Raw genomic sequence first — 461,373 nt, forward strand, 5'->3', positions numbered from 1 at the left:
CGGCCAGGTAGTCGAGCACCTCGATGGGCAGGTACTTGTTGGGTTGGCGGTCCTGGATCGCTTCGAGCAGGCTCAGCAGCATACCGGGACGGCCGCGGTGCTGGGCGATGAGTCTGTCGATGAAGTCCTGTTCTTCGAAGGAAAGAGGGCTGGAGCGGGGCGGGGAATCGGATAAGAGAGCCGGCGTCATAAACGGGGACGATTGCCTCCTGGGAAATAAGACAATCACACCTGAAATTGAGGTGCAAGGGGAGGGTTGCTGTTTGTTCGCCGGATGGGGTGAGAAATGTTGAGAAAACCGGCAGTTGTTTGCGGTGGGGTGGGCGGGGCTGGTCGGTTGGAGAGGCGTGGGGGGCCGTGGCCCGCTCCTTGCCAGTCGCGGTTCGCAGCGCGGTGGGGACCCCTCCCTGACGGTCGGGGTTCGCAGCGGCCTCCTCCGCTTTGGCGGCTCGCAGGGGCATGATTGGCTCTGCCGGGAGGTATTGTCGAAGGAGTGCTGTTTTGCACTGGTGGAGTTCACGGGGCTTGGGCTGGTGTCAAGCCAGTGAGGGTAGCCGAATGTTCGACAGATATACCGAGAAGGCGCGTCGCACGATCTTCTTTGGAAGGTACGCAGCCAGCGAGTATGGAGCGGCTCAAATTGAAACGGAGCACCTGCTGCTGGGCCTGGTCCAGGAGGGATTGGAACGGGGCCTGCCGTTTCCCGACGGAGCGAAAGAGGCGATCCGGCTGGCGATCCTGGCCGGGATGCCCGCCAAGAATATTCAGACCGGCACCTCAGTGGACATGATGCTCAGCAGGGATGCCAGGAAGGTGCTGGAGCTGGCGGACCAGGAGCGCGAGGCCAGGGGCCACAAGTCGCTCCACACGGGCCACTTATTGCTGGGCTTTCTGCTGGTGCCGGACTGCCTGGCGGCGAAGACATTGCGGAAGGTGGGGTACGAGGTGGAGACGCTGCGAGCGGAGATCCGTAGCGCCACAAATCGGGGGCTGCTGCCGGAATAAAGGGCGAAGCTGCACGGATGTTACAACCATTGCGGGATGGAGCACTTGGCCAGGGTGCTAGCATCGTTAGATCACGTCATGTTTCACCGCAACCTGACCCCCGCCCGGGCCACGCGACCCATGTTGGCCCTATTTCTTGCTGTTTCGATGTTGTCTGCCACCGCGTCAGCGCAAGCGCTGCCGCAGGGCGTGCAGAAGGTGACGAGCGTCGAAGGAATCACGGAGTACCGCCTGAACAACGGGCTGAGAGTGCTTCTTTTTCCGGATCCGACGAAATCGAATATCACCGTGAATATCACCTATCTGGTGGGGTCGCGGCACGAGGATTACGGGGAGACGGGCATGGCGCACCTGCTCGAGCACCTGATGTTCAAGGGCTCGACGAACCACCCGAATGTTCCGAAGGAGCTGCAGGATCACGGCGCGCGTCCCAATGGGACCACGTGGTTCGATCGCACGAACTACTTCGAGACGTTCAACGCCACGGATGAGAATCTGCTGTGGGCGCTGTCCCTGGAAGCGGACCGCATGGTGAACTCCTTCATCGCCAAGAAGGACCTGGACAGCGAAATGACGGTGGTGCGGAACGAGTTTGAATCGGGCGAGAACGATCCGGACTCGATTCTGGAAGAGCGCGTGATGTCGACGGCGTACCTGTGGCACAACTACGGGAAGTCGACGATTGGCGCGCGTTCAGACCTGGAACAGGTGCCGATCGAGCGACTGCAGGCGTTCTGGAAGCACTTCTACCAGCCGGACAACGCGGTGCTGGTGGTGGCGGGCAAGTTTGACGAAGCGAAGACGCTGACCCTGGTCGAGAAGCTCTACGGGCCGATTCCGAAGCCGGCGCGGCAGTTGCGCCGGACCTATACGGCTGAGCCGACACAGGATGGTGAGCGCTCCGTGACGCTGCGCCGCGTGGGCGATGTGCAGGCCGTGGCTGCCGTGTGGCACATTCCGCCGGGCTCGCATGAAGAGTTTGCGCCGATGGAGATGGCCGGCCGGATCCTGGGTGATGCGCCCTCGGGCCGCCTGTACAAGGCGCTGGTGGAGACCAAGAAGGCCGCGAGCATCAGCACGAGCGAGTATCAGTTGAAGGATCCGGGCGTCTTCATCGCGCACGCTTCCGTGCGGACGGAGAGTTCGCTGGCCGATGCGCGCAAAACGCTGCTGGATACCGTTGACGAGGTGAAGACGAAGCCCTTCACGAAGGAAGAGCTGGAACGGGTGCGCGCCAACTGGCTGAAGAATTTCGACCTGGCGCTGAACAACTCCGCGGCCATTGCGCTGCAGCTTTCCGAATGGCAGGGCATGGGCGACTGGCGGCTTCTGTTCCTGCATCGCGACCGGATCAAGAAGGTCACGCTGGAGCAGGTGCAGAAGGCGGCGGAGAAGTACCTGATCGCGTCGAACCGGACGGTGGGCGAGTTCATTCCCGACAAGGCGCCGTTACGCGCCGAGATCCCGACCGCGCCCGATGTGACGGCGCTGGTGAAGGATTACAAGGGTGAGGCCGTTGTGAGCCAGGGCGAGTCGTTTGACGCGTCTCCGGAGAACATCGACAAGCGGACGATCCGCGGCGACCTGAAGGGCGGCATCAAGCTGTCATTCATCAACAAGAAGACGCGCGGCAACCAGGTGGTGGCGACGCTGAGCCTGCATTTCGGCGATGAAAACAACCTCAAGGGCAAGGACTTCGCCGCCGGATTCGCGGGGCAGATGCTGATGCGCGGTACGGCCAAGCACACGCGGCAGCAGATCAAGGACGAGTTCGACCGGCTGAAGGCGAGCGTGAGTGTGGGCGGCAGCGAAACCGGGGCCAGTGTCCGCATCACGACGACCAAGGAGAACCTGCAGCCCGTGCTGACGCTGGTGGCCGAACTGCTGAAGGAATCGACTTTCCCGCAGACCGAGTTCGACCAGTTGAAGCAGCAGATGCTGGCACAGTTGGAGCAGTCAAAGAGCGACCCGCAGGCGATTGCCTTTCTCGCGGTGCAGCGCCACCTGAATCCGTATCCGAAGGACGACGTGCGCTACATCCGCACGGTGGACGAGGAGGTCGAGAGTGTGAAGGCGCTGACCCTGGATGAGGTAAAGGCGTTCCACAAGCAGTTCTACGGCGCGTCGCACGGTGAGTTTGTCGTCATCGGCGACTTCGATCCCGAGACCACGCAGAAGCAGGTTTCCGACCTTTTCAATGACTGGAAGAGCCAGCAGAAGTTCGCCCGGGTGAAGAAGGAATACAAGGCTATCGAAGCGGAGAGTGTTGTGTTCGAGACGCCGGACAAGGCGAATGCGATGTTCATCGCCGGCCTGCCGGTGAAGATCAACGACACGAATCCGGACTATCCCGCGATGCTGTTGGGGAATTACATTCTGGGTTCGGGCATGAACTCGCGGCTGTTTGCCCGCATCCGCGGCAAGGAAGGTTTGAGCTACGGCGTCGGTGCTCAGTTTGTCGTGTCTCCGGAAGACGACAGCGGGATATTCATGGCGTTCGCGATCTGCGCTCCGCAGAACGCGGCGAAGGTGGAAGCATCGTTCAAGGACGAAGTCGGATTGATCCTGGCGAAGGGCTACTCGGCCGATGAGGTCGAAGCTGCCAAGAAGAGCCTGCTGCAGGCGCGCCAGGTGAGCCGGGCGAATGACGGCGAACTGGTGTCGCGTTTGGCCGGACAGCGTTTCTACAACCGCACGATGGCCTTCGATTCCGAGATCGAAGCGAAGATCCAAAAACTGACGCTGGCCGACATTCAGGCGGCGATGAAGAAGTATATCGATGTGTCCCGGATGAGCATTTACAAGGCCGGTGACTTCAAGAAGGCCGCGGCTACCAACTAATGATTACTGACCTCGTCCAGATTCGCCGTTTGGGCGAGCAGAAGCGCGGCGAAAACGAGCGTTTTCGCCGCCACATCAAGACGCACAGCTTCGTGGAGCGCCGTCTGCGGCACATTGCCGAAGAGACCGAAGAGGCGATCGACTGCACGACCTGCGCGAACTGCTGCAAGGTCGCGACGGTCACGCTGACGGAGCGCGACGTGACGAAGCTGGCCAAGTTCCTGCGCATCAAGGAAGGCAAGTTCCTGAGGGAGTACACGGAGCAGTCGGAAGAAGAAGGGCTGATCCTGAAGCGCGACGAGGATACGGGTTGCGTGTTCCTCTCGGGTACGGAATGTACGGTGTACGAGGCGCGGCCGGCGACATGTGGTGACTTCCCGCACCTGGTGAGGGGCGCGGGCTCGCTGCAGTCGCGGACCTGGCAGTTCATTGACCGCGCGTGCTATTGCCCGATCGTCTACAACACCCTGGAGAAATGGAAGGTGGAGACGGAGTTTTCTCCGTCCCCGAAATAAGCGGCCGAACGGAACGGCTTGCTAGTCGTCGAGCTTCTCGGTCAGCGTGAGAGGTTCCTTCAAGCGGAAGGTGAGGCGCGTCTCGCTGGGCAGGCTGGCGTCCTTGCCGCGGGTGGCAAGCACTCCGCCGGCACCGGCCGCGCCGCCGACGCCCGCCCCGATGGCCGCGCCCTTGCCGCCTCCGGCAATGGCTCCGATGGCCGCTCCGATGCCGGCGGCGACACCGGCCTTGGCCATGTCACCTTTCACTCCGCTTTCGGCTTCCTTGCGGAAAGAGTCGGTTTTCACGGCGACCTTCTGGCCATCGGCCGTGCTGAGTTCGGTCAATTCCACGGCCAGAGCCGCGCGGCCCTTGACGCGCCCGGCCCGGTCCAATTCCACGACACGGCCGCGCTGAGAAGAGCCGCGTTCCGCGATCACGAAGCCATCGACGACCAGCGGCTGGTCGAGCGTAGCGGTGAAGTTCTGGCCATCCTGGCTGTTCTTCGTGCTGAGCTCTTCGCGCAGGCGGACGGTGATCATCGTGCCGGCGGGCACGGTGACACTATGCGGCTGGCGCGGGGCGGGCTTCGGTTCCGGCCTCATCGCCGGAGGAGCGGCCACTGGCTTTTCCATGGGGGGCGGCTCGGGGTTAGTGACGACCGGAGGCGGCACGGCGGCGGGCCGGGGCTGTTCCTGGACACCGGGGGGTGGGACTGGCGGATCGTACTTCGCGACGGCTACCGGCCTGGACTGGGTTTTGGCGGGCTTCGCCACCGGTTTCGGCTTCACCGGTTCCTGCTGGGGCGGGGCGGGTTCCGGGGCGGGCGGGGGCGTTGGCTCCGCTACCGCCGGGGTGGGTGTGGGGGCTGGCGCGGCGACACTCACGGGCACCGGCTCCGGAGCGCGATTCTTCATCGCAATGTACACTACGCCGCCTGTCAGCAGCACACCTAATCCAAAGGCCACTATCAACTTCTGGAACATCGTCTCGTCCTCTCAATTGTTTGAACGCGGCCCGCGCGAGCCGCGTTTCAACCCCGATACAATGGTAGAGATGGCAAACTTCCCCGCAGCCTACAAGGTCGGGCCTGTCGAGATCCGTCCGGCAACCGTGCTGGCGCCGATGGCCGGAGTAACGGATACTGTATTTCGCCGGCTGATCCGGAACCAGGGTGGCTGCGGCCTGATCATGACCGAGTTCACCAGCTCACACGGCGTGGTGGCCAGCGGCCGTCATCCCAACCGTAAATCCATCAAGAGCTTCCACTACCTCTATTTTGAACCCGAAGAGCACCCGATCAGTGCGCAATTGTTCGGGTCCGACCCGGAAATCATGTCTGAAGCGGCTAAGGTCTGTCAAGACAATGGTTTCGATGCCGTCGATATCAACTTTGGGTGCCCGGTGAAGAAGGTGGTGACGTGCAATGGCGGCTCCGGCCTGCTGAGGAACCTGCCGCTAGTGGAAGAGCTGCTGAAGCGGGTGCGGTCGTCCATCAGCATTCCCCTGACGATGAAGTTCCGCGCGGGCTGGAATGACAAGGAACTGGTCCACGTCCAGATGGCGAAGCTGGCCGAGGACAACGGAGTGGCGGCGATTGCTCTGCACCCGCGTACGCGCGAGCAGGGCTACAGCGGACGCGCCGACTGGACGCGCATCGCGGAAGTGAAGGATGCGGTGAAGATTCCGGTGATCGGCAACGGCGACATCACGACGCCGGAGGATGCGATCCGGATGGTGCGGGAGACGGGCTGCGACGCCGTGATGATCGGCCGGGCGGCCTCCTCGAATCCGTGGATCTTCCGCCAGATTGCGGAGTATCTGGAAGGCAAGCCGTACTTTCAGCCGACGGAGCACGACCGCTGGCAGATGATGCATACCTACTACACCATGCTGCTGACGAAGCGCAGCCTGGATGCGGTGGGCAAGATGAAGCAGTTCGCCACTTACTTCACGCACGGGGTGCGGAACGGCGCGAAGCTGCGGACGGCGATCTATCAGTCGCGGGAAGCGTCGGAGATCCTCTCTCTCGTGAATCAGTTTTTTGAGCGTGAACTCACCAGCCCGGACGAGAAGCTGGCGACGGTGTTGTTGTAGTTGTTGGGCTCCATGAAGAAAGTACAGGCGATTACAGACGGATCGTGCCTGGGCAATCCCGGGCGTGGCGGTTGGGCGTGCATCCTGCGGTACGGCGGGCACACCAAAGAGATGTACGGCAGTGAGCGGGAGACGACGAACAACCGCATGGAACTGACCGCGGCGATCCAGGCCCTGGCCGCGCTGCGCGAAGCCTGCGAGGTGGAGATCGTCACCGACTCACAGTATGTGAAGAACGGCATCCAAACATGGATGGCGGGCTGGAAGCGGAACGGCTGGAAGACCGCCGCCAAGAAGCCGGTGATGAACCAGGATCTTTGGGTGGAGCTCGACGAGCAGGTGCAGCGGCACAAGACCGACTGGGTGTGGACCAAGGGCCACGCCAATCACGCCGACAACAACCGCTGCGACGAACTGGCGCGCATGGCTGCCGAGAATCAGAGTTCGTCCTAGGCTCCGCGCCAGCGCAAGAGGCTGATTTCCAGCGAAGATAGAGGGACCTGCGCTATCCAGCGCGGCTCGCAGAAGAAAGACTATCGGTTTGAAAGTAGCTATTTTTGGTGGGACCTTCGACCCCATCCACAACGCCCATCTCCGCGTGGCCCGCGAAGCGGCCGATCGGCTCTCGCTGGACCGGGTTTTGCTTGTCCCCTCCGCGAATCCGCCGCACAAGCCGTCTGGCACGACCACCGCATATGAGGATCGCTTCCGCATGGTGGAGCTGGCCTGCGCGGCCGATGCGCGCTTCGAGCCATCGCGGCTGGAAGAGGGGCAGGGCAAGAGCTATTCCATCGACACCATTGAACGTGTGAAGGCGCGGCTGAGCCCGTCGGACCAACTCTACTTCCTCATAGGCGCCGATGCCTTCGCCGAGATCGGATCGTGGCACCGGTCGGCCGAGGTGCTGGGCGCGGTGGAGTTCATTGTCGTCTCGCGGCCCGGGTATGCTTACCCCATTCCGCCCGGCGCTCGCGTCAGAGGACTGGAAACTTTGGCGCTTGTCATCTCATCGTCAGAAATCAGGCGCAAACTGGATAGTGGCGAACCAGTGGAAGAGCTGCCGGATCCGGTCCTGCGCTACATCCGCGATCACGGCCTCTACCAATAATGACTGCCCGCATCTTTCTCAAGCTCATTGCCAGCGTCCTGTTGATCATGGTGATCGTCCTGACGGCGGTCGACTTCCTGGCCTCGGAATTGACCGAGAAGGCGTACATCCAGGGGCTGACCCTCGAGATGGAAGAGAAGATGAAGATGCTGGGTGTGATCGGCCAGCAGAAACTGCTGGAGGTCTCTCCGTCGAACATCCGGGCGCTGGCGGCCGCGGCGGGCGGGCGTTTGACGATCATCGCCCCTGACGGGCGCGTGATTCTCGACTCTGAGGCTGATCCGGCGCGCATGGAGAACCACGGCCACCGGCCCGAGGTCCAGGCGGCGCTGCAGGGGCGGATGGGCAACTCCCTGCGGCAGAGCCCCACCATGGGGATCAACTTCCTGTATGTGGCCGGACCCGTTCCGGCCGGCGCGGCCCGACTGGCGGTGCCCCTGCGGGAAGTGCGGTCGCAGGTATCGAAGATCCGCACTCGCGTGATGCTGTACATGGCGCTGGCCTTCCTGCCCGCCATCCTCGTGGCCGGGTTCATCGCCCGGTATTTCTCTTCGCGGCTGGGCGCCATCATCGACTACGCTTCGACGCTCGCCACCGGAGACTTTAAGGTCCGCCTGAAGCACACGGGCAACGATGAGCTGGGTACGCTGGCAAAGCAATTGAACGAGACCGGCGCAAAGCTCGAGAAGGTGTTCGACGAGCTGCACCGTGAGCACGTGGAGCTCGAGAAGGTGGAGCGGATCCGCAAAGACTTCGTGATCAACGTGAGCCACGAACTGCGGACGCCCCTGGCCTCGATTCAAGGTTATACCGAGACGCTGCTGGAAGGCGCGATTCACGACGACCAGAACAACGTGCGCTTCCTGCACATCATCCGGCAGAACGCTGAGCGCCTGGGCCGCCTCACCGGCGATCTGCTGACGCTGTCGCGCATCGAGATGAAGTCGCAGCGCTTCCAGTTCGCGTCCTACTATGTGAACCCGCTGCTGAAGGACTGCATCGAGTCACTGGAACCCGTGGCCGCCAAGAAGCGCATCAGCCTGCACCTGGTGCCGGCGCCGGACCGCACCGAGGCCTTCTGTGACTCCGAAGCGGTCCACCAGATGATGTCGAACCTGCTGGACAACGCCATCAAGTACACGCCGGAGGACGGCCGGATCACCGTGACGGCCGAGTGCCTGAACGATTTCGTGCGGGTGGGCGTCAGCGATACCGGCATCGGTATCCCCCACGAAGACCTGCCCCGGCTGTTCGAGCGTTTCTATCGCGTCGACAAGGCCCGTTCGCGCGAACTGGGCGGCACGGGACTGGGGCTCGCGATCGTCAAGCACCTGGCGCGCTCGCAGGGCGGCGACGTCGGCGTGGAGAGTGTCCTGGGGCAGGGGACCACTTTCTGGTTCACACTGCCGACAAACGACCTGGGCCTCTCGGAACAAGAGGCGCTTTAACTTCAATTCACGCTACTGTAATCTGAATGTAACAGTAGGCGCGTTATTACTGGAGTTGACAATCTGGCCACATCCCCATGAAAAAAATCCTGCTGATTGAAGACGACTCCGACCTCTTCGCACTGCTCAAGTACAACCTGGAGAAGGAAGGTTTCCAAATGGTGGGCGCGCAGACTGGCCGTGGGGCCGTCGATCTTTGCCGCCGCGAGCGTCCTGATCTCATCATTCTCGACATCATGCTGCCCGACTCCGATGGCCTGGACATCTGCAAGGGCATCCGCACGCATCCGGAACTCTCCCACATCCCGGTGATCTTCCTGACGGCCCGCGCCTCCGAAACCGACCGCATTGTCGGCCTGGAACTGGGCGCCAACGACTACATCGTCAAACCGTTCTTCGTCCGTGAACTGATTGCGCGCATCAAGATCCAGTTCCGCCAGTTGGCGCAGCCGGTGCGGAAGCTGCAGTCCGGCCCGCTCGACCTCGACCGTTCCGCCTGCCGCGTGAGCCTCAATGGCAATCCGCTTTCGCTGACCGCCACGGAGTTTCGCCTGCTGGAGTTCCTGATGACCCGGCCGGGCGTAGTATTCTCGCGTGAACAGTTGCTGGATGCGGTGTGGGGCCACGACCGCGCCGTGACCGACCGTACGGTGGACGTCTACATCCTGCGGCTGCGCCAGAAGATCGAGGACGACCCCGCCGCTCCGGCTTTCATTCGTTCGGTCCGCGGCTTCGGCTACTCGTTCAACGAAGCGGCCAACCAGCCCGCCGCGGCGATGGTGTAAGAGTCCGCTGACACTGCCTGCGCTGCATACCTGAATCAAGCAATGGGCTGCACGGTAAGTCCTCAAGAGGGGACTTACCGTCTGTCCCTTCCAGTATTCGTCGCTTGCCACGGGCCATCCTCCGTGGAGTATCCAATACAACTCGATGAACCGTCGCCCGCCGGGATTCGCATCCTTTCGCTGAGTGTCCACCCAGATCCCGAATCCGCCAACCATGCCGCCGTGCCGGATGACAAGCCGTGTCGCGGATTGACCGGCTCCGGAGGCCCATTTTACGGGCTTCCAGTGGCCATTTCGGATTCACGCAACTGAAACCATCGTCATCCAACATTTACCGATCTTTCGTCTCTTCTACACCTCTCTTTCGCATGCTGAACAGGTGGCTTGCGCCACTCTGTGATGCTTCGGATTCACCACCTCTCATCTGCGGTCCTCTTCCTCTTCAGCTTTAACCTGTGGGGCCAGACCCAAAAGGGCACTGTCTCGGGGACAGTCTTCGATGCCCAAACCTCCCGCCCCATCGTCGGGGTCAAAATCTATGTCAACGGGCAGACCGGAGACGGCCTGGCGACGGGCACGGACGGCACCTACCGTGTGGAGCTGTCACCCGGCAAATACTCGCTGAAGTTCACCAGCGAGCAGTACCTGGACGTCACGCTGACCGAAGTGAATATCAAGGGCGGCGATGCGGTGGACGGCTCCACCCTGATGACGTCCAAGGGTATGACCACCACGGTGGAGGTATCCGAGAGCGTCAGCGCCGTGACGGCTACGGCGGAAGCGATGCTTTCCGAACGCAAGCTGGCGGCACAAGTGAGCGACTCCATCTCGAACGAGGAGATGAAGAAGTCCACCGCCTCCGATGCCGCCCGCGCGCTGGAGAAGGTCACCGGCGTCTCGGTCGTGGAAGGCGGCTACGTCTATGTTCGCGGCCTGGGCGAGCGCTACTCCGCCACCATGTTGAACAACGCCATGGTGCCCACCACGGAGGCCGAGCGCCGCGTGGTGCCGCTGGATCTCTTCCCGGCGGCCATGATCGACAACATCCGGATTCTGAAGACCTACACGCCCGACCTGCCTGGCGAGTTTTCGGGCGGCCTGGTGCAGATGACGACCGTCGAGTTCCCCGCGCAGAAGACCTTCCAGGTGAGCATGACGATGGGCTTCAACGACCGCACGACGTTCCAGCGCTTCGCCAGTTATCCGGGCGGCTCGCTGGATCAGTTCGGGTTTGACGACGGTTCCCGCGCCATCCCCTCCGCGATTCCCACCAGCCGCCGAGTTTCCATCGGGAGCGACAGCCGCCAGCAACTGGCCGACTACGCGAAGGCGTTCTCGAACAACTGGCAGCCGGTCTATTCCGATTCCGTGCGGCCCTCGCAGTCCTACAGTGTGGTGGGTGGAGGAACCTTTGGCCGGTTCGGAGTGGTGGGCGCGCTCACGTTCACCAACAAGCCGCAGTTCCAGCAGGAGCAGCAGACTTACTATCGCCGCCTGGGCCTCGGCGGCACTATCGCCCCTTATAGCGATTACCCGGACTTCCGCCAGTACGACCAGTTGGCTCGCCTGGGCGGAGTCCTGAATGCGGCCTTTCGCATCACGAACAACCATAAGCTGCTGTTTCGCAACACGCTCACCCGCGACAGCGACAAGGAAGCGCGCGAATTCTCGGGCACCGACAACAACCAGGGGGGCGTCATCTCCTCTGAGCGCCTGCGCTGGGTGGAACGGCGGCTCTTCTCGACGGGCGTCGAAGGGGACCACGCGATGCCCAAGCTGCGCGACCTGCTGCTGAAGTGGCAGTTGACCTTCTCCCAGTCGGGCCGCGACGAACCGGATCTGCGCGAAGTGCTGCGCGCCCAGCAGCCCGATGGCCGCTTCGCCTTTCTGAACTCGGGCGGCTCGGGCCAGCGCTTCTTCGACCAGTTCACCGATAAGATCTACGAGCCCCAGGCCGAAGTGAGCCAGCCTTTCTTCAAAGGCAAGCTGAGCGGGATCTGGAAGGTCGGGTTCCGCGCCACTCTGCGCAACCGCGACTTCGACGCCCGGCGTTTCCGCTTCCAACTGCAGAACCCCCAACAGGTGAATGTCTACGCGGATTCGAACGAGCTGTTTGGGACGGCCAACCTGCGGCCTGGGGCCTTTGAGCTGCGTGAGGAGTCGCGCGGCACCGATCGCTACACCGCCGACATGAAGATCTACGGCGGCTACGGCATGGTGGATTTTGGAATTGGCCCGCGCTGGCGCTTCGTCACCGGGGTGCGTGTGGAAGATGCTGATATCAGCGTCGTCACCAGGGATCCGTTCCAGCCCGGCACGCCCTACATCGCGAACCTGGTCAATCGCGATCCGCTGCCCTCGTTCAATGCGATCTATGCCCTGACGGCCCGGCAGAACCTGCGCTTCACCTACAGTCAAACCGTGTCGCGGCCTGACTTCCGCGAGCTCTCGCCCTTCGAGTTCACCAATGTCCAGGGCGGCTTCAACGTCGCCGGGAATCCGAACCTGAAGCGGGCCAAGATCAATAATTTCGACGCCCGCTGGGAATGGTTCCAGGGTGGCAATCAACTCCTCGCGGCCAGTTTCTTTGTGAAGGACTTCACGGATCCGATTGAGAGCACCGTCCAACCGACCACCGACTTGCGCTCGTCGTTCCTGAATGCGAAAGGCGCCGTGAATCGAGGGGTCGAACTGGAGATGCGCAAGGGGCTGGGCTCGCTCCACTCGCGGCTGCGGGATCTCAACCTGCAGGCCAATTTTACCTTTGTGGATTCCCAGGTGAGCATCCGGCCTGAAGACCAGGGCATCCTCACCTCGCTCAGCCGTCCGCTGGCCGGGCAATCCCGCTACATCTACAACGTCATCACCGAGTGGACGAAGCCCAAGCTGCGTTCGCAGGCGCGCTTCTATGTGAACAGCGTCTCGCGACGCCTGTCCGATGTGGGCGCCATCGGCCTGCCGGATATCTACCAGGAACGCAACGTCTTTCTCGATTTCGTGTATCAGTACGCGCTGGTGGAGAGCGGCCGGGCCTCCATCCGCTTTAATGCAGAGAACCTGGGGGACAACAGGTACCGCTGGACACAGGCGGGCCTTCCCACCCGGCAGTATCAGACCGGCCGGACGTACACCGTCGGCCTGACCTACTCCATTTTCTAGATCCGCACCTCGAAAGGAAGAAGCAGCAATCTATGTTGAAACGATCACTCCTCGTGCTGACCGCCGCCGCTGCAGCACTGCAGGCGGGTAGCCTCGGCAGCTTTACCCGGGTGGACCGCGCCACGGCCGCCGCTCAGGCTGCCTCGACGAACAGCCCTTCGGCCGCGGCCGTCGAGCACTCCAATGTGACCCTGTATGTCTGGGCTGACAAATATGTCTACCAGCCCGGTGAAGCGCTCACACTGAAGATGACGGTCAAGACAAACGACCCGTATCCTTACACGATCGTGGCCTTCCGCCAGAACAACCAGACGGGCAAGAAGACCTTCTTCGGCCCGAACCAGACGAGCGAAACGCCCATCGACGTCTATGGCCGCACCTCGGATCAGGGTTACCAGCCGGTGCGCGTGGCCGACCAGACCCGCAGCGTCGTCGTCGGCGATGGCGGCTGGCTCAACAACACCGCCCTCACGGTGCCCAGCGAACTCGGCATGCACACGCTTACCGTGCAGTTGCGAGACTACACCGGCGGCCGCGTCCTGAAGTCCGCTTACTTCAAGATCGGCGTCGTGGACGGCTTCGTCGATGTCGGAGGCGTCATTGGACAGGACACCACCTGGGTGAATACCAAGGCCTACCGCATCCAGTCCCTGACCCGCGTCGAGAACGCCACCCTCACCATCCAGCCCGGCACGTTCGTGATCGGCATGCCCCGTACGGACGATCCGACGGCGCTGATCATCACGACGAGTGCGAAGATCAATGCCCAGGGCACGCGGTCGCGGCCCATCATCATGACCAGCTCGCAGCCCTTCGGCAACCGTGGCCGGGAAGACTGGGGCGGCCTGGTGATGCTCGGCAAGGCCAAGATCAACGTCACCGGCGGCACCAACTTCATTGAAGGCCTCGACAACCGCCCCTACCTGCAGTATGGCGGCACCGACGACACCCACGATTGCGGCGCCCTCGCCTACGTTCGTGTGGAGTACGCCGGGTCGGTCTTCACGACCAACAACGAGATCAACTCCTTCACCTGGGGCGGCTGCGGCAGCAAGACCGTGGCGCACCACCTGCAGGCCCACTACGGCAAGGACGACACGTTCGAGTGGTTCGGCGGCAACAGCGACCTGAAGTATGCCGTTGGCAGCTACGGCGCCGACGACTACCTCGACTGGCAACTCGGCTGGCGTGGCCGCGTCCAGTATCTGGTCGGCATTCAGCATCCCGGCACCGGCCTCGGAAACCGGGGCATTGAGGCCGACAACAGCGAGTTCGGCGCCACCGATCAGCCCTACTCGGATCCCCAGGTTTGGAATACGACCTTTGTCGGCCCGGGCGTCGCTGCCCAGGACGAGACCACGGGTGACGGCTCGCCCGGTATGTACCTGCGCCGCGGCACGCGCGGTTCAGTGAACAATGCCATCATTACGAACTTCGGCTATCCCGCCGTCATGATCCGTGATGCCCAGACCCAAGCGGAACTGGCCGCCGGCCGCCTCTCGCTCAACGGCATCCTGATGTGGAACAACAACCGCCTGAACCTGTCCCTGCCCAACACGGTGGAGGCCCAGGTGACCCAGAGCAGCCCGGCCGGCACCGATGCCTTGGCCTATGCCAACGATCCGCTCCACAACTTCGTGGCGGCCGATCCGCAGCTCCGCCGGGCCCTGGAATATAGCGATCCCGACCTGCGTCCCGCGATCGGCTCACCCGCGCTCAGCCTGCGCTGGAACGCCCCGCCGGACGACGGCTTCTTCGACCAGTGGGCCAACTTCTGCGGCGCCTTCGATGGCGACAACGACTGGTCTGAGGAATGGACCAGCTTCCTGCGCGACGAAGACATCGCGCCGAAACAGTAACTCCCTGACACGACTTGGGGCCCGGGCCATCGCCTGGGCCCCGTTTTTATGAAGCTACTTGTCGCACTCTTCTGCCTGGCCGCCAGCGCCGGGCCCTCCAATGAAATCGTCGCTCGCGCCGCGGCGTGCACCTTTGGCCCGCGGGCCGGAGTGCAGGCGCGCGTGGAGCAGCACGGCAAGACAACCGTGATTGCCAACTGGATTCAGCCGCTGGACGTGCCTTACTGGACCGTCGACGTCCCGCGCATCGGGCGGTATGCCGTGGAGTTGGTCTACGCAGCCAAGCCCGCGAGCGCGGGTGTCCGGTTCACGGTCACCCTGCAGGGCTACAGCATGGGCATGACCAAGGGCGTAGTCCAAGCCACCAAGGATGAGAAGCTGGAAACCTTCCGCATCGGCGATATGGAGCTCGAGCCCGGACGCCACCGTCTCTTCGTCCAACCTGAGAACAAAGCCGGCCAGCCGGCCATGATGCTGGAACGGGTCCAGCTTCACTGGATTGGGAATTAGCGCTTGGAGGGCTTCTTCAGATCGCCCTCGTCCGGAGCGTAGTAGCCCTTTCTCACCTGGACCTTTTGGTCTTTATTCTTGGAGCGGATCTCCACCTTCCGGAACGTGCCGTCCTTGGACTGATTGGTGGCCACGTAGCCTAAGGCATACTGGCTGCGCATCTCCTGCTGGATCATGTTGTAAATGTCCTCCAGCCGTTCTTTCCGGGAAACACGGAACACACGCCCGCCCGTTTCTTCCGCCATTCGCCGCATGGGCCCTTCGCCGGACGAGCCACCAAACGCCATTGAGGTGTAGCGGGGATCCTCGAACATCACCGAGTAGATGATGGCGTCGGAACGGTGTGCCTCTTCAATCGCCTTCTCAATCTTGACCCGGCTGCCTACGTCGTTGCCGTCGGTGATGACGATGAGTGCCTTGCGGCCGACCTCGCTGCGCAACTTGTCCTTGGCAGCCAGCCATACGGCTTCGTAAAGAACGGTGCCGCGGCCGCTGCCCGGCAGGGGCGAGCCGGTGGGGGACATGCCGCTGACGCCGGCGTTCAGCCGCAATCCGGCCAGGCCCTGGCGCAGCAAGCCCGGGGAGTTGGTGAAATCCTGCAGCAGTTCGCTGTCGACGCCGAAGCTGATGATGAAGGCTTCGTCCTTCTTCCGCAGCACCTGGGCCAGGAACTTGTAGGAGGCGCTGCGTTCCTCCTCGATCAGCGCTCCCTGGCTGCCGCTGACGTCCACCAACAGGCCGATGGTGAGCGGCAGGTCGGTTTCCCGCGTGAAGAACTTGACCTCCTGCGGTTTGCCGTCCTCCAGGACTTCCAGGTCGTCCTTGGCAAGATTGGAGATATACCCGCCCTTCTTGTCCCGGACGCTGAAGAACACGTTCACCAGGTCGACGTCCACCTTGATGACGGGCCCCAGATCTTCCTCGGCCGGCTTGGGCGGTTGCGGTTTCGGCGGCGCCTGGGCGTACAGGCAGGGGAGCAGTGCGACTGCAGCTAGCCAGTGCAATTTCGTCGGCATTGACTTCACCATGACATACTGAGGATGCGCGCCGCGCGCGCCGTGTTACATCTCATCCTATGAAGCAGGCTGTCGAGCACCTGAGGGCGGCGGATCCGAAGCTGGCCGCCTGGATCGAGCAGGTCGGTCCGTGCCAGATCGCATTCCATCCGCCGGAGTTCTCTACACTCGCCCGCTCCATCGTTTTCCAGCAATTGAGCGGGAAAGCCGCCGCGACGATCTACGGCCGGCTGGAGCAGGCCGTGGGCCCGGGCGGTGTCCGGCCGGAAAGTATCCTTAGTATCGAGCCGGAGCAGATGCGGCCGCTGGGCCTGTCCGGGCAGAAGGCCAAGTACCTGCGGTCGCTGGCGGAAAAGACGGTGGATGGCACCATCAACTTCGCTCAACTGCCGTCCATGCCCGACGAAGAAGTCATTGCCCATCTGACCTCGGCCAAGGGCGTGGGCGTCTGGACCGCCCAGATGTTCCTGATGTTCGCGCTCCAGCGGCCGGATGTCCTGCCCTTGGGTGATCTGGGGATCCGGAACGCGATGCAGCGGTTGTACAGGCTTCGAACCCCTCCCTTGCCGGAGCGAATGACTAAGATCGCCCGTCCCTGGCGGCCTTATGCCACTTACGCATGCTGGTATCTGTGGCGAGGGCTCGATGGGGCCGCAAATCTGTAGAGTCCTTCTACAGGTGCCGTTGGATTCTCCCACGTGGTGCTAAACTGCCTCTTATCAGTGCTTTACGCTGCCAATAATTGATTTCAGAGAATCGGGTGTTGAAATACTCAACAAAGACGATTTTGAGCTGTTTTGCTAAGGCTCATGGAATCAATCGGTTACCGGGATTTTTAGTTTGGTCCTCCAACTGCCATATACAAAGTGACCGGCCAAGCCGGCCAGAGAAGCAAAAGAGGATAAACCATCATGACCGTCCTACTCGTAATCGTAACTTTCGCAGTGTTCATCGCTGTTGACATGATTCTGAACCGCAAGCGCGTTCCGGCGCTGGCCATGGCTGAAGAGCCCCAGGCCGCGGCTTCCGCAGTGGATGAGGAAATCCTGAGTGGATTCCGTGTTCCGGCCACCCTCCGTTATCACCCCGGCCACACCTGGCTGCACCGCGAACGTAAGAACGTCCACCGCGTCGGCGCCGACGAGTTTGCCGCCATTCTGGCCGGCCCCGTCGACCGCATTGAACTGCCGAAGCCGGGCCATTGGGTTCGTCAGGGACAGAAGGTGATCTCGCTCTATCGCGGCGAAGACAAGATTGAGATGATCTCGCCCGTCGAAGGCGAAGTCGTGGAAGTGAACGTTGAACTGGCCAACAACCCGCATCTGCTGCGCGAAGACCCCTACGGCCAGGGCTGGCTCATGTCCGTGTTCGCCCCTGACGAAGAAGGCCCCACCCGCAACCTGCTGCCCGCTAACCTGCTTTCGTCCTGGATGAAGGAAGCGGCCGAGGGTTTCTTCGGACTGCAACCGCAACTCGCCGGTGTGACCGCGGCTGACGGCGGCCGCCCGTCGAAAGACGCCACAGCCAATCTTCCTGTCGATGCATGGCACAAGGCCGCCAAACAGTACCTCTTGAGTTAAGTTCGGTTCATTGTAGAAAAATAGAACAATAGACCCGAAAGTCTGATATAGATTAGATAGAGCACCAAGAGGACCAGATGTCCAAGGCCATCCTTTACGACAGCACACTTTGCGTCGGATGCCGGCAGTGCGAAGAAGCCTGCTCGACCCGCTGGAAGCTGCCGTACAACGAGAAGATCGCGGCTGAAGAGAAGATCTCTTCTCACAAGCTGACGACAATCCGCACCTTTGGGGAGAAGTTTTCCCGGAAGCTCTGCATGCACTGTCAGGATCCCGCCTGCGCTTCGGTTTGTCCCGTCGCGGCGTTGCAGAAAACCGCAGCCGGACCCGTCGTTTACGACGAGGACCGCTGCATGGGTTGCCGCTACTGCATGGTAGCGTGCCCGTTCCAGGTGCCCACCTACGAATGGGAAGCCCGGCTGCCCAAGGTTCGCAAATGCGACATGTGTAGTGACCGAGTGCCTGGCGGCGGGGTTACCCGCTGCAGTGAGGCCTGCGCTTACGGCGCGACCATCACCGGCAACCGGGACGAACTGATCGCCGAGGCGCGGAAGCGGATCGCTGACAAACCCAAGGACTACTATCCGAAGATCTACGGGGTGGAGGAAGTGGGCGGAACCTCGGTTCTCATCCTCGCCTCTGTGCCATTCGATCAAATCGGGTACAACACCAAGGTGATTAAGACGGCGCTGCCCGCTCTCACATGGAACGCACTGCAACATGTGCCCGACGTGGTGGTGATGGGCTCGGTTCTGATGGGCGGTATCCACTGGATCTCCCACCGGAAGGAAGAAGTGGCGCGCAAGGAAGGACGGTCATGAACAACGCCCTGCGCACCTATTTCTGGCGTGGCTCGTTTGCCATCATCATGCTGGTGGCGCTTTACGCCACTTTCGTGCGGTTCTATTACGGCCTGGGTGCCTCCACGAATCTGAGCGATCAGTTTCCGTGGGGCATCTGGGTTGGTTTCGACGTCCTTTGCGGCGTCGGGCTGGCTGCCGGCGGTTTCACGCTGGCCGCCATCGTGCATATCTTCAATCTCAAAGCGTATAAGGCAGTGGTCCGGCCCGCGATCCTGACGGCATTCCTCGGTTACCTGCTGGTCACCGTGGCGCTGATGTTCGACCTGGGCCGGCCTTACCGCGTGTGGCACCCGCTGATTATGTGGAACCCGCGGTCAGTGATGTTTGAGGTGGGCTGGTGCGTGACGCTGTACACTTCCGTCCTGTTCCTCGAATTCCTCCCAATGGTTCTCGAGAAGCTGGGCCTGGTGAAAGCGCACAGGGTGCTCAAGAATGTGATGCTGCCCATCATCATCCTGGGTGTCATCCTCTCCACGCTGCATCAGAGCTCGCTCGGCAGCGTGTTCCTGATCCTGCCCACGAAGCTTCACCCGCTGTGGTACTCACCGCTGTTGCCGGTTCTGTTCTACGTCTCGGCCATCGCGACCGGCCTGGCGATGACGATCTTCGAATCCTGGCATAGCGCCAAGGCGTTCGGCCGCCAACTGGAGTTTCCGCTGGTACAGAAGATGACCCGCGTTCTCGCCGTGGTCATCGCCGTCTACCTCACCATGCGCTTTCTGGATCTGTACCACCGCGGCGCACTTTCGACCCTGAACAATCCCGGCTGGGAGCGCTGGCTCTTCGGTCTGGAAATTGTCCTCATGGCCGTACCCATGCTGATGTTCTTCCGCGAACGCACCCGCGAGAACCCGCAGGCGATCTACGTCGGCACGGTTCTGTTCCTCCTGGGTTTCGTGACGCACCGGTTGAACGTCAGTGTCACCGGCCTGGAAGCCTCTTCCGGAGTGCACTATGTGCCCAAGTGGACCGAGATTTCGGTCACCCTGGCCATGGTCGCCTTCGGGTTCTTCGTCTTCCGCATGGCGGCTCACTACCTGCCCGTGTTCGAAGCCGAAGAGCACCAGCCAGTGCCTGAAGTTCCCGTGCTGGAAGACCGCGCCTACGCGCATTCACTCGCCCGGGGAGACTGAGACCGTTTGACTCAGCACGCCATCCAGTTGCCCCGCTTTGGTCTCGCAGCCAAACTGGCGGGGTGTCTGCTGGCCGCCGTAATCGTCTGTTTTACCCTCTTTGCTTACGTACTCCAGCGCCTCGAGCAGAAACATCTCGAGGCGCTGGTGTCGCTTTCCGCTGAACGCATCTCCGACGTAGTGCACTCCTCCGCCTGGCAGGCGATGCTCCACAACGACCGCGAGATGCTCTACTCGATGATCCGCGACATCGGCCGTGAACCGGGCATTCGCAAGCTCCGCATCATCAACGAGGAAGGGCAGGTGCGCCACTCCACCGATCCAAAGGAGATCGGGAGCATGGTGGATAAGGGCGCCGAGAGCTGTTACGCCTGTCACGCGCAATCCCGTCCGCTCACCAAGTTGGCCCGCCACGACCGGGCGCGCATCTTCACCGGCGCCGATGGCCGCCGCACCCTCGCCGTCATCCGCCCCATCGAAAACGCCACGGAATGCTCCAACGCCGCCTGCCACGCGCACCCGGCCGAACGCCGCATCCTGGGCGTGATCGATGCCCACCTGGCGCTGGACGCCGTCGACGCGCAACTCGCCGAGCATCGCACGCAAGCCTACAGTTTCACCACCGCCACTGCCTTTTTCGCCTGCCTGCTCTCGATTGGGTTCGTCTGGTGGTTTGTCCACCGGCCGATGCGCGAACTGATGGTTGGGACCCTTAACCTGGCCCAGGGCCACTTCGACCATAGGATCGAAGTTCATTCCACGGACGAGATGGGGGTCCTGGCGACCTCCTTCAACGAGATGGCCGCGGAACTGGAGGAAGCCCATTCCGAACTCACCCGCTGGGCGCATACGCTGGAAACGCGTGTGCAGCAGAAGACCGCGGAGCTGGAAACCGCCCACAAGGGACTGATCCATACCGAGAAGATGGCCTCCCTGGGCCGCCTGGCCGCCACGGTGGCGCATGAGGTGAACAATCCGCTGTTCGGCATGCTCACCTATGCCCGCCTCACCCTCAAGGACCTGAGGAAGCCGGATCTGGACGAAGCCACGCGCCAGCGCATGACCGAGAGCCTGCAGGTGATTGAACGCGAAAGCCGGCGCTGCGGGGAACTCATGAAGAACCTGCTGGCCTTCGCCCGGCAGAGCCCGCCCCAGCGCGCGCCTGTCCAGGTCAACATGGTGGTGGAGCGCGCCGTCACTCTCATCGCGCACCAGCTCGATCTTGCCCAGACTGTCCTGATCAAGGAACTCGATCCTTCGCTGCCTGAAGTGCAGTGCGACGCCGGCCAGATCCAGCAGGTGCTCATCGTGCTGGTCGTGAACGCGTCCGAGGCGCTGGGCAAGGGCGGAGAGATTCGGGTGATCACCGAAGCCGCGCCGGCGGGGCAGGGCATTGTGCTGCGTGTGAAGGACAACGGCCCGGGCATCCCCTCCACGATCCAGCAGCAGATCTTTGAGCCCTTTTTCAGCACGAAGGACAACCAGCACCGCACCGGCCTGGGCCTGGCCGTGGCCAAGGGCATCGTCGATCGCCACGGCGGCACGCTCGCCGTGCAGTCTTTGCCCGGACAGGGCGCTGAGTTTATCGTGCATCTGCCGCTGTGTGCGCCAGCGGAAACCCCCGGCGGCCCGGCTCCAGCAGCCAGGACAGCCGATCCAACATCGCAAGGAACGAATGTATGAATAGCGGGAAACTTCTCATCGTCGACGACGACATCGTCGTACGCGACTCTCTCGGGAAGTGGTTTGAGAGCGAAGGCTTCGACGTCACCATCGCTCCGGGCGCTCCCGCCGCGCTGGAGATCCTCAGCCGCGAACGCTTCGACCTGGCCCTCGTCGACATCAAGATGCCCGGAGTGGATGGTATCGAACTGCAGGCCCGCCTCAAGGAGATCGACCAGGACATGCCTGTCGTCATCATGACGGGCTACGCGTCGGTCGAGACGGCTGTCCGCGCCCTCAAGAACGGCGCCTACGATTACATTACAAAGCCCTTCGACCCGGACGAACTCGTTCACCTGGTTTCGAACGCCATCTCGCACCGCACCGCCACCCGGGAAGTCGTCCGCCTGCGCGAGAACCTGAAGCAGATCTTTCCCGATACCCAGCTGATCGGCCAGAGCGCGTCGATGAAGCGTGTGATGGAACTGGTGGAGACCGTGGCGCCCACCGATGCCACCGTGCTCATCACAGGCGAAAGCGGCACGGGCAAGGAAGTGGTGGCCCGCGCGATCCACGCCGCCAGCCCGCGGCGGTTCAACCCGATGGTGGTGATCCACTGCGGAGCGTTGACTGAGTCCCTGCTCGAGAGTGAGCTCTTCGGCCACGAACGTGGAGCCTTCACCGGAGCCCAGGCCCGGAAGAAAGGCAAGTTTGAAGTGGCCGATGGCGGAACTGTCTTCCTGGACGAAATCTCGGACATCAGCCTGCACGTGCAGACGGACCTGTTGCGCGTCCTGCAACAGAAGGAGATTGTCCGAGTCGGCGACACGCAGCAGATCAAGGTGGACTTCCGGGCCATTGCAGCCACCAACAAGAGTCTCGAGCAACTGGTGGAAGAGCGGCTGTTCCGGCCTGACCTTTACTACCGCCTGAACGTCTTTGCCATCGATATCCCACCCGTGCGTTCACGCCGCGAGGACATCCCGCTGCTGGTGGACCATTTCCTGCAGAAGTTCGCGGGCCAGATGAACCGGCCGGTGCAGCGGCTGTCGCCCCGCGCCCTGGAAGTCCTGATGGACTACAACTGGCCCGGCAACGTGCGTGAAATGGAGAATGCGATTGAGCGCGCCATGCTCATCAATCGCGAAACAGAGCTGCGGCCGGAGGACTTCCCGTTCCAGTCCCATCCCTCCCTGCTCAGCGGGGCCGTCGGACAGCGCCTGGAAGACATCGAGAAGACGCACATCGAGAAGATGCTGCAGGAGACGAACTGGAACCTCTCCAAGACGGCACGCATCCTCGACATTGACCGCACGACGCTCTACAACAAGATCAAGCGTTATGGACTGAGAGACGCCGCGCCCAAGTGATCTTAGCCATCCACCTCGTCCCGCTTTCCCTGGCGAGTGGCGAGGGGTTGCCGCCGCTCTCGGTACTCGACCGCCTGGCCGCCGCCACGGCGCGCGCCATGGCCGTCTCCTGCCGGGTCGAGACCGAACCCATTACCATCGATTACGCGTTCGACGCCTATCGCATGCAGGCATGGTCCACGCCGGTGCTGGCGCGCCTGCACGAGCGCAAGCCGCCCGCGGGCACAGTGGTGCTGGGTGTGACCGCGCTCGATCTCTACGTGCCTGTGCTGACGTTTGTATTCGGTGAGGCGCAACTGGGCGGACCGGCAGCGATTGTCTCGACCCACCGCCTGCGTGATGAGTATTACGGCCTCCCGCCCAGGGAAGAGGCGGTTTCCCAGCGCCTCTTCAAGGAGCTATTGCACGAGGTCGGTCATACCCAAGGCCTGCGGCACTGCACGGATTGGCGCTGCGTGATGTCGTCCGCCCATACCGTGGAACGCATCGATGTGCGCCAGGCGGCCTACTGCCGGCCCTGCGCCGAGGCGTTCAGCCGCTGATCAGATTCCCGCTACTTGCGCCGTTCGTCCGCCAGAAGTTCAATCAGCAGGTGCGAGAAGGGGCCGCTATCGGGAGCGGTCGGCGCCAGGATGAAGTCGTCCGGCTCACCGGGCGCGGGGGGCGTCATGAAAAAACGCGGCTCGTAGGCCATGGGCGGACAATCCAACAGTACTCTTTGGCGGCGCGCTGTGCCTCCCAGCAATACGGAGAGTACCGCGCGATCCACGGATGTCTGGTGGCTAACAGCCTGGCGTAAGTCGTCTTCCTTCACATCCCGTCAGATGCTGCCGGGAGGGGAAGGGTTTCAGTTCTTTGGATTTTGTCCAGCCACCTGTATGACGGTGGGCCGCATCTGTTCCGGGTGAAACCCAAAGGGACCCGGGCCGCTTTTATACCGGACATAGCCGTCTTTGTCGATGACATAAAGCCGGTCGGGCCAGCCGGTGTAGGCCAAATCCACCGCGTTGTCGATGCCGTCAAGCAGCGCCGGCATCTCCAGGCCCAGTTTGCGGACGCAAGCCGACGCGACCAGCGACCGGTCCTGCTGCGTCTTCGGCGTGGCAAAGATTACGCCGTCTTTCTCATTCACCGGCAACTGCCACATGTCGCTGGCGTGCGCTTCCTGGATATACACCACATAGAAATCCACGCGATCGCGGAACTCGCGGTACATCGCGTTCAGGACGGGAACCTCCCGCCGGAAGGGCGGTCAAGTGTAGCTCCCGAACACCAGGACCACAGGCCGGGAACCGCGCAGCTCCGACAAGCGCACGCGCCCCTGGTGATCCTGCCGTTCCAGCGTGAAGTCCGGAGCCAGGTCGCCCGGCTTCACCGTACCCGCCCGCGCCTTCGCCCACATGGGCGGAAAGGGCGTTGCGTACATCAGGGGCATCGGCAGCACCATCATGAAGCGGCTGAAGTCCATGGGCGAGTTCGTCATCGCCGCGTACATGACGCCCAGGAAGACGACGTAGATTGCGAGAATGGCCAGCCCGATCCGCAATGCCCAGCGCTTCATCGGCCCTTGCCCCCCTTCCGCTTGATGCCTTTCGGCGGCCCGGGTACGACGATGGAGAAGATCAGCTTCTTCTCGACGGCGTCGACGCGATCCAGCCGGACTTTTACTTTATCGCCAATCCGGATCTCCTTGCGGCTGCGCTCGGCCACAATGGTTCGCGAATTCTCCTGGAAATTCCAGCGCTCACCAGGTAGGAAGTCGATCGGCACCAGTCCTTCGACGAAGAGGTCGTCCAATTCCACGAAGAATCCGAATTTGGCGGTGGAGATCACCAGGCCCTGGAAATCCTCGCCCACCCGGTCGATCATGAACTTGACCTTCTTCCACTCCATCAGCTCGCGCTCCGCCTCGGCCGCGCGGCGCTCAGTATCCGAGCTCTGTTCCGCCATCACCGGCAGCCCCATGATCGGGGCAGGCCTGCCGTCCAGCAGCCCGCCCAGCAGGCGGTGCACCAGCAGGTCGGGATAGCGCCGGATGGGCGACGTGAAGTGCGTATAAGATTTCGCCGCCAGGGCGAAGTGCCCGACGTTCTTCGTCGAGTAGCGCGCCTGCTTCAGCGACCGCAGCATCAGGTAGCTGAGGATCCGCTCTTCGGGTTTGCCCTCCAGCTTTTCCACCAGCTTCTGGTACATCTTTGAAGCCACGCGGAAACTGTCGTCCGCCCGCTCGATCACGCGCAGGATGCGGCGGCCGTCGTTCTTGCGGTCCACCTGCCGGTACCGCTTCACCGGCATGGCGGGGATCCCCAACGAGTAGCCGAACCGCGACGCGGTTTCCTCAAACTCCATCACGCGCTGCGGATCCGGCACTTCGTGCACGCGGTAGATCGACTCGTCGAGGTGCGACTCCAGATGGCCCGACACGGCCTCGTTCGCGGCCAGCATGAACTCCTCAATCAGCCGGTTTGCGATGTTCCTTGGAGTCCGCGCAATGCCCGTCATCACGCCCTGCGCGTCGAACACCACCAGCGGTTCCGGCAGGTCGAAGTCGATGGAGCCGCGCCGCATGCGCTGCTTGTTCAGCACCAGCGCCAGTTCCTTCATCAGCTCGAACTTCGGGACCAGGTCCTTGTAGCGCTCGCGCTGCGCCGCGTCGCCTTCCAGCAGCAGGTGGACGTTCGTATACGTCATCCGCTCCACACTGCGGATCACGCCGCGGCAGAACTCCTGCTTCACCACCTCGCCCTGGCGGTCGATCTCCAGCAGCGCGCTCATGCACAGCCGGTCCACCTGCGGCTTCAGCGAGCAGATCTCCGTCGAGAGCTCCAGCGGCAGCATCGGCACGGCGCGATCGGGGAAATAGACGCTGGTCCCGCGCACCAGTGCTTCCAGGTCGATGGGCGTGCCCGGCCGCACATAGTGGCTGACGTCGGCGATGTGCACATGCAGCGCGTAGTGGCCATTCTCCAGGCGGTCCACCCACACGGCGTCGTCGAAGTCGCGAGCTGTCTCGCCGTCGATGGTCACGATCTCCATGCCACGGAAATCGCGCCGGCCGTCCAGCTCGGATTGCGTGATCACGCCGGGTACATTCTGCGCCTGCTCCAGGACTTCCGGCGGGAAGCGGTTGGGCAGGTGATGCTTGCGGATGGTGACTTCCACGTCGACGCCGAAGTCGTCCGGATGGCCCAGCACTTCCACCACACGGCCCACGGGATAGTCATCGGCGTGGTCCGGATACTCGACGATCTCCACGTTCACAATCAGGCCATCCAGATCCTCAGGCCCGCGCAGGTTCAGCGACGCGGCGCCGATCCGGTCCGGATTGACGCCCGTCTGCGGCAGTTCCATGCCATCCGGGATCAGGATCCACTTCTGCAGCTTGCTGTCATGTGGCACCACGAAGCTCTGGCGCCGCCCGACGCGAAACTCGCCCACCACTGTGGGATGCGCGCGGCGCAGAATCTTGCGGATCTCGCCTTCGGCCCGGCCGCCCTGCACGCGCGTAATTCGCGCCAGCACGCGATCGCCGTGCATCGCCGCACCCATGGAATTCGGAGGCAGGAAGACGTCTCCGCTCAACCCCAGCGGCTGCGTCTCAGGGATTACAAAGCCGTAGCCGTCGCGGTGCATGTTCAGCCGCCCCACGGCGTACTCCTGGGTGCAGCGCGGCAGCACATACTGGCCGCCTTTCAGTTCAATCAGCGAGCCCTTGCGCGCCAGGCGGTCCAGCGCGTCTTCCAGCGCCTGACGGTTCTCGCCCTTCAGTCCGAGCTCCCGCACCAGATGCTTATAGTTCGAGCGGCCGTGAGGCAGAGTGGAGAACCGCTCCAGAATCTCGTTCTCCCATTGCCAGTCACTTCGATGCATGATTTCTACTGTAGCGGCAAAAGCCGTCAGTGAATGGTGCGTGTTTTGCGGTTCAGGAAGTCCATCAGCAGGTACTGGCCCAGATTGTAGGGCGTCGTGAAATAGGCCTTGCCCTTGCACATCTCAGTCACCTTCTGGACGAACTGCACCAGCGAGTAGTCGCTGGCCAGCATGAAGGTGTTGATCAGGATCCCGGCCCGCTTGCAGCGGCCCACCTCTTCCAGCGTCTTGCTCAGCACCAGCGGATCCAGGCCCATCGGGTTCTTGTAAATGCGCCCGTCGTCCAGCGTCAGGGCCGAAGGCTTGCCGTCCGTGATCATCACGATCTGCTTCATGTCCTTCTTTTCCGACGCCAGGATGCGCTGCGCCAGAATCAGGCCGTCCCGCGTGTTCGTATAGTAAGGACCCACCTGGACGCGAGCCAGTTCGCCCAGCCGCACCTCCTCCGCTGAATCGTGGAACAGCACCAGCCTCAGCGAGTCGCCCGGGAACTGTGTGCGGATCAGGTGCGACAGCGCCAGCGCTACGCGCTTCGCCGGTGTGAAACGGTCCTCTCCATAGAGGATCATCGAATGGCTGCAATCCAGCATCAGCACAGTCGCACACGAGCTCTGATACTCACTCTGGTGCACGTGCAGGTCGTCGTACTCGATCTCGAGCGGCAGCTTCAAGCCCTCGCGCTGCAAGGCGGAGAACAGGGTGGCGCTGGCGTCCAGGTTCAGGGTGTCGCCGAACTCCCACTTCTTGGACGACCCGCTGGACTCCACGCCCGTCGACAAGTCGCGAGTCTCATGCGCCCCGAACGATGACCGCCCCAGCGCGCCCATCAGGTCCTTCAGCGTCTTGAAGCCCAGGAAGTCGATGGCCTTGTCGGTGATCTCCACCTTCACCGGCTTCTCCGGGTCATCTTCCTGATTCAGATACCCTTCTTCTTCCAGCTTGGCCAGCAGCCCGTCCAAGGCGCGCTCGATGCTCTCCTTATCGAATTCGCCTTTCTCTTCCAGTGCCCGCTTCAAGGCTTCGCGCAGCTCCTCCATCGTCAACTCGCGCCAGCCGTCGAAGCCGCTGTCCAGCATCAGGTCGCCCAACATCTGCATCAGATCCTCGGCCGAAAGGCCCAGGTCTGTTTCTTCGAAGCGTCCGTAGCGTATTTTTTTCATGTGAGGAGCAGTCAGCTGTCAGTCTTGCCGTCAGTTGTAATTCCGCTTCTTGTCCTTGCGCCGGCGCGGCGGCCAATCGTTCTCTTCCTCTTCCTCGCCATTCCAGTCCTGCGGATCCGATGAAGGTCCATCGCCGCCCTGGAAGCCCAGTTCCTCACTGCGGCCGATCCGCTTCAACGCGTAGAGGCCTTCCAGGATGAACTCGCCCGCCGCCGCCCGCACCCCGTCGCTCTCGTTCTCTGTGAGGCCCAGATGCTTCGTCTTTTCCAGCAACCCGGGAATCGACGACAGCGCGTTCACTACCTCGGCGGAGGTCGACAGTTCATTCAGCTTCAAGGTCCCGCCGGCCGAGAAGTGCTGGATCACTTCCCGTACGCTGACGTTCTCGAAGTGCTTCTTGTAAACGCGGGCCAGCGCGGCCTTGATCAGCTCGCGCGCCACCGCGTCGCCGCCCTTCAACTCGCCTTCATACTCCAGTTCCAGCTTGCCCGTAATCGAGGGCAGCGCGGCATAGAGGTCGAGGATTCGCGGGACTGCGTCCGAATCGCCGGTCATCAGCGCCCTGCGCTCGGCGTTGGAGACGACGTTCTCCATCACTGAGATGGGCAGCCGCTGGCTCACGCCGCTGCGCTTGTCCACGCGCTTGTCTTCACGCGCCGCAAAGGCCAGTGTCTCCACCACATCGCGCATCCAGCCCGGTACGGCGATAGAGACAGCCGACTCGCGCTTCGTCCAGGACTCCGCGTTTGTGATCGCGATACCCTGGTCGACCGTCATCGGATAGTGTGTGCGAATCTCGCTGCCGATGCGGTCCTTTAAGGGTGTGATGATCTTGCCGCGAGCCGTGTAGTCCTCAGGGTTCGCCGTGAAGACCATCATTAGATCCAGCGGCAGCCGCACGGGGTAGCCCTTGATCTGAACATCACCCTCCTGCAGGATGTTGAACAAACCCACCTGGATCTTGCCCGCCAGGTCGGGCAGTTCGTTGATGGCGAAGATTCCGCGATTGGCGCGCGGCAGCAGGCCGTAGTGCACTGTCAGTTCGTCGCTGATGTTCTGCCCGGCGCGGGCCGCTTTGATCGGATCCAGGTCTCCGATCATATCCGCGATGGTCACGTCCGGCGTGGCCAGCTTCTCGACGTAGCGCTGCTCGGGCGTCAGCCACGCAATGGGCGTCTCCTCGCCCATCTCTTCCACGGTCAGGCGGCCCATCTTGCTCAGCGGCTGGTAGGGGTTGTCGCGGATCTCCGACCCGGCGATGTACGGCATCGCCTCGTCCAGCAGGTAGGTGAGCATGCGCACCAGCTTCGTTTTCGCCTGTCCGCGCAGGCCCAGCAGGATGAAATTGTGCTTGGAAAGCACGGCATTCACCACCTGCGGAACCACTGTATCTTCATAGCCCACAATGCCTGGAAACAGCGTTTTGCCCTGTTTCAGCTTGCAGATCAGATTCTCCCGCATCTCGTCTTTGACGCTACGGCAGCGGCTGCGCTGCTCCGACCACTCGCTGCGGCGCAGCGCGCCGAGGGTATGCGGCAATTCCCAGGTGTTGACGCCCATGTAGATCAGATGCACGAACTGCCCCGGGTGTTGCAGCGGCAGCCGTTTCCTTGTGATATACCTGATGAACCTAAGGATGAATGGGGATATGGCAAACGATCTTGCCGATGTTGATTATGAGAAATTCTGGCGCCGGCTTCAGCAGGTTGGGCTGAACGCATACGAGGCGCGATCCTACGTTGTGCTCGTGGGGCATCCACGCTTCAAGGCGCTGGAACTGGCCGCGCGGGCGCGCGTACCCAGACAGAAGATTTACGAGGTGCTCGATAGCCTGGTGGAAAAGGGCTTCGCGCAAGTGGTGCAGGAAAAGACCAAACTCTTCTCCGCCGTCGAACCCGGCCTGGCCATACCGGCCTACCTGGAGCGGCAGAAAGAGAACCTCGAACAGCAACTGGACGAACAGAGGCGCCATGGCAATTCCCTGGCGACTGACCTCAGAACCGCTTATGCCGAAGGGCAGGGCGGCCGCGGAACTCTCGACTATCTGCGCATCGTGAACGACCCGTCGCAGATCGCCGTCCACTACCGCTCCATGCTATCCAGCGTCGAGCGGGAGTTCATCGAGTTCTCCCGGCCACCTTACGCCGTCGATCCGCTGGACGAACAACTGGTGAAACAGGCGGCCGCACGGGGTGTGCGCAGCCGGATCCTGGTGGAGTCCGGAGCCCTCGACGACGAGCACCGCGGCCGCCTGCAGGACTACAAGTCCGTGGGCGTAGAAGTCCGCGAAGTGCTTTCCTTGCCTCTGAAATTGGCTTTGTTTGACTGCAACCAGGGTCTGGTGGCGCTGCTCGATCCGGTCATTACCCGCCCGTCCTGGACGGCTGTGGTCTTCGATCACGCCGGCCTGGCCGAGGCGATGGCCGGCCTGTTTGAAGAGCGCTGGCGCCGCGCCATCACTCACTAAAGCATTGGAGCCGTGACCGGCGGCGAGCGGGAATCTACCTAGTCCACCCGTCCTGCCACGATCACGGCTCCCGGTACTCTTTCCGGCTGATTTCGATCCGGCTCCAGCCCGGCCGCCCTACTTGCCTTCGCCTGCCGTCTTGGCTTCCTGCTGCGACCGCACTTCCCTGATCGCATAGATCCGGCGGCCCTGGCTTTCAAAGTAGGTACGCATCAGGATCTCGCCCAGCAGGCCCGTCGTGAACATCACCAGGCCCACCAGCAACAGCAGGCCGCCGGTAAACAGCAGCGGGCCGTGCTGCATGATGATCTCCTGGCCCAGCAGCTTCTTGACCAGCAGGAAGAACAGGATGGCACAGCCCGTCGTGCCGCTGGCCAGGCCGATGCGTCCGAAGAAGTGCATCGGGCGGGTGAAGTATTTGAGCAGGAAGCGGATCGTGATGATATCGAACATCACGTTGAACGTCCGTCCGATGCCGTAGTGCGACGCCCCGCCCGTGCGAGGCGGATTCTGGATCGGCACCTCGGCGATACGCGCGCCATAGACGCTGGCCAGGGCCGGGATGAAGCGATGGAGCTCGCCGTAGAGGTTGACGTCCTTGATCACTTCCGCCCGGTACGCCTTGTAAGTAGTGCCGAAGTCGTGCAGGTCGACGCCGCTCACCTTGGACATCAGCCAGTTGGCGATCCGCGACGGGATCTTCCTCATCACCAGGTTGTCGTTGCGCTGCTTCCGCCAGCCGCTGGCGATGTCATAGCCCTCGTCGATCTTCGCCAGCAGCGCCGGCATGTCCGCCGGATCGTGTTGCAGGTCGCCGTCCATCGAGATGATGACTGAACCGCGGGCTTCGTCAAAACCGGCCGAAAGCGCAGCGGTTTGTCCGAAATTGCGGCGCAGGCGAATCACCTTCAGGTGCGAGTCGGTCTCCACCAGATTCGCCAGCAAATCGAAGCTGCGGTCGTTCGAAGCGTCGTCCACGAAAATCAGTTCATACGGACGGTTGATGATTTCCATCACCGACGTGAGCCCGTCGTACAGCCGGAGGATGGCAGGCTCTTCATTGTGAATCGGGATGACGATCGAAAGCATGGGGGCTACTTTCAGGATATCAACAGGCTTTGAAGGTGGTCGAGCGATTCTTCCAGTTGCGGTTTCACACTGGAAAGGTCGTAGTCTTTGCTCCACGAGGTCACACGCAGGGCCAGTTCCTGGGCGCCCGCCCACCGAAACGCCTTGCATTCCAGGGCGCCGCCCACCGGATCCCAGCGATAGCAGACCTCCTGGCCCGTATCCGTCAGGATCTCCCTGGGCCGTTCGGCCACCTTGAGCCAGCGCCGCAGTTCGCGCGGATCCTGGTAATACGGCAGGACTTTTGCAAACGAACCGGTCCACGGCCGCCGCACCAGCAGCGTCTGCCTGGGCTGCTCGAAGTAGTTCTCCGCGTAATGCCGCATCAGGGCCATGGACATCAGCCAGGCGGAACGGACATCCGCCCTGCCATCCGCCTCCGGCACCTGTTGCCCGTGCCATTGCTGCTTCACCGTCATCCGGCTGCCGTGCCCTTCGGCTCCCAACAGGAACACTACCGTCGTGCCCGGTGATTCGAGTGTCATACGCACTTCGGGAATCAACTCCGTGACCGTGCAATGGGCCTGAACGCCGAAGTCAGCGAACTTCCAGTAGTAGTCGCCGCCCACCTTGATCTCGCCCCAGGCGTGATCGCAAAACCACTGTTGTAGAAGCTCCGGGTCGGCCCAAGCCCTCCACAGCTTGTCGCACGAGGCGAAACTGAGGACCGATGCGCTTACAGCATTGGATTCTGTCGTGGGTTGCATAGGTTAAGGCCCGATCTTTCAACGGCTTTGCTAAAATGATACTTGATCCATGCCGAATCCGCAGAACCCTGACGATCCGCAAGCGCCACCGCCGTCCGGGGGTGGCATCCAACTGCCCCTGGGCGATCGTAAGAACATCACGCCCATCAACATCGAAGACGAGATGCGCCGCTCGTATCTCGACTACTCGATGTCGGTGATTATCGGCCGCGCCCTGCCTGATGTGCGCGACGGGCTGAAGCCTGTCCATCGCCGCATCTTGTTTGGAATGAGCGAGATGGGCCTAACCTACAACCGGCCCACCAAGAAGTGCGCGCGCATCGTCGGCGACGTTCTCGGCAAGTTCCACCCGCACGGCGACACCTCGGTCTACGACGCGTTGGTTCGCATGGCCCAGCCGTTCTCGATGCGCTACCCGCTGGTCGACGGCCAGGGCAACTTCGGTTCGGTCGACGCCGACCCGCCGGCGGCCATGCGGTACACTGAGGCCCGCCTCTCCAAGATCGCCGCCGTCATATTGGAGGATCTCGACAAAGAAACGGTCGATTTCCGCTCCAACTACGACGACACGATGCAGGAGCCCGAGGTCCTGCCTACCCGCGTCCCGAATCTGCTGTTGAACGGCAGCGAGGGCATCGCCGTCGGCATGGCGACCCGCATCCCGCCGCACAACCTCACTGAGATCGTCAACGCCACCATCGAGCTGGTCCAGGATCCGCACACGCCGCTCAGCCGGATCATGGAACTGGTGCCTGGCCCCGATTTCCCCACCGGCGCTATCCTGCTGGGCCGCCAGGGCATTCTCGACTACTTCACGCGCGGCCGCGGCTCGCTCAAGATCCGCGCCAAAGTGAGCATGGAGAAGTTCGGCAAGGATCGCGATGCGATCATCATCACCGAACTGCCCTACCAGGTGAACAAGGCCAAGCTGGTCGAGCAGATCGCCCAGTTGGTCAATGAGAAGCGCCTGGAAGGCATCTCCGACGTCCGCGACGAGAGCGACCGCGACGGCATGCGGGTCGTGATCGAGCTCAAGCGCAACGAGCAGACGGACATCGTCCTCAACAATCTCTACAAGTTGACCCAGATGCAGGTGAGCTTCGGCGTCATCCTGCTCTCCATCGTCAATGGCCAGCCGCGCGAGCTCGGCATCATCGATTGCCTGAAGCGCTTCATCGACCACCGCGTCGAAGTCGTCCGGCGGCGTACGGAATTCCTGTTGCGCAAGGCCCGCGAACGCGAGCACCTCTTGCTGGGCTTCCAGAAGGCCCTGCAGAATCTGGACGCGGTCATCGAGACCGTCCGCGCGTCCCGCAACCCGCGGGAAGCCCGCGAAGCCCTCATGGGCCAGATGGAGTTCCCCGAGAACCTCCGCCTGCAGGAAGTGGTGGCCAAGTGGTCCCCCACGATCACCTTCAACGGGGAGGCTATCTCCCGTTTCGACTTCTCAGAGAAGCAGGCCCAGGCGATCATCGAATTGCAGCTCCAGCGCCTCACCGGCATGGAGCAGCAGAAGATCCTCGACGAGTTGGCTGAAATCCAGCGCCTCATCTCGGGCTATCTCGAGATCCTCGGTTCCGACAAGGTCCTGCGCGGCGTCATCATCAAAGAGCTCAAGGAAGTCCAGAAGGACTTCGGTGATGCCCGCCGGACGGCGATTGTCGAGGACGAAGGCGAGATCAGCCTCGAAGACCTGATCAAGCCGGAAGACGTGGTGGTGACCGTCACTCGCGGCGGCTACCTGAAGCGTACTTCGCTCGACACTTACCGGCGCCAGACCCGCGGCGGCAAGGGCCGCATCGGCATGGCGACGCGCACGGAAGATGTGGTGGAGCACCTCATGGTGGCCAACACGCACAGCTTCCTGCTGATCTTCACGTCGATGGGCCGCCTCTACTGGCTGAAGGTGTACAACATCCCCGATGCCGGCGCCGCCTCCAAGGGCAAGAACATCAACGGGCTCATCAGTCTGCAGGAAGACGAAACCGTTCGTACGTTCCTCGCCGTCAAGGAGTTCACGCCAGACCGCTTCGTCGTGATGGCCACCAAGCATGGTGTCATCAAGAAGTGCGAACTGACCGTCTTCGACAACCCCATGGCCCGCGGCATCATCGCCATCGGCCTGAAGGATGAAGATGAACTCATCAGTGCCCGCATCTCTACCGGGAAGGACCTGATCTTCATCGCCACCCACGAAGGCATGGCGATCAAGTTCGACGAGAACGATGTCCGCGCCATGGGCCGTCCGGCTGCGGGCGTCACCTCCATGCGCCTGGATCTGGGCGACTACATCATCGGCATGGAAGTCGTCACCGAAGAGAGCCTGATGCTGTCCGTCTCCGATCTCGGCTTCGGCAAACGGACCAAGATCAGCGAGTACCGTCTGCAGGGCCGCGCGGGCCGGGGCGTCATCAACATGAAGCTCACCAACAAGACCGGCCGCGTGCTGGCTGTCCTGGAAGTGAAGGAAGACACGGACGTTATCCTCATCACCCGCGATGGGAAGATCCTCCGGACGGAAGCGGAATCCATCCGCAAGACCGGCCGCTCCGCCTCCGGCGTGAAGCTGGTTTCCATGGAAGCGACCGATGCCGTGGCCGCCGCTTGCGCCGTGCAGGAAGCGGAACAGGTGGAGGGCGAGGACGACGCCGATAACGGCCAGGGCGACCTGCCGCTGCAGTAAGCAACCAGACCAAACAGGACGGCCCGGAGCGCATCCCGCTCCGGGCCGTTTTGCGTTCCGGAGAGAACGAACATTTCTTCTCAAGTAGTGATTGATCCGGCCACGTTTCTCCGCGAACATAGCAGGAACTGGCGGAACAATGGCTATCTCTTGGCTGGGACTCTCCTCGGACGAACTGATAAAACGAAAAGACTGTCTGGTTGACGCCTGGAATCGGGCCCAGGGGCGGTATGTCACCGATGCGATCATCGCCCATACCACGAAGGACTTTGTCGGGCTGGTCGCCGGGGTCATCACCATGGTGGTGGGCGCCGCGATGGTGATCATTATCGGCAATGTGGCCGGCGCCGCCATCGGGGGCGCGCTGGGTTCCCTCGCCGGCGGAGCGGGCGCCGTGCCTGGCGCGGCAGCCGGCCGTGCCCTCGGGAACCTCATTGCCACCGGATTTCTCAATGTGCTGGGCGTCGGCCTGCTCATCGCATATATCGGATCGGAACTGGGTACCATCGGCTACCACTTCTATGTGGCCATCGACTGCGCCTGGAACTCGGCCGATTTCGGCAATCCCTACTACACCGTGCGTATCGATTGGGCCGCCCGCCACTTCGCCGAGGGTATTGGTAAGTTCTTTGGAGCCATGGTGATGGCGCTCATCATCGTACTCACGCGGCGGCCTGCCGAAGAGCGCATGAAGGTCTTTAACAGCAAGCTGAGCCAGCTCTGCAACGGTCTGGAAGCCTACATCGCGAGGAATTTGAAGCCGCTCGAAGCCAAGTACAAGAACGGCTTGGCCAAGGCTACGGTGACCGAAGGCATTCCCGAAACGCCGGAACTCGGCATGAAGGAGCAGAAGAAGAAAGCCCAGGCAGCCGCGGCCGCGGCCAAGCCGTTTGGCGACATGCCCAGCTTCTACCGCCACAAAGTGACTGAGCTGCAGGGCTGGCTGAAGGCCAACGGCTTCACCAAGAAGGCGTCAGTCCGGAAGCCGGGCGATGCAAAACCGGGCGGCGGCACCTACTCGGATTTCCAGAGCGAAATCTGGATGCGGGATCGCGGCAACGGGGCGATCGAATGCGTACGCATCGATCCGGAAGGCCACCTGCCGCCGGCCGACCCTTCCAAGCGCACCGGACCATTCCGGGTGACGCAGGATCCAGCCACCGGCAAGTGGTCCGACGAGCGAATCGCCTGGGGCGAGCGGCCTCACTACCATCTCGAGACCATCACACCGGACAAGGCGCAGGTGTACCTGAACACGTATGTTCCGGAAGCGAAGATGTTTGAGGCGGGCGGGAAGTCGGTGGGCCAGATGCAGGATTGGCACAACTCGGCCAACGAATGGGCGATCAAGGTCTACGGCGAGGACGGTGCGCTGGCGCCGCTGCGCGGCAAGTTCGAGATGATTCACATCCCGCTGGCCGCGCCGTAAACTACGCGCCGCCGTGGCGTTCGCTGAACATGCGGCGCAGACCCTTCACGACGCGCTCGCTCCAGGTTCCGAACGGCTGGTCGGTTGTGGTGTAGGTCCAGACTGCCCCGCGTTCATTCGGATCGAGGCCGCCGGACTCTTCGGCCGTCCGCAGGCGCGCCCCGATCTCCGCCGGCAGGCTCTCTTCCAATTCCCCGAACCACTGGTGGACCGTGCGCAGGTACTCCTGGTGCGGATCCTTGCCGCCCCACGAGATCCAATGCACGCCGGTGCGGAAGTCGGCCACCCGCGCCAGGTAGTCCGCCCACAGGTCGTCGATCACCCGCAGGGTCACCAATCGCTCCAACTCGGACGCGGTGGCGGTTTCACTCTCGAGTACGGATTGCCGGTAAGTGTGGAGCCGGTGGCGCTGTCCCTCGATGGGCATCTCGTACTTCTGCAGGAACTGCCGGATGTCCAGATTTTGGCCCTCCACAAACTTCTGGACGGTGGAGGGATCGTGGCGGAACTTGGGCATGACGTCGCCGAACTTGACGATCAGGTCGTCTTCCAGTGATACGAAGTAGCGGGCGCAGCCGGGATCGCCCTGCCGCCCGGCCCGGCCGCGCAGTTGGTTGTCGATGCGGCGGCTCTCGTGCTTATTCGTTCCAATCACATACAGGCCGCCCAGTGCCGCCACACCATCGCCCAGCCGGATGTCCGTGCCGCGGCCAGCCATGTTGGTGGAGATGGTCACGGCGCCGCGTTCTCCAGCCCGTGCAATGATCGAGGCCTCCGCCCGGTCGTTACGGGCGTTTAAAACTTCGTGGGGTACACCCGCCAACAGGTGGCTGAGGTGTTCGGATTCCGCCACGCTTGCGGTGCCGACGAGCACCGGTTGGCCCGTGGCATGAACCCGGCTGATCTCTTCCAGCAGCGCCCGGTCCTTGGCCGCTTTCGACGGGAAGACCGCATCCGGGTAGTCGGTGCGAACGATGGGTTTGTTCGGTGGAATCACTTCCACCTCGAGCCCGTAGACCTTCTCGAACTCCTCGCGCTGCGTGGCGGCCGTGCCGGTCATCCCGCAGACCATCGGGTAGAGGGCGATCAGGTGTTGCAGGGTGATGGAGCCCAGAATCGAGCCCTGGGGCTTGGCCGAGACGCCTTCCTTGGCTTCGATCGCCGCGTGGAGGCCGGCCGGCCAACGGCGGTCCTGGGCGATGCGGCCCTTGAACTCGTCCACCAGTTCGATCGACCCATCCTTGACCACATAGTCGACATCGCGGTGCAGCAAGCGGTGGGCGTGCAGCGCGTCCTGGATGGCCGTGTGGAGCTGCAAGTTCTTCTCATCGAACAGGTTGCCGCAAGCGAACGCGCTCTCCACGGCGCGGATGCCGGCATCGGTCAGGGCGACGTTCCGTTGGCCGGTGTCGATGGTGGAGTGCAGGTAGGGCTGCAGGTGCCGCACCACCTGATCGGCCCGCAGGGCCACTCCGCCCTCGTCATCATTGCCGCCGGCGATGACCAGCGGGATGCGCGCCTCGTCGATCAGGATGGAGTCGGCTTCATCAATCACGGCGACGGCGAAGGGCCGGTGGACTTGGTCTTTGGGATACAGCGCCAGCCGGTCGCGCAGGAAATCGAAGCCAATCTCGTTGGCGGTGGAGTAGGTGATGTCGCAGGCGTAAGCGGCACGGCGTTCGGCGCTGGTCATGCCCTGCTGGATTGCGCCGACGGTCAGCCCTAACCGCTTGTAAACAAGGCCCATCCATTCCGCGTCGCGAGCGGCCAGGTAGTCGTTCACGGTCAGGACGTGAACGCCCTGGTGTTGGCGGGCGAACCAGGAGATGGCCGGGACGGCCGCCAGGGTTTTGCCTTCTCCCGTTTGCATCTCGGCAATGCGGCCATTTGTCAGGGCGAGGCAGCCCTGCAGTTGTACGTCAAAGAGGGAGAGGCCGAGTTCGCGCTCAGCCAGAACGGCGGCCAGGGCGATCCAACGGTGCAGATCGTCCGGCCTTTCGGGGTTCAGTTCAGGCTCGGTCCGGCGGCGGTACTCCGCGCGCAAGTCATTGATTTGCTGGACGGCGTTGGCTTCGCGCCGCGCGGAGGGCAGCAGGGATTGCAGGAATCGTCGAATGACACCCTCCTCCCGGTCTGGGGCGGACTCCTACCGAGCGGCCGCGGCGGCTTTGCGCCGTTCCAGGAACCGCGTGATGAAGTGCGTGTCGATGGAAGCGCTTTGGAACTCGGGATCGGCCAGGATCTCCTGGTGGAGCGAGATCGAAGTGTGAATGCCCTCGATTACGAACATGTCGAGGGCCCGCTGCATGCGGGCGACCGATTCGGCCCGGTCGCGGCCGTGTGTGATGAGCTTGGCCACCAGCGAGTCGTAATACGGCGGGATGACCCCGTCGTTATAGGCGGCGGTATCCACGCGGACGCCGATGCCGCCCGGCAGGTTTAGCGCCTGGATGCGGCCAGGTGACGGCGTGAACGTGACCGGATGCTCGGCGTTGATCCGGCATTCGAGGGCATGGCCTCTAATCTCGATCGGGCCGCCCAGGATGTCGGAGAGCTTCTCGCCCTGGGCTACGCGGATCTGGGCCTTCACGAGGTCGATGCCCGTGACGAGCTCGGTCACCGGGTGCTCCACCTGGATTCGGGCGTTCACCTCGATGAAGTACAGACTGCCGGTCTCGTCCATCAAAAACTCGACTGTACCGGCGTTGGTGTAGCCGATGGCGGAAAGCGCCTTCTTCAGGGCCGCCGCCGTCTTTTTGCGAAGGGCAGGAGAGACCGCCGAGGAGGGCGCCTCCTCGATCAGCTTCTGGTGGCGGCGCTGGATGGAGCACTCGCGCTCGCCCAGCACTTCCACGTTGCCGTGTTCATCGGCGATGACCTGAAACTCGATGTGGCGCGGCTTCTCGATGAACTTCTCGCAATACATGTCGCCATTCGAGAAGGCGCCCTGTGCCTCATGCTGCGCCTGGGCCAGCAGGCCGGGCAGTTCCTCGGGCGTGCGGACGATGCGCATGCCGCGCCCGCCGCCTCCGGCCGAGGCCTTGAGAATGACGGGATAACCGATCTCGGCGGCAATGGCCAGAGCATGTTCGGGGCTTTCGATGACGCCTTCCGAGCCCGGCAGAATCGGGACGCCATGAGCCTTCATCTTCTCGCGGGCGATCTGCTTCAGGCCCATTGAGCGGGTGACGTCCGGTTCGGGGCCGATGAACTTCAGGCCCGATGCCTTGCAGACCTCGGCGAAGTCGGAGTTCTCGCTCAGGAATCCGTAACCGGGGTGGATGGCGTCAACGTTCGTGATTTCGGCTGCGCTGATGACGGACGGGATGTTCAGGTAGCTGAGCGCGCTCTTGGCTGGACCAATGCAGACGGCTTCGTCAGCAAAGCGGACGTGGAGCGAGTAGCGGTCGGCCTCGGAGTACACGGCCACCGTCTTGATGCCCATGTCCTTGCAGGCGCAGATCACGCGCAAGGCGATCTCTCCGCGGTTGGCGATCAGGACTTTCTGGATCATGAGGGGTGGTTCCCGTTAGTTGGGTTTCACCAGAAACAGAACTTCGCCGTACTCTACCGGTTGGCCATTCTCGACCAAACGCTTGACGATCGTGCCGGAAACTTCTGATTCAATCTCGTTCATCAACTTCATCGACTCGATGATGCAGAGCACCTTGCCGGGTTTGATGGAGTCGCCGACCTTGACGAAGTTATCGGCCCCGGGTGCGCCGGCGGCATAGAATGTGCCGACGATGGGCGATTTGATGGGTTCCAGGGTGGGGTCAGTGAGATCGGGCTCGCCAGGCGCGGCTTGGGCCAAGGGCGCGGCCACGGTCACCTGAGAGAGAGGAGTGGTGGAGTGCACGGGCGCCGGAGGTGCCTGCTGCGTCTGCTGCGGCACATGGATTTCCTGCGTGACGACACCCGCTGTGCGCTTGATCCAGACGCGGTTCTCGCCGCGCTGTACTTCCAGTTCCGCAACTCCCGTGGAGCAAACCGTATGGATCAGTTCACGAATCTCTTCAATGGTCATGATGCGAGTACCACAAATTCCTTTGTCGTCGGCGTGAGCACGTCAACGCCGGTCTCCGTCACCAGGACGGTATCTTCAATCCGTACGCCTCCGAAGTCCTGCACATAAACGCCGGGCTCGATGGTGATCACCATGCCAGGCTGAAGGACCGTCTCCACCTTGGCGCCGATCCTTGGATTCTCGTGAATTTCGAGACCCAGGCCGTGGCCGGTGGAGTGCGTAAAATATCGATCCAGCTTCCGCTTCTTCAACGCATCGCGGGCCGCCGCATCCACCTCGGCGCACGATGCGCCCGGCTTGACGGCGGCGATTGCCTGCAACTGCGCCTCCAGCACGGCCTCATACAAGCCGCGGATGCGGGCGCCCGGTTCGCCCAAGTGGACCACCCGAGTCATATCGCTCGCGTAGCCTTCCAGGCTTGCACCCATGTCTATCAATAGTACCTGATCGTTTTTGAGCTGTTCGGTGGTCGGCTGGGCGTGCGGCAAAGCGGAACGGGCTCCGCAGGCGACGATCGTCTCGAACGCCGGGCCTTCCGCGCCCAGGCGCCGCATGCGGTAGTCGAGTTCGGCGGCGACCTCCAACTCCGTCATGCCGGGCTTCACCTTTTTGAGGGTCTGCGCCAGGGCCTTCGAGTTGACCTGCACGGAGCGCCGGATGGTGTCGATTTCGGCCGCTGATTTGATGGCCCGCAGCGACTCCACCACGCCCTTGACGGGCCGTAGTTTCACGCCTTTGCCGATGATTTTTGCGACTTCCAGCCAGTCGGCGTGAGAGACCTTGTCGGACTCCAGCGCGATGCTGGTCAAGTTGCGCTTTTTGATCTCCGCGGCGACCTCGGGCCACAGCGGCCCACGCACGATGCGGACGGCGCAGTGGGCCTGCTGGCGCGCCTGGATGTCGTAGCGGGGGTCTGTGTAGAGGGTCGCTCCGCGGCCTGAAATCAATAAGATGGCGTTGCTGCCCGTAAAGCCGCTAAGGTAGCGGACATTCGGGAGATGAGTGATGACGGCGGCTGCCGCTTTCTGCTGATCCAGCAGGTGAAGCAGCTTGGCGCACCGGTCACGGCGGGAATCGGGAACACGAGTCAAACCTCTCAATTGTAACATTCACCTGCTGTTGTGTTTCACACCACAAAGGCGAGGTTGTGCCTGGCCGGGGGAAGCGCGCAGAATAGGCGAATGGCGCGTTTTGCCCTCCGCTTCTCCCGTCCTGCTGCTTTCGCTTTCCTGGTGATTGGTGCGCTTGCGCAAGCGGCCGATTTACCCAAGGTCCCTTCGATCGAGCAGTCGTTGAATTTCTCCGCCCCGGGTTCGGTGCGCATCTCTCCGGACGGCCAGATGGTGGTCTACACCGCGGGCTTTGCGAACTGGGAGGACAACGAGTTCCGGACCCAGGTCTGGCTGGCGAAGGCGGCCGGCGGCGCCCCTCTGCAGTTGACTCAGAACGCCAAAGGGGCCTCGGCGCCGCAATGGTCGCCCGACGGGAAGTGGATTTCGTTCGTCGCCAACAGGGATGGCAAGAAGCACATCTGGCTGATTGCGCCGCAGGGCGGGGAAGCCTGGCAGTTGACCTCAGGCGAGGCCGAGGTCCAGGCGTATGAGTGGTCGCCCGATGGGAAGAAGATCGCGTTCACTTCCTCTGGCGCGGAGTCCAAGACACTCAAGGACCGGAAAGAGAAGTATGGAGAGTACGAGGTGGTGGGCGGCGATTATACCTACACCCACCTTTACGTGGCCGAGTTGCCAGCCGAAGTGGGCGGCAAAGCCAAAGCGGAGGCGTTGACCTCCGGGGATGGCTTCACGGTCAACGAGTTCTCGTGGTCGCCCGATTCCACTCGCATCGCCTTCAGCGCCCCAAAGGACGTTGACCTGAGTCATGGGGACACCGCGGACATTTATGTATTGAATGTGAAGGACAAGGGGTTGAAGAAGCTGGTGGATGCTCCGGGTCCGGACAGCAATCCGCACTGGTCGCCCGATGGGAAGTGGATCGCTTACGAGACCGCGAATGGAGAGCCGTTCTACTACTTCAAGAACTCGCGGCTGGCCGCGGTATCCGCCGAGGGTGGTCCGATCCGGCTGCTGACTTCCAATTTTGACGAAGAGCCGTCCCTCATCGACTGGACGGACGATGGCATCTGGTTCAGCGGGTTGCAGAAGACGGCTGTCACGGTCTTCCTGCTCGACCCCAAGCAGGGGACCTACCGGGCCGCGTTTGGGGATGCCCGGTTCCTGCCGGGTACGCCCTCGTTCAGCAAAGACCGGCGCTGGATGGCGTTCACCGGATCGGCCCTGGACGATTTCACGGAAGTTTATCTATCGCCTGTCGCGCCCTTCGAACCCAAGGCGCTGACCAGCTACCGCGACCAGTATAAGGAGTTCCGGTTGGCGACCAGTGAGGTGATCTCCTGGAAGTCGAAGGACGATACGGTGATTGAAGGGGTGCTGATCAAGCCGGCCGATTTTCAAGCCGGCAAGCAGTATCCCTTGCTCGTGGTAATCCACGGCGGGCCGACCGGCGTCGACCGGCCTTACCGCGCGGCGGACCGCTACTACCCGGTGGAGCAGTTCGCCGCGAAGGGAGCGATCATCCTGCGGCCCAACTATCGCGGTTCCGCCGGCTATGGCGAGGAGTTTCGATCGCTCAACGTCCGCAACCTGGGCGTAGGTGACGCGTGGGACGTGTTGAGCGGAGTGGATTCGTTAGTGGCCCAAGGCATGGTGGATCCTGAGCGGGTAGGCTGCATGGGCTGGAGCCAGGGCGGCTACATCAGCGCCTTTCTCACTACGGGCAGCGACCGGTTCAAGGCCATCAGCGTGGGCGCCGGCATCAGCGACTGGATGACGTATTACGTCAACACGGACATTCATCCCTTTACGCGCCAGTATTTGAAAGCCACACCCTGGGAGGATCCGGAGATCTACCGCAAGACCTCGCCGATTACGAACATCAAGCAAGCGCGGACGCCCACCCTGATCCAGCATGGGGGCAACGACCAGCGCGTACCGCTACCGAACGCGTATGAGTTGTACCAGGGGCTGAAGGATCAGGGCGTGGAAGCCCGCCTGGTGGTGTACAAGGGCTTTGGGCACGGGATCAACAAGCCCAAGCAGCAGCGTCACGTGATGGAAGATAACCTGGCCTGGTTCACCAAGTGGATCTGGGGGGAAGGGCAGTAGGCCGGACCTAGATATTGATGCCCATGCGCCAGAGCAGGTAGCCCACCGCCTGACGGACATAGAGCCACTGCTCTTTCCACGTGCCCTGCGGACGGTAAGGACGGGGTGAGCCGTAGACCTTCATGCCTTCGTGCTGCAGGATCCGTTTGGCCCGAAAGATGTGATAGCCGTCGCTGACGACGATGGCCGAGACGAGGTTCATGCGGCGCATGATCTCGCTCACCGCCAACAGGCTGCGTACGGTGGAGTCGCCTTCGCCTTCCACGACGATCGCCTCGGCAGCGATGCCGCGCCGCACCAGGTAATCGCGGCCCACCTGGCCTTCAGTGAACTGCTGGTCGCCTCCGGCTCCGCCGGTGGTCAGGATCAGGTTGGACTGGCCCTTCTGGTAGAGGTCGAAGGCGTGATCGAGGCGGGCCTTCAGGACGGGAGACGGACGGCCGTTGTATTCCGCCGCGCCGAGGACGACGATGATGTCCGCCTTCTGGGAGTCGTCGATGACGGACTGCCCCTCGATCTCCTTGGCCAGAATGACGAGATACGTCGCCAAGGGCAGACCGATGACCAGAATTGCAATGGCAATGAGCCGCCTCATCGTACGATATTGATTCTAGCGTTATGTCCCGTGCAGAAGTTATCACCAGTGCGCGCAATCCTCTGCTGAAGGAGGTCCGCCGGGCGCTGTCCCGGGGTACGCTAACCGCTGATGGGCTGTGTGTTGCCGAGACTTTCCACCTGTTGGAAGAGGCGCTGCGATCGGGGTTGGAGACGCCGGTGGTGGTGGCCTCGGACAGCGTGCGCGGCGTGGTGGAACGGCATGTGGGCAAGCTGCATGGGGTGCGCCTGATCACGGTGCCGGACGCGGTCTTCCAGGAGGTTTCGGCGACGGAGACGGCCCAGGGTGTATTGGCGCTGGTGCGTCCCCCGCAGTGGACGATGGAACATGTCCTGCGGGGCCATTCCCTGGTGGTCATTTTGGATGGTGTTCAGGATCCGGGCAACGCCGGGGCGATTGTGCGGGCCGCGGAGGCCTTTGGCGCGACGGGGTTGCTGTTGCTGAAGGGGACCGTAAGTCCCTGGAATGCGAAGACATTGCGCGCGAGCGCGGGATCGTTGTTCCGGGTGCCGTTCCTGGAGGGCGTGGCGCCCGACCTGGCCCGGAAAGCCGTGGCCCAGCACAAGATGGAGGTGTTTGTGGCGGTGCCGCGCGCGTCGCTCAGCCTGAAGGATGCGGCGCTGGATGGGCGCTGCGCGCTGGTCATTGGAAGTGAAGGGCGCGGTGTGAGCAAAGAGATGGAAGGGGCGGGGTTGAGCCTGCACATTCCTACTACGGGCGTAGAAAGCCTGAATGCGGCGATGGCGGCGGGGATCCTGTTGTATGAGGCCTGGCGCCAAAGGACGGTAAAGTGAGCCTGTTTGACGCGGCTCCGGGCCTGCAGGACAACGCGCCGCGGCCCTTGGCGGAGCGGATGCGGCCGGAGACCCTGGACGGCTATGTCGGCCAGGAGCACATCCTGGGTCCGGGCAAGCCGCTGCGCGTGCAGATCGAGAAGGACCGGCTGACGTCGATTATCCTGTGGGGCCCGCCGGGCGTCGGGAAGACGACGCTGGCGAGCCTGGTTGCGCGGCAAACGAAGTGCGCGTTCATCCCGTTCAGCGCCGTGCTGAGCGGAATCAAAGAGATCAAGGGCGTCATGGTGGAGGCGGAGCGGAACCGGCGGCAGGGGCTGCGCACGGTACTGTTCGTCGATGAGATCCACCGGTTCAACAAGGCGCAGCAGGACGCGTTCCTGCCGTATGTGGAGCGCGGCGACATCATCCTCATCGGCGCGACGACGGAAAACCCCTCGTTTGAGGTCATCTCGGCGCTGTTGTCGCGGTCAAAAGTGTACGCACTGCGCGCTTTGACTTTAGAGGAGTTAGTACTACTACTGCGGCGGGCGCTGCCGGTGGTGGGCATTGAGGCGGAAGACGACCTGCTGGAGCAGATCGGGGCGTATGCCGGCGGCGATGCCCGGACGGCCTACAACATCCTGGAAATTGCGGCGGCGGCGAGTGAGAGCGGCAAGCTGGAACGGCAGGCGGTGGAGGATGCCGTGGAGCGCAAGATGCTGCTCTACGACAAGGGCGGGGAAGAGCACTTCAACCTCGTATCGGCGCTCCACAAGAGTGTGCGGTCGTCGGATCCAGATGCGGCGTTGTACTGGCTGGCGCGTATGCTGGAGGCGGGCGAGGATCGGATGTACCTGGCGCGGCGCCTGGTGCGGATGGCGGTGGAGGATGTGGGGCTGGCGGATCCGCGCGCGGCGGAGCAGGCCATCGCCTGCATGCAAACCGTTCATTTCCTGGGTGTTCCGGAAGGAGACCAGGCGTTGGCCCAGGCCGCGGTCTATCTGGCCGTTGCGCCCAAATCCGATGCCGGATACCGGGCCTTGAACGCGGCCCGCGAGTTTGTGCGGAACAATGCCGCATTTCCGGTACCGATGCACTTGCGCAACGCGCCGACCCGGGCCATGAAAGAGTGGGGCTATTCGAAGGGGTATGAGCACGCGCACGCCAACGCAGCCGGACTGACCGGGATGGACTGCCTGCCGGACGGCATGGAAGGCATTAAATTCTATGAACCTTCGGCCCGCGGAACCGAGGCTCGCATTAAGGATCGCTTAGAAGAGATCAGAAAATGGGTCGCTGAACAGCGTTCTAGCGAGCCGGACGCTTCCAAGCCGTGAGGGTGATCTCGATTTTGGCGGTACCAACCAACTTGGCTACCCCAACTGTAGTACGGGCTGGACGCGGCTCAGGGAAGTACTTCGTGTAGACCGCGTTCATACGTGAAAAGAGTTCCATGTCGGTGAGGTAGACCTGGGCGGAGACAACGTCTTCTATGGTGTAGCCGCCTTTTTTGAGGATTTCGTTGGCTGCGTCGAGGGCCGCTTTTACTTCATCTTCAAAGTTTTCAGGGATTTTGCCGTCCTTGGTGCGGCCCACCTGACCGGAGCAGTAGAGGGTGTCGCCGGCGCGGATTCCGGGGGAGAACGGGCCCGAGGCCGAGGCGCCATCCGGTACTACGGCGACCTTGTCGGCGCCCGAAAGGACCAGGGACCCGGAGAGGGCTAGTACACAAAGAATGAGGGAACGCATACGGAAGATGATACCCGACTGTCACATGGAGTGATGGTACCGGCGTACCCCCCTCAATTAAAACCAACACCCCATTGAACTTAGGTAGCGGTTCGAGCAACTATGCAGTGTGGGCTTTAGCCATGAACTTTATCGGATCAGAACCAATCATCCCCGGTAAGAGGGGCAAGACGGATCGCAGGGCGTCGGACCGCTTTCCCATTGAACGCGAGCTAAGATTCAAACTCATCAGCAAGAGGCTTGGTGATGAGGCCGGTGCGGGAACCACCGTTAACTTAAGTAGCGGCGGCGTGCTCTTTCAGACAGAGAAGGCGCTGATTCCAGGGAAGCGACTGGAGATGGCTATCAGTTGGCCTGCCCAATTGGACAACAAGTGCGCCCTGAAACTGGTGGCGCGCGGCCGGATCGTACGATGCGAAAAAGGCATGGCGGCCGTCGAGATCCAGCAATATGAATTTCGGACCGTAGGGGTCCACGGACTGGCTGTTTGAACTTCGTTTGATTCTCCTCACTCTCCTCTCTCAATGGCCCCGGGTATGTTCCGGGGCCATTTGTTATTGACCTCGCATTCTCAGTGCGCGCCTGCCTGCCAAGTCCCTCCGCATCCCAAGCAAGCCACCATATTCGACTTGTTCCAGGCCGTAGCGTCGTGCGGCTTCGGCCCGACATGCCCTGCTGATTCTGTTGATCTTTGGATAGCCACCCGCGAGGATGTGGCGTTCAAAGGATTGAAAATAAAGTTCTTAGCTTGCGGCAAGAGGGCCAAAGCAACGTGAATCGACTCGATTAGCTATTTAGATTGACACTTATTGAATCTCGACCGTAAACTTTGTAACACGCTGATTGTCCATCGTTGAGCAGGGGTTACCCAGGCCGGATCGATTCGCACAAGTGCTTGGGGACGTGTATGTGCCGAAGCGATGGGCAGAGACTGAATCGCTAAGCAGGGAGATTCAATGCAACCATCGTTTTCCGGGCTCGTCCGGGGCCAGTTTCTCGTACTGGCACTGATTGCCGCCTGTGGATTTGCTGCGTTTGGGCAGGATGCCACGGGTCGTGTCGTGGGTGTCGTAACAGACGAGAGCGGCGCTGTCGTTCCAGAGGTAAAGATCACTGTTACAAATTCAAACACTGGTGTGGCCAAATCAACGGTTACGGGGCCGGATGGTGTTTATCAGGTGGTTCTGCTGCCGGTTGGGTCCTACACTGTTACGGCCGAGAAGCCGGGGTTCCGCAAGACCGTGACGGAGACGCAACCGCTCTCCATCAATCAGTCGTTGCGGTTCGACCTGAAGCTGGAGGTTGGACAGACGACGGAGACGGTGCAGGTGGAGGCGACGGCGTCAGGCGTGGAAACGGTGAACTCGACGTTGTCGCAGACGGTAACGGGTTCGCAGATTACGGCTATGCCTTTGAACGGCCGGAATGTGTTGGACCTGGCGTTGCTGCAGCCTGGGGTGACGCCCTCGTCGCCCGGTTCGGCCGGCTCGCTGGGTTTCAATATCTCGGGCGGGCGGCGCGATTCCGTCACCTTCATTCTGGACGGCGGGACGAACAACAACCTGTTGGACAACGGGGTGGTGCTGAATCCCAACCCTGATGCGATCGCCGAGTTCAGGATTCTCACCAGCAACTATGCGGCGGAGTATGGCCGCAATGCGGGCGGCATCGTCAGCGTGGTGACCAAATCGGGCTCCAATCAGTTCCACGGCAGCGCGTACGACTATTTGCGCAACGATGCGCTGAATTCGAATCTCTACTTCAATAATGCGGCGGGCGTGCCGCGGCCGGTTTTGAAGCGCAATCAGTATGGCGCCACATTGGGGGGCCCCGCGATCAAGGAGAAACTGTACTTCTTCTTCTCTTATCAAGGGCAGAAGCAGACACAGCAGCAGGCGATCAGCAGTGTACAGGTCTTCACGCCGGCGGAACTGACTGGGGATTTTTCGAAGTCCAATGCCGCGCGCAATGGGCCGGACTCAGCGGTGGTCAGCTTCCTGGGGCAGTTTCCCTATTTCCAGCCGAATCCAGCCTTGCGGTCGCAAGGCATCATCGACCCGACGCGCATTGATCCGGTATCGCAGAAGTACATCAAAGCCGGGCTGCTGCCGACCTCGGCCTCGGGTCAATTACTGCCGCAAGGCGGACAGAAGGCGGATTACAACGAATACACTCCCAAGATCGATTGGGTACCTGACTCCAAGGACCGTTTATCCGTCACGTTGGGCATCAACAAGGCGCCGAGCCTGCTTCCGTTCTCCGGCGTGAACGTGCCGGGATATCCAGTGAACAGCGACCGGACGCGCAAATTCGCCAGCATCGACTATGTCCGGACGTTCTCCGGATCGCTGATCAACGATCTGCGGTTCAGTGCGCAACGCAATGACGGCAAGCAGGCATTTCCGGCCACCAAACTTCCAACGGCCAAAGAGCTGGGTGTCGGAATCACGCCGGACGAATCGACGGGGCCGCCCATTCTGAGCTTCAACACCGGTATGAGCGCCGGGTTTAGCCCCCAGGGGCCCACGCGGCTGGTGGACAACACCTATATCCTGCAGGACACCGTTACGTGGATCAAGGGCCGCCACACATTCAAAGGCGGCTTCTACACCAGCGCCTACCAGAACAACACGGTTTACGACTTCTACGTCAACGGCGCGCTGTACTTCTACGGCTCAGACACGAGCGTGGGGTCGGGCAACGACTTTGCCGACTTCCTGATGGGGTTGCCGGACGAGCTACTACAGTTCCCTTCGGCGCCGTCCAATATCCGGTCGAAGCACTATTCGGGATTCTTCCAGGATGAGTGGCGAGTGAAGTCGAATCTGACGCTGACGCTGGGCGGGCGGTATGAGTACTCCCAGCCGAAGCGGGATACCCGGGGGCGGAGCTTCGCGCTGGCCCTGGGCAAGCAGTCGACCGTTTTCACGAATGCGCCGAAGGGTCTGTTGTTCCCCGGCGATCCTGGCGCGCCCGACGGAGCCAATTTCCCTGACCGGAACGATTTCGCGCCGCGCTTTGGCTTTGCGTATTCGCCGGGCAAGAGCGGCAAGACTAGCATCCGCGGCGGGTTTGGTGTGTTCTTCGATGTTCTGAAAGCAGAGGACAACCTGCAGTTCAACGGGCAGGCTCCGTTCTTCGGCTTCGCCGATCTGATCTTCGATCCGATGAGCGGTAATCCGACAGGACCCGCCACCTATTTGAGCGATCCCTTTGGTACCGCCGGCCAGCCGAATCCGTTCCCATCCAAGACACCGGCCAAGACCCTGGATTTCGATGCCGCCGGCTTCCTGCCGTTTGGCGGAGGCGGTGTGTACTTCGTGAATCCGAACCTGCGGACGCCTTATGTGATGCAGTACAACCTGAGCGTCCAGCGGGAGGTTGCGCACGACCTGGTGCTGGATGTGGCGTATGTGGGCAGCCAGAGCCGCAAGCTGACCGGGCTCTACGACAACAACCCGTTCATCCTCGGGACGAACAACCGCATGTTCAATGCGCAGGCCGGGGTGCCTTCCTATGCCTTCAGCTACCTGGACCAGTTCGACAATATCGGCAACGCTCATTACAACTCGATGCAGCTTGGCCTGAACTCGCGAGCCCGCGATGTAAGGTACCTGGGGCATATCGACTTCCTTCAGTTCAGCTACACATGGCAGAAGAGCATCGACAATGTCACCGGCTTCCGGGAATCGTCGAGCCGCGTTCCTTACTACAACCGCAACCAGTTCGTGGCGGTATCGGACTTTGACCTGACGCACAACATCAAGGTGAGCGGTAGTTGGGAACTGCCGATTGCCAAACTGAACATGCCAAAGGCCATTGTGGGCGGTTGGCGCCTGCTGCCCTTGTTCAGCTGGCGGACGGGCTTCCCCCTCGACGTGCGGTCGCCGCTGACTCGCAGCCGTACGCGGCCCGGGCCGTCCGGAGTCGGCGACAGCAACCTGGTGCGGGCTGACCTGGTGAAGGCCGGCGTGGCTACCTACGATCCGCACGCAACCCAGACGATCGCGGGACGCTCCGGGTCGTTCTATTTCGACACCACCGCGTTCTCTTCCGCCCGCTACACGGCGAGCAACTGGGATCCGGTGAACAATCCGGCACAGCGGACCTACGGCACGCTGGGGCGCAACGCCTTCCGCGGACTGGGCGCCACCAATCTGGACCTGGCCCTGGCGAAAGAGTTCCCGGTGTGGCGCGAGCGGGTGATCACCGAGTTCCGGCTGGAGGCGTTCAATGTCTTCAACCACACGCAATTCGGCACCCCGAGCACGAACATCGCGAGCTCGCAGTTCGGGATGGTGAGTAGCACGCTGGATCCTCGAATTGTCCAACTGGCGTTGAGGGTCAGGTTCTAGGCCGCACTCCTGCCGGGTCCAGGTGAAGCATGGCCGGTGCTCCTCCCGACGGAGGGGCGCCGGCCTTTCGTTTTTCCGGGTCGTCGGCAACGTGGCAGGGTGCGCCAGATTAGCAGGTTAGAAGACCTCAAAATCTGATAATTTGTTGCCAGTATGTCCAATGACCTGTCGGAACTGTATGCGCAACGGCTGCACCGCTATGTCACCGCGATGCGGAATGGGAAGCCCGACCGGGTGCCGCTGCGCCCGTTTGCGGCGGAGTTCACGGCGACCTACTCCGGATTCACCGACCAGCAGGTCACCCACGACTTCAACCAGGCCTTCGAGGCCGTCATCCGCACCTGTGCGGGTTTTGACTGGGACGCGGCGGTGCCGAACATGGTCTATGTCTGGACCGGCCTGACGCAAGCGGCGAATCTGCGCTACTACGCGACCCCCGGCATCGACGTGGGACCTGACATTGCCTTCCAGTACAGGGAGCCGGAGCAGGACAACGCGTGGATGCTGCGCGAGGAGTACGACGAACTGATCGACGATCCGGTGGGGTTCCTCTACCGGACATGGCTGCCGCGGGTCTCCGCCGACTTCGCGCTGGGGCCGTACCGGCAGAGCCTGGCACTGGTGAAGAGCACCTGGGCGATGGCGAACTACTTCAACGCGTTTGGGCCGCAGGTGGAGAGGATGCGCACGGAGACAGGGACGCCCTCAGCGATCTGCGGCATGTTGAAGGCGCCGCTGGATGTGCTGGCGGACAAGTTCCGCGGGTACCTGGGGTTGGCGTTCGACCTGATGGAGGTGCCGGAGAAAGTGGAGGCGGCTTGCCGGGCGCTGATGCCGCATCTCGCCCAGATCGCCCTGGGCAGCCTGGATCCGGCGCGCCTGGCTCCAATCCCGATCTGGATGCATCGAGGCTGTGTGCCCTTCATCTCGCGCGAGCACTTCCATTCGATCTACTGGCCCACGCTCAAGCCGATTGTCGAGGCGATCTGGGCGCGCGGGAACCAGACGTTGTTCTACGCGGAGGGGAAATGGGATGCTCACCTGGAGGCGTTCGCCGAACTGCCGGCGGGCAGCATCATTTTCCACCTGGATCGCAGCGACTTCCGGTTGGCGCATGAGAAACTGGGCCGCCGCTTTTGCCTGAGCGGCGGGGTTCCGAACAGCCTGCTGGCGTTCGGCACGCCGCAGAAAGTGAAGGAGCATTGCCGGACGCTGATCGACACCTGCGCGGGTGAAGGCGGGTTCATCATGGACGCCAGTGCGATTATGCAGAACGACGCCACGGTGGAAAATGTACAGGCAATGACCGAGTTCACCAGAGAGTACGGCCGGTACTCCCAGATCGCCTGTAGCGGCACACCGCCGGGTCCACCGGAGGATCGCCTGCCCGCGCCGGTGTGGCCGCAAGGACGGATCCCCGCCGGAGCCTGCCTCCCGTGGGCGGCCAAACTCGCCGAACTTCCGCCCATCAGCGGCGATGCCGAACTCTGCCGCAGAGTGTGGGAAGACGTTGATTCCTTAGCATATCTTTACATTTGGCACCTGGTTTTGAGTTTTTGAATCCATCCAAACGGCCAAAAACCAGTTGGATAGCCTGATCCGCGATGGACATCCGGCTGGAAGAGTGACAAACTACCTCCATAGTTCCTTGGAGGAGGAAATGCCACTCGTCCGTCTGTGTGCAATCTGGGTAATGCTCGTGTGCCTGCCTGCCTTCAGTGCGCCCCTTTATCAGGTGTACACCGGGGCGGTCTCGGCCATGGTGTCGGCTGAAGCTTTTCCTGGTGTCTCGGATGCCAAGGGTGCCCTCAAGGTCACAGGCATCCCCACTGGCGCGACCATCAAGGCCGCTTACCTCTATACCAGCGATTGGTTCTCCACCGCGCCCCTGCAGGCAAGTTTTGGGTCCAAGGACGTGGGCGGCGCAGCCCCGGCCAGTACCGACGGTCAGTTCAGCAGCTACCGTTGGGATGTCACCGATGCAATCAATGGAAACGGCAGTTACGATTTTGACCTCAGCGGAGGCTCGCAGATCTATTCCGTTGGGTTGGCTGTTGTCTATTCGACACCCGGCCACCCTGACCGGACGATCACGCTGATGGATTTTTCGAAGGAGGTCTCGGCGCCTAACAACTACGGGGCGACCGCGGGGACTCCTGAGATGAACTTGCACGTGAATAGCCCGTATGACGGTGCGGGTACGCTTTGGCTGATGACGAACGCCGACGATCCGGAGTCGACCGGCGAAGGGATCTACTTCAACGCCGCCCAGGTTGGCGGGCCCATTGATGGAAATCTGGGGCCACACAGCAGCCTGTTCCGGTTGCCGGTGCAGGTCCGCTCCGGTGAGAACCGGATGTCGCTGACCTCCCAGGGGGACTGGTATGGCTGGTCGCTGGCCATTCTGGATGCTCCGGGCGCCGCGGATATTCCCACACCGGAACCGGCCAGCTTCACCCTGGCCCTGGTCGGCCTGGTTGCTTTGGCTCTCTATCGCCGCCGCCGTTCCTAATTGTTTGTCCGCTCCCGCCTCTTAACCTGCGTCCGGAGCGCCGCTGCACCTCCAAAAGGCGCTCCGGGCAGGTAAACTGGAGATATCCATGAACAGCGTGAATTCCTTCGGCAGCGCTGCGGCCCTTCGTGTGGGCGGCCGCGACTATCAGATTCATCGGCTTGCGGCCCTGGGCGCCGCCGGCTACGACCTGAAACGGATCCCTTACAGCATCAAAGTCCTGCTTGAGAACCTGCTGCGCCAGGAAGACGGCGTGGTGGTGAGGAAGAGTGACATCGAGTACGTCGCCAAGTGGGATCCGGCCGGCCGTGCCGAAGAGATCCAGTTCATGCCGGCGCGGGTCATTTTGCAGGACTTCACCGGCGTTCCCTGCGTGGTCGACCTGGCCGCCATGCGTGACGCGCTGGCGAAGATGGGTGCTGATCCGCAAAAGGCGAACCCGTTGATTCCCGTGGACCTCGTCATTGACCATTCCGTGCAGGTCGATGAATTCGGCAACGCGAAGGCGTTCGACCAGAACGTGCTACTGGAATACCAGCGCAACTCCGAGCGCTATTCGCTGCTCCGCTGGGCCCAGAAGGCCTTCTCGAACTTCCGCGCCGTGCCGCCCGGCACCGGAATTGTGCACCAGGTGAACCTGGAATACCTTGCTCCGGTTGTGTTTACGAAGTCGGAGAACGGTGCGACGTTCGCGTATCCCGACACTGTGGTCGGCACTGACTCGCACACGACGATGATCAACGGTCTCGGAGTCGTCGGCTGGGGCGTCGGCGGGATTGAAGCCGAGGCCTGCATGCTGGGCCAGCCGGTGTCGATGCTGCTGCCCCAGGTGGTGGGCTTCAAGCTCCACGGCAAACTGCGCGAAGGCGTCACCGCGACCGACCTGGTGCTCACCGTGGTCCAGATGCTGCGCAAGAAGGGCGTCGTGGGCAAGTTCGTCGAATTCTATGGACCCGGCGTGCTCGACCTGCCGTTGGCCGACCGTGCCACGATCGCCAACATGGGCCCCGAGTATGGCGCCACCATCGGCGTCTTCCCGGTGGACGCGCAGACGCTCGCTTACCTGCGCATGTCGAACCGGCCCAAGGACCTCATTGAGCTGGTGGAGGCCTACTACACCGAGCAGGGCATGTTCCTCACGGCGAATTCGCCGGATCCGGTGTTCACCGACACCCTGGAGCTCGACCTCGCCAGTGTTGTGCCGTCCATGGCTGGCCCCAAGCGCCCGCAGGATCGGTTGACACTACCCCAGGTGAAGGACAACTTCCTGGCCACGCTGACTGAGCCCAAGCGCGAGAACCCTGTTGTCAGCGACGGCGCGGTGGTCATCGCGGCCATTACCAGCTGTACCAATACTTCGAACCCTTCGGTGATGCTTGGCGCGGGTCTTGTCGCCAAGAAGGCTGTCGAGAAGGGGCTGGAAGTGAAGCCCTGGGTCAAGACGTCGCTGGCGCCCGGCTCCAAGGTGGTCACCGACTACCTCAAGGAAGCCGGCCTGATGCCTTACCTCGAAGCCCTGAAGTTCCACCTGGTGGGCTACGGCTGCACGACCTGCATCGGCAACTCCGGCCCGCTGCCGGATGCTGTGGCGAAGGAAGTGGCCGATCACAAACTGGTGGTGGCCAGCGTCCTTTCCGGCAACCGCAACTTTGAAGGCCGCGTGAATCCGCAGGTGCGCGCGAACTACCTCGCTTCGCCGCCGCTGGTGGTTGCCTACGCCCTGGCCGGCCGGGTCGACATCGACCTGACGACCGATCCCCTGGGCACCGGCAAGGACGGCCAGCCCGTCTACCTCGCCGACATCTGGCCCACCACGCAGGAAGTGCTCGACGCGGTGAACGCCAGCGTGAAGCCTGAAATGTTCGAAGCGCAGTACGGCAAGGTCTTCGAAGGCGACACGATGTGGCAATCGGTGAAGACGCCCGAAGGCGCGACGTTCGCCTGGGATCCGGCTTCCACTTATGTGAAGCATCCGCCGTATTTTGAGTCGATGCGCGACCCGTCGGCGCCGCTGGAGGATCTGGCAGGACTGCGGGTTCTCGCCATGCTGGCCGACTCCATCACCACCGACCACATCTCCCCGGCCGGCAACATCGCGAAGGACAGCCCGGCGGCCCGTTTCCTTATGGAGCGCGGCGTCAAGCAGGTGGACTTCAACAGCTACGGCTCGCGCCGCGGCAACGACGACGTGATGGTGCGCGGCACGCTTGCCAACATCCGGCTGAAGAATGAGTTGGTACCCGGTGTCGAGGGCGGCTACACCACCCTCCAGCAGGGCGGCGACAAGGTGTCGATCTTCGATGCCAGCGCGCAGTACCTGGCCGCGGGCACGCCGCTGATGATCGTCGCGGGCAAGGAGTATGGCTCCGGATCCTCGCGCGACTGGGCCGCCAAGGGTGTGGCGCTGCTGGGCGTCAAGGCCGTGATCGCCGAGAGCTTCGAGCGCATCCACCGCTCGAACCTGGTCGGCATGGGCGTCCTCCCGCTGGAGTTCCTGAACGGCGATACCCGGCAATCCCTGGGCCTCACCGGTTTCGAGACGTTCTCAGTGGAAGGCGTCTCCGAGTCGATCGAATCCGGCTCCAAGATCGCGACCGTCAAGGCCGATGGCAAGACCTTCCAGGCGAAGGTGCGCATCGATACGCCGCGGGAAGTGGACTACTTCCGGAGTGGTGGCATCCTGCCCTACGTGCTGCGGCAACTCGCGAAGTAGCTCCCGTCAAAACCGGAACGCGGCGTTGGATCCCCTCGATCCGGCGCCGCGTTTTCCTTTGTCAGGCCGGTGCTGGTGTAACATGTGACCGCTGCTGGGGCCCGGCCCATTGACTGGCCGTCCGTGCTGCCATAGTCTAACTATGGAAGCCGACTTCCGAGGCCAAACCGCCACCTGAGAGGGACCCCCGCATGAACTGGGTGCTTGAACTGCTGCGCCGTCTTCGTTTTCGATTCCAGCGTTCGCGCTTCGACCAGGACCTGGCCGAAGAGATGCGGCTGCACCAGGATCTGCGGGCGCAGGAGCTCCAAGGCGATGGAGTGGCGGCATCCGAGGCTCGTCTGGCCGCGCGCAGGAAGTTCGGCAACGAGGCCAGGATCGGCGAGGATAGCCGCGAAGCCTGGAGTTGGATCTTCCTTGACCGCCTGCAGCAGGACCTGCGCTACGGCCTGCGGGCGTTGGCCTCGAATCCAGGCTTCACCATTACCGCCGTGCTTTCGCTTGCCCTGGGCATTGGTGCGAACACGGCCATCTTCAGCATCATCAATGCGATGATGCTGCGGACGCTGCCGGTGGAGGACCCGCAGGCATTGGTCCAGCTCAAAATGGGTGGCGGTGGTGACGACGAACTGAACACCCCGCTGTGGGAGCAGCTCCGCGACCACCAGCAATCGTTCTCCGGCACGCTCGCCTACGCCTCGGAGCGCCTGTCGCTCGGCACCCCCTCGGATGGCCGCTTCGCCCAGGGCCTCTGGGTCAGCGGAGACTTCTTCCGCGTCCTCGGCGTGCCGGCCATGCAGGGCCGGGCCTTCACGACCGATGACGATCGCTGGGGTGGCGGGACACAAGGGCCGGTCGCCGTCGTCAGCTACCGTTTCGCCCGGTCGCACTTTGCCGAGGGCCAACAGGTGGTCGGACAGACGATTCAACTCAACCGCAAGCCTTTCGTGATTGTCGGGGTCACTCCGCCGTGGTTCACCGGGCTCGACCTGGAGCAGTCCTACGACGTCGCCATCCCCATCGGCTGCCAGCCTGTCTTTCGAGCCGGCGCCACTACAGAGGATGAAATCCATCACTGGTGGCTGCGCATTATCGGCCGCGTGCCCGCCGGCCGTACTCTCAAGGAAGCAGACGAGCGCCTGCAGGCGATCACGCCGGACATCCTGAAGGCCACCACGCCGCCGGAGCAGAGCGCCCGCGACCAGGCCGAGTATCGCAAGGCCGCCTTTGAACTGCGGCCCGCCGGCCTGGGCTTTTCGGCCACGCGGACTCAATACCGCACCGCGCTTTATGTCCTGATGGGCACGGTGGGCCTGGTGCTCCTCATCGCCTGCGCCAATATCGCGAATCTTCTGCTGGCCCGGGCGGCGGCCCGCCAGCGGGAACTCTCCGTCCGCATCGCCATTGGCGCCAGCCGCCTGCGCATCATCCGGCAGTTGATGACGGAGAGTCTGCTGCTGGCGCTGATGGGCGCTGGCGGGGGATTCCTGTTCTCGCTTTGGGGCAGCCGAGCCCTGATCCGCATGCTCTCCACCTCCGCCCGGGTGGTGGATCTCGACACCTCGCCCGACCTGCGGCTGCTGGCGTTCACCATTGCCGTGGCTGGCCTCACCGCTGTCATCTTCGGCCTGGCGCCTGCCATCCGCGGCACGCGCCTGGGTGTCCACACGGCCCTGAAAGAGCAGGATCGCGGAACACTGCGCGGCACGCAGCGCATGGCCCTGGGCAAAGCCCTGGTGGCCGGCCAGGTGGCCCTCTCCCTGGTACTGTTGGCCGGCGCCGGGATGTTTGTCGTGTCGCTGCGCAATCTGCTCAACGTGGACGCCGGCTTCGACCGGAACAACGTCCTCCTCGTCGGTCTCAACCTGCAGGAAGCCGTGCCGCAGGCGCGGCGCGCGGCGCTCTACCAGGAGGTGCTCCAACGGCTGGAATCCACGCCGGGTGTCGCATCGGTGGCCAGTTCCCTGTTCCAGCCCATCGGCAGCTCGGGTTGGGCGCAAGGGGTCGAGCCGGAGGGCTTTACCCCCAAGTCCCGCCGCGATAGCCTGCTCTTTCTCAACCGCGTCTCGCCTGGCTTTTTCCGGACCTTCGGAACGGCGCTGCTGGCGGGCCGCGAGTTCAACGAACGCGATACCCTCACCGCGCCGCTGGGGTTGATCATCAACGAAACGTCCGCCCGGCAGTTCTTCGGGACCACCAACGCCGTGGGCCGCACCATCCGCATGAACAAGCCTGGCAGCCGCACGGAGAAGGACAGCTACGAAGTCGTTGGCGTCGTCAAGGACACAAAGTACAACCGCATGGACGAGGCTCCGCGCCGCATTGGCTATCTGGCTCTGTGGCAGGATCCCGAACCGGGCACCTCCATTCGACTGGCCATTCGCTCCGGCAGTTCGATAGAGACCCTCGTGCCCGCGGTGCGGGCCGCGATCCTGGGCGTGCAGCGTGACGCCGCGCTGGAGTTCAGCAGTTTCGAGGCCCGCGTGAACGACTCGCTGCTGCAGCCGCGGCTGGTCGCCGTGCTCTCTTCGATCTTCGGAGCCCTGGCGCTCCTGTTGGCCGTGGTGGGCCTATACGGCGTCACGGCCTACTCCGTCGCCCGGCGGCGCGGCGAGATCGGGATCCGGATCGCCCTGGGCGCGCAGCGCGGGTCCGTCGTCTGGCTGGTGCTGCGCGATGTCGGCGCCCTTCTGCTCGCGGGCCTGCTGGCAGGGACACTCATCTCACTCGGAGCTGGGAAACTGGTGGGGACGCTTCTGTACGGCCTGAAACCCGGCGATCCACTCGTTCTCAGCAGTGCAGCGATTCTGCTTTGTACCGTCACTGCGCTCGCCGCCTACGTGCCCGCGCGCCGCGCCGCCCGCATCGATCCGATGACCGCTTTGCGGGAGGAATAGGAACCCGCGGGGTAGAATGGGACTGAAAACTCCATTCTTTAGGAAGCAGTTGGTTCCGTATTCATGAGAGCAATTCTGGCCGTAGTGAGTCTGGCCGCGATCGCCACGGCGATGATCTACACCGCCGATCCCGGCGCCGCCGTGCGGCGCGAACCTGGCGCCTACTATGCCAAGATCATCGAGCAGCGCGCCGGTGAATCGCGCACCAGCTTCTGGGCCCGGCGCGGCGACGGCTGGCTGGCGCATACGACCTCGAAGGAGAGCAGGGAACTCCTCAGTGGAACCGGCACCGTGATCATCGTCAGCGATCAGGTGAAGGCGCGCTCGACGTTCGACCGCGTGGCCCGCGGCATTTCGCCCTTCGCTACGCCGGAATCGAACTGCATGCTCAAGTCCAATGGACTACCGGCTTCCGGCAAGCTGGCGGGAGAAACGCGCATCCAGGGCCAACGCGTACTCATGCTGCAGGAACTGCGGGGGCCGCGCGTACGCTGGACCGACTGGGCCGCGCCGGAACTGGGTTGCCTGGTGCTGCAATCGACCGGAGAAATTCGCAAGACGCCCGACGAGCCGTGGCAGCTTGCGCTGCTGCTGAAGACGGAAGAGGTCCAGGCCGGAACGTATCCGGATTGGCTCTTTGCCTTGCCCGCCGATTATCGTGAGATGAGCCCGGGGCAAGTTGTCGCTCTCATTACGAACGGCCAGGGCGGCAGTTCGGACGCGCTGCGCAGCGTGGATTCGTCCTACTACGCGAATCCCGCCCGGCTCAATGACGGGGTTCGCCAGCCAGAAGCGAAATAGTACAGATGCTCAGGCGAGCCGCCAGAGCCAGCCGCCGATCCAAAACACGCATGCCACCGCCGCATAGGCAGCGCCGCCCACGCGCAATACCCGTTCCACCTGGCCGCGCCCATTGGGCGTGAGTCCCAGCCAGACCAGCGACAGTCCGAACAACAGCATCCCCAGCACCAGCCATGGCCCCAGCGGATTCAGAGAAAACGCCTGCGCCCACTGGCCGCACACCGACAGGATTACCGCCCGAGTCAGACCGCAGCCCGGACAGGGATGCCCGGTATGCGCGCGGAAAGCGCAGGCCAATCCCGGATCCCTGCCAAACACGGTGACCCAGTCGGCGCCCGCGCGGCAGAACAGGCGCAGCACCGCCAGATGCAGCAGCAGTACTACACCTGTCACCAGGGGAGCCATCCGCCAGCGGGTGGCCATGGGCGCAGACTTGGTCATTACTGATTCATCACCACGAAGCTGCCGACTGCCTTATCGTGCAGCGTCTGCTTGGCCGGATCCCACAACGGCCACAGCAGGTCGATGAGGCCCAACAGCGGGATGAAACCCAGGCCCACCTGGGCCAGAAGCCGGATGCCCGCCGTCTGTTGCGACAGCAGTTGCCCGTTGGAATCCACGACTTTGATTTTCACCACGCCCTGGCCGATCGAGTAGCCGCGCTGGCTGACGAGGATCACCCGGTTATACACGCCGACGATCAGGAACGAGACGGGGAAGATGCTCAACGTGCAGCAGCAGCCGAGTCCGCCAAGTCCGGAGATCCCATCCGAGCCGACCATGCGTCCCAATCCGAAGCTCGCTCCGAAAATAATGCCGGCGACTGCGTATAGTGCAAACACAACAACCATCACCATGAGGCTGTCGATGATGTAGCCGATGACGCGCGTGGCCCAGGGCGCACACTCCATGCCGGCCGGGCCCGTGATGGGCACAGTTGGCGAATTGAATCCGCCTCCAAAAGGAGAGGGAGGCGGCGGTGGCGCCCCCTGCGGCTGTTGGTGGCCGCCGCCCATCGGGCGGCCGCAGTTCGTGCAAAAGGGTTGACCATCCGGCACGTTGGTGCCGCAGTTGGAACAGTACATCACGCCTCCCACAAGCCTAACGAGGTTAAGGAGGAATCATGTCACAGCGTGGATATCAGGTCAAACCTCAGCGCGGCACGTCGCGTTTGTGCGGGCTGGCGCGCTCCAGCTTGAGGCGCCAGGGCCACGGCAGCAGTTCACCGAAGGCTGCGCCGAGCCGGTATTTCCAGTTCGGGATGACGAACAGCTTGCCGGACTCCAGGCCCTTCAGCGACTCCTCCACGACGTAGTCGGCGGGCATCCACAGCAGCTTCGGAATCGCGGCCCGGTTGATGCCTGCCGTGTCGTGGAACTCCGTGTAGGTGAAGCCTGGACACAGGGCCTGGATCTTTACGGCCGAGCCCGCCACGTCCAGTTCCAGGCGCACGCCTTCCGTGAAATCGTTCATCCAGCCCTTGGTGGCGCAGTAGCTCACGTTGCCGGCGCTCCGCCAGAAGCCGGCAACTGAGGCGACGTTGATGATACCCCCGTGCCCGCGCTGCATCATGCCGGGCAGCACGGCCTTGGTCAGCCGCATCGTGGCGAGCACATGGACATGCACCATATCCACCTGGCGCGAGTAATCGGTCTCAACGAAGCGGCCCATGGTGCCGAAGCCAGCATTGTTCACCAGAAGTTCCACCGGCCGTTGCTCCAGGTGGAGCGCCAGCCGCTCCGTGTCGGCGGTCGACGCCAGGTCGCAGGGAAAGCACTCAATCGCCACCTTTGTGGACGCCTGGATGCTTTGCCGGGTCTCCTCCAGCCTGCTTGCCCGGCGCGCCACCAGCAACAGACTGTAGCCCCTTTGCGCCAGCTTGCGGGCGAACACCTCGCCCAGGCCGCTGGACGCGCCCGTAATCACCGCCAACTTGTCCGAAAGTTGCATGGTTCCGCTTGCTATCATCTCACTTGATGGAAGCGCAGGCTCTGCATCTTCATACCTACTTCGTGTTCCCGTTTTCGGTGGACAAGGAAGCGGTCATGCAGGATCACCAACGTGTCTGGGCCCGCCACGACTATTGGGTCGAAGGGCTCGACGACTGGATTGCCGACCACGGCCAGTCCGCCGGCAGTCCCGTGCCTGGCCGCCTGGGCAAATGGCAGCGCGACGCGTTCAAACGGTTCGATATGGACTCGTTCGCCTACCAGGACATGGTCTTCTTCCATCCCTTTGTACGGCGCGTCTTCTTCGATACCGGTGACAGCTTCAGCGCGGAGTGCGGTGAGACCGAGAACATGGTGCACTGCTACACCATCCCGCTGCTGCACCTGGGCGAAACGGGCCGCCAGCTTGTCTTTGAAGCGGAAGACGCGCGCGGCCGCAGTGCCTCCCTGCGTGTCTCGGACCTCCGCCTGTTCATGTTCTCCAACGGTATCGGGATCCTCACTCTCGGCGTCGAAGCCACCCATCTGCCCGTTGCCGACGCACTCTGGATCAACGAGATGATGCGCAAGGTCTACCCCTCCAGCGGCCGCCAGCTGCGGGAAGGCCGGACGCCCTCGCGCCTCACCCTGAAGCTGGAAGGCGGAGGCGAAACCCAGGTGATCGTCGAAGAGACGTTCGCCCGATGCGTGATGAAGGGTTACCTGCCCCCGCTTTCCCGCACCATAACCGAACTCCTCTACTTCCTCAACTACTCCAAACAGGAATTCGAGCCGCTGCTTGATGAGCGGATGATCGTTTACTCTTATCTTTCGGTAGATGGCAACTCCGTTCCGCCGGAGTTCCACATGAGTGAGGACTACGAAATCCTGATGTCGCGGCTGCTCTTCGTCGACCGCTGGGGCGACGAGTACCGCTACGACGCCGACTTCACCCGCGAGGCGCTTCGGAAACAGGTCTACCGCCGCTGGGCGCACCAGGGCACGCTTTACGGCTTCACCAGTTACTCCAACGTGACGATGGTCCTGGGCCGCTTCGATTGCGATGAACACCAGTTGAAGGAAGGCTTCCTGGTGCACCGCATGTTCATGTCGCGCTACTACCTGACGGCCATTGTGGCCCTCTTCTACCGCGCCACCCTGCTGGACTTCAGCGAACGCACCGCCCTCGTCTCCAGGGCGCTGGGGCGCCGCTTCGGCAGCACGAAGGTGACCGACGAGGATACGCGCAACGTCGCCAAGCTCATGGCGGAGTTCCAGCTCTTCTCCAACTACTGGCACTTCAGCGAGCTGGCGAACAAGGATGAAGAGATCGAGCACTTCCAGATGCAGTGCGACGCCTTCCGCCTGGGGCCGATGAAGTCGGAAGTGGAGCAGGAGATCGAGAAGCTCAACTACTCGCTCGACCGCATCTACCAGTTGCGCAATACCGAATCCATCAACCGCCTGGCCATGCTCAGTATGATCCTGGGCGGCGGCGCGATGGTCACCGGCTACTTCGGCATGAACTTCGGCCAGGAGTTCGAGCGGATCTTCTTCAATCCGCCCGGCGGCGGCTGGGTCCACATCCTGGCGATCATTCTGGTCACCCTCGTGACCGTCGGTTCAGTGCTGTTCACCATCTTCCTGGTCATCAGCAACTGGCAGGACTACCGCAAGATCCTGTTGCCACCGCGCATCACCAAGGTCGAGAGCCTGCGCCGCACTATCGGCCAGGACGACGAAGACTAGGCCCGGACCGGCAGCCGCGCCGGCCCGGGCTCCATCCTGCTACCAGATCACTCGTAACGCCACCTGCACATTCCGCGGGGAGTTCGCCTGGCTGGTGATCACCCCGAACCCGGCGCTGCCCACAGATGTACTGGGCGAATTGAACACCGGATGGTTGGGCAGATTATACGCCTCAGCCCTCAACTGCAGCCGGATCCCTTCCTTCACCACGAAGTTCTTCATCAACGAGACGTCGATGTTGCTCTTCGCCGGACTGCGGATGTTGTCCGTCAACCGGGCCACATCGCCGAACTCGAACGACATGGGCTGCCGGAAGGCCGACGCGTTCAGATAGCCCGTGCCGCCCGACACGCCGCCCAGCCGGCTTTCGATGTCGCCGCTGGTCTGGGGATTCACTGTTGACGACGTGTAACTCGGCCGCGATCCCGCAAACGAAGCCGCTCCGGCGTTGGAGAAGTTTAATGGGAAACCGCTGTTGAACGACATCACCGTGTTCATCTGCCAGCCGCCGGCCAGGGCATCCAGCCACCGGCTCATGCTCGTCCCATATGCCTTACCCCGGCCCACCGGCAGCTCGTAGTTCGCGCTCACCACCAGGCGATGCGGAATGTCGGTCGCCAGTACCGACTTCTCGATCGCCCGGTTGAAGTCATTCTGGAAGCCGGGCGTGCCGACATCCAGGAAGCCCGTAGTCAGGTTGTTCGCAATGCCCAGGTTCTTCGACCAGGTGTAGGACGACAGCAGGGAAAGCCCATGGCTCAAGCTCTTCTGCAGCGTCACCTGCAGCGAGTTATAGCTGGAGGTCGCCTGCGCCAGGTAGTTCTGTCCGACACTCGTGAACTGCGGGAACGCCCGCAGCAGGGCATTCCGCTGCACCGTCGCGGCCGCCAAACTGCCGGTTTGGATGATGCCGGAGAACGGATTCTTGACCAGTTGCGTGAGATACGCTACCTGCGTCTGGTCGCCGGCCGCGCCGTAATACTGAAGGGGCAGGGAGTTCGGATTGAAGTTCAGCGGCAGCTTGACGCTCTCGCTGGCCGCATACGCCACGTTCAACAGCACCTTCCACGGCAGTTCCTGCTGGATGCCGAAGTTCCATTGCTGCGTATACGACATCGGGCTGTTGAAGTAGAGCCCGCTCACGCCCGCGCCCACCAGCGTCAGCGGACCGTTGGCCGAACCCGCCAGCGGAATCGTGCCCGTAGGGAATGGGTTGCTAATTGTACCCACCGGAGTCACACCATCGATCGAGCTGACAAAAGGTGTCGACACCTGGAAGCCCGGATTCCCGCTCCCATACCCGCGCTGCGACGTCGGGAGGAAGAAGATCCCGAAGCCGCTGCGCAAAACCGTTTTCGGAGTGATCTGGTAGGCCAGCCCGACGCGCGGCGAGAAGTTGTTCTTGTCCGTCTGCCACAGATTGCGCGGCTGCCCGCCCACCCCGCTGAACGCCACGCCACCTGTTAGCGGCAACCCGGTCTGCTGCGCCAGAGGCGTCGCCATGCCGGGATCGAACCACGCCTGCCGGTTGTACCGCTCAGTAAACCCGGTCTCCAGCTCATACCGCAACCCGAGGTTCAATGTCAGCTTGCGGGTCACATGCCAGTCGTCCTGGATGTAGAACCCGTGATAGAACTGCTGCCGCGCCCACGTGTCGCTGTAGCCGATCGTGCCGCTGGAGGGCAGCCCCAGCAGGAACGTCGCATAGGCCCCAAAAGTCGACTGGCCGGCCGGCACAGCAGCCCGTGGATTCGGACCATTCGCGAAACCGGCCGCATACGAGAAGTTGCCCGCACCGCCGTCCAGCGTCAGCTCGTTGTCGCGCAGCAGCCGCCCGTCCCAGCCGAACTTCACCGTATGCGCCCCATGGATCCAGCTCATGTTGGCGGATAGAGCGTGGGTATAGCGCGACCAGTTGCGAAGGCTGTCAAACCCGATACTGCGCAACCCGGACACATTCAGCAGTGGAATCGCATGCACCGTCTGCTGCGCCGCGAACGAGGACGGGAGTCCAATCTTCGTCACATCCTCACCCACCGAGTCCGGCAGGAACAGATTCCGCTGGATCGCCAGCCCGTACCGCAGATCCATCACCAGCGACGGGCTCAGCACCTTCATATAGCTCAGCACAAACGTATTCGCGTGGATGGCCTGCGACCACCCCGAGATTCCGTTCTCCCAGTCGCCGTTCTTATAGCTGTCGTCGGTCACGCTCCAGCGCGCGAACAGCCGGTTCGCCGGATTGAAGTTGTGGTCGACACGCACAGTGCCCTGCGCATCGTCGGTCGCCAGCGACTGCACCCAGTTGAAGTTGTTCACCACACCCGGGGCATTCTGCAGCGGGAAGTAGGCGTTGTAGTTCTTCGTGATTGCGTTCTGCCGCCCTGCCGGAATCAGATTGTTCGGGAACGGAGACCGGATGAACTGCCCGGCGTTGTTCGGATCCGCCTGCGTCGTGGCCGGGTCATAGATGTTGGCCGTACCTTCGCTGAAGTTGCCCGCTCGCATCAGGTTCGTCGGCACTGTGGAGTTCACATAGCCGTACTGACGTACATTCGTCCCTTCATACCCGCCGAAAAAGAACGTCTTGTCCTTTCCGGAATAGACTTTGGGGATCTCCACCGGCCCGCCCACCGTGAAGCCATACTGGTTGTAGCGCAGCGGAGTGCGGTAGTCGTCTCGACCGGGAATCGGCACCTTCCCGGCCCGGTTCGTGAACCAGTTCGCGGCGCTCAGTTGGTCGTTGCGCAGGAACTCATACACTCCGCCATGGAAGGCATTGCTGCCGGACCGTGTGACCAGGTTCAGGATCCCGCCGCTGGTCCGCCCGAATTCAGCAGTCGAGGCATTCGTCTGGATCTTGAACTCCTGCGTCACCTCCACCGACGGGATAATCGCCGGCTGGCCCTGGCAGCAGACTGTAATCGGTACGCCGTCCAGCAGCACTTCGTTGCTACCTGCAATGCCGCCGTTTGCCATAAAGTTGTTCGCGCCCGCCATTTGCGCCGCCATGCGGGTCGCATTCAGGCCGACACCGAACGAGCCCAGGGGCACCACGCCCGCGCTCAGTGAAGCCAGGGCGAAAGGATTGCGACCGTTCAGCGGCAACTCCTCCACCTGCCTGCTGCTGATCACCTGGCCCAGCGAAGAAGTCTCGCTCTCAATCAGGACGGCCTTTTCATTGACCGTCACGGTTGACGAGACCTCGCCCACCTCCAGCGCAGGATCGATACGAACCGTCTGGTTCACCGCCAGTTCAAACTGCGAAATGAACTTCTTGAAGCCTGACTTCGATACCTCCATCCGGTACGAGCCCGGCTGCACGAGAGGAAAGACAAACAGCCCTTCCTCCGTGGTTTGGGTGGTCTGGCTGATTCCGGTCCGCACATTCGTGAGCGTCACCGATGTGTCCGGAATGAACGCCGCGGCGGTGTCGGTCACGCGGCCGTTCACGGTGCCCGTCGTCGTCTGGGCGGCGGCGCCCAGGCTGAACAACAGCAGAATCGAAAGGAGGACTGGTCCTCGGTTGGCAAACATAGCCTTACTCCCACTCGGTTGAGTATCGTGTCGACGAGATGCCGCGCTGCCCGCGGCTGCCCCTGGCCAGATCCTATAGGTGAACTTCCTGTAACAAGGAGCGAATCGAAGTAGTGTAACCGTCAATTCACATGTGAAGTCCTGTATTTTTAATGGCTTGTAGGTGATACTCCCGTATGTAATAATGATCGCTGCAGCTAGTTAGAGAGGCCTTCCAGTGGGTCTGACTCCCTCCAGGATGAACGACGGCTCAGAAACCGCAGGTCAGCCTGGGTGCATTCCGGACGACTCAGTCCGACTTCACCTGGATGTGGTCCTGGCTCAGGATCCGTTCCGCGACGCCCCCACCCTTCAACGTCTGCTCCGCTTCATCGTGGAGGAGACTCTCACCACTGGTGGCAAGGATCTCAAGGAGTACAATCTCGGCGTCTCCGTTTTCAAGCGCGGCGACGACTTTGATCCCCGCACCGATTCGATCGTCCGCGTCCAGATGGGCGTCCTCCGCAAAAAGCTCGCCTCCTATTACGAGACCGCCGGCCGCAACGATCCGGTCACCATCGATATCCCCCGCGGCCACTACTCCGCACGGTTCCAGCTTCGTGCCGCCGAAACGCCCTCGCCGCTGCCGATGCCGCCGCCCCGTGGGCGCTGGACCCGCGACCTCGGCCTGGCTGGCCTCGGCCTCCTCCTCGGACTCATCCTCTGGATCCCCTTCCGTTCCCTCTCCAACCCGCCTGTTCAGCCCTTCGAGTGGCAGCAGCATCCCCTCTGGCGCGGCTTCTTCGATCAGGACTCCTCCACCCAATTGGTCATGGGCGCTCCGATGTTTATCTTCGTCAACGGCGTCTACCTGCGCGATTCCCAGGTCAACACCCCGGAGGAACTGGAGAAGAGCGACCGGGTCCGCAAGATGGCGGACTACTTCCACACCAAAGCCCGGCCGGAGGAGATCTACACCGGCTTGGGAGAAGCCGCGGGCCTCTACACACTGGGCCGCTTTTTTGCAAAAGGCGGCAAGGAACTGCCCCTGGTCCGAAACCGCCTGGCCCGCTGGCAGGATGTCGCCCACGGCAACCTCGTCCTCTTCTCTTCCTTCCGCTTTCGAACCCTGGGCCAGGAGATGAATCTTCCCCACGACTTCGAATTCGATGGCGACCACACGGCCATCAACAACCTGCGCCCGCGAGCGGGTGAAGCCAAAGTCTATGCGCCAGCCATGGATCCGAATTCCGATAACTATGACTATGCCGTGATCTCCGTCTGGCCCAGCCCTCAGCCTGGGCGCCGCATCATGTCCTTAAGCGGCGTGTACACCTGGGGCACCCAAGGCGCGGCTGACTATGTTGTCGATGCCCCCAGCCTGCGCGAACTCGGCCATAGGCTCGACGCGGACGCTACCCCCAAACGCGACGCCGGGCTTCAGGTGCTGGTCAAGGTACTCGTGAAAGACCACCAGCCCGTTGCGACCAAGTACGTCACCCACCACTGGATGACCGAGCAGCCCGCCCCCTGATCTGCGTCCGTGGTTGCAAGCCCTCCGAGCCCCGGGGCCGGATATAATCACTCCACCTATGGGCCCCCGCTGTCTCCTGTTCCTGCTGCTTTCGGCCACCGGTTTGCTCGCGCAGAACGCAACCAAGGCCGGCCGCTTCACCGTTGAACATCCCACCCTGCTCAACCTCGGGTTTGAATGGTCCATTGAGGGCGATGCCAACCGCAACGCCAGCGTGTCGGTCGAATTCCGGCCGGCCGGCGAGACCACCTGGCGCAGGGCCCTGCCGCTGGTGCGCATCGGAGGCGAGAATATCTACCGGCGCCGCGAGAATCTCGACTACACCGTGCCCGACGGTTTCGCCGGCAGTATCCTCAACCTCCAACCCGGCACCGAATACGAATGCCGCTTCCAGCTCAGCGATCCTGACGGAGCGTCAGGCGAAACGGCACATACCGTCAAAGTCCGAACGCGTACCGAACCCCAGCCCTATCCCTCCGGCCGCACATTGCACATCTATCCCGCCGACTATCCGGGTGTCAAACATGAGCCCAGCTTCAACGGCATCCTCCAGGCCTACTATGGAGCCGGCCTCGGCGATTGGAACGTCGTCTGGGAACGGCGCGCCCAACCGGGCGACACGCTCCTTGTCCATGCCGGACTCTACAAACCCGAGCGCCTCAACTACGTCGACCCGATGATGGCGCCCTTCGACGGCACCATGCTGCTCACCCTGAAGGGCACTCCCGAGAAGCCCATTACGATCAAGGCGGCGGGCGACGGCGAGGTGATCTTCGACGGCGATGGCAACTACCGGCTATTTGACGTCATGGCCTCGAAGTATCACATCTTCGACGGCCTCACCTTCCGCAACACCGACGTCGCCCTCTTCGCCGGACAAAAGGAAGTGCTCGGCGCGGTCGGCCTGACCGTCAAAAACTGCCGCTTCGAGAACGTCGGCTTCGCGGTCTGGACCGAGTACGCCGGCTCCAGTGACTTCTACATCGCCGACAATCTTATCCTGGGCCGCGAAGACCGCATGCGCCTCATCGGCTGGACGTACCCGAATGCGAGGAGCGCAGGAGACTACGGCTCGCACGGCTTGAAGAGCTACTACGCCATCAAAGTCTACGGCCCCGGCCACGTGATCGCTCACAACGCCATCGCCTACTTCCACGACGCCATCGGCATCTCCACCTACGGCACGCCCGAAGCCGATCCCGACCGCCGCGCCTCCTCCATCGACATCTATGGCAACGACATCCACATGTCGAACGACGATTTAATCGAGTCGGACGGTGGGGTCCACAACGTGCGCGTCTTCCAGAACCGCGGCATCAACGCCGCACAGGGCGGGTACAGCGCCCAACCCGTCTTCGGCGGGCCAGTCTACTTCTACCGCAACATCCTATACAACGTGCCCAGCGGCGTGGCCTTCAAATTCTCAGCCAAGCCCGCCGGTCTGTATGTCTTCCACAACACCATCATCGGCGAGCAGACCGTCCGCGATCCCTCGTCGAACATGCACTTTCGCAACAACCTGTTTCTGGGCCGCGACACTCCGAACCGGGGCATCATGACGTGGGCCAATGCGACAGATTCGTACAGCTCCGACTACAACGGGTACCGGCCCAACCGGGGCGTAGCCGCGCAGTATGCCTGGCTCGGTCCGGCCGCCGGACAGCGCCTCTACGAGCCCAAGCCCACCGACTGGAATACCTTCGGCACGCTCGCTGAATTCCGTGCCGCCACCGGCCAGGAGCAGCACGGGCTGGAAGTCGACTTTGACATCTTCGAACAGCTCGCTCCGCCCAACCCGGCGACGCGTCACGCGGTGTACCACTCCATGGACCTGAACTTCCGTCTCAAACCCGGCGGCAAGGCTGTCGACGCGGGGGTGCCCATCCCGACCGTGAACGAAGGATTTGCGGGCCGGGCGCCCGATTTGGGGGCGTTGGAACTGGGGCAACCGGAGCCGCACTACGGGCCGCGCTGGCTGACTTGGCGGCCGTTTTACCGCTGATCGCGCACTTTTCACCTGGAGCAAAGCGGCACAGAATTCAGGACGGGCTTGACGTCCGCGGCTGACGTTGATAGCTTATCTTTGGAATTTCTTGCAGTAGCGCATAAATATGCCAATGGGGACTTACAGTGGTGGCATCTGCAGTCCGGATTGAAGAGTTGCAGCGGATCTCGGCTGCAGTCCGCAGCCGCAGTTTGCGGATGGTTCACAGTGCAAAAACTGGCCATCCGGGTGGCGACTTGTCCTCGACCGACATCCTGGTTTCGCTGTACTTCGGGGCCATGCGGGCAGGCGGGACATGGACGAATGCCGAAGACCGCGACCGCTTCGTGATGAGCAAGGGGCACTGCTCGGGCGCGTTCTACGCCACGCTGGCCCAGGCCGGCTGCTTTCCCGCGGAATGGCTGGACAGCTATATGCAGCCGATGTCGATGCTGAACGGCCATCCTGACCGGAACAAACTGCCCGGAGTGGAGGCAAACACGGGTCCATTGGGACACGGCATGCCCATTGCGACGGGCATGGCGCTGGCGGCGAAGATCAGCGGCGCTGCCTGGCGGACTTTTGTGCTCACAGGCGACGGCGAGTTGCAGGAAGGCAGCAACTGGGAGGCGGCGATGACCGCGGCCCACTACGGGCTGGACAACCTCACACTGATTGTCGACCGCAATCGGATCCAGCAGGGCGCCTGGACCGAGGATACGATCCGTCTGGAGCCGCTGGCCGACAAATGGCGCGCCTTCGGTTGGGCGGTCCATGAAGTGGATGGACACGATCATGCCGCGCTGGTCGAGCTATTCCACCGCCTGCCCTTGGAGCCGGGAAAACCGAATTGTGTGATCGCGCACACTCACAAGGGCCAGGGCGTCTCGTTCATGATGGACCGGCCGGAATGGCACCACAAAGTGCCCAGCGACACGGAATTGGAAGCAGCGCTGAAGGAGTTGCAGTCGTGAGCGCATCGGCGCAATTGTTCGATTGCCGGGACGCCTTCGCGCGCACCCTGGAAGAGGCCGCCGCGGCTGACGCGCGCATTGTGGCCGTGGTCAACGACTCGCTGGGGTCCAGCAAGATGGGCGGATTCCGCAAACTGTACCCGCGGCGGTTAGTCAATGTCGGCATCGCCGAGCAGAACATGGTGGGCGTGGGCTGCGGCCTGGCCAATGGCGGGCTGATCCCCTTCGTCTGTGGGGCCGCGTGTTTCCTGACCGGGCGTGCGATGGAGCAGGTGAAGGTAGACTTGGCCTATTCGAAGTCGAATGTGAAGTTGTGCGGCATGTCGGGCGGCATGGCGTATGGACCTCTGGGCCCGACTCACCACTCGATTGAAGACCTTGCCTGGACTCGGGTGTTGCCGAACCTGACCGTGATCGTGCCGGCGGATCCGTACGAGACGGAGCAGGCGCTGGGCGCGGCACTGGAGTTGGATGGTCCAGTCTATCTGCGGCTGAGCCGCATGGGTGTGCCGAACGTGCATGGAGAGGGCCAGGCGTTCCGGTTGGGCCGGGCGACGAAACTGCGGGAAGGCCGCGACGTGACGCTGATCGCCAATGGCACGCTGGTGTGCCGCGCCCTGGAGGCGGCCCGGCAGTTGGAGCAGGAAGGCATAGCGGCCCGCGTTCTGAACATGGCGACGCTGCGGCCGTTGGACGAGGAGGCGATTACTGCCGCCGCGCAAGAGACGGGTTGCATCGTTACGGCGGAGGAGCATTCCATCCACGGAGGCCTGGGCGGTGCGGTGGCTGAAGTGGTGACAGCCACGGTGCCAGTGCCGGTGAAGATTGTCGGAGTGCCTGACGTATTCGCGCCGACGGGCTCCACCGCATTCCTGTTTGAACACCTCGGCCTGACCGCGGCAGCCATCCACGATGCGGCGATCGCCGTAATGAGGAGGAAGGCCCGGAAGTGTTGAGCGCCGCTCGGATTCTGAGCATCGATCAAGGCACGACGAACACGAAGGCCCTGCTGGTGGACGCGCGAGGCGCGGTCCTGGCACGGGCTTCGCGACCGATGACGGTCCAGTGCCCGCGGCCGGGCTGGATCCAGCAGGATGCCGGGGCGATCTGGCAGGCCGTGCAGGCAGTGATGGACGAGTGCCTGGAGGCGGCCGGTGGAGCGCCGCCCGCGGCCATTGCCGTGAGCAACCAGCGCGAATCCGTCATCGTCTGGAACCGGAAGACCGGCGAGCCCTGCGGTCCCTGCGTGATCTGGCAATGCCGCCGGACCGCGCCGTTCTGTGCGGAACTCCGCCAGCGCGGGTTGGAGCCGGCCATCCGGCGGAAGACCGGACTCGGGATTGATCCGCTGTTCTCCGCCAGCAAGGCTGCCTGGCTCATCGACCAGCTTCCGGATGGACGGGCCATGGCTGAGGGCGGTGAGTTGTGCATGGGCACGGTGGATAGCTGGCTGCTGTGGAACCTGACAAAGGGGGCGGTGCATGCCTGCGACACCACGAATGCCTCACGGACACAGTTGATGGAACTGGGCCGGCTGGCCTGGGACGACGAGTTGTTGGAATGGTTTGGCGTACCTCGCGCTGTGCTGCCCGCGATTCAGCCGTCGAGCGGAGTGTTTGGCACAACCGCGGGAGCCGGACGATGCGGGGATGGGGTTCCCATTTGCGGAGTGATCGGCGATTCCCACGCGGCGCTGTTTGCCCATGCGGCGTTCCGTCCGCGAGCGACCAAGGCGACATATGGCACCGGCTCTTCACTGATGCGGGCGACCGAGGGACCCGTCTCCTCCAGCCACGGCCTGTCGGCGACGGTGGCCTGGTCAGCGGGCGGCCCGGCGCAGTACGGAATCGAAGGCAACATCACTCTGAGCGGCGGCACCATGCAGTGGACGGGTGAATTGCTGGGCTTGGGTGACCCGGCCGCCGACCTGGCCGGGATGGCGGCAGGAAAGGACGACAGCGGCGGCGTCTACCTGGTGCCGGCGATGGCCGGGCTGGGTGCTCCTTACTGGCGAGACGATGCCCGCGGCCTCATTACAGGACTGACCCGTGGAACGACCGCCGGCCATTTGGCGCGCGCTGCCCTGGAATCGATCGCCTTTCAGGTCCGTGATGTTTTCGACGCGATGACGCTGGACACCGGCGAAGAACCCGAGATGTTGCTGGCCGATGGCGGCGCCAGCCGCAACGATCAACTCATGCAGTTCCAGGCGGATATCCTGGGGCGGCCGGTGGTCCGGAATCTCTCATTGGATCTTTCCGCCATGGGTGCGGCCTGGCTAGCCGGGCTGGCCGCCGGAGTCTGGAAGGGCATTGGGGATTTGGAGCAGTTGCCGCGTCAGGAGCAGCGGTTCGAGCCCCAGATGAGCGAGGCCGACCGCCAGCGGCTGTATGCCGGATGGCGCGACGCGGTGGCCCGGACGCTGGGCGATTTCAAAACCCGGGAGATGGCAACATAAGTCATGGCTCGGATAGACGAACTCCGGTTGATCGCCAAAGTTGCGCGCATGTATTACGGTCAGGGCTTACGGCAGACCGAGATTATGGAGCGGCTGAATGTGTCGCAATCCACCATCTCGCGGCTGTTGAAGAAGGCCGAGGTAGAGGGCATCGTCCGCATCACCGTTGCCGTTCCTTCCGGCACTCATCCGGAGTTGGAGGAGGCGCTACAGTCGCACTATGCACTGAAGGAGGTGATCGTCGTCGATTGTATTGACGACGAGGCGCAGATCGCCCGGGACCTAGGCGCGGCGGCGGCATTCTACATGGAGACGACCCTGCGCCCGGGCGACGTCATCGGAATCTCGTCGTGGAGCGCCGCCCTGCTGGCCATGGTCGACGCCATGCATCCCAGCCAGCGCTGTGCCGGGGCCCGGGTCGTTCAGATCCTGGGCGGCATTGGGAATCCTGCTGCCGAAGTGCACGCCACCCATGTCACGCGGCGGCTGGCGAACCTGATCGGCGGGACCGCTACACTGCTGCCGGCGCCCGGAGTACTGGGGACGGTGGAAGCCAAGCAGGTGATGCAGGAAGACCAGTATGTCCGGCAGGCCTGCGAGTTGTTTGGCGTGGTCAGTGTGGCGCTGGTGGGCATCGGCGCGATTGAGCCCTCCCACCTGCTCACGTTGAGCGGCAACGTGTTCTCCGGAGCGGAATTGAAAGAACTGGGCGAGCGCGGCGCAGTGGGCGACATCTGCCTGCGATTCTTCGATGGAGCAGGAATGCCTGTGGTGAGCCCGTTGAACGAGCGTGTGATCGGGATGAGCCTCGAAGAGTTGCGCAAGGTCAGCCGGGTAGTGGGCGTGGCGGGGGGCCGCAGAAAGCTCGCCGCCATTCGCGGTGCACTGGCCGGCAAGTGGATCAATGTGCTGATCACCGACCGGCTGACGGCTTCACAATTGCTGGAATCTTCCACCGCGGCAAACGGAGCCGGCCGCGTCGCTCAGGTATCGAGGAAACGATGAAGCGAGCCTGCGCCGCGATTCTGAGTCTCTCGCTCACGGCTTGCGTCCCCTGGACGGTGCGGCCGATCGAAGGCCAGTCCGCGGCTGCGGCGCAGGACCGGTTCGATGCCACCCGCTTTGTCGACTCGCAATGGCAGACGAAGATCCTGCCGGCGATCGAAGCTTCCGCCGTGGATGTCAGCGGCTTGCCCGCTGCTTCCTCTCGCAAGGCCGGTACACACTTCATATTGAAGGGGACGGCTCGCGTGTTGAAAGTGAATCCAGCTCCGCCATTGGGGCAGATGAGCCTGGATTTCGAGCCCTTCGACGGACACGCCGACGCCGTATTGCAGATTGGCCCCGAAGTGCGAGGCTCCTCCCTGCGTGATGCCACGGGATTGGTTCAGTTCAGCCAGTTTGTGAATCAGATCGACTTCGCCAATGTATCCAGCAAATTGAATGCGCGCGCCCTGCAATGCCTGCCGCCCACTGCGGAGATCGCCGGCTCAGAGGGACGCCGCATCGCGTTCACCGGCACATTCACGGCGGGGGATGAGATTCCACATATCGTTCCGGTTCGATTCCGCTGGGTCGAGGGAGTCAAATGAGCCAGTCTCCCTCCCTGTTGCGCGCCTGCCAGGTCACGAAGCGCTATCCGGGTACGGTCGCCCTGGATGCGGTTGATTTCGAGTTGCGGCGCGGCGAAGTTCACGTCCTCATCGGGGAGAATGGGGCGGGGAAGTCGACGCTCGTAAAACTGCTGGCCGGAGTCGAGCAGCCGACTATGGGCCATCTGGAGTTGGAAGGGCGCGAGATTCGCCTGGGTTCGACGCGCGACGCGGCGGCGGCCGGGATCGGGATGATCTATCAGGAGCTTAGCCTTTTCCCGAACCTGAGCGTCGTCGAGAACATTTTCATGGCCTGCGAGCGGACTCGCGGCGGCGTGATCGATCGTAAGTCCGAGGAGGGAATAGCACGCGGGCTGATGAAGAAACTCGAGCAGGACATTGACGTCCACACCCTGGTGGGCGACCTGCCGTTGGGCTGCCAGCAGATTGTCGAAATCTGCCGGGCGCTGGCGCGCAATGTGCGCGTCCTGCTGATGGATGAGCCCACCTCCGCGCTGAGCCCTAACGAGATCGCCGTCCTCTTTCGTGTGATTCGCGAACTCAAGGCAGCGGGCGTTGGGATCGTCTACATCTCCCACAAGTTGGAAGAGTTGATGGAGATCGGCGACCGCGTCACGGTGCTGCGGGACGGGCGGTTGGTGGAGTCGGCTGCGATCGCGGAGGTGGACGTTGCGTGGATCATCGACCGCATGACGGACCGCCGTTGGGCAGCGTCCGCGCAGCATGCCGAATGCGCTGGCGACGCGGAAGTCCTGCGTGTGGAGCATCTCAGCGTTCCCGGCCGCGTGCACGACGTTTCCCTTTCGGTGTGCGCGGGCGAGTTGGTTGGAGTCTATGGGCTGATGGGCGCGGGCCGCACGGAACTCCTTGAGGTTCTGGCCGGGAATCGCGCCGGCTCGGGCGGGCGTATTTCGCTGGCGGGCCGCAGCCTGGAGCACCTGTCCGTGAGGGAACGCATCGCCGCGGGCCTCGCCCTGGTCCCGGAGGATCGCCAGGCCGCGGGCCTGATCCCCACATTCTCCGTGGGCCGCAACATGACGCTGGCGAGCCTGTCGGCGCACTCCAGTCATGGGCTTCTGCGGCGCACGGAGGAGGCTGCCAGCGCCTCACGCATGATTGCGCAGTTGCGCATCAAGACCACCGGCCAGGATCAGCCGATTACGTCGCTGAGCGGGGGGAATCAGCAGAAAGCCGTGATCTCGAAGTACCTGCTGACAAAACCGCGTGTGCTGCTGATGGACGAGCCCAGCCGCGGCGTGGACGTCGGCGCACGGGCTGAGATCTTCGAGATCGCCCGGAAGCTTGCCGCCGAGGGTGTAGCAATCCTCTTCGCCTCGTCGGACCTGCACGAAGTATTGACGCTGGCTGACCGTGTGCTGGTAATGGCACGCGGGCGCCTCTCAGCCTCTTTCGAGCGAAGCGAGCTCAACGAGCAGAATCTGATGGCCGCCGCCTGCGCCAAACCGGAGAATCTCCATGTCAACGCACAATGAGGCGATCCAGCCCCTTGCCCCGGCCGGGAATCATCGCATCAGCGACGTCCTATTCCGCCTGCGGGCACTGGTTGCCTTGGTCGTGCTCGTCATCGTCTTTGCTTCGCTGTCGCCCGCCTTCCTCAGCTCAGGCAATCTGATGATCCTGGTGAAGCATGTCGCGATCAACGCGATACTGGCTGTGGGGATGACGTTTGTCATTCTGACCGGCGGCATTGACCTCTCGGTTGGCTCTATTGCCGGATTGGCCGGCATCGTGGCCGGCGGGCTCATCAACACCGGTCTGGTGCTGCCCTCCTTTGGAATCGTTATCTACTTTCAGGTCTGGTTGGTGATTCTGCTCGCCGCGCTGGCGGGCAGCGGTGTCGGCGCGCTGAACGGATGGCTGATCACGAAGTTTTCTGTCGCTCCGTTCATTGCAACGCTTGGCACGATGTACGTCGCCCGGGGCGCGGCATTGCTCATCTCCAACGGAGCGACCTTTCCCAATCTGCTCGGTAAGCCGGAACTGCACAACACCGGCTTCGCCTGGCTGGGGTCCGGCACGATTCTGATGTTGCCCGTGCCCATCTGGCTGATGGCGGTGGTGGGTGCGGCCGGTGCGTTTGTAGCTGCCCGCACACCCTTCGGGCGGCGGATCTACGCTGTGGGCGGAAACGAACGCGCGGCCGAGTTGTCGGGTGTGCGCGTTGGACGTGTCAAACTCCTGAGCTACGTGATTTCGGGGTTTTGTTCGGCGATTGTCGGCGTGATTATAGCTTCACAGTTGATGTCCGCCCACCCCGCGACCGGCGAGACGTTTGAGTTGAATGCAATTGCCGCCGTAGTGCTGGGCGGCACCTCGCTGATGGGTGGGCGTGGTGGAGTCGGCGGCAGCATCGCCGGAGCTTTCGTCATTGGCGTCCTGGCGGACGGGTTGGTTCTGTTGGGTGTTTCGCAGTTCTGGCAGATCGTCATCAAAGGCGTGGTGATCGTGGTGGCCGTGTTGCTCGACCAGATGCAAAAGAGGTTCTCATGGCGCGAAAGGTCTTCCTAGTTTTCTCCCTGGGCATGCTCGCCCTGGTAGGCTGCCGCCAGGGCGGTGGCAAGCGAAGTATTGCGATCATCACTCCGTCGCACGACAACCCTTTCTTCAAGGCGGAAGCGGATGCCGCGGCCAACAGGGCTCGCGCCCTGGGCTATGATGCCTCCGTCAATACGCACAATGACGACGCCCACAAGCAGGATGAACTGGTGGATGTAGCCATTGCGAATGGAGCGTCGGCCATCATTCTCGACAACGCGGGCGCCGACGCGTCCGTTGCCGCGGTCGCCAAGGCCAAAGGAGCGAATATACCCGTCTTCCTGATTGACCGCGAAATCAATGCCAACGGCATTGCCGCGGCCCAGATCGTTTCGAATAACTACCAGGGGGCGTTACTCGGCGCCCAGGAGTTTGTGCGGCTGATGGGTGAGAAGGGCACGTTCGTCGAGTTGCTGGGGCGGGAATCCGATACGAATGCGCAGGTGCGGACCAGGGGCTACCACGAGGTACTCGACAAGTACACGGGAATGCGGCTGGTTGGGCAGCAGAGCGCCAACTGGAGCCAGACCGAAGCCTTCCAGAAAATGGAGACCCTGCTGCAAGCGCACCCGGACATCAAGGGCGTTATCTCAGGCAACGACACGATGGCGCTGGGCGCGGCCGCGGCACTGAAGGCGGCCGGACGCCAGGAGGTGATCGTCGTTGGCTTCGATGGCAGCCCCGATGTATTGGCCGCGATCCGCGCCGGGTCGATCAAAGCGACTGTGCTTCAGCCCGCGGCGCGCATTGCGACCATGGCCGTGGATCAGGCGCACGGCTTGTTGACGAAGGGCTCCAGCGGAGCCGCCGAGAAACAGTCCATCGATTGCGAACTGGTGACGCCGTCCAACGTGGATCAGTTCGGCGTATTTACGAGGAAGTGAATCATGTCCAAGATGACTCTGGCCGTCATTGTCGGCAATCGCGACTTCTTTCCTGACCGGTTGGTTTCCGAAGGGCGGGCGGACATCCTGCGCCTGTTCGAGGAGATGGGCATCGAGGCTGTGATCCTCGATGAAGAGGCGACGAAGCTGGGCGCGGTGGAGACCTGGCAGCACGCCCGGCTCTGCGCCGACCTGTTCCGGAGCCAACGCGACCGCATCGACGGCGTGCTGGTCTGCCTGCCCAACTTCGGGGACGAGAAAGGTGTGGCGGATACGCTGCAGTTGTCTGAGTTGAACGTGCCCGTCCTGGTGCAGGCCTATCCGGACGACCTCACGCAACTCAGCGTGGAGCGGCGGCGCGACGCCTTCTGCGGCAAGGTCTCGGTCTGCAACAATCTGCGCCAGTACGGCATCGCCTATTCGCTCACCCGCCGTCACACCGTGCATCCGCTGACGGACAGCTTCCGCGCCGATCTCCGCAATTTCCTGGCGGTCTGCCGCGTGACCAAGGGCCTGCGCCGGGCCCGCATCGGTGCGATCGGCGCGCGTCCGAATGCCTTCAACACGACTCGTTACAGCGAGAAGCTGCTGCAGTCGGCCGGCATCAGCGTCAACACCATCGATCTCTCTGAAGTCTTTGGAGCCGCGGAGAAGATTCCCGCCGACGACGTGCGCGTCAAGAACCACCTGGAGCGCATCCGCGGCTACGCACCGTGCGGCGATACGCCCGCCCGCTCCATGACGCAGATGGCGCGCCTGGCGATCGTCCTCTCCGATTGGATGGCGAAGTATGATCTGCAGGCCACAGCGATTCAATGCTGGACGTCGATGCAGAGCAATTTCGGCATCAATCCCTGCACCGTGATGAGCATGATGAGTGAGCAACTCCTGCCCAGCGCCTGCGAGGTGGACATTACGGGTGTCGTTTCCATGTACGCTCTGCAGCTTGCTTCCGGCACGCCCAGCGCCCTGGTGGATTGGAACAACAACTACGGCGACGACGATGACAAGTGCGTGATGTTCCACTGCGGCAACTGGGCCAAGAGCTTCATGCCCGACATCATCATCAGCACGGCGCCGATCCTGGGCTCGACGTTGGGCGTCCAGAACACTTACGGCGCTCTGTCGGGCCGGACACCAGCCGGACCGCTGACGTATGCGCGAGTCAGCACGGACGACCGCGAAGGACGGATCCGGGCCTATGTTGGGCAAGGGCAGTTCACCGACGATCCGCTGGCCACCTTTGGCAGCCGGGCGGTCGTGCATGTGCCGGCGCTACAGAATCTGATGCGCTACATCTGCCGCAACGGCTTCGAGCACCATGCCGCGATGAATGCGTCACACTCGGCCGACATCCTGACAGAGGCCTTCGAGACGTACCTCGGCTGGTCGACATACCATCACGGGGCGGCAAACGCCTAACCAGCCGTGCGGCCCAGTTGCAGCCCGCGCAGGAAGTAGGACGGCGTGCAGCTCCACGCGTGGCAGTAGCTATTCACGAGGATGCTCTTGTAGGGCGACAACATGGGATCGGACGGATCGTAGATCTCCCAGAACGTGTCCGCGCCGGCGGCCACCATGCCGCCCCAGTAGCTGCTCAGCAGGTCGAGCGCCTCCTTGCGCAAGCCGCTCAGCAGCATGGCTTCCACCATGTAGTGGTAAAGGTAGGGCGTGCCCGGCCGCACCGCATCCGGCATCTTCATCGCATTGCGCAGGGCTACCGCGCCCATCTCAGGCGTGGCGAGGCCTGACATCACCATCCAAGCCTGCGAGGCCCAGGATACCTGCCCCTGCGGCCCGCTGACGAAAACGTTGCGTGCGGAATCGAAGAAGCGCGTTCGTCCGGCGGCGGTCATCCTGTGGATCAATGCCTGATACTTCGCCGCATCCGCCTGCTGCCCGGCATGCCCGGCCAGTTCCACTGCCTGCTTCAGGCAGAACAGCAGTACCCCGTGCATGGAGGCGGTCTTCTCCAGTTCCTCGCGCCAGTCGATGAAGATCCACCAACCGCCCGGATCGGCGAACAGGCCATCGGCGTTGATGAACTGACTGACCAGTTCGACCTGCTTGCGGACCACCGGCCACAGTTCCCTGGCGGTTTGCTGGTCCTTCGCCGCTTTCACGTAATCGAGCAGAGCCGCGATGTAGAGCACTGCGTAATCCATGATGAATTGGCGTCCGCACTTTGGCCCCGGGTCATCGTAGACACAAGCCGCCACCAGGCCGTCCTCGCGAGGCAGGCCGGCGAAGAGATAGAGACAGCGTTTGACCAGATCGAAGTTGCGGAAGGAGACGTAGTTCGTCAACGCCTGCAGGCGCAGATCGCCCACCCACAATCGGCGATCGCGGCGGGGACCATCCTCGAAGACCGTCTGCATACAGTCGCGTAGCGTATTCAGGCTTACGCGGTCGATGGAGCGCAGCGCCTCCGGTGTGCCAGCGGGCAGCGGCGCCGGCTCCATTATGGCCGAGGTGACGGCCCGCGCCTCGATCCGCTCGAAATGCACGGCGAAGTTCGGCGATGTGTCGATGACATCGAACTTCACCCAACGGAATGCATGGCGGCGGGGCACCTCGACGCGGCGCGGCAGGAAGTCGACGTTGAGGATCTCATCCGGCAGCCACGCGCGGCTCAGCGTTCCGGTGTAGGACTCCAGCGGCACAGCCACATCCGCGGGAGCCTCTCCAAATGTGACCCGCAGGCGCACCGGGGAATCCACCGCCTCGCCAGTCCCGCTCAGTTTGAAAGAGACGTACCCGGCCATGTGCCGGCCGAAGTCGACGATGAAGCTGTCGCCGCGCTTCAGCGGTCTCTGTGCCAGCGCCGCCACCTGTTCAGTGACTTCCATCTTCCAGTGGAGGAACGAATCGGGCGCGGGCTGCGGACGCACGATGGCGACCGGCGTTACCAGCGTCTCTTTCAGCTTCGGCTTCAGCGATTCGGCGATGCGGATCCAGCGCGCCTCGGGCGCCTCATTGCCAGTGTGTTTGGCGGCCTGGGGAGTTAGCGCGGCGGCCTGGAGGAAGGTACGTCTCTGCACGCGAACAGAATATCAGGAAAACCAGCCATTTCAGTCCGAAATACGATTGCCTGGCGCCGGCCTGCACGCCTGCCGGGCCATAATAGGAAGCCATGACGCGCACGCTCGCTCTCATCCATACCAGCCCAATGCTCGTGCCCATGTTCGATACGCTCTGCGCCCGGATCCTGCCCGACTGGAGGATCTTCCACATGGTTGACGAGAGCCTGATTCGCAACACGATCGCGGTGGGCCGCCTGGACAAGCCGACGACTCGCCGCATGGTGGCGCAGATCCAGTCCGCCTTTGAAGCCGGCGCCGACGCGGTGCTGGTCACCTGCTCCTCCATCGGACCTGGTATTCCCGTCGCGAGGCAGCTCTTCGACGGGCCCATCTTTCGCATCGACGAGGCCATGGCCGCACAGGCGGTCTCGATCGGGCGCCGCGTGGGCGTGCTGGCGACCTTGGGCACGACGCTCGAGCCGACGATTCAGCTGATTCGCGATACCGCCGCCTCACAGGGGCGTGATTGCGAAGTGATTTCAGACTGCTGTGAAGGCGCCTTCGAAGCCGTACTGCGCGGCGATACGGAAACGCACGACCAGCGCGTGCGCGCCTCGCTGGATGCCCTGATGCCCAAGGTGGATGTCGTAGTGCTGGCGCAGGGCTCGATGGCGCGCGTACTCGCCGCCATTCCGCCGGAGTCGCTCAGCGTGCCCGTCTACAGCAGCCCTGAACTGGCTATTCAGCAGATCCGCTCAACCCTTTAGCCGTTGTCGGCTACATCAGTTCGACCGGACTTGTCCCATCCAGCGGATACAGCAGATCCACGTTCTGGGGCGTCAGTAACTTATGTGCGACGAAGACCGCGGATGGCACTGGTTTGTGCTCCAGCAGCCGGACCGCCATGCGGATCAGCTCTTCTCCATAGCGTTCCGGGAAGTAGGCGACGGACCCCACCAATTGCGTACCCCGCCTCCGCAACTCCTGCCGCGCGGCCAGGGTCCCATTCTGGCCGACAACCGAGCACAACTGCGCGCACCCGGCCTCCTCGAAGGCCCGCAGCGCCGCCAGTGCGCACGGGTCGTTCACCGCACCTACGAGAGTCCGCCTCGGCTTCGAGCGGCTTAGGTGCTTGCGCACGACACCCAGGATCTGTTCAAACGAGCCCTTCCCATCCAGATGCACGCACGACATGGTGTCGTAGTAGGGCAGTTCGCTGCGCAGCCCGTCCACCGTGCCCGTGATGCGAAGGCGCGGCAGCGGCCCCGCGATGGGGAGTCCCAGCAGCAGCACCTGCTCGGCTCCGCCGGGCCAATGCTGTTTCGTCCAGCGTCCCAATGCGCGCCCCGCAATCAAGCCCGCTTCGTAGTTGTTCGCGCCGAAGTAGGTTGCGCCGGGATGCGGAATCTCAATCGCGATCACCGGGATGTTGGCCTCCTGGAACCGCGCCGCAATCTTAGTGGCCACGCGCTGGTGGGTCTGGAACTCCAGCACCAGGTCGACATTCTCGCGGATCAGGTACTCCGCGTTGCGCAGGGCCTCCGCCGCGCTGTAGCGGTTGTTCACCATCACGAGCTGGATATTCTCTTTAGCCGAGGCAGCACGCTGGATCCCTTCGGTCACCGCGCGCGAAAACTCGGAGTTGGTCTGCTCGGCGAAACCCAGGCGAATGATGCGGGACGAACGCGTGCGGACCAGCGAGCGGTACTCACCGCGGCCCACTCGTTCCAGCAACCCGCCCTGGACAAGGCTTTTCAACAGACGGAAGGCGGTCGTGCGCGAAAGGCTGGTGCGGTCCACCACATCCGGCAGGGCCACCACCTCGCTCTCACTGCGGAAACACTTCAGCACTTCGCAAGCGCGCAGTACTGCCTGCGCCGCGTTGCGGTCACGCGAGGATGCATCGGCGATCGTGGCCATATCCTTACCGTCTCTGAATGAAAATTCCGAGCATCCATAATATTCCATTCCGCGGAATTGCGCAGCCACTCATTTGGCGCATGTCTTCACTCCAGTGCACAGGTTTGCATCCGCATCGCCTTCCGCATCGCGGAACTTCGGACCCCTGCCTGCGCAGCCCGTATCCATGCGCCTCCAGATCCGCTACAGTGTGAAAACACCGCAAGGTACGCCATGTCATTTCTCCGCTGGATTCATCCCCCCCCTTACGCCGCCGCACTGCTCCTGCTGCCCTGTGTGGGCAGCCTTCTGCCTGCACAGCAGGTCACTGGCGAGCTCAAGCAATGGCATGACGTCGTTCTCACCTTCGATGGCCCGGCAACCAGTGAGTCCGCCGATCCGAATCCGTTCCTGTTCTACCGGCTCAATGTCACCTTCACCCAGGGCGCCAGGCGCTTTGTCATCCCCGGCTACTTCGCCGCCGACGGCACCGCCGCCGAGACCAGCGCCACCGCCGGCAACAAGTGGCGCGTCCACTTCGTTCCCGACGAGACAGGCGAATGGAATTACCAGGTCTCCTTCCGCTCCGGCCAGGATGTCGCTGTGGATCTTAGTCCCGACGCGGGCACTCCTCTCAAACCCGACGGCCTCGCGGGGAAGCTCACCATCGCGCCCTCCGACAAGACCGGCCGCGACCACCGCGCGCAGGGCACCCTGCACTACGTCGGTGAGCACTACGCTCAATACACCGGGTCCAAGCAGTACTTCATCCAGGCAGGCACGCAGAGCCCCGAGAACTTCCTGGCCTACTACGAATTCGACGACACGGTAGATCACGGCGGCGCCGAGAACCGCCTGAAGGACGGGCTTCACCACTTCGAGCCGCATGTTCGCGACTGGCGTGCCGGCGATCCAACTTGGAAAGGCGGCAAGGGCAAGGGCATCATCGGCGCCTTGAACTACCTCGCGGGCAAGGGCATGAACACCTTCTACTCGCTGACCATGAACATCGACGGCGACGGCCGCGAGATCTACCCCTGGACCAGCTACGAAGAGCGCGCCCGCTACGACATCTCCAAGCTCGCGCAATGGGACCTCGTCTTCTCCCATATGGACAAACTGGGCATGCAGCTCATGCTCATCACCCAGGAAGAGGAGAACGAACAGCTCCTCGGCAAGATGACCGTCCTGCGCAGGCTCTACTACCGCGAACTGATCGCCCGCTTCGCCCACCATCACGCCATACTTTGGGATCTCTCCGAAGAGATGGACCGCTGGCGCTACTACACCACCGAGGACATCAAGGCGCTCTGCGAGTACTTCAAGCAGGTGGATCCCTGGCAGCACCCCATCCAGTACGTCCAGTGGAAGGGTGAGTTGCTGGCTGACGACAAAGGCTACGGGCGCCTCCTCGGCTTCGACGGCTTTGACGGCACGGCGATGCAGCACGATCCCGAGTACAGTCACCCGGCCACCATTAAGTGGGTCGATGCCTCGGCCAAAGCAGGTCACAAGTGGCTGGTGGGCATCATCGAGATCAATCCCACCAGCATCGGAGTCCTTCCCGACGCCGATGATTACTGGCACGACACGGTTCGCAAGGCGTCCATCTGGGGCAATCTGATGGCGGGCGGCTCCGGCACCGTCTTCTTCTTCGGCTACGCCCACCCTGACAGCGACCTCGACCTCGAAGACTGGCGCAGCCGCGATCACTTCTGGGACATGCTCCACTACGCCCACGAGTTCTTCACGCGTTATCTCCCGTTCCCGCAGATGCGTCATGACGACGACCTGACCGCCACCTCCGACGACTATGTCTTCGCCAAACGTGGTGAGATCTACGCGGTCTACCTGCCCAACGGCGGCTCAACCGCGCTCGATCTTTCCGCCGCTCAGGGTCTGTTCGAGGTGAAGTGGTTTGACCCGCGCTTTGGCGGAGAACTCCAGAACGGCAGCGTGCGGACCATTCAAGGCGGCGGCATTCGAGCGCTCGGCCTGCCGCCCAACGAACCTAGCAAGGATTGGGCCCTGCTCGTGCGGCCCGCCTCGCCTCCGCTCGACAAAGAGCGCAAGTTCCTCGTCAAACTCAACATGCCCATCGGCAGCTTCATCAGTAAGGCCGGCGACGCGATCACGGCCTCCATCATCTCGCCAGAGTCCTTCCTGGGCGGCAGCCTGCAAGGCACGGTGGAGCGTATCTCCAACGCCGACGGCGGAAGCGTCACCATCAGCTTCCGTTCATTGGTTCACAAGGAGCTGACGATTCCCATCACGACTGTCACGACAGGCTTCGTCAACTCCAAGGGACACAAGGCTGTTGACGACGAAGAACGGCCCACCAATGTGGACAAGGGCGCCTTCCTCACCCCCAAGTCGACCTTCCTTTTGAACGAGGGTGCCGAGATCAACTTGCTCGTCTCCCCTGGACATTGAGAAGATCCACATGGCAACCATGGATCGTCCAGCAATCCCCTCACGGCGGCAATTCCTTGCGTCTTCCCTCGCACTGGCGGCGCCCGATGTCGCACCCTACCTGACACCGCACAAGTACGGCAAGCTCGTGCTGGGCCCAGACCCGTCGCCCGACGCCTTCGATCACCGCAGCGTCGATTGTCCCTTTGTCTTTCGGCACAAGGGTGAGTTTTACATGACTTACATCGGCTGGGACGGCACCGGCTACCAGACCGGACTCGCGGCCTCCCGCGACCTCGTCACCTGGCGCCGCCTCGGCTGCATCCTGCGCCGCGATCCGGCCAACCCCATCACCCGCTACAACATCGCCATGAACTGGATTCTGCGCGACACCCGTCTGCGATCCAAGGGCGAACTCAAGAAGGTGCGCGGCCGCTATCTGGGCGTCTTCCACGCCTACCCGAATGCCGGGTATGAGGAAGGACCCGCCCTCATCGGGCTCTGCTGGAGCACCGATCTCCTGCATTGGGAAATCGGCGACATCATCCTCAGGCCCGAAGACGGCGCCGATTGGGAGCGCGGCGGCCTCTACAAACCCTGTCTCGTCGAGGAACAGGGCACCTACTATTTGTTCTACAATGCCAAGTCGCGCAACCTGCCCAAATCAGAAGGAGGCGGCTGGCGGGAACAGACCGGTGTCGTCACCTCGACTGACTTGAAGACCTGGAAGCGCTACGAATCGAACCCAATCGTGCGCAACGGCCCGGCCTGCAGCCCCGACCAGCGCTTCGCCAGCGACCCCTGCGTCGTCACCGACGGCAAGCGCTGGCTGCTCTTCTACTTCGGACTTGACGCCAAAGGCAAGGCCCGCGACCTGCTGGCGCTGGGCGATGATCCATATCACTTCACCAAGTCCGACCAGATCCTGATCGATGTCGGACCGCCCGGCACGGTCGACTCGACTTACGCGCACAAGCCCTCGGTGATCGTTCACCAGGGCGACCTCTATCACTACTACTGCGCGGTCTCCGGCAAGTATCCCAACGAGGTCCGCGGCATCTCGGTCGCCCGGTCCCGTCCCTGGACGTAACGCGAGCAGCTACACCGACAACACCTCGACGCCCCGTGGCGGCAGATTTACCAGGCTCACGGCCGCGCCGCCGGCCAGCAAGCGCCGCATCGCCCGCGGCAACACCACTCGCTGTTCCGCCTTCGAGTGGTTGATCACGATGTACACGTCCTTGCCGCCGCCTGTTCGCCGGCATACTTCCACTGCGTCCGGCACCGGACCGAGCGCCGGCTTCACGCCGCTCAGCCGCAGCATCCACTCCGCAGCCTTGGCCATCAGCGCGTCATCCAGGAGTGCCGCAATGTACGTGATCCGCCCCTTGCCCAACGCCCGTGACACCACCGCCGGCTGATCGTCCAGCCACCCGTTGCTCGCGCCATACTTCATCAGGACTTCGACCCCCGCAGTCCGCGTCTTCAGTTGCTCCGCCCACATGGTCGCCTTGCCCGTGCCCCATGGCCCGCTCACCGGCACATCCTCGTCCAAGGCGTACCACTGCTCCACGCGCGCACCCACCGCATCCACCAGCGGACCCGGTTGCCGCATCGGCCACAGCGAGTTGAACTCGTCCTTCATGCCCGACCGCGGCCCCAACACCAGATGCCCGCCCTGCCGGACATACTCCTCCATGTGTTTTGCCATCGGCTCCGGCAGCACGTTCAGCGCCGGAGCCACCACCAGCTTGTACCCGTTCAACGGAGCCATCGGGTGGATCACATCCATCTGCTGCGCCATCCGCCGCAAGGGCCGGTAATAGCTGCCCAGCAAGGCCACCGGATCGAAGTTGCGGTTGTGCCGTTGGAAATTCACCGCCCACCGGCTGTCATAGCTGTGCAGCATGGCGACTTCCGACACCGGTTCAGTTCCGCCCAGCGCGCCGCCCACCTGCGCGAACTCGCGGCCCAACTGCGCTGCTTCGTTATACATCGGCACCGGAGTCCCATCGGCGCCCACCAGCGTCCCGTGATATTGCTCCTGCCCATTCAAGGCGCTGCGCCATTGCCAGTAGCTGATGCAGTCCGCTCCGTGGCCCACGGCATGCCAGGCCATGGCCCGCGCTTCGCCCTTATCCAGCGCGTTGTTCACCTCCTGCCAGTTCACGAAGCCCGGTTGCGTCTCGATCAGCCAGAAGTTCTTTCTCTTCAACCCGCGCGTCAGGTCGTGCACGATGCCGTTCCTCAACGGATCCAAGTGTCCGCGCCCCACGTAGTTGTCCCACGACACCATATCGAGCTCTTCGGCCAGGATGTAGTGATCGAACGAGTCGTACCAGCCCATGTAGTTGCTGGTGATGAACTGCCGCTTGGGCGCATGCGCGCGGATCGCTTCCACCTGCACATGCTGGTAGGTCCGGAAGGTCTCCGAGATGAAATGCTTCCATTCCAGGAACAATCCCGGATTCCCGCTGGGCCCCAGGGGAATCTGACTCCAGTCGGTGTAAGCTTCGCTCCAATACGCGGTCGTCCAGTGCTCATTCAACGCGTCCAGCGTCTTGTAGCGATCTTTCAGAAACGCCTGGAACTGCATCCGAGTGAAGTCGTCATTCGACGTCCGCCCATACTCGTTGTCGATCTGCCAGCCCACTACGTTCTGATTCCCGCCGAACCGCTTGGCCATCACGCCCGCAATGCGAGCGCAGAACTGCCGGTAGCGCTCGCTGGTGAAGGAGAAGTGCGCCCGGTTGCCATGCTCCGCCTTACGCCCGTTGGCCTCGGTCAGCAAGGTCTCCGGATACTTCTGCGTCAGCCAGGCCGGCGGCGCCGCGGTGGGGGTCCCGATCACCGTCACGAGATTTCGTTTCGCCGCCATCTCCACCGCCTGCTCCAGCCAGTCCAACTCGAACTGGCCTTCGCGCGGCTCCAGCGTGCTCCAGGCAAACTCGGCTACGCGCACCATCCGCAGGCCCGCCTGCTCCATCAGTTTCAGATCCTCGTCCCAGCGCGACTCCGGCCACTGTTCCGGATACCAGGCGGCGCCCAATACCAGCGGAGGAGTCACGGCCGCGGCTTGCAAGGTGGGTAAAGCTGAAAGGAAGGGCAGGGAAAGCGACTGCGTCAGAAAACTACGGCGATGCATGCCCGCATCATATCGGATCGCCTCGTCTGGTGTAGCATGTCTGAAGCCCTTATCCACCCATGACAACGACACGATTCGCGCTGTTTGCGGCCACCACTCTGCTCTTCTGCGCCTTCGCGGAAGATTATCCCCTCGGTCCTGACTCAGAGCGTCACCCCGGAGTCCCGCAGGGCACTGTCACCAAGTACACCTGGAAAGACAGCAAGATCTTCCCCGGCACCGAACGCGACTACTGGGTCTATGTCCCGGCGCAGTACAGCAAGGACAAGCCGGCCGCCCTGATGGTCTTCCAGGATGGCGGCGGCTATATCACCGACACCGGGGCCTGGCGCGCCCACATCGTCTTCGACAACCTCATCGCCCGCGGCGAAATGCCCGTCACCATTGGCGTCTTCATCAATCCCGGAGTGATGCCCGCCCGCTCCACCCAGAGCCTGGGCCGCTTCAACCGCAGCTATGAATACGACGCCATCGGTGACCGCTACTCCCAGTTCCTGCTCACCGAAATCCTGCCCGAGGTTTCGAAGTCGTACAACATCACGACCGACCCGAATCTGCGCGGCATTGGCGGATCCAGTTCCGGAGCCATCTGCGCCTTTACCGTCGCCTGGCTCCACCCCGAATCGTTCCGCCGCGTCCTCAGCACAATCGGCAGCTACACGAACCTCCGCGGAGGCAACATCTATCCCTCCTGGGTCCGCAAGACCGAGCCCAAGCCGCTCCGCGTCTTCCTGCAGGACGGCGACCACGACCTCAACATCTTCGTTGGCAACTGGTGGATCGGCAATCAGGATCTTGCCTCCGCCCTGGAGTACGCCGGCTACGACACGACCCACGTGTGGGGCACTGAAGGCCACAACAGCAAGCATGGAGGCTCCATCCTGCCGTACGCACTCCGCTGGCTGTGGCGCGAATCCTCCAAGCCCATCGTTGCCTCCCAAGGCGGTGGCGGGGAGCGCCAGTTCTCCACCACGTTCCTGGATCCGGCCGAAGGCTGGCAGCTTGTCAGCGAAGGCCACAAATTCACCGAAGGCCCAGCCGTCGACAAGCAGGGCAATGTCTTCTTCACCGACATTCCCAACAACCGCATCCACCGAGTCACCGCCGATGGCGTCGTCTCTGTGTTCAAGGAAGACACCGGCGCTGCCAACGGCCTCGTGGTGGGCGGAGACGGCCGCCTCTATGCCTGCCAGAACGGCCGCAAGCGCATCGTCGCCTACACGATGGACGGCCGCGAGATTGTGCTGGCCGAGGACGTCAACTCCAACGACCTGGTCATCTCAAACAGGAACGACATCTACTTCACTGACCCCAATAACCACCGCGTCTGGTACCTCGACCCCAAGGGCAATAAACGCGTAGTGGCGGAGAATCTGGGCTTCCCCAACGGCCTCGCCTTCAGCCCCGACCAGACTCTGCTCTATGTGAACGATACGACCTCAAAGTCCATCTGGTCCTACCAGATTCAGGACGACGGCACACTCACCAACGGCGAGCCGTTTTACCGCCTGGAACTGCACGACGACTTCATGCGCAGCGGCGCTGACGGCATGAAAGTCGATGTCGAAGGCCAGCTCTTCGTGGCCACCAAGCTGGGCATTCAGATCTGCGACCAGCCCGGCCGCGTCGTGGCCATCTGGAACAAACCGGGCAATGCCGATATCTCGAACCTGGCCTTCGGCGGACCCGCGCGCGACATCCTCTTCGTCACTGCCGGCGACAAGGTATTCAAACGCAAAGTGCGCCGTCAGGGCACCGTGTCCTGGGAGCTGATCAAGCCGCCGCAGCCCCGGCTGTAGTCGACCGGCAATGCCGGCGGTGGACCAACTTACGCCGCCGGCACGTAGCCCCAATTCGGCTTGTCGAGATCCATGGCGTCGCCCGTCTTCTTCATCCAATCCTTCAGCAGGACTCTCAACTCCTCCACCTTTGCGGCCGACTGCGGTTCCGCGGCCAGGTTCCGCATCTCCCAGGGATCCTGCTTCATCTGGAACAACTGCGTGGTCAGTTTGCCGTTGACCATGTAGAGGATCAGCTTCCAGTCGTCGGTTCGCACGCCCCGTTGGAAGTGCCGGTAGGAGAAGAACACACTGTCCCGCCCGCCGCGCAGCAGGCTCTGGCCTTCCACTCCGGCTGGAACCTTCGTGCCGGTGAGTTCGCACAGCGTGGGGAAGATGTCGAGGTTGTAGCAGAGTCCCGCCCGGTGCTCTTTGCGCGGAATGCCCGGACCCGAGAGCACCAGCGGCACCCGTACACTGTGATCGTAGAGACTCTGCTTGCCCATCAGGCCGTGCTGGCCCAGCGCCAGTCCGTTGTCCCCCGCAAACACAACGATGGTGTTCTTCTCCTGTCCGGTCGCCCGCAGCGTGTCGAGGATCCGCCCGATGTGGAAATCGAGATGCGTGATCATGGCGTAATAGTCCGCCAGATGCCGCGTGACCTCCGTCTGTTGCCGGGGAAAGCCCGCCAGCAACTCGTCCCTTACCTGCAACTCGCCATTGTCGAATGGGTGCTGAGGCAGGAAGTTTTCCGGCAGTTTCAGCTTGTCCGCGGAATAGAGGTTGCGGTACGCCTCCGGAGCCATGCGCGGATCGTGCGGCGCTGTAAACGCCGTGTACAGGAAGAATGGCTTCGAACGGTTCGCCGTCTTCAGGAACTGAATGGCCTCGTCCGCAAAGAGCTCACTGGAGAAGCGATCCCCGATGCGCTCGCGTTCCTTTCCGTACTTTCCGGTGGGGTCGTAATCCTGGATGGGCGTCTTCAAGTGGTCGGCCATGCCACCGAAGAAGATCGCCGCTCCATTCTCAAAGCACTGGTTGAACCGCGGCTTCGCATTGTGCCACTTGCCGATCCCATAGGTGGAAAAGCCGGCATTGCGGAAGTGTTCGCCCATTAGGGTCACAGCCGGTGGCGGCGTCGAATCCATGTTGCTGGTGGCGCGGAACAGCGTCTGGCCCGTCAGAAGCATGGCGCGGCTGGCGACACAGACCGCTCCGCCCGTGCCGCCCATGATGTGCGCCCTTTCGAACGCCATGCCGCTGCCCACCAGGCGGTCGATGTTCGGGGTTCGGATGTCTTGGTTCCCCAACGCGCCAATCGTGTTGAAGCGCTGATCGTCCGAGTAGAGCAGAACGATGTTGGGCGGACGCGAGGGCGCCGCCGTCAGTGCCGATGCCGCGGCGGCTGAACCGAGAAACTGGCGTCGATTCATGGCCGTTCGCCCCTCCTACTGAGGCGTCAGCCGGACGCTCTCAACGACCGTCGCCAGCCGGTCACCCTTTACAAAAGGCTTGGGCGGGGTAATGGCCAAGGTGTGATACTCACCGGCCATCAACTCCACCTGTTCGCCGGCGGGTTTGCCATCAATCGTCACCGCCATCCCGGCGTTCGTCGGAGCCACCGTCAGCCGGTACTTGCCCGGCTTGGACGTGAAATGCCACTCCATCTTGTACACCGAAGGCCGCTCATAGTAGCCACGCCCGTTGTAGTTGTAGAAGGAATCCGCCTGCTTCGACGTCAGCGTCAATGCCCCACTGGCCGCGGGTTGCAGCGTCGGCGGGATCACCGTCAATGCGCCGTCATATTCGGCCACAATCACCGTCACCGGAGCCGTTTCCAGCCGCTTCGTCACCGTGACACTCTTCACCGGGCTGCCGTTATCCAGGATCAGCGGCGTCTTTCCGGAGTCCGTCAGGAAGTAAGCTTTCCTGAGTTTCGTCTTCAGGCCCGGCAACTCCAGCTTTCCGTCAGCCGGCCACTGGCGGACCATCAGGTACATCCGGCCGGGCTTCACCGTCACCTGGCCGAACGCTACTTCCCGGAACGGCTGCGGACCCGCGCCGTAGATCGCCTCGCCATTCACCTTCACCCAGGCTCCAATGCCTTCCAGCACCTTTTGCTCGAATTCCACCACGCTGCCGTCGCCCATGGGCCCGATGTTCAGCAGGTAGTTGCCGCCCCGGCTCGTCACTTCCACCAGCTTGATGATGTGTTCATTGATCTTGCCCGGCAGGTCCTCGCGCTTCTGCCACGACCGGTAGCCCCAGGTCTCATGGTAGATCGAGGCCGGTGTCTGCCACGGCTCATCAATCACATACGGCGGGATGTGGTTGTCGCCCATCACCGTGAAGTCACCCTGGTGGTTGAACACCCGGCCGCTCACCATGCAGTCGGGCTGCAGGGCGTGAACCGTGTCGGTGAACCGCTTGCTCTGCTCGGGCGTCGGCTTACCCATGTCGAACCAGATCTCCGACATCGGCCCGTAGTTCGACATCAGCTCCTTCAACTGGGCGACGTTGAAGTCCTCGTGAGCCTTTGGAATCTCGTTATTGTTTCGCCCGCCGTCCGACGGGGTGGCCCGCTCATCGTGCCAGTCGATGGTCGAGTAGTAGACGCCAAACTTCAGGCCGTTGCGGCGGCAGGCCTCGGCCAATCCCTTCACGACGTCTTTACCGTAAGGCGTCGCATCCACGACATTGAACTTGCTTTGCCTGGTGCCGAACATGCTGAAGCCGTCGTGATGTTTCGAGGTGATCACGATGAATTTCATCCCGGCCGCTTTGGCCAAGCGTGCTACCGCCTCTGGATCCCACTTCTGCGGATTGAACTGGGTGGTGAGCTGCGCGTACTCGTCCCGGGCAATCTTGCCCTCGCCCTGGATCTGTTCACTATAGCCCCTGGTGACCGGCTTGCCCTGCCAGATTCCGCCCGGGATGGCGTAGAGACCCCAGTGGATGAACAGGCCGAACTTGCGGTCCTGCCATTGCTGGACCGCTTGCGCCGAGGGACGCTTCGGTTCGGCTGCGGCCAGGGAAGAAGAGAGGAGACAGAGACTCAGTAAACAGCTTCGGGCGGTCATTTGGTAACCACCCTATCAAACCGCGGAGAACTAAGTCTCCTTCGATTCGTTGTCCTTTTTGAGTGCCTTCTCCGCACGATCGACCCAGGCGGTTGGCGCCGAGGCGATCACGGCCAGAATCAGGCCAAGCAGTGCGATGGCAATGAAGGCGGGGACGGGGATAATGCTAAAGATCTCTGACATTTGGAGCCCTTTGGCTATTCGATGCGCCACGCCCTGCATCCGATGCGGATTCATGGGAAACGGCACAAGCGTTGCATCGGCCTTCGGATTCCCTGCGTCAGCGCTCAGGATCCGTGGGCCGAACTCGTGTTCGATCACCATATTCAGTGGCGGAGGAACCGGGTAGAGGGGCGTCCAATACGCTTGCTTTTAAGACAAGTTAGTCCGATGATCGGCGAGCGGAGGATACACGAGCATGCAATTCCTTGAATCCGGGATCCGCCTGTGGTTCCTGGCTGCTATCGTCTTTTTGTCGGCCGCGCGGGGCGGATTGCTGACAACCCAAGTCCTGGTTGAGGCAAATGTCCCAGCAGACAACCACTACATGTATTCGGGACAGGGCTTCGTAGGGTCTCAGTCCGGCAACGGCATCGAGTCGGCTGTCGCTCTATCCGCGGCCAAAGACCTATACGGAAACTACATCGATCACGGGATCGAGCATCCGGATATGTACCTGGGCTTCTATTCAGTCGATGTCCAGGCCAAGGCCCGTGCTGGCTATGGCAACCTGGGCGCCTCGATCCTATTGGATGCCCTGGGTGGAACCTGGTTGGGGTCCTTCCCGATGGACACGCACGCTCATGCCGAGGCCACTATGCAGGACGACCTGTACGTGGCCGGCCAAAACGGAGATCAGGTGACTTTTGTCTTCGAATTAGAAGGGCAGAAGATCGTCCAATCCTGGCAGACTCCAACCCTCTCGGTGTGGGCACCCGGCGCGATTAACGATTCCTGGGTGGGCGACCAGTATTTCCTGACTTTGGGGGTCGGTATGGACAGGATGGTCCACCTGGACCTGACCTTTGTCTTGGATTATGCTGCCGCGGAGGAAGATTACATCAAGCTCGACTACTACAACTCGCTTCATCTGGTGAGCACCCAGACGCTGTGTTCCTGGTGTACCAACCCATTAACACCAAACCAATACCTGATGTCCCACAATAAGTACGCGGACGTTTCCACCATTCTCTACACGCCTGAGCCGTCGACGAGTTGGCTGGTGGCCGCGGCACTCGCCCTCTTCTCAGCGAGGCGCGCTTGGTCGCGCGTTCGAGGTAGGGGCTTGGATAAGGGGATGTGACCGGGGATCCGGCTGACGCTGGTTCAGTCTCCGAGGCGGCACGAAATGCGCAGCCATGCCAGGTTGTATCGGGATTGGTGATGGTTTGATCCGGTGGAAGCAGAAAACTTCCAGGATGGTGCAGCCGGAATTGTCGCCGTCGAGTGCGGCGGATGGAGCCAGCGGAGGGGATCGAACCCACGACCCTCTGATTACAAATCAGATGCTCTACCAACTGAGCTACGCTGGCCCACTGGGACATTATAGCGTCCCGGACATCGATCGCTCCACCCCGGGATCGAAATCGTCCCGCTGCCCGCGCGGCCATTAGGCTAGCTGAATTGAGCCTGCGAACCGGAGTCCGCCGGTCCACAGGCTACTTCGTTCGCCGGGCCGGCTCAGGCCTTCTTCTTCTTGCCCTTGTTGGCCGGATCGTGCTGCCAGCAGAACTTGCTGCCCGCTTGCGCCTTGCGCTTGCAACGCGTACCCGCCTGCGTCATTGCCGTGCACTGGTCCGCTGCCGCCACCGCGCTCTTGGGTGCCGTCTGGGCACTCTTCTCTGTGGCCTTGCCGCCGGTTTGAGCGAAGCATGGCCCAAAGGCGAGCGTGCTGACAAGCAGGGCCGACGCCACAATATTCACGAACTTCCGCATGAGAATCCTCCTGGTGTAGACGCCGGCGGCCGCTGGCCCGCCCCGGCATCTCCAGGAGAGTATCACAGCAACTTCCCGTTAGGGTCCTGCCGTACGATAGCTAGCCGAGAGCAGGTCGCCCATCTGCGGCGTCGCCACCGCCAGGAAGGCAATCCCGCTGCCGGTCAACACGAAATCCACCGATGCCTTCTGCAGGATGCCGTTGCGGAACAGGTGCAGGCTGGTCGCCGGGAATGGCGCCTGCGACAGCACAAACTGGGTGTTCACCCCATTCACCGTGCCCGCCGGCGTCTCCATGTCCACGAAGCCCACCGACCCCCCGCCGCCGGAACCGCAGGCCCCTGCCGTTCCATCCACATGCACACAATCGCCAGGTGATCCGCTCACTCCGGCGATCTCGCCCGTTGCATCAATCAGCGCCACCCGGTTCGGCTGGAAAGCGATGCTCTTCGTCGGCCTGTCCGATAGTGCCTCCGTAAGACCCACCACATCCAACATCTGGACTACTCCCGCTGCCGCCGCCACCGCCGTCGATCCGGACGGAGTCTGCATGCGGACATCTTTCACCGCCACCGGTACGACGCTGGGTGGCACCATCCACACTTCCGTGAACTGCACCTTGCCGTCGGCATTGAACCGGACCGTATAGTAAGCATTCGCCGACGCATTCGTCGTCGGCACCAGCTTCACTCGCAGCAGGCCGCCCACCACCTGCACCGTGATCGAGTTTGTCGGAACATTCGAGGCGTCCGCCGCCGTGAATGATCGCCAGCTGACAACGGCTGATCCGGTGAACGGAGTCCCGTCCGCCTTATACAGCGTGTCGTAAATCTGCGTCAGCGGAGGAGCCGCCTCCGCCAACATCCCAAGCAGTGCCTGCACTGCCGTGAACACAAAAATGAGCCGCCGCGCGGACATCAAAATCACCTCCAGGTCTGTCTCTGGCTGGATCTCGCCAGCCGTAAAACCATAGACAGTCCTTTTGGAAATCTGCTCGCCGCGCGGGGCTCGATTTTAGTTAACTGATTGTAATTAAATGACTTGACTGGTCGAAAATAAATATCGAGTGATGGTGACCGCTTCTACGCGAGTACCCCATTTGTCCCAATTCTCTCGGCATTCATGTACGGTTGCAGCGCTTCCGGCAGCACCACGCTGCCATCGGCCTGCTGGTAGTTCTCGACGATCGCCACCCAGGTCCGGCCCACGGCCAGGCCGCTGCCGTTCAGCGTATGGGCGAATTCGCTCTTCCCCTTCGCCATCTTGCAGCGGATGCCGGCGCGCCGGGCCTGGAAGCTTTCGAAGTTCGAACAGGATGAGATTTCACGGTATGCGTTCTGGCCCGGCATCCAGACTTCCAGGTCATAAGTCTTCGCCGATGAGAAGCCCATGTCTCCAGTGCACAGCAGCATGCGGCGGTAGGGCAGCCCCAGCTTTTCCAGAACTTGCTCGGCGCTGGCGGTCAGGTTCTCCAGCTCCGCGTGGCTTTGATCCGGCCGTGCGAAGTTGACCAACTCTACCTTTTGGAACTGATGCTGGCGGATGATGCCCCGCACGTCGCGTCCGTGGCTGCCGGCTTCCGCCCGGAAACAGGGTGTAAACGCACAGTACCGGATGGGGAGTTGGTCTCCCTCCAGCGTCTCGTCCCGGTAGATGTTGGTCACCGGGACTTCCGCCGTCGGAATCAACCAGAAGTCCGAGTTCTCCAGTTTGAACAGATCGTCGGCGAACTTCGGCAACTGGCCCGTACCAAACAGGCTGGCCGAGTTCACCATGAATGGCGGCAGTACTTCGGTGTACCCATGCTCCCTAGTATGCAGGTCCAGCATGAAGTTGATCAGCGCCCGCTCTAATTTCGCGCCGGCGCCCATATAGATCGCAAACCGTGCGCCCGTGATCTTGGCCGCCCGCTCGAAATCCAGGACCCCCAGCGCCGTCCCCAAATCCCAGTGGGCCTTGGGTTCGAATTCGAACTTTGTCGGCGTACCCCAGCTCTTCACCTCGACGTTATCGTCGGCGCTGGCGCCCACCGGCACGCTCTCGTGCGGCAGGTTCGGGATGCTGGATAACCGTTGCCGGAAATCCTCGTCGATCGCCTTCACCTGCTCCTCGAGCTGAGCGCTCCGCTCGCCCATGGCGCGGACCTTCGCCTGCAATTCAGACGTGTCCTGTCCGGCTTTCTTCAGCTTGCCGATCTCCATGCTCTCGGAGTTGCGCTGCGCCTTGAGCTGCTCCGATTCCGTCAGTGCCGCGCGCCGCTGCGTGTCGATCTGGCGAAACTCTTCGACGTCCAGTTTGTAGCCCCGGTCCGCCAACCGCGCGGCGACAACGTCCAGGTTGGCCCGGAATGATGCTAAATCATGCATAGGAAATCACATTGTACCCCTTTGCCGGTTTTTTCCAGTGGTGGGAAGCGGGGTAAACTGACTGAAGGGAGGCAAGCAGCAATGGCGACCACCGACAGCACGGCTGTGTCCGTTCGGCAGAACGTAGACCGCTATCACGGTCTGGACCGCGATCAGCTGCAAAGTGCTTTCCGTCTGATGCAGACCGCCCGCCGCCTCGACGACCGCGAGGTGATGCTCAAGCGCCAGAACCGTATCTACTTTCAAATCAGCGGCGCGGGCCACGAGGCCATTCAGACGGCCACCGCTTTGGCGCTCCGGCCCGGCTACGACTGGTTCCATCTTTACTATCGCGATCGAGCCCTGGCGCTGGCCCTCGGTGTCACCCCCGAGATGATGCTGCTCCAAAGCGTGGGCGCGGCGGCCGATACCGCCTCGGGCGGCCGGCAGATGCCCTCCCACTGGAGCTCGCCGGAACTCCACATCTTCACCGGCTCCTCGCCTACGGGCACCCAGTTCCTGCACGCCGTCGGTTGCGCCGAGGCCGGCCGATTCCTGCACCCCGAATCCGATGAGTTGACCCTGGTCACCACCGGAGAGGGCGCCACCAGCGAAGGCGAGTTCTGGGAGTCGCTCAACGCCGTCTGCCTGAACCGCCTCCCTGTCCTATATGTCATTGAGGACAACGGCTACGCCATCTCCGTGCCGGTGGAAAAACAGACTCCCGGCGGCAACCTCTCCCGCCTGGTCTCAGGTTTCCCTGGACTACTTCGTATCGAATGCGACGGCAACGACTATCTCGCCTCATACGCGGCCGTCAAACAAGCGGCTGAGTACATTCGGGCCGGCCATGGACCCGCCATGGTCCATGCCCACTGCACCCGTCCCTATTCGCACTCCCTTTCCGACGACGAACGACTTTATAAGACCAAGGCCGAGCGTGAGGCCGAAGCCGCCTGCGACCCCATCATCAATTTCCCGCGATTCCTCATCTCCGAAAACCTGATGGAGGAAGTCACCTATAAGCGGATCTGCCATGAAGTGGACCTTGAGATCGCCGAGATCACTGAGCGCGTCCTGAAGGCCGAACCGCCCGCCAAGTCCTCCGCCTGCCTCTATTTGTACTCGCCCGACATCGATCCCACCGGCGATCAGTTCGACAAGGACCCTCACTGCGCCGGAGAGCCGCGCACCATGGTCGACGAGATCAACCTCACCCTGGCCGAAGAGATGGCCCGCAACCCCAACATCGTCCTGTTCGGTGAGGACGTGGCCGATTGCAGCCGCGAAGAGAACTTGCGCGAAGTGAAGGGCAAGGGCGGAGTATTCAAAGCCACCTTCGGGCTGCAGGCCAAGTTTGGGTCTCGCCGAGTCTTCAATACCCCCATCGCCGAAGCGGCCATCCTGGGCCGTTCCATCGGCATGTCCTCGCGGGGCATGAAACCGGTCTGCGAGATTCAATTCTTTGATTACATCTGGCCCGCCATGATGCAGATTCGGGACGAGATGGCCAATGTGCGCTGGCGCTCATACAACGGCTGGAAGTGCCCGGCCGTCATCCGCGTCGCCATCGGCGGCTACCTCAACGGCGGAGCCGTTTATCACAGCCAGTGCGGCGAAGTGGCCTTCACCCACATCCCGGGTCTCCGGGTGGTGTTTCCGTCCAATGCCCTGGACGCCTGCGGCCTGCTGCGCACCGCCATCCGCTGCGACGATCCCGTTCTGTTTCTTGAGCATAAGCGCCTATACCGCGAGCCTTACAATAGGTCTCCACACCCCGGCCCCGACTTCACCATCCCCTTCGGCAAAGCGCGCGTGGTCAAGCCCGGCCACCACCTGACCATCCTGACCTACGGCATGACCGTCCAGAAGTCGCTGCTCGCCTCCACGTTCATTGAGCAGAAGCATCCCGAGAAGTCGGTCGAGGTCATCGACTTACGCTCTCTGGCGCCATACGACTGGGAAGCCATCCGCCAGTCGGTGGAGAAGACCAACCGCGTACTGATTGTGCACGAGGACTGCCTCAGCTTCGGCTACGGCGCGGAGATCGCCGCCCGCATTGCCGGTGAGCTGTTTGAGCACCTGGATGCCCCTGTCGGCCGTGTCGCCGCCCTGGACACCTGGGTCGGCTATCATCCTGACCTGGAAGACGAAATCCTGCCCCAGACGGAAGATATCCAACGCGAAGCTGAGCGCCTGCTAGCCTACTGAAGTATGCGCCGGGCGCTCTGCCTGCTGTTCCTGCTCTCCGCCATGCCGCCCGTTGAGGCGAAACTGAAGACCCGCATCTTCCATCGCCGGTCCGGCGGCTTCTCGGTGCGGCGCCGCCTGTTCACCAGTCCACTCATCACCGACCCCGGCAATGTCGACCTGGAATTCAGCGGCGCATTCGACACGAACTCGTCGTATACCTTGCCCGCCACGCTGAAATACACCCCTGACCAGTGGCGGACGGAGTTCAGTGCCGGTGTGGACTCGATCGCCAGCGTCGTCGACGACACCTCCGGCCGCACTACTCACTTCAGCGATCACGTGAACCTGGCTGCGACCACTGCCTTCCGGGCCGGCGATAACTTCACCTGGGCGATCGCGCCTACCGCGGCGGTCTTCCTGCGTGGCGAGTCCGGTTCCCGCTTGGGCGGGGCGCTCTATGGCCGCTATGATCGTGGATCCAACACGTTCAGTGGCGGAACTTCATGGAATGCTGCAACACGCAGTTCGGCCACAAATCCAGCCGGCACGCTGGATTTGAATGCAGGCTACGGTCGCAAGATGCGTCGCTTCACCGCGTACACCAACGTGCAGTGGGAGCGCTCGACGGGGGTGGATGCCTTCTATTCCCTCTTCGAAGGGGTGGAGTACGAACTGAACGACCGGTTCGCGATCGACCTCTCCGGAGCACACTACGGCATCCGTAGCGGGACCATCGACAACCAGATCGTCCTGGGCCTGACCTGCACGCTCTACAAACGACGTTGAGGCTACTTGTCGCCCGTCACGCGCCACTTCATCTTTAAACCCGGTAGAATCTGGCCTTTGCGGGCATCCCATTCGAGATAACCCTCACCTGTCTGCACCTTGCGGACCAGCAGTTGCATTCGAGGTTTTCCGCCGGCCTGAAAGGCCGGGTTCAGCTTCCGGCTCTGCTGGATCAGTCCGGCGACCGGGCTGGTCTCCGCCAGCGTGACGTTGAGTGGGACGCTCTCGCCGCCAAGTTCGAGCGCGTCGAAGGTCAATCCAATCTGGTAAGTGGGGTAGGGAATCGCCCGCTTCTCGACCTGGACCACCTGTCCGCGGACCACGGTCCCCTGGGGCGCCAGCAGTCTTTCGCCCAGCCGGAGATCCCGGGCCAAGCTGGCGCGCAGGGGTTGCCCCACCGTGGCCGAGGAGAGGTTGAGCCCCTCGTCCAGAGCCAGCTCGAGGACTGCCCCTGACGGTAGCGTGAATGTCTCGTGGGGTTTGGGTGACGCCTCCGCTGGAGCGTCAAAACTGAGCGTGGACTCGCTTTGAAAGCGGCGGCAGCCCTGCACCTGGATCCGGTTCACATTCTCCAGGCCGTCGGTGGTGATCACGGTGGCGGTGGTTAGCACCGGCAGCAGGATGGACTCCTGCCCGATCGACATGCGGCCGTAGATCAGCGTTGTCTTCGCCTCAGAGAGCCCCAGGTGCTCGGGTATGTCGAAGGCCTGGACCTCGACACGCAGCAAGTCGAGCGAATCGGCGTGGATCCAGAAGCTGCCCTGATAACCGGTCTTCGCCTCGGCATTGCCACTGCGCAAAACGTAGTTGCTGCTGGCCGGATCGACGTCGAAGTCGTACTCGTGCGCGGGCTTGCCGGGCCGCTCGTTCAACCCCTGGTACTTGTACATCGTCTTGGAGGTATTCAGGATCTGGCGCGTGAAGAGAGCGAAGCGGCCGGTGCTGACGAAGCCGGAGCCGATCACCTCCGCCAGCGACTTGCCGTAGAACTGCCTGGCGCCAGGCCGGCCATAGAGCTCCCGGTCACCCGTTACGGCAACATCCAGCCGGACGATATCGATGCGTTGCAGTTCGCGATGGGCCGCTGCCCGGCCAAAGCGCTCAATGGTTTGGGAGCAAACGTAATCGGGCAGACGCTTCTGTTCCCCCTCCATGCGCTCCAGGAAACGGTCAAAGAGACCTTCCGGAGCCTGCCAGGCGAAGGAGATGGAGCGTAGACCCAGAAGAAGAACCACACCAGCCACGATGCGGAGCATGCATGACAGTATAGGCCCGATTGTCGGGATCGCAACGGTTGATTTCGCCCCGCGCCCATCCCGTCACTTCGTACCGCTCCTTAACGAATTGCAGTTAATCCCGCTAAGAACGTCAACTTTTTTGCGAGAGTCTCGTTCATAGCGGCAGGAGGCAAGTTCGATGAAGACTTTGATTCTGACCCTCACGATCACAGCGCTGGCGGCCACCGCCGGAGCGCAGACGATTGGGCAGCGCGAACGCAACCAGCAGCAGCGCATTGCCCAGGGTGTACGCTCCGGATCGCTGACGCCCAGGGAGACGGCGCGGCTGGAGCGGGAGGAGGCCCGCACCCGTGCCATTGTGCACCGCGACCGCGTGGATGGCGGCGGGATGACGGCAGCTGAGCGCGCCCGTGCGCAGAGCCGCCTGAACCGGACGTCGCAGGACATTAACCGGCTGAAGCACAACGGCCGGGGCCGCTAAAATGGTTGGGTGATCCGAACCGTTATCTTCGACCTGGGCCGTGTACTGGTCCCGTTTGATTTCCAGCGCGGTTATCGCGCTATGAGTGAGTACTGCGGCCTGCCGCCCGAGGAAGTTCGCGCGCGCCTCGGGCGGGATGGCCTGGTGAATGGGTTCGAATCCGGTGAGTTTGACGGGCCGGAGTTTGTCCGCCGCGTATCAGGCCTGTTGGAAACCGAGATCTCCTACGACCGGTTCTCAGAGATCTGGAGTTCCATCTTCCTGCCCGACACACTGATCCCCGAGAGCATGGTGGAAGGCATCCGGCGCAACTTCCGCACCGTGCTGCTTTCCAATACCAATCCCATCCATTACGAGATGCTCTACCGCACCTACCCCATCCTGCGGCACTTCGACGCCTATGTGCTCAGCCACGAGGTGAAGGCGATGAAGCCCCAACCGCGCATCTACGAAGCGGCGATCCAACAGGCGCAGTGCGCGCCGCAGGAGTGCTTCTTCACCGACGATGTGGCGGAGTATGTGGAGGGCGCGAAGCGCGCCGGCATCGATGCCGTACAGTTCCAGAATCACGCCCAGGTCGAAGCGGAACTTCGTGGGCGCGGCGTGAACTGGTAGCGGCCGCTAGAGCAGGGCGGCGTCGAGGCGCTGGGGTTCGTCCGCTTCCGGTTCGGACTCCACGTGCTGGGCGCTGCTGCCGGCAGGCTCCAGTTCGGCCGGTTTGGGCGGCACCCCATTGAGGTACACGCGCAAGCCGCCTTCTGAGCCTTCAAACAGTGAATTCACCAGCTCGTTGACGGCGAGGCGGCGCACCTCGTCCTTGGAAACCAGGGGCGTGTAGACGAACGACCGGCCGTTCTTGCGGCGGCTGAGCAGCTGTTTGCGTGTCAGCCGGTCGAGCATCGTCATCACCGTGGTGTAGGCCAATTGCTTGCCCGGCGCCAGTTTGTCACGGACCGACTGGACGTTGGCTTCACCCAGGCTCCACAGGGCATTGAGGCACTGCAGTTCCAGGGGTGGTGGGATTTCGCGGGCCGTTCTTCTCCGCTGCACTAAGATTCCTCGCTGAACAATCCTTGCAGCGCCTTCATCTTCTCGCCCATCACCGTAGCCTGTTTTGGGGGCGTGGCCGCCTTCACCGCCTGGGGTTTGGGAGCCGGACCGTTCAGGTACTTGCGCTTGTCGAGAATACTGCGCTCCAAGGCAGCATTGTATCCAGTCCAGTCGCCCGGTGTGGCCTTGTCCCGCTCCAGCGAAGCGCGCATGGTCTCCATCTTGGAATCGAGATTGTCGAGATGGTGCAGCAGCAGCGCCTCGGGGAACACCGGCAGCTTCGGACTGCCGTACTCCAACTGCCCGTGATGGCTGAGAATCATGTGCTCCAGCAGGTTCCGCAGCTTGGGCGGGAACCCTTCCGGGAGCTTCTCGCCAATCAGGCGCAGCGCGATCTGCATGTGGCCCAGCAGGCCGCCTTCCGTGGTGTAGCCGAAGCTGCGCGCGTAGCAAAGCTCGGTCACTTTGCCGATGTCGTGCAGGATCACGCCGGTGAGCAGCAGATCCTCGTCGAGGCCCGGATAGTGCGTCACCATGTAGCGCGCCATCGAGCATAGGCTGAGCACGTGTTCAATGAGACCGCCCAGCCAGGCGTGGTGAATTGCCTTGGCGGCCGGAGCCGTTTTGAAGGCGTTGGCGACCGCCTGATCCGCGAAGATGGCGTCGAGCAGAGCCTGCAGGTGCTGGTTGCGCATCGACGCGATGATCGCGCGCAGCTCGGCCAGCATCTCATCGGGATCGCGCTTGGAAGCCGGCAGAAAGTCGGCCAGCTTCACTTCGGAATCCTGAACCCGCTGCAGTGAGTAAACCGTCAGCTGCATGCGGTTCTGGTAGAGCTGAGTCTCGCCCTTCACGCGGATGAAGTCGTCACGATCGAAGGTCTCCATGACCCCCGGGACGTTATCCCACATCTTGGCGTCGATATCGCCGGTGCGATCCATCAGGACGAGGGAGAGGTAAGGCTCCCCGGTCTTCTTCTGACGGACGTCCTTGGCCTGGACGAGAAAAATGCTCTGCACACTCTGGCCGGGGGCCAGTTCGTTTACCGCGGGACCCTTCATCGTGTTGCGTTACCTACTTGCTGGTGGACACGCCGGTGGCGCCGACATTCGTGCCGGGAACGGGGAACGCCCACAGTAGACGCCGGGTGCGGCTCTGTGCCGCGACTTCTTCGCGGGTGGTCGTCTCTGCCTTCAACAGCGCGGCATTCTCCCAGCGCGTATCTTTGCCCGGAGCGGCGCCGGTGTCGATGGCGTCGTCGCGCAGTTCGAGGAACGCGCTGCGGCGCAGTTCGGTCAGGTACTCACGCACCTTGGGCGCCATGCGGGCGCCGGCGATGCGTTCCTTGATTTCGTTCTCGACATCCGCCAGTTCGGCCTGGCCTTCCTTGAAGTGCTCTTCCACGCGCAGGATTTCCCAGCCCGCGCCCACGCGAATGGGGTCGCTTACAAAGCCCTTGGGCTTCTCCCAAACGGCGTTGACGATTTCGGCGCTGAGGTCGCTCTTTTCCCAACCGCCCAGGTCGCCGCCCTGCTTGGCGGTCGCGGCGTCGGAGTTGTCCCGGATCAGGTCAGGGAAGCGTTCGCCTTTGCGGGCGCGGGCCACCAGATCCTTGGCTTTCTTTTCCGCGGCCGCCTTGCCTGCCTCGTCCTTGCCTTCCGTGCTCACCAGAATCTCGCGCAGGAACACGCGCTCTTTGCGGATGAACGAAGACTTGTTCTTGTTGTAGTAGTCCTCGATCTCGGCGTGCGGGATGTTGACCTTGCTGTAGACTTCCTGGCCGACCACACGCTGCGTCAGCATCTGGTTGGTGGTCTCGGCCTTGAAATCCTCATAGGTCATGCCCGTGGCCTCACGGACGTACTGCTGGAACTTGTCTGGATCCGAGATCTTGGTCTCGCTCTGCAGACCAGCGATGTACTTGGACACTTCGGAGTCGACGTTGATGTTCAACTCCTTGCCGCGCTGCACCAGAAGCAGGTTGTCGATCCTGTCGCGCAGGACGTCTTTTTCGCCCTGCTTCAGGGCTTCTTCGATCTGTTGGGGCGTGGCGCCCCTCGCTTTGAGGGCCGACGCGGCGTCTTTCTTGGCGCGCTCGAGGTCCGCCTTGGTGACAATGTCGCCGTTTACTTTGGCGAGGATCACCTCGACAGTCGACACGTCTGCGGCCATGGCCGGAAGGAGTCCGGCGAAACCCAGGCACAGAGCAAAGGCACAAATCCTCATGTATCCCATTATGGCTGAGGGATCCCCCTGGCCGCACGCCACCGTCTGGCGCGATTTCCTAACGACCGCTTCATGTGGAGCCCTGTCCGGTTCTACTCGACACCGTGGACGCGCAGTTTGGCAATCTGCGAGGCGCTCAGGTTCTTCATGCCCGATTCCTTCAACTTGCGCAGGTAGGCGCCGTTCACGCCCTGTGTGCAGAGCTCGCTCAGCTCACGCGGCGTGAAAGAATAGCCCAGATCGTGCGCCTCGCGGATGAAGTTGGTGGACACGCCGCGCATGTGCAATTCCGTGATCTCCCGCGCCGGCAGTGCCGCATAGCCCGAGTCTTTCAGCCCCTTCAGATATTGAGGAGAGACGCCATGGATGCGCAGCTCTTTCAGATCCCCGGCCTCGGGGCGCAGGCCGTAGGTCCTCAGATCCCGCAGGTAGTCGGAACTGACGCCGTGGATGCGCAGTTCCGTGATCTGCCGCGTGGGCAGATCGTATCCCGCGGACTTCAGGTCCTTGGCAAATTCGGCGGAGACGCCGTGGATGCGGAGTTCCGTGATGTCGCCAGCCGGCAGGTTGTAGCCGGCCCGTTGCAGATCCCGCAGGAAGTCAGTATTCACGCCATGAATGCGGAGCTGCGTGTAGTCGCGGGCGCTGAAATCGCGATACCCGGCTTCGCGCGCTTCGCGGATGTAGTCGCCGCTGACCCCATGGATCCGGAGCTCAATCAACTGCTTGGTCGAGGCGCCCAGCCCCGCATCCTTCACTTCGCGGGCGAAGTCCAGGCTGACCTCAGCCAGCAGGATGGCGAACAGGTCGTTGCTGTCGGGCTCGTCGTAGCCCAGTTCCTTCAGGCGCGAGACGAAAGATGGGTTGGGCGTAAATGTAAAATTCCCTGAGCCTCGTCCGAAGCTGAAGCCGCCTTCGCATTGCAGCTCGCCGGCATCCTGCACGAAGCTGAACTTCACCTTGCCGCCGTGATCGAACCAACTGGTGGAGAAGCCGCGGAAGCTGGTGAGCGGATAGGGCCGGCTGTTGCTCCAGTGATTGCCGTCTTTCCACCGCTCGACTGTGAACTGCACCTCGTCGGCGCGATCGGTCCGATGCATCTTCCAGCCGTGCTTCAGGTCCTGTCCGAGCATGGCGACGCCGGCCAGTAGCAGCGCCGCCGCGACCAGCATTGCGGATACGTATTTCATGGGATCTCTCCTGTGTATGAAGGGAGCGGACTAGATAACACCCGCCTGCTTGAGCTTGATGATCTGGCGGAGTGACAGATTGGACCCGTACTTGCGCGCTTCGCGCAGGTCGCCCGCGCGCAGGCCGTTATTGCGGGCATCGATGATTTCGCGGATCTCCAGCCGGGCGAAGCCAGTGTCTTTCAGATCCTGGAAGAACTGCGGCCGGACACCCTGCTGATGCAGTTCCACGCACTGCCGCGTATTGTAGGGGCCAAAGCCGAGGGCATGGATCTCGCGGACCTCTTCGGGTTTGACGCCCTGCTGGCGCAATTCGATCACTTCGCGGATGGTGATGTCGCGGATGCCGATGTCCTTGCAGCGAGCCAGGAATTCGGGCGTGATGCCCTGGGATCTCAGCTCGATGATCTGCCGTGTGGAGAGCTTGCCCCAGCCGGCGCGGCTGATGCCGAGAATGTATTCCGCGGAGACGCCCTGGTTCTTGAGATCGATGATCTCGTCGACGGGCAGGTCGCCGTAGCCGGCCGCCACCAGGGCGGTCAGCAGTGACGCTTTGTTGGCGCTGGACGCCACCGGCGGCAGGGGCGGAGCCGGCATGCCGCGGGGCGCGGCCGGAGGCGCCGGCGAGGGTCCAGGCCCTGCAGGCGGAGCCGGAGCAGGTCCAGGAGAGGCCACGGGCGCCGGTGACGGGCCGGGCGCCAAAGGAGCCATGGCCATCTCGGGCAATTCCGCCAGCGCCGCGCGCGGTGTGGGCGACGGAGCCGCCGACGGGTCGAAGGCGCGGTAGGCGGAAAGTGCCGCGGGGGCGCTGACGGCGGAGGGTTGCTGCGGCGACGGGTAAGCCGAGAGGGCGGCCCGCGGCGAAAGAGGCATCTGTGGCGTCATCGCGGACGCGGAAGCTACCGGCGCGACCGGAGGTGCAAACTCCTCATCTGAAGCGAAGGCGAACCAGTGCGGCGTCTGTGCTGAAGCAAGCACCATGCCGCCCAGCACGAATCCGCACAGGATGGCAGGCAATGCCGAGGCGCGGGCCGTGAAACGGCGGTCGCGGCGCAGCAGCATTTCCACCCGTTCTCCCAGGTGGGAAGCGCGCGTCGCCATACCGGTGGCCAGCATGGCCCGGCGGCGGGTCCAGCAGATCTCAAACAGGCGGGCCAGGCAGGCTGCGTAAGGGCGCGCCTCGCCGGTCATGGAAACCACCCAGTCGTCACAGGCGATTTCCCGCTCCCGCTCGATTTGGCGCAGGACCCAGGCGGCGGCGGGGTGCAGCGTCAGAAACGCTGTCGCGAATTGGCCCAGCAGATTGGTCCAGTCGTCGCGGCGCTCCAGGTGGGCGAGTTCATGCAGCAGCACCTGGTCGAGCTCCTGCGGAGTGAAGGCCTCCAGCACACGGCCCGGCAGGATCACCGCCGGGTGGAGGAAGCCGGCCGCCATCGGCGACGCGACCTCGTCCGAGATCATCAACTTCACGTCACGCCCAACCCTCGATTGCATGAGCCACTCATCGAAGTTCAACTTGAGTTCCAGCGCGGCCTTGGTGGACCGTTGCTTCACCTGGCGCAGGTAAACGTAACTCCACGCGATGCGAGTCAACTGTACGGTCAGGGCCAGCAGCCAGAGGCCGGCCGCCAGCAGGGGACAGTACCCGGTCTTCACCTCCACCGGAGCCAGCGGCTGCCGCGCCAGAGGCTTCGCGGAATAGGAGTAAGGCGCCGTCTCCGGAGCGATCTCCGGCGGAGTCGAGAACCGCGCAATGGGGCGGAACTGCTCGGCGTTCAACGGCTCGCTCTGCCAGGCGCGGAAGCTCCGGACGGCTGCAGGCGCGACGGGCAGCAGCGTGATCACGCCCAGCACGCCCCACCACACCAGATGGCGCGTTGCCGCGTTCAGGCCGGGCAGGAGCTTCATCGCCACACACGTGACCAGCACGACGGCGGCTGCCTGCCACAGGCTATTGACGATGGCGGACAGAGCGGCGGCCGAGGCCGCGTTCAGCAGGTCCACTCCCTCTTTCATTTCGCATCCTCCGCGAGCAGCTTCCGGATCCTTCCTAATTCCCTGGCCGTCAGGTCTTCGTCGTTCAGAACGTTCAGGACCAGCAACTCCGGCGAGTTCCGGAAGAAGCGGCTCACCAGATAGCGCACGGCGTTGCGGCCCGCTTCGTCACGGCCCACCAGAGGCTCGTAGACGAAGGCGCGCCCCTCCACCGGCTTCACATGCTGCAGGAACCCCTTGTCCTCGAGGATGCGCATGGTGGTGAGCACCGTGTTGTAGGCGAGGCCCAGCTCCTTCAGCGCATCCGCCACATCCGAGACAGTGCACGGGCCACGATCCCAGATGACATCCATCAGCCGGAGTTCGGCTTCGGTAAGATTCAGTGATCGTTTTCGGGCCAACCGGGACGCTCCTACAACTAAGGAATTAAGTGACAGTATTATTTGTAAAGCAGATCCGGTGCGGGGTCAACTAAGGAATTAAGAGTTTACACGGGGAGTTGTACGATGAACTGCAGGAACTGTGGCGGGGCGCTACGCCTGGACTCGGGTCGCGAGGCGCTGGCGTGCGACTTCTGCCACACACTGGTCTATCCGGAGCCCAACGAGGAAGGGGTCCGGGTCTTCGAAGCCGGCACCGGCGAAATGTGCCCGGTGTGCCGCCAGGAACTCAGGCACGCATCCTACCTCGGCAAGCGCCTGGGGTACTGCACAAAATGCCTAGGGATGTTGCTGGACCTGGACTCCTTCGGCGCGCTGGTCCAGATCGTACGAGCCCGCCGCGACCGGATTCCTGAACCGCCGCGTCCCCTGGATCCAATGGAACTCGAACGGGTCATCGATTGCCCGCGCTGCCACCAGCGTATGGATACTCACCCGTACGCGGGTCCGGGCAACATCGTAATCGACAATTGCCCGGACTGCCGTTTGAACTGGCTGGACCACAACGAACTGCGCCGCGTCACCACGGCTCCAGATACGCAATTGAACCCGGACGCGTGGTTCGCGCCGTAAGTTAACGAACCTTCCATTTCGACGAAAGCGCCGCCAGCTTGTCGTCCATCGACGGTTTTGCCTGCTGCGGACGCTGCGGCTTCTGCGGCGGCGGCCCCTGCAGCGCCTTGATCGACAGCGCGATGCGCTTCGTTTTGGCGTCGGCGCTCAGCACCTTCACCTTGACGATCTGCCCGGCCTTCACCACCTCGGACGCATCCTGGATATAGCGGTTGGACAACTCGCTGATGTGGACCAGGCCATCCTGGTGCACCCCCACATCGACGAACGCGCCGAACTTCGTCACGTTGGTGACGACACCCTCCAGCACCATGCCGGGCTGGACGTCGGCGATCTCCTTCACGCCTTCCTTGAAGCTGGGCGCCACGAACTTGTCGCGCGGATCGCGGCCCGGTTTGCGGAGCTCTTCCAGGATGTCGTTCAAGGTGTAGACGCCGACGGCGATGTCATCCTTCTTGAACTTCTCCAGCAACTGCGGCTGCTGGATGATCTCCTCCAGCTTCACGCCCAGCCGTTCGGCGATCTGCGCCACCACCGGGTACGACTCAGGGTGGACCGCCGTCATGTCCAGCGGGTTGGACGCTCCGCGAATCCGCAGGAAGCCGGCCGCCTGTTCAAAGGTCTTCGGCCCGATGCCCGGCACCGCGGTGAGCTGCACGCGCGACGTGAACTTGCCGTTCTCGTTGCGGTATTCGACGATCTTCAGCGCGGTGCGCTCGCTGATGCCGGCGACATAGCGCAGCAGCGCCCATGATGCCGTGTTGAGTTCCACGCCGACGCGGTTCACGCAGCTTTCGATCACGGTCTCAAGCGATTGCTGCAACTGGCGCTGGTCGACGTCGTGCTGGTACTGGCCGACGCCGATCGACTTCGGATCGATCTTGACGAGTTCCGCCAGCGGGTCCTGCAGGCGGCGGGCAATGGAGATGGCGCCGCGCACGGTGAGGTCGAGGTCAGGGAACTCCTGCCGGGCGATATCCGAAGCGGAGTAGATCGACGCGCCCGATTCATTCACCGTGACACTGAACACCGTATCGAGCTTTTCCTGTTGCAGGAACTCGCGCACGAAGGCATCCGTCTCGCGGGAGGCGGTCCCGTTGCCGATGGCGATCGCCTTCACGTTGAACTTCGTGATCAGGGACTTCAGCGTCTTCATCGCACCGGCGGTATCGCCGCGCTGCGGATAGATAACGGTATTCTCCAGGTACTTGCCGGTTTCGTCGACAATGGCGATCTTGCAGCCGGTGCGGATGCCCGGATCGATGCCCATCACGCCCAACTGTCCGGCCGGCGGCGCCAGCAGCAGGTTTTGTAAATTCTCGCGGAACACCTGGATGGCTTCCGAATCGGCGCGCTTCTTCAACTCCAGCCGGATCTCGGTCTGGATGGAGCTGTTCAGCAGGCGGTTGTAGGAGTCGTCGCTGGCCAGTTCCAGCTGCGGCGTCCAGTCGCCCGGGGTCTTCAGGATGAAGCGTCGTACCAGGTCGAGGGCGCGCACCGGCTCCAACTCGATGGTGAAGTAGAGGACGTTTTCGCTCTCACCACGGCGGATCGCCAGCATGCGGTGAGAGGGGATCTTGCTCACCGGCTCGCGATACTCGTAGTACATCTTGAACTTTTCCTGCTCGTCGACGGCGTCCATCACCTTGCGGCTCACCACGACGCCCTCGTCGAACATCATCTGCCGCAACGCCTTGCGCAGATCGGCGTTCTCGCTGATCATTTCGGCGATGATGTGGCGCGCGCCTTCCAGCGCCTCGGCCGTTGTGTTGACGCCCTTCTCGGCATTCACGAAGGTGGCGGCGAAGGCTTCCAGCGGCAGTTCAGCCGGTTCCTGTGTCCAGAGATAGAGCGCCAGCGGCTCCAGTCCCTTTTCGCGGGCAATGGTGGCCTTCGTGCGCCGCTTCGGCTTGTAGGGCAGGTAGAGGTCTTCGAGTTCGCTTTTTTCCAGCGTCTTCTCGATGCGGGCCTTCAACTCGGGCGTAAGCTTGCCCTGCTCCTCAATCGAGGCGAGGATGGTGGCGCGGCGGTCCTCCAACTCGCGGAAGTAGGCGAGCTTCTCCTCGATGGAGCGGATCTGCACTTCGTCCAGATTGCCGGTGGCCTCTTTGCGGTAGCGCGCGATGAAGGGGACCGTGCCGCCTTCGTCCAATAGTTCGATGGTCGCGGTCAGCCCCTTCAGGGGCACATTGATGACCTGTGCGACGTGGATCAGGATCTCAGGGGAAAGAGACTTCAGTTCAGGCATGTGGAAACACCCATATGGTAGCCCGGCCCGCGGGAAAATCTCTCCTTGACGGGCCGCGCGCGGCTGTGTTTGGCGGTTCCGGGCCTCCCGGCGGAGCGGACATTCAGATCGCAATGCCGAAACCTGTATGATGAGAGCGGGTGCTGAATTATGAAGCTAGGCTCTTGGGTAAAATCGAATATTGAGTATGGCCGCGATCTGGTGGAGTCCGGATTGGAAGGCGCATCCACGGTGAGAAAAGCCTCCTTCCGCGATGACGAAATCGCCGGTGAATTTTCGCGAGCCGCGGAAGAATCCCTGCTGCCGACACTGCTCGGAATCTGCATCGGCGCCGCGGCCGGCTACATCACGGATGATCGCAAGTCGAAGCGCGGCGCGCTCATCGGCGGAGTGGTCGGCGGAGCCATTGGATTTACTGGCGGATTGGCTTGGGGCTCACGCCGTGTGACGGGTGCTTTGGCCGGCGGCGCGATCAAGAAGATCAACGCCGCGCGCGATGAGCACTGGCTCGAAAAACACCCTGTCGTCTACGGCTGAGCGCTGTCTCTTCGCCTGTGGTGGGGAAAATAAACCGGCGGTGGCGGTGGATAGCTGCTACGCTTTAGCCACCATGTCAGCCAGCAACGGAGACAAATCGCGGCATCACCGCCTGCGCAAGAGAAAGCTGCAGGTGCGTCTCACGATGCGCGCGCTGCGGCAGAAACTGACTGACGCCAAGGCCGTTCCGGCCACCAAGTAGACCGCCCGCCAGGTGAATTGGGTTCCGCCCTGGATTCAGCGCCTCTGAAAAGCAGTTGCGGCAGTCCCACGCGCATCCCCTCCGATCTTCGGATTACGCGTGAGAGCTGCCGCTCAGGCTGAGGTTAGGAGCGCTCAACGCGCCAGCCGCAGAGCCCTGACATTTGACCGACACACGTTTCCGGCGATGGACGTTCCACCGGAACCGCCTGTGGCTTCCTCCAGAGTCGTACGGCTCAGAGCTGGCCCGGATCGCCCTAGGGTCTGCCCTCAACCTTACTATTTGTTAAGTGCACCAGACGGCCTTTGCGTTTCATCAGAATGCGCAGAATCTGCATTCAGCGCACGTAGACCTGGTAGGGCGCCCAATAGTACGGCCGCCGGAAGTCTCCGCCCTTCAGCATCCGCAGTTTTGCCGCCCTCAACGCCTCGTCCGGAGCCCGTCCCGCCGCGATCCCCTCATACAGCCACGTCATCAGCTCCGCGCTGGAACTATCGCTGACATCCCACAGTCCGGCCACCACCGCGCGCGCTCCGGCCTCCAGGAACGCCCACGACAGTCCGATCAGGCCTTCGCCCGCATAGCTGGTGGTGCCGGCGCTGCTGCAGGCGGAGATCGTCACCAGCCGGGCCTGCAGCTTCGGCGTGCTGAGAATCTCACGAGCGTACAGCCGGAACTGGTCGCCCTCGCGCGCCAGGATGATGGCCGAGTCCAGCGGACTCACGCGGCCCACCTCGGCGTGCGCTGCAAAGTGGACCAGCGCGTACTGTTCCGCCCGCGCCTTCCGGTAATTGGTCCGGGTGGCATTGCTGCCTTCCAAAACCGTTTTGTGCAGGGCGGGGAACTTCGCCGCGATGCCAGTCAGCTCTCTCCGCGCGCTCTCCAGTGCCGGGTACTCCGGATCCGGCGCATCGGGTGCGCCCACCAGCAGCAACCCCTCGCCCGTCTGCGGCGCTGGATCCGATGCCGTCAGCATCGTGAGGGACGGTGCGATGGAGAGCGTCACATCCTCCAGCCAGTAATGCGGCTGGGGACGCGGCACCGGCAACGATTCCAGATTGATCAGGTGGACAGCGCCATCGGGGATCACCGTGACCCGCGCAATCCCCTCCGCCTCGCTTGCCGCGCCCAGCAGCATCTGATAGAGCTGCGAGCCTGGGCCGTCCGCGGTCTCACGCAACGGATCGCGCAGCGACTTCTCGATCTCATTCCGGTAAAGCTTCACCTGCTCTTCCAACCTTGACGCCGGCGGCAGTTCATGCGAGCGTACGCCCGTGGCCGTGATTGTCCAGAGCCATGACCTCTTGGGCGCGGTCCAGTAAAACAAAACGGCAGTCTTCCGTTCGGAGGCGAAGCGCCGGGCGCGCGCCACGATGTCGGCTGCTACTGGCGGAGCGGCCCGCTCCGATTGCGCCGCCAGAATGCGGCCCCGGCTCGACTCCGCCACGCGCAGGGCCGCCTCGGTCTCGCCCCGCGCCATCAATGCCTCGACGTAATCCTGGTGAAAACGGATCAGCCGCGCCAGGAAGGTGATCTTCGATTCCCGGTTGCGCAGCTCGATCCGCGCCGTCTCGATCTGTTGCAGGGCTGCCTCGAAGTGCGGCTTGGCCGCGGCAAACCGCTTGCGGGCGATCTCCACACGCGCCAGTCCGGCGTGGGCATCCCACAACAGCCCGCGATTCCCGCCGCTGCTGGCCAGCACCTGCTGGAAGTCCTTGGCCGCTTCGTCAAACCGCTCCTGTCCGGCGGCGATGAAGCCACGATTCAGGCGGAGGTAGTTCAAGGCGGTTTCATTCGAACGGTCGGCCTTACTCTCCCAGGCCTGCTGGTTCCAATTAGCGGCATCCTGCCATTTCTGAGCCGAAAGGTACGCCAGGGCCAGGTTGCCGGCCCAGGTTGCCGGATCGTCGTGGAGCTCCCTGGCCAGGTCGAACGCCTTGTGATACGACTGCACCGCCTCGTCGAAACGGCCTTGGATCAGGTACATCGACCCCATCTCGCCCAGGCTGTCCTTGAGATTCGCCCGGTCGCCCACCATTTCGAGGTTGGCGGCCACGCGGGACTGCCACTCCAGCGCTCTTGGAATGTCGCCCAGTTGCGCGTAGCACAGCGCTGCATTCGTGGCGGAACGGCCCGCAATCCAGCGGGCATCAATTCGATCGGCCGCCGCGACGGCCTGCCGGGTGAAGGCAATCGACTCGTCGTAGCGAAGCTGCCGCAGCCGGAGAAACGCCATGTTGTTGCAGGCGGCGGCCTCGCTGTAGGCGTCCTTCCGCTTCATGGCTTCGGCCAGCGCTACCCTCGTGACCTCTTCGGCGGAGCGTTGATCACCCTTGCGCGCCAGGCGCGCGCCTTCATAAACCATCGACAACAGTGCTGTTTCGGAATCGCCCGTCTGCTCGGCCAGTTGACGCGCTTTCTCCAGCGCGACCTGCCCTTCATCGAAGCGGCCCTGCCGCAGGCACACACCACCTATCACCATTTGCCGCCGGGCCTCCCAGCGTGCACCTGGCGCGGCATCCGTCAGTTCCTTGGATGCTTCGGCCGGCTTGCCTTGGGCTAACAGGATTTCGGCGCGCAGGGTACGAAAGCGGGAGCGCCATTCGCTGGATTTCGACTTCCGCCAGTCTTCATGCCCGTCCAGGTTGTGCAACGCAGCCTGCAGGCGCCCGGTGCGATAGAGCCGCGTCACTTCCTCGAAACGCGTCTGGGGTGCGCTCTGGAAGCGAGAGCAGCCACAGACGAGAAGCGCGAAGAGCAGGCACCACCGGAGCATCAGCCCAAGTGTACCTGTCCTCACGCTTCCAATTCACATCCTGCCCCGGCCATCCCGGCGCAGGGGCGGTCTATGGGATGGTGGTGCCGTTCGTCTGGGTTTCGCCGAGGACCACTTCACCGCCACCCTGGTCCGCCTCCGGCGCGCGAGCCGCCGCCAGCTTCAGGGCTTTGGCCGTCATCTTCGGAGCCGTGCGCAGCGTCTCCATATTGCCGCCGATCTCCATGCGGAACATCGTCAGCCGCCGGGAGTGCTTCGAGATCAGCAGTTCGCCCAGGTAAATAGTGCCAACCCCGGGCCACCGGACCACATTGCCGCAGATCTCGACTCCGGGCAGGGGCTCGCCCACCCACTTGATGCTGGTGACAACCGTTGCAAAGATGATGCCTTTGAACTCCGGAGGCCGCAGCCGCTTCGGAGAATCCGCCGAGACGCGCCACCCTGATTTCTCACGAAACGAGGCGGTCTTCGCATAGTAATCGACCAGGGCCTGCTTGGTCGGGTTGCGCTGGAACGTCTTGAGGTCGAAACTCACCGCCAGTTCGTGCCCGTCCAGTTTCAGGCCGGTGAGTTCGGCAATATCCGGCGCAATCCGGGCCACTTCTTCTTCCGGAGGATGCCGCGAAACAATGCTCACCTTGATACTGTCCAGCGTCAACCGGTTCAGGATCTGGACCTTCTCCACGCTGCATTTCACCGTGGTTGTGTGATCCTTGTCCAACCCATCGCCTTCGCTCATCGCGGAGGTCGCGGCTAGGCCGACGCACAGAAACGGCTGGTCCCCGCCGGGCATCGGGACGGTGCAGTTCTCTGCTTTGGCCTCGGAAATACCACCAATCACCGGCAGCGAACTGGCGGCCAGGACTGGAACGATCTGGTTAACGGCCTCGCCGCGCGCATTGCGGACCAGGCGTCCGGCGGCGCCCACAGCGTCACCGCGGAATATGAATCTGGGTTGAATACTCGCCAAGGGAGAGACTCCTGTCAGGGTTGGACTTCAAAACGGAAACGAGCCAGGACCGGGCCGCCGGGTATGCTGCGCAGGGTAATTTGGTATCGTCCCTGTCTCGCGCTGCCGGCTGGTAGCGACAGCGTCAGCGGTTCCCCCGCGGCAGGCGCGGATACCTTGAATGGCGCCGCCGCCGGGCCATTCTCCAACTGCAACTCCACACTATACTCAGGCAGAGGACGAATACCGGCCAGATCCAGTGTCAGGACCAGGGAATGGTGGTCCGGCACGTTTACCGCCGAACCGGCACCCCGGGTCTCGCCGCGCAGCAGCAACTGCTTAGCCGCCTGCGGTGCCTGGAAATCGTGCGACCGTGCCGGTTCCAACAGATTCTGATAGCCCATCACCACCAGGAGTGAAGCCAGCGCGGGTGCCGCAATCGCCGGCCGTAGCCAATGGAAATACCGCTCCCAGAACCCGGTGCTATGTGTTTTCTGCGCCGGTTTTGGGGCCTCGGTCCTCGCTTCGGGACGCGTCACCCGCACTTCCGCGCGGGCGTTGGCCTCCAGTGAGGACATGATTCTGATTTCCTCCGCGCATTGCTCGCACTCGAAGAAGTGCTCTTCAAACTCAGAGCGTTCGACAGCGGGCATCTCGTCGAGGAAGTATCTCTCGACCGCGGTGGTTTCGATGGCTGACCGATGATCCATCTTTACCTCTAAAACAATTGTGAGTTCAGCTTGAGTTTCGTTTCACTCGCCGACACCATGAGCCTTTCCACGCTCCCCGAGTAGGGCGCTGAACCGGTTCCTGGCGCGATGCAGCAAGACTCTCAAATAGTTTCGATCCACTCCAAACTGTTGACAGATCTCGTCTTTGTCCTTCTCCTCCAGAAAAACTTGACGCAAGAGTTCACATTCCTTCGCCGGCAATTCTTCCAGCAATTGGCGAACGAGATTTCTCCTTTGTTCGTTCACCATTTCGCTTTCGGCGTCAATCTGGCCGTCAGCGGGATGATAGTTTTCCGGCATCGGGGCAGTCCGCGACTCCGCCCGGTACACTTCCATCACCACGTTGTTGCACACCGAGTTGACGAACGCGCCCAGGCGTTCCGGATGGTCAATGCCTCGTTCGCGCAGCGTCAGCAAGACCCTCAGAAACGTCTCCTGCTTCGCTTCCTCTACCAGTTGCGGAGCCCTGAGCTTGCCGCGCAGCTTCACCCGCAGCAGATCACCAAAATAGTTGACGAAATGACGCTGAGTGTCTGGATCGCCCTGCTTGAGCCGCAGGACATAGTCGCTGTCGAAGCTCTGCTGCTCGAGTTGCACTCGCACGTGTATCCTATAGTAATACAGGCACTTCCTCGGCGAAAGCACCCGCGTGGGTTCTTTGTGGAACGATTTTCGAACGAGCGGCGGCTATGTGTTGGCCCGGTACCACTCAAGCGTGAGCCGCAGGCCCTCGTCGAAACTAAACCTCGGAGCATGGCCCAGATCACGGACGGCGCGGGCCGTGTCGGCCTGTGAATCCTTCACATCCCCGGCCCTCGGCGGACCATATACCGGTTCGATCTCGACCCCTTCAAACCCGCACAGAATCCGCCACGTCTGGTTCAACGTGAAACGGCCCCCGTTGCCGGCGTTGTACATGTTGCCCGAAACCACGGCTGCCGGCGCATTCGAAGCCTTCAGGCATAGACCAGCAACATCTTCCACATAGGTGAAGTCGCGGGACTGCTCGCCATCACCAAAAATCGTGGGCGGCCGCCGCTCAATCAGGCAGCGCATGAACAGGCTTAGCACGCCCGAATACGGACTCGACGGGTCCTGCCGCGGCCCAAACACATTGAAGAAACGCAGCGACGTGGTCGTCAGCCCGAAACAGGAGGCGAAGACTGAGGCGTAGTACTCACCCATCAGCTTCTGCGCCGCATACGGCGACTTCGGCATCGGGATCATCGACTCCACCTTCGGAAGCACTTCCGTGTCCCCATAGGCGGAGGAGGATGCCGCATAAACCACCCGGCCCGCGCCGCCTTCGGCCGCGGCCCGGAACACGTTGAAGGTTCCATCGATGTTTGCCGTGTGCGACGGCACAGGCTCAGTGATCGAACGCGGCACGGAAGGAATCGCGGCCAGGTGGAAGACCTTCGGCGCGCCTTCGAGCAGCGGCGCAATCGCATCGTAGTCCCGGATGTCGACGACATGCAGGTCGACGTGTTCCGCCACCTCGGCCAGGTTCTTCTCGCTGCCCGAGCGCAGATTGTCGATCACCGTGACGCGCTGCGCGCCTTCCTTCAGCAATGCGCGCACAATGCTGCTTCCAATGAATCCGGCGCCGCCGGTAACAACTGGGTTTTTCATGCTTATCACTGCTCCGCGGGATCCCGGTCCATCAGGCGGACTCCAGCTCCTCGATAACACTGTTCAGGTATCGTAGCGACTCGGCTGAGATGCGCTCCGGTCCCGGACTGAAGTCGAACGCTTCCAATGAGATCCATCCCTGGTAATTCAACCTGCGCAGAGTGGCCAGGACAGGCGCGAAATCATAGTCGCCCGTGCCGCAGTGGCCGCCATCTGTCTCATTCACGTGAATGTGTTGGATATAGGGAAAGTAGCGTTCGATCACTTCCTGGTGCGGATCGGTCTCATCCACCGCATTGTGTGTATCGAACATCGTCTGGATCGCCGGGCTGTTCACCTGGCGCACGATCTCGACCGCCTCCGCCAGAGACCCGACCACATTCGTCTGGTTCGCCGGCAAGGCTTCCACCAGGATTCTCACTCCGCGCTCTTCCGCATGCGGCGCGACCCCGGCCAGCCCGTCCGCATAGCGCTTGGTCGCCTCTTCCCGCGTCGAGCCGCCGACAGTCCCGCGCTGCAAAGGAGATCCGAAGACCATCACTCCGTTGGGTCCCATATCGGCGCATAGATCCACAAGCCCCCGAATATGGGCCCAACTGCGATCCCGCAAGTCGGCATCCGGAGTCGTCACGTGCAGTCCCTTTGGCGCCACCATCAGCCAGTGCAGACCCACGAACAACAGGCCTTCGCCGGCGATGATATCGGCATACTGCTTGCGCTCGGCGGCAGGAATCGTGACTGGATCCTCCGAGAGCGTGAAGGGTGCAATCTCAATGCCCGAGTACCCGGTTTCACGAATGTGCCGGCAGGCTTTGTCGAAGTCCCACCCCTGGTAAACCTCGTTGCAGATCGAGTGGCGGAAAGGTAAGCCCATAAATTGAAATCGCTTCCCAGTGTACTTGAAATGGCCGGGCCGGTCCCGCTACCGATGTCAATCCAGTCGATGGACAATCTTCGGGATCAAGGCCGGGCCACCGAAAGAATCACGCCACTGGTCGATGTCACGCCGTTCAATCATGGCTGCCAGCAGCGGACGCTGGATTCGGCCGAGGTCTTCAATCGCCTGCTGGAAATGCGCGCGGCCCGCATTCACTGTGCCGGCCACGGTCAGGTTGTCCACCAGCATTCGGATCGGCTGCAGCGACAGGTTCTCCTCGCCCGCGCCAATCAGCATCAGTACACCACAGGGAGCCACCCACTCCAACAGGTTGAGGTTCCCGCCGGCCGCCTCAAATACGAGATCGGCTCGCGCCGGAATGCGGTCCCTCAGATAAGCCAGCCCGGCCTTCCGCAGCAACCGCACCCGCGGGTGATCCTCCGGCTCCAGTGAAAAGACCGTCACCTCCAGCCCCTTCAACTGCAGCAACAACGCTGTCAGGATACCCACCGGACCCGCGCCCGTGACCACAGCCGTCCTCGGCTCCATCGGATGCGCGCGCAGGGCGGTCTCCACGGCCTTCTCCACCACGCTCAGGGGTTCCGCCAGCGCCGCCACATCCAGTAAGCCTTCCGGCACGGCCAGTAGTTCGGCGCCGGAATCCAGCGTGAAGGGCGTCAGGTAACCATGCGCGCGGTTGATGCCGCGTTCCAGGTATTCGCCCGTCTGGCATAGATCGCGCCGTCCTCGCGCGCAATGGTCGCAGGCCGGACTGCAACTCCGCCGGATCATCGGTGCCACCCATGACCCCCTGGCCCAGTCCTTGTTGCCGACCTCCACCTGCGCCAGCGCCTCGTGCCCCAACGTCAGGAACGATTCACCGTCAGGCGGCAGCCCGAACCGGAATTTCGACAGCTCGCGATCCGTCGCGCAGATCCCGACCTCATGCACACGCAGCAGAACCTCGTCCTCGCGAGGCTCCAGCGGTTGCGGCAGGGAACGCTCCGCGAGGGTGCGTCTTTCAAAGTCCAGGCCGATCGCACGCATGGGACTTACTGCTTTCTGGCGACAACCAGCATGGACAGCCCCTTCCAGGGCAGCACATGATCCAGCGGACGCCACAACCAAAGGTTCTTATCGAAGATCTTCAATGGCAGCTTCGAAAGGGACGTACGCCTGAACACCTTGCTCGCCAGCCACCAGGCGGGCTTCCCCGACTTATTGATCTGCCGGACCGCTTCCAGGTTGAACCCGGCCGCCCGCAGCAACGTCTCGATCTCGCGCTGGTCGAATCTCCGGAACTGCCCCATGGCTTGGTCCACCGTGCCGTAGATGCTGCTCCCCTGCGGAGCCAGCAACAGCAGCCGCCCGCCTGGCTTCAGGGCCCGGTGCAGGCCTTCGAGCGCGATCTCCGGATGCGGCAACCCCTCCAGAACATTGATTGCAATGGCGGAGTCCACACTGCCCTCAAACCCGTCGAAAGCTGCCCGCCGGTTCGGATCCAACTCGACGACCGTGACATTCGGCGTGCGCAGAAAACGGTTCCTCAGCGCGTGCAGGTGCAGCGGATCCGATTCCGCCGCCACATACCGCAACCGCCGCCCCATCAGGCGCCCGGAAAAGGTGCCGAACCCCGCGCCGATCTCCAGAATTGTGTCGCCCAGGTACGGCCGCAGCAGGCCCGACATCCAGTCGATATAGCCAGGCGTGCGCGTCAGGTTGATCAGCGCCCCGCGGCCCTTCGTATCCGCATAGATGTCATCGATCAGCCAGTACTTCAGGATCACGCCCAGCGCCTGCAGGCCGTCCTTCCAGCCGATCTTCTTGCCCTCTTCATAGGTCCGGCCGTGATACGAGATCGGGACCTCATAAATGCGCAGTTGGCGCTTCGCGCATTTCATCGTGATCTCAGGCTCGAAGCCGAACCGGTTCGACCGGATGGGGATCGACTTCAACAGATCCGTGCGGAAGACCTTGTAGCACGTCTCCATGTCGGTCACATGGATGTTCGAAAACACGTTCGATGTCCAGGTCAGAAACTCGTTGATCTTCGTGTGCCAGTACGGCAGCACCCGCCGTGCCTCGCCCGACATATAGCGGGATCCGAAAACTGCATCCGCATGCCCAGCCAGCAGCGGCTTCAGTAGGGCAGGGTACTCGTTCGGGTCGTACTCCAGGTCTGCGTCCTGGATCAGGCAAAAGTCGCCCTGGGCCTTGGAAATAGCGGTCCGCACGGCTGCACCCTTACCTTGGTTCACCTCATGCCGGTACAACCGGATTAAGGAGTGCTTGGCCGCCAGCCCCTCGAGAATGGCCCAAGTCCCATCCTTCGAGCAGTCGTCAACAATGACCAGTTCGCGATCCACGCCCGCCGGTAGCGGAGCATCCAAAACCTGCTGCAGACTGCGCTCGACAACGGTCCGTTCGTTATAAACCGGGATAAGGATACTGAGAAGCACGGGTGACTCCCCAGTATAGTCGATGAGCCCATGGGGTCCGCCGTATGCCGAACAGATGCAGACTTTTGCGGGCAAACACGGGATAAACGAACACCTTAGGGCAATACGAGGCGACCTCACTAGTTCTAAGAAACAAATCAGTACGTTCTACGGAGTTTGTTGGGTTGTTGCGGTTTGCACCCTCAGACACCATAGATCTAGTACATGAGACATGGGAGGACTACCATGCGGCGTCTGATCGAACGTGCGGCCCAACGGGCCTCGCTACTGGCCGTGGACCTCTTGCATCCTGCCTCGACTCGCGGATGCAAAGGTCAGGATCTGGTGGAGTATGCGCTTTTGGCTGGTTTTGTCGCTGTCGCTGTGGCGGCAATCATCCCATACCAAGTGACCGGACCCATCTCCGGAATTTTTAACAAGCTCGAATACTATATGAAGACGTGGGGTAACGGCTGACGCTACACTGCCGCATCCTTACGCCTTCCATCGCACGCCCAACGCCAGCAGTAAACAGAAGAGATTCCATGCGACCAGCAGCGCGAAGAACATGTTCGCTCTCCGCAGCATCGCCACTTTGCCTTTGTTCCAGCAGTAGTATCCCAGCATCAGCGCGGCTATCTTCACGGCTGCCAATCCCATCAGGGGATTTCCGAACCAGCCGATGAGCGTCCGCACTAACGGATTTGCCTCCTGTGCGCCGGCCAGCAGGAACGCGAGCGTCGTCAGCGTGTCCAGTCCCTGCAGGTACACGAACTGAACCAGTTGATCAGTCCCTCTCGGCAGGGCTTGAGTCATCGAGATTTGTTGTGCTGCGGAAGCCATGTTCGATTTCTATTACAATCTATAAACCACTGAAAATAAAGGGCTAGCAGGTCCACCAAGCGTGAATTGAGAGTCCTGGTACCCAAATGGGCTCATCGCCCCTCGGCCTCCTCTCTAGTACGGGCCAGAACTCCTTTGTTTCTGCCAACTTCACCGAAACATCAGCCGGGCAGGCACGCCCCTTACCTCTGTTACTGCTGATCCCATTCCCCTCTGCACCCTCATCCCACCGCCCCTCGCTTCACACCTCCAGTAGAACCCGCGGTACCCGTTCGACTTCCACCGCCCCTCGCGGTGTTTCCCACCCTGCCGACAGTCTAGACCCGTCGTCCCTTCCGGGCAAGTTCTCTTTGCTTTGCCTCAAAGCAAAAATTTAGCAAGCAAACGAAATTAAACGTGACAAAAACGCTGGTTTGCTGTACAGTTGACTCCTGTCGGATGAAATTCACAGAGCAGTACCTGCTGTCCTATTCTGAATCCGGGCACCTATCCTATCGCCCGATATCCCCGGATCGTGCCCCAGGTCCTGCGATTGCCGCCCTGTTGCGCGCGCCCCGGTTCGTTGCCTTTTCCCCGGCTGCTCTTGTCCGGGGAGTTCTCATGAGATGAAAGCAAACGAAAGCCCTCGGGCGGTCGTCTGCGTCAGACCTGATCCCTGAATCCTGGGGCGGCCAGTCCGCAAACCGGCCGCACACCCGAACTTGTTTGAGTTGTTCCGACTTGGGAGAGAATGCAATGCGTGAATCAAGAGTCCGCCAATTCGTCGCCGGCGCCATTCTGTGCACCGTTGGCCTGTTAACCTTCGCCACTCAGCCTGCCTTCGCTCAAGGGAGTGACAGCGCCCTGTTGCGGGGCACCGTCACCGATTCCAGCGGCGCCGCCGTCCCGGGCGCTCAAGTGACCCTCACCGACCAGGCTACCGGCGTGGCCGGCAAGACCGTTTGCGACGGTGTGGGCCGCTACACGTTCAATGCCTTGAGGCCCTCCACCTACTCCGCCTCCGTGGAAGCCCAGGGCTTCAAAACCAGCACGCAGTCCAACATCATCCTCCGTGTCGGTCAACAATCCGACCTCTCCTTCTCGCTGGAGATCGGGTCCGCCACGCAAACCATCGAGGTGAAGTCGGATGCCGCCCTCCTCAATACGGTGAGTGGCGCGCTGGGCGCGGAAGTCTCCAATAAATACATCGTGGAGATGCCTCTGCTCGACCGCAATGTCACTTCTCTTGCCTTCCTGGCTCCTGGAGTCACCGAAGTCACCGGCACCAAGGTCGCCGACTTCGGCGGCACCATGTTCTCCTCCAATGGCCAGCGCTACGCCACCGCCGAGTTCCGTCTCGACGGCGGCATCGCCAGTCACCCCGAGGGCGGGGAAGGCGGCACCACCTTCGTCGGCTACCTCCCCACCGTCGAAGCCATCCAGGAATTCAAGGTCCAGACCAACAGCTTCTCGGCCGAATACGGCAACAACGGCGGCACCGTCATCAGCATGATCACCAAGTCCGGCTCCAACCAGTTTCACGGCAGCGGCTGGTACTTCTTCCGCCGTCCCGGCATGGACGCCAACGACTTCTTCGCCAACCGCGACTGTCCTCCGCCCGGCGATCCCACCCGCCCCGACAACGGCTGCAAGGGCTCCTATGCCCACGACCAGTACGGAGCCTCGCTCGGTGGCCCCATCAAGCGCCAGAAGTCATTCTTCTTTACAGACTTCGAGCGCCTGCGCCACAACGTGCCCTTCACCATCAACACCACGGTTCCGACGGAACTCCAGAAGAAGGGCGATTTCTCCAAGACCTTCAACTCCGACGGCGACCTGATGGGCATCTTCAATCCCTGCCCCATCGTGCACTCCAGCGCCACCGACGCCACCGGCCGCCCCTCCTGCAGCGTCTCCCCCGTCATGAGCGGCGGAGAGATCGTCGACTACAAACGCGCACCGTTCCCCGGCAACATCATCCCCGCCAGCCTGATGGACCCGGTGATGCTCAAGGCCATTGCGCTCTACCCCGCCGCCACCTCAGCCGGCGACGCGGCCACCGGCGCCAACAACTACTCCTCGAAGCTGGTCGACCAGAGCAACCTCTACAAGCTGGACGGCAAGATCGACCACTACTTCTCCGACACCAGCCGCATGGCCGGCCGCTACAGCCGCAGCCGCTCCGACCAGTTCACGCCCAATCCGTTCCTGTCGAACAACGACAACCTCTATAACAGCGACGGCGTTACCCTCGAACACACCTGGACACCGCGGCCCACCCTTATGTGGACCAACCGCGCCACCTTCACCCGCTACGCCAACTTCCAGCATGTGCCCGTCTCGGCGGATCCCGACACCATCGGCTTCCCCACCAGCCTGACCCTCAACCCTGCCTTCCGCCAGAAGAACTTCCCCAGCCTCTACCTGGACAACTATCAGGGCCTGAACGCGGACGTCAGCACCAACACCATTGAGACCGACACGCAGTACAGCTTCAACTCTCTGCTCACCAAGATCGCCGGCGGCCACAACATGAAGTTCGGCGCCGACTACCGCATCTTCCTCAACACCTTCTTCCAGCCCTCCAATACGGCAGGCGGGCTGAACTTCGGCGCCGCCGCCACCGCCCAAAGCGTCTACGATCCCAACACGGATGCGGAAGGCAATGCCGTCGCCACCATGCTGCTCGGCTACATGGATTCCGGCGCCGTCAGCGCCAGCCCGGCCGTCGCCAACCGGTCCAGCGAATCCTCCTTCTTCTTCCAGGACGACTGGCGCATCACCAATAAGCTGACCATCAACGTGGGCCTGCGCTACGAGTGGAGCACTCCCTACACGGAACGCTACGACCGCAGCCAGTTCACCTGCCTCTCCTGCGACAGCGGCATCGTCGTGCCGGGGCTGGGCAAGATTATGGGTACCACCATCATGGCCGGCAAGGATATTCGCCGCTCCACCATCGACAAGAACAACGTCGCCCCGCGCATCGGCTTCGCCTACTCGCCCGATCAGAAGACCGTCATTCGCGGCGGCGCCGGCATCTACTACGGCCTCAGCTACGCCACGAACTGGCAGTACGCCGGAGCCTCCTGGCTGCGCGACATCTCCATCCAGGGCACCAAGGACGGCGGCGTCACCCAGTTCGCGACCATCGAGAACCCCTTCCCCGTGGGCTTCGTGCAGCCCCCCGGCAACCGCTACGGCGCGCTCGCCGAGTGGGGTTACCCCAACTACAACCACGCCAGCGTCGACAACCGCAATGCCGAGATCTACCAGTGGAACCTCGGAGTCCAGCGCCAGATGCCCGGCGGCTTCATGGTGGAAGCCAGCTACTCCGCCAACCGCAGCACCCACCTGCCCTGGAAGAAGAATCCGCAGAACTACAACGTCCTGTCCCGCGCTGCCCGCGAACAGTACGGCGTCGCCGGGCTCAACCAGCAGGTAGCGAATCCCTTCCAGTACCTCTTCAGCGGGCCCAATGCGATCTTCGATTCGCCCGACTCCATCTATAACGACCCGACCATCGCTCGCATCAACGTCCTGCGCCCCTACCCGCAGTTCCCCGGCTACTTCGGCGGCTTCCCGCCGTTCGCCGCCAGCTCGCTCTATAACTCCCTTCAGATGCGCTTCGAAAAGCGCGCCTCCCACGGAGTCTCCTTCACGGGCGCTTACACCTTCTCCCACTTCGTATCAACCTCGGACGAAGGCGCCAACCGCTGGGTGGGCCGCATCAGCGCAGGCGAGCCGCAGGACCTCACCAACCTCGCCGCTGAGAAGAGCATCAGCGCCAACGACACGCCCCACCGCCTGGCCATCGCCACCGTCTATGAACTGCCCGTCGGCCACGGCCGCAGCTTCGGTGGCAGCATGCCCAAGGCCCTCGACGCGGTCATCGGAGGCTGGAAACTGAACGCCTTCGTCACTCTCCAGAGCGGCCAGCCCATGACCGTCCTGATGCGCACCAACCGCCTCACCGGCGGCGTGCAGCGCCCGAACATCACCGGCGATCCCCGCAGCCAGTACAGCATTCACGAAGTGGTGGATGGCGCCGGCAGCTTCTTCAATACCGCGGCCTTCTCGGCGCCTGGCGATCAGGTGCCCGGCAACGCGCCGCGCTACCTCGACGCCGCCCGCGTCGACGGCATCCGCAATCTCGACCTGGGCATCGGCAAGATCATTCGTGTCGGCGAAGGCCGGTTCTTCGAGCTTCGCGGCGAGTTCTTCAACGCCCTGAACACCCCGCGCTTCAGCCAGCCGAACACCAGCTTCGGCAGCAGTTCCTTCGGCACGATAGCCAGTCAGGCCAACCAATCGCGCCACGGCCAACTCGGCCTCCGCTTCGTCTACTAATGGAACCCGGACCCAAATTGAGCCGCGACCGTCAGGGAGCGGGCACCCAAACGGAGGCCCGCACCCCACAAACCGAAACTGAGGTCTTCATGCGCGAAACCACCGCGACCTTCAGGAAGCGCGCACCCATGGAATTGAGCCGCGACCGTGAGGGAGCGGGCACCCAAACGGAAGCCCGCACCCAACAAACCGAAACTGGGGTCTTCCTGCGCGAAACCACCGCGACCATCAGGAAGCGGGCACCCATGAAATTGAGCCGCGACCGTGAGGGAGCGGGCACCCAAACGGAAGGCCGCAGCCAGCATTCTGCAACTGCAGCCTTCCTTCTCCGATCGACCGCGCGGAAGCCCGCACCTAGCCAGTCTGGTTGCGCCACTCTTCCATCCAGTCCACGCTGAGAGGAACAATGAACCGCAGGCATTTCCTGGCCCTGGCCGCCGCCTCCGCAGCCCAGGCCGCACAATCCCTCCAAGACAAGAGCCGCTCCGTCCACCCCCGCCTCCGCCGCAACTTCAATACCGGTTGGCTCTTCCGGCGTCAGGTCAACGGTGGCGGAGCCCTCGGCTCCTGGGAGCGCGACCCCACCCTCGGCGCCGCCATCGAACCCCCCTTCCTCAACGCCAAGTCCCCCGCCTACGACGACTCCGCCTGGCCGTCCATCCAGCTCCCCCACACCTGGAACCAGCACGATGGCAGCGATGAAATCCCCGGCTACTTCCGCGGCATCGGCTGGTACCGCAAGCACTTCCAACTGGAACCGGAGCTCAGCGGCCAGCGCGTCTTTCTAGAATTCGAGGGCGTCAATCAGGTCAGCGAATTCTGGGTCAACGGAGCCTACGCCGGCAAGCACGAGGGTGGCTACACCAGCTTCGAACTCGACATCACCCCGCACGTGAAGTTCGGCCCCTCCGGCAACGTTCTGACGGTGAAGGTCGACAACATCTACAACAAGGACATCGCGCCCACAGTCAAGACCGACCTCACCTTTTACGGCGGCATCTATCGCGATGTCTGGCTGCGCGTCACGGCCCCCATCCATCTCTCCGAAGTCTACTGGCTCACCCCCAAAGTCACTGAATCCGCCGCCGAAATCGAAGTCCACTCCAGGATCGACAACCGCACCACCCGCGCCGCCTCCCTGAAGGTCCTGCACGAGATCCTCGACGCCAAAGGCCTCGTAGTCGCTAAAGTCGAAACCTCCGCCACAGTCCCTGCGCAGCAGCAGGGCCACGCCCTCACCCAACGTCTGACACTCGCCCAGCCCCGGCTCTGGTCGCCCGACAGCCCCAATCTCTACCAACTCCGCACCACGTTGCTCGACCCCGCCGGCCCCGGCGACCTCCACGACGCCCCCATCGGCTTCCGCTGGTTCCGCTTCGACGCCCAACAGGGCTTTTTCCTCAACGGCCGCCGCCTCCAACTGCGCGGCACCACCTGGCACCAGTCCTATCCCGGTCTCGGCAGCGCCCTGCCCAATTCACGCCACGTGAAAGACATGGAGCTCATCAAGGAGATGGGCTGCAATCTCTTCCGCACCAGCCACTATCCGCACGACCCCGCTGTCATGGAAGCCTGCGACCGCCTTGGCCTCCTCGTCCTCGAAGAGATGTTCGTCGGCGAAGAGGTCGAGGACGACGGCGGCTACTATCGCATCCAGGCCAAGGGCATCGAGGAGATGGTCGCCCGCGACCGCAACAATCCCTCCGTCTTCATGTGGGGGCTCGAGGGTGAAATCGAATCCGCCGCCAAGCACGTCGACGTAGTCCAGCAACTGGTCAACAAGATCAAGGCGACCGACCCCAGCCGCCCCGCCACCATGCAGGATGCGCGCATCGACAGCATCAAGCAGACCCTCGATGTCGTCGGCCTCTATTCCGGGTTCGACGAGAACGACAAGGAGCGCAGCCGCCACCCCGAGCGCCGCTACATGATCGAGGAGTACACCGTCGACGCCATCGGCCGCGGCATCTACGGCATGGGTCCGGAGAGCGAAGACCTCGGCTGCGACAAACACGAAGCCTACCTCGCCGAAGTGGGCCGCCGCCCCTGGATCGCCGGCAGTACCGTCTGGCACCAGTTCGACTACGACGGCGACGAGTACGATCCCATTACGCCCCACCTCGTCACCTTCGGCCTGGCCGACTTCTGGCGCATCCCCAAGGACGTCTTCTACCTCTTCCAAAGCCAGTGGAGCGCCAAACCCATGCTCCACCTCTGCGGCCACTGGACCTGGCCCGGCGAGGAGGGCAAAACTCGCAAGGTGAAGGTCTATAGCAATCAGGCCCGTGTCGAACTCTTCCTCAACGGCCGCTCGCTCGGCGCCCGCGAACCGGTCGCGTATCCCGGCCTCGACCACCCTCCGTTCCTCTGGGACGTGCCCTACGAACCCGGCGTCCTCAAGGCGGTCTCAGGATCCCTCACTTCCGAGCGCAAGACCGCCGGACCCGCCGCCCGCATCGACCTCCGCTCCGACACGGAACGCATCGAATCCGGTGACCCCGAGAGCCTCGCCTACCTCACGGCGGCAGTGGTCGACAAGGACGGCACCATCGTCCCCACGGCCGCCAATGCCATCAGCTTCACCTCCTACGGCCCTGGCGAACTGTTGCCGCAAACCTGGCCCGGCCACCCCACGGGACTCACCTGGAACTGTGTAGCCGGTTTAACGCGCATCGCCCTGCGCTCAACAGACCGTGTCGGCCGCTGTGTCGTCAGCGCCTATTCCCCCGGCCTGCGCATGGGCCGTGCCATCCTGGATGTCGCGGCCCCAGGCAAACGCGATCAAATGGAGTATCGTGGCGGAGCAACCGTCTACAAGTAACCAGACATGTCCAACTCGAAAACACTGCTAGCCTGCATCCTCCCGGTCCTTTTGTTGCCGGCCCAACAGCCGCCCAGCGGACCCGCGAACCCCACCGCGAACCGAGCCGCGACTGTTAAGGAGCGGGCACCCAAACGTACTCCCTCCACTCCCTCCGTCTCCTTCACCAGACCCGCCCCGGACACCATCCAGGTCCTCATCAACAACCAGCCCTTCACTAACTTCCTCTTCAAGGAAGCTGACAACAAACCCTATCTCCACCCGCTCCGCTCCGCCTCCGGCAAAGTCGTCTCCCGTCACTTCCCGATGGAAGACGTCCCCGGAGAGGACAGGGAGCACCCCCACCACCGCGGCATCGCCTTCACCCACGGCGACGTGAACGGCTACAACTTCTGGGCCTCCGAACAGGAGCAGAAAGACGCGCACCAGGGCCGCATCCTCCTCGACAAAATCATCCGCACGCAAGGCGGCACGACCGAGGGCATCCTGGAAGCCGCCTTCCGCTGGGTCACCCCCGAGGGCGGCATCGTGCTGCGCGAACACCGTGTCATGACATTCTACGCCCACCCGTCCCTCCGCATCATCGACTTCGACATCCAACTCACCGCCGCCGGGTCGCCCGTCCGCTTCGGAGACACCAAGGAAGGTTCCTTCTCCGTCCGCCTGGGCCGCGAACTCTCCGAGGACACCGGGGGTACAATGATCAGCTCCACCGGAGCGAAGTCGGAGAAGAACGTCTGGGGCCATCAGGCCAATTGGGTCGACGATTTCGGCACCGTCGAGGGCGAACAACTGGGCGTGGCCATCTTCGACCACCCTGGAAATCCGCGCCATCCCACTTACTGGCACAGCCGGGCCTACGGCCTCATGGCCGTGAACATCTTCGGCCTGCACGACTTCCTCAACGACAAAACCAAAGACGGCAGCCTCACCCTCAAACCCGCCGAAACGCTGCGCTTCCGCTACCGTGTCGTCGTCCACCCCGGCGACACCACCGCCGCCAACATTGCCAAGCTCTACGATGAATACTGCCGCAAGGCAGGAGACAATCAGTGACCACCATTCATAGAAGACACTTCCTCCAGTTCTCCACCGCCGCCGTGGCGGCCAGCGCCGGACGCATCCTCGGTGCAAACGATCGCGTCAACGTTGCCATCACCGGCCTGGGTGGACGCGGCACCGACCATATGGAGTCGTACGCCGCCCTGCCCGAGGCCCGCATCGCCGCCCTCGTCGACGTCAACCAGGCCGCCCGCGAACGCGGAGCCGCCCTCGTCAAACGCCTCACCGGCACCGAACCCAAGACCTACGCCGATCTCCGCGAAGCGCTCGCCGACAAGGACATCGAGGCCGTCTCCCTGGCCACCCCGAACCACTGGCACGCCCTCCAAACCATCTGGGCCTGCCGTGCCGGCAAGGACGTCTACGTCGAAAAGCCCGCCAGCCACAACATCCACGAAGCTGCCTGCATGGTCCAGGCCGCCCGCAAGTACAACCGCATGGTGCAGGTCGGCACGCAAAGCCGCAGTGAGCCCCACATCCGCCGCGCCATGGAACTCCTCCACACCGGAACCATCGGCCAGATCCATCTCGCCAAAGGCCTCTGCTTCAAGCGCCGCCTCTCCATCGGACACAAGCCTGACGGACCCGTTCCGCCCGGCTTGAATTGGGATGCCTTCCTCGGACCCGCGCCCATGCGGCCCTTCAACGAGAACCGCTACAAGTACAACTGGCACTGGTTCTGGGACACCGGCAACGGCGACATCGGCAACCAGGGCGTCCACCAGATGGACATCGCCCGCTGGGGCGCCGGCCTCGACACCTGGCCCACCCACGCCGTCTCCACTGGCGGCAAATTCCTTTACGAAGACGACCAGGAAACCCCCAACATGCAGTTCGCTACCCTCGGCTACGAGAAGGCGCAGATCATGTTCGAGGTCCGCGGACTCCTCACACCCGGCGAAGCTGGCATTCGCTCCGGTTCCCCGCACACCATCGGCAACGTTTTCTATGGCAGTGAGGGCTTCCTGGTGCTCGACGACGCCGGCTACCGCGTCTTCAAAGGGGAGAAACGCGAACTCGTGAAGGAAGAGAACGCCCCCCGCGAAGACAAAGCCAACGAGGCGCACATGGGCAACTTCCTGGCAGCGGTCCGCAATCGGAAAACCGCTGATCTCCATGCCGGCATCGAGCTCGCCGCCATGTCGACAAACCTCTGCCATCTCGCGAACATCAGCTACCGCGTCGGCCGCGAGCTCAGCATTGACTCGAGTGGAGCCTTTGCCAACGATCCCAAGGCGACCGGGCTTCAGACTAGAAATTACCGGACCCCTTGGACGATCCCCGATCCGGTGTAACGCCCGTGAGGCCGGCTGCGGTGTGAACCCGTTCCCTCATCGCGGCCGGCCGCCGGGTCGGTACAATGTCGTCGAGTACGTCGCAAGCTGCCAACCCGGCCCCGTGAATGCCGCAGCGCCCCGACCCAGCGCGGAGTATTAGGGTTCGCTCCAAATCGAGGTCAGAAAGATTCCATGACACTGCCCGCATCTCTGCGCCCCTGGGCGGCCTGCCTGCTGTTCGCCAGCCTGGCGTCCCCGGTCCTCGCCGCCAACTCTGACGTCATTCTCCACAACGGCAAAATCGTCACCGTCGACGCGAAGTTCTCCGTCCAGAGTGCGATCGCCATCCGCGACGGACACATCGCCATGCTCGGCTCCGACGCCGCCGTCCTTGCCGCTGAGCGTGGCCCCAAAACCGTTGTGACCGACCTTCACGGAGCCACGGTCCTCCCCGGCCTCTTCGACAGCCACGTCCACCCCCTCGGCGCCGGCCTCAGCGAATTCCGCGGCAAGCTGCCCGTCTTCGACACCTACGACACCATTCGCAAGTACATCCGGGCCAAGGCCGCCACCACCCCCAAGGGCCAGTGGATCATCGTCCCCCGCACCTTCCCCACGCGTCTCGACGAACTGCGCATGCCCACGCGCGAACTTCTCGACGAGGCCAAGGAACATCCGGTGATGTTCGACGCCAGCTACGTCGTCATCGTCAATTCCCTGGGCCTCAAGATCAGCGGCATCACCCGCAACACGCCCAACCCGCCCATGGGCGAAATCGTCCACGACCGCAACGGCGAACCCAACGGCATCATCAAGAACGCTCAGCAGCTCTTGAAGGGTCTAAAGGAGGACGAAGGCTTCTCCCTCGACGAGAAGCGCCGCGCTTTGGAAGACATGCTGCGCCGCTACGTCGAGGCCGGCCTCACCTCCATCGGTGACGGCGCGGTATACGCCGAAGAGATCGGGCTCTATCGCGACCTGAAAGCCGCCCACCGCCTACCCTTGCGCGTCACCATGACCGCCCGCTACGACGCCGGCCGCCCCCTCGAAGATCTGCGCAGGGACATCCAGGCGCTCCCCTACAAAACCAACGACGGCGACGACTGGCTTCGTTTCGGAGCCTTCAAGGTCAACGTCGACGGCGGCATGACCATCGGCACCGCCTTCCAGCGCCAGCCCTACGGCGAGTTCGGAGCCCAGCTCTACGGCAAGACCAATCCCGACGACCGCGGCCAGCTCTTCGAAACCGCCGAGAAACTCCTGGAGATCTTCCGCGTCGCCCGCGACAAAGGCTGGACCCTCTCCGCCCACTGCCAGGGCGGCGGAGCCATCGACAACTTCCTTGGGGCGCTCGATGCCCTCGACAAAATCAAACCCATCGCGCCCACCCGTTCGCATCTCATCCACGCAAGCTTCCAGAACCCCCACGCCATCGCCGAGATGAAGCGCCTGGGTGTGCTCGCCGACGTGCAGCCTGCCTGGCTCTACTTCGACACGCCCGGCCTGCAGAAAACCATGGGCGCCGAAGCCATGAAGTACTTCTTCCCCCTGCGCTCCTACATCAACGCGGGCATCATCGTCGCCGGCGGCAGCGACCACATGATCGGCCACGACAAGAACTCCGCCGTGAATCCGTACAATCCCTTCCAGGGCATGTGGAACGCCGTCACGCGCCGCAACATCCGCGGCGAAGTCATTCACCCGGAGCAGTGCGTCACCCGCGAGGAGGCCCTCCGCATGTACACCATCTGGGCCGCCTACCGGCACTTTGCCGAGAAGACCCGAGGGTCGCTCGAAACCGGCAAACTGGCCGACCTCGTTGTCATCGATCGCGACTACCTGAAATGCCCGGTCGACGGAATCCGCCAGATCGAACCCATGCAGGTGATGATTGAAGGCCGGACGGTCTATACCCGCCCGGCCCATAAGTAGGCTCTACAGGTCGAACGACTGGCCGCGCTGGGGAATCTCTACTTCCAAGTCATAGAAGGTTCGGATCATCTTCGCCAAAGCCTCGGCCTGCTGAGGCTCGCCATGGACCAGGAAGACCTTCTTCAGCGTCTTCACCATCGGCTTCATCCACATCAGCAGCTCGTTCTGGTCGGCGTGGCCGGACAGTTCGTTCAGCTTCACCACTTCGGCCCGCAGCCGCACCGGCTCACCGAAGATCGCCACCTCGGGCTGCTTGTCTACAATCTTGCGGCCCAGCGTGTTTTCCGCCTGGAAGCCAGTAATCAGCACCATGTTGCGCGGATCCTCGATATTGTTCCGCAAATGGTGCAGAATCCGCCCCGCTTCCGCCATGCCCGAGGCCGACAGAATCAGCGCCGGCCCGCGCAGATCGTTCAGCGCCTTCGACTCGGAAACTTCGCGTACGTAATGCAGCAGCTTGAATCCAAACGGATCGTGCCCGTTGTCGACAAAGGCCTGCGTCTCCGCATCGAACAGCTCGGTGTGCTTCCGGAACGCTTCGGTCACGTTTACCGCCAGCGGGCTGTCGACAAAGATCGGGATCCCCGGGATCCGGTGCTCCAGCATCAGTTCGTGCAGCAGCAGCACCAGTTGCTGCGTCCGCCCCACTGCAAACGCCGGAGCGATGATCTTCCCGCCCCGCTCGCTCACCCGGTTGATCGCATCCGCCAGCTTGTCCTTGGCCGACCCCATGTCCTTATGCAGTCGGTCGCCGTAAGTGGACTCCATGATCAAGTAATCTACCGGCGGCATCGTCTCCGGATCACGGATGATCGGCAGGTTCGGCCGTCCCACATCCCCTGAGAACGCCAGCCGCACGCGGTGCCCGTTCTCCTGCAGCTCCATCGCCAGCGCGGTCGAGCCCAGCATGTGCCCCGCGTCGTACGCCGTATAAGTGAGCCCCGGACCCACCTCCGTCACCTGGTGCTCCGTCACCTCTTTGAACAACCCCAGCGTCCGCTCCGCATCCTCCACTGAGTACAGCGGCTCAATCACTTCCAGGTCGTCGGCCTGCCCCAGCTTGCGCCGCCGCGACAGCCGCTTGGCCACGAAGAGGGCGTCCTTTTCCTGGATGTGGGCCGAATCGGCCAGCATCGACTTGCTCAGGTCCACCGTGGCCGGTGTCGCATAAATCGGACCCGTGAAACCGCCCTTTACCAAAGTGGGCAGATTCCCCGTGTGGTCGATGTGCGCGTGCGAGACCAGCACAGCGTCGATGGTCGCCGGGGCGAATGGGAAGTGCGCGTTCCGCTCCCGCGCCTCCTTCCTTCGGCCCTGGTACATGCCGCAGTCCAATAGATAGCGCCGTCCGCTCACGGCAAGGTGATGCATGGAGCCGGTTACCGTACGGGCCGCTCCCCAGAACGTCAACTTCATGCCGTCAGCATGACACAAATGGTAGACAGCTATCGGTTAGCGCAAAACCAACACTTGTCGTCCAGCGGGGCCCTCATACAGCAGCTCTAAACGACGAATGTCGTTTAGCTTGGATTTGTAGGCGAAATAGATCAATCCGCTCACGCCGCTCTCGGCCTGGACCTGCGGCAATGCCAACCGCATCGCTGCTTCGCCCCCGTCCGGCGGAACTTTGTCCTTCTGTTCCGGAGCCTGCGGCGCACGCGGCCCTCTCCTGGCTTGCGGATCCCCGGGAAACCGCTCGATCGGCGGCGGCCTGCCGATGATGATATCTCCACCGCCCAGTCCGACATCCGCGACCGTCCCCCGATTGCCCCGATCCCATTCCGGGTTCCGGATGGCCATCGCCACAAGTCCGGGCGTCTGTGCCACCAGCGGCACCTTCTTCCCGTTGATCCGCAACTGGAAATCGCCCGAACTCACCGGCAGCATCACGCCTTTGTCCGGATAGACGCCCACCTCTACCACCAGGTAAATCCCCGTGTAGTACGACTCGTTCCCTTCGCTGATCGTCCGCGACAGATACTCCGCGCCAATCTGCGCCCGCGCCGCCCGCCCATGCGCCGGATAGTCCGAGGCCTGCGGCTTCGGGTCGGTCCCTGCCCATGTCACCGCCGCCAGCATTCCCAGCACAAGGAATTTCACGACCTCAGGATAAACTGAGTACTCATGCTTCGGACCACTTCTTTTGCGGCATCCCTCCTGCTCGTCTCCGTCGCGTCCACCGCCCAGAATCTGGACGAGAAGGTGAATCAGATCCTCTCGGAGCCGGCGGCCCAACGGGCAGTCTTCGGCATCCATGTAGTCGAGCCTGCCACTGGCAGGGTGGTGTATGCCCGCAGCGCCGGCCTCCCCATGACCCCAGCCTCGAACACAAAGCTACTCGCCACTGTCCTCTCCCTCGCCCGCCTCGGACCCGACTACCGTTTCGAAACGCGCATTCTCACCGCCAAACCGCCGGACTCCGACGGCAAAATCACCGGCGATCTGCGGCTGGTCGGCGGCGGTGACCCAACCATGTCCGCTCGCGAGATTCCATACAAGAAAGGTGCGATTGAAGGCGACCCGCTCAAGCCCCTCGCCGAACTGGCGAACAAAGTGGTCGAAGCCGGAGTCCGCATCATCGACGGCGACATCATCGGCGACGACACCCGCTGGCCCTGGTCGCCCTATCCCGACGGCTGGACCGTCGACGATACCGTCTGGGAATACGGCGCCCCGGTCAGCGCCCTGACCCTGAACGACAACGCGCTTCTTCTCTACATCCGGCCCGGCAAAAAGCCCGGCGAGACGGCGGAGATCTCGCTCACTCCCCCAGTCGAGTACTACACCATCCACAACACGCTGAAGACCCACACCGGAGCCCCGCGCAGCATCACCGTCGACCGCCAGCCCAACTCCCGGGTCCTGCTCATCGGCGGGACCGCTGCCCCCAACGGCGGAGCCGCTTCCCAACTCATCGCCATCGACGACCCCGCCGCCTTCGCCGCCCAGGCCTTCGCTGAACTGCTGCGCGCCCGCGGCGTCACCATCCGCGGTTCCGTCCGTGCCGCCCATCGCCTGCCAGGGCAGCCCTATGAGCCGCCCACCGGAGTCGAACTCGCCAGGCGCGTCTCACCTCCGCTCATCGAGATCCTTAAGGTTGTTAATAAGGTCAGCCAGAATCTTCACGCCGAGATCGTGCTTCGTGAAGTCGGCTTCATCAAACGCAGCGAAGGAACCGCCGATGCCGCCCAGGAGGAGATGACCGAGTTCCTCACCGGCCTCGGCGTCGACCGTAAGGACTTCGCCCTCGTCGACGGCTCCGGTCTCTCGCGGCGCACCCTGGCGACTCCTGCTACGTTCACCACCGTCCTCCGCTACATGCACAACAGCCCGCTGCGCGACGCCTTCTGGGCTCTGCTACCTATCGCAGGAGAGGATGGGACCTTGAACAACCGCTTTCACGGTTTCAAGGAGGTGACCGCCATCCGCGCCAAGACCGGTTCCATCAGCCATGTCGCCGCGCTATCTGGATACGCTGGTGAAGATTCCGGCAGGCGGCTCGCGTTCTCCATCCTGGTGAACGATTACACCGCGCCCACTTCGGAGATCCGGGCGATCGTTGATAAAATCGCTGTAGCGATCCTCGAGGAAGGGAAACGTTGAACCATGCCGATTTTTGAATACGCCTGCGAAGACTGCGGGACCAAGTTCGAGAAGTTGATCCGTCGCGAATCCGACTACGAGACTCTGTCCTGCCCCTCCTGCGGAGAGCAGCACCTGCATAAGGAGCACTCCACGTTCTCCCCAAAAATGGGTGCATCCAAGCAGTCCGCACCGGCCATGTGCCCCTCCGGAGGCACCTGTCCGACGCCTGGAAAGTGCGGAATGAATTAAGTCATCTTCATCTTTTTTGCTCAGGGCGCTTGACTTTCGCTCCGTGTTCGCCGAAGAATGTGGGTATGGCTCTGACGCCCAGACAGAAAGAAGTCGTAGACTTCCTCGTCGAATACACGGAGCGGAACGGGTATAGCCCGAGTTTTGAAGAGATCGCGGCTGGCCTGCAGTTGGCCTCGCTCGCGACTGTTCACAAACACATCACCGCTCTAGAACAAAAGGGTTACCTCAAGAGACGCTACAACGAGAGCCGATCCATTGAGGTATCGCCCGAATACCGGGCCGCTGAGCACGCGCGCGTCCATGGACCTGAAAGCGGAGGGATGTCTGTCCCGCTTCTAGGCCGTATCGCCGCGGGTTTGCCGGTTGAATCGGTATCGGCGCCCGAAACGCTCAACTTCGCCGACTTTGCAGGTTCGGCGGAGACTTATGCCCTGCAGGTTCGGGGGGACTCGATGATCGAGGACCATATCTGCAGCGGCGATTACGTACTAGTAGAACGCGCGCCAATTGTGCGTGACGGTGAGATTGTGGTGGCGTTGGTGGGTGGTGCTGAAACTACTCTGAAACGCTTCTATAAACAAACTGACGGAATGGTACGGCTTCAGCCGGCCAATGCCGCCATGGAACCCATTCTTGTGCCCGGTGAGAGCGTCGAACTGCAAGGACGCGTGCTCGCCGTTCTCCGCAAGTACAAGTAAACCGCACGAACCTTCAGGGGGCTTTTGGTGGGCGCGGAGAATCGACGCGCTCTACCAGGAGCCCCCTGATTCATGTCCGGACTGCTATTCGTAGCGGGCGCGCACGATCTCGACAGCCCGCAGCCAGTCTTCCCTCTCGCCGCCATCCCCACCTCCGCGGTTCACCCACTGGAAGTATGCCTCGGTCGCAATCTCCTGCTGGTAGGCACGCGGGTCGAAAGCCGCCTTGGCAACCGGAGCTGCCTGGGTGGCCACTGCTGCGGCAACTGGCGCTGCGGCGGATGCCGCTGCCACCGCGGCCTTGGCGGCAACGGGCTTGCGTGTCGCGGGCTTGTGCGTTGCGGCGGACGACTTCGCTGCTGCGGTGGTCTTCGTGGCCTTGCTCTTTTCTGTTTTGCTCTTCGTTGCCGGCGCCGTCTCGGCCGCCTTCACGATTTCCGATTCAGAGGTGGTTTTCTTCTTGCTGGTCATAGATAAAACTCGTTGGTGCTCCCAAAGTACAGTTCGGGTGTCAGTTGTTCGTAACAACCCGATGGCAGGTTGTTTAAAACAGTGAGGGTAGACTCCGTCAGGGAGTTACGCGATTACGGCCGGTTGGTCGCGGCGGCCAGCTCCTCGAGGAGTTTGGCTGCGATGTCCCGCGCCCCCGTAAAGGCCTGCTGATACGCGAGGAAGGCCCGGTTCAATTCCAGTGCCTGCTCCGGCGTGTGTTGCGTTCGAAGAATCATATCGCGCACATGGACGGGGTTAGGCAGGACTGCGTCCTCCCTCAACTCGTCTAGCGCTGTACCTGCGTTGTAGTGGTACATGATTCACGACCTTTGTTTTATATTATGACGCAAAAGTCCTTTGTCCCGCAGATAGCCTCTTCCGCGGCACCTGGCCCGGTGTTGCAAGCAATGAAAAAGCACGGCGCCCGGGCCGTGCTTCTTCGTCGTTGGGATGTTTCGTTGACTACTTCGTTCGGCTTGACGGGCCTACACCCGGCAGAGATCCACAGCCTCGCGCAGCGACACCAGCGGCTCCCGCTTCGGCACGAACTCATGCGCCATGTAGCCCTGGAAGCCGGTCTCGATGATCGCTTTCGTGATCGCCCGGTAGTTGAGTTCCTGCGTGTCGTCGATCTCGTTCCGTCCGGGATTGCCGCCCGTGTGATAGTGGCCGAACCACTGGTGGTTGTCGCGAATGGTGCGGATCACGTCGCCTTCCATGATCTGCATGTGGTAGATGTCGTACAGCAGTTTCACGTTCGGTGAGTTCACTGCCTTCACCACTTCAATCCCCCACTGCGACTTATCGCACATATAGTCCTTGTGGTTCACCTTGGAGTTCAACAGCTCCATCACCACCAGGATGCCCTTGTCCTCGGCATACTTCTTCAGGCGGTTCAGCCCGATGATCGTGTTCGCCGCGCCCTCTTCGTCCTGCATGCCTTTGCGATTGCCCGAGAACACGATGATCGACACGGCCTGCGCCGCTACCGCCTGGTCGACCATGGTCTTGAACTTCGCCTCGATGGCGTCGTGGCTCTCCTTCCGGTTGAGCCCGTCCGGAATCGTGGTGGGGCCCGGCACGACCGTCAGCTTCAGGCCGTGCTTCTTCACCACGTCCCACTCCTTGGGATCGACCAGGTCGATCGACTCGATGCCCATCTTCGCCGAGGCCGCGGCCAGTTCCTCGATCGGGACTTTGGAGTAGCACCAGCGGCAGACCGATTGCTTTAATTTGCCTGGTTGGGAGGTTGTCTGGGCGGACATGGCGGCGACGCTAAGCCCTGCGGCGGGGAGGAAAGTGCGGCGTTTCATCCACAACAGACTATCAGAGCAGCCCGAGGCCTGCCAGCGCTTTCATTTAACGAGGTAAGCCCACTCGCCGCCCGCCAGGCAATCTTTGCCCGGCGCCGAACGTCTCTTTCGCCTCTCCGCTTACCATGGAATCATGACCTCGTTTCTGTCCGGCATCCCGGTACAGCGGCTGGATGACTACCTCTTCAGCGCCCTGCGCATCGGCGGCTATCTGGGCGGCGCCGCCCTGCTGAACTTTCTGCTCAGTAAACTCTTCTCCACCGTCGGGCGCGTCTCCGCCGACCTGGTCAGGGAACGCGGCGGCGAAGTCGATCTGGAACGCGCGAAGCAGACCAATACGGTGACGACCATCGCCCGGCGCGTCCTCTTCTCCCTGGTGTGGGCCTTCGCCATCCTGCTGGCCCTCAAGCGCGAAGTGGGCTTCGAGGTCGGCCCTCTGCTGGCGGGCGCCGGGGTCGCCGGCCTGGCCATCGGTTTTGCAGCCCAAAGTGTCCTGAAAGATTGGATCGGCGGTTTCTTCCTGCTCACGGAAGGCCAGATCCGCATCGGCGACGTGGTCAAGGTCGGCGACCTGTCGGGTTCGGTGGAGCAGCTCTCGCTGCGCACGACGGTCCTGCGCGGCTATGACGGAGCGGTCCACGTTCTCGCCAACGGCGGCATCCAGTCGTTCACCAATCTCACCATGGGGTTCAGTTATGCTGTGTTTGACGTGGCGGTCGACTTCGACGAAGAGCCCCAGCGGCTGATGGACGTGTTCCGCGAGGTGAGCAAGGAGATGCGTTCAGACGAGACGTTCCAGCGGCTGATCCTGGCCGATATTGAGATTGCGGGTGTCGACAAGTTCACTGAGCAGGGTGTCGTGGTCAAGGCCCGGCTCAAAACCCAGCCCAGCCAGCAGTGGACCGTCGGCCGTGAGCTGAATCGCCGGTTGAGGGCCCGTTGCGCGCAGGCGGGCATCACCATCGCTACCGCCCAGCGTGCCGTACAGTTGTTCGAGAAAGGATTGCAGTATGATCCAAATCCAGTCCAACCAGCTCGGCGGCCTTGAGTGGAAACAGCTCTCGGCCTTCGCCCGCGCCTATGAGTTGAGGTCGGGCGACTCGGTCCTGGCTTCGGTGGAATTCAAAAAGGTCTTCGGAACCCTGGCCGAGGCGAAAACTGCCCACGAGGCCTGGACCTTCAAACGAACCGGATTCCTGACGCCCATGGTCACCGCCCGGGTTGCCGGCTCGGAGCAGGATGTCGCCCATTACAAGCCCGGCATGATGGGTACGAAGGGCGAGATCTTCCTGCCCGGTGGGGAAGTGCTTCACATGAAGTCCACCAGCTTCTGGGGTAGCCAGTGGGCCCTGATGTTGGGAGACGGCACCGCGCTGATCAAGTTCCAAAACCAGGGCATGCTCAAGCACGGCGCGCACGTGGATATCGAACCGGCGGCCCGGGAGCGGCCGGACCTCCCCCTGCTACTCACCCTGTGCTGGTACATTCTGGCGCTTCATCAACAGGACAGCGCGGCGACCACTGCCGTCATAGCCGCCGGGTGACCATCGAACGCGTTCTCTACTGTGCGGCGCATGGCGGCTTTGGCGGCCAGGCCAGCCCCTTGGGCGGTGGCGCGGCGGTGTCGAACCTGCTGCTGGACGAATGGGCTCGCACGCGCCCCTTCCAGGTGGAACTCATCAGTCCAGCCATCCTGGGCGCGGACGCGCCGTCGGGCCGCCAGTTGGTGGAATTCGACGAGCGCCAGTACGCCGCCTTCTGCGAGTCGTTCCGCGCCGCATCCACGCAGGCTGTGATGCGCGCCGACCCCCGCTCCAGCTCAGTCCTTGTCAACGACATCAGCGAGGGCCCCGACTTCGCCGCCCTTCAGCGGGCTGGCTTCCACGTCGTCACCGTCTATCATGTCGATGTCGTTGCCTACATCTCAGCCATCTATTTGAAGGACCGTATCTCGCCCCGCGGCCTCACCCGTTTCTGGGAGCTGATGCGCAGCCTGCGGCTCGACCGCGTCGCACCCGTGATCCTGCGCCTGATCTTCGCGCAGCAGCGCGCCAGCCTGCGCTATTCCGCCGCCGTCGCCGTCCCCTCGTCAGGCATGAAGGACATCCTGCTCGAGTGCTATCCGGAGACCCCGCCGGAGAGGATCCATGTGCTGCCCTGGGGCGCTCCGCCGCGTTTCGGCCCGCAGGAGGCTGCGCGCGAGGCCGCGGCCGGACTGCGCCGCGAGTTCAACGTCCCCGCCGAGGCGCAGGTTCTCCTCTGCCTCAGCCGCATCTCTCCGGAGAAGGGCCAGGACACCCTCCTGGAGGCGTTGATCGAGGCCGAGCGGCACGGCCGCCTGCCCCAACGTCCGCTGTGGTTGTTCCTCTGTGGCGAACCCGCGTTTATGCACGGCAGGCGTCACATGGAGCGGTTGCAGCAACTGGCCGCCCGCCTGCGTCAGGTCAAGGTCGTGTTCCCGGGCTACATGAGCGGGCTGCGCAAACAGGCGGCCTTTCACATGTCCGACCTCTACGTCTTCCCTTCGCGCCACGAGAGCTACGGCCTCACGCTGATGGAGGCGCTCTCGGAAGGACTCCCCGCGGTCTGCCTGGAGCACCAGGGCTCGCGGGAAGTGATGACGCCGCAGGTGGGCGTGATGTTGCGCGAGCACGAGCGAAACCAGCTTTGGCCCGCCATCTCCGCACTGCTGGCCGATGACGACCGGCGGCAAAACATGGCCCTCGCCGCGCGTGAGTTGGCGGATGCCCGGCCCTTCGCCGTCAGCGCCGCCACGCTCGCCGGGTTCCTGCGGGGGTAGCTGGCCGCTACTGGGTCACCCGGCTCTTCTTCAGCACCATCGGCGCGATCGCGTCCAGGCTGAGAACCTGCCCGGCCGCACCCATGCGGATGGCCTCCCGAGGCATTCCGAAGACGACACAGCTCGCCTCGTCCTGCGCGATCGTCTCCGCCCCGTTTTTCCTCATCGCCAGCAATCCCTCCGCGCCGTCGCTGCCCATCCCCGTCATCAGCACCCCCAGCGCCGCCTGGCCCAGGGCCGCTGAGACCGATTTGAACATCACGTCGACCGAGGGCCGCTGATAGCAGACTTTCGGACTGTCGTCCAACCGGATACGCCAACCGGCGCCGGCCCGGTCCAGCAGAAGATGCCGGTCGCCGGGCGCGATCCAGGCAACACCCGGGCTGAGCACCTCGCCCCCCTTTGCCTCCCGCACCTCCAGTGCGCAGACCTTGTTCAGCCGCTCCGCAAAGGCCGCCGAGAAGACCGGTGGAATGTGCTGCGTCACCACGATGGGCGGCATACCCGCCGGCAGGGCCGTCAGCACTCGCTCAATCGCCTGTGTGCCGCCCGTCGACGCGCCCAGCGCAATCACCATCTGCCGCAACGCACCCCGCGGATCCCCAATCGCCGCGTGCGTCTTCGCCGGCAGCGGAGTGGGCCGTGCGGCCGGCATCCGCGAACGCGCCGCCGCCCGTACCCGGCGCGGCAGGTCTTCCTTCAGATCGCCTACTGAATACGGCCCGCCCGGCTTCGCCAGGACATCGACCGCGCCTTCCGTCAACGCCTCCATGGCCGACTTCGTCGAGCTCTGGGCCAGGGAACTGATGACGATCACGGGCAGGGGATGGAACCGCATAATCCGCCTCAGGAACGTCAGCCCGTCCATGCGCGGCATCTCGATATCCAGCGTCAGCACGTCCGGTGCCAGAGCCAGAATCTTGTCCCGCGCGACATAGGGATCCGGAGCCGTCCCCACCACCTCCAGGTCCGGCTGCGCGCTGAGAATATCGCTCAACACCTTGCGGACGATCGCCGAATCGTCCACCACCAGTACCCGCGTTCTGCGCTCCTGTGTCATAGCCCCTCGCCATAGCGTAACGCCACATCGATAAAACCACCCTCCAGCGGATACCTGAGCCATGGCCCGGAGTCAGCGGCCGGCGCCTCGATCGACTGAGGTGTCTCAATTGTCATCCGCCCGTGCGGCTTCAGCCGGCTCAAAGAGGCCCCGCACAGCATATTGGCCAGTTCGCGCGCCGTGCTGCACTTTTCCGGGAGCGAAACCTCGTCCGTCTCCTTGCCCAGAAACGACGCAGCCAGGCGGCAGCAGATCCGGCACGAGATCGCCAATTGCATGGCCCCGTTCGCGCTGCCGTGGAAACCAGCCCGGATCAGGCAGCTCGACACCTCCGGCGCATCGACCACCTCCAGATCCGCGGCCGGTAGCTCGAAGAACATCGTCTCCAGCACCTCGAGCAGCGCCGCGCGGCAGGCCTGTCGCACCTGGGGCAGGGAAAGATCGTGAATTTCCTCATGTTTCGGCGTCATCAGAATCCCTCAATGCCCGGCCCATCCGCGCCCGGCCCGGCCAGGTCGGGGAAAATGCCGGCCAGCACCTCGCCCAGCTTTTCCGGCGGAAATGGCTTGCGGACGTAACTGCGCGCCCCCAACTGCATCAGCTTTTCCATGCGCTGGTCGGTCGAGTCCGTCGACACCACCACCACGGGGATCGAGCTCAAATCCTCATCCCGTTTCAGCTCCTGCAGCAACCCCTCGCCATCCATCACCGGCATGTTGATATCCGTCAGGATCAGGTCCACCTGCTGCGCCGGTCCGGCGGCGCGCGCGGACCGCAGCTTGGAGAGCGCTTCCAGGCCGTCGCCGGCCTCCAGATAGCACGCCACTTCGAAACCCGTTACTTCCACCGTCCGGCGCACGAAGGCACGCATCACCGGCGAATCATCGACGATCATCAAACGTATTGACACAGAGCGCCCCCCATGGCCGAGCTGCGCTCAGCCTGGCTCATCGGCCGTAACTCCCGCTCCGGTTCGCCCGTCGCGCGGATGATCATCTTGCCCGACCCGGCCTCCAGCCGGACCGTGCGGGAAACGCAACCGCCCACGTCCTCGGCATGCACCATCACACCCGCCTTCCACAGAATCTTCCGCAGCGCCGCGTAGTTCCGCTTTCCGATGTTGAAGAACCCGTTGTCATTGACCACCGCCGCTCCTCCTGCCAGCCGCACCACCAGGCGCTTCTTCTCCGCGCCCTGCTGGTACGCCCCTCGAAACAGTAGCGGCGTCCCTGTGTCGGCATAGCGGAACGGATGATCCTTGCCATTGCCGTTCCGGTCCACGGCGCTATCCGGCAACATAAAGTGCAGCAGCCCCGAGACCTTGGTTACCGGATCCCAAATGACCACCGCGATGCAAGAGCCGAGGGCGTAGGTGACGAGTTCCGCCAAGGGATCGCCCGTCACTTTGCAGTCGCCCACGCCCACCACCAGACTGTTCCCCAAAGCTGCTTCCCCTTCTTGCCATCAACCCTTGCGGCCACTGGGCTTCCGGTACACGGCCGGCATCACGTACGAGAGCTCGTGTTCCATGCCCATCAATCCTTCGGAATGCCCGATCAGCAGCCATCCGCCCGGCTCCAACCGCTCTGCGAAGCGCCGCACCAGCTTCTGCTGCGTCTGCTTGTCGAAATAGATCATCACATTGCGGCAGAAGATCACATTCGCCACCGCCACATTCGTGAACTCCTCCATCAGGTTCAGGCGCTGGAACCGGATGCGCGAGCGCCACTCTTCGCGCACCCGCACCATCCCGTCCTGACCGCCCACTCCGCGTTGGAAGAATCGCTTGCGCCACGCCTCCGGCAGCTCTTTCATCCGGCTTGCGGGGTAGACGCCCGCGCTGGCGGCGCTCAAGGCCCTGGTGGAAATGTCGGTCGCCAGGATCTCGACAGCCGCCAGCTCGGCCTGCCCCAGCGCCTGTGCCAGATGGAAGAGGATGCTGTACGGTTCCTCCCCGGTCGAACAGCCGGCGCTCCAGATGCGAATCGAGGCGCGCGTTGCCAGCGCGGGCAGGATCACACTGCGCAGGAACTCGAAGTGCTGCGGCTCCCTCAGGAAGCTGGTGAAATTGGTCGTCAGCGCATCGATCAGCGCGATCAGCTCCAGCCCCGTGCGGTCGGCCTCCACCAGGTTCAAATAGCTGGACACGTCCTTCAGGCCCAGCTCCCGGATACGCTTGTTCAACCGGGCGCCCACCAGCGCCTCTTTCCCCTCGCGCAGGTCGATGCCCGCCACCTGGTAAGTCAGCGACTGGATCTTCCGGAACTCGCCCGGTTGCACGGTCTGCGACGCGATCAATGGCGTGGTCTCAGGCGGCATGCTCAATCCCTCCAAACAGCGTCGCCAGGTCGAGGATCAAACCCACCCGGCCGTCGCCCAGAATCGCGCCGCCCGCCACCCCCCGGACTTCGCCGAACGTGGGGCCCAGGCTCTTGATCACCACTTCCTGCTTGCCCGCGAGCTCGTCCACCAGCAGGCAATACTGCCGGTCCTCGCTCTCGCCGACGATCATCACACCCTCGCACGGGTCTTCGCTCTTCGCCTCGATGCCCAACCGCCGGCTCAACCGCACCACCGGCAGCAGCCGCTCGCGCACCAGCACCATCTCGCCGCGGCCCTCCACTGAGAACAGGCGTTCCGGCGTCGGCCGGAACATCTCACGCACAGCGAAGATCGGTACGATGTACCGCACACCGCCCACGATCGTGACCAGCCCATCGATGATCGCCAGCGTCAGAGGAACTCTTAAGGTGAAGGTCGTGCCTTGCCCCAACGCGGAAGCGATCTCAATCCGCCCCCGCAACCGGCTGACGTGCTTGCGCACCACATCCATGCCCACGCCCCGGCCGCTCACGTCGGTTACCTTCTCGGCCGTCGAGAACCCAGGCTCGAAAATCAGGTGATACACATCGCTGTCGCTCAGATTCGCGTCAGCGCTCACCAGCCCGCGCTGCACCGCCTTGGCCAGAATCCGGCCCCGATCCAGGCCCCGCCCGTCGTCGCTGAGTTCGATCACAATCTGGCCCGCCTGGTGCGCCGCTTTCAGACGTACCTTGCCCGCCGCCGGCTTGCCCGCGGCCTCGCGATCCGCCGGTGACTCCAGCCCATGGTCCAGCGCGTTCCGCAGCATGTGGACCAGCGGATCCGCCAGTTCCTCGACAATCGTGCGGTCGAGCTCCACGTCTTCGCCATGCAACTCCAGCTCAGCCGATTTGCCCGACTTCCGGGCCAGGTCCCGCACCAGCCGCGTCATGCGCCGGAAGAGCGTCCCGATGGGCACCATACGCATCGCCATGGCCGTCTTCTGGACCTCGGCCGTCACCCGCGCCAATTGCGACAGGTCGCGCTGCACCCGTGGCGAGCGCGCTTCGCCCAGATCCGGATTGTGGTGCAGCATCGATTCGGCGATCATCAGCTCGCCCACCATCTCGACCAGATACTCCAATTTGCCCGTTTCGATCTTGACCAGCGACGCCTCGCTGCGCTTGGGACCCGCTGCCGGCTCCAGTTGCGCAGCGTCTGAACCTGTTGAGGATTCTCTTGACGGCTCAAGCCCGCCCGCCTTCGGCCGCTCCATGGCCAGGGACGTATCGCGATCCTCCAGGTCTTCATCCGCCGCCCCTTCCAGGCCCTGGGGCGTGGCAGCCGCCTGCCGGATGCGATCCAGCAAGGCGGCCGGGTCCTCCATGGGCGGCGGCTCGGCCTTCAGCTTGTTCACTTCAATGCTGCGCAGGCACGACGCCAGGAAGTCGCCCGATTGCAGCACAACGTCCACGATGGGCCCGTTCAATTGCAGTGCGTCGTTGCGGGCCAGGTCCAGCAGGCTCTCCACTTCATGGGCCACCTCCTGAATCACGTTGTATTCCAGGAAACCGGCCAGGCCTTTCAGCGTGTGAAAACTGCGGAAAGCGCTGTTCAGGGTCTCTGGCGTGTGCGCGCCCTGCTCGATCTCCAACAGGCGCGCCTCGATGTTTGCCAGGTGCTCGCGCGCCTCCACCAGGAAGTCCTCCACCAGTTGCGGATCCTGGTTCAGCGCCTGCGCCATCTGGCTTGTCTGGCTCATGGGTGCCGCGATGCTGTTGACCAGCGCCTGCAGGTCAGCGTTTGCCTGGGGCGGAGGCTCTGGTGTCTTGCAGGCCAGCCCGCCCGCCGTGCCTTTCTTTTTGGTTGCCATCGAGGTTCCGCCTAGAAGTCCTTGAAGTCGTCATCCATGGGAAACTCCGCTTTGGCCGGAGGCCGCGCAGGCACTTTGGCGGCCGGCGCCTTGTGGACGCCTGTTGCCACCGCCACATGCACCGCGCCTGCATTCTGCCGCGCTCGTTTGACGCTACCCGCCTGCAAGCTTCGCCCCTGGCGCACCGCCGGGCGGACCGCCACCGCGCCGCCCTCACTGCCCACCAGCAATCGCAACCGCCCCACTGAATCGTTCAGCGACAGTGCCTGTGCGCTCATCTGCTCACCGGCCGACGCACTCTCTTCCGCACTGGCTGCCGTCGACTGCGTCACCTGCTGCATCTGGCCCACCGCCCGCGTGATCTGCTCGATGCCTCGCGCCTGCTCCTGGCTGCCCACATTCACTTCGTTCGCCAGCACACGGATGCGGGACGCATTGTCCACGACACGCGAGACGCAGGACGAGACTTCATCCAACCGCACCTTGCCTTCATTCGAACGCACGATCGATTCTTCAATCAGGTCGGAGGTGTCCTTGGCCGCCTGCGCACAGCGCTGCGCCAGATTGCGTACCTCATCCGCCACCACCGCGAAACCCATCCCGGCTTCCCCTGCTCGTGCCGCTTCCACAGCCGCATTCAACGCCAGGATGTTGGTCTGGAAGGCGATCTCATCGATCACGCGGATGATCTTCGAGATCTTCTCGCTCGACGTGTTGATCTCCCGCATCGACTCAATCATCTGCGTCAGCTTCTGGTCTGTCTCCTTCAACAGTTGATCCGCCTTCTCGGTCTCCGTGGCCGCGCTGCGCGCGCTTTCCGCGTTCTTCCGCGTCATCGCGTTCACTTCCTCCGTCGACGCAGAAGTCTCCTGCAGCGAGGCGGCCTGTTCCGACGAGCCCTGCGCCAGCGACTGCGACGACCCCGAAATCTGGTTCGACGCCGACGCCACCTGATCCGCGCCTTCGCCAATCTCCACCGCTATCTGACGCAGTTCGCGGTTGCCATTCCGGATCACCCAGAACGCCATCCCTGCCACGCCCAGGGCCAGCAGGCACACCACCACCGCCAGCATCCGCGCAAAGGAGGCCTTCGAGATGGCCGATGCGGAGCTCGAAATGGCGAACTGATGCTGTAAATCCACCAAGGCCACCACCCGCTGACGCATTTTGTCGAAGTGCCCGCGGAAATACTCCGTCTGCATCCTGGTTGCTTCGTCGAAGCGCTGGCCGCGGATGCTGCTCTCAAACTGCTGCAACTTCTGGATCACCTCTTCGCTCATGGCCGAGAGCGACGCCTGGTGACGCTTCCCCTCGTCCGTTTTGAGCAGCGGTTCCAGCTCCTTCAGCGCGCTGGCCAGCTTCTCGACGGAGTCCTTCATCTGCAGGCTGGACGCTTGCACCAGCGGCGCATCGTTTGTCATCGAGCCCAGCAGCAACCCGCGCTGCGCGCCCTCAATCATAGTGACCGCTGTCTGGCTTTGCATCGCCAGTTCCGATTTGCGTGCTTCCACGTTGACTGAGCGTTCCAATTGACCCTGCACGTCTGACAACGTGTAGATCGCTGAAGCCCCCAGCAGGAGCAGAAACGCCACAATCGCACCCGAAGCGATGTTGATCTTGGTTCCGAAACTGATATTCCCATTCATAAGCACACGCATCCTTCCCTTGGTTCCACAGCGGCTTTTCCGTTATCCCGGCGGCGGATCCTACGACATCGGCAGAGGGTCCGCGCCAGCCCCCATCTCAGGCGGAGGCAGCAGCAGGCCCTGCACCTGGGTCACGCCCTGCACCTCAACTGTCGTCAGCACCTGGTCGATATCCAGCAGGATCTTCACCCGGCCTTTTACCTTCGCCATGCCCAGGATGTAAGGCATCTTCATGTCGGCCCCAAATTCAGGCGTATCCTCGATCTCCGCTTCCTGAATCGTCAGCACTTCCGACACGCCGTCCACGATGACGCCCATCAGCATGTCGCCGTTGTCGTGGGATACCTGCAGCACGATGATGCACGTGCGCTGGGTATATTCCAGTTCCTCCAGCCGGAACTTGCTGCGCAAATCGATAACGGGAATCACCTTCCCCCGCAGGTTGATGACGCCTTTGACAAAGGCGGGCGTCTGGGGCACAGAGGTGATCTCCTGGATCCCCATGATCTCGCGTACCTTCAGGACGTGAACGCCAAACTCTTCCTTGCCCAGATGGAAGACGAGATATTTGCCCTGCCTCTGGCTCGTCTTCATCTCGGCGCCAACCTCAGTCGTATGCATTGATCGGTCTCCTGTCGGGCCACCGTCGTCCGGCCGACAACGGATCTGGCGCTTCGCCACGTTGTCCTGGCTGGCCCACGAGGGTCATATCGGAACCAGTTACGGAATTCATAGAGAATGTGAAGTCCGGTTGCGGCTCCGGAAGACCGCCTGCTATCCTCGGGCGCAAGAGGATGCTTTTGCACTCTTGATCCTGGGAGGATCCATGAAACTCACTCCATGGTTATTGGGGTTGGCACTGGCCACGGCCGCTTGGGCCCAGCCTGTGCAGCCGCCCAAGACCCACCTGAAGGTCGGCGACTCTGCGCCCGACTTCTCACTGAAGACCACGGCGGGCAACACCTTCAAGTTGTCTGAAAACCGCGGCAAGACCGTCGTCCTGGCGTTCTTCCCCGCGGCTTTCACCGGTGGTTGAACAAAGGAACTCACGGCGTACCAGGCTGGTCTCGCCAAATTTGAAGATGCCGGCGCCATTGTGGTGGGCATCAGCACCGACAACCTTCCAACCTTAGGCCATTGGGCGAAGGAGCTGAACCTGGGCTTTCCCCTGGCCAGCGACTTCAGCCAGCGTTCCGTCGCCACCCTCTATGGGGTCCTGAACAAGGACATCGGCATCGCCAACCGTGCCTCTTTCGTCATCGACGCGGAAGGCAAAATCCAACACATCGAAGAAGGTTCATCGGCCATCAACCCCGACGGCACCGCCGTGGCTTGCAGCCGGATCCATAAGAAGTAGCGCCGCCGCGCGCGGCTTGACGCCCTATTCGAAGAAGGCTTCGCCCGGCTTGCGGTACTTGTAGGCGACATCGAGATCGATCTCAAGGCCCAGGCCGGGCAGGTCCGGCACCTTCACCTTCCCGTCGCGCACCAGGGGCGCATCGCCGTTCTTCACCAGGTCGTCGAAGAACGGGACACTCGCCGCATGCCACTCCAGCGCCAGCACGTTTGGCGTCGCCGCGCACAGGTGCGCGCCCGCGATGGTCCCCAGCGGCGAACTGATGTTGTGCCACGTCAGGTTGACGTAGTGCATATCGGCCAGGTCCGCCAGCTTCCTGCCTTCCCACAGCCCGATCTTCTGCACATCCGGCGACAGCACCCGCAGGCCCGCCTCCAGAATCAGGCGCTGGAAGTCGATCCGGAAGAAATGGTTCTCGCCCGTCGCCAGCGGAGTCCGGGTGCAGCGCTGCACCTCGCCCATCGCCCGGATGTTCTCCGGCGGCAGCACGTCCTCCAGCCACAGCAGCCGCAGCGGTTCCAGCGCTCGCGCCAGGTCCACCGCCGCCGCCACGCCGTAATTCCAGTGGCAATCGATCGCCAGCCCCACCCTCGGACCCACGGCCTTCCGCACCGCCCCGGCCAGCGAGGCGGCGAAGTCCACTTCCATCGGGCTCAGGTCCCGGTTGTACTCGTCGGTCTCGTAAGGCGTCGGCACATCCACGTCGAACTTCAACATGCGGAAGCCGCGCTCCGCCATCTCGGCGGCCCGCTCGGCATAGCTCTCCGGTGTCAGGCTCTCCTGCTTGGACGCGTCCCAGCCGTGGTGCTTCACGCTGATGCGCGACTCCTCCACCGGAGCCCCTTCCGCCGCCATCCAGGCCGGCGTCCGCGGCTTCAGCAGCGGCGTAATCGACTCCAGCGCATCGCCCCCGTGGCAATCGGCGTATATCGTGACGGCGTCCCGGTACTTGCCGCCCAGCAACTGCCACACCGGCATCTTGCACGCCTTGCCCAGCAGGTCCAGAATCGCCGTCTCGATGCCGCCGATGGCGTGGAACATCAGGCCCGGCGACGCATAGATGCAACTCGCCCGCATGCGCCGCACCAGCCGGTCGATATGCACCGGATCCTCGCCCACCAGGATGTCGTTGAACTCCCGGATCACGGCCGTCAGGCCGGGTCCCAGGAACGCCTCCCCCATGCCGCTGAGGCCGGCATCGGAGTCCACCCTCACCAGCGTCCAGTCGAAATTGGACTCCATTACGGCGGTCGAGATTCGTGTGATCTTCATGGCGTGCTTGTGTAGTCTACTTGAAATCCAGGCTGATCAGTTCGCCCGCCGGAGCCTGCACGGCCGGAGCCGGTTTCGCCTTTGGCGCGGGCCGCCCCTGCTTGCCCGGTTTGGCGGGCGCCGCGGGTGGCGGCGCGGGCGGTTCGGCCGCGGCCGGGGCCGCCGCATAGCCCGCCTCCACCAGCGGAGCGATGCGCTGCGGGCCGCACACGAACTCGCGTTTCTGCCCGCTGTTGCCCCGCAACATGATCTGGTTGGGCTTGTCCGAGACGAGAATCGTCACCTGCGCCTTCGACTTCGCGGTCGCCGCGGCTGTCTGGATATGGAACTTCAGCGTGGCCGTGGCGCAGTCCACCAGCACCAGCTTGCCCGTCACCGTCGCATCGGCCTGCCGGGGCTCCCAGGTTTTGGGGGTCACAACGCCCGGCTTGCCTGCCGGCTTGGGCCGCACGTTCTGTTCGATCTCCCGGCCCAGTCCCTGGGCCATCGCGCTCTGCTCCGGAGTCGTAGCTGTCTGCATCGCCCGCTGCGCCGCCATGCGCGCCGGTTCGCGCTGGCCCGCCGCCTGCCAGGCCCGTCCCAGGCCCTCCCAATACATCGAATTCCTGGGCAACACGTCTACCGCATGCCGCAGCGCTTCCGCCGCCTCCGCCGCCTTGCCTTGGCGCAGCAGCGCGGAGCCCAGCAGGTACCACGCATCCGCCAGCGACGGGTTCGCCTGCACTGCCTGGCGCAGCCGTTCCAGCACCGTCTCCTCTGAGCCGTGCGTGTCGCGCGTCAGCATCGCCAGTTCGTAATAAGTCGACGCCTGTTTATCGCCCAGCGCGAGCGCCCGTTCGAACTGGGTCCGGGCAGCGGCATAGTCGGTATTCGCCATTGCCAATTGCCCCAGCCCGGCGGCGGCCGCGGGATGGTCCGGATACCGTTTCGCCGTCTCGTTGATCATCTTGGCCGCTTCGGCTTTCTTTCCATGGGCCAGCAAGGCATCCGCCCGCACCAGGCGCGCCTCCACGTCCGGCACCGTTTTGACCTGGAACGAGCCCGGCTGCGGCACAACGCCCACCGGTACCTCGCGCGTGGGGAAGCGCTTCGCGGCCACGGCCTGCCGCGCCTCGGCGAGTGCCTGGTCCATGGTGCGCCCGAAGGCCTGCTCAAACGCCGCTGCCTGCGCCACGCCCGATTTCAGCAGTTCTGAGAAACGCTCCAGCTTCACCCGGGCGTCGGGCGGCTGCATCAGCAGGTGGGTCAGCGCCCAACTCTGCGCATAGACCTGGGCCGCCACGCCGTCTGTCATGTTCTTTGCCTGGTCATGCCGCCATTCCAACAGGCGCGCCGCTGGCAGCCACTCCGACGAGGCCAGCAGGTCGATGTGGTTCTGGATCGGCCGGCCCACCACCGCCTTATCGCCCTTCCGCTGCAGCGTGGAGAAGTAATCCGCAAACCCCTCCTCGAGCCACCCCGGCAGCATTGACTGGGAATAATTCATCGACCGGTGCACCAGCTCATGCCGCCCGGCGCGCAGCGTTTCCTCGCCCGCGTCCAACAGGACGATGTAGTCGCACTCCGTGCCCGGCTGATACAGGCCGTGGTTGGCCGCTCCGTGCTGGAACGGCTGAAAATCCGCCTTGGACCGGAACGCGAGAATCCGTACGGGAGGCGCCGTTTCGGGGACGGGATTCGTCACCGCGCTGAAGACACTATTCATCTCCAGCAGTTGCCTAAGCACTTGCGAACCATCCTTTTCGCTCAGGTCGGTGTACACAGTCCACCGGCCTGACTCAAGCCTGCGCCAGGATGGGTCCGCGGCCCCGCACAAGCTGGCGAAAAGGGTAAGGGCGGCGACCGCGCGAAGTTCAATTCGATGCTTCATACGTGTACTTGGAATCACGACCTATGGTATGGGTCTAATAGAAAGTTTCGATTGGACCCTCAATGGTCCAGTTTCTATCCTACAAACAGCATGGCTTCTTACATGGCAATGGAAACCAATACCAGCCAAGTTTCACTTCTCCACAGAATCAGCAGCATCGTCAGCTCCAACCGGTCCGTGGACGAGATGCTGGGCGAAATCGTAGGTATGACGGTTCAGGTAACCGGATGCGACGCTTGTCTCGTCTACCTCCTGGAGCAGAACAGCGGAGAGATCGTTCTCCGGGCCTCCCAGGTCCCGCACGCCGCGGAAATCGGTCATCTCAGCATGACCATTGGCCAGGGCGTCACGGGTTGGGTGGTCGAAAATAAGAGCGTTGTCGTCCTGGCGGAAAATGCCCCGAACGACAAACGGTTCATGCGTTTGCCCGGTCTGGTCGAAGACACCTACGAAGCCTTTTGCTCCGTCCCGCTCATCGCGGTAGGCGAGGTAATCGGCGTCATTAACGTCCACCACAAGGAACGACACGATCATTCCCCCGAAGAAGTCTCCCTGATCACCTTTATCGGCGAACAGATGGGCGGCGCAATCGCTCGGGCTCGTCTCGAAGACGAAAACGCGCGCCTGATGGAAGAGACCCAGGAGATGAAGCGGCAGCTCGAGACCAGAAAGCTGGTTGAGCGCGCCAAGGGCATCCTCCAGTACAAGTTTAACCTGACCGAAGAGGAAGCTTACCTCCGGCTCCGCAACGAGAGCCGCCGCCTGCGGCGCCCCATGCGCGACTTGGCGGAAGCCATCATCCTTACTGAGGATCTGGCGCGCAAGGCTTCCGAACCCGGTACGCTCGACCGCGACGTCGAGGGCGATTAATCCCGAATTTTGAGCCCGGAGCGAGCTTTCCGGGCGGACAAGGTAAAATAGAGGGTTGCGGCCGTTTCTACCCTATTTCCGCAACCCTCACCTCTCCACTCTCGCCGGAAATTTCTGGAAGAGGGCGATCGATGAAGCTCGTTTTCCCACCCGCGCCGTGCTCTACGGCACTGAGCCCGGCACCCAAGTCTTAATCCACGAGAACCGGCCCGCGGGCGAAGCGCTCGGCGAAGTCTTCCTGCATCATGGCTTGGAAGGCTCCAGCGGCAGCGGGTACATGATCTCGCTGGCGCAATGCCTGCTCGAAGCCGGCTTTGCCGTGCATCGCATCAATATGCGGAGCTGCGGCGGTACAGAGGCGCTCACCCCCACCCTCTACCACTCCGGCCTGACACAGGACGTCCGGGCCATCCTCGACCAGTTTCGCAGGGAGGGCCGCGGTCCCCGCTTCCTCATCGGATTTTCCCTGGGCGGCAACGTCACCCTGAAGTTCGCCGGAGAATCAGGCGAGGCTGCCCTGGATCTCGTGTCCGGAGTCTGCGCCGTCTCCACGCCCATCGACCTGCACGCCTGCGTCCGGCGCCTGGGTGCCAGGGAGAACTGGGTCTACGAGCGGCGCTTCGTGCGCGGCTTGAAGGCCCGCTACCAGCGCCGCCACATGAGCCACCCCGATCTGTTTCCGTTGGATGGGATCGAGTCGGTCCACACCGTGTTCGATTTCGACAACACGTTCACGGCCCGTGCGTTTCAATTCGGTGACGCGCCCAACTATTACGCCACCCAGTCGGCCCTGCGGTTCCTCCAGGGCATTCGAGTCCCCACCCTGATGGTGCAGTCAAAAGACGATCCGATGATCCCCTACGACCTGTTCGAGGGAGCGGAGGTACGTGGAAACCCGAACATCACCCTCATCCCGACGGAGCATGGGGGCCATTTGGGCTTTATCGCCCGGGACCAGCCCAGATTCTGGCTGGACCCTCTTTTACGCGATTGGATTTTACAGCAGCGGAACAAACAGGGTGTTTGCTCCGTCTAGGTCTATGAGATGAAATCCGGGGCCTCTACCTATGAGGCGTTCTCCATTGCGCTTGCCAGCCTGCGGAGCGCCAAACTGCGCAGCTTTCTAACCCTTCTGGGCATTATCCTCTCGACGACGACGCTGATCGCGGTCATGGCCGTGATCAACGGCATGAACGTCTACGTCGAGTCCAAGATTGCCGACCTCGGCGCCGACGGCTTCGTCGTGACCCGTTTTGCCTTTTTTGGCGACTGGGATCCCAAGAAGTTCCTGGAGCTGCAGCGGAAGAACCCCCAGCTGAAACCCGACGAGTTCGAGTTTCTGAAGCAGCGCGCGACGATGGTTCGCGAGATGGGGATGACAAGCGACCATACCGCCGACGTCACCTGCCGCGGTGAGCGGATGGAGGATGTGAATATCACAGGCGGCAATGCGAACCTGAACATTCTCAATAACATCCAGACTGAAACCGGACGCTACTTCACTGAGGGCGAGAACGCCAACCACCGCAACGTGGCCTTCATCGGCGCCGACCTCAAGGAGAAGTACTTCGCCAATACCGATCCTGTGGGTAAGACCATCGAGATCGCGGGCACGGCCTTCCAGGTGATCGGCGTATCCAAGAAGATCGGCAGTGTCTTCGGGCAATCCCAGGACAACTTCGTCCACATTCCCATCTTCACGTTTTTCAAGATGTTTGGAGCCCGCACGTGGCTCAACTTCTCCCTGCAGGCCATCGATCACGGGCACTTTGAGCAGGCCATGGACGAGGTCCGCTCGCTGTTGCGCGCTTACCGGCACCTGCGGCCCGGCGTGGACGATAACTTCATGGTCTTCAACTCGGCGTCCATCATGGGCGCGTGGGAGAAGCTGACCGGCGCCATCGCCGCGACAGCCATCGCCGTGGTGAGTGTTTTCATGGTCGTGGGCGGCGTCGTCATCATGAACATCATGCTGGCCGTGGTGACGGAGCGGACGCAGGAGATCGGCATCCGCAAGTCGCTGGGCGCCCGGCGCGGCGACATCCTGAAGCAGTTCCTGGTGGAGTCCGCCGTCTTATCAGGCACCGGAGGCCTGGCCGGGGTCACCATTGCCTGGGTGATCGCCCTGCTGGTGCGAAGTTTCACGCCGGTGCCGATGGAGTTGCCGCTGTCGTCGGTGTTGGTCGGCGTCGGATTGTCAGCCACGGTCGGCTTGTTCTTCGGCATCTACCCGGCGTCGCAGGCGGCCAAACTCGATCCGATTGAAGCTCTGAGGGCAGAGAAGTGAAGCCATACAAAATAAATAACTTTGCCCTGATCCTGGCCGGCGTGGGCCTGGCCTGGGATGCGATCCGCGGTCATAAGATGCGCAGCTTTCTGACGGTGCTGGGCGTCATCATCGGCACCGGCACCATCATTGGGGTCGGCAGCATCCTGACGGGCTTCGACGGTGCGGTCACCAACGCCATCAAGGGCTTTGGCACTGACAGCGTCATGGTCTTCAAGTGGCAGGCAGGCATCCGGTTTGGCCGCCGTTCGCGGGAAGAGGCGCAGCGCAAGGCACTCACTTACGAGAACGCCGTTGCGATTCGGGAACGTTGCCCTTCGGTGAAAGGCGTCAGCCCCTACCTGTTCCCGGGCCGCGGCCTCCACAAAGCGCACTATCGGGGGAATGACGTCCTCCAGTTGAACCTGGGCGGGACGGACGAGAACTACGTCGCCGGCGGCAACGCCGAGATGAAGACCGGCCGGTTCTTCAGCGGGTTCGAGAACCTACACAAGGAACCGGTGGTCGTGATCGGCGAGGACATCAATAAGAATCTGTTTGGCGCCGAGGATGCGGTGGGCAAGGAAGTGCAGGTGGACGGCCACAGTTATCGAGTGATTGGCGTCATGGTCCGGCCGGCCAATTCCTTCCCCGGCCAGCAGGACAACCGGGTGCTGCTGCCCTACTTCACCATGCGCAAGCTGGAGCCGTCGGCACTGGAGCACATGATCGTCGTGTCGGCCTATCCCGGCGAGTTGCCGAAGGCGATCGACGAAGTGCGGGGCGTACTGAGGCAGGAGCGCCGGCTGAAGTACAACGAGCCCGACAACTTCGGACTCTCCACCGCCGAGCAGATGATCGAGGACTTCCGCCAGGTGACCAGCGTGACCGCCCTCGTCATGGTCGTACTCTCCTCCATTGGGCTGCTGGTGGGCGGTATCGGTGTGATGAACATCATGCTGGTGTCGGTGACGGAACGGACCAAGGAGATCGGCGTCCGCAAGGCGTTGGGCGCCCGCAAGCGCGACATCATCATCCAGTTCCTGACGGAGGCGGTGGTGCTCACCTTCGCCGGAGGACTGCTGGGGATGCTCCTGGGGTGGGTGATCTCCAAAGGCGCGCAACTGGCTTTCCCGAGTCTCCCGACGACCGTACCGCTGTGGGCCGCGGCCCTGGGCATCGTCGTCAGCGTGGGCGTCGGGCTGTTCTTCGGCCTGTGGCCCGCGAGCAAGGCCGCCCGGCTGGATCCCGTGGAAGCGCTCCGCTACGAGTAAGCAGCTTCTAATATAAAGGGATGCGGTATTTTCATTGCGCCTGGCCGGCGGGTCTCCTGCTGTTGGGCGCGACGCTGATGGCTGGGCAGGCCCAGGACAAAGCGAAGGACAAGGCTACGGCGGAGGAAGAGGCGGAGAGCCATCTCCGATATCCGTTCATCACCGACGCTGAGAACCGTATCATCCAGGACTACTACCGGATCGGTTCAGGCCATCTGCCACCCGGCCTGGTGAAGAAGGGTGACGTTCCGCTGCCCCTGGCCAAGCAACTCCATCGCGCGGGCGTGATCCCGGCGGGCCTGGACAAGAAGCTCGACAAGCTGCCCGAGGATCTCGACCGCAAGCTGGTGCCGGTGCCCGCGGGGTATCTGCGGCGGATCTGCGGGATGACGATCCTGCTGATCCTGGAGAAGTCCAGCCTGGTCGTCGACACGATTGAAATTGTGCGGCAGTAGGGGCGATTTTCTGCAAGGAACGGCCGGTCCGGCTCGTATTGGAAAAGCAGAGGCCGTACGACTCGTATGAAGCTGGTGTTCGTTCTATCCGCCCTTTCCGCCGGGCTTTGCCTGGCGCAGCCCCCCGTTGACGAAATCCTCAAGCGCGTTGCCGACAACCAGGAGAAGGCGGCCGAGGCGCGCAAGACCGTTGTCTACCGGCAGGACACTTTCGTCCGGCTGCTGCGCACCAACGGCAAGATGTCGCGGGAAGAGAAGCGGCAGTACACCGTCACTCCGGACGCGAAGGGGACCGACAAGAAGCTGGACAAGTTCGAGGGCCGGTACGAGCGCGGCGGGAAGATTCTGACCTACGACAAGCCGAAGTTCCAATACAAGGACACCGACATCGACGGGGACCTCATCGAGGATCTGACCGATGACATGATCAACGACAAGAAGTCGCGGGACGGCATCTCGAAGGACCTTTTCCCTTTGACCAAGGACGAGCAGGCGCATTACACGTTCAAGCTGGAGGGGACGCGCAAGGTGGGGACGGTGGAGGCCTACCGGGTCAGCTTCGAACCGAAGAAGGAAGACGCCAGCCGCTGCTGGGCCGGCGAAGTGCTGGTCCATCCGGAAGAGTTCCAGCCGATGATGGTGACCACGAAGCTGTCGATGAAGATCCCGCGGGCGGTGAAGATCCTGTTTGGCATCGACATCAAGCAGTTGGGCTTCAGCGTCAGCTACCGCAAGGTGGATGACGGGCTGTGGTTCCCGGCGACCTACGGGACGGAATTCGGCCTGAAGGTGCTCTTCGGCTACAAGCGGAACATCACGATGAGCCTGAAGAACGACGACTTCCGGCGCACCCGGGCCGAGAGCAGCATCGCGTTCGAAGAGTCGAAATAGGCGCCGCTATCTGCGCCCGCCGGCGACGGCCAGGGAGTAGGCGGTGCCGATGATCTCGGGGCTATCGGGATCGATGTTGCCCTGGGCGTTGAAGCGCGCCCGGTAGAGCTTGTCCCTGGTGGTGGGGTCCAGGGGCAGGGGAAACTCCAGCGACTGGCCGGCGGCGATTTCGATGCTCTTGGGCAGGTTTGCGGTGCCGTTGGCCATTTCCCAAACACGCGGCGGCGGGGTCTTGCCGGGGACTTTGGGCGGTTCGGCCGCGGCGATGGATTCGATCGTCAGTCCCAGCGTGCCGAAGGGCACCGTGACCGTTTCGGTGCCGATGTTGTGGATGCTGACGGCATAGCCGGGCGTCAATTCGACGAGGATCGCGCGCACCGGTTTCCAGGCCAGTTCCTTCTCCAGCCGCGTGAGTTCCTGCATCATGGGAGCGGCTTTGCCCAACGCTACGGGATCGTGCGCGAAGCGGAGTTCGACGTTCCGTTGGCCTGCCTTGAGCCGGACGATGAAGTAGCCGGAGTCGCGCTGAAGCGGGGCTCCGCCCTCAATGGCATCGGGCACGGCTGCCGCGAGACGCCTCTGATCCGCTGCTGTGAAGGCCGCGCGGAAGACACCGATGGGCTGGCCGGCATTGAGCGTTTCCTGGCGGATGAGGGTGGCCTGCGCGCCTTCGACAAGGATCCGCAACGGCATGCGGCCGTAGCCGGAGTGTTGCGCATATTCCAGCGAGAAGGTTGCTGCTTCCGCTCCAGGCATCGCCATGATGATACTCCCCAGCAGTCCGATCAGCCGGCTCATGTCACCTCGAGTTCCACCTGGTTGGAGAAGGCGCAGCCGCGCAGACGTGGGCGGCCCGACACCTGCTCCTCACCCAGGTAAGACGAGTAGACGGCCCGCGCCAGGTACAGTCCGGGAACGGGTGGCTCCATGACACAGTTGAAGCGCTGTTCCACTTCTTCGCCGCGCGGGACCCAGAGCAGGTCCATCCCATCATCGCGAATGGGTTCGAGGGGCGAGGCCAGCAACTCGATGGGCGGCGGCGTAAAGCCGGGCACGATTTCGGGTTTGCGGCCGTAGACGAGGATGCACTGCTCCCAGATGTGCTCGCGGCGCAGGGCTCCGGGATGGGTGAGCCAGTAGCCTTCCTTGCCGGAGTTCTGGAAGATGACCATGAGCCGCAGGCGCACCTTGGCGGCGGGCACGGAGTCGGGCATATCGAGTTCGATGCGCAGGCTGCGGAGCGGGTCGGCCCGAACGGATTGGGCCATGCGGTCGAGCTCCTGGAGGAGCGGCCGGGCGGGTTCGAGCGCCATGGGGTCGGTGAGGCCGAGGGTGACGCGCTGGACCACTCCGCCGCAGGCCACGTTGATACGGATGCGGGTATCGGCGGGCTCGACGCGGAAGGGCGGCAGTTCGGTCAGGGCCGCTTCGCGGACGAGCTGGATGGCGCGGCGGACGGTTTCGGCCTTGTCCTGTTTGCGGTAGAGGCCGATGGGCTCGGAACTCAGGTCGACGATGGAGCGGTTGGAAGAGAGGGTGAGGATGCCGTCGCCGGTGAGGGTGAGGCGTTCGTCCCATGCGGAGCCGCCACCTGGGACGCCGGAACCGCTGACGGTGTGGCGCTCCAGCCCGAACTCCGCCAGGGCGGCCTGGTCGCCGGAGAGAGCCTGCAACAGAGCCTTGTCGAGAATGGGGTTCACTTCGTGTTCCAGTTCATCACTTGTTCAGGGTGTCGTAGTCGTAGTCGCGGCCGAAGGTGTTCTTGATGGCTTTCTTGTGAGTTTCGACCATGGCGTGGAGGTGGCGCTTTTTGACCTTGGTCATGTTCTGGCCCATGACGCAGTTTTCGTCGATGCCGTTGATGGCTCCGTCGCCGGTGAGGGTGTCGTCGGTGGCGCCGTCCTTGTATTCGTCGGGGTTGCCGATGCGGTGGCCGGTCTCATGGGCGGCGGTGGAGAGGTCGGGGGCGTCCATGAACCAGTTGGCGGCGTTGGCGCGCATGTTCCCTGGGGCCACGAAGACGACGTGGTCGGCCGCGGTGAAGGTCTCCACCGGGGTGAGGATCAATTCGAGTTGGGTGTCGTAGACGCAGCAGCGGGTGCTTTTCTGAGAGGTGCACTTGGACCGGCGGAGGATGAAGTGATCGCTCCAGCGGCTGTTGGTTTCGGTGATCCAGGCGGCGCGTTTGGCGACGTTGGCGGCGGAGTTGAAATCGTAGTCTGTGAATTCCTCGGGCCAGGTCCCGCCGTTGGCCGAGACGAAGCTGGAGCCGTTCTTGTGGAAAGTGATGGCCTGGTAGTTGGCGGCGGTGATGGTGAAGCCGTCGGGCAGCGACTTCCACTCGGAGCCGTCGTAGTACTCGTTAGGGGCCATGGCGTTGACTCCGGTGCTGCGGCCCCAGCGGTGTCCGTCATAAGGCGCGCCGCCATCCTTGCCGGTGAAGCCAATGGAGCGGAAGTCGATATAGGTAGCGCCCCATGACTTGACGATTTTGAAGTTGGCGGTGAGTTTGGTCTTGAACTGATCGGTCTTCTGCTTGAACTCGGAGTGGTTCCCGAAGCCGTTCCAGGAGTCGTCACGCTTGAAGGTCTCCTCGTTCGTGTCCCGCATGGACTTGACGGTGAGGAGGTTGGAGGTGGCCGGCGCGGCCTTGGCGGCGGTGAACCTGGCTTCGAGTTCGACCTTCTCGAGGAAAGCGGCTCCGCTCTTGAAGTCGACGTCGTGGATCTCCCATTCGACTTCAATCTTGCCGGCGCTGCTCTGGGTGTCCTGCTGGGTGAGGTTGGGCGAGGCGCCCTGCTTGGGCGTGAAGTTGATCTGGACAGCGTCGCCGTCGGGCAGGTCAGTATCGGCCAGCAGCTTGACCTTGTCGCCGCAGAAGCCTTCGGCCGGTTCCCAGCGGGCGTTCCAGATCTTGTAATCGATGGTGGCCAGGGGGATGGGGGCGATGGTCTCGCAGGGGGACTTGAAGGCGATGCGGTCGTAGAAGCGGCAGGCGAAGGTGTCGTGGGTGACGGGGTATTCGCGGCGCTTGTCGGTGTTCTGGCGGCGGGTCTCGCCATCGGACCAGAAGCGTTTGGTGCAGCCTTCGCCGCCCTCGGTGGCGAGCGGGCAGGGCCATTTGCCCGGGGTGACGATGCTGTTGGGGCGGAACAGGAAGATGACGACGCGGCGGTTGGGGGAGTTGGCCTCGTTGCGCGCCTTGGTTTTGCCGGGCTTCTTGAACTCCTTCTCCTCGGCGTTGGAGAAGATGAGCACGGGATTGAATTCGCCGCAGCCCTGGTAGTCGCCCTTGCCATCGGGGTCGGCGCCGCGGGCCAGGAAGTCGTCGTTGGTCAGTTGGAAGGCCGCGCCGGTATCGTCGACGCAGGTCTTGTCCATGTAGGCCTGGAACAGCTTCTCGCGGGTGAGCGGGCCGGGGTCGCCATCGGGGTCGAGTGTGCCGTCGTCGCCCTGGAACTTCTTGACGGCGGCGGTGGTTTTGCCGGAGCCGAAGCCGGTGGCCGGGCCGGGGTCGTAGCCCAGGGCGGTGAGCATGGTCTGGATGGACTTCAGGCCCCAGTGGTCATCCTTGTCCTTGTAGAGGGTCTCCCACAGGTCGGTGTTGCGGGTGAGGATGGCGTAGATGGCGGTGGCGCGGCGGCCGCTGAGCTTCTTGTTGTAGTCGTCCTTGCCGACGGGGTCGGCGTGCCCAAAGATCGAGATGGGGGCCTTGGGGTGGGCCTTCATCTTGGTGGCGAGGAGGGTGAGTTCGGCGGCGATTTCGGGCTTGACGAACGAGGAGTCGAACTCGAAGCGGATGTTGTCGACGCGCCAGCAGGCGACGGGGATCAACTGGGCACGGTAAGCGTTGCGCTCCGTTGCACCGTCGAAGTTGGGGGCGACGTAGAACGGTTGGTCCGGACGCGGCGGATGGTCGGCCGCAAACCCGCCGTCAGCCATGCTGGTTCCTCCGGACTTGCAGGGTTCCGGCCAAGGGGGCAGATAGAGAGCTGGCTTTGCATAAGTAGTCCGGCAGAGAGCCGGCCAGGGGGCCGGCCGCGGACGAGGGCGTCCGCCCTCCCGAAGAGTTGCGGCACGGAATTCGGAACCGGGCTGCTAGCACAGATGGATCTCTTTCAATTTGGCTTGCGTGTCCGCGTCGCATACTCCGGTGATGTCCAGGCTATTGTCGCACTGGAACTCCTCCAGTGCGGAGCGGAGCTGCAGAGGGTCGGGCTTCTCGACGACGCCGGCGTTGTAGCCGAGGTTGTTCAGGCGGGCGACCTGGCCTGACTCGTATTCGACGGGATCGAGCCAGCCGACCTTCATGGGCACGTCGAGGATGTTCAGCTTGTCGACCCGGATGGAGCCGTTCTCCCAGGCGCGCTGGATGGGCTTGCGGAACTTACCGTCGGCGAGGCTGACGGCGCCGGAGTCGCCTTCGATTTTGAACTTGAAGTCGCAGACGGCGGGTTCGCCGTCGTAGTCGAGGATCATCAGGCGGATCTGGAGGGGCTGAGGCTTGACCTTGAAGGTGTAGGTGCGGGAGGTGGGGCGGGTTTCGGTTTTGGGCGTCTTATCCGGGATGACGACGACGTCGCCGGGGTAAAGGATATTCGGGTTGACGCGGTTGGTCTTCAGATCGGCGTTGGCGCCATCGTCCCAGATGATCGTGTAGTCGAAGAAGTGGTACTTCTCGGCGATCCGGGCCAGGTGATCGGGCTGCGCGACGGTGTGGTTCTTTGGCACGGTGAATCCCTCAGGCGGCGGCCCAGTCTTTGGCGTCGAGGTCAGGGAACGAGATGTCGCAACTGCCGGGGTCGATGTTGCTGAACTTCACACTGCCGTCGGCGCCGAGGCGGCCTTCCTGGATGCTGCCGTCGGTGAGCTTTACCTTGTAGCGTTCGTTGGCGATGGGTTTGTTGTTGTTGTCCACGAGCTTGAATTCGATCCAGGTTTTGGTGGGCGGAGGGGTGGCTCCGGTCCGTCCGCGGGTTGGTGCGGGTGGCGGGTTTTGTGCCGCGGCATTCGGGTTGCTGCCGCCGCCTCCGCCACCTCCACCTCCACCGCCGGCGGCGGACGAGGCGGCTGCTTCCTGTTCGGGCTCGAGGAGGACGAGGCGGTGTTGGCGGAAGGCGTCGTCGAGGCGAGCGCTGAGCCAGCCTTTGTTTTCGAGGGCATTGCGCTGGGGCAGGGAGGTGACGGAGGAGAGCATCTCGGCGAGACGCCGGGCGGTGACCGGGTCGCTCAGCCAGCGGTCGAACGTGGTGGTGGACAGAAATGGACGCTCAACGAACTCTTCCTCCGCATCCAGGTCCATCCTCCGAACGACTTCGTAGGTGCTTCCGTGTATGCGCAGGTGCCACACCTTGCGCCCCGGCTTTGGCATGACAAGATTGTAGACTTTGGCGCGAATCGGGTCAACCTAAGCCGGGGTGCAGGTGGAGTTTGGGAGCTGTGTGAGCGGAGATGGAGGTTGGGATGTCAAGGATCGGTGGCTGGGGGGGGCCGGGCTTACGGGGTGGTTGCGGGGTCAGACGAAAGGCTCAGGCGGGCTGTGGGTGGTTTCCGCGGGGGGCTGGGGGCAGGGTTGGCTCAGGCTGCCGGGATTCGACGGGCGAGCTGGTTGGCGATGGGTTGGGTTTGGCTCGGGCGTCGTTGTGGTTGGGATGGGCGGCCGGCGATGGCGGGGGGCATGCTGGGGGAGCAGTTGGGGTTGTTGGGGCAGACCGAACTGGTGAGTATCCGTGGATTCGGTGACGCTTTCGGCTTCAGCGACAGCGGGTTTGGTCTGGGGGCCTTGCGGTTGGTGTTCGAGGTCACCCTTTAGTTGGAGATTTGGCGGGGCATGGTTTGGATTTGGCTCAGGCGTCGTTGTTGTTGGGATGGGCCCCCGGCGATGGCGGGGGGCGGGCTGGGGGAGCGGCTCGGGCTGTTGGGGCGGGCCGGGCGGTTGGGGTGCAGGTGGGTTTGTTCCCTCAAAATCCGGTTTGGGTTTGCGGGAGGCGGCGGGGCTGTGGGCGGATTCGCGGGTGTCCTGAGGTGGGTTTGATCCCTCAAAAACCAGAGTGGGTTGGGCGGGCGAGGGTGCGTTGGGGGAGATTGCGGGGTCTGCTGTGGGCTCTGTGGATTCATCCATAGATTCAATGGGTTTTGGGGCTTCCGCCGGGACGGGTTCGGCGGGCAGAGCGTCGAGGGCGCGTTGGACGCGGCGGGTTTGGGCTTCGATCCAGCCGGCGTAGCGGTTGAGGGCCTGGATGAAGCCGACCTGGCGGAGAACCCACTGAGTGGCGACGGCTTCGTTGCCGCGGCCGTATTCGAGGCCGGCGTTGAAGAGGGCGCGTTCGCGGCTTTCGTGGAGGCGGGCGTGGCCCTGGAGCATTTGGAGTTCGAAGGAGAGGGCGCGGCGCTGCGGGTTGGCGATGTCGCGGGTGGCGGCTTCGGCGAGGGCGCGGAAGTGGGTTTCGATGCGAGCAGGCATCTGGTGGTTGGCGGAGTAGGCTCCGGTGCGGCGGGCGTTGCCGCAGGAGGCGGCTTTGCCGGCGGCGGTGCGCGGGCCGGTGGATTTGCGGGCGTTGGCGCGATTGGCGGCGAGGCGCTTTTCCGAGATGGTGGCTGCTGGCATGGGGTGGTCCTTTCTGCGCGGGCGGGGTCTGTGATGTTCAGGCGCTCAGTTGGGGTAGAGGCGTTGGACGAGGCGCAGTTCGGCGGCGAGGGTGCGGTGGCGGCGCCAGTAGCGTTCCTCGAGTTTGAGGGCTTCCATGAGGGATTTGCGCTGAGCGGGGTCCATGGTAAGCCAGCCCTGCAGGGCGTGGACTCCGGAGCTGGCTTTGGGGACGAGTTCGTTCGTCTTGTCCCATTGGCGCTGGATCTGGAGGTTCAGGGCGGCGGCTTCGAAGAAGGCGTAGCGTTCGGCGCGCCAGATGCAGTCGGCCATGCGGTCGGCGAGGATGTGCTGGTAGACGTTGGCGGGTTTGTATTGTTCGTGGACGGCGGCACGAAGTTTCTTGTAGTAACTCTTGCGTTCGCAGAAGGTGAGGGCTCCGGTGGCTTTAGGACCGGTGAGGATGCCGTCCTCTTCGACCTCAGTGTGGCGGGTGAGGAGGTCGATGTCGGGGAAGGCGCAATCGGTTGGTTCGGTGATGTACATGGAAAATGTCCTCTATACCCATTCTTGGGAGGGGTGGACCAAGGATTTAGGAGAGGAGTGTCTGTAATTGATTGATTGCAGGGGAGAAGAAATATTTGATTGATTGGTGATGAAGGAAGGTTAAGGTGGGGAAATGGGGGAGAAGTCTGCGGGGTAGGAGGGGGCTGGGGTGATCCACTGGATTCAGAGGCGCGGTGGCGCGATTGGCCTCGGCTCAGGTATCTTCGACTTTCGCTCTCGCTGAAGCTCTCCGATGAATGGCGCCCCGTCCCAGCGGCACTTTGGGTCAATTGCAGCCGTACTTCTGAGTATGTGGCGCGTGGAAGGTCGCACGGTTGAGGTCCCGCAAGCTGTTGCATTCTGGGAAGTTGCGGGATCGTGAGAAATAAGGGCTCGCGGACGCCTGGAGGCAATACCGATCGGCGAGGAGATCTCCGAAGAATGTCTTTCACTAACGCAGTTTCGGATGGAATGGATATATGGCATGAATTCAATCCGGGACCTGGAGTGAAGCCAGAATCTCAGCACAGGGCTCCTTCGCATCCAAAGATCACCGAATCGCGTCGTGCGCAGCAGTTGTCCAGCCTTCCCTAACAGCGCGCCGAAGCGGCGCGGCCCGTGGCAACCGATGGCCACGATGCGCATGACTGGATAAGGATGCGCAGGAGCAGCGAGACACCCAGGAAAACCGCCATTCGTGGATTTCGTTGTTGACTTGTGCAACTGCCTCGTGGGAGGTTGTCGCGCTCTTGGGTTTCACAGTGAGGACCACCCAAACGGAGTCCTCTGCAACTGAGGGTCGCAGATATTCACGTGCGCTAGTAGAATTCAAATAGCCATGAGTTCATTGGAGCGGTCATTCGAGAAACACGTTGGCACGCTTCGGCGTTCGCGGGAACAGGACGCCGAGGCAGGCAAGCACTTGCGCGATATTGGCGTTTGGCTGCGGCGTGCGCCATTTGCTGAAGGAATGTCCGTGTACTCGCAAGGATCCGTTCGCCTCGGAACCTCAACAGCACCAATCGCCCGCGCAGGCTTCGATGCAGACCTCGTATGCCAGCTCCCGGGCTACGCTTGGCGATCTCAGCCCCGGAATCTGTTCGAGACCGTTGGAGAGCACCTAAGAGCGCTACCTGGATTTCGAGGCGACATCCAGAGGAAGCGGAGATGCTGGACACTGGTTTTTAGCCCTCAATTCCATGTTGATGTGACGCCGGCCATCGCGAACGAGAATTCGCAGAAAGAGGACGTTCTCGTGTTTGATGGGCCGTCTCAGGATTGGCGGATCTCCAATCCTTCCGGCTATGCATATTGGTTCAACAAGAGACAGCGGGCTAGGGCCCACTGCTCAGCAATGCCGCTCGTTGCAGTGGTTCAGTTGCTAAAGCGAAGGCGGGATTTGCTTCTTAATGGTCCGGATGCACCCAACTCAATCGTGATAACCACACTGGCTGCTTCCGTTTACTCCGGGGAACCCACGATCGTTGAAGCCTTGAGCAACGTCCTTCGAGGGATGCTCGCCGCACTTGAGGGCTTCGATAAGCACAGTGCTGTCACAAACCCCGTTACTCCATCCGAAGTATACTCTGAAAACTGGATCGGCAACTCCTCTGCGATCAAACTGTTCTGTCGATTTCTTAAGGATCTCCAGAGTAGGCTCGCTTTCGCTGAGAGCGCTCGATGTGAAGGACAGGCAGCCCAACACCTACATGAACTATTCGGGGTGGAACGCGGCAGCATTAACTAGCGATGAGCAAGTTTAGGGTACTGTGCCTCGATGGAGGCGGCATCAAGGGCGCGTTTACGGCTGCAGTTCTGGCTGACCTAGAGCGTATGCTCGAGTCCCCAATTGTGTCCTACTTTGATTTAGTTGTAGGAACCTCAACGGGAGGCATTATTGCTTTGGCACTCGGGCTTGGAGTTCGTTCCGAGGACATCCGTAAATTCTATGAAGAGCACGGCCCCACAATTTTTCCAAGCACTGGAGTCCACAGGCGCCTTGGGCGTATTCTGAAGCACATCTTCCGACCAAAGCACTCCAGTGAAGTCCTGCGACAGACTTTGACAACTGTATTGGGTGCGCGGAAACTCGGAGAGTCAGTTACTAGACTTGCAATTCCATGTTTCGACTGCAACGCCGGGCGCATCCAAATGTTTAAGACCGCTCACCACGATCGATTTGTTCACGACTTCAGAGTTGCGGCCGTTGACGTCGCGTTGGCAACTTCTGCCGCGCCAACATACTTTTCGGCTTTCAACACGGCAGAAGGGCAGAGCTTTCTTGATGGCGGCGTCTGGGCGAATTGCCCTGTGATGGTTGGCTTGCTCGAGGCAATGTATGTGCTGAATATTCCGCCCGAGGATGTGCATATCTTAAGTCTCGGCACGACTGACGACCCCTTCGATGTTTCTAGAGTCAAGCGAATCGGCGGCCTGCTTTCATGGGGAACGACTGCAGTCACACTGATCATGCGCGCCCAAGCGGACGCGGCTATTTCGCAGGCGCGTCTAGTAATCGGAGAGCGGTTGCTGCGGCTTGACGCTATCGTTCGTCCAGGCCGGTTTACTTTGGATGATTCAAGCCGGATTTCCGAACTCGTGGGTCTTGGCAAGTTCACAGCTAAGGATCGCTTCGAGGTCGTCGCGGAGCGGTTCTTCGGCAATGTTGCCGCTCCATTCATCCCCTGCCACACCTTGTCCGCCGCGGTGCAAGTTCCAGAGGTCCTTAAGAACTATAAGTTCATGGGGCACTAAGAGCCGGAGCCAAAACAACTTCACAGATTCGGTTGGATGGTGTAGTTCCAATGAGGCAGCGTCTGATATGGGTATAGGCGCAGATGCTCTAGTTGCTCCGTGGTTGGCTCCATGCCGGTGGGATAGTGGCGGCGATCGAGATAGGCCGAGACAGCTAGGCCGGTTCGCGTGGGCGTCTTGCGGATGAAGTTGAGAATCTCGTGGTAGCTGTCGAGCGGTTCGTCGACCCAGTTCTTCGAGATCTCGGAGAACTGGCGGTGCTCGATGGGAATCCAGTTGGAGGCGCCGGTCGGGTAGTGCGCGACGGTCGCGGCAAGACCGCCGGTGTCGGCCAGTTGAGCCTGCAGTTCGGTCTTCCCGGTTCGCTTTCGGGCGCTGTTGCTGCCGTCGGTATCGGCCAGAATCAGCAGTTGGCGCAAGCAGCAGTATTAGAGAACGACCTCATGCTGCCACCCGGTTCGGGTCGGACCGGTGGCAGACCCGCGGCGCTATTAATGGTTCAGCGCTGAAGCTCGTCTATCCGGAGAATACCCCGCGCGGATTGCGGACATGTCGTTCTGGAGTGCGGCTGGTGGCGCTGCCGATTGGGCGCGCCTGTTGAGCGAACCAGAAGTGGATGCCGAGCCAAGAGCGCTGCGCCGCGCGACACATTCTGGTCAGCCCTTTGGGGATCAGGTGCTTAAGGAGGAAATGGACGCGCAACGAGCTGTACTTTGGGCAAAGGTGGCCGGCAATCAGGCCCCAGCGACGGAGGTTGAGGTGCTGAGAGCCAGATCGTGATTGGGCGGATCCACTGTAATTGGAAGGGGCCGCTCAGAGTAGAATACTAGAGTATTGTCTGGGAAAATATGCAGGTGAAGCGAAATTGACAGGTCAGGACGTCCACTTTCCCCTTTTCATGGCTTTCAAGGCAAGGTCGAACAGAAGTTGGAGAGCACCAGGGGGCTGTTCGTCGCCGTTCAGGGAGTACGGCCCAAGGCTCTCAACTCTTTCAGTGGTCGCGGCTGCAGCATTATTATCGTGGATGGCTATGATCCGGCACAGACTCTCGAAGGACAGATGGATCTTCGAGATGCGTTGAAGTTCAAGATCGAGAAGGCTGCTCATGAAGGTCTGGCGTTTGTTTCGTTAATGGAATTTCAACTCTGATCGGAATACGGGAGGACCGCTGATGGACGCCAATGAAATTATCAAGCAGGCTCCAGATTTGCTCAAAGGCGGGGCCGCTATTGCTGGTGCCCTGAAGTTCACCGACATCATCAAGGCGATTCTTGGTCCCGCTACGGCTGAGATTGCAGATCGGTTCCGTGATGAAGTTCGGCGCTATCGCTACGGTCGCCAATTGGATTGTCTAAGAAAAGCAGAGGAGATGGCGAAGAGGGCCGGGTTCACCCCCAAGGCCGTTCCGATTAAGCTGTTGTTCCCGCTACTGGAAGGTGCATCGCTGGAAGAAAGCGAAGACCTCCATACTATGTGGGCGGCGTTACTTGCCAATTCCTCGAAAGCACCTGAGCAGCCAATCGTGCGGATCGGGTTTCTCGACGTGTTAAAGCACATCTCGAAGGACAGCGCACTGTTGCTCAATGCTATTTGGAAAGAAGTCAAACAAGGTTTAGACTTTGAGAGAAGCATGGGAGCATTGCCCAATCCCACGAATCTTCTTTTTGTCGGGGAGTTCACGGATGTTCTGCGAATGTACGTCGCCCTCGGTGTTACTACAATAGGTGATGAAAAGAAGATGGCGACTCTGGCGAAAGTGGAGCTAGGCAAGGTCGTTCTTGGTGACTTGAAGCAGTTTTGGACTTGCGTGGATGAACTGATGCGTGAGGACATTCTTGTGTATCGCATCGAAACGGAACGACTCGACCGGATGAAGGGAAAAGAAAGGGTGGATGTTGAAAATTACTACCTGACCGTTTTCGGCATTGAATTCTTGAGACTTTGCAGTCCACCAGGCGAGATCCAGCTTTAGGATCTCGAATTCCAGTCGAGAGACGGCTTGAGGTTTTGCCCACGAAAAGCCGCTTCGAATGTGAGCCGGGGTTTGGTAGAGGACTTAGAGACATGAAGCAAAGAGAGCGGAGTAAAACGGTTTCTTGATGATTGAGCCTCTGATGTGGATAGATGCCGAATAGCCAGATGGGGACTCCTACAACGCGAAAGTGAGCTTCCTTGAACAATGTCAATTCCCGACTACTAATCGTTGATGCTCCCTGTTCTGCGGCTCGTTGGAGACCGCAAGGAGCATCCACTCGCCGAGATGCGCCAGCGAATCGCTGATCAACTGAACCTCACCGAAGAGGAGTTGGCCGAGCGGCTTGCCAGCGATTCGCAGACCGTGGTTGCAAATCGGGTCGCATGGGCGGTTCAGTATTTGAAATCAGCGGGTGCGATCCGAGCCGTGGCAAGGTGGACGTGCTGGCATGTCACTCTCGAATTTGGACGAGAAGAAATCATTCTGCAGTGTAGTGATTGATTAGAATGCCTCGATCCGCTCGATTCATTGCGCCAGGCGTAGCACATCACATCACCCAACTTGGTACCGACCGCCAATTAGTGTTCCATTCCCGACGCGACCGGCTGACCTACCTGCGTTTGTTGCGCGAACAGGCGGCCGTCAGCAACCTCTCGATTCTGGCTTAGTGCCTGATGGCCAATCAGATCCACCTGATTGCCGTGCCGCACGAGGTGCCTGTCCTGGCCGAAGTGATGCAACGTGTGCACGGCCGCTACGTTCAATACTTGAATGCTTGCCGGGGGCGTTGTGGGCACCTTTGGCAGAACCGGTTCAATTCCTGTCCCTTGGGTGCATCACATCTGTGGGCGGCCTTGCGCTATGTGGAAATGAATCCGGTTCGGGCCGGACTGGTGGCCGACCCGCGGTGCTATGAATGGTCCAGCGCTGAGGCTCATCTATCAGGGGACGACCCCGCGCGATTGCGGACCTGTCGTTCTGGTGTGCGGCAGGTGGCGCTGCCGCTTGAGCGCGCCTGTTGAATGAATCGGAAGTGGATTTCCAGCTAAGAGCGCTGCGCCGCGCGACACACTCTGGCCAGACCTTTGGGGATCAAGCGTTTAAGGAGGAAATGCGCGCGCAACGCGCTGAGCTTTGGGCGAAGGTGGCCGGCGAGCAGGCCCCAGCGAGGGAGGTTGAGGTACTGAGAGCCAGATCGTGATTGGGCGGATCCACTGTGATTGGAAGTGGCCGTTCAGAGTAGAATACTGGAGAGTATTGTCTGGGAAAATATGCAGGTGAAGCGACAGTGACCGGCCAGGACGCCCCCTTTTCGCATCATTGGCCGGTTTTCAGGTGTCCCCCGAGGGATTGGCGCACCTTGATAGCGCTATAATCAGGCACTGCCTCTTTGAATTTGCTCGCTTGGGATTTGATCCATGAATCGACTGAAAATTGATCTAGAGAACTGCTACGGTATCAAAAAGCTGAATGTGGTGCTAGATTTCTCCGTACGTAAGGCGTTTGCGATCTACGCCCCGAACGGCTCGATGAAGTCATCGCTCGCGCAAACCTTCAAGGATCTCGCCGACGGGACCACGTCGAAGGACCGCATCTTCCCTGCCAGGCCATGCACGAGGAACATTGCGGACGAAAGCGGTGCGCTGTTGTCGAAGGAGAGCGTGCTCGTCATCCGCCCCTACGATGAGGTCTTCGGTCACACCGAGAAGACCAGTACACTCCTCGTGGACGCCAAATTGCGCAAGGAGTACGAGCAACTCAACGTCGATATCGACAAGGCGCAAGACACATTTCTCAAGGCGCTCAAGGAACAATCCAAGACAAAGAAGGATATCGCGACCGAAATCGCCAGCACGTTTACGACGAGCCCTAATGAGTTCTTCAAAGCGCTCCTGCGCATCGAGAATGAACTCCAAACTCAAAGGGACGCGCCGCTCGCCGACATCCATTACGATACGATTTTCGACGACAAGGTCCTCAGCCTCCTAGAGACGAAGGACTTCAAAACGCTCATCGCAGAATACACGAAGAAGTACACCGAGCTCCTCGGCAAGAGCACTTACTTTAAGAGAGGAACCTTCAACTACTACAACGCCGAGACCGTCGCCAAGAGCCTGGCGGACAACGGGTTCTTCGACGCGAGCCACACCGTCAACCTTAACGCCGGACAACCACTCGTCATCACGACACAGAAGCAGCTCGTCGACCTGATCTCGAGAGAGAAAGAGAGCATTACCAACGACAAGGACCTGCGCAAGAAGTTCGCGGAGATCGAGAAGCTCCTCAACAAGAACGTCACAGTTCGAGACTTCCATGCGTACCTGGGCGACCATGAGGAGCTCCTGCCCAAGCTCGCCGACATCCCGACCTTACGCGAGGAGCTTTGGAAGTCCTACATCAAGGTGCGCTACCCACTGTACGAGGATCTCATAACAAAGTACCGTGCGGCAGAGAAACGCAAGAAGGAGATTGTAGCTGCCGCGAACACCCAGCGCACTCAGTGGGAAGCGGTCATCGACATCTTCAATGACCGGTTCGTCGTCCCGTTCAAGCTCACAGCAAAGAATAGGACCGCTGTCATTCTCGGCGAGGAGCCCATGCTGACACTTGGATTCACCTTCGACGACGGTCACGAGCAAGCGACCGTGGAGAAACCAACGCTGATGCAGGCGCTCAGCACCGGCGAGAAAAAGGCTCTCTACATCCTTAACATCATCTTCGAAGTCGAAGTCCGACGCAAGGCCAGCCAGGATACGATCTTCGTCGTGGACGACATCGCTGACTCCTTCGACTACAAGAATAAATACGCCATCATACAGTACCTGCAAGACATCGACGAGGATCCGCATTTCAAGCAAGTCATCCTCACTCACAACTTCGACTTCTTTCGAACCATCCAAAGCAGATTCGTTAGATACGACCACTGCCTCATGGCGAATAAGAACACGAATGGCATCACTCTTGATAAAGCAACCGGCATCCAAAATGTATTCGTCAAAGACTGGAAGATTAACTTTTTTACGAACCAGCGCAAGAGGATCGCGAGTATCCCCTTCATCCGAAACATTATCGAGTACACCAAAGGCGAGCAGGACGCTGACTTCGCCGCGCTCACCGCACTCCTACACTGGAAAGCTAACTCTTGGCAGATAAGCCACTCAGACCTGGACAGCATGTACAACAAGGTCTTCGGCGGTACCGAGGTGTCACCGGCCTCGAGCAAGACCGTTGTCGAGAGCATCCATGAAGAAGCAGCAGCTTGCCTCAACGCGGACACGGGGATAAATTTCGAGAATAAGATCGTCCTGTCGATCGCCATACGACTAGCAGCCGAACAGTACATGATCGACAGAATCAACGACTCCGAATTCGTCGACAGTATCACGTCAAACCAGACTCGCGCGCTCCTAAGCAGGTTTAGGACCCAATTCAAGAATGACACGGCAGCAGTTCACGTCCTCCAACGCGTCGCGCTGATGACGCCGGAGAACATCCACTTGAACTCGTTCATGTACGAACCCATTCTAGACATGAGCGACGAACACCTCCGCAAGCTTTACCAAGACGTCAACGCGCTGAACGCCACACTGCCAAAGCAAACCGCAGTCAAACCAGCCCTCGCATAAGAAGCCAAAGCACGCGAGATCCCTCCCAGAGTCGATACCTGCGCATACTACGACTTGGATCGTCACCACTTGGATGCTAGGATGAACCAGCGTTCTGCTGCTGCGGTCCTTGGCTAGCGCATGCAGTTCAGATTCAAAAGGGTGATCGACAGATCAGGCCTCGAAGGTACAGTGAGGCGTTCCGACTCTTGCGCGCCGGCCATTCCATCCCCTCCAAACCCTCGGGGGACACCATAAATCCGGCCAATTAGGGACACTTCAAATCCGGCCAGTGCAGCAAGGGACGGTGTGTTTTCCCTCGACAGCCACTTCTCATGGACGTCCCGCTTCCCTGGGCTGGGATGCCCGCGCTTGTGTTCTGTGGACTTGCGACGTGTCGCTGCTTCTCTTGACAGCCAGTAGAAGCCATGGCACACTTCTACTGACGATCAAGAGAAGAGGCAACGATGGTACAGGGAACCCTCGACATGCTGATATTGAAGACTCTCGCGCTCGAGCCCATGCATGGATGGGGCGTCGCGCAACGCATCGAGCAGGTCAGCGGCGGCGTCTTTAAAGTGAATGCGGGGTCTTTGTTTTCGGCCTTCCTGCGGCTCGAGCGGGCAGGGCGGGTCAAGACCGAGTGGATGATCAGCGAGAATAACCGGCGCGCGAAATACTATTCGCTCACCGCCGCCGGCAAGAAAGCGCTCGCCGAGGAAACGCGCGAGTGGGAACGGCAGGTTTCGGCCATCGCCAGAATCCTGGAGGTGTGAGTGCTCCCCAAAAAGAAGCAGGACCTCGACGAAGAGCTGCGAAGCTACTTCGAGATGTCGGTCGAAACCAAGATGCGCGCCGGCATGACGGAAAGCGAGGCCACGCGCGCCACCAGAATCGAGATGGGCAGCATGGACTCCGTGAAAGAAGCGGTTCGCGATTCCACTTGGGAATCGGTATTCGGTGACCTCTGGAGGGACCTTCGCCATGGCCTGCGCCAATTGCGCCGCAGCCCCAGTTTCACCGTTATCGCGATCCTGACGCTGGCTCTTGGGCTCGGCGCGAACACCGCCATCTTCACGCTCATCCACGGGGTCATCCTGAAGCAGTTGCCCGTGTCGAACCCTGGGGCACTGTACCGCATCGGCGCGGGCGAGAACTACTGTTGCCTGTGGCTCGGCATGCAGGACTCATGGGGCACCTTCTCTTATCCGTTCTACCGGCACCTGGCCGACACCAACAAAGCGTTCTCGCATATCGCGGCCTTCTCCGGCGCGAATCCGTCGCTCGGCGTCAGGCGCGCTGGTTCGCGTGAAACCGCCCAGACGTTAACTGGCGAGTGGGTCTCCGCCAACTACTTTGCGACGTTCGGTTTGAACGCCAGCGCCGGGCGCTTGTTTATTGCGGCGGATGACGGCGCTACGGCGCCGCCCGCCGTCGTGATGAGCTGCAGGGCGTGGAAAGAGAAATACAACTCGGATCCTACACTCATCGGCTCGACGCTCGTGGTGAGCGGCCGCGCCATGACGCTGGTGGGTGTCGCGCCGGAGGGTTTTGAAGGCGCGCGCCTCACCCCGCATCCGCCGGAACTCTGGATTCCACTCGGGCAGGAACCAATGTTTGCCGGGTCCCCACAGAACTCCATGTTACCCCAGCGGCAGGCTTCCTGGCTGTTCCTGATCGGACGCATGAATCCGGGCTACCCGGCGGCCGCGGTGGAGGCGCAGATTACGAACGATTTGCGGCAAGACCTGGCCGAATACAGGACTTCCGATGAGGACCGCGCGCGGCTCTCCAAGCAACAGGTTCGGGTGATTCCCGGCGGCACTGGCGTCTCTTCGCTGCGCTCCGACTCCGAATCCGGCTTGCAGTTCCTGGCGATTGCCGCTGGCCTTGTCCTGCTCATCGCCTGTGCCAATCTCTCTAACCTGCTGCTGGCCAGGGGCGTCGCTCGCCGTCAGCAGATGGCCCTGCGTCTTTCGCTGGGCGCCACGCGCTTCCGGCTGATGCGCGGGGTTCTCGCCGAAAGCCTGCTGCTCTCGCTCTTCGGCGGCATCGGAGGGATTCTCGTCGCCTACGCCGGATCGGGGATGATTCTCTGGATCGCATTTCGTGGCGATGCCTTCATCCCGGTGAGTGCGAGCCCTTCGCTCCCGGTGTTCGGCTTCGCCTTCGCGCTCGCCACATTGGCCGCATTGGTCTTCGGTCTTTTCCCGGCGTGGAAGAACACGGACGCCGGAGCGGGCGAAGCGTTGCGCAGCGGCGGCCGCACGACGTCCCGCGCCTCCTCCGGGCCGCAGCGCATGCTAGTCATCCTGCAGGCGGCGCTTTCGATCGTGCTGCTGGCGTTGACGGGGCTGCTCACGCAAAGCCTGCGCAATCTCGAGACTACTCAGTTCGGATTTGCTGCCCAGGGCCGCGTCATCGCTAACATCAGCCTCGACTCCGCGGGCTACAAACAGGCGGATCTTCCGGCGCTCTATCCGCGGCTGGAAGAGACGCTGCGCTCGATCCCGGGTGTGCGGACCGCGAGCTACTCCCTGCAGACGCCGCAGCGTTCCTGTTGCATCAACCTGGGCATTCAGATTGACGGGCGGACCGAAAAATGGATCAGCGAAACCAACGTCCTGTTCAATCGCGTAAGTCCGCAGTACTTCGAGGCGATGGGGGTACGCGTGCTTCGCGGACGTCCGTTCTCACCCCGTGACACGCAGGCGGCCGTACATGTCGCCATTGTCGATGAGTGGTTCGCGGCAAAGTTCTGGGGCAGCATCGACGAGGCACTGGGCAAACGTTTCGGCGCGCGACTGGATGGCCATGCCCGTGATTTTGAGATCGTCGGCATCGTCAACGCGGTGAAGTACCGCAATCCAGCTCTGGTGCAACACCCGATGTATTTTCTGCCGTTCACGCAAAGCACGGATTACCGCCAGGAGGATTACCGCCGCCTGGAAGAAGGAACTCTGTATCCACAAGCGATTCAGTTGAACGTCTCCGGCCCGCCTGAGCGTTTCGAGATGCCTTTGCGCAACGCCCTAGCGAGCCTCAATCCGAATCTGCTGCCGATCGAACCCAGGTCCTACAGCGAACAGGTGGCCATGCAGTTCAATCGCGAACGGCTCGCCGCCCGGCTGACCGTCATCTTCAGCCTGCTCTCGTTGCTGCTTGCCTCCCTGGGCCTCTACGGCGTCACCGCCTACAATGTCACACGGCGAACCAATGAGATCGGAGTGCGAATGGCACTCGGCGCGGACCGGACCAACGTCGTTTGCATGATCCTCAAAGGCGCGCTCACCAATGTCGGCATCGGCCTGTTGATCGGCATCCCGATCGCCATCGCCGCGGGGCGCGCGCTGGCGTCCAGGCTCTACCAGATCGCGCCTTTCGATCCACTATCGGTCGGCGGCGCGGTCGCCACGCTGTTGTTCTTTGCCGCGTTGGCGGGGGTCATCCCGGCGTTGCGCGCCGCGTCCATCGCCCCGGTGACTGCGCTGCGGAACGAGTAGGGCGCAAGTTGGGAGTGGGGCCCGCAGCCGGCAGAAAGGCCATTGTCACGTGGCCCACCGGGCTCATCCCGCAGCCGCTGGAGCTGACCTGGAGGTCCAGGCTACCAGCGCCGTCCTGATCGCGGTTTGGGTCCGCGCAGGCCCAGCGATGCGGGTAATCTGTCCCAATTCTCCGAGTCTCCCGAACGAGGGCGGTGCTGCGAATTGTCCCGGGACATTGCCTGTGAAAGCCTCCGGGCGGCAGGTCCGGTTCATTGGCACGATTGAGAGCCTGAATCAGGACAATTCGCGCAGCATTTTAAATCCTGGAAGAGCGGCGGGAAGGTGGATCCTGTTTATCCTGTGCTATTCGTGAACCAGAAAGAATCGAGTTTCGGAGAGCGTCTGGCCATCCAAGGAGCGCCAGGATGGCTCGTCACCGAATGCAAGTCCTTGTTGGGCTGGTATTTAAGAGACGCGCAGACGTTCCCTGCCAATTGCAGCAGCTACGAAAAAAAGCTGAGTGGAATTTACGTAGACGATGAGGATGTATTCTCATTGACCAGCTATTCAGAGTAGAATACGGGAGTCCGGAGTACGGATCAGCGTGGGGTACCAGTCGAAGTGACAGGCCAGTAAGTCTCCATTTCCCGCCCCTATTGCCCTGCTTGTCGTTGCGGGGCGGGAATGAATTACAGCCTGAATGCATTTGGCGGCGAAGACTTCAACATTGGAATTGGGTGCCGGTGAGCCCGGCAGGGATCCACTTCGATCCATCTGGGTTCGATGGATGCTGGTGCTGTCGCCGGCGATGATCATCTTCGGCATTCCTGGTGGATTGTTCCGGGAGCTGCGGGGTAACCCTACCGTGGCGTTTACCTACCTGGGGTGCGCCTTTCTGTTTGCGGCGGCTCGCCCGGGGCGCTGGGCCGCAGCCGCAGCGGTGGGCGTTGGCGGGTTGCTGTATGCGGCGCTGGACTGGGTGGGTGAGCCAAAGCCGGAGTACTTCGGTTCCGAGTTCATCAACCCTGCGAGCTACCTGGGCGTGGGCTGCCTGCTGGTATTGGGGGCACGGGTCTTTCTTGTGTCCGAGGCGCAGCGCTGGCCGGCCAGCCGGTTCTTTGCGATCGCCTGGATCAGTGGGTGGTTCTGGGTCTCGCTTGGCTTCCTTCGTCCGCTGAACCAAATCATGTGCCCGCTTACGATCGATCCACTGTTTCACGCCGTGGATGGGCAGTTTGGGTTCCACCTGAGTTTTCTGCTGGGCGGGATTCTCGCCGGGCGGCCGGCGTTGTGGAATCTGACGGCGACTGTTTATAACGCCCTGCCTGCGATGGCCGGGCTCGCGCTGGCCGTTGATTTTCGCGATCCCAATTCCCCATACCGGTCCTTTCAGATGTTTGTGAGCATGGGGCTCATCGGCTTCAGCCTGTATTGGTTTTGTCCCGCGGCCGGCCCCCAGTTTGCGTTTGCGGCGGACTGGCCCAGGCGATTGCCGCCGGCGGACAGCCTGAGTGCGATGAGTTTACCGGGCTATGTGCGAAACTGCATGCCGTCCCTGCATTTTGCCTCCGCGCTGGGGTGCTATTGGGTTCTGCGCCATGCGCGCCGGGTCTATCGCGCAGTGGCCGGCGTGTTTCTGCTTGGGACCTTCTTCGCCACACTGGCGTTGGGGGAGCACTATCAGATCGATTTGATTGTGGCGGTTCCGTTCACGCTGACGTTCCTGGCGGGTTGGGTTCACGCCCTGCCCTGGAAAGCGGCGGAGCGGCGCGCCGCGGTGATTGGAGGGTGTCTGCTGACGGGCCTGTGGCTGGGGCTGCTGCGGTGGGGCGGTTCGCTTCTGCTGGGTTCGCGGATCACTGTCTGGGTGTTGACCTTCGTCACACTGGGCGCCTCGTTTTTCCTGCACAAGCGGCTGATGCGGGCGATCGACCGGAGCCGGGTTGGCGTGCCGGCGGCGGAGGTAGCGGCGCGTCCAGTGGAGGAAGAGTGCGGGTGTGCGGGGTGAGATTATGGGGGCGGTGGTGAGGGAAGAGGCGGAATGAGCCGGGTTGATGGGGCTTTCTCCGCCGATGGTCTTCTGGCCGTTGATCACCGAGCTTTATGAAGTGGACCATGGCTCGACATCGGTGGGCGCCAGGCCATCCCACCGACTGAGAACCGGAAGGCTGTTTGAGACCGAGGGTCTCCCGATCCGACGGCAAGCCCGCCTGAGCGGTTCCTCTCCGGCAGGCCACCTGCTGAGGGGAGCGCGCGGCAGTTGTGGAAGGCGCCGACAGGGACTCCGCCCTATCTGCCCGGTGGCCCGGCCTGCAGGGTTTCCGTCGATCTCAGCCCGCGGAACAGGAACCACAGGCTGAGCAGAACCTCGAAGGTCATGGGTGGCAACTCATACCAGTTCGGCGACAGAATCGCCGCGAAATTCGGGTGCATGAGATACGCGAAGCCGCAGCACCCCTCGTACAGCGAGCCCAGAATGCCCCAGAGCGCCAAGGGGCGGGGTACGTAGCGCGATTGGAAAAGGACACAGGCGAACAGGGCAGTTCCCATCCCGTGGAAGACCAGGCCGATGTAGTAGGCATCCCGGCTCACGCCGAATTGCCATCCCGCCAGGGCGGCCAGGCCGTCCGGCCCGAAGTTGCGCAGCGAGCCGGCGCCTTCCAGCAAGCGCAGGGCGCCGAAGATGTGCATCATCACGATGAACCAAAACAACGCGTAGGTCAGCTTGGAGAATGCCGCGAACATGGCAATGCCCCGATTGACAGGGAGAAGGATCGTGTACAGCGCCGCCGGAAGGACGATCAGCCCCACCCCGTAGAAGAAGGCTCCGGCCAGGTAGAGGCGAACGGCCTGTTCATGGGCGATGAAGCGGCGGGCGGTTTCTTCCCCGTTTCCCCAGACCAAGTAAGGAGCATAGAAGCGGGAAAACGCCAGCGTGATGATCACCAGGCTCAAAAGGAACGCGATGCCGAAGATCCTGGCCGCCTGGAGTTGTGATCGTTCCATCATTGCCTCGATTTCCGGGTCAGGACAGCTATGCGGAGTACCGTGACTGGCCCCCTGATGCCGTTCGATTGCGATTGTTGAAAGGGGCGTTGTTTCGGCCTGTCGAAGCGGTCCGCTCCGCTCGGTGGAGGGGTAGCCTTTCCGGCCATGGGGGATTCGTCGTACGCAGGCGCGATCGAGCGTAGTGCGGTGGTTAGACGGCCTCTAGTCAGTGGGTGGGGCGAGCAGTTCCTAAGCGCGCCATTGAACCTGGAAAGGCGGACGCCATGGCCGGTCACTCCCGCATTATCACGCTGTTATTCCTCACGATCCATGCCAGTATGCTGAGCTGTGCGCGCTCATGCCGACTCCGTCGATTCGCGCTGCTCACGCTCTCACTCAACACCGGAAGGCGGCGCCGCGAATCCATTGGGAGGCTCCAGCCCGTCCACGATGCACTGGCCCGATTCCCCATGCGGCTTGTGTTCCGGCAGCCGGTGTCGGCGACGCCCGAACCGCACTTGGGTCAGGCGGGGGGCCACCACTTTCGCCTGCCTAGGATCAACTCATGCTTCGACGAGCACTTGCTGGAAGGTAGCGGCCGTGCCGGGATTGGGATGGTGCCTGGTGGCCCTGCGCACCTCCGCGCGGTTGCGCATGGTGTTTAATGGATCTCGAACGATCTTTGTTCTTCCTCGAAAGGAGTTGCGATGCGCCCAGTTCACCGGACCGCACGACGCACTCATGGCGGCTTGTTCCTCTCTTCTTTTCTGCTGTTGGCGGTTTTGGGGTATGCACAGCCTTCGGGCGGGCCTTATGGACCGATCGACCAGCGCTACGAGATTCCCAAGGCAGCACACGTTTTCTACGTCGCACCGAATGGCGTAGCGGAGTCTCCCGGCACCGACCTTGCACAGCCGACGACGCTGGAGTCGGCGATGGAACGGGTGGTGACGGGCGATGCGGTTGTGCTGCGCGGTGGGGTGTACCGGACGGGCGGGTTGGTGCTGAACCAGGGCATTACGATGCAGCCCTATGGCGATGAACGGCCCGTGCTGAAAGGGACGCAGGTGGCGGTGAAGTGGGAGGCGCTGCGCGACAACGTCTGGCGGACTCCGTGGAAGCGGCTGTTTCCGGCCGCGCCGCTGGGCTGGTGGCAGCGGGGCCGGGAGGGCATGCGGACGCCGCTGCACCGGTTCAATAACGACATGGTGTTCCTGGATGGGGAACTGCTGCAGTCCGCCGGATGGGAAGGGGAGCTGACCCCGAAATCCTATTTCATCGACTACCAGGGCGGCTACGTCTATCTGGGCGTGAACCCGGCCAACCACCTGGTGGAGATCACGGCCTTTGACAGTGCGCTGGTGAGGACGAGCTCGGCGGTTCACGGCAAGAGTTCGGACCACAAGGGTCCGGTGATCCGGGGAATTGCATTCACGCAGTACGCCTACCGGGCGCTGGAGGTGGAGGGCAAGAAGCACTTCACGGCGGCCGATGAACCGACGGATGAACCGGTGGGTCCCTCGGATCCTTCGACTTATGGCAAGGAGGTGACGGGGACGGTGTTGGAGAATGTGTCCATCACTTATTGCTCGCGCGTGGCCGGTTACTTTCGCGGAGACGGGCTGGTGATTCGGCAATCGCTGATCAGCGACACCAGCACGGAAGGGCTCTATGTGATTGGGTCGTCCGACGTTCTGCTGGAGCGGAACATCATCCGGCGGAACAATATTGAGCAGTTGACGGGGTACTATCCGGCGGCGGTGAAGATCTTCAACCAGTCGCACCGGGTTACCGTGCGCGACAACCTGATCCTGGATAATCCCAATTCAAGCGGGGTCTGGTATGACGTGGGCAATCGCGACGCGGTATTTGTGAACAACTGGGTGGACCGGGCGGTGAATGGTTTCTTCTTCGAGATCTCGCGCGGCGCGACGGTGGCGGGCAATGTCTTCCTGAATTGCGACCGGGGTGTCTACATCCTGAACTCGGCGGGGGCGCGGATTTACAACAATACGTTCCTGGATGCGCCGGCCTCGTTCGAGCGCAATCAGCGGAGCGCCACGGGCGACCATTTCGGGTGGCATCCGGCTACGGGTCCGGGTGTCGACCAGCGCGAGGGACATGTGTTCGTGAACAACTTACTGGCGGCCAGCGAGGCGAGCCGCCGGCCATTGCTGCGGTTCGAGCAGCCCGCGGCCCTATGCGCGCAGCTTCCGCGTCCGCAGGCGCAAGTGCTGGATGGGAATGTGTATGCGCGAGCGGCGTTGCCGGGCGTAGAGACGAAGGCTCCGTTGGCGACATGGGGTCCGGCTGCGACGGAGAGTTGTGTGGCGACGGCGGTTTCGCTGGAGGAGTTGCGCGGGTTGGCGTCCGGGTTTGAGGCCGGCGGGCGACAGTTGGACCGGACTCCGCGGTCAGTGTTCCAGGGGGTCGATGTGGGCCGGTACGAATTGCTGCAACCGCTGCCGGGTCTGGCGGGCGGGTTGCCGGCGGATGTGCGGAAGCTGCTGGGCTGGAGCGAGCAGGAGGCTCGGACGACGGGGGCTTATCCGGTCGGGCGGTGACGGGGGGTGGTTTGTTCGCTTTGGATAGTGCCAGGGTGCCGTGGGGGCTCGGTTGAAGATGTGGCGGCAGTGGGTGGCTGTGGTGTGTTGAGTGGGGGATTGCGGTGATTCCACCGCTCCCTCACGGTCGCGGCTCAATTTGGCCGCGGCTCAATCGCCTTGGTTGCGAGGATCCCGGCGGCTGTGGTTTGCAGCCGGATGGTTTCACACTTGCCGTTGGAAGACGAGGTCCAGGAAGGTCACTTGGGAGGTATCGGCGCGGCCGATGTCGAGGATGTCCACCATGGCGAAACCTCGGCGGTCGAGTTCGGCGATCATGCCGGCGAAACGGTAACCTCCCTCGAAACGCCTGGGGACACTGACCTCCAGGATGAGGAATTCCGTATCGCGCAGAGTGGCTGCGGCGCCTTGGAGGATGTCGAGTTCCGCGCCTTCGGCGTCGATCTTCAACCCGAAGGGACGCGCGTAGGGTTGGGCCGCGATGACGCGGTCGAGTGTTTCCACCTGGATGCGGCGGATGTCCGGGCGGTCGCCGGTCTGCTCCAGGCGGTCGCGCTTGTAGAAGCTGGTGAGTTGCGGGAGGCGCGGCTCGACGAAGAGGTCGGTTTCACCTGGGGCGCTGCCCAGGGCGACGGGCACATGGACGCCGCGGCGGGCCGCGAGGATCCTGTCAATGTCGGCGGTGAACTCCGCCACCGGCTCAATGAGCAGCAGAAAGGCGTCGGGAAAGGCGCGATACAGCTCAGTTGTTCCATGGCCCACGCCGACATCGATGACGGTGGCCGGCCGGAAGCCCAAGCGCTGGATGTAGGCGGCATCCCAATATGTCCTTCCACAGCTCCAGCCCTCGGGCGCGGGGACTTCGCGCTGCACGCGCCAGCCTGCCGAGAGCAGCTTCCGGTGGACGAAATTCTGTAGCTCGTACCAGTTCAAAGGGTGATTCTCTTCCTCATAGTAGCGGTTGCCCGGTGCGGATCCTGGAGATCCAGTCAGCGGAGGTCAGTTTCTTTTCCAGCCGTGCTTCTGCCAGGCAGTGGGCGGCCAGCCAGCGTTCGAGGTGGGGGCCCTGGATCTCGGACCAATGCTGGAACGGGACGACGGGCAGGCCGCGAAAGAGCGGGTCCAGCGAAGAGGCCGGTGTCAGGACGATGTGACCCAAGGCCAGCGACTCCCACAGCCGGTGGGTGTCCAGGCCATTGCCAGGGGGACTGAGGACGAAGGCGTAGCGGCCGCGGCGGCGCCACATCTCGGAGCGCCCGAGCGGCGCTTCCTGCAGGCAGACATGGGGATTGCCGCGCAGCTTGTGGATCAGGCCTTTCCGCCCGCCGAGCCGCGTGCGTTGCCATCCGAAATCCACATAGACCGACGGAATTCGTTCAGCGAGCGGCGGCAGGCTGTCGCGGATGGACAGTAAGACGCTCTCCTGCTCAGCGGGCGAGGCGATGGGCTCGCCCCACATGGGTCGATCGCACAGAGTGTGGTAGTCGATGCCGATGGGGGCGGGGGAGATCCGGGTCCGGTGATCGGAGCCATCGTAATTCTGGGCGTACCAGTGGATCAGGCGGGGGTCGTTCACGAGAGTCCGGGCTACCCGCCGGATGCTGGAGGGGACTGGGCTGTCGGAGTCGGCAGTCACCAGAATGAAGCGTGAGCGGAGCAACGGGAGTACTTGGTGGAGGAAGGATTTGATCCAGGACAAGCGCAGCCAGATCACCGCACCATCCGGGATCGAAGCATACGTGGAAGGAGCCGGGATCAGGTTCCTGGGCGTGCGCCAGTTTACATCCGCGCCGGCGAGAAGGGGGGCGGTGGTGTAGCCCAGTTCCGGTGGAAACTCGTCGGGGATGCGCCAATCGGAGAGCGCCGCGAGGCCCTTGTTCCAGATCAGGTTCGCTCCGGGCGGCTGGATGCGTGACGCGGCGCGCGCGAGCAGATCCGGGTGGTTGTGATGAGCGCGGCTCTGCGCTTCCAAGCTGCCGGATTTGGTGGGTGAATGGCCAGAGGATTCGGGCTGGCCGGGCCGGAGCTGATCCAGCAGGATACGACGGAGCCGGCTTGAGTAGTGCGTGAGCGGCTGCACGGGTCCTCAGAAATGCCGGCCCAGGCAATCCCGGAGCTCGGCGGCGACCAGATCGGACCGATAGCGCGCACACAACCGACTGGCCAGGACCTGGGCTTTGGCCCTGCTTTCCTCAGGGTGTTCGTAGACCTCACGCAGGAAACGGGCACCCTGGCCGACGTCCGGTTCGGCCCAGCGGTGACCGAACTCGTAGTCGAGCAGAGGGCGGAAGGGCGGTGAGGTCATGCGGTAGGGGACGCGCCAGGAGAGGTCTGGTGGCAGAAACTCAGTTTGTCCGCCGTAACCTGTCATGACGACGGGGCGGCCGGAGGCGGCGGCATCGAAGGCGCCCAGCCCCCATCCTTCGGCATGACAGAGCGAGACGTAGCAGTCGCCCTGGCGGTGGAGGTCCTGGATGCCGGATTCCGGTAGCTTTTCCGTGAGCAGGGTGATGGGCGGAGGGTCGGGATACCGATTTCGCAACCTCTCGGCCAGCCATTGGGTGCGAACGGGCCAGCACCCGGTGAAGGGTACGCGCAGGGACAGGTGTTTCTCGGTGGTTTTGAGGACGAGGCGTACCGGATCCTGGGCGGTAAAGGCCCTGAGATAGGCGGCGATTGTGCGGTCGACCGCCTTACGGTCGTCCCAGACGTTGATGGAGTAGAAGGTGAACGGGCCGTCGCTTTCGGCGGCAGCGGGCAGTGGGGCCTGGCCCGGAAGGAGAGAGTGCGGAACCACCTCGACGGGCTGCCGGAAGCCGCCACTGCGCATCACGTCGCGATTCCAGGGGCAGGGGACAATCAGCAGGTCGAGGCCGCTCAGGTGGGTCTTCCAGGAGCGGGGTACGCGCTCAGTTTCCCAGGCTGCGTAGGCGGCGACGCGGGTGTCCGGAAACATCGCCCGGAGGTGAGGATAGTATTCCGGCTGGGTGTGAAGGAGGACGACGTCGTAGGGGATGGCCCGGTTGCACACAGGATCGAGCTGCGGGTCGCCGATGGAAGTGCCCTCGTACGGCTCAAACTCCAGGCCCCAGGCCGGGCCAGGGACTAACGGCGTCCAGGTGACGGGTACGCCGAGCCCTACGAGCCCCAGCAGATACCGGCGCGCGGCCTGGGCGTAACCGCTGGTGCCGGTTAGCGAAATATAGCGGATGCCGGTCATCGCGAAGGGGGGCGCGCGGGAGCGGGCGGCTTGCCTGAGGCCACGCGCCGGACGCCGAAGGGCGGTTTTTGCGACCAGATCTGCCGGACGGTCATGGACTCAACCGATCCTGGGCAGGGTAAGCCGGTACGGGCGGCGGTGACAGAGGTGACTCTTGACGACTCGGATCGGGTTCGGGTCCGATTTTGGACGGCATTTCGGTTAACGGACGTGCTGACGCGCGCATCCTTCGAGGCATCCGGGCCGTGTTGGGTTTGGGGACTGGCGGCGGGCACGCAAATTCATTGAAACGCACTGTCCCAGCCTGCGTCGATTCTTCCAGAGATTCCAGCAACTCGAAGACTAAAATAACATTGGCCTGCCTCGGAATGCACCATGCAGTGCGGCGGCAGTTCCGTTCCACTGGTCGATTGAGTTTGGATTCCTTGTCCGGCGTGGTGGCGGGTTGCTTTGCGCCGGGGCCACGCCGTTTTCTGTTGCCGGAGCCCAGGAGGGCACGCCGTGGGTAAAGGTCTTTTTCTCGTTTGGTTCAGCGCGCTGGCCGTCTCATGCAGTACCGCCTGCGGACAAGGGGCTGCGCCTTCTTCGCGCGAGCTCGTGCTGGCTCTGACGCAGTCTTCTCTTGCTGACCAGATGGGGTTATCCTCGTGTTCTTCTGAGCGCGAGGGCCGGTATCGCCGGTTGGTTGAGTCACTCTTGCGCCAACGCGCAGCGTCGCTGGCCGAACTGGAGCGGGCGCTGGATTCGATCGAACAGGCCGGCGCGGAGTCTGAGTTTGCCACGAATGGGGCGTGGGTCGTGAGGGCCTATGCCCAGATCGGACGTCAGGATGCGTTCCCGCGTTTGCGCCGAATGGCCGATGACCGCACCCTGGCGAGGCTGGGCCTGCAACTCAATCAGGCGCTGGCGGTCTCGCTGGGACTGACGGCGTTTGTGTCTCGTGCTGATCGTGCGGGCCGCGTTTTCCAGTGTAACGGTGTCTTTTCCGCCGGATTGGCGCTTGATCAGTTTGTTCGGGCATGGGTGAGCGATGATGCGGTCCAGTTTGAAGCCAACTTGGGGCCCCATGCTCGGAGCGCGCTCGCCCAGATGCTCTCCGGGCAGACCTGGGCTGAGTTGCGCGCTGAATTGTGGCCCGGAGGGCAGGAGGGTGCGGTTGTGGGGTATCGGTTGCCGGCGCAGGGCGTGGTAGGGCACCGACCGGGTACGACGCTCGACACTGTGTTTACCGATCGCCTTGGACTTGAGTGTGGCCGGGTTGCGGTTACGATGGTCGAATCGAAGGAGGGCGGGCTGCTGGCCGCCGATTCTGTGGATCAGGCGGAGCTTGGTTTGCTGATGCGGATGATTGCGAGGTGTGCTTCGGAATAGCCGTCTGGTTGGTGGGGGCTTCAGTCCTCGGTTCGCGGTTCGGGCTCTCGTGGTGGATGGGGGACTTTCGGTTGCTCCTCCGCTCATTTACATTCGCGGCTCTGCTTGCTGCTGATTCGCGGGGGGCGATTGGGCTGGGCGGAGTTCCCTCGTGGCGGCGCGCCGCTGCGTTGCCGGCTCCGCACGCAGTCGAGACTCCGCGCCAAGTTTCCCAAAATCCTGATTGTGCCGGGCACTGTGTTTTACCGCAGCTTTACCGCAAAGGACTGATCCGGGATCTATTTTCCGCCGAGGCAAAGTTCGATCCAGCCACAGGGCAACGGACGCGGCCCAAAACGACGGACCCATCGCGGCGCGACCGGATTCTGCAGAAGCACCAGAACTACATTGCCAATATCCCAGGCATGCGGTCGCCTTTCGGCAAGGATTTGACCACGTGGATTGGTGCGGGGTTTCCCGCCGATGATTACCCCGTGCTTCGTTGAACCAGATCAGCCAGAGCCTGCGGGACATCCCCAAGTTTCCGGAGATCGCCAAGAACGTGGCGTACCTGCTGCTGGGAGGGCATCGTATTGCGAAGATCGACAAACAGGAGGATTGGGGCGAGGCGTTCGGCTGCAGTCCGGATCAGTTGGCTTTCGTGCCGGGGACGTTCCCGCAGTGCGCGGACATCATGGGGTACCGGTTTGGTATGGAGAGCTGCTACGACCACGGGCTGGGGATGTTGGCCCGGAGAAATGCAACTCCCCTGCATTTCCACTTTGTTGTTTCGGATTGGGTGGAATCCAGCATGGGCAATATGGCGATGACGGCGGGCGGCTATTTCGCGCATGCTTCGACGAAATATCAGCAATCGACTCTGTGGCGGCGCACGATGAACGGCGCACTGGAAGACATCACGCTGAATGACACGTTCTGGATGAAGCGGAGTACGCAGGCGACCCTGCTGAATGGCGATCTGGCCTCGCTCGCGCCGCCGATTCCTTTGGGCATGAAGCTGTGACCGGCGGGTGCGCGGCGTGTGGAACCGAGCGGGCAATGCCCGGCGGCCGGGCGTCCTCTAGGCAGGAACGGCTTCGCGACGAATGACTGGTTGCTGGGCCGCCGTGGAGTGGACTGGAACCAGGCTCACCAGGTCGGGCCACCAGCGTTCCGCCATCAAGCGGAAGTCGTGTTCGTCTAACAGGCGAATGCCCCTGGGAGGCGCCTGCAGCACGAGGCTCCAGCCTTTGTACCAGGCCGCGCGTCCGTCTTCCAGTTCGCCTTTGGCTCCGTGAAGTGCCGCCTTCGCGCGCCAATAGTCGGAAAGCGATTTGTCCTTGAAGCGATCGAACCAGAGCTGGGCAGCTTCCGCATCGCCCCGGTAGATGGCCTGATAAAAGGAAAATTCGGGCGCGAATTGCGTTACGGTCTTCTCCGGCCAATGCTTCGCATGCTGATGGATCAGGTTGAAGTATTCCTCGGCCCGCTCGATTTCGCCACGGAAGCGAAAGTGGACTAGCGCAAACAGGATCGCTCCGGGGTCTCCGCTGCTGCCGTCCTCCACGCGAGCCGAATCCTCGACCAGGTCGCTGGGCCAGTCCTGCGGGGAAAGATCCCCGGTGATCGACAGTCCGGTGTAGAACTGGAAGACAATGCGCCTGCTCCACGGACCGTTCAAGGCGAGTTGCCAGAGCCGCGCTCCGTCGGAGTAGCCGCCATGCTCGGTCCCGATGGGCAGCAGATTGACAACGGAATCGATGAGGCACAAGACGGTCAACGTGCCGAGGAGATCCCAGGCGGGCTGCCAGGGCGCGTTGCGCGCGGTGAGGAACAGCACCAGGCAGATGGTTCCAGAGGCAAATGATGCGGCGGGTCCGGCGGCGATGGTGAACAGAGCGCCGGAGCGGATGCCTCGCGGTCTGGTGGGCAGGGCGCCGGTGGCTCCGCCTAACAGGCCCGCCCACTCGAAGCGCCACCGGCCTTCGAGCTTGGAGACGCTGAAGGGACCCACGCGGAACATCCGAACCTGGAAATCCGAAGCCCAGGCTCCGATGGCGTGCCCCGACTCGTGAAAGAAGATCGAGAGGAGGATAGCCAGAGGCAGCACGATCAGGCCCGTCAGGGGGCCCTGGATCGCTGTTAAGCCCAACTGGGCGGCGAGCCGGCCGACCCAGCGGAATCCGGCGAAGGCGAGGATCCACGGAACGATATAGACCGCGGCCTGAGTGAAGCGCGAAGTTCCATCGCCAGCCTTCGGCGTGTGTTCAGGCGGCCGCTCGACGTGAAGGGCCTCTCGCTGTTTCCTGCGCATGAAAACCACGAGGCCGGCGATGGTCACGACTGGCCCGATTGGCAGTATCAGGAAATGGGCGATGGACGCGGCAATGGCCCAACGGCCGGCGAACTTCCGGCCCCGCTTCATCTGCCACCAGGCCATGGCGGCGGCCAAGCCAGCTACGAGAAAGTACGAAATGATTATGACGTAACCGACCATTCCCGCTGCCGGGCGCTCAGCGTGAGCGGATTTCCACCACGCCTTGATCAGTAATTGAACGCAGCTGGGCACCAGCAATATGGCGGAGAGGCCGAAATACCATTGTAATATGCGAGCCGGAATGCTCATGAATTAGTCTCTTCAAGACATCGTTGCCGAAAAGCACTGGGTCATTCCATCAGCAACATAGCTTAGGGTTTGTGTAGATACTCGGCTAGGGCCGTACACGCATTCCGGTCTCTGGCGGCGAAGAGCCTACCAGAGGGTGCTGGGGAGGGGCTTCAGTTCAACCTGGCTGAGTTCACCGCGACGGACGGTGAGCCGCGTCGCCTGGATAAGAAGCGTGCGGACCAGGGCCGGATCAGTGAACTCGTCGTGGTCCTGGGGCTCGTCGAAGGCGAAGGCAAGGTACTCACCGGGCCTTAGGCTGCCGATCTCGAAGCGGCCCTCAGCGTCCGTCTGTGCGGCATTGATAAACTGCTCGTCCCACAGTGCTTCCTCGGCGGGGAGCAGGTAGACGTGGGCGCGGCTGCCCCGTTCGACTGAGCCTCGCAGCCTGCCGGCTCGAGGCAGGTAGACGATGCGGACGGATGGGCTGCCGGGGCGGAGGTCCACGGCCCGCGTGAGTACTTCCTGATCGCCGACGTATATGGCGTCCAGGTACCAGTTGGGGGCGAAACCGACTGGCCGGATGCGATAGCGGCCGGGATAGATGGAATCCCAGTGCAGGCCGCCATCCTGTGTGTGGAACTTGAGCGCGATATCCGCGCCGCCGTCCTCGGAGGTCATATAGACGCCGCTGACCAGCCGCTTTCCTTCCTTGTCCCTAGGCTCGTCGCGATCGACGAATCCGTTAAGTGGGAACGGCGGAGTGAGTTCGAGGCGAACCGAAGAGAGGTCCGCCTTGGTGATTGAAAACCGCAGGCTCCCTTTGAGCGTAACGCCGCTGTGGCTGGCGGAGGCGTGAAGATCCCAGTCTCCGGCGCGCACGTCTTCCAGTTCGAAGCTACCATCCGCGCGGGCGGTGGTCTCATACTCCGAACCGAACCAGGAGTCGGCTGCGAAGAGTTGCACGGCTGCCCCGCCGGCGGGCTCTCCACGGTCGTCCACGACGGTGCCGCGCAGGCGGTAGACCGGGACTGGACGGAGCCGGAGATCGTGACCGCCCAGGTCCATGCCGCCCTTGATACTGAGCACCTGTGCCTCCGCGGGGGATCGGCCTTCGGGGAAGAAGGCCGGCGCCCAGGCGGTTCGGCCGCCTTCCTGGGTGGGGGCCTTGGCCGCTGAGTAGCCGGGGAGTTTTCGCAGCGCTGCGCCGCGTGCACCGGCGCTGAGCAGGTAGCGGCCGGGCTCCAGGGCATTGAAAAGGTAGGTGCCATCCTCGGCGGTAGTGGTGGTGAAACGGGGCCGGCCGCCACGGCGGCGGATCTCGACCGGAACGCCGGCCGCGGGATGATCGGGCCCGAGGGTAACGCGGCCGGAAACGCGGGCGTACGGAGTCAGGCGGGCGTCCACCTTCGTGGAACCGGCGGCAATTTCGACTTGTTGGCGGTGGCGCACGAAGCCGGGTTTGGTGGAGTCGAATTCGTAGTGGCCGGGCTTCACGTCTTCGAAGTGAATTCGTCCATTCGGTCCGGAGGTGGCGTTGAGAGATGTAGCTTGTGCTGAACCCAATGGAATGAGAAGCACCTGGACGCCGGGGAGGGGCTCGCCGGTGATGGAGTTGGTGATGAGGCCGCTGAGGGAGCCAGTCGTCTGGGCGGGGAGGCGGACGGGGACCAGCAGGCAAAGACAGAGGAAATTCACTGGAAGTGTAGCAGCCCAGGTGCGCATGGGAAGGAGATTATCAGAAATGCAACCCACGTTGAATGTGAAAGAGGCATGGGGTTCGCGAACAGGCGAACGGCCCATTCTGGTAAAAGAGGCGCTTGTTGCCAGATGGCGGAGTGATTCGATTCCTGAGAATGCTATTCTTTGCACATAATGTTCACGGCAGTTCTTCTGTATGCGGTGTTGTTCCCGAACGGAGTAACCCGGCCGGCGGGTTTGCCTGATGCGGTTTCGAGACCCGCGGAATGCGAGGTCGATTTCGCGGATGCCGATAGAGGGTGGCTGACGTGCGGCCTCTCTGGTCCGAGTTACCGGACTGGAGATGGAGGGCGTAGCTGGCAGCGGCTCGCCTGGCCCGGGAAGGGACGAGTGGACCCCCATGCCCCTGGGCCCGCGTCTCCGCTGCGCTACCAGTTGCGTGCGGGTGGGCACGGTTGGGCTGCGATTGACGAGACCGTGTATCTGACCTCCGATGCCGGGCTCAGTTGGAAGCGATTGTGTTCCATCCCAGTAGGGCCTTCGTTGAAGGACGGACGCCTGGAGTGGCTCACCGTTGGCAGTGACGAGAGCGCGGTGCTGGCGCGGGTGTCGACGCCGGATGGTCCCGGGCGGTTCGCCGACCAGTTGCTGGTGAGTCAGGATGCCGGAAAAACCTGGGAGAAACGTCCGCTGCCATCGGGGAAGTTCGAGATCATTCAGGAGGGGCGCGGTTCTGTGTTCTTTCTCTTTGGAAAGACAGCCGCGATGTATTCGAAGGACAAAGGGCGAACCTGGGCCGACAGCCAGTTCTCTTTCGCGGGCGGGCATTCAGAACATTTTTTGGGTAGTGCCCAGCCGCCTTTGGCGGTTGTGTTTGCCGGCGAGTTCCACTGGCTTTTGCAGGGAGAGCACCTTTTTCGCAGCGAGGATCAAGGGCGTTCGTGGCTTGAGTTGGCGCGGCCGACGCAGATCTGGCCCCGAACTCCCGGGCCTGGCCATCAGCGAATTCAGTTTCTGACGGTGGATCACGGCTACGCATTGGGCCGTGATGGAGTTCTGAGGGAATCGGATGACGGAGGATTCCAGTGGACGGCGATTCCGATGGCCGGAGATCAGGTGGTGAGCTTTTCGTGCTTCGACGTGACTACGTGCTATGCGATCACGCAGGGGCGCGGGCTACTGCGAGTTGAGGCGACGGGGATGGGCGGCCGGTGAGAAGCGAATCGTAGTAGAAGCGCAGTTCCCCGGCCGTAGAATTCGGGTGCTCAGTCGCGCCTCACGCCGAGACACAATCCCGGCACCACACCCCTTGCCCCTTGCGGCGCCATTCGGCTTCGCCGTAGTGGAACGGAGTAGCCGCCGAGATTGGCAATACACGATGGACATGCTCGGGTTCGGGCGCCGCGGAGATAGTGCCGCGCTGCGCGAGTGGGATGGGTCCGATCCAGCGGTCCAGGCCCGGATTCAGGAAGAACGGTAGAGAGATGCGATCCCGGGTCCGGTTCATCACGCGATGCGGAGTGGCTCGGAGACCGGCTGAGGTGGCGAACTGCAGGATCTCCCCGATGTTCACGATCAAGGAGCCTGGGCGCGGATCGATATCCTGCCACTGACCCTCCGGCGTGCAGGCGGAGAGGCCGCCGGCGTCATCCTGAAGGAGCAGCGTGATCCAACTAAAGTCGACGTGCGGAGCGACTCCGGAGCGAGCCTGGCCGTCCGGCGGCGGCAGATAATGGATCAGCTTCAGCAGGACGTACGGGGCTTCCTCTTGCGGCAGTAGTTGATCGGGCGGCAGGCGCAGGCCGGAGGAGATTCCGTTCAGGATGTCGCGGCCGGCAGTTTCAAAGTCCGCGATCAGGCGCAGGATTTCCGAGCGCCACTCGCCGCTGACCGGCCAGAGATTCGGTCCGGACAGGCGATGCGCGCCAGCGGGTTCCTCGCGTCCGAAGTGCATCTGCTCGCGCCAATCCCTGGCGTTGCGCATCTCGCTGTAGCCGCGGAAGTGCGCCGAGTTCTCGATGGCGAGCGCCTGTTTTTCGGCCGCCGGCAGGTCGAAGAATCCGCGTGCCAGTTGGATCGCCTGACTGCATCGCTTCCCGTCGAACAACGGATGCGTGGCGTGGAAGAAGCCGATCCCGGCTGCGGCCCGGTGCAGCCGGGCGGTCTCACCTGCATCCATCGGGCCAGAGAAATCGAAGACGGGGATCGTCACAGTGCGCCCAGCAGCCACGCGCGCGCCTCCGGCAACCGGGCGAAGACGAGCGGGCTGGCCTCTTCATAAAAGCCGGCGGCCAGCTTCTGCCGCAGCTTGGCGATGTGCTGCGGGCGTTGCAGTTCGCGGTTCAGAATGGTGCGGTCGAGCGGGAAGCTCTTCTCGTGGAGGATCTCGAACAGGAGCCATTCGCCGGCGAGCGCGAGCTGGTGGTCCGGCGAGGCATCCAGCGTCGTAAAGAGAGTTCGGGCGAGGCGCAGGCGTTCCGGAGCCAACTGCCAGAGCAAGGGGCCCGCCTGCTGGATGGAATCGAGAACGTAGGGGAGGATCGCCGGTGTAGTGGGGCTGACATCGGGGCAGTCGAAGCCGAGCGCGAGTAGATCCTCGCGGATCTTGTAGCGGGCGTGATCGAGGTCGTGATAGAAGAACTCGGCAGGCGAGCGCATGCCTCCGTCGGCCCAGGCCGGTTGGTCCACGATGCCCAGGAGATGGACAGGCAAGGCGCGCAGCAGGATAAGGAAGCGGCGCGATGCCGGGCCGTGGCAGTGCAGGGCTCCGATCAATGGCTGGAGTGCCTGGAAGGGCACCCACTCGGCGGCGGTCTTTTCCTGGAAGGTCACTGCGGCCTCCACCAGCGGCCCTGGCGCCGGTAGCCGGCGGCGCGCACGAGGCGCAACTCCCATTCGAGAACGGTGCCGCGGAAGTCGCCTTCGGAGATCAACAGGAAGGGCTGATAGTGGCGGAGGCCTTCCTCGATCCAGGAGCGATTCAGGTCGCGGGTCCAGCGCACGTTTGGCAGGACGAGCATGTCGTGGGCGGATCGCTCACGCAGACGCCGCAAGTCATCGAGACGGCCTAAGGTCTTGTGCGCCAGGGTTGTCACGGTGGGGATACGTTCCAATATACAACCCGGAGGTTGGCAGGCCGTGCGGAATTCGTTCCCGGTCCAACTCGTGCGCTGTAGTTCTATTCTGAAGTTGAAGCCATGACTGCGCGTGTCCATCTGGTGGATCAGCACCGCTCGGTGCTGCCCGGTGTCGAAGCCCGCACGCTCGTGACCAATGCCCAGTTTCCGCGGCACTTCCACGATCAACTCGGTTTCGGTGTGATGACCTTCGGCGGACACCGCTCCTGGAGCGGCATCGGGGCGGTGGAAGCCGCGGCCGGAGACGTCATCATGGTGAATGCGGGCGAGTGCCACGACGGCGCTCCGCTGGGTGGGGCGACTCGGGGCTGGCGTATGGTGTACCTGGAGCCCCTACAGGTGTCCTCTCAACTGGGTGAAGAGTTGCGCGGCTTTCCGGAAGTCCTGCGGCCGGTTGTACGCGACCCGCTGCTGGCTGGGCGATTCGCCGAATTGTTCGCGACCTTGACGGACGACGATCCGTTGGCCGCCGAAGAGCGCCTGGTGCTCGTGCTGATTTGCCTGCTGCAACGGCATGGCGTGTCGAAACCAGGCACGGCGGGCCCTCCTCCTTACGTCCAGAAGGCGATCGACCGGATCCGCTTCGATCCCGGGCGGGCTGCCTCGCTCGCCGAACTGGCGTCCCTATGCGGTGTGAGCCGCTTCCAACTTCTGCGCGGCTTCGCCCGGGCCACGGGCATCACTCCGCATGCCTACGCCGTGCAGCAGCGATTGCTGACGGTGCGCAGGTTGTTGGCGGTGGGAGTGGCGCCGTCAGAGGCTGCGCTCGAGGCGGGCTTCGCCGACCAGAGCCACATGACCCGGGCGTTCGGACGCCAGTTCGGGGTGACGCCGAGCCGCTACCGGGCAGCGGTCCGCTGATTTGCCGCAGCGGCCGCAATTTCGTTCAAGACGACACTGCCTATTCCTGCGATTCTGAATCACCGGCTGCCCGAGGCAGGCCGCGCGCGGCTTCGCTCTGCGGGCTGACACGAGAGGACGAATATGATTCGACGTTGCGGCGAGGCCGACTTCGAAGCGATCTGGACGATTATCAACGATGGCGCCGGTGTGTACCAGGGGATCATTCCTGAGGATTGCTGGCACTCGCCCTACATGGGCAGGGCGGAGCTTCAGGCTCAGTTGGCGCAGGGTGTCGAATTCTATGGTTATGAGGCTGGTGGCGAGTTGGCTGGCGTGATGGGCCTGCAGCCGGTGCAGGATGTCACGTTGATTCGCCACGCCTACGTCCGTAGCAGCCGTCAGCGGAGTGGAATCGGGGCTCAATTGCTGGCGCAGCTGACAGGACTCGCCGGCACGCCGGTCCTGATCGGGACCTGGGCCGCGGCGTTCTGGGCGATCCGGTTCTATGAGAAGAACGGATTCACCCTGGTGTCCGAGCACCAGAAGGACCGACTGTTGCGGCGTTACTGGGGCGTGCCGGAGAGGCAGATCGAGACTTCGGTAGTGTTGGCGGACCAGGCATGGATGGAGCGGCAGCCGGGTGTGGCACTGCGAGGGTAGTCGACGGGCGGACCATTGCCTGGCGGCATTGTTTGTCTCCAGGCGTTCACTGCGGGACACCAGTTGATAGGATCAAGGCGGCAGGTCTTGGACGCAGATGAGATGGATGTTTGAGAAGGTGGCGCGAGGAGAGCCGTGAAACTTCCTTCCTGGTTCACGCGCCGCTCAATCCTTCGGGACTCGCTTGCTTTCGGGCTGATGTCCGGCGCAGTCGAATGGTACTGGGCCGAGGGTTGGAGGCGCTCAGTCCTTTTCATCCTTGGTTCGTCGCTCTTCTCCGGACTACTCTGGGCCGGAATTCTAAAGCTACTGGCTCCTGGAAGGGCGGATGGCAACGCAAGGGTGAGCCCGCCGAACTCCGACCGGCCTGCATGATGTTGCGCCCCATTCATCGATCCAACCCGCAGGCCCGGCGGTGGAGTTATTGGAAAGCGACAATCACTTTGCTCTTTACGGCAGCGGAGCGAAAAGCGCCAGCAGCAGAAACAGCAATTCCAACGTAGCAATCACATAAAAGACAATGCGGATTTTGGGCCAGAGCCAGACTGGGAGCTGGTCCGCCATTTTGTCGGCCAGTGTCTGGTTGAGACGCATCGGGGGAAACTCCAACTGCTCCTCCGAGGCCCAACGCGCCGACAGCCAGTTGCCCCGGATGTTGGCGAAAAGCAGGGCCAGGAAGATGATGCGAACGACGCCGAAGCCATTGCCCGAGTAGCGCTGCAGGACAAAGCCGCTGAGTAAATAGCCGGCGAAGGCGGCAATTCCTGCGAAGCGGTCGCGCTGCCGGACGCCCACTCCGGCCAGGAAATAGAACAGGCACTCGAAGGCTCCGGCCAGGGGAAAACCGGCGAATGCGGACAGCACTGCATTTACCGCCGCGACGATGTAGCAGATCCAGAGGCCCTGCCTGGTGATGTAATCGAGATCCCCGACATTCCGGATGGTGGGCCAGAACAGGGCTCGCCAGCGGCTTTCCGTGCGGGGTGTTGAATCCGACAGGCCGAGGGTCTGCATGAGTAAGTTTTATCTTAGCTCTGAATCTCGGCGTAAGCAGGAAATGACAGGCCTGAGAGTTGCCAAAAAGGTATGGAATTAGGCCGGCTGCGGCCGGGAATGACGCTAGGGGCGAGCAGGGGTGTTCGGAATGTTGGATAGCTGGCCCGAGGAGTCGCTGAGGTCTGGCCTGTGAAGAAGCTAGGCCGCGTTGCGCGCCTCGACATGCAGACGCTTGCCGAGTGCGGCGAAGGCGGATTCGAGCTGATCGAGCCTCGACTGGTGCCGAAGCGAGAACAATCGGTCGATGTGTGTTTTCGGGATCCCGATGCGCCGCGCGAATTCTGCCTTTTTGAGGCCGGAGGATTGAAAGGTATTGTAGAGATCCACCTTCGCGCACTGCAGGGCCGTCAATGCCACGGGGCGAAACTTTGCTCCCCGGCGACGTTTGGGGGTGGGCAGCGGTTTTCCGTTCCGGATGAAGTCGCCAATGGTGAGCATCAGAAGGTCCCGAGCCAGATCCGTAACTTCCTCCACGCTCTCGCCTTGTGTGACACCGTAACCGAAGTCAGGAAAGGTGGCTAAATAGCCGCCGTCCTTTTCGTCAGGTTCGAATCGGGCTGGATAGTGCTCCATGGGCCCTCTGAGCCTACAATGACCCGTGTGTGGCGGGATTCCATCACGAACCGGCTGTTCTGCCTATTGAGTCAGCGGCACAGCTCTTTTTCTCTCGCGTCTCGAGGGTAACCAGATTTGGTTACGCAGTCAACGACGGAGAAGGCTACCTGCGGATGAGAGCTCTACATCGGCAGAGCCCGCTTCTTGGCCTCCTCCGGAGTCAGTATCGGGAAATCCGGCGAATCCGTGCGGGCCGAGGCCATGATCTGTTTGATCTTCGCGAGCACGGCCGGATTAGCCGCCGAGAGGTCGTGATGCTCGCTCAAGTCAGTGGCCAGGTCGTAGAGCTCTATTGGCAGTTCCGGCCCCTTACGGATGCCCTTCCAGTTGCCCATGCGGACGGCCTGGTGGAAGCCCAGTTCGTGGAACTCCCAGTAGAAGTATTCGTGCGGCTTCTGCGTCCTGCCTGTCAGCGTGGGCACGATGGACGTCCCGTCCAGACCCTTGGGCGCCTCGACACCCGCAAGTTCCGCGAAGGTCGGCAGGATATCCCAGAACGCCCACGGAAACTCGCTCACCTGGCCGCCTTTGATGCCGCCGGGCCAGCGTGCGACGCAAGGTACGCGGATCCCCCCTTCGGTCAGATCGCGCTTGATCCCCCGCAGCGGGCCGGAACTTTCGAAGAACGACGGGGCATGGCCTCCTTCTTTGTGCGGGCCGTTGTCCGACGCGAAGAGGACCAGCGTATTCTGATCCATGCCCTTGCGCTTCAGAGTCGACATCAGTTGGCCGACGTCGGAGTCCATCCGGCTGATCATGGCGGCGAAGTTCTTCTCCACCTGCGGCCAGTTGCGATCCGTGTAGGGCGCATCGGACGGCACCTGCATGCCGTTGCCGGTATCGCGGCCCATCTCGTTGTTGGCGTGCGGCTGCGTGTAGCAGACGTGCAGAAAAAAGGGCTGCGTCGCCGATTGCCGCTCCAGGAAGCTCACGGCGTGCTTCGTGAACAGATCGGGCGCGTAGTCCTTGTGCTGTGTGCCCATGTTCCCGCGCAGCAGGAAGCTGCCTTCCTGATCGAGCAGGTGCTCCGGGTAGTAGTTGTGGGCGTGGAGCTGTGAGAAGAAACCGAACCACTCATCGAAGCCCTTCTTCGTCGGATAGCCGGTGGTGCCCAACTGGCCCAGGCTCCATTTGCCGAACAGGCCTGTCCGGTAGCCCGCCTTCTTCAGCAATTCCGTTACGGTGACATCGCTGGGCCGCAGCGGCAGGTCGTTCCCCTTGTTCCCGCGCGTATGCGCATGCCCCGTGTGCAGGCCGGTCATCAGGGAACAGCGCGACGGCGCACACACGGTGGACCCGGCGTAAGCGGAGCCGAAGCGGATGCCCTCGGCGGCCAGACGGTCGATGTTCGGAGTCTGGATGCGCGTCTGGCCGTAGCAGCCCAGGTCGCCGTAGCCGAGGTCGTCGGCCAGCACGAACAGAATGTTGGGGCGCGGCGGAGTGGCGATGGGCGCCATCGCGGCGGCGGAGAGGGTCTGCAGAAAGTGTCGGCGTTGCATGATGGTGTTCAGCGGCCCAGGGCGCGCAACTGGCGTTGCGTGAACTCCTCGGCTCGGCGATTCTCCTCTTCGGGCGAGCAGATGCGGCGCAGTTCCCCTTCCAGCCGTTTCACGGCTTTCGGTTGGCTGGCGGCGAGGTTGTTCAACTCGTCGGGGTCCTTGTCCAGATCGAACAGTTGATGGGGTGCGGCGCAGTTGAAGATGAGCTTCCAGCGGCCCTGGCGGATGAGAAAGGCGCTGGCGCGGGTCCCGCCGCCCTGAAATTCGCTGAAGACGGCGCGCTCCTCGTCATATTTCGGCATCGATTGCAGCGGGTGTCCGCACCAACCGGCCGGCTGTTTCGCTCCGGCCGCTTCGAACATGGAAGCTCGCAGGTCGTGCAGATCGACAGGCGTCCGGACGCGCTGGCCGGCCTGGAACCCGGGCCCGGCGACGATCATGGGAATGCGGGCGGAATCCTCGTACAGGCTGCGCTTCCACCATAGGCCGAACTTGCCCAGCATCTCGCCGTGGTCGGAGGTGTAGGCGATGACGGTGTTGGCAGCCTGTCCCGACTTCTCCAGCGTGTCCACCAGCCGTCCGAGTTGCTGATCGACGAACGTGATGCAGCCATAGTAGCCGCGGCGCAGGCTGCGGATCGTCTCCGCATCATAGCCATCGGTGCCGAAGAACTTCCTCAGATCCTCGGCATATGGATACTTCGCGCCGGAGCTGTCGAGCCCATGCTTCGGCAGGTCGGCGTGTTCCGCATACTGCTCCCACAGTTCGCGGGTCACGTTGTGCGGGAAATGCGGTTTCAGCAGATTCACGGCCAGGGTCCACGGCTTGCCCAGCCTGGCGGCATTTCGGGAGAGCCAGTCCACGGCCAGATCGACCTTCTTGAGATCGCCGCCGAACGGATTGGCCGTCACGCCGAAGCCGGCTCCGCGGCCTTCGCCGTCTTTCTGGACATCTAGTGGCACGCGCGACACCAGAGTGTCGCCAGGCCTGGCGCGGTCGCCCGGCGCGATCATCTCACTGAACGCGAGCGTCGAGGCCTGGTTGTAGACATCGGTCTTCCCGATGTGCACGGAGTGGACGCCCTGCCCGTCCAGCACCTTGCCGTAGCTGGGCGTGTCGACCTGGAAGACATTGCAGTTGCCGTAAGTCTGCAGGTCGAAAACCCGGCGGCCCGATAGGAACGAGGACCGCGAAGGCAGGCAGAGCGGGGAAGGGCAGTAAGCGTTCTGGAAGACCGTGCCACGCTGGGCGAGCTTCGCCATATTGGGCGTAGTGACGAAAGAATGCCCGTAGGGCTGGCTGAAGAATGGATTGTGCTCGTCGCTCATCAGCAGCAGGACGTTGTAGCGCGGCGCCGGGCCGGCGGCGATGGCCGCGGCGGGCAAGGTCTGTAGGAAGTCTCGTCGCTGCATAGCTCTAGCTTCGCGCCTCCCACCATCCGTGGGGCGGCTCCTTCTGTACGCGCGGAGGTGTTCGCGCAGCCCGCATCCATTGGTCGAACTGCGCGGCGAGCTTGGGCTGCGCCGCCGCCAGATCCTTCGACTCCGTCGGATCCGCGGCCAGGTCGTACAACTCCACTACGCCATTCTGCTTGGGCCGCACCGCCTTCATGTTGCCCCGGCGCATCGCCTGCATCGGGAGGCCCGGAGCGAACTCCTGCGTCTTCCAGCCATAGTCGGGATTCTCCCAGTACAGCATCTCGTGCGGTTTCTGCTGCTGTCCCAGCAGGGTAGGCAGCACAGACAGGCCATCGACGCCTTTGGGCAGATGGCGGACTCCGGCCAGTTCCGCCGCGGTCGGCAGGAAGTCAGGAAAGTACCACTCGAAGTCAGACGTCTTGCCGGCGGGCACATGGCCCGGCCAGCGGGCGATCATCGGGGCGCGCACTCCCCCTTCATAGAGGTTGCCCTTGTGGCCGCGCAGGCCCAGGGCGCTGTTGAAGAAGAACTCGCCGATCTCGGGCAGGGTTGCGCCGTTGTCTGAGGTGAAGAACACGATGGTGTCCTGGTCCAGGCCCTGCGCACGCAGCTCCGCCATGATGCGCCCGACGTAGGTGTCGACCCGGGTGACCATCGCGGCGTAAGCGGTCCGCACATCCGGCTGGGCCTTCAGCCGGTTGTTGGCCTGGCTCCACGGCTTGCCCATGGGAAACTTGCCGCGGTACTCGGCCATGGAGTCCTCCGGCACCTGCGGCTCGAAGTGCGGCATGGTGGGCGAGTGGTAGAGGAAGAACGGCTTGTCCTTGCTCTGGCGGATGAAGTCGACCGCGTGGCTGGCGATGACGTCGTTGGCGTAGGTGACGCGCGCGCCGTTTACGTTCCCGGGCAGCGGGAACTCTTTGCCGTTCTCATAGAGAAAGCGCGGGTATTGGAAGTGCGCGTGCGCCTGATGAAGTGTCCCGAAGAACTGGTCGAAGCCGTGCTTCCACGGCACGCCGTCCGTGCCGATATCGCCCAGGCCCCACTTGCCGCAGAGGGCGGTCGCATACCCCGCCGATTTCAGTACATCGGCCACGGTGCCCTCACTCGCCAGCAGCGGCACACCGCCCGGATTCGAGCGGATGGGCGTATGCCCGTTGTGCTGGCCGGTCATGAGGCTCGACCGCGAGGGGGCGCATACCGTGCCCCCTGCATAGGCGGTGCGAAACAGCATGCCCTCCGCCGCCAGCCTATCGATGTTGGGCGTGCGGATGTACTTCTGTCCATAACAGCCGAGGTCGCCCGGGCCCATGTCGTCGGCCATGATCCAGACGATGTTCGGCTTGCGCCGCGGCTGTGCGGAGAGGAGTCCCGGAGCCGCGGCGAGCGTTTGGGTGAAGGTGCGCCGGTTCATGGCTAGAAAGCGTACTTGAGGGCGAACTGGATGCGGCGCGGATCCTCGGCGGTAGTGATCTTGCCCGCGTTCGGAGTCCCGACGGCTGTGTTGGGCGAGCCGAAATTCGCGTGATTCGCGAAGTTGAACGACTCGAAGCGGAACTGGATGTAGTGTCCTTCCCGGGGCATGTTGAAGCTGCGCGACACCATGATATCCAGGTTGGTCCGGCCGGGCGCATAGATCAGGTTGCGGCCCGCATTCGACACCACACCCGGGGCGGAGGCTACAACGAAACCGGTATCGAACCAGCGGTCGATGGTCCGTTCCGAGGATGGCAGGTTCGGACTCTTCACCCAGTCGCCGCGCACGGCGCCGCCCAGGTTCTGGTTGTTGACGTTAAAGCTGTGGCCGATGGCGAGACCGGACTGCATCGAGAAGATGCCGCCCACCTGCCAGCCGCCCAGCACCGCCGCCGCAGGACCGGAGCTGAGGTAGCTGCGGTTCTTGCCGAATGGCAGTTCGTAGACCGAGTTCAGGACGAACGCCCGCCGCCGGTCGAGGTTCGAGTTCGACCGTTCACGGGACATATCCCACGGCGTGACGCCGCCGCTGCCGCCGTCGAGCAGGTCCTCATTGCCCTGGTCGATGCTGTGCGACCAGGTGAACGAACTCAACAGGGTCAGGCCCTTGGAGAACCGCTTCTCTACCTTGGCCGTCATCGAGTTGTAGCTGGAGTTCAGGCTGTTCTCGTGCAGGCTGATGGCCCCGAACTGGGGCCGGAAGTAGCGCTGGTTGGCGGCCACGGTCGCGCTGGGCGTCTGCGGCAGATTGATGTTCCGGATGTTGTGAAGGTGTGTGCCCTTGGTGCCGATGTAGCCCACGGTGAGCAGGGCGTCCCAGGGCAGATTGCGCTGCACATCCAGGAACCACTGGCTGACATAGAGTGTGGGCCGGAAGTCGGGGAAGACGTACACGGCCGAACCCTTCTGGACGACCGAGGTCGAGAAGCCCGGGTAGCCGTCTTTCACGTAATAGGAGGTCGCTTCCGGCGTGGTCTGCAGCGCGATGTCGGCGCTCTTCGGCGGGCCTGAACGGAAGTTGGCGTTCTCGGTACTCAGGCTGTTGGCCTCTCCATAGAAGGTGCCTGCTCCGGCGCGGATCACCGTCTTGGCATTGGCCGAATAGGCCAGGCCGATGCGCGGAGCCCAGTTGTTCAGATCGTTGGTGCCGCCGCTGTCGGAGTCGCCCGTCGGATAGACGAACTTCTCGTCCGCCTGATTGGCCACATTGATCCCCTGATACAGATACCGGCTGACGCTCTGCGCGGCGGAATTCGGGAACAGCGCTTTCTTGAAGACCTCGTAGCGGATGCCTACGTTCAGGGTAAGCCTTGATGAGATCTTAAAGTCGTCCTGCACGAAGAAGCCGTAGTACCAGTTGTTGATGTCCTCACCCTGGTTGTTGCCGTAGTTGCCGCCCGAGACATAGCCCAGCAGCATGTCGGCCATGCCGTTGCCGGTGTTGGCGCGGCTGGTGCCATTATTTGGCGATTCCGAGGTGAACTGGCCGTTGAAAGCCAACTGGCCGCGCCGGTAGCGCGCCGCATTGCGGAACACATTGGAGCGCCGCAGCTCACCACCGAACTTGAAAGTGTGTTTGCCGTGCTGCCAGACGATGGCGTCGCTCACCTGGTAGTTCGACAGGTTGTTCACATTGGGCCAGAAAGCCCGTGGGCCCATCTCCACGAAGCCGGAGGGTGAGAAGAGCGACCAGCCCTGATCGTACCCGTCGCCGATGGCATCGCCCGGGGCGTTCTTGATGCCGTAATCCTTGTTCATGTTCTTCGTGAACGGGATGTCGAACGCCGTGTCGAATTGCGCGTAGCCGAACCGCGCTTCGTTGAAGAGCGTGGAAGTCAGTACACTGCTCAACGCACCTGCGACGTTGTTGCCGTTCAGCTTCACGGTCTGCCCCTGGCCGCCCATGGCCGGGTAAGGCAGATAACCGTTCTGGTTGCGGAACTGGTCGCGCCGCGAGTAGCGCGCGAAGAAGCGGTGCTTATCCGAGAAGTTGTGGTCGCCGCGGAAGTCATACTGATCCGCGTCGTCGGAGTCGCTGGGCCCGAAGTAGTAGTTGTTCGTCAGGTTGTCGTTCGTGCCGATGTTGGCGGTGGGGTAGAGCGGCAGGATGTTCTTGACGACTGGATCCCAGCGCGACTGCGGAATGATGTTGCCGGCGAAGGGACTCCGCTTGGCCGTGGCGCCCGTGCCGGTCTGCGTCAGCGGATCGAAGATGTTTTGCCGGACGGCGGGTTGCTTCGAGAAGTCGCCGCGTTCAATGATGTCGCGGCTGGGCAGCGTCGAAATGTAGCTCTGGCCGGTGCGGATGCGCGTCCCCTGGTAGCTGCCGAAGAAGAAGGTGCGGTTTTTGATCACCGGACCACCGAGCGTGGTACCAAACTGGTTCTGCCGGTAGGAGGGCTTCTTCGCGCCGGACCGGTTGGCGAAAAAGTTCGTGCCATCCAGTTTCTCGTTGCGGAGGAACTCATAGGCGGAGCCGTGGAACTGGTTTGAACCGGACTTCGTCGTGACGAGCACCTTGGCGCCGGCGCGGTATCCGTACTCGGCGCTCATATTATTAGTGACAACTTTGAACTCGGCCACCGCATCCACGGGCGGCTTCACCTGCTGGGCTTCGTAGCCCAGGGGGCCGCCCGAGGTCCGCGACGAATTGTCGGTGCCGTCCAACAGGACGTTGTTTTGAGCAATCTGCAGCCCGACGGCCGAGAAGGCTCCCTCATCTCGAGCCCGGCTGCCGACGCCCAACCCGCCGCCGGGCAGCACGCCCGCAGTGAACTGCGCCAACTGGAGATAGTTGCGTCCATTCAGCGGCATCTCCAGGATGCGCTTGGAATCGACCACCTGGCCCACTTCGGAGGTCTCCGAATTGATGAGCACCGCCGAAGCCGAGACCTCAATCGACTCGGCTATCGATCCGGTCTTTAGTTCAAAGTCGAGGCGGGCGGTCTGGCCGGTTTCCAATCGGAACTCCGCCAGTTTCTGCGGAGCGAAACCGGATGCCTCACATTCCACGCGGTAACGGCCGGGCGGCAGCAGGGGGAATAGGTAAAGCCCCTGCCCGTTCGTGGTGGCCTGGGCGGCAACGGAAGTGTCCAGATTGATGGCCCTGACTGACGCGTTGGGAACGACTGCCTTCGTCGGGTCGATCACCGACCCCTGAATCCCGGAATTCTGCGCGAAGAGGACAGATCCGAGGCAAAACATCATAATTACAACGGCGAGGTTGCGCATGGTGACCATCCTTCCAATCAAACCGGATGGGGCTGCATCGTTGCGGCCCCTGAAGCTCCGCCAGCAGTTATGCGCCTTCGATTCCGGAGTGTCCAGCAAAGCCGTGTGAAAAATAAAAAACAGCATAAAATACAGCTAACCTACTGATGCAGCAGGAAGTGTTTCACTTTGGTCCGTTCTCGGCCGACGCACAGTTACGTACGTTAGCGCGGGACGGCGCACCTGTTGCGGTAACCCCCAAAGTGTTCGACGCCCTGCTCATCTTTCTGAAGAGCGGCAACCAGGTGGTGACGCGGGAGGAGCTCTGCGCCCAGCTTTGGCCGGGCCAGGTGGTGACGGACGCCAACGTCAATCAGCACATCTCCATGCTGAGGAAAGCGCTGGGCGACGGCGGCTCCGGCGAGAGGTATCTGGTGACGCTGCCGGGCCGCGGTTACCAGTGGGTGGTACCCGTGAGCCTGCCCCACTCTCACGAAACCGTCAATGTCGCCTGGAGGCTGGCCGCCCTGGCGGCGGGAGTGATGCTGATGCTGGGTGCCCTGGCCTACTGGAGCCAGCGGCGGTCCACCGCCCAGATCGAGTTCGGCCAACGGCACTCGCTCACCCGCCTGCCGGGCAGTGAGTACCAGCCCGCGCTCACTCGTGACGGAGCCAAAGTCGCCTTCATTTGGGATCAGGATGGGGCGAACAATCCGGCCGTTTACGTCCGCGGCCCGGAAGACGACGAGCCGCGCAAGGTAAGTGAGGGCCACTACGAGCACAGCAGTCCTGCCTGGTCGCCCGACGGCCGCCACCTGGCCTACATCCGTTACGAAGCCTCGTCCCTCCGCGTGGTAGTCACGCCCGAGCGCGGCGGCGCTGAGCGGGAGATCGTCCAACTCTACCGCTCTCGCTATGGACTCAACTGCCGCCACCTGGACTGGTCGCCAGACGGGACAAAGCTCGTCGTCGATGACAAGGAATCTTCCTCCCAGGCATTCGGCCTGTTCCTGGTCGACATCGCCACCGGCAGCCGCACCCGCCTCACCCGGCCGCCCGACGCGATCATCGGCGACGTGGATCCGCGCTTCTCGCCCGATGGCCAACGCGTCTCTTTTGTGCGAATGGCCGACCGCTTCCGCCAGGAACTCTGGATCACCGATCTCTCCGGCGGCAACGTGAAGCAACTCACCTCCGCCGATCGCACCATCAGCGGGCATGACTGGTCACCCGATGGCCGCCGTCTGTACTTTGGTTCCAACCGGCGCCGTGAGTTCGAGGTCTGGTCCGCCAACGTGGATACGGGCGCCGTGCAGGGGACGAATCTCTCCAGCGCCAACCCGATGCAGCTCTCGGTGGGCCGCTCCGGCGAGCGTATGGTTTACTCCGACCTGCAGCAGGATCTGAACATCTGGAAGCTGGATCTGGAGGCGGCCCGCCGCGGGACCAACGGCTGGAGCCGCGTCATCTCTTCCACTGGCGAGGAGATCCTGCCTTTCGTCAGTCCCGATGGCAAGCGGCTCTGCTACCGGTCCGACCGGTCAGGCGAAGGACAGCTCTGGGTGAGTGGTGTCGATGGCGGGCGCGCCATGCAGATCACCCGGGGCGCCATCCATCCGGTGGCCTGCCGCTGGTCCCCCGACAGCAGCAAGGTGGTCTTCAACGACGCCCTTACGCAGCGCCTCTATGTGGTGGATGCCGAAGGCGGATCGCCGCAGATTCTGGGAGGACCGGAGGTGGTCGGCGGCCACCCGATGTTCGATGCCGAGGGCCGCAACCTCTTGTATAACGCCCAGGGCTCGATCTGGCGGGTTCCGGTGGGGTCGATGACCGGCACCAGGATCGTCGCGGCTGACGGCGTTCACCAGAAGGTGCTTGCTCCCGATGGACGCAGCCTCTATTTCACGCGCGCCCGCACCGGGACCACAATCTGGCGTTACGACCTCGTGACCAGGGCGACAACCCAGATTCTGGACGGGCTGTTGGCCGGCTACTGGGGTGCCTGGACTCCGGGCCGTGATGGCATCTACCTGCTGGCCGAGAGCAGCCAGCCCACCGGCGGCGCGGCGGTCGTCTTTCATCCCCTGAACGGAGGGCCGAACAAGGAGATCTCCAGATTCCCCGGCCAGTTGCCGCCCATCGGCACATCAAGTTGGTCCCTCTCGCCGGATGAGCGCTATCTCTATTGCGTCCGTGTCGATGTCTCGCACAGCGACCTCACCCAGGTGGAAGGTGTCCGCTGAGCCTCAGTGCCAATCCCAGCTTCGGCGGCACTCCTCCATCAACTCGCCGAGGCTGTTGCAACTCTCCAACTGCGCCACTGCCCGAGCCGAGCCGCCCGGCCACCGGCTCCAGGAACTCTCCGGATCGCTGACGAGTTCGAGCAGCAGCTTCCGTGCCTCGGCCAGCTTCAGCGTCTTCAAGCGCTTCAGCACCAGATGAACGTGGAACGTGCCGGTGCCCATGTCCAGCACCCACGATTTCCGTCCGAACTCCCTGGCTTTGACGATCCGGTGCAAGTTGCCGGCCGCGTCAATCAGTTGCAGCGACGGGTAGTAGAGGCCCGAGCTGCCCTGCGTGGAGGTGAGTTTCTCCACCGTATCCATTACGAGGATCCGGCCTTCGCCGAAGAGCAGGACCGGGTACTGCAGGGGCAGGGAAGTCCCCGGCTTGGCTGAAGCCTGAGCGCCGCGGCCTGCCAGCAGGGAGAGAAGGAAACCGAGCATTTCAGTCCATGATGCCTCAAGTGCTGCAATTACATGCAGGTACCAGCCCATCCCAAGCCGCGGCTAAGGCCTTCTGCTCAGCATTTCTCAGGGTATTTGCCCCGTTCCCATCTACGGAAACCGCCGATAATTTAGATATGACACGGCCGGTCAGGAAGTATCTTCGCGTGCCGTCGGAGTTTTTCGGAACCCTCGAATTGCAGGCCCCCAACGAATCCAGTCCCGCTTATGGGATACGGATTACAGACGTCTCGTCAGCCGGCGTCGGCATTCTCCTACGGGGCGAAATCCCGGTAGGAACCAAAGTCAGGCTCATCTTCGACAGCGGCGCCGTGGAGGGCGAAGTCATCCATTGCCGGCAGGAAAAGGGCCACTTTGCCGTGGGCGTCCAGGTGGAGCACAATGCGGTGGCGCTGGCGCGAATCCGCTGGGCTGCCTCGCTGAAGCTGCACGGGGCCGCCAGTTCCTCGCCTCACCATCACGTGCCGGTCTGACCGGGCTATTCCGCCCTCAGCGCCTCCACCGGATTCACCGACGCTGCCCGCCGCGCGGGGATGAAACTGGCGAGCATCGAGGCGACACCCAGGACCAACCCGACACTCGCAAGTGTTGCCAGATCCCACGTCTTCACACCGAACAGCAGGCCACGAATCAGCGTCGCCGCGCCCGTGGAACAGACCAGCCCGACGATCACGCCAATGGCGGTCAGCCAACCTGCTTCCTTCAGGATGAGCCGGTAAACGGCACCCGGTTGGGCGCCCAGAGCCATGCGCAGCCCGATCTCGCGCGTCCTCTGGCTGACTGAATAGGCCACGACCCCATACAAGCCAACCACGCCCAGTAGCAGCGCGAGCAGCGCGAAGCCGCCCACCAGCCAGGCCGACGAGCGGTGCAGATACGCCGAGGGCGAATCATTGATCCGTGTCGTCATCGTTGCCCCTTGCGCGGTCACGATGCCCGGGTCGAATTCCCGGATCGCGCTGGTCATGGCCGGCAGCAGCTGCTGCTCCGATTGGGCTGTCCTGACCACCAGGCCGAAGTACCTGCTCGCACTTTGGTTGAACGGGATGTACAGCGCGGGGACGGTCGCCACCTCCAGCGGGCCTTCCTTGATATCGTCCACGATGCCCACGATCTCGATTGGCTTTGGTGGTTCCGAAAGGTAAGTAAGATGCTGCCCGATGGGATCCTCGTTCGGGAAATACTTCCTCACCAATGCCTGATTGATGATGGCAACGCTTGGCTTCGATCCGTCCTCCGCCTCAGTGAAGAACCGGCCGCGAATCAGGTTGGCGCCGAGGGCGGTGAAATATCCGGCACTGACATCGCGTTCCGGCACCTCATTGTGTTCTCCATGCCAGGGACGCCCGATCACGCGGAACCAGGTCGTATTGCCATTCCCGCTGACCGGCAGGCTGGTGGTCACCCCCACCGACGTCACGCCCGGGATGGCTTCGATGCGCCGCACCAATTCCCTCTGCAGGACGATCGCCTGCTCATCCTTGTCGTAGGCCGCCTTGGGAGCCGCCACCTGCAGGGTGACCAGATGCTCCGGCCGGAATCCGATATCGACGCGCAGCAGGCTGTAGAGGCTCTTGCCCAGAAGGCCCGCACCCACCAGCAGCACCACCGCCGTGGCCAGTTCCAGCACCACCAGTTTCGAGCCGAGCCTCCGCCAGGCAGTGCCCGCCGAGCCGCGGCTGCCATCGGCAAGCCCTTCCCGGGTCTGCCCCAAGGACAGGTGAAACGCAGGAGTCACCGTAAAAAGGATCAAGGCCAGTACGGCGATCTCCCCAGCGAAGGCCAAAACGCGGGGATTCAAACTGAGCCCCATCAGGAACGGCATCCTCAGCAGGAGGTTCTCGGGCACCAGCCGCGTCAGAAGCTGCATGGTCCACCACGAGACCACCAGCCCCAAGGCACTCCCGGCCGCCACCAGTACAAGACCCTCCGTCACGAACTGCCTGATCAAGCGGCCTTTCGACGCGCCCAGCGCGCTGCGGACGGCCATCTCGCGGCGGCGGCTTTCGGCGCGCACCAGCAGCAGATTGGCCGCATTGACGCCCGCGATCAGGAGCAACAGACCCGAGCCGCCCAGCAGGACCAGCAGTATGGGCCGGATGTCGCCGGTGATCACCTCCGCCAGGCTCGCCAACGTGGCGCCCTGGTCACGATTCGAGTCGGGATACTGGGCCTCCAGTTGCTTGGCGATCACCTTCACATCGGCCAACGCGGCCTGCATGCTCACGCCCGCTTTCAGGCGCGCCACGCCGTAGAGGGAATGACAACTTCGCCGTAGATCACAGCCGCCCGCGGGATGCAGCGTAGACCAGAATTCAGCCGGTTCCGCCGGCGCAAAGTGGAACTCGCGCGGAAGCACACCGATGATCGTGCTGGGCTCGCCATCCAACGTAACCACCTGGCCCACCACCTCCGGCTTGCCGCTGTACCGCTTCTGCCAGGCGCCATAACTCAGCAGCACGGCCCGGTGCGCGCTGGGCAGGTCCTCGCCCGAGAAGAAATCGCGACCCAGTACGGGTGAGACGCCCAGGGTACGGAAGAAGCCGTCGGTCACCCGCGCTGCCCGCACGGGTTCCACTCCGGCGGCGGTGCTGAGGATGAAGCCCCGCTGATCATACGCGTCCAGGGATTGGAAGACTTTGTTCATCTTCTTCCAGTCCAGGTAGTCCGCATACGAGAGGTTGGAACGAGGGAACATCGGCACGGTTTCGAAAACGCCCACCAGCCGCGTCGAATCCTTGTACGGCAGCGGCTTAATCAGGGTCGCATCAACGAAAGCGAAGATGGCCACGCTGGCGCCCATGCCCAGGGCCAGTAACAGAATCGCAGTGAACGTGAAGCCCAGGGTCTTCCGCAGTTGCCGCAAGGCGAAGTGTGCGTCCTGCAGGGTGTTGTCGATCAGGTTCAAGCCTCGCATGTCGCGGCACTCCTCTTTCCGTTGTTCCAATCCGCCCACTGATCGCAGCGCCGCCCAGCGCGCCTCAGCGCGGCTCATCCCGGCGGCGAGGTTCTCGTCCATCTCTCGATCGAAGTGATACCGCAGCTCTTCGTCGAGTTCGTCTTCCACCTGTCTTCGCGAGGTCAGGGTGCGAAGCCGGAGACGCAGTATTTCGGGCCAGCGCATAGCGGGACTCCCGTGTCAGGCCGTCCGCACAATCAGGGAGATAGCCGCGGCCAGCCGCTCCCATTGCGCGGTTTCGTGCGCGAGAACCTGGCGGCCCGCCTCGGTCAAGGTGTAGTATTTCGCCCGCCGGCCGTTGTCGCTGACCGCCCATTCGGACGTGATCCAGGCGCTCTGCTCCAGTTTGTGGAGCGCCGGATACAGGGCTCCCTGGCCTACCTGCAGCACTTCACCCGACATTTGCCGGATGCGTTGCGCAATGGCCCAGCCGTGCATCGGCTCCAGCGCGATGACCTTCAGGATCAGCATGTCCAGGGTGCCCTGGACCAGGTCGGTTGGTTTGCTCAATGGCTCTCCCCTTAGTAACTGACAACAGACTAAGCGGAGAGCCCCGGCAACGTCAATGCATCAGAGAAGAAGTTACATCGAGGCGGGCGAACGGTTTCGCTGTGTAGGATTCAGGCTGCCCTCTTACGGCGCAGATGGGGTAGTCTGGACGGAGTTGAATCTAGAGCCGGACGCTGGGAATTTACAAATCTGAAGGCCCTCCGGCCCGCCTGCCTGTTGCAGGGGCGAAGAAATGGCGATACAACAGTGACACCACTTTGTTTTTTTCTTGCGAGGCGGTGTCGATTTCAGCCACTCGCGTTCGACGACTTAAAGGAGACCCTGGGATGAAGTACATGTTGCTGATTTATGCGGAGGAACACGTTTACACCGAACCGGAGCGTGTGGAGTGCTACGGCGAGTCTTCCAATCTCGCCCACCAGCTCAGCACCAACGGCCAGTATGTGAGCGCCTCTCCCCTGCAGTCGGTTTCCACCGCGGTGAGTGTCCGCGTTCGTGACGGCAAACGGCTGGTCACCGACGGCCCGTTTGCTGAAACGAGAGAACAATTGGGCGGCTACTTCATGGTGGAAGCCAAGAATCAGGACGAAGCCATCGATATCGCCAGCCGGATCCCCGGCGCCCGCAAGGGGACTGTCGAAGTCAGGCCGGTGGTGGAACTCCAGGGATTGCCGGCACAGGAATAAGCCGGCCGCGCTGTGCTTGCCTGGGGCTTGCCGGTGCGATGCCCACGTTTGGGATCAGGTTCGAAAGGAGCTGAGGGATGAGCAGCGTACGAGTACTGGTTGGCACACGCAAAGGTGCCTTTGTTCTGGAATCGGATGCGAAGCGCGAAAAGTGGGATGTCAGCGGCCCGCATTTCGCGGGCTGGGAGATCTATCACGTCAAGGGATCCCCTGTCGATCCCAACCGGATCTACGCCTCGCAGTCCAGCGGCTGGTTCGGCCAGCTGATTCAGCGATCAGACGATGGCGGCAAGACCTGGTCCCCCATGGACAACAAGTTTGTCTACGACGGCGTGCCCGGCACCCACCAGTGGTACGACGGCACTCCGCACCCCTGGGAGTTCAAGCGCGTCTGGCACCTGGAGCCGTCGCTTACCGACGCTGAAACTGTCTACGCCGGCGTCGAAGATGCTGCCCTGTTCAAATCGAGCGATGGCGGCAAGTCGTGGGCCGAACTCTCGGGCCTGCGTGAACACGGCACCGGACCCAAGTGGCAGCCCGGCGCGGGCGGCATGTGCCTGCATACGATTGTTCTCGACAAGAACGATCCGGGCCGCATCTACATCGCCATTTCGGCCGCGGGCGCCTTCCGCACCGACGATGGCGGTGTTACGTGGAAGCCCATCAACCAGGGACTGCGTTCACAGTACATTCCCGATCCCAAGGCGGAAGTGGGCCACTGTGTCCATCGCATCGCCATGCACCCGTCACGTCCTGATACGCTCTTCATGCAGAAGCATTGGGACGTGATGCGCAGCGACAACGCCGGCGACATGTGGCAGGAGGTCAGCGGCAACCTGCCCACCGACTTCGGTTTTGTCATCGACGTCCACGCCCACGAACCGGAGACCATCTACGTAGTGCCCATCAAGAGCGACTCCGAACATTTCCCCATCGACGGCAAGCTGCAGGTCTTCCGCAGCCGTACCGGCGGCAATGAATGGGAAGCGCTCACCAAGGGCCTGCCGCAGAGTGACTGCTATGTCAACGTGCTGCGCGATGCCATGGCCGTCGACAAGCTCGACCAGTGCGGCGTCTATTTCGGGACCACCGGCGGCCAGGTTTACGCCTCCAACAATGCCGGTGACAGCTGGGCGCCCATCGTCCGCGATTTGCCCGCGGTCCTGTCCGTGGAGGTCCAGACGCTGTCATGATCCGCGTCGAACTGCCCGCCCATCTCCGCAACCTGGCGGGCATTCAAGGCGAACTGCAACTCGATCTGGCCGGCCCGGTTACCATCCGGGCCGTGCTGGACGAGTTGGAGCGGCGCTACCCCATGCTCGCCGGCACGATGCGCGACCACGTGACCCGGAAACGCCGCGATTTCCTGCGTTTCTTCGCCTGTGAAGAAGACTGGTCGCACGAGCCGCACGACAAGCCCTTGCCCGAGACAGTAGCCACCGGCAGGGAGCCGCTCATCATCCTGGGCGCCATCGCCGGCGGGTAGCCGGTTGCCCATTCTCCTTTTATTCAGGTCAAATTGAGCGCATTGATCGTGACATGCGGCACCCACGGGTGCGCGGCCTGGCTGATAAACTTGTCGAATGCTCGACCACAATACGGACCAGGACTGGGAGGAATTCGCCAGGACCGAACCCTACTGGTCTGTTCTCTCCGCTGAGGAGTTCCGCAGGAAGAACCTCCGGCCCGAGGCCGTCGAGCGCTTCTTTCGCAGCGGCGAGGAGAGCATCTCCTCCATTGTCGATGTGCTGGCCCAGCACTATGGCTCCCCAAAGACCTTTGAATTGAGCCTGGATTTCGGCTGCGGCCTGGGGCGGCTCCTGCTGCCGCTGGCCGCCAGAAGCAGGAAAAGCATTGGTCTGGATGTATCCCCCACGATGCTCAAATTCTGCCGCGAGAATGCCGAGCGGCGAAATGTCAGGAATATCGAACTGGTCCAGTCCACTGACGACCTCGCCGCCGTAGACAAGTATGCGGGCGCCGTCGATCTGATCACGAGCTACATCGTCTTCCAGCACATCCCGCCGCGCCGTGGCTTTCGAATCCTCAATGGACTTCTGCGTCTATTGCGGCGCGGTGGAGTTGGATATCTTCACTTTACCTTCGCCGCGGAAATCCGGAGTGTAAAGTACGAAGCCGACAATGTGAGCGGTTCACTGTACCGTTTTTTTGAGCGGACGCCCGATGGCATTCGCAAAATGGTGGAGCATCCGGCCGGTGACACGCAAATTCAGATGAATCATTACAGCATGAACGAATTGTTGTGCTACCTTTACGAAAATGGGATTGCCGACGTGTCCATTCGATTCACGAATCACTCAGGAACGCTCGGCGCGGAGTGCTACGTCCGGAAATCCTGAAAACGTGAGGTTGTGGCAGGCGGATGCATAGCCTTTTCGTCATTGGCGATGTAGGCGGTCCGGAACAGTTCCACCTGGGCGACGAGGCGATGCTCGAGGCCAACCTCCTCACCCTGGCGCGGCTCATCCCTAATGTCCAATTTACGGTTGCCTCAGCGGACCCCGGCTGGTCCAGCCAGCGCTACCGTGTGTCCTCAGTCAAATCCCCTCTCGAACGCCCGATTGAGAAAGCCCTGGCTGGCACGCACGGAGTTGTCGTGTCGGGTGGCGGGAACCTGTGTTCCACCTGGCCCGACAAGGTCATGGATCGAATCGCGCTGCTGGAGCATGCTCAGGCGTTGAACCTGCCCACAGTCGTCCTGGGACAAATGATCGGACCGCACTTGGCCGCGGACCAGGAACGCCTGCTCTCCGCTCCACTGCGGAAGTGCGATTGGGTGGGTGTCCGCGACGCGGCCTCTGCCTCCATCGCCTTGCGGCTGGGCGTGGATCCGGCACGCCTGCACAGGCAGATGGACGATGCCTACTTCCTCGAGCCGCTCCCTGTGGAGGACGAGCGCGCGGAACCGCTGCGCAGTCTGCCGCAACCCTGGATCCTGGTCACGCTGGATCCCTCTTTTGCCACTGAACATCGGGCAAAGACGCTGGAGGTGCTCGCCAGCCAGCTCGACGGCCTGGCCGCCAGCCTGGGCGCCTCGCTGATCTTTGTTCCACACGTCGGCGGGCTGCCGGGCAGCGGCGATGCCGAGGCCGGCCAGGCCCTGCGCTCCAGGATGCGGGCCGATCTCCTGCTGCTGAACCCCTGGGCACCGCGCGAAGCTGTATGGCTCACCGGTCAGGCGGCCATGGTGGTCTCGGCCCGTTATCACCCCCTGGTGTTCGCCACCGCGTGCGGCGTCCCGGCCTTGGGTATCACCGTCGATGAGTACACACGGACCAAGCACCACGGCGCCCTGGCGTCTGCCGGCATCGAGGGGTGGTGCCTGTCCGCGGCCGAAGTGGAGCGCGGAGCCCTGCTGCCGCTCGCCCTGGAGCTGTGGGACCACAGGGCCGGTCTTCGCAAGCGTCTGGCGGATGCTTCCCAACGGGCCTGGCAACACGAGAAGCAACGCTGGGACGGAATCCTCCGTGCGTTGCGCCTCGCCCCTGCTTCTGAAAGCTGGCCGGCCCCACCGGCGATTCATGTGCCTCCGGATCGCGACGGGCGCCCCACCCAGCTCATCAGCAGCGACCAATGGAGGGAATACGACCGCAACGGTTATCTCCGCCTGGGCCGGCTGTTGGATGATGACCAACTAGCCCGGCTGCGCGAGCGGCTGGACGGCATCATGCTCGGCCAGGTGCGCTATCCCACCCTCCATATGCAGTTGGACACGGGTGGGGCGTATGAGGATCTACCGGATCCGGTGGCCGGCCACTCCGGCGCCACGCTCGCTTACCGCAAGATCCAGGGCCTGGAGGCCGATCCGCTGATTCTGGAGTTGGTGCGGCGCGATCTCTTCCGCGAGATTTGCGCGCGGCACTACGGCGCTCACGTCCCCATCTCGATTTTCCGCGTGATGATGATGAACAAACCGGCCGGCCAGGGCACCTACCTCCCCTGGCACCAGGACGCCGGCGACGTGTGGAAGCTCGATCGCGATCCCCTGGTCACCTCGTGGATTGCGCTCGATCCGGCCACACGCCTCAACGGCTGCGTGCAGGTCATTCCCGGCTCGCACCACCTCGGCCTGCTGAGCAAGAACGGCAGCACTCTGAGTCCGGAACACGTGGAGCAGTACTGTCCCGCAGACCGCATCGAGCATCTCGAACTGGAGCCCGGCGAAGGACTGCTGCTGCACAACTGGCTGCTGCATCGCAGCGAAGTGAACCGCACCGGAATACCGCGGCGCGCGCTGAGCGCCTGCTATATGGACGGTCGAACCCTGGGGACGCTCACCGGCACGCGCTACCCGGTTATCTTCGGCGCCCACGAGGACACCGAAACCGCCATGCCCTTTCTGCGCGGACTGCTGGCGGAATCCGCCCAGTTGCGCGAGAGGGCCACGGAAGCCGAACGGTACGCCCGCAGCCTGCTCGAGGACAATCAGCGCCGCGAGGAAATGCGGCTGGAATCAGAACGCTATGCGAAGTCGCTGGAAGCTGAACTGAAGAAGATTCGTGCGCCCCGCCGCATGTTCTTCCTTCGTTGATGGAACGCGCCATGGGTGGCACCGCTCTATTCACAGTCATCGCGAAGAACTACCTGGCGCACGCGCGCCAGCTCATGCGCTCGGCTGCGGCGCAGCATCCGGATTGGCGCCGCTTTGTGATCCTGGTCGATCGTGTCGACGGCTACTTTGATCCGGCCGCCGAAGACTTTGAGCTCATCCTCTCCACCGGCTTGTCGATCCCTGAATCGCGCTGGTTTCATTTCAAGTACAGCATCCTGGAACTGAGCACCGCGGTGAAGCCGTATGCCTTTGAGCACCTGTTCCGGCTGCACGGCTTCGACCGGATCGTGTATCTCGATCCCGACATTCGAATCTACTCACCCCTCAGCCGCGTCACCGAATTACTCCAGGCATCGTCCATCGTCCTGACGCCCCATCTCACCGCGGCGCTCGAAGACGGCAAGCGGCCCAGCGAGATCGACATCCTCAGGTCAGGTTCGTATAACCTCGGGTTCATCGCCGTCACCCGCTGCGCGGCGTCTTCGGCCTTTCTCTGCTGGTGGCAGCAGCGGTTGTTCGACCATTGCCTGGTGGATCTCCCGCGCGGCCTGTTTGTCGATCAACGCTGGGTGGACCTTGTGCCCGGCCTGTTCGAGAACGTGGCCATCCTTCGCGACCCCGGTTACAACGTGGCCTACTGGAACCTGTCGCACCGGCCCATCACTCGCTCTCCAGGCGGCTATGAAGTCGCGGGCGCACCGCTCGCCTTCTTTCACTTCAGCGGCTACGACGTCGATCATCCCGAAAAGGTGTCGAAGCACCAGAACCGACACGAGATGCCTGCGCTCCCGCCCGTCGTTCGGCAGATCTTCCACGACTACGGGCAACAGTTGCTCGCCGAAGGCCTCGCCGCGTGCCGCAATTGGCCTCAGGCGTATTCCTATTTTGAGAACGGTACCGGCATTCCCGATATGTGCCGGCCCATCCATCACGAGGAGCCCGAACTCGCCCGGTCGGTCGCCGACCCCTTCTCCGACGAGGGCTTCAAGCTGTTTGTGGAGGTGTGGAACCGGCCCATCCAGGAGCATGCCGGGCGCCCTGGCATCTCCCGCCTCGCTTACCGCATCTACCGCACCCGGACCGATGTCCAGGCCGCGATGCCCGATATTTTCGGCGGCCATTACTTTCGATTTCTCGAGTGGTTGCTCAACAGCGGCCGCCTGGAGCACGGCGTCGGAGACGCGTTCCTCACCACCATCACGGCGGCGGCCCGCACCTACCGGGACCATCGCGAGAGCCTGTCGTCGCCAGATCCGCTGGACGAACGCGAAGGCGTCGACGGTACCTCCGGTGAGGCGCCGGCCGACGGCACCCGGCTCCACCTCACGCGTCTGGCCGCGGCGATCTACAACGCGCGCCCTGAATTGCAGCGCACCTTCCCAGATCCGCGTGGGCGCGACCGTGCGCGCTTCCTGGTCTGGCTGCTGACCTATGGCCGCCAGGAGTATCAGCTTTCCACGCACCACGTAGCCATCCTGAATCAGCAGTGGCGCGCGGTCCTCGACTCCCTGCCCGGTTCCCATGCCAGGCTTCGCCACCAGGCGATCCTGGCGGCGATGGGCGCCTCCCTGTCCACGCGCGGCCTGCTGAGCCGGGCCAGGTCCGTCGTCGGCCTGTTCCACAATGGCTCCCAGCGAACACAGACGGTAGACAACCTCCCCTACGCCGCCCCGTCCGAGTTGGCCGTTGCCGCTCCGCCCGAACCAGAGTCCGCCGAGTTCGGCGTCAACCTGGTGGGGTATTTCCGGTCTGAAACCGGAGTGGGTGAATCGGTCCGCGCGGCGTGTGGGGCTCTGCGCTCCGTCTCAGTGCCCCTCAGCCTGCGCGCCGCGGAGGAGGCCGGCTACTGCCAGGCCCGCGACCGCTCGGTGGGTCCGATGTCCGCCGAATTCCCCTATTCGACCAACCTGATCCATGTCAACGCGGACCAGGCCGCCCATGTCGCCAGCCAACTCGGAGGGCGCTTCTTCCGGAACCGCCACAACATTGGCTACTGGGCCTGGGAGTTGGAGGAGTTTCCAGACCGCTGGAGCGATGCCTTCTCCTACTACCACGAGCTGTGGACACCCAGCGAGTTCTGCAGCCGGTCCATTCGGCAGAAGTCGCCCATACCCGTCCACGCCATCCCGCACGCGGTGAGTCCGGTGGTTTCCGGCAGCCTGGACCGGCAGCACTTTGGATTCAAGCCCGGACAGTTCGTGTTTCTGACTGCGTTCGACGTGCTGAGCGTGATTGAGAGAAAGAATCCGCTGGCGTCGATCCGCGCATTCCTCGCGGCGTTTGGCTCCAACCCGGATTGCCAGCTCGTCGTGAAGGTCAACAATGCAGCCACCGCGCCAAGGGAGCATCGGAGAGTCCTGGAGAGTGTGGCCTCCGCGTGCGCTTCGCCCAACATTCGAATCTTTGATGCCACGCTGTCCCGCAACGAAATGCATGCCCTCACCCAGTGCGCCGACTGCATTGTTTCGCTGCACAGATCCGAAGGCTTCGGCCTCCACATCGCGGAGGCCATGTATTTCGGCAAGCCTACGATTGTCACCAACTACTCCGGCAACGTCGACTTCACACGCAGGGAGAATTCGATGCTGGTGGACTTCCGCCTGATTCCGGTCGGGCAGGGCTGCCTGCCCTACGACGAGAACAGCCGTTGGGCCGATCCCGCTGTCGAGCAGGCGGCCAGCCACATGCGGACGATTGTGGCCGAGCCTGATCTGCGCACCCGCCTGTCCGCCGCTGCCAGCACGTTCGTACGAACAAACCTGAGCCCCGCCGCAGTCGGCCAGTTGATGCGCGAGCGGTTGGAGGCAATCGCGCAGGCCCACGCCTCCGCTGGGTTCCCATCAACTTCAACCCGGAGCCAGCCGGTTCCGTCTGCAGCCATGCGCGCCGGGTGTTAGCGCTCGTTGGTGACGTAACCTCTCAACAGCACCCGCGACAGCCGCACCACAGAGCCCTCCGCCTCGCCCGGAACCTCGGCACAGATCCGCGCCTCCGGACGAACCACGAAGCCTGTCGTCATACGCTCGCTGGATCCGCCATTCCCAAACCCATCCAGGCGAACCGCCGATTCAAACGTGCGCCTGGACTTCGCCGGATCCCCCAGGTTCTGCACCAGCAACCGTAGAACCGCGAACTGATTGGGCGGTCCCGTCACATAGCGCCAGTCGACATCCGTGATCACCAGCAGCGAGCCTTCGCTCACTCGAAAGGCGGACGTCTCCGCGCTCCCATCGCCCCACGAGCGGACAAACTCCATCTTGTTCGTCCCGCAGCCGTCCTTGAAGCCAGGTGTGAACTCCAGCAGGACGATGTTCGACGCTTTCGGGCGGCTGGGCCCCGGCTGGGCCGCGGCGCCCATCGCACAAACAGCGAAGCTCATAATCAGCAGGCAGAATCGCATGGGAATCGATCGGGGCCCTTTCCTCGTGAATGTTCGCCGGCACGGTAAGGCGTGTGCGCAATCTGGTGGATACATCCATTTTGCCGCACTCACCGCCTGCCTTCAGTGCCTACTGGAATCGACGTGCCGGGGCAGGGAATTGTTTCGAGGGCACCAGCGGCATTTCTTTCGATTCCCGTGCCTCCTAATCCTTCACTCTTTCCTCCTCGATGTGTTAAACCTGATGGACATGCCACAGGTGATGAGGGGCTCACCGGTTCACGATGTCGTTGTCATCGGCTCTGGAGCCGGTGGCGGAACCGTCGCCCATGTTCTGACGAAGCTCGGCGTGAAAGTCACGCTGCTGGAAGCCGGGGCCATGCTCAACCCCGCGCGCGACTATAAGGAACACAAGACGCCCGCGGACTACCCGCATCGCGGCGCCGGCGACGACGCGGCCTCCTACTTCGGCCGCAAGGACTTCGGTTTCTTCAGCGCGCCCACCGGCTATTGGGAGATCGACGAGGAGCCCTATACCGTCGCCGAAGGCAGTCAGTTCCGCTGGTTCCGCTCGCGCATCCTCGGCGGCCGCACCAATCACTATGGCCGCATCTCGCTGCGCTTCGCCGATTACGACTTCAAGGCCAGCCTGCTCAACGATGGCCTCGGCTCTGACTGGCCCGTCTCCTACGAGGAGATCGCGCCTTACTACGACAAGGCCGAAGACTTCATCGGAATCTGCGGCACCGCCGAAGGCTTGCGTTCCGCCCCTGACGGCAAGTTCCTGCCCGCGCCGGCCCTGCGCGTGCATGAGCACCTCATCCAGAAGTCATCCCGCAAGCTGAACATCCCGTGCGTGCCGTCGCGCATGGCCATCCTCACCAAGCCGAAGAACGGCCGCCTCGCCTGCCACTACTGCGGCCAGTGCGGACGCGGCTGCGTCACCGCCTCCAACTATTCATCGAGCCAGGTGCAGATCTTCCCGGCCATGAAGACCGGCCTGCTCACCGTCATCCCCAACGCCATGGTCCGCGAGATCATCACCGGCGCCGATGGCAAGGCGAAAGCGGTCAGTTACATCGACAAGACCACACGCACCGAGAAGCAGATCAACTGCCGCGTTGTCGTATTGGCGGCTAGCGCCTGCGAGAGCGCCCGCCTGCTGCTGAACTCGAAATCCTCCCGCCATCCCGACGGCCTGGCGAACTCCTCCGGCAGCGTCGGCCGCAATCTCACCGACACCGTCGGCTACAGCCTGGGCGGCTACGTCCCGGCGCTGGAAGGCATGATGAAGCACGACACCGACGGCTATGCCGGAGGCCACGTCTACATGCCCTGGTGGGGCCTGGAGCAGAAGAACAAGGACTTCCCGCGCGGCTATCACATCGAGGTCGGCGGCGGCTACGGCATGCCGATGCTCGGCAGCTTCAACGGCGTCTGCCGCTCCCACGAAGGCTACGGAGCGGGGCTGAAGAAGGCCATCCTCGACAGCTACGGCTGCTCCGTCGGCTTCGCCGGCCGCGGCGAGATGATCCCCAATGCCAAGAGCTACTGCGACATCGATCCGCATGTCGTCGACCGCTGGGGCATCCCCGTCCTCCGCTTCCACTTCGAGTGGAGCGACTACGAGCTCAAGATGGTGAAGCACATGCACGACACCTTTGCCGCCATTATCGAAGGCATGGGCGGACGCGTGAACGGACCCAAGACCGTGGCGGACACAGCCCGTGCCATCTCCACACCCGGCGAGATCATCCACGAACTCGGCACCGTCCGCATGGGCTCCGATCCGAGTACCAGTGCACTGAACAAATACTCGCAGGCGCACGACGTGAAGAACGTATTCGTAGCCGATGCCGCGCCATTCGTCACCAATCCCGACAAGAACCCGACCCTGACCATCTGCGCCATGGCTTGGCGCGCGTCCGAATTCATCGCCGAAGGACTCAAGAAGGGAGAGCTGTAATGGAATCGACGCGACGCGACCTCCTCCGCAACGTCGCCGCCGCCGCCCTGCTCGGGCAGTTGTCGGCCGAGGCCATGCAGCACGTCCACGAGCATGCCGCCGAGGCGAAGAAAGCCACGGCCGGCGTGTACAAGCCCAAGGCCCTGAACGCGCACGAATATCAGACCGTAACGAAGCTGGCGGATCTCATCCTGCCGCCCGAGGGCGGGGAACCCGGTGGCGCCACCGCCGGAGCGCCCGAGTTCATCGACCTCCTCTGTTCCGGTTCTGACCGCATGGCCCAGATCTGGCTGGGCGGCCTGGCCTGGCTCGACGACCAGAGCCTGAAGCGCTACGAGGCCACATTCCTCGACGCGAAACCGGCGCAGCAAACGGAACTCCTCGACCTCATCGCCTATCGCCGCAACGACACGCCCGAGACCGGCCCCGGCATCCGCTTCTTCGAGTGGGCCCGCCGCATGGTAGTGGACGCCTACTTCACCTCGCCCGCCGGAGTGAAAGCGTTAGGCTACAAGGGCAACGTGGGCATGCAGGTCTTCCAGGTACCCCAGGAAGCCATCACCTACGCGATAAGCCGTTCCCCGTTCAAGGAAGGTTGAGCCCGGCACCCGAAACAGAGCCGCGAGTGTCAACGAGCGGGCAGTCCGAATGCTGCCCCAGCACTTCAGCCGGCCCGTCACTCCCCGCTCTGCGTCAACAGCTTAGCCACCAGCGCCGTCCAGCCCGTCTGGTGATTCGCTCCCAGCCCGGCCCCGTTATCCCCATGGAAATACTCATGGAAGAACAAATAATCCCGGAAGTGTTCATCCGTCTGGAACAGCTCCGTATCCCCGTAGCACGCCCGTCGGCCATTCTCATCCCGCAGGAAGATATGCGACAACCGCTTGGAGATCTCCGCCGCGATCTCGGCCAAGTCCATCACGTTTCCCGACCCCGTTGGAAACTCCACCTGCAGCCGGTCTCCAAAGAAGTGGTGGAACTTCTGCAGCGACTCGATCAGCAGGTAGTTCAACGGAAACCAGATCGGTCCCCGCCAATTGGAATTCCCGCCGAACATGCGCGACGACGACTCCGCCGGACAGTAATCCACCCGGTACTCATCCCCGTTCACGTGCATCACGAACGGATTCTTGCGGTGCACCTGCGACATCGACCGGATCCCGTATGGCGACAGAAACTCTGCCTCGTCCAGCATCAGCTCCAACGCGCGGATCAGGCGGATGGGCTGGATCAGCGCAATGATCCCCAGCGGGTTCCGGTCATCCGCCGGATGCCACAACAGGTGTTCCGTCAAATCGCGCCGATGCTCGATGAACCACTTCGTCCGCCGCTGGAACCCATCCAGGTTGGCGGTCAACTCGGCGTCGAAGGTCTCCACCGCAAATAGCGGGATCAGGCCCACAATCGACCGTACGCGTAGCGGGTAGCAATGGCCGTTCGGCAGCCGCAGCCGGTCGTAGTAGAAGCCGTCCTGCTCGTCCCACAGTCCTGCGCCGCCCAGCGTATTCATGGCCGACGAGATGTACAGGAAGTGCTCCAGGAACTTGCTGGCGATATCCTCATACGCCGCATTTACCTTGGCCAGTTCCAGTGCGATGCGCAGCATGTTCAGCGAGTACATCGCCATCCAACTGGTTCCGTCCGACTGCTCGATATAGCCGCCTGTCGGCAGCGGCCGCGACCGGTCAAAGACGCCGATGTTGTCCAGCCCCAGAAAGCCGCCCTCGAAGATGTTGTCTCCAGTCGAGTCCTTGCGGTTCACCCACCACGTAAAGTTCATCAGCAGCTTGTGGAAGCAGCGCTCCAGGAACTCGTAATCCGGCCCGCCGTTCTCCTTCCAGTCAATCTTGAACACGCGGTAGCAGGCCCACGCGTGCACCGGCGGATTCACATCGGAAAACGCCCACTCATACGCCGGAATCTGACCGTTCGGATGCAGGTACCATTCGCGTAGCAACAGTTGCAATTGCGTCTTGGCGAACTCCGCATCGACCTGCGCGAACGGGATCATGTGAAACGCCAGATCCCACGCCGCAAACCACGGATACTCCCACTTGTCCGGCATCGACAGGATGTCGTCGGTGAAGAAATGCCGCCACTCCGAATTCCGGCCGTTCAGCCGCTCCTCCGGAGGCGGAGGCGTCGCCGGATCGCCCTTCAGCCAGTCCTCCACGACGTAGTGATAGTACTGCTTCGACCACAGCAAGCCCGCGAACGCCTGCCGCTGCACCAACCGGGCATCGTCCGACAAAGTGCAGGATCTCAGCTCGCAGTAGAAGTCGTCCGCCTCCTTCAGGCGCTGCGCAAAAATCTCGTCGAAATTCGAGAAGCCTTCCGCCGCAGGAGCGTCCGCCCGCAGCCGCAGCCGCACCGAGACGCTGCCGCCCGCCGGCACTTCCAGTTGGTACCAGCCGCACATCTTGGAGCCTGTCTGGAGTGGATTCACGGCCTCCAGTTCGCCGCTCACGATCCTGCGGTGGAACGCATCCTTTGTATACACGCTGCCTTTGGAGTTGCCGTACAGCACGTGATCATTCGACTCATTCTCCGTGAACAGCAGCGGCGGCGCGCCCTCCAGCGTGAAGCTCCAGCGGCCCATCGTGGCTTCGCTGGCCTCCACCTGGCCCGGGCCCGTTTCCGTGATGCTGGCCCGCGGGCGATCCTTGCGGCCCCACGACCAGCGGTTGCGGAACCACAGCGTCGGCAGCAGATGCAGCGGAGCCGCCACCGGGCCCCGGTTGTGCACCGTCAGCCGGATCAGGATGTCGTTCTCTTCCGCCTTGGCGTATTCCGCGAACACATCGAAGTAGCGGTTCTCGTCGAAACAGCCGGACTCCCATACCTCCGGCTCATGCTCGTGCAGGCCCAGTTGCGCCGCCCGCCGCCGCAGCCAGTCGTAGGGGTAATGGCGCTGTGGATACTTGTACAGCGCCTTCATGTAGGAATGAGTCGGCGTCGAGTCCAGGTAGAAGTAGACTTCCTTGACGTCCTCGCCGTGATTCCCCTGGCCGTTGTTCAGGCCATACAGGCGCTCCTTGAGGATCGGATCCCTGCCGTTCCATAGGGCCACCGCGAAGCACAGCCGCTGGTGGTTGTCGCTGATGCCCAGCAGTCCATCCTCACCCCACCGGTAGGCCCGCTGGTGCGAATGCTCAAAAGGAAAGGAGGCCCAGGCATCACCCTCGGGCGAGTAGTCTTCGCGCACCGTGCCCCATTGGCGCTCCGAAAGGTATGGCCCCCAGCGCTTCCAGTGCTTGACGCGGTCTCGGGCCTCCAGCAAACGCTGGTGCTCAGCAGACATATCTTTCAGTGTAGATAGATTGTCCCGGTCGTTCCATCAATTCGCGACTGGTTGACGGAGCTGACCCGGTCTGGCCGTCACGGCGTCTCCACGGTCAGGAACTGTGTCCCCGGAGCAGGCGGCTCCTCCCCATGGGCTCGCATCGCCTCCAGGTGCCGCCGCAGGGCGACAGCGAGGTTTGCTTTCAGTTCTTCCAGATCGCTGCCCGTGGCGACGCACCCGGGGAGATCAGGAAAGTAAGCAGAGAGGTTTCTCTCTCCCTGTTCGACCACGGCGATGTACTGGTCAGCCATCCTTCCATCCTCCCAGGATCAAAGATCAGCGCAATCAGGCCGCCGCCCGCTGCATTCGCCTCTTCCGCACCATGACAACGATCAGCGCAACTACGAAAGCAGACAGGCCTCCACCCCACACCAGCGTCGACCGCTTGGACCTCTGGTGCTCGTCGAACCGCTTCGCATAGCCCTGCGGATCGCTGAGGAAAATGGGAGCCTCTTCCTTGCTCACCGCATACCGCACGCCGTCCAGGAAATAGGCGATGCCCGAAGACCCGACGGTCCCGTAGCAAACCACGCAGACCTCTTCCGGGCGAGCCGGCACCGGACCCGATAAGTCCGGAGCCGAAGATCGTACCACCACCGCCAGCACTAAGGCCAGCAGACACACCTGGAGTACTCTTGCAGTCATAACCAGATATGCCCAACCGCGGCGCGGCTATTCCTCACGCCGGGACTGGGGTCTCCGCCACCTCGCGCTTGTACTTGCACTCCTTGTTGGGGCACTGCGCGAAATGGCCTGATTTCAGAACCTTGTCCACCAGGTACGGCGATCCGCACTCGGGGCACTTCTCTGGGATCGGCCGCGCCCAGGCGACAAAGTCGCAATCCGGATACCGTGTGCACCCGTAGAACGTCTTGCCGCGTTTGCTGCGCCGCTCGCTGATCTCGCCCGTGCCGCACTGCGGGCACATCACCCCGATGGTCTTCTGCTTGACGTACTTGCACGTCGGGTAGTTCGAACAGGCCGTGAACTCGCCGAAACGGCCGCTCTTCGTCACCAGGTTGTGATCGCACAGCGGGCACTTCTCGTCCAGGATCACGTCCGGCTGCTTTTGGGCCTGGCCCAGTTGCTTGGTCGTCTTGCAGTCCGGATAGCCGGTGCAGGCCAGGAACGTTCCGAAGCGGCCCTTTTTGAGGACCATTTCGCGCCCGCAGTTCGGGCAGTACTCCGTCGCGTCCTGCTCGGAGATCTCGACCTTCTCCTCGCCGTTCTCCGGGCTGTCCAGCTCGTGGATGCCCTTGTTCAGCTGCCGCGTATTGGTGCATTCGGGGTAGCCGGTGCAGGCCAGGAAGCTGCCGTGCTTGCCCCACTTGATCACCATCGGCTTGCCGCACTTCTCGCAGATCTGGTCGGTCGGCAGCTCCATGCGCTTGATGTCGCGCATCGACCGCTCGGCCTCTTCCAGGTCCTTCAGGAAGCGGTTGTAGAAATCCGCCATCGCGACGTGCCAGTCGAGTTTGCCTTCCTCGATCTGGTCCAGGTCGTCCTCCATCCGCGCCGTGTAGTTCACGTCGAAGATGTCGGCGAAGCTCTCCACCAGCAGCTCCGTCACCACCACCCCTAACTCGGTGGGGATGAACTTGCCGCCCTCGCGCTTGACGTACTCGCGTTCCTGGATCGTCGACAGAATCGAAGCGTAGGTCGACGGCCGGCCCACGCCATCCGATTCCAGCTCCTTCACCAGCGTCGCTTCCGTGAAACGGGGCGGCGGCTCGGTAAAGTGCTGCTCGGGATGGATCGCCTTGAAGCGCAGCGTCTCGCCGTCGCTTACCTGCGGCAGCCGGGCGCTCTCTTCGTCGTCTTCCTCGTCCTTCTGGTCCTTGCCTTCCTTATAGACAGCCTGGAAGCCATCGAACTTCGGCACGCTGCCCGTCGCCCGCATCAGGTACTCGGAGCTGTCCGTGCCCTGCGCCACCACTTCGATAGTTGTCTGGTCGAACACCGCCGGCGTCATCTGCGACGCCACGAAGCGCATCCAAACCAGTCTGTAAACTTTCAGCTCGTCTTCCGACAAGTAGGGCGCCACCTGGTCCGGATGCCGCATGGCTGACGTCGGACGAATCGCTTCGTGCGCGTCCTGCGCCGCCTTCTTCGTCTTGTAGACGTTGGGCGACTCCGGCAGGTACTGCTCGCCGAAGCGCTGCCCGATCATCTCCCGCACCTCTTTCAACGCGTCGTCGCTGACGCGCGTCGAATCGGTACGCATGTAGGTGATCAGACCGACCGAACCCTCTTCGCCGAGCTCGACGCCTTCATACAGCCGCTGCGCCAGCATCATCGTGCGCTTCACGCTGAAGCGCAGCTTGCGGGCCGATTCCTGCTGCAGGGTGGACGTGATGAACGGCGGCACCGCATGACGCCGCTTTTCGCGCGTCGTCACCGTGCGGACGACATACTGCGCGCCTTCCAGCGCCGTCACAATCGCATCCGCTGAGGTCTGGTCCGCAATTTCGACGTTCACCCCGTCGCGCTTGGCCAGGTTGGCCTTGAGCACGGGTGCCTTTTTCGCGTTCAGGTGAACTTCGACCGACCAGTACTCCTGCTTGACGAAGGAGCGAATCTCACGCTCGCGGTCCACAATCATGCGGAGCGCGACGGTCTGTACCCGTCCGGCCGATAGTCCGCGCCGGACCTTGTCCCACAGCAGCGGGGAGATCTTGTAGCCCACCAGGCGGTCCAGTACGCGCCGCGCCTGCTGGGCATCTACCAGGTTGGTGTCTACGGCACGCGGCGTCTCAAACGCCTTGCGCACCGCATTGGCCGTGATTTCGTTAAAGGTGACGCGGTATACGCTTGGCCCTTCACCCTTCTTGGGCTGGAGCTCTTCCTGCAGGTGATAGCAGATAGCTTCGCCTTCCCGGTCAGGGTCAGCTGCGAGATAGATGGCGTCGGATTCCTTGGCCGCCTTGCGCAGTTCGTCGATGAGCTTCTTCTTGCCCTCGATCACTACATAAGAAGGACGGAAGTCGTGGTCGACGTCCACCGCGATGTCATTCTTGGGCAAGTCTTTCACGTGGCCGAGACTGGCCTTGACCGTGAAGCCCTTACCCAGATACTTGCCGATCGTCTTCGCCTTCGCGGGCGATTCGACGATCACGAGAGATTTGGCCATAACAGGTAACTAAAAAGACGAATTCCGATTTGACACGGCTCCGGGGCGGCAGGGCCGGCTCCCAGGCAGTTCACTCGTACCACACCTTAACATAACTGCGGCCGGGGAGTTGGCGGACCTGACCTCGCAATTCCAGTTCGAACAGCGTGGCGATCACCTCGGATGGCGAACAGTCCAAGAGATGCTCCAATAGGGTGTCAAGATGCATCGGCGTATCAACAGTAAGAAAAGAAAGAACTTGCGAAGCGATGGCGGCCATCGGCCCAGGCTCCTGGCCCGCACCCTCCTCCAGGGGAAGCTCTGCCTGCCGCGCCAATTTCGACCTTGTTTCCCAACTCAATCCGTCCAGAATGTCGGCCGCCGATTGCACCAGCTGCGCCCCCTGTTTCAGTAGAAGGTTGGGTCCGAAGCTCAACTTGGAGGTGATGTTGCCGGGCACGGCAAAGACCTCCTTGTTCTGGTCCAGGGCCAGCCGGGCGGTAATCAGACTGCCGCTGTACTGTACTCCCTCGACCACCACGACGCCGTCGGAAAGGCCGCTCACGATCCGGTTCCGGATCGGAAAATTCTGAGGATGGGCCGGTGTCCCCAACGGGAATTCGCTCAGCAGCAGCCCCTCCGCGGCGATCCGTCCCGCCAGCTTGCGGTTCTCGGCCGGGTAGATAATGTCCAACCCGCACCCGAAAACGGCGCACGTTCCCCCTCCTGCCTTCAGTGCCCCCAAATGGGCGGCGGTGTCGATGCCCTTGGCCATGCCGCTGGCCACCGTGACCCCTGCTTTGGCCAGATCGATGGCCAGGTGCTCCGCCGCCACCATCCCATAGGTGCTGGGTCTCCGGCTGCCCACCAGCGCCACCATGACCGTGTCCAGCAACTCCACGTGCCCCTGCACGAACAGTAGCGGAGGCGGATCGTAGATCTGGCGCAGTTGTGGCGGGTACAGCACGTCGGTGAACGCGACCACTTGCGTGCCTGTCGCCTTGAGCCGCTGCTGCTGCTCCGCCGCGTCTTCAAAGGCGCAGCCGCTGGCCAGGCTGCGCGCGACCGAACCAGCCAGCCCCGAGGCTTCCAGTTCTGACGTCGAGGCCCGGAAGATCGCTTCCGGCGAGCCGAAGCGTTCCAGAAGAAGGGCCGTCTTTCGAGCCCCAAGACCCGGCGTGAGGCGCAAGGCCAGCCAGTGCAGCAGTTGTTCATTCGTGTGGACACACTCGGAGGGCGGCATATTCCAGTAAGTGAGTGGGTTGGCTGGGGAACTCCTCTCTGTCTGCGTTACGCTGGAAGAGCACTATGCGCCGGGAAGACGCCTTTTTTGGGGACCAGGAACTAGTCCTTATCTATATAGGGAAACGACTCAGCGAGTCGAAAGCCGTAGAGAAGTTGTTGGATGAAGCCGGGCTGGATTACCTGGTCGAGCCGGACCGCTATCGCGGAGGCGTGCTGTTCATCCGCGAACTGATCGGTGCGTTTTTCTATGTGACTGAGGAAAATGCGGATACGGCCCGCGAGCTGCTGCGCGCCGCCAAGCATGCGGTGTATGTCCCAGGCGGCCAGGCCGCCAGATAAAAAAGGCCGGGCAAGCCCGAAGGCCTGCCCGGCAATTGTCCGGATGTGCAGCGTTTCCGCTGCTAGGGTTTGATCCTCACGACAGGAATCGTGAAGATATTTGAGACTTGGAAGCTCTGTGCGATAGTCACCTGGGTCTGGGCGTCCGTCACGAGGTCCGGGTTGAGTTCCAACTGGACTTCGTAGATGCCCACCGCGCCGCGCCGCAGCCCGGCAAACAGCACATTCGCCGTCTTGCCGCCCGCCAGCGCGGAAACCGATTCCGAGGCGTCATTCAACGCGGGGCCGAAGTAGGGCATGCCCGTCGTCATGGCGTCCCGCGCTTCCTGCGGATTCACGATCCCCAGGCCGCTGGCCAGCACGACAATCGTCTCGCCCGGCACCGCCGGATTATCCGCCGTGACCGGAGCCCCTTCTTCGTTGGAGCAGCACAGCGTCGAGTTGAACGCGGTCACGATGACCGAGGAACCCGTCGAAGCCGTCGCGGAGAAGGGAATTCCATTGCCCTCCGGGCCAGGGATGCGGGCGCGCAGCCTCAGGCGCGAGTAGAAGCCGGAGGGAAACGCCTCCACTTCCGGGTCGCTGGCGTTGATCAGCGCCACCAGGGCGTCACGCACCATCACCAGGGTGTCGTTGGACTGGACCGTATACTTCGTCACGCGATCATGGATGTTGATCGTGATCACGTCACCGCCCTGCGCCGTGCCGTCCACCGAAATCGTGCCCGTCGCCGAACTCGAATAGTGGTAGGCCAAGCCGGGTTGCGGATCGAATTGCGTGTTGCTGAAGACCGAGGGGTTCTGGCTGATGATCGGAATCGCAACCGCCGTCGAGACGGTCACCGTGCCGTCATTCCGCTTCACCCTCAGAATGCCCGCTGCGCTTGTGGAATCATTGGTTTCCAGCGGAATCTGGGCCAGGATCCGGTTGGGCGCAACAGCCAGCAAGGGTGCTTGCAGGCCGTCCACGTAGAACTGCACTCCGCCCAGTTCCTTGGGCAGCGGCTGCGTCAGGTCGGCGACTGCCGTCGTTTGATCCGACAGGTTGTCACCCAGGATCGTCACAAGCGAAAACGGTGCAATCAGCGAGGGGTCCTGCCCGCCGCTGAGCGTGGCTCCGCTGGTGGTGACCGTCAGTTTCGCCGATCCCGGTGTCACACCGGTGACGATCGTGACATTGTTGCCTTCCACGCCGGAAGCGCGCGCTGACAGCACGACAACCTGGGCGTCCTTGTTCGGGGCCGCCATCACATACGGATCGCTGCTGTTGATGATCGAGACCAGTTGGTCGATCACCGTATCGAACGTATCGTCCTTGACGGTCTTGTACTTGTATTCGGTCGGATCCACCACCGTGCCGTCGGTGTTCTTAACCGTGTTGTTGCCGATCTTGACCGAGATTTCGTAATCCGCTTCCATCGTTCCGCCCAAGGTGATGCGGCCTGTGGAATGGTTGTCGGGACTCGGTGCGTTGCGGACGGCCGTCAGCGGCAGGGAGAAGTCTCCCGGCGTGTAGGCGACCACTCGGCGGTTGAAGGTGTCGGCGACGTACAGATTCTCTCCGTCCCAAGCCATCGAAACCGGAGTCCGGAACGAGTCGGTGGAAGAGATGCGGCGCGGTTCAGCCGAATCGGAGGCCAGGTTCAGGGAGGGACCCTGCTGGCCGATGATCATGTCCGCAACCTGCGCGTTTGCCGTCGGAAACGAGTTCCAGATCATCACACGATCGTTGCCGGCGTCGGCCACATACAGGCGCACGCCATCTGAGATGACGGCGCGCGGCATTTCCATCGTGCGGCCGCAACGGTCGGGATAGGTGGGCTCGTCATTGGCATCCACACCTTCGGCGGGGCACAGATCTTTTGAATTGTTGTGCAGATTTGATACGAAATCCGGCTGGCCCAGCACCATGTTCGCCGGCTGCTCAGTCTGGGTCGGAATCGTGTTCCAGATCAGGACCCGGTTCGCACCCAGGTCTGCCACGAACAATCTCGAACCGCTGATAGCCACCGAGGTCGGGGACAGCAGCGAACGGTCGGTCGTCTTGTAGTCCGGGAATGCGGCAAGCTGCTGATCCGTATTGAGATCCTTCTGACCCAGGGCCAGCTTGGCGCTCTGTCCGTTCTGTGTGATCTCGCCGTAGTAGAGAACCCGGCTATTGCCTGTATCAGCCACCCAGAGACCATTGTTGTCGTCCAGCCACAGCCCCTCGGGACCACGCAGCGTCGAGGCGGTTGTGCCCGGCTTCGAGGTCGTGAAGCTCGACTGGCCCACCACCAGGTCCGCCGGTTGCTTGTTGACGTTCGGCAGGCTCTTCCAGATCAGAATCCGGTTATGGTCCGTATCGGCGACAGCGAGGATTCGCCCGTTATACGCCACGCCAAGCGGTCGCCGGAGATTATCCTGAGCCGTGGCGGGTACGTCCTTCTGGTCGATGGTTCCATCTTCATTGACGTCTGTGATGGGCCCGCTGGTAAAATCCGACTGCCCCAGCACAACCGTAGCCTGGCCAACGCAGGCGTTGCAGCGGTCGCTGATCTGGGGGAAGGGCGCCAAACGATCAGGCACGAAGGATCTGACGTTCTTGTAGATGATCACCCGATTGTTGATCGGAGTGCCACCAACGCCATTGGAATCAGCAACTACCAGCGTATCGGCAGCATACGATACACCACCGATGGAACCCAGCCGCTTGTCGCTGGATCCTGGATCCTGGGCGGTGAACGGCAACTGGCCTATCACGAGTCGGGCCGCTTGGCCGGTGGAGTACTGCTGCGCCTGGCACAGTGCCGAGGCAGCGAGTAAGAAGACGGTCCACTTCATTGTTGGTCTCAGGTTACGCAAACTCTCAGTATATCAGGGCTTACCCAAGTACTGACGCGCCATTCACCAATCCCGGTTTCACCATAAAAAGTCTTTCGCCACTTTCCTTCGCTCATGGCTGTCCAGAACGTGAACTACACGTAGTTTCTTCAGCTTAGTAGGGGAAAGCTGGCCGATCGGGATGTAGATAATCTGGCGGTTCAGGTGCGCCGCAATAGACCGGAAGATGGACCTCGGCGGCTTGGCGGCGACATAGACGACATGCCGCTCCACTGAGTAGTCGAGCGCGGCCATCAGCAACCGCTCCGGCTTTGATTCGGCAAAGTCGTAATCCGGATCGTTCCAGACGTCGAACATACGGCGCGGCGGCAGCACCATCAGGAACCCGCCATACTCCGCCCGGCCGATTCCGGGGCCCACCAGATGGTCGAAGGGCTGCGTGGCGTAATACGCCATGTCGCTCTCGTTCTGGTGCTCGCCCAGCCACGTCGTCATATACGTATAGCGATCCAGCGGATCCTCGTCGAAGATCACGACCACGGCCCCGACATCGCCCGACAGCCGCTCGAACTTGCGGACGTAGATCTTGCCCTCGTGCCAGTTGCGGATGGTCTCGCGGATGTCGATGCCGTCATGCACAGAGGTCGTGAACGGCTCCACCCGGACCCGCTCCTCCCGCAGGATCGTCTTGGCACGCTCCCGCAGGAACTTGCCGTAGTCCTCGATCACCAGATCCTCAGGCGGATAACTACAAATGGAGTTTCCGTCCAGCTGCTCCGCCCATTCGCCGGGATGCTTCTCCTTCGGCCGCTCCTTCAACCCGCGCGGCATCAGCCGCTGCTTCTTCCGCGGCAGCCGCCGGCGCAGCCGCATCCGCCGGCTGTGCAGGTAGACCTCTTCGGCGGAGAGATTGAGGGTCTCCAGTGGGGTGTGCTCATCCTGCCAGGCGTAGGAGTTGGCGGCGTGCCACACCTCCCAGGCGTAGTTGTCGTCGACGACAGCCCGGGCGGCCACCGTGAGATCGAACAACCCGGCCACCAACTGGTTCTCGAGCATCGCCAGATTGCGCGTGTACCGCGCCATCATCCGCCGCTGCCAGTGGGCGATGGCATCGCCGGTCTGGGCCAGGTAGTTGCGCTCGGCTTCCTTTAGTAATTCGTACTGAACCCGGCGGCGGTCGACCCGCGCGTCGTCGCCCATTAACGCCCGATAGTGCTCATACCTCTCCTGCAGAAAGGGGTACTCCTGGCTGATCTCCGCCAGGCAATCCGGATGCGGATTCACGAGTTCCGCCGTCAGGTCCTTCCGGTCACGCGGCGGATCCTGCGGCTTTTCCATCGCATCCAGGACCGCGTCGAACAGGTTGAGGCTCAAAACGACAGTTGTTGGTTTGGTGGAATCCGTGCCCTGCAGCCGCCACGCCATCCCGGCGGCATGGTCGTTGATCTCGTCATTCCGCGCCTGCGGGAAGAGCCGGTAGGCTTCGATGTACTGATCGAGCAGAATGGAACGCAGCGAGTGTGAATCGGGGTAGAGATCCGGCAGATGCGGCCGGTCGATGGCGTTGGGCTCCAGGAACAGGAGCTCGGCCCCGATCTCCTGGGCTGTCCGCAACGCTTCGACAAATGGATCGGCCGGTTCCACGACGACATAGACGCCGCGCTCGCTCTCGCCGCCTTCGGGATAGACCACCACCGAAAACTGCGGCAGGCGGTCCAGGGCTTCCATGTAAAAAGGTTGGAGCCAGGCCGGCAGTTCCACCGCGACGACTCCGGGCCGGTTGGCCAGCAACTCGCGGCGGACGGCGGCGGCAAACTCCAGGCGGCCGGGCACCACGGGGAAATAGCGCAGGTGTCCGCGCTGCAGGCTGGAAAGTTCTCCGGCCGGACTCTCAGGGGCGCCGGGCATAGCGCAGAGCTTCCTCGCCGAGCACTTTGTCGATGGAGAAACGCACCGCATGCGTGAAGTCGGCGCGGGCGTCCAGGGTGGTCATCAGTTTGATCGCATACCGCCCGATGTTGATGCCGTCGCGGACCGTGAAGCGCTCTTCATTGTTGTGCGCCTGCTGCAGGAAGTCCGTGACGTATTCCAGCATCTTGTCCTCGGCGAAAGGCAGGTTTTCGCGCAGGATGGACAACTCTTCATCCCGTTCCGGGAAGTCGATCAGGATCTGCGGCTGCAGCCGCGAATGGATGTACTCGGGCAGGTCGAACGTCGAGCTGTCGTCGTTCATTGTGGCCACCAGCCGGAACAGCGGATGGGCCTGAATCTTGATGCCGGCGACGATGCTTTCTACATAGCGGCGCGTATCGAGCAGCGGAGCCAGGCTCGCCCAGCTCTTCTCCGACATCCGGTTGCCTTCGTCAAGAATCACGATGCCGCCGCGCAGCATGGCGGTCACCAACGGCGACGCAACATACCTCAACTGGCCCGGACCCTCGATCACCGGCTGGACAATCAGGTCCTCGGGCCGTGTATCGACCGTGGCCTGCATGATGTAGATTTCGCGCGACAGGCGCGACGCGGCGGCATAGGCGAGGGTCGTTTTGCCCACGCCGGGTTTGCCCACCAGGCGCGGATTCATCGGGATGTCCCGCTCATCCACAACCAGCCAGGCGGCCAGCAGTTGGCGCATGACCTCCTCTTGCCCAACCCACTTCACGGAGAGTGCGTCAGGGTGAGCCAGATGCAGGGGTACGCCGTCGATCTCAACAATCATCCTCTCTATTGTGCTAAAACCAGCGTCGGATGCCTAGGATTCATTGTTCGGTTTGTGGGATCGCCTCCGATCAACTGGCGGCCCCCACGGTCTCTCCTCAGTTCGCGCCCGATCTGGACACCCGGCCGGGCGAACCGCTGCGCTCGACGTTGCCTGCCTGGATGCAGCTTTGCCCGAACTGCGGCTACGCGGCGCCGGACCTGGCCTACGCGGCCGAGCTGGTGCCAAATTGGGTTCGAACGTCCGATTATCGGTCTCTGACGGACGCGTTCGAGCGCCATGCCTGGCTGCTGGAACAGCTTGGCTACCTCGCCGATGCGGGCTGGATCACCCTACAAGCGGCCTGGAATCATGAGGATGGCAATGATCTGGACGCGGCCCGGCGCTGCCGCCGCAAGGCGATCCGCCTGTTCCAGGCAAGTAAGGCGGCAGGCCAGGATTTCCTCGACACTCCGGCCGAGGAACTGGCCCTGGCCGTTGATATCCTGCGCCGCATCGGAGAGTTCGAGGCGGCGGCGGAGACCATCCGCATCGCGCTGCAGGAGGAGGAGCTGCCCGAAATGTTGGAGGCCGTGCTACGCTTCCAGACCGGTCTGGTCCAGCGCCGCGACACCGGCCGCCACACTCTCGATGAAGTGCCGCGCGGTCCGGCCGGTGAGAAGCCGGTCCGGCTGACCTGAGAGATCCACAGCTGCCATGCTGGAAGTATGCTGACCATCCGACTCGCTGGAACCGGGGACGCCGACGCCGTCTGGGCGATTCTGGAGCCTGTCATCCGGGCCGGCGAAACTTACACCATCCCGCGCGACCTCAGCCGCGAAGAGGCGCTCACCTACTGGTTCTCGTCCGACCATGAAGTCTTCGTGGCCGAGGACGACGGGCAGGTGGCCGGCACCTATTACCTGCACCCCAACCAGCGAGGCGGCGGAGCCCATGTGGCGAACTGCGGCTACATGACGGCCGCGCAGGCCACCGGCCGGGGTATCGCGCGAGCCATGTGCCTGCATTCCCAGGAACATGCCAGCAGCCGGGGCTACCGGGCCATGCAGTTTAACTTCGTCGTGAGTACGAACGAGCGCGCCGTGCGGCTGTGGCAGCACCTCGGCTTCGAAATCGTAGGCCGGCTGCCCGAAGCGTTCCAGCACCCGTCGCTCGGGTTCGTGGACGCCTTCGTCATGTACCGGATGCTGTGAGGAGCTAGACGATCCGGAGGCCCAGCACCTGGGCCAGGATCATCGCCTGGCCGGGTTCGACGATGGCTCCGCGCAGGTCGTGGATCCCCACTTGCATGCCTTCCAGTTGGGAGGTGCGGAAGTCCGTGTCGCGCAGCGTGGCGCCCTGGAGATCGGCCCGGGCCAGATCGCAGTTGCGGATCACCGTGCCGCTGAGGTCGGCGGACCGCAGGTCGGAGTCCTGCCAGTTGCAACCCTCGAACTCGGAGTTCTGGAAGCGGGCGCCGCTCAGGCTGGCATACCGCAGGTCTGAATTCAGAATCAGCACGTCGCGCGCATCGAGGGATCCAGTGGCCAGGCCCGCCAGCCGGCAATCGACGAACTCTACTCGTTCCAGCACCATCCGCTGTGCCCGGAGGTTGGCCAGGTCGCAGTTCACCAGCCGGACGTCTTTCCAGACGACGGATTCGAACTCGGATTCCGCCAGGCGCGTTTGATCCAGGATGCATCCGTCTGCCGTGAAGGTCGCGGCTTTCCGCCCGGCGCATTCCCCTTGACGGATGTGCTGGAGGTGCAAGGCGATCATCTCGCCCTGGGCGAACGGGCTCTGCGGATCTGCCGGAGCCGCAAGCCCGGCGGCGAGCTGAGGGGCCGTTCGGGGCGCGGCCGAATTCTCCTTGCCGCTCGGACTGGGCTGGGCCAGCGTTGGCAGCGCTGGGGCGGGACTCGCCAGTGCCCGGATCTGGTCGGCATGGCGGCGGGCGTGACCGTCCATCAACTGGACGAGTTCTGCGCCGTTCACCGGTCCGAAGAACGGATGCTTGACCCCAATGGCGTACATCGCGTCACCGCGCGCTTCCACCAGCCGGATGGCCCGGTCGCGGGTTTCGAGGAACGCCTGCGCTGCTTCGACCAGGGTGGTGAATCGGCCTTTCGGCCGCAGGGCGGACGGCGCCTCCCGCTTTTCGAACTGGTTCCGCATGATGGTGAACAGGCGGAGTTCGCGGTCGTGATCGCGCTGAGGCTCGATCGAGCGCCCCATGTCGATCCAGCGCAGATGGCGCTCCTCGACGACGATGACATGCTCGATGCACTCAAGAATCGACCACTGGTTCGGGTCCGGCTTGGCGGGGGCCTGTTCCTCGGTGACGCCGGACAGGGCGTCCAGGAAGTCCTGCCGGCCAGCTTCGAGCAGCGCCGCAAGCCGCATAGGCTGAGTTAGTTGGAGCGAACCGCCGTGTAGATGGCCTTCTGGGCCACCGTGCCGTCCTTCATGAGCATCACTGGGATGGCGTCGTTGTCTTCGATGTTCGGGACGACGACGTTCAGGCGCTTGGCTCCGGAACCGTCACCGGCCTCTCCGGCGTAGCTGATGTCGGCAGGCATGTGGCCGAAATAGATCTGGATGCGGCCGAGTGTCTCGTTGATCTGCTCGTCGGTATCACCCAAACCGTTGGCGTACATGGTGATCGTCTCGCCGATGTGCGCCGGGCGGGAAGCCGTGCCGGCCAGGGCGTCGGTGGGCAGCACCAGGGTCTGGTTGTCGCTGAGCAGGGCGTTCACGTACTGCTTGCCGCCGAGGTTCAGCGAGGTGGGGGCCGAGAGTCCGAGGTCCACCACCGGGGTCAGCAGGGCAACGCGGTGGTTCTGGTTATCGGTGACATAGATCTTACCGCCGCTGCCGATCGTGACCGAGGAAGGGAAGCGCAATTCCGCGTCAATCGCCGCGCCGCCGTCGCCGCTCAACCCATAGGTGCCGTTGCCGGCGATGGTGTGGATGATGCCGTCGGTGGTCACCATGCGGATGCGCATGTTGAAAGAATCAGCGATGAACAGGTTGCCGGCGGTATCGACCGCCACCCACTTGGGGTAGAACAGGGAGGCCTGGGTAGCTGGGATTTCGTCGCCCGTGTAACCGTATACGCCGCTGCCCGCGACCGTCTGGATGTTGCCGTCCGTCGTCACTTTACGGATGACGTGGTTGTTCGTGTCGGCGATGTAAAGATTGCCGGCCGCATCGAAGTTGATGCCTTGAGGGTCGAACAGCGAAGCTTCCGTGGCCAACCCGCCGTCGCCGTAACGGCGCTGCGCACCATCACCCACTACCGTGTCGATAGTGGAGTTGCTCGCCAGGATCTTGCGGATGCGGCTGTTATAGGTGTCCGCGATGTACAGATTGCCGCTGGAGTCGCGAGCCAGCGCAGTGGGCCGGTTCAACTGGGCCGCCGTCGCCTTGGGGTCGGTATCCGTGACGGTTGCGGTGCCGGTGTCGACGCCGTCTCCGTCGCCGCTGAAACCGGCGACATTGGTCCCGGCGAAGGTGGAGATCTTGCCGGTCGAGGTGGTGATCTTGCGAATGACGTGGTTCAGCGTGTCGGCGATGTAGATATCGCCCGTGGGGTCGATCAACAGCCCACAAGGCGCGTTCAGTGTGCCGCTGGTGGCCACGGCGTCGTCGCCTGTCCAGGAAGCGGTGTCGGTTCCGGCGATGGTCGTGATGATGCCCGAGGTGGAGACCTTGCGGATGCGGTGGTGCACCTGGTCCGCGATATAGACGTTGCCGGCGGAATCGATGGCGACGCTATACGGGTTGTTTAGCTGGGCCGAGGTAGCGGGACCGTCGTCGCCGGCGAATTCCGTAGCGTCGTTGGCGCCGGTTCCGGCAAAGGTCGAAATCACGTAGGAGGGAACAGACTGGGCGGAACTAACGAGTGGCAGCCCCAGCAGCAGGCCGCCGCCAACCAGGGCGCCGGCAAACTTCCGCTTCAAACCGCCAATTCGAGCAATCGACATTCGCAAAGGTCCTTCCTTCTCCCCAAATTCGCACCTCTGGCAGCATTGCCCCGATATGTGCGAAACAACCTAGACGGCCACACGGTCCGGCAGGTTTCCTGAACCTCTCCGGGCCTACGATCGGGCTCAGCCCAAAGGGCTTCCCAATACATCGGAGTATACCACTTGGGCTTTGGAGATCCCCTTTCCGCTGGCGCCGCCTCGGCTCGGCATGATATGACTCTTTCGATGCTTACCCGCCGATCGCTGCTCGCCGCCGCCGCCGCGGCTCCCCTGGTTGCCGCCAATCGCGCCAAGATCCGAATCGGGGTGATGGATGGCGTGGTCGGCAAGCGCTCCGATCCGGCGTCCGTCGAACTCGCCAGCCGCGCCGGCGCGGAAGGACTCCAGGTCACCCTGGGGCGCCAGTCGTCAGACGGGCACCTGGTTCTCGCGAACGCCGCACTGCAGGGCCAGTTTCTCGCTAACTCCAAGCAATATAAGCTTCCCCTGGTCGCCACCTATATCGACATCCTGCATGCAAGTTGCCTGAAGAGCGATCCCCAGGCGGTTAAGTGGGGCGTCGAGGGCATCGACATCACCCGGCGCCTGGACGCGAAGATCCTGATGCTGGTCTTCTTCGGAAACTGCGCGCTCACCGCCCGAGCCGAGATGGATGCTGTTGTGGGGCCGCTCAAAGAGCTGTGCCGCGAAGCGGAAAAGGCCCACATCACGCTAGGGTTTGAGAACACGATTCCGGCTGACGACGATCTGCGGATTCTGGACCAGGTGGGTTCGCCTGCCTTGAAGATCTGGTACGACATCGGCAACGCGACCAACCAATATAAGGTCGATCCGGCGCAGGAGATCCGCCAGTTGGGCCGTGAACGGATCTGCCAGCTCCACTTCAAGGACAAGGGTTACCTGGGTGAGGGCGACGTGAATGTGAAGGCGGCCCTGGCGGCGTTGAACGACATCCGGTATGAGGGCTATGTCACGCTGGAAACCAACGCCCCGTCAAAGGACGTGGAAGAGGACCTGCGCCGCAATGTGAAGTATCTACGGCGTCTGCTGTGACGGCTGGGTCTCCGATTCGCCCATCCAGTAGCACAGCAGCGGCGCCGGGACGCGCATGATCTTGGCCGCGCCTTCCGCCGTCCCGGGCAGCAGGCCCAGGTCAGAGGGCGACTTCGTGACGACGTAGCCGCGCTCCACGTGCTTCTCAGCGCAGAATTCCAGCAGGCCTTTCAATTCGCGCAGCCCGGTGTGCTGGGCGCGGTACTTCACCTCGAACGGGATCAGCATGCCGCCGAGCTCGGCGATGAGATCCACCTCCCGGTCTTTCTTCCCGCGCCAATAGGTGAAGCGCACCTGCATGGAGTAGTAGCGGGCGTAGAGGTGCTTGAAGACCGCTGTTTCGGTGGCGATGCCAAGCCCGGTAGGGTCGTCCAGCAACCCCTTTCCTTTCAACATGACGGCAGGCGCCAGCGCCGCGTCGGCGAGGTAGATCTTGTACTTCCCGCGCAGGACGTCCTTGCCGTAGCCGAACGGCTGCAGGCGGTAGATGAGGTGCGTCGCCTCCAGCAGTTCGATGAAGTGCTGGGCGGTGGGCCGCTTCACTTCGAGGTTGCCGCACAGATCCGGCATGTCCAGCAGTCCGCCGTCGCGAAGACATAGATACAGGAAGGTTTGCTCGAGGTCCAGCACGCGGCGCACGCCGAACAAGGCGGTCATGTCGCGCTTCAGCACCTTGTCGATGATGTCCTCGCGCAACAGGCGCTGGACGCTGGTGATGCTCTCCACCTGCGCGGTTTGCGGGAAACCGCCGCGCATCAGGTACTCGTGGAAGTGGGCCACGTAGGGTTCAGCGAGTTCCTGGACGTCCCGCAGTTCGCCCGGTTCCCAGTCGAACAATTCGGCCAGGCTGCGCAGGCGGGGCAGGGAAGGCAGGACGACCTTCTTGATCTGTAAATATTCGTAAAAAGAGAGAGTTGAGAGCCGGATGGCGTGCCAGCGCCCGACCGCCGATTCGGGATCGGTGACCGCCAGCGGCATGGCGGAGCCGGTGAAGACAATGCGGCGGTCGCGGGTGAAGTCGACCTCCAGCTTGATCCAGGTGCCCCAGCCGCGGATGAACTGGGCCTCGTCCAGGAAGAGGTATTCGGGCCCTTCCGCGCGAGGTTCGCGCTGCCGCCAGGCTTCCAGGACGGCGTCGATTCCGGCCAGTTTCAGCAGGGGGTGGTCAAAGGTCGCGTACAGGATATTGGCCGCGGGCACGCCATCGGCGAGGAGTGCGGCGACGGCCTGGAGGAGGAGAGTGGTCTTGCCGACCTGCCGGGCGCCCGAGAGCAAAACGGCGCGCGGCGCGGGCGGCTTCTTCAGCCAGATTTGCAGTTCGCGCCAGGCGGCCCGGCGCCAGGGAGGAAGCTCCGGCAGCGGCTGGCCGCGCCACCAGGGATTGAAACGGCCCAGGACGGCGGCGAGTTCTTCGGAAGAGACCTCCATGAGAGGATAATAGCACTAAAAGCGGTGATTAGTGCAAGTGTACTTTAACTAATAAGGTGAAATAGTGTGTTTTGGTGAGATGTGGGGAGCAAAACGGCCGTTTCGCTCCCCTACGGGCAGGTCAGGCGCCGAGGCGCTCCAGGTAGCGGATGACGGCGTCGATGCCGTTGTAGAAGTTGGGTACGTGGAACTTCTCGTTGGGCGAGTGCAGGTTGTCGTCCGGCAGCCCGAAGCCCATCAAAACACTGGGGATGCCCAGGTGGGTGTCGAACAGGCCGACGATCGGGATCGACCCTCCGCTGCGGATGTAGACGGTCTTTTTGCCAAAGACTTCTTCCATCGCCAGGGCCGACTCGTGAATGAACTTGTTGTCCGGGTTCACCAGCGACGGCCCGGCGCCGTGCAGGAACTTGTACTCCGCCTTGACGCCCTTGGGGGTGACGGCGGCGATGGCGGACTTCAGTTGGCTGATGGCTTCGTCCGGGCGTTGGTCAGCAACCAGGCGCATGGAGATTTTGGCTACGGCGCGGGCGGGAATCACCGTCTTGGCGCCTTCGCCGACAAAGCCGCCGCGAATGCCGTGGACTTCGAAGGTCGGGCGGGCCCAGGTCTTGTCGAACACGGAGAAGCCGGGTTCGCCGGTGATCGCCGTGGCGCCGATCTCCTTTTCGAGGTACTCCTTCTCGTCGAAGGGCAGGCTGGCCCACGCCTCGGCCTCGGCCGGAGCGGGTTTCACGACGCGATCGTAAAAACCGGGAATCAGGATGTGGCCGTCCTTGTCCTTGAGGGCGGTGAGGATCTCGGCGATGGCCATGATCGGATTGGGGGCGGCTCCGCCGTAGACACCCGAGTGCAGGTCCTGCCGGGCGGCCTCGACGTGCAGTTCGCCGTACACGATGCCGCGCAGGCCGATGCAGATGGAGGGCAGACCCGGCGCGAACATCTCGCTGTCGCAGATGATGGCGGCGTCGGCGGCCAGTTGGGCGGGCTTTTCAGCGACATAGGCTTCGATGGCCTCGCCGCCGCACTCTTCCTCGCCCTCGATCAGGAACTTGATGTTGATGGGCAGTTTGCCGTCACGCTTCATCAGCCACTCGACGGCCTTGACGAGAATCCACGTCTGGCCCTTGTCGTCGGTGGCTCCGCGGGCGTAGATGTTGTTGTCGCGAATCTCGGGTTCGAAGGGGGGCGACTTCCACTCGTCCAGCGGGTCGGCCGGCTGCACGTCGTAGTGACCGTAGAGCAGCAGCGTCGGCTTGCCGGAGGCGCCCAGCCATTCTCCATAAACCAGTGGGTGATTTGCGCGATGGATCTGTTCCGTGCGCGTCATGCCGGCGCGGAGCAGGGCGGCTTCGACGGTGTCGGCGGCCTTGCGCATGTCCGGCTCGTGTTCCGGCAAAGTGCTGATACTTGGGATCTTGAGCAGTTCGATGAGCTCGTCAAGCGCTTGTTTCTTGAAGCTTTCGATATCAGGCATGAATCCAACCTCTCGTCCGTTAGAATAGTCCTTTCCCGCACCTTCTGGTCTTACCCCCATGCATACAAATCGTCTGATTCACGAGAAGAGTCCCTATCTGCTGCAACACGCCCGCAATCCGGTGGATTGGTATCCCTGGGGGCCGGAGGCTTTTCAAAAGGCGCGCGACGAGGACAAGCCCATCTTCCTGTCCGCCGGCTACTCCACCTGCCACTGGTGCCACGTGATGGAGCGTGAATCCTTCGAAAACGAAGCCATTGCAGCGCAGATCAACCGCGACTTCGTGGCTGTGAAACTGGATCGCGAAGAGCGCCCTGACATCGACCGCATCTACATGCTGTTTGTGCAGGCCACGACGGGCAGCGGCGGCTGGCCCATGTCGGTCTGGATGACTCCGGACCTGAAGCCGTTCTACGGCGGGACGTACTTCCCGCCCGACAACCGCTACGGCCGGCCCGGCTTCGGCTATGTCCTACAGCAGTTGGCGCAGGCGTGGAAGGAGCAGCGCGACAAGCTGATCTCTTCGAGCATCTCGATCCTGGGTGAGTTGGAGAGCCATTCCCAGGTGCAATCGGCCGGCACCGATATTGACCGCGGAGCGTTCGACTCCAGCTACCACTACTTCCGGCGCACCTTTGATACGCACCACGGTGGCTTTGGCCAGGCTCCGAAGTTTCCGCGGCCCAGCGTGCTGGACTTCCTGTTCCGTTACTCGGTGACGGCGAAGGAGGAAGAGGCTCGCGAGATGGCGCTGACGACGCTGCGCGAGATGGCCAAGGGCGGGATGCACGACCAGCTGGGCGGCGGCTTCCACCGCTACTCGGTGGACGAACGTTGGTTCGTTCCTCACTTCGAGAAGATGCTGTACGATCAGGCGCAGCTTGCGAGTTCCTACCTGGAGGCGTACCAAATCACGCGGGATGAGGCATTTGCGGAGGTGGCGCGCGGGATCTTCGAGTATGTCCTGCGGGACATGACTCATCCCGAGGGCGGGTTCCTTTCAGCCGAGGATGCGGATAGCGTCATCGATCCCGCGAATCCACACGAGAAGGGTGAGGGGGCGTTTTATGTCTGGTCCATGGACGAGCTCAAGCAATTGCTGGGCGCGGACCGGGCTCTGGCGTTCGCACAGAAGTACGGCTGCCGCGAGAACGGGAATGTCGACAACGATCCGCATGCCGAGTTCACGGGCAAGAACATTCTGTACCTGAAGGACGCGTATCCGGCTCCGGAGTTCGAGAAAGAGCGTCAGGTCCTGCTGGCGGAGCGTTCGAAGCGGATCCGGCCGCACCTCGACGACAAGGTGCTGGCGTCCTGGAACGGGCTGATGATTTCGGCGTTTGCCAAGGGCGCGCAGGTGTTGCACGAGCCGCGCTATCTTGATGCGGCGACCAAGGCGCTGGCGTTTATCCAGGGGCAGTTGGTCGTCGATGGGAAGCTGATGCGGCGCTGGCGTGAAGGCGAAGCGGCGATTGCAGGCTTCCTGGATGACTACGCGGCGCTGGCCCAGGCGTGCGTCGATGTCTATGAAGCGACGTTCGACCAGGCGCATCTGGCCTTTGGGAAGACGCTGGCCCTGTCGATGTTGGAGCTGTTCGAGGACAAACAAAACGGCGGGTTCTATTCAACGGCCGGGGACAGCGACGAACTGGTGCTGCGGCTGAAGGAAGACTACGACGGGGCCGAGCCGGCGGGCAATTCCGTGGCGGCCGGAGCGCTGCTGCGGCTGGCGGAGTACTGCGAGTTGGAACCGCTGAAAGAGGCGGCTGGGGATACGCTGGCGGCGTTCGCTTCCCGCATCAATCAACAGGGCGTGACGATCCCGCGGATGCTGTGCGCGGTGCTGGAGAGCCAGGCTCCGAAGTCGGAGGTGAAGTTCTCGGGCGAGGCCGAGCCGCTGATCCAGGAGTTCCGCAAGCACTTCCGGCCGTTCACGACCGTCCATTGGGATCGAACCGGTGAAGCCTCGGCGATGGTATGCGAAGACTTTGTCTGCCAACCTCCAGTGACAACCGCCTCGGATTTGGTCAAACTAATAGGCTGAGACTTGGAGGATTCATGCCCCGTACAACTAGTTTTAAGGGAATGCCGCTGGAACTGGCCGGACCTGAGCTGAAGGTGGGCGATCCAGCGCCTGACTTCGATGCCGTGGACAAGTCGCTGCAGCCCATCTCGCTGGAATCCACCTCCGGTGTGCGCGTTTTCAGCGTAGTCCCCTCGCTGGACACTCCGGTCTGCGACATGCAGACCAAAAAGTTCAATGACGAGGCGGGTAAGCTGCCGAACATCGGCTTCTACACCATCAGCGTCGATCTGCCGTTCGCCCAGAATCGCTGGTGCAACAGTTTCGGCGTGGATAACGTGAAAATGATCAGCGACCACAAGTTCGCCAGCTTCGGTGAGAACTATGGCACGTTGATCAAGGATTGGCGCGTAGAGTCGCGGGCGATCTTCGTCATCGACAAGGACAACAAGATCCAGCACGTGGAGTATGTGCCGGAAGTAGCAGAGCATCCCGACTACGACACGGCGCTGGCCAAAGCCAAGGAACTGGCTGGCTAGTTTTGACTTACGGACGCGGGGTGTTTCGGGCCGCAGGGGCGGCGGCACCCCGCGTTTTCGCGCCTACATATCGAAAGAGACCCATTTCCGCTACTTCGTTTCGACGTAGTTTCCGGCGTAGTAGAGCAGCGGTTTCCCCTCGCGAACGTCCACTTTTCGCACTTCTCCCAGGAAAATTGTGTGATCTCCGGCTGCGATTTTGCGCTTCGTCTCGCACTGAATCACAGCCAGGCTATCGGTGAGGACCGGTGCGCCCACTTCGCCGAGGGTCCAGTCGAGGCCCTCAAAGCGGTTGGGATGGGAGGATGCAAAGCGGATGGAAAGGTCCTTTTGCTCAGATCCCAAGATATTGATTACAAAAGAAGAAGCGCTGGCGAATGGGCCGTGGGTCGCGGCCTTGTGCGCCACGCAGATGAGCACCAGCGGCGGGTCGAGCGAAACTGAGGAGAAGGAATTGGCGGTCAGCCCGTGCGGCTTGCCGTCGCGTCCGAGGACCGTGGCGACGGTGATGCCGGTGGCGAACGCACCGCAAGCGCGCCGGAACAGGTTGGGGTCCAGTTTGACGACTTCCGCCGCAGAAGTGTGTAAGCGTTGGCTTGACAAGGCTAAAACCCTAATCTTATCATAGGCTTTGCGGTGCGGAAGGGGCCGTGGTTGGCAAAGCTCCCCGCTCACCTGTTTAGGAGGCGCCCTTGATCAAGCTGGACATCGTCAACGAGGTTGTCAACCGGACCGGCATCACCAAAACGAAAGCCGAAATGGCTGTCGAAACCGTGTTTGAGTCTATGAAGCGAGCCCTGGCCCAGGGCGAGCGCATCGAGCTCCGCGGCTTTGGTATTTTCAACGTCCGGCCGCGCAAGACCGGTATCGGCCGTAACCCGCGCACTGGCGCCGAGGTAGCCATTCCTCCGGGAAAGGCTGTCCGCTTCAAGCCGGGCAAGGAGTTGCAGTCGCTGGAATAGGGCGGCTCAGCTCAGGTGGATTCCCAGTCGTTTGAATCGGGTTCCGGCGGAGAGACGCGCTATTGGCTGGCACGTCCAACGGAACCCTTTCAGCCTGTTTGGCGCCGCCGTTTGTGGCTCCACGTCCTGTTGTTCCTGCTGACAGCTCTCACCACGACGACGCTGGGCGCCCGCCTGGCCTTCAACTTCACCCACAATCTGCCGCCTTTTGACCTGGAACATGACCTGATGGTCTTCCTCCAGGTCTTCCGCAATCCAGCGATCCTCAGCGACGGATTGCCGTACTCCGTCACCCTGCTGCTGATCCTGACTGCGCATGAGTTCGGCCACTGGTTCGCCTGCATGTATCACGGCATCGACGCCAGCCTGCCATTCTTCCTGCCCGCGCCCACCTTCATCGGTACCTTCGGCGCGTTCATCCGGTTCCGGTCGGCTGTGAAGGGCCGCCAGGAACTCTTTGATGTCGGCGTGGCCGGACCGCTGGCCGGGTTTGCTTTCGCGATTCCCGCCATGGGCATCGGGCTGGCGTTGTCGAAAGTGGTGCCTGGCATCGGGACGCAGGGCGAGATGCAGTTGGGAACCCCGCTGCTGATGCGGCTCATCGAACTCTGGCTGTTTCCCGGCGCGGCGGCGGCGGATGTCTACCTGCATCCGGTGGCGCGCGCGGCTTGGGTGGGTTTGCTCGCCACGGCGCTCAACCTGCTGCCAGTGGGCCAGTTGGATGGCGGGCACATTGTGTACGCGTGCTTTGGGGAGAAGCACTCCAAGGTCTCGCTGGCCGTGATCGCCATGCTGGTGCCGTTGGGGTTCATCTACTGGCCGTGGTGGTTCTGGGCCGTGATCCTGTTCTTCTGGGGCCGCCGCCATTTCACCGTCTTTGAATCTGGACCTTTGGGTCGTGGACGCTGGCAGCTGTTGGCCCTGACCCTGCTGATCTTCGTACTGTCTTTCATCCCCGCGCCTGTTCTGTACAATAGCGATCAGACGTTCTTGCCCTAAATCGCGAGCGATGAAGATTTCGGCGACCATCATCACCTACAACGAGGAGCGGAACCTGCCGCGGGCGATCGAGAGCCTGCGGTGCTGCGACGAGATTCTTATCGTCGATTCCGGCTCGACCGACCGCACGGTGGAGATTGCCGGGAAGTTCGGTGCGCGCGTAATCGAAGCCAATTGGCGAGGCTATGCGGGGCAGAAGAACTATGCGTCGGAGCAGGCTACGTACGACTGGATTCTCTCCATCGATGCCGATGAGGCGCTGAGCGAGGATCTGGAAGGCGAGATCTGGCAACTGAAGAAGAACGGCGTGGAGTACGACGCCTACACGTTCCCACGGCTGGCGCAGTATCTGGGGAAGTGGATCCTGTACTCGGGCTGGTATCCGGACCGCAAGATCCGACTGTTCGACCGCCGCAAGTCCGAGTGGGTGGGCGACTATGTGCACGAGTCGGTCGTCAGTACCGGGCGAGTCGGTACGTTGCAGGGCAACCTGCTGCACTACACCTGTGGATCCCTAAGCGAGCACCTGAAGACGATGGACCGCTACACCACACTGGCGGCCGAGGAACTGGTGTATCGCAAGAAGCCGGTGCGCTACCGCCACCTGCTGGTGGATCCGGTGTGGACCTTCTTCAAAACATACGTCCTGCAGCGCGGGTTCCTGGATGGCGTCGAGGGACTGGCCATTGCTTACATGGCTTCGTTGTACACGTTTCTGAAGTACGCCAAGGCCCGCTTCATGAGTTGGGGGCGCTGAGCGGATGCCGGCGCCGCGCGTGCTGCACCTCGACACCGGGCTGACGATGCGGGGTGGGCAATACCAGGTCCTGCAACTGCTCAAAGGTTTGAAAGACGGGGCACGGCTGCTGGCACCGGAGGGCAGTCCGCTGCTGGAGGCGGCCCGAAAGCTGGGCGTTCCGGCCGGGCCGATCGATTGGCGCGCGGTGCGGGCCGGGTCGAGGGAAGCCGACTTGATCCACTGTCACGATGCGCGGTCTCATACCTGGGCGGCACTGCGCTCGCGGTGCCCGTTCGTGGTCAGCCGCCGGGTGGCCTTCCCCGTGAAGAAGGGCTTGCCGTCGTGGTGGAAGTACAGGCGGGCGGCGCACTTCCTGGCGATCAGCGAGGCGGTGAAGGGGACGCTGCTAGAGGCCGGAGTCGGACCGGAACGGATCAGTGTCGTGTACGACTGCACGCCCATTCCGGAGAGAGCCAGCGACCGGACCGGCGGCGTAGTGGGCATCGAGTCTGACGATCCGGGCAAGGGAGGGGCGCTGCTGCGGCAGACAGGCCTGGAGATTCAATTCAGCCGGGATCTGGCCGTCGATTTCGCCACGGCCCGCGTCTTTGTCTACGTGACTGATATGGAAGGGCTGGGGTCGGCCGCACTGCTGGCAATGGCGCATGGGGTACCCGTGGTGGCGAGCAATGTCGGCGGATTGCCGGAGATCGTCCGGCACGAGGAGACCGGTTTGCTGGTGCGGAATTCCGCCGGAGAGGTGGCCGCCGCGGTGCGGCGGATCCTGAATGAGCCCGGCCTGGCGGACCGGTTGGCTGCCGCCGGCCGCGCGCTGGTGGAGTCGCGGTTTACCATGGAGCGCATGGCGGCCGATACGCTTGCGGTCTACCGGAAGGTCCTGAATTGAGCGAAGCATTCCTGTATACGATTCTGGCGGGGCTGTTCGGGCTGCTGATTGGCAGTTTCCTGAACGTCTGCATCAGCCGGTTGCCGGACGATTACTCCATTGACGAGCCTCGGTCGCAATGCCCGCGCTGCGGAAAGATGATCCAGTGGTACGACAACATCCCCGTACTGAGCTTTGTGGTGTTGGGCGGGAAGGGCCGCTGCTGCCGCGAGCCGATCTCGTTCCGCTACCCGTTGGTTGAACTGATTACGGGCCTGCTGTTTGCCGCGGCAGTCTACCGCCTGGGGGCAGGGTGGGCGGCGGTGAAGTGGTGCCTTTTCATCGCGATCCTGATCGAGCTGATCTTCTCCGACCTGGAGAGCCGGATCCTGCCCGATGAGTTCACGAAGTGGGGCGTCGCCCTGGGTGTGATGATGTCGCCCGTTGTGGCGCTGCCTAACGGGATCATTCCGGCGATGCTCTCGGTCTACTATCCCGCGGGCAGCGGTTCACTGGCTTCGTTTCTGAATTCGGGGTTGTCGGCGCTGCTGTTGTCGGGCGGGCTATGGTTCCTGGGCTGGGGCTACGAGAAGATCCGGGGCAGGGAAGGCCTGGGCTTCGGCGACGTGAAAATGGTGGCGATGATGGGTTCGTTCCTGGGCTTGGAGACGGCGCTGGTGGGGCTGATGGCCGGGTCGCTGCTTGGGACTGTTCTCGGGCTGGCCTGGATTAAGCTAAAGGGCGCAAATTCCGACAGTTACGAGCTGCCGTTCGGCTCATTCCTCGGCGTGGGCGCGCTGGTGGCTGCCATTCTCAGCCTGTAAGTCGCTGACTCCAAGGCTTTGGCGCAAGCGTTGCAGCGCGGCGTCAGCGAGATGCAGGCCGCCGAGCGTCAGGTCAGTGCGGTTGAACGCGGGCTTGGTTAAGCCTTCCCTGTCGTGAGCGGAACTGACCGTGAGAACGTGCAACATCTCATGCACCAGCACCCGGCCCAGCGCACGGCCGAAGACCGTCGGCGGCAGGTAGGGCGTCACCCACGGGCTGCCGCTCTCCATGACTCGCAGTACGGTATCGCAATTGATTTCGACAAAGGGGAGCACCGTGCCATCCGAGATGTGCGTGAACCCGAGTACGTGGGATCTTCGCACGATTTCCGGCCGGACGGGCACGCAGCGGCCGATGAGGCGGAGACTGACGACACGATCGTAGGTCTCACGAGCCGCCTCTCCCTGGCTGAACGTCCATAGCAGTTCCATTCCGCTGTTCTTCAAGGCTTCTTCTGTTTCGGCCTGGAGCGCTTCGATGACGGCGGCCGGCGTGGTGGGCGGAACATTGACCAGGATGCCCACTCGCGAAGCTTGCGCCGCGTGGGCCGTGAGGACGGCGCCCGCGAAGCAAAGCATGCGATAAAAGGACATTTTTATCTCCTGTTTAGATCCTGTTACAACGTGTTTTCGATTTCAATACAAAACTTCAGAAATGATAGAAGATTCATGCGGTTGGCTCAGGTGGGCGGAAGGGAGCGAGCGGCCGGCCCGTTCAAGACCCTTCTTTGGGCTCCTGTCCGAGCCGGATGCGATAAGATGTGAAAGAATCCTTATTCATGCAGGCGCTACTGCAGACGCTAAAGCCGGGCTCGCCCGAATGGGTACTAGCGCGGTCGCTGGATCCGGCGCGTCTTCCCTCACATATCGGAGTGATCATGGACGGCAACGGCCGGTGGGCCAACAGCCGCAGCCTGCCGCGTGCGGCCGGGCATAAGGCCGGGGTCGAACCGGTGCGCATGACGGTGGAGACCTGTGCGCGGCTCAATGTCCACAGCCTGACGCTTTATGCGTTTTCCGTGGAGAACTGGAAGCGCCCGCGCACCGAGGTGGAGACACTCTGGCGACTGCTGCGCTACTACCTGCGGAAGGAAGTGGCGCACCTGATGCAGAACAACATCCGGCTGCGGGCGATTGGACGGCTGGATGAGCTTTCGAGCGAGATCCGGAAGGAACTGGACGCGGCGATTGCGACGACCGCGGGCAACAGCGGCCTGATCCTGAACCTGGCGATCAATTACGGCGGCAGGACCGAGATTGTGGATGCGGTAAACCGCATCATTGACGAAGCCAGGCGGGCGGGGCGCCTGGACGACCTGAAGGTAGACGAGGACTCCCTCGGCAACCACCTGTATACGGCCGGGCAGCCCGAGCCCGACCTGCTGATCCGTACCTCCGGCGAAATGCGGATCTCGAACTTCCTGCTTTGGCAGATTGCCTACGCCGAGCTCTATGTTACGGAGACTTACTGGCCGGATTTCAATCGGATCGCGCTGCTGGAAGCCTTGAAGGCGTACCAGAAACGCGACCGCCGCTTCGGGGGCATTCGCCAGGCGCCGGTTCCACCGGCCGCCGACGAACCCGTGTTGGAAGCCGTCAGCTTACCCACTCGATGAAGCGGCTTCTCACTGGTCTGATCATTACCCCGTTCTTCTTCTATGCCGTCGTTTTCGCTCCGGACTGGTTCTTCCTGGCGGTCCTGGCGATTGTCGGCTGCCTCTGCTACTACGAATACCAGGGCATAGCCGGCGCGCACTTTCCCGGCACTGGTCCGGATCCGCGGCACAGCCCCATCGGGTACCTGGCCGGCCTGCTGCTGCTCGTGCTGCCCAACAACGAGTCGCTGTACCTGACATTGTTCGCGCTGCTGGCCTGGGTTCTGGCCATGCGGCGGCGGCAACTGCCGCAGGTTCTGCCGATTGCGGCGATGACCGTGTTGGGCGTGCTGTACATATTCGGAGCGTGGCGCTGCGCGGTGTTCCTGCATGGCCGGAGCCCCTGGTGGATGCTGTTTGGGATCGCCATCAATTGGGTTGGCGACACGTTCGCCTTTTATTTCGGCAAGAACTTCGGGCGTCACAAGCTGGCGCCGTCGATCAGTCCCGGTAAGTCATGGGAAGGGACGATCGCTTCCACGATCTCTTCGATGGCCCTGGGCGCTCTGTTCCTGCACTGGAAGTTTCCCGAGGTGGCCGTGGGGCCGGCCCTGGTGCTGTGCCTGGCGGCCAACGTGGCCGGGCAGGTGGGCGATTTGTGCGAGTCGGCCATCAAGCGCGGAGCGGGCGTGAAAGACAGCGGCAACCTGCTGCCCGGTCATGGCGGCTGGCTGGACAGGGTCGATTCCAGCCTGTTTTCGGTGCCTGTGGTTTACTGGTTGTTACAGCAGCGATGGATTCTCCCCTGATCTTTTTCGCCATCCAGTTTGCGGCGGCAGCGCATTCGGGACAGTATCGGAAGGGTACCAATGTTCCGTATCTGATTCACCCCATGCGTGCGGCGGCCACCCTGCTGGAAGCGGGGTGTCCTGAGAAGCTTGCTGTGGCGGCGATCCTGCATGACACGGTGGAGGACTGTTTCGTCACCTACCAGCAGATAGAGGCACTTTTCGGCGCCGAGGTGGCGGACCTGGTGCGCGGGGCGAGCGAACCGGAAAAGGCAGCTTCGTGGGAGCAGCGCAAGCAGCACACGATCGAATTGCTGGCGACGGCGGGCGAAGATCTGCTGCTGGTGGCCATCGCCGACAAAATAGACAATATCCGCTCAATCCGTGAGGATATTGAGAAGCGGGGCGATCATGCCTGGACGCGGTTTCGGCGGGGCCGCGAACAGCAGCGGTGGTATTACGAGTCGCTGGCGGCGGTCTTCAGCGCACGGCTGACGGGTGCGCCGGGCGCGGGATTGGCCACGTTGTTCCGCACTGAGGTGCAGGCTGTATTCGGATAGCCGCTATCGTTAGATAGTTATGTACTACAGCAGCTTTACCTAATAATTACAATCACCTGTCACCGTTCGCGTCCTCTTCTGCGTCTTATGATCAGCATGCTCGTCCACCAACCTACCCGGGGTGTATCCAGGCTGTCGAAGCTTGCATTCACGCCGATGCTGGCGCTCTGCGCAATGTCGGGATCTCTCTACGCTCAAGTCAACGTTCTGACTGCAAATTACGATTCTTTCCGAACGAATTCCACGAATTCGGAGACGGTTTTGCAGCACTCGAACGTCAACCCAAACCAATTTGGGAAACTCTATTCACTGCAAGTAGATGGCCAGGTTTACGCCCAGCCGCTGTACGTATCCGGTGTGGAAGTACCCGGCTATGGGAAGCGGAATATCCTGGTCGTCGCCACTATGCACAACTCGGTGTACGCCTTTGATGCGGCGGCTCCGCCCACGAATCCACCGCTGTGGAAGGTCAGCCTGGGTACGCCCGTGCCCTCGGCCAACTACAGCATCGAGTACTACTACACCGACATCAGTCCGGAAGTTGGGATTCTATCGACTCCGGTGATCGAGGCCTCGACCAATACGATCTATGTGGTCGCCTCCACCTACAGCGATCGCGCTTACTCGTTCAAACTACACGGTTTGGACCTGGCGACCGGCGTCCAGGTGGCGGGCGGGCCGGTCACCATTTCCGGCCAGGTGGAAGGCGTCGGCAGCGACAACAAGGACGGAATTGTGTCCTTTGTGCCGTTTGCCCATATCCAGCGTCCAGCGCTGCTGCTCCACGACGGAGTGGTGTACGTCGGATTTGGCTCCCATGGTGATTCCGGTGTCTATCACGGTTGGCTGTTCGGCTACAGCGCCGCGAATCTGACCCAGCAGGTGTCTGTCCTGAACACTTCCCCGGATGCCGAGGGCGCCTCCTTTTGGATGACCGGCCACGGCCCATCGGTGGACGAGGATGGCAACATCTACACGGCTACGGCGAACGGAGGCTTCGACGGCCAGCGGGATTTTGGGCAGAGCTTTCTGAAGCTTGACGCCAATTTGGGGGTACTGGACTCGTTCACGCCGGACAACTGGCAGTATCTGAACGACGTGGACAACGATTTGGGCTCCACCACGCCGATCCCCCTGCCTGGGACCGATCTGCTGATCGGCGGCGGCAAGGAAGGTGTGTTGTACGTGATCAAGCGCGGCAACATGGGCCAGATGAGCGAAGGTAACCCGCTGGCGGTGCAGAGCTTCCGCATTGCCGAGGCGGGACTGTACAACATGGCGTACTGGAATCGGCCGGGGGCTCCGTTGCTGTTCGTGCAGGGCTTCGGCGCTCCGGTGCGGGCCTATCAGCTCAAGGACGGAAAGTTCGACACGACGCCGGTGAACGAATCTGTGAACGCGGGCGGCATTCCGTTTCTAGGGATGACCGTTTCATCGAACCAGAATGATCCTTCGACGGCGATTCTGTGGACCACCTCCACCGACGGCGGCAACGTGGGCCGTCCGTGGCCGGGCGTTTTCCACGCCTTTGATGCCACGGACCTGACGCAGGAAATCTGGAACAGCGACATGGCGGCTGGGGATACGCTGCCCAGTTTCGCCAAGTTCGGGAATCCGACCGTGGCCAACGGCCGCGTCTACGTTCCGACGTTCTCGAATCAGATCGCGGTCTACGGGCTCCGGTCCGGAGGCAGCAACGGTCTCTCTGAGATCACGGTTGGCAACGCGTTCAGCATGCAGGGCGGCGCGGTCTCACCGGGCGAACTGGTGGCCATCACGGGTACGGGCATCGGTCCGGACACGGCGGTGGAGTACAAGGCCGACGACAGCAGCACCGGCACGCTGCCCCAGATTCTGGGCGGAGTGAAGGTGCTGTTCGACGACCAGCCGGCATCCATCGTTTATGCGTCGTCCACCAAGGCTCTGGCGGTGGTGCCTTATTCCGTGATCGGCAAAACTTCGGTCACGGTGACACTGCAACATGACGGCCTGACAACGGAACCCCAGGCGCTGGAAGTGACGGATGCTCATCCGGGTATCTCCACCGTGGACGGTTCCGGTGTGGGCGCGGGCGCCTTCGACAACGAAGATGCAACGGCCAACTCACCGCAGAATCCGGCCTATCCGTCGACGACGATCTCCGGGTTGATTACCGGTGTGGGGATCACTGATCCTCAGAACGACAGTATCGATGAAACGTACATTCCCTTCAACTTCCCCCTGCCGAAGCTGACGGTGACGGCGAGCATCGGCGGGGTGGATGCCGAGGTGCTGTACGCGGGCGGGAAACCGGGTCTGCTGGGACCGGTGCTGTACGTGCGGATTCACGTGCCGGACCAGATCCAGCCGGGCAGCGCGGTTCCGTTGGTGGTCCGTGTCGGCGAGTTCACCAGTCCGGCGGTGACGGTGTCTATCGCGGGCGACGGAGCGGCTCCACTCTCCTCGAGCCAGCACGTTGTGCCGAACCGTCAGTTCGGGAAGCGGTAAAACAGAAGGGGCTACCGGTGCTACCCGGTAGCCCCTTTTATTACTAAAACTTCCAGCGCAGATTCAACTGGCCCTGGCGCGGTGAACCGGCCGGCAGGAAGACGTGGGTGCTGGTGATGACGCCGCCGTTGGCGTTGTTCACGGTCATGTTGGGCTGGCCGTAGTTGACGTGGTTCAGCAGGTTCTGGAACGAAGCCCCGATCTGCACTTCGCCCGCCTTTTCAAACCTCACCTTCTTCATCACCCCTGCGTTGAACACCACATAGCCGGGTCCTTCGACAGAGTTGCGGGCGGCGTTGCCGAAGCGGCCGGCAGTGGGCACCGCGAACGTTGTGCGGTCGAACCAGGCGCCGAGCGTCCCCGGGTAGCTGACGGCGCTGATGGCATCGGGGCGGCCGCCGACATTGTTGGTGTTGGACGGGTCGCTGCCGGAGAACTGCGGGTTCAACCAGTTGCCGGTGCTGAAGTTAATGAGCGCATTGAGCTGCCAGCCGCCCAGGAGCTTGCCCTTGCCCAGGGGGAGTTCCCACAAGGCCTGGTTCATCCACTGGTGGCGGGGGATGGAGTAGACATCGGCGCGGTCGCGGCGGCGGTCGTAGGCGTCCTCGATCTGGGTGTTGATCTCGGCGTTGTTGGTGTCGTCCACTTCGCTGAGCTCCTTGGCCCAGACCCAGGTGGAGTTGAACTGCAGGCCGCGTGACATGCGCTTGGTGATGCCGGTCTGGAGGCCCTGGTAGCTGTTATTGGCTCCGTTTTCCGCAAAGACCACGTTGTTGTAGATGGGGTAGGGGCGGCGCGACTGGGCGAAGGCCACGGACGAGGCGCGGGGCTGATTGATGTTGCGCATGTAGGGCAGTTGCGTGCCCTTGGAGCCGATGTAGCTGAGGCGCAGGCCGAAGTCGCGGGACAGTTCACGCTCGAGCGTGAACGAATACTGCAGCGAGTAGGTGTTCTTGAGGTCTGACGCCAAGCCGTTCAGATTCAGCGTGCCGGCGCTGCCGGGGGCGGCAAAGGGCTGGGCCAGGGTGAACAGCGGGGCTCCGTTGGCGAAGGCGTTGTTACTGGTGGTGGAGACGGCGAAGGGGCCGGCGATCTGGCCGCCAAGAGCGCCGACGGAGTAGTGGCCGTAGTAGATGCCGGCGCCGCCGCGGATGACGGTTTTGCCCGAGTTGTCGACGCGGTAGGAGAAGCCGGCGCGCGGGGCCCAGTTGTTGTTGTCGGAAGTGCGCAGCGAGCGGCCCAGGCCGATGCTGTCGGCGGTGATGATGGGCAGGGTGGAGGGGTAGTAGGGGCTGACGAGGCTGCGCGCGGCGGAGGTCGGCAGCACGGCCGCGCCGGTGGCGACGTCGAAGTTGTAGAAGTTGTCGCCGCGGGCCGAGGCGGGCTGGTTGTACTCGTAGCGGATGCCGTAGTTCAGGCTGAGGCGCGCGTTGAGTTTGAAGTCGTCCTGGACGTAGAACGAAGCATCGGTCCAGCGGAAGTACTGGGCGGCGTAGGGGTCGAGGCGGGTGACGGTGGTGGGCAGGCCCAGCAGGAAGTCGCCGTAGGGCTGGCCGGTGTAGCGGTTCTGGAACGAGAAGTTGCCGAACAGGGCGGCGTTCGAAGTGACGTGCTTGTTCACCATCCAGTGCACCATCTCGGCTCCGGCCTTGAAGGTGTGGCGGCCGGCGATCTTGGTGATGTTGTCGGCGAGCTGCCAGTGATTGTCGACCACGGGGTTCAGCAGGCTCTGGGTGTAGGTGCTGAGGCCGGTGACGGCGAAGTTCGGTACACCAGGAGCTCCGGAGCGGACAGGCAGGCCGGTGATGCCGATCTGGTCGAGCAGGCTCTGGCCCTTCACGTCGGCGGACGATTTTGATTCCAGCGCGACCAGGCCGGCGCGGAACTCATTGAATAGAGTGGGGCTGACGGTCCAGATGTCCCCGAAGCTGACGAAGTTCATCTGGCGCAGGTTCTTGGAAGTGCCTTCGGTGACGGGTGGCAGCTGGCCGCGGGCGCCGGGGATGTCGTAGTCGTCGTACTTCCACTGGTAGCGCAGGAAGGCGGAGTGGGCGCTGGTGAAGTTGTGGTCGATGCGGGTTTCGAAGAGGTGATGGACTTCCGGGCCGTTGAAGGCCGCGCGGTAGTTGCCGGCGGTGAGTGAAGCGTCGCCGAAGTTGGGCAGCGGGTAGAGCAGCGCCTGGGCCTTCAGGGCTTCCGGCGTCAGGCGGCTGACGGGGATCTTGTTGTCGGTGAAGGGCGCGTTGTTGGCGAAGGGGTCGCGGACGGCGGCGTTAAACTGCCCGCCGCGCTGGGCGAGCGTGGGGACGCTGGAGGTGAAGGGGTAGCTACGGACGCCGCGGATCTCCTCAAACGTGAGGAAAGCAAAGGTCTTATCCTTGCGGAGAGGGCCGCCGGCGCTGAAGCCGAAGTCGTGGATGTTCTGGAACGGGCGGGCGGTGAGGAAGGGGTTGCGGGCGTCGAGCGCGGCGTTCTTGCCGTACCAGAAGAGGTCGCCGTGATACTGATTCGTGCCGGACTTGGTCACCGTGGTGACCGTGCCGAGGCCGCCAAATTCGGCTCGGTTGGTGGTGAGGTTGGCGGTGAACTCCTCAACGGCTTCCATGGAGGGCTGGGAGACGGGGTCCGGGCTGCCGAAGTTGCCGAAGTTGGTTTCGATTCCGTCGACCTTGAGCTTCAGGCCGTTGGGGCCGCCGCCGGGCACCATCCAATAGGCTCCGCTGCCCATCTGGACGACACCGGGCACGGTGAGGGGCATGAGGTTGGCGATGAGGCCGGAGTCGCCGGAGTTGTTGTAGACGCTGCGCAGATTGGAGGGCAGTTCCTGGATCTGCTGCTTCGAGAGGCCGAAGGAGACGCTGGGCGACTCGGTCTGAATGACGGGCGAGGCGGATTCGGCGACGGTGACTTCAGCCGACGACGATTCGAGTGCGAAGTGCAGGTCCTGGCGCAGGGTACGGAACGCGGCCAGCGAGAGTCCGGCGGCTTCCAGTTTGCGGAAGCCCTTGGCCTCGGCGGCGAGTTTGTAGGAGCCGGGGGCCAGGTTCGGGAAGAGATAATTGCCGGTGCTGTTGGTGGCGGTCTCGACGCGGACGCCGGTGGCCTCGTTAGTTAACACCACGGTAGCGCTGGGGATAGGAGCGCCGCTAGGGTCGACGGCCAGGCCTGTTACGGTGCCCAATGGCGACTGGGCCAGTAGACATACACTGAGAGCGCACAGGAAAAGAAGAAGACGCATAAGTCTTCATTTTGACATCATTGGACGCGCTCATGCACATAACCGGCGGTGGTAAGGGCCGCCATGAGTTCCTGAATATGGCTGGTGCCGCGAGTCTCCATGGTGACGTCGATGACGGTGTCGCCGAGGTTGACGCCGTAGTAGGCGCGGTCGTGCATGGTTTCGACGATATTGGCCTTCTGCTCCTCGATGACTTCGCAGAGGCGGCGCAGGGCTCCGGGGTGGTCGGTCAGGTGGATGCGGAGGCGGACCAGGCGTCCATCCTTGACCAGGCCGCGTTCGATGATGCGGGAGAGAAGGGTGACGTCGATGTTGCCGCCGCATACCAACAGGCCGATACGTTTGCCCTGGTAAGCGGTCTTCCGCTGGAGCACGGCGGCCAAGGCTGCCGCTCCGGCGCCTTCCGCCAGCATCTTCTCGCGTTCCAGCAGCAGGAGGATGGCGTTGGCGATCTCTTCCTCCTCGACGACGACCATGGAATCGACGTATTTGCGGACCAGCGGCAGTGTGAGCTCTCCGACGCGGCGGACGGCGATGCCATCAGCGATGGTGGTGGCGGCGTCGACGGTGACGGGGCCGGTGCTCTTCAGGGCAGCGGCCATGGACGGGACGCGGGCCGCTTCCACGCCGACGATCTCGATGCGCGGGTTGATTTCCTTGACGGCGCAGGCCAGGCCGCCCAGGAGTCCGCCGCCGCCGGCGGGCGCGATGATCACGTCGAGGGCCGGGTTCTGGGCGAGCATTTCCAGGCCGAGCGTGCCCTGGCCGGCGATGACGGCCTCGTCGTCGAAGGGGTGGAGGAACGTCAGGCCGTCGGCTTCGCACTGGCGCACGGCTTCCTGGTAGGCCTCGTCGTAATTGCGGCCGTGCAGGACCACCTCCGCGCCATAGCCGCGGGTGGCGGAAACCTTCACCAGGGGCGTCGCGAGCGGCATGCAGATGCGGGAGCGAATGCCGCGCGCGGTGGCGTGGTAAGCGACCGCCTGGGCGTGGTTACCGGCCGAGGCGGCGATGACGCCGCGCGACTTTTCCTGATCTGTGAGCGTAAGGATCTTGTTGAGCGCTCCGCGTTCCTTGAACGAGCCCGTGCGCTGCAGGTTCTCCAGCTTGAGGTAGAGTTCGTTGCCGGAGAGCGCGGAGAGGGACTCGGAATGGACGAGCGGGGAGAGGCGGATGGACTCCCGGATGCGGGCCATGGCCTTCTGGATTTCCACGAGTCCGATCATTGGGGCAGCACCTGGGGCATGTATTTCAGACTAGCGCGGATGGGTGGGGCGGCTGTAGCCAGGAGGGTTCCGACGACGGTGATTTCCGGGGTGGCGCCGATGGGTCCCGGGCGCCGGCCGGGCTGCCTGGAAGGCTGGGGTCAGGAGCGGCTCGGAGCAGGGCGGCCGAAGAAACTTGGCGAAAAATGGGCGTTTTCGCTAAAATGGTATTTCCTTGATTTCCGTCAACAACCTCACCATGCGCTTCGGCGCCAAGATTCTGTTCGAAGACGTCACCACTACGTTTCTGCCCGGGCGGCGCTACGCCATTTCCGGGCCGAACGGAGCGGGGAAGTCGACGCTGATGAAGATCTTCACCGGCGAGCTGGATGCCTTTAAGGGCTCGGTCACTAAACCCAAGCGCATGGGCGTGTTGCGGCAGGATCAGTTCGCCTTCGACGCATTCCGCGTGCTGGACGTGGTGATCATGGGCAATGCTCCGCTGTGGCAGGCGATGCAGGAGCGTGAGGTGTTGTACGAGAAGGACCCCGCGCTGCTCACCGACGACGACGGGATGAGGTTGGGTGAGTTGGAAGGCATCGTTGGCGAAGAAGGCGGCTATAGCGCCGAGAGCGACGCGGCCATCCTGTTGTCCGGGCTGGGTGTCGACGACGAACTGCACGAGCGCCGCATGGGTGAGTTGCAAGGCGGGCAGAAGGTTCGCGTGCTGCTGGCGCAGGCGCTGTTCGGCAATCCCGAAGTGCTGCTGTTGGACGAACCGACGAACCACTTGGATTTGGACTCGGTCCACTGGCTGCAGGACTACCTTTGCAAGTATGAAGGGCTGCTGATCGTCATCTCCCACGACCGCCATTTCCTCAACAGTGTCTGCACGCACACGGCGGATATCGACTACGAGACGGTGATCACCTACACCGGCGGCTACGACGACATGGTGCTGGCGAAGATGCAGATCCGGTCGCGCATCGAGGCCCAGAACGAGCAGCGCGAGAAGAAGATCGCCCAGTTGAATGAGTTCATCGCGCGGTTCTCGGCCGGTACGCGGTCGAGCCAGGTGACATCGCGCAAGAAGGAAGTGGAACGGCTGCAGAACTCCGACCTGGCGCGTTCGAATATCCAACGGCCGTTCATCCGCTTCCAGATCGAGCGCCCCTCCGGCCGCCATCCGCTCGAGATCCAGGGCTTGTCGAAGTCGTACGACGATCTCAAGGTGATTACCAAGTTCTCGGCCAAGATCGCTCGCGGCGAGAAGATTGCATTGATGGGCCGCAACGGCTGCGGTAAGACCACGATGCTGCGCAGCGTGCTGCGCAATGCGCCGGGCGGTGTCGATGAAGCGGACCGGGCGTTTGCGATCGACGCAGGCACCGTTACGTGGGGGCACGAGGTCTCGGTTGGCTACTTCGCGCAGGACCATCGCGAGTCGATCCAGCACGGGATGACGGTGATCGAGTGGCTCTACCAGTTCGACCCGCGCGCGTCGCAGGAAGAGTTGCGCGGGCTGCTGGGGCAGATGCTGTTCAGCGGCGACGATGCGTTGAAGCCCACACAGGCCCTTTCGGGCGGCGAGGCGGCCCGCATCATCTTCTGCCGGCTGATGCTGCAGAAGCCGAATCTGCTGGTGTTGGACGAACCCACCAACCACCTGGATCTGGAATCGATCAATGCGTTGAACATCGCGCTGCAGAAGTATGAGGGTACGGTGTTGCTGGTGACGCACGATCACGATGTGATCGAAGAAGTGGCGACGCGCATCTGGCACTTCGACCACGGCAAGATTGAAGACTTCCCGGGGACCTACGAAGAGTACCAGGCGGCCCAGGCGCAGGAGAAAAAGTAAGGGCCGGCAGATCGCCAGCCCTCGCTTGCATTCAGTTGGTTGACGGGGCTAGTCGCGTCCCGGCTTCACCGGTTCCGGCATCTGCTCCTTCGTGAATCGCGGCAGCATCTCGTCGCGATTCGCCAGATGCCACACGGCTCCGGCGATGACGATCGACGCGTTCATCGCGTCCTCGGGCACGATGCGCTCATACGTATCCAGGTTGGTGTGCCACGTGGTGCCGAAATACTCGATCGGATCCTGGCCCAAGCCGATGCCCGCCAGGCCGGCCGCGTTGAATGACGTGCTGTCGGTGCCTCCGGTGCGGCGGCTTTTGCTGGCCGAGGCTCCGGCGACTCCGAGATCGGCAAACGGATCCAGCGCAGACTTCAGTACGTCGGCCGCTTCCTGCGGTCCGAAGACGTTGGCCATGCGCACACGGCCCGTACCGCTGTCGATGTTGAAATAGGCCACCAGCTTGCCGAACTCGGCCTTCGGCTCTTCGAACGTTCCGAAGTGCTCCTTCACATACGCCTGGGAACCCAGCAGGCCCTGCTCTTCCGCGCTCCAGAGAGCGATGCGGATGGTGCGGCGAGGCTTCTCGCCCAGCGACTGGATGAGACGCGCGGCCTCCATCATCATGGAGGAGCCGATGCCGTTGTCGGTCGCGCCGGTGGCGGAATGCCAGGAGTCCAGGTGGCCGCCCAGCATCACGACTTCGTCAGCCTTGTCGGTGCCGGGAATCTCGGCGACCACGTTATAGGTGGTCTTGCCCTCCGGGTAGACGTGGTTGGTGATGTCGAACTCCATCTCCACCTTTTCGCCGTCGTCCAGCAGGCGGGCGATGCGGCCGTAGTCCTCGTTGCGCAGGACGACCGTGGGCACCACTTTGGCGAGGTCGTACGACCGGTTATTGAACGCGCGGACCATGCCGTGGGCCATGGCGGCGTCGTTCACCCGGACCAGGGCTCCGCCGGCGACCAGCCATTCGTCCAACTGCGTGTTCACCTGGGCGGCGGTGAGCTTGCCGGGCTCGGGCTTGGCCGGAGGCGTGCGGTTGGGGCCGCCGGGTCCGCCGGGCCCGCCCTGTCCGGAGAGCCGGCGCTGCAGGGCTTCGTCATCCATGCGCTTGGCCACGGCGGTGAAGTTGACCGGCACCACGGTGGGCTTGCCCACCATGACGATCCGGCCGCTGACCTTGTCCTTGTTGGCGGCAAGCCATGCGGTGAGTTCCTCCTGTGTGGGGGTCTTGGGCGGGTCCACCAAGACCGCCTGTGACTTCGCCGCGCCCTTGGTGGAAGGGGTCCACGAAAGAACCTCGAACACCAGGTTGTCCTTCACCGGGGCGGTGACGTAGCCGGAGGCGCGCTCGTTCAGCCAGCCAGGATGCCCGAAGTCCCACGACTCCAGGTGCGCATTCTTGAGGCCCCACTCCGTCATTTTGTCGCGAGCCCACTTAGCTGCCGCTTCGTGGTTGGGCGAGCCGGTCAGGCGCGGTCCGTAACGGTCCGTCAGCATGTGCAGGGTCTTCATCACCTGCGAGTTGGCGGCCTCTTCCTTGCGGAGCTTCTGGTTGACGTCCGAGTTGATACGCTCTTCGGCGGTAACGAGGAGAGCGCTGGCGAGTAGGAGCAGAGCGAGACGCATATGGAGTCAGGATAACTGACGCGATACCATATTCGTTGCCATGGAACTGAAATCGGTCCGCCTGAGCATTCCCGAGGACGGCAACATTATTGTTGGTCAAAGCCACTTCATCAAAACGGTGGAGGATCTCTACGAAGCCATCGTCAATACAGTGCCGCAGATGAAATTCGGCATCGCGTTCTGCGAAGCTTCCGGCGCGTGCCTCATCCGCGCCGACGGCAACGACGACGCCTTGAAAGCACTGGCGATCCAGAACGCCCAAGCCGTGGCGGCCGGCCACACGTTTGTCATCTGCATGCGCGAGGGGTATCCCATCAACCTGCTGTCCCGTATCAAGGACGTGCCGGAGGTGGTGGGCCTGTTCTGCGCGACGGCCAATCCGGTGGAAGTGATTGTGGCCGAATCGGAGCAGGGCCGCGGCGTGTTGGGTGTCATCGACGGCGAGAAGCCGAAGGGCGTCGAGGGTCCGGACGATATCGAGTGGCGGCATGGCCTGCTGCGCAAGATCGGGTACAAACGGTAAATTGCGGCGGGCGCCCCGTGGAATCGAGGCGCCCCCATTCCATCCGGCAGGGCGGAGCTAGCCGATCAGCTTCCGTCCGTGGATGGCGCTGTGGCGAATGGCCAGGACCGAGGATCTGCGCCACTCCTCGATCTCCTCCGGCTCGCTGGCTGCGCCGGGGCTCGTCGTCACTGGGACGGGCCCGGTCAGGTCATACTTCAGCCACAGCCATACAAACAAAGCCCAATAGACGGGTCCGGCGACGAACAGGCCCGAGAACAGAAAGAGGCTCGTACTCGGATGCCTCATCACATGCCATGCCTCAATGCCCGCCAGCACGCCAATCACCAACAGGAAAATAAACAGCGCTCGCTTGATCACCAGGTTTCGCATCATCGTCCCTTTCGATCGACCGTTGCACTTCTGCCTCTCTTGGATGCGTCCAGTATGCGGCGAGCAGCAGGCAAGGTCCTATCCCGTCCGGAGAGTATCTTTGGCCCCGTTGACAGAGGGGATTTGCCCGGCGCCTCCTCACTGGAGGGGGTCAACCTGCGCGTGGGCCGCAGCCATGGCATCATAGGGAAAATGTCCAAACTTAAGGATCTGCAACGCGAATTGGGCTTCAATACGCGAGCTCTCCACGCCGGGTACGACCCTGACCCGTCCACGAAGGCGCGCGCCGTACCGATCTACCAGACCACGTCGTTCACGTTCGACGATTCGGCCGACGCGGCCCAATTGTTCGCACTGCAAAAGTTCGGCAACATCTATACGCGCATCATGAACCCGACCACCGACGTGCTGGAGAAGCGCGTGGCGTCGCTGGAGAATGGCGCGGCCGCATTGGCCGTGGCGTCGGGGCAATCCGCCCAGTTCCTGGCGCTGAATTCGTTGCTGCAGGCCGGCGATCACTTCGTCTCCTCCAGTACGCTGTACGGTGGCACGTACACGCAGTTCGACGTCACGTTCCGGCGCATGGGTGTCGATGTGACGTTCGTTGAGCCCGACGATCCGGAAAACTTCCGCAAGGCCATTACACCCAAGACGCGCGCCATCTATGGCGAGACGTTGTCGAATCCGCGCGGCAACGTGCTGGACATCGAAGCCGTGGCGAAGATCGCGGCCGATGCCGGCCTGCCGTTCCTGATCGACAACACCTTTGCTTCGCCCTATCTCTGCCGTCCCATCGACTGGGGTGCCAACATCGTCCTGCACTCGCTCACCAAGTTCATTGGCGGTCATGGCACGTCCATTGGCGGCATCATTGTCGACGGCGCGAAGTTCGACTGGTCGAAGGGTCCGTTCCCGATGATCAACCAGCCCTCGCCGGCCTATCACGGGATGAACTTCGCTGAAGTCTTCGGCGCCATCGCCTTCATCCTCAAGACCCGTGTGGAAGGACTGCGCGACCTGGGGCCGGCGCTGAGCCCGTTCAACTCGTTCCTGTTCCTGCAGGGGATCGAGACGCTGGGCATGCGTATGGATCACCATGTGCACAACGCGCAGGTAGTGGCGGAATGGCTGGAGGAGCACTCCTCCGTGGCCTGGGTGAAGTACGCCGGGCTGAAGTCCAGCCCGTACAATGCCCTGGCGAAGAAATATATGCCCAAGGGCGCCGGCGCGGTGTTCAGCTTCGGCATCAAGGGCGGCTACGACGCGGGCGTGAAGTTCGTCAATAACCTGAAGGTGTTCTCGCACCTGGCGAACGTCGGCGACGCGCGGTCGCTGGTGATTCACCCTTCGTCCACCACGCACCAGCAGCTTTCGCCGGAGCAGCAGGCGGCGGCTGGTGTGACGGGCGACCTGATCCGTCTGTCGGTCGGCTTGGAGGATCTGGAGGATCTCCTGTGGGATCTCGGCCAGGCCCTCGAAGCCTCGCAGCAGTAGTTTTCGACGACGTTTGGCTTGACCGCCTTACTCCTGCCTCAGCGCCGACATGGGATCCACCCGTGCCGCGCGCCAGGCGGGCAGGATGCAGGCCGCCATGGCGACGCTGAGGAACAACGCGCTCACGCTAAACAACGTGAGCGCGTCCATTGCAGAGGTCGCGAAGAGCATGGATTGCAGGAACCGCGCCAGGGCCAGCGCGCCCACGAAGCCGGCGCCCAAACCTGCCAGCACGGGCAGAGAGCCGCCTCCCACCACGAGCCGCATCAGGTCGCCGCGAGTTGCTCCCATTGCTGCGCGGATCCCCATCTCCTGCGTGCGCCGGGCCGTCACGAACGAGAGGACTCCGTAGATGCCCGCGCACGCCAGCAGTAATGCCAGCACGGCGAAACCGCCCAGCAGCAGCGCCGGCAGACGGCGGTCCATCACCGTTTCCTCCTTCATTTGTGCGACCGTCATGGGCCGGTCCAGCACCTGATTCCTGTCGACGCGCCAGACGGCAGCCTGCAGCGACTTGATCAGAGCCGATGGATCGCCGCTGCCGCGGGCAACCACGCCAAGGCCGATTACGGGCACTTGGGCGAAGGCCGCATAGCAGCCGTCATCGGTGGCGGTGTCGAGGCCATTGCTTTTCTCGCTGCTCACCACGCCGACAATCTCCCAGGAGACCTCCTCGCCGATTTCGCGGCGCGAGGGCAGCAGACGGTTGGCGACGATACGTTGGCCAATCGGGTTCTGGCCCTTCATGTAACTGCGCACGAACGAATCGTTCACGACAATCACCGGCGGGCCTCCAGCGACGTCCTGCTCAGTCAGGACGCGGCCGGCGATGAGGCGCAGGCGCAAGGCGGGGAAGTAGCCGGGCGTGACGACCTTGAATCCAATCGAGCGGTTCTCGCGGGCTTTGCCCGGGAAGTGGAAGGGCATTCCGTCGCCCCAGCCCTGCAAGGGCAGGGCACTGGCCAGGGCGGCCTCCTGGATTCCGGGCAGGCTGCGCGCCTCTTCCACAAGCTGGTTCGCATAACGAATCAGTTGTTCCGCCTCTGGTTTCCCCTGCCGGTCCTGGGGCAGGTAGCCGGCCACCACTCCGGTTTCATCGAAGCCGACGTCGACATTCAGCAGCCGGTGCAAGCTGCGCATCAGCAGGCCGCCGCCCGTGAGCAGGATAAACGCCATGGCCACCTGAACGGCGACAAACCACTGCCGGGCCAAGAACTTGCCGCGGCTGGCCGAGCCGCCGCGTCCGCCTTCCTTCAACGCTTCCGCCGCACTGCCGCGAGCTGCCTGAATCGCAGGCGCCAGGCCGAACGCCATGCCGGTGAGAACGGTGGCAGCGGCCAGGAACAGCAGGACGCGCCCGTCCAGCGCAATGCTGGATTCGTTGGGGAAGTAGTAGGGCGGCAGCACGCTCTGGATCCATCTCAGCAGCCCCGCGCCCAGACCGACGCCGAGCAGGGCGCCGACCGAAGACAGCAACAGGCTCTCCGTCAGCAGCATGCGGACCATGCGGCCGCGGCCCGCGCCCAGGGCCATGCGGAGCGCGATTTCTCTTGAGCGTAGTGTCGAGCGCGCCATCAGCAGGTTCGCCAGATTCGCACAGCCGATGAGCAGGACGGCCAGCACCGCGGACATCAGGATCACCAGCGTGCTGCGCATCTGCTGGCCCACCAGGCGGTCGAGATAGCGGTCGACTGTAGCACTCCAGCCAGTCTTGCCGACCGCCGGGTAGAGGTCTGCGATGTGTGTGGCCAGCGTTTCCATCTCTGACCGCGCCTGCTCGATGGAGACGCCGGCTCGCAGGCGCGCCACCACGCGCAGGTAGTGATAGTTGCGGGCGGCATCCGGCGCCAGCACCAGCGGTACGAACAGATCCGGCCAGCCGCGATCATACTCCGTGCCGCCCGGCAGCACGCCGATGACGGTGTAGGAGCTGCCATTCAAGCTAACCTGCCGGCCTACGACGCCGGGCTCTCCGCCGAAGACGCCTTGCCAGAGCCGGTTGGTCAGCACGACTACCTTGTCTTTGCCTGGCTCGTCTTCCTCCCTGGCAAAGGTGCGCCCCAGGGCCGCGCGGGCGCCGAACACGTCGAAATAAGGCGCCGAGACGGTTTGTGCATGCAGGGAACGCGGCTCCCCTCCGCCGGTAAAGCTCATGCTGCCGTCCGTCAGAGCGGCCATCGCTTCGAACGAATGGCTCTGCTTCGCCCAATCCCGGAAGTTGCCACCAGAAACACCGTTTCGCTGGTAGCCGGGCGGTTTCTCCCAGATCTGCACAATGCGCTCGGGCTCCGGATAACTTGAGGGTTTCAGCAGGACTCCGTCCACGAGGCTGAAGATAGCGGCGTTCGCGCCCAGGGCGAGCGCGATGGTGAGTACGGCGAAGAACGTGAAGCCCGGACTCTTGCGCAGCACGCGGGCGGCGTAGCGCAGATCCTGCAGAAGCGTCTCAATGCTGGAACCCATGCGTGCATCCCTCACTTTCTCTTTAACCTGTTCCAAACCCTCATATTCCAGACGGGTGGCTCTCAGCGCCGCTTCTCGGGATTGGCCCTTTCCCATGCGGCGCTCCACGTGGATCTCGAAGTAGGTGCGGACCTCTTCGTCGAGGTCATCTTCCACCTGGCGGCGGCGTAGGAGACCGCTCAGCAGGGCGCGCGTGCGGCTGGTCCAGCTCACGGTTCAGGACTCCTCGGCCAGAACCTGGTTGACGGCCGTGAAGACTTTCCGCCAGTTCCGCTTCTCCACCGTCAACTGGGCGCGGCCTTCTGGAGTGAGCGAGTAGAACTTGGCCCGGCGGCCGCTCTCCAAGGTGCCCCATTCGCCTTCGAGCCAGCCCTTGTCGGCGAGGCGGTGCAGGGCAGGGAACAGGGACCCGGGGCCGACAACAAACACGCCGTTGGTTACCTGCTCGATCCGGTCGGAGATGCCGACGCCGTGCAGGGGGCCGTGTTCGACGGTGCGCAGGATGAGGAGGTCGAGGGTGCCTTGCAGCAGCTCGGCGGGCTTTGACATGGGTCGATAATATCGATAGTCGATATCGACGGTCAATAGGAACCGAAGAACGTTACATTCGTTGCCAGGCGTAGCGGGGCAGGGCCGCCTCCGTTGTCACGTTGGCTTTCCCGCCCCGATTTATCCGTGGATGCGTCAAGCCTGCGCGTGGGCCGCCTCCAATGCAGCAATGTCCATCTTCTTCATCTGGAGCATCGCCTGCATCACCCGGCCCGCTCTCTTCGGATCGGGGTCCCCCATCAGACGGCCCAGGCACTCCGGGATGACCTGCCATGACAAACCGAACTTGTCTTTCAGCCAGCCGCATTGGCTCTCTTCGCCGTCTTCCGTCAGCGCGTCCCAGAACTTGTCCACCTCGGCTTGAGTCTTGCAGTGGATGGTGAACGAGACCGCCTCAGTGAACTTGTACTTGGGTCCTCCGTTGAGACCAATGAACGGCCGGCCATCCAGTTCGAATTTGACGAGCATCGCGCTGCCCGCGGGACCAGGACCTGCGTCGCCATACCGTGAAACATGCAGGATCCGGGAGTTCTCGAACAGGGAAACGTACAGGTTCGCAGCCTCTTCGGCCCGGCCGTCGAACCAAAGAAATGGAGTGATCTTGTTCATGTGTGTGGTTCTCCTTGACTAGTAATCAGTTGAGTTCGGGTCCGGCCCGTTAAGCATGCTGGGGCTTGTGATCGAGTCGGCTTGTCCACGCGACCGCATCAGGAACAGCCAGGCGCCCGCCCAGGAACACGGCAGCGAGCTGAGAGCGAGCAGCACGGGGTACCAGTGGGGTCCAAACTCCGGCCCCTTGTCCCAGGTCACGACAGCGCCGAAGGTGGAGACGAGCAAGCCGGCACCGCCCATCACGGTCGCCTGCGGCATCACCCAAGTCGGAGCCAGCCACGACGTCAGATAGCTGCCCGCGATCGCGAACAGGCAGCGGTAGGCGAGGGCGAAGGCGAAGAGCGGGTCGGACATCCGCTGGCCCATCGCGGGAAAGATCCCCGTTGAGTGAAAGAGCAGGTCGGCGGCAGTGGACGTCACCACGACGAAGACAAAACCGGCGAAGATGGCGCCGGCGCGCCGGGTTTTCGAAGTAGTCGAGTTCATGGAATGTTCTCCTTGCGACGACGGCCTGTGAATTGCGCGATGAGCCCGGTGGACTCTCTGGATCCTACTGCACAGTCGAATCCGGTCCGTCGAATTCGACATCCTCCCTCGAGAATCGCGGAATAAATCTCGCTGTCCGGTCTCTCGAAGAACGGCAGGGTGCTCGAACCCAACCGGTGGACGGGGCTTACCGGGTCCGAGGCCGGCCGCGAGCGTGGCTACCGGCTGACGGAGGAGGGGCAATCTCGTTACTTGCGAGAATCTCAAATTAGAGATACAATCTCTAAATGGAGACGTCACAGCTCCTCGAATCCTCCACCGATCCCATCGAACAGCGCATCGCGAAACGCCTCTCCAGCCTGCGCGCCGAGCACGGCTGGTCCCTGGAGGCGCTGGCGGAACGCACGGGCATCAGCCGCGCCAGCCTGTCGCGGCTGGAACGTTCGGAACTCAGCCCCACTGCTGCCATGCTGGGGCGCCTGTGCTCCGCCTTCGGCTGGACGCTGTCCCGGCTCATGGCCGATGTCGAAACGAAGCCCGCGAATCTGGTCCCGGCCGCGAACCAGACTGACTGGACGGATCCCGAGAGTGGATACCACCGACGGGCCGTCTCGCCGCCAGCACCGGGCCTGCGCGGCGAACTGGTAGAAGTCCGCATTCCAGTGGGAGCCACTGTTTCCTTCGCCACCGCGCCGGTCCATGGGCTGGAGCACCACCTGTGGATGCTCGACGGCTGGCTGCAGTTGGAGGTCGACGGGACCGTCTTTGACCTGCGCAGCGGCGACTGCCTGCGTTATCTCCTCACCGGACCGACTCGCTTCCGGTGCGCGGGCCGCCGGGAAGCCCGCTACCTGATCGCGATGGTGCACCCATGACAAAGACGCCCATTCAGATCGCGGAGTGGCGGCCGGAGCTCCTGGACGATGCCGCGGTGGGGCGCGACCTCACGATGCTGGCGGAAGTGCTGCGGGCAGTGGTCTATGGCGGAGCAGGAGTCAGTTTCTTCGTGCCCTTCTCACTGGACGATGCACGCGCCTTCTGGACCGCGAACGTTCTGGCCGGCGCGCGGGCAGGCACCCGGCGTGTGCTGGTGGCGCGCCAGGCAGAACGGATCGTCGGAACCGTGCAGCTCAATCTGGCTGTGCCGCCCAATCAGCAGCACCGGGCGGATGTCGCGAAGCTGCTGGTCCATCCCGAGGCGCGCCGGCAGGGCATCGCGCGAGCGCTGATGCTTGCTGTGGAGCCAATCGCTCGCGCGGAAGGCCGGAGCCTGCTGACTCTCGACACCGTCTCGCGGAGCAACGCCGAAACTCTCTACCTGGAACTCGGCTACATCGCCGCCGGGTTCATCCCACGCTATGCCCGTGGGTCGCTGACGCCAGACCTGGAGGATACCACCATCATGTATAAGGAGCTTGGGCCGGCGTAACCGGCGCCGGACGTGCCCCGGCTCCAGGACAGTCCCGGCCGCCTACGGCTGCTTTGTCCGTAAGCCAATGGGCCCGCGGCTACCAGCGAACCAGCTCCACCCGCCGGTTCTTTGCTCGCTCCTCTTCCGACGCATTCGAGGCGGCCGGCGCATAGGGCCCGCAGCCAAAGGAATCCATCCGGGTGGCCGCCACGCCGTACTTCGACGCAAGTTCCCGGGCCACGGTCGCGGCCCGCCGCCGGCTCAGGTCCAGGTTGTAATCCGGCTTCCCCTGGTTGTCCGTATGGCCCACGACATGGATGCTCAGGCGCGGATTGTCCGCCATCAGCTTCCCGATCTCCTTCAGCGTCGGTTCGGAGTCGGGCCGCAGCGTGTCCTTGTCGAGATCGAAGTTGATGCCGTAGAGCACGACCTTCCCGAGGTCGTCGATCGACTTCGACATCTCCGCCGCGTTCAGCAGCGTCATGTTGGTCTCCATCGCCTGGGGCGCGATGACGATCAGTTCCGCCAGCGCGATGTCCTTCTGGACTGCGCTCTGCAGACGCTCCGGGATGACGCCGTCTTTGTAGCTCGTGACGAACAGATAAAAATAGGTAGGCTTGGCGTCCTTCGATTTCGCCACCAGGACGCGCTCCTGTGCCTCGTTGTACTCAAGGATCTGGCCCACCTGGTCTTCATCCGAGACCTGGCTCAGCGTGGGCCCGAACCAGCCACGGTCGGCGGTGCCCTTCTGGTACAGCGTCGTCAGGCCGAGCCGCTGAAATTCCAACTGGTAGTTGCGGTACAACTCCGCCGGCGAACGGCCGGCAGGCGCCGCATAGGTGTACCGGCTGACCAGTCCATCCACCTTTTGGCTCTTCGCGAACTTCGGCGGACTGATTTCCGTGGGCGGCCCCAGAGGCAGCACGAATTCGTCAAACTTAGCGGCGCGAAATCCGATGATCTCGCTGCCGGTGTAGCGCTTCACTCCGGCCGGATCCTGCGATCCCGGCACGTCGGCCCCCAGGGCAGGGAAGGCGAGCGACAGTAGGAACAAACCAAGAGCGGAGCCAGTGCGGGCGGTCATTGCATCCTCTGGACGCATTGTAGCCCAGCCGCACACACGGTCTGGCCAGCACTGACGCGAAACCGGGCTATGCCCGGCCGGCGAACCCGCGAGTTTCCGTCGACACCCGCACCTTCTCGCCTTCCTTGATGAAAAGCGGCACGCGGATCTCCAGGCCTGTCTCCAGCGTCGCCGGCTTGGTCACCGTCCCACTGGACGAATCGCCTTTGACGCCGGGCTCTGTCGACGTCACTTCCAGTTCCACGAACGTGGGCAGTTCCAACCCGATGGGGTTGCCGTTGTACTTCAGCATCTCCACCACGGCGCCCGCGATCAGGAAGTCCTTCGCTCCGCCGAGCATGTCATCCGTCAGCGAATGAGTCTCGAAGCTCTCCTGATCGAGGAACTCCGCACCGTCGCCTGTGCTGTAGAGGAACGAAGCCGCGACTCGCGACAGGTCGGGCTCCTTGAACTTATCGCTCGCTTTGAAGGTCTTCTCAAACACCGCGTTGGTGAGCAGGTTGCGAATCTTCAGGCGGACCAGCGTCTGGCCGCCCCGCGCGGTAGGAGTGTTGACCTCCGCCTCCAGGCAGGAGTACGGAACATTCTCGTGCTCGAACAAGGTTCTACGCTTTACGCTGATCGCATCAATCAATACGGCCATAAACTCCTCAGGGGCGGATGTGCAGGGAAATCGAATGCAGGCCCAGCTTCGATTTTCGCTCAAACCGGGCACACGGCGCGAGTGTCGCTGACGTGGTTCTGGCCGCTGTGGTGCCGGGCGGCGCCCTATTCCTGCATGGATGGATGTCTCATCGAGGCGGAACTGCCTGGGTTCCCATACGGCAGCAGGGAGTTCAGCAGTCCGCGGCTGCTGTGCCACTCGCGGCTCCGGCTGCGTGGGCAATTCGCACAATTTCCCGCGAGATGTCCTCCGGCGACAGGACAAAATCAATACACCCGCTGGCAATCGCGCTCTCAGGCATATCCGGCTGCACGGCGGACTCCGGCGTTTGGGCCATCGTAATCCCGCCGACTTGCTGAATCTCGCACAGCGCCGCTGCCCCATCCCCGTCATAGCCGGAGACAATCACCGCGATCAGTGGCCCGTCCCAGTGCTCCTTGAAAGAACGGAGAAAGACGGTGATGACGTCAGGCCAGCCCCTCGGCTTGGAGATCGGTTCCAGCCGGAACTCTCCCTCCAGGACGTGCAAATCCCTCTGTTCCGGGATGATGAACACCTGATTGGGCTGAACGACCAGTCGATCCGTGATGAGCGTCACCGGCATCTGCGTGTACCGCGGCAGAATCTCGTGCAGATGTGTGGCCACGGTTCTCAGGTGATTCACGATGACCACCGCGATGCCCAGATCGCACGGCAGATGTTTCAGCAATCGAGTGTAGGCGTCCAGGCCTCCGGCCGACCCGCCCACGCAAACAACGGGGAAATTCGCCTCAGGGCCCAGCTTACTCATTGCCAGCCACCACGCCGAGGCGGCCGGACTTCACATTGTCCTCGCTTCAAACTGGCGCACCTCATCTGCCTTGATGACGTAGCGCACCTCAATCGGCTGGCAGCACACTTCGCAATCTTCCACATAGGTCTGCCCCCGGACTGAGGTGTCCAGCACCATCGAAATCCGCTCACCACAATAGGGGCAGGTGAAGAAGTGCTCCATCAGCCAAGCATAGCGGGTTCGCGGCGGAATACCAGATCTATAGAGAGTGGACCCTCGTTGTCGAGTCCTGGTGCTGCAGGGCCGCACACCGCCGCGGTTTGGAGCGTGGTGCTGAGCAAACATCCGCTTGCGGCCCGGCACACACGCATTGCTATGTTGGATGAATGTCCGCAGGTGTCTCCGAATCCACCCGGCGCGAGTACGCCGCGAGGATGAACCGGGTCGTCGATCATATCCAGGCACACCTGGACGAACCCCTCGATCTGGAGCGCCTCGCTGCCGTCGCCTGCTTCAGCCCATTCCATTTTCACCGTCTCTTCTCCGCCTGGATGGGTGAGACCCTTCAGTCTTTCGTCCACAGGCTACGGCTGGAACGCGCGGCTCAGTTATTGGTGTTTGACCGCCTGCGCGGGATCTCCGGCATCGCCCTGGAGTGCGGCTTTTCCAGCGCCAGCACGTTCGCCCGCGCGTTCAAGTCGGCCTATGGCGTCTCTGCCGGTGAATGGCGAAACCGCAAGATCTGTCAAACGAATAGCAATCCGGGCGAAGCGGAAGGTGCTGTTTCCCTGGGATTCTCGAAATTGCCGGGCCCCTCGGGCCGCCATCAGGAGAATCCAATGACCACCGCTATCCTCGACGTTCACGTGCGCCGGCTCGCCCCCTTCACCATCGCCTACCTCCGGCACATCGGGCCCTATAAGGGCGACACGGACCTGTTCCGCCGCCTGTTTGGCAAGCTCTTCGCCTGGGCTGGCCCGCGCGGCCTCATGCCGCCTGGCTTTCGCTACCTCAGCCTATTTCAGGACAATCCCAACCTGACGCCGGCTGCAAAGCAACGGCTCGAAGTGGCATTGATAGTCCCCTCCGGAACTGCGCCCGGCGGGGAGGTGGGCATCAGAAAGGTGGAGGGCGGCCTCTACGCGACCGCCCAGGTTCGGGTCCGTTTGGAAGACTACGCCGCCCAATGGGATGCCCTCGTGGCGGACTGGCTGCCCGCCAGCGGCTACCAACCGGATCATCGCACCGCGATGGAGTTCTATCTGAACAATCCGGACACCGATCCGGAAGGCCGGTATCACATCGAGATCTGCCTGCCCGTGCGGCCGCTCTGATGCGGCGGTGGCGCCGTCGGCTCCGCGCCGACTATCCTGGGGACCTGGACTCCCATGCCCATCACACACGGATTCGCCCAAGCCAACGGCATCCGGATGCACTACGCGGAAGCAGGGACCGGCCCTTTGGTCCTCCTGCTGCACGGCTTCCCTGAACTCTGGCACGCCTGGCGTCACCAACTGGCGCCGCTCGCCGCGGCGGGCTGCCGGGCCGTCGCCCCCGACCTGCGCGGCTACGGTCAGACGGAGTGTCCGGAGCCGTTGGAGGCTTACGACATCTTTCAACTGGCCGGCGACCTCGTCGGGCTCGTTCACGCTTTGTGCGAATCGCGGGCCATCGTCGTGGGCCACGACTGGGGCGCGTGGATCGCGGCCCACCTGGCTTTGCTGCGCCCGGACATATTCCGCGGGTTGGTGCTGCTCAGTGTGCCCTACGTCCCCCGCCGTACTGTGAATCAGACCCAGTGGGAACAGCAGACGTTTCCCGGACAGGTCTTCTACCAGGCGGGGCTCCGCTCGCCGATGGCGGACCAGTACCTGAAGCACGACGTCCGCGCCAGCCTCCTGCGCGGGCTCTATTCGCTCTCCGCCGAAGCCGGTCCGGAAGAGCGCTTCCGCCCGGCGCGTGCACCCGGTCCACCCTCCGGCGCACCCCCGGCCAGGGGTCCTTCGTGGATCGCGGAAGGGGACATCGACTATCTAGCGGGCGAGTTCCAACGGACCGGATTTACGGGCGGTTTGAACTGCTACCGCAACATGGACCGCAACTGGGCGCTGACGCCGTTCCTGGACGGCGCCAGAATCCACCAGCCCTCGCTGTTCGTCGCCGGAGAGCAGGACCCCGTCCTCGAATTCCTCCAGCCCGAATTCGCGGCGTTGCAGCAGAACATGCCAAATTTGACAAAGAAAGTCCTGCTCCCGGCCACAGGCCATTGGACTCAGCAGGAACGCCCTGGCGAGGTGAATCGGCTGCTGCTGGAGTTCCTGGCCGGACTGTGACCCTCGTTTGTTCGGCTTGTGGGCTCGCTCTGGGCTTTCCCGCCGCGCCGGCGACTGCGGACCGCGATGCGCTATTGGACGGAGGCGTCCCGGAATCGCACACATGGGCCGCCTCTCGACTCAATAGAATCAGCTTATACAGCCCTGGCAGCAGACGTGCACATCCGAAACATTGTCATGCGGTACTTCTGGAACGAATTCGGCTCGGCGGTTCGCCTGTTGCGCAACCGGCCCGCTTTCTCGGCGCTCGTTGTGGCCACCCTGGCCCTCGGGATCGCCGCCAATACTACTGTATTCGCGTGGGTCGACTCGCTCCTGCTGCGGCCGATTCCGGGCGTCGTCAATCCCGGCGAACTGTTGGCCCTCGAGGCCGCCTCTCCTACCAACCCCCGCATCGGACAGCTCCAGCATCCGGATTTCCGCGACTTCCAGCGTCAGATGACATCCGCCGCCGGTGTCATTGCCTCTCACATCTCGTTCTTCACGGTAGGTCCCGTCGATCATCCCCGCCGCGTGTTGGGCCAAGTGGTCTCGGCCAACTACTTCGATGTGCTCGGCGTCAAGCCGGCACTGGGCCGCATGCTGCTCACCGCGGAGGATCGCGACGAAAAGGGCGCGTACGCCGTCGCGGTGATCAGCCACCGTTTCTGGCTGAGCTATTTCCGCGGCGATCCCGGCGTAGTGGGGCAATCGGCCCGCGTCAACGGTCATCAATATGTGATCGTGGGCGTCGCACCCGCCAACTTCGCTGGTACCTACGGAGGGGTTGCGTTCGACGTGTGGATTCCCCTGAGCCGCATTGTGGAGGCCGGCGCCCTGAACACCTGGGCCGCCTCTGACCGCAACGCCCGCTTCCTGGATGTCATCATCCGCCGCAAGTCCGACGCCTCACTAACCCGGGTCCGCGCTGAGGCTGCGGTGGTAGGAACTCGCATCGCGGCCGCCTTCCCCGATACACACCGCGGCATCGGCGCGACCCTCGTTCCCATGGCCGATGCCACCTCTGGCCTGCAGGCCAGCCTCGGCAGCCCCCTGCGCCTGCTGATGGGGGTGTGCGCGCTGGTCCTGCTGATTGCCTGCGCCAATGTGGCGAACCTGCTCATGGCGCGTTCCGTGAGTCGCCAGCGGGAGTTCGGCATCCGCATCGCACTGGGTGCCGGCCGGACCGCGTTGCTCCGGCAGATTTTCTTTGAAGTGCTCGTTCTGGCGGGTGCCGGCGCCGTCGTTGGGGTCCTGCTGGCGCAGTGGCTGGGCGAATCGCTCTTCCAGGTGATGCCGATCTTCGATTCGACGCTGCGCGAGGCGATCGAGCCGCTGCTGCAGCCGGAGCCGCGCCCGATCGTGCTCGCGTTTTCGGCGCTGGTTGCCATCCTGGCTGCCTTCTGCTCGACGATTCTGCCTGCCCTGTACGCCGCCCGCGTGGATGTCAACGAATCGCTCAAGGACGGGTCCCGGAACGGCACTTCGGGTGTCCGCACCCATCGTGCGCGCTCCGTGCTGGTGGTGGCCGAAGTCGCCTTGGCCTCCATGGCCCTGGTCGGCGCGGGCCTGGCCGTCAATGCCTTCCAGAAGCTCTCTCGCGCCCGCCTTGGATTCGAACCGCGCAACGTGATCACGGCGCAGTTTCACCTGTCCACCAATGGCTATTCCCTCAAAAAGGAGCGGGCGTTTTCGCAGCAGCTCAGTGCCCGCCTGCAGTCAGCTCCGGGCATCGAACAAGTAGCGTATGCGAATTCGATTCCGCTCTCCATCATGGGTTCCGCCAGCGACCGGATTCGCGTCCCCGGCACCGAAAAGTCGCAGGGCGTGGTTTCCGTCTACGCGACGGCCGTCTCGCCCGGATACTTCGACCTGCTGAAGATCGCGCTGCTGGAAGGCCGGGACTTCGCGGCCCAGGACGATGCCACGCATCCCCGGGTCGTCATCGTCAATCAGACTCTGGCCCAGCGTTTCTTCCCGGGCTTGAACGCCATCGGCCGCAAGCTGCGCGTGAACGACGACGACTGCACCGTCATCGGCATCGCGCAGGACAGCAAGATCCGCAGTCCTCGCGAGGGACCGACGCCGGCTGTCTTCGCGTCCTTTGGCCAAAGTTTCTACTCCGGTCACAACAACTTCCTGTTCATCCGCACCCGCGACTTCGAAGCAGCCCGCGAAACGCTGCGCCGGGAAGTCCAGGCGATGGACACCAACCGCGCGTTGTATGAACCTTCGACCCTGGCCGAGCAGACCCAGGCGGGCCTGTTTGGCGAGCGCGTCGCTGCCGCCATGCTCTCCGCGCTGGCCCTGCTGGCCCTGCTGCTGGCCGCCGTCGGGCTGTATAGCGTAATGGCTTACGCGGTGAGCGAGCGCACGCGGGAGATTGGTGTCCGTATGGCGCTGGGGGCCCAGCGGCGGCAGGTCTTCGCGATGGTGCTGAACAATGCCCTCGCCTTGACGCTGACAGGGTTGATCGCCGGTGTTGCCGCTGCCATCGCCGCGGCTCGAGTGGTATCCAGTACCGTCGAGGCGGGCCTCGACTTCGCCGGCCCGGAGGTGTATGCGATAGCGGGTCTGCTCGTGTTGCTGGTGACCCTGCTGTCCACCTGTCTGCCCGCGCGCCGGGCCACGCGCATCGATCCGATGTCGGCGCTGCGGGCTGAGTAGGAGGGCGATCCGTACGGCCGGAAACATCCCGCCGCGGTCCGGCCGCGAGCGCGGAGGCGCTCCCAACCCGCCGGCAACCAGCGAGCGGCGCGACTACACGATCGTTGCGGCGGCCTATCCTGGCTCCGACAATTCCAAGGCAATCATTGCTCCGCGATATCATCACTTCCAGAAGTTATGCGTTTCCGGCTGTTGTTTGTAGGATTTCTTATTGCCCTAATCGGCTGGACTGCCGCTCCAGCAAACACCCGCCTCGCGGACAAGCTTGTCGTTAATAAATCGAAGCGCGAACTCCTGCTGTATAAGGGGCAGACTGTCATCCGAACCTACCGTGTCGCTCTCGGCCGCGATCCGGTTGGTCCAAAGCGCCGCGAAGGCGACGGCAAAACACCGGAAGGCACATACACAATCAGCGCCAAGTACGCCCAAAGCGCTTATCACATGGCGCTGCATATTTCGTATCCGAGCCCCGTTGATCGTGAGCGGGCACGCCGTGAAGGTGTCGCTCCAGGCGGCGACATCCTCATTCATGGACTCCCCAATGGTCGAGGTTGGCTTGGCGCCGCCCACAGATGGATGGACTGGACCCAGGGCTGTGTGGCCGTAACCAACGAGGAGATGGAAGAGATCTGGCGTCTGGTCGCCGTCGGAACGCCAATTCAGATCAATCCCTAGCCGAGTCGTACCGGAACTTCAGCGGATCGAATCCACGCTCCTCATTCTTACCCCACATCCCCACTCAATCGGCAAGCCTGCGCACGCGCAACCAGGCCAACGCTCTGGCGATCGCCTCATCGCGCGCCGCCAGCGTCGTGCCCCCGGAACCGAAGCTTCGCTTCATCGACTTTTCGAGCCTTTCCAGGGCCTCATCGCAGTACCGTGCCCCAAGTTCGGTGCGGCGAGTATCCGCCATCACCACGGCGAGCACGCGTGCGCCGGGCTCCGATCCGGACACGGTAGAACCGTACCATAGGAAGCGGTACCTGATTTCGTCTTTGGCCTGGTATTTGCCCACCAATGCTGCGAGTTTCCGCCATTCTGCGTCCGTGCCATACTTCTGCAACAACTCCAACGCATTCTGTAGCTCGCTACCGGTGGCATCCGCCTGGTCAACCACTCTCAGGGCGCTGCTCAGCGCGTTGGGCAGGATACCCGTATGGCCTTCGCTGGCGAGAACGAAGGCGACCTTCGTCGTCCCCTCCAGATCTCGCTGCAAAGCCTCCCTCAGCAGGCGGATGGTCAGTGGGTGCTCCGCGAAGTTTCGGAGCGCCCAACCCGTTCGCCCCGCATTCACCGGAGCCTCGTCCACCCATGCTTGGATCAGCAGGGCCTCGCAATCCGTTCCTGGCCCGAGCTTGCTCAATACCTCGGCCATCAGATAGATGCGTTCGCGGTATTTGGAACTACGACGATCTACCTCTCCGCCCAGCATCTGAGCAACACTTGGACTCGGGACCCACTGCGTTGCCACCAGATTGGAGCCGATCTCCGCCCAGCGGAGACGGTCATTGCCGACCCTGGCTGTCAGCAAGGGCATGAGCTCGAGCGCCAGATCTCTCTCCTGGTCGGCCAGGTAATCGGCGAGATCAAAGACTTCCTTCGCGCCGCCGTAGCTCAATGTGTTGGCAAGTTCGCGATCCAGGAAGGCCCGTGCCGTCGCGGGCGGTGGTTCCGCGTTCGACATGTCGGCCCTCACCGGGATCACCAGTCGACCACCCGAATCGTGCGTGAGCCGCCACGGCTCATCCGCCTGATTCCGGTTGTCATGGAGAGGCAGGATCAAAACCTGACCCGCCTGAATGTCTGGCAACGGCGGAGGACTACCGATCGAGCGGAAGTGGACTGCCGGACTATAGGCCAGGAACCGCACCCTCATCCGGCCAAGGCTCCTGCCCTCCTCCGAATCGGGAAAACGGCGGAGCACCTCGATCTCGGCGATCCTTGACCAGGTCTCATCACTCCACCCGGTTGCGGACGTGGGAAGCCGTTCCCCTTTGAGGACGGCCATCACCCGGCCGGTCACCAGGACTGGGGCCTTCTCAGCGTCCTCCAACTGCCAGGGAAACAGGATCTTTGCCGGAAGGACTAACGGCAGGCACGCAACAACCACGAGAAGCGACAGGAACCGGAGCATCTAAATTCCCATTGCACTGCGCACGCTGGCTCTCATAGGTCCTCCATCATCCTAGCAGTCAGATGCACCCTCGACTCCGCAGGTTACGCCCAGTCATTCTGCCCGCCACCGACTCGCCCAAACGTGCAGTGACCGCGGTGCGCCAGCGTTTGATCTGCGCCAATCTGCGACAGGACTTGGAGACCTGATGAATCGATCGGCAACCCAGGAATCCGCGATTGCATGAACCATCGGGCCTCTCGCCGTGGCCAGGGGTGAAGCCCGGCCGCGATCAGACGGAAAGCCAAGAGCTGATAGATGACAACCAACACCTGACAGCTATCAGCGAACCGCTGCTCCCCCTTCCCCCGGCTGCTACCATATTCAAATACACGTCTTGTCCGAGACCTCCGTCGGTCTCCGAACTCCAAAGTCTCTATTAGTCAAGCGGCGCCGGGCGGTGGTCCTTCCGTCACGGACCCTGGGAGGTTCATTGAAACACACACAGCGAAAGCTCATTCTTGCGGGACTGACGGCATCCACACTCGGCCTCCTGTTCCACATCACGGCCTGGAACAGTCCGGCACAGTCGAACGACGCGAGCCTCATCGCAAAAGCGAAGAAGATCCACGACCACGTCATCAAGCTCGATACCCACAACGATATTGACGCGTCGAACTTCACCGCCGACTGCAACTACACCATGCGCCTGACCACGCAGGTGAACTTGCCCAAGATGATTGAGGGCGACATGGACGTCTCGTTCATGATCGTCTACGTCGGCCAGGGGCCGCTCACCAAAGAAGGCTACGACAGCGCCTACGCGCAGGCCGTCGAGAAATTCGAAGCCGTCCACCGGCTCACCGAGAAAATTGCGCCCGACAAGATCGGCCTGGCCCTGACACCTGCTGATGTCATCGCCCTCCACAAGCAGAACAAGCGCATCGCTGTCATCGCCGTCGAGAACGGCTATCCGGTCGGTACCGAGATTAAGCGCGTCCAGGAGTTCTACGATCGCGGAGCGCGCTACATGTCCCTCGCCCACAACGGCAACAGCCAGCTCGCTGACTCGAACACCGGCGAGGTGCAGGGCTACCTCTACAACAACGGACTCTCGCCGCTGGGCCGTGAGGTCATCGCCGAGATGAACCGCGTCGGCATGATGGTCGACCTCTCGCACCCCGCGAAGGGCGCCAACCTGGAAGCGATCCGTCTCTCTAAGGCCCCTGTCATCGCCTCCCACTCCGGCGTCCGCGCCCTGGCCGACGTCAGCCGCAACATGGACGACGAGCAGTTGCTCGCCCTCAAGAAGAACGGCGGCGTGATCCAGATCGTCGGCTTCGCCTCCTACTTGAAGGCGGAATCGAAGGAACGCACGGAAGCGCTCACCAAATTGCGCGAAGAGCTGTTCGGCTCCATGACCGGCGCCCGCGGCGGCCGTCGCGCGGCCGGCGGGGAAGGTGGTGCGGCTCCGTCGCGAGCCTGCCCAGTGGAGACTGAGACTACATCGGCTGCTCCGGCTCGTCGAGGCGGAGGACGCAACGGGTTCCTCGCCATGCTGCCGGCCGACAAGCGCGCCGAGTATGAAAAGCGCATGGCCGAGATCGACGCGAAGTTCCCGCCCGCGCCCCGCGCCAACGTCCAGGACATGGTGAATCACATCGACTACGCTGTGAAGCTCATCGGTATCGATCACGTCGGCATCTCCTCCGACTTCGATGGCGGCGGCGGCATCGATGGCTGGAACAGCGCCTCGGAAGCCTTCAACGTGACCCTCGAACTCGTGAAGCGCGGCTACACGGAAGAACAAATCGGCAAGCTCTGGAGCGGCAACCTGCTGCGCGTCTGGGGTGACGTCGAGAAGGTCGCCAAGAAACTGCGCAAAAGCTAGAACACTCCGGCAGGCTGGGGTGGCTGCTCAAGGCTCCCCAGCCTGACCCGATCCGCCCTGGTTTGCAAGCTTTAATCGTCATCAGGGGGGAGTCTCGGAGAGATCTTCGATTCCCCCCCTGACTCGTTCCCGCCGCCGGCGTTCCGCCCCAGGAAATCCCCTTCCAAAAGCTCAAAATATCCAAACTCAGCGTGTGGATTGTCCCCTGCTGGCTGGATAAACTATTCGCAATATGTCCCCACGGTGGATCGGTATTCGAGCGAGCGCGGTGATCTCGATTCTCGGCAGCCTGGCCTTGCTGCTGATTGCAGGACTCATGTTGGTCTCCGTGTTGATCAATCCGCCAGCTCCCGAGGCCCCAACCCTTCCATTTCCAATGAAGTACTTCGTCATCGGCATGGCGAACGTGGTGATCCTGCTTGCTGCCTGGGGCATCGCGACAGCCGTTGGTATCTTCCGCCGCCGCCGTTGGGCCCGAATGTCCATCCTCATCTTCGCCGCAATACTCGCCTTCTTCGCAGTGGGAGGGGCTGCGATGATGGCGGTCATTCCCCTGCCGGAGACGCCGGGCGCGGACCCCAGCATCATGCCCATAGTCAGGGCCGTCATCGTCGGGTTTTATTGTGTTCTCGCCGCGATCGGCGCATGGTGGTTGGTGCTCTTCAATCTGACTCGCAGCCAGCCATACTTCTCCGGTCCCGTCACAACATCCGAACCCGTCCGGCCCCTGAGCATTACCATCATCGGCTGGTATTTCCTCTTTGGGGCCCTATGCTGCCTGCCCATGGCGCTATTCCGATTCCCCTTTATGTTCCTGGGCATCATCTTCACGGAAGCCGGCGCCATCTGCCTCTACCTCGCATTTGCGGCGGTGCAGATGTATCTGGGCCTCGGGCTACTCCGGCTCCGAGAGCCGGCGCGCGTGGCCAGCATCGCCTATTTCTGCGTCATGGTCGTGAGTGGAATCAGCTCCCTGGTGCCTTCGAGACAACAGGAGCTCCTGCGGCAGATGAGACTCGCTTACTCCTGGATGAACCAGCCTGGTCAGGATAGTTACCCCTTTCAGTTGCAATGGCCCTTCACTTTGCTGATGCTGCTTCTGGCCGGGCTCCCTGTTTACTTCCTCCACCTTCGCCGGGCTGCATTTCTGCCTGCCTCGCTCACAACCCATTCCAATGGCCCTGGTGAGCGATCACAGGCGCTTCCATCAGGCGCCTCCGTGGAACCCGAGCCCTCAGGGGCTGGGGAGGGGCCAGGCCCGGACAAGGAGGACTGAGATCCGCCTCCCCCTTGACACCAATTCCTCCTCCTGTTTGTCTTGCGGCTCTGTCCGCATCTCCGGCTACTTGCCCAGCCTCCATCCGTCGACACCCGCTATTCCGCCAATCCACTAAACTGCCGTTCCTGCCCAACCTCAACGCCGCTACACTAGAGGCGCATGAGCGACAGCATCGACCAGCTTCACGCGGACTACAAATCGAACACCAGCCGCGATCGCGATCAGCAACTGGTTGCCCGGCTCCGCTCCACTCCTGGCCTGGCCGCGGAACTCATCCAGCGGCTCCTCCTCGATCTACCCAATCTCCCCGGCATTCTCCCCGCGGCGCTGCTCGGCTTGCAGCTTGACCAGTTTGACCCTTTGGCCCGCACGGCGGCCTCCACCCTGCGCCAGGACCCCTGCCATGCCGCTGCCCAGGATTTCATAGCCCACGCGAGTCTACAGGCCCTGCCCCCCCTGCGCCCCCATTTGCAGGAGTTGTTCTACGTTCAGCCGAATTGGACCACCTACTACTCCATGTGGCCCTGGCGGCAAACCGGCGTAACGGAATTCGAGTTCCTGAAGCGTCACTTAGGAACGGGCATGACGTTCTGGGATGGCGGCTCAAGCAGGACCACGCAGCGCGCCGCCCTGGAAGCCCTCTTCGAGACCCGGGAACCGGAAGTTCTCGAATTCCTGGAAGACCGTCTCCCCCGAGAGGACTTCCACCTCCATGCCCGCGATATCGGCATGGAAAAATCCGCCGAGGGGTATCGGAAGCTTCACAGCGAGCAGACGTTCCACCTCTCCTTCCCATCCAGCTACATCGACGGAAGCGCCCTCGCGGCCCGCTGGTTGCCGATGGCGGGTCTGGAGTATCACGGCCTCTGCCTGCCCCAGGATCACATCTTCGGGGGAGAAGGCACCGGCGAGTGCCGCCGTTGTCATCAGAGACTCGTCAACCTGCTCACACTCACCCCCGTGCCGCCCGGCCTGGGCGTCACGGGACTCGACCAACTGTCACTGCAGGTCTGCTTCTCCTGCCTGGATCTCGGAGTCCTTTTCTACGAACACGACAACCACGGCAGCACGCGCGAATCCGCCCTGACGGTGCGCGAAGGGGTTGGCCGGGTGGAGAACTGCGGATCCCTGCGCCAAACGCCGGTAGGTCTTATCCGAACGCCCGAGCGTTGGAAGTGGCAGGACTGGGCGCTGTCCAACTCCCGCGAAAATCTGAACCGCCTCGGAGGCCATCCCGCCTGGATCCAGAACGCGGAGTACCCTGCCTGCCCCCAGTGCCGCCAAACCATGATCCACCTTCTCCAACTCGACTCCGATCTGCCAATGGAAAATGGGAGCGAATGGTGGTGGGGCAGCGGTGGCTGCGGCTATGTCAGTTGGTGTGACCAATGCAAAATCAGCGCCGTCCAGTGCCAGTTCACTTAGCGGCAACCCTTACCCCAGTGGCAGGATGAGAGTGCTAGGGCACTCGGCCGCGCCTCCTTGGCCTGATGTTCATTGACCGTTACGGCTTCAATGAGCAGCCGTTATCCGGACCCGCATCCCAGGGCTCTGTGACGTACCGGAAGTTCTTTTCGGAACGCCCCGCAAGTGCGAACCCCTCCGAACCAAGCCTAAATTCGAGGTCGTAGAGTTGGCGCGGAAACCCAGCGGGCCGTTCTTCCGGCTGGACCGCGCGATTCCTGGGCTCGCCCTGCAGTTTGCCGGCCGCGGGCAGTCGATTGCGGCCGTATTCGACAACCAGGTGCAAGGTTCCCTCTTGATAATCGGCCGATTTCAGGCTGGCCCACGTGAGGCATCCAGCGCCCCGGCCCACCGTATCCCTGAGTTGGAGGAAGAACTCGGAGTCTGGAGGAGTCCGCGTGAAATCCAGCGTATAGAGGTTCGTATCGACCACGCCCTCTACGCCCACGAAGTTGGTTTGGCAGAGCAGGATGTCTTTCTTCGCGGAGGTTGGGATCAAGCGGCAATAGGCCGCGTTGAGTAGATCATTCCGGAATCGCAACGCCCACCCACCGCTGCCTCTGGAAAACACGTAATTGGCCGGCGAGTAGCCATTTGGCACTGGCAGGAATTGCATGGCGACCACCGCATCTCGACCGCCACCGAAGAAATGTCCATGCACCAGGGAGACCTCGGCTTCGACCGCTGCCTTGTTCCCTTGGCGTCCCACGATTTGCACGATCCCGGCATCTTCAGGCCGCGCCGCGTGAACATCGTTTCGGAAGGGCGGATCGAAGCGGGAAGCCTCGGTGCCGTCGGTAGAGGCCTGGCCGCAGGCGACAGCCGCAAGCGAAACAACCATCAGCGTGCACAAAACTGCGCGACTTCCAACGAATTGACGGATGGTCCTCGTCAGCATTGCGGCTCTCAAGCTCCTTGCGCTGCTTTCGCATTTTACCAGCCAGTCATCGATGCTTTCGCGGCAAGCCCGCGGGTGACCAGCCCGGACGCCCACTCGTCGGCCGGCGGGCTATCATGGCAGACGATGCGTGACCATTTGTACTTGACCCTCGCGGCCGGGTTGACCGCAGTCCTGCTGCTGCCCTTGCATGCGACAGCCGGCCAATCGTTTGCGCTCGATTCCACCCAGGGACTGCAACCGCACGGTGTCACCGTGGAGGCCGTCACTTACCAGGGACGCAAAGCCGTGCGTGTGCTGCCGGCAGTTGCCGCGAGCGAAGAGCCGCAGGCCGCGAAGAACGGCGAGGGCGGCGGAATTGTGGTGCTGCCAGCCACCGAGTTCCAGGACGGAACGGTTGAGTTGGAAGTCGCGGGCAAACCCCGGGCCGGCGCCGCGGGCGGTGCGCGCGGGTTTGTCGGGATCGCTTTCCGGGTGGCCGCTGACCCATCGAAATACGAGTGCTTTTACCTCCGCCCGACCAACGGCCGCGCCGACGACCAGTTGCGGCGCAATCATTCGACACAGTACATCTCCATGCCGGAGTACGAGTGGTCGCGGCTGCGCAAGGAAACACCCGGCGTGTACGAGTCCTATGCGGACCTGGCGCCGGGCGAGTGGACCAGGATCAAAGTCGTAGTCAGGGGCGGCAAGGCCCGCCTCTACGTGAACGATGCGCCACAGCCGGTGCTGCTGGTCAACGACCTGAAGCACGGCAACGGCAAGGGCGCCGTGGCGCTGTGGATCGGCATGGGCACCGAGGGGTATTTCTCCAATTTGCGGCTGTCGAATTAAACTAAGCCCAGACTGAAAGCGTCAGGAAAGAAACGGCTCGCGCGCAGCGGGCAGCTCACATTGCGGACCATCGAAGACGGAGCCCGGCGCGCGCTGGAAGGGGATCGCGACGCGCTCGATCGTGTGGTGCGTGGTTTGCAAGGCGACCTCTACGGCCTTGCCCTGCGCATGCTGCTGAACCGTGAGGATGCCGAGGATGCCACGCAGGAGATCCTGGTCCGCATCGTCACCCGGCTCCCTCCGAAGCCGAGCGCTTGCTGTTGATCGAGGAGGTGAAGGGCTCCTGCACGTTCGCCATGCTCCAGTGTCTTGACCGGCCGAACCGTCTCGCTTACGTGCCGGGCGAAATCATGGAACTCTCCGGGCCCGGCGCCGCCGAAGCGCTGGAGATCTCCGCCGATTTGTTTCGCAAACGCCTCCAGCATGCCCGCCCCGCCATTCTCGCTTTCACCAGATCCCGGGCAGGGAAGATCCGTGTGGACTCCTGCGCATTCGCAGGGAACGCATCGTCGTTCCAGGAGGCGCGCGCGATGGTCCGCCAGGTGGATGAGGCGCGCTGGGCCCTTGAGGTTCACCGGACCAACCATCCCCGGCATGCCTCCATCGATTTCGCGCGACGAATCGTCGCAGCCCTGGATGCCCGGGATCGGCCCGCCGACTGATCCTCCATCCGCCAGGGAGTTCTGCTCCGGATCAACCGGTTCGGCCATTTCGTAAAAGAAAACAGCCTCAAGTTTTCACAGCGCCCTCTCCGCTCTCGTCCAAAGGACGAACAGGAGAACCAGTTTGCAGACAATTCGAATCGGAACCATGATGTGTGGGATGGCGATCTTCGCCGCCTGGCTGTCGCCGCCCCTCAACGCCCAGAGCGCTGCACCGAGCCATCAGTCGGCCCTGGCCAATGAGGCCGGTACTCTGTCGGACAAGTTCAGCGGACTCGCCCGTGTGATGGCGGGCAAGTACGAATGGAAGCCTGGCGAGAGCGTACGCTCCGCGGGCGATGTGTTCAATCTGATCGTTAGGGAGAATGGCATGCTGAGCAGTGTGCTTTCGGGTGCGGGTGCGCCGGGCCGCGGCGGTCCGAGGCCTGCTCTGATTACCGACGCGGACAAGCTGCAGGAGGCACTCAATTCACGGGCGAACTCAGCAATAACCTGCCCAGCCAGCGTTGGGCGCAGGCGGCCATCCCGAACTCGCGGCTTTTCGTTTACACCGCAGCCGAGCAGGGTGATCACCTGCTGATGTTCAGGAACCCGGTGAAGTTCGCAAACGACCTGCAGGCGTTCCTGGAGAAATAGCGAGCGCGCGCCGGATTCCAGCTCGGGAGAGCTCTCAACGCGATGGCCAGTCAGCGCGCGAGGCCGAGGAGACTGGCCCGAGTCGCGCATCCGTTGACCCGGCGGTGCCGTGACGCATACCGGAATTGGAGTTCACTCCACCCGCAGCACGACCAAGGTAATGTCGTCATGTTGCGGGGCTCCAGCCGCAAAGCCGTCGACGGCTCGCACCAGCGCGTCGCATAACTCCGGCACGGAGAGCGCCCGTCCGGCGCAGATTGCCTGGGCCAGGCGCGCCTCACTGAACTCTTCCCCTTCCGGGCTCATCGCCTCGGTGATGCCGTCGGTGTAGAGCACCACCGTATCGCCGGGCCCCAGTTCCAATTCCGCCTCCGCGAACGCCGCTCGCCGCTTCAGTCCCAGCGCCAGACCCTTGGTCCGGATCCACTCCACTTCGGAGGCGCCACTGCGCCACAACGCCGCGGGGTTGTGGCCGGCTGAAGAGTACATCAGTCGGCGTGAGCCTCGCGCACAGGCCAAAGCAAAGAGCGTGATGAAGCGGTTGGCCGGCGTCGAATCGAATACCAGCTCATTCAGGCGCCCGAGCATCCCGTCGAGATTCTCCCCGGTGCGGCCAAAGGCCAGTCCGCGCAAACTCGCCTGGAGATTCGACATCAGGAGCGCCGCCGGCACTCCTTTGCCCGCCACATCGGCGATCGTGATCAAGAGGCGATCGCCGGCTGCGATGTAGTCATAGGAGTCGCCTCCGATCGACTGGGCGGGACGGCAGATGCCGGAAATCCTGAAGCCAGGCAACTCGGGGTCGCGCTTGGGCAACAGGCGCGCCTGGACGTCCTTGGCAATCTGCAGTTCGCGCTGGATGCGCTCGCGCTGCACCGCCTCTTCGGCCACCCGGTGTGTGAGCCGCGCATTCTCTATCGCGAGCCCGGCCTGGTGCGCCACCGACTGCAACAACTGCTTCTCCGCCGGGGAATAGGGTTCCTGGCTCTTCTTCGGTCCCAGATGCAGCCCGCCCAGCACGCCATTGCGGCCCTGGACCGGCAGCGCCAGGCACCCCAACGCGGTCTCGGCCAACCAGTCGGGTGAAGGAGCCGTGCCGGCCAGCCAGGTGCGGACCTCCGGCACATGCAGCGCGGACGACACATGCCCGGCCACTGAGGCCAGCACCGCTTCGGGTTCGGTCATCGTGCGCAGCAACTCGCCGGTCCCGGCCAGCACCCGTTCGGCTTGCAGGGCCTCGCGGAAGAAGCGCCGGTCGACCCAGCCGTGCAAGCGCCTGGCCAACGGACCCACCAACAACATGGCCAGCAGGCTCCACGCGATCGCGGTCCAGCGGTTCTCCAGCAGTACCAGCGGCGCCAGCGCCAGCAGGATCCGCAAGGCGTCGACGGAGCGCCGCGCGAACGCATACTGCAAGCCTTGCCGCACCACGACGCCAACGTCCATCGCCCGCTCCACGATCAACACGTAGGCAAAAGTCAGCGGCACCAGCGACAGCAGCAGGTACGCCACCCAAGTGATCACGGGATAAGCGCTGTACGAAAGGCCGGCCGCCAGGTTCGTGAGCTCCATTGCGAGCAGCGGACCGCGGCCCAGCAACAGCCCCGCCACCAGCAGGCGCAGCCTCCGCCGCGTGTCCGGGTCCGTCTCCCCCGCCAGGCGATAGATGATATTCGCCACGCCTAACGCCATCGCGCCATACAGGATCGTGGCCTCCCACGAATCCGGCAGATCCCAGGCCTTCCACCGGTCGAGCCCGGCCGGAAACTCGGCGCCCATCAGGGCCAGCGCCGTATTTAGCGCCGCCAGCCACACCACGCTCAAGGTCAACGGCCAACGCAGCCAGGAGAGCAAACGCCGCGGACTGCGCTCGGCCCCAAAGTCCAGTCCGAACCAGAGCCAGGCGGCCGCGCTCAACTGCCCGAGCCCGCGATTGAAGAAGCGCATCAGGCCCGACCAGAACGGCGGCCAACCGTCCACTTGAAACAGGTAGGAGTTGAACTGCGCTTGAGCCAGCAGGATGGAGAGCACCAACCAGGCCATCCGGTCCGTGGGCCGGCGGTACACGATGAAGAATCCCAACAACACGCAGAACGACGGAACCAGGATGTTCTGGACGACCATGAACAGCCGCTCCACCGGTCCGATCCTCGCTGGAAACGGTCGCGTCGGCGCCGAGACGTCCAGCCGTCGCCCTTCGCGCTCCACGGTCAGCGGCACCGGCGGACCCATCGGGCGCCGGGTGAGGGCTCGATGCGCCTGCCCCCTTGACGCCACCGGCGTGCCGTCGACTGCAACGATTCGATCGCCGCGCCGCAGGCCGCCAAACTGGTCGACATTCACCTTGAGCGAGTCCGTCATCGGCAGACGGTAATGGATCGCCTCGGGATGAGCAGCGAACTCAATCGTGGTGACGACGAGGCGCACTTCGAGCGCGGTGACAATCGCGAAGATGATCCCCAGCAGGGACAGGCAGGCCGTGCGAGCCATCCTGCTATGTTACTTCCTCGAGCCCCGGTGTCCAGTCCGTCGTCGGCTGGCGGCCGGGCGATTCGGTGCCAGTCTCTACCTCGGCGTGATCAAGCCGCCCAGCTTGTCGCTCTCGCTCTCAGAGGTCCTTGGGAATAAGGTGGAGTACGCCTCCAGGTACTTCAGCCCGGCGCCCGTGTTGTAGACCACGATCTTCTCTTCCGGCTGCAGGAAGCCGGTCTTCAATAGATGATCCAGAGCAGCGAAGCAGGCCGCGCCCTCCGGCGCCGCGAAGATGCCTTCCCGGCTGGCCAGTTCCGCCCCTGCCAGCAGGGACGCCCGGTCGCTCACCGCCACGCACGTCCCCTTGCTCGCCCTCACCGCCTGCAGGATCAGGAAATCGCCCAGCGGCTTCGGCACCCGCAGTCCGCTGGAGACCGTCATCGCGTTCTCCCAGAACGTGCTGCGTTCGGCCCCCTGCTCGAAGGCCCGCACCACCGGCGCGCAGCCGTCCGCCTGCACGACAATCATCTTCGGCCGCTTGGACCCGATCCAGCCCAGCGCCTCCATCTCGTCGAACGCCTTCCACATCCCGATCAGGCCCACGCCGCCGCCCGTGGGATAGAAGATGGCGTCGGGCAAATTCCACTGGAACTGCTCGGCCACCTCGTAGCCCATCGTCTTCTTGCCCTCGATGCGGAACGGCTCCTTCAAGGTATTGATTTCAAACCAGCCCTCGGCCTCTTTCCGCTCCACCACGATGCGGCCGCAGTCGCTGATCAACCCGTCCACCAGGGTGACCTTGGCGCCGAAGCTCTTACATTCGATGTAGTTGGACTGCGGCACGTCCTCGGCATAAAGATATGCGCTTCGATGCCCGCCGCCGCGGCATAGGCCGCCGTCGCACTGGCCGCATTGCCGGCCGAGCCCAGGGCCACCTTCTTGATCCCCAACTCGTGGCACATCGAGATGCAGCACGCCAGGCCGCGCGCCTTGAAGCTGCCGGTAGGATTGATCCCCTCGTCTTTCACCCACAGGTTCTGCGCTCCAATGGCCGCGCCGTAGTGCCTCGCCCGGATCAGCGGAGTCCAGCCTTCCCCCAATGAAATCATGGACATAGGCTTCGACACAGGCAGCACCGGGGCATACCGCCACATCGACGACGGACCACTGGCGATCCACTCCCGGCTCCAGCCATTGCGCGCGGCTTCCAGGTCGTAGCGCACCAGCAGCGGCCCGCCGCACTCGCAAAGATTGTGCGGCTGGTTGGCCGGGTAGGTTTTTCCGCACAGGCTGCATTCCAGGTGTGTGAGAGTGGTCATCTCTTGCAGCATACTGAAAACATGTCTCGCGTGACTTGTCCTGCGGTCCTCTTTTTCCTCGGCGCCAGCCTCGCGCTGGCTCAAACCCAGAAGCTCGACGACGGTTACGCGAAGAAAATCCGCGAATTTACGACGGATCCGATGTTCCTGACGGAGTTGGTCGATCACCTGCCTGCTTCAGACAAAGTGCCCACTCCGGAGAAGTTCCTCGGCTACATCGCCGGAGCGCAGAACAAGCTCACTTACGCCAAGGACATCTACCGCTACATGCGCGAGGTGGAGAAAACCTCGCCGCGCGTCCGGGTCCTCTCCATCGGCCAGACCGAGGAAAACCGCGAAATGGTCATCGTGGTGGTGTCGAGCGAAGCCAACCTCGCCCGGCTCGATCGCCTCAAGCAGATCACCGCCACGCTGGCCGATCCGAGCAAGACCACGCCCGCCGAGGCCGAAAAGCTGATCGCCGAGGGCCTGCCGTTCTATTGGGCCACCGCCTCCATCCATTCGCCCGAGACCGGTTCTCCCGAGATGTCGATGGAACTGGTCTACCGTCTGGCGGTCGAAGAGACCCCGTTCATTCAGAAGATCCGCGACAACGCCATCGTCCTGGTCACCCCGGTAGTTGAGGTGGATGGCCGCGAGAAGATGGTCGACCTCTACCGCTGGCGGAAGGAGAATCCCGGCAAAACCGCCCCCAGCCTCCTGTACTGGGGTAAATATGTTGCACACGACAACAACCGCGACGGCATGGCCCTCTCGCTCGCCCTTAGCCGCAACATAACAAAAGCCTTCCTGCAATTCCACCCGCAGGTTCTGCACGATCTGCACGAGTCCGTGCCGTTTCTTTACACGTCCACCGGCATGGGGCCTTACAACGCTTGGCTCGATCCCATCGTCATCAATGAGTGGCAGAAGCTCGCCTACTACGAAATTGAAGAGATGACGAAGCGCGGCGTTCCCGGCGTCTGGACCCACGGGTTCTACGACGGTTGGGCCGCTAACTACCTCATGGAAGTCGCCCACGGGCACAACTCGATCGGCCGGTTCTACGAGACCTTCGGCAACGGAGGCGCGGATACGCGCGAGCGCACCGTCCCCGCCGCCCAGACCACCCGCGCCTGGTTCCGCCCCAATCCGCCGCTGCCCAAGGTGAACTGGTCGCAGCGCAACAACGTGAACATGCAGCAGTCCGCGCTGTTGCTGGCGATGAACTACACGGCCACGAACAAAGAGACATTCCTGCGCAATTTCTGGCTGAAGAGCCAGCGCAGCGTCGCCAAGGCGACGACCGAGGGTCCGGCCGCCTACATCATCGACGCCGCTGCCCGTCCGAACGAAGCCGCTTCGCTGGCTGACCAACTCGCCCTGCACGGCGTGGAAGTGCAGCGCCTGACCCAGGCCTATCAGGGCAATGCCGCCGGATCCTACGTTGTCCGCATGGACCAGCCCTACTCGCGGCTCGCCGACATGCTGCTCGACCGGCAATATTACAACGCCAACGACACCCCGCCGTATGACGACACGGGCTGGACGATCCAGGCGCTGCGGAACCTCAAGAGCAGCAGGATCACCGACGTGGCCGTGCTGAAAGCGCCCATGGCGCCGGTCACTGGGCCGGTCAAGCCGGAAGGGAAGGTCATCGGCGACGGTTCTGTCTATGCTGTGAATCACAATGGCGACCGCGTCCTGGCCACCTTGCGCTACAAGCTCAAGGACGTGAAGATGGACGCCGCCGAGGAGTCCTTCGAAGCCGAGGGCCAGAAATTCGCAGCGGGTTCGTTCCTGATTCCCGCGGCCGGTAATCCGGCGGATCTGAAACAGCGGCTGCAGTCCGCCGCGACGGAACTGGGCGTCAACATCGTAGCCCTGAAGGCCGCGCCTAAGACCGCGCAGCATCCGCTGGCCGCTCCGCGCATCGCCCTGGTCCACAACTGGCTGAATACACAGAACGAAGGCTGGTTCCGCCTGGCCATGGACACGACAGGCGTCCCTTACACCTACATCTCTGATCACACGGTGGCGGCCACCTCCGATCTGCGCTCGAAGTTCGAAGTCATCATCCTGGGACCCATGGGCGGCACCGCCCAGCGCATCGTCAACGGCATGCCGAAGCGCGGCGATCCGGTGCCGTGGAAGGCCTCTACGTTGACCCCAAATTTCGGGACGTCGCCCGATCAGACCGATGACATCCGTGGCGGCCTGGGCCTGGAAGGCGTGCAGCACATTCGCGACTTCGTCGAGGCCGGCGGCCTGTTCATCACCATCGGAGGCAATGCGTCATTGCCGATTACGTATGGCTTGATCGACGGCATCACCATCCAGCCGACACGGGAATTGAAAGTGCGCGGCAGCGTCCTCGATTCCGGCATCTCTGATCCGCGCAGCCCCATCGCTTACGGCTATTCCGAGCATCTGCCGGTCTACCTGGGTTCGGAACTGGTCTTGAACGCCAGCGCCACCGCCGGTTTGGGCGGGGGCGGCGGACAGGCAGGCAGCGTCAGCGGCCAGAACCGCGCCAGCGGCCGTGGCGGTCTCACCGATCCGGATGTCATCCAGGGGCGTCCTCCGGCTCCGGCCGTGCCCGAGCCCAAGCCCGATGAGCCCAACGCCGAGATGCTCGAGAACATGCGCGCCTACCTGCCCACCCCGGCCGAGCGTCCGCGCACCATCCTCAAGTTCGGTGAGGAGAAAGACCTGCTCATCTCCGGCCTGCTCGCCGGGGGCAGGGAACTCGCCGGCAAGCCTGCCCTGGTCGATGTACCCCAGGGTAAGGGCCACTACGTCCTGTTTGCTATCAACCCGATGTGGCGCCAGCAGACACAGGGCAGCTTCATGCTGCTCTTCAACGCCGCCATGAATTTTGAGAACCTGGGAGCAGGCCGGTCCGCCGGCAATGGCCGCTCGACCGGGACGCCCACCGCCGGTGACGACGACTACAACGACCTGATGCAATGAAGCGCTTTGTTCTTTTTCTCGCTCTCGCCGCCCTGCCGCTCGCCGCGGCCGATATCGCCGTGCTCCACACAGGCGCGCGGATTCGTGCCCAGCGCATCGAGAAACTGGACGACCGCTACATTCTCACCACCGCCGACAGCCGGATCGAGTTGAAGGCCGACCTGATTGCGGACCTGGAACACGAAGACGATCCCCCTCCGCCGCCAGCGGTTGTGGCGGACAAGTCCCTCACGCCCCCGCCAATCAAGGAAACGGATCCCAGGAAGCTGGTCACCGAGGCCGCGATCAAGTACGGCCTGCCACCCGCCATCGTCCACGCCCTGGCCATGACCGAATCCGCTTATCAGACGAACGCCGTCTCCCGCGCGGGTGCGATTGGCGTGATGCAACTCATGCCCGGCACCGCCCAGTCTTTCAACGCCGATCCCCGCGATGTCGAGCAGAATATCGACGCGGGCACGCGCCTGCTGCGCGAACTGCTGCTGAAGTACGAGAACGATCCCAACCCGGTGCGCCGCGCCCTCGCCGCTTACAACGCGGGTTCCGGCGCCGTCGCCCGCTACAACGGGGTTCCGCCCTATCGCGAAACCCAGGCCTACGTGGAAAAGGTGATCGAGCGCTACTGGAAGCAGGTCAACGCTGCGCAGCCGGTATCACTCGCAGCTCAAGGTTCTGCGGTCCAGACTCCCGGACAGTGACCTTCTTCGCCCTGGACATCAGCGGCTTCAGGAATTCCTCGTCTTCCAGCGCGCCCGGCTCCATCTGATCCAACGACAGGATCGCGTACTCCCCCGGAGCCACATTGGGCAGCCTGAAGGCGCCGTTCTGGTCGGTGCGCGTCACCCTCACGCGAAAGGCCTTCTTCGGCACCGGTACCAGCCCGACATTCACTGAAGGCACTGGTTCGCCCTTATCGTTCTGCACGACTCCGCCCAATTCGGCCGTCGCCAGGTTCATTGACACCGCTACCGGCGTCGCCGCGTTCGAGATTTCGGCCTCATCGCTTTCCAGTACCTTCTCGCCCAGCTTGATCTCTTTTACATAGTGGGTCGAGGGCATGCCAGTGAACGCGATCCGGTACCGGCCCGCCACCAGATTGCCGAGCACGAAATCGCCGTTGTCGGCCGCCGATGACATCGCGAACGTCGCCACAATGTCGTCCGCCGGTACGGCCACGATCTTGATCGACCCGACCTTCAGGTCCGGAGAGGGCTCCGCCGTCAGATGCCCCTTCACCTCAAACGGAGCAGCAGCCTGCACGGTCACCTTCTCGATGGGTTGGTCACCGATCTCGATGGACGACTTCACGACGAAAGCCGTATTGCCCAGTCCGGTCGGCAGCGTCTGCAGGATATAGGAGCCAGGCGGCACGTTTTTGAAGGTGAACTTACCGTCCGCCCCCTGCAGCAGCGCCCGCGGACCCATCGCCCGGCCCATCGGCCCCATGTCCTTGGGCACCAGGCTCAGGTAGGTCACCGACGAAGTGCCGGGCGGTACTCCGGCAATCTCACCCGTGAACGTCACCGTCTTGATCTTGCTCAGCCGGATGTCGATACCGGGCACCTCGGACGCGTCCTTGATGTCGATGGACTGGGCCTCCGTCATGGTGGGCACCGACGGGAAGCACGTATTCGACAGCGCCTCCTCCACGCCCGTCTTGACGTCCTTGGGGTTCAGTTGCGGCTGGTAGGATCCTTCCAGCACCGCGCAGACCACGAACTTGCCCGGCGGCAACTGCCCAATCCTGTACTCGCCCAGGTCATTGCTCATCACGGGCACGGTGCCAGCCGGCAGGCGAATCTTCTTGCCGTTGGCATACATGCTGTTCATGGCCAACACCAACGCCTTGGCCACCGGTTCGCCCTCGTTGTCGGTGATCTTGCCGGCGATCACCCCCTGCTTGGGGAGCGCGATGTTTAGGCCGGTCAGCGCGGCTCCGGCGTCAATCCGCAGCGTCTGCCCCAGCGCTTCGCCCGGATTCTTCGCGCCATAGCCAGTCGCCTGGTATCCGGCCCTCTCCGCCGACAACCGGTAGCGGCCCGGCTTCACATCCTTCAGAATGTACTTGCCGTCGTCGCCCGTTTCCGCCGACTGTGCCTGTTCGCTGCCGCCGAGCAGAGTCAGCGTCACCTTCGCCTTCCGGATCGCCGTCTGCGTGGCCGCGTGGGTGACGGCCCCTTCCACCGTGGCCGGCTTCACCTCCTGCGTGGCCGGAGCCTGCATCAGCATCGCCATCACGAACAGGGAAATCATGTTAGGAACCTCGCAACAGCACCTTCAAAACCCCGCGTTCCTGCGCACGCGCAAACGCCCGCGGCGCGTCGGCCAGCGGACATTCTTCTGAAATCATCTGGTCCAATTGTAATTTGCCGGTTTGCAGCAGTTTCAGCGCCGGCTCAAACCGCCCGCACCGCGAGCCCACCAGCGTGATCTCATTCACGATCACCGGAGCCGCATCCAGCGGGACCGTGCCGTGCACGGTCGACTTCATCACAATGGTCCCTCGCGGCCGGGTCATCCCCACGGCCTGCATCAGACCTTCGCTGGAGCCGGTTGCTTCCACCACATAGTCATACGCGGCCGCCGGCAATTTGTTCGAAAATCTCGCCTCGATTCCAGCCGCCTCCGCCACCCGCAGCTTCTCCTTGTGCCGCCCATATTGGTGGACTTCCAACCCCGAAAACCGTAGCGTCTGCCCAATCAGCAGCCCCAGTTTCCCATCGCCGAGCACGGCGACCTTCTCTCCACGAGGAATCTTGACCTGGTCGAGAATCTCACAGGCGGCCGCGATCGGCTCGGTGAAGACCGCATGTTCCGTCTTCACCTTGGCCGGCACGGCGCGCAGGTTCGCCTCCGGCAGGGTCAACAACTCGCGAAAGGCGCCCGGATGCCGGACGATCCCCAGCACGGTCCGCCGGGGACAGTGCCGGCCCAAACCGCGCTTGCACCACTCGCAGTGCCCGCACGGCAGGTTGATCTCGCCCACCACCCGTCGCCCCACCCAGCCCGGATCGTCGCTCTCCACCACTTCGCCCACGAACTCATGCCCCGGCGTACCCTTAAACCCGTAGTAGCCGCGCAGCAGCTCGATATCCGTATTGCAGATGCCGCCGCAGATCAGCCGGATCAGCGCCGAGCCCTTCGGCCTGCGCGGAGCCGCCATCTTGCGGACCGTCACCGCCCCCGCCTCGAGATGGACTCCAATCATCGGATCTGGCCCTTCCGTACCCGGCTCCAATGCCACCAGTTGCGCTGCTCGGCCGGCAGGTTCGGATCCTTTGCCTGCGCCACCGCGCAGACGAATACATCCAGCACGCACGGATCCTGCCGCTGCCCGGTCAGCTCACACAACCGGTCGTACATCCTCCGCCCCGACTGCTTCTTGAGCTGATCGATATTCGCGACGCCCAGCAGCTCGAAGTCCTTCAACATCTTTGGACCGATGCCGTCCAATTCCTTGAGTTTTCGCAAATCGGCCATGGCAAGGGATATGATGCCAGAGATGCAACGCGTCTGCTTCCTCCTTCAAGTCAAGAAAGACCGCCTGGCCGAATACAAGGAACGCCACAAAGCCGTCTGGCCCGAGATGCTCCAGGCCCTGAGCGGCACTGGCTGGCACAACTACTCGCTGTTCCTGCGGGACGACGGCCTGCTGGTTGGCTACGTGGAAACACCCGATTTCCAGGCGGCGCTCGACGGCATGGCCGGGCTCGAAGTGAACGCCCGCTGGCAGGCGGAGATGCGCGAGTTCTTTGAGGACACCACCGGCCGCAATGCCGACGAACGGATGCGTCCCCTGGAGCAGGTTTTCTACCTCGCCTGAGGGGCGCCGCAGGGCCGGTTAGGATTCTGCGAATCCTCACTAGTAAACTAGAGGGTTGGAACCCGCATTTCTTTCCTGCCTGAACCACGACTGCCGCGCCCAGTTCGCCGTCGAAGAGGTTCTCTACACCTGCCCGCGCTGTGGAGCCCTGATCGAAGCCACTTACCCCGGCATGGCTCTGGAACCCGCCGCCACCAAACGGCTGTGGCGCGAGCGACGCATGTCGAATGCGCCCATCGACCAGTCGGGCGTCTGGCGCTACCGCGAACTGCTCGGCTTCGTCGACACCACGGTCCACAAGGCGGTCACGCTGCGGGAAGGGAACACCCCCCTGTTGCCGGCCCCGCCCGCGGCCCGGTACGGCGGCCTGGATGCCCTCGTCTTCAAGCACCAGGGCTTCAATCCCACGGGCTCGTTCAAGGACAACGGCATGACCTGCGGAGCCACGCAGGGCCTCCGCCTGGGCATGCGGCGCGTGGCCTGCGTCTCCACCGGCAACACCTCGGCGTCGATGGCTGCCTACGCGTCCAGCGCCGGCATGACGCCCATCATCTTCCTGCCCCACGGCAACATCAGCTACGGCAAGCTCGCCCAGGCGCTGGAGTACGGCGCGCTGACGCTCCAGGTGGAAGCGAACTTCGACCAGATCCTCGCGCTGGTTCGTGTGCTGGCTGAGAAGACCGGCATCTATCTGCTCAACAGCGTGAACCCGTTCCGGATCGAGGGCCAGAAGACGATCATGGTCGAAATGCTCGACCAGCGCGACTGGCAGGTGCCGGACTGGGTGGTCGTCCCGGGCGGCAATCTCGGCAACATCTCGGCCTTCGGCAAGGGCTTCCGCGAACTGCTCGCCATGGGCTTCATCGACCGCCTCCCCCGGTTTGCCGTCATCCAGGCCGCCGGTTCGGCGCCGTTCTACGACTACTTCCAAGACCGTTCCGAGTTCCGTTCCATCCCGGATCCGGAGACCCTGGCGACCGCGATCCGCATCGGCGATCCGGTATCGTGGCCCAAGGCAATTCAGGTCATTGATGATTCCAATGGCGTGGTGGAGAGTGTGACGGAGCAGGAGATCGCGGACGCCAAGGCGATCATCGGCCAGTGCGGCATCGGCTGCGAACCCGCCTCGGCGGCGACGCTGGCAGGGATCAGGAAGCTAACGGCCGCGGGGGTAATGGCTCCGGACGCGGACGTGGTGGCGATCCTCACGGGCAACGTCCTGAAGGACCCGGATTACATCTACAAGTACCACACGGGCCAATTGAAGACCCCCTCCTCGGTGCCGATCGTGCCGACGTACGGAAATGCCCCCATAGTGGTGCCGAACGACCCGGAGAAGATCGCGGCGCTCCTGGCGGAGAGAGTCGGCGCGTAGGCGCTGAGCGCGTGCAGTCCGAAAAGTAGGTAGGTCCTGGGTGCAGTGGTAAAATTACAGCAGGCTGATCGCACTTCATCCAAGGCAGAAGATCCGCCCGTGACAGCAGTTTGGGACCGTAGCTCAGCCGGATAGAGCATCTGCCTTCTAAGCAGAGGGTCGCAGGTTCGAGTCCTGCCGGTCCTACCATAAACTGTTAACTTCGCGCGGCTCATTCCATTCCACCTCGTCGCGTGCCGTCCGCGCGAGAGCCCAGCGCCGAGTGTGCCAAACTGCTCTCCGTTTGGCTCGGCTTTGTCGGAAGACGCTCCGGCCATTCACAAGCGTGCGTTCGGCGTGAAGCCCCCCTTAGGAGCCCAGAGCTGGATCGACTTCTGCGGTGTCCACGGCATCCAGATCTGCCGGTCCCCGCCAGGCAGGAGTTGTCGCGCGACCGGCAGCACTCTGTCTGGGAATCTGCCGGCGTCCGCTCCAGGAGTGATGATCTCCATCGGTAACCCTCGGCCTGTGATCACCGGTATCGATTCGTTGCTCGCCAATACCAGTCTCCGCAGGGCCTTGATGGTGTTCCAGTCGAGGCGAATGGCCAGACGCCTCCGCAACTGGACACGGAGGCACCGATCGGGCGTCAGGTTTGTTAGTGTCGGGTTGCGGTTTCGCTCCTGCATCAGCCCACGACAGTGCAGGAGACAAGTCTCCAGCAACTCCTCGCTGAACCACCAGTCGCCTATATAGGCCGTGTTCCTTCTCAGGTCATCGGGCTCAGAACCCTTCTGCCGCGACGACATTGCCCGATAGAGACTCATCGGGCCCTGAATGACCTCTGCGCGAAGCGTTTTGTCTTCCGCCAGGCAGCCCAGTTGCTTCACCTGGCTCACAATCAACTGAGCATACGTACGGCAGGTACCCTCGTAGGACGGCGGCATCGGGTCCGGCGTGTGCTTCAGATATTGGGTGAAGGGAGGCGTCAGGCCGCCTTTTCGCAGCATACTCGTGTAACTGGGTGTTCGGAGCAGACAGTCGAACAATTGGTGAGAGAGGATATGCGCAAGCTGCTGGCTGACGTCGTTCCACATTTGAGCCTCAGTTTTTCGTCTCTTGGCGGCTTCTGGTGTTTGAACTCGACGTCCTGGCTCACTGCCCCTGGACATAGATAGAAATCATTAGCGCCGATCTTCGATGGCGGGCTGGAGAGATCCTTGTTTCGTGCGCCACCAGGAATGCTGTGCCTTCGGCCTCGCACGCCGAAGGTCTACGCTCTTCCTCCCCGAATGCTGGAGTCCCCCCGTGCCCCGCACGATGCATTCACCGTACGCATAAGTTGATCGGAACTCCGGATCTCGTCTGGCAGGGCCAGAACCGCCAATTCGATCGGTGGCTTCATGGAACCACAGACCGGCTCCATACGCAATTGACCATAATTCTGAATTCAGAAGGTGTACGACCCACCAAACATAGGCACCACAGTGCTGCGTAGGCCACTATCGTTCATCTTGAAGATCAGATTCGCGGTCAGCACGAAACTGGAAAAGGGGTTCAGTTTAAAACCCAGGGAACCATTGTTCAGATTGAAGCTGTGGTTCGACAGGGCGATGTTGTTGAATGTCTTCGAGCTATTTTCCGGGTGGGCGGTGGAGGCTGCCGTCGTGAACGTGGTTCTGACCACTCCGGTGGCATCAATGACACGCTGTCCCAGGAAGTCGAAAGTAATGGTTAGGGGCTTGGCCGCTGAGAATTCTGTCCCCAGCGAGTAGAAAAACTGATTCGGGAGATGAGCCTTCACATTGCTCGTGACGTCTCCGGCGAGAACGGAATCGCCATTCCACTGATAGCCGACATTGACGTGAGGCGCGAAGCGGCCGGCGTGCAATGAAGCGGCGACGAACGGCTTGAACCCGGCAGCGCCAGACCCCAGAAAGTTCTTTTCGTCTCCGGTGGGGGCGCGAAAGTCCGCGGCCACGGCGAGCCCGGCCTTTGCGTTCTTCCAGACATTGCCCTTCAATCGAAATGTCACGTCGCCCAGGCCCGTGGAGGATCCACGGCCAGTGAAGGTCTTATTGATGCTGCCCGTCGGATCAGCGGAGTCAAAGTAGTGAGCTTCCCCGAACTGGGAGTTGGGTCCGGCGATGCGGCGGATCGTAGCGTTCGACTTCACGTCCAGCGACACATCCATGAGTGGAATGGCCACGGAGAGGTCGATGCGGTTGGTCAAGCCTACCGCGCCAAAAAGAGTGAATTGGTTGACTTTGAAGTTAATGTCGTTATCGGTCGTAATAACGTCATTCTCGTATTCAGGTTCGGGCGTTATGTTCTCGGCATGCGTGTGGGTGAAAACGGCTGGCAGGCTGTCGAGACTAACCCCATCGACGCTGCTGAAATTGAAGCGCTGGTAGGCGAACGATAGAAAGAACTTGCCCCGGCCGAGTGTCTCCGCGCGTTCCGTCAGAATGGGGCCCAGGCTCTGGGCTGAGCGAGTGTAGACGCCTGCGGTCCTGTCGAAGGTATACGTGAATCCCGAGGCCGGGGAGGCCAGCGGCAACAAAGTCAGTTGCGTCGCCAGCGCGCCGCCCAAAGGGGTGAAGTTCGACTGGAACGAACTCACAAAGTGCGCCTGATGGAAGGCGTTCGGAAGCACCAGCCCCTGCGGCCCGTACAGATTAGGTATCACGCAGGCAAGCTTGCTGCTGCTCGCGCAAGCAGTGCCGGCAGTTGTTTGCCCCAAGGCAGACCCCACCCCCGCGCAAATCAGAAGGCACAACCCAATTGAATCACTCGTTTTCACTGCTGGACGCTCCTTCCGAGGCATTGCAATTACTCACTTCTGACGGCAATCACGCCGCACGCACACGTCTCCTCAGGCAATCCACAGTGGCGTGAGGCTTCGATCTGTGATTCAGTCCAGTATCGTCAAGTTTGTAGAAATTGTAATCGTAGCCTTCGCCGGCTGCAAGGATAATCTTTGGTGCCAAGTGCTACAAACTGGGATTCTTGTCCGCAAGATTCCTTATTGAATGGACGAGATGGACCAGGCGTCCCCCTGCTTGACGAAGCCGATTGTGACCCTGTCCCGCGCAGCCGGCGGTGCGCCGTCCTTGTATCTCTGGGTCATGCTTCTGGCGCAGACAACCGAAGCCTTGGACCCTGAGATGACCGGTGCCGACTCCGGCTGCAACTGCAAATCGATCGAAACCGCGTTCTTAAATGCGGTTTTGAGAAGAGCCAGCGACTGGCTTGGAATCGATGGCCAGAGGGCACGAACCTGGTCGGCATTCTTCGCGGCGAATGCGGCAGAGTAGCGGCTCACCAGGGCCAGAATAGCCTGCTCGTCGGCTTTCGACTGTGAGGCGCCTGCGAACTTCGCCAGCTCGTCCCTGGCCTGCTGAGAGTTGGCGCCCCTCGGGTGCTTTTGCAGAAAGGACTCCAGGTCCGCTTTGTTCGACTTATTCAGGTTGTCCCACTCGATCTTCTCCACCGCGCGGGCAGCTTCCGCGGCAAAACGGCCGTTCGGGTACTTCTTCTGGAAAGCATCCAAGGCGGCCACGTCCCTGGTGCTGCTCAGACCCGCCCATTCCACCTGTTCGATCCTGTGTCCCGCCTCCTCGGCATGCGGGCCATTTGGAAATTTCCTCCGGAACTCCTCAAGCGCGGAGGTGTCGCGGGTGTTTTGCAGGGAGGCCCATTCCTGGGCCTCGAGAGCCCGCGGATCGGCCGGCTTCGGAGATTCAACGGGCGGAGGAGGAGACGCGGGCTTGCGGATCTCCTGCATCTGTGTCCGCTCCGGTCCGAAGCGCACAGTCGAGCCAGGATCGAAGCGGCTGGCGATCTGCCGGGGCGTGAAACCGTCCTTCCTCAAATCGATCGTGTGCTCACCAGATGGCAGCCGGCCCGAGTAGCGGCCATCGGCGCCCGCAAGTCCGTGTTGCCGGCCATCCACCAGGACCTCCGCGTTCGGAGCCAATCCCGCCAGTTCCAGGTTCGCCTCCCGCGGCGTCAGCCGGAAAGAGAGGCGGAGCACCTCGCCACGGTGCAATTCTACGGACTGTTGCCCGGTCGTGTCGTAACCCGGCTTCTCCACTCGAACCGTATACGATTTGGATTCCAACGGAAGCTGCAGGAGTCCGCGGCTGGTGTAGCGCCGCGAGCCCACCACGACATCGGCTCCGCTTTCATTCGTCTCGACAACCAGAGTGCCGACGTCCCGATTGGCAGTCAGGAAAAGATTCATTGAGGGAGAGTCATGCGTCATCAGAACCAGAGGACTGCCATTGCCGACCTTCAACTCATGCGTTCCGGCTCGCATACTCGCCACTTCCAGCGCGGGCGGCTTCATCACACCCGACGGTTTCCCATCTACTGCGACCGGCTGACCGGCGCAGTTGCACAGCAGCCGGATTTTGCCCGCAAAGCTGGCGACGGCGACGGTCTTGAGTTCGTTCGAGTTGATGAGATTGGCGAGCCCGGGCATGGCATCGCGGTGAACCTCGAACGACAATGACGCATTCCCATCGGGACCGGAGATCCTCAAGGTGTGCTTGCCGGGTGCGGCTTCAGTCAGGCGGAATTGACCATTCTCAAGCTTTCCTGCCGGGCGATTGTCGACCTGCACCGTGGCTTCCGCCAGATTAGTGGTCAGTTCGAGGATGGGCGGCGGAGGCTCCGGAATGGCCGTCTGTTTCGGACCTCCGGCTGCGCTGCCTTCAGTGGCCGTCTCTTTCCCTGCATGGGACATGCGCCGGATCGCGACAGTGCCCCCTATTAGGGCAACTACGACAACCGCCGCCGCCGCCCAGCGCGGAATGCCGGCGATGAGCGGCGCCTTCGCCGGTTCGGATGGGGAGGACTCTTCCACGCCGGCAGGCACAGCGGCCGCCAGGGCCACGGGTTGCTTGGTTGTGGCAGGGGCCGGCGGCCCGCTCAAAGGTGGTGAGGTAGCGGCCTTCGGCGGTTCCAATCCCTGTAGGGCGGCCTGGATCTGGGCGATGGCCGCCTCGGTCAACAGTTTAAATTCACGATCGGCGGAGAAAGGCGCCGCCAGTAGCCGGACCTCCTCCAGGCGCGCCTGCAACTTGCCGGGCTCGCGGACGTTGGCGGCTGTTTGCCCCAGCTTGTTCACTTTTGCCGCGGCTGCTTCACGTGCCTTCTGCAGGCTCCTTTCAGCGGCAATTTCAGCCAGCGACGCCAGGCTTGGCTCGTCGGGAAACTGAGCGCGACTGCGCGCGAGGGCTTCCAGCGCCTCCTCGCAGCGGCCCTTGTCGATCAGCGATTTGGCGGCCTTCTCCGCCTTTCGAAGTTCCTCTGCTCGTTTGTGCTGCTCCAGTTCCGCGGAGACTTCCTGCTGGACGGCGGCCAACCGCGGATCCGGCCCTGATTCCTTGACCGCCCGCTCGATGCGTCTGAGTGCGTCGGTGAATTTCTGTTTCTGACGCAACCGGTTCGCCTCGTCAATTGCGGCGCCGATAGCCTGGCTGAGCACCTGCGCCTGCCGGGCGGCCGTTGCTCGTTGCAGGAGTTCCGTGAGCGAGCGTTCACCGGGAAACTCGCGCAGCCCTGCTTCCAGCGCTTGTATGGCGCCGGCGAAGTCCTCTCGCTCAGTGAGAGTCCGGGCCTCCAGGCGGACCCTTTCGAGAGTGGCGGCCTGCTCCGCCTGGCGAATCCTGGACAATGCTTCGGCCAGCAAAGCAGCGACTTCCGCATCGTTGCCTTCCTCGCGGACAAACGCCTCCAGCGCTTGCCTTCCCGGAATCAGTTGCCCCGCCGCAATGGTGGATCGCGCCTGGGCGAGAGTCGCCTGCCGCCTATGCTCCCTGCGCTGCGCCTCAATCCTGGCCGCGATATCGTCGCGTTTGGCTTGCAGTGCCGGATCTGCCCCGACGGTCTGCCGCGCCTGGTCGAGCCGCCTCAACGCATCGGTGAACCGGCCCGCGCCGCAATTCTCATCGGCCTCGCGGATGGCTGTGGCGACGGCCTCGGCCCGTTCGAGCGCGCGTTTCTGCTCTGCAAGCTGCAATTCGGCCGACCGCAGCAGGGCTTCCAGTTCCTTGTTGGCGGGAAAGCGCTGCAGCGCATTCCTCAGGTCCCGCGCCGCGCTGCTCGCGTCTCCTGCCTTCAATCGCGCTTCCGCGTCCCGGGCGGCCGCGGCGATCTCCGCAAGCTGCCGGCGGTTCTCGACCTCGCCTTCGACAATGCGCTGCAACTCAACCAGCAAAGGCTGCCGTCCCAGTTCCTTCAGCCCCCGGTTCGCGCGGCGCAGGGCGTCCTCCGTCTTGCCCTGGCTGCGCAGGTCCTTCACGTCCTGCACCACCATCAGGATCGACTGCTGCAGCTCCGCGGCAGCCTGCGCCGCGGCGGCCTTTTTCAGCAGCGCCTCCATCTCGCCGTTGCGGGAATGCGATCGCAAGCCGTCTCTCAATATCCGCTGAGCCTCGGCGAAATGTCCCTTGCCTATCTCCTGCTCGGCGCCGGCGAGAACCCTGCCGATCTCCGCCTGCTTCCTCTTGGCCTCGAGGCTTGCCGCGGCGCTCTCGCGCAACTGGACCAGTGCGGGGAGGTCGGGATAGCGTGCCGTCAAACCATCAAGAACCCGGAGGGCTCCTTCGAAATCACCTTTCGCGATCAAGGATCTGGCCTCGGCCTCGCCGTCCGCGATGGCTGTGTCGCGGCGCAGGCGTTCGGCCTCCATCCTCACCTCGGCGGCCATCTCTGTGACAGCCGGATGCGCGCCCCAGCGCTGAGTCCACGCTTCGAGCTGCGATTGAGCTTCCTCATGGCGCCCCTGCGCTCGCAGCGCTCGCGCCTCTTCCACAGCTTGCTCCAATTCCTGTTTGCGCCGGTGGCCCTGCTGCGCCTCGAAGAGCAGTTTCGTCAGCGCGGCTTCGCCCGCATAGACAGTGGCCGCTTTGCCCAGAATCTGGCTGGCGCCCGCGAAATCGCCCCGCCGGATCAAGGCCTGTGCGTCGGCCTCCACCGCGCGGACAGCTTCATTCCTTTTTTGTATCTTGAGCCCGTCCGAGAGTTCCCTTTCCAGACGTTGGAGCCGCGGGTCGGAGGCGTACTCCTTCGGCAGGGACCGTAGGAGTTCCACGCCTTCGGAGTACCGTTCCGATTGCCGCAGTTCGCCGGCCTTCGCAACAGCCTCCTCGATCTCCCGGTTCCTCTCTTGCGCCGCCCTGTCAGCGCGTAATGCCACCAGGCGAGCCGCAATCTGCTCCTCGCCGGGGAACGACTGGACTCCAGCTTCCAGGCTCCGTACCGCGGCGTCCAAGTCGTTAGCCTGCACCTGGGCGTTCACCTTGCCCAGCAGCTGGTCCAGTCTGGCCCGCTGCTGTGCCGCCGCGCGGGCTTTCGCGAGAAGCGCTTCCAACTCGGGCTCACCGGGGTACTCAGCGCACCCCTGCTCCAGCCGGGCGGCCGCCGCGGCGGCTTGCCCGCCGGCCAGTAATCGCTCCGCCTCTCCCACGGCCGCCTTCACCGCCGCCGACTTCTTCTGCTGTGCCTTCTCCTCAGCCAGTTGGGCCCGGATACTCAGGAGTTCCGGTTCCTGGGGATGCGCGTGGAGAGCATCCCCCACCATCTGGAGCGCCTGATCCAATGAACCCCTGTCGCGTAATGCCGCGGCCTCCTCCAACGCGCGTGCGACCGCCTGACGCTTCCGCCAAGCCTCCTGGGAATCGCACACGGCTTTGTGGGTCTCCCGCAAAACCGCTGCGTCGGGATACAACTGGATCGCCTGATTCAGCAGTTGGATCGCCTCGGAATAGTTCTCCCGCGCGGCAAGGCCGGTGGCCTGTGCGCGGATCTTTTCCACCTCCCCCGCCTGCTGCGCGATCTGGAGCCGCTGCCTGGCAGTGGCCATGAGCGGCTGGATTTGTGAGTCGCCGGGAAACCGCGCCAGCGCTCCTTCCAACGTCGCGATGGCCTCGCTCACACGGTCCTCACCCAGTTGTCGCTGCGCCTCCTCCACCACTTGACGAACGGCCTGGTCCCGCTGATGCTTCGCCCAGCCGGCTTCTATCTTTGCGCGCAACTCCCGCAGTCGGGCCGACCCGGGATGTGCGGCGAGGGCCTCGCGAGTCACATCGAGCGCTTCCTCGAAGAATCCGCGGCGAAACAGGGAATCTGCCTTGGCCAGCTCTCTTTCCAGCGCCTGCTCGCGCTCCCATGCCCGCTTCGCCGCTGCCGTCTCCGTGAGTAACGACCGGATCGCCTCGCCGCGCTCCGGGAAGTCGCGCGCCCCTTGATCCAACACCGAACGCGCCTGCTCAAAATCACAGGCACTTGTGAGTTCGCGCAAACGCTGGCGCATGCGTTCGAATGCTTCCGCCTGTTGCAGCGCCTGTATAGCCTGCTCGGCCTCTTCGAGTAGAGAGAGCAGCAGCGGTTCGCCGGGGAATCGCACAATGCCATGCCGGAGGAGCGGAATCGCTTTCCCTGGTCGTCCGCCCTTCAGGTAGGACCGCGCGTCCTCCTCAATGCCCCGGATCGCCTGCGTTCTGCGCTGCTGGGCCAGGGCCGCTTCCGCGTCCCGGCGCAGTTGCAGGAGTGACTCGTCGCCGGCAAACTTGTTCAGTGAGGAGTCGATCAAATGCAAGGCCTCTGCAAGCATCTGCTTCTCAATCAGTTCCTGGCATCCCTGCACGGCCTCGCTGACGGCCGCTCTACGCTTGTAGGCGGACCAGTCCGCGATTGTCGCCTGTAGCGTTTCCAATAGAAGTTGCTCGCCCGGGTACTGCCGGAGTCCATCCTCCAGCCGTTCGACGGCTTGCGCGTACTGCCCTCCTTTGCGCAAGGCAACCGCATCGCCTGCCGTGGCGGCCGCGAACTCCGCCTTTTGCTTCAAACGCAACTCATCGCGAATAAAGCCCAGCAGCCCAACTACTTCACGATGGTCCGGGAACTCTTTCGCCAGCCCCTCCGCCAGAACCAACGCCTCTTCCAAGCGATTTTCCCGAAGCAACTGGCGGGTAGCGTCGAGATACTGCTGCAATCGCTGGCGATGCAGTTGCTCCTTCTTCAGCACCTGTGCCCGTTCCATCGAGGAAGCGACCTCAGGAGAGCCTGGGAACTTCGCCGACAGATCGGTCAGAGCGGCAATTGCCTCATCGATGGATTGCATCAGAAACATCGCCTGCACGCGGCTCAACTCGGCTTTCAGGCGCTGCCCACGGTCCCGTTCCTGCATCTGCCGTCGAATTTCGTCCAGCAGTTGCATCGCCTCGGGATTCTCGGGGTCGCTTTCGGCGGCTTCTGAAGCGTGCTTGAAGGCCCCAGTGAGGTCGTTGTGCTCCAATCCTTTCTTGGCACTGGTGATCAGTTCGGCGGCTCGGCGGCTCTGCTCCAGCAACGAACGGGCCTGCTCCACCAGCGCAATCAATTGGCTGTTGGAGGGATCCAGGGCCAGGGCGTTCTCGAACCACCGGACCGCGTCCTGGAAGCGCCTGCTTTGTAGCTCTGCGTGCCCCTTCGACCGCAGTGCGTCAACCTCGTGCTTCAGCGCCTGCCGTCTGGTGGCCTCCCGGACATTCTCCCGAAGACGCCGCGCGCTTCTGTTTCCGGGATCGAGTTCCAGCACCCTTTTGAGGATCTTCGACGCGGCATTGAATTCGCCGCTGACAAAATGCCCCTGCGCCTCGGACAACAGCGAAACTGCCTCTTCATATTGCAGTTCCATCATGATCGGCTCCGCGTCCAGCCTGCATTCTTCAATGGACTGGTAGCGCAGCGAACGGTCTTTCGCCATCGCCCGGTGGACAACCTCAGCCAGGGCGGGCGGGCACTCGGACAAGTATTCCTTGAGGCTTCTGGGCTCCTGATTCATGATGGAAGCCATCACCGCTGGAGCCGTTGGACCCGAAAAGGGATGCTTTCCGGTCAGCAACTCGTAGTAGATCACCCCATAGGCGAATATGTCGCAAAGCCCGTCTGTCTCGGCGCCCAGAAACTGCTCTGGCGACATATAGGGGATGCTGCCCACCAGATACCCCTGCTGGGTCAAGCGGGTTCCCTCCCCATCCACCAGGCGGGCAATCCCGAAATCCATGATCTTTACCGTCAAGTCCGGCAGCAGCATGATGTTAGCCGGCTTCACGTCTCGATGCAGCACGCCATTTGCATGCGCGCAGTGAAGACCCTCCGCCACCTGCGACATGACGTGCATCTTTTGCAGTAAGGTCAGCTCACGTTTGCGGTGGATGGCTTCGTTGAGATCCTCTCCTTCCAGCAGTTCCATCACGATGTATGCCATGCCCCGGTCTTCGCCGAAGTCGTGAATCGTAACGATGTTTTTGTGGTGGAGATTGCCAGCAGCGGACGCTTCGTTGCGAAACCTCGCCAGCATGGCGGCATCGGCGCTCTCGGTCAGGACTTTGATCGCGACAGGACGCGAGACCACCGGATCGAAGGCACGGTAAACCCGGCCGAACCCGCCTCTGCCAAGCTCAGCCGCGATCTCATACTTGCCGATGCGTTCGATCGTCTCCCCCCAGAGTGCGGCGAGTCCGGTCCCAGAACAGGCTCAACAAATCGCTCCCGACCAGGAGCGATTTTTCACCAACTATATCATTGCAGGGGCGGTTGCCATCTGCCCCGCGAGTTTGGGAGCCGGGTAATTGTCCCGGCAACGAGAGAAAATGGATCACTGCGCGTACTTATGCAACGCGCTGGGCGCATCGCGGAACATCCGATCCAACATTTGGACGAACTGCTGGCCGGGAACAGGAAGCCGCTACAGGCGTAGTCGTCGACGCCATGTCTCGTGCTCATCGGGCATGGTTTCACTAGACGCATACAGATTCATGAGCCCATCGAAACCGCGCCGCGTGTCGCAAGGCGCAGTGTAGGGATAGACGCGCACCGCTGCGGGGAGGCTGATCGTGGGTTGGGCTGCAACGCATCCAGCACCACTTCCAGAGTCTCCTGATCCACCCCTCGCTGAACACGGGGCCGCCAGCCGTCGGCGGTCACCAGTTCCAATGCGGCGCCCTCCTCGCGGTCCGGCAGGGAAAAGGCCCAATTCAACCACAGGAATTGACGCGATGCGTGGTCCTATTGATTCCTGTGAGCCAGCACCTGGCGCCAGGAGAAACAAGCGACGTCAAGGCCGCGAGCCCGGCCGAACTCTGCCGAGACGCGCAATTCGGGGTGCTCCAACTGCGGAGCTTTCCCAACCCGCTCAAACCCTCCGCTCGGATGAGCTGCGCAATAACCCTCAACAAAGCTTCCCTCGCGGCCGATTCTAACCCGGTTCGAGCTTGGCCATTGAGATTCAAAATCACCACACGGCGCTGCCCAGCCAGGCAAGTATCTCAATCAGCGCCGGTTGCAGAGTCCAACGCAACAGCGACGAGCACCTCCGTGCCAGCGCCGGGCCTGCTCCAAATTCCGAATCGAGCGCCGATGCTCTTTGCCCGGTTCCGCATGACGCAAAGACCGCCATGCGCAGTCGCCTCCTCAACCGCCAGGGGATTGATTCCGCAACCGTTGTCACGAACGAAGACTTGCACCCGGCCGCCCCGGTACTGGATCTCGACTTCGATGCTCGTCGCTTGAGAATGCCGCATCGCATTCACAAACGCTTCCCGGCAGATCAAAACGAGCTGCTCCTGCATGGTCGGATCTAGCGTCCGTGGCCTTCCCTGGACAAAAACCCGAATCCTACCACCCGGAGAGCATCTTGCCTCCTCAACGAGCGTCGAAAAGGCACCCTCCAGACCCGACAGAGCGCGAGAAGCACAGTGGACGCCGCTCACGGCCGCACGGCATTCATCCGTGACTCGGCGCACCCAGCGTATAGCGCCGCTGAGCGTCAGTCGGCAAGGTGAATCCGCACCCACGTCTTCAATGGCCTGCTGGAGTAGCATGGACGCACCGGGAAATCCCTGCGGGCGAGTGTCGTTCAACTGACAAACCGAGCGCGCCCCGTTCCAGGAGTGGACTTCCAGGCGGATTTCCTCTCCGCGCATCGGATGTGCTGCAGCGGTAGGGCGGCCACACGGCGTCATTTTGGGCATCAGGCCCTGCGATCGCAAGGGGCTCGCAATGGATTGCCCTGGTTTCAAGTTGAAAGACCATCACAGAAGCAGAGTTGATTGGCATGGCTACTTCACTCCATTGGAAAGGTCACGGCAGTTTCTGCCGCGCCAGAGTCCAGCACTCGCCGCCTGCCGGAAACCTATGAGCGTCAGGCTGGCGATTGTTAACCCGCAACTGCTCAGCGGCTCATTCGAAACGACCCCGGGCACACTCGATCGAAGAGCTCGCTCTGCTAAGTTGGGCCACTAAGGGAGCTTCAACCAGACCGGTAGTTCCCAGCGAGGCCCGGGCACTTCCCGCGCAGTGCGCCGAAGCGGCACGGGCTTCCCGCTGCATCTCATTCGGCAGGACCCGCCGGCGAGGCCGGGTAGATAGCCCAGTTCAAAACGCCTTCGCCTCGTCTTCCGCTGTAGCCTGATCCTGGTCGGTCATTCCTCCGCTGACGCCGATGGCTCCGGCAACCTCACCGCCCCGCTTCAGCGGGCCGTGGCCTCCGACGTAGAATATGGTGGCGAAGTCCTCAGACTTCATGTCTGACAGCTTGCGGGTTTCGGACAGCGCCTTCTGCGCCTGTGAATCCTGCGTGAATCGAGCCATTGCCCCCGTCTAATTCCCTGGCTCGCCACTCTTCGGATCGATCGGGGGCTGACCACCTTTCGGCGAGGCCAATGTCAGCTCAACACCGGCGTCCCGGGAGACGAAATAAGGGGCGGCGAATTCCTCCAGCCAGAAGCCTGTCTTCCGGCCGGTTTCGCCCAGTTGATCGTGGGATGTGAGCACCATCAGTATCTTCATAGTTGTTCTCATTCCTGTCGAACCCAACACCCTCTTCATTGACGCACGTTAACAACCATCGCCAAACCATTGAAAAGAAATGGCATCGAGAAAGACACGGAAGGCGAGTGTTCGCCGGCCGACACAATTACTTGACGCGACCTGGAAGCACCCGGTGATGGCCAGCCCGGATCTTCCTCGGGAAGCTCTTAGCCGCGCCAAACAGGTCGCCCCGCCCCCACTTCTCCCCCAATTCCAACATTGAGGATTTCTTCATAACCGCATCCGAAACTCTTTTTTCCGTTTATTTTCAACGCGACCCTCCCCAAAGCCGCCCTTTTCCCCTTGACGTACCCCTTACCCTGGAATCGCGCCGGCACCCACGCCGGCCATTTTCATTTACAAGGAGATAGAAATCATGGCTACCGCAGCTCAGATCAACGCCAACCAGGCCAACGCCAGGAAGTCCACCGGACCCGTCACCATCGAGGGCAAAGCCCGTTCATCCCAGAACGCCCGCAGCCACGGCTTCACAGCCAAACATCTCGACATCACGCCCGAAGACCGCGCCGCATTCACCACACTCGAAGCCGCCCTGCGCCTCGACACCCGGCCCGCGAACTGCATTGAGGAGGAGATCTTCCACCGCATCCTCACCCACACCTGGAACCTGCGCCGCATCGAATCCTTCGAGTGTTTGATCCTCGCCGAAACGGACCCATTGGCCGAAACCGACTCCCACGGAGCCCAACTCGACCGCTACGCCCGCTACCGTCGCGACCTGGAACGCGGCCTCTACCGCGCCATCAAGGAGCTCAGCAAACTCCAAACCGAACGTGCCGCCCTCGCCCAGCAACACCCCGATGTCGTCAAAGCCGTCCGTGAGAACGTCCCCCTGGCCGAAGTCACCCGCCTGACCAGCAACACCGATGAACTTTTCTTCTATGAAGGCTATGGCCGACCCCGCCGCGCCCTCGAACACCTCACCACCGGCATCGAAACGAACCACCCCGACAACCAGGACCCGCTGGCAGACCTCCAGCCCATGCGAGTTCCACGAAACGAAACCAACCCGATGCGCGATGACGGACTGCCCAACCTGAATTACAAGTTCTCGGCCCTTTAATCACCACAGCCCGGCCAAGCAACCGCGCGTCAACGAAACGAAGCCGCTGCCAATCGCCTTCGCCGTTCGAGCCCAAGCCGGAGTTCCCCCTGGCACTGTTCCTTGAAAACTGAATACAGAACCTACCCCGGGCGCGGACTCTTCCGCTCTCCAACGGCCGTCGTGTCTCGGACAAGCGCGATTCCACACAGGCCTCCGGCTGGACGGCCCTGCCGATGAACTACTTCAGCGGAGCGGCCCAGGTGATAGGCCGCTGCTTGCTTGAAGATTGCCGCGAGCTCTGCCACCACGCACAACCCGGGCGAGTTGCAGACCGTCAGCATCCTGCCATCGACAACACCGGACGCGCTCTCACGCAAGTTCAACCGCGGCGTCGGCCACAGGGAAGTTGCGCGTGAGCGCGTTGCAGTCCACTTCGGCGGGTGAGCGCCTGCGATAACCCAGGCGCCGTTACCCCTGCCTGCTCCTCTCTCCTACTGCCCGATGTCGACGAACTCGGCGTCGACCACATCATCCTTTGCAGCGTTCTTCTGGCCGTTTGCGCCGCCATTGGGTGGCGGAGCCTGGGCGCCGGGCTGAGCGGAGGATTTGTACATCGCTTCGGCCAACTTGTGGCTGGCGGCCGTCAGCCGGTCAGTGGCGGCCGTGAGCCGCACCGCGTCGTTCTCGCCGATGGCCTTCCTGGTCTCTTCAATGGCCAACTCGATCTCCTTCGCGCCTGCCTCGCCGATGCTGCCGCGATGCTCCTTCAGCGTCTTCTCAACGTTGTAGACCATGGCGTCGGCCTTGTTCTTGGCCTCGATGTTGTCGCGTAGCGTGCGGTCATCGGCCGCGTGTGATTCGGCATCCCTGGTCAACTGATCCACATCGGCCTTCGAGAGCCCGGAAGAAGCCGTGATCGTGATCTTCTGTTCGTTCTGGGTCGCCGTGTCCTTCGCCGCGACGCTGAGGATGCCGTTCGCATCGATATCGAAGGTCACTTCAATTTTCGGCAGGCCGCGCGGAGCCGGAGGGATGTTGCCGAGTTGGAACACGCCCAGCAGCCTGTTGTCACGGGCCATGGCGCGCTCGCCCTGGTGGACCTTGATCTCCACCGACGGCTGGTTCTCAGTAGCCGTGGAGAAGGTCTCGCTCTTGCGCGTCGGAATGGTTGTGTTGCGTTCGATCAGCTTGGTGAACACGCCGCCCATCGTCTCGATACCCAACGACAACGGCGTGACATCCAGCAGCAGGACGTCCTTGACCTCTCCGCCCAGCACGCCGCCCTGGATCGCGGCGCCGATGGCCACCACTTCGTCCGGGTTCACACCCTTGTGCGGCTCTCTGCCGAAGAGCTCACGAACCAGCGTCTGGATTCGCGGCATGCGCGTCTGTCCGCCCACCAGGACCACTTCGGCGAGCTGTTGCGGCGTCACTTCCGCATCGGCAAGAGCCTGCTTGCAGGGGCCCACTGATCGCTGGATGATGTCTTCCACCATCTGCTCGAAACGGGCCCGCGTCAGCTTCAAGGTCAGGTGCTTGGGGCCAGTGGCGTCGGCGGTCACAAACGGCAGGTTGATTTCCACTTCCAACAGCGTGGACAGCTCCATCTTGGCCTTCTCGGCCGCTTCCTTCAAACGCTGCAGCGCCATCGGATCCTTGGACAGATCGACCTGATTCTCCTTTTTGAACTCCGCCACGATCCAGTCGATGATCCGCTGGTCGATATTGTCTCCGCCCAAATGGGTATCCCCGTTGGTGGACTTGACTTCGACTAGCCCCTCGCCAACCGTGAGGATCGAAATATCGAAGGTGCCGCCGCCAAAGTCATAGACGGCGATGGTCTCGTCTTTCTTCTTATCGAGTCCGTAAGCCAATGCGGCCGCGGTCGGCTCGTTGATGATCCGCAGGACTTCGAGACCGGCGATCTTGCCGGCATCCTTGGTCGCCTGGCGCTGCGCGTCATTGAAATAGGCGGGTACGGTAATCACGGCCTGCGTGACTTTGCCGCCCAGGTAGGCCTCTGCCGCTTCCTTCAGCTTCGTAAGGATCATTGCGGAGATCTCAGAGGGCGAGTATTTCTTGCCGGCGATCTCCACCCGCGCGTCGCCATTCTCGCCGCTGACCACCTTGAAGGGCACCATCTTCATCTCTTCACTGACCTCGTCAAAGCGGCGCCCCATGAACCGTTTGATCGAGAAGATGGTGTTCGCCGGGTTGGTGACCGCTTGCCGTTTGGCAATCTGGCCGACAAGGCGCTCCCCCGTCTTGGTGAAGGCCACGACGGACGGTGTAGTTCGGGCCCCCTCCTGGTTGGCAATGACGGTGGGCTGGCCGGCCTCCAGAACACAAACCGCGGAGTTAGTAGTGCCTAAATCGATACCGATGATCTTTCCCATTTGCTGAACAACCTTTCACTCATGGATTCCAATTTCGACCCCCGGAGCGAGCACTGGAGTTAACGGAGCAGTGACCCTCAACGGTGTGGCGCGCCGGCGGCTGGTTGCCGCTTTCAGCTCGCCACCTGCTTGTGAGTGCACGCCTTGCGCCAACCAGTTAAACCCCGGCGAGCTTAAGGAATCCGTCATCGCGCCTGGGATCCGCCCACGACGACGCACGATCCGATGTGCCCCTCATTCAGTTGATCGGCGCTGCCTGGGCGCACCTTGGCGTATGGAGCATGACAGTTCACCTCCGCCGGAGCAACGGAAACATCGGCGTTCCACTCCTGCCCGGTCCTCCTGATCCACCGTGCGCTACCGACGAGATCTGGTCAGATGACGGCAGACAGTCAGATACGCGGCCCACAAAGTTCCCCGTTCGGCAATAAATGCCGGGGATCCCTCGATACCTGGCCGGTCATTTTTGGGTTCGCGGCTGTAATCATTTCTCCGGTACGTGCTCCGGAGAGCCATGTCCTGCCATCGAGTCCAATGGTCATCCCTTCGGCATCAGTCAATTGCCCCGGCCCACGCGGAGTGGCCCTGCTCGTGCATCGGACGATAGCGTTGGATTCGAACAATGGAAAGGACACCTATGAAGACTCTCGGCTCGTACTCGCTTATCTTCGCCCTGGCCTTCGCAGGCGCGATCACCGGTTGCTCCACGGAGAGCACCAAGACTGTCGATGTCACCGACAGCGTCCGCGCCTCTCTGGACAAGGCCGGCTACAAGGATGTTTCGGTCAAACAGAATCGGGACAAGGGGGTTGTCACCCTAAGCGGACATGTGGCTCAGGAAGCCGATAAAGCGCAGGCGGAAGCCCTCGCCAAGTCCCTCGCCGGCGCCCAGGTTGTGGCGAATGAAATCGCGGTTCTGCCGCCCGGCGTCGAAAGCGAAGCCAAGACAATCAACTCTGACCTCGACACTGGCATTGAGAAGAATCTTCATGCCGCCCTCGTGCAGGCCCGGCTCGATGACGCGGTGAAGATCTCTGTCAAGAACCGCGTCGTCACACTCAGCGGGTCAGTGGATTCACAGGCAAAGCGTACGCACGCCCAGGATGTCGCCACCGCGGTGGTCAACGTCCAGCAGGTCGTCAACGAGTTGCAGGTGAAGGGCCAGAAGGCCACCTCATCCATGTGACGGCGAACTCAAGGAAGCAGGGCTCTCCGCGCCAGTGGAAGGCGGAGAGCCCCTTCCCCAATTGCCGGCGTGCCCCTGGTGCGCCCAGCGAATTCACCCTTCAGCGAAAGGATCCTCGCAATACGCCCGCTCCCGGTAAGTGAAGTGGTCGAAGTCAGCCGGACACCGCGTACCCGCCGTATCCTGGCAGCAGACCCCCACAAATGCACCCGTGAAATTGGGAGTGCCCGCGGCCGCGGCCTCGTCCGACAGAATGCTCGCATCGAGCAGCCCCGGCAGCCTGCGCCATGCGCCGCCGCCCGCACGGAAAGCGAAGTACAGCCGTTCGTAATCCAATTCAACACGCAGTTCGATCGGCACACCTTCGGGGATCGCAACCGCGGCACTGAACACATCCGATTGCACCTGGTCGGGCAGGCAGGACATCACGCGCACGTGCTTCCCGATCTCCTCATCGTGTGACACATACAGGTAGTGGAACTTGCTGCCGTTGTAATAGCAGACCAGCCCGGCCATCTGCGCGAACCCTTCCGGCTGAAACTCCAGCGAGGTCTCGGCACTATAACAATGCGACTGCTGCCGCCGCGCCACCAGCGACTGCCGGAACAGGCTGCCGATCGTCTCTCGGCCGTACAGACGCAGGTAGCCAGGCCGGTCCGTCAGGCTGAAGAGTTCCTCGGGCCAGGGCGAGCGCAGCCATTGGAAGTCCAGCGGCAGAGCCGGGCAGTCGAAATCCTCGCGCTCGGGCGAGGCAGGGAACTCCCGTTGGGGCAATTCCGGCGCGGCCACTTCCATGAGCGGGATTCCAGTGCCGTCGCCGGTACGCAGCCAATCGTCCTCTGACCAGGCCATGCGCTGAATCGCGGTCTCCCGCCCCAACGTACAGCGCCCCCGATTGCGGATGGGCCGCCCGCATAGATGGACCATATACGTCTCGCCGGCTGCTGTCTCCACCAGGTCAGCGTGCCCGGCGCGCTGCAGTTCGACATCCGGCCGGTGACGGGCCGTCAGGATATATACGTCGGGATGCAGTTCATACGGGCCCGTCAGTACGCGCGAGCGCGCCATGGTCACGGCGTGGCCCCAGCCGGTGCCCCCTTCCGCGGTCAACAGATAGTAGTATCCATTGCGCTTGTACAGATGCGGAGCCTCGGTAAACCCGATCGGCGTTCCACGGAAGATGTTGTGGACCGGCCCGGTCAACGCGCGCCTGGCCGGCGAGTACTCCTGCAAGGCGATCCCGGAAAAGCGGTTGCTGCCGGGCCGGTGATCCCAGCGCATATTGACCAGATACTTCCGGCCGTCGTCGTCGTGAAACAGCGAGGGATCGAAGCCGCTGCTGTTCAGGTAAACCGGGTCCGACCATTCTCCCTCGATGCTCGGGCTGGTCACCAGGTAGTTATGCGTATCCCGCAGCGACGCGCCGGCGGACCCGCCCTGCGTCGTCCGGCCGTACCGCTTCACATCCGTGTAGATCAGCCAGTACAGGCCGTCCGCGTAGCTGAGACATGGCGCCCAGACCCCGCACGAGTCGGGATCGCCCAGCATATTCAACTGGCTCGCCCTGTTGAGCGGACGCCCCACCAGCCGCCAGTGGACCAGGTCACGGGAGTGGTAAATCTGCACCCCGGGAAACCACTCGAAGGTGGACGTAGCAATGTAGTAGTCGTCCCCAACCCGGACGATGGAGGGATCCGGATTGAATCCGGGCAGGATCGGGTTTCGGATGATTGCGGCCTCTTCAGCCATGCTTAGCTTGCTCCCTTCGCGTCGTCCAGTCCCTCCGCCCGGCGTTCGCGCACCAGCGTCCACAGCACAGCGGCGCCCAGCAGATCCAGCAGGCCCAGGCAGATAAAGAACGGCGTATAGCCGACCGTGGCGACCAGCCCGCCGATCATCAGCGAGAAGATCAGCAGGCCCGCATTGCCGAACGTTCCAGCCATCCCAGCCGCGGTAGCTACTTCGTTCTTGCGAAACAGGTCAGACGCCATCGTGATCACGGTCACCGACAAGGTTTGATGCGCGAAGCCGGCCAGGCTCAGCAGCGCAATCGCCGCATACGGGCTTTCCACGAAGCCGACGAACCCGACCCCCAGCATCAGCACCGCCCCCAGCGTGAACGCGCAGCGCCGCGCGTTGATCAGGCTGAGGCCCGCCATCTTCTGCAGCCGCATCGCCACCAGGCCTCCGAACACACAGCCGAAGTCGGCCGCCAGGAACGGCAGCCAGGCGAACATGGCGATATGCTTCAGGTCCATGTGGCGGACGGTGCTCAGGTAGAGCGGCAGCCAGAAGCTCAACGTGCCCCACGTCGGATCGGCCAGGAACCGCGGCAACGCGATGCCCCAGAAGTTCCGCTGCACCAGGATCTTGCCCAGCGACGGCCGGGATCCGTCGCTCTGCAGGTGCTTCTCCTGCCCGGCCGCAATGTAGGCTTTCTCCTCGCTGGAAAGCGCGGGATGCCGGTCCGGCGGTTGATACAGGAACAGCCAGAGCGCCACCCAAACCAGGCCCAACGCGCCGGTGATCACGAACGCCGCTCGCCAGTTGTACGCCAGGATGGCCCATGCCACCAGGGGCGGCGCCAGCATCGAGCCCACCGAGGCTCCGATGTTATAGATGCCGCCCGCCAGGCCGCGCTCCTTCGCCGGGAACCACTCGGACGTGGCTTTCATCCCCGCCGGATTGGCGGATCCTTCGGCGAAGCCGAGCGCGCCGCGCAGCCAGGCCAGAGCCTGCCAGCTGCCGGCCAGAGAGTGCGCCATGTTCACCAGCGACCAGGTGACCGCGAAGATCGCAAAGCCCATCTTGAGCCCCAACACGTCCAGCACATAGCCGCAAAGGGGCTGCGCCATAATAGCGCCCTGAAACGCCCCGACCATCCAGGAATACTCCTTCGCGCTGATATGCAGTTCCTGCAGCAGCGTGGGAGCGGCCACGGCCAGCGTGCTTCGGGTGAGGTAGTTGATCACCGACCCCAGCATGATCAGGCCGATCATCCACCAGCGGAGTGCTTTAATTTTTGGCATTGTTATTTCGGCGGCCAGATGCGGAATTCGCCGCTCACATGGAGCAGGCCCATCAGGTACCACATGCCGTCGTAGTAGCGGTAGCGGCCGGCAGGGATCTCCGCCTTCCACAGCGCCTCGACGAAACGCGCCGCCCGCTCCCGGTCCGTGGCCGCCAGGCTCGTCACCGCATTCGCCGCCACGAGTGCGGTGGAGTGCGAGCCGCCCAGCGATTTGCCGTCCAGGGTGTACCGGTTGACGTAAGCGTCGATGCCCTGCGCTTCAAAGAACGCCTGGATCTTGTCGCTCAACTCGCGCTCCCGCGGATCGGCGGCCCACCACGACCAGTCCACGCCCCAGTTCGCCGCCGTGCGCCAGGCATCCGGCCCGAAGTTGCCGTTCTGTCCGCCGGCGCCAGGCACGGGCGTGCCATCGTAATTGGCGTAGTTCGGAGCCAGCGCCGTCACCGGATGCGTTGCCTTCTGCAGGTAGTCGCGGCTCACCTGGGCGGCAGCCGCCCAGAACGGCCGGTCCGCCGCGGGTCCCCAACGTGCCCAGAGTTCGTAGAACGCAGGCAAATGATAAGAGGGATCCGTATGGTCTGGACGCCGCAGGTTCGGAGTGAACCGTACCATCTTGTGCTCGGGATGAAACTCAGGCCCGCCGGTCTCCGCGCCTCGATTCGTCGGCCCGTCGATGATCTTGCGATTCTTCATGCTGTCCAGCAGACGGTCGGCCTCGGCGCGATAGTCGTAAATGCCCTTGCCGTTGCCCCATCGCCCGGAGGCGAAGTACAGCGCCATCGCCCAGTATTCTTCCCCATCCGGAGCCGGTGACTCGCTGTTCGGTGTCCCGTCCAGCTTCATCGACCACGAGAAGAACCCATACGACGGGTGCGTCGGCGAAGCCTGGTACATATAGGTCTTCGACCAGTTCCACAGCGCGTCGAACTCGGCCTTCCTGTCGAGCTGCACCGCGATCATCATCCCGTACGACATGCCTTCCGAACGCACGTCGTGGTTGTTGATGTCGCTGACATAAGCCAACGGGCCATTCACGTTCTGGCCCGCCGCGTAGTACACCGTCTGCGTCTCAGCATCACCATGGAACAACTGTTGGAACGCACCCTGGATCTTCGCCGAGATCTCCTTCTGCGGATGCCCGGCTTCCAGGAACAGATTCCGGTAGTGCTTGGTGGCGAAAGCACCGCCTTTCGAGGCGGGAGCACGGTCAGCGCGAGGCTGCGCGGCGATTCCGGCCATGCCGGAGAGCAGGAGGGCGAGAAAGCGGGACAGCGGCTTGCTCATAAAGTGAGCACCATCGCATCAAATGAACTGCAGCAAGTCAAGAGCCGGACCGCTCTATTGGACCCTCGCGGCCATCGCCTCTTTCAGAACAATTGCGCGGCGAGGATGTTGGGCGGCCCCGAGCTGCCGTGGATGACATCCGTCGAGATCACCACCTGCAGATTCCTCTTCCGCCAGTTCGCCGGCACAAAGCCCGCCAGCTTCTTCAGGTACTCCGGGTTGGTGACGAACTCGCCTGAAGCCAGGCTCCCCCACGGGCCGATACCGGCCAGGATCACAGCCGTCTGCTCCGTCTGAGAATCGCGGAACCTGGACACAATCGCGTAATCCCGGCGCATCTGCTCGATCGGTGTATTCGGTTCCACACGCCACGCTTCGTTCGAAGGGTCCTGCTTGTCCACCACCCGGGCACCGCTGCCGTTCGAGACAATGCTGAACCGGAAGTCCTTTGTGAGCCGCAGGGACCACTCGTTGTTCAAGCTGCCAATCAGCACAAATGGGCCCGATTGCAGGTCCCGGAACGACGTCGCTCCCGCCCGGTTCAGCAGTCTGTACGCCTTGCCGTTCGCCCGCAGCAACCCGGTCACCTCGGCCAACACCATCGCATCGTAGACGTGGATGCGGCGCGACGGAGCCAGGGCGAAATCAATCACCGTGCCAGGCTCCTGGACCTCCGTCGCATTCGGTCCGGAGCCACCTCCGGGCACGCAGAGCAGCACCGGAGTCGAGGCGGAATACAGAGGCTTCCAGAATCCCTCCAACGCAGTCGCCCTGCCTCCGGCACGGCTCGCTATCCAAACCACCAACGCCACGGTGCAAATCGCCAGCACCACCGCGGGCGGCCACCAACCCCAGGTGCGAGCCTTGGTTTCCATCGCCACCGCAGGCAGCGCCGCCGCAGCTGCCGGCACGGGCTGTTCACCAACCATGCGGAACTGCGGAACGTACGATCCGGCCAGCAGGTCGATCCGCATCTCCGAGTCCGTCCCGGATTGCGCGTAATACTGTCCCAGCCGCCGCCGCACTTCGCCCGCCACGCTGCGCACGATGTGGTCGCTGTTCGTGTCGTAGTCCACCGGCCGGTCGAAGACATCGGCCCCGATCCTGCGCTCCTTCAGGTCCTCAATGTTCCCGCTCAATGCGCATTCGATGATGTGCCTCAATAGACTGCACGTGCGCCTACTGGTACGGAAGGCGGGGCTAATGACGATCCGTTCGAGCTCAGCTCGCACCCGGCCGGCATCGATGCCCGCCGGTAACAGCGCGCCAACTGTCGTGGATGGAGCAGGGAACTGAGTGTTCGCCTCTGCTGCCATGGGGTCGTCGTTCATCGCGGGTCCTGTCGTAAACGCCTAAGCATATCATCATGTTCGCGGCTGCCCAGGCACGTCCCGGCCCTGTCCGGGACGTGCCTGGGCAGGACCGTCCGGTACTTGAACTGACTCCAGGCCGGGTATACAGTCACCCTGCGGGTGCACTCCCCTTGACCCTGTCCGGAGCGCCACCCCGGCCGCCCCTCCCTTGGGCCGTCGACGTCCCGTGAACCCTTGCCCGCTTCAGGAGATCCGCATGAAAGTAACCCGCCGTCACGTGATGAAAAGCGGCCTGGCTGTGCCCGCTGCGGCCGGCATCCTCGAAGCCGCCCCTCAAGCGCAGCCTGCCCCGCGCCAGGACGGACTGCGCGACCGGCTGCTGCTCGACTTCGGTTGGCGCTTCCACTTCGGTCATGCGAACGACGCGGCCAAGGACTTCGGCTTCGGCGCCGGGCGCTCCGGCGGCTTCCAGAAGTCTGGTGGATTCCTTGCCCCCAGCAACCTCGCCTTCGACGACAGCGACTGGAAACCCGTGGACCTGCCCCACGACTGGGCCATCGAACTGCCCTTCAAGAACGACCCCGCGCTCGCCAGCAAGGGTTCCTATCCGCTCGGCCGCGACTACCCCGAAACCAGCGTGGGCTGGTACCGCCGGGTTCTCGACATCCCAGCCTCCGACGCGGGCAGGCGGATCACAGTCGAGTTCGACGGCGCCTACCGCGAAACCATGGTCGTCTTCAATGGCTATTACATCGGCCGGCATAGCGGCGGCTACGACCCCTTCAGCTTCGACCTGACCGATTTCGCATTGCCCGGAGAGCCGAACGTCCTGCTGGTCCGCGTCGATGCGACCCTCAGCGACGGCTGGTTCTACGAGGGCGCCGGAATCTACCGCCACGTCTGGCTGGTCAAAACCGCTCCGGTCCACGTCAAGAAGTGGGGCACGCTCGCCGTCGCGAAAATCACTCCCGGACAGGCCTCCGTCGCCATCCGGACCGAGATCGAGAACCAGTCGAAGAGCGCCGCCATCGTGCGCGTCATCTCGACCATCTTCGATCCCGCCGGCAAGGAGGTCGCGAAGTCCGCCACCCCGCCGGCCGCGGTGGCCGCCCTGCGCGAACACTCCTTTGAACAACAGGCGGCCGTCCGCCAACCGGCGCTGTGGTCCCTGGAGCAGCGCAACCTCTACAAGGTCGTCAGCGAGGTCGAAGCCGGCGGAATCGTCACCGACCGCTACGAAACCCGCTTCGGCATCCGCGACCTCAAGTTCGACCCCGGCCAGGGCTTCCTGCTGAATGGCAAGCCCGTAAAGGTGAAGGGCACCTGCAACCACCAGGATCACGCCGGAGTCGGAGTGGCGCTGCCCGACTCTCTGCAGCATTTCCGCGTCCGCAAACTGCAGGAGATGGGCTGCAACGGCATCCGCACCTCCCACAATCCGCCCACCACCGAGCTCCTTGACGCCTGCGACGAACTCGGCATGCTGGTGCTCGACGAGACGCGCATGCTGTCTTCCAACCCCGACGGGCTTGCCCAGTTTGAGAACATGATCCGGCGCGACCGCAACCACCCCAGCGTCTTCATCTGGTCGATGGGCAATGAGGAAAGCATCTCGATCACCGGGACCGGCCTCAAGATCCTCACCTCGATGAAGCAGACCGCCCTGCGGCACGACACCTCTCGGCCCATCTCCATCGCACCGCCGCCCGCGGGCGACTATATGGGCAAAGGCGGACTCGCGGTCTGCGACGTGATGGGTTACAACTACGCCGACCCGCAGGCCGAGGCGTGGCACAGGAACAACCCGAAGGTCGCGATTCTGGGCACGGAAAACGTCAGTGCGGTCGCCACCCGCGGCGCTTACGTGACGGACCGGACGAAAGGGACCGTCGGCTCCTACGACCCCTACACCACCACCGGCCGCGCCTCGGCCGAAGGCTGGTGGCGCTTCGTCAGCGCACGACCCTACATCTCCGGCGGCTTCGTATGGACCGGTTTCGACTATCGCGGCGAGCCCTCACCCTACCAGTGGCCGAACATCAGCTCGCAATACGGCATCATCGACACTTGCGGCTTCCCGAAAGACTCCTTCTACTACTACCAGGCCTGGTGGACCAACAAGCCGGTGCTGCACCTGTTTCCGCATTGGAACTGGCCTGGCCTGGAGGGGCAGGAGATCGCCGTCTGGGTGCACTCGAACATGGATCGCGTGGAGCTGTTCCACAATGGTCAAAGCCTGGGCGCTAAGGACATGCAGAAGGATCAGCACCTCGCCTGGACAGTGAAGTACGCGCCCGGCACACTGGAAGCCCGCGGCTACCAGGGCGGCAAACAGGTGATGAGCGCCAAACGCGAGACCACCGGTCCCGCGGCCAGGCTCGTCCTGCGGCCGGACCGCCTGCAGTGCGCGGCCGACGGAGAAGATACCGTGGTCTGCGTCGTGGAAGTCCAGGACGCCCAGGGCCGCGTCGTGCCCGTCACCGACAATTCCGTCAGCTTCCAAGTGAGTGGGCCGGGCCGCGTGGCCGGTACCGGCAATGGCGATCCCACGAATCATGAGCCCGATCCCGGTTCGACGCGCAAGGCCTTCGCCGGGCTCTGCATGGCGATCGTCCAATCGTCCAACACAGCCGGCGAGATCACAGTGGAAGCGGCGTCTCCGGGACTCACCGGAGCCACGGCCACCATCACGGCCAAGGCCGTTCAGCTGAGACCGCAGGTGCCGGCCTGGGAGCGCGAAGTCCCCAACGGCTCGGGCGTCTCTGGTCTGTGGCGGCCCGCGGCGGCGCTCGCAGCGTCCACCGCCGGCAACCCGATGGCGCTGGCGGGCGGCAATGTCGACATGGTCTTCACGTTCCGCCAGGACGGTGGCGTTCTGACAGGAGCTGTGGATTCGGCCGCTACCGGCGGTTTCGGTGGCGGCCCCACAGGCGGACCCATCCAGGATGGGAAGGTGGACGGCTCCCGCATCTCCTTCCGTGCCGGCGCGACAACCTACACAGGCACGATCCAGGGCGACCGTATCGAGTTGGCGCGCAGCACTCCGCCGCGCAGGGGCGGCCCGGGCATGGACCCGCCGGCGTCCACCGGACCCCGCCCCGCCATCGGTCCTCCGCCCGGCGGCACGGATCCGTCGTTCGGCGCCGGTTTCGGCCCTGGACGCGGCGGCCCGCAGCCACCGCTCATATTGCGGCGGGCGAAGCGCTAAGCAGCGGCCCGCCCGGCTACCCGGTGCACCCGGATACCGCCTCGGCCCGATATCCAAGGATCCCCAGCCCCTGTGCTAACAATGGGACAAGGCATCACCCACAGATGGCGGATCCTTCCACCCATCGCTGGTCCCTCCGCAAGGTGGCGAGCCAGTTCCTGTCCACCTGGGCCCGCGCGCTGGGCATCGGCTTCGCCGGACTGCTGCTCCTCATGGTCGCCATGGCCTTCGATGCCACCACGTCGCTCCGCAAAGTCGAACTCGCCACCGCGGCCCTGCGCAACGAATCCCGCGCGCGCGACGCCCTGCTCGACCAGTTGCGTGCCGACATCTTCCGCATCGCCACCGTCGTGCGCGACTATCTCCTCGAGGTCGACGGAGCCCGCGCCGAGAGCCAGAAAGCCGAACTCCACCAGCTCCGCACGCACACCCGCGAGACTCTCCAGGTCTACGAGGCCAAACTGCCCGCCTCTGAGCGCGATGCCTTCAACGAACTCCGCAGCCACGTCGACTCCTACTGGTGGTCGCTGGAGCCTGCCCTTCAGTGGGACGCCAAACTCCGCCGCTCCAAGGCCGGCAGCTTCCTGCTCGACGTCATCCTCCCCTTCCGCACCGAGGTCCTGCAGCTCACGCGGCGCATCACGGCCCTGAATGAGCGCGACCTCGACGCCGGCGAGGAACGCATTCGCGCCGTCCAATCCGGCTTCCGCCGCCGTGTGGTTGTCATCTCCCTCACCGCGCTGCTGCTGGGCCTCGCGCTCGCCACCCTCAGCATCCGCCGTGTCCAGCGCCTGGAGCACGAGGCGCAGCTCCGCTACGAAGAAGTCGAAGCCGCCCGCCGTGAAATGCAGAGCCTCTCCAGCCGCCTCGTCACGGCACAGGAAGAGGAACGCCGCAACCTCTCCCGCGAACTGCACGATGAGGTCGGCCAGACCATGTCCGCCATGCTGGTCGAACTCGGCCGCCTGGAGACCTCGCCCGATCCAGAGACCCGCGGCGAGCGGCTGAAGTCCGTGCGAGGGCTCGCCGAAGCCAGCGTCGGCATGGTGCGGAACATGGCCCTGCTGTTGCGCCCCTCCATGCTCGACGACCTCGGCCTCGTCGCCGCCCTGCGCTGGCAGGCCCGCGAGGTCACCCGCCGTTCCGGCCTCAAGGTGAAGATGGTGGCCGATGAGATCGTCGAAGACTTGCCCGACTCCCACCGCACCTGTGTCTACCGCGTTGTCCAGGAGGCCCTGCACAACTGCACCCGCCACGCCCGGGCCACGCAGGTCAGGGTCGTCGTCCGCCGAGACCAGCAGGGCCTCTCCGTCACCGTGCAGGACGACGGCGTCGGCTTCGATCCACATCGCGAAAAGGGCATGGGCCTGCTCGGCATGGAGGAGCGTGTGGAACAACTGGGCGGCCGCTTCTCCATCGACTCCTCACCCGGCCAGGGCGCCGTCCTCTCCATCCTGCTGCCTCTCCCGGACCAGGCTCAGCATCCTACAAAGGAAACTCCATGATTCGAATCATTCTTGCCGACGACCATGCCGTGATGCGGCGCGGATTGCGCCTCGTCCTCGAGGAGCACAAGGACTTTCAGGTGATCGGCGAGGCCAGCGACGGACGCGAAGCCGTCGCCCTGGTCGAAGAGCTCAAGCCCGATCTCGTCGTCCTCGACATCACCATGCCCAACATGAACGGCATCGAGGCGGCCCGGCAGATCAGTGAAAAACAGGCGGGCGTCTCGATCGTCGTCCTCAGCATGCACTCCGATGAAAGCTACGTCCTGCGCGCCCTCAAGGCCGGAGCCCGCGGCTACCTGCTCAAGGAATCCGCCGAGTCCGACTTCATCCTCGCCATCCGCTCAGTGAGTGCGGGCAAGGCCTTCTTCAGTCCCGCCGTCAGCCGCCTGCTGGTCGAAGACTATGTGCGCCAGTTGCAGGACAAGGACATCGAGGATAGCTATGAGCTGCTCACCCAGCGCGAGCGCGAACTGCTCCAACTGATCGCCGAGGGCAAGAGCAACAAAGATGTGGCGAACATGCTCAACCTCAGCCTCTACACGGTCGAGACCCATCGCGGCAATCTCATGGAGAAGCTCAATCTGCACAGCGTACCCGAGCTCATCCTCTACGCCGTGCGCAAGGGCGTCATCTCTTGAGGCCCGCCACCGGCCGCGCCGCGTGGCTGTCCTGCTGCTTCCAGATCGACCACGCCGCGCTCACCATGCGGATCACGGCGTTCCCCTCCACCGGTGTTCGCACGACATCGAAGCCTCCGCAGCGCACCAGCTCTTCCCACTGGTTCATGTCTGAGGTGTCCGACATCAGCACGACGCAGGCTCGGGGCATCATGCGCGACAGCACCCGCACCGCCGGACGCCAGTCCCGGCCCGCCACTTCACGCTGAAACAGCACAATCGGGAACCGCTGCTGCATCTGCAGCACCAGCGCCTCAGTCGTGCTATCAGCATATGTCACAGCCCAGCCCCGCTCATCAAAGGCAGCCTGCAGCGCGCGACGGTCAGCGCCTTCGCCCATCACGGCCAAAGTCCGTGGCACGCCTTCGCCCACCAGCCCGGCCGGTGCCTTTTGCGGATGCGCCCGTTTCCTGAAGCAAAGGACTACCGACTGGATGCGCTGCACCAGTTTCGCCACGCTCCACGTCCCCCGGCCCGCCAGGGCCATTGCTGGAAACCATCTGGAACTCTCGATCACGGCTGACCCGCCTTCTCTCGGGTATCCCCATCATGCGGTGTCCGGCCCTTCCAGCCCATACCACCGGCGCGGTAAATCACGCTCGCCCGCCTGGGGATTCCACGCCGGAAAACCCTGTAGCCCGGCGTGGAACCCGCCCAGGTATTTCGTCAGCGCCGGTGCTCCTCGCGCCCGCCCCCACGCTCCGGACGCGTCGGCCGCAATTCGTGCCGCTCCACCCGGGGACCTTCCGCATGCGGCGGCCTCACATAAGGGTGCCGGTAGACTTCATGGTTTTCACGCGTACGCGCCCAGGCGTGGCCATCCACCAGCATCGTCCGCGATCTCCATTCAAAGCCCGACCGGCCCCAGCCCCAGGGCGCAAACGCCGCGCCCAGCGCAATGCGCGGCCCAAAGCTGATACCCACCGCCAGGCCCACTCGCGGCCGTCCAAAGACAATCAGCGGGTCATAGACAGGCAGGCAGTAGAAACCCGGATCCACGGGGACGATCTCAATATCGCCCGGGCCGCCCACCGTCACGCGATACTGCGCGTTGTCCTGCAGATACCCGAATTCCCGAGCCTTCTGCCGCATCGCCTGCACCGCATCCATCACATCGCCGCGCTGGCCCAGCACCGCGTCGCCCAGTTGGCGCGTCCAGAAGATGTTGCCCGCCATCATGTCCAGAACGGAAGGGAAGGGCAGCAGCGCCTGCACGCTCGGATCCCAGGGCAGGTTGTCCTGCTGGATGGCTCCGGCCAGGTTGCCTCCCGTCAGGTAGCTGTGTTGATCCGCCCATTGCGCGGCATCCTTGATCTGTTCGGAATACGTCGAGGCCGTCAGCAACTGTGCCAGCAGCGGGTCGGGATACAGTGCGATCCGCCCCACCAGGTCGTCCAGTTGCTGCGGCGAGAATTGGACCTGCGCCCGGGCAGGGGCAGACAGGGCGAATACCCCCGCGCACACCAGACCCGCCGTCATCTTCAGCCTGCTCCACCGCTCTGGCCTCCGTTGGATTGCGTCTTTCATTTGGATGTCTCCTGCTCTTCTCGACGGTGCCGCCGGCCGTTAAGCTACCGTCTACCCTGGCGCGAACCCCGCAAATACCCGGCATAGGGTACCCGCGCCGCCGCTGCCGCCCGCCTACCACCTCAACTCGACCGTGAATGCCGTGTCGACGGGAGACGCCATTCGCGGCCGGTTGTCGTCTTCATTAGTGAGCCGGAACAAATAGAGCAACCGGCAAACACAGCGAATAGGAGAAACAGCAAGTCATGACCAAGAGAAGCTTTTCCATCACCCTGATGACCGCGATCGGTTCCCTGGTCGCGATTGCCCAGCCGTCCTTCGGCGGAACCACCCCCGCCAGTGCGAGCCAGAACCCCAGGGTGCTGCTCGAAGAGATGCGCGAGACCGCTTCCAGCACCGCCGAACAGGCCGATCGCCTCAAGATGGACGCCAGCAATGCCGCCCTCTCCAGTGACTCCCACCTGAGCCCCCTGTGGGCCCTTAAGGATGACGTCAACACCATGAACCGCGAGATCTCTTCGCTCGAAGCGGAACGCGATACCCTGCAGCCCTGGGAACAGCAGGCCATCGACAAGGTGATGCCGATGCTCCGGGAAGCGGCCACCAACACCGAAGACGCCATCCAGTTCTTCAACAACAACCACAACTTCCTCTGGAGCCCGCAATACCGCGCCTACGTCGCCAACGTGAAGCGCGACTCCGACCAGATCACCAAAACGCTCAAAGATTACCTGAAGTATGAGAAGGTCCAGCACGAGGAAGAGCAGTTGCGCAACACCATCACCCCGGGAGCCAATTGATGAACGGCCGGCTGACGGTCCACGAGCGCGGCGATTTCATCATCATCGGCGCGCACGGGAAACTCGCCTCACCGCAAGAGCAGGGCTCTCTCCACCAGCAGCTGCGGCAGTTGGTGGAGAGAGGCCGCTCCCACATTCTGCTCGACCTCGCCCAGGTCCCCTCGCTCGATATCGAGGACATCGGGGAACTCATGGTCGGCTATGCCCTCGTCACCCTGGCGGGCGGCGAACTGAGATTGCTCAACCTCTCCGGCTCCACCGCCGATGTGCTGCGGACGACCCGCATCATTCACCTCATCGGGGGAGCCGGAGAGACGCCGGACCCGCACCCGCCACCCACCTGGCAGGCCGGCAGTGAGTGGTACATCGGCTGACGCGCAAACCCTCACCGGCGCCGAGGCAGTACAGACGTTCAGGCCCAAGGAGCAGCAGCATGGCAACGCAGATCAACGAAATCCATATCGCGCCGCTGGCCGCTGCTCCCGTGGAGGCCGCGCGGCCCGCGCTCCGGCAGGGCAGGAACCTGCTCTTCGTCATCGCCATCGAGGCCGCCACCCTCTACCTCACAGGCGGAATCCTGGGCATCCTGCTCGGGCTCACCGCCTCGATCCTCTTCTCCCAGCTCCGCAGATTCGGCCGCTAGCGCCCAGGCAAACCGCGACTGGCAAGGGCCGGGCTCCACCTACTCGTCTTTAATGGACCGCATCACCAACCGCAGCCCCTAACCAACCCAAGCCAGAAAGGACTCACCATGAAGCCGCAAACCACCTCGGCCGTCGTCCTGCTCACCACGGCCTGTCTCGTGGGCGCAGTCTGGACCCATGCCAACCTCACGTCCACTGGTCACTGGCGGCCATCCGATGCCGGCGAGAGCCCCCAGGATCCGGCGCCCTTCCGCCTGACCGGCGAGCTCGTCTCCGTCTCCACAGTGCCGGTGGAAGGCTCCGTCCTCGAACTCGAAGTCCCCTTGAACGCCCAGGTCCGCAAAGGCCAGGTGATCGGCGAAACCCAGTTGGACGCGATGCCCGCGCCCGCCGCGGAACTGGACGCCCGCCGCAACCTGGCTGCCGCCGCGGCCGCTGTCGAAGCGGCCCGCACCCAACTCCAGGACGCGGAGGCCCGCGTCTCCGCCGCCCGCGCTCGAGCCGAAGACACCCGCAACCATCTGGTGGGCGCGGAAGTGGCCGCCGGCGAAGTGCAGGCCGCTGTGCAGCGGGACGAGATGCTCTACCGCGAGGGGATGGAGAGCCAGTTGAAGCACGACGAGGCGCTCTCGCTGCAGCAGTCGGCCAGCCGCCAGATCGACACGCAATCGCAACTCGCCGGCAACTCGCTCAACACCATGGAGCAACTGGAATCGCAGCAGGCCGCGGCCCAGGCCGCTCTCCAGCAGGCGGAAGACGACCGCCGCGCCGCTGAATCCGCCGTCGCCAGCCCGCAGGCCGCGGCCGTCCGCAGCCCCGTCCTCGCGCCGGCCGACGGCTACCTCGTCCTTCGCGATGAGTTTTCCAGGGACCTCGAAATCGTCTCCGATCTCAACCGCCAGGTCGAAACCCGGATCCCCCAGTCGAGCCTCTTCGCCGTCCACATCGGCCAACTCGCCACGGTCACGCTCGACAGCCAGCCGAAGGTCGTGTTCCACGCCGTGGTCCGAAACATCGGTGATGCCCAAGCCTCGGCCGCGGGCGCCTTCTGCCCCGTCACCCTCTCGCTGACCGATGCCTCCGGCCTGGGCAACGACACCGCCCGCGCCACCATCACCCTGCAATAACCCGCAGTCTCGACGGCAGCGCTCTACTCGAGCGTTGCCGTCACATAGATCAGCTGCCCCATCCGCTCCACCAGCAGCACAACCGCATCAGACTTCTTCTGCTCTTTCACGGCAGCCTTCAACTCATCCAGCGACGCAATGGCTTTGGTGTTCACCTCATAAATCACATCGCCCGCCACCAACCCCGGATTCAAACCCGCATACTCGGCCGGCACCGCAGCCACCGCCACGCCCGACAGCCGCCGCAGGTCCGTCAGGATCGCCGTCACCTTCTCGTCCACCGTGACCGCCAGGATCCCCAGTTCCCGCACCAGCGCGGCCTCATAACTGGCCTGGTCCGCCAGCAGGCTGGGCTCGTTCTTGCGCTCCAGCACCGCCACCGTCTTCGTCATCTCTTCTTTGCCGCGTTGGAAGACGATCTTCAACTCATCGCCCGGCGACCGCTGGAACACCGTCAACGCCAGGTCCCGCACCTCCCGGATCGGCTTCCCGTCAATCGAGATCAGTACATCGCCCGGCTGCAACCCCGCCGCGTCCGCCGCGCCATGCGGAGCCACATCCGACAGAATCACACCGGAGTCGCGATCCAGGCCCAAGCCCGATGCCAGCGCCGGCGTAATCGCCTCCGGCAGCACCCCGATCGCGCCGCGCCTGACCCGCCCGTCCTTGCGCAGCTTCTGGTACACGTCCTTAGCCAGATTCGCCGGAATCGCAAAACCGATCCCCTCATTGCCGCCCGACTCCGAGTAGATCATCGTGTTGATCCCCACGATCTTTCCCTCGATATCCAGCAGCGGCCCGCCGCTGTTGCCAGGATTGATCGGGGCGTCCGTCTGGATGTACACCATCGGACTCTCGGGCTTGAGCTGCCGCAGCGTCGCGCTCACCACGCCGTGCGTCAACGTATTCTGCAACCCCAGCGGACTGCCCAGCGCCATCACCAGCCGCCCCTGACGCAGGGTGTCCGAATTGAGAAAAGAAAGCGTAGGCAGGTTCGTGCCCTCGATCTTGAGCACCGCGATGTCCACCTGCCGGTCCAGCCCCACCAGCTTCGCCGGCAGCACGTGCCCATGCGGAGCCTGGCCCTTCTCATCCATTCGCAGCACCTTCACTTCAATGCGCCGCGCATTCTGCACCACATGCGCGTTCGTGACGATGTAGCCGGCCGGATCCACGATCACACCCGAGCCCGTGGCCTCCTGCTCCGACACAAAACCCATCCGCTGCGAATCGCCCTGGCCCACCGGCGCCACCCGCTGCACCAGGATCTGCACCACCGCCGGACTCGCCGCCTCGGCCAGGTTCTCCATCGCCTCGCTATAGTCCGCCAGCGACTTCGCCGGCGCGCTGAGAGGCGCCTTCGCTCTCGTCTGAGCCATCTCCGGAGAAGCCGCCAGCACCATCGCCAGCACGCCGCAAACAACCGGCCTCATCATGAATTTCTTTCCTCCACCCAGTGCCGGCAGCCGTCACAGCGGCCGCGGCCGGGCCGCTCTCTGTTACTTCTATTCCTTGGATGACTGCCGACCCCATCCAGTTTCTTCGTAAGATTTGTAATGCAAAACCGGCCCAAGTCCTTGATTCAGGACGTTGGGCCGGTGTTCATCCGGAATGGGTGGGCGCACTGCGCGCCGCGCCGATGCTGCGTCAAGACTTCGGCTCCATACGCAGCTCCGGCCGCACCTTCATCGTCTTGCCGTTCACCACGTAGATCTGTTGCGCGAACTGCTCGCGCCCCGGAGCCCGCACTTCCAGCTTGTATGACCCCTGCCGCAGCCACATCGACTTCAGCTCGCCCACCGTGCCCGCATACGACCCGTTCACGAATACCTCGGCGTCTTTGATCTTCGTATCCAGCTTCACCTGGCCCGCATTCGGATGCGTCACCATCGGGTACCCGCCGTAGAAGTACGGGTCATAGCCGTAACCCCACGGTCCGAACGCCGGGCCAAAGCCAAAGCCGCCCCGGACATAGCGGACGCCCGCGCTCGCGGGCAGGGCCACGATCAAGGCCGCCGACACCAGTAGCAGCTTGCGCAGCATCGTGAATCCGAAGCGGCGTTCCGCGCCATCCCTGCCATTTGTGAGTGTCATCGTCTTACTCTCCTTACCGGACCTCGCTTCTTGCTCGGTCACCCCTATGGACGCCGCATACCCCTGTCGCGTAGCTAGCCTCCGTCGGGTATTCGCACTCCTGCTGAATCAGTAGGCCACCCTCCACAGTCACCTGGAGGCGCGCGCCCGCATCACCCGCGCAGGCTTACAATGCTTGAATAGAACGGTGGCGGCTTCCCTCCGCCACCCTGGTGTCCAATCCAAATCTCGAGGCCTGTCACGCCCATGTCCAATCAGCCCCCCGCCGACCTCTGGCAGTTGTGCGACCTGCAAACCCCCTGGTGCATCCACACCGCCGCCACTTTGCGTATCGCCAATCACCTGCAGGCCGGTCTTTCGGACGTGAACGAACTCGCCGCCGCTGCTCACTGCGACGCCTACGCTCTCGACTGCCTCCTCGGCTACCTCGCCTCCAAAGGCGTCTTTGAGCAGACCGCGCCCGGCCGGTACGCCCTCAATGAAACCGCCCGGGGCCTGCTGGATCCGGGCACGCTGATCGGCCTCGACGTCGACGGCTTCGGAGGCCGCATGGCCTACGCCTGGGGCACCCTGCCCAGCTATGTCCGCACCGGCCGCCCCGCCTATCACGAACGTTTCGGCCGCGGCTTCTGGGAGGATCTCGAAGCGAACCCGGCCATCGCGGCCCAGTTCGACGCCCTCATCGGCCCAGCCGGCCACGGCCTGCCCAACCCCAACTTTGACATCACTGGAGGCTGGGACTCCATCCAGTCGGTAGTCGATCTAGGCGGCGGTACCGGAGCCATGCTGGCCGAACTGCTGCGAGTCCATCCGCATCTCCAGGGAACGCTGCTCGACCAGCCCGGCACCGTAGCCCGCTCCACGGAAATCTTCGAGCAGGCCGGAGTGGCCTCGCGCGTGACCCTCTGTGGTCAGAGCTTCTTCGACCCCCTGCCGCCCGGAGCCGGTCTCTACTTACTAAGAGGGATCCTGAACGACTGGCCGGACGCGGAAACCGTAGCCATCCTGAAGCGAGCTGCCGAAGCCGCCCGGCCCAACGGCCGTGTCGTGGTGTTGAAGAGTGTAAGCCCCAACGGCGGCTCCCGGACGCTAACCATCGAGATGGTGCTGCTGGCCGGCAAGCACCGCACCCTGGACGAATTCAAGCCGCTAGTCCGGCAAGCGGGCCTGGAAGTGGTATCCGCGGGACCCCAAGCCGCCTACTACGTAGTCGAGTGCCGCCCCATCTGACCAGTAACCAGCCCCCCGCGCCACGAACCGCGACTGGTAAGGAGTCCCCATGGCCCCACGGGCCGCCAAAGCGGACGAAGCCGAAATAGAGCCGCGAAGGTGAGTGAGCGGATAGCCCGCTGAAGAGCTGCAACGACCCCATCCGGACGACCCTATGCCAGCGCGTCTTCTATGGACTCTCAGTATCTCCCTGCGGGCCGCCAAAACGGAGGAAGCCGCCCCCGCGTCCCCAGTCCCGGAGCGCAGCGACGGGCTACGGTGGCGTCCCCAATGGCGCGGGCCACGGTCCCCACGCGCCTTCACCGCCGTGGACAGCCACCGCAAGGCTCCACTCAGTGCAGCAGCGCGACGCCCCGCCAACCCCGTTCTACCGCCCCAGGAACGACTCCAGCTTGCTCACCTCGCGCTCACCGAGATCGAGATACTTCTTCCCGCCCGCCAGGTCGCCGCGCTTCATCGCGCCCTCGCACTCGTCGAGGTAAAACTCCATCCGTTGCGCCGCCGTATTGATGTCGCCGCGCATGCCCAAACCCTGCCGCGCCTGCGCCTGCTTCATCCGTTCCAGGCTCGCCTTCACGGTAGTGGCCCGCGTCCCCAGCAGCATCAACTGTTCCCGCAAATCGCGCAAGGCCCCCGCGGACGCCTCCGCCGCCTGACTCGCGGCATTCGACCCCGCCGGCTGCTGCACAACGGGAGGCGCCGTCACCACCGGATTCTGGCTGGCGCCCGAAGGCTCAATCGAAGCCTGACTCGACCCGGGCCGCGTCGAAACCGGATCCGCATGAGGCCGCCCGCCGCCCGTAGGCACAGGCACCTCCTTTGCGCCCCCCGAAACCGGCTGGCTCACCGGAGCCTGCCCGGCCACCGGACTGCTAGCGGGCCCCGTAGCCGGCCCGGAACTCGGTTCCACCCGAGGCGGCTGCGGCGTGCCTGTCGCATCCTGCCCCGAAGACAGACTCTGCGTCGGCCCGCCCGCCTGGGTCCGGAACAACTTTGGGATCTGCACGGCGCCGACAATCAGCACGGCCACGGTGGCCAGCGAGCCGATCGCGATATACAACCCCCGGTTCCCCAAAGGCCGGCCCGTGGGCACATCTGCCGCCGGCGCATAAGCCGGGGCAGGGAACTCGGGAGCCGGAGCCGACACCGGCGACTGCATGAACGCCGAAGCCGAAAGAGGAGCCGCGCCACCCGTAGTCGCGGCCGGAGGAACAACCCCCGTTGCCGCAGCCGGCGTGTGTGTAGCCGGGGACACGGACGCCGCCACGGCAGGCCGAGTCACCGTAGCCCCCGCGGCCGGCCCGCCCAGCAACGTCTCCATCGCGCGCAGCATCGCCGCGGCCGACTGGAACCGCCGCTCCCGGTCCTTCTCAATCGCCGTCAGGATAATATCGTTCAACGCCTGCGGCACATTCGGATCAATCTCAATCGGCGGCACCGGAGTCTGTTTCAGATGCGCCACCATCAGGGAATAATCGCTGTCGCCCAGGAACGGCCGCCGTCCGGTGACGATCTCATACAGCGAGATCCCCAGCGCGTAAATGTCCGCCCGGTGATCCAGGTCCGTCGCGCCTTCAATCTGCTCCGGCGACATATACGGCAGCGAACCCACGGTGAACCCGGTCTTCGTCAGCGACTGATCCTGCTTCAACTTGGCAATGCCGAAGTCCAGCAGTTTGATCACGCCTTCCGTGGTCACCATGATGTTGGCCGGCTTCAGGTCCCGGTGGACCACGCCTTCGCCGTGCGCATATGCCAGTGCGCTCAGCACCTGGCTCATTAGCTCCGCGGCCTTGCGGGGCGGTGCCGGGCCCAACTTCAACAGCCGCTCCAGCGTCGTCCCTTCGACATACTCCATCACCATCAACACCTGGTTATCCACACGCAATGCCGTGTGCAGACCCGCGATGTTCCGGTGGGTCAGACGCGCCTGGACCTTGATTTCGCGCAGAAACCGGTCCGCCTGGTCCCGCTCCTCGCCCGCGTTCATCAGCAGGACCTTCAGCGCCTCGGTGCGCTCCGTCAGCAGGTTGCGGACCTTATATACTTTGCCCATCCCGCCGGCGCCCAGGACGGAAATGATCTCGTAGTCGCCGATGCGTGAACCAATCGCGTAGTCCATCGCTCGCCTCAGTTCGTCGTCTTCACCGCATCGCCGACTTTCAAGGGCGATGTACCCGCGTAGGAGCCGACAGCCGCCAGGTCGTCCAGGTCGGTAATGGTCACCCAGCCGACGGTCTCTTCGATCCGCCGGATCACCTTGCCCGTCGCCGGATCCTTGATCTCGCGCGTCACCTTCACCACCTGGAACTTGTCACCCAGCGCGACGCCCGCTTTCTTGCCGACGTTCAGGGTAATCGTGTTGCCGCTGACATCGGCCACCAGGCCCTCGATGATGCGCGCATGCGCCGGAATCGCGGAGGAGTTGCCCTGCAACTGTGTCGCGGTCGAGGCCACGGCCTGCGCTGTCGCCTCGCCGAGAATTGAATTCGCGAACTGCGAACTGCCGATGCTGTAGCCCGCACCCGCCGCCGAACTGTAGCTGCCGCCCGAGCCCAGCAGAGACGCGCCCGACCTCTTCGACTCGCCTTTCCCAGTGAACGCTGCGAAAATCTGGGCCGTATCCGTGCCGATAATGCGTGCGCTGATCGCCACTACTGCCTTGGCTTCCTTCTTGCCCACGCCGCCGAGACCGTAGCGCGAAGCCATGCCCCCCAGCGCGCCGCCGCCGACGTTGGTCTCCTTGTCATCGCGCCCGAACTGCGTGATGCTCCCCATGATGATCGCGTCCACGCCCAGAAGTTTGCCGATCTTCGCCGCCGCCGCAGCATCCGCGCGGTCGCTGTTGGAAAGGTTCTGTTCGGCCATCACCTTGTCCAGGGTCTTGCGTTCGTACACCGTATAAACGCCGCCCTGCACCAGTTTTTCCACCAGCAAATCGGCAATACCCTTGCCGATATCGACATTGCCGCCGAAGATCGCCGACACGCCGCCCTGCACGGTTCCGTAATCAAAATCGAGAATCGCGACCTTCTTCTTAGGCGGAGCCGTTTGTGCCAGGCAGCTGAATGCCACTGCTCCGGCCAGCGCCGTCCGCAAAATCATGTTCTTCATTACACGCCCTCCGTGTACCCCAGTATATGGTGTTCCAGCGGCATTCCGTTCGCCGCTATTTGGAAGGCAAACACAAGGCGAAATTCACAGGCACGGAAAGCCCATCGAGCCGAGAGGCGCCCCCCGGCACCCAATCCAGCAGCCTCCGAAACAGCTCCACCGGCACCCACTCCGGTAGCCTCCGAAAAGGCCCCCCAGCCTTACCCCCGGCGCTAGCCGGGGGCCCGCCGCAACAGCGAAGCCACTTCCAGCTCAACCCGAAAAGCCCAAGAAGAGTTCCAACTCCAACCGCGACCCGCCCCCAGGGCACCCACTCCGGGAGCAACCGAACACTCCCCCCAGCCTTACCCCCGGCGCCAGCCGGGGGCCCGCCGCAACAGCGAAGCCACTTCCAGCTCAACCCGAAAAGCCCAAGAAGAGTTCCAACTCCAACCGCGACCCGCCCCCGGGGCACCCAATCCGGGAGCTACCGAACACTCCCCCCAGCATTACCCCCGGCGCAAGCCGGGGGCCCGCCGCATCAACGAAGCCACTTCCAGCTCAACCCGAAAAGCCCAACCCACGGCGACGCCGGCAGCCACCGCGTCCCCCTACTCCGTCCCGTAATTAATCTCCAGCCGCCGCACCGCCTTCGACGCCGCCCAAAGCACCAGCACGGTGACCCCCATCAACCCCAGGATCGCCCCCGCCTTTGACGAAGGCGCCGCCGGATTCAACAACATCTTCAATAACGGAGGAACATCGCTATCCAGAGGAGCCGGCACCGGGCACAACGACTGCAGGTAGTGCAGCACGCTCAGCTTCTGCAGCACGTCGGGCAGAAACCCGTTGATGCTCTCCCAGGCCAGCAGCACCGCCGCCGGGATAATCGGATTCCGCAACAGCAGGCCCGCCGCCACGAACACACTCCCATACCCGACACACCCCAGCACCGCCGCCACGCCGTACCACATCACATGACTCCAGCCCACGCTCTGCCAGTACGCCTGCATCTCCACCCCGCCGTGCGGCCACAGCATCGCCGCGTAGGACAACAGCGCGCCGCCCGTGAAGATCACGCACGACGCCGTCAAACCAGCCATATACTTGCCCAGCAGCAGCACCTCACGCCGCGTCGGGAAGAGAAACCAGAAGTGCAGAGTCTTGTCCAGCATCTCGCCCCGGAACAGGTTCATGAAGATGCCCAGGCACCCGAAGAAGATCGCCAGCCGCAGGTAGAAATACTGGAACACCGCCGCGAAAATCGACCGGTCTTCCTCGAAATTCCCCAAGTCCCGCACATTCTTGCTCTCCAGCATGCCGTTGACGAAATGCAGATACGCGCGCCGCTTGCCGTCGGAGTAAGCCAGGTGCCGGTGCCGCTCTAAATCCGGCAGCTCCTCATAGCGCCGCTGCCCGTTCGGCGCGTGCGTTTCCTTATACTTCCGACGGTTCCACTCGTTGTCGTCCGCCGGCTCGCCCAGCCGTTTCAACACCGCCGCATCCGTCTCGCCCCGCGACACGCTATCGATCATCGCCGCCGAAACTTTCGGGCCCGAGGCCATGCGCCGTTGCTGGAACTTCATATCCACCGCGTGCCCGATGAAAATCACCGAGGGGAACAAAGCCAGCAGGTACACCCACAGCGCCCGCTTCGAAAAGAACGCCCGCCGCATCTCGATCCGCGCAATCACCCACGCCTGGCTGGCCCGCGTCGACATCGTCATCGCCCACCCCCGATCAGATACTCATACAAGGCGTCCACGTTCTCGTCCGCCGGAATCACGCTCGTCACGTCGTGGCCGCTCAACGCGATCCTCGACAGCGCCCGCGCAAACTCTTCCCGGTTGCGCGTCAACACCAGCAGCCCCAGCTTGTCCTCGTTCAGCTTGATCTCCGTCACGTGCTCTTCATTGAACAGCAGCGACGCGATCTTCGAGGCATCCCGGCACCGGATGATGAACTGGCTCGGATGCTCGTGAATCTCCTCGCGCACCCCGCGGATCTCGCCCTCCGCCAGAATGCTGCCATTCGCGATCAGCACCACCTGATCGCTGATCACGTCCACTTCCTGCAGTACATGGCTCGACAGGATCACGTGCCGGCCCATCGCGGCATAGTCGCGGAACAACGCAATCGTCTCCGCCCGCACCAGCGGATCCAGCCCGTTCAACGGCTCGTCCAGCACCAGCACTTCCGGTTCATGCGCAATCGCCTGCGCCAGCCGCACCCTCTGCCGCATGCCCTTCGAATACGCAGCCACCTTGCGGTGCGCCGCCTCCGTCAGGCTCACGCGCTTCAGCGCTTCCCACGCCTTGTGCTCCGACTCCGCCTTCGAATACCCGTACAACTCGAGGCCCGTCGTCACAAACTGGAAACCCGACGCCCATCGCGGAGCCGCATCATACTGCGTCGCATACCCGCAGATCCGCATCAGCTTCTCGGGATCCTTCGGCGACAACCCGCGAACTGAAACCGACCCGCGATCCGGATGGATCAGCCCCATCATCAGGTTCATCAGCGTCGTCTTGCCGGACCCGTTCGGGCCCACCAGGCTCGTCAGCCCGGGCGGAATCCGCAGCGAAACCCGGTTGACGCCCAGCACCTCGCCATAGAACTTCGAGACGCTCTCGAAAACCACTTCCTGCTGGCTCACTTGATCACCTCCACCGGCCGCAGCTTGCGTTCCAGCACCAGGCCCAGCAGGCCTACCAGCACCAGCAGCGCCGCCGCGCATGCCAGCGAACCGGGCCCGTCCGGAGGATCGGCGCCCAGCATGTCGCTCCACACCACGTACATCGCCTTCGCCGGATTCAGCAGCACGCCCCAGTCCACGCGGAACACCGCATTCACCATCGAGGCCACGCCCGCTGTCACGAAGAAGAAGCCCAGCACCAGCGCGCCGGCCACGATCTTCCACTTCACATACGCCGAGCACGCCAACGCCACCAGGCTCACCATCAGAATCCACAGGAAGAACCCCAGCAGCAGCGCGCCCGCCATGCGCAGGTGATCCATCATCCAGCTCCATCCAGCCATGCCCGATTGAATCCCGAACAGCGTCAGACCCGGAATCCACGTCACCGTCGACAAAAGCCCCACCAGCACCAGCAGCCGCGCCAGCACATAGTCCTTGCGCGTCAACGGCCGGCTCAGATAGAGCGGCAGCGCGTTGTTCGCCAGGTCTGGTGCAATCAAACCCGGCCCGGCCATCGCCGCCAGCATGACGCTGAACACCGATTGCGCATTCATGAAGATGAGAAAGAACCTTGCGTTGATCTCCATGAACTTCGCCAGCCCGCCGTCCTGGCCGCGGTTATTGGTCAGACTCGCGAAGATCTCCAGGTGGTTCGACAGGTAAATGAACATGCCGCACAACAGCGGCCAGATCAGCGACGCCGTCAACAGCAGCACTACCAGCCTCTGTTGGAATAACCGCTCCCACGAAAATCTCGGCAGCGACAACAGCCGCGCCCAGTGCCCCGTCAGCGGACCCTGATACCGCTGGTATCCGCGCTTATAGACCGCCATTGGCCGCCACCTCCTGCGGAGCTGCCGCGCCCGGCGTCTTCGCCAGGTGTCCCACCGCCCGCAGGAAGATCTCTTCCAGCGTGTCGCGCCGGTGTGTCAGCTTTCTTACCCTCAACCCCTCGCCCGCCGTCACCTTCCACACCACGGCGATCTCCACGCCCGGCGGCAGCACAATGCGCCACCGGCCCTGTCCCTCGCTCACTCCATCGGCGCCCACCTTGTGCAGCCCTTCCAGCAGCCCGCTGTCGTCGCCGGAGACTTCCAGCTCCACGAAGAACCGGTTCGATTTCCGCTCCGCTTCCAGGTCGGCCTCGTGCACCACCACGCCGTCCTTTAGGATCACCACCTCGTCGCAGACCTCTTCCACGTCGCGCAGCAGGTGCGAACACAACACCACGTTCATCCCGTGGTCTTCCTTCATCTCTTTCACCAGCCGCAGCATTCTCTGCCGCGCCGCCGGATCCAGCCCGTTCGTCGGCTCGTCCAGGATCACCAGCGGCGGCCCGTGCACAATCGCCTGCGCCAGTTTCGCCATCTGCTTCATGCCCAGCGAATACGTGCCCAGGTCCCTGTACCGCGCCTCGCCCAGCCCCACGTGGAACAGCGTCTCGTGCGCTTTCTCCAGCGCGATCTCCTTGGGCAGCCCCGACAGCTCGCCCATCTGCCGCAGGAATCGCACCGCCGTCATATTCGAGATGAACGAGTCGCTCTCCGGCATGTAGCCGATTCGCGACCGCACTTCCCGAACCTGCTTGTGGCAGTCAAACCCCATGATTTTCGCCGTGCCCGACAGAGGCTGGTGAAACCCCAGCAGCGTCTGGATCAACGTCGACTTCCCGGCCCCATTCGGACCCAGTAGCCCAATCGCCCGGCCCTGGCCCGCAACGCCGAGCCGGCAGGAGATCCCCTTCAGGATCTCCCGCCGGCCCAGCTTCACTCTTAGGTTTTCGAGTTCAATTACTGGCGGCATTCTTCTGTATTTTCCGGTTGAGTTTCATCGAGCTTGCGTCGGCTGCCGTACCGGCCAGCATCCCGTCGAGAATCAGGCTCGTTAATCGAGTACGACTCGCGACACGGATTCGTTCCGTTTCTCCACTCACAACCACCAGAATCGGGTCCCGGTCCTGTGCAATCGACTTCAGCGCGTCGTTCGAAACAACCGCCGTCAACCCTTCCAGCGCGCCTTTCATGTTCAGCCACAGGAAGCCCGAAGGATGCACGCCCGCCGAGGCTGGCATGTACTGCACGAACTTCGCTGACCGCGTCAGGGCAAAACCGCCGTCCCGCGTCTTCAGCGCCCGCTGCGCCACACCCAGGTCCGTGCTCATCACGACGTAGCCCCGGTCATAGGTCCAGTACAGCGTCATCGGAGCCCCGGCCGCCTTGATCGTCATCCACAACCGGCCTTCAATCGTCTGCTGGCCCATCACCAGCTTCCGCGATTGATACTCCGCCGGCAGCTCCGCGTTGTGCGCATCCACCAGCTTTGCAATCGTGCCGTCCAGCGTGCCCGGCTTGTACACTTCCGCCGCGGCAATCCAGCCCGGAATCGGCAGGCTCGCATTCTCGATCGCCACCGCGAAGTCCGTGCCCAGCGCCGATGCCAGGTCCTTGCCGATGTCGATCCCCAACTTCGCCTGCGCCTCGTCCAGGTGGGTCTTGAACTTATCGTCCATCGTGCCCATCAGGTTCGTGATCTCCGTGAACATCTGGCTCGGCTCCTTCGTCGAACCCGAGAACGCCATCAGCGCGTCGCTCGTGATGTACTCCGATGCGCCCGACGCCCCCGCCGGAGCCAGCCACGAGGCAATCCCCGCTCTCGCTCCCGCGAAGTTCAACGTCGCTTCGTTCTCCTGCGAGCCGTCCTTCGACCGCAGTTCGAAGAACACCGTCTTCAGCGGTACTCCGCCCGTCAGTGCGCCCGCCTTCTCGGTCGAGCTCATCTGGAACGCCTGTGCGTTCAGCCCCAGCATCCAGCCCACGCCGCGCTGATAGTGCTGTGCCACCTCGGCCGCGAAGGCGCTGGTAGCACCCTGGCCCAGTTGCCCCATCGCCCACAGCAGGTGCGCCTGGTTGTCGGTGATCACTACCACCTTGTCGTTCACGCCGAAGTTCACGCCTTCCACCATCGGTGCCAGCGCCTTGCGCACCGCGGCCTGCTGGCCCGTGTTCACTTCCGCGATCACAAACGCCACCCGGTCGTGCTCGCCCGCCGGACCCTGCGCCAGTACGAAGCCGATCTCATCGCCCAGCAGCGGCATCACCGCCTCGACCTTGCCCAGCATCTCGCGCACTTTCTGGCCCTTGTCGGACTTCCACCACTCGGCGAACGTCGCGTTCTGCTCCGCTCTTTGCTCCGCCAGCCGCTCAGCCTCTTCCAGCGTCCCCGAGATGTTCGGAGCCGCGCCAAAGGCCATCACGTTCGAAGGCAGATACGCCACCAGCTTGGCCTGCGTCCGCATGGCCGGCGTCGGCAGCGCCGCAATCTGCTTCTCCAGCTTCGAGAACTCAGCCAGCAGCGCGAAATACTTCTCCTTCTCCGCGCTCCAGGCCACCGCTTCCTGCGCCGTCACCCCACTCAGGGCTGAGGTCGAGCCCGCAATCTCACCCGGCTTCAACGTCTTGTTGAAATTCGGCTGATCCACTTCCACGGCGCCTTCCACCACGGCCACAACTGAGCCGTTCATGCCCGTCGACACCGCGAACACCGTCCCCTTCACAGAGGCTTCGGAATCGCGCGTCCGCACCTTCAAGTGCCCGCGCCGCTGCTTTGCCGCCTGCACAATCACATCGCCGCGATCCAGTTGCACCGTCGCGCCGCTCCACGCCGCATGCACGAACAACTGGCTGCGCTCGTTCATCTCCACGGCCGAACCATCGGCCAGCCGCAGCACCGCATGCGACCCCGCGCCGGTGCGCACAATCTGCCCATCGGCCAACGTGGCGCCCGCGCCCATCGCCGTATCGGTCAAGCCGTACACCTGGCCCGATGCCCGCTCCAGCGTAGCCCGCGGACCCGACGGCGCCAGCAGCCCGTCGATCCGGTCCCGGCCCGTATACAAAGCCACCAGCCCGATGCTCGCCGCCAGAGCCCAGCGCTGCCACACCGGCCTCGGCTTCCTGACAGCCACGGCGGGCAGGACGACCACCTTCCGTTCCCCTTTGGCTTCCGCGTAAATGCGCCGGCATTCCGCGCACCGCCCCAGGTGATCGTCCATCAACGCCCGCCGGTTCTCAGCCAGCTCACCCCTCAGGTAAGCCGGGAGCTCCGCTTGAAATTCCATGCACAGCGACGGGACCTGCCCCATCAGCTTGCGCAATACCCGCTCCTGCGCCGCTGCCATCTCCCCGGTTGGCACAGGCTCGTTTCTCAGTGCTTCCAACGCTTGATCCAGACGCTCTTCCGACATGTCCATATCCCCCTTACTTCCCGAGTTCCGCCTGCAACACTTGCCGGATGCGGTGCAGCTTCACCGCCACCCTCGCCTTGTCCACATTGAAGATCTCCGCAATTTCCCCATTGCTGAGCCCTTCCACATACCGCAAAAGGAACATCTCGGCGTCGTCCTTGGGCAGTGCCGCCACGGCCTGCCGCAGCGTCTCCTTTAAGAGATAGGTGGATTCCTTCACCGCCTTCGGCCCGCTCGCTTCCAGCGGAGCCTCCGCCTTCGATGCCTTCGATCTCAAAATGTCGATCGCCGCGTTCGTCGCCGCCCGCCGGAAATACCGGTCGGGATGCCCCTGTGGATCCACGCCGTCAGCCCGGTTCCACACCCGCATGAAGACGGTTTGCAGCGCATCTTCCGCATCCGCCGTATTGCCGGTGACGCGCAAAGCGCTTTTGTACACGATGGCTGAGTATTGGTTGTAGAGTTCTGTGAATCCTGGTGGCGGGTTCATATGTACCGTTACGCTAGACGTCGCCAGGCTGAGTGATCCCATATTCCGGTTGCCTCAGCCACCTATACGGGCCGTCTTGCGCCTTTATTTCAAACTCAATCGAGCACGCGGACGAACTCGAAGTACGTCTGCAGGCTGTAACTGTCAATCGACTCGGTCCTGACCACGACCTGGAACTTTCTTGGCCAGCGGCCCCCGAACCGTTTCTCGAGCTGGGCCAGGCCCTCAGTCGAGGTGTAGAACTTCGCTCCTGCTTCCGAACCGTCCGAATTGATTCCGGAGAAGATGATCAGCCTCCGGCGGCTGGCCTGATCCGTTGGCAGCACCGTCACTAAACCATAGTTAAGACGCAGGTTATCGGTCGCGTACCACCACTCCGTCTCGCCCTTCCGGGGACTGCGGTTGTGGACGCCCAGGCGCCGGTGCTCGGGGTTGTACTCCACCGTCATGCCGCCCTCGGGCATCAGCGAACTCACCGTTTCGCTGTACTCGGGCCGCCCGATCAGCACCGCGTTCCTCTCCCTAAGTGCCACGGCATGAGTACGATAGGCAGGAATCGTCTCCACATGCGCGCCGCGCGCCGCCAGGGCCTGGGTCACCACCAGCGCGGCCGAGGCGTCGCCCCATAAAGGAGAATGATGGTTGGGATGCAGGAACGCGGTCTTGCCTAATGGATGGTTCCGCCACCGTGTGTACCACTGCTCGAAGCCGGGCGTGCGGTCGATCTCGGTCCGAAATGCCGGATCGCCTGTCGGCGGCGGATCGTTCCCAAAATCACGGACATACAGTTGGAGTGGCGTCGCCAGGGCGATCGTGACTTCCGTGCCCGGTTCCACCATCGGACCCCAGGCCGCCTTCAAAAACCGCTCGCTCTCCGGCTGGCTGCGCGAGGACCACAGACGCCATCCGCCCACCAGCAAAGCCACGGTCAGCGCCCCTAAGACGAACGGCAGCCACGGCTTAGGCCGGCTCACCGGTTTCTCGTCCTGCGTCTGGACTACATACTTGACGCCGTAGGAGCCTTTCGGGATCTCCAGCCGGAACTCGGCTGCACTGGCCTCGCCGCCGTAGTACTCCTCCAGCTTTTTTCGCAGCGAATGAATACGAGTCCGTACGGAAGAGTCGGTCTCAGGCGAGAAATCCGCCGGCCGCCCCAGCGCCTGCACCCCGATCTCGTACTCGGTGACGGCGTTGGCCCGGCCCTGCTGTTCCTGCTGGCAAAGGTACTCGAGCAGCGCCTTGGACTGGTCCGACCGCCGGAACGCGGCGCTCTCCAGAATGCTCTTTAAGGCCTGCTGCTTTTGCTCGGCTGTGTACGGGGCCGGCCGTGACATCGCGACCCCGAGAGTAACACAAACTCACCCCTGGGAACACCCGCATAACAAACTCGTAACGGCTGCACCACGCTCATTCCAAAGGGCCAATCAAAGAACATCGGCTTGACAACAAGATGCTGGCCCGCCGCTGCCCGCCTGGCGTTTCATGGCTAAAACGGTATGTCTCGCATCGCGTTTCTGCTCTTTGTGGCCACGGCCTGCCACGCCCAGGTCGATGTCCTGATCGTCGGCGGCAGCAGTTCCGGCATCGGAGCCGCCATCGGAGCCGCCCGGCTCGGCGGTTCCGTCCTCCTGGTCGAAGACACCCCCGTCCTGGGCGGCATGCTCTCCAACGGCATCTCCAACATTGATTCCTACTCCTACGAGTCGTTGAGCGGCGTCTTTGATGAGTTCCGTCAACAGGTTCGGGCGCACTACGGCTACTCGGGGCCTCTTCCTCCGCACAAAGCCTCCCATGTCGATGGACATTCGTTCGCGGCCCATCAGGCCGAAGCCGGAGGCCGCTGGGAGCCCCACGTCGCCGCCCGTATCTTCCAGCAGATGGCCGCCCGGTACCCCAATCTCCAGATCCGCTATCGCACTGTCGCCACGGGAGTTGTCATGGACGGCCGGCGCATCGTCGGGGTCCATTTCGAAGACGAAAAAGGTCAGAAGAGCACCGTCCTGGCGAAGGTCGTGGTCGACGCCACGCATGAAGGCGACATCGCCGCCTGGGCCGGCGCACCCTATCGTGTTGGCCGGGAAGCCCGCTCTCCGCTCGAGCCGCATGCCGGCCACATGTTCTTTTACAACGCCACCAACGAGATCCTGCCGGGCTCGACCGGACGCCAGGATCAGGCGATTCCGTCGTCCGGTTTGCGGGTCTGTATCAAAAAGTACCCTTCCGGTGCACCCCTCGTCGCTCGCCCCGCCGGCTACGATCCCGAGCAGTTCAAGTACAGCTCAAAGGGTTTATCTACAGAGGTTCCTGGCGAAAAGTTCGAGATGAACGTGAACCCGATCGGCAACGAGATCCAGGAGCTGAACTGGACCTGGCCGGAGGGTTCCCTCGCGGAGCGCCGGAGACTCTACGAACTCCACAAGAATCGGGCACTCAGCTATCTCTACTATCTGCAGCACGATCTCGGCCGGACTGATCTGGGGTTGGCCGACGACGAGTTCGTCGACAACGGGAATTTGCCCTACCGGGTATTTATCCGCGAGGCGCGGCGGGTTGAGGGGGAGGTCATGATGACCGAAGCCGACATCAACCCCTTCCTGAGCGGCAACACCTGGCTGACGCCCTTCCGGCCGGACAGCATCGCCGTCGGGGAGTACCCCATCGACGCCAAGCCGGTCCGGCCCAAGACGGACTTCACGAAGCCGGACAAGGGCGAGGGCGACTTCTATCTGATCGACGTAACCACCGCGTTCCAAGTGCCTTACGGAGCGATGGTCCCCAAACAGGTGGAGGGGCTGCTGGTGCCCACGGCGCTCTCCGCGACCCACGTGTCGTTCTCGGCCGTCCGCATGGATCCCACCTGGACGGTCCTTGGCCAAGCCGCCGGCGTCGCGGCCGCGCTTTCCGCCAAAACACAGGTCAGCCCGCGCCAACTGGCTGTCAGCAAAGTACAAAGCGAGTTGCTCAGGCAGAAGGCCCGGCTGGTTTTCTACTGGGATCTTCCGCTGGATCACCCCGCGTTCGAGGCGATCGAGACGCTCTCGCTGCGCGGTTCCTTCCGCGGCTTCCCGGATCGGACCTTCCACCCCGACGCTTCGCTCACCCGGGCCCAGGCCGCCGCACTGATTGTAAAGCACTTCGGGCTCTGGCCCAGCGTCAGCGGCCATCATTTTACGGACGTCCCATATACGCATTGGGCGTTCCGTGATGTCGAGACGCTGCACGACCAGCACGTGCTGGAATTGCTGGGCCTGCCGCCGCTGTGGCCCCAGGCCGGTCCCTATCGCGGCCCTGTTCACGCCGGCTTTGCCAAGCCGGCTACTGCTCGTCAATTTCTTCCGGATCAACTAGTTACGTCACAAGAGTGGAGAAACTTGTTGAACCGTTTCCGCTCCAATTCGCTACCTCCACTGCCTCCCGGCCCAGTCTCGCGGGCGAGGGCGGCGCTGGATCTCTATTCACTGCCCGTTCAAGAGGGAGTCAATCCATAATGCGCTTCAGGACACTGTCTGTCACGGCGTTGCTTGCCTTCTCGCTGGCCCTGTCAGCCCTGGCACAGAACGCCCAAATTACTGGAATGGTGAAGGATCCGACCGATGCCCCCGTCGCCGGAGCCACCGTCAATATCATCGCCACCGATACCGGGACGTCACGCCTGGTCGTGACGAGCTCCGAGGGGTACTACACCGCTCCGCTGCTGCCGCGCGGCCGGTACGAAGTAGTGGTTGAGATGAAAGGCTTCAAAGGCTCAAGAAATAAGGACTTGTTATTAGAGGAAGGCCAGTCGCTCCGCCTCGATATCCGGCTGGAGATGGGCCAGGTGAGCGAGACGGTGGAGGTGGTCGCGTCAGCCGGATTGCTGAGCACGGAGACTACCTCGGTATCGACGGTTGTCCCCAACCAGCGCGTGGTCGATCTGCCGCTGAGCGGCCGCAACCCCTTGCTGCTGGCGAACTTAGTGCCCGGTGTGCGACCGGTCGGGTCGTTTGGCGGCATGACCGTTTCGAGCTTCGACGGCTCCCGGGTATCGATCGCCGGAGGCGCCCCCAGTACCAACAACTTCATGGTGGATGGAGTCGCGGCAGAGAACTTTGCCTCGGGCGGCATCCAGATTACTCTCTCACCGGATGCCACGGAAGAGTTCCGCGTCATCACGCGCAACCCCAGCGCCGAGTATGGCCGGACGGGCGGCGGCATCGCCAATTTCGTCAGCAAGGCGGGTACGAACGACTGGCACGGTTCGGCCTTTGAGTTCCTGAAAAATAAGCAGTTAAACGCCAACAGCTTCTTCAGCAACTACGCCGGGGCGAAGCGCGCTCCGTTCGTCTTCAACCAGTACGGCGCCACGCTGGGCGGGCCAGTCAGGAAAGACCAGACGTTCTTCTTCTTCAACTGGGAGAAGGTCGCCCAGCGCGGCCAGGACCAGACCTTCCGCACGGTTCCGACCGACCTGCAACGCAAGGGCGACTTCAGCCAGACGTTGGACGCCGCGGGCCGGCAGGTGCAGATCTACGATCCCCTGACGACCGTTCCCAATCCGGCCAAGCCGGGCTCGTACCTGCGCAGCCCGCTGCCCGGCAATGCGATTCCGGCCAATCGAATCAACGCGGTAGCGGCCGCCGTGTCCTCCTACTATCCAGCCTCTAATACGGCAGGCAACGCTTTCACCCGGACCAACAACTTCTTCGGCCAGGCCTCGGCGCCGGTCGATAAAGACGTTTATGGAGTGCGAGTCGATCATAACTTCAACCAGAGCCGCCGCATCTTCGGGCGCTATACCTATGACAAGACGTTCCGGGGCTCCTCCAACTTCTATGACAACGTGGCGGAGACCAACACGAGCGACCTGCCGTTCAAGCGCAACAGCGCTGTTCTCAGCTACATAGAGACGCTGCGGCCGACCCTGCTGCTGGAGACCCGCGTGGGTTTGAATCGCTACTTCACGCCGCGCGTGACGCGCAGCTACGGCTTTGATGTCACCAAGCTCTCGATGAATGCTATCGTCAACAGCCAGATGCAGTTACCGGTCTTCCCCAGTTTCAGTGTCGGCGACATGAGCGGGCTCGGCGCGGCCGCGGACGATCACCTGATCCAGGCTAACGATTCCTACACGGCGGCGGGGTCGGTCACGTGGATCCGCTCGGCGCATAACCTCAAATTTGGCACGGAGTTCCGGACCTATCGCGCCAACAACAACCAGATGTGCGGCTCGATTCTGGCGCTGGGTTTTGGGCGTGGGTTCACGCAGGGCTCCGACCCGAATGCGACGGCCACGAATGCCGGCTTCGGGTATGCCTCGTTCCTGCTGGGCGACGCCAGCAGCGGCGGGTTAACCCGTTGCCCGACTGTCACTTACCAAGTTCCTTACGGCGCTGTCTACGCGCAGGACGATTGGAAGGTGACTCCGCGTATCACCTTAAACCTTGGCTTGAGGTATGAGGTGGAAGGTGCTCTCACTGATCGATATAATGCGATGTCCATGTGGGATCCGACGGCCTCGTACTCCAGCGGCGGTGTGAACATGACCGGCGGCCTGGTCTATCCGGGTGTCAACGGCTTGGGCCGGGGCAACCGCCAGGTGTCGTACAAGGACTTCGAGCCGCGCCTAGGCCTTTCGTATCAACTGTTTAAGAAAACGGTGCTGCGCGCCAGCTACGGCATCCTGCACCTGCCCACGACCGGTGTGATCATTCGCGTGGGCCAGAGCGGCTTCTCGGCCAGTTCGTCGATGGTGACCTCGGTGGATGGCGGCTTTACGCCGACAGGCAACATCGCCAATCCGTTTCCGGATGGCATCAACCTGCCCAGCGGGTCGTCGCAGGGTCTTCTGACCGGGATCGGCACGAGCATCGGCGGCAACCTGTTGAATCTACAGCGCGGGTACAGCCAACAGTGGAACTTCAACGTGCAGCAGGAGCTGGGCGGAGGCTGGATTGTGGAGCTGGGGTACATGGGCAACCGGGGCGTCTCGTTGCCGGCCAACAGGACGTTTCACTACCTGCCGCAGTCGACGCTGTCGCAGGGTACTGCGCTGCAGCAGTTGGTGCCTAACCCCTTTGCTGCCATCGTGAAAACGGGTCCGCTGGCGCAGGCGAACGTGACCCGGGCGACGCTGTTGAACTACTATCCGCAGTTCAGCGGCTCCAGCGGTTTGGACTCGTGGGCCGATTCGATCTACCACGCCGCGACGATGCGGCTGGAGAAGCGTTTCTCGCACGGGTTGTCGCTGCTGGCTTCGTACACCTTCTCGAAGCTCATCGACAACAATCTGGGCAATGGAGTCAACGGCTTCGCCGATGGTGGGGACAACGGCGTGCAGAACTGGGACAACCTGCGGGCGGAGCGCGCGGTGTCGACCTCCGATCTGCCGCAACGCCTTGTGATGACAGCGAGTTACGAGCTGCCGTTCCTGAAGGATTCGAAGGGGCTCGCGAAGGCGGTGCTCGGCGGGTGGCAGCTCAACCCGATCGTCACGCTGCAAAGCGGCAACGTGATTTCGGTGACGGCGAATGCTCCGGCGTTCGGCGGCGGGCGGCCTGATCTGATTGGAGATCCGTCAGTTAGCAATCCAAACATCGACAATTGGTTGAACAAGGCGGCGTTCGCTCCGATCCAGCCGTTTACGTTTGGGAATGCTCCGCGCAATCTCCCGACCGTGCGGACCGACGGCATGCAGAACATTGACCTTTCGGTGCTGAAGAACTTCCGGTTGAAAGAGCGCTACAAGGTACAGTTCCGGGCAGAGTTCTTTAACCTGACGAACACGCCCACATTCGGCAATCCGACGGCGAACATCAGTTCGGGTAGCTTCGGGACGATCCGGTCGTTGGCGACGAATACGGGTCCGCGGAACATCCAGTTGGCGTTGAAGTTCCTCTTCTAGTCATGAATCTCCATTGCTTGACGAAAGCAACAATATTACTTGCCGGTGTCAACTTGTTTGGCGCCGCGCGAACGGTGCAGGATGTGGTCGTTTACGGTGGGACAGCCGCGGGAGTCACCGCGGCTGTCCAGGCCGCCCGGATGGGCAAGAAAGTGGCCCTGGTCGCTCCGGAGAAACATGTCGGGGGGATCTCGGTGGAGGGCCTCGGCGGATCGGATATCGATAATCACGACTTCCGAAACAGTATAGCCGTGGGCGGATTGGCGCTCGAATTTTACACGCGAGTCGGCCAGAAGTATGGGAAGCCGAAGCCGGTGTGGCGGTTTGAGCCGCATGTGGCCGAGGCGGTGTTCGAGGACATGTTGGAACAGAATCATGTCCCGGTGTTTCGGGCCCGGCGGCTGAAGGAGCCGCTCCCCTCGGCCGTGGTTTGGGACGAGGGCAAGAGGTTGAAGGCGATCGTGACGGAGTCGGGCGAGGTGTTCGAGGGGCGGCAGTTCATCGACGCTTCGATTGAAGGCGACCTGCTGTTCGCGGCGGGAGTGGAGACGGTGATCGGCCGGGAGTCGAACTCGAAGTATGGGGAGAAGATGAACGGGATCCGGGCGGTGAACGATTACCGGCAGTTTCCGGTGCGGGTGGATCCTTACAAGGTACCCGGGGTGGCTTCGAGCGGGTTGATTGCAACAATCCAGGATGAGGAGTTCGGGGTGCCGGGCTCTGGCGATGCCCGGGTGCAGGGGTACTGCTTTCGGTTGTGCTTGACGCGGCGGCCGGAGAACCGGCTCGCGATCAGTCAGCCGGCCCACTATGATCCTGCGCAGTATGAGATCTACCGGCGGTATGCGAAGGCGGGTGGGCATCTGTTTGCCCCGCAGGAGAACGTGCCGAATGGGAAGACGGACCTGGGGTCGTGGCACGACCTTTCGGCGAATCTGTATGGGATGAACTCTGCGTATCCGGGCGGGTCGTATGCGGTGCGGGCGCAGGTGTATCAGCAGCACCTGGAGTTTACGTGGGGACTGCTGTACTTTCTTGCGCACGATGCGGGGCTGCCGGAGAGTGTGCGGGCGGCCTGGCGGGCGTGGGGTCTGTGCAAGGACGAGTTCACCGATAACGGGGGGTGGCCGCGGCAGATCTATGTGCGGGATGCGCGGCGGATGGTCTCTGATTATGTGTTGACGGAGGCGCATACGCGGCGGGTGAATGCTCCGCTGGTGGAGGATGGGGTGGCGGTGGCGTATTGGCCTCCGGATGTACACCATGTGCGGCGGATTGTGAAGGATGGGGCGGCTTATAACGAAGGGTTTGTGTTTGGCGGGCAGGAGTGGGGGCCGTTCAGTATTCCGTACCGGGCTTTGACGCCGAGACGGCGGGAGGCGGTGAATCTGCTGGCGGCTGCGTGTCCGTCGTCGTCGCATGTGGCGTACGGGGCGGTGCGGTTGGAGTGGACGTTCATGGCGCTGGGGCAGGCGGCGGGGGTGGCGGCGGCGTTGGCGGACGGGGCTGTGCAGGATGTGCCGTATCCCCGGTTGAGACGGGTTTTGGTGGAGGCCGGGGCGGTGGTGTCGGTGCAGGGGGTGACGGGGTTGGCTCATTGAGGAGGGGACTGTTGGTGGAGGGGGCCGTTGGGATTGGGGCGGGCCCCCGGCTTGCGCCGGGGGTAAGGCTGGGGGGGCTTTTGGGCGGGGTGGGGGCTGAGGTTGAGGGAACTTCCGTTGGTGGGGGGACGGTCCGCTCTGCCCACGTCGACCTTCTTGTGCCTTGGGGCTTCTTTGGCTGGGGGCAGAGAGGACCGTCCCCGCGGCTGGTTGCGTTGGGATGGCTTGGGCTGGGGAGACGTCCTCGGCGGTGTCGCCGACGGCGCTAGGGTTGGAGGGCCAGGTCGAACCTCAGCAATTGTGGGTTCGGGTCTGTCTTGAATTCGCAGACTACTCGCTGGAGGTGATCGGGCGTCGATGGAAGACGCGCCGGCATTACGAGGTTCACCTGGTAGAGCCCGAATTGGCCGGGCACCAGGCCCGCATACGGCATCTCGAGACGGGATGAAGGGTCGGAAGTGTTCCAACTGCAGAGGAGATTGTTCTGGAGCGTTGGCTCCGGCGTTGCGGGTTGGGGCTTGCCTGTCTCTACCGGGGCCGCTACCGGGCCGAGGCCTAGGGCATAGAAATAGAGCGACTCTCCGGGCAGGGCCGGGTTGTCCAGGGTTACGGGTTGCTGCGTGTCCGCGTGCCTCGGCACATCGTAGATGTCCGGGTAGAGGGTGTTGACGGCGGCCTGGAATTGCTGGGGTTCCACAAGCGGGTACTCCGCCTGGGTCTGCAAGACCACCTGGGTTTCGGGGGCAGCGGCGCACTCCCAGGGCACCTGAACGAGGAGTTCGCCGGGCTTGGCCTGGAGGATGGGCGCGGGCCGGCCTCCGATGGTCACCTGGAGATCCGGTTCATCCAGGGCGGTCCCTTTGATCAGCATGGCCGAGCCGATGGCTCCGTGGAGAGATTCCGTTTCCACGTGGGCGGTGCGGCCTAGGATCTCCGTTACTTTGGGCTCCTCGACTTCCATGCGGAGCAGTCGCCCTCCGAAGGTGAGGGCGTAGGCGACGCGGCCATTGCCGGAGAGGATGGCGGTCTGGATGCCGTCGGTTTCGCTGGTGAGTTGGCGGACTCCGGTGCCGTCGGCGTTGAGGACGAAGACCTGGCTGCCGCTGACGGTGAGGATGAGGGATGCGTCGTTGCTGACGGCGGGCTGGCTGAAGTCGGCTGGGCCCTCCAGCACGGTGACGAGTTCGCCGGAGGTGAGGTCGAGGCGGCGGACCCGGCTGTACTGGTTGTAGGGCGCGGGCCAACGGGAAGTGAAGATGATGGAGCGGCCTTCGGCGTCGATGGCGGCGCCTTCGATGGTTTCGCTCTGGAAGGTGACGCGTTGGAGGGCTCCGCGCTGGAACAGTTGGAGGTCGTCGTCGTACTTGAGCAGGACTGTGCCGTCGTTGGTGATCATGCGGCCGGAGGGGGCGAAGGAGTTGTAGGGGAGGGGCCAGGATTCTCCGGTTTCGAGATCCCACTCGCTGCGGCGGGCTCCGGTGGGTCGGGGGATGCCGGTGATGGTGGCGGCGAGGTAGCGGCCGTTCTGGCTGAGGCGGGCGGGTCCGGCGTAGTCGAGGGGTTCGCCCCGGCCGCGCACCGTGGTGACGGTGTTGACCATTGAGCCGCAGATGTTTTCGCGGCAGAGGCGGCTGGCGGCGATGGCGCTGATGCGGCCGTCTCCGGAGACGTCGATGCCGGAAATGTTGTAGTAATTCGAGATTCTGTTTACCGGGGCTTCGACCATTTCCAGGGTCCGGGCTTCCTGGAGGGCGAGGCCCTGGGCGTCGATTCGGAAGGATTTGCCATGGGCGGGTTGAGCGGCGCCCTCTTGGATGGAGGGCGTGGTGAAGTAGAGGATGCTGCCATCGTCGGTCGTGCTGAGGCTGGCGATTTGGGCTTGCAGGGAGGCGGCTAGGAGGAGGGCGAGAATTGCGAGTTTCACGGGATGGGCTCCGGTTTTGGTCGGGCGAAATGTGCGATCGATTTTTTGGGAATCGAGATATTGATTATTTCGGATGTGTTTATCTTATCGTGTTTCGGGAGGGGTGATTCGGCGGGTGGATCTCCGGGGGTGAGTGTCCTGTTGGTGGTGGGGGCCGTTGGGATTGGGGCGGGCCCCCGGCTTGCGCCGGGGGTAAGGCTGGGGGGGAGTTGGGTGTGGGGTTGGGGCAGTGGTTCGGGGAGAGACGGACCGTCCCCGCGGGTTCGTTGGTTTGGGCGGAGTGGTGGGGGCTCGGGACGGGCTTCTGCTGGACTGGCGGGTGACACCCACTGTTGGGAGGTGTTGGTTCTTTACGGTTCCCGGATAATTTGATGCTGATCGGTTGGAGTACCGTACCAACTGATTGAGCGCTAGGGCATAATGGGGGCGGAGGTGATCATCAATGATCCTCGAAGCCACGAAACCTGACAGCGATGCCGCTCTCGACCGGGAGTTTAACCCCTGGCTCGCTGCCGAGGCCCGCTTCAATGAAGCCGCCCTGTTGCTCGGCTTGGACGATGGTCTCCAGAAGGTGCTGCGTTCCCCAGCCCTGGAGATGACTGTCCATATTCCTGTCCAACTCGATGACGGCCGTTTAGAAGTTTTTACTGGATATCGTGTTCAGCATTCGCTGGCCCGCGGGCCGGCCAAAGGTGGGATCCGCTTCGCTCCCGATGTGACTCTGGACGAAGTCAAGGCGCTGGCGTCCTGGATGACGTGGAAGTGCGCCGTGGTGAACATCCCGTTTGGCGGCGGCAAGGGGGGTGTGATTTGCGACCCCGCGATCCTGTCCCAGAACGAACTGGAACGGATCACCCGGCGCTACACGGCTGAGCTGATCGACATCATTGGGCCGGAGCGCGATGTGCCGGCTCCGGACATGAATACGAATGAACAGACGATGGCTTGGATCATGGACACCTACTCCATGCACAAGCGGACGACGGTGACGGCCGTGGTGACCGGCAAGCCCCTGAACCTGGGTGGCTCGCGGGGCCGGGTGGAGGCGACCGGACGGGGTTGCCTGTTCGTCACGTTGCAGGCGCTGCGGAAGTTCCGGATGGATCCGGCGCAGACGAAGGTCGTTGTGCAGGGCTTCGGCAATGTGGGCGGCAAGGCCGCGAAGCTGATGCACAAGGCCGGCATGAAGGTGATCTCCATCATCGAGTGGGACGGCGCGCTGTACAACTCGAACGGGATCGATCCGGAAGCGCTGATGAAGTATAAGCAGGCGACGGGCACGGTGGTCGGGTATCCCGAGGCGGAGGCGATCGACAAGCACGAGGCGATGTTCCTGGAGTGCGATGTGCTGGTGCCGGCGGCCAAGGAGAATGTGATTCACTCGGGCAACGCCGCGAGGATCAAGGCCAAGATTCTTTGCGAGGGCGCGAACGGGCCGACGACGGCCGTGGCGGATAAGATCCTGGAAGAGAAGGGGATTTTTGTGATCCCTGACATTCTGGCGAATGCCGGCGGGGTCACCGTTTCCTATTTCGAATGGGTACAGGACCGGCAGGGCTTCTTCTGGAACGAGCAACTGGTGAACGGGCGGCTGGAGGAGATCATGGTGAACTCCTTTAAGGATGTCGTGGATTACGGGGAGCGCCACAAGGTGCACAACCGGGCCGCGGCGTACATGCTGGCGTTGGACCGGGTGGCGTTTGCGATCAAGCTGCGCGGGATTTACGCCTAGTGATGGATGTTTTGGTTTCCCAGGTTGATTGGTGCGGGGGGCGCGCTTTCGGGCGCGCCTCCTCGCGTGTGGACGGAGGTGTGCGGAAGGTGGACGGGTTAGCCCGTCGCTTACGCTCCGGGACTGGGGGTGGGTGGACAGGTGCCCGCTCGTTGCCGGTCGCGGTTCGCAGTGGGGCGGGGGACGGGTTAGCCCGTCGCTTTCGCTCCGGGACTGGGGGTGGGTGGACAGGTGCCCGCTCGTTGCCGGTCGCGGTTCGCAGCGGGGTAGGGGACGGGTTAGCCCGTCGCTTACGCTCCGGGACTGAGGGTGGGTGGACGGGTGCCCGCTTGTTGCCGGTCGCGGTTCGCCGTGGGGCGGGGGACGGGTTAGCCCGTCGCTTACGCTCCGGGACTGGGGGTGGGGCCTGGGATCGGGTCGCGGTGGGGACCACTCGCTTTCGCTCGTGGTTCGTTGGGGGTAGGTTCAGGTTGGTGGACGGATCGGGTGATGAGCGTGGTTTTGGCTGGGTTCTTCGGGGAGCCGACCAGGGGGTCGGCTGCGGACCAGGGGGTCCGCCGTCCCAGGGGTTGGTATGGCTTACCAGAGGTGAGGGTTGTTTGATTGATTCGAAGTGGTTCGTTCTTCGCCGGACCGGGTTGGAGCGGTCCGGGTGGCGCTCAGTTGAAATGAATTCGATTGCGCGGTTGGGGCTATAGTGGCCGGCGAACCGACTACGCCGCTGATGCGGCAATATCACGCCGCCAAACAGCAGGCTCCGAATGCCCTGATGCTGTTCCGCCTGGGCGATTTCTATGAGCTGTTCTTTGACGATGCCGTGACGGCCGCCAAAGAGCTCGAGATTACGCTCACCTCCCGGAATAAAGAAAAAGGCGAGCCCGTGCCGATGTGCGGGGTGCCCGCGCATGCCGCTGAGAATTACATTGCGCGCCTGATCCAGAAGGGCTACCGCGTGGCCATCTGCGATCAGATGGAAGACCCGCGGCAGACCAAGAAGATTGTGCGGCGCGAGATTACGCGCATCATCACTCCGGGCACTGTGACCGAGGCGGCGCTGCTGCGGTCGCACGAGAACAACTTCCTGGCCGCTGTCGCTTATAAGGGCGACCGGGCCGGGCTGGCTTACGTCGATATCTCCACCGGCGAGTTTCGTGCTACCGAGATGGACCAGGCCGATGCGGCTGCGTCCCTGGAACAGTTGAAGGTCCGGGAACTGCTGGTGCCCGAGGGGTCCGGGAAGGCTCCGGAGGGGCGGTGGGTGAAGACTCCGGTGGACGCGTGGACGTTCACCACCGACTACGCCGAGCAGAGTCTCAAGGACCATTTCCAGTTACTCGTTCTGGATGGGGTCGGGCTCGCGGATAAGCGGCTGGCGGTTTCGGCGGCGGGGGCGATTCTGGCGTACCTGCGGGAGACGCAGAAGTCCGCTTTGGATCACCTGGATCGCCCGGCGTATTTCGACCGGGCCGGGGCCATGCTGCTGGACGCGGTGACGGTGCGGAATCTGGAACTGGTCGAGCCGATGTTCTCGGCCGATTTGGACGCCAAGCGGGATTCCACGCTGCTGAGTGTTCTGGATCTGACACAGACGGGCATGGGCGGGCGGCTGCTGCAGCGGCGCCTGCTGCGGCCGTCGTTGGACCGGGCGGAGATTGAGGCGCGGCTGGATGCGGTGGAGTGGCTGCGGTCGGCTACGGTGGAGCGGGCGAAGCTGCGCGAGGTGATGGGCGGGATGCTCGATGTCGAGCGGCTGCTGTCGCGGATTGCCGTGGGGACCGCGAATCCCCGGGATGCGCTGGGGTTGGGCCGGACTTTGGCTCGGATCCCGCTGCTGCGGCCGTTGCTGGAGAAGGCTACGGCGACGCTGCTGTCTGCGGTGCGCGAGCAGTTGGATGACGTGGCCGAGGTGCGGGACAAGATTCTGGCGGCGATTGCGGATGAGCCTCCGGTGACGTTGAACGACGGCGGCGTGGTGCGGGCCGGGTATAACGCGGAGCTGGACGAGCTGCGGAACCTGGCGAAGAACTCGCGGCAGATCATCGCGGCGATTGAGCTGCGTGAGCGGGAACGGACGGGCATCGGGTCGTTGAAGGTGCGGTTCAACAACGTCTTCGGGTTCTATATCGAGATCTCGAATGCGAACAAGCACCTGGCTCCGGCGGATTACGAGCGCAAGCAGACGCTGGTGAATGCGGAGCGGTTTACGACTCCGGAGTTGAAGGAGCTGGAGTCGAAGGTCCTGGATGCAGAGGACAAGGCGAACGAGCTGGAGCGGGCGATTTTCGCGGAAGTGAGGGCGGAGGCGGCGGCGCAGTCGGGGCGGATCCGGGCTACGGCGTCGGCGGTGGCGGAGATCGATTTCTATTGCTCGCTGGCGCAGGCGTCGCTGGATCACCGGTATACGCGGCCGAAATTTTCGGCGCAGTCGGGTGAGCTGAGGATTGCGGGCGGGCGGCATCCGGTGATCGAGCGGTTGACGGAGAAGGACGCGCAGCGGTTTATTCCGAACGACCTGTACCTGGACCAGGAGAAGAGCCGGATCGCGATCATCACGGGTCCGAATATGGGCGGCAAGTCGACGTACCTGCGGCAGGCGGCGCTGATTGCCGTGATGGCGCAGATGGGTTCGTTTGTACCGGCTACGGAGGCGGTGCTGCCTTTGGTGGACCGGGTGTTTACGCGCATTGGCGCGTCGGATAATTTGGCTCGCGGGCGCAGTACGTTCATGGTGGAGATGACCGAGACGGCTGTCATTCTGAACACGGCTACGTCGAATTCGCTGATCGTGCTGGATGAGATTGGGCGGGGGACCGCCACTTATGACGGGCTGTCTTTGGCTTGGGCTGTGATTGAGCATATCCATGAGCGGATCGGCGCCTATACATTGTTTGCGACGCATTACCACGAGCTGACGGAGCTGGCGGACAAGCTGGACGGGATCCGGAATTTGCATGTGTCGGTGAAGGAAGTGGGCGACCAGGTGATCTTCCTGCGGAAGGTGGAGCCCGGGAGCGCGGATAAAAGTTATGGCATTGAGGTGGCGCGGCTGGCCGCGCTGCCGATGGCGGTGATTGAACGGGCTCGGGAGATTCTGTCGCTGCACGAGAAGACGGAGCATAAGGTCAGTGAGCAGTTGGAGGGTCCGCGGCGGAAGAGTAAGCCGGAGCCGAGTTTCCAGATCCAGTTGTTTGAGCCGGTGGGGTATCAGATTGCGGAGCGGATTCGCGCGCTGGACATTGATAACCTGAAGCCGATTGAGGCGTTGCAGTTGCTGGCGGAGTTGAAGGCAGAGCTGAACGGGTAGGCGGGACGGGTTGGTTTGCGCGGCTCGGATTGCTGGGGTGAGTGAGGTGAAGTCATGAAAGAAGTTCGAAACGGGAAGCCGGAATTAGTGGGAAAGAAGAATGGGGCAGGGATGGTCTGCGCCGGGATCATGTCGGGCACGTCTTTGGACGGGATCGATGTGGCTGTCGTGCGGCGGTCGAAGACGGGCGTCGAGATGCTGGCGTTTCATTCCGTGCCTTATTCAGCCGATGTGCGGGCCGCGCTGCTGAACGTTTCGAATTGCGAGACGCATACGCGGGAGATTGCGCGGCTGAACTTCCTGCTGGCCGAGTTGTACGCCTCCGCGTTTCTGCAGACTTGCAAGAAGGGCAAGATCGCGGTAGAGGATGTCGAGGTGATCGGCTGTCACGGGCAGACGATATTCCACGAAGGCACCGCTGTCGAGTATCTGGGCAAGAAGATTGCTTGTACGCTGCAGATCGGCGATGGGAATGTCCTGGCGGCCCGCACCGGGCGGACGGTGGTGTCGGACTTCCGGCCGGCGGACATGGCGGCGGGCGGCAAAGGGGCTCCGCTGGTGCCGTTTGTCGATTACCTGCTGTTTCATGACGACGATTTGACTCGGGTGGCGTTGAATATCGGCGGGATCGCGAATATTACGTGGCTGCCGGCGGGGCTGGGTCCGGAGAAGGTGGTGGCGTTCGATACGGGTCCGGGGAATATGGTCGTTGACCAGTTGGTCGCACACTACACGCAAGGGAAGCTGATGTTCGACCGGGATGGGGCCATTGCCGAGGAAGGGCTGGTGCATCCGGAGATTGTCGCTGAGCTGCTGACGGATGAGTATTTCTCGCAGCGGCCTCCGAAGACCGCGGGCCGGGAGCAGTATGGGGCCGAGTTTGTGAAGGCGCTGATTGGACGGGGGCTGAGTACTGAGGATACGGTGGCGACGGCTACGTATTTCACGGCGGCGGCGATTGCTGACGGGATTGCGCGATTTGCGGATGGGGAAGAGAATCCGCCTGCCGAGGTGATTGTGGCCGGCGGCGGGGTACACAACAAGACGCTGATGCGGTTTTTGCGGGCGGAGCTGCCGGAGTCGGAGGTGTCGCGGAGCGAGGTGCACGGGATTGATGCGGATGCCAAGGAGGCGGTCGCGTTTGCCGTGCTGGCTTCGGAGACGCTGAAGGGGCGGACTTCCAATTTGCCTTCGGCTACGGGGGCGAAACGGGGGGCTGTGCTGGGGAAGGTTTGCCGGGGGTGAGCTCGGGGGTGGGGGACGTTCACGCCCTGTCCACCTGCGGCGACTTCGTTGTTCCGAACAGTTTGCGTTTTGGGACAGGGGATGAACGTCCCCGCCTCGGGGAGAATCTGGGCGGACGGGTGTAACCGTTGGCGGGGTGCGGTCGTATTCATTCCAGTTGGTCTGGACACCCGGTTGGATGCCCGGGTTGCCTGCGAAAGGATGAATCCTCCCTATGAAATGGACGCTCCCGCTGGTCCTGTTGCCTACCCTGGCCTTTTCCGCCGATCTGACCGGCACCTGGCAGTTTGTGCTGGTGCGATTTGGCGATGAGTTCGGCGCCGCGCGGGTGGAATTGAAATCCGAGGACTCGAAGGTCACCGGTACGCTGAATGAGCTGAAGCTCGCGGGAACGTCGGAAAGCGATTCCGTGAAGATCACCGCGATGCGGCCCAACGGGAAGCCTTTCGGCGTGCTGGAGGGCCGGGTGACCGGCGATGAGATGAGCGGGACCATCACCCAGGGGTCCGATCAGTTTGGCTGGAAGGCCCGGCGGGTGAAGTTGGAGGAGCGCGGTCCGGTGACGCGGTCGTTTGAGCCGGTGAAGTTTCACCGGGTGTTCTCGGGCGCGATTGAACCGGTGATGCGGCTGCAGCCTGGCGATTCGGTGAGTACGTGGGCGGTGGATGCCGGCGGGACGGATCCGAAGGGGGTGCGGCGGTCGCTGGGCGGGAATCCGCAGACCGGGCCGTTCTATGTGGAAGGCGCGATGCCGGGCGATACGCTGGCCGTGAAGTTCAACAAGATCCGGCTGAACCGGGATACGGCGGGGAGTGGGGACTCGATTGTGGGCAGCGCGGTGACGCCAAACTATCTGCGCGAGGCGAAGCGGGATGCGGAGTTCGATTCCGAGTGGAAGCTGGACCGCGCGGCCGGATACGCGATGCTGGCGAAGCCGACGGAGCGGCTGAAGAACTTCAAGGTGAAGCTGCGGCCGATGCTGGGGTGCGTGGCGGTGGCTCCTGCGGCGAACCAGGCGTTCCGGACGGGGTATCCGGGCTCGTTCGGCGGGAATATGGACTACAACGGGCTGCGCGAGGGCGTCACGGTGTATCTGCCGGTGAATGTCCCGGGGGCGCTGCTGTTCGTGGGCGATGGTCATGCGGCGCAGGGTGACGGGGAGCTGACCGGCGATGCGCTGGAGACCTCAATGGACATTGAGTTCACGGTGAATGTGATCCGGGGGCAGGGCACGCAGGCTCCGAGGATGGAGGATGCCGAGTGGCTGATGGCCTCGGGGATCGCCAATTCATTGCCGGAGGCGCTGCAGCAGGCGACGACCGAGCTGGCCCGCTGGCTGGAGCGGGATTACAAGCTGAGCTCGAATGAGTCGGCGGTTGTGCTGGGGACGTCCGTGCGGTATGACATCGCGGAGGTAGTGGATCCGCTGGTGCATATCGTGGCCAAGGTGAGCAAAGAGACGCTGTCCGGGCTGAAGTAGAGGCCTCGGGGGTGGGCCTCGAGGGTGGGGGACGTTCACGCCCTGTCCACCTGCGGCGACTTCGTTGTTCAGAGCAGTTTGCGTTTTGGGACAGGGGATGAACGTCCCCTCCGGATGACCGTCCCCTTCGGGTGATTGCGGCTGGTGAAGCTATACTGACTAGCAATATGGCTTACCGGGATGCCTGGATCGTGGCGGCTTTGCTCTGTCCTTTGGCCTCAGCCCAGACGCTGAGTCCTTCCGATGCTTACAAGTCGGGGCACTCCGCGCATGGTGCCGCTTTCGACAGCGGGCCGCGCCAGAAGCCGTGGCCGATGACCGGGATCGGCACTGCCCATTTTCCCATTACCACCAAGAACCCTGAAGTCCAGAAGTGGTTCGACCAGGGCAATGCGCTGCTGCATTCGTTCTGGTTCTATGAGGCCGAGCGGTCGTTCCGATGGTGCCTGAAGCTGGAGCCCGAGAATGCCATGGCGTACTGGGGGCTGGCGGTGGCCAATGCGGACCGCCGCGCCGGAGGCGGCAACCGGCCGGCCGACTTCATCCGGGAGGCGGCCAAACGCAAGGGCAGCGTGACGGAACGCGAGCGGCTGTATATCGAGGCGTGGGAGGCCATCCTGGTCCCGGATCCGGTCCACACCGTTGCTGACGCCAAGAACGACGACGATAGCGCCTACCAGGCGCAGCGGGCCGCTCATATCAGGAAGCTGGAAACTCTGGCCGTGAAGTATCCCGACGATATGGAGGCGCGGGCGTATCTGGCGCTGGCCACTCTCGGCGATGCCCGCTATGCCACCGAGATGATCATTCGCGAGATCCTGGCCAGGCAGCCGATGCATCCCGGCGCGCATCACTACCGGATCCACAATTGGGACTATCACGAGCCGGAGCAGGCGCTGGTGAGCTGCCGCGCATATACAGACGCGGTGCCCGCGATCGGTCATGCCCAGCACATGCCGGGACACATCTACAGCATCGTCGGGATGTGGGACGAGGCGGCGATTTCAATGGACTCCGCCACGCGCGTCGAGAAACAGTATATGCGCGACAGCCTCACATTCCCGTTCAACAACTGGAACTACGGGCACAACCGGAATTACCTGTCGTACATCCAGGAGCAGTTGGGGATGACGGAGGCTGCCCTGTTTGGCGCGCGGCAGTTGATCGACGCTCCGCTGGATCCGAACGACAATAACGAGATTCCCAACAGCAGCCATTCCTATGGGCTGCAGGCTGCCGCTCGCGTGCTGCTGAAGTTTGAGCGCTGGGACGAGCTGCTGGACTCGAAGCTGATCCCGTGGCGCGACATCCCGCGGGAGAAGGCGTCGAAGGCGTACTTCGAGACGCGCGCCTATCTGGGCAAGGGCAGGATCTCCGAGGCGGAGACGAAACTGGCTGAGCTGCCGCCGCTGCGGAAGGAGTTTGAGAAGGACAATTTCCGGCTGCGGATCTTCGATACTTATGTGCTGGAGCTGCGCGCGCGGATCGCGATCGCCAAGGGCGAGACGATCTTCGGGATTGGGTTGCTGGCGGATGCGGCGGAGAAGGAGTTCGCGCTGCAGCGTGAGTACGCCGACCCGCCGTTCTATCCCGAGGCGCTGTATAACGCGCTTGGCGAAGCTTATCTGGCGGCGAAAAGCCCGCTGCTGGCCGCACAGGCGTTTGAGAAAGACCTGACGCTGGTTGCGAACGACATCTTCGCGCTGTCAGGACTGGTGCGGGCGTATGCGGCGCTGGGGGAGACGGCCAAGGCCCAGAACGCCATGGCCCGGCTGCTCTTCGAGACTCGTCATGCCGATGCGGGGCTGAAACTACTGGAGCAGGCGAAGGCTACGGGGATTACAGCGGTGCCGCGCGACTCGTCGCCGGGTCCGCAGCGGGAGTATACGCGGATCCCGCTGGAGTCGTATGGGCCGGCGAAGTGGGAGCCGTATCCGGCTCCGCGGCTCGAGGTGAAGGATGCTTCAGGAAAGAGCGTTTCTCTGGAGCAGTTCAAGGGCAAGAACGTGATCCTGGTTTACTACCTGGGGCAGGAGTGCCCGCACTGCATGAAGCAGTTGAGCGACCTGGGGAAGAAGAAAGACGACTGGGAAGGGCTGGAGACCGTGGTGCTGGCGGTGAGCAGCGCCGAGCCGTCGAAGAACAAGGGCGGGCTGAAGGAGTACGGTGAGCTGGCGGTGCGGCTGCTGTCGGACTCCACGCATGAGAACGCGCGGCGCTTTCACTCGTATGACGATTTCGAGGACATGGAGCTGCATTCGACGCTGCTGATCGACAAGAAAGGCCGTGTGTACTGGGGCCGGCTGGGCGGGGATCCGTTCACCGACATGGCTTTCCTCGAGAAGCAACTGGGGCGGATGAACGAACTGGTGGAAGCCGAGGGGAAGAAACGGGCGGCCAGCCTGACTGCCCAAAAATAGGGGTGCGGCGGACGGATGGGGAGGGTGAACGCGGGGACCGGTCGAAACTGTTCATTTTCATACGGATGGGGTGGATGGAAGCCCGGGGCTGCGCGGCCCGGGCGTCCTTGGCGGAGGCATGGTTCCACGGGTACTTCACGCTCCCTCCGAGAAGCCCTACTCTTTTCACTCACATTGGTCGATAAACCGAATGACCAGAGGGTTTGATGATCCCACCAGCTGAGCATCCCTGTTGGAAGCAACTCGTCACGGGTGCAAGAGAGCTGCGTTCCAACAACCTCTCGTTCAACATGCTGCTGTTCACCATCAGGCTGCGGTACAAGGGCGACTCTTCGGATGAGCAACTGGAAGAGCTGGGCCGGCATGTCCGCGAGTTCTTCGTCAAGTTCGAATCCCTGCTCGCAGCCGAACTGGCCGCTTTGGAGAGTTAAGAGAAGTCCATGCTCCAGACCATCGCTGAAGTTTCCGAGGAAATCAGACAAGGAACTCCGCTCCTGCTGGCCGGCAACGAACAGGCGCTGCGGGCGTTGCCGCAGGGTGACTGGATCGGCGGGACGACTGCTTACTTCATGGAGCTCGAGGGGGGCGTCTGTTCCCGCGACCGTGTTTTCGTAACGCGAGTGCCCGCCTGTGCGAAGGGTGCCCGGATCGTCAGTCACTCCGCTGAAAGTCTGCCGCGATTGCTGGAAGATGCCGCGGATAACGGGTATACGGTGCTGATCCTGCCGTCCGGCAGCGCGGTGCACGCCGGCTATGCGCGGGGTGCGGCCCACTATCCGGGTATGTTCGTAAAGCCGGTTGTGGGGTGGGTTTCCGGCTCGTCGCTGGACGGCGCGGCCAGGCTCAGCCCGAAGGTGATCGATGGCAGGACGGGCGAGTGTTCAGAGGATCGTGCTGTCGCGATGCATATCGACCTGCCGCCGGGCAAGCTGGCTGAACTCGATATTGTGAATGTGTTCCGGCCGGGCACCGGAGCCGGCCTGCGGTTTCCCCATACCGGGTTCCAGACCAACTCGTGTGTGGTGGGCGGAGAGACTGTTCCGTTCGCGCAATACCTGGACAGCCGCCACGCCGACATGCGGCTGCCGCTGACGGCCGATTACAACGGTTCCATCGTCAATGTCAGCATTGAGTCCGTCGACACCCAGACCGGCATGGTGAAGTTCTTCGCGCCTGTCTTCGAGGGAGTGGAGTACAAACTGGCGGCGCCGGTGCCCGGCTACAGCCACGCGTTCGACGGCCTGCTGGAGGATCGCGGCGAGACGGCGTTCGCCTGCAACTGTGTGCTGAACTACCTCTATTGCCATCTGGAGGGCCGTGCGGCCGGCACGATCACCGGTCCGGTCACCTACGGCGAAATCGCCAACATGCTATTGAACCAGACGCTGGTCCGACTTTTCATTCGAGGCTGACATCGCCGATGCACGATGCGGATCTATCCCTGAACGAACAACTGCTGCCGGGGCGGGCCCAGGACGAGGCGTGGTCACTGCAACTGCGCCAGTTGGGCAATGCCAATGCCGCCTGGCTGCAGGAGTCCATCGAGGCGGCGGCGGTCGGCTTTGCGCTGATCACGCTGGACACGACCCGGTTTATCCGAACCAACCGGTTTATGTCGACGCTCAGCGGCTATTCGAGTGAAGAGCTGGTGAGCTTGTCTCCGTGCGATCTCATCCACCCCGGGGACGCGGCGGCGGCGTCCGGCCAGCACCAGCGGCTGATTTCCGGCGAGATCAGCGAGTTCACGACGGAACGGCGGTGGGTTCGCAAGGACGGCGGGGTGATCTGGATTTACGCCAAGATCTCCATGGCTGTGAATGCGGACGGTGCGCCGGAGTACTTCATCCTGGTGGCCGAAGATATCACCCGGCTGAAGCTGTTGCGGGAAGAGCTGCTGGCCAACCGAGAGCAACTGCGGCTGATCCAGGCCGCGACCGGCGTGGCCACCTGGGAGATCGACCTGGGGCGCGAGGAGATGTGCTCCTCGCCGGAGATGATACGGATCAGCGGGTTGCCGGCGCCCAGAACGCCACGCGCCGAGGCATTGAGCACGGTCCATCCCGACGACCGCGCCATTCTCGACGAGACATTCAGCCTGGCTATCGAAAGCGGCCAAAACGTGGTTCTCGAGTACCGGGTGATCCTGCCGAAGCAGGGGATCCGCTGGCTCTCCACGCACTGTCACGTGTTGCCCAATCCGGCCGGCGGGCCTCCGCGGGTCATGGGCGTGTCCCTCGACATCACTGAGCGGAAGGAAGCTGAGCTCCGGCTGGAGCGCAGTGAAAAACGCCTGCGGCGGCTCATCGACCGGCTGCCGGCGGGTGCGATTCACTTCGAGGCCGGCGCGCTGCAGCTGAATCGCGCGGCGCAGCGCATGCTTGGCCGGACTCCGGAGGACCTGGAAGCCGTTGCCCAGGCGTTCGCCCAGGCGGAAGATCTGGCTCCTATCGATGAACTCGCTCCGGGCGAGCAGCCGCGCAGCGTGGCCACGATCCTGCGTCCCGACGGGACCCAGCGCGTGATCGAGTTCAGCGGCTACTCCGATGAGGACATCCAGGTCTGGCTGCTGCATGACATTACCGCCCTGCGGCAGGTGCAGGAGGAGTTGGAGAAGGCCAAGGAGGCGTCGGAAGCCGCCAGCCGCGCCAAGAGCGAGTTTCTGGCCAACATGAGCCACGAAATCCGGACGCCCATGAACGGCGTCATCGGCATGACGGAACTGCTGTATTCGTCCGAGTTGCAGCCGGAGCAGCGCGAATACGTCAGGATCGTCAAGCGCTCGGCGGATTCGCTGCTGACGCTGATCAACGACATCCTGGACTTTTCGAAGATCGAGGCCGGCAAGCTGGACCTGGATTCAGTGGATTTTGCGCTGAGCGAGACGATTCACGACGCCCTGCAGCCGCTGGCCCTGCGGGCCGACGAGAAGGGCCTGGAACTGCTGTGCCAGATGGCGCCCGGCGTACCGGAGTATGTGCAGGGCGACCCGACGCGTCTGCGCCAACTGCTCACCAACCTGGTGGGCAACGCGATCAAGTTCACACCGGCTGGAGAGGTTCAGGTCTCGGTGGCGGTGGAGGCCAGTCAAGCCGGCTCCTGGGACCTGCACTTCCGCGTGAAAGATACCGGGATCGGGGTGCCGCTGGATAAGCAGCAGGCCATCTTCTCGGCGTTCAGCCAGGCGGATGCTTCCACGACCCGGAAATACGGCGGGACCGGGCTGGGTCTTTCGATCTGCGCGCGCCTGGTGCAAATGATGCAAGGACGCCTGTGGGTGGAGAGCGAGCCCGGCAGCGGCAGCACGTTCCATTTCACGGCGCGCTACCTGCACCCCAGCGACACGGCGTGCAATTCCACGACCATGAATCCGGCCTGCCTGCGCGGCAAGCGGATCCTGGTGGTGGACGACAATGCCACCAACCGGCAGATCCTGAGCGAGACGCTTGCCGGTTGGGGGATGCTGCCCGAGTTGGCGAGCAGTGTCGAGGAGGGCGTGGCAATTCTACAACCGGCGGAGCCGCATCCGCTGCCGCTGTCCCTGGTCCTTACTGACTGCCATATGCCGGTCCAGGATGGGTTCGCGCTGCTGGAGCATATCAGGAGCTCGCCGGCCTTGGTGCATCTGCCGGTGATCATGTTGACGTCGGGCTATCAGCAGAGAGACCGCAAGCGGGGACCCTCGTCCGGATTAGCGGCGCTGCTCACCAAACCGGTACCGAATCACGCATTGCTCGATGCGCTGCTGGGGGCCGTGTGCGAGTTGCAGATGCGGGCCGCGGCCGCCAATCCCGGAAGGGTGCAGACTTTAGCGCCGGCGCGCCGGCTGAAAATCCTGCTGGCCGAGGACAACGCCATCAACCAGCGTGTCGGCACGGCGCTGTTAGGCCGCCTGGGCCACACGGTGGAAGTGGTGGAGGACGGACTGCAGGCGGTGGCGCGCGTGCATGCCGGCGACCTCGACGTCATCTTCATGGATATCGAGATGCCGGAGATGGACGGCTGGGCGGCATCCAAGGCGATCCGCCAGTGGGAGAACGGCAATGGCCGGCGGATCCCAATTGTGGCCATGACCGCGCATGCGATGTCCGGCTACCGGGAACTATGCCTCGCCGCGGGAATGGACTCGTACGTATCCAAGCCGGTCAGCCTGGAGGCGCTGGCGCGCGCATTGGAAGAGGTTGTGCCACGCGTGGCACGGCCCGCCGCTAACGTCCCAACTGCCCCATCCGAGTCAGAATGATGGCCGAGTAGCGGTCCATGCGGGCGGGTGTGCGCCGCAGCGGGCTGGGCAGGATGGCGGCCAGGCGCGCGCCCTGATCGCGGGTGATCTTCGCCGCATTCGTATGGTAGTGATACTGCGCCGCCGCTTCGGCTCCAAAGACACCAGGGCCCCATTCGCAGACGTTCAGGTAGAGTTCGAGGATCCGCTTCTTGCCCAGGATGAGTTCGGCCAGCGGGGTGATGGTGAACTCCAGGCCTTTCCGGATGGCCGATGCGGTGGTCGTAAAGAACAGATTCTTGACGAGTTGCTGGGAGATGGTGGAGGCGCCACGAATGCGCCGGTCTTCCATGCCGTCCTCGACCGCGTCCTTGATCTGGTCCCAATCGAAGCCGTGGTGCTGGTAGAAGCGCCCGTCCTCGGCGGCGATGACGGCCCACTGGAAGTTCGGTGAGATGCGGGCCAGCGGGACGAAGGTGTAGCGCTTCTGATATTTCCCCTTCCTGAACCAGGATTGGACGCGGCGCTGCGTTTGGACTCCGGTGGAGGGGGGATCGATGAACCGCAAGCCGGCCAAAGCCAGCACGATGAAGGCGTAGAAGCCCAGGACCAGATAGAGGAACCAGACCATCAGGCGCCGGAAGCGGAACCGGCCGCCACGAAGCTTGGGAACTTTGGGCACCGCTACCCAGGATAGGGGGTAGGGCCCGGTGGACGCCAGACATGAGTGGCGGACGCGCGCCGCCCGGGTGAGAGCGATATGCCCCAGTTCCCTATATCGGACTTTGGCATCTTGATTGCTTAGTTCCCGGCATGGCCGCGCCGCCGCTGAAATACAAACCCAATCCAAAAGCTCCCAGACAGGCTTTACCTCTTCTGGATGCACAAGTTAGGGCCCGCACCGCGGAAGAGGTGGCCTTGGGCTTCACGCCGGAACAGGTGAGTGTAGAGGCGCAGCGGTGCCTCCAGTGCGCCAAACCAACCTGCGTCGAGGCGTGTCCTCTGCATATCGACATCAAGCGCTTCATCGCCCGCCTGGCCGAGAACGAGTTCCAGGCGGCGCATGATGTCATCAGCGAGCAGAGCCCGTTCCCAGGAGTTTGCGGCCGTGTCTGCCAGCACGAGCTGTTCTGTGAAGACGCCTGCATCGTCGGCCGGAAGTGGGATCCGGTGGCCATCGGCAGCCTGGAGCGCTTCGCGGCGGACCACGCGCGGTTGCGCATGCAGGAACTGGCCACCAGCTATCCCAAACCGACGGGACCCAAGGTGGCGCTGGTGGGCAGCGGCCCGGCTTCGCTGATCGCCGCGTACGACCTGATCCGCTGGAACTACCAGGTGACGATCTTCGAGGCGCTGCACAAGCTGGGAGGTGTCCTGGCTTATGGGATCCCCAACTTCCGCCTGCCGCGCGAGATTCTGCGGGAAGAGATTGCCCGGCTGCAGAACATGGGTGTCGAGTTCGTGGTCGATTTCATTGCCGGCAAGACCGCCTCGCTGGCAGAGCTGATGGAAGAGGGCTACCAGGCCATCTTCATTGGTACCGGAGCCGGGCTGCCGCACATGATGGGTATCCCGGGCGAGAACCTGGTGGGCGTGTATACGGCCAACGAGTTCCTGACCCGCATCAATCTGATGGAAGCGTTCAAGTTTCCGGATGCGCCGACGCCGGTCCGGGTGGGCAAGCGCACGATTGTGGTGGGCGGCGGCAACTCGGCCATGGATGCGGCGCGTTGGGCCAACCGGATGGGCAGCGAGACGACGATCCTCTACCGCCGCGGGCGGGTCGAACTGAAGGCGCGGCTGGAAGAGATCGAGCACGCGGAAGAGGAAGGGATCAAGTTTGAGTTCCTGGCCGCTCCGGTGGCGCTCTACGGCGACGAGAACGGGTATGTGAAAGAGATCGAGTGCATTCGGATGGAGTTGGGCGAGCCGGATGAGAGCGGGCGGCGCGCTCCGGTGCCGATTGAGTCCAGCCGGCACAGGATTGCGGTGGATACGGTGGTGGCGGCGATCGGCCAGGCTCCGAATCCCACGCTGCAGAAGGTGACGCCGCAGTTGATCACGCGGCGCGGCCGCATCCTGATTGACGAGCACGGCGAGACGTCGATGGCCCATGTGTATGCGGGCGGCGATGTCGTGCGCGGCGGATCGACTGTCATCCTGGCCATGAAGGACGGCCGGGCGGCCGCCCAGGCCATCCATAACGCCCTCAGCGGCACTCCGGAGGTGCAATGATGAATCGCGTCCTGGCGAAAAGGGAGCTGGCTCCCCTGGTGACCCTGCTGGAGGTGGAAGCGCCGCGCATTCAACGGCGCTGGAAGGCCGGGCAGTTCATCATCATAAGGCCGCTGGAGACGAGCGAGCGGATTCCCCTGACCATCGTCGATTCCAATGCCGAGCGGCAATCCATCACGATGGTGATCCAGGCGATCGGGAAGACGACAAAAGAGGCCGTGTCGCTGGAACCCGAGGCGCTGATGTGCGACCTGGTGGGGCCGTTGGGCGAGCCGGCCACAATGAGTAAGGGCAAGAATGTGGTGTGCATGGCGGGCGGAGTGGGCGTGGCGGAGCTGCTGCCCGTGGCGAAGGCGTTCCACCAGGCCGGGAACCGGGTGACGGCGCTGTGCGGGGCACGCTCAGAGAATTACCGGATCCTGGATGCCGAGCTGAAAGAGGCCGTGGACGAGCTGCATTGGGCGACCGATGACGGCAGCTTCGGCTTTCATGGCAACGTCGTGCAACTGTTGAACAGCCTGGCTGGGCCGGACACCTTCCAGGAAGGGCACGTGATCGGGCCGATTCCGATGATGAAGGCGGCGGCCGAGGCGACGCGCGGTTGGGGGCTGAAGCTCCACGCCAGCCTGAATCCGGTGATGATCGACGGGACGGGCATGTGCGGCGGGTGCCGTGTGACGGTGGGCCACGAAGTGAAGTTCGCGTGCGTCGACGGCCCGGAGTTTGATGCGCACCTGGTGGATTTCGACGAGTTGACACGGCGGAACCGGGCTTACCGGGAGATGGAGCAGGAGTCGCTGAACCACAAGTGCCGGGTGGGCCTGGATATTCACTAACGGACGGTCACTGGGCGCGCCTGGTTTTTTTCGCGGGCGCCTTCTTCGGTGGAGCCTTCCTGGCGGGAGCCGTGGCCGCGCAAGCCGTCAGCGGGGCCCATTTCGAGGGATTCACGGCGACTGCGTGGACGTAGAGGCTCCAGTGCAGGTGCGGGCCGTTGGCTCGTCCGGTCGCGCCCACATAACCCAGGACATCTCCGGGCTTCACCGCGTCGCCTTCATGGGCGGCGGTCTTCGACATGTGTAGATAGATGGAGACGATGCCTTGGCCGTGGTCGACGCCGACTACGTTGCCATGGATGTTGTAGGAACGGACCATGCGCACGGTGCCGGCGGCCGTGGCGACGATGGGCTTGCCGGCCGGTCCGCGCTGGTCGACTCCGGCGTGGTAGTTGCCGGTGGGTTTGCCGTTCTGGTAGCGCTGCACGCCGAAGGGCGAATTCATACAACCGGGGACGGGCGCCAGGAAGGGTTCGGCCCAGAGTTTCGCCGGCGATTCGAGGTGCTTCAGGGCGTTGACCGTCTCCGTCTCGCCGGGCGAGGGCTTCAGTTCGACCACTTCCTTGGAGAGGGCTACGTTTTGGGTGAGGTAGTGGGCGTCGAGGATGGTCAGCGTACGGGTTTCCAGGGTTTTCCCGTCCGCTGAGAGCAGTTCGAGGGGATAGTCGCCGGGTTTATCGATCACTGCTGCCGGGATGAGGGCGGTTCCGTCATAAATGGGGAACTTGCGGTCGTGAACGCGGGCAAAAGCTGCGTGCGTGGCGAAGCGGAGGACTTCGCCCTGTTTCACGGCGAGGGGCGATTGGGCAGCGGCGGGGAGCGGCGCGAGGAAGAGGGTGAGTAGAAGAATGAGGCAGAGCAGGGCACGCATTTCAAACATGGTACCGAGAATGTGGGATTGGCCGGGGCCGTGTTGCCTGGTGCGTTAAAATGGAGTTCCGCCGTGGCTAGACGCAATGGGTGAAACGCCTGAGGACCAGATTACGTTTTTGCTGCAGAGCATGCGGCAGGGTGACGTGGCGGCGCGGACCCGGCTGGCGGCTGCGGTTTACCCGGAATTGAAGCGTATTGCCGCGAAACAGATGCAGCATGAGCGTCTGGACCACACCCTTCAACCCACGGCGCTGGTGCACGAAGCCTTTGTGAAGCTGGCGGGCCACAGCGATTGGGCGATGCAGAACCGGGGTCACTTTTTCGCCGTGGCGTCGCAGGTGATGCGGCAGATTCTGGTGGATCATGCGCGGCAATACCGTTCGTTGAAACGGGGCGGTGGCGGGGCGGCGGCGGAGATCCAGGAGTGGCACCTGATCACGTCGGAGAAGCCGGATGTGGTGATTGAGGTCGACCGGCTGCTGACGCGGCTGGAGCAACTGGACGAGCGGCAGGCGCAGGTGGTGGTGATGCGCTACTTCGCGGGCTTCGCCGAGGAAGAGATCGCCCAGGCCCTGGGCATCTCCGTACGCACAGTCAAGCGGGATTGGAGCATGGCTCGCGCCTGGTTGCGCAAAGAGCTGGCTGCGTCATGATCGCGGAACGCTGGGCGGCGCTCAAACAACTTTTCGAACAGGCCATGGAGATGGACGAAGCCGAGCGGCTGGCCTTTGTGGATGGCGCCTGCGCGGGTGATCCGTCGATGGAGCTGTCGCTGCTGCAACTGCTGGCGCACCACGACGCGGCGGCCTCGGTGCTGGCCGGGCCGGTGCTGTCGATGAAGCGGGCGGCGGAGATTGTGGGTTCCGGCATGCGCACCTTTGTGCCGGGCGAGGTGGTGGCCGGGCGGTTCCGGGTGGAGCGCTTCCTGGCCGAAGGCGGCATGGGCGAGGTTTACGCGGCAGCGGACCTGGAGCTGGGCGGGCAGGTGGCGCTCAAGACGATCCGGCCCCTGCTGACCCGCAGCGAGGAGATTCTGGCGCGCTTCAAGCAGGAGATCCAGTTGGCCCGGCTGGTGACGCACGCGCATGTGGCGCGGGTCTACGATCTGTTCCGGCACGAGGTGGAGCTGGACGGGCAGCGGCGGTCGATTGTGTTCCTGTCGATGGAGCTGCTGGATGGCGGGACGCTGGCCGAGCGCTTGCGCCGGGAGGGTCCGCTGAAGCATGAGCATGCCCTGGTGGTGGCGCGGCAACTGGCGGCGGCGTTGGATGCGGCGCACGCGGCGGGTGTCGTGCACCGCGATTTCAAGAGCGGCAATGTGGTGCTGGCGCGAAACCTGGACGGCAGCGAACGGGCCGTGATTATGGACTTCGGGTTATCGGCGGCGGCGCGCCCGTTGCCGGAGAGCCCGTTGAGCGAATGGGACTCGGGGCGCATGGAGCGGGGTGCGATGGAAGGCACGCCGATGTATATGGCTCCGGAGCAGGTGGGCGGCGCGCCGGTGGGGCCGGCGGCGGACATCTACTCGTTCGGGATCGTGGTGTACGAGATGCTGGCCGGGCAGCCGCCGTTCCAGGGCACGACATCAATGGAGACGGCGTGGCTGCGGATGACACAGGACGCTCCGGCGTTGCACGGCGTGCCGCGGCGCTGGAATGACGCGGTGCAGGCGTGCCTGACGCGCGATCCGGCGGGCCGGCCGGCCAGTGCGGAGGCCGTGGTGCGGCGGATGGAAGGGCGGTTTGCGTGGACCGCGGCGCGGCGGCGGGCGGCTCTCGCTTTGGCGGCGATGGTCCTGATCGCCGTGGCCGTGTGGGTGGTACGGCGGCCGCATCAACCTACAGCCGAGGCGCTGCTGGCGGCGGACGTGGCGCGGGTGAAGCAGAGTGCTCAGACGAAGCAGGGGCACGTCGAGGCGGTGGAGGGGTTCCGGAAGGCGACGGAGCTGGATCCGCAGTGGGCGCAGGCCTGGGCGGAGCTTTCGTACGAGTATGCGACGGCGGCCAACGCGGCGTCGCTGCCTCCGGCGCTGGCCACGAAGGAGGCGCGGCGGGCGGCGGCCGAGGCGATCCGGCTGGACAGTCATTCGAGCCGCGCATATGGGGCGCTGGGGTGGGTGCAGTCGCTGGATCTGGAGGAGTGGCCGAAGGCGGAGCAGTCGTTTCAGCGGGCCGTGGAACTGGATGCGAACGACTGGCAGATCCATTACTGGTTTGGAGTGCACCTGCGGAAGCGGGGCCGGTATCGGGATGCCGAGACGCACGACCGCCTGGCGCTGACACTGAGCCGCCAGAAGGAGCCGATGGTGTGGTGCGAGTTGGCGTTCCTCTACTGGACGTCGGGGCGGCTGGACCGCATGCAGCAGCACCTGCGCGAGCAACTGGTGGCGTTTCCGAATTTCGGGCTGACGCGGTATCTGAATGCCCGGCTGCTGAAGCACCAGGGGCGCTATGCGGAGGCTCAGGAAGAGCTCGACTTCACGGCGAAGCTGCAGTACCCGGCGGTGACGGTGATGGCGGAGCGGGCGTCGTTGGAGGCGTTTCGCGGACGGCCGGACGAGGCGCGGCGGCTGCTGGCGCGGCTGGAGGAGATCTCCAGGACGGGCTCCGTCGACGGGCTGCTGATTGCGGGCGTGTACGCGCAACTGGGCGATGCGGACCAGGCGATGGCGTGGCTGGATCGCGCTTACGAACGGCGGGATACGACGCTGCTGTCGATTGCGACGAGTCCGGTGCTGAAGCCGCTGCATGGCGATGCGCGGTTTGTGGCGCTGCTGCGGCGGCTGCACTTCGACGATCAGATCATGCAGCAGATGGGGTTCAATTCGTCCTCGGTCAGCGGCGCGGGCAGCCAGCCGAGGCGCGGCGGGCAGTCGTAGAGACGGCCGGGCGCGCGGCGGTTCCAGATGTGGCGCAGGCCGGGCACGATGGCGCGCGCGGTATGGAGTAAAACATCCGGGCGGCTGTGATCCACGGCGTAGGCGCGAAGTCCGGCGGCTTGCAGCGTTTCCAGGATTAGTTCAATTTGCGCGAGGGTGGTGAGCGGCGGCGGCTCGGGCGGCGCGTCGACTTCCCCGTGGGGCTCCAGGTAAGGCTGCGTGGCGAGGGTCTCCCGCAGGAGCCAGGGGCGGAGCGAGTCCGGCAGGCGGCCGGTGGTCTGGGCGGTGGTCCAGACCTGGGCGGCTTCGCTGGCGGCTTTCCAGGCGGCGACGCGCGGGGACGGGTGGGCGGCGGAGGCGAAGAGGAGCTCCGAGCCGTCGAGACGCGGGGCTACGGAGACATAGACCGGGATGCCGAAGTCCGTGGTGCAGTCGAGCAGGTAGAGGCGGCGCCCGATGGCCCGCAGGGACTCGGCGGCGGTGAGGAGCTGCGGGTCGTCGAAGGACTCCAGGCGGACGGCGGGGCGGCGGGCGCGGCTGTACCACCAGAGCGACATGGCGTCGCGTTCGATCCATTCCAGCAAAGCGTGGGCCAGGGCGTCGTCGAAGGTGCGGCCGCTGCCGCAGCCGATGGTGTCGGCGCTGGCGAAACGGGGCTCGCCTGGCTGGAACTGGTACCACATGAGGCAACAGGCAGCGGGGACATAGCGGGCTGGGCCGCCGTGGAGGTCGCGGGCTTCGAGCCAGTCGACGGGGTGAGCGGGATTGAAGGGATCAGGGATGCGAAAGATCTCGTCGGGCAGGGCATTCCAGCGGTCGCGCCGGGCATACTGGGCGCTGCTGTAGAGCTGGATGGTGTCCGGGTGGAGGATGTCGAGCTCTGAGGTTTTGGCACGAATCAGGGGTTCGTCGCCGCGATAGATGAGGCTGTAGCGTTCGAGGGCTTCTCCGATGGCGCCGTCGATCGCTTCCGCGGCGGTGCGGCCCCGGCCGTAGGAGGCCTGGCGGCGGAGCAGGGGCCGGGCGCGATGGACGGGCAGGGGGCTGTTCCAGACCGCGTGGGCGCGGAAGGCTCCGGCGGAGGGGGCGGAGCTGACTTCGACGCGGTTGACGATGCCGGTGAGGGGCGCGCAGTGGGCCTGGAGAGGGAGGTCTCGCGGGTGTTGGGGGCCGCCGCAGGCATCGCAATTGCGACGCGGGTAGACGTACTGAAACGTGACTTTGGCGGTGGCGTAGTCGAGGACGGCGACGGTGTTGGGCGGCGGAGTGGCCTGCAGCAGGGCTCCGATCAAAGGAACGGCAGCCGGGGGTGGAGTTTCTTCGGCCTGCTGCCGATGGAACTGGGTAATCGCGAGCCAGTGAAGTAGGCACTGGCCGCAGGAACCCGAGCCGTGCCAGTGGGCAAGAACGGCGACATCGGTAAACAGGACCAATAGGATTGCGGGCTGGGGCCGATGCAATAGGAGATGCCCCAGGTCGTGCAGGCCAAAGCAAAGGCACAAGGCAGAATCTCCGGGCGCCGCGGTCCAATAGGGCGCGATCTCACTGAGAAACGCGCGGGCGGGCCCGCTCAACAGCGCGGGGCTATGAATTGAGCCTGGCATGGATCCGTTCGATTGTCACAATCGGCGCAACCGGCTGGACGCGGGCGTTGGCCTGGCGGTCCAGTTTTTGAGAGTACGGCAAAGGGAGGAAGTGGTTCATGGGCGCGAGAATTGACAAGGGTACGACGGTCACCATCGATTTTAGAGAAAAGGACGGCAGCGCGAGCGAGAAGCCCTCGATCGTGACCGAGCATATTGAACTTTTCGGGACCGATCGATGCAATGTGTTGACGAAGGGCGGGCTCGACATCCCGGCCTACTCCGACTTAGGCAGCCAGGACTGGCTCACCGTGGTGGCGATTGCGGATTCCGTCGAGAATCTCGTGCATTTGAAGAACTACCTGGGCGAGCAGGAGTACTGCCTGGAGCAGCCGCAGACGTCGGCGTCGAGCTACGGGGTGGCGATTGCGGAGTATAAGGCGGATGGGACGATTGAGGTGGACAATGGGTGCGTGACGCTGGCGACGGGCAGCGACGTCATCATTCCGCCGGAGGTGACGGGCGGGGCGGCGGCGCTCTATGTGAACGTCAACCACATCTACGTGTTCCCTCCGGGCACGCGCATGAGTGCGGATAATCCGTTTGGATTGCCGTGGGCGGCGGTCGCGCCGACTGCCTGCCTTGGCGGCGAGTGATCCGGATCGACTGAAGGGACGGGCGAGGGCGGCCGGCCGGGCTGCCCTCGCTGGCGCACCAGTAGCCTAGTCGGCCTTCCAGCCGTAGGCGGATAACATGATCTGGAACAGATCCGTGTTCACCAGGAAGCCCTTCACCTTGGAGGCTCCCGGGCCTGTTGCGGCTACCAGGACCTGCTCTCCAGAGTGCTTGCCCTGGATCACCACACCTTTGTTCGAAACGGGTTTGCCGTCGGCGCCCGGCGTGAAATAGGGCGTGCCCTTGGCGAGGCCGACGGTGCGCAGGTCGAAGGAGTGGTCGGCCGTGAAAAGGACCAGCGTGTTCGACTGGAGCTTCGTGGCCGTGCTCTCCACCAGTTTGTCGACGACCGGAACACGGCCCAGTCCGCGGTCGATCTTGTCTGTATGCAGGTCCGACTCGACCATGAGGAAGAAGCCCTTGGGGTTCTTCGACAGGATCTCGATGGCGGCATTTGTGGCGGAGGTGACGTCGAAGTCGGCGTCGTCGGTGAGCACCACGGCGCGCTTCGTGCCCGGCGGAACGTCCTTCAGCGCGGAGCCGTAGAAGTAGCCCTTATTCTTGAGCTCGGTCTCGATGTTCTGGCCCAGGGCGGCGGTGGCGGCGGTGATGGCTTTGCGGCCGGGTCCGAAGACGATGTCGACGCCGTCACCGAAGCGCGGCTTCCAGACCTGGGCGAAGATCTCGCCGATCATTTTGCGGCTGGGGGCGTGGGCATAGCAGGCGGCGGGGGTGGCGTCGGCCATGGGGCTGTTGGAGACGACACCGGTGGAAAGGCCGTGCTGTTCGGCATATTCGAGGATGGTCTTCAGGGCGGCGCCGCTGGTTTGGCCCGGCGCGGGAACTGTTTCCGAGATGACACCGTTGTTGGTCTTCTGGCCGGTGACGATGGCGGTCATGCCGGCGGCGGAATCGGTCACCCAGTTGTTGGCGGCCGAGGTATCGGAGAGGCCGATGTTGGGCATGCGCTGGATGAACAGGGCATTGGGCTTGCCGTAAGCCTGGATGGAGCCGGCATGGAGGGTGGGGATGCCGCCGGCGTCGCCGAGGAAGAGGACGATGTTCTTTGCCTTCTTTTCTCCAGCACAGACGAGGGTGGAACAGGCCAAGGCGAGGGCCAGCGAGGTACGAAGAATGCGCACGATGATAAGAAACTCCTCTCTTTAGATTAGTGATTCCGGGCCGCCGAGTTTGGCCTGAGTCGTGCAGGTAGTCATGCCGGATAGCTATGAGAATCGATCGTGCAGGCCAGTCTCTCGGTGAACTGCTCTCGGCCATGGGCCAGGGCAAAGGATTAACCAGCGCGCTGGAAAACAGCCTCAAGGGCAGCTTTAGCGACGAGTTACAGGCGACCAGCGAGCAGTCGGCAACGGACACTTCCGGCGAGACGACGACGCTGGGGATGACGCCCTTCCTGGCCGTGGCCCTGGCCGCGAAGAGCGAAGCGTCAAGTTCAGCGGCGGCGAGTCAGAATTCTGACACTACGACGGCGACCAGCGCGGCGAGCGGTTCGGCGGCCGGCAGCACGGCGTCGACGGAGAGCGGCTCAACCATGGCGATCACTTACAGCCTGGACAACAGCTCGCTGGACCCGAGTCCGGCGGCCCCGTGGAATATGACGCTGGTGAAGCCGTCGGTGCCTTCGGCCCTGGGGCCGGATACGCGCACGGCGCTGAATGCGGCGTTGACCAAGGCGGGCGTGGATCCGTCGAAGGTCAAGGTCTCCTATTGGGAAGAGCTGGTCTGGTATCCGGGCGGCAACTACATCAACAAGTCGATCACGGTGCAGACGCCGAACGGGCAGAAGATGGACTTCGACGCGGCGGCCACGCTGAGGACGCCGGATGTCACGGTTTCGTCGGTCCAGCAGATGCTGCAGATGGCGGACGTGACGGCGCCCGAGACCGTGATCAGCTAGTGGCGGGCGCCTTCGGCCTTCGGTGCTGACTTGCCTTCGGCGTGACCCTCGGCCGGTGCGGGCTTGGGGTCTCCGCCCAGATCGTCTTCAAAGCGCACAATGACCGAGACGCGGCGATTGGAGTCGGCCTCGGGATCATCCTTTTTGCGCAGGCGCTGATCGGCGAAGCCGCGCACCTGGGCGATCTGGTGATTCTCCACTCCGTGGGCGACCATCAGGCGGCGTGCGGCGTTGGCGCGATCGGCGGAGAGTTCCCAGTTGGAGTAGCCCTCGGGCGTACCGAATGCCTTCGCGTCGGTATGGCCTTCGATGACGAGTTTGTTCTTGAGGTGAGCGAGCTGGGTGGCCAGCATCTCGATCACTTCCTTGCCGTCGGCGGTGGGTTCGGGCCGGCCGCGTTCAAAGAAGGTGCTCTTGGCGGACTCCATCAGCTCCACGCGCAGGCCTTCCTCGGTGATGGTGATTTCGACGAACTCGCGCAGCTTGTCGAAGTCCTTGATCTCCTTCTTCATGGCGGCCTCGATGCGCTGCTTCAGCTCCGTCATGTCTTCCTTGCGGATGGAGATGCCTTCGCCACTGGCCGACTTGGTGCTGCCGACCATCTTGCCCTGACCCTTGGGGTCGTTGAAGTAGCCGCCCACGGCCTTCTGGATCTTCTGGTTGGAGTTGAGCAGCCAGAGGACGATGAATAGGGCCATCATGGCCGTAACGAAGTCGGCGTAGGCGACCTTCCAGGCTCCGCCGTGGTGGCCGCCGTGGACGATTTTCTTGACGACAATGATGGGTTGCTGGGAATCGGCTGCCATGGCGTCGCTCCCTTAGCCGGCGGACTTGCGGCAGGCCTGGTCCATTTCCTTATAGGTGGGGCGGACGTGCGCGGGGATGGCCCGGCGCGCGGATTCGACGGCGATCAGCGGTGCGATGCCTTTCGTGAACGCGGCGATGCCCTTGCGCAGCACCTGGTAGTAGTGGGCCTCGGACTCGTTGATCTTGGCCATGTTGGCGGCCAGGGGGCCGACGAAACCGTAGCAGAGCAGAATGCCCAGGAACGTGCCGACAAGAGCCGCGGCGACCTTGTGTCCCACTTCTTCCGGAGGACCGCCCAGGGCACCCATGGTGATGACGACACCCAGGACGGCGGCCACGATGCCGAGGCCGGGCAGGCTGTCGGCGACGGTGGAAAGCGATGCCACGGGCACCTCACGCTCGTGCTGCTGGACTTCCATGTCGGACTCCATCATCTGGTCGATGTCGTAGTGGCCGACCGTGCCGCTGGAGTAGGTGCGCAGCGTGTCGCAGACGAAATCGAGCGCGTGGTGATCGGCGAGCAGCTTCGGGAATTGCGAGAAGACCGAACTGGCCTTGGGATCCTCGACATCGGCTTCCGCCGCGGCCGGGCCGACCTTGCGGATGTAGACGAAGAGGTCGTACAGCATCTTCAACGTTTCAGTGAAATACGCTTTGCCGAACTTACTGCCCTTGATGGTGCCGGGCAGGCCCTTCAGGATGGCCATCATGATATGCGGCGGATTGGCGATGAGCAGCGTACCCAGCGCGGCTCCTCCAATGATGAGCAACTCGGCGGGCTGCATCAGCACCAGCAGGTTGCCCTTCTCCATCAGGTAGCCGCCGATGATCGCACCGATGACGACCAGGACTCCAGCGATAACCAACATGCTTTTGGATCCTTCCTCTTCTGGCTAAACAGGCCGGGTCTGTAATGCGGATTGTCCGGACCGGAGCCCGGCAATCTCTTCGATCTCCGCCCGGACCACGTCGCGCTTGAGGGGCTTCGACAGGAAGGCGTCCAGACCGCTGGAGAGGAGCCGTTCCACCTGTTCCTCATCCGTGTTGTGAGACATACCGACGAACGGCAGGGCGCTGTACTGCGCGTCCCCGCGCAACTCGGAAAGCAGTTGCGGGCATCCATCCAGATCCAGGTCCACAAAGACCATGTCGAACCGCTCCCGGGCCAGCAGGCGGCGGGCTGCCTCCGTGCCGCCGGCGGTGAACGAATGCCGCACGACGGAAGGGTTGGCGCGGAGCGAGGTTTCCACCACGTGGCGGTCCGCGAATTCATCCATAACAATGAGTGCCGATAAAGACATGCTTTGTTTTTCGATTCATTTCTCTATCGCAGTCCGTTCGGAAGAGTTGAGCGAATCTCGACGAATCCGTCCCTAGTACATGGAATTCCGCACGCGGTGAACGTAAGCCAGCACCTCGGCGACCGCGCGGTAGAGTGCCGGGGGGATTTCCTGGCTGATTTTCACAGCTTTGTAGATGGTACGGGCCAGGGGCGGATTCTCGACGATGGGCACACCGTGCTCCTTGGCGATCGCCTTGATCTTCAAGGCTATGAAACCACGTCCTTTAGCCACCACGCGAGGAGCTGAGGACTTGCCGTGCTCGTACAGCAGCGCGACGGCGTAGTGCGTCGGATTGACGACCACGGCGGTGGCGGTTTCGACATCCTTCATCATGCGATTGCGCCGCAATTCGCGCTGCAGGCGGCGGATGCGCATCTTAATGAGCGGATTGCCGTCCGTTTCCTTCATTTCGTCCTTTATTTCCTGCTTGCTCATGCGCAGCGATTGCACGTGGCGCTTGAATTGGCGGGCGAAATCAATCACCCCCATGACGAAGAGGATGGACGCGCCTTTCCACAGGAGATCGAGCGACATCTTGGCCACGGCGCTGAGGCCGGCCTCGAAATCGGTCATGGAGAGCAGGATGACGGACTGCAGGCGGGTGTCGATCAGCCAGTAGAGGGCGCCGATGAAGACGATCAGCAAGGCCAGCGCGCTGAGGGCCGACATGAACGATTGCGAGTAGGTGTCCTTGAGCTTCTTGGCCGGATTGAACTTGCTGGCGCTGGGCGCCATGCGCTTGAAGCTGAAGCCTCCGCCGGTGGAGGCCATGTGGAAGCCGACCGTGGCAAGCACCATCGCCCCGCCCATCACCAGCAGCGGCTTCACGTTGCGGGCCATCAGGAAGATGAAGATGTTCTGGACCGTCTCGATGGTGATCGCCTGCTGGGCGACGCCGGAGAGGTGCTGGGCGAGGGTTTCGCGGCATTCCCGGAACCAGACCGCGCCGTAAGCGCCGGTCAGCATGAGGAAGGCGACGAACTGCAGGCTGCTGATGAAGTCGCGGGAACTGACCCACTGGCCCTCCTCGCGAGCCTTTACCTTGCGCCGCTGCGTCGGTTGTTCAGTTTGTTGTGACTTGTCCGCCATGAGTCACCGGGCTCACATGCCGCCGGGCAGCAGGCGGTAGATGTGCGTCATGCAACTGCCGGCCAGGCGTTCAAAGACGCGCGGGAACAGCGCCAGCACCTGGGAATAGATGAAGAGCGTCAGGAAGATCTTGGCCGGGAACGAGAGGCTGAAGAGCTGCAGGCCGGGATTGATGCGGCCCAGCAGCGAGAGCGCCATGTCGAGCATGAACAGGAACGCCATGACGGGCAGGGCGAGGCGCAGGCCGGTGGAGAAGATGGCTCCGGAGTATTGCAGCAGGTCGAGCAGGGTGGCGCGCTGGATGACGAAGGTACCGGGCGGCAGCACTTCCAGGCTGCGGGCGAGCGCCATGATGATCTGGCGGTGCAGGCCGGTGGCGAAGAGCAGCAGGCCGGCGGTGAGGTTGGCGGTGAGGGTGAGGGCGCCGGAATCGGCCAGAGAATTGGGATCGACGGAGGAGGCGTAGCTGAGGCCGGACTGCAGGCTGAGCACCTGCGCGGTGAGCAGGAACACTTCCATGACCACGGCCAGGCAGAGGCCGACGGCGATGCCGAAGGCGGCCTCCGAGGCGATCCAGCCGAAGTAGACGCCCGTGGTCAATGAACCGGGCGGCATGGCGGGCCACATGGGCATGAGGGCCAGGGTAAAGCTGAGGGCGAAGAAGGCCTTGATGGGCTCCGGCCCTTCCTTGAGTCCTGGCAGCGAAAGAAAGGCAAAGACGCCGCTGACGCGCACGAGGACGGCCAGGAAACTGAGCAGGGTCGAAGTGCCGATCGCAAACTCAACGGGCATACTTGCCGAGGTCTCCGAAGATGGACGCGGCGTAGGTGATCATGCGGCTGAGCATCCAGGGCAGGATAGCGAGGAAGGTCCCCAGGATGGCGGCGAGGCGCGGCACGGTGCCGACGGCGTTGTCCTGGATGGAGGTGGCGACCTGAAAGAGGCTGACGGCGGCGCCGACCACAAAGCCGACCATCAGCAGGGGCGCGCCCAGCAGCAGGGCGAGCAGGAGGGCTTCACGAATGATGTTGACTACGGATTCTGGCGTCATGTTTTAAACCTGAAGACTTTTGAGCAGGGAGCCGATCACGAGGCTCCAACCGTCGACCAAGACAAACAGCAGGAGCTTGAAGGGCGCGGAGATCATCACGGGCGGCAGTTGCACCATGCCCAATGAGAGCGTCACCGAGGAGACGAGCAGATCGATCACGAGGAAAGGCAGAAAGAGCACCGCCCCGATCTGGAAAGCGGCTTTGAGCTCGGACAATATGTAGGCCGGGATGAGAATGCGGAGTTCGACGTCCTGCGGGTTGCGCGGGCTGGGGGAATGGGTGGCGTCGAGGAACAGCCGGACATCAGCTTCGCGGACGAATTTCACGAGGAACTGCTTCAGTGGGATGGCGCCGGCGTCCATTGCCTGGCTGGTGGTGATGCGTCCTTCCTCCAGGGGCTGCCAGCCGTCCTTGTACATCTGTACGGCGACGGGTTGCATGACCAGCATGGCGAGGAAGAGCGAGAGCCCGATGATGATCTGGTTGGACGGAGTGGACTGCGTGCCCAGGGCCTGGCGCAGGAAGTGGAGCACGACGACCACGCGCAGGAAAGGCGTGACGGACATGATGAGCGCGGGCAGCAGGGTCATCAGCGTGAGCATGATGACGATCTGCATGGGGGTGCTCAGCGTGGCTCCGCCGGAGGCGTTCACACCGAAGGGCGAGAGGACGGGCGCGGCCGGAGCCGCGATGCAGGCCTGGGCCACGAACAGCCAGGGCAGGGTACGGAGGAGGCTGCGCATCAGCGTTGCTCCCGCGGTTGGCCGGTATGGGGCTGGAGATTGCTGCCGCCGGGGCTGAAGGAGAGTAAGTATTGCTGGTCGTCGATGCGAACGATGGCGATGCCCTGTTGGGCGGAGATCATCAGGCGTTCGAGCACTTCCATGCGGCGTCGCTTGGAAGAGCCCAGGGAGAGGTCCGGCATGGAGATGGCCCCGCGTCCACGCAGCAGCTTCAAGGTAAGGTAAAGCGCGGCGATGACGAGCAGGCCGAGGAAGAGCCGGATGGAGAGATCCATGATTAGCGTTTGCCTCTGGGGTTGGCGTTGTTGACGATGCGCACGGCGAATTTGCCGCCGCTTTGGGCGAGCTCGGCGGAGGCCAGCCGGCGGCCTCCGGAGCACAGTTCGATGGAGCTGCGTGGTCCGCTGGTGAGACGGAGCACGGTGCCGGGGCGAAGAGCGACAATCTCGCGCAGGCTCATATCGCGATGGGGCGCGGTGGCCTCCATTTCGATGGAGAGGGCGTGCATGAGATTGGCCGGCATTTGCTTTTCGTGATCCCGGTTTGCCATGGCTTACCTCTTCAGGCTGAGGATTTCCTGGCTGAGTTCATCACCGGCGGTGACGACGCGGGCGTTGGCCTGGTAGCTGCGCTGGTAGATGATGATGTTGGTCAGCTCCTTGGCCATGTCGACGTTGGAGCTTTCCAGGGCGCTGGCGGTGATGCCGCCGCGCGTACCTGTGCCGGCTTCGCCGTAGCTGACCGGGCCGGAGGCGGGCGTCGTCGAGTAGTTATTGTTGCCGACGGCCACCAGCGAATCGGGGTTCTGGATGCTGGCGAGCGCAATCACCGCCACCAGTTTGCTGGTGCCGTTCGAGTACTTGGCCATCACCTGGCCGCCATCGGCCATCACGACCTGCGTGAGCTGGGCGGCCGTGGAGCCGTCACCGGAGTTCGAATTGACGGCGGAAGCCTGGCCGTACTGCGTCAGTTCCGGGTTGCCGGCCGTATCAAAGAGCTGCCAGTTGACCGTCTGGCCGTTAGCGCCGTTGCTGAAGGCGGGAATCGTCACAGCAACATTGGCGGTGGGCGCGGTGAGCTTGCCGGCGGTGTCGAAGGTCAGGGTGCCTTTGGCCAGCGAACTGGGCGTGCCGGCCGTACCGCCGGTGACTTCGCCGCCGTCGATGGTGAGGTCATACGACCAGTTGTTCGCCGAGGTCTTGGTGAACGAGGCCGTGACCGTGTGGCTGGCGCCCAGCGAGTCGACCACCTGCACGGGGGCGGTGAAGCTGCCGTTGGCCGCGCCGACAGTGCCCAGCGCGTTGAGGTTCAGGTTCAAGCCAAAGAAGGAGGAGGGGACGGGCGCATTGGCGGAGCCGGGAGGAATGGTGATGTTCGTCGGCACGCCGCCCGGCGTGGCGACACCGTTGGTGGCCATCCAGCCCTGGATCTTCTCGCCGGTGGCGCTGATCAGGTTACCGGTGGAGTCGAGCTTGAAGTTGCCGGCGCGCGTGTAATACGTGTTGCCGTCGGAGGCCTTCACCGTGAAGAAGCCGTTGCCCGAGATGGCGGCGTCCAGCAGTCCACCGGTCACCTGCACGGAGCCCTGTGTGAACTGGCGCGTGGTGATGGGGGCGCCGATGCCATTGCCATTGGCCGTGGTGGCGGAGTTCAGGCCCATCGTCTGCGTGACCATCTCCTCGAAGGACACCGTGCCGGCCTTGTAGCCGCTGGTGTTGAGGTTGGCCAGGTTGTGCCCGGTCACATCGATTGCCGTGTTGTTAGCGTTGAGCGCCGTGAGCGCGGTGTTGAACATGTTGAGCATGGTGGATCCTCAGTTTCCTGTCGTTTTGGAGTCGCTGCCGGTGTAGGTGTCGGTCGCCGAGGCGGAGGCCGTGGCGGTGGTGTTCAGTTGGGTGAGCTGGTCGTTGATCTGAGTCAACTGCTCGAGCTGGCTGAACTGGGCCAGTTGGCCCATGAAAGCGGAACTGTCCTGGGGCTCCAGAGGGTTCTGGTTCTTGATCTGGGCCACCAGGAGTTGCAGAAATACGTTTTCGTTGGCGAGATTGCCAGTGCTCGACGTCGAGTTGGACGCCGTGGACGTGCTGTCGGCGCCCCATTGAGAGGTGTTGGAATTGGTGACCTGCATGATCAGTTTCCCTCCTTGTTCTGTTTTCGGCCGTGCTGCAACCATTCACGCCATTCGTGCGACGGTTGCCGCTTCTCGCGGTCCTGCCCGTGGGCCGGACCATCCTGTTGAGCGTTGCCCTGGGCAAAGGAACCGGACTGACGGTTGTCCGTCGAGGTGGTTCTCACCGGGGCGGAAGTTGTTTCGATGTGATTGGCGGGCTGGGGCTGGAAGTCGGCCTTGAAGCCGGAGTCTTCCAGACCGCGCAGAAGCTGGGGCAGATTGGCCTGCATCGACTGGCTGAGGGCGGCGTCGGGTGTCTGGACCGTAATCTGGACACCGCTGGACTGCTGCACCAGGCGCAGCGTGGCGACCGGGTTCGATTCCTGCCCGATGGGGATCGTGATGGAATGCACCGAGCCGCGGACGGCGGCTTGCGCTGTCTGGAGCGCTTCGATCCGCTGCGTCATTTCCACGCCGGCGGCGGGGCGGAGGGCTTCCTGTCTGACCGGAGACTCCGCAGTCTGGACGCGGGGCCCTTCCTGGGCGGCGATGGTGGGTTGGGTTGGTTTGGACGGCACTGCTTTCTCGGTGCGTTCTTCAGGGGTGCGGACGGCGGGCGCGGGTTCGGCGGACTTCGAGGCCGCCATGCGCGTGGGTGCCGGGATAGCGGCCGGATCCGGCTGAATCGGAGCGTCCGGCACGGTGGCGGGCTGGGGCGTCGATTTCGATGCCGCCTGTGGTTGTGCGGCCGGCTGCTCCGTGTTGGTTTCACTCGAGGCCTGGGCGAAGGAGTAGGCTTCCCCTGTTCCGGTCCGCGGTGTGGTCTGCGATGGCGCGGACTCCAGCCGGACCGTGTCGAAGGCGCGCCGGTTGATGGCGTCGGATTCGGCGGTCTTCAGCAGGGACAGTAAGGCGCCCGGCTCGCGAGGCGAAGTCGCGGGCGGCGGATCCATTACCTCGGCGGGCAGGACGGTGAGCATGCCCTGCAGCGCGGTGTGCATCTGCGTCGCGGCTCCGGCGGGGGTGACTGCCTGAGCGGCGGGCACGGCGGGCTCGGGTTCCACAGGACCGGCCACGTCGAAGGAACCGGTGGTTTCCGGCGGTGCCTGGGCCGTTAGCGCAGCTTGCGCCAACAGGGATGACGAGGACTGTGAACCGGGCCGAGCGGTTTGTGCAGCGTCACTGCGCTGGGGCGCGGGCGACTGTTGCTGCGTTTGGGGAGCGGAGATTTCTTCAAAGGTCTGGCTTTCGGTATTGGCTGCCGCAACGGAAGCGGCGGCGGACCCTGCGACGGGTCTGGTTGAGGAGATTTGTGCCGGCTGGCTCGGCGGCTGCACTTCCAGGACGGAGCCGCTTGGCTCCGGCTGTACGGCCACCGGAGCCGCGACGGCTGGTGTGGGCGCCGGCTGCATCAATAAGATGGCCGCGCCTGGGGCTTCCGGTTCCGGCTCGGGCGGGGGTTGCGGGATGCGGCTCGACGCCTTGCGCGCGGAGGGGTCCACTGCCTGCTGCTTCTGTGGTTCTACCTGGAAGGGAACCGGTTGTTCCGGGCTTGCTTGGGCTCCCGCGGCGGCTGTATTCGATGCTACAGGCTGCGGCTGTCCGGTTATTGCAGACAGGATTGGCGCGGCGGGCTCCGGTTGCTCCAGGCGAAATGCCTTGGATGCCCGCGTTTCCGCCGGCGCGGCCCGTTCAACGAGTCCCTGCGGCAGGGAAAGCACCGGGTTTTGCTGGGCAGGAGCCTCGTTTTCGGAGGGCGCTTTAATCTTTACGGTGCCGTCCTCGAGCGTTTGATCCGAAGCAAGGCGTCCACCTGTTTGCGGGTAGAGGCAGATGGGCCTCTCGCTTTGCCCGATCAGCAGGGAGCGGCCCGAAAGAGGCAGGGAAGTCGGCTGCGGGGTGCCGGCGGATTGCCCGGGCTGGCTTGCCAGGGCGGGCGTAACCACAACGGATTCAGTGGGATCCTGTGCGCCGAGAATGGCGAGGAAGGAAGCGCCGTCTGTACCGGCCGGCTGCACCTGAGCGGCAGGCAGACCAGCCGCGGCGGCTGGGGACACTACCTGCGTGTCGAAGATGCCGGCGGCTAGGGTGCAGTTCATTCCTGTCCATGAATTGCACTTTGCGCGCCATCTCAAAAAGCCTTGAAAAATGGCGGATCTGGACAGGCCAGGCGTCAGAGAACCGACGGTGACGGCAGAATTCTGCCGTCGACATTAAAGGGTGCTTATCGATTCAGCCCTGTTGTCGAGGGAATCGGCGGCGATTTGAGGAAAAAGTACACGGGGGCGTTTGGCATCCGCCGTGCAGTATCCATGTTCGTCATGGATAAGCTGTCAATCTTGGCGGCCAGCGGTCTGCGCGGCCGGTTGGAAGCGCTGGACGTGTTAGCCAATAACCTGGCGAACTCGGCCACCAGCGGCTTCAAAGCGGATAACGAGCTGTACAGCACCTATGCCGGCGAGGCGTCTGAGTCGATGATGGGCGGCGTAATGTCGGCGCTGCCCGACGTCAAAGGCCGGTGGACGAACTTTCAACAAGGCACATTGGAACTGACCGGGAATCCGCAGGATGTAGCCATCGCTGGTCAGGGATTCTTCACAGTTAAGTCGCCCACCGGACCGCTATATTCGCGCGATGGCCATATGAAGGTTGCCAAGGACGGTTCGCTGACGAACGCCGACGGCTACCCGATGCTGGACTCGAGCGGCAAGGGCATCACGCTGGTGGCTTCACAGGCCTTTGAAGTGGCGACCAATGGCCAGGTCCGCCAGGGCGGGCAGGCCGTGGGGCAGTTGGCGGTGGTCAAGTTCGATAAACCGGATGCCCTGGAAAAGACCGGCTACTCCTACTTCAAGGCCAATGAAACGACTGGTAAGCCTGTGCCGGCCACGGATGCCGACATTCACCAGGGCAAGATCGAGGCGTCGAATGTGGCGCCGGCGGAATCCGCCGTCCGGTTGGTTTCGCTCATGCGGCAGGCTGAGTTCCTGCAGCGGGCCATCACGATGGGGGCGGACATGAGCAAGCGGGCGATTGAAGATGTCGGCCGTGTCGGGAGCTAGAGGAGAAGAAGAATGATCCGTGCACTATTCAGCGCTGCCAGCGGCATGACCGCGCAACAGCTCAATGTGGACAACATCGCCCACAATCTGGCGAACGCGAATACAGCCGGTTACAAGACGCGGCGCGCACAGTTCCAGGACCTTCTCTACCAGAGCATGATCCAGCCGGGCGCTTCGGCCGGACAGCAGACGTCGATTCCTACTGGACTTCAGCTGGGCCTCGGTACGCGCGCGTCTTCCAATGAGATCCTGTTCACGCAAGGCAACTTTGCGGCGACCGAGAATCCCATGGATGTCGTCATCCAGGGCCGCGGCTTCTTCCAGGTGCGCACGACGAACGGCGAACTGGCGTATACGCGAGCCGGCTCGTTCCATACGGATCGCGACGGCAACATGGTGACCTCGGACGGCGATCCGCTGGAACCGCAGATCACGATCCCTTCCGACGCGCAGTCCATTACCATCGCTCCGGACGGCACCGTGAGCTACAAGCAGCCGAATCAAACCGCTTCCCAGATCGCCGGGCAACTACAGTTAGCGTTGTTCGCCAATCCGGCCGGCCTGGATGGCCTCGGCAAGAACCTATATAAGCCGACCGACGCCTCGGGCGACCCGCAGGTGGGTCAACCGGGCGGGCAGGAAGGCATCGGCGCGCTGTTGCAGGGCTACACCGAGCAATCGAACGTCAGCGTGGTGGAAGAGTTCATCAACCTGATCGTGAGCCAGCGCGCGTACGAAGCCAATTCCAAGGTGGTGAAAGCCGCCGACGAGATGTACCAACAGGTCAACAATCTCTCAACCAGATGATCACCGCGCTCCTTCTTAGTGTGGTGTTGGGTGCTCCGGAGAGCTGCGCCATTGTCGACGGCAGCCGCATCGAGATGCGGCATCTCCGGAGCTTCCTCCAGACGGGTGTGGAAATCCCCAACGAGAGCGTGTTCGGAGCCGCACCGCAGCCTGGGGTTCGCAGAACGGTCAGTGCCGGGGAGTTGGTGCGTTGGGCGAAGGCGCATGGGGCGGAGAATCCGGTCGCGCGCGACGCCTGCTTTGAGTGGGCCACTCGCCAAGTGACTGAAAACGAAGCAACGGAAGCCATGCAGGCGAGCCTGGAGCTGGGTACTGAACTGAAGATTTTAGAGTTGAGCCGTTTTAATGTACCGGCTGGTAAAGTATATTTTCCACGCGCCAGTCTTCGTGAACCAAGCTTAATTTTGCAGGGTCAACCTATTATATGGTTTGGGTACGTACAGTACTCACAGAACCAAAGAGCGAAGATTTGGGCCAAAGTAATTCTAAGTGTTTCTTCATCTAAAGTGACGACACTGTCTGATGTAAAGGCCGGCGAGACCATCAAATCAGAACAAATTAGTCAGGATAAGATTAAGGGATTTCCATATTTGCGCCAGCGGGACCTGACGACGGCGGACTTCGTGGGGAAGACGGCTCGCCGCAGCCTGCGGTCGGGCACCGTCCTGACGGATTCCGACGTGGTTGTCGACCCCGATGTGAAGAAGGGCGATGTAGTGGAAGTGGAAGCGCGCATCGGCCAGGGCGTCCTGCGGACACAGGCCGTGGCGGAGGCCTCGGGCCGGATTGGCGAGCGCATCCTGCTGCGCAACGCAGAGAGCGGAAAAGTGATGCGGGCCACGCTGGTGAGCGGGAACAAAGCCGTGGTGATTCCGGGGTTGATGCCGGTGGGCACGAAAGGACCAAATCGATGAGAACCGCAGTAGCCTGGGGCTTGGCGCTGGTGTTGTTCGCGGCGGGCGCGCCGGCCAAAGACAAGAAGAAGCCGAGCGTCGCCGTCGTGCCCGAGATTGACCGCTATCGCGAGGAAGTTCAGCGTTCTCAACGGTCTATGGAGGCCCAGCCCGGTTCATTGTGGACGCCGACGGCGCGTCTGCTGGACGCTGGCGCCGACCTGCGTGCGTCTCACACCGGCGACATCCTGACCATTGTCGTGCAGGAAGACGCCTCGGCCGTGGCGAAAGGAACTACGAAGACTTCGCGCAGCTCCGCGATCAAAGCGGGCGTGCCTTCGGTGGCCGGAATCAGCACTCCAGCCTTGACCGGTTTGGCGCAGGCGAGCATGGATCACAGCCTGAACGGCGACGGCGCGACCAGCCGGGAAAACTCACTGCGCGCCACCCTGACGGCGCGCGTCAGCGAGGTGCTGCCGAACGGCAACATGATCGTGGAGGGCTCGAAGTCGATCACCGTCAACTCGGAGACACAGGTGGTGACCCTGCGTGGCGTGGCGCGGCCGTTTGATATAAGCACCAGTAATATGATTGAGTCCAGCCGCCTGGGCCTATTAGAAATAAAAGTTAATGGAAAAGGCGTGGTGAACGATGTCATTCGCCGCCCCAACTTCATTTACCGGCTCTTGTTGGGCATCCTTCCTTTTTAGCCGAAGGATAGCTCAAACTTTCCCAAAAATCTTTTTCGGACCTACAGACCTAGGCTATCCCGTCGATATACCACTTGTACGCCCGAATAGTCCGTGGTCTGGACTGGGCTGTACATGTAGTCGACGGATGCCGTTTGGAGGATGAATGAGCAGAAGGCTGCTGAGCCTTGGATTCTGCCTATTCGCGGTTCTTGCCCAATCTCTGCTGGCAGGCACGCGGATCAAGGACTTCGCGTCCATCGAAGGCGTACGCGACAACCAACTGATCGGGTATGGCGTCGTTGTTGGCTTGAATCAGACCGGTGACCGCCGCCAGACGGTCTTCTCCACGCAAACCCTCACCAACATGCTGCAGAAGATGGGCGTTCAGATCTCGCCCACTTCGATCCGCGTCAACAACACGGCTTCCGTCATGGTGACGGCCACGCTGCCGCCGTTCGCGCAGCCAGGCACCAAAGTGGACCTGACGGTCGCCGCGATCGGCGATGCCTCAAACCTGCAGGGCGGTCTGCTGCTGATCACCAATCTTAGGAGCGCGGACGGGCAGCCGTACGCGATGGGCCAGGGTGCGGTGGTGACCGGTGGTTTTGTGGCGGGTGGCGGCGGTACGAAACAGACCACGAATCACCCCACGGTAGGACGCGTTCCCAATGGGGGGACGGTCGAAAAGGCTCCGCCTTCCGTGTCGCCCAAGACCGAGATCAAGCTTCAACTGCACCGCAGCGACTTCAGCAGCGCGAATCGCGTCACGGAAGCCATCAACAAGAAGTTTGGCGGCGAGGATGTGGCGGTTTCGGAGAATTCTGGACTGGTGCGGGTGAAGATCCCGGCCGCGTTCATCTCCAATCCCGTCAGCTTCATCGCCCAGCTCGAGACCATTCAGGTGGAAACCGATGCCGTCTCGAAGGTCGTGATCAACGAGCGCACGGGCACCATCATCATGGGCAAACAGGTGAAGGTGAGCCCGGTGGCCATCATGCACGGCAATCTCTCGATTCAGATCGAGACGACGATGGAGGTGAGCCAGCCGGCTCCCTTCTCACAAGGCCAGACGCAGGTAGTGCCCCAGACGGGCGTGGGTGTGAAGGAAGAAAAGGCGCGCAACCTGATGCTGAAGGACGGCGCGACCGTAGAGGAGTTGGTGAAGGGATTGTCCGCCATCGGATCGACGGCGCGTGACATCATCGCCATCTTACAGAGCCTGCAGGCGGCTGGCGCCCTGGAAGCGGAGATTGAGGTCATTTAATATGAATGTCACTTCACCCAGCCTCGACACCAGCGCTCTCTCTTCCGCGGCCTCAACGTTTGATGGAGCACGCAAGGCCGACGACCCCAAGAAGATTCGTGACTCCGCCCAGCAGTTCGAGTCCCTGCTGATTGGCCAGATTTTGAAAGAAGTATCCGCCGCCGCTCAATCCTCGGGACTGGGCGAGGAGGACGCGGCGTCCGGTTCGATGATGGAGATGGCACAGGAGCATCTCGCCCAGGCAATTGCTACCCGGGGCGGGTTTGGCCTGACTGCCATGGTGATGCGCGGCCTGGAGGCAAAACCCTCCACTGCTACAAAGTCCACGAACGGAGGGCCGGAGCAGCTTCCGGTTGCAGCATCATATGATCGCCCGTGACGCTTTCGTAATCGTGGGCGCTGACAGCGGGGCGGGTGGCTTCTCTCCAACCGTCCAGCATGTTCAACAGGATGCGCTCTACTTCGATCAGTCCTGCTTCCGTGCCGAAGCGATGGGCTTCGGTGAGTTTCAGGCTGGAGTATTCGTAGAGCCGCTGCAAATTGATTGCGATCTCGCCGCCCTTTTTGGTGTCGAGCGAGTGGTTCAGTTCGTTGATGATCGCTTGAACTCTGGAGATCGCCTGCCCGCGTTCCACGACTTCGCCGGCGCGAAGGTGGAATTGCGCGGAGGCCATATGTTCCAGCGCCTTCTCGTACAGGATCTCGATGAGGCCAGCTGGAGTCGCGGAGAGCACTCTGCTCTCGATGTATTCGCTATCGGTTCCGACGAAGTTTCTCACTGCGTATGCTTTGTCGACGATCCCGGCCTCCGTTTGAGGGCTTTTGTTCCCTCGGCGCCGGAGATTACTCGAAATATCACAGGAGCACAGGCTCAATGACTGGGAAGATGTACTGCGTGATCGACGAGCTCGCTCACGCCACCGATGACATGTTGCGCATGGTACAGCCTGGAGACACAATCCAGCGGTTCCAGCGGCTGGAAGATGCCGTCAACACGGCAGTGCGGGAAGACGGCTCGCAATTCCTGATCCACTGGCCGTACCTCGACTGGACAGAGACCCGCCTGCGGGGCCAGTTGCTGAACCTTGCGCGCTCGATCAATATCTCCATTTACGATCCTCACGAACTGATTGCGGAACACGAGCAGTGGCAGGCGGCCAATATTCACGTGTTTGGCCGTGGCGGCCAGACTCAAACCCCGGCTCGGGCTGCCGGCGATCCCTGGGCGGGCTGGCGGCGCTGGCTGATCGGCGAGAGCGACACGATGCGGAAGATCGTGGAAATGATCCGCATTGTGGCCGACCGGCGGACCACGGTCCTCTTATTGGGCGAGACGGGCACGGGCAAAGAAGCGGCGGCGCGGGCGATTCACGAAGCCAGCGGGCGGCGCGACCAGGAACTGGTTCCGGTGAATTGCGCGGCCATTCCGGAATCCTTAATAGAAGCCGAGCTGTTTGGCCACGCCAAGGGCGCCTACACGGGTGCGATCGGCGCGCGGGCCGGCTATTTTGAACGCGCCCACCGCGGCACGCTGCTGCTGGACGAAATCGGCGAGATGCCGCTGGCGCTGCAGGGTAAACTGCTGCGCGTGCTGCAGGAGCGCGAGATCCAGCGGGTTGGTGGTGGGGAAACAGTACCGGTGGATTGCCGCATCATCGCGGCCTCGAACGTCGACCTGGCGGAAGAGGCGCGCTTGAAGCGATTCCGTTCCGACCTGTTTTACCGGCTGAGCGTCGTCGTACTCCGGCTGCCTGCCCTGCGCGAACGGCGCGAGGATATTCCGGTGCTGGTGGATCACTTCATTGAACGGATCTGCAAGGCCGAGAATCTGGCGCGCTGCCGGGTGACCCCGGATGCGTTGCGGCGGCTGGCCGATTGCGACTGGCCGGGCAATGTGCGGCAACTGGAACACGCGGTGGAATCGGCCGTGGTGATGTCGGACGGCAGAACCGTTCTGACCGCCTACGACTTCCCCATTGATGTGCCCTTGAATCATGTGGCTCCGGCGCCTCCGGCCAGCGGCAGCTTCCCGGTTCTGCCCGAAACGGGCCTGGACATGGAAGAGACGGTCCGCCGGTTGGAGATGCACCTGCTGTCCGAGGCCCTGGGACGGGCCAATGGGAACAAAGCCCGCGCGGCCGACCTGCTGGGGCTGAAACGGACCACCTTGTTATATAAGGCTCGCAGCCTCGGCTTCGCGATCGCCTAGACCAGAAACAACTCATGGCTAACGACTCCACCAGCACGCCAGCCGTGGCGCCCACCCGGGCTATGCTCCGCCATGCGGAGTGGACCGACATGGCAGTACCCGTCGCGGTGCTTTGCATTGTCGTCGCGCTGGTGACTCCGCTGCCCTCGGTGGTGCTCGACTTCCTGCTGGTGCTGGACATCATGACCTCAGTGATCGTGCTGATGGTCGCGATGTACATCCGCAAGGCGGTGGAGTTTAGTATCTTTCCCAGCGCACTGCTGTTGTTGACCCTCTCCCGGCTGGCGTTGAACATCTCGGCTTCGCGGCTGATCCTGTTGAACGGCAATTCGGGCGCGTCGGCGGCCGGCCATGTGATTGAAGCGTTTGGGACTTTCGTCGTCGGCGGCAACTACGTGATCGGCACGGTGATCTTCCTGGTGCTGATCGCCATTCAATATGTCGTGATCAACCACGGTGCGGTGCGCATCTCGGAGGTCACGGCTCGTTTCACGTTGGACGCCTTGCCGGGCAAGCAGATGTCGATCGACGCGGACATGAATGCCGGGTTGATCACAGAGCAGGAAGCCCGCACGCGCCGCAAGCAACTGGCGGCGGAAGCGGAGTTCTACGGGGCCATGGACGGCGCGTCACGGTTTACGCAACGCGACGCGGTGGCCAGCATCCTCATTACCGGTATCAATATCATTGCCGGGTTCCTGATCGGCGTGTTGCAGCATGGCATGGACCTGAAGCACGCGCTGGAAACCTACACCATCCTGACTATTGGCGAAGGCCTGGTCTCGGTGATTCCGGCGCTGATGATCTCAATTTCGGGCGGTTTGATCGTCACCCGTTCCAGTTCGGAGCAACGGCTGGGCGCCGAGGTGAGCCAGCAGATGTTCTCGAACGCGCAGCCGCTGCTGTTGTCGAGCGGAGTCCTGGCGGTGCTGGGCATGTTCCCCGGCTTGCCGGCCCTGCCCTTTTTCGCGGCGAGCGCGGGCATCGGGTATGCCGGATGGCGGATCCGTCAAAAAGCTGACGCTTCGGCGGCGTTGGTGGCTCCGGTGAAGAAGGAATCGGCGCAAGTGAATGTGGAGTCGCTGCTTAAGGTGGAACCGCTGGCGCTGGATGTCGGGCTGGGGTTGGTGCAACTGGTGGAGGGCGGGAGTGAATCGCCGCTGTTGCTAAGGATCACGGCGCTGCGCCGGCAACTGGCCGGACAGAGCGGCTACCTGCTGCCGCCGTTGAAGGTGAGCGACAACCTGTCACTGCGTTCGCGCGAGTACAGGGTGATGCTGCGCGGAGCGGAAATCGCGCGTTATGAGTTACTTGCCGGGCATTCGCTGGCCATTCCGGGCGTCAATGCGCAGCCGCTGAGAGAGGGTAAGGCGACCCGCGATCCGGCGTTTGGACAGACGGCCTTCTGGATCGCCGCGGGCCTGTCCGACCAGGCGCGGGCGGCCGGCTACACCGTGGTGGATGCGGTCAGCATCATCGGTGCGCACCTGGCGGAACTGATCCGGAAGTACGCGTGTGAACTCTTCAGCCGGCAGGATGCGAAGAACTATTGCGACCGTGTGGCGCAGGAGCATCCCAAGGTGGTCGAGGATTTGGTCCCCAAACTGCTATCACTCTCAGTGATTCAGAAGGTTCTGCAGAATCTGTTGCGCGAGAGGGTCCCTGTCCGCGACTCGGTTCTCATCCTGGAAGCCATGAGCGAAGCGGCGGTGACGACGAAGAACCCGATCCTGTTGACCGAGTTCGTGCGGCAGGCCATCCGCCGGGTCCTGGTGGAACCTTACTTGAATTCCGACAGGGCGTTGGAGGTCTTCCTGCTGGCGCCTGAGACGGAGCATCTGATCGAAAAGGCCATCGAACACCACGAGACCACCAGCAGCCTGGCCTTGGCGCCGACGCGCATCAGGGAAGTGGTGGAAGAGGTCCGGCGGCGGGTAGGCTCAGGCGACAACAGCGCCGTGCTGTTGACCTCGACGAGCGTACGGTATTTTGTCCGGCAGATTCTAGAGCAGTACATGCCGGGGGTCGCGGTGCTATCGCACGGCGAGATTCCGGCGGAGGTGAGAATCCATGTCAGCGGTCATCCCGGGGCGACTGCCCAGCTGGAAGCAAAGGCAGGAGCGTGAAGCGATGAAGTCGAAGTCGTTTTTTGCGGACAGGGTCCATGATGCGATGCTCGCGGCGCGGGCGGAACTCGGATCCGATGCTGTGCTTCTCAGCAGCCATCGTACGCCCGCGGAAGTCCGGCACCTCGGTGAATTCGAAGTCGTTTGCGGTTATACGGAAAAGCCGGCGGCGCTGGAATTGAGCGCCCCGCCGGCGGCCCGGCGCACCATTCCGACGGTCACGGTACAGGATGTGCCTGTCGTGCAGGAGCGGCTGGCACCGGTTGCGCCGCGGCAGGCCCGCCCGATGGCGACGCCGCTGGCGCGGAACGGGCGCATGGCCCTGGCCGGCCGTGCCGCCAAGGTGGAGTGGCGGCGCATCCGGCGCAGCCTCACCGAACAGGGCTTTCCCGGCGCTGTGGCGACCGATATCACCCGCGCGGTGTACCGCCGGCTGACAGGCGAAGAGGCCCCGGATGTCGAATTCGAACTGTTGATCGATCCTGAGACGGCGCGAGCCCAGGCGCAGATGCACAGCGAACTGGCTTCGATTCTGCCCCTGCTGGACCTTGAGTCGGTGGCGGTGCTGCGGAACCGGGCCGAAGCGGCGGAAGACGCGATGGCCGAGCTGGAAGAGCAGAACGTGATGGATGCGCCCGATGCGGCGGCGGCCGACGAGGCCCTGGCGCAGGAGCTGGCCCATCGCCTGCCGATGCTGCGTACGGGCGGCCAGAGCGTGGTTCCGGCCGGGCACGTGGTCGCGTTGATCGGACCGGCTGGCGCTGGTAAGTCATTGACAGCGGCCAAGATCGCGATGACCGCGATCGCTGAGCGGGAACGGCCGGTACGCATCGTCAGCGTCAGCGGCCGGGCGGCCGGCGCCAGTGCGCGGCTGGCGGCGCTGGCGGCCATCCTCGAGGTGCCTTTCCAGAGCATCGAATCGCCTGAGGAGCTGGGTCCGTCGCTGACGGAACAGATGGAAGGCGAGCTGGTGATCGTGGACACCCCGGGCTTCTCGCGGCGCGAGGAAGAGACGACGCGGCGCTGGGCGCGGGAGCTCTCGTGCTCAGAGATCGCCCACATCAGCCTGGTCCTATCGGCGACGACCAAACCTGCCGATCTATTTGCCACGGCACGGCAATTCAGTCTGTTTCATCCCGACAGTTTGACGTTCACGCATGGGGACTGTACGTCGGAGGCCGGGTCATGCCTGGCGCTCGCGATCTCGGCCCGCATGCCGGTGGCGTACTGGAGCGAAGGACAGGAGATTCCCGAAGATCTCGGCGTGCCCCAAGCGGACGAATTTGTCCGGAAAACTATGCCAGCCCTGTCGGCGGCGGTGTAGGTGAGTGGAGGCGAAGATGGCATCCTCTCAATTCACAGCGTACGAAAGTGAAGTGGCCTCGGCTACTTCCTCCCGCGAAACGTTGATCTTAGAACACTTGCCTCTGGTACGGTGGATTGCCCATCGCATTCACGAGCGTCTGCCGCGCGAGTTTGCCCTGGACGACCTGATCTCGACGGGCATCCTGGGGTTGATCGCGGCGATCGACAGTTACGATCCGATCCACAACGTCAAGCTTTCCACCTTTGCCAGTTACCGGATCCGCGGCGCGATCATGGACAGCATCCGCGGCATCGACGGCATCGCTCCGCATCACCGCAAGGTGGTGAAGCAGGTGCAGGCGGCGATCGGGAAACTGGAGCAGCGGCTGCAGCGGCCGCCGAGCGAAGACGAGATCGCGGCCGAACTGGGCATGGAGCTGGAAGAGTACCAGCAGACGCTGGTGCAGACGCGAGGCGTCTCCATCGGCAGCCTGGACGCGGCTCCGGTCAATACGGACAAGATGACCTTCCTGTGTTTCTTCGCGGATCGCGAAGACCAGGAGCCCGGCCGCATTCTGGAACGGGCTGAACTCAAAAAGGTGATCGCCGAGGGTATTTCGCGCATGCCGATGGCGGAGCGCCAGGTGCTGGCCCTGTACTACCAGGAGGGCCTGAACCTGAAAGAGATTGCGTCCATCATGAACCTGCATTACAGCCGGATTTCGCAACTGAAAACGCAGGCGATCCTGAGGTTGAAGACGCTGATGGACAAGAAATGGCCGACGCCGCGAGGGGACATCTGACATGACACCCACCGGTCAAGCGCTCGATGGACAGATAGCACCGGCGACTGTGCCGGGACTTTGGGAGAACGAGGTGGAGCCTTTGCTGGACCTGGATTTGCCGGTGAGCGTGCGATTTGGGAAGGTGCGGATGCCGTTGTCCCAGGCACTCGAACTGGGCGACGGATCGATTGTGGAACTGGACTCGCGCGTAGACGATCCGGTGGAAGTGCTGGTGCACGGCAAAGTCGTGGCGCTGGGGCAGCTTGTCGTGGTCGACGGCTACTACGGCGTGGAAGTGACGTCGCTGGCGGGCAATGGGACGGCGCGGGTGCCCTTGGAAGCCGTTCTGAATGCCGGCAGCGGTGAGGCGGACCGGGAAGAGGAGATGGTGCAGGAATGACACGCTTTTTCGGGTTGGTGACCGTGCGGCGCAGAAAGCCCGGCACGGAAGACGAAGCCGTCGTGGAGCGTACAGAATCGCGGGCGGAAGATTCGGCTCGGCCTCTGGGCCTGAGCCTGGCGCCCGGACTGTCCGTGCTGCCCGAGATCTCCCGGATGGCGGCCGAGGAATTGAAGCGGAAGACCGAAGCCCAGCCGGAACCGGTGGCGGCTCGTCCGGCGCCGGCCGAAGTGCCTGAGAAGGTGGTTCGGGCGGAGAAGCCGGCGCGGCCCGAGACCCGCTGGGAGCGTGCCGTCCGCCTGCGGGAGTTGGGGATGCGCGAAGAGCGTATCGCCGCGGACCTGGGTGTGCTGCCTTCGGATTTGCGCCTGCGCTGGAAGCTGGAAAGCCTGCGCGCAGAGCGGCCGGTGGCGGCCGGCGCCCGGCTGCGAATGAATTCCTAAAAGAGGCTTCAGAAATTGCGACAGTAGGAATGCACTTCACGAGAATTGAGGGGAGCATCACATGAAAGTCGAAAACAGACCGTTACAAAACACGAGCTCCGGCAAAGTGCAGACGTTGACGTCCTCCGGCAAATCTTTGACGGGTAGAGCCGAAAGTAGCGTGGAGACTACTGGATCGCTGGTGGATCAGATCAACGTCGGCGGGCAGCAGGTACTACTGGCGAAAGCGCGGGAAGCGGGCTCGGTCGCATCGCCGGAACGGTTGCAAGAGCTGTCCGATCTTGTTGCGTCGGGTAAGTATTCGCCTGATCCAGAAGCCGTTAGTGAATCCATTATCAACGACTTGGAGCAAGGTGGATGACTAAGCGTGTGCCGGGAGCCAGTTTCAGCGAGACCACCGGAATCGAGCCTGCCCTGGAGGCGGAGGTAGGAGAGATTCGCCGGTTGCTGGTGGAGTCTTCGTTGGAATCGCTGGGACTGGCCTCCGGATTGCTGGAAAACCTTACGAGGGAGATCCAGCACGCTGTGGAAAACGGAAATATCTACCGAGAAGCGGACTTGCGAGTACTACTGCGCGAGTTGAACTGTTTGCGTGAGCTCACCGATCAGGGCGCAATTCTGACGGCCGGCTATCTGCAGACGCTGCTGGGCCCGGCCATGGACTGCTTCGGCGGTCAGGCCGACCTCGAATCAAGAACCTCACGCATTCACGTCCAGGCCTGAGGCGGAGCGAAGCATTATGTCAGGCCTGCTATCCTCACTGCAGACGTCCGCGCAGGCATTGCGCGTGCTGGATCGCCAGATGGCGACGACCCAGAATAACGTCAACAACTCCCAAACCCCAGGCTATGTGAAGCAGACCGCCAGCACGGCGGCGATGCCGTTTGACCTGAGCGCGGGACTGACGGGCGGCGTGACGAGCCTGCCTGAACAGTCCAGCCGTAATCAGTTCGCGGAGCAGAGCGTACGCGGGTCGGTTTCCGATTCGGGATCCCAGGACATTCAAAGCCAAATGCTGTCCATGCTGGAAGGCGTGCTGCCGGCCGATACCACCAAGGGTGTCGGCGCCGCGCTGACGAAGCTATGGGACAGCTTCTCGTCGTGGAGCACGTCGCCCAACTCCGCTACGCAGCGCGATGCGGTACTGAATGCCGCCAAGAATCTGGCGTCGGCCTTCAACCAGGCGGCCGGCCAGGTGAGCCAACTGCGGCAATCGGCTGACAAGCAGGCGCAGACGTCGGTGACCGCGATCAACCAGTTGACGACGCGCATCGCGGCGTTGAACCTGAAGCTCCAGAAGGATGGGCCGGATGCCGGCGTCGACGCGCAGTTGCACGCCGCGCTGGAGGATCTCTCGGGGCTCACCAATATATCGGTGCTGATGCAGTCCAATGGCACGGCTAACGTGTTGATGGACGGGCAGATCCCGCTGGTGATGGGCTCGGAGAGCAAAGCCCTCAGCGTGAGCATCACGCCGCAGGGGACGAACGCGCCGCCAAAGTTCCAGCTCATGTCGGCCGACGGCCAGGATGTGACGAGCCACGCGACGGGCGGCACGCTGGGCGGGCTGGTGGCGTTCCGGACGGGCCCGATTGCCGAACTCGAAGGCGACGGTACTCAACCGGGCACGCTGAACACATTGGCTTCGAACGTCGCGGATCGGATCAATCAATTGCTGACGTCGGGCTACTCGACGCTGGACCCGACTCCGGTGGCGGGTGTGCCGCTGTTTCAGTACAACTCCGGGCAGAATGCCGCGTCGACGTTGCAGATCGTGTCGGGCTTCCAGTCCAGCGACCTGGCGGCGGCTGACCAGGGCAATCCGCCGTCGGTGAATGGAATTGCGCTGCAGTTGGCGGGCTTGCGGGATTCGAGTGCGGCGGCCGACCAGATCAACGGGCAGACCTACGGGCAGTTCCTGAGCTCCATGACATCGAGGGTTGGCTTCCTTTCGAGCGACGCGACCACCAAGGCCTCCAGCGCGGCCGATGCCGTGGTGCAGGCGCGCAGCCTGCGGGAGCAGATCTCCGGCGTGTCGCTGGATGAAGAGGCGGCCAAGCTGGTGGAATACCAGCGCAGTTACCAGGCCAACGCGAAGATGATCCAGGTCCTCAGCGACCTGACACAGACGCTGTTGAATAGTGTTGCGTAAAGGGACTAGCGAATGACCTCCGGAATAAACGCGAACGGGCAGCGCTTCCTGTTGGACATGAAGCGGATGCAGGAGCGCGGCGACCGCGCGCAGCAGCAGATCTCCAGCACCAAGCGCCTGGTGACGGCATCGGACGACCCGGTGCAACTGGGGTCGATGTTGAGTCTAAAGTCGCAGTTGGCCAAGAGTGTGCAGGGCAGGGCGAACCTGGGCCGGTTCCAGACCGAGGTGGATACGGCGGAGACGTCGTTGCAGCAGGCGGTGAAATTGCTGGATAAGGCCGTCACGCTGGGCGCGCAAGGCTCCAGCAGTGCGGCGCCGGTGGACCGGGCGGCCCTGGCGGTGCAAGTAAAGGGCCTGCTGACTCAGATGGTCGGCATCGCCAACACCAACGTGGACGGGCGGTACATCTTCAGCGGCGGCATGGACCAGAAGGCGCCCTACGCGGTGAACCTGGGTTCCACGAACGGGGTGGATCCAACCAGTCAATTCATACCTGGCCGTGTGGTCCAGGATCCGTCGGGCAACCCCTTGCCGGCGGGTTTGACGGCCGATACTGTTTTCAATGCGGCCGGCAGCGATGGAGTGTTCAAGGCGTTGAACGATTTGCGGATGGCGCTGGAGCAGGATAGCGCCAGCGGTACGCAAACCGCGACGGCCGCATTGGATACGGCCTCAGCCTATTTAAATCAACAGCTTGCGCACTATGGGAATTTGCAGAGCCAGATTACCGATGCCGTGTCGGCGGCGAACAAGTCAGAGCTGACCTGGAAGACGGCCCTGTCGGGTATAGAAGACACGGACATGGCGGCGGCGGCAGTGGAAGTGACCCAGAACAAGACGGCCAGGGAAGCGGCATATGCCGCCGAATCGAGCAGGCCGCGGACGAGTCTTTTCGACTTTCTGAAGTAGCGAAGAATTTTTCCTAAAACTCTTCACTATTCTTTCGATGCAATGGTTAGCAAAGACTTGCGCCACTTCCATGACGAATCGTATACATGATCGCGCGGTAAACCTTCTTGAGGTTTCCCGGAGAAGCTGGACCGGTGCGGCGGGCGCCGCGGCCGGCCTGATGGAGGCAGACGAAGGCACCATGATGGCTCCCGGCAGCTCGATGGAAGAAGAACAGCTGGAACTGCTGGAGGCGATTGCGGCCAGCATGAACGAGTGCTCAGCCTCGGGCACTTACACCGCGTCCTCGAAGATCCGCCACATGGCGATCACGGCGTTGCTGGAACAGGTGTGCGCACCGCAGCAAGTGGAGCGGCCGGTTGCGCGTCAGGAGGACGGTTTCTCGTCCTGGATGCGAAACAACCGCTTGGTGCCGTCCCTCAGGACCTGACCCTTCTTCCGGACCGATTGATTGAAGACGGCTTCGGCCTGGCGGTCGACTTTGGAGTCGAGCACCAGCAGGCTGCCGGGCTTGATCTTGGCCAAGGCTGCCAGCGGCAGGGAATTGCCGCTGAGGATCACTTCCACTTCCACATCGCTGCGCAGTAAGGTATCGCGAATCTGCTGCTTAACGGGGTCGATCTCCTGGTGATTGGCCGTCGTCTGGCCGCCACAACCGGAATCCAGCATTTTCACGATGGCGCGAACCGGCAGCACGATGCGCATGTCGGACTCGCAGAAGCCCAGTTGGATGCGGCAGGCCATCGTCATGAGATCCTCATCGGCGCCGAACACGGAGGCCATCTCCGGTTTGGCGTGGATCTCCTCCAGGATCACGGGGTCTGTAATGGCCCGCTCCCAGCAGATTTGGAACTCGGGGACGAGCTTGGTGAGCAGCGTCTGGAGCAGTTTCACTTCCACGGCCGTCAGGGGACGGGCGGAGGTGTGCTCGCCGGCGGTGCCACCCAGCATGCGCTCGATAATCGACAGTAAGACGCTGTTTCCAAAGAAGATACCAGCACGCAAGTTGTTGCCGGAGTTGAGTACGACGAGTGTGGAGTCCTCTTCGATGCGGGTGAGGCAGCCGGCGGAATCGTCGCGCTCCATCTTTTCCAGCCAAACCCGGATGGGTTGACGCAGCAAGGCGCTGAGGCGGGCGGTGAGCGCGGCGGTGAGGGCCTCGTGCAGAAGTTGAGCCTTCCGCAACTGGTCGGAGCTCAGCTCGTCCAGCACCGGCAAGCCGGCCGGCAGGGTGTATTCGTTCCGTTTAGGGTCAGCTGGATTCTGATAGGCCACGCGCTGTCTCGCTCCCATTCTATCGGCGGAGAATGAGGCCAGGAATAGAGGCTAACTTCCGCTAAAACTCACCGGAACTTCTGCGACAGAAGATCGAAGGTATTTGCGCGCAATCATGATCCGACTCACACGCCTGAACCTGGAACCGATCGTGATCAATTCTGACCTGATCGAGTGCGTCGAGTCGACTCCGGACACGGTGTTGAAGCTGACAAACGGGCAGCGGCTGATGGTTCGGGAATCGCTGGATGAGGTGGTCGCGCGGGTGATTGAGTACAGGCGGGCCATCGCTGCCGCGCCGCCGGCGAGCGGTCGTGGCGGGACGGCGGCCGCCCTGTTCGCGGGAGAGAGCAAGCATGGCTACCGCTGACAACAGCACGGACCAGACGTTAAAGAAACGGCTGGATTTCTCGAGCCTGCTCGGCGCCTCACTGGCGGTCATCAGCCTGGTGGGCGGCCTAATTCTGGAAGGTGGTCATTTCGCGGACATCCGCCAGGCCTCGGCTCTGCTGATCGTGCTGGGCGGGACGCTGGGCGCGGTGCTGCTGAATACGCCACTGGAATTGTTCACGCGCTTGATGCGGCGATTGCCGGAACTCTTTTATTATGTGCCGGATCAGGTGGATCAGCGGATTGAGGACATCGCCCGCCTGGCCCAGAAGGCGCGACGTGAAGGCGTGGTTTCGCTGGAAGATGAGCTGGAGAAGATCCAGGACCCGTTCCTGCGCCGGGCCTTGGAGCTAGGCGTGGACGGGATGGCGCAGCAGGAGTACCGCGAGACGCTGGAACTGGAGATCGAACTGGCTGAACGGCGCGCCGAGGCGGAGGCGCATGTGCTTGAATCCGCAGGTGGTTATGCGCCGACGCTGGGTATCCTGGGGGCCGTGCTGGGCCTGATCCAGGTGATGAAGCACATCGAGAACATCGACCAGGTGGGGCCGGGCATTGCCGTGGCCTTTGTGGCGACTCTCTATGGCGTGGGCTCGGCCAATCTGCTGTTCCTGCCGGCGGCTGGCAAGCTGCGCGCCCGGTCCCGGTCGCAACTGGTGTGCAACGAGATGATCATGGAGGGTGTGGCGGCGGTGATGGACGGTTTGAACCCGAAAATGATCCGCCAGAAGCTCGCCTCGTTCCAGCAGCGGGGTCCGTCCGAGGTGCGGCGCAAGACGGCGAAGTTGAGCGAGACCAACAAGATAGCTCCACCGGCCAGCGTGCCGACGGTGCAGGGATAGGCAGGCCAAGCCATGCGGCGCCGCAGGAAAACAGACCATCCCGTCAGTCATGACCGCTGGCTGATCTCCTACGCCGATTTCATCACCCTACTCTTCGCCCTCTTCGTGGTTATGTTTGCGGCCTCGCAAACGGACAAGACGAAGATGGCCGCCATCCAGGAATCCTACCTCCGGGCTGTGCAGCGAGGCGCCGTGCTGGAGGGCCGCAGCGTGGTGGCGCGCATCCTGGGCGGTACGGTGGATGAAAAGGGCATCGGAAACGCCATGCTGCGCGGGCCTGGGGGCACGAAGAAGGTTCTTCCGGCGGTCACTCCGCAGATTCCGGCCGAGCTGCTGCCTCCCATGAACGCGCTCACCGAGAAACTGTCCAAGGAGATTGCGGCAGGGAAGCTGAAGGTGAGCCTGGGGGCGCGCGGGCTGGTGATCAGCTTCCGGCAGACCGCCCTGTTCAAGTCTGGAGACGATCAGGTCCAGATGGATGCGATCGAGGTCTTCAAGCCGATCGCGGAAGTGCTGCAGTCCCTTCCGAATCATATAGTTGTGGAAGGTCACACGGATTCCGTGCCGATTCACAACTCGCGTTTCCGCAGTAACTGGGAGCTCTCCGCCGCGCGTAGCATCGCCGTGATGGACATGCTGATCACCAAGTTCGGGATCGACCGGACGCGCGTGGCGATCCTTGGCTATGGCGAGAACCAGGCGAATGGCGATAACGAGTCGGAAGAGGGGCGGGCCAAGAACCGCCGTGTCGATCTCGTCATCCAGAACCTGGGTATTGAAGCTTCTGACCTGACCGCCGCCGCCACCCCTGCGCCGTCATCGACGAGCCGCCGCTAGCTCCCGCCTGCCGCCAATCCTCTAAAAACCCTCCTCCCCCGGTCCACTGTCCTTATATACAGACCAGCGCTCGGTTTCGATCCGCGGCCGCAACTCCCCCTAACGCTTTTAGGTCACTGGACCGCAAGGGCCGCTGGGCCTGGCGGGCTTGGCCTGCTGCTGTCCTGTCTGGCCATATCCTCGTGGCCGGGACTCTTTCCTGACCTGGGGGGCATGCTACCGCTGCGGCTACTACTCTGCCTGCGCGCTGCAATGGCACCGGTCGCTTGGACGCCGGTGGCCGGCCAGCCCGACGAGGCCGCTCTTCAAAGTTTTAGTAAAACTTTCCTCTAATCATGTACTGTCTAATTTCCGCTAAATATAGCGTCAGAATTTTGACGGTCCTGGCTAAGTGTCAAAAAACTGACAGCCGGAAGGATAGTCCTGAATGGGCCGGACGGAGTGGGGCAGGGAAGAGACACCTAGGAATGCGGACCGGGGTACCAGTGACCGCACTGAGCCGTGCTGGGTGCCCAGGGCGAGGAAGTTCTTGTAAGTGGCATAGAAACAGTAATTTGCGGGTTGCATGTCCTTGCGGGAAGCTAGTCCTGAGGCTGTGGTAGCCCCCCTGGCGTAGTGGTTCCAACCTAGGGATTCGCTACCTGGTACTGAAGGCGGGGCGAGATCGGGGGGCACAGATATCGCAAGTCTGTGGCCATCTTTGAGGGGAAAGTTTCTGTCAAGTGATTTAATAAAATCATTCAAGGAATCCGGGGTTGTAACGACAACATGAATGTCCTCGGCGAGTTCAACAAGCTGGACCGAGGGATAGTAAAAAAAGAAGGAAGAGAATAAAATGTCGATCTCAATCCAAACCAATAGCGGCAGCCTGATGGCGCTTGACAATCTCCGTGTGAACACCGACTTCCAGTCGAAAACCATCCAGCGCCTGACCTCGGGCTACCGTATCAACGCTTCCGGCGACGATGCCGCCGGCCTGGCAGTGGCCAACAGCTACCGTTCGCAGGTGGCCGAGCTGAACCAGGGCATCCGCAACGCGAACGATGGCCTCAGCCAACTCCAGATCGTAGACGGCGGTTTGAACAACATCACGAAGATGGTGGACCGGCTGCGCACTCTGGCGACCCAGGCCGCTTCCGACACGTTCAAGGGCGACCTTGCCACACTGGACAACGAGTTCAAGGCGATCCGGACAGAAATCGACCGGCAGGCCGCCAACATCGGCTTGGTCACCGGCGGCGCCAATGCGCAGTCTGTCGAAGTCTACGTCGGCGGCGGCAGCAGCCAGACGAATTCGATCGTCACGCTCGACCTGACCACGAGCAGCCTGGTCGACCAGGCCGGTCTCGGGATCGACTCCGACGACCTGCTCTCCAAGGCCGCTGCGAAGACCGCGCTGGACAACCTCACGATCGCCACCGCGACCCTTGGCACCATCCAGGGCCAGGTTGGTAGCAGCCAGAACAAGCTGCAGTATGCCGTGAACCTGGCTTCCTCGCAGTCCACCAACATCTCGGCCGCGGAGTCCCGCATTCGTGATGCTGATGTCGCAGCGGAAGCTTCGAACCTGACCAAGGCGCAGGTCCTGGCGCAGTCCTCCATGGCCGCCCTGGCCCAGGCGAACTCCGCCCCCCAGAACGTCCTGACCCTCCTCCGCCAGTAGTAGGTGCGGGCCGGTCGTTTCCGGTGAGATAAGACCGCCCCGTCCAACTTGCTACGCAGCAGTCGAGAGAAAAGCTGTTGCGGAGTCCTGAAGGTCCAAACACGATAGGCAACGCTTTGCTCTCCGCGCCTGGAATTTGACGAAGGCGCGGATGGGCCGGACGATGCGCGGGACCGAATCAGGGCCGGCAGGTTGGATACGGCCTGAAAGAGCCACGGGGTTGTCTTCCGTACTGAAATCGCAAACCCATTCAGGTTTGTCTGGGAGATCGTCCGCTTGGACGAGGCCGGGCACGGAGTGTGTCCGGAAGGTTGGTAGAACGCGTCAACCGCTTCCCTACGGGCTGGTGACAGCCTTTCAGTACATTTACGGCGAGGAAGTTAAGTGCAGAGGATCCCAGATGGCGCGGCCCTCCAGCCGTTCCAAACCGGCAGTCCGATTGGGGTTGCCGATGACGACGGCCGCGCTCAGGTTCCGGATGATTTCCATATAGCCAGGGTGGGCAACCCGCTCATTCCAGGCTGGGCTTCCTCCAACGTCCTCAACAGATACGGCAAGTGCGTGAATGACGGGCTGGCGTTGTAGGCCGGTTCCCTCGAGCGAGCACTTGATTCCGGGGGGCTGCTGGCCCTGCTTGCCGCGCCCGTCTACCAGGCAGGAGCGGCAGGCGAGTTCCGCCGAAGCGCGTGAGTACTTCCGCGACAGCAGCCAGAAGACCAGCCTGGCAGGCATTCCCAGGCACCCAGTCTGGAATTGGCATCGCATTTGCCAATCTTGACTTGATTTAACTGATTTACTAAAGGATTTCCAGGTGGACACGACAATTCACTCATCCTCAGGCGCTGACCCGGCAGGGACAGGCTGGACCGAGAGGATCACGGGGGTAAGGAATTGGCGATCTCAGTCCAAACGAACACCGGCTCTCTGCTGGCCCTGGATAACTTACGTATGAACACTGATTTTCAGTCCAGGACGATCCAGCGATTGACTTCGGGCTATCGCATCAACGCATCGGGCGACGACGCAGCCGGCTTGGCCGTAGCGAACAGCTACCGCACTGTAGTGGCTGAACTGAACCAGGGCATCCGCAACGCGAACGACGGGTTGAGTCAACTCCAGATCGTGGACGGGGGTCTCAACAATATCTCCAAGATGGTGGACCGTTTGCGCACATTGGCGACCCAGGCCGCCTCGGACACCTTCGTGGGCGATATGAGTAGTCTGAATGACGAATTCAACGCGATTAAGACGGAGATCGACCGTCAGGCCGCCAACATCGGGCTGACCCCGGAGGGCCCGAACGCCAGGAGTTCGGAAGTGTACGTAGGCGGAGGGAATATCCAGGCGAATTCGATAGTGACCCTGGATTTGACCGACACCAGCGTAGTGGATGCCACAGGACTCGGCATCAACGGCGACAACCTCACGAACAAGGCCGCGGCCAAAGCAGCGTTGACACACCTCACCAACGCCACCACAACCCTCGGCGTAATCCAAGGCCAAGTAGGCAGCAGCCAGAACAAGCTGCAGTACGCGCTCAACCTGGCCTCATCACAGGCAACCAACATCGCGGCGGCCGACTCTCGTATCCGGGACGCGGATATTGCGGCGGAGGCCTCGAATCTGACCAAAGCGCAGGTGTTGCAGCAGTCCTCAATGGCGGCGCTGGCACAGGCGAATTCCGCACCGCAGTCGATCCTGACGCTGCTCCGGCAGTAGGGATCGGATGCTCAGCCCGATGGGTCAAACCACCGGCCAGTCCAGACCAGCGGTCCCAAGAGACCGGGTATAGAGACGAGTTTGAGTATCGGAATTGGCGATCGCCGGCGCGAGCTGGTGGGTCACCTTGGGCTTTGACAACTAGTTTGTTTTCGGCTTCGCAGGGGGAATATCCTGCTGGACCCGGATCCTTGGAATGGCCGTTATTGGCACGTGGGTCCGATAGGAGTCTGGCGCGAGTCTCCGCGACATTCTGACGAAGCCTAGGCCGCGGGCCGGTGATCCGGCTCCGCGGCCTAGAACTTTTCCTTGAAAGGAGAACTGTAGACACCTCGGAGAGGGGCATTGTGTGGATGGACGCCTGGCGGGTCCCAGAGATCCGGCGGTGCGGCTATTGTCCATGCTTTCCATAAGTTACAGATGGTTGGCGACGGCCCCGGGCTCGAGTCCGTTCAGCCCTGGGGTGTGTTGCGCCGGCCGGGCGGCGAGCAGGTAGCGGCGGGCGCTTTCCCGAAGCGCTGAGCACTGGCTCGTTGGCCAGAGCGGAACTACTCGTGTGCCGGGCCTCCGGCGCCTGGCGGGTTCCGGTCCGGTTTGGGATTGGTCTGATTCCGGCGAATCAAAGGATGCGTCCGCATCCAACGCTATTTGTGTGCGCGGTCCTCGCGAACACCTAAATTCCCTCAAACATAGCCACTCGTGTGCGACAAAGGACTAAGTAAATGCATAGGCAGTACCACTTAGGCGGCAGCGGCGGAATCAGGATCCGGATTCGCCGGGTTGGATGGGCCGCGACTGTCCCATATAAAGAAGATGCCGATCCGAACGAACCAGTGAATGCAGGCGGACGGCAAGGACCGGAGGCGCCGGCTGGAGCGGTGCCCTGGAGCTTTGCCTATCGGATGACGGCGCTGAGCGCCCCCTTCAAATTTCTGTCAAGAGCCTAAAGAAATTTCTTAAAGGAAATTGGGTCCCTTGCGACAACATGAATGTCCTCGGCGAGCTTAAAAGGATCGACCGGGAATTCAAAAAAAGAAATTAAAGGGGAGAGTAGAAATGGCGATCTCAGTTCAAACCAATACCGGCTCTTTGATGGCGCTGGACAATCTTCGTACCAACACCGATTTCCAGTCAAAGACCATCCAACGGCTGACCTCGGGCTACCGCATCAACGCTTCGGGCGACGACGCGGCTGGTCTTGCCGTGGCCAACAGCTACCGCACGCAGGTTGCCGAACTGAACCAGGGCATCCGCAACGCGAACGACGGCCTGAGCCAGCTCCAGATCGTGGACGGCGGCCTGAACAACATTTCCAAGATGGTGGACCGGTTGCGCACTCTGGCGACCCAGGCCGCTTCCGATACGTTCACGGGCGACCTGACGACGCTGGACGACGAATTCACGGCGATCAAGACGGAAATCGACCGCCAGGCTGCCAACATCGGCCTGATCACCGGTGGCGACAATGCCAAGGCCGGCGAAGTGTTCGTGGGCGGCGGCGACACGCAGGCGAACTCGATCGTGACCCTCGATCTGACCGCGACCAGTGTGGTTGACTCGGCCGGTCTCGGCGTCGACGGCGATGACCTGACCAGCAAGGCGAACGCCAAGACTGCCCTGACGAACCTGACCGCCGCCACCGCGACGCTGGGCACGATCCAGGGTCAGGTTGGTAGCAGCCAGAACAAGCTGCAGTATGCCGTCAACCTCGCTTCTTCCCAGTCCACCAACATCTCGGCCGCTGAGTCCCGCATCCGTGATGCCGATATCGCTGCTGAAGCTTCGAACCTCACCAAGGCTCAGGTTCTGCAGCAGTCCTCGATGGCGGCCCTGGCGCAGGCGAATTCGGCTCCGCAGTCGGTGCTGACCCTGCTCCGGTAGTACTTTGGGTTTGTTCTTGACCAATTTTGGGGCCGATCTTCGGATCGGCCCCATACGTGCATTGTCAGTTGGTTTGGATCGCCGCCCGGCGGGGATGTGAGGAGAGTAAGATATGTCTTCGAGTAGTGCAATTTTCAGCGGTAACAGCCGCTACGCGAGTGACTTTCAGTCAGTGATCGAGAGATCCGTCGCGATCGCGTCGATGCCATTGACACAACTCCAGAATCAGCGGAGCAATACCGCGAGCGAACAAACGGCGATCAGCAGCCTGGCCTCCAAGTTCTCGACGCTGCGAACTGCGCTGGACAATATTGATTCGGGAACGACAGCTGCTCCGACGGCGACGCTGAGCAACTCGGCGGTTGCCCGCGTCACGGCGGCCTCTGGTGCGCAGCCGACGGAAATGAACCTCGAGGTGATCAACCTGGGGTCCTATTCGACATCACTAAGTAATGATGGCCTGATCAAGGTGACCGATCCCACATCGCAGTCGATCACCAGCGATGAAGTGGCGACGCTCACCATTAATGGCGTGCCGATGGAAATCCATCCGCCGGTGGGCAGCCTGAACGCGTTGGCGCAGGCGATCAATGAGAAAGGCGCCGGCGTGCAGGCTTCGGTGGTGAACATCGGCGGGCCCGGGGCCGCGGATTACCGTCTGGCCCTGCGCAGCACCGACCTGGGCGGGGTGACGATCGATCTTTCTGATTCCACAGGCAGCATCGCCACTCAGTACGCCACAGGCACAACCGCGCAATATCGCGTGAACGGCTTCCCCGCGACCGCGGTGGACAGCACTTCGCGCAAGGTGACGATCGCGCCGGGTGTGACTGCGGAATTGGCAGCGGTGGGTTCGACGGACATCTCACTGACACCGAATGCGACCAAGCTTCAGGACTACATCTCCGCCTTCGTGACTGCTTTCAATGCAGCGGGTTCTGAAATCGATACACACCGCGGGCAGGGGACCGGCGCACTGTCAGGGCAGAGCCTGCCTTCGGAACTGGGCAACACTCTTCGTGAGCTGATGAAGTTCGAAACGACCGGCTCGACGATCAGCAATCCGGCTGACCTGGGCTTGTCGCTCGATCGGAACGGCACGCTGCTGTTCAACACTGCCACGTTTGCCACTGCTTTTGCCGACAACAATGATGCTGTTCGGGGCTTCCTGGGCGGCGAGAGTTCCGGTGGATTCCTGCAGAGCATGAAGGCCACTCTGGACACGGTGGATGGGCTGACGGGCGGGGTATTGACCGATGCCTCCAGCCAGGTAGCCAAGACGCTCGTGCGGCAAGACGACCAGATCGCCGAGATGCAGAACCGCATTGACGTGATGGAGACCAACCTGAAGGAGCGGATGGCGGCGTCGGACGCGGCGATCGCCCTTTTGGAACAGCAAGTTACGCTCATTACGGGACTCTTCAGTGCCAACAACAATTCCAACAACTGATGCCGGTGGGGCCGCGGAAGCTTGCTGGGATGCCTACTATCGGTCCCTGATGGCGATTCTCCAGAGCGAAGACATGCACGCCGCGTTGGCACAGGTTGAGCAGGTTGCGGCCGCGGTCCAGAAGTATCTTTCGGACGCCCCAACACCCGAGGCACGCGCAAAACGCGCCCAGAGACTCGTGCAGGAATTGGAGGCGGCCCGCCGGTCGGCGATCGCTACCCGTGAGCACCTGCGGCAGCAGGTGCAGACAGTCAAACCCACCACCGCATACGCCTCCCAGGGCGGGGGCGAGCACGAACCCTGGTCCACCAGCCTTTAGCGAATTCGTCAGAATCTTGACGGTGATCGTCCGGTTGCTGACGGCGAGCCGGGGATAAAGCCCAGCCGACTTAACAAAACTCACTTGGCATGCCGATTGCATGTCAGCAAGTGTTATGGTCGACAAACTCGCTGAAGGTATCGAGCGATACATGGATCTGGTGGCACTGCGCCAGCGCCTGGTCAGTGCCAACATTGCGAACGCGGAGACCCCGAACTACCGGACGAAGGACGTGGATTTCGCGTCCCAAATGCAGTCCGTGCTGGAAGGGGATCAACCCAAAATCTCAGAACCCGCGGGTCTTGCGGCCAAGTCCGACGGCAACAACGTCAGCATGGAGCGCGAGATGCGCCTGCTGTCTGAGAACGCGATGCGATTCCAGATCGCCTCGACACTCCTGAAGACCGAAGTGCGTCAAATCAAAACGGCCATCCAGGAGGGTAAAGGCGCATGAGCCTCTTCACCGCACTCTCCGTCAGCGCCACCGGGCTTACGGCGCAACGCCAGCGCGCCGAACTGCTGGTGGAAAACCTGGCAAATTCCGAGACAACCCGTACGGCCGAGGGCGGACCCTACCGCCGCAAGGACGCCGTCTTTTCCACGGCTTCCGTGGATACCCCTTTTCAGTCGATGTATGCCTCCGAGCTGGGCAACCAGGCGTCGGGGGTGCAGGTGAGCGAGATCGTGACGGATACACGCGATCCCGAGCGGCGCTACATGCCGGGTCATCCGGACGCCGACACCGAGGGCTACGTCAAACTCCCCAATGTGAATCCGGCCGAAGACATGGTCGACCTGATGAGCGCCTCGCGCAACTACCAGGCAAACGTGACGGCGATGAGCGCGGTGAAGGACATGATTCACCGTTCCATCGATCTACTGCGGTGAGCGGCAGGGAGGGAGTCTAGATGATACCGCCCGTGACATCGATGGCGAACATTGCCGGCATCGACAACATCTCCGGATTGGGGTCGCCCAGCCAGGTCACTTCCACCGGTCCGGTCAGTCCCGAGTTCGGCAATCTGCTGGAAGCGGCGATCGACCGCGTCGAGTTGTCGCACAATACGGCCGAGACCGCGGTGAACCAGTTTGTCAGCGGGGAAGAGAACGAGATCCACTCCACCGTGATGGCGGTGCAGCGCGCGGAACTCGACTTCGAGCTGGCCCTGCAAGTGAAGAATAAAGTCGTTTCGGCCTATCAGGAAATCATGCGGATGCAGATCTGAGGCCTCACTAGGACCCAATGAACCAACTGCGCAGCATTTATGCCTCTCTTACCCCGAAGCAGCGGGGTTCGATCGTGATCATCTGTCTCGCGATCATCGCCGGATTCTTCTATATCTCCCGGTGGCAGCACGAGCGGGGTTTCGAGCCCCTATATAAGGAGTTGACCAGCGAGGATGCTTCGGCTGTCGTGGCCAAGCTCAAGGAGCGGGGTGTTGAATTCCGCCTGGGCGAGGGCGGGACGTCGGTGATGGTGCCGACGGCACAGGCCGCGGAGATGCGGCTGGAGATGGCCGGCGCGGGTTTGGTGCGCAGCGGGCGGCCCGGCTTCGAACTGTTCGATAAGGTCAACTTTGGCGTGACCGACTTTGCGGAGCAGGTGAACTACCGTCGTGCGCTGGAAGGCGAGCTGGAACGTTCCGTCGTTTCGCTGGCGGAGGTCGAGAAAGCCCGGATCCACCTGACTTTCAAGCGCGAGTCAGTGTACACAGAGGCGCGGCAGCCGGCGAAGGCGAGTGTCCTGATTAAGTTGAAACCTTACGCCAAGCTCTCCGCGCAGAATGTACAGGCCATTGCACACCTTATTTCCAGTGCGGTGGAAGGCCTGAGTCCGGACTCGGTTTCCGTGCTGGATATGAACGGCAATCTGCTGGGCCGTCCGAGGCGGACACCCACCCAAAGCGGCGAAGAGCTGAACGATTATGCGCTGGAATACCAGCAGACGGTGGAGAAGCAGTTGCTCTCCAAGATCAACTCGACCCTGGAACCTCTGTTAGGGCCGGACCGTTTCCGGGCCGGGGTTTCGGCCGATTGCGACCTGACGAGTACGGATGAGAGCGAGGAGATCTTCGATCCCGAGCGCTCCGTCATGACGAGCAGCCAGAAGAGCGAGGACAGTTCCAGCCACACGCCGGCCGGCGGAGTGCCCGGTACCGCTTCGTCACTGCCCCGTCCTTCCAATGAGGGGGCGAAGGGACCGGTGGGGACCTCTCGCAAAACCGAGAATGTGGCCTACCAGACTTCACGGAAAGTGCGGCATCGCAAGACCCCGCAGGGCACGCTGCGGCGCGTTTCGGTTTCCGTGCTGCTGGACAACGATGTCGAGTGGCAGGGCCAGGGCGCCAGCAGGAAAAAGGTGATTGTGCCGCCGACGCCGGAGCGGGTGAAGTCGATTCACGACCTGGTGGCGGGGGTGGTGGGTTTCTCGCAGGAACGCGGCGACCAGATTGTCGTGGAAGTGCTGCCGTTTGAGATGAATCTGCACGGCGACCCGCTGGCAGACCAGGCGCCCGCGCCGGCGGCCGCCAAGGATTGGAAGTCCAAGATCACGAACGTGGTGCAGGACCAGAAGCAACTGATTCCGCTGAGCGCAATTTTAGCCGCGGTGTTCGTGCTGGGTGTTGGAGCATGGCAGTTCCGCCGATATAAGAAAGCGAAGCAGGCGCGCAAGTCCACGGTTTTGGAAGCCATGCCGGCCCTGCCAGCGGCGTCGAGTACCCCGGGCGCTTTGGCTGAGGCGATGCAGGAGCAGCAGGCGCTGGAAGCCGAGGAGGCAGATCCGGTGGCCCGGTTGCTGATGCTGGTGGAAGAGAAACCGGAGCAATGCGCGAACGTGCTGAAGCAATGGCTGTCTGAGCAGGAAGCGGGAGCGTAATGAAGCCAGCAACGGAAGCAAGTCCCGGCGCAAGGAAGGTGGCCGTGCTGATGGCCGCCCTGGGTCTGGAAGCCAGTTCCAAGCTTTTGAAGCAGTTGGAGCCGGATGAGATTCGGATGGTCAGCGCGGCCCTGAATGCCTTGGGGCCCGTGCCGGTGGACGAGGCGCACCAGGTTCTGCAGGAATTCGAAGAGAAGGCGTCGACGCGGCAGATCATGGGTCATGGCGGACCCGGCTACACGATGAAACTGCTGTCGGGTACTTTCGGTGAAGAGTTTGCCCGGCAGACCGGGTTGGCGCTGTCGGGTGAGGAAGTCAAGAAGACCGCGCTCGACCTGCTGGCGGAGGCGGACAGCGAACAACTGGCACGCATCCTGGAACCGGAGCATCCGCAGACCGTCGCCCTGCTGATGTCGGCCATGGCGCCGGATGCCGGCTCCAAAATCGTCTCCTCGTTCACGCCGGAACGGCAATATGAGGTATTCACCAGGATGGCGGTGATCGACCAGTCGGATCCGGCCATGATCGAGCTGATTGCCGAGTCGCTGCTGCAACGGCTGCCGGCGGGCGGCGCTCCGCAGAAGCAGCGGGCCAGCGGCGTGCAACTGGCGGCGGAACTCATCAACCGGTTGGATCCGGAAGATGGAGTCCGGGTACTGGATTCGGTGGGATCGCAGGCGCCCGAACTGGCGGAGTCGATCCGGCGGCTGTTGTTTGTCTTCGACGACATCCTGAAGCTGGACGCCAAGGCGATGCGCGAGTTGATCTCGCGTGTGGATCGCAAGCTGCTGGTTCTGGGTTTGAAGGGCACCAGCGAAGAGATCCGGCAGAAGTTCCTGGGCTCGATGTCGAAGAACGGCGCATCGATGCTGTTGGAAGATATCGATGCGGCGGGTCCGGTGCGGTTGAGAGAAGTGGAAGGGGCGCAGCAGCAGATCATTTCCGTGGTACGGCAGATGGAAGCCGAGGGGCTGATCGATTTGCGGTCGGCGGGTGCGGAAGAATATGTCGTCTAGGGTTCTGGACAGTTCGGCCGGACGGTCGGTCAGGCCGTGGTTCGAACGGCAGGCGAGCAACGGGCACGGGCCCACGGCGCTATTCGCCACCGAACCGCAGCCCAAGCCGGAAGTCGAGCGGCGGGCCGAGGCGCGCAAGGAAGTCGACGAGATCCGGCAGCAGGTGGAGGCTGTGAAGGCGCTCGCTTTCCAGGAAGGCGTGGCGGCGGGCCAGGCGGCGGCGCGGGCCGAGGCGCAGGAAGAGCTGCGGGTGGTGCTGGACCGGTTGGCGGTTTCGGCGGCCCAACTGGCGAGCCTCAAGCACAAGCTGCGCAAAGAGGCGGAGCACGAGATTCTCAAACTGACTTTCGCGGTGGCGCGGCGCATCGTGCGGCGCGAGCTGTCGATGGATGCCGACACCGTGTTGGGTTTGCTGAACGCCGGGCTGTCGAAGATTTCCAAGAAGGACCTGCAGAGTATTCACGTACATCCGGGTCATGTTGAGCAGATCCGGGCGGCGTTGGAGGAAGAGGGCGTCATGACGGCGGAAGTTGTGGGCGACAACGCCCTGGCACTGGGCGACATTCTCTTTGAAACCAAGCAAGGCGAGTTGGATGCCCGCCTGGAGACGCAGTTCTCCGAGATTGAGAATGGGTTCGCTGACCGGATGTGATGGGAGTGGGCACGGAAACCATGGTTGCGGAACGCCATCTGCCGGAGCGGTTTAGCGCGGATCGATACCTGAGTCACCTGGACTCGATTGAGCCTCGCTGCTGGAATGGTACCGTCACGCGCATGACCGGCTTGCTGGTGGAATCGCGCGGACCGGCCACGGCGGTGGGCGACTTCTGCTGTATTCACACCTCCTCTGGCCGTTCATTCTTGACTCAGGTGATCGGCTTCCGCGAGGGCGCGGTGCTATCGATGCCCCTGGAGGAGCCGACGGGTTTGCGGCCGGGTGACCGGATTGTGGCGCGCAGCGGACAATCGCTGCTGCACGTCGGGCCGGGCCTGTTGGGCCGGGTTCTGGACGGGTTGGGACGGCCGATCGACGGCGGGCCGAGCATTGAAGCCGAAGATCACTACAATCTGTACGCGCCTCCCCCGAATCCGCTGCAACGGGCGATGATCACCCGACGAGTCACCACCGGCGTGCGCGCCATTGATGGCTTGCTGCCATGCGGGGAAGGGCAGCGCATGGGCATCTTCGGCGGCAGCGGCGTGGGGAAGAGCACGCTGCTGGGTGTGATGTCACGCGACAATTCGGCCGATGTGACCGTGATCGCGATGGTGGGCGAGCGCAATCGCGAAGTGAAGGCGTTTCTCGAGCATGAACTGCGGGGGGATGCCCGCAAACGCTCAGTGGTGGTGGCTGCGACAGGTGACCAGCCGGCCCCGGTGCGGATCCGTGCGGCGTACTTGGCTTTGACGGTGGCGGAGTATTTCCGGGATCAGGGGGCGAAGGTCCTGCTGATCATGGATTCCGTGACGCGCCTGGCCATGGCCCAGCGCGAGATCGGCCTGGCGGCGGGCGAACCGCCCAGCCAGCGCGGCTACACGCCGTCGGTCTTTGCGCTGCTTCCGCGGATTCTGGAACGAGTAGGCAACTTTGATCGCGGCTCGATTACCGGCTTCTTCACCGTGCTGGTGGAAGGTGACGATTTCAACGAGCCGATCTGCGATGCGGTGCGCGGCATTCTGGACGGACACATCATTCTTTCCCGTGAGATGGCGGCTTCCGGCCACTACCCGGCGATCGATGTCCTGCAGTCGGTGAGCCGGTTGGCGACGGAGATTTCGACGCAGGAGCACCTGGCCGCGGCGCAGAAGGTGAAAGAGTCGTTGGCGGTATACCGGCGATCGGAGGATCTGATCCTGCTGGGTGCGCACGTCAGCGGGGTGAACGCGAAGCTGGACACCTCGATTGCGCGGCGGGAAGAGATTCTGTCTTTCCTGAAGCAGAAGCCGGATGCGCGGGCGCGCGAAGATGAGACATTGAAACGCCTGACCGCGCTGGCGGCGACGCTCTGAGGCGCGCATGAAGAAGTTCTCATTCCGCCTGGAATCGGTGCTGCGATACCGGGAGACGCAAACGCGGCAACGCGAGGCGGAACTGCAACAGTTGCTGGCTCGACGGGTTCGCCTGGTGGCGTTTTTGAACGAGGTCCGGGCGCAGCGGGCTGAGGCGGAAAAGACCGGTCGCACCGATGGAGTCTCTGGTGGCGTACTGCAACTGCTGCATGACTACATTCAGGCGTCGAAGCGGCAGGAGCAGACCATCCTCGGACACATCACTGCAGTGGACAGGGAAATTGAAGCCGCGCGCAAGCGTCACCAGAAAGCGCGGAGCGACGAGAAGCTGCTGGAGACGCTGCGATCGAAGTCTCTGGAATCGTGGCGCTTGGAGAGCCTGAGGGAAGGCGAGATTGTGGCCGGTGAGAGTTATCTGGCCGGCCTGTACCGCCGCGAGAACGCAAAACTGGAAGAGTGAGTGCGCCGCTAGGAAGCAACGGACTCGCACAGGCGAGGCAGCTCCATCGTATGGGCGGGGCGCATGATGGTGACTCGTTCCTGTGCAGGCCTGACACGCAGGGCCAGGGAGTGATCGAAGCCGCTGATGTGCGATTCCAGCCAGTCGCCCAATTCTTCGGTGATGTCGCGCACCTTCGTCCGGTCGGACAGAATCTTCACGTCTTCCAGGATGGCGACGCGGTGCTGGAACTCGGCATGTTCCATCAAGTGGCTGCGGCCATTGGGATCCTGCGTCAAGGCGATGAAGTTTTCCTCACCGCGGAACAGCAGTGAGGCATAGCAGCAGAGATCGCCAGCCAGCCCTTTGAGAACGCTGATGTGGGATTCAAAAACGGCTGCTTCGTGGAGGCGCCCGAGGATCTCAAAGAACATGTAGTGCTGCCGGTCGATGTCTTCAATACCGAGCGACATCTCCTTGCGCCAGTTCAATAAATTCATGGTGTCCTGAGGTTCCTTGTGTGCCTTGTCGACAGGGAGTGGCTCAGTTTGAGAAAAGTTTGAGAATTTTTTGACGGGCGGCTAGCCCAGGCGGATCAGGTTTCCGCCGCCGGCGACCGACTTTGCGGCCAGGCCGCGGGCGCGGAGGATGACGGCGCTGGAGGTATCTTCGCCACGGACGAGTGTGGCGCCCATGGAGGCCGTCACGTTAATAGCCCTACCCCACCAGCTAAAACCTGATTTTTCAATGAGATCCTTCAGGCGGGTAGCAACCAGTTCAAGGTCCGCGGGCTGCTTGATGTCGACGATGACGACGAAATGGTCGTCCTCCCAGTGGCCTACGAAGTCAGTGACGCGAAGGCAGTTATCCATAGTCTGGGCCACCATGCGCAGAACACGGTTGCCGCCGTCGGGGCCCAACTGCAGCGTGATCTGATTCAACCCATCAATGTCTACATAGATGAGGCCCGTGAGGCGCCGCTTGACCTTGGAGAACTCGATGGCGTCGTCGATGCGGACCTTGGTGAGCACGCGGTTCCGGACTCCGGTGTCGGCCTGGATGAACTGAGCGTCATTGAAATCGCGGCGGCGGCGTTGGCGGACCGGGCTGTTGCTGCTGCGGTCGAAGACCTCGACGGCGCCGATGCACTGCTGTTTTTCGTCGAAGATGGGCGTGCAGGTGATCCAGACAGGCACGCGATGGCCGACTTCATGGAGGAGAAACACCGTTGTACTGCGAGGCTGGCCGGAGCGGATGGTCGCAATGACCGGGATCTCCTCAATGCCGAATTTGCGCACATTGGGGCCGCAGTATTGCAGGAAGTGGCACTCGCGGCCCATCACGTCCTGGCGCTTATAGCCGGTAAGCTCCTCGGCTCCCTTGTTCCAGTAGGTGATGACGGCGTTGGCGTTGACGAAGTAGACGCCTTCCGAGATGCCCTCAATGATCTGAAGCAGGATATCGCGGCTCTGCGTGGGGTTGGAGTCGCGAACCGCCTGGGCCGCGTCGAGGCCCTTGCCTACCTGCATGGCGGCTTCCCCCCATGGAAGGGGTTGGATTCCAGGGCGAGAACGCGCGTGGCATGGCTGAGGGCCGAGGCATTCAGTGTGGTCAATGGGAAACCGTCAGAAGTGCACATGATTGACCCGCCTCTCTCCAGCGGCCAAAGCGCGACGCCTTGCCTGGGCGATGCCACACCCTAGCCGAGAATTCCACCCGAATTCCGTCCATCCTCGGAAGCCCCAGAACTGTCCTGAATCCGGCACAGGCCTTGAGCCGGTTGCCCTGATCCACACCGACAGGGTAGCAGAATGTAATCCAAATCACCGTAGACCGGCCCAGTGTCGAGTACCACTCGCGCCGCAGCGTAAATACCGCGCGCACAGGATGTCGGCTGGGACGTGGCCGGCGTAGTCTGAAAGCAGTTATGGAGGGCTCCGCCCAACTGCCGGAATGGAGCAGGGACGGCGCCGTCGAGTTGCGCGCCGGCACACTGGGTGCCGGAAACCGAAGTACAGATTCAACGCCGCATGGAGGCGACCTCACCGGGCAGATCGGCCCGAAGGGCCGTCGTGTGTTCTTGATGCGGCTATCCAGATTGGAGGCAGAACGATATGAGAAGAGTACTGATGGTGCTTGCGATATCGGGATTGTGTGCCGGGCTGGCCAATGCCGGCGCCAAGACCTACCACGTCAATGTTCCGGAGAAGGTCGTGGTCGGCTCGGCGGAATTGAAGCCGGGCTCCTACCGGATGCGGCTTGAGGACAAGACCGCGGTGTTCCTCGACGAGAATGCGAAACAGGCGGCGAAGGCGGAGGTGGAGGTCACCACGGAGAGCAGGAAGTTCGATCGCACCGAGGTGAGAATCTCCAGGGAGGCCGGCAATTCCGAAAGGATGGTCGGCATCGATCTCGGTGGAACGAAGTTGAAACTGGTGTTTCCGAACTAACCGGGAAGGCAACGCGACGCCTTGAGAGGATTGCCTGAATGCATCGATGGCAGCCGATGGCCGATCTCGCAATCCTGGCAGTTGTAATCTATCTGTTTCTCCGCTGGACCGCCGAGAACAGGCTGCGCGTGATGCTGCTGGCGATCAGTGCGATGTTCGGGCTGTCGGCCCTGGCTTCGAGAATGGATCTGCCGCTGGCCGCCTGGGTACTGGAAGCGTTCGGATTCACGGCCGTGCTCTTCCTGGTGACCATCTTCCAGCCGGAGCTGCGGCACCTGGTGATGCGGACCGAAGGCTGGTTCCGGCGGCCGTCGAGCCGCGACGACCCGGCGGACGCCTGCCGCGCCGTCACCGAGGCGGTGTTTGCCCTGGCCCGCGAGAAAACCGGAGCCCTGCTGATTGTCGTGCGGCAACACTCCATCCGGGAGTTGGCCGGAGGCGGGGTGGAGATCGGAGCCACGCCCTCCTCCGCACTGCTGCAGGCGGTGTTTCAGAAGAGTTCCCCGATTCACGATGGCGGCGTCGTCATCGAGTTGGACCGCATTACGCGCGCCGGTGTTCTGCTGCCGCTGACGCAACGGACGGATCTGCCGGCGCAGTTCGGGACGCGCCATCGGGCCGCGCTCGGCATCAGTGAACGGTGTGATGCCAAGGTGGTGGTGGTTTCAGAGGAGCGCGGCGATGTGACGCTGGTGCATCGCGCGAGTTGGCGGCACGCCGCAGTGGAACGTGAGTTGGTGGACTTCCTCAGTCAGGGTGGCCAGCCCGAGGCCGCCGGGCCGGGGCCAAGTGTGCGCAGGCTACTGTTCGGGCACATGAAACAGAAGCTCGCCGCACTTTCCATGACGGCCCTGGTGTGGGCTCTCACCCTGGTTTCCTCGGGTACGGCGATCAAGGATTTGCAGGTGCCCGTGGAGTTCACGAATCCGCCTGCCGGCATGGATGTCTCGAAGCCGTCGGCGACCCAGTTAGAGATGCGGGTGCGGGGTCCGCGCTGGGCTGTGGAGGCTTTGCGCCCGGACCAGATGACTGTGCGGTTCGACTTGAGCAGGGGGGGGCTGGGCGGTACGCGGCTGGCGCATCCAAGCGACGTTGTGAACCTGCCTCCCGCGGTTTCCGTGGAGTGGCTGCGTCCGGACGAAATCACCGTGAATCTCGTGCCTGCCCGGCGTGCGCGCATGAACTGACGGTGCGTACGGGGTAGGAAGATCCCGGGAAGCCAGGGGTCCAAAATACTGTGAAGACAGGATAGTTCGAGACCGCCCAGGCACCCTAGTATGGGGACAAATCAGAGATGATCCACGGCAGTTTCAGTGGAGAAGGATGCTGCGATGAAGACACTGGAGACTCTCCGGCCTAAAGAGATCCTCATGGCGCGGGCGCGCGAACTGGAACGGATCGTGCGCAGCCGGGATCTGGCCATCGAACCGGTTGCGGATCCGCTGGATGAGATCCAGCAGGCGGCCGATCGGGAACTGGCCATTGAAACGGCGGACCGCGCATCGGCCAAGCTGGCTGAGATTCGTATCGCGCTGGACCGGCTGGCGGATGGAAGCTACGGGATCTGCTCCGATTGCGACGATGACATTGCGCCGAACCGGCTGCGCGCCGTGCCCTGGGCGTCCCGCTGCATACGATGCCAGGAGCGGTTTGAGGACCGGGGCGAAGTGGAAGAGGCCGATTTCGACGACATGCCGGTGAGGCGCAAGGGCCTGCAGGATGCCGCGTAGAGAACGCTCGGCGCGGAGGACGGCCCGGGTGGCCGGAGGCATGGGCGTGCCATCGAACCGGGGTTGCGATGAGGCAGCCTGGTTGGATCCGGCCTGCCGCGAAGGGCTCCATCGATCTGCGAGCCGGGGGTGTTCTCGACGGCTTCGCCTGCAGCCGGGCACCCTGCGGGAGGATGGACCGCGCCGGCTTCCGGAATGAGCGAGGCGGGTTACGGGCGGGCGCCCTGCGCGGTGGCCCGCTGCTGATTGGCCTCCAGGCTCGCTTCGAGGGTGATGTCCTTGTGGCCGAAGGCGACGCCTGCCTGCTTCAGGAAGGCAGTGGGCGGAGTGCCTCCGGCGAAGACCCATACGTAGTCGTTGGCTAAGACCCGCCTTTCGCCGTTCACTTCCAGGACGACAGAATCAGGCGTGAATTCCACGGGCGCGGAGTTGAAGACGACCTGCACCAGCTTCTTGCGAATGCACTCCTGCAGGCGCTGCGCATTGCGCTCCTTGATGCGGCTGAAGCTGTCCTTGCGGTAGGAGAGCGTCACCTCATTGCCCGACTGGTGGCCGAGGCCCATGGCGGCCTCGATGGCGCTATCGCCTCCGCCGACGACCAGGATCCGTTTGTTGATGTAGTGATCGGCCTCGATCAACCGGTACATGACCTTCGGCAGATCCTCGCCCTTCACGCCCAGCTTGCGAGGAGTGCCGGAGCGGCCCAGCGCCAGGATCACGTGGAGCGCCAGGTACCGCGCCTGGCCGGTGGTGACCTCGAACACGCCGTCTTCGCGTTTCGTGATGCCTTCCACGGATTCTGAGGTACGCACGTTGAAGTCGGACCGGCCCAGGACCTGATGCCAGAATTCCAGCAGGTTCTCCTTCGACAACTCCGTTTTGGTGAACTTGCCGTACATGGGGAATTGGACAGGGCTCGTCATGACGAGCTTCTGGCGAGGGTACTTGGAGACGGTGCCGCCGATCTCGTCGCGTTCGATGGTGATGTATTTCAGCTTGTTCTCGATGGCCTTGAGCGAAGCACTGATGCCGGCGGGGCCAGCGCCGACGATGAGGACGTCGAGAACATTTTCGGGCTTCGGTGTTGTTGAGGACTCCAGGCGGCGGGTGATGGTTTCGACGCAATCGCGGCCCTGGTTGACGGCATTCTTGATCAGCGCGAGTCCGCCCAGTTCGCCGGCGATGAAGAGGCCGGTGACGCTGGTTTCGTACTCCGCGGTAATGAACGGCATGTCCGCGCCCATGGCCGGCTTGGCCATCACCATCGTAATGGCGCCCACTGGGCAGGCGTCGGCGCAAAGGCCGTGGCCGATGCACTTGTACCCATTGACGATCACCGCCTTGCCGCCCAGCATGGCCAGCACGTCGCCCTCCGGGCAGACGGTTGTGCACGACTGGCAGCCGATGCAATAGGTGGTGTCGATGTGGGGGTGTTGGGCTTTGGGGCCCTCGGAGTAGAGCTCGCCGCGCTGGATGGCCTCGCGCGCTTTCCGGGCTTTGCTCTTCTGGCGCGTGAGATAGACGGCCAGCGGAACAAGAATCACGATCAGTGTAAAGGCGTAGGTAAGAACTGTTTCAGACATCTGGCGAGAGAACACACTACGTTCCAACGGCGGCATCCCGATTGCAACCCAACCGCGGCAATCGTATCCACCCGCACTCCGATCCGCATGACGGGCCGGTTCCGAGAGAAAGAACCGGCTGTCCGATCTGACTGCCCTCAGTATAGCCAGCGAGCCGGGCAGGTCATCAACTGCTGACGCGCCGTAGGGCGATGTGGTTTCGGATGCCGGAAACGGGAAAGGCCACCCTGGGTAGGGCGGCCTCTCTTTCTGTTCGCCATCGGGCAGGGAAGGCTTACGGCTGCCAGCCGCCGCCGAGCGCGTTGTACAACTGAACCACGGCGACCCGCTCGTTGAGCTGCGCCTGGGCCAGCCCGATCTCGGCGTCGAACAGATCGGTCTGGCTGGAGAGGACCTCGAGGTAGCTGCTGGCTCCTCCCTTATAGCGGATGTCGGCGAGCTTGGCGGCTTCGCTGGCTGAGTTGGTGAGGGCTGCCTGGCGTTCACGGTACTCGCGGTTCTTCTGCACGGCCACCAACGAGTCCGACACTTCGCGGAATGCCTGCTGGACCGATTGGCGGTAGGTGAGGACCATCTCCTCCTTCTGCGCTTCACTCAGGCGGACGCCGGAGCGGATGCGGCCGAAGTCGAAGATGGGCGCGGTCATGTTGGCTCCGACGTTGTAGACTTTGGAGTCGAACAGGCCGGTCATCGAGTAGGCCTGCCAACCGGCGGAACCGGTGAGCGAGATCTGCGGGAAGTACATCGACTTGGCGACGCCGACCTGCGCGTTCGCCGCGACGAGGCGCATCTCGGCCTGGCGAATGTCGGGGCGGCGCTCCAGCAGCGTCGACGGCAGACCTTCGGGCACGGTCGGCGAGAGCTGCATGGCGAGCAGCGGCTGGCCGCGGGTAATGGGTCCGGGATTGTTGCCCAGCAGGACGCTGATGAGGTTCTCCTGCCGGGCGATGTTCAGTTCGAGATCGGGGATGCGGCGGGCCGCGGTTTCCACGAGCTTCTCAGCCTGGCGGACATCGAGCATGGAGGTGGCTCCATTGTGCTCCAGGGTCTGGGTGAGTTTGAGCGATTCCTGGCGGGCGGCCAGCGTGCGTTTGGCGATGTCGAGTTCGAGATCGAGTTCACGCAGTTGGAAGTAGGCCGAGGCCAGGTTGGCGACCAGCGAGGAGATGACCGCCTTGCGGCCCCAGTCGCTGGCGGCGAGTGTGGCGCGGGCTGCCTCGTTGGCCTTGCGGTAGCGGCCCCAGAAGTCGAGCTGCCAGATGGACGAGAGGCCCAGTTGGCTCATGTTCGATTCGAAGCCGGGAAAGAAAGGCGTGCTGGCGCTTTTCTGGCGCGAGGCTGAGCCGGTGGCGCTGATGTTGGGGAACTGCTCGGCGCGCGTTCCGCCGGCCTGCGCCTGGGCTTGCGCCACGCGGGCGGCGGCGATGCGGATGTCGAGGTTTTGCTCCAGGGCGGTGCGGATGAGGCCCTGGAGTTCGGGGTCCTGGAACAGGGTGAACCACTTGGCGTCGCCCAGTGATTCGGCGGTGGCCGTGTCGGTGGTGGCTCCGCGATAGGCGCCGGGCACGGGCACGTCCGGCCGTTTGTACTTCGGGCCGATGCCGCCGGCCTGGATCAGGCTGGCGGAGGCGAGGAAGGCGGGAATGAGGGCGTGATACCTCATGCGGGTTCTCCTTCGCCTTCGAGTTGGGCAGGCGCTTTGGCCTTGCCGAACTTGGCGGCGATGTTCTCCACCACCACATAGGTGACGGGGATGAGGAAGATGGCGATGGTGGTGGCGGCGAGCATGCCGCCGATGACCACGGTGCCGAGGATGCGGCGCGAGATGGCTCCGGAGCCGGAGGCGGTCCAGAGCGGGACGCAGCCCAGGATGAAGGCGAAAGCCGTCATCAGGATGGGACGCAGGCGAAGGCGTGCGGCGATGATGGCCGCGTCCATGGCGGAGCGGCCTTTCGAGTACTCGGCCCTGGCGAACTCCACGATCAGAATCGCGTTCTTGGCGGAGATGCCGATCAGCATGACCAGGCCGATCTGGGCGTAGACGTTGTTCTCATAGCCGCGCAGCCAGAGCGAGAGGTAAGCGCCCAGGACGGCCACGGGCGTAACGAGCAGGACGCTGAACGGCAGCGACCAGCTTTCATACTGCGCCGCGAGGATCAGGAATACGAAGAAGATGGACATGCCGTAGATGGCCGACGGGGGGATGCCCTCGGACGCCTTCTTCTCCTGATAAGACATGCCCGTGTAGTCGAACGCCATGGTGGAGGGCATTGTCTGGGCGAAGACCTCTTCCAAGGCTTCCATGGCCTGGCCCGAGCTGTAGCCGGGCGCGGCGCCGCCGAAGATCTGCGTCGCGCGGTATTCGTTGTAGCGGAAGTTGAACTCTGGTCCGGTGCGGCGTTCCATGGTGGTGACCGCGCTGAGTGGGACCATGGTCTTGGCGTTGTTCCGGACGTAGAACTGGCCGATGTCTTCGGGCTTGGTGCGATAGTCGCCTTCGGCGGCCAGGTAGACCTGCCACTGGCGCCCGAAGCGGTTGAAGTAGTTCACGAGATAGCCGCCCAGGAACGTCTGCATCGTGTTGTAGACGTCGTTGATGGCAACACCCTGGCGCGCTGTCTTCTCGCGATCGACGTTGGCGTAAAGCTGCGGCACGCTGGGCAGGAAGGTGGAGTTGATGCCCACGAGTTCCTTGCGCTTGGAGGCCGCGCCGACGAACTTGAAGACGTTCTTGGCGAAGTCTTCGGTGCTGCCGCCGGAGCGGTCTTCCAGGATGAACGTGAAGCCGCCGGAGTTGCCGACGCCGGGAATGGCGGGCGGCGTGATGGGGAAGGCGAAGGCATCGGGCACCTGGGAGATGGCTCCGGCCAGGTTGGCCTGGATGACTTCGAACTGTTCGTTGGCGGCCTTACGCTCGCTCCAGTCCTTCAGCGTGACCCAGAAGATGCCGTTGTAGGTGTTCTGAATGCCGCTGAGCAGGTCGAAGCCGACGACGGAGAAGACGCTGGCGACGCCAGGGATCTTCATGACGCGCTGCTCGATCTTGCGGGCTGCGTCGTCCGTCCGTTCCAGTGAAGCGGCGTCGGGCAGCCGCATGGCAACCAGCAGGTAGCCCTGATCCTCGTTCGGCAGGAACGAACTGGGCAGTCGGCCGCCGAGGCCCACGCCCAGGATGGTGACGACAACGAGGAAGCCGAGGCTCAGTGCCGACTTGCGGATCATCGACGTGCTGATGCTGATATAGCGGTCCGTGCCGGTCTTGAAGAAGCGGTTGAACCAGTCGAAGAAGCGGGCCAGGGGGCCACGCGAGGGCTCTTTGTGCCTCAGCAACAGCGCGCAGAGCGCGGGGCTGAGCGAGAGTGCGTTGAAGGCCGAGATGATCACCGAGATGGCGATGGTGACGGCGAACTGCTGGTAGAGGCGGCCGGTGATGCCCGGGATGAAGGCCGTGGGGATGAACACGGCGGCCAGGATCAGCGCGATGGCGATGACGGGTCCTGACACTTCCTCCATGGCTTTGAGCGAGGCGTCGCGCGGCGACATGCCCTCTTCAATGTGGTGTTCGACGGCCTCGACCACGACGATGGCATCGTCGACGACGAGTCCGATGGCGAGCACGAGTCCAAAGAGCGACAGCGTGTTCACCGAGAAGCCCAGCAGCGGGAAGAGCATGAAGGTGCCGACCAGCGAAACGGGCACGGCCAGCAGTGGGATGAGGGTCGCGCGCCAGCCCTGCAGGAATAAGTAGACGACGAGCACGACCAGCACCAGCGCCTCAAAGAGCGTGATGGCGATCTCCTTCATGCCCTGGGTGACGACCTTGGTGGTGTCGAGGGTCATGTCGAGCGCGAGGTCCTTGGGGAAGCGCTTCTCGAGCTGGTGCAGGTGGGCGGTGACGTTCTTGGCGGTTTCGACCGCGTTGGAGCCAGGCAATTGGTAGATGGCCATGCCGGCGGTGGCCCGGCCATTGAATCGGCTGATGATGTCGTAGGTCTGGGCGCCCATCTCAATGCGGGCGACGTCCTTCAACCGCAGGGTGGAGCCGTCGGGATTCGAGCGGACGATGATGCCGCCGAACTCCTCGGGCGTATTGAAGCGGCCCTGCGCCATCACGGTGTAGGTGAACTCCTGGCCCTTGGGGGCAGGACGGCCGCCGAGCTTGCCGGCCGGGTTCACGCGATTCTGGCCCTGGATCGCGGAAAGGATGTCGGGCACGGTCACGTTCAGCTTGGCGAGCTGATCGGGTTTGATCCAGATACGCATGGCGTACTGGCCGCCGCCGAAAGTTTGGACGCGGGCTACGCCTTTCACGCGCGTCAATTCGTCGACGAGGTTGATGTAGGCGTAGTTCGACAGGAAGATGTCGTCGTAGCTGTTCTTGGGCGAGTAGAGGCTGACGAACATCAGGGGCGACGCCAGCGACTTCTGCACCGTGAGTCCGGTGGTGTTCACTTCCACAGGCAACTGGGAGGCGGCCTGCGAAGTGCGGAGCTGGGTCAGCACCTGGTCGACGTTGGGATCCGTCTTGATGTCGAAGTTGACAGTGATCGTCGCCGTTCCGTTGTTGGCGGAAGTCGAGCTCATGTACTCCATGTTGTCGACGCCGCTGATCTGCTGTTCCAGCGGTGTGGTGACCGACTGTTCCAGCGTCTTGGCGTCGGCGCCGGGGTAGATGGCCGTGATGTTGATTTCCGGCGGAACGATTTCAGGGAACTGCCCGGTGGGCAGGCTGAACAAGGCGACGGTGCCGATGATCACCATGAGGATGGAGATCACCATGGCCACGATGGGCCGGCCGATGAAGAACTTTGCCATGGGTTAGTGGCTCCCACCGGCGGGGCTGGCGGCCGGTTGCGGGACGACGGTGCCGCCGTCCATGGCCTTGGCCAGGCCTTCGACCACGACGCTTTCGCCGGCGCGCAGGCCGCTCTCGATGACATAGCGGGAGCCGACCGTGGGGCCCAGGGTGACCTGCCGGATCTGGACCTTGTTGCCGGCCAGCACGACAGCGACTTGGTGCTTACCCTGCATCTCGGTGACCGCGCGCTGCGGTACCAACAAGGCGTTCTTGCGGGTGCCGGTGAGCGCGTGGATGCGGCCGAACTGGCCGGGCCGCAGGACGTTGCCGGGGTTCGGGAAGGATGCGGCGACGCGGATGGTTCCGGTCTGCGAATCCACCTGGCGGTCAGTGAACGTGACCTTGCCCTTCTGGGCGTAGGTGGTGCCGTTGGAGAGTACGAGTTCCAGCGCGGGCACCTGATTGGGCGAGAGCAGGCTGGCCGGATCGCCCGGTTTGCGGCCCACGGCGAGGTTCAGGTACTCCTGCTCGCTGATGGGGAAGTAGACACGGATGGGGTCCACTTGCGACACGGTGGTGAGCGTGGTGTCGGTTTTGACGAGGTTTCCGATCTGCGTCTGTGCCACGCCGGCAATGCCGTCAATGAGGGAGTGGACCTGGGTGAAGCCGAGATTGAGTTCGGCTTGGGACTGGGCGGCCTTCGCGGCTTTTACCGCGGCCTGGGCCGTCTTCACCGCGGCCTGGCTGGTGGCCAGGTTCGCCTTGCTCGCCTGGAGGGCGGCGTCGGCGGCGGCCCTGGCCTGGATCTCCGTGTCGAGTTGGCTTTGGGCGATGGCGCGCGCCTGCGCGAGAGGCGTGTCGCGCTGGACATCGATTTCCGCCTTACGCAACTGAGCGGCGGCCTGGGCGATCTGGCTTTGCATCTGTTCCACCTGGCTTTGCGCCTGCACCACCTGGCTCTCGGCCTGGGCGAATTGAGCGGCGGCCTGGTCGACTACCGCCTGGAACGGGCGTGGGTCGATCTCGAACAGAACCTGGCCTTTGCGGACAAAGGAGCCTTCCTGGTAGAGCTGACGGACGAGGTAGCCGGTGACCTGGGGCTGGATGATGGCGTTGACGCTGCCGTCGATAGTGGCAACCCATTCGCTGTTGACCTGGACATCTTCGGCGACCACGGGGGTGACGTCGACGGCGGGCGGCTGCATGGGCGGCGGGCCGCCGGAGGCCTGGCCGCCGCAACCGGTCAGCAGAATGGCGGACGACAACAGGGGTAATGCTACCGCCGCGAGGCGGAGTGTGCTTCGATTCATTGTTTTGTTCTCTTTAGACTGTCGACGGGGCCTGGAGGCACTTCGCATCCGCGGCTTGCGTTAACTGCAGGAGTCGCTCCACAATAGCGTCGTAGTTATCTGGTTTCGGCATCCCCCAAAGGGCGGAAAACATCAGGCCATCGCCGGCATAGCGGACGATGGCTGCCACCACGGGGTCGATGCCGTCGTTTTCAAGGCGCTGCCTCCACGCGTTGCAGTGCTGTTGGGCCACGGCGAGGGAGGCGGGGATCGTTCGGGATTCAGATAAAAAGGCGATACATACTTTGGATGCGTGTTCGTCCGGTTCAAGATTCGCGCGAAGGAAGGCGCGCGTGTAGGCTCCAGGCTCGGCGGGGTCTTCCTGGCGGCGCCGCTCCACGTCCTGCTCGAATTCGCTCATCTGGCGCTCGAGGATACCCAGAATCAGCTCATCCTTCCCGGCAAAGTGGTGCAGCAGTCCGCCTTTACTCACGGCTGCTGCTGCGGCAACTTCTTCGAGCGTCATGCCCCGGAGGCCTTTCTTAATCAGGATCAGTTCTGCGGCCGCGAGAATGGCGGCTTTGGTACGTTCAGGTTGGCGCATCGATGGGGGTTTAGAGTGGTGAAGTTGCCTTCACTTAATACGTACCGTCCAGACGGTCGGTATGTCAACCAGAATCCGCACGAAATTATGTAACATCAACAAGCGCGGGGTCCGTGTCATCGCCATGAACACCACATTTAGCCAATGATTGGCTACGCTTGCGAGCAAACGTCGGGATTCCGGACGGGGCGGCAGCGGCGGGCTTGGGCGATGGACCGAGCCAGCATCGCGGCGATGAGCAGAGCGGACAACGCGGAGGTGAGGGCCCCCGCTAGGAACCAGGTGGGGCGATAACTGACCACCACCTCGTTGGTTCCGGAAGGAAGCAGGATGCCGGTGAGTGCCAGGTCCAATGGGGCGACCGGAACCGGGTGCCCCGAGACAGAGGCTGACCAGCCTGGGAAGTAGGGGACGGACAGGCGGAGCCATGACGGCGAGGCGGCGGTGTAGCGGATCCGGTAGCTGTCACCTGCATAAGCGGTGATTTCGACTCGCGCCGCCGGGTCTTGACTCCCCCCGGAGATGGCCGATTCCACCAAGGCGACTTCCGATGGGGCCAGATGGGCGAGTCTTTTGCGCGCCTCTCCGGGAGAGGTAACCAAGGCCACGGACCGGGGCACCGATACACGGGAAAGCGTTGGCGAAAACACGCCGATTCCGCCGGTGGTGCGATCGATCCGGTGAGTGACCGCAAGACCTTCCAGCAGGCGGGGATTTGACGCGGCGGCTGCACGGTAGTCGGCGTAGCGGGCCAGTTCGAGCGGGTTATAGCCGAAGGTGACCTCTGTCCGTGTATTTAGCGCGGCGTTCATAGGGCCGAACGAGTTTGTGTCGCGCTCGTACCAGATGCGGTGGAGGGGATTCTGGCGGATGGGTGCGCAGGCACGGCCGAACTGTTCGTCGGCTGAACCGTATAACTCGCCGTAGGAAGACCGGGCGTAGGCGAGGAGATTCTGGCTGCTGTTCCAATACCAGAGGTCGGCGACGGCAATGACGAGCAACGCGGGGATCAGCCAGGGTCGATTCCACCTTTGAGCTGCCTGGACGGCGCCCGCCGAGGCGAGGAGGGCCAAGCCCAGGGCGATGAGAAACCAGATGTGGACGGGCGACTGCACAGAGCGGAATCCCGGTAGTCTGGCGATGAGCAGGTAGAGGCCGCCGCCAGGTCCAAAGGCATACCAGAGAGCCGGGATCAGGAGTGCCAGCGCGACCCGGCGGATTTTGCCGTACAGCAGTCCGGCCATTGCCAGGAAGGGCGCGAGCAGTCCCTGATAGAAGTAGAACTGGGTGATGTCGCCGGGGCCCTTGTAGGCGCCAGTCACCGCACCGTAGAAGTCAGGGATGAGCAGCGTGAAGAGGGCGCCCGGGGTGAGGACTGCGCTGGTCTGCCGGGCGAAATCCGCCCTGGCACGAATGGAGTTTGCGGTCAGTTCGAGGCCGGGCAGTATGAGGATTGCGGAGATCAGCGCGGCGCCGACGGCCGTGAAGGCCAGCAGGAGTGGTGTGCGTTTGCGCCAAGCTGGTTCTCCAGCCACCAACATAACCATAGTGAATAGCGCCAATCCCGTGAACGAGTAGAGTGCAGCTTGGAAGTGTCCGATCAGCACCATCATTCCGCCGGTCAACGCGGTGGCCGGGCCAAAAATGCGCCAATCCGAGAGGACCGCCCGTTGAAAAAACCAGAGCAGCCACGGCAAGATGGCGGCTGTTTGGAAGATGCCAATGTGGGAACTGTGACTGGCGAAGAAGCCCGAGAACCCATACAGTACACCGGCTAAAATAGCAGCCGGGCGGCTGGCTACAAGATCGCGCGTGAGCAGAAATACGCCCACGCAGGCAAGAAGGCAATGCAGCGCCAATTCCCACTGAATCGAGCGAGGGGTGATTCCAGCCAGGAAGAATGGCCAGTTTAAGGGATACCAGGCACCGGTTTGCGGGTCGGCCAGGAAGGGCATGCCGGAAAAGATCTGTGAGCTCCAGAAGGGCAGCTTGCCGGCAAGCAAATTATCGGAAAAGTATTTCTGTGCGGAGTAATGGACATCGGCGGCATCCCACTGGATGCTGGCGGAGGAGCTCAGCAAAGGAACTGCATGGAATATCAGCGTGAGGGCAAAGTAAAGCGAGGGTACCGCCCACCAGGCGTCCAACCAGGGGGAGCTGGGCTGAGGTGCATCACGATCGGGTGCGCGGCGTTTGTTCCGAGTTTCTGAAGGACGCATCAAGTTCACCTTTGGAACAACCAGCTTACCCGAAGTTTCCAACATGTTGTTGCTCTGTCCCGCGAGTATCTTGATGGAGTGGTAATGAATAATCGGTGGCGTTCTATCCGCCGCTGGACTGACGGGATGAAGAATCGCAAGGTCATAGTTGATATATTTGGTGATCTGAATATAGGGGCATCGTGTGGCCGTAAAACCAACAAAGAAGTTAAGAAATCAGGAGGGGGCGAAAGAGATGGAAATGCCCCCCTTCGGACAGCGGCTTGTAGCCTTGTTGGATCGCCACGCCCGGGCCTCATTCTGGGTGCTTCTGCTGGTTGCGACGGTGCGCGTCGCAGCCACATACGGTGTTTTCAATCACACAATTGATGAACCGGCACACATCGCCTGCGGCATGCAGTGGGTGGACCAGGGACGCTATGTATACGAACCGCAGCACCCGCCGCTCGCCCGAGTTGCGGCTGCAATTGGGCCTTACCTGGCTGGCCGCAGATATGTGGGCCGCCCCACCATTTATCAGGAAGGGGCGGCCATCCTCTACCGCGACAACCACTACGCCAGGAATCTGACATTGGCCCGATTGGGGATTCTGCCATTCTTCTGGTTGGCTTGTGTGGTGGTCTACTTGTGGGGCAAACGCACCTTGGGACGGGCCGGCGCCGTGATTGCGACGTTTCTATTCACCTTCTCGCCGTCGATGCTGGCGCACGGCGGGCTGGCTACAACGGACATGGCACTTACCGCGACCCTGGGGGCCGCCTTTTTGGCGACCCTAATCTGGTTGGAAGAACCGAGTTGGGGTCACGCCGCGATCCTGGGCGTGAGCTTGGGTGTGGCGGTGTTGTCCAAGTTGTCGGCCCTGGCGTTCTACCCCGCAGCCTGTGTGGCAGCGCTGGGCTGGTACCTGTGGTCAGCCAGGCCGAATTCGGCTTGGCTGCGCGGGGCGGCTCTGCGACGCCTGCCTGGACTCGGTTTGGTTGCGCTGACAGGAGCGTTGGTGATCTGGGCCGGATACCGCTTGTCCTTCGGCCCGTCCCCGCTGCTGGGCTTCAATACACCAGCGCCGGAGTTGTTTCAGGGCCTGAACGAGGTGATCCATCACAACCGCGAAGGCCATACCGCTTATCTACTTGGCCAGCGCAGCATGACGGGCTGGTGGTACTACTACCCGGTAGTGTTGGCCGTGAAGACGCCTATGGCCATGCTGTTGCTTCTCGCGACCGGCGTATGGCTGCTTGGCGGGAAGGGGAAGCCGGCCAGTGGGGCCGCGCTCGCGTTGGCTGGCTCCCTGGGCATTCTGGCGATCTCAATGTTCACGCACATCAATATTGGAGTTCGCCACATTCTGCCTGTGTACTTCGGATTCATCCTGGTCGCGGCCTATGGCAGCGTCCAATTGCTGGAGAGGCCCCGTGGTACCATTTGGCCGCGACTCGCGACTTGACTGCTCCTGTGGATGAGCTTGACCTCGATTCTCAGCCACCCCGACTATCTACCTTACTTCAACATGCTGGCTGGCAATGAACCGGAGAAGATCCTGGTGGATTCGGACTTGGATTGGGGGCAGGACATGAATCGGTTGAGTGCCAGGCTGCACGAACTCGGCGCCCGCGAGGTAACGTTCAACCCGTTCATCATGGCTTATCTGGAAGCGGGGCACGGATTTCCGCCGCTGCGGGAAACAGACCCGTCGATGCCGGCACCGGGGTGGAATGCAGTGAGCCTGACGGTGCTGCACGCGACTCGGTTAGGACTTTACGATCAATATCCGGAGCTGACGCTCTGGCCGGACTTACTCAAGCCGACAGAAAGAATTGGGGCGTCGACGCTGCTTTTTTACGTACCCCCCGCTGCCATGCCGCGGCCCGCGAGGTAACGAACAGGACCGCCGAGGGGATTACCGTGAATTGAGCGCATCGCTGTGGGCCCCTGGCTTACCCTGGAAGCAGTGGTTCGAACCACTCTCATCACGCTGAACTTTGTCCTGGCTGCCGCCCTCCAGGCGGGGCCGCCGGGCCTGACCATCGATTACCCGGCTGAAGGCTCACTTTTTCCGCCCGACATCGCCCCTCCAACTTTGTTATGGCACGATTCAACAAAGGCCAACAGGTGGATGATCGAAATAGACTTCGCCTCCGGTGCGGCCAGAGCGTGGGAAGCTTCCAGCGGGGCCTTGGCCAGTTTGCCCGAGATCGATCCGGACTGCATCTCCAGCACAAACCAACTTCCTAAGGCGGATGCAACCCAACGCGCATGGGCGCCGACACCTGAACTCTGGGCACGTGTTAAACGGAATTCGACGGAGGCCGCGGCAACGATTACGATCACTGGATTCAGGGCAGGCCGCCGTGTCTCCATGGCGGTCGTCCACATTGAAACCTCCAGGGATCCGGTGGGCTCTCCGATCTTTTATCGGGATGTCCCGCTGATGCCGGTGGAGACCGATCCGGGCAACATTCAGCCGTTGTCGCCCTACGCTGTCCGGCTGGTGAAGTGGCGGGTACGGGCTGTGAACGAGCCGCGCAGCCGGGTCGTCATGGAAGGACTGCCGGTTTGCGCGAATTGCCATTCGTTCTCCGCCGATGGGCGCGTGATGGGGATGGACCTGGATGGACTGCGCAAGAACAAAGGCCGCTATTTCCTGGCGGAGGCCGGGCGGGACGTGACGGTTCGCAACCAGGACGTCATCCAATGGACTTCGGAGCAGGGCCGGTTGGAGAACGCAATCCGGGTCGGTTTCATGTCCCAGGTGTCGCCGAAAGGCGATGCTGTGGTGACTACCATCGATACGCCAGGAGCCACTTCGAGCAACTACTACGTGGCCAACTTCACGGACTACCGGTTCCTGCAGGTGTTCTTTCCGACGAGAGGACGGCTGGCCTGGTACAGCCGGGCGTCTGGAGTTTTGAAGCCGCTGCCCGGTGCGGATGACCCCGCCTATGTACACTTCGGCGCGGTTTGGAGTCCGGACGGACGGTCGCTGGTGTTTGCCCGCGCCCGCGCGCAGGATCCGAATCCAGCGGGCCATCCGGTGGCGCGGTTCGCGAATGATCCCAATGAACTGCAGATCCGCTATGACTTGTACCGGATCCCGTTCAACGGCGGGCAGGGCGGGGTAGCTGAGCCGGTTGAGGGCGCTTCGAACAATGGGATGAGCAATACGTTTCCGAAGCTGTCGCCCGATGGGCGCTGGCTGGTGTTTGTGCAGTCGCGCAACGGGCAACTGATGCGGCCCGACAGTCAGCTCTACATCGTGCCCGCCGCCGGTGGGCAGGCCCGGCGGATGAACTGCAACACCGCGCTCATGAATTCGTGGCACAGCTTTTCGCCGAACGGCCGGTGGATGGTGTTCTCCTCGAAGGCGCGCTCGCCGTACACGCAGATGTACCTGACGCACATCGGCGACGACGGCATGGACACGCCGCCGATCCTGATTGAGAACTCGACAGCGGCCAACCGCGCCGTGAACCTGCCGGAGTTCGTCAACGGGCAGGCAGGCGGACTGCGCAGCATCGGCGGACCGGCGCTGGAGTACTACCGTCTATACGATCGTGCGGTGTTTTTCGAGAAGGCGAAGCGGTATGAAGAAGCCGCGGGGAAGTGGCGCGAACTGCTGGAGGTGGCTCCGGCGGATGAGGAGGTCCGGCGGCGGTTGGGCATGATGCTGCTGCTGGCGGGACGGCGGGCTGAGGCTTCGACCGTATTGGGGGCAGGGAAGAGCGGCGAGAGTCCCCTGGTGCGGGCGATCCGGCTGCTGGAGTCCGGCCAGGATGCCGGGCCGGTGGCCGTCTCTGCCACGCCCAATGCGCAGGAGCATTACTATCTCGCCCTGGTCGCTCTGCGCCGATCGGAAAAGGAGGCAGCGGAGGCGCACCTGCGCCAGGCGTTGGTGCTGAATGCGGACTATGCCGAGGCCCACCAGTCCCTGGCCGAAAATATAGCGATTCCCGTGGAGGCGCTGGCTCACTGGCGCGAGACGATTCGCCTGCGCCCGAACAATGCCCAAGCCCTGCGGGGAGCGGCGTGGATCCTGGCTACGAATCAGGAGCTGCGCAACGGGCCGGAGGCAGTGGTGCTCGCGGTGCGAGCCCTGCTGCTCACAAATGCGGAGAATGCCCAGGTGTTGGATACGCTGGCCGCGGCCTATGCCGAAGCGAACCGGTTCGAGGATGCGGCGGCCACCGTGCGCCGGGCCCTGGCCGCGAAACCGGCGGATGCCGCGCTCCTCCAGAAACGGCTGGAGCGCTACCTCGCCCGGCAACCCTGGCGCGAGTAGGCTAATCCGCCTGACCGGCGGCGTTCTCGAACAGATAGTGGGCGACGATCCACTCCTGGCCTCCCGCAAAGCCGAACAGCTCCGCGCAGGCCAGGAAGAAGATGCGCCAGCGGTGGAGCCAGCGGTGGGCCTCGCTCTCGCCGTAGGTCTTCGAGAAGATCGCCAGGACCTCCGATTTGTGTTGATCCATCAGTTGCAGCCAGGCCTCGGAGGTTTTCTGGTAGTGGACTCCGCTGTGCCGCCAGTGATCGCGAATCCGGAAGTGATCCTGGAAGTTCAACAGCAGATCGTCGCTGGGCATGATGCCGCCGGTGAAGAAGTGCTGGGCCATCCAGTCGGAGGCTCCGCGGACTTCAAAGGGATAGGCGACACGGCTGTGCGCAAAGATGTGGACGAAGAGCAGGGCGTTCGGACGCGACCACGAAGAGATGCGCAGCAGCAGCTCCGCGTAGTTGCGCATGTGCTCGAACATCTCGACGGAGACGATGCGGTCGAAGCCCCGCGTCGTGGAGAAGTCATTCATGTCCGACGTGACTACTTCCAGGTTGGACAGGCCGCGGCGGGCGGCCTCGCCGTCGATGTAGGCCTTCTGGGAGCGGGAGTTGGAGACCGCCAGGATGCGGCTGTTCGGATAGCGCGCGGCCATGAAGAGCGACAGTGAGCCCCAGCCGCAGCCGAGTTCCAGCACATCCTGGCCGTCCTCGAGGCGGGCGCGCTTGCAGGTGAGGGCGAGCATGGCCTGTTCGGCCTGGGCGAGGTCGCGGACCTCATCGGTCCACAGGGCGCAGCTGTACTTCCGGTGCGGGCCGAGCACCAGGCCGTAGAATTCCGCGGGCACCTCGTAGTGCTGCGCGTTGGCGGCATCGGGGTGGATCGCGATGGGACTCTGGCGAAGCTGGGCAAGGAAGCGGGCAAGCCGTTCGGCCTGTGCTTCGACGCCGCCCTGGAGTTCGTCCGACAGGCGCTCGGCGACCAGGCGCCGGATGCCGATGCGCAGGAGCCAGTCGGGCAGCAGACCGGTTTCGAGAATCCGGTTGTAGCCGGCGTCCAGGACGGGGGAAGGATTGACAGCTTGTGTGTGCACTGGATTCAGCTCCTTGGAAACCACGGGACAAAGGCGCTGGTGGTTTGCTGGTAGCGGCGGTAGTCGTCGCCCTTGGTGCGCAGCGCCTGGGCCTCTGTGGCTGGAATGCCGGTCACGCGGAACAGGAAGTAGAGCATCAGCAGCGGGCAGGCGATGGACACAGAGCCGTAGGGAGCATTCCAGGCAAACAGCGCGAAGGCCACCCAGATGAGCCACTCGAAGAAGTAGTTGGGATGGCGCGAGTAGCGCCAGAGTCCGGCTCGGCAGGTGGTGCCGCGATTAGCGGCATTGGCCTTGAAGGCGTGGAGTTGCGCGTCGGCGAGGGTCTCGCCCAGCATGGCTACCAGCCACAAGGCGATGGCCGCGTACTCGGTCCATGCCAGGCTCGGCCTTGGATTCATGGCGGACAACAGGAAAGGTGTCGCGAGGATGACGGCGAGAAGAGCCTGAAACTGGAAGAACAACAGGAACTTCGCTGGGATGTTGGTGCGCCATTCGCGCCGCAGTTGGACATAGCGGCCTTCTTCCGGATGTCCGATGACCCGGGTGAACAGCAGATAGAAGGAGAGCCGCAGACCCCAGGTCATGGCGAGTGCGGCCATGATGAGACGGCGGGTGCTCCAGCCGGCGCCCAGGACGGCGTAGAGGGCCCCGAGCAACGCGAGTCCGCCGGCCCAGCCGGGATCAACGACGGAGGCATTCTTCAAACGCAGGTGAAGCAGCCAGAGCAGGGTCATCAGCAGGCAGACCGCGCCCGCGCCCAGGAGAATCAGGTGACTCATGCCGCCACCTCTCCGGGACGCGCAGATTCCGTCCGTACGCGCTTGAGGATCGGCACCAGGGCCAGATAGAGAAGACCGGTGGCCACCAGGCCCGCGGCGAGCCAGACGAGCAGAGCGTGAAGAGTCGCTGTCCAGAGGAGGCCGATGGCGCGCAGGGCATCCGTGCGGATCAGTTGCAGGATGACGGAGAGCGAGAAGCCGGCGGATTCCTTTCCGAACAGGCGGGCGCCGGCCTGCAGCAGCGGCACCAGCAGCGCCAGTTGCAGAGGGTAGACCAGCCAGTTGACCAGTTGGATGGCGGGCAGATTCAGGCGGAAGGCCAGTGCGGCCAGGGTGCAGAGAAGTCCGGTCGAACCCAGGACCGGTGTGACTCCCAACGTGATGCCCAAGGCAATGGTGAGGGCCAGTTTTTCCGGCGACAGGCCTTGCTTCAGGAGGATCAACAGCGGATTCGCCACTCTGCGCCGCCACCAGGAACTGTTCATGCGGGCCGCCTGAGCAGTAAGGACTCCGGGCTTTGGCCCGGCCTCAGCCGGAAGAGCTGAATGAGGACGTAGAGGGCGGTGGCAATGTTGCCCAGACCCATGATCAACACAAACCACAGAATGCGGACGCCGAGGCCGCGCTCCTTGTACAGCACCCAGACATAGAAGGTGAGGAAGCCGCAGTAGGCGTCCCAGAGGGTCGCGATGGCCCAAGGATTTGCCGCGTAGCCGGCCCAGGCGGACCACAGGCTCAGCTCCATGGACGTGCGGACGGTGACGATTAACATGGCGGCGCAGATCGCGCCGAAGAGCAGTTTGAGAGTAAGGATCACAGGCTAGCGCCTTTCAGACGGGCCAGGTGCCCCTCGAACTCCTCGAAATTGTGCAAGGCAAACAGGCGAGAGCTGCGCAAGGCGGGCAGCACTTGCCCGGCCTCTCCGCCGCCGATCCAGAGTTCCGTGTTCATCGGGCGTTGTGAGGCCACCAACCGCAACTCTTCGATGACCTCCTCTGCCGAAGAACTTGTTTTTATTGCGACGACGATGGCGAGGGGGCAGGTGCGTTCGCTGGCGGCGATAATCTCCCGCGCCGGCAGATTGGGTCCCAGGTAGACCGCTTCGAAGCCGCTGGAGGCGGCGAGCATCGCCGCGGCCAGGATCCCGAACTCGTGCATCTCACCAGAGGGCGTAGCAAAGAGGATGCGGGCCTGCGGCGCGGAGGGGGTGTTGAGCCGCATGAGTCCGCCCAGCAAGTTGCGCAGGCTGGAGGAGACCATGTGTTCCTGCGCGATGCTGAGGGTGCCGGCATGCCATCGATCGCCCACCTCGCGCATGAGAGGCAGCACCACGTGCGTCAACAGTTCCCGGGCTGGTAGCAAGGCGGCCAGGCGGCCCAGCAACGCATTGGCCTGGGTGAAGTCGAAGGCCTCGATGGCGTTCAGGACCGGCTCCAGCAATTCGGGCGTACCCGCGGCTGCGGCAGTCGGCTGGACCGTGCCCTGGACAGCGGCTGGTGCGGCGAGCAGTGCCTCCAGGGCCGTATCGGTGAGTGACGCCACCTGGCCGATTGCGTGGCCTCTCTCGATCACATCCCTGAGCAAGCGGAGGCGGCTGATCTGGCCGGCGTCGTAGACTCTGCCGCGCTCGCCCCGCACGGGCACTACCGCCTGATAACGGCGCTCCCACGCACGCAATGTATCAATACTGATGCCGGTCAGCTTGGCTGCGGCCCGAATGGGGTACTGAACCGGACTCTGGGTGCTCACCTCTCCAGAGTAATGCCGCCGCAGAATCTCGTCAAGTATTTGTCATGGACAAATTCTTGACAGCCTCGACTGGGCACGCTACGCTCAAAGTGCGTTGTGGAAGGGCATCGGGCTGGGAGCACTCATGGCTGGCACTCTGCGCAATTACCAATTCGGCGTGGTCTTTCTCTTCTTTCTGATTCATGCGGGCGCGCTGGCTGTGTGGTTGGTTCCATTCCATACGAGCCTGCTTTGGTGGCTGGCGGCTACCTATTCGATTCGCATGTTCGGTGTGACGGCCTGGTATCACCGCTACTTCAGCCATCGCAGCTACAAGCTGGGGCGGTTCTCGCAGTTCCTGATGGCGCTGCTGGCCGAGACATCGGGGCAGAAGGGTGTTCTGTGGTGGGCGGCCCATCACCGGCAGCACCACCGCTACGGCGACGAGGAGCAGGATGTGCACTCGCCCTGGCAGCGCGGGGTCTGGTGGTCCCATGTCGGGTGGGTGTTGTCGAACGAGCACGACGCCTACGATCCGAAGCTGATCGCGGATTTCGCCAGGTTCCCTGAGCTACGCTGGCTGGACCGTTATCATTGGGCCCCGCCGCTGCTGTTTGCTGCCGCGGTGTTTTTCATGGGCGGCCCCGCGGTCTTTGTCTGGGGGTATCTGGTCTCGACGGTGCTGCTGTACCACGGAACCTTTTCGATCAACTCGCTGGGGCATCTGTTCGGCAGCCGCCGCTTCCACACTCCAGATCAGAGCCGCAACAACTGGGTGCTGGCGTTGCTGACCTTCGGGGAGGGCTGGCACAACAACCATCACTTCTCCATGGCCAGTTGCCGGCAGGGCTTCCGCTGGTGGGAGATCGATATTACGTACGGCGTCCTCAAGCTGCTGAGCCTGGTGGGGATCGCGAAAAACCTGAGGCCGTTCCGGGCCACCGGGCAGGAACAGCGGAGAGCTGCCTGATGCGCATTGCAGTGATCGGTAGCGGTATCTCCGGTCTGGCCGCGGGATGGTACCTGAGCAAAAAGCACGAGGTCTCTCTCTTCGAGAAGGAGACCCGGCTGGGCGGACACACGAATACGGTGATGGTGGAGTCGAGCTCCGGGCCTGTGCCCATCGACACCGGCTTCATCGTGCACAACGACCGGACCTATCCCAATCTGTGCCGCCTTCTGGATGAACTGGGCGTGCGGACACAACCGAGCGATATGTCCTTCGGGGTGTGCTGCCGCCGCACCGGCTTCGAATACTCCAGCCGCGGGCTGAATGGCTTCTTCGCGCAGCGATCGAATCTCTTCAGTCCGCGGCACTACCGGCTGTTCCGGGAGATTCTGCGGTTCAACCGGACCGCACCGAAACTGCTGAACGAACCTGGCGCGGGGGAAGCGACCATTGGCGAACTGCTCGATGAGGGGCGCTATGACGAGAGCTTCTGCCAGCACTACCTCTATCCCATGGCGGCGGCTGTGTGGTCGATGTCGCTGGATGCCATACGGTCCTTTCCGGCCCTCACTTTGCTCCGGTTCTTTGACAACCACGGAATGCTCGGCATCGATACGCATCCTCAGTGGAAAGTGATCCGCGGAGGCAGCAACACGTACATCCCGTTGCTGGCTGCTCCGTTCAGAGACCGGATCCACTCGGGCGTGACCATTGAATCAATTGGCCGGAGCCACACCGGCGTGACCCTGAAGTTTCGCGATCGACCTGCCATGGACTTCGACGAGGTGGTGTTCGCCTGCCACGGCGACGAGGTGCTGCCTCTGCTGGAGGCGCCCACTGACACGGAGCGCGAAGTATTGGGCAATTTCCGGACCAGCCGCAACGTAGCGGTACTGCATACGGATTCGTCGTTGCTGCCGGCCCGGCCGCAGGCGCGGGCGAGTTGGAACTACAACCTGGGATTGCAGGCAAAGGACCTCGTCACGCTCACATATCACATGAACCGTCTGCAGTCGCTGCGGACTCCGGAGGAGTACTGCGTCACCCTGAACGGCGAGGAGGCGATTGATGCTTCCAAGGTCCTGCGCCGCATCGTCTACACCCACCCGCTCTACACCCGGGAAGCCGTGCGCGCCCAGGATCGCTGGAGTGAGATCAGCGGCCGCAACCACACGCACTTCTGCGGGGCGTACTGGTTCTACGGGTTTCACGAAGACGGCCTGAAGTCGGCCATGCGAGTGGCGCGCACGCTCTCGGTGGAGTGCTAACCGCATGGAATCCGCCTTCTATTTCGGCACCGTGCGGCATCGCCGCTTTCGTCCCGTGCCGCACGAGTTTCGCTACGGCCTGTTCATGGCCTTCCTGGACATCGACCGCATTCCGGAGCTGATGGGGATCTCGCGCCTGCTCAGCTATAACCGTTTCAACTGCGCCAGCTTTGAACAGCGCGATCATTTTGGCGATCCGCGGCTGACGCTGCGGGAGCGGCTGGCGGCGGAGGCGCGGGAGCGCGGGCTGAGCCTGCCGGATGGCCCCATCTTCCTGCTGACCCATCTGCGCTACTACGGCTACAACTTCAACCCCGTATCTTTTTTCTACTGCTACGACTCCGGCCTGCATCTCAGTTGCATCGTGGCGGAAGTAAACAGCACGTTTGGGGAGAGCCGCAACTACTGGCTGGAGACGAGCAACGAACTGCCGGGCTCGACCTCGAAGCGGTACCAGGTGCGGAAGGAAATGCACGTTTCGCCCTTCATGGGCATGGACTTGGACTACGCCTTCACTTTCAAGCCGCCGGCTGAAGACATGGTCGCGCACATGGAGACGATCGAGAACGGCCAGGCGTTCTTTGACGCCACGCTGGTGCTGCAGCGGCGGCCCTGGTCAGCCGCGTCGCTCCGCCATGCGCTGCTCGTGCACCCCTGGATGACGGCCAAAGTGATCGTGGCCATCCATTGGGAAGCTCTGCGCTTGTATCTCAAGAAGACACCGGTGTTCACCCATCCGCGGCACAAAACGCGTGAGGTTTGAGGAGAGGACAAGGCCCATGAACAAGCTGGCAAAGCGCATGCTGATGAGGGTGCTGGAAGGCATCACGGCGTCGGAACTGGAGTTGGTGTCGGAGGGGCGGTCGCACCGCTTCGGCGACTCCGGCTCGAACCTGCGTGCCCGGCTGGTGGTGCACAATGAACGCTTCTTCGTCCGCGCCCTGAAGGGCGGAGACACGGGCATGGGCGAGTCGTACATGGATGGCGACTGGTCCTCGCCCGACCTGGTTTCCCTCGTCCGCCTCGCCGTGCGCAACAGTGCGGCGCTGGAGCGGTCGAATGGCTTCTTCGCCTCGCTCAGCCTCTTCCTGAACAACGTGCGCCACCGGCTGCGGAAGAACACGATCGCCGGCAGCCGCCGCAACATCCAGGCCCACTACGACCTGAGCAACGACTTCTTCCGCCTCTTCCTCGACAGGCGCATGCTCTACTCCTGCGGCTGGTACGAGACGCCGCAGGACTCGTTGGAGACCGCGCAATTCCAGAAGATCGATCGCATCTGCCGCAAGCTGCAGTTGCAGCCCGGGGATCATGTGCTGGAGATCGGCACAGGTTGGGGCGGCTTTGCCTTGCATGCGGCGCGGGGATACGGCTGCCGGGTGACCACCACTACGATCAGCCGGCAACAGTACGACTACGCGAAACAGCTCTTCGAGTCCGCCGGCCTGGACGGGCAGATCCAATTGCTGCTGCAGGACTACCGGCTCCTCACCGGCCAGTACGACAAGATCGTCAGCATCGAGATGTTCGAGGCCATCGGGTATGAACACTACGACGACTATTTCGCCGCCTGCAACCGGCTGTTGAAGCCGGATGGCTCGATGCTGCTGCAAACGATCACGATGAACGAGCAGCGGTTCCCGGCCTATCGCAAGCAGAGCGATTGGATCCAAAAGTACATCTTTCCGGGTGCGCAACTGGCTTCCGTCCGCGGGATTCTGGACTCGCTGGCGAACGTCACCAGCCTCTCGATGTTCCACTGTGAGGCCATGGGGACACACTATGCCCGGACGCTGGCCGCCTGGCGCGAGCGGTTCCATCGAGCCCTGCCGCAAGTCCGGCAACTGGGCTTCGACGAGCGCTTCATCCGCATGTGGGACTACTATCTCGCCTTCTGCGAGGGTGCGTTCCTGGAGCGCCACATCAGCGATGTGCAGCTCATGCTGACGAAAAACTACAATCCGAAAACGCTGTTTCAGGAACCCTGGCAGCAGCAACACAATGTCGAGCGGCGGGGCTCCCTCGTCGAGCAATGAGTCCTTGCGAAGCTACCGGCGCATCAGCCGCGGCAGCAGGATCAGCCCCGAGCCGCAGAAGATCAGGGACAGTACGAGCAGCAGCGACTGGCCCTGCTGGAGGTCCTCGGCGAGCAGCTTGATGCCGGCCAAGGCCAGCAGGGGGTAAGCGAGCCGGGTGATCTCCGCGCGGCTCCATCTGGCGCCGGCCCAGGCGGCGGCGATGGCTAAGGCGGTGAGCATGGCTGTGCGGATAGGCGCTGCCGGGGAGAGATAGCGGCAGGTCCAGGTAGCGGCCAGGCCCGCGGTGCCCCACACGACCAGTGCCGCCATGACTACGAGTTCCACGTCATCCAGCCAGTGGCGCTGCTTGTCGGCAAGGATCAGCACCGCGTAGCAGGACGCGGCGCCCGCCAGGGCCAGGACGTACTCCGCCGGGATGCTCTCGGCGAGTCCTCCGCTGACTCGAATGATCCTCGAGGTCGCCTCCACCATCAGGCTGGAGTGCCAGACGCCGAGCAGCAGATAGAGGGCGGCGTGGATCCGCAACGTGTCGCGGCCGCCGTGCAGGCCGGCCAGCATCAGCAGGACCGCCAGCAGGGACCACGCGGCAACCAGTGCGGCTCCGCTCAGGAGCACGGCGCAGCCCAAGGGAATCAACAGAGCGCCGAAGGTGGAGTAGGTGTGGAAATTGCGGTCCCGCTTGTGTTCCTTGTCCAGAAAGGCGAAGGACACGACGTAGCAGGCCGAGCCCGCAAGCAGGCAGAAGAGGCCGACGCTGAGGGTGCCGGCCGGAGCGGAGCCGGAGAAGCGCAGAGCTCCACCCATGGAGATGGCAAAAGCGATGGCGGCCTGGCCGATTTCAAACCACGTGATGTTCAGGCCCCGGAAGATGGTGCGGCCCACCGTGCCGGCCAGATAGATGGTGAGCAGGGCAATCTGCGCACCCGCGACGGCGCCGGGCCGGATGGGCGCCAGGAACTCGCTGCCCGCCGCCGCACGGGTCGCCAGTTCGGCCAGGGCCACGACACAGAGATCGGCGGCGATGGCGGCGATCCAGCGCAGCCCCAGCCAGTGATCGCGGAAGGCCGACATCTCGACGGCGGCGGCGATGATCAGTAGTGTCACCGTCCAGAGTGAGGCATCGTGCGTTTCGCGAAACAGCGCGCAGGCGGTCAGCAGTGCGGCCGGAGTGACGATCCAGCCGATGGCGGTGACGTTCTGTTTCCAGCCGATGGCCATGCCGAGGAGAGCAAAACCGACCACGACCACTGAGGCGCTCGCCGCTGAAATGAGATGGAAGCGAATGGTCATCTCCCATAGCATGGGGACGAGGATCAGCGCCGCCGTCAGGGCGTGGACCGTGCTGTAGACAGGCCGCTCGCTGGCACGCCGCGCGGCCAGGTAGAGCCACCACGCGGCATACAGAATGCCGGCCGCCGCAGCCGCCGCGCCCGCGATGCCGCCGGATTCGGTGAACGTGCGCAACAGATAGGCGCCGGCGATCCCCATCACGGCCCAGCCAAAGAGGGGCATGAGGTTGGGCGCGGCATCGAAGACGGCTCCGCCCGCCGTCACAGCCTTGACTTCGTCCGCCTCGATGCGAACCGCCTGTGGCTCCAACTGGGCTGGTTGCGGCAGCGTGGCGTGCTCCAGGGACGCGACGCGAGACTGCAGTTGCGAGACGGTCCGGCTCAGTTCCTCCAGCCGGACCAGGATCGTGTCACGAGACTCCTCCATGCGGTCCTCCCACTACTCGGGCATGCGTGGCCGACCAGGGGGGCAATAACGTGATCAGCCCCCAGATAATGACGAACGGAAGAATCATTAGGAAGACCGCGGGCAGGAGTCCTTCGCGCGTCGCGAATTCCATTTTGTAGGTGGTGTAGCCGAGGAAACTCTTGGAGAACAGTTGTCCGCCGATGACGACGTTCCACCTCATCGCGAAGATGCCGATCAGTGTGAGGCCGCCGGCAGCGCCGTACATCAGGCGGCGAGTCGCTTCGCTGAAGCGATAGACCTGATTGGCCGCGAGCAGGGCCAGTGGCACACAGGTGCCCGCAATGATCTGCAGCAGCACCTGGGAGAAGAAGAGCCTTGTATGGACCATGAAATCGAGGCTCTGGAAGGATTCACCGGATTCATAAATGCGATGGATCAGGTCGAGCATTTCCAGGGAGAAGTCGATGACGAAGGTATAGAACAGATAGCGGGCGATGGTGTCGAGGCATCGCATATCAATACTTTGTTTGCGCATCTTCGAGGCCGCCATGTACATCAACATGACGAGCGCAATGCCGGAGACCATGGCGGAGAAGAGAAACACGATGGGCATCAGCGGCGTCGACCACCATGGATTCGCCTTCACCGATCCGAAGATGAAGCCGACATAGCCGTGCAGCAGGAACGCCGACGGGATACCGACCACCGTGATGATGTAGCCGGCGCGCTCATCGATGGCGAGCGCCTTGTCGCTGATATTGTTGGAGCCCAGCGTCAGCACGCGGTAGATCCAGCGCTTCAGGCCCGTGGCCGATTGCGCCAGTTGGACGATGTCCTTGCGGTAGTCGAGCCAGATCTCCAGGAACAGCACCACGGCCAGGTACCACATGTAGACGAAGCCGAACATGGCCATGGCCGACGTCTTGTGTGGGGTGGTGAACATTTCGTAGGAGCGCTCCGGATGGCCCAGGTGCAATTGCAGCGGCAGCGGCGCCACCAGCATGAAGCCAAAGGCTGTCAGCAGCGCGAGCCGGTAAGTGGGCTTCACGGCCTCCACACGGAACACACGCTCCAGCGATGCGAGAATAAACGCGCCGGCCACCAGGCCTGTGATGAAGGGGTAGAGCACGATGAGTATGCTCCACTGCAACTCCACCTCGTTCGGATACATGAACCCTTCCACGCCGTGCATGTTGTATCTCCCTTAACGCACCGATTGATCCAACGACTTGTAGTAGACCTTTGAGCCCGTCGCCATGTGCGGCTTCAGCACCTGAATCGAGTTGGTGCGCAGGATCTCATGCACCGGGTCGTTGGGATTCTTCAGGTCGACGAGTTGTCTCGCCCCCGTTGGGCACGTCTCGCAGCACGCCGTGGTGAGCCCCTGGCTGATGCGGTGGTAGCAGAGCGTGCACTTATCGACCACCTCCTTTTGCGGATCGATATACCGGCAGCCGTAAGGGCAGGCCTGCACGCAATAGCGGCAGCCCAGGCAGTAGGACTTGTCGACCAGGACAAGGCCATCGGGCGTCTCGAACGTAGCCCCCACCGGGCATACCTGTACGCACGGGGAATGTTCGCAATGGTTGCAGAGCTTCGGCACGAAGAAGTTCTTGGTGTTCTTATGCTCGGTATTCGGGAAGCCGTCCATGCCGCCGTTGGGCGATTCCACAATCGGATGCTCTGCCGGATAGTCGGGGACGCTGTAGCGCTCCACCCAGGTACGAAAGTATCCGGTGGGCACGCCGTTTTCCTGGGAACAGGCACGGACACAGTTGCCGCAGCCGATGCACTTTGCAATATCGACAATCATGCCCCAGTAGTGATCAGCCAGTTTGTACTTTGATTCCGGCGGCGCTGCCGAAACTCCATTCTTGTGATCAAGAAACGCGGCTGCTGCTGGAGTGAGTATCAGGAGAAGATGTCTGCGAGTCAGTTCCATGATGTCATCCCCTTAACCGATCTTCGGGCTGTGCGGCTGATGACAGCCATTGCAGGCGTCTCCGCCGGAATGATCCTTCGAGAGTACCTGCGGAAACTTTGCTGGCTTGGCTGAGTTCGCCTCGTGACACCGGGCGCAGAGCATTCTCGTATCGGGCAAAATCGGCTTCGCTACGCCCGTGTCCTCGGCATGTTTGGCCTGGGGACCATGGCAGGCCTCGCAGCCGATGTTGGCGTGCTTCGAGGCTTTCAGTACTTTCAACTGATCGTCATGGCACATCTCGCAGGTGGGTCTGCCCGCGAAGGCAATCGGCCGCGCCCGGATCTCCTCCAGGGCAGAACCCCGGAAGTGCCCATACTGGCCGAAGGTCGCGGGCATGACCCGCTGCCGGATGAGCAGAAAGATGATCAGCGCGGCGCCGAACAGTGCCGCGATCCGGACAAGATGTGCAGCCTCTTTCATTCACGGCTCCTATGGCCGGGCAACATTTGCAATTCGTGTTCCACTTCAGAATCGTTGGCACTATGCACACAGCAAGAAGACAAGTGGGTCGAAAGACCCGAAGTGTGGGGCAACTTGCGCGCCCCTTGTTGGGGCTAACCCAATGCTCAAAGCGCCACTCAATATATGTTGAAAATGGCAACACTTTGACATCATCCAACGCCTGTCTTTGCTTGTCGCAGGGTGACCGCGAAGTTGCCGGGGCTACTGGTCCATCTGGAAACTGCCTATAATCAGGTCCGAAGGTGTAGTAATGCCTCGACCAGCTCTCCTCCTCGTCCACCTCTGTCTACTCTCCTCGTGTGCGCTTTCGGCCCAAACCCCCGTCCTGCCCGGCAAGGCCGTCAACTTCTCCCTACCCGCGGTTCAGAACGCCACCTTGTTCCACGGAGACTACAGCCATCTGCTCCATGTACCCGCCACGGCGACCAGTGCCACTGTTGAGATTCGCAGCACTCTCGCTGAAGTCGATGTCGATCTCCATGTCCGCTTTGGGACCGATACTGAAGTGGCCGGAGGGGCCATTGTTTCGGATTATTCCTCGGTGGGTTTGACCGCAGCCGAGCGAATCGTCATCGACGGTTCCGCCTCTCCTCCTCTGCGCGCGGGCGACTACTACATCTCCTACGCCGTGTATACGAAGGGCGTTGAGATCCCGCTCACCCTGACGGTCACACTGGCAGGCGAGTCGACCGAACCCGTCGCGCTGGTCACATCCGACATCCCGGACCCGTGCCTGCTGACTGCCTCCCGGGATTTCACACTCGCCCAGGCCGCACGCATTCGCCGGGTTCTCGCCCTCTATCAATGGGAGACGGACGAAGCGCAAGTCGACTACACCATCCTGCGCGGCCCGGTGGCGGTGACCAGCGGATCTCTGGCCCGTGGCGCCTGCGTCTCCGAAGGATCTTCGTGGTGCCTGGCGGAAGCCGATGCGGACGTGACCTTGCCCTCGGGCCCCTACCGGTTGCAGTTGGCGCAACCCCAGGCTTGTTCCGCCGCGGATGCCGGACCCGCGGTCGTTGCGATCTATGGTGACCTGCTTCCGGCGCCCTCCTGGCGGCCGCTTGCCGAGACCGTTGCCGGTCCTGACGGTGGAGTGATCGAAGCCGGCTTGTCGATCCAGGTTCCAGCGGGCGCTCTGGCGGCGCCCGTGCCCGTGCGTGTTGCGACTCTGGACACAACTGAGCCTGCTTCGCCCCAGCGGCTATCCGCCATCTATCAACTGGAGGGGCTAGGCTTGAACCAGTCGCGGCCAATCTCGATCTCCATACCGCTCACCGCCGCTCCGCAGGGAGCGTTGACCATCGTGTGGTCTACGTCGATGCCCGCCGGACTCACCACCCCGCAAGGCGTTCGTCTGTTGCCGGCAAGCTACGAGAATGGCCGCGCGGTGGCCGAACTGCCTGCGGTGGACCTGGGCAGCGCGGAAGACGGAGTCTCCGCTACCTCCAACTCAAAGCGCAGATCCGCTCTCGTGGATCCAACTTCGCTCACCAGCCGGCTCTATGTGCTCGGGGGCTTTGCCGAGGTTGGATCGCCGTCCGGCCGCTTCGTCATCCACTACCCGGTGAGTGGTGACGCGGTGCAGGAGATCGCCGAGGAGACCGGGATCTTCCTGGACTCGGTGGAAGCACGCCTCAAAACCATGGCCGTTGACACCTCCCGCCGGACCTCCCGCATCGATGTCTATCTGGCCTCCCCCAACGGCACCGAAGGTTCTCTGTTCGGCTTGAATAGCACTTCCGGCGATCCCATCAATGGAGTCACGGAGAGCGACATCTGGGGGGCGGCCAACGTCGGCTACGTCCTGAACTTGAACTTCGCCACCGATCGGGAGAACTTCCACATCACGGCCGCCCACGAACTGCTGCACGTCTATCAGGCGGCCTTTGACCCGCGCAACGTCTCCCTGCGCAGGGCCGTGACCGACTCACCCTGGCTGTGGCTGCTGGAGGCGACCCCCACCTGGCTGGAGCGGGCATTCTCTGACCATCCCGACAAGTTCACCCCCACGGAAGCCGTGCACCACCGCTTCTACGCCTTCCGGCACGGCCTCAATTACTCCACCGCCTTCGACACCACGGACAACTACCACGGCTACGGAGCAGCCAGCCTGATCGAGTATCTTGCCCCGGTGCAGAGCCCCAAGGCGAATTTCCTGGGCAAGCTCATGGAGCAGTTTGCCGCTTCCAAGGGCATCCTGCTCACGACGAACCGCTACTCGACTCTCGAAGCGATCCGCAACCTGACGGGGGAGCCCTGGA

Annotated in this window: 384 protein-coding genes, 2 tRNA genes and 4 pseudogenes (2 of these 390 cut by a window edge); 205 read left to right on the top strand and 185 right to left on the bottom strand. The window is 62.9% G+C overall.

What is annotated here, in order from left to right:
• Positions 1–190: the start of an NADH-quinone oxidoreductase subunit NuoE family protein gene (locus IRI77_RS00850; RefSeq protein WP_194450205.1), read on the bottom strand. The gene continues 368 nt to the left of window position 1, outside the view; 190 of the gene's 558 nt are visible here — the first part of the coding sequence; its start codon is at positions 188–190; its stop codon lies off the left edge, out of view.
• A 368-nt stretch (positions 191–558) separates the two neighbouring features.
• On the opposite strand from IRI77_RS00850, the gene IRI77_RS00855 reads away from it, so the two are divergent.
• The 3 genes from IRI77_RS00855 to IRI77_RS00865 all read left to right on the top strand — a co-directional run bounded on the left by IRI77_RS00855 (position 559) and on the right by IRI77_RS00865 (position 4,361).
• Positions 559–1,005, top strand: a complete 447-nt coding sequence (locus tag IRI77_RS00855; protein WP_194450206.1) for a Clp protease N-terminal domain-containing protein — start codon at positions 559–561, stop codon at positions 1,003–1,005.
• A gap of 147 nt (positions 1,006–1,152) precedes the next feature.
• Complete coding sequence (locus IRI77_RS00860; protein ID WP_228486542.1) at positions 1,153–3,846, top strand: M16 family metallopeptidase; 2,694 nt, start codon at positions 1,153–1,155, stop codon at positions 3,844–3,846.
• Positions 3,846–4,361, top strand: a complete 516-nt coding sequence (locus IRI77_RS00865; protein ID WP_194450207.1) for a YkgJ family cysteine cluster protein — start codon at positions 3,846–3,848, stop codon at positions 4,359–4,361. Before IRI77_RS00860 ends, IRI77_RS00865 begins: the two co-directional genes overlap by 1 nt.
• Before the next feature lie 21 nt (positions 4,362–4,382).
• Here IRI77_RS00865 and IRI77_RS00870 read toward each other — a convergent pair whose 3' ends face one another.
• A complete protein-coding gene (locus IRI77_RS00870; protein WP_194450208.1) occupies positions 4,383–5,327 on the bottom strand; it encodes a PQQ-binding-like beta-propeller repeat protein in 945 nt (314 codons plus the stop codon).
• Positions 5,328–5,397: 70 nt separating this feature from the next.
• Between IRI77_RS00870 and dusB the strand changes: the two genes are divergently transcribed.
• The 8 genes from dusB to IRI77_RS00910 all read left to right on the top strand — a co-directional run bounded on the left by dusB (position 5,398) and on the right by IRI77_RS00910 (position 15,307).
• Positions 5,398–6,438: a tRNA dihydrouridine synthase DusB gene (dusB, locus tag IRI77_RS00875; protein WP_194450209.1), complete on the top strand. Its 1,041-nt coding sequence runs from the start codon at positions 5,398–5,400 to the stop codon at positions 6,436–6,438.
• A 12-nt stretch (positions 6,439–6,450) separates the two neighbouring features.
• A complete protein-coding gene (gene rnhA, locus IRI77_RS00880) occupies positions 6,451–6,891 on the top strand; it encodes a ribonuclease HI (RefSeq protein ID WP_194450210.1) in 441 nt (146 codons plus the stop codon).
• An 88-nt stretch (positions 6,892–6,979) separates the two neighbouring features.
• Positions 6,980–7,546, top strand: coding sequence for a nicotinate-nucleotide adenylyltransferase (nadD, locus tag IRI77_RS00885; RefSeq protein WP_194450211.1), 567 nt, complete (start codon positions 6,980–6,982; stop codon positions 7,544–7,546).
• Positions 7,546–8,994 (top strand): sensor histidine kinase, encoded by a 1,449-nt coding sequence (locus IRI77_RS00890; RefSeq protein ID WP_194450212.1) that lies wholly within the window; start codon positions 7,546–7,548, stop codon positions 8,992–8,994. Before nadD ends, IRI77_RS00890 begins: the two co-directional genes overlap by 1 nt.
• 77 nt (positions 8,995–9,071) lie before the next feature.
• A complete protein-coding gene (locus IRI77_RS00895) occupies positions 9,072–9,779 on the top strand; it encodes a response regulator transcription factor (RefSeq protein WP_194450213.1) in 708 nt (235 codons plus the stop codon).
• 399 nt (positions 9,780–10,178) lie between these two features.
• The gene (locus IRI77_RS00900) at positions 10,179–12,938 is read left to right on the top strand and encodes a TonB-dependent receptor domain-containing protein (RefSeq protein WP_194450214.1); all 2,760 of its coding nucleotides are present in this window, start codon (positions 10,179–10,181) and stop codon (positions 12,936–12,938) included.
• 32 nt (positions 12,939–12,970) lie between these two features.
• Complete coding sequence (locus IRI77_RS00905; protein ID WP_194450215.1) at positions 12,971–14,797, top strand: hypothetical protein; 1,827 nt, start codon at positions 12,971–12,973, stop codon at positions 14,795–14,797.
• A gap of 48 nt (positions 14,798–14,845) precedes the next feature.
• On the top strand, positions 14,846–15,307 hold the full coding sequence (locus IRI77_RS00910; protein ID WP_194450216.1) for a hypothetical protein: 462 nt from the start codon (positions 14,846–14,848) through the stop codon (positions 15,305–15,307).
• Here the strand turns inward: IRI77_RS00910 and IRI77_RS00915 are convergent.
• Positions 15,304–16,323, bottom strand: a complete 1,020-nt coding sequence (locus IRI77_RS00915) for a VWA domain-containing protein (RefSeq protein ID WP_194450217.1) — start codon at positions 16,321–16,323, stop codon at positions 15,304–15,306. The genes IRI77_RS00910 and IRI77_RS00915 overlap by 4 nt on opposite strands.
• A 59-nt stretch (positions 16,324–16,382) precedes the next feature.
• Between IRI77_RS00915 and IRI77_RS00920 the strand changes: the two genes are divergently transcribed.
• From IRI77_RS00920 to IRI77_RS00950, 7 genes are all read left to right on the top strand, one after another.
• Complete coding sequence (locus tag IRI77_RS00920; protein WP_194450218.1) at positions 16,383–16,988, top strand: DNA-3-methyladenine glycosylase family protein; 606 nt, start codon at positions 16,383–16,385, stop codon at positions 16,986–16,988.
• A gap of 246 nt (positions 16,989–17,234) precedes the next feature.
• Entirely contained in the window at positions 17,235–17,903 is a 669-nt protein-coding gene (locus IRI77_RS00925) for a glycine cleavage system protein H (RefSeq protein ID WP_194450219.1), read from the top strand.
• 77 nt (positions 17,904–17,980) lie between these two features.
• Entirely contained in the window at positions 17,981–18,724 is a 744-nt protein-coding gene (locus IRI77_RS00930) for a 4Fe-4S dicluster domain-containing protein (RefSeq protein ID WP_194450220.1), read from the top strand.
• Positions 18,721–19,899: an NrfD/PsrC family molybdoenzyme membrane anchor subunit gene (gene nrfD, locus IRI77_RS00935; protein WP_194450221.1), complete on the top strand. Its 1,179-nt coding sequence runs from the start codon at positions 18,721–18,723 to the stop codon at positions 19,897–19,899. Before IRI77_RS00930 ends, nrfD (IRI77_RS00935) begins: the two co-directional genes overlap by 4 nt.
• Positions 19,900–19,905: 6 nt before the next feature.
• Entirely contained in the window at positions 19,906–21,582 is a 1,677-nt protein-coding gene (locus tag IRI77_RS00940; RefSeq protein ID WP_194450222.1) for a sensor histidine kinase, read from the top strand.
• Positions 21,579–22,931, top strand: a complete 1,353-nt coding sequence (locus tag IRI77_RS00945; RefSeq protein WP_194450223.1) for a sigma-54-dependent transcriptional regulator — start codon at positions 21,579–21,581, stop codon at positions 22,929–22,931. Before IRI77_RS00940 ends, IRI77_RS00945 begins: the two co-directional genes overlap by 4 nt.
• Positions 22,928–23,473, top strand: coding sequence for an archaemetzincin (locus IRI77_RS00950; protein WP_194450224.1), 546 nt, complete (start codon positions 22,928–22,930; stop codon positions 23,471–23,473). Before IRI77_RS00945 ends, IRI77_RS00950 begins: the two co-directional genes overlap by 4 nt.
• Positions 23,474–23,484: 11 nt before the next feature.
• On the opposite strand, the gene IRI77_RS00955 is transcribed toward IRI77_RS00950, so the two are convergent.
• The 6 genes and pseudogenes from IRI77_RS00955 to IRI77_RS00980 form a co-directional block, all read right to left on the bottom strand.
• Positions 23,485–23,625, bottom strand: coding sequence for a hypothetical protein (locus IRI77_RS00955; RefSeq protein WP_194450225.1), 141 nt, complete (start codon positions 23,623–23,625; stop codon positions 23,485–23,487).
• A gap of 153 nt (positions 23,626–23,778) precedes the next feature.
• Positions 23,779–24,171, bottom strand: a pseudogene (locus tag IRI77_RS00960) (deiodinase-like protein); the annotation flags it as partial.
• 12 nt (positions 24,172–24,183) lie between these two features.
• Entirely contained in the window at positions 24,184–24,492 is a 309-nt protein-coding gene (locus IRI77_RS00965) for a thioredoxin domain-containing protein (protein ID WP_194450227.1), read from the bottom strand.
• A complete protein-coding gene (locus IRI77_RS00970; RefSeq protein ID WP_194450228.1) occupies positions 24,489–26,801 on the bottom strand; it encodes a ribonuclease R family protein in 2,313 nt (770 codons plus the stop codon). The genes IRI77_RS00965 and IRI77_RS00970 overlap by 4 nt, the downstream gene beginning before the upstream one ends.
• A 26-nt stretch (positions 26,802–26,827) precedes the next feature.
• Positions 26,828–27,961 carry a vWA domain-containing protein gene (locus IRI77_RS00975; RefSeq protein WP_194450229.1) on the bottom strand — a complete coding sequence of 378 codons (1,134 nt, stop codon included), beginning with the start codon at positions 27,959–27,961 and terminating at the stop codon, positions 26,828–26,830.
• Between the two features lie 30 nt (positions 27,962–27,991).
• Positions 27,992–29,521 carry a magnesium chelatase gene (locus tag IRI77_RS00980; RefSeq protein WP_194453530.1) on the bottom strand — a complete coding sequence of 510 codons (1,530 nt, stop codon included), beginning with the start codon at positions 29,519–29,521 and terminating at the stop codon, positions 27,992–27,994.
• A gap of 88 nt (positions 29,522–29,609) precedes the next feature.
• Here IRI77_RS00980 and IRI77_RS00985 point away from each other — a divergent pair, with 88 nt between their 5' ends.
• Positions 29,610–30,428 (top strand): TrmB family transcriptional regulator, encoded by an 819-nt coding sequence (locus IRI77_RS00985; protein ID WP_194450230.1) that lies wholly within the window; start codon positions 29,610–29,612, stop codon positions 30,426–30,428.
• Positions 30,429–30,545: 117 nt separating this feature from the next.
• Here the strand turns inward: IRI77_RS00985 and IRI77_RS00990 are convergent, their stop codons facing one another.
• Positions 30,546–31,517 carry a glycosyltransferase family 2 protein gene (locus IRI77_RS00990; RefSeq protein WP_194450231.1) on the bottom strand — a complete coding sequence of 324 codons (972 nt, stop codon included), beginning with the start codon at positions 31,515–31,517 and terminating at the stop codon, positions 30,546–30,548.
• An 11-nt stretch (positions 31,518–31,528) separates the two neighbouring features.
• The gene (locus IRI77_RS00995) at positions 31,529–32,263 is read right to left on the bottom strand and encodes an SRPBCC family protein (RefSeq protein WP_194450232.1); all 735 of its coding nucleotides are present in this window, start codon (positions 32,261–32,263) and stop codon (positions 31,529–31,531) included.
• Positions 32,264–32,312: 49 nt separating this feature from the next.
• Between IRI77_RS00995 and gyrA the strand changes: the two genes are divergently transcribed.
• Positions 32,313–34,946: a DNA gyrase subunit A gene (gyrA, locus tag IRI77_RS01000; protein WP_194450233.1), complete on the top strand. Its 2,634-nt coding sequence runs from the start codon at positions 32,313–32,315 to the stop codon at positions 34,944–34,946.
• 139 nt (positions 34,947–35,085) lie between these two features.
• Positions 35,086–36,375, top strand: coding sequence for a DUF6861 domain-containing protein (locus tag IRI77_RS01005; RefSeq protein ID WP_194450234.1), 1,290 nt, complete (start codon positions 35,086–35,088; stop codon positions 36,373–36,375).
• 1 nt (position 36,376) lies between these two features.
• Here the strand turns inward: IRI77_RS01005 and IRI77_RS01010 are convergent, their stop codons facing one another.
• The 4 genes from IRI77_RS01010 to IRI77_RS01025 all read right to left on the bottom strand — a co-directional run bounded on the left by IRI77_RS01010 (position 36,377) and on the right by IRI77_RS01025 (position 41,493).
• Complete coding sequence (locus tag IRI77_RS01010) at positions 36,377–38,419, bottom strand: preprotein translocase subunit SecA (RefSeq protein WP_194450235.1); 2,043 nt, start codon at positions 38,417–38,419, stop codon at positions 36,377–36,379.
• Between the two features lie 102 nt (positions 38,420–38,521).
• Complete coding sequence (gene accC / locus IRI77_RS01015) at positions 38,522–39,889, bottom strand: acetyl-CoA carboxylase biotin carboxylase subunit (RefSeq protein WP_194450236.1); 1,368 nt, start codon at positions 39,887–39,889, stop codon at positions 38,522–38,524.
• A gap of 15 nt (positions 39,890–39,904) precedes the next feature.
• Positions 39,905–40,402, bottom strand: coding sequence for an acetyl-CoA carboxylase biotin carboxyl carrier protein (gene accB, locus IRI77_RS01020; RefSeq protein WP_194450237.1), 498 nt, complete (start codon positions 40,400–40,402; stop codon positions 39,905–39,907).
• Positions 40,399–41,493 carry a M24 family metallopeptidase gene (locus IRI77_RS01025; RefSeq protein ID WP_194450238.1) on the bottom strand — a complete coding sequence of 365 codons (1,095 nt, stop codon included), beginning with the start codon at positions 41,491–41,493 and terminating at the stop codon, positions 40,399–40,401. Before IRI77_RS01025 ends, accB begins: the two co-directional genes overlap by 4 nt.
• A gap of 90 nt (positions 41,494–41,583) precedes the next feature.
• Between IRI77_RS01025 and IRI77_RS01030 the strand changes: the two genes are divergently transcribed.
• A complete protein-coding gene (locus tag IRI77_RS01030; RefSeq protein WP_194450239.1) occupies positions 41,584–43,584 on the top strand; it encodes a S9 family peptidase in 2,001 nt (666 codons plus the stop codon).
• A gap of 7 nt (positions 43,585–43,591) precedes the next feature.
• Here IRI77_RS01030 and IRI77_RS01035 read toward each other — a convergent pair whose 3' ends face one another.
• Positions 43,592–44,179, bottom strand: coding sequence for a YdcF family protein (locus IRI77_RS01035; RefSeq protein WP_194450240.1), 588 nt, complete (start codon positions 44,177–44,179; stop codon positions 43,592–43,594).
• A 23-nt stretch (positions 44,180–44,202) separates the two neighbouring features.
• Here IRI77_RS01035 and IRI77_RS01040 point away from each other — a divergent pair, with 23 nt between their 5' ends.
• Together IRI77_RS01040 and IRI77_RS01045 are read left to right on the top strand one after the other, a co-directional pair.
• A complete protein-coding gene (locus IRI77_RS01040; protein ID WP_194450241.1) occupies positions 44,203–44,994 on the top strand; it encodes a TrmH family RNA methyltransferase in 792 nt (263 codons plus the stop codon).
• Entirely contained in the window at positions 44,991–46,313 is a 1,323-nt protein-coding gene (locus IRI77_RS01045; RefSeq protein WP_228486544.1) for a replication-associated recombination protein A, read from the top strand. The genes IRI77_RS01040 and IRI77_RS01045 overlap by 4 nt, the downstream gene beginning before the upstream one ends.
• On the opposite strand, the gene IRI77_RS01050 is transcribed toward IRI77_RS01045, so the two are convergent.
• Positions 46,285–46,725, bottom strand: coding sequence for a RidA family protein (locus IRI77_RS01050; protein WP_194450242.1), 441 nt, complete (start codon positions 46,723–46,725; stop codon positions 46,285–46,287). The genes IRI77_RS01045 and IRI77_RS01050 overlap by 29 nt on opposite strands.
• A gap of 122 nt (positions 46,726–46,847) precedes the next feature.
• On the opposite strand from IRI77_RS01050, the gene IRI77_RS01055 reads away from it, so the two are divergent.
• The 7 genes from IRI77_RS01055 (at position 46,848) to IRI77_RS01085 (ending at position 60,003) form a co-directional block, all read left to right on the top strand.
• The gene (locus IRI77_RS01055; protein WP_194450243.1) at positions 46,848–47,216 is read left to right on the top strand and encodes a PilZ domain-containing protein; all 369 of its coding nucleotides are present in this window, start codon (positions 46,848–46,850) and stop codon (positions 47,214–47,216) included.
• A gap of 465 nt (positions 47,217–47,681) precedes the next feature.
• On the top strand, positions 47,682–51,080 hold the full coding sequence (locus IRI77_RS01060; protein ID WP_194450244.1) for a TonB-dependent receptor: 3,399 nt from the start codon (positions 47,682–47,684) through the stop codon (positions 51,078–51,080).
• Positions 51,081–51,233: 153 nt separating this feature from the next.
• Complete coding sequence (locus tag IRI77_RS01065) at positions 51,234–52,640, top strand: uroporphyrinogen decarboxylase family protein (protein WP_194450245.1); 1,407 nt, start codon at positions 51,234–51,236, stop codon at positions 52,638–52,640.
• Between the two features lie 100 nt (positions 52,641–52,740).
• Complete coding sequence (locus IRI77_RS01070; RefSeq protein WP_194450246.1) at positions 52,741–53,592, top strand: PEP-CTERM sorting domain-containing protein; 852 nt, start codon at positions 52,741–52,743, stop codon at positions 53,590–53,592.
• 88 nt (positions 53,593–53,680) lie between these two features.
• Positions 53,681–56,305, top strand: coding sequence for an aconitate hydratase AcnA (gene acnA / locus IRI77_RS01075; RefSeq protein WP_323745306.1), 2,625 nt, complete (start codon positions 53,681–53,683; stop codon positions 56,303–56,305).
• 191 nt (positions 56,306–56,496) lie between these two features.
• Positions 56,497–59,202: an ABC transporter permease gene (locus tag IRI77_RS01080; RefSeq protein WP_194450247.1), complete on the top strand. Its 2,706-nt coding sequence runs from the start codon at positions 56,497–56,499 to the stop codon at positions 59,200–59,202.
• Positions 59,203–59,265: 63 nt separating this feature from the next.
• Positions 59,266–60,003 carry a hypothetical protein gene (locus IRI77_RS01085; RefSeq protein ID WP_194450248.1) on the top strand — a complete coding sequence of 246 codons (738 nt, stop codon included), beginning with the start codon at positions 59,266–59,268 and terminating at the stop codon, positions 60,001–60,003.
• 9 nt (positions 60,004–60,012) lie between these two features.
• On the opposite strand, the gene IRI77_RS01090 is transcribed toward IRI77_RS01085, so the two are convergent.
• The 4 genes and pseudogenes from IRI77_RS01090 to IRI77_RS01100 all read right to left on the bottom strand — a co-directional run bounded on the left by IRI77_RS01090 (position 60,013) and on the right by IRI77_RS01100 (position 61,953).
• Positions 60,013–60,444 carry a DUF2752 domain-containing protein gene (locus IRI77_RS01090; protein ID WP_228486545.1) on the bottom strand — a complete coding sequence of 144 codons (432 nt, stop codon included), beginning with the start codon at positions 60,442–60,444 and terminating at the stop codon, positions 60,013–60,015.
• A complete protein-coding gene (locus IRI77_RS01095) occupies positions 60,444–60,938 on the bottom strand; it encodes an RDD family protein (protein ID WP_228486546.1) in 495 nt (164 codons plus the stop codon). The genes IRI77_RS01090 and IRI77_RS01095 overlap by 1 nt, the downstream gene beginning before the upstream one ends.
• An 87-nt stretch (positions 60,939–61,025) precedes the next feature.
• Positions 61,026–61,088, bottom strand: a pseudogene (locus tag IRI77_RS38525) (zinc-ribbon domain-containing protein); the annotation flags it as partial.
• A 67-nt stretch (positions 61,089–61,155) separates the two neighbouring features.
• Positions 61,156–61,953, bottom strand: coding sequence for an SDR family NAD(P)-dependent oxidoreductase (locus IRI77_RS01100; RefSeq protein WP_194450250.1), 798 nt, complete (start codon positions 61,951–61,953; stop codon positions 61,156–61,158).
• Positions 61,954–61,979: 26 nt separating this feature from the next.
• Here IRI77_RS01100 and IRI77_RS01105 point away from each other — a divergent pair, with 26 nt between their 5' ends.
• Entirely contained in the window at positions 61,980–63,680 is a 1,701-nt protein-coding gene (locus IRI77_RS01105) for a magnesium transporter CorA family protein (protein WP_194450251.1), read from the top strand.
• Positions 63,681–63,719: 39 nt separating this feature from the next.
• Here IRI77_RS01105 and IRI77_RS01110 read toward each other — a convergent pair whose 3' ends face one another.
• Positions 63,720–67,217 (bottom strand): carboxypeptidase-like regulatory domain-containing protein, encoded by a 3,498-nt coding sequence (locus IRI77_RS01110; RefSeq protein ID WP_194450252.1) that lies wholly within the window; start codon positions 67,215–67,217, stop codon positions 63,720–63,722.
• A gap of 238 nt (positions 67,218–67,455) precedes the next feature.
• On the opposite strand from IRI77_RS01110, the gene IRI77_RS01115 reads away from it, so the two are divergent.
• The 11 genes from IRI77_RS01115 to IRI77_RS01165 all read left to right on the top strand — a co-directional run bounded on the left by IRI77_RS01115 (position 67,456) and on the right by IRI77_RS01165 (position 80,621).
• Positions 67,456–68,730 carry a hypothetical protein gene (locus IRI77_RS01115; protein ID WP_194450253.1) on the top strand — a complete coding sequence of 425 codons (1,275 nt, stop codon included), beginning with the start codon at positions 67,456–67,458 and terminating at the stop codon, positions 68,728–68,730.
• Between the two features lie 58 nt (positions 68,731–68,788).
• A complete protein-coding gene (locus tag IRI77_RS01120; protein ID WP_194450254.1) occupies positions 68,789–70,732 on the top strand; it encodes a right-handed parallel beta-helix repeat-containing protein in 1,944 nt (647 codons plus the stop codon).
• Between the two features lie 200 nt (positions 70,733–70,932).
• Entirely contained in the window at positions 70,933–71,688 is a 756-nt protein-coding gene (locus IRI77_RS01125; RefSeq protein ID WP_407674026.1) for a transketolase, read from the top strand.
• On the top strand, positions 71,625–72,644 hold the full coding sequence (locus tag IRI77_RS01130) for a transketolase family protein (protein WP_194450256.1): 1,020 nt from the start codon (positions 71,625–71,627) through the stop codon (positions 72,642–72,644). The genes IRI77_RS01125 and IRI77_RS01130 overlap by 64 nt, the downstream gene beginning before the upstream one ends.
• Positions 72,638–74,146 carry an FGGY family carbohydrate kinase gene (locus IRI77_RS01135; RefSeq protein WP_194450257.1) on the top strand — a complete coding sequence of 503 codons (1,509 nt, stop codon included), beginning with the start codon at positions 72,638–72,640 and terminating at the stop codon, positions 74,144–74,146. The genes IRI77_RS01130 and IRI77_RS01135 overlap by 7 nt, the downstream gene beginning before the upstream one ends.
• 3 nt (positions 74,147–74,149) lie before the next feature.
• Complete coding sequence (locus IRI77_RS01140; RefSeq protein WP_194450258.1) at positions 74,150–75,151, top strand: sugar-binding transcriptional regulator; 1,002 nt, start codon at positions 74,150–74,152, stop codon at positions 75,149–75,151.
• Entirely contained in the window at positions 75,148–75,738 is a 591-nt protein-coding gene (locus IRI77_RS01145) for a DUF2291 family protein (protein WP_194450259.1), read from the top strand. The genes IRI77_RS01140 and IRI77_RS01145 overlap by 4 nt, the downstream gene beginning before the upstream one ends.
• Positions 75,735–77,252, top strand: a complete 1,518-nt coding sequence (locus IRI77_RS01150) for a sugar ABC transporter ATP-binding protein (protein WP_194450260.1) — start codon at positions 75,735–75,737, stop codon at positions 77,250–77,252. The genes IRI77_RS01145 and IRI77_RS01150 overlap by 4 nt, the downstream gene beginning before the upstream one ends.
• Entirely contained in the window at positions 77,236–78,288 is a 1,053-nt protein-coding gene (locus IRI77_RS01155) for an ABC transporter permease (protein WP_194450261.1), read from the top strand. Before IRI77_RS01150 ends, IRI77_RS01155 begins: the two co-directional genes overlap by 17 nt.
• Positions 78,289–78,302: 14 nt before the next feature.
• A complete protein-coding gene (locus IRI77_RS01160; protein ID WP_407674100.1) occupies positions 78,303–79,199 on the top strand; it encodes a D-ribose ABC transporter substrate-binding protein in 897 nt (298 codons plus the stop codon).
• A gap of 3 nt (positions 79,200–79,202) precedes the next feature.
• A complete protein-coding gene (locus tag IRI77_RS01165; RefSeq protein ID WP_194450263.1) occupies positions 79,203–80,621 on the top strand; it encodes an L-fucose/L-arabinose isomerase family protein in 1,419 nt (472 codons plus the stop codon).
• Here IRI77_RS01165 and IRI77_RS01170 read toward each other — a convergent pair.
• Entirely contained in the window at positions 80,618–82,240 is a 1,623-nt protein-coding gene (locus IRI77_RS01170) for an alpha-L-rhamnosidase-related protein (RefSeq protein ID WP_228486549.1), read from the bottom strand. The two genes, IRI77_RS01165 and IRI77_RS01170, sit on opposite strands and share 4 nt — an antisense overlap.
• 92 nt (positions 82,241–82,332) lie before the next feature.
• On the opposite strand from IRI77_RS01170, the gene IRI77_RS01175 reads away from it, so the two are divergent.
• The gene (locus IRI77_RS01175; RefSeq protein ID WP_194450264.1) at positions 82,333–82,989 is read left to right on the top strand and encodes an aspartate/glutamate racemase family protein; all 657 of its coding nucleotides are present in this window, start codon (positions 82,333–82,335) and stop codon (positions 82,987–82,989) included.
• A gap of 10 nt (positions 82,990–82,999) precedes the next feature.
• Here IRI77_RS01175 and IRI77_RS01180 read toward each other — a convergent pair whose 3' ends face one another.
• The gene (locus tag IRI77_RS01180) at positions 83,000–84,142 is read right to left on the bottom strand and encodes a substrate-binding domain-containing protein (RefSeq protein WP_194450265.1); all 1,143 of its coding nucleotides are present in this window, start codon (positions 84,140–84,142) and stop codon (positions 83,000–83,002) included.
• 213 nt (positions 84,143–84,355) lie between these two features.
• On the opposite strand from IRI77_RS01180, the gene IRI77_RS01185 reads away from it, so the two are divergent.
• Positions 84,356–86,554, top strand: coding sequence for a DUF5060 domain-containing protein (locus IRI77_RS01185; RefSeq protein WP_194450266.1), 2,199 nt, complete (start codon positions 84,356–84,358; stop codon positions 86,552–86,554).
• Positions 86,555–86,573: 19 nt separating this feature from the next.
• Entirely contained in the window at positions 86,574–87,623 is a 1,050-nt protein-coding gene (locus IRI77_RS01190; RefSeq protein ID WP_228486550.1) for a glycoside hydrolase family protein, read from the top strand.
• A gap of 9 nt (positions 87,624–87,632) precedes the next feature.
• Here IRI77_RS01190 and IRI77_RS01195 read toward each other — a convergent pair whose 3' ends face one another.
• A complete protein-coding gene (locus tag IRI77_RS01195; protein WP_194450268.1) occupies positions 87,633–89,678 on the bottom strand; it encodes a beta-galactosidase in 2,046 nt (681 codons plus the stop codon).
• Between the two features lie 59 nt (positions 89,679–89,737).
• Here IRI77_RS01195 and IRI77_RS01200 point away from each other — a divergent pair, with 59 nt between their 5' ends.
• A complete protein-coding gene (locus tag IRI77_RS01200; RefSeq protein WP_194450269.1) occupies positions 89,738–91,477 on the top strand; it encodes an SMP-30/gluconolactonase/LRE family protein in 1,740 nt (579 codons plus the stop codon).
• 29 nt (positions 91,478–91,506) lie between these two features.
• On the opposite strand, the gene IRI77_RS01205 is transcribed toward IRI77_RS01200, so the two are convergent.
• From IRI77_RS01205 to IRI77_RS01215, 3 genes are read right to left on the bottom strand one after another with little or no spacing between them, the layout of a single operon-like run.
• Complete coding sequence (locus IRI77_RS01205) at positions 91,507–92,889, bottom strand: sulfatase-like hydrolase/transferase (RefSeq protein WP_194450270.1); 1,383 nt, start codon at positions 92,887–92,889, stop codon at positions 91,507–91,509.
• A 15-nt stretch (positions 92,890–92,904) separates the two neighbouring features.
• Positions 92,905–94,536 (bottom strand): alpha-L-fucosidase, encoded by a 1,632-nt coding sequence (locus IRI77_RS01210; RefSeq protein WP_194450271.1) that lies wholly within the window; start codon positions 94,534–94,536, stop codon positions 92,905–92,907.
• 30 nt (positions 94,537–94,566) lie between these two features.
• Positions 94,567–94,860: a hypothetical protein gene (locus IRI77_RS01215; protein ID WP_194450272.1), complete on the bottom strand. Its 294-nt coding sequence runs from the start codon at positions 94,858–94,860 to the stop codon at positions 94,567–94,569.
• A 94-nt stretch (positions 94,861–94,954) separates the two neighbouring features.
• Here IRI77_RS01215 and IRI77_RS01220 point away from each other — a divergent pair, with 94 nt between their 5' ends.
• Complete coding sequence (locus IRI77_RS01220) at positions 94,955–95,839, top strand: hypothetical protein (RefSeq protein WP_194450273.1); 885 nt, start codon at positions 94,955–94,957, stop codon at positions 95,837–95,839.
• Between the two features lie 153 nt (positions 95,840–95,992).
• Here IRI77_RS01220 and IRI77_RS01225 read toward each other — a convergent pair.
• The 4 genes from IRI77_RS01225 to serS form a co-directional block, all read right to left on the bottom strand.
• Positions 95,993–96,068, bottom strand: a tRNA-Thr gene (locus IRI77_RS01225).
• Positions 96,069–96,216: 148 nt separating this feature from the next.
• A complete protein-coding gene (locus IRI77_RS01230; protein ID WP_194450274.1) occupies positions 96,217–96,471 on the bottom strand; it encodes a hypothetical protein in 255 nt (84 codons plus the stop codon).
• A 78-nt stretch (positions 96,472–96,549) separates the two neighbouring features.
• Positions 96,550–97,389, bottom strand: a complete 840-nt coding sequence (locus IRI77_RS01235) for a hypothetical protein (protein WP_194450275.1) — start codon at positions 97,387–97,389, stop codon at positions 96,550–96,552.
• A 164-nt stretch (positions 97,390–97,553) separates the two neighbouring features.
• A complete protein-coding gene (serS, locus tag IRI77_RS01240; RefSeq protein WP_194450276.1) occupies positions 97,554–98,837 on the bottom strand; it encodes a serine--tRNA ligase in 1,284 nt (427 codons plus the stop codon).
• An 81-nt stretch (positions 98,838–98,918) separates the two neighbouring features.
• On the opposite strand from serS, the gene IRI77_RS01245 reads away from it, so the two are divergent.
• Entirely contained in the window at positions 98,919–101,027 is a 2,109-nt protein-coding gene (locus tag IRI77_RS01245; protein WP_194450277.1) for an alpha-ketoacid dehydrogenase subunit alpha/beta, read from the top strand.
• A 3-nt stretch (positions 101,028–101,030) separates the two neighbouring features.
• Entirely contained in the window at positions 101,031–101,795 is a 765-nt protein-coding gene (locus IRI77_RS01250) for a hypothetical protein (protein ID WP_194450278.1), read from the top strand.
• Between the two features lie 2 nt (positions 101,796–101,797).
• Here IRI77_RS01250 and IRI77_RS01255 read toward each other — a convergent pair whose 3' ends face one another.
• On the bottom strand, positions 101,798–103,051 hold the full coding sequence (locus IRI77_RS01255; RefSeq protein WP_194450279.1) for a hypothetical protein: 1,254 nt from the start codon (positions 103,049–103,051) through the stop codon (positions 101,798–101,800).
• A 160-nt stretch (positions 103,052–103,211) separates the two neighbouring features.
• Between IRI77_RS01255 and IRI77_RS01260 the strand changes: the two genes are divergently transcribed.
• Together IRI77_RS01260 and IRI77_RS01265 are read left to right on the top strand one after the other, a co-directional pair.
• On the top strand, positions 103,212–103,514 hold the full coding sequence (locus IRI77_RS01260; protein WP_194450280.1) for a hypothetical protein: 303 nt from the start codon (positions 103,212–103,214) through the stop codon (positions 103,512–103,514).
• 9 nt (positions 103,515–103,523) lie between these two features.
• Positions 103,524–104,129 carry an HAD family hydrolase gene (locus tag IRI77_RS01265; RefSeq protein ID WP_194450281.1) on the top strand — a complete coding sequence of 202 codons (606 nt, stop codon included), beginning with the start codon at positions 103,524–103,526 and terminating at the stop codon, positions 104,127–104,129.
• A gap of 6 nt (positions 104,130–104,135) precedes the next feature.
• Here IRI77_RS01265 and IRI77_RS01270 read toward each other — a convergent pair whose 3' ends face one another.
• The 6 genes from IRI77_RS01270 to IRI77_RS01295 all read right to left on the bottom strand — a co-directional run bounded on the left by IRI77_RS01270 (position 104,136) and on the right by IRI77_RS01295 (position 110,376).
• Positions 104,136–104,564, bottom strand: a complete 429-nt coding sequence (locus IRI77_RS01270) for a BlaI/MecI/CopY family transcriptional regulator (protein WP_194450282.1) — start codon at positions 104,562–104,564, stop codon at positions 104,136–104,138.
• A complete protein-coding gene (locus IRI77_RS01275; protein WP_194450283.1) occupies positions 104,564–105,625 on the bottom strand; it encodes a 3'-5' exoribonuclease YhaM family protein in 1,062 nt (353 codons plus the stop codon). The genes IRI77_RS01270 and IRI77_RS01275 overlap by 1 nt, the downstream gene beginning before the upstream one ends.
• Before the next feature lie 13 nt (positions 105,626–105,638).
• Positions 105,639–106,790 (bottom strand): peptidylprolyl isomerase, encoded by a 1,152-nt coding sequence (locus IRI77_RS01280; RefSeq protein ID WP_194450284.1) that lies wholly within the window; start codon positions 106,788–106,790, stop codon positions 105,639–105,641.
• Positions 106,791–106,882: 92 nt separating this feature from the next.
• Entirely contained in the window at positions 106,883–107,980 is a 1,098-nt protein-coding gene (locus IRI77_RS01285) for a hypothetical protein (RefSeq protein WP_194450285.1), read from the bottom strand.
• A gap of 30 nt (positions 107,981–108,010) precedes the next feature.
• A complete protein-coding gene (locus IRI77_RS01290; protein WP_194450286.1) occupies positions 108,011–109,996 on the bottom strand; it encodes a M56 family metallopeptidase in 1,986 nt (661 codons plus the stop codon).
• Positions 109,993–110,376, bottom strand: coding sequence for a BlaI/MecI/CopY family transcriptional regulator (locus tag IRI77_RS01295; RefSeq protein WP_194450287.1), 384 nt, complete (start codon positions 110,374–110,376; stop codon positions 109,993–109,995). The genes IRI77_RS01290 and IRI77_RS01295 overlap by 4 nt, the downstream gene beginning before the upstream one ends.
• A 105-nt stretch (positions 110,377–110,481) precedes the next feature.
• Here IRI77_RS01295 and IRI77_RS01300 point away from each other — a divergent pair, with 105 nt between their 5' ends.
• Positions 110,482–110,988 carry a zf-TFIIB domain-containing protein gene (locus tag IRI77_RS01300; RefSeq protein WP_194450288.1) on the top strand — a complete coding sequence of 169 codons (507 nt, stop codon included), beginning with the start codon at positions 110,482–110,484 and terminating at the stop codon, positions 110,986–110,988.
• A 1-nt stretch (position 110,989) separates the two neighbouring features.
• On the opposite strand, the gene IRI77_RS01305 is transcribed toward IRI77_RS01300, so the two are convergent.
• Positions 110,990–113,236: a Tex family protein gene (locus IRI77_RS01305; protein WP_194450289.1), complete on the bottom strand. Its 2,247-nt coding sequence runs from the start codon at positions 113,234–113,236 to the stop codon at positions 110,990–110,992.
• A 150-nt stretch (positions 113,237–113,386) separates the two neighbouring features.
• Here IRI77_RS01305 and IRI77_RS01310 point away from each other — a divergent pair, with 150 nt between their 5' ends.
• Together IRI77_RS01310 and IRI77_RS38280 are read left to right on the top strand one after the other, a co-directional pair.
• On the top strand, positions 113,387–113,773 hold the full coding sequence (locus IRI77_RS01310) for a hypothetical protein (RefSeq protein WP_194450290.1): 387 nt from the start codon (positions 113,387–113,389) through the stop codon (positions 113,771–113,773).
• Between the two features lie 73 nt (positions 113,774–113,846).
• Complete coding sequence (locus tag IRI77_RS38280) at positions 113,847–113,975, top strand: hypothetical protein (RefSeq protein WP_267239365.1); 129 nt, start codon at positions 113,847–113,849, stop codon at positions 113,973–113,975.
• Positions 113,976–114,312: 337 nt separating this feature from the next.
• Here IRI77_RS38280 and IRI77_RS01315 read toward each other — a convergent pair whose 3' ends face one another.
• From IRI77_RS01315 to IRI77_RS01350, 8 genes are all read right to left on the bottom strand, one after another.
• On the bottom strand, positions 114,313–116,775 hold the full coding sequence (locus tag IRI77_RS01315) for a CHAT domain-containing protein (protein WP_194450291.1): 2,463 nt from the start codon (positions 116,773–116,775) through the stop codon (positions 114,313–114,315).
• 46 nt (positions 116,776–116,821) lie between these two features.
• Entirely contained in the window at positions 116,822–117,721 is a 900-nt protein-coding gene (locus tag IRI77_RS01320; protein ID WP_194450292.1) for a hypothetical protein, read from the bottom strand.
• 14 nt (positions 117,722–117,735) lie between these two features.
• Entirely contained in the window at positions 117,736–118,410 is a 675-nt protein-coding gene (locus IRI77_RS01325) for a zf-HC2 domain-containing protein (RefSeq protein WP_194450293.1), read from the bottom strand.
• Between the two features lie 42 nt (positions 118,411–118,452).
• Positions 118,453–119,028: an RNA polymerase sigma factor gene (locus IRI77_RS01330; RefSeq protein WP_194450294.1), complete on the bottom strand. Its 576-nt coding sequence runs from the start codon at positions 119,026–119,028 to the stop codon at positions 118,453–118,455.
• Between the two features lie 90 nt (positions 119,029–119,118).
• Positions 119,119–120,063 (bottom strand): SDR family oxidoreductase, encoded by a 945-nt coding sequence (locus IRI77_RS01335; RefSeq protein WP_194450295.1) that lies wholly within the window; start codon positions 120,061–120,063, stop codon positions 119,119–119,121.
• 31 nt (positions 120,064–120,094) lie between these two features.
• Complete coding sequence (locus tag IRI77_RS01340) at positions 120,095–120,937, bottom strand: sugar phosphate isomerase/epimerase family protein (protein WP_194450296.1); 843 nt, start codon at positions 120,935–120,937, stop codon at positions 120,095–120,097.
• A gap of 57 nt (positions 120,938–120,994) precedes the next feature.
• Positions 120,995–121,987: an alcohol dehydrogenase catalytic domain-containing protein gene (locus IRI77_RS01345; protein ID WP_194450297.1), complete on the bottom strand. Its 993-nt coding sequence runs from the start codon at positions 121,985–121,987 to the stop codon at positions 120,995–120,997.
• 5 nt (positions 121,988–121,992) lie between these two features.
• Positions 121,993–123,399, bottom strand: coding sequence for a glycosyltransferase (locus IRI77_RS01350; RefSeq protein ID WP_194450298.1), 1,407 nt, complete (start codon positions 123,397–123,399; stop codon positions 121,993–121,995).
• A gap of 225 nt (positions 123,400–123,624) precedes the next feature.
• Here IRI77_RS01350 and IRI77_RS01355 point away from each other — a divergent pair, with 225 nt between their 5' ends.
• Positions 123,625–123,855, top strand: coding sequence for a hypothetical protein (locus IRI77_RS01355; protein WP_228486551.1), 231 nt, complete (start codon positions 123,625–123,627; stop codon positions 123,853–123,855).
• Positions 123,856–123,873: 18 nt separating this feature from the next.
• Here the strand turns inward: IRI77_RS01355 and IRI77_RS01360 are convergent, their stop codons facing one another.
• Positions 123,874–124,221 carry a DUF5658 family protein gene (locus tag IRI77_RS01360; protein ID WP_194450299.1) on the bottom strand — a complete coding sequence of 116 codons (348 nt, stop codon included), beginning with the start codon at positions 124,219–124,221 and terminating at the stop codon, positions 123,874–123,876.
• 735 nt (positions 124,222–124,956) lie between these two features.
• On the opposite strand from IRI77_RS01360, the gene IRI77_RS01365 reads away from it, so the two are divergent.
• From IRI77_RS01365 to IRI77_RS01385, 5 genes are all read left to right on the top strand, one after another.
• Positions 124,957–128,550, top strand: coding sequence for a TonB-dependent receptor (locus IRI77_RS01365; protein ID WP_194450300.1), 3,594 nt, complete (start codon positions 124,957–124,959; stop codon positions 128,548–128,550).
• Between the two features lie 406 nt (positions 128,551–128,956).
• Positions 128,957–131,371 (top strand): glycoside hydrolase family 2 protein, encoded by a 2,415-nt coding sequence (locus IRI77_RS01370; RefSeq protein ID WP_194450301.1) that lies wholly within the window; start codon positions 128,957–128,959, stop codon positions 131,369–131,371.
• Positions 131,372–131,377: 6 nt separating this feature from the next.
• Positions 131,378–132,427, top strand: a complete 1,050-nt coding sequence (locus IRI77_RS01375; RefSeq protein WP_194450302.1) for a DUF6807 domain-containing protein — start codon at positions 131,378–131,380, stop codon at positions 132,425–132,427.
• Entirely contained in the window at positions 132,424–133,728 is a 1,305-nt protein-coding gene (locus tag IRI77_RS01380; RefSeq protein ID WP_194450303.1) for a Gfo/Idh/MocA family protein, read from the top strand. Before IRI77_RS01375 ends, IRI77_RS01380 begins: the two co-directional genes overlap by 4 nt.
• A gap of 174 nt (positions 133,729–133,902) precedes the next feature.
• Positions 133,903–135,642 carry an amidohydrolase gene (locus IRI77_RS01385; protein WP_194450304.1) on the top strand — a complete coding sequence of 580 codons (1,740 nt, stop codon included), beginning with the start codon at positions 133,903–133,905 and terminating at the stop codon, positions 135,640–135,642.
• A 3-nt stretch (positions 135,643–135,645) separates the two neighbouring features.
• On the opposite strand, the gene IRI77_RS01390 is transcribed toward IRI77_RS01385, so the two are convergent.
• The gene (locus IRI77_RS01390) at positions 135,646–137,013 is read right to left on the bottom strand and encodes an MBL fold metallo-hydrolase RNA specificity domain-containing protein (RefSeq protein ID WP_228486552.1); all 1,368 of its coding nucleotides are present in this window, start codon (positions 137,011–137,013) and stop codon (positions 135,646–135,648) included.
• Between the two features lie 81 nt (positions 137,014–137,094).
• The gene (locus IRI77_RS01395) at positions 137,095–137,742 is read right to left on the bottom strand and encodes a hypothetical protein (RefSeq protein ID WP_194450306.1); all 648 of its coding nucleotides are present in this window, start codon (positions 137,740–137,742) and stop codon (positions 137,095–137,097) included.
• 24 nt (positions 137,743–137,766) lie between these two features.
• On the opposite strand from IRI77_RS01395, the gene dacB reads away from it, so the two are divergent.
• From dacB to lexA, 3 genes are all read left to right on the top strand, one after another.
• Positions 137,767–139,245, top strand: coding sequence for a D-alanyl-D-alanine carboxypeptidase/D-alanyl-D-alanine endopeptidase (gene dacB, locus IRI77_RS01400; protein WP_194450307.1), 1,479 nt, complete (start codon positions 137,767–137,769; stop codon positions 139,243–139,245).
• 3 nt (positions 139,246–139,248) lie between these two features.
• Entirely contained in the window at positions 139,249–139,476 is a 228-nt protein-coding gene (locus tag IRI77_RS01405; protein ID WP_194450308.1) for an FmdB family zinc ribbon protein, read from the top strand.
• Between the two features lie 65 nt (positions 139,477–139,541).
• On the top strand, positions 139,542–140,177 hold the full coding sequence (lexA, locus tag IRI77_RS01410) for a transcriptional repressor LexA (protein WP_194450309.1): 636 nt from the start codon (positions 139,542–139,544) through the stop codon (positions 140,175–140,177).
• A gap of 84 nt (positions 140,178–140,261) precedes the next feature.
• On the opposite strand, the gene IRI77_RS01415 is transcribed toward lexA, so the two are convergent.
• The 3 genes from IRI77_RS01415 to IRI77_RS01425 form a co-directional block, all read right to left on the bottom strand.
• Positions 140,262–140,648 carry a DUF2934 domain-containing protein gene (locus IRI77_RS01415; protein WP_194450310.1) on the bottom strand — a complete coding sequence of 129 codons (387 nt, stop codon included), beginning with the start codon at positions 140,646–140,648 and terminating at the stop codon, positions 140,262–140,264.
• A 113-nt stretch (positions 140,649–140,761) separates the two neighbouring features.
• Positions 140,762–140,986: a hypothetical protein gene (locus IRI77_RS01420; protein WP_194450311.1), complete on the bottom strand. Its 225-nt coding sequence runs from the start codon at positions 140,984–140,986 to the stop codon at positions 140,762–140,764.
• A gap of 168 nt (positions 140,987–141,154) precedes the next feature.
• Positions 141,155–141,982, bottom strand: coding sequence for a hydroxypyruvate isomerase family protein (locus IRI77_RS01425; protein ID WP_194450312.1), 828 nt, complete (start codon positions 141,980–141,982; stop codon positions 141,155–141,157).
• A 133-nt stretch (positions 141,983–142,115) separates the two neighbouring features.
• Here IRI77_RS01425 and IRI77_RS01430 point away from each other — a divergent pair, with 133 nt between their 5' ends.
• From IRI77_RS01430 to IRI77_RS01440, 3 genes are read left to right on the top strand one after another with little or no spacing between them, the layout of a single operon-like run.
• A complete protein-coding gene (locus IRI77_RS01430; RefSeq protein WP_194450313.1) occupies positions 142,116–143,030 on the top strand; it encodes a mechanosensitive ion channel family protein in 915 nt (304 codons plus the stop codon).
• Positions 142,993–143,526: a hypothetical protein gene (locus IRI77_RS01435; RefSeq protein WP_194450314.1), complete on the top strand. Its 534-nt coding sequence runs from the start codon at positions 142,993–142,995 to the stop codon at positions 143,524–143,526. Before IRI77_RS01430 ends, IRI77_RS01435 begins: the two co-directional genes overlap by 38 nt.
• Positions 143,523–144,782, top strand: a complete 1,260-nt coding sequence (locus IRI77_RS01440; protein WP_194450315.1) for a glycosyltransferase family 4 protein — start codon at positions 143,523–143,525, stop codon at positions 144,780–144,782. Before IRI77_RS01435 ends, IRI77_RS01440 begins: the two co-directional genes overlap by 4 nt.
• 7 nt (positions 144,783–144,789) lie before the next feature.
• Here the strand turns inward: IRI77_RS01440 and IRI77_RS01445 are convergent, their stop codons facing one another.
• The 8 genes from IRI77_RS01445 to IRI77_RS01480 are packed head-to-tail and all read right to left on the bottom strand — an operon-like array spanning position 144,790 to position 152,283.
• On the bottom strand, positions 144,790–145,842 hold the full coding sequence (locus IRI77_RS01445; RefSeq protein ID WP_194450316.1) for a protein-glutamate methylesterase/protein-glutamine glutaminase: 1,053 nt from the start codon (positions 145,840–145,842) through the stop codon (positions 144,790–144,792).
• A complete protein-coding gene (locus tag IRI77_RS01450) occupies positions 145,839–146,312 on the bottom strand; it encodes a chemotaxis protein CheX (protein WP_194450317.1) in 474 nt (157 codons plus the stop codon). The genes IRI77_RS01445 and IRI77_RS01450 overlap by 4 nt, the downstream gene beginning before the upstream one ends.
• Positions 146,312–146,737 (bottom strand): response regulator, encoded by a 426-nt coding sequence (locus IRI77_RS01455; protein WP_228486553.1) that lies wholly within the window; start codon positions 146,735–146,737, stop codon positions 146,312–146,314. Before IRI77_RS01455 ends, IRI77_RS01450 begins: the two co-directional genes overlap by 1 nt.
• On the bottom strand, positions 146,737–147,285 hold the full coding sequence (locus IRI77_RS01460) for a chemotaxis protein CheD (RefSeq protein WP_194450319.1): 549 nt from the start codon (positions 147,283–147,285) through the stop codon (positions 146,737–146,739). Before IRI77_RS01460 ends, IRI77_RS01455 begins: the two co-directional genes overlap by 1 nt.
• A 21-nt stretch (positions 147,286–147,306) precedes the next feature.
• Positions 147,307–148,161 (bottom strand): CheR family methyltransferase, encoded by an 855-nt coding sequence (locus tag IRI77_RS01465; protein WP_194450320.1) that lies wholly within the window; start codon positions 148,159–148,161, stop codon positions 147,307–147,309.
• Positions 148,151–150,016, bottom strand: coding sequence for a chemotaxis protein CheA (locus IRI77_RS01470; protein ID WP_228486554.1), 1,866 nt, complete (start codon positions 150,014–150,016; stop codon positions 148,151–148,153). Before IRI77_RS01470 ends, IRI77_RS01465 begins: the two co-directional genes overlap by 11 nt.
• An 11-nt stretch (positions 150,017–150,027) precedes the next feature.
• Positions 150,028–151,662 carry a HAMP domain-containing methyl-accepting chemotaxis protein gene (locus IRI77_RS01475; RefSeq protein ID WP_194450321.1) on the bottom strand — a complete coding sequence of 545 codons (1,635 nt, stop codon included), beginning with the start codon at positions 151,660–151,662 and terminating at the stop codon, positions 150,028–150,030.
• Positions 151,663–151,722: 60 nt separating this feature from the next.
• Positions 151,723–152,283 (bottom strand): chemotaxis protein CheW, encoded by a 561-nt coding sequence (locus IRI77_RS01480; RefSeq protein WP_194450322.1) that lies wholly within the window; start codon positions 152,281–152,283, stop codon positions 151,723–151,725.
• A 205-nt stretch (positions 152,284–152,488) separates the two neighbouring features.
• Here IRI77_RS01480 and IRI77_RS37865 point away from each other — a divergent pair, with 205 nt between their 5' ends.
• Positions 152,489–153,019: a redoxin domain-containing protein gene (locus IRI77_RS37865; RefSeq protein WP_228486555.1), complete on the top strand. Its 531-nt coding sequence runs from the start codon at positions 152,489–152,491 to the stop codon at positions 153,017–153,019.
• A gap of 24 nt (positions 153,020–153,043) precedes the next feature.
• On the opposite strand, the gene IRI77_RS01495 is transcribed toward IRI77_RS37865, so the two are convergent.
• Together IRI77_RS01495 and IRI77_RS01500 are read right to left on the bottom strand one after the other, a co-directional pair.
• Positions 153,044–154,291, bottom strand: a complete 1,248-nt coding sequence (locus tag IRI77_RS01495; protein ID WP_194450324.1) for a mandelate racemase/muconate lactonizing enzyme family protein — start codon at positions 154,289–154,291, stop codon at positions 153,044–153,046.
• 16 nt (positions 154,292–154,307) lie between these two features.
• A complete protein-coding gene (locus tag IRI77_RS01500; RefSeq protein ID WP_194450325.1) occupies positions 154,308–156,017 on the bottom strand; it encodes a tetratricopeptide repeat protein in 1,710 nt (569 codons plus the stop codon).
• A 246-nt stretch (positions 156,018–156,263) separates the two neighbouring features.
• Between IRI77_RS01500 and IRI77_RS01505 the strand changes: the two genes are divergently transcribed.
• From IRI77_RS01505 to IRI77_RS01530, 6 genes are all read left to right on the top strand, one after another.
• Entirely contained in the window at positions 156,264–157,031 is a 768-nt protein-coding gene (locus IRI77_RS01505; protein ID WP_194450326.1) for an ANTAR domain-containing protein, read from the top strand.
• Positions 157,032–157,086: 55 nt separating this feature from the next.
• Entirely contained in the window at positions 157,087–158,067 is a 981-nt protein-coding gene (locus tag IRI77_RS01510) for a YheT family hydrolase (RefSeq protein ID WP_194450327.1), read from the top strand.
• A gap of 9 nt (positions 158,068–158,076) precedes the next feature.
• Positions 158,077–159,318, top strand: coding sequence for an ABC transporter permease (locus IRI77_RS01515; RefSeq protein ID WP_194450328.1), 1,242 nt, complete (start codon positions 158,077–158,079; stop codon positions 159,316–159,318).
• Positions 159,315–160,571 carry an ABC transporter permease gene (locus IRI77_RS01520; RefSeq protein WP_228486556.1) on the top strand — a complete coding sequence of 419 codons (1,257 nt, stop codon included), beginning with the start codon at positions 159,315–159,317 and terminating at the stop codon, positions 160,569–160,571. The genes IRI77_RS01515 and IRI77_RS01520 overlap by 4 nt, the downstream gene beginning before the upstream one ends.
• A gap of 20 nt (positions 160,572–160,591) precedes the next feature.
• Positions 160,592–161,026 (top strand): hypothetical protein, encoded by a 435-nt coding sequence (locus tag IRI77_RS01525; protein ID WP_194450329.1) that lies wholly within the window; start codon positions 160,592–160,594, stop codon positions 161,024–161,026.
• Between the two features lie 66 nt (positions 161,027–161,092).
• Positions 161,093–161,917: a hypothetical protein gene (locus IRI77_RS01530; RefSeq protein WP_194450330.1), complete on the top strand. Its 825-nt coding sequence runs from the start codon at positions 161,093–161,095 to the stop codon at positions 161,915–161,917.
• Between the two features lie 6 nt (positions 161,918–161,923).
• Here IRI77_RS01530 and IRI77_RS01535 read toward each other — a convergent pair whose 3' ends face one another.
• The 7 genes from IRI77_RS01535 to IRI77_RS01565 all read right to left on the bottom strand — a co-directional run bounded on the left by IRI77_RS01535 (position 161,924) and on the right by IRI77_RS01565 (position 169,049).
• Complete coding sequence (locus IRI77_RS01535) at positions 161,924–162,715, bottom strand: hypothetical protein (RefSeq protein WP_194450331.1); 792 nt, start codon at positions 162,713–162,715, stop codon at positions 161,924–161,926.
• The gene (locus IRI77_RS01540; protein ID WP_194450332.1) at positions 162,712–163,617 is read right to left on the bottom strand and encodes a hypothetical protein; all 906 of its coding nucleotides are present in this window, start codon (positions 163,615–163,617) and stop codon (positions 162,712–162,714) included. The genes IRI77_RS01535 and IRI77_RS01540 overlap by 4 nt, the downstream gene beginning before the upstream one ends.
• 16 nt (positions 163,618–163,633) lie before the next feature.
• The gene (locus tag IRI77_RS01545) at positions 163,634–165,859 is read right to left on the bottom strand and encodes a peptidoglycan-binding protein (protein WP_194450333.1); all 2,226 of its coding nucleotides are present in this window, start codon (positions 165,857–165,859) and stop codon (positions 163,634–163,636) included.
• A gap of 156 nt (positions 165,860–166,015) precedes the next feature.
• On the bottom strand, positions 166,016–166,648 hold the full coding sequence (locus tag IRI77_RS01550) for a peptidoglycan-binding domain-containing protein (protein ID WP_194450334.1): 633 nt from the start codon (positions 166,646–166,648) through the stop codon (positions 166,016–166,018).
• Positions 166,649–166,658: 10 nt separating this feature from the next.
• Entirely contained in the window at positions 166,659–167,288 is a 630-nt protein-coding gene (locus IRI77_RS01555) for a hypothetical protein (protein ID WP_194450335.1), read from the bottom strand.
• A 144-nt stretch (positions 167,289–167,432) separates the two neighbouring features.
• Entirely contained in the window at positions 167,433–168,524 is a 1,092-nt protein-coding gene (locus tag IRI77_RS01560) for a hypothetical protein (RefSeq protein ID WP_194450336.1), read from the bottom strand.
• A 45-nt stretch (positions 168,525–168,569) separates the two neighbouring features.
• Positions 168,570–169,049: a hypothetical protein gene (locus tag IRI77_RS01565; protein WP_194450337.1), complete on the bottom strand. Its 480-nt coding sequence runs from the start codon at positions 169,047–169,049 to the stop codon at positions 168,570–168,572.
• 970 nt (positions 169,050–170,019) lie between these two features.
• On the opposite strand from IRI77_RS01565, the gene IRI77_RS38530 reads away from it, so the two are divergent.
• Positions 170,020–170,796 (top strand): nucleotidyltransferase domain-containing protein, encoded by a 777-nt coding sequence (locus IRI77_RS38530; RefSeq protein ID WP_194450338.1) that lies wholly within the window; start codon positions 170,020–170,022, stop codon positions 170,794–170,796.
• Between the two features lie 2 nt (positions 170,797–170,798).
• A complete protein-coding gene (locus tag IRI77_RS01575; RefSeq protein ID WP_194450339.1) occupies positions 170,799–171,803 on the top strand; it encodes a CBASS cGAMP-activated phospholipase in 1,005 nt (334 codons plus the stop codon).
• 20 nt (positions 171,804–171,823) lie between these two features.
• Here IRI77_RS01575 and IRI77_RS01580 read toward each other — a convergent pair whose 3' ends face one another.
• The gene (locus tag IRI77_RS01580) at positions 171,824–172,222 is read right to left on the bottom strand and encodes an ISAzo13-like element transposase-related protein (RefSeq protein ID WP_194450340.1); all 399 of its coding nucleotides are present in this window, start codon (positions 172,220–172,222) and stop codon (positions 171,824–171,826) included.
• Positions 172,223–172,974: 752 nt separating this feature from the next.
• On the opposite strand from IRI77_RS01580, the gene IRI77_RS01585 reads away from it, so the two are divergent.
• The 6 genes from IRI77_RS01585 to IRI77_RS01615 all read left to right on the top strand — a co-directional run bounded on the left by IRI77_RS01585 (position 172,975) and on the right by IRI77_RS01615 (position 182,876).
• Positions 172,975–173,775 carry an Abi-alpha family protein gene (locus tag IRI77_RS01585; protein WP_194450341.1) on the top strand — a complete coding sequence of 267 codons (801 nt, stop codon included), beginning with the start codon at positions 172,975–172,977 and terminating at the stop codon, positions 173,773–173,775.
• Between the two features lie 234 nt (positions 173,776–174,009).
• Positions 174,010–174,279 carry a winged helix-turn-helix domain-containing protein gene (locus IRI77_RS01590; protein ID WP_194450342.1) on the top strand — a complete coding sequence of 90 codons (270 nt, stop codon included), beginning with the start codon at positions 174,010–174,012 and terminating at the stop codon, positions 174,277–174,279.
• A 917-nt stretch (positions 174,280–175,196) separates the two neighbouring features.
• Entirely contained in the window at positions 175,197–177,404 is a 2,208-nt protein-coding gene (locus IRI77_RS01600) for an ATP-binding protein (protein WP_194450344.1), read from the top strand.
• Positions 177,405–177,850: 446 nt separating this feature from the next.
• Entirely contained in the window at positions 177,851–178,159 is a 309-nt protein-coding gene (locus IRI77_RS01605; protein ID WP_194450345.1) for a PadR family transcriptional regulator, read from the top strand.
• The gene (locus tag IRI77_RS01610; RefSeq protein ID WP_194450346.1) at positions 178,160–180,886 is read left to right on the top strand and encodes an ABC transporter permease; all 2,727 of its coding nucleotides are present in this window, start codon (positions 178,160–178,162) and stop codon (positions 180,884–180,886) included.
• A gap of 769 nt (positions 180,887–181,655) precedes the next feature.
• A complete protein-coding gene (locus IRI77_RS01615) occupies positions 181,656–182,876 on the top strand; it encodes a phosphatase PAP2 family protein (RefSeq protein WP_194450347.1) in 1,221 nt (406 codons plus the stop codon).
• Positions 182,877–183,157: 281 nt separating this feature from the next.
• On the opposite strand, the gene IRI77_RS01620 is transcribed toward IRI77_RS01615, so the two are convergent.
• Positions 183,158–183,877, bottom strand: a complete 720-nt coding sequence (locus tag IRI77_RS01620) for a DUF4386 domain-containing protein (RefSeq protein WP_194450348.1) — start codon at positions 183,875–183,877, stop codon at positions 183,158–183,160.
• Between the two features lie 686 nt (positions 183,878–184,563).
• Here IRI77_RS01620 and IRI77_RS01625 point away from each other — a divergent pair.
• Complete coding sequence (locus tag IRI77_RS01625; protein WP_194450349.1) at positions 184,564–186,420, top strand: right-handed parallel beta-helix repeat-containing protein; 1,857 nt, start codon at positions 184,564–184,566, stop codon at positions 186,418–186,420.
• Positions 186,421–186,624: 204 nt separating this feature from the next.
• Here the strand turns inward: IRI77_RS01625 and IRI77_RS01630 are convergent, their stop codons facing one another.
• Genes IRI77_RS01630 through IRI77_RS01640 form a run of 3 tightly spaced genes read right to left on the bottom strand, consistent with a single transcriptional unit; the run spans position 186,625 to position 189,640 of the window.
• On the bottom strand, positions 186,625–187,353 hold the full coding sequence (locus IRI77_RS01630) for an FkbM family methyltransferase (RefSeq protein WP_194450350.1): 729 nt from the start codon (positions 187,351–187,353) through the stop codon (positions 186,625–186,627).
• A gap of 16 nt (positions 187,354–187,369) precedes the next feature.
• The gene (locus tag IRI77_RS01635) at positions 187,370–188,500 is read right to left on the bottom strand and encodes a hypothetical protein (RefSeq protein ID WP_194450351.1); all 1,131 of its coding nucleotides are present in this window, start codon (positions 188,498–188,500) and stop codon (positions 187,370–187,372) included.
• Between the two features lie 6 nt (positions 188,501–188,506).
• Positions 188,507–189,640, bottom strand: a complete 1,134-nt coding sequence (locus tag IRI77_RS01640; RefSeq protein WP_194450352.1) for a glycosyltransferase family 4 protein — start codon at positions 189,638–189,640, stop codon at positions 188,507–188,509.
• Positions 189,641–190,141: 501 nt separating this feature from the next.
• Here IRI77_RS01640 and IRI77_RS01645 point away from each other — a divergent pair.
• Both IRI77_RS01645 and IRI77_RS01650 read left to right on the top strand, forming a co-directional pair.
• The gene (locus IRI77_RS01645) at positions 190,142–191,011 is read left to right on the top strand and encodes a hypothetical protein (protein ID WP_194450353.1); all 870 of its coding nucleotides are present in this window, start codon (positions 190,142–190,144) and stop codon (positions 191,009–191,011) included.
• Positions 191,012–191,492: 481 nt separating this feature from the next.
• Positions 191,493–192,014 (top strand): carbon-nitrogen hydrolase family protein, encoded by a 522-nt coding sequence (locus IRI77_RS01650; protein ID WP_194450354.1) that lies wholly within the window; start codon positions 191,493–191,495, stop codon positions 192,012–192,014.
• Between the two features lie 57 nt (positions 192,015–192,071).
• Here IRI77_RS01650 and IRI77_RS01655 read toward each other — a convergent pair whose 3' ends face one another.
• The gene (locus tag IRI77_RS01655) at positions 192,072–193,430 is read right to left on the bottom strand and encodes a M50 family metallopeptidase (RefSeq protein ID WP_194450355.1); all 1,359 of its coding nucleotides are present in this window, start codon (positions 193,428–193,430) and stop codon (positions 192,072–192,074) included.
• Positions 193,431–193,742: 312 nt separating this feature from the next.
• Positions 193,743–195,320, bottom strand: a complete 1,578-nt coding sequence (locus tag IRI77_RS01660; protein WP_194450356.1) for an MSCRAMM family protein — start codon at positions 195,318–195,320, stop codon at positions 193,743–193,745.
• Between the two features lie 366 nt (positions 195,321–195,686).
• Here IRI77_RS01660 and IRI77_RS01665 point away from each other — a divergent pair, with 366 nt between their 5' ends.
• On the top strand, positions 195,687–196,511 hold the full coding sequence (locus tag IRI77_RS01665; RefSeq protein WP_194450357.1) for a hypothetical protein: 825 nt from the start codon (positions 195,687–195,689) through the stop codon (positions 196,509–196,511).
• 61 nt (positions 196,512–196,572) lie between these two features.
• On the opposite strand, the gene IRI77_RS01670 is transcribed toward IRI77_RS01665, so the two are convergent.
• From IRI77_RS01670 to IRI77_RS01680, 3 genes are read right to left on the bottom strand one after another with little or no spacing between them, the layout of a single operon-like run.
• Positions 196,573–197,526, bottom strand: coding sequence for an isopenicillin N synthase family dioxygenase (locus IRI77_RS01670; RefSeq protein ID WP_194450358.1), 954 nt, complete (start codon positions 197,524–197,526; stop codon positions 196,573–196,575).
• Entirely contained in the window at positions 197,505–198,128 is a 624-nt protein-coding gene (locus IRI77_RS01675; RefSeq protein ID WP_194450359.1) for a hypothetical protein, read from the bottom strand. The genes IRI77_RS01670 and IRI77_RS01675 overlap by 22 nt, the downstream gene beginning before the upstream one ends.
• On the bottom strand, positions 198,125–198,391 hold the full coding sequence (locus tag IRI77_RS01680; RefSeq protein ID WP_194450360.1) for a hypothetical protein: 267 nt from the start codon (positions 198,389–198,391) through the stop codon (positions 198,125–198,127). Before IRI77_RS01680 ends, IRI77_RS01675 begins: the two co-directional genes overlap by 4 nt.
• Before the next feature lie 102 nt (positions 198,392–198,493).
• Here IRI77_RS01680 and IRI77_RS01685 point away from each other — a divergent pair, with 102 nt between their 5' ends.
• The gene (locus IRI77_RS01685) at positions 198,494–199,294 is read left to right on the top strand and encodes a helix-turn-helix transcriptional regulator (protein ID WP_194450361.1); all 801 of its coding nucleotides are present in this window, start codon (positions 198,494–198,496) and stop codon (positions 199,292–199,294) included.
• A gap of 123 nt (positions 199,295–199,417) precedes the next feature.
• On the top strand, positions 199,418–199,936 hold the full coding sequence (locus tag IRI77_RS01690; protein WP_194450362.1) for a GNAT family N-acetyltransferase: 519 nt from the start codon (positions 199,418–199,420) through the stop codon (positions 199,934–199,936).
• A gap of 450 nt (positions 199,937–200,386) precedes the next feature.
• Here the strand turns inward: IRI77_RS01690 and IRI77_RS01695 are convergent, their stop codons facing one another.
• From IRI77_RS01695 to IRI77_RS01720, 6 genes are all read right to left on the bottom strand, one after another.
• Positions 200,387–200,950: a hypothetical protein gene (locus IRI77_RS01695; RefSeq protein WP_194450363.1), complete on the bottom strand. Its 564-nt coding sequence runs from the start codon at positions 200,948–200,950 to the stop codon at positions 200,387–200,389.
• A gap of 180 nt (positions 200,951–201,130) precedes the next feature.
• Positions 201,131–201,565, bottom strand: a complete 435-nt coding sequence (locus IRI77_RS01700; protein ID WP_194450364.1) for a type II toxin-antitoxin system HicB family antitoxin — start codon at positions 201,563–201,565, stop codon at positions 201,131–201,133.
• Between the two features lie 164 nt (positions 201,566–201,729).
• Entirely contained in the window at positions 201,730–203,106 is a 1,377-nt protein-coding gene (locus tag IRI77_RS01705; RefSeq protein WP_194450365.1) for an arylsulfatase, read from the bottom strand.
• A gap of 8 nt (positions 203,107–203,114) precedes the next feature.
• On the bottom strand, positions 203,115–204,518 hold the full coding sequence (locus IRI77_RS01710; protein WP_194450366.1) for a sulfatase-like hydrolase/transferase: 1,404 nt from the start codon (positions 204,516–204,518) through the stop codon (positions 203,115–203,117).
• 4 nt (positions 204,519–204,522) lie between these two features.
• Positions 204,523–205,938, bottom strand: coding sequence for an arylsulfatase (locus tag IRI77_RS01715; protein WP_194450367.1), 1,416 nt, complete (start codon positions 205,936–205,938; stop codon positions 204,523–204,525).
• Between the two features lie 2 nt (positions 205,939–205,940).
• A complete protein-coding gene (locus tag IRI77_RS01720) occupies positions 205,941–209,231 on the bottom strand; it encodes a TonB-dependent receptor (protein ID WP_194450368.1) in 3,291 nt (1,096 codons plus the stop codon).
• A 146-nt stretch (positions 209,232–209,377) separates the two neighbouring features.
• Between IRI77_RS01720 and IRI77_RS01725 the strand changes: the two genes are divergently transcribed.
• Positions 209,378–211,453 carry a winged helix-turn-helix domain-containing protein gene (locus tag IRI77_RS01725; RefSeq protein WP_194450369.1) on the top strand — a complete coding sequence of 692 codons (2,076 nt, stop codon included), beginning with the start codon at positions 209,378–209,380 and terminating at the stop codon, positions 211,451–211,453.
• A gap of 3 nt (positions 211,454–211,456) precedes the next feature.
• On the opposite strand, the gene IRI77_RS01730 is transcribed toward IRI77_RS01725, so the two are convergent.
• On the bottom strand, positions 211,457–211,936 hold the full coding sequence (locus tag IRI77_RS01730; RefSeq protein ID WP_194450370.1) for a hypothetical protein: 480 nt from the start codon (positions 211,934–211,936) through the stop codon (positions 211,457–211,459).
• 137 nt (positions 211,937–212,073) lie between these two features.
• On the opposite strand from IRI77_RS01730, the gene IRI77_RS01735 reads away from it, so the two are divergent.
• Positions 212,074–212,430: a PilZ domain-containing protein gene (locus tag IRI77_RS01735; protein WP_194450371.1), complete on the top strand. Its 357-nt coding sequence runs from the start codon at positions 212,074–212,076 to the stop codon at positions 212,428–212,430.
• A 5-nt stretch (positions 212,431–212,435) separates the two neighbouring features.
• Here IRI77_RS01735 and IRI77_RS01740 read toward each other — a convergent pair whose 3' ends face one another.
• A complete protein-coding gene (locus tag IRI77_RS01740) occupies positions 212,436–215,081 on the bottom strand; it encodes an ABC transporter permease (RefSeq protein ID WP_194450372.1) in 2,646 nt (881 codons plus the stop codon).
• A 15-nt stretch (positions 215,082–215,096) separates the two neighbouring features.
• The gene (locus tag IRI77_RS01745) at positions 215,097–215,426 is read right to left on the bottom strand and encodes a PadR family transcriptional regulator (protein WP_194450373.1); all 330 of its coding nucleotides are present in this window, start codon (positions 215,424–215,426) and stop codon (positions 215,097–215,099) included.
• A 326-nt stretch (positions 215,427–215,752) separates the two neighbouring features.
• Here IRI77_RS01745 and IRI77_RS01750 point away from each other — a divergent pair, with 326 nt between their 5' ends.
• The 6 genes from IRI77_RS01750 to IRI77_RS01775 all read left to right on the top strand — a co-directional run bounded on the left by IRI77_RS01750 (position 215,753) and on the right by IRI77_RS01775 (position 223,582).
• A complete protein-coding gene (locus IRI77_RS01750; RefSeq protein ID WP_194450374.1) occupies positions 215,753–216,112 on the top strand; it encodes a YciI family protein in 360 nt (119 codons plus the stop codon).
• 77 nt (positions 216,113–216,189) lie between these two features.
• The gene (locus tag IRI77_RS01755; protein WP_194450375.1) at positions 216,190–217,305 is read left to right on the top strand and encodes a WD40/YVTN/BNR-like repeat-containing protein; all 1,116 of its coding nucleotides are present in this window, start codon (positions 216,190–216,192) and stop codon (positions 217,303–217,305) included.
• Entirely contained in the window at positions 217,302–217,598 is a 297-nt protein-coding gene (locus tag IRI77_RS01760) for a MoaD/ThiS family protein (RefSeq protein WP_194450376.1), read from the top strand. Before IRI77_RS01755 ends, IRI77_RS01760 begins: the two co-directional genes overlap by 4 nt.
• A 97-nt stretch (positions 217,599–217,695) precedes the next feature.
• Entirely contained in the window at positions 217,696–218,472 is a 777-nt protein-coding gene (locus tag IRI77_RS01765) for a class I SAM-dependent methyltransferase (RefSeq protein ID WP_194450377.1), read from the top strand.
• 23 nt (positions 218,473–218,495) lie between these two features.
• Complete coding sequence (locus tag IRI77_RS01770) at positions 218,496–220,664, top strand: phytanoyl-CoA dioxygenase family protein (protein ID WP_194450378.1); 2,169 nt, start codon at positions 218,496–218,498, stop codon at positions 220,662–220,664.
• Positions 220,665–220,675: 11 nt separating this feature from the next.
• Positions 220,676–223,582, top strand: a complete 2,907-nt coding sequence (locus tag IRI77_RS01775; RefSeq protein ID WP_194450379.1) for a glycosyltransferase family 4 protein — start codon at positions 220,676–220,678, stop codon at positions 223,580–223,582.
• On the opposite strand, the gene IRI77_RS01780 is transcribed toward IRI77_RS01775, so the two are convergent.
• Positions 223,579–224,085 carry a hypothetical protein gene (locus tag IRI77_RS01780; RefSeq protein WP_194450380.1) on the bottom strand — a complete coding sequence of 169 codons (507 nt, stop codon included), beginning with the start codon at positions 224,083–224,085 and terminating at the stop codon, positions 223,579–223,581. The genes IRI77_RS01775 and IRI77_RS01780 overlap by 4 nt on opposite strands.
• Before the next feature lie 223 nt (positions 224,086–224,308).
• Between IRI77_RS01780 and IRI77_RS01785 the strand changes: the two genes are divergently transcribed.
• Positions 224,309–226,030 (top strand): GMC family oxidoreductase, encoded by a 1,722-nt coding sequence (locus IRI77_RS01785; protein WP_228486557.1) that lies wholly within the window; start codon positions 224,309–224,311, stop codon positions 226,028–226,030.
• Positions 226,030–226,629: a gluconate 2-dehydrogenase subunit 3 family protein gene (locus IRI77_RS01790; protein ID WP_194450381.1), complete on the top strand. Its 600-nt coding sequence runs from the start codon at positions 226,030–226,032 to the stop codon at positions 226,627–226,629. The genes IRI77_RS01785 and IRI77_RS01790 overlap by 1 nt, the downstream gene beginning before the upstream one ends.
• Positions 226,630–226,706: 77 nt before the next feature.
• On the opposite strand, the gene IRI77_RS01795 is transcribed toward IRI77_RS01790, so the two are convergent.
• The 5 genes from IRI77_RS01795 to dprA form a co-directional block, all read right to left on the bottom strand.
• Complete coding sequence (locus IRI77_RS01795) at positions 226,707–229,331, bottom strand: MGH1-like glycoside hydrolase domain-containing protein (protein ID WP_194450382.1); 2,625 nt, start codon at positions 229,329–229,331, stop codon at positions 226,707–226,709.
• Positions 229,332–229,408: 77 nt separating this feature from the next.
• On the bottom strand, positions 229,409–229,624 hold the full coding sequence (locus IRI77_RS01800; RefSeq protein ID WP_194450383.1) for a type II toxin-antitoxin system HicB family antitoxin: 216 nt from the start codon (positions 229,622–229,624) through the stop codon (positions 229,409–229,411).
• Between the two features lie 34 nt (positions 229,625–229,658).
• Positions 229,659–230,018 (bottom strand): hypothetical protein, encoded by a 360-nt coding sequence (locus IRI77_RS01805; protein WP_194450384.1) that lies wholly within the window; start codon positions 230,016–230,018, stop codon positions 229,659–229,661.
• A gap of 34 nt (positions 230,019–230,052) precedes the next feature.
• Complete coding sequence (gene topA, locus IRI77_RS01810) at positions 230,053–232,503, bottom strand: type I DNA topoisomerase (protein WP_194450385.1); 2,451 nt, start codon at positions 232,501–232,503, stop codon at positions 230,053–230,055.
• Positions 232,504–232,573: 70 nt separating this feature from the next.
• Positions 232,574–233,725 carry a DNA-processing protein DprA gene (dprA, locus tag IRI77_RS01815; RefSeq protein WP_194450386.1) on the bottom strand — a complete coding sequence of 384 codons (1,152 nt, stop codon included), beginning with the start codon at positions 233,723–233,725 and terminating at the stop codon, positions 232,574–232,576.
• 65 nt (positions 233,726–233,790) lie between these two features.
• Here dprA and IRI77_RS01820 point away from each other — a divergent pair, with 65 nt between their 5' ends.
• A complete protein-coding gene (locus tag IRI77_RS01820) occupies positions 233,791–234,066 on the top strand; it encodes a hypothetical protein (protein ID WP_194450387.1) in 276 nt (91 codons plus the stop codon).
• Between the two features lie 62 nt (positions 234,067–234,128).
• On the opposite strand, the gene IRI77_RS01825 is transcribed toward IRI77_RS01820, so the two are convergent.
• From IRI77_RS01825 to IRI77_RS01835, 3 genes are all read right to left on the bottom strand, one after another.
• The gene (locus IRI77_RS01825; RefSeq protein WP_194450388.1) at positions 234,129–236,888 is read right to left on the bottom strand and encodes a hypothetical protein; all 2,760 of its coding nucleotides are present in this window, start codon (positions 236,886–236,888) and stop codon (positions 234,129–234,131) included.
• 78 nt (positions 236,889–236,966) lie between these two features.
• Positions 236,967–238,796, bottom strand: a complete 1,830-nt coding sequence (locus IRI77_RS01830) for a hypothetical protein (RefSeq protein WP_194450389.1) — start codon at positions 238,794–238,796, stop codon at positions 236,967–236,969.
• Positions 238,780–239,607 carry an AAA family ATPase gene (locus IRI77_RS01835; RefSeq protein WP_194450390.1) on the bottom strand — a complete coding sequence of 276 codons (828 nt, stop codon included), beginning with the start codon at positions 239,605–239,607 and terminating at the stop codon, positions 238,780–238,782. The genes IRI77_RS01830 and IRI77_RS01835 overlap by 17 nt, the downstream gene beginning before the upstream one ends.
• 29 nt (positions 239,608–239,636) lie before the next feature.
• On the opposite strand from IRI77_RS01835, the gene IRI77_RS01840 reads away from it, so the two are divergent.
• Positions 239,637–240,287, top strand: a complete 651-nt coding sequence (locus tag IRI77_RS01840; protein ID WP_194450391.1) for a hypothetical protein — start codon at positions 239,637–239,639, stop codon at positions 240,285–240,287.
• Between the two features lie 27 nt (positions 240,288–240,314).
• A complete protein-coding gene (locus tag IRI77_RS01845; RefSeq protein ID WP_194450392.1) occupies positions 240,315–240,800 on the top strand; it encodes a GNAT family N-acetyltransferase in 486 nt (161 codons plus the stop codon).
• Between the two features lie 4 nt (positions 240,801–240,804).
• Here the strand turns inward: IRI77_RS01845 and IRI77_RS01850 are convergent, their stop codons facing one another.
• A complete protein-coding gene (locus IRI77_RS01850; RefSeq protein WP_194450393.1) occupies positions 240,805–241,989 on the bottom strand; it encodes a DinB family protein in 1,185 nt (394 codons plus the stop codon).
• 8 nt (positions 241,990–241,997) lie between these two features.
• Positions 241,998–243,572, bottom strand: coding sequence for an NHL domain-containing protein (locus IRI77_RS01855; RefSeq protein ID WP_194450394.1), 1,575 nt, complete (start codon positions 243,570–243,572; stop codon positions 241,998–242,000).
• Between the two features lie 228 nt (positions 243,573–243,800).
• Here IRI77_RS01855 and IRI77_RS01860 point away from each other — a divergent pair, with 228 nt between their 5' ends.
• Complete coding sequence (locus IRI77_RS01860; protein WP_194450395.1) at positions 243,801–244,628, top strand: sugar phosphate isomerase/epimerase family protein; 828 nt, start codon at positions 243,801–243,803, stop codon at positions 244,626–244,628.
• Here IRI77_RS01860 and IRI77_RS01865 read toward each other — a convergent pair.
• Together IRI77_RS01865 and IRI77_RS01870 are read right to left on the bottom strand one after the other, a co-directional pair.
• Positions 244,611–246,056: an ATP-binding protein gene (locus IRI77_RS01865; protein WP_194450396.1), complete on the bottom strand. Its 1,446-nt coding sequence runs from the start codon at positions 246,054–246,056 to the stop codon at positions 244,611–244,613. The two genes, IRI77_RS01860 and IRI77_RS01865, sit on opposite strands and share 18 nt — an antisense overlap.
• Positions 246,057–246,177: 121 nt before the next feature.
• Entirely contained in the window at positions 246,178–247,533 is a 1,356-nt protein-coding gene (locus IRI77_RS01870; RefSeq protein WP_194450397.1) for a dipeptidase, read from the bottom strand.
• A gap of 58 nt (positions 247,534–247,591) precedes the next feature.
• On the opposite strand from IRI77_RS01870, the gene IRI77_RS01875 reads away from it, so the two are divergent.
• Positions 247,592–249,577 (top strand): thioredoxin domain-containing protein, encoded by a 1,986-nt coding sequence (locus tag IRI77_RS01875; RefSeq protein ID WP_194450398.1) that lies wholly within the window; start codon positions 247,592–247,594, stop codon positions 249,575–249,577.
• Positions 249,578–249,591: 14 nt separating this feature from the next.
• Positions 249,592–250,095, top strand: coding sequence for a thiol peroxidase (gene tpx / locus IRI77_RS01880; RefSeq protein ID WP_194450399.1), 504 nt, complete (start codon positions 249,592–249,594; stop codon positions 250,093–250,095).
• A 90-nt stretch (positions 250,096–250,185) separates the two neighbouring features.
• Here tpx and IRI77_RS01885 read toward each other — a convergent pair whose 3' ends face one another.
• Complete coding sequence (locus IRI77_RS01885; RefSeq protein ID WP_194450400.1) at positions 250,186–250,698, bottom strand: flavin reductase family protein; 513 nt, start codon at positions 250,696–250,698, stop codon at positions 250,186–250,188.
• A gap of 89 nt (positions 250,699–250,787) precedes the next feature.
• On the opposite strand from IRI77_RS01885, the gene IRI77_RS01890 reads away from it, so the two are divergent.
• The 5 genes from IRI77_RS01890 to IRI77_RS01910 all read left to right on the top strand — a co-directional run bounded on the left by IRI77_RS01890 (position 250,788) and on the right by IRI77_RS01910 (position 254,505).
• The gene (locus IRI77_RS01890) at positions 250,788–251,057 is read left to right on the top strand and encodes an HU family DNA-binding protein (RefSeq protein WP_194450401.1); all 270 of its coding nucleotides are present in this window, start codon (positions 250,788–250,790) and stop codon (positions 251,055–251,057) included.
• A gap of 111 nt (positions 251,058–251,168) precedes the next feature.
• Positions 251,169–252,056 carry a site-2 protease family protein gene (locus IRI77_RS01895; RefSeq protein ID WP_194450402.1) on the top strand — a complete coding sequence of 296 codons (888 nt, stop codon included), beginning with the start codon at positions 251,169–251,171 and terminating at the stop codon, positions 252,054–252,056.
• Positions 252,057–252,066: 10 nt separating this feature from the next.
• Positions 252,067–252,813 carry a glycosyltransferase family 2 protein gene (locus IRI77_RS01900; protein WP_194450403.1) on the top strand — a complete coding sequence of 249 codons (747 nt, stop codon included), beginning with the start codon at positions 252,067–252,069 and terminating at the stop codon, positions 252,811–252,813.
• A 4-nt stretch (positions 252,814–252,817) separates the two neighbouring features.
• Positions 252,818–253,702: a glycosyltransferase family 4 protein gene (locus IRI77_RS01905; RefSeq protein ID WP_194450404.1), complete on the top strand. Its 885-nt coding sequence runs from the start codon at positions 252,818–252,820 to the stop codon at positions 253,700–253,702.
• Complete coding sequence (locus tag IRI77_RS01910) at positions 253,699–254,505, top strand: prepilin peptidase (RefSeq protein WP_194450405.1); 807 nt, start codon at positions 253,699–253,701, stop codon at positions 254,503–254,505. Before IRI77_RS01905 ends, IRI77_RS01910 begins: the two co-directional genes overlap by 4 nt.
• On the opposite strand, the gene IRI77_RS01915 is transcribed toward IRI77_RS01910, so the two are convergent.
• On the bottom strand, positions 254,458–255,099 hold the full coding sequence (locus tag IRI77_RS01915; protein ID WP_194450406.1) for a hypothetical protein: 642 nt from the start codon (positions 255,097–255,099) through the stop codon (positions 254,458–254,460). The genes IRI77_RS01910 and IRI77_RS01915 overlap by 48 nt on opposite strands.
• Before the next feature lie 185 nt (positions 255,100–255,284).
• Here IRI77_RS01915 and IRI77_RS01920 point away from each other — a divergent pair, with 185 nt between their 5' ends.
• From IRI77_RS01920 to IRI77_RS01935, 4 genes are all read left to right on the top strand, one after another.
• Entirely contained in the window at positions 255,285–256,121 is an 837-nt protein-coding gene (locus IRI77_RS01920) for an isoprenyl transferase (RefSeq protein ID WP_194450407.1), read from the top strand.
• Positions 256,118–256,909, top strand: a complete 792-nt coding sequence (locus IRI77_RS01925; protein ID WP_194450408.1) for a phosphatidate cytidylyltransferase — start codon at positions 256,118–256,120, stop codon at positions 256,907–256,909. The genes IRI77_RS01920 and IRI77_RS01925 overlap by 4 nt, the downstream gene beginning before the upstream one ends.
• Positions 256,894–257,448: an HD domain-containing protein gene (locus IRI77_RS01930; RefSeq protein ID WP_194450409.1), complete on the top strand. Its 555-nt coding sequence runs from the start codon at positions 256,894–256,896 to the stop codon at positions 257,446–257,448. The genes IRI77_RS01925 and IRI77_RS01930 overlap by 16 nt, the downstream gene beginning before the upstream one ends.
• A gap of 261 nt (positions 257,449–257,709) precedes the next feature.
• A complete protein-coding gene (locus tag IRI77_RS01935) occupies positions 257,710–259,935 on the top strand; it encodes a hypothetical protein (protein WP_194450410.1) in 2,226 nt (741 codons plus the stop codon).
• 43 nt (positions 259,936–259,978) lie between these two features.
• Here the strand turns inward: IRI77_RS01935 and IRI77_RS01940 are convergent, their stop codons facing one another.
• Together IRI77_RS01940 and IRI77_RS01945 are read right to left on the bottom strand one after the other, a co-directional pair.
• The gene (locus IRI77_RS01940) at positions 259,979–263,173 is read right to left on the bottom strand and encodes a TonB-dependent receptor (protein WP_194450411.1); all 3,195 of its coding nucleotides are present in this window, start codon (positions 263,171–263,173) and stop codon (positions 259,979–259,981) included.
• A 17-nt stretch (positions 263,174–263,190) separates the two neighbouring features.
• Entirely contained in the window at positions 263,191–264,399 is a 1,209-nt protein-coding gene (locus tag IRI77_RS01945) for a threonine ammonia-lyase (protein WP_194450412.1), read from the bottom strand.
• A gap of 214 nt (positions 264,400–264,613) precedes the next feature.
• Between IRI77_RS01945 and IRI77_RS01950 the strand changes: the two genes are divergently transcribed.
• Positions 264,614–266,239, top strand: coding sequence for an ABC-F family ATP-binding cassette domain-containing protein (locus tag IRI77_RS01950; protein ID WP_194450413.1), 1,626 nt, complete (start codon positions 264,614–264,616; stop codon positions 266,237–266,239).
• Positions 266,240–266,287: 48 nt separating this feature from the next.
• Here the strand turns inward: IRI77_RS01950 and IRI77_RS01955 are convergent, their stop codons facing one another.
• Positions 266,288–267,865 (bottom strand): M20/M25/M40 family metallo-hydrolase, encoded by a 1,578-nt coding sequence (locus IRI77_RS01955; RefSeq protein WP_194450414.1) that lies wholly within the window; start codon positions 267,863–267,865, stop codon positions 266,288–266,290.
• 40 nt (positions 267,866–267,905) lie between these two features.
• On the opposite strand from IRI77_RS01955, the gene IRI77_RS01960 reads away from it, so the two are divergent.
• A complete protein-coding gene (locus tag IRI77_RS01960; RefSeq protein WP_194450415.1) occupies positions 267,906–268,388 on the top strand; it encodes an adenosine-specific kinase in 483 nt (160 codons plus the stop codon).
• Between the two features lie 57 nt (positions 268,389–268,445).
• Here the strand turns inward: IRI77_RS01960 and IRI77_RS01965 are convergent, their stop codons facing one another.
• Complete coding sequence (locus IRI77_RS01965; protein ID WP_194450416.1) at positions 268,446–268,763, bottom strand: hypothetical protein; 318 nt, start codon at positions 268,761–268,763, stop codon at positions 268,446–268,448.
• Between the two features lie 189 nt (positions 268,764–268,952).
• Between IRI77_RS01965 and IRI77_RS01970 the strand changes: the two genes are divergently transcribed.
• A complete protein-coding gene (locus tag IRI77_RS01970) occupies positions 268,953–270,254 on the top strand; it encodes an O-acetylhomoserine aminocarboxypropyltransferase/cysteine synthase family protein (RefSeq protein WP_194450417.1) in 1,302 nt (433 codons plus the stop codon).
• Between the two features lie 27 nt (positions 270,255–270,281).
• Here the strand turns inward: IRI77_RS01970 and IRI77_RS01975 are convergent, their stop codons facing one another.
• The 4 genes from IRI77_RS01975 to IRI77_RS01990 form a co-directional block, all read right to left on the bottom strand.
• The gene (locus tag IRI77_RS01975) at positions 270,282–272,930 is read right to left on the bottom strand and encodes an ABC transporter permease (protein WP_194450418.1); all 2,649 of its coding nucleotides are present in this window, start codon (positions 272,928–272,930) and stop codon (positions 270,282–270,284) included.
• Between the two features lie 3 nt (positions 272,931–272,933).
• Entirely contained in the window at positions 272,934–273,266 is a 333-nt protein-coding gene (locus IRI77_RS01980) for a PadR family transcriptional regulator (RefSeq protein ID WP_194450419.1), read from the bottom strand.
• Between the two features lie 135 nt (positions 273,267–273,401).
• Positions 273,402–273,875 (bottom strand): VOC family protein, encoded by a 474-nt coding sequence (locus IRI77_RS01985; RefSeq protein WP_194450420.1) that lies wholly within the window; start codon positions 273,873–273,875, stop codon positions 273,402–273,404.
• Between the two features lie 18 nt (positions 273,876–273,893).
• On the bottom strand, positions 273,894–274,364 hold the full coding sequence (locus IRI77_RS01990; RefSeq protein WP_194450421.1) for a hypothetical protein: 471 nt from the start codon (positions 274,362–274,364) through the stop codon (positions 273,894–273,896).
• A gap of 287 nt (positions 274,365–274,651) precedes the next feature.
• On the opposite strand from IRI77_RS01990, the gene IRI77_RS01995 reads away from it, so the two are divergent.
• Both IRI77_RS01995 and IRI77_RS02000 read left to right on the top strand, forming a co-directional pair.
• A complete protein-coding gene (locus IRI77_RS01995; RefSeq protein ID WP_194450422.1) occupies positions 274,652–275,239 on the top strand; it encodes a helix-turn-helix domain-containing protein in 588 nt (195 codons plus the stop codon).
• On the top strand, positions 275,236–275,793 hold the full coding sequence (locus tag IRI77_RS02000) for a GNAT family N-acetyltransferase (protein ID WP_194450423.1): 558 nt from the start codon (positions 275,236–275,238) through the stop codon (positions 275,791–275,793). Before IRI77_RS01995 ends, IRI77_RS02000 begins: the two co-directional genes overlap by 4 nt.
• 79 nt (positions 275,794–275,872) lie before the next feature.
• On the opposite strand, the gene IRI77_RS02005 is transcribed toward IRI77_RS02000, so the two are convergent.
• The 4 genes from IRI77_RS02005 to IRI77_RS02020 form a co-directional block, all read right to left on the bottom strand.
• Positions 275,873–276,859 (bottom strand): OmpA family protein, encoded by a 987-nt coding sequence (locus IRI77_RS02005; protein ID WP_194450424.1) that lies wholly within the window; start codon positions 276,857–276,859, stop codon positions 275,873–275,875.
• A 67-nt stretch (positions 276,860–276,926) separates the two neighbouring features.
• A complete protein-coding gene (locus IRI77_RS02010) occupies positions 276,927–277,502 on the bottom strand; it encodes an elongation factor P (RefSeq protein WP_194450425.1) in 576 nt (191 codons plus the stop codon).
• A 193-nt stretch (positions 277,503–277,695) separates the two neighbouring features.
• Positions 277,696–278,313 carry a chemotaxis protein CheB gene (locus tag IRI77_RS02015; protein WP_194450426.1) on the bottom strand — a complete coding sequence of 206 codons (618 nt, stop codon included), beginning with the start codon at positions 278,311–278,313 and terminating at the stop codon, positions 277,696–277,698.
• 30 nt (positions 278,314–278,343) lie between these two features.
• Positions 278,344–278,520, bottom strand: a complete 177-nt coding sequence (locus IRI77_RS02020) for a CPXCG motif-containing cysteine-rich protein (RefSeq protein ID WP_194453539.1) — start codon at positions 278,518–278,520, stop codon at positions 278,344–278,346.
• A 161-nt stretch (positions 278,521–278,681) separates the two neighbouring features.
• Between IRI77_RS02020 and IRI77_RS02025 the strand changes: the two genes are divergently transcribed.
• From IRI77_RS02025 to IRI77_RS02040, 4 genes are all read left to right on the top strand, one after another.
• Positions 278,682–279,629 carry an AraC family transcriptional regulator gene (locus IRI77_RS02025; protein WP_194450427.1) on the top strand — a complete coding sequence of 316 codons (948 nt, stop codon included), beginning with the start codon at positions 278,682–278,684 and terminating at the stop codon, positions 279,627–279,629.
• A 54-nt stretch (positions 279,630–279,683) separates the two neighbouring features.
• Positions 279,684–280,628, top strand: coding sequence for an alpha/beta fold hydrolase (locus IRI77_RS02030; protein ID WP_194450428.1), 945 nt, complete (start codon positions 279,684–279,686; stop codon positions 280,626–280,628).
• Positions 280,629–280,784: 156 nt separating this feature from the next.
• Complete coding sequence (locus tag IRI77_RS02035) at positions 280,785–283,274, top strand: ABC transporter permease (protein ID WP_194450429.1); 2,490 nt, start codon at positions 280,785–280,787, stop codon at positions 283,272–283,274.
• 177 nt (positions 283,275–283,451) lie between these two features.
• Complete coding sequence (locus IRI77_RS02040; RefSeq protein ID WP_194450430.1) at positions 283,452–283,949, top strand: L,D-transpeptidase family protein; 498 nt, start codon at positions 283,452–283,454, stop codon at positions 283,947–283,949.
• A gap of 64 nt (positions 283,950–284,013) precedes the next feature.
• Here IRI77_RS02040 and IRI77_RS02045 read toward each other — a convergent pair whose 3' ends face one another.
• On the bottom strand, positions 284,014–285,408 hold the full coding sequence (locus IRI77_RS02045) for a hypothetical protein (RefSeq protein ID WP_194450431.1): 1,395 nt from the start codon (positions 285,406–285,408) through the stop codon (positions 284,014–284,016).
• Between the two features lie 472 nt (positions 285,409–285,880).
• Between IRI77_RS02045 and IRI77_RS02050 the strand changes: the two genes are divergently transcribed.
• The 3 genes from IRI77_RS02050 (at position 285,881) to IRI77_RS02060 (ending at position 289,982) form a co-directional block, all read left to right on the top strand.
• Positions 285,881–287,278, top strand: a complete 1,398-nt coding sequence (locus tag IRI77_RS02050) for a dipeptidase (RefSeq protein WP_228486559.1) — start codon at positions 285,881–285,883, stop codon at positions 287,276–287,278.
• Between the two features lie 232 nt (positions 287,279–287,510).
• Positions 287,511–288,554 (top strand): Asp23/Gls24 family envelope stress response protein, encoded by a 1,044-nt coding sequence (locus IRI77_RS02055; protein ID WP_194450432.1) that lies wholly within the window; start codon positions 287,511–287,513, stop codon positions 288,552–288,554.
• A 162-nt stretch (positions 288,555–288,716) separates the two neighbouring features.
• Entirely contained in the window at positions 288,717–289,982 is a 1,266-nt protein-coding gene (locus IRI77_RS02060; RefSeq protein ID WP_194450433.1) for a DUF1963 domain-containing protein, read from the top strand.
• A 79-nt stretch (positions 289,983–290,061) separates the two neighbouring features.
• Here the strand turns inward: IRI77_RS02060 and IRI77_RS02065 are convergent, their stop codons facing one another.
• Positions 290,062–290,874 (bottom strand): hypothetical protein, encoded by an 813-nt coding sequence (locus IRI77_RS02065; protein ID WP_194450434.1) that lies wholly within the window; start codon positions 290,872–290,874, stop codon positions 290,062–290,064.
• 171 nt (positions 290,875–291,045) lie between these two features.
• Here IRI77_RS02065 and IRI77_RS02070 point away from each other — a divergent pair, with 171 nt between their 5' ends.
• The 4 genes from IRI77_RS02070 (at position 291,046) to IRI77_RS02085 (ending at position 292,995) form a co-directional block, all read left to right on the top strand.
• Positions 291,046–291,753 (top strand): hypothetical protein, encoded by a 708-nt coding sequence (locus IRI77_RS02070; protein WP_194450435.1) that lies wholly within the window; start codon positions 291,046–291,048, stop codon positions 291,751–291,753.
• 60 nt (positions 291,754–291,813) lie between these two features.
• Complete coding sequence (locus IRI77_RS02075; protein ID WP_194450436.1) at positions 291,814–292,017, top strand: RNA polymerase sigma factor; 204 nt, start codon at positions 291,814–291,816, stop codon at positions 292,015–292,017.
• Entirely contained in the window at positions 292,008–292,415 is a 408-nt protein-coding gene (locus tag IRI77_RS02080) for a hypothetical protein (protein ID WP_194450437.1), read from the top strand. Before IRI77_RS02075 ends, IRI77_RS02080 begins: the two co-directional genes overlap by 10 nt.
• Before the next feature lie 124 nt (positions 292,416–292,539).
• Positions 292,540–292,995, top strand: a complete 456-nt coding sequence (locus IRI77_RS02085; RefSeq protein ID WP_194450438.1) for a hypothetical protein — start codon at positions 292,540–292,542, stop codon at positions 292,993–292,995.
• A 188-nt stretch (positions 292,996–293,183) separates the two neighbouring features.
• On the opposite strand, the gene IRI77_RS02090 is transcribed toward IRI77_RS02085, so the two are convergent.
• Together IRI77_RS02090 and IRI77_RS38535 are read right to left on the bottom strand one after the other, a co-directional pair.
• Positions 293,184–295,541 carry a PP2C family protein-serine/threonine phosphatase gene (locus tag IRI77_RS02090; protein WP_194450439.1) on the bottom strand — a complete coding sequence of 786 codons (2,358 nt, stop codon included), beginning with the start codon at positions 295,539–295,541 and terminating at the stop codon, positions 293,184–293,186.
• Between the two features lie 75 nt (positions 295,542–295,616).
• Positions 295,617–296,854 (bottom strand): annotated as a pseudogene (locus IRI77_RS38535) (threonine synthase).
• Positions 296,855–296,863: 9 nt separating this feature from the next.
• On the opposite strand from IRI77_RS38535, the gene IRI77_RS02100 reads away from it, so the two are divergent.
• Complete coding sequence (locus tag IRI77_RS02100; protein ID WP_194450440.1) at positions 296,864–299,794, top strand: M14 family zinc carboxypeptidase; 2,931 nt, start codon at positions 296,864–296,866, stop codon at positions 299,792–299,794.
• Positions 299,791–300,492 carry a lytic transglycosylase domain-containing protein gene (locus tag IRI77_RS02105; protein WP_194450441.1) on the top strand — a complete coding sequence of 234 codons (702 nt, stop codon included), beginning with the start codon at positions 299,791–299,793 and terminating at the stop codon, positions 300,490–300,492. The genes IRI77_RS02100 and IRI77_RS02105 overlap by 4 nt, the downstream gene beginning before the upstream one ends.
• On the opposite strand, the gene IRI77_RS02110 is transcribed toward IRI77_RS02105, so the two are convergent.
• The 3 genes from IRI77_RS02110 to IRI77_RS02120 are packed head-to-tail and all read right to left on the bottom strand — an operon-like array spanning position 300,428 to position 303,274.
• Entirely contained in the window at positions 300,428–302,047 is a 1,620-nt protein-coding gene (locus tag IRI77_RS02110) for a carboxypeptidase regulatory-like domain-containing protein (RefSeq protein WP_194450442.1), read from the bottom strand. The two genes, IRI77_RS02105 and IRI77_RS02110, sit on opposite strands and share 65 nt — an antisense overlap.
• A gap of 1 nt (position 302,048) precedes the next feature.
• Entirely contained in the window at positions 302,049–303,002 is a 954-nt protein-coding gene (locus IRI77_RS02115; RefSeq protein WP_194450443.1) for an MDR/zinc-dependent alcohol dehydrogenase-like family protein, read from the bottom strand.
• Complete coding sequence (locus IRI77_RS02120) at positions 302,999–303,274, bottom strand: helix-hairpin-helix domain-containing protein (RefSeq protein WP_228486560.1); 276 nt, start codon at positions 303,272–303,274, stop codon at positions 302,999–303,001. Before IRI77_RS02120 ends, IRI77_RS02115 begins: the two co-directional genes overlap by 4 nt.
• Positions 303,275–303,296: 22 nt before the next feature.
• Between IRI77_RS02120 and IRI77_RS02125 the strand changes: the two genes are divergently transcribed.
• The 3 genes from IRI77_RS02125 to IRI77_RS02135 all read left to right on the top strand — a co-directional run bounded on the left by IRI77_RS02125 (position 303,297) and on the right by IRI77_RS02135 (position 305,181).
• Positions 303,297–303,617 (top strand): L-rhamnose mutarotase, encoded by a 321-nt coding sequence (locus tag IRI77_RS02125; protein WP_194450444.1) that lies wholly within the window; start codon positions 303,297–303,299, stop codon positions 303,615–303,617.
• Between the two features lie 55 nt (positions 303,618–303,672).
• Positions 303,673–304,992 (top strand): threonine synthase, encoded by a 1,320-nt coding sequence (gene thrC, locus IRI77_RS02130; protein WP_194450445.1) that lies wholly within the window; start codon positions 303,673–303,675, stop codon positions 304,990–304,992.
• Positions 304,993–305,104: 112 nt separating this feature from the next.
• A tRNA-Arg gene (locus IRI77_RS02135) sits at positions 305,105–305,181 on the top strand.
• Between the two features lie 128 nt (positions 305,182–305,309).
• Here the strand turns inward: IRI77_RS02135 and IRI77_RS02140 are convergent.
• The 5 genes and pseudogenes from IRI77_RS02140 to IRI77_RS38540 form a co-directional block, all read right to left on the bottom strand.
• Positions 305,310–305,981, bottom strand: a complete 672-nt coding sequence (locus IRI77_RS02140) for a hypothetical protein (protein ID WP_194450446.1) — start codon at positions 305,979–305,981, stop codon at positions 305,310–305,312.
• A gap of 440 nt (positions 305,982–306,421) precedes the next feature.
• Positions 306,422–307,660: a transporter gene (locus tag IRI77_RS02145; protein ID WP_194450447.1), complete on the bottom strand. Its 1,239-nt coding sequence runs from the start codon at positions 307,658–307,660 to the stop codon at positions 306,422–306,424.
• Positions 307,661–307,996: 336 nt separating this feature from the next.
• Complete coding sequence (locus tag IRI77_RS02150) at positions 307,997–315,460, bottom strand: protein kinase domain-containing protein (RefSeq protein WP_323745377.1); 7,464 nt, start codon at positions 315,458–315,460, stop codon at positions 307,997–307,999.
• Between the two features lie 832 nt (positions 315,461–316,292).
• A complete protein-coding gene (locus tag IRI77_RS38460) occupies positions 316,293–316,997 on the bottom strand; it encodes a sensor histidine kinase (protein ID WP_323745308.1) in 705 nt (234 codons plus the stop codon).
• Positions 316,998–317,460: 463 nt separating this feature from the next.
• Positions 317,461–317,814: pseudogene (locus tag IRI77_RS38540) on the bottom strand (type 1 glutamine amidotransferase domain-containing protein); the annotation flags it as partial.
• A gap of 397 nt (positions 317,815–318,211) precedes the next feature.
• Here IRI77_RS38540 and IRI77_RS02170 point away from each other — a divergent pair.
• Positions 318,212–318,919, top strand: a complete 708-nt coding sequence (locus IRI77_RS02170) for a hypothetical protein (RefSeq protein ID WP_194450450.1) — start codon at positions 318,212–318,214, stop codon at positions 318,917–318,919.
• A 473-nt stretch (positions 318,920–319,392) separates the two neighbouring features.
• On the opposite strand, the gene dnaK is transcribed toward IRI77_RS02170, so the two are convergent.
• Positions 319,393–321,297, bottom strand: coding sequence for a molecular chaperone DnaK (gene dnaK / locus IRI77_RS02175; RefSeq protein WP_194450451.1), 1,905 nt, complete (start codon positions 321,295–321,297; stop codon positions 319,393–319,395).
• A gap of 637 nt (positions 321,298–321,934) precedes the next feature.
• Between dnaK and IRI77_RS02180 the strand changes: the two genes are divergently transcribed.
• Positions 321,935–322,483 (top strand): BON domain-containing protein, encoded by a 549-nt coding sequence (locus tag IRI77_RS02180; protein WP_194450452.1) that lies wholly within the window; start codon positions 321,935–321,937, stop codon positions 322,481–322,483.
• A gap of 93 nt (positions 322,484–322,576) precedes the next feature.
• Here the strand turns inward: IRI77_RS02180 and IRI77_RS02185 are convergent, their stop codons facing one another.
• The 4 genes from IRI77_RS02185 to IRI77_RS02200 form a co-directional block, all read right to left on the bottom strand.
• Positions 322,577–324,232: a glycoside hydrolase family 43 protein gene (locus tag IRI77_RS02185; protein WP_194450453.1), complete on the bottom strand. Its 1,656-nt coding sequence runs from the start codon at positions 324,230–324,232 to the stop codon at positions 322,577–322,579.
• Positions 324,233–324,234: 2 nt separating this feature from the next.
• Positions 324,235–325,512, bottom strand: a complete 1,278-nt coding sequence (locus IRI77_RS02190) for an MFS transporter (protein WP_194450454.1) — start codon at positions 325,510–325,512, stop codon at positions 324,235–324,237.
• A gap of 2 nt (positions 325,513–325,514) precedes the next feature.
• Positions 325,515–326,798 (bottom strand): glycosyl hydrolase family 8, encoded by a 1,284-nt coding sequence (locus IRI77_RS02195; RefSeq protein WP_194450455.1) that lies wholly within the window; start codon positions 326,796–326,798, stop codon positions 325,515–325,517.
• Between the two features lie 83 nt (positions 326,799–326,881).
• Complete coding sequence (locus IRI77_RS02200; RefSeq protein WP_194450456.1) at positions 326,882–327,937, bottom strand: hypothetical protein; 1,056 nt, start codon at positions 327,935–327,937, stop codon at positions 326,882–326,884.
• A gap of 430 nt (positions 327,938–328,367) precedes the next feature.
• Between IRI77_RS02200 and galA the strand changes: the two genes are divergently transcribed.
• From galA to IRI77_RS02215, 3 genes are all read left to right on the top strand, one after another.
• The gene (gene galA, locus IRI77_RS02205) at positions 328,368–331,319 is read left to right on the top strand and encodes a beta-galactosidase GalA (protein WP_194450457.1); all 2,952 of its coding nucleotides are present in this window, start codon (positions 328,368–328,370) and stop codon (positions 331,317–331,319) included.
• A 104-nt stretch (positions 331,320–331,423) separates the two neighbouring features.
• Complete coding sequence (locus IRI77_RS02210; protein WP_194450458.1) at positions 331,424–332,824, top strand: sensor histidine kinase; 1,401 nt, start codon at positions 331,424–331,426, stop codon at positions 332,822–332,824.
• Complete coding sequence (locus IRI77_RS02215; RefSeq protein WP_194450459.1) at positions 332,821–333,465, top strand: response regulator; 645 nt, start codon at positions 332,821–332,823, stop codon at positions 333,463–333,465. The genes IRI77_RS02210 and IRI77_RS02215 overlap by 4 nt, the downstream gene beginning before the upstream one ends.
• Here IRI77_RS02215 and IRI77_RS02220 read toward each other — a convergent pair.
• Together IRI77_RS02220 and IRI77_RS02225 are read right to left on the bottom strand one after the other, a co-directional pair.
• Complete coding sequence (locus IRI77_RS02220; RefSeq protein ID WP_194450460.1) at positions 333,455–334,021, bottom strand: hypothetical protein; 567 nt, start codon at positions 334,019–334,021, stop codon at positions 333,455–333,457. The genes IRI77_RS02215 and IRI77_RS02220 overlap by 11 nt on opposite strands.
• A gap of 149 nt (positions 334,022–334,170) precedes the next feature.
• Positions 334,171–335,031 carry a DUF3300 domain-containing protein gene (locus IRI77_RS02225; RefSeq protein WP_194450461.1) on the bottom strand — a complete coding sequence of 287 codons (861 nt, stop codon included), beginning with the start codon at positions 335,029–335,031 and terminating at the stop codon, positions 334,171–334,173.
• A 245-nt stretch (positions 335,032–335,276) separates the two neighbouring features.
• Here IRI77_RS02225 and IRI77_RS02230 point away from each other — a divergent pair, with 245 nt between their 5' ends.
• The 4 genes from IRI77_RS02230 (at position 335,277) to IRI77_RS02245 (ending at position 337,602) form a co-directional block, all read left to right on the top strand.
• On the top strand, positions 335,277–335,831 hold the full coding sequence (locus IRI77_RS02230; RefSeq protein WP_194450462.1) for a hypothetical protein: 555 nt from the start codon (positions 335,277–335,279) through the stop codon (positions 335,829–335,831).
• Complete coding sequence (locus IRI77_RS02235; protein ID WP_194450463.1) at positions 335,831–336,205, top strand: STAS domain-containing protein; 375 nt, start codon at positions 335,831–335,833, stop codon at positions 336,203–336,205. The genes IRI77_RS02230 and IRI77_RS02235 overlap by 1 nt, the downstream gene beginning before the upstream one ends.
• A 59-nt stretch (positions 336,206–336,264) precedes the next feature.
• Positions 336,265–336,474, top strand: coding sequence for a hypothetical protein (locus IRI77_RS02240; protein ID WP_194450464.1), 210 nt, complete (start codon positions 336,265–336,267; stop codon positions 336,472–336,474).
• A 108-nt stretch (positions 336,475–336,582) separates the two neighbouring features.
• Complete coding sequence (locus IRI77_RS02245) at positions 336,583–337,602, top strand: HlyD family secretion protein (RefSeq protein WP_194450465.1); 1,020 nt, start codon at positions 336,583–336,585, stop codon at positions 337,600–337,602.
• Positions 337,603–337,625: 23 nt separating this feature from the next.
• On the opposite strand, the gene IRI77_RS02250 is transcribed toward IRI77_RS02245, so the two are convergent.
• Positions 337,626–339,038 carry a trypsin-like peptidase domain-containing protein gene (locus IRI77_RS02250; protein ID WP_194450466.1) on the bottom strand — a complete coding sequence of 471 codons (1,413 nt, stop codon included), beginning with the start codon at positions 339,036–339,038 and terminating at the stop codon, positions 337,626–337,628.
• A 211-nt stretch (positions 339,039–339,249) separates the two neighbouring features.
• Positions 339,250–339,696, bottom strand: coding sequence for a PEGA domain-containing protein (locus tag IRI77_RS02255; RefSeq protein WP_194450467.1), 447 nt, complete (start codon positions 339,694–339,696; stop codon positions 339,250–339,252).
• Between the two features lie 246 nt (positions 339,697–339,942).
• Here IRI77_RS02255 and IRI77_RS02260 point away from each other — a divergent pair, with 246 nt between their 5' ends.
• Complete coding sequence (locus tag IRI77_RS02260) at positions 339,943–340,926, top strand: methyltransferase (protein WP_194450468.1); 984 nt, start codon at positions 339,943–339,945, stop codon at positions 340,924–340,926.
• 367 nt (positions 340,927–341,293) lie between these two features.
• Here the strand turns inward: IRI77_RS02260 and IRI77_RS02265 are convergent, their stop codons facing one another.
• The 9 genes from IRI77_RS02265 to IRI77_RS02305 all read right to left on the bottom strand — a co-directional run bounded on the left by IRI77_RS02265 (position 341,294) and on the right by IRI77_RS02305 (position 352,784).
• Positions 341,294–343,048, bottom strand: a complete 1,755-nt coding sequence (locus tag IRI77_RS02265; protein ID WP_194450469.1) for a serine/threonine-protein kinase — start codon at positions 343,046–343,048, stop codon at positions 341,294–341,296.
• Between the two features lie 8 nt (positions 343,049–343,056).
• A complete protein-coding gene (locus tag IRI77_RS02270) occupies positions 343,057–344,040 on the bottom strand; it encodes a CsgG/HfaB family protein (protein WP_194450471.1) in 984 nt (327 codons plus the stop codon).
• 590 nt (positions 344,041–344,630) lie between these two features.
• Positions 344,631–345,746: an ABC transporter permease gene (locus IRI77_RS02275; protein ID WP_194450472.1), complete on the bottom strand. Its 1,116-nt coding sequence runs from the start codon at positions 345,744–345,746 to the stop codon at positions 344,631–344,633.
• A complete protein-coding gene (locus tag IRI77_RS02280) occupies positions 345,743–346,675 on the bottom strand; it encodes an ABC transporter ATP-binding protein (protein WP_228486561.1) in 933 nt (310 codons plus the stop codon). Before IRI77_RS02280 ends, IRI77_RS02275 begins: the two co-directional genes overlap by 4 nt.
• Positions 346,672–347,550 carry an ABC transporter permease subunit gene (locus IRI77_RS02285; RefSeq protein WP_194450474.1) on the bottom strand — a complete coding sequence of 293 codons (879 nt, stop codon included), beginning with the start codon at positions 347,548–347,550 and terminating at the stop codon, positions 346,672–346,674. The genes IRI77_RS02280 and IRI77_RS02285 overlap by 4 nt, the downstream gene beginning before the upstream one ends.
• Positions 347,537–348,520 carry an ABC transporter ATP-binding protein gene (locus tag IRI77_RS02290; protein WP_194450475.1) on the bottom strand — a complete coding sequence of 328 codons (984 nt, stop codon included), beginning with the start codon at positions 348,518–348,520 and terminating at the stop codon, positions 347,537–347,539. Before IRI77_RS02290 ends, IRI77_RS02285 begins: the two co-directional genes overlap by 14 nt.
• On the bottom strand, positions 348,504–350,960 hold the full coding sequence (locus IRI77_RS02295) for a FecR domain-containing protein (protein WP_194450476.1): 2,457 nt from the start codon (positions 350,958–350,960) through the stop codon (positions 348,504–348,506). Before IRI77_RS02295 ends, IRI77_RS02290 begins: the two co-directional genes overlap by 17 nt.
• 13 nt (positions 350,961–350,973) lie before the next feature.
• Entirely contained in the window at positions 350,974–351,450 is a 477-nt protein-coding gene (locus IRI77_RS02300; RefSeq protein ID WP_194450477.1) for an RNA polymerase sigma factor, read from the bottom strand.
• Positions 351,451–351,545: 95 nt separating this feature from the next.
• Positions 351,546–352,784 carry a hypothetical protein gene (locus tag IRI77_RS02305; protein ID WP_194450478.1) on the bottom strand — a complete coding sequence of 413 codons (1,239 nt, stop codon included), beginning with the start codon at positions 352,782–352,784 and terminating at the stop codon, positions 351,546–351,548.
• A gap of 162 nt (positions 352,785–352,946) precedes the next feature.
• Here IRI77_RS02305 and IRI77_RS02310 point away from each other — a divergent pair, with 162 nt between their 5' ends.
• Genes IRI77_RS02310 through IRI77_RS02320 form a run of 3 tightly spaced genes read left to right on the top strand, consistent with a single transcriptional unit; the run spans position 352,947 to position 359,931 of the window.
• Complete coding sequence (locus IRI77_RS02310) at positions 352,947–354,938, top strand: FAD-dependent oxidoreductase (RefSeq protein WP_194450479.1); 1,992 nt, start codon at positions 352,947–352,949, stop codon at positions 354,936–354,938.
• Positions 354,938–358,330, top strand: a complete 3,393-nt coding sequence (locus tag IRI77_RS02315) for a TonB-dependent receptor (RefSeq protein ID WP_194450480.1) — start codon at positions 354,938–354,940, stop codon at positions 358,328–358,330. Before IRI77_RS02310 ends, IRI77_RS02315 begins: the two co-directional genes overlap by 1 nt.
• 17 nt (positions 358,331–358,347) lie before the next feature.
• Complete coding sequence (locus IRI77_RS02320; protein WP_194450481.1) at positions 358,348–359,931, top strand: FAD-dependent oxidoreductase; 1,584 nt, start codon at positions 358,348–358,350, stop codon at positions 359,929–359,931.
• Positions 359,932–360,196: 265 nt separating this feature from the next.
• On the opposite strand, the gene IRI77_RS02325 is transcribed toward IRI77_RS02320, so the two are convergent.
• On the bottom strand, positions 360,197–361,855 hold the full coding sequence (locus IRI77_RS02325) for a hypothetical protein (RefSeq protein WP_194450482.1): 1,659 nt from the start codon (positions 361,853–361,855) through the stop codon (positions 360,197–360,199).
• A 442-nt stretch (positions 361,856–362,297) separates the two neighbouring features.
• On the opposite strand from IRI77_RS02325, the gene IRI77_RS02330 reads away from it, so the two are divergent.
• From IRI77_RS02330 to IRI77_RS02365, 8 genes are all read left to right on the top strand, one after another.
• Complete coding sequence (locus IRI77_RS02330) at positions 362,298–363,587, top strand: Glu/Leu/Phe/Val family dehydrogenase (protein WP_194450483.1); 1,290 nt, start codon at positions 362,298–362,300, stop codon at positions 363,585–363,587.
• Between the two features lie 697 nt (positions 363,588–364,284).
• Positions 364,285–366,891: a DNA mismatch repair protein MutS gene (gene mutS / locus IRI77_RS02335; RefSeq protein WP_228486562.1), complete on the top strand. Its 2,607-nt coding sequence runs from the start codon at positions 364,285–364,287 to the stop codon at positions 366,889–366,891.
• Between the two features lie 54 nt (positions 366,892–366,945).
• Positions 366,946–368,136, top strand: coding sequence for an anhydro-N-acetylmuramic acid kinase (locus IRI77_RS02340; protein WP_228486563.1), 1,191 nt, complete (start codon positions 366,946–366,948; stop codon positions 368,134–368,136).
• A 214-nt stretch (positions 368,137–368,350) separates the two neighbouring features.
• Complete coding sequence (locus tag IRI77_RS02345; RefSeq protein ID WP_194450484.1) at positions 368,351–369,616, top strand: acetamidase/formamidase family protein; 1,266 nt, start codon at positions 368,351–368,353, stop codon at positions 369,614–369,616.
• Positions 369,617–369,783: 167 nt separating this feature from the next.
• Entirely contained in the window at positions 369,784–372,036 is a 2,253-nt protein-coding gene (locus IRI77_RS02350) for a redoxin domain-containing protein (RefSeq protein WP_194450485.1), read from the top strand.
• 206 nt (positions 372,037–372,242) lie between these two features.
• Positions 372,243–372,467 (top strand): hypothetical protein, encoded by a 225-nt coding sequence (locus IRI77_RS02355; protein WP_194450486.1) that lies wholly within the window; start codon positions 372,243–372,245, stop codon positions 372,465–372,467.
• Between the two features lie 9 nt (positions 372,468–372,476).
• Positions 372,477–373,448, top strand: a complete 972-nt coding sequence (locus IRI77_RS02360; protein WP_194450487.1) for a DUF6976 family protein — start codon at positions 372,477–372,479, stop codon at positions 373,446–373,448.
• A gap of 8 nt (positions 373,449–373,456) precedes the next feature.
• Entirely contained in the window at positions 373,457–376,276 is a 2,820-nt protein-coding gene (locus IRI77_RS02365; protein WP_194450488.1) for a response regulator, read from the top strand.
• Here IRI77_RS02365 and mtgA read toward each other — a convergent pair.
• On the bottom strand, positions 376,242–376,937 hold the full coding sequence (gene mtgA / locus IRI77_RS02370; protein ID WP_228486564.1) for a monofunctional biosynthetic peptidoglycan transglycosylase: 696 nt from the start codon (positions 376,935–376,937) through the stop codon (positions 376,242–376,244). The genes IRI77_RS02365 and mtgA overlap by 35 nt on opposite strands.
• 131 nt (positions 376,938–377,068) lie before the next feature.
• Here mtgA and gltA point away from each other — a divergent pair, with 131 nt between their 5' ends.
• Both gltA and IRI77_RS02380 read left to right on the top strand, forming a co-directional pair.
• The gene (gene gltA / locus IRI77_RS02375; RefSeq protein ID WP_194450489.1) at positions 377,069–378,490 is read left to right on the top strand and encodes an NADPH-dependent glutamate synthase; all 1,422 of its coding nucleotides are present in this window, start codon (positions 377,069–377,071) and stop codon (positions 378,488–378,490) included.
• Positions 378,487–379,326, top strand: coding sequence for a sulfide/dihydroorotate dehydrogenase-like FAD/NAD-binding protein (locus tag IRI77_RS02380; protein WP_228486565.1), 840 nt, complete (start codon positions 378,487–378,489; stop codon positions 379,324–379,326). The genes gltA and IRI77_RS02380 overlap by 4 nt, the downstream gene beginning before the upstream one ends.
• Before the next feature lie 7 nt (positions 379,327–379,333).
• Here IRI77_RS02380 and IRI77_RS02385 read toward each other — a convergent pair whose 3' ends face one another.
• Complete coding sequence (locus tag IRI77_RS02385; RefSeq protein WP_194450490.1) at positions 379,334–380,197, bottom strand: M23 family metallopeptidase; 864 nt, start codon at positions 380,195–380,197, stop codon at positions 379,334–379,336.
• Positions 380,198–380,282: 85 nt separating this feature from the next.
• Here IRI77_RS02385 and IRI77_RS02390 point away from each other — a divergent pair, with 85 nt between their 5' ends.
• Together IRI77_RS02390 and IRI77_RS02395 are read left to right on the top strand one after the other, a co-directional pair.
• Complete coding sequence (locus IRI77_RS02390; protein ID WP_194450491.1) at positions 380,283–380,852, top strand: sigma-70 family RNA polymerase sigma factor; 570 nt, start codon at positions 380,283–380,285, stop codon at positions 380,850–380,852.
• On the top strand, positions 380,849–383,077 hold the full coding sequence (locus IRI77_RS02395) for a protein kinase domain-containing protein (RefSeq protein ID WP_194450492.1): 2,229 nt from the start codon (positions 380,849–380,851) through the stop codon (positions 383,075–383,077). The genes IRI77_RS02390 and IRI77_RS02395 overlap by 4 nt, the downstream gene beginning before the upstream one ends.
• On the opposite strand, the gene IRI77_RS02400 is transcribed toward IRI77_RS02395, so the two are convergent.
• The gene (locus IRI77_RS02400; RefSeq protein WP_194450493.1) at positions 382,996–384,681 is read right to left on the bottom strand and encodes a YcaO-like family protein; all 1,686 of its coding nucleotides are present in this window, start codon (positions 384,679–384,681) and stop codon (positions 382,996–382,998) included. The two genes, IRI77_RS02395 and IRI77_RS02400, sit on opposite strands and share 82 nt — an antisense overlap.
• Before the next feature lie 98 nt (positions 384,682–384,779).
• Between IRI77_RS02400 and IRI77_RS02405 the strand changes: the two genes are divergently transcribed.
• Positions 384,780–385,316, top strand: a complete 537-nt coding sequence (locus IRI77_RS02405) for a hypothetical protein (protein ID WP_194450494.1) — start codon at positions 384,780–384,782, stop codon at positions 385,314–385,316.
• A 66-nt stretch (positions 385,317–385,382) separates the two neighbouring features.
• On the opposite strand, the gene IRI77_RS02410 is transcribed toward IRI77_RS02405, so the two are convergent.
• A complete protein-coding gene (locus IRI77_RS02410) occupies positions 385,383–386,477 on the bottom strand; it encodes an alkaline phosphatase (RefSeq protein WP_194450495.1) in 1,095 nt (364 codons plus the stop codon).
• 86 nt (positions 386,478–386,563) lie between these two features.
• Between IRI77_RS02410 and IRI77_RS02415 the strand changes: the two genes are divergently transcribed.
• On the top strand, positions 386,564–387,253 hold the full coding sequence (locus tag IRI77_RS02415; RefSeq protein ID WP_194450496.1) for a hypothetical protein: 690 nt from the start codon (positions 386,564–386,566) through the stop codon (positions 387,251–387,253).
• Here IRI77_RS02415 and IRI77_RS02420 read toward each other — a convergent pair.
• From IRI77_RS02420 to IRI77_RS02475, 12 genes are all read right to left on the bottom strand, one after another.
• The gene (locus IRI77_RS02420; RefSeq protein WP_194450497.1) at positions 387,250–388,059 is read right to left on the bottom strand and encodes a flagellar motor protein MotB; all 810 of its coding nucleotides are present in this window, start codon (positions 388,057–388,059) and stop codon (positions 387,250–387,252) included. The genes IRI77_RS02415 and IRI77_RS02420 overlap by 4 nt on opposite strands.
• A 12-nt stretch (positions 388,060–388,071) precedes the next feature.
• Positions 388,072–388,929: a flagellar motor stator protein MotA gene (motA, locus tag IRI77_RS02425; RefSeq protein WP_194450498.1), complete on the bottom strand. Its 858-nt coding sequence runs from the start codon at positions 388,927–388,929 to the stop codon at positions 388,072–388,074.
• A 24-nt stretch (positions 388,930–388,953) separates the two neighbouring features.
• A complete protein-coding gene (locus IRI77_RS02430) occupies positions 388,954–389,361 on the bottom strand; it encodes a response regulator (RefSeq protein ID WP_194450499.1) in 408 nt (135 codons plus the stop codon).
• Positions 389,362–389,433: 72 nt separating this feature from the next.
• Positions 389,434–390,492 (bottom strand): EscU/YscU/HrcU family type III secretion system export apparatus switch protein, encoded by a 1,059-nt coding sequence (locus IRI77_RS02435; protein ID WP_194450500.1) that lies wholly within the window; start codon positions 390,490–390,492, stop codon positions 389,434–389,436.
• A gap of 12 nt (positions 390,493–390,504) precedes the next feature.
• Positions 390,505–391,284, bottom strand: coding sequence for a flagellar biosynthetic protein FliR (locus IRI77_RS02440; RefSeq protein WP_194450501.1), 780 nt, complete (start codon positions 391,282–391,284; stop codon positions 390,505–390,507).
• The gene (locus IRI77_RS02445; RefSeq protein WP_194450502.1) at positions 391,274–391,543 is read right to left on the bottom strand and encodes a flagellar biosynthetic protein FliQ; all 270 of its coding nucleotides are present in this window, start codon (positions 391,541–391,543) and stop codon (positions 391,274–391,276) included. Before IRI77_RS02445 ends, IRI77_RS02440 begins: the two co-directional genes overlap by 11 nt.
• Before the next feature lie 3 nt (positions 391,544–391,546).
• A complete protein-coding gene (fliP, locus tag IRI77_RS02450) occupies positions 391,547–392,287 on the bottom strand; it encodes a flagellar type III secretion system pore protein FliP (protein ID WP_194450503.1) in 741 nt (246 codons plus the stop codon).
• A complete protein-coding gene (locus IRI77_RS02455) occupies positions 392,287–392,562 on the bottom strand; it encodes a flagellar biosynthetic protein FliO (protein WP_194450504.1) in 276 nt (91 codons plus the stop codon). The genes fliP and IRI77_RS02455 overlap by 1 nt, the downstream gene beginning before the upstream one ends.
• A gap of 2 nt (positions 392,563–392,564) precedes the next feature.
• Positions 392,565–392,837 carry a FliM/FliN family flagellar motor C-terminal domain-containing protein gene (locus tag IRI77_RS02460; RefSeq protein ID WP_194450505.1) on the bottom strand — a complete coding sequence of 91 codons (273 nt, stop codon included), beginning with the start codon at positions 392,835–392,837 and terminating at the stop codon, positions 392,565–392,567.
• A gap of 3 nt (positions 392,838–392,840) precedes the next feature.
• Positions 392,841–394,091, bottom strand: coding sequence for a flagellar hook protein FlgE (locus IRI77_RS02465; RefSeq protein ID WP_194450506.1), 1,251 nt, complete (start codon positions 394,089–394,091; stop codon positions 392,841–392,843).
• Between the two features lie 9 nt (positions 394,092–394,100).
• A complete protein-coding gene (locus IRI77_RS02470) occupies positions 394,101–394,415 on the bottom strand; it encodes a flagellar hook assembly protein FlgD (protein WP_194450507.1) in 315 nt (104 codons plus the stop codon).
• 2 nt (positions 394,416–394,417) lie between these two features.
• A complete protein-coding gene (locus tag IRI77_RS02475) occupies positions 394,418–396,496 on the bottom strand; it encodes a hypothetical protein (protein ID WP_194450508.1) in 2,079 nt (692 codons plus the stop codon).
• A 222-nt stretch (positions 396,497–396,718) separates the two neighbouring features.
• On the opposite strand from IRI77_RS02475, the gene IRI77_RS02480 reads away from it, so the two are divergent.
• The 6 genes from IRI77_RS02480 to IRI77_RS02505 all read left to right on the top strand — a co-directional run bounded on the left by IRI77_RS02480 (position 396,719) and on the right by IRI77_RS02505 (position 401,494).
• Positions 396,719–397,459 carry a flagellar hook-basal body protein gene (locus tag IRI77_RS02480; protein ID WP_194450509.1) on the top strand — a complete coding sequence of 247 codons (741 nt, stop codon included), beginning with the start codon at positions 396,719–396,721 and terminating at the stop codon, positions 397,457–397,459.
• A 12-nt stretch (positions 397,460–397,471) separates the two neighbouring features.
• Positions 397,472–398,266: a flagellar basal-body rod protein FlgG gene (flgG, locus tag IRI77_RS02485; RefSeq protein WP_194450510.1), complete on the top strand. Its 795-nt coding sequence runs from the start codon at positions 397,472–397,474 to the stop codon at positions 398,264–398,266.
• The gene (gene flgA / locus IRI77_RS02490) at positions 398,263–399,180 is read left to right on the top strand and encodes a flagellar basal body P-ring formation chaperone FlgA (RefSeq protein ID WP_194450511.1); all 918 of its coding nucleotides are present in this window, start codon (positions 398,263–398,265) and stop codon (positions 399,178–399,180) included. The genes flgG and flgA overlap by 4 nt, the downstream gene beginning before the upstream one ends.
• Before the next feature lie 29 nt (positions 399,181–399,209).
• A complete protein-coding gene (locus IRI77_RS02495) occupies positions 399,210–399,869 on the top strand; it encodes a flagellar basal body L-ring protein FlgH (protein WP_228486809.1) in 660 nt (219 codons plus the stop codon).
• A gap of 145 nt (positions 399,870–400,014) precedes the next feature.
• On the top strand, positions 400,015–401,115 hold the full coding sequence (locus IRI77_RS02500; RefSeq protein WP_194450513.1) for a flagellar basal body P-ring protein FlgI: 1,101 nt from the start codon (positions 400,015–400,017) through the stop codon (positions 401,113–401,115).
• Between the two features lies 1 nt (position 401,116).
• Positions 401,117–401,494, top strand: coding sequence for a hypothetical protein (locus IRI77_RS02505; protein WP_194450514.1), 378 nt, complete (start codon positions 401,117–401,119; stop codon positions 401,492–401,494).
• Here the strand turns inward: IRI77_RS02505 and fliS are convergent.
• Positions 401,430–401,894, bottom strand: a complete 465-nt coding sequence (fliS, locus tag IRI77_RS02510; RefSeq protein ID WP_194450515.1) for a flagellar export chaperone FliS — start codon at positions 401,892–401,894, stop codon at positions 401,430–401,432. The genes IRI77_RS02505 and fliS overlap by 65 nt on opposite strands.
• Positions 401,895–401,989: 95 nt before the next feature.
• Here fliS and IRI77_RS02515 point away from each other — a divergent pair, with 95 nt between their 5' ends.
• The 11 genes from IRI77_RS02515 (at position 401,990) to IRI77_RS02565 (ending at position 411,877) form a co-directional block, all read left to right on the top strand.
• Complete coding sequence (locus IRI77_RS02515) at positions 401,990–403,324, top strand: sigma-54 interaction domain-containing protein (RefSeq protein WP_194450516.1); 1,335 nt, start codon at positions 401,990–401,992, stop codon at positions 403,322–403,324.
• A 14-nt stretch (positions 403,325–403,338) separates the two neighbouring features.
• Positions 403,339–405,450, top strand: a complete 2,112-nt coding sequence (gene flhA, locus IRI77_RS02520; RefSeq protein WP_194450517.1) for a flagellar biosynthesis protein FlhA — start codon at positions 403,339–403,341, stop codon at positions 405,448–405,450.
• Positions 405,451–405,454: 4 nt separating this feature from the next.
• Entirely contained in the window at positions 405,455–406,774 is a 1,320-nt protein-coding gene (locus IRI77_RS02525) for a flagellar biosynthesis protein FlhF (protein WP_194450518.1), read from the top strand.
• 16 nt (positions 406,775–406,790) lie between these two features.
• On the top strand, positions 406,791–407,558 hold the full coding sequence (locus tag IRI77_RS02530; protein ID WP_194450519.1) for a sigma-70 family RNA polymerase sigma factor: 768 nt from the start codon (positions 406,791–406,793) through the stop codon (positions 407,556–407,558).
• Position 407,559: 1 nt separating this feature from the next.
• Entirely contained in the window at positions 407,560–407,940 is a 381-nt protein-coding gene (locus IRI77_RS02535) for a FliM/FliN family flagellar motor switch protein (RefSeq protein ID WP_194450520.1), read from the top strand.
• Positions 407,937–408,383 (top strand): hypothetical protein, encoded by a 447-nt coding sequence (locus tag IRI77_RS02540; RefSeq protein WP_194450521.1) that lies wholly within the window; start codon positions 407,937–407,939, stop codon positions 408,381–408,383. The genes IRI77_RS02535 and IRI77_RS02540 overlap by 4 nt, the downstream gene beginning before the upstream one ends.
• A 61-nt stretch (positions 408,384–408,444) precedes the next feature.
• Positions 408,445–408,744, top strand: coding sequence for a hypothetical protein (locus tag IRI77_RS02545; RefSeq protein ID WP_194450522.1), 300 nt, complete (start codon positions 408,445–408,447; stop codon positions 408,742–408,744).
• On the top strand, positions 408,741–409,106 hold the full coding sequence (locus IRI77_RS02550; protein ID WP_194450523.1) for a hypothetical protein: 366 nt from the start codon (positions 408,741–408,743) through the stop codon (positions 409,104–409,106). The genes IRI77_RS02545 and IRI77_RS02550 overlap by 4 nt, the downstream gene beginning before the upstream one ends.
• A 16-nt stretch (positions 409,107–409,122) precedes the next feature.
• Positions 409,123–410,535, top strand: a complete 1,413-nt coding sequence (gene flgK / locus IRI77_RS02555; protein ID WP_194450524.1) for a flagellar hook-associated protein FlgK — start codon at positions 409,123–409,125, stop codon at positions 410,533–410,535.
• 12 nt (positions 410,536–410,547) lie between these two features.
• On the top strand, positions 410,548–411,447 hold the full coding sequence (locus IRI77_RS02560; protein WP_194450525.1) for a flagellin: 900 nt from the start codon (positions 410,548–410,550) through the stop codon (positions 411,445–411,447).
• Positions 411,448–411,517: 70 nt separating this feature from the next.
• Complete coding sequence (locus tag IRI77_RS02565; RefSeq protein WP_194450526.1) at positions 411,518–411,877, top strand: hypothetical protein; 360 nt, start codon at positions 411,518–411,520, stop codon at positions 411,875–411,877.
• On the opposite strand, the gene IRI77_RS02570 is transcribed toward IRI77_RS02565, so the two are convergent.
• A complete protein-coding gene (locus IRI77_RS02570; protein ID WP_194450527.1) occupies positions 411,814–412,740 on the bottom strand; it encodes a FliM/FliN family flagellar motor switch protein in 927 nt (308 codons plus the stop codon). The genes IRI77_RS02565 and IRI77_RS02570 overlap by 64 nt on opposite strands.
• Before the next feature lie 97 nt (positions 412,741–412,837).
• Between IRI77_RS02570 and IRI77_RS02575 the strand changes: the two genes are divergently transcribed.
• The 4 genes from IRI77_RS02575 to IRI77_RS02590 all read left to right on the top strand — a co-directional run bounded on the left by IRI77_RS02575 (position 412,838) and on the right by IRI77_RS02590 (position 416,454).
• Positions 412,838–413,092: a flagellar FlbD family protein gene (locus tag IRI77_RS02575; protein WP_194450528.1), complete on the top strand. Its 255-nt coding sequence runs from the start codon at positions 412,838–412,840 to the stop codon at positions 413,090–413,092.
• Positions 413,079–413,954, top strand: coding sequence for a flagellar motor protein (locus tag IRI77_RS02580; protein WP_194450529.1), 876 nt, complete (start codon positions 413,079–413,081; stop codon positions 413,952–413,954). Before IRI77_RS02575 ends, IRI77_RS02580 begins: the two co-directional genes overlap by 14 nt.
• Positions 413,955–413,966: 12 nt before the next feature.
• On the top strand, positions 413,967–414,791 hold the full coding sequence (locus IRI77_RS02585; protein ID WP_194450530.1) for a flagellar motor protein MotB: 825 nt from the start codon (positions 413,967–413,969) through the stop codon (positions 414,789–414,791).
• An 835-nt stretch (positions 414,792–415,626) separates the two neighbouring features.
• A complete protein-coding gene (locus IRI77_RS02590) occupies positions 415,627–416,454 on the top strand; it encodes a flagellin N-terminal helical domain-containing protein (RefSeq protein ID WP_194450531.1) in 828 nt (275 codons plus the stop codon).
• A gap of 366 nt (positions 416,455–416,820) precedes the next feature.
• On the opposite strand, the gene IRI77_RS02595 is transcribed toward IRI77_RS02590, so the two are convergent.
• Positions 416,821–417,186: a hypothetical protein gene (locus IRI77_RS02595; protein WP_194450532.1), complete on the bottom strand. Its 366-nt coding sequence runs from the start codon at positions 417,184–417,186 to the stop codon at positions 416,821–416,823.
• A gap of 159 nt (positions 417,187–417,345) precedes the next feature.
• On the opposite strand from IRI77_RS02595, the gene IRI77_RS02600 reads away from it, so the two are divergent.
• The 12 genes from IRI77_RS02600 to IRI77_RS02655 all read left to right on the top strand — a co-directional run bounded on the left by IRI77_RS02600 (position 417,346) and on the right by IRI77_RS02655 (position 428,187).
• A complete protein-coding gene (locus tag IRI77_RS02600; protein ID WP_194450533.1) occupies positions 417,346–418,173 on the top strand; it encodes a flagellin N-terminal helical domain-containing protein in 828 nt (275 codons plus the stop codon).
• 1,056 nt (positions 418,174–419,229) lie between these two features.
• Positions 419,230–420,054, top strand: coding sequence for a flagellin N-terminal helical domain-containing protein (locus tag IRI77_RS02605; RefSeq protein WP_194450534.1), 825 nt, complete (start codon positions 419,230–419,232; stop codon positions 420,052–420,054).
• A 112-nt stretch (positions 420,055–420,166) separates the two neighbouring features.
• Positions 420,167–421,504, top strand: coding sequence for a flagellar filament capping protein FliD (gene fliD, locus IRI77_RS02610; protein WP_194450535.1), 1,338 nt, complete (start codon positions 420,167–420,169; stop codon positions 421,502–421,504).
• 49 nt (positions 421,505–421,553) lie between these two features.
• Positions 421,554–421,823 carry a hypothetical protein gene (locus tag IRI77_RS02615; protein WP_194450536.1) on the top strand — a complete coding sequence of 90 codons (270 nt, stop codon included), beginning with the start codon at positions 421,554–421,556 and terminating at the stop codon, positions 421,821–421,823.
• A 100-nt stretch (positions 421,824–421,923) separates the two neighbouring features.
• Complete coding sequence (locus IRI77_RS02620; RefSeq protein ID WP_228486566.1) at positions 421,924–422,277, top strand: flagellar basal body rod protein FlgB; 354 nt, start codon at positions 421,924–421,926, stop codon at positions 422,275–422,277.
• On the top strand, positions 422,274–422,711 hold the full coding sequence (gene flgC / locus IRI77_RS02625) for a flagellar basal body rod protein FlgC (protein ID WP_194450537.1): 438 nt from the start codon (positions 422,274–422,276) through the stop codon (positions 422,709–422,711). Before IRI77_RS02620 ends, flgC begins: the two co-directional genes overlap by 4 nt.
• A 20-nt stretch (positions 422,712–422,731) precedes the next feature.
• A complete protein-coding gene (fliE, locus tag IRI77_RS02630; protein WP_194450538.1) occupies positions 422,732–423,049 on the top strand; it encodes a flagellar hook-basal body complex protein FliE in 318 nt (105 codons plus the stop codon).
• 17 nt (positions 423,050–423,066) lie between these two features.
• Positions 423,067–424,701 (top strand): flagellar basal-body MS-ring/collar protein FliF, encoded by a 1,635-nt coding sequence (gene fliF, locus IRI77_RS02635; RefSeq protein ID WP_194450539.1) that lies wholly within the window; start codon positions 423,067–423,069, stop codon positions 424,699–424,701.
• Positions 424,701–425,717 carry a flagellar motor switch protein FliG gene (gene fliG, locus IRI77_RS02640; RefSeq protein ID WP_194450540.1) on the top strand — a complete coding sequence of 339 codons (1,017 nt, stop codon included), beginning with the start codon at positions 424,701–424,703 and terminating at the stop codon, positions 425,715–425,717. Before fliF ends, fliG begins: the two co-directional genes overlap by 1 nt.
• On the top strand, positions 425,707–426,369 hold the full coding sequence (locus IRI77_RS02645) for a FliH/SctL family protein (RefSeq protein ID WP_194450541.1): 663 nt from the start codon (positions 425,707–425,709) through the stop codon (positions 426,367–426,369). Before fliG ends, IRI77_RS02645 begins: the two co-directional genes overlap by 11 nt.
• A gap of 20 nt (positions 426,370–426,389) precedes the next feature.
• Positions 426,390–427,727, top strand: coding sequence for a FliI/YscN family ATPase (locus tag IRI77_RS02650; RefSeq protein ID WP_194450542.1), 1,338 nt, complete (start codon positions 426,390–426,392; stop codon positions 427,725–427,727).
• Between the two features lie 7 nt (positions 427,728–427,734).
• On the top strand, positions 427,735–428,187 hold the full coding sequence (locus IRI77_RS02655) for a flagellar export protein FliJ (RefSeq protein WP_194450543.1): 453 nt from the start codon (positions 427,735–427,737) through the stop codon (positions 428,185–428,187).
• An 8-nt stretch (positions 428,188–428,195) separates the two neighbouring features.
• Here IRI77_RS02655 and IRI77_RS02660 read toward each other — a convergent pair whose 3' ends face one another.
• Together IRI77_RS02660 and IRI77_RS02665 are read right to left on the bottom strand one after the other, a co-directional pair.
• Positions 428,196–428,666 (bottom strand): bacteriohemerythrin, encoded by a 471-nt coding sequence (locus tag IRI77_RS02660; protein WP_194450544.1) that lies wholly within the window; start codon positions 428,664–428,666, stop codon positions 428,196–428,198.
• Positions 428,667–428,747: 81 nt separating this feature from the next.
• The gene (locus IRI77_RS02665) at positions 428,748–429,695 is read right to left on the bottom strand and encodes a GGDEF domain-containing protein (protein WP_194450545.1); all 948 of its coding nucleotides are present in this window, start codon (positions 429,693–429,695) and stop codon (positions 428,748–428,750) included.
• Between the two features lie 585 nt (positions 429,696–430,280).
• Here IRI77_RS02665 and IRI77_RS02670 point away from each other — a divergent pair.
• The 3 genes from IRI77_RS02670 (at position 430,281) to IRI77_RS02680 (ending at position 432,346) form a co-directional block, all read left to right on the top strand.
• Positions 430,281–430,616 carry a hypothetical protein gene (locus tag IRI77_RS02670; RefSeq protein WP_194450546.1) on the top strand — a complete coding sequence of 112 codons (336 nt, stop codon included), beginning with the start codon at positions 430,281–430,283 and terminating at the stop codon, positions 430,614–430,616.
• Positions 430,617–430,654: 38 nt separating this feature from the next.
• Positions 430,655–431,803, top strand: coding sequence for a diadenylate cyclase (locus IRI77_RS02675; RefSeq protein ID WP_194450547.1), 1,149 nt, complete (start codon positions 430,655–430,657; stop codon positions 431,801–431,803).
• A gap of 144 nt (positions 431,804–431,947) precedes the next feature.
• Complete coding sequence (locus tag IRI77_RS02680) at positions 431,948–432,346, top strand: TraR/DksA family transcriptional regulator (RefSeq protein ID WP_194450548.1); 399 nt, start codon at positions 431,948–431,950, stop codon at positions 432,344–432,346.
• Positions 432,347–432,555: 209 nt separating this feature from the next.
• On the opposite strand, the gene IRI77_RS02685 is transcribed toward IRI77_RS02680, so the two are convergent.
• From IRI77_RS02685 to IRI77_RS02710, 6 genes are all read right to left on the bottom strand, one after another.
• A complete protein-coding gene (locus tag IRI77_RS02685; RefSeq protein WP_194450549.1) occupies positions 432,556–433,929 on the bottom strand; it encodes an NAD(P)-binding domain-containing protein in 1,374 nt (457 codons plus the stop codon).
• Positions 433,930–434,203: 274 nt separating this feature from the next.
• Complete coding sequence (locus IRI77_RS02690) at positions 434,204–435,592, bottom strand: efflux transporter outer membrane subunit (RefSeq protein WP_194450550.1); 1,389 nt, start codon at positions 435,590–435,592, stop codon at positions 434,204–434,206.
• A complete protein-coding gene (locus tag IRI77_RS02695) occupies positions 435,589–438,744 on the bottom strand; it encodes an efflux RND transporter permease subunit (RefSeq protein ID WP_194450551.1) in 3,156 nt (1,051 codons plus the stop codon). The genes IRI77_RS02690 and IRI77_RS02695 overlap by 4 nt, the downstream gene beginning before the upstream one ends.
• Before the next feature lie 3 nt (positions 438,745–438,747).
• Positions 438,748–440,037 (bottom strand): efflux RND transporter periplasmic adaptor subunit, encoded by a 1,290-nt coding sequence (locus IRI77_RS02700; RefSeq protein WP_194450552.1) that lies wholly within the window; start codon positions 440,035–440,037, stop codon positions 438,748–438,750.
• A gap of 13 nt (positions 440,038–440,050) precedes the next feature.
• Entirely contained in the window at positions 440,051–440,620 is a 570-nt protein-coding gene (locus IRI77_RS02705) for a TetR family transcriptional regulator (protein ID WP_194450553.1), read from the bottom strand.
• A 152-nt stretch (positions 440,621–440,772) separates the two neighbouring features.
• Positions 440,773–442,701, bottom strand: coding sequence for a YfhO family protein (locus tag IRI77_RS02710; RefSeq protein ID WP_194450554.1), 1,929 nt, complete (start codon positions 442,699–442,701; stop codon positions 440,773–440,775).
• Positions 442,702–443,080: 379 nt separating this feature from the next.
• Between IRI77_RS02710 and IRI77_RS02715 the strand changes: the two genes are divergently transcribed.
• Together IRI77_RS02715 and IRI77_RS02720 are read left to right on the top strand one after the other, a co-directional pair.
• Entirely contained in the window at positions 443,081–444,283 is a 1,203-nt protein-coding gene (locus IRI77_RS02715) for an ArnT family glycosyltransferase (protein ID WP_194450555.1), read from the top strand.
• 18 nt (positions 444,284–444,301) lie between these two features.
• The gene (locus IRI77_RS02720) at positions 444,302–444,715 is read left to right on the top strand and encodes a hypothetical protein (RefSeq protein WP_194450556.1); all 414 of its coding nucleotides are present in this window, start codon (positions 444,302–444,304) and stop codon (positions 444,713–444,715) included.
• 152 nt (positions 444,716–444,867) lie between these two features.
• On the opposite strand, the gene IRI77_RS02725 is transcribed toward IRI77_RS02720, so the two are convergent.
• Entirely contained in the window at positions 444,868–445,212 is a 345-nt protein-coding gene (locus tag IRI77_RS02725) for a hypothetical protein (RefSeq protein WP_194450557.1), read from the bottom strand.
• 55 nt (positions 445,213–445,267) lie between these two features.
• Between IRI77_RS02725 and IRI77_RS02730 the strand changes: the two genes are divergently transcribed.
• On the top strand, positions 445,268–447,115 hold the full coding sequence (locus IRI77_RS02730; RefSeq protein WP_194450558.1) for a PD40 domain-containing protein: 1,848 nt from the start codon (positions 445,268–445,270) through the stop codon (positions 447,113–447,115).
• 1 nt (position 447,116) lies between these two features.
• Here the strand turns inward: IRI77_RS02730 and IRI77_RS02735 are convergent, their stop codons facing one another.
• From IRI77_RS02735 to IRI77_RS02755, 5 genes are read right to left on the bottom strand one after another with little or no spacing between them, the layout of a single operon-like run.
• On the bottom strand, positions 447,117–448,199 hold the full coding sequence (locus tag IRI77_RS02735) for an SAM-dependent methyltransferase (RefSeq protein WP_228486567.1): 1,083 nt from the start codon (positions 448,197–448,199) through the stop codon (positions 447,117–447,119).
• Positions 448,200–448,204: 5 nt separating this feature from the next.
• Complete coding sequence (locus IRI77_RS02740; RefSeq protein WP_194450559.1) at positions 448,205–448,981, bottom strand: DUF1295 domain-containing protein; 777 nt, start codon at positions 448,979–448,981, stop codon at positions 448,205–448,207.
• Positions 448,978–449,466: a DUF2062 domain-containing protein gene (locus IRI77_RS02745; RefSeq protein ID WP_194450560.1), complete on the bottom strand. Its 489-nt coding sequence runs from the start codon at positions 449,464–449,466 to the stop codon at positions 448,978–448,980. Before IRI77_RS02745 ends, IRI77_RS02740 begins: the two co-directional genes overlap by 4 nt.
• Positions 449,463–449,798 carry a DUF1475 family protein gene (locus tag IRI77_RS02750; RefSeq protein ID WP_194450561.1) on the bottom strand — a complete coding sequence of 112 codons (336 nt, stop codon included), beginning with the start codon at positions 449,796–449,798 and terminating at the stop codon, positions 449,463–449,465. Before IRI77_RS02750 ends, IRI77_RS02745 begins: the two co-directional genes overlap by 4 nt.
• Entirely contained in the window at positions 449,795–450,730 is a 936-nt protein-coding gene (locus IRI77_RS02755; RefSeq protein WP_194450562.1) for a MerR family transcriptional regulator, read from the bottom strand. The genes IRI77_RS02750 and IRI77_RS02755 overlap by 4 nt, the downstream gene beginning before the upstream one ends.
• Positions 450,731–450,854: 124 nt before the next feature.
• Between IRI77_RS02755 and IRI77_RS02760 the strand changes: the two genes are divergently transcribed.
• Genes IRI77_RS02760 through IRI77_RS02775 form a run of 4 tightly spaced genes read left to right on the top strand, consistent with a single transcriptional unit; the run spans position 450,855 to position 454,962 of the window.
• Positions 450,855–451,679 (top strand): acyl-CoA desaturase, encoded by an 825-nt coding sequence (locus IRI77_RS02760; protein WP_194450563.1) that lies wholly within the window; start codon positions 450,855–450,857, stop codon positions 451,677–451,679.
• Positions 451,679–452,926, top strand: a complete 1,248-nt coding sequence (locus IRI77_RS02765; RefSeq protein WP_194450564.1) for an NAD(P)/FAD-dependent oxidoreductase — start codon at positions 451,679–451,681, stop codon at positions 452,924–452,926. The genes IRI77_RS02760 and IRI77_RS02765 overlap by 1 nt, the downstream gene beginning before the upstream one ends.
• Before the next feature lie 4 nt (positions 452,927–452,930).
• A complete protein-coding gene (locus IRI77_RS02770; RefSeq protein WP_194450565.1) occupies positions 452,931–453,689 on the top strand; it encodes a DUF1365 domain-containing protein in 759 nt (252 codons plus the stop codon).
• Between the two features lie 16 nt (positions 453,690–453,705).
• The gene (locus IRI77_RS02775) at positions 453,706–454,962 is read left to right on the top strand and encodes an SAM-dependent methyltransferase (RefSeq protein WP_194450566.1); all 1,257 of its coding nucleotides are present in this window, start codon (positions 453,706–453,708) and stop codon (positions 454,960–454,962) included.
• A 12-nt stretch (positions 454,963–454,974) separates the two neighbouring features.
• Here the strand turns inward: IRI77_RS02775 and IRI77_RS02780 are convergent, their stop codons facing one another.
• From IRI77_RS02780 to IRI77_RS02795, 4 genes are read right to left on the bottom strand one after another with little or no spacing between them, the layout of a single operon-like run.
• Complete coding sequence (locus IRI77_RS02780) at positions 454,975–456,681, bottom strand: hypothetical protein (protein ID WP_194450567.1); 1,707 nt, start codon at positions 456,679–456,681, stop codon at positions 454,975–454,977.
• Positions 456,665–457,855: an NrfD/PsrC family molybdoenzyme membrane anchor subunit gene (gene nrfD, locus IRI77_RS02785; protein ID WP_194450568.1), complete on the bottom strand. Its 1,191-nt coding sequence runs from the start codon at positions 457,853–457,855 to the stop codon at positions 456,665–456,667. The genes IRI77_RS02780 and nrfD (IRI77_RS02785) overlap by 17 nt, the downstream gene beginning before the upstream one ends.
• Before the next feature lie 12 nt (positions 457,856–457,867).
• Positions 457,868–458,605 (bottom strand): 4Fe-4S dicluster domain-containing protein, encoded by a 738-nt coding sequence (locus IRI77_RS02790; protein ID WP_194450569.1) that lies wholly within the window; start codon positions 458,603–458,605, stop codon positions 457,868–457,870.
• A 12-nt stretch (positions 458,606–458,617) separates the two neighbouring features.
• Positions 458,618–459,067, bottom strand: coding sequence for a multiheme c-type cytochrome (locus IRI77_RS02795; protein ID WP_194450570.1), 450 nt, complete (start codon positions 459,065–459,067; stop codon positions 458,618–458,620).
• Between the two features lie 292 nt (positions 459,068–459,359).
• On the opposite strand from IRI77_RS02795, the gene IRI77_RS02800 reads away from it, so the two are divergent.
• Positions 459,360–461,373 carry the 5' portion of a hypothetical protein gene (locus IRI77_RS02800; protein ID WP_194450571.1) on the top strand. The gene runs 1,067 nt beyond the window's last position, so 2,014 of the gene's 3,081 nt are visible here — the first part of the coding sequence; the start codon lies at positions 459,360–459,362; its stop codon lies off the right edge, out of view.

Source organism: Paludibaculum fermentans (assembly GCF_015277775.1).
GTDB classification, from domain to species: Bacteria; Acidobacteriota; Terriglobia; order Bryobacterales; family Bryobacteraceae; genus Paludibaculum; species Paludibaculum fermentans.

Coding starts and splice junctions, on each gene's coding strand:
- IRI77_RS00855 (WP_194450206.1), top strand. CDS start 559: ATGTTCGACAGATATACCGAGAAGGCGCGTCGCACGATCTTCTTTGGA.
- IRI77_RS00860 (WP_228486542.1), top strand. CDS start 1,153: ATGTTGTCTGCCACCGCGTCAGCGCAAGCGCTGCCGCAGGGCGTGCAG.
- IRI77_RS00865 (WP_194450207.1), top strand. CDS start 3,846: ATGATTACTGACCTCGTCCAGATTCGCCGTTTGGGCGAGCAGAAGCGC.
- IRI77_RS00870 (WP_194450208.1), bottom strand. CDS start 5,327: ATGTTCCAGAAGTTGATAGTGGCCTTTGGATTAGGTGTGCTGCTGACA.
- dusB (WP_194450209.1), top strand. CDS start 5,398: ATGGCAAACTTCCCCGCAGCCTACAAGGTCGGGCCTGTCGAGATCCGT.
- rnhA (WP_194450210.1), top strand. CDS start 6,451: ATGAAGAAAGTACAGGCGATTACAGACGGATCGTGCCTGGGCAATCCC.
- IRI77_RS00890 (WP_194450212.1), top strand. CDS start 7,546: ATGACTGCCCGCATCTTTCTCAAGCTCATTGCCAGCGTCCTGTTGATC.
- IRI77_RS00895 (WP_194450213.1), top strand. CDS start 9,072: ATGAAAAAAATCCTGCTGATTGAAGACGACTCCGACCTCTTCGCACTG.
- IRI77_RS00900 (WP_194450214.1), top strand. CDS start 10,179: ATGCTTCGGATTCACCACCTCTCATCTGCGGTCCTCTTCCTCTTCAGC.
- IRI77_RS00905 (WP_194450215.1), top strand. CDS start 12,971: ATGTTGAAACGATCACTCCTCGTGCTGACCGCCGCCGCTGCAGCACTG.
- IRI77_RS00910 (WP_194450216.1), top strand. CDS start 14,846: ATGAAGCTACTTGTCGCACTCTTCTGCCTGGCCGCCAGCGCCGGGCCC.
- IRI77_RS00915 (WP_194450217.1), bottom strand. CDS start 16,323: ATGCCGACGAAATTGCACTGGCTAGCTGCAGTCGCACTGCTCCCCTGC.
- IRI77_RS00920 (WP_194450218.1), top strand. CDS start 16,383: ATGAAGCAGGCTGTCGAGCACCTGAGGGCGGCGGATCCGAAGCTGGCC.
- IRI77_RS00925 (WP_194450219.1), top strand. CDS start 17,235: ATGACCGTCCTACTCGTAATCGTAACTTTCGCAGTGTTCATCGCTGTT.
- IRI77_RS00930 (WP_194450220.1), top strand. CDS start 17,981: ATGTCCAAGGCCATCCTTTACGACAGCACACTTTGCGTCGGATGCCGG.
- nrfD (WP_194450221.1), top strand. CDS start 18,721: ATGAACAACGCCCTGCGCACCTATTTCTGGCGTGGCTCGTTTGCCATC.
- IRI77_RS00945 (WP_194450223.1), top strand. CDS start 21,579: ATGAATAGCGGGAAACTTCTCATCGTCGACGACGACATCGTCGTACGC.
- IRI77_RS00955 (WP_194450225.1), bottom strand. CDS start 23,625: ATGGCCTACGAGCCGCGTTTTTTCATGACGCCCCCCGCGCCCGGTGAG.
- IRI77_RS00965 (WP_194450227.1), bottom strand. CDS start 24,492: ATGAAGCGCTGGGCATTGCGGATCGGGCTGGCCATTCTCGCAATCTAC.
- IRI77_RS00970 (WP_194450228.1), bottom strand. CDS start 26,801: ATGCATCGAAGTGACTGGCAATGGGAGAACGAGATTCTGGAGCGGTTC.
- IRI77_RS00975 (WP_194450229.1), bottom strand. CDS start 27,961: ATGAAAAAAATACGCTACGGACGCTTCGAAGAAACAGACCTGGGCCTT.
- IRI77_RS00980 (WP_194453530.1), bottom strand. CDS start 29,521: ATGGGCGTCAACACCTGGGAATTGCCGCATACCCTCGGCGCGCTGCGC.
- IRI77_RS00985 (WP_194450230.1), top strand. CDS start 29,610: ATGGCAAACGATCTTGCCGATGTTGATTATGAGAAATTCTGGCGCCGG.
- IRI77_RS00990 (WP_194450231.1), bottom strand. CDS start 31,517: ATGCTTTCGATCGTCATCCCGATTCACAATGAAGAGCCTGCCATCCTC.
- IRI77_RS00995 (WP_194450232.1), bottom strand. CDS start 32,263: ATGCAACCCACGACAGAATCCAATGCTGTAAGCGCATCGGTCCTCAGT.
- gyrA (WP_194450233.1), top strand. CDS start 32,313: ATGCCGAATCCGCAGAACCCTGACGATCCGCAAGCGCCACCGCCGTCC.
- IRI77_RS01005 (WP_194450234.1), top strand. CDS start 35,086: ATGGCTATCTCTTGGCTGGGACTCTCCTCGGACGAACTGATAAAACGA.
- accC (WP_194450236.1), bottom strand. CDS start 39,889: ATGATCCAGAAAGTCCTGATCGCCAACCGCGGAGAGATCGCCTTGCGC.
- accB (WP_194450237.1), bottom strand. CDS start 40,402: ATGACCATTGAAGAGATTCGTGAACTGATCCATACGGTTTGCTCCACG.
- IRI77_RS01030 (WP_194450239.1), top strand. CDS start 41,584: ATGGCGCGTTTTGCCCTCCGCTTCTCCCGTCCTGCTGCTTTCGCTTTC.
- IRI77_RS01035 (WP_194450240.1), bottom strand. CDS start 44,179: ATGAGGCGGCTCATTGCCATTGCAATTCTGGTCATCGGTCTGCCCTTG.
- IRI77_RS01040 (WP_194450241.1), top strand. CDS start 44,203: ATGTCCCGTGCAGAAGTTATCACCAGTGCGCGCAATCCTCTGCTGAAG.
- IRI77_RS01050 (WP_194450242.1), bottom strand. CDS start 46,725: ATGCGTTCCCTCATTCTTTGTGTACTAGCCCTCTCCGGGTCCCTGGTC.
- IRI77_RS01055 (WP_194450243.1), top strand. CDS start 46,848: ATGAACTTTATCGGATCAGAACCAATCATCCCCGGTAAGAGGGGCAAG.
- IRI77_RS01060 (WP_194450244.1), top strand. CDS start 47,682: ATGCAACCATCGTTTTCCGGGCTCGTCCGGGGCCAGTTTCTCGTACTG.
- IRI77_RS01065 (WP_194450245.1), top strand. CDS start 51,234: ATGTCCAATGACCTGTCGGAACTGTATGCGCAACGGCTGCACCGCTAT.
- IRI77_RS01070 (WP_194450246.1), top strand. CDS start 52,741: ATGCCACTCGTCCGTCTGTGTGCAATCTGGGTAATGCTCGTGTGCCTG.
- acnA (WP_323745306.1), top strand. CDS start 53,681: ATGAACAGCGTGAATTCCTTCGGCAGCGCTGCGGCCCTTCGTGTGGGC.
- IRI77_RS01080 (WP_194450247.1), top strand. CDS start 56,497: ATGAACTGGGTGCTTGAACTGCTGCGCCGTCTTCGTTTTCGATTCCAG.
- IRI77_RS01085 (WP_194450248.1), top strand. CDS start 59,266: ATGAGAGCAATTCTGGCCGTAGTGAGTCTGGCCGCGATCGCCACGGCG.
- IRI77_RS01090 (WP_228486545.1), bottom strand. CDS start 60,444: ATGACCAAGTCTGCGCCCATGGCCACCCGCTGGCGGATGGCTCCCCTG.
- IRI77_RS01100 (WP_194450250.1), bottom strand. CDS start 61,953: ATGCAACTTTCGGACAAGTTGGCGGTGATTACGGGCGCGTCCAGCGGC.
- IRI77_RS01105 (WP_194450251.1), top strand. CDS start 61,980: ATGGAAGCGCAGGCTCTGCATCTTCATACCTACTTCGTGTTCCCGTTT.
- IRI77_RS01110 (WP_194450252.1), bottom strand. CDS start 67,217: ATGTTTGCCAACCGAGGACCAGTCCTCCTTTCGATTCTGCTGTTGTTC.
- IRI77_RS01115 (WP_194450253.1), top strand. CDS start 67,456: ATGAACGACGGCTCAGAAACCGCAGGTCAGCCTGGGTGCATTCCGGAC.
- IRI77_RS01120 (WP_194450254.1), top strand. CDS start 68,789: ATGGGCCCCCGCTGTCTCCTGTTCCTGCTGCTTTCGGCCACCGGTTTG.
- IRI77_RS01125 (WP_407674026.1), top strand. CDS start 70,933: ATGGTTCACAGTGCAAAAACTGGCCATCCGGGTGGCGACTTGTCCTCG.
- IRI77_RS01130 (WP_194450256.1), top strand. CDS start 71,625: ATGGCACCACAAAGTGCCCAGCGACACGGAATTGGAAGCAGCGCTGAA.
- IRI77_RS01140 (WP_194450258.1), top strand. CDS start 74,150: ATGGCTCGGATAGACGAACTCCGGTTGATCGCCAAAGTTGCGCGCATG.
- IRI77_RS01145 (WP_194450259.1), top strand. CDS start 75,148: ATGAAGCGAGCCTGCGCCGCGATTCTGAGTCTCTCGCTCACGGCTTGC.
- IRI77_RS01150 (WP_194450260.1), top strand. CDS start 75,735: ATGAGCCAGTCTCCCTCCCTGTTGCGCGCCTGCCAGGTCACGAAGCGC.
- IRI77_RS01155 (WP_194450261.1), top strand. CDS start 77,236: ATGTCAACGCACAATGAGGCGATCCAGCCCCTTGCCCCGGCCGGGAAT.
- IRI77_RS01160 (WP_407674100.1), top strand. CDS start 78,303: ATGCTCGCCCTGGTAGGCTGCCGCCAGGGCGGTGGCAAGCGAAGTATT.
- IRI77_RS01165 (WP_194450263.1), top strand. CDS start 79,203: ATGTCCAAGATGACTCTGGCCGTCATTGTCGGCAATCGCGACTTCTTT.
- IRI77_RS01175 (WP_194450264.1), top strand. CDS start 82,333: ATGACGCGCACGCTCGCTCTCATCCATACCAGCCCAATGCTCGTGCCC.
- IRI77_RS01180 (WP_194450265.1), bottom strand. CDS start 84,142: ATGGCCACGATCGCCGATGCATCCTCGCGTGACCGCAACGCGGCGCAG.
- IRI77_RS01185 (WP_194450266.1), top strand. CDS start 84,356: ATGTCATTTCTCCGCTGGATTCATCCCCCCCCTTACGCCGCCGCACTG.
- IRI77_RS01190 (WP_228486550.1), top strand. CDS start 86,574: ATGGATCGTCCAGCAATCCCCTCACGGCGGCAATTCCTTGCGTCTTCC.
- IRI77_RS01195 (WP_194450268.1), bottom strand. CDS start 89,678: ATGCATCGCCGTAGTTTTCTGACGCAGTCGCTTTCCCTGCCCTTCCTT.
- IRI77_RS01200 (WP_194450269.1), top strand. CDS start 89,738: ATGACAACGACACGATTCGCGCTGTTTGCGGCCACCACTCTGCTCTTC.
- IRI77_RS01205 (WP_194450270.1), bottom strand. CDS start 92,889: ATGAATCGACGCCAGTTTCTCGGTTCAGCCGCCGCGGCATCGGCACTG.
- IRI77_RS01210 (WP_194450271.1), bottom strand. CDS start 94,536: ATGACCGCCCGAAGCTGTTTACTGAGTCTCTGTCTCCTCTCTTCTTCC.
- IRI77_RS01215 (WP_194450272.1), bottom strand. CDS start 94,860: ATGGTGATCGAACACGAGTTCGGCCCACGGATCCTGAGCGCTGACGCA.
- IRI77_RS01220 (WP_194450273.1), top strand. CDS start 94,955: ATGCAATTCCTTGAATCCGGGATCCGCCTGTGGTTCCTGGCTGCTATC.
- IRI77_RS01230 (WP_194450274.1), bottom strand. CDS start 96,471: ATGCGGAAGTTCGTGAATATTGTGGCGTCGGCCCTGCTTGTCAGCACG.
- IRI77_RS01235 (WP_194450275.1), bottom strand. CDS start 97,389: ATGTCCGCGCGGCGGCTCATTTTTGTGTTCACGGCAGTGCAGGCACTG.
- serS (WP_194450276.1), bottom strand. CDS start 98,837: ATGCATGATTTAGCATCATTCCGGGCCAACCTGGACGTTGTCGCCGCG.
- IRI77_RS01245 (WP_194450277.1), top strand. CDS start 98,919: ATGGCGACCACCGACAGCACGGCTGTGTCCGTTCGGCAGAACGTAGAC.
- IRI77_RS01250 (WP_194450278.1), top strand. CDS start 101,031: ATGCGCCGGGCGCTCTGCCTGCTGTTCCTGCTCTCCGCCATGCCGCCC.
- IRI77_RS01255 (WP_194450279.1), bottom strand. CDS start 103,051: ATGCTCCGCATCGTGGCTGGTGTGGTTCTTCTTCTGGGTCTACGCTCC.
- IRI77_RS01260 (WP_194450280.1), top strand. CDS start 103,212: ATGAAGACTTTGATTCTGACCCTCACGATCACAGCGCTGGCGGCCACC.
- IRI77_RS01275 (WP_194450283.1), bottom strand. CDS start 105,625: ATGAAGGGTCCCGCGGTAAACGAACTGGCCCCCGGCCAGAGTGTGCAG.
- IRI77_RS01280 (WP_194450284.1), bottom strand. CDS start 106,790: ATGAGGATTTGTGCCTTTGCTCTGTGCCTGGGTTTCGCCGGACTCCTT.
- IRI77_RS01285 (WP_194450285.1), bottom strand. CDS start 107,980: ATGAAATACGTATCCGCAATGCTGGTCGCGGCGGCGCTGCTACTGGCC.
- IRI77_RS01290 (WP_194450286.1), bottom strand. CDS start 109,996: ATGAAAGAGGGAGTGGACCTGCTGAACGCGGCCTCGGCCGCCGCTCTG.
- IRI77_RS01300 (WP_194450288.1), top strand. CDS start 110,482: ATGAACTGCAGGAACTGTGGCGGGGCGCTACGCCTGGACTCGGGTCGC.
- IRI77_RS01305 (WP_194450289.1), bottom strand. CDS start 113,236: ATGCCTGAACTGAAGTCTCTTTCCCCTGAGATCCTGATCCACGTCGCA.
- IRI77_RS01310 (WP_194450290.1), top strand. CDS start 113,387: ATGAAGCTAGGCTCTTGGGTAAAATCGAATATTGAGTATGGCCGCGAT.
- IRI77_RS38280 (WP_267239365.1), top strand. CDS start 113,847: ATGTCAGCCAGCAACGGAGACAAATCGCGGCATCACCGCCTGCGCAAG.
- IRI77_RS01325 (WP_194450293.1), bottom strand. CDS start 118,410: ATGGATCATCGGTCAGCCATCGAAACCACCGCGGTCGAGAGATACTTC.
- IRI77_RS01335 (WP_194450295.1), bottom strand. CDS start 120,063: ATGAAAAACCCAGTTGTTACCGGCGGCGCCGGATTCATTGGAAGCAGC.
- IRI77_RS01340 (WP_194450296.1), bottom strand. CDS start 120,937: ATGGGCTTACCTTTCCGCCACTCGATCTGCAACGAGGTTTACCAGGGG.
- IRI77_RS01345 (WP_194450297.1), bottom strand. CDS start 121,987: ATGCGTGCGATCGGCCTGGACTTTGAAAGACGCACCCTCGCGGAGCGT.
- IRI77_RS01355 (WP_228486551.1), top strand. CDS start 123,625: ATGCGGCGTCTGATCGAACGTGCGGCCCAACGGGCCTCGCTACTGGCC.
- IRI77_RS01360 (WP_194450299.1), bottom strand. CDS start 124,221: ATGGCTTCCGCAGCACAACAAATCTCGATGACTCAAGCCCTGCCGAGA.
- IRI77_RS01365 (WP_194450300.1), top strand. CDS start 124,957: ATGCGTGAATCAAGAGTCCGCCAATTCGTCGCCGGCGCCATTCTGTGC.
- IRI77_RS01370 (WP_194450301.1), top strand. CDS start 128,957: ATGAACCGCAGGCATTTCCTGGCCCTGGCCGCCGCCTCCGCAGCCCAG.
- IRI77_RS01375 (WP_194450302.1), top strand. CDS start 131,378: ATGTCCAACTCGAAAACACTGCTAGCCTGCATCCTCCCGGTCCTTTTG.
- IRI77_RS01385 (WP_194450304.1), top strand. CDS start 133,903: ATGACACTGCCCGCATCTCTGCGCCCCTGGGCGGCCTGCCTGCTGTTC.
- IRI77_RS01390 (WP_228486552.1), bottom strand. CDS start 137,013: ATGCATCACCTTGCCGTGAGCGGACGGCGCTATCTATTGGACTGCGGC.
- dacB (WP_194450307.1), top strand. CDS start 137,767: ATGCTTCGGACCACTTCTTTTGCGGCATCCCTCCTGCTCGTCTCCGTC.
- IRI77_RS01405 (WP_194450308.1), top strand. CDS start 139,249: ATGCCGATTTTTGAATACGCCTGCGAAGACTGCGGGACCAAGTTCGAG.
- lexA (WP_194450309.1), top strand. CDS start 139,542: ATGGCTCTGACGCCCAGACAGAAAGAAGTCGTAGACTTCCTCGTCGAA.
- IRI77_RS01415 (WP_194450310.1), bottom strand. CDS start 140,648: ATGACCAGCAAGAAGAAAACCACCTCTGAATCGGAAATCGTGAAGGCG.
- IRI77_RS01420 (WP_194450311.1), bottom strand. CDS start 140,986: ATGTACCACTACAACGCAGGTACAGCGCTAGACGAGTTGAGGGAGGAC.
- IRI77_RS01425 (WP_194450312.1), bottom strand. CDS start 141,982: ATGAAACGCCGCACTTTCCTCCCCGCCGCAGGGCTTAGCGTCGCCGCC.
- IRI77_RS01430 (WP_194450313.1), top strand. CDS start 142,116: ATGACCTCGTTTCTGTCCGGCATCCCGGTACAGCGGCTGGATGACTAC.
- IRI77_RS01435 (WP_194450314.1), top strand. CDS start 142,993: ATGATCCAAATCCAGTCCAACCAGCTCGGCGGCCTTGAGTGGAAACAG.
- IRI77_RS01445 (WP_194450316.1), bottom strand. CDS start 145,842: ATGACACAGGAGCGCAGAACGCGGGTACTGGTGGTGGACGATTCGGCG.
- IRI77_RS01450 (WP_194450317.1), bottom strand. CDS start 146,312: ATGACGCCGAAACATGAGGAAATTCACGATCTTTCCCTGCCCCAGGTG.
- IRI77_RS01455 (WP_228486553.1), bottom strand. CDS start 146,737: ATGATCGTCGATGATTCGCCGGTGATGCGTGCCTTCGTGCGCCGGACG.
- IRI77_RS01465 (WP_194450320.1), bottom strand. CDS start 148,161: ATGCCGCCTGAGACCACGCCATTGATCGCGTCGCAGACCGTGCAACCG.
- IRI77_RS01470 (WP_228486554.1), bottom strand. CDS start 150,016: ATGGCAACCAAAAAGAAAGGCACGGCGGGCGGGCTGGCCTGCAAGACA.
- IRI77_RS01475 (WP_194450321.1), bottom strand. CDS start 151,662: ATGAATGGGAATATCAGTTTCGGAACCAAGATCAACATCGCTTCGGGT.
- IRI77_RS01480 (WP_194450322.1), bottom strand. CDS start 152,283: ATGCATACGACTGAGGTTGGCGCCGAGATGAAGACGAGCCAGAGGCAG.
- IRI77_RS01495 (WP_194450324.1), bottom strand. CDS start 154,291: ATGAAGATCACACGAATCTCGACCGCCGTAATGGAGTCCAATTTCGAC.
- IRI77_RS01505 (WP_194450326.1), top strand. CDS start 156,264: ATGGCAATGGAAACCAATACCAGCCAAGTTTCACTTCTCCACAGAATC.
- IRI77_RS01515 (WP_194450328.1), top strand. CDS start 158,077: ATGAAATCCGGGGCCTCTACCTATGAGGCGTTCTCCATTGCGCTTGCC.
- IRI77_RS01525 (WP_194450329.1), top strand. CDS start 160,592: ATGCGGTATTTTCATTGCGCCTGGCCGGCGGGTCTCCTGCTGTTGGGC.
- IRI77_RS01530 (WP_194450330.1), top strand. CDS start 161,093: ATGAAGCTGGTGTTCGTTCTATCCGCCCTTTCCGCCGGGCTTTGCCTG.
- IRI77_RS01535 (WP_194450331.1), bottom strand. CDS start 162,715: ATGAGCCGGCTGATCGGACTGCTGGGGAGTATCATCATGGCGATGCCT.
- IRI77_RS01545 (WP_194450333.1), bottom strand. CDS start 165,859: ATGGCTGACGGCGGGTTTGCGGCCGACCATCCGCCGCGTCCGGACCAA.
- IRI77_RS01555 (WP_194450335.1), bottom strand. CDS start 167,288: ATGCCAAAGCCGGGGCGCAAGGTGTGGCACCTGCGCATACACGGAAGC.
- IRI77_RS01560 (WP_194450336.1), bottom strand. CDS start 168,524: ATGCCAGCAGCCACCATCTCGGAAAAGCGCCTCGCCGCCAATCGCGCC.
- IRI77_RS01565 (WP_194450337.1), bottom strand. CDS start 169,049: ATGTACATCACCGAACCAACCGATTGCGCCTTCCCCGACATCGACCTC.
- IRI77_RS38530 (WP_194450338.1), top strand. CDS start 170,020: ATGTCCGTGTACTCGCAAGGATCCGTTCGCCTCGGAACCTCAACAGCA.
- IRI77_RS01575 (WP_194450339.1), top strand. CDS start 170,799: ATGAGCAAGTTTAGGGTACTGTGCCTCGATGGAGGCGGCATCAAGGGC.
- IRI77_RS01585 (WP_194450341.1), top strand. CDS start 172,975: ATGGACGCCAATGAAATTATCAAGCAGGCTCCAGATTTGCTCAAAGGC.
- IRI77_RS01590 (WP_194450342.1), top strand. CDS start 174,010: ATGCTCCCTGTTCTGCGGCTCGTTGGAGACCGCAAGGAGCATCCACTC.
- IRI77_RS01600 (WP_194450344.1), top strand. CDS start 175,197: ATGAATCGACTGAAAATTGATCTAGAGAACTGCTACGGTATCAAAAAG.
- IRI77_RS01605 (WP_194450345.1), top strand. CDS start 177,851: ATGGTACAGGGAACCCTCGACATGCTGATATTGAAGACTCTCGCGCTC.
- IRI77_RS01615 (WP_194450347.1), top strand. CDS start 181,656: ATGCTGGTGCTGTCGCCGGCGATGATCATCTTCGGCATTCCTGGTGGA.
- IRI77_RS01620 (WP_194450348.1), bottom strand. CDS start 183,877: ATGATGGAACGATCACAACTCCAGGCGGCCAGGATCTTCGGCATCGCG.
- IRI77_RS01625 (WP_194450349.1), top strand. CDS start 184,564: ATGCGCCCAGTTCACCGGACCGCACGACGCACTCATGGCGGCTTGTTC.
- IRI77_RS01640 (WP_194450352.1), bottom strand. CDS start 189,640: ATGACCGGCATCCGCTATATTTCGCTAACCGGCACCAGCGGTTACGCC.
- IRI77_RS01655 (WP_194450355.1), bottom strand. CDS start 193,430: ATGGCCTGGTGGCAGATGAAGCGGGGCCGGAAGTTCGCCGGCCGTTGG.
- IRI77_RS01660 (WP_194450356.1), bottom strand. CDS start 195,320: ATGCGCACCTGGGCTGCTACACTTCCAGTGAATTTCCTCTGTCTTTGC.
- IRI77_RS01685 (WP_194450361.1), top strand. CDS start 198,494: ATGACTGCGCGTGTCCATCTGGTGGATCAGCACCGCTCGGTGCTGCCC.
- IRI77_RS01690 (WP_194450362.1), top strand. CDS start 199,418: ATGATTCGACGTTGCGGCGAGGCCGACTTCGAAGCGATCTGGACGATT.
- IRI77_RS01695 (WP_194450363.1), bottom strand. CDS start 200,950: ATGCAGACCCTCGGCCTGTCGGATTCAACACCCCGCACGGAAAGCCGC.
- IRI77_RS01700 (WP_194450364.1), bottom strand. CDS start 201,565: ATGGAGCACTATCCAGCCCGATTCGAACCTGACGAAAAGGACGGCGGC.
- IRI77_RS01705 (WP_194450365.1), bottom strand. CDS start 203,106: ATGCAACGCCGACACTTTCTGCAGACCCTCTCCGCCGCCGCGATGGCG.
- IRI77_RS01710 (WP_194450366.1), bottom strand. CDS start 204,518: ATGCAGCGACGAGACTTCCTACAGACCTTGCCCGCCGCGGCCATCGCC.
- IRI77_RS01715 (WP_194450367.1), bottom strand. CDS start 205,938: ATGAACCGGCGCACCTTCACCCAAACGCTCGCCGCGGCTCCGGGACTC.
- IRI77_RS01720 (WP_194450368.1), bottom strand. CDS start 209,231: ATGCGCAACCTCGCCGTTGTAATTATGATGTTTTGCCTCGGATCTGTC.
- IRI77_RS01725 (WP_194450369.1), top strand. CDS start 209,378: ATGCAGCAGGAAGTGTTTCACTTTGGTCCGTTCTCGGCCGACGCACAG.
- IRI77_RS01730 (WP_194450370.1), bottom strand. CDS start 211,936: ATGCTCGGTTTCCTTCTCTCCCTGCTGGCAGGCCGCGGCGCTCAGGCT.
- IRI77_RS01735 (WP_194450371.1), top strand. CDS start 212,074: ATGACACGGCCGGTCAGGAAGTATCTTCGCGTGCCGTCGGAGTTTTTC.
- IRI77_RS01740 (WP_194450372.1), bottom strand. CDS start 215,081: ATGCGCTGGCCCGAAATACTGCGTCTCCGGCTTCGCACCCTGACCTCG.
- IRI77_RS01750 (WP_194450374.1), top strand. CDS start 215,753: ATGAAGTACATGTTGCTGATTTATGCGGAGGAACACGTTTACACCGAA.
- IRI77_RS01755 (WP_194450375.1), top strand. CDS start 216,190: ATGAGCAGCGTACGAGTACTGGTTGGCACACGCAAAGGTGCCTTTGTT.
- IRI77_RS01760 (WP_194450376.1), top strand. CDS start 217,302: ATGATCCGCGTCGAACTGCCCGCCCATCTCCGCAACCTGGCGGGCATT.
- IRI77_RS01765 (WP_194450377.1), top strand. CDS start 217,696: ATGCTCGACCACAATACGGACCAGGACTGGGAGGAATTCGCCAGGACC.
- IRI77_RS01770 (WP_194450378.1), top strand. CDS start 218,496: ATGCATAGCCTTTTCGTCATTGGCGATGTAGGCGGTCCGGAACAGTTC.
- IRI77_RS01775 (WP_194450379.1), top strand. CDS start 220,676: ATGGGTGGCACCGCTCTATTCACAGTCATCGCGAAGAACTACCTGGCG.
- IRI77_RS01780 (WP_194450380.1), bottom strand. CDS start 224,085: ATGCGATTCTGCCTGCTGATTATGAGCTTCGCTGTTTGTGCGATGGGC.
- IRI77_RS01785 (WP_228486557.1), top strand. CDS start 224,309: ATGGACATGCCACAGGTGATGAGGGGCTCACCGGTTCACGATGTCGTT.
- IRI77_RS01790 (WP_194450381.1), top strand. CDS start 226,030: ATGGAATCGACGCGACGCGACCTCCTCCGCAACGTCGCCGCCGCCGCC.
- IRI77_RS01795 (WP_194450382.1), bottom strand. CDS start 229,331: ATGTCTGCTGAGCACCAGCGTTTGCTGGAGGCCCGAGACCGCGTCAAG.
- IRI77_RS01800 (WP_194450383.1), bottom strand. CDS start 229,624: ATGGCTGACCAGTACATCGCCGTGGTCGAACAGGGAGAGAGAAACCTC.
- IRI77_RS01805 (WP_194450384.1), bottom strand. CDS start 230,018: ATGACTGCAAGAGTACTCCAGGTGTGTCTGCTGGCCTTAGTGCTGGCG.
- topA (WP_194450385.1), bottom strand. CDS start 232,503: ATGGCCAAATCTCTCGTGATCGTCGAATCGCCCGCGAAGGCGAAGACG.
- dprA (WP_194450386.1), bottom strand. CDS start 233,725: ATGCCGCCCTCCGAGTGTGTCCACACGAATGAACAACTGCTGCACTGG.
- IRI77_RS01820 (WP_194450387.1), top strand. CDS start 233,791: ATGCGCCGGGAAGACGCCTTTTTTGGGGACCAGGAACTAGTCCTTATC.
- IRI77_RS01825 (WP_194450388.1), bottom strand. CDS start 236,888: ATGAAGTGGACCGTCTTCTTACTCGCTGCCTCGGCACTGTGCCAGGCG.
- IRI77_RS01830 (WP_194450389.1), bottom strand. CDS start 238,796: ATGCCCGGCGCCCCTGAGAGTCCGGCCGGAGAACTTTCCAGCCTGCAG.
- IRI77_RS01835 (WP_194450390.1), bottom strand. CDS start 239,607: ATGATTGTTGAGATCGACGGCGTACCCCTGCATCTGGCTCACCCTGAC.
- IRI77_RS01840 (WP_194450391.1), top strand. CDS start 239,637: ATGCCTAGGATTCATTGTTCGGTTTGTGGGATCGCCTCCGATCAACTG.
- IRI77_RS01845 (WP_194450392.1), top strand. CDS start 240,315: ATGCTGACCATCCGACTCGCTGGAACCGGGGACGCCGACGCCGTCTGG.
- IRI77_RS01850 (WP_194450393.1), bottom strand. CDS start 241,989: ATGCGGCTTGCGGCGCTGCTCGAAGCTGGCCGGCAGGACTTCCTGGAC.
- IRI77_RS01855 (WP_194450394.1), bottom strand. CDS start 243,572: ATGTCGATTGCTCGAATTGGCGGTTTGAAGCGGAAGTTTGCCGGCGCC.
- IRI77_RS01860 (WP_194450395.1), top strand. CDS start 243,801: ATGCTTACCCGCCGATCGCTGCTCGCCGCCGCCGCCGCGGCTCCCCTG.
- IRI77_RS01865 (WP_194450396.1), bottom strand. CDS start 246,056: ATGGAGGTCTCTTCCGAAGAACTCGCCGCCGTCCTGGGCCGTTTCAAT.
- IRI77_RS01870 (WP_194450397.1), bottom strand. CDS start 247,533: ATGCCTGATATCGAAAGCTTCAAGAAACAAGCGCTTGACGAGCTCATC.
- IRI77_RS01875 (WP_194450398.1), top strand. CDS start 247,592: ATGCATACAAATCGTCTGATTCACGAGAAGAGTCCCTATCTGCTGCAA.
- tpx (WP_194450399.1), top strand. CDS start 249,592: ATGCCCCGTACAACTAGTTTTAAGGGAATGCCGCTGGAACTGGCCGGA.
- IRI77_RS01900 (WP_194450403.1), top strand. CDS start 252,067: ATGAAGATTTCGGCGACCATCATCACCTACAACGAGGAGCGGAACCTG.
- IRI77_RS01905 (WP_194450404.1), top strand. CDS start 252,818: ATGCCGGCGCCGCGCGTGCTGCACCTCGACACCGGGCTGACGATGCGG.
- IRI77_RS01915 (WP_194450406.1), bottom strand. CDS start 255,099: ATGTCCTTTTATCGCATGCTTTGCTTCGCGGGCGCCGTCCTCACGGCC.
- IRI77_RS01920 (WP_194450407.1), top strand. CDS start 255,285: ATGCAGGCGCTACTGCAGACGCTAAAGCCGGGCTCGCCCGAATGGGTA.
- IRI77_RS01925 (WP_194450408.1), top strand. CDS start 256,118: ATGAAGCGGCTTCTCACTGGTCTGATCATTACCCCGTTCTTCTTCTAT.
- IRI77_RS01930 (WP_194450409.1), top strand. CDS start 256,894: ATGGATTCTCCCCTGATCTTTTTCGCCATCCAGTTTGCGGCGGCAGCG.
- IRI77_RS01940 (WP_194450411.1), bottom strand. CDS start 263,173: ATGCGTCTTCTTCTTTTCCTGTGCGCTCTCAGTGTATGTCTACTGGCC.
- IRI77_RS01945 (WP_194450412.1), bottom strand. CDS start 264,399: ATGATCGGACTCGTGGAAATCCAGAAGGCCATGGCCCGCATCCGGGAG.
- IRI77_RS01955 (WP_194450414.1), bottom strand. CDS start 267,865: ATGCGTCTCGCTCTGCTCCTACTCGCCAGCGCTCTCCTCGTTACCGCC.
- IRI77_RS01960 (WP_194450415.1), top strand. CDS start 267,906: ATGGAACTGAAATCGGTCCGCCTGAGCATTCCCGAGGACGGCAACATT.
- IRI77_RS01965 (WP_194450416.1), bottom strand. CDS start 268,763: ATGATGCGAAACCTGGTGATCAAGCGAGCGCTGTTTATTTTCCTGTTG.
- IRI77_RS01970 (WP_194450417.1), top strand. CDS start 268,953: ATGTCCAAACTTAAGGATCTGCAACGCGAATTGGGCTTCAATACGCGA.
- IRI77_RS01980 (WP_194450419.1), bottom strand. CDS start 273,266: ATGTCAAAGCCCGCCGAGCTGCTGCAAGGCACCCTCGACCTCCTCATC.
- IRI77_RS01985 (WP_194450420.1), bottom strand. CDS start 273,875: ATGAACAAGATCACTCCATTTCTTTGGTTCGACGGCCGGGCCGAAGAG.
- IRI77_RS01990 (WP_194450421.1), bottom strand. CDS start 274,364: ATGAACTCGACTACTTCGAAAACCCGGCGCGCCGGCGCCATCTTCGCC.
- IRI77_RS01995 (WP_194450422.1), top strand. CDS start 274,652: ATGGAGACGTCACAGCTCCTCGAATCCTCCACCGATCCCATCGAACAG.
- IRI77_RS02000 (WP_194450423.1), top strand. CDS start 275,236: ATGACAAAGACGCCCATTCAGATCGCGGAGTGGCGGCCGGAGCTCCTG.
- IRI77_RS02005 (WP_194450424.1), bottom strand. CDS start 276,859: ATGACCGCCCGCACTGGCTCCGCTCTTGGTTTGTTCCTACTGTCGCTC.
- IRI77_RS02010 (WP_194450425.1), bottom strand. CDS start 277,502: ATGGCCGTATTGATTGATGCGATCAGCGTAAAGCGTAGAACCTTGTTC.
- IRI77_RS02015 (WP_194450426.1), bottom strand. CDS start 278,313: ATGAGTAAGCTGGGCCCTGAGGCGAATTTCCCCGTTGTTTGCGTGGGC.
- IRI77_RS02025 (WP_194450427.1), top strand. CDS start 278,682: ATGTCCGCAGGTGTCTCCGAATCCACCCGGCGCGAGTACGCCGCGAGG.
- IRI77_RS02030 (WP_194450428.1), top strand. CDS start 279,684: ATGCCCATCACACACGGATTCGCCCAAGCCAACGGCATCCGGATGCAC.
- IRI77_RS02040 (WP_194450430.1), top strand. CDS start 283,452: ATGCGTTTCCGGCTGTTGTTTGTAGGATTTCTTATTGCCCTAATCGGC.
- IRI77_RS02045 (WP_194450431.1), bottom strand. CDS start 285,408: ATGCTCCGGTTCCTGTCGCTTCTCGTGGTTGTTGCGTGCCTGCCGTTA.
- IRI77_RS02055 (WP_194450432.1), top strand. CDS start 287,511: ATGTCCCCACGGTGGATCGGTATTCGAGCGAGCGCGGTGATCTCGATT.
- IRI77_RS02060 (WP_194450433.1), top strand. CDS start 288,717: ATGAGCGACAGCATCGACCAGCTTCACGCGGACTACAAATCGAACACC.
- IRI77_RS02070 (WP_194450435.1), top strand. CDS start 291,046: ATGCGTGACCATTTGTACTTGACCCTCGCGGCCGGGTTGACCGCAGTC.
- IRI77_RS02090 (WP_194450439.1), bottom strand. CDS start 295,541: ATGGCTCGCACGGCCTGCCTGTCCCTGCTGGGGATCATCTTCGCGATT.
- IRI77_RS02100 (WP_194450440.1), top strand. CDS start 296,864: ATGTCTCGCGTGACTTGTCCTGCGGTCCTCTTTTTCCTCGGCGCCAGC.
- IRI77_RS02105 (WP_194450441.1), top strand. CDS start 299,791: ATGAAGCGCTTTGTTCTTTTTCTCGCTCTCGCCGCCCTGCCGCTCGCC.
- IRI77_RS02110 (WP_194450442.1), bottom strand. CDS start 302,047: ATGATTTCCCTGTTCGTGATGGCGATGCTGATGCAGGCTCCGGCCACG.
- IRI77_RS02115 (WP_194450443.1), bottom strand. CDS start 303,002: ATGATTGGAGTCCATCTCGAGGCGGGGGCGGTGACGGTCCGCAAGATG.
- IRI77_RS02120 (WP_228486560.1), bottom strand. CDS start 303,274: ATGGCCGATTTGCGAAAACTCAAGGAATTGGACGGCATCGGTCCAAAG.
- IRI77_RS02125 (WP_194450444.1), top strand. CDS start 303,297: ATGCAACGCGTCTGCTTCCTCCTTCAAGTCAAGAAAGACCGCCTGGCC.
- IRI77_RS02140 (WP_194450446.1), bottom strand. CDS start 305,981: ATGCTGCGAAAAGGCGGCCTGACGCCTCCCTTCACCCAATATCTGAAG.
- IRI77_RS38460 (WP_323745308.1), bottom strand. CDS start 316,997: ATGCCCAAAATGACGCCGTGTGGCCGCCCTACCGCTGCAGCACATCCG.
- IRI77_RS02170 (WP_194450450.1), top strand. CDS start 318,212: ATGGCTACCGCAGCTCAGATCAACGCCAACCAGGCCAACGCCAGGAAG.
- dnaK (WP_194450451.1), bottom strand. CDS start 321,297: ATGGGAAAGATCATCGGTATCGATTTAGGCACTACTAACTCCGCGGTT.
- IRI77_RS02180 (WP_194450452.1), top strand. CDS start 321,935: ATGAAGACTCTCGGCTCGTACTCGCTTATCTTCGCCCTGGCCTTCGCA.
- IRI77_RS02185 (WP_194450453.1), bottom strand. CDS start 324,232: ATGGCTGAAGAGGCCGCAATCATCCGAAACCCGATCCTGCCCGGATTC.
- IRI77_RS02190 (WP_194450454.1), bottom strand. CDS start 325,512: ATGCCAAAAATTAAAGCACTCCGCTGGTGGATGATCGGCCTGATCATG.
- IRI77_RS02195 (WP_194450455.1), bottom strand. CDS start 326,798: ATGAGCAAGCCGCTGTCCCGCTTTCTCGCCCTCCTGCTCTCCGGCATG.
- galA (WP_194450457.1), top strand. CDS start 328,368: ATGAAAGTAACCCGCCGTCACGTGATGAAAAGCGGCCTGGCTGTGCCC.
- IRI77_RS02210 (WP_194450458.1), top strand. CDS start 331,424: ATGGCGGATCCTTCCACCCATCGCTGGTCCCTCCGCAAGGTGGCGAGC.
- IRI77_RS02215 (WP_194450459.1), top strand. CDS start 332,821: ATGATTCGAATCATTCTTGCCGACGACCATGCCGTGATGCGGCGCGGA.
- IRI77_RS02225 (WP_194450461.1), bottom strand. CDS start 335,031: ATGAAAGACGCAATCCAACGGAGGCCAGAGCGGTGGAGCAGGCTGAAG.
- IRI77_RS02230 (WP_194450462.1), top strand. CDS start 335,277: ATGACCAAGAGAAGCTTTTCCATCACCCTGATGACCGCGATCGGTTCC.
- IRI77_RS02235 (WP_194450463.1), top strand. CDS start 335,831: ATGAACGGCCGGCTGACGGTCCACGAGCGCGGCGATTTCATCATCATC.
- IRI77_RS02240 (WP_194450464.1), top strand. CDS start 336,265: ATGGCAACGCAGATCAACGAAATCCATATCGCGCCGCTGGCCGCTGCT.
- IRI77_RS02245 (WP_194450465.1), top strand. CDS start 336,583: ATGAAGCCGCAAACCACCTCGGCCGTCGTCCTGCTCACCACGGCCTGT.
- IRI77_RS02250 (WP_194450466.1), bottom strand. CDS start 339,038: ATGATGAGGCCGGTTGTTTGCGGCGTGCTGGCGATGGTGCTGGCGGCT.
- IRI77_RS02255 (WP_194450467.1), bottom strand. CDS start 339,696: ATGACACTCACAAATGGCAGGGATGGCGCGGAACGCCGCTTCGGATTC.
- IRI77_RS02260 (WP_194450468.1), top strand. CDS start 339,943: ATGTCCAATCAGCCCCCCGCCGACCTCTGGCAGTTGTGCGACCTGCAA.
- IRI77_RS02265 (WP_194450469.1), bottom strand. CDS start 343,048: ATGGACTACGCGATTGGTTCACGCATCGGCGACTACGAGATCATTTCC.
- IRI77_RS02270 (WP_194450471.1), bottom strand. CDS start 344,040: ATGAAGAACATGATTTTGCGGACGGCGCTGGCCGGAGCAGTGGCATTC.
- IRI77_RS02275 (WP_194450472.1), bottom strand. CDS start 345,746: ATGACGATGTCGACGCGGGCCAGCCAGGCGTGGGTGATTGCGCGGATC.
- IRI77_RS02285 (WP_194450474.1), bottom strand. CDS start 347,550: ATGGCGGTCTATAAGCGCGGATACCAGCGGTATCAGGGTCCGCTGACG.
- IRI77_RS02290 (WP_194450475.1), bottom strand. CDS start 348,520: ATGCCGCCAGTAATTGAACTCGAAAACCTAAGAGTGAAGCTGGGCCGG.
- IRI77_RS02295 (WP_194450476.1), bottom strand. CDS start 350,960: ATGTCGGAAGAGCGTCTGGATCAAGCGTTGGAAGCACTGAGAAACGAG.
- IRI77_RS02300 (WP_194450477.1), bottom strand. CDS start 351,450: ATGAACCCGCCACCAGGATTCACAGAACTCTACAACCAATACTCAGCC.
- IRI77_RS02305 (WP_194450478.1), bottom strand. CDS start 352,784: ATGTCACGGCCGGCCCCGTACACAGCCGAGCAAAAGCAGCAGGCCTTA.
- IRI77_RS02310 (WP_194450479.1), top strand. CDS start 352,947: ATGTCTCGCATCGCGTTTCTGCTCTTTGTGGCCACGGCCTGCCACGCC.
- IRI77_RS02315 (WP_194450480.1), top strand. CDS start 354,938: ATGCGCTTCAGGACACTGTCTGTCACGGCGTTGCTTGCCTTCTCGCTG.
- IRI77_RS02330 (WP_194450483.1), top strand. CDS start 362,298: ATGATCCTCGAAGCCACGAAACCTGACAGCGATGCCGCTCTCGACCGG.
- IRI77_RS02340 (WP_228486563.1), top strand. CDS start 366,946: ATGAAAGAAGTTCGAAACGGGAAGCCGGAATTAGTGGGAAAGAAGAAT.
- IRI77_RS02345 (WP_194450484.1), top strand. CDS start 368,351: ATGAAATGGACGCTCCCGCTGGTCCTGTTGCCTACCCTGGCCTTTTCC.
- IRI77_RS02350 (WP_194450485.1), top strand. CDS start 369,784: ATGGCTTACCGGGATGCCTGGATCGTGGCGGCTTTGCTCTGTCCTTTG.
- IRI77_RS02355 (WP_194450486.1), top strand. CDS start 372,243: ATGATCCCACCAGCTGAGCATCCCTGTTGGAAGCAACTCGTCACGGGT.
- IRI77_RS02360 (WP_194450487.1), top strand. CDS start 372,477: ATGCTCCAGACCATCGCTGAAGTTTCCGAGGAAATCAGACAAGGAACT.
- IRI77_RS02365 (WP_194450488.1), top strand. CDS start 373,457: ATGCACGATGCGGATCTATCCCTGAACGAACAACTGCTGCCGGGGCGG.
- gltA (WP_194450489.1), top strand. CDS start 377,069: ATGGCCGCGCCGCCGCTGAAATACAAACCCAATCCAAAAGCTCCCAGA.
- IRI77_RS02380 (WP_228486565.1), top strand. CDS start 378,487: ATGATGAATCGCGTCCTGGCGAAAAGGGAGCTGGCTCCCCTGGTGACC.
- IRI77_RS02385 (WP_194450490.1), bottom strand. CDS start 380,197: ATGCGTGCCCTGCTCTGCCTCATTCTTCTACTCACCCTCTTCCTCGCG.
- IRI77_RS02390 (WP_194450491.1), top strand. CDS start 380,283: ATGGGTGAAACGCCTGAGGACCAGATTACGTTTTTGCTGCAGAGCATG.
- IRI77_RS02395 (WP_194450492.1), top strand. CDS start 380,849: ATGATCGCGGAACGCTGGGCGGCGCTCAAACAACTTTTCGAACAGGCC.
- IRI77_RS02400 (WP_194450493.1), bottom strand. CDS start 384,681: ATGCCAGGCTCAATTCATAGCCCCGCGCTGTTGAGCGGGCCCGCCCGC.
- IRI77_RS02405 (WP_194450494.1), top strand. CDS start 384,780: ATGGGCGCGAGAATTGACAAGGGTACGACGGTCACCATCGATTTTAGA.
- IRI77_RS02415 (WP_194450496.1), top strand. CDS start 386,564: ATGAGAATCGATCGTGCAGGCCAGTCTCTCGGTGAACTGCTCTCGGCC.
- IRI77_RS02420 (WP_194450497.1), bottom strand. CDS start 388,059: ATGGCAGCCGATTCCCAGCAACCCATCATTGTCGTCAAGAAAATCGTC.
- motA (WP_194450498.1), bottom strand. CDS start 388,929: ATGTTGGTTATCGCTGGAGTCCTGGTCGTCATCGGTGCGATCATCGGC.
- IRI77_RS02430 (WP_194450499.1), bottom strand. CDS start 389,361: ATGTCTTTATCGGCACTCATTGTTATGGATGAATTCGCGGACCGCCAC.
- IRI77_RS02435 (WP_194450500.1), bottom strand. CDS start 390,492: ATGGCGGACAAGTCACAACAAACTGAACAACCGACGCAGCGGCGCAAG.
- IRI77_RS02440 (WP_194450501.1), bottom strand. CDS start 391,284: ATGCCCGTTGAGTTTGCGATCGGCACTTCGACCCTGCTCAGTTTCCTG.
- IRI77_RS02445 (WP_194450502.1), bottom strand. CDS start 391,543: ATGACGCCAGAATCCGTAGTCAACATCATTCGTGAAGCCCTCCTGCTC.
- fliP (WP_194450503.1), bottom strand. CDS start 392,287: ATGCGCAGCCTCCTCCGTACCCTGCCCTGGCTGTTCGTGGCCCAGGCC.
- IRI77_RS02455 (WP_194450504.1), bottom strand. CDS start 392,562: ATGGATCTCTCCATCCGGCTCTTCCTCGGCCTGCTCGTCATCGCCGCG.
- IRI77_RS02460 (WP_194450505.1), bottom strand. CDS start 392,837: ATGGCAAACCGGGATCACGAAAAGCAAATGCCGGCCAATCTCATGCAC.
- IRI77_RS02465 (WP_194450506.1), bottom strand. CDS start 394,091: ATGCTCAACATGTTCAACACCGCGCTCACGGCGCTCAACGCTAACAAC.
- IRI77_RS02470 (WP_194450507.1), bottom strand. CDS start 394,415: ATGCAGGTCACCAATTCCAACACCTCTCAATGGGGCGCCGACAGCACG.
- IRI77_RS02475 (WP_194450508.1), bottom strand. CDS start 396,496: ATGAACTGCACCCTAGCCGCCGGCATCTTCGACACGCAGGTAGTGTCC.
- IRI77_RS02480 (WP_194450509.1), top strand. CDS start 396,719: ATGGATAAGCTGTCAATCTTGGCGGCCAGCGGTCTGCGCGGCCGGTTG.
- flgG (WP_194450510.1), top strand. CDS start 397,472: ATGATCCGTGCACTATTCAGCGCTGCCAGCGGCATGACCGCGCAACAG.
- flgA (WP_194450511.1), top strand. CDS start 398,263: ATGATCACCGCGCTCCTTCTTAGTGTGGTGTTGGGTGCTCCGGAGAGC.
- IRI77_RS02500 (WP_194450513.1), top strand. CDS start 400,015: ATGAGCAGAAGGCTGCTGAGCCTTGGATTCTGCCTATTCGCGGTTCTT.
- IRI77_RS02505 (WP_194450514.1), top strand. CDS start 401,117: ATGAATGTCACTTCACCCAGCCTCGACACCAGCGCTCTCTCTTCCGCG.
- IRI77_RS02515 (WP_194450516.1), top strand. CDS start 401,990: ATGACTGGGAAGATGTACTGCGTGATCGACGAGCTCGCTCACGCCACC.
- flhA (WP_194450517.1), top strand. CDS start 403,339: ATGGCTAACGACTCCACCAGCACGCCAGCCGTGGCGCCCACCCGGGCT.
- IRI77_RS02525 (WP_194450518.1), top strand. CDS start 405,455: ATGAAGTCGAAGTCGTTTTTTGCGGACAGGGTCCATGATGCGATGCTC.
- IRI77_RS02530 (WP_194450519.1), top strand. CDS start 406,791: ATGGCATCCTCTCAATTCACAGCGTACGAAAGTGAAGTGGCCTCGGCT.
- IRI77_RS02535 (WP_194450520.1), top strand. CDS start 407,560: ATGACACCCACCGGTCAAGCGCTCGATGGACAGATAGCACCGGCGACT.
- IRI77_RS02540 (WP_194450521.1), top strand. CDS start 407,937: ATGACACGCTTTTTCGGGTTGGTGACCGTGCGGCGCAGAAAGCCCGGC.
- IRI77_RS02545 (WP_194450522.1), top strand. CDS start 408,445: ATGAAAGTCGAAAACAGACCGTTACAAAACACGAGCTCCGGCAAAGTG.
- IRI77_RS02550 (WP_194450523.1), top strand. CDS start 408,741: ATGACTAAGCGTGTGCCGGGAGCCAGTTTCAGCGAGACCACCGGAATC.
- flgK (WP_194450524.1), top strand. CDS start 409,123: ATGTCAGGCCTGCTATCCTCACTGCAGACGTCCGCGCAGGCATTGCGC.
- IRI77_RS02560 (WP_194450525.1), top strand. CDS start 410,548: ATGACCTCCGGAATAAACGCGAACGGGCAGCGCTTCCTGTTGGACATG.
- IRI77_RS02565 (WP_194450526.1), top strand. CDS start 411,518: ATGACGAATCGTATACATGATCGCGCGGTAAACCTTCTTGAGGTTTCC.
- IRI77_RS02570 (WP_194450527.1), bottom strand. CDS start 412,740: ATGGGAGCGAGACAGCGCGTGGCCTATCAGAATCCAGCTGACCCTAAA.
- IRI77_RS02575 (WP_194450528.1), top strand. CDS start 412,838: ATGATCCGACTCACACGCCTGAACCTGGAACCGATCGTGATCAATTCT.
- IRI77_RS02580 (WP_194450529.1), top strand. CDS start 413,079: ATGGCTACCGCTGACAACAGCACGGACCAGACGTTAAAGAAACGGCTG.
- IRI77_RS02585 (WP_194450530.1), top strand. CDS start 413,967: ATGCGGCGCCGCAGGAAAACAGACCATCCCGTCAGTCATGACCGCTGG.
- IRI77_RS02590 (WP_194450531.1), top strand. CDS start 415,627: ATGTCGATCTCAATCCAAACCAATAGCGGCAGCCTGATGGCGCTTGAC.
- IRI77_RS02595 (WP_194450532.1), bottom strand. CDS start 417,186: ATGCCTGCCAGGCTGGTCTTCTGGCTGCTGTCGCGGAAGTACTCACGC.
- IRI77_RS02605 (WP_194450534.1), top strand. CDS start 419,230: ATGGCGATCTCAGTTCAAACCAATACCGGCTCTTTGATGGCGCTGGAC.
- fliD (WP_194450535.1), top strand. CDS start 420,167: ATGTCTTCGAGTAGTGCAATTTTCAGCGGTAACAGCCGCTACGCGAGT.
- IRI77_RS02615 (WP_194450536.1), top strand. CDS start 421,554: ATGGCGATTCTCCAGAGCGAAGACATGCACGCCGCGTTGGCACAGGTT.
- IRI77_RS02620 (WP_228486566.1), top strand. CDS start 421,924: ATGTCAGCAAGTGTTATGGTCGACAAACTCGCTGAAGGTATCGAGCGA.
- flgC (WP_194450537.1), top strand. CDS start 422,274: ATGAGCCTCTTCACCGCACTCTCCGTCAGCGCCACCGGGCTTACGGCG.
- fliE (WP_194450538.1), top strand. CDS start 422,732: ATGATACCGCCCGTGACATCGATGGCGAACATTGCCGGCATCGACAAC.
- fliF (WP_194450539.1), top strand. CDS start 423,067: ATGAACCAACTGCGCAGCATTTATGCCTCTCTTACCCCGAAGCAGCGG.
- fliG (WP_194450540.1), top strand. CDS start 424,701: ATGAAGCCAGCAACGGAAGCAAGTCCCGGCGCAAGGAAGGTGGCCGTG.
- IRI77_RS02645 (WP_194450541.1), top strand. CDS start 425,707: ATGTCGTCTAGGGTTCTGGACAGTTCGGCCGGACGGTCGGTCAGGCCG.
- IRI77_RS02650 (WP_194450542.1), top strand. CDS start 426,390: ATGGTTGCGGAACGCCATCTGCCGGAGCGGTTTAGCGCGGATCGATAC.
- IRI77_RS02655 (WP_194450543.1), top strand. CDS start 427,735: ATGAAGAAGTTCTCATTCCGCCTGGAATCGGTGCTGCGATACCGGGAG.
- IRI77_RS02660 (WP_194450544.1), bottom strand. CDS start 428,666: ATGAATTTATTGAACTGGCGCAAGGAGATGTCGCTCGGTATTGAAGAC.
- IRI77_RS02665 (WP_194450545.1), bottom strand. CDS start 429,695: ATGCAGGTAGGCAAGGGCCTCGACGCGGCCCAGGCGGTTCGCGACTCC.
- IRI77_RS02670 (WP_194450546.1), top strand. CDS start 430,281: ATGAGAAGAGTACTGATGGTGCTTGCGATATCGGGATTGTGTGCCGGG.
- IRI77_RS02675 (WP_194450547.1), top strand. CDS start 430,655: ATGCATCGATGGCAGCCGATGGCCGATCTCGCAATCCTGGCAGTTGTA.
- IRI77_RS02680 (WP_194450548.1), top strand. CDS start 431,948: ATGAAGACACTGGAGACTCTCCGGCCTAAAGAGATCCTCATGGCGCGG.
- IRI77_RS02685 (WP_194450549.1), bottom strand. CDS start 433,929: ATGTCTGAAACAGTTCTTACCTACGCCTTTACACTGATCGTGATTCTT.
- IRI77_RS02690 (WP_194450550.1), bottom strand. CDS start 435,592: ATGAGGTATCACGCCCTCATTCCCGCCTTCCTCGCCTCCGCCAGCCTG.
- IRI77_RS02695 (WP_194450551.1), bottom strand. CDS start 438,744: ATGGCAAAGTTCTTCATCGGCCGGCCCATCGTGGCCATGGTGATCTCC.
- IRI77_RS02700 (WP_194450552.1), bottom strand. CDS start 440,037: ATGAATCGAAGCACACTCCGCCTCGCGGCGGTAGCATTACCCCTGTTG.
- IRI77_RS02705 (WP_194450553.1), bottom strand. CDS start 440,620: ATGCGCCAACCTGAACGTACCAAAGCCGCCATTCTCGCGGCCGCAGAA.
- IRI77_RS02715 (WP_194450555.1), top strand. CDS start 443,081: ATGCCCCCCTTCGGACAGCGGCTTGTAGCCTTGTTGGATCGCCACGCC.
- IRI77_RS02725 (WP_194450557.1), bottom strand. CDS start 445,212: ATGTGGACGACCGCCATGGAGACACGGCGGCCTGCCCTGAATCCAGTG.
- IRI77_RS02730 (WP_194450558.1), top strand. CDS start 445,268: ATGCCGGTGGAGACCGATCCGGGCAACATTCAGCCGTTGTCGCCCTAC.
- IRI77_RS02740 (WP_194450559.1), bottom strand. CDS start 448,981: ATGAGTCACCTGATTCTCCTGGGCGCGGGCGCGGTCTGCCTGCTGATG.
- IRI77_RS02745 (WP_194450560.1), bottom strand. CDS start 449,466: ATGAACAGTTCCTGGTGGCGGCGCAGAGTGGCGAATCCGCTGTTGATC.
- IRI77_RS02760 (WP_194450563.1), top strand. CDS start 450,855: ATGGCTGGCACTCTGCGCAATTACCAATTCGGCGTGGTCTTTCTCTTC.
- IRI77_RS02765 (WP_194450564.1), top strand. CDS start 451,679: ATGCGCATTGCAGTGATCGGTAGCGGTATCTCCGGTCTGGCCGCGGGA.
- IRI77_RS02770 (WP_194450565.1), top strand. CDS start 452,931: ATGGAATCCGCCTTCTATTTCGGCACCGTGCGGCATCGCCGCTTTCGT.
- IRI77_RS02775 (WP_194450566.1), top strand. CDS start 453,706: ATGAACAAGCTGGCAAAGCGCATGCTGATGAGGGTGCTGGAAGGCATC.
- IRI77_RS02780 (WP_194450567.1), bottom strand. CDS start 456,681: ATGGAGGAGTCTCGTGACACGATCCTGGTCCGGCTGGAGGAACTGAGC.
- nrfD (WP_194450568.1), bottom strand. CDS start 457,855: ATGCACGGCGTGGAAGGGTTCATGTATCCGAACGAGGTGGAGTTGCAG.
- IRI77_RS02790 (WP_194450569.1), bottom strand. CDS start 458,605: ATGGAACTGACTCGCAGACATCTTCTCCTGATACTCACTCCAGCAGCA.
- IRI77_RS02795 (WP_194450570.1), bottom strand. CDS start 459,067: ATGAAAGAGGCTGCACATCTTGTCCGGATCGCGGCACTGTTCGGCGCC.